446 protein-coding genes, 1 tRNA gene, 1 pseudogene, 3 riboswitches and 1 other annotated feature (2 of these 452 cut by a window edge) are annotated in these 461,373 nt (G+C 50.1%); of the genes and pseudogenes, 369 read left to right on the top strand and 79 right to left on the bottom strand.

What is annotated here, in order from left to right; all coding sequences use genetic code 11:
* From CBE73_RS05870 to metG, 8 genes are all read left to right on the top strand, one after another.
* Positions 1 to 784, top strand: partial view of a carbohydrate ABC transporter permease gene (locus CBE73_RS05870; RefSeq protein ID WP_094093428.1) — the 3' portion only. Its footprint begins 47 nt before the window's first position; the window shows 784 of its 831 coding nt (coding positions 48–831); its start codon lies off the left edge, out of view; the stop codon is at positions 782 to 784.
* 25 nt (positions 785 to 809) lie between these two features.
* A complete protein-coding gene (locus CBE73_RS05865; protein WP_094093427.1) occupies positions 810 to 2,642 on the top strand; it encodes a cache domain-containing sensor histidine kinase in 1,833 nt (610 codons plus the stop codon).
* Entirely contained in the window at positions 2,632 to 4,248 is a 1,617-nt protein-coding gene (locus tag CBE73_RS05860) for a response regulator (protein ID WP_094093426.1), read from the top strand. The genes CBE73_RS05865 and CBE73_RS05860 overlap by 11 nt, the downstream gene beginning before the upstream one ends.
* Before the next feature lie 8 nt (positions 4,249 to 4,256).
* Complete coding sequence (gene nagZ / locus CBE73_RS05855; RefSeq protein ID WP_094093425.1) at positions 4,257 to 5,975, top strand: beta-N-acetylhexosaminidase; 1,719 nt, start codon at positions 4,257 to 4,259, stop codon at positions 5,973 to 5,975.
* 165 nt (positions 5,976 to 6,140) lie between these two features.
* The gene (locus CBE73_RS05850) at positions 6,141 to 8,471 is read left to right on the top strand and encodes a stalk domain-containing protein (protein WP_094093424.1); all 2,331 of its coding nucleotides are present in this window, start codon (positions 6,141 to 6,143) and stop codon (positions 8,469 to 8,471) included.
* A gap of 202 nt (positions 8,472 to 8,673) precedes the next feature.
* Entirely contained in the window at positions 8,674 to 9,111 is a 438-nt protein-coding gene (locus CBE73_RS05845; RefSeq protein WP_094093423.1) for a Fur family transcriptional regulator, read from the top strand.
* Positions 9,111 to 9,383 carry a membrane protein insertion efficiency factor YidD gene (gene yidD, locus CBE73_RS05840; protein ID WP_217349735.1) on the top strand — a complete coding sequence of 91 codons (273 nt, stop codon included), beginning with the start codon at positions 9,111 to 9,113 and terminating at the stop codon, positions 9,381 to 9,383. Before CBE73_RS05845 ends, yidD begins: the two co-directional genes overlap by 1 nt.
* Before the next feature lie 382 nt (positions 9,384 to 9,765).
* Complete coding sequence (metG, locus tag CBE73_RS05835; RefSeq protein ID WP_094093421.1) at positions 9,766 to 11,790, top strand: methionine--tRNA ligase; 2,025 nt, start codon at positions 9,766 to 9,768, stop codon at positions 11,788 to 11,790.
* A gap of 123 nt (positions 11,791 to 11,913) precedes the next feature.
* Here the strand turns inward: metG and ypfJ are convergent, their stop codons facing one another.
* Positions 11,914 to 12,780: a KPN_02809 family neutral zinc metallopeptidase gene (gene ypfJ / locus CBE73_RS05830; RefSeq protein ID WP_094093420.1), complete on the bottom strand. Its 867-nt coding sequence runs from the start codon at positions 12,778 to 12,780 to the stop codon at positions 11,914 to 11,916.
* 259 nt (positions 12,781 to 13,039) lie between these two features.
* On the opposite strand from ypfJ, the gene CBE73_RS05825 reads away from it, so the two are divergent.
* The 4 genes from CBE73_RS05825 to CBE73_RS05810 all read left to right on the top strand — a co-directional run bounded on the left by CBE73_RS05825 (position 13,040) and on the right by CBE73_RS05810 (position 17,211).
* On the top strand, positions 13,040 to 13,762 hold the full coding sequence (locus tag CBE73_RS05825; protein WP_425320413.1) for a cytochrome c biogenesis CcdA family protein: 723 nt from the start codon (positions 13,040 to 13,042) through the stop codon (positions 13,760 to 13,762).
* A gap of 188 nt (positions 13,763 to 13,950) precedes the next feature.
* The gene (mntR, locus tag CBE73_RS05820; RefSeq protein ID WP_094093418.1) at positions 13,951 to 14,376 is read left to right on the top strand and encodes a transcriptional regulator MntR; all 426 of its coding nucleotides are present in this window, start codon (positions 13,951 to 13,953) and stop codon (positions 14,374 to 14,376) included.
* A 112-nt stretch (positions 14,377 to 14,488) separates the two neighbouring features.
* A complete protein-coding gene (locus tag CBE73_RS05815; RefSeq protein ID WP_094093417.1) occupies positions 14,489 to 16,153 on the top strand; it encodes a family 10 glycosylhydrolase in 1,665 nt (554 codons plus the stop codon).
* 89 nt (positions 16,154 to 16,242) lie between these two features.
* Positions 16,243 to 17,211, top strand: a complete 969-nt coding sequence (locus tag CBE73_RS05810) for a patatin-like phospholipase family protein (RefSeq protein WP_094093416.1) — start codon at positions 16,243 to 16,245, stop codon at positions 17,209 to 17,211.
* On the opposite strand, the gene CBE73_RS05805 is transcribed toward CBE73_RS05810, so the two are convergent.
* Both CBE73_RS05805 and CBE73_RS05800 read right to left on the bottom strand, forming a co-directional pair.
* Positions 17,208 to 17,537, bottom strand: coding sequence for a hypothetical protein (locus CBE73_RS05805; protein WP_094093415.1), 330 nt, complete (start codon positions 17,535 to 17,537; stop codon positions 17,208 to 17,210). The two genes, CBE73_RS05810 and CBE73_RS05805, sit on opposite strands and share 4 nt — an antisense overlap.
* Positions 17,538 to 17,542: 5 nt before the next feature.
* The gene (locus CBE73_RS05800) at positions 17,543 to 18,538 is read right to left on the bottom strand and encodes a DUF1385 domain-containing protein (protein ID WP_094093414.1); all 996 of its coding nucleotides are present in this window, start codon (positions 18,536 to 18,538) and stop codon (positions 17,543 to 17,545) included.
* Between the two features lie 195 nt (positions 18,539 to 18,733).
* On the opposite strand from CBE73_RS05800, the gene CBE73_RS05795 reads away from it, so the two are divergent.
* The 32 genes from CBE73_RS05795 to CBE73_RS05640 all read left to right on the top strand — a co-directional run bounded on the left by CBE73_RS05795 (position 18,734) and on the right by CBE73_RS05640 (position 46,213).
* On the top strand, positions 18,734 to 19,282 hold the full coding sequence (locus CBE73_RS05795; protein WP_094093413.1) for a YqhR family membrane protein: 549 nt from the start codon (positions 18,734 to 18,736) through the stop codon (positions 19,280 to 19,282).
* Between the two features lie 79 nt (positions 19,283 to 19,361).
* Positions 19,362 to 19,805, top strand: coding sequence for a type II 3-dehydroquinate dehydratase (aroQ, locus tag CBE73_RS05790; protein ID WP_094093412.1), 444 nt, complete (start codon positions 19,362 to 19,364; stop codon positions 19,803 to 19,805).
* Positions 19,806 to 19,817: 12 nt separating this feature from the next.
* Complete coding sequence (locus tag CBE73_RS05785; RefSeq protein WP_094093411.1) at positions 19,818 to 20,891, top strand: M24 family metallopeptidase; 1,074 nt, start codon at positions 19,818 to 19,820, stop codon at positions 20,889 to 20,891.
* 82 nt (positions 20,892 to 20,973) lie between these two features.
* The gene (efp, locus tag CBE73_RS05780) at positions 20,974 to 21,531 is read left to right on the top strand and encodes an elongation factor P (protein WP_094093410.1); all 558 of its coding nucleotides are present in this window, start codon (positions 20,974 to 20,976) and stop codon (positions 21,529 to 21,531) included.
* 263 nt (positions 21,532 to 21,794) lie between these two features.
* Positions 21,795 to 23,048 (top strand): aspartate kinase, encoded by a 1,254-nt coding sequence (locus CBE73_RS05775; protein ID WP_094093409.1) that lies wholly within the window; start codon positions 21,795 to 21,797, stop codon positions 23,046 to 23,048.
* 212 nt (positions 23,049 to 23,260) lie between these two features.
* Complete coding sequence (locus CBE73_RS05770; protein WP_094093408.1) at positions 23,261 to 23,527, top strand: YqhV family protein; 267 nt, start codon at positions 23,261 to 23,263, stop codon at positions 23,525 to 23,527.
* A gap of 92 nt (positions 23,528 to 23,619) precedes the next feature.
* Positions 23,620 to 24,579: a stage III sporulation protein AA gene (gene spoIIIAA / locus CBE73_RS05765; protein ID WP_094093407.1), complete on the top strand. Its 960-nt coding sequence runs from the start codon at positions 23,620 to 23,622 to the stop codon at positions 24,577 to 24,579.
* A gap of 42 nt (positions 24,580 to 24,621) precedes the next feature.
* Positions 24,622 to 25,140 (top strand): stage III sporulation protein SpoIIIAB, encoded by a 519-nt coding sequence (spoIIIAB, locus tag CBE73_RS05760; protein WP_094093406.1) that lies wholly within the window; start codon positions 24,622 to 24,624, stop codon positions 25,138 to 25,140.
* A gap of 53 nt (positions 25,141 to 25,193) precedes the next feature.
* Entirely contained in the window at positions 25,194 to 25,397 is a 204-nt protein-coding gene (gene spoIIIAC, locus CBE73_RS05755; protein ID WP_094093405.1) for a stage III sporulation protein AC, read from the top strand.
* Between the two features lie 10 nt (positions 25,398 to 25,407).
* On the top strand, positions 25,408 to 25,797 hold the full coding sequence (gene spoIIIAD / locus CBE73_RS05750) for a stage III sporulation protein AD (protein WP_094093404.1): 390 nt from the start codon (positions 25,408 to 25,410) through the stop codon (positions 25,795 to 25,797).
* Positions 25,798 to 25,806: 9 nt separating this feature from the next.
* Complete coding sequence (gene spoIIIAE / locus CBE73_RS05745; RefSeq protein WP_244905529.1) at positions 25,807 to 27,024, top strand: stage III sporulation protein AE; 1,218 nt, start codon at positions 25,807 to 25,809, stop codon at positions 27,022 to 27,024.
* Between the two features lie 23 nt (positions 27,025 to 27,047).
* Positions 27,048 to 27,902, top strand: a complete 855-nt coding sequence (spoIIIAF, locus tag CBE73_RS05740) for a stage III sporulation protein AF (RefSeq protein ID WP_094093403.1) — start codon at positions 27,048 to 27,050, stop codon at positions 27,900 to 27,902.
* Positions 27,903 to 27,919: 17 nt separating this feature from the next.
* Complete coding sequence (gene spoIIIAG / locus CBE73_RS05735; protein ID WP_094093402.1) at positions 27,920 to 28,561, top strand: stage III sporulation protein AG; 642 nt, start codon at positions 27,920 to 27,922, stop codon at positions 28,559 to 28,561.
* A gap of 63 nt (positions 28,562 to 28,624) precedes the next feature.
* Entirely contained in the window at positions 28,625 to 29,461 is an 837-nt protein-coding gene (locus CBE73_RS05730; protein ID WP_094093401.1) for a SpoIIIAH-like family protein, read from the top strand.
* 264 nt (positions 29,462 to 29,725) lie between these two features.
* The gene (accB, locus tag CBE73_RS05725) at positions 29,726 to 30,199 is read left to right on the top strand and encodes an acetyl-CoA carboxylase biotin carboxyl carrier protein (RefSeq protein ID WP_094093400.1); all 474 of its coding nucleotides are present in this window, start codon (positions 29,726 to 29,728) and stop codon (positions 30,197 to 30,199) included.
* Between the two features lie 36 nt (positions 30,200 to 30,235).
* Positions 30,236 to 31,579: an acetyl-CoA carboxylase biotin carboxylase subunit gene (accC, locus tag CBE73_RS05720; protein ID WP_094093399.1), complete on the top strand. Its 1,344-nt coding sequence runs from the start codon at positions 30,236 to 30,238 to the stop codon at positions 31,577 to 31,579.
* A 115-nt stretch (positions 31,580 to 31,694) separates the two neighbouring features.
* Positions 31,695 to 32,105 carry an Asp23/Gls24 family envelope stress response protein gene (locus tag CBE73_RS05715; RefSeq protein WP_094093398.1) on the top strand — a complete coding sequence of 137 codons (411 nt, stop codon included), beginning with the start codon at positions 31,695 to 31,697 and terminating at the stop codon, positions 32,103 to 32,105.
* Between the two features lie 65 nt (positions 32,106 to 32,170).
* Entirely contained in the window at positions 32,171 to 32,710 is a 540-nt protein-coding gene (amaP, locus tag CBE73_RS05710) for an alkaline shock response membrane anchor protein AmaP (RefSeq protein WP_094093397.1), read from the top strand.
* 15 nt (positions 32,711 to 32,725) lie between these two features.
* Positions 32,726 to 32,959, top strand: a complete 234-nt coding sequence (locus CBE73_RS05705) for a DUF2273 domain-containing protein (RefSeq protein ID WP_094093396.1) — start codon at positions 32,726 to 32,728, stop codon at positions 32,957 to 32,959.
* Between the two features lie 144 nt (positions 32,960 to 33,103).
* Positions 33,104 to 33,553, top strand: coding sequence for a transcription antitermination factor NusB (gene nusB, locus CBE73_RS05700; protein WP_094093395.1), 450 nt, complete (start codon positions 33,104 to 33,106; stop codon positions 33,551 to 33,553).
* Between the two features lie 29 nt (positions 33,554 to 33,582).
* Positions 33,583 to 34,440: a bifunctional methylenetetrahydrofolate dehydrogenase/methenyltetrahydrofolate cyclohydrolase FolD gene (gene folD, locus CBE73_RS05695; protein WP_094093394.1), complete on the top strand. Its 858-nt coding sequence runs from the start codon at positions 33,583 to 33,585 to the stop codon at positions 34,438 to 34,440.
* A gap of 90 nt (positions 34,441 to 34,530) precedes the next feature.
* Positions 34,531 to 35,865, top strand: a complete 1,335-nt coding sequence (xseA, locus tag CBE73_RS05690; protein ID WP_373286341.1) for an exodeoxyribonuclease VII large subunit — start codon at positions 34,531 to 34,533, stop codon at positions 35,863 to 35,865.
* Positions 35,834 to 36,091 (top strand): exodeoxyribonuclease VII small subunit, encoded by a 258-nt coding sequence (gene xseB / locus CBE73_RS05685; RefSeq protein ID WP_068696066.1) that lies wholly within the window; start codon positions 35,834 to 35,836, stop codon positions 36,089 to 36,091. The genes xseA and xseB overlap by 32 nt, the downstream gene beginning before the upstream one ends.
* Positions 36,092 to 36,114: 23 nt before the next feature.
* Positions 36,115 to 36,990: a polyprenyl synthetase family protein gene (locus CBE73_RS05680; protein WP_094096161.1), complete on the top strand. Its 876-nt coding sequence runs from the start codon at positions 36,115 to 36,117 to the stop codon at positions 36,988 to 36,990.
* A 208-nt stretch (positions 36,991 to 37,198) separates the two neighbouring features.
* Positions 37,199 to 39,106: a 1-deoxy-D-xylulose-5-phosphate synthase gene (gene dxs / locus CBE73_RS05675; protein WP_094093392.1), complete on the top strand. Its 1,908-nt coding sequence runs from the start codon at positions 37,199 to 37,201 to the stop codon at positions 39,104 to 39,106.
* Positions 39,107 to 39,161: 55 nt separating this feature from the next.
* Positions 39,162 to 40,022, top strand: coding sequence for a TlyA family RNA methyltransferase (locus CBE73_RS05670; RefSeq protein WP_094093391.1), 861 nt, complete (start codon positions 39,162 to 39,164; stop codon positions 40,020 to 40,022).
* Between the two features lie 112 nt (positions 40,023 to 40,134).
* Complete coding sequence (locus tag CBE73_RS05665) at positions 40,135 to 40,641, top strand: hypothetical protein (RefSeq protein WP_244905528.1); 507 nt, start codon at positions 40,135 to 40,137, stop codon at positions 40,639 to 40,641.
* A 25-nt stretch (positions 40,642 to 40,666) separates the two neighbouring features.
* Positions 40,667 to 41,116 (top strand): transcriptional regulator AhrC/ArgR, encoded by a 450-nt coding sequence (gene ahrC / locus CBE73_RS05660; RefSeq protein ID WP_094093389.1) that lies wholly within the window; start codon positions 40,667 to 40,669, stop codon positions 41,114 to 41,116.
* A gap of 24 nt (positions 41,117 to 41,140) precedes the next feature.
* Positions 41,141 to 42,865 (top strand): DNA repair protein RecN, encoded by a 1,725-nt coding sequence (gene recN / locus CBE73_RS05655; protein WP_094093388.1) that lies wholly within the window; start codon positions 41,141 to 41,143, stop codon positions 42,863 to 42,865.
* A 114-nt stretch (positions 42,866 to 42,979) separates the two neighbouring features.
* Entirely contained in the window at positions 42,980 to 44,311 is a 1,332-nt protein-coding gene (gene spoIVB / locus CBE73_RS05650) for a SpoIVB peptidase (protein WP_094093387.1), read from the top strand.
* Positions 44,312 to 44,516: 205 nt separating this feature from the next.
* Entirely contained in the window at positions 44,517 to 45,329 is an 813-nt protein-coding gene (gene spo0A / locus CBE73_RS05645; RefSeq protein ID WP_094093386.1) for a sporulation transcription factor Spo0A, read from the top strand.
* Between the two features lie 401 nt (positions 45,330 to 45,730).
* Positions 45,731 to 46,213 carry a hypothetical protein gene (locus tag CBE73_RS05640; RefSeq protein ID WP_094096160.1) on the top strand — a complete coding sequence of 161 codons (483 nt, stop codon included), beginning with the start codon at positions 45,731 to 45,733 and terminating at the stop codon, positions 46,211 to 46,213.
* A 62-nt stretch (positions 46,214 to 46,275) separates the two neighbouring features.
* On the opposite strand, the gene CBE73_RS05635 is transcribed toward CBE73_RS05640, so the two are convergent.
* On the bottom strand, positions 46,276 to 46,566 hold the full coding sequence (locus CBE73_RS05635) for a hypothetical protein (RefSeq protein ID WP_157739420.1): 291 nt from the start codon (positions 46,564 to 46,566) through the stop codon (positions 46,276 to 46,278).
* Between the two features lie 124 nt (positions 46,567 to 46,690).
* Here CBE73_RS05635 and CBE73_RS05630 point away from each other — a divergent pair, with 124 nt between their 5' ends.
* The 5 genes from CBE73_RS05630 to CBE73_RS05610 all read left to right on the top strand — a co-directional run bounded on the left by CBE73_RS05630 (position 46,691) and on the right by CBE73_RS05610 (position 52,215).
* Entirely contained in the window at positions 46,691 to 46,933 is a 243-nt protein-coding gene (locus tag CBE73_RS05630; protein ID WP_094093384.1) for a hypothetical protein, read from the top strand.
* A 47-nt stretch (positions 46,934 to 46,980) separates the two neighbouring features.
* Positions 46,981 to 48,405, top strand: a complete 1,425-nt coding sequence (gene lpdA / locus CBE73_RS05625; protein WP_094093383.1) for a dihydrolipoyl dehydrogenase — start codon at positions 46,981 to 46,983, stop codon at positions 48,403 to 48,405.
* 186 nt (positions 48,406 to 48,591) lie between these two features.
* Positions 48,592 to 49,614, top strand: coding sequence for a thiamine pyrophosphate-dependent dehydrogenase E1 component subunit alpha (locus CBE73_RS05620; protein ID WP_094093382.1), 1,023 nt, complete (start codon positions 48,592 to 48,594; stop codon positions 49,612 to 49,614).
* Between the two features lie 3 nt (positions 49,615 to 49,617).
* A complete protein-coding gene (locus CBE73_RS05615; RefSeq protein WP_094093381.1) occupies positions 49,618 to 50,604 on the top strand; it encodes an alpha-ketoacid dehydrogenase subunit beta in 987 nt (328 codons plus the stop codon).
* Between the two features lie 189 nt (positions 50,605 to 50,793).
* Complete coding sequence (locus tag CBE73_RS05610; RefSeq protein ID WP_094093380.1) at positions 50,794 to 52,215, top strand: dihydrolipoamide acetyltransferase family protein; 1,422 nt, start codon at positions 50,794 to 50,796, stop codon at positions 52,213 to 52,215.
* 180 nt (positions 52,216 to 52,395) lie between these two features.
* On the opposite strand, the gene prli42 is transcribed toward CBE73_RS05610, so the two are convergent.
* Positions 52,396 to 52,494, bottom strand: coding sequence for a stressosome-associated protein Prli42 (gene prli42 / locus CBE73_RS05605; RefSeq protein WP_094093379.1), 99 nt, complete (start codon positions 52,492 to 52,494; stop codon positions 52,396 to 52,398).
* Between the two features lie 96 nt (positions 52,495 to 52,590).
* On the opposite strand from prli42, the gene CBE73_RS05600 reads away from it, so the two are divergent.
* Complete coding sequence (locus tag CBE73_RS05600; RefSeq protein WP_094093378.1) at positions 52,591 to 53,721, top strand: M20/M25/M40 family metallo-hydrolase; 1,131 nt, start codon at positions 52,591 to 52,593, stop codon at positions 53,719 to 53,721.
* 154 nt (positions 53,722 to 53,875) lie between these two features.
* Here the strand turns inward: CBE73_RS05600 and mciZ are convergent, their stop codons facing one another.
* Positions 53,876 to 54,034, bottom strand: coding sequence for a Z-ring formation inhibitor MciZ (gene mciZ / locus CBE73_RS05595; protein ID WP_094093377.1), 159 nt, complete (start codon positions 54,032 to 54,034; stop codon positions 53,876 to 53,878).
* Positions 54,035 to 54,271: 237 nt separating this feature from the next.
* Here mciZ and CBE73_RS05590 point away from each other — a divergent pair, with 237 nt between their 5' ends.
* The 31 genes from CBE73_RS05590 to CBE73_RS05440 all read left to right on the top strand — a co-directional run bounded on the left by CBE73_RS05590 (position 54,272) and on the right by CBE73_RS05440 (position 81,710).
* A complete protein-coding gene (locus tag CBE73_RS05590) occupies positions 54,272 to 54,838 on the top strand; it encodes an NUDIX hydrolase (protein WP_094093376.1) in 567 nt (188 codons plus the stop codon).
* A gap of 8 nt (positions 54,839 to 54,846) precedes the next feature.
* A complete protein-coding gene (locus CBE73_RS05585; protein WP_094096159.1) occupies positions 54,847 to 56,031 on the top strand; it encodes an endonuclease Q family protein in 1,185 nt (394 codons plus the stop codon).
* A 163-nt stretch (positions 56,032 to 56,194) separates the two neighbouring features.
* Positions 56,195 to 56,824 carry a stage II sporulation protein M gene (spoIIM, locus tag CBE73_RS05580; RefSeq protein WP_229752483.1) on the top strand — a complete coding sequence of 210 codons (630 nt, stop codon included), beginning with the start codon at positions 56,195 to 56,197 and terminating at the stop codon, positions 56,822 to 56,824.
* 112 nt (positions 56,825 to 56,936) lie between these two features.
* A complete protein-coding gene (gene fur, locus CBE73_RS05575) occupies positions 56,937 to 57,422 on the top strand; it encodes a ferric iron uptake transcriptional regulator (protein WP_094093375.1) in 486 nt (161 codons plus the stop codon).
* Positions 57,423 to 57,692: 270 nt separating this feature from the next.
* Complete coding sequence (locus CBE73_RS05570) at positions 57,693 to 57,926, top strand: DUF4227 family protein (protein ID WP_094093374.1); 234 nt, start codon at positions 57,693 to 57,695, stop codon at positions 57,924 to 57,926.
* 28 nt (positions 57,927 to 57,954) lie between these two features.
* Positions 57,955 to 58,872: a tyrosine recombinase gene (locus tag CBE73_RS05565; RefSeq protein ID WP_094093373.1), complete on the top strand. Its 918-nt coding sequence runs from the start codon at positions 57,955 to 57,957 to the stop codon at positions 58,870 to 58,872.
* 69 nt (positions 58,873 to 58,941) lie between these two features.
* Entirely contained in the window at positions 58,942 to 60,138 is a 1,197-nt protein-coding gene (locus CBE73_RS05560; protein ID WP_094093372.1) for a phosphopentomutase, read from the top strand.
* A gap of 30 nt (positions 60,139 to 60,168) precedes the next feature.
* Positions 60,169 to 60,993, top strand: coding sequence for a purine-nucleoside phosphorylase (locus tag CBE73_RS05555; RefSeq protein ID WP_094093371.1), 825 nt, complete (start codon positions 60,169 to 60,171; stop codon positions 60,991 to 60,993).
* A gap of 166 nt (positions 60,994 to 61,159) precedes the next feature.
* Positions 61,160 to 62,347: a D-alanyl-D-alanine carboxypeptidase family protein gene (locus tag CBE73_RS05550; RefSeq protein ID WP_229752484.1), complete on the top strand. Its 1,188-nt coding sequence runs from the start codon at positions 61,160 to 61,162 to the stop codon at positions 62,345 to 62,347.
* A gap of 91 nt (positions 62,348 to 62,438) precedes the next feature.
* A complete protein-coding gene (gene spoIIAA / locus CBE73_RS05545) occupies positions 62,439 to 62,792 on the top strand; it encodes an anti-sigma F factor antagonist (protein ID WP_094093370.1) in 354 nt (117 codons plus the stop codon).
* The gene (gene spoIIAB / locus CBE73_RS05540) at positions 62,789 to 63,241 is read left to right on the top strand and encodes an anti-sigma F factor (protein WP_094093369.1); all 453 of its coding nucleotides are present in this window, start codon (positions 62,789 to 62,791) and stop codon (positions 63,239 to 63,241) included. The genes spoIIAA and spoIIAB overlap by 4 nt, the downstream gene beginning before the upstream one ends.
* 11 nt (positions 63,242 to 63,252) lie before the next feature.
* Positions 63,253 to 64,008 (top strand): RNA polymerase sporulation sigma factor SigF, encoded by a 756-nt coding sequence (gene sigF / locus CBE73_RS05535; protein ID WP_094093368.1) that lies wholly within the window; start codon positions 63,253 to 63,255, stop codon positions 64,006 to 64,008.
* A gap of 180 nt (positions 64,009 to 64,188) precedes the next feature.
* Positions 64,189 to 64,884 carry a stage V sporulation protein AA gene (locus tag CBE73_RS05530; RefSeq protein WP_094093367.1) on the top strand — a complete coding sequence of 232 codons (696 nt, stop codon included), beginning with the start codon at positions 64,189 to 64,191 and terminating at the stop codon, positions 64,882 to 64,884.
* Positions 64,884 to 65,315, top strand: a complete 432-nt coding sequence (locus tag CBE73_RS05525; protein ID WP_094096156.1) for a stage V sporulation protein AB — start codon at positions 64,884 to 64,886, stop codon at positions 65,313 to 65,315. Before CBE73_RS05530 ends, CBE73_RS05525 begins: the two co-directional genes overlap by 1 nt.
* 46 nt (positions 65,316 to 65,361) lie before the next feature.
* Positions 65,362 to 67,020 carry a spore germination protein gene (locus CBE73_RS05520; protein ID WP_094093366.1) on the top strand — a complete coding sequence of 553 codons (1,659 nt, stop codon included), beginning with the start codon at positions 65,362 to 65,364 and terminating at the stop codon, positions 67,018 to 67,020.
* 114 nt (positions 67,021 to 67,134) lie between these two features.
* Positions 67,135 to 68,466, top strand: a complete 1,332-nt coding sequence (gene lysA, locus CBE73_RS05515) for a diaminopimelate decarboxylase (RefSeq protein ID WP_094093365.1) — start codon at positions 67,135 to 67,137, stop codon at positions 68,464 to 68,466.
* Between the two features lie 133 nt (positions 68,467 to 68,599).
* A complete protein-coding gene (locus CBE73_RS05510) occupies positions 68,600 to 69,031 on the top strand; it encodes a peptidylprolyl isomerase (protein ID WP_094093364.1) in 432 nt (143 codons plus the stop codon).
* A gap of 195 nt (positions 69,032 to 69,226) precedes the next feature.
* Positions 69,227 to 69,405, top strand: a riboswitch (FMN riboswitch).
* Positions 69,406 to 69,699: 294 nt separating this feature from the next.
* A complete protein-coding gene (ribD, locus tag CBE73_RS05505; RefSeq protein ID WP_094093363.1) occupies positions 69,700 to 70,842 on the top strand; it encodes a bifunctional diaminohydroxyphosphoribosylaminopyrimidine deaminase/5-amino-6-(5-phosphoribosylamino)uracil reductase RibD in 1,143 nt (380 codons plus the stop codon).
* 3 nt (positions 70,843 to 70,845) lie between these two features.
* Positions 70,846 to 71,514: a riboflavin synthase gene (ribE, locus tag CBE73_RS05500; RefSeq protein ID WP_094093362.1), complete on the top strand. Its 669-nt coding sequence runs from the start codon at positions 70,846 to 70,848 to the stop codon at positions 71,512 to 71,514.
* A gap of 18 nt (positions 71,515 to 71,532) precedes the next feature.
* The gene (locus tag CBE73_RS05495) at positions 71,533 to 72,795 is read left to right on the top strand and encodes a bifunctional 3,4-dihydroxy-2-butanone-4-phosphate synthase/GTP cyclohydrolase II (protein WP_094093361.1); all 1,263 of its coding nucleotides are present in this window, start codon (positions 71,533 to 71,535) and stop codon (positions 72,793 to 72,795) included.
* A 63-nt stretch (positions 72,796 to 72,858) separates the two neighbouring features.
* Positions 72,859 to 73,326: a 6,7-dimethyl-8-ribityllumazine synthase gene (gene ribH / locus CBE73_RS05490; RefSeq protein WP_094093360.1), complete on the top strand. Its 468-nt coding sequence runs from the start codon at positions 72,859 to 72,861 to the stop codon at positions 73,324 to 73,326.
* A 71-nt stretch (positions 73,327 to 73,397) separates the two neighbouring features.
* Positions 73,398 to 74,192 (top strand): segregation and condensation protein A, encoded by a 795-nt coding sequence (locus CBE73_RS05485; protein ID WP_094093359.1) that lies wholly within the window; start codon positions 73,398 to 73,400, stop codon positions 74,190 to 74,192.
* Positions 74,161 to 74,760, top strand: coding sequence for an SMC-Scp complex subunit ScpB (gene scpB / locus CBE73_RS05480; RefSeq protein WP_094093358.1), 600 nt, complete (start codon positions 74,161 to 74,163; stop codon positions 74,758 to 74,760). The genes CBE73_RS05485 and scpB overlap by 32 nt, the downstream gene beginning before the upstream one ends.
* A gap of 150 nt (positions 74,761 to 74,910) precedes the next feature.
* Positions 74,911 to 75,603, top strand: coding sequence for a DUF2953 domain-containing protein (locus tag CBE73_RS05475; RefSeq protein WP_094093357.1), 693 nt, complete (start codon positions 74,911 to 74,913; stop codon positions 75,601 to 75,603).
* A complete protein-coding gene (gene ytfJ / locus CBE73_RS05470) occupies positions 75,576 to 76,025 on the top strand; it encodes a GerW family sporulation protein (protein WP_094093356.1) in 450 nt (149 codons plus the stop codon). The genes CBE73_RS05475 and ytfJ overlap by 28 nt, the downstream gene beginning before the upstream one ends.
* 161 nt (positions 76,026 to 76,186) lie before the next feature.
* Entirely contained in the window at positions 76,187 to 77,284 is a 1,098-nt protein-coding gene (locus tag CBE73_RS05465; RefSeq protein ID WP_094093355.1) for a D-alanyl-D-alanine carboxypeptidase family protein, read from the top strand.
* A 36-nt stretch (positions 77,285 to 77,320) separates the two neighbouring features.
* A complete protein-coding gene (locus tag CBE73_RS05460) occupies positions 77,321 to 77,986 on the top strand; it encodes a nucleoside recognition domain-containing protein (protein ID WP_094093354.1) in 666 nt (221 codons plus the stop codon).
* A 38-nt stretch (positions 77,987 to 78,024) separates the two neighbouring features.
* Positions 78,025 to 78,513, top strand: a complete 489-nt coding sequence (locus CBE73_RS05455; RefSeq protein WP_094096155.1) for a spore maturation protein — start codon at positions 78,025 to 78,027, stop codon at positions 78,511 to 78,513.
* 107 nt (positions 78,514 to 78,620) lie between these two features.
* Positions 78,621 to 79,367 carry a pseudouridine synthase gene (locus CBE73_RS05450; RefSeq protein ID WP_094093353.1) on the top strand — a complete coding sequence of 249 codons (747 nt, stop codon included), beginning with the start codon at positions 78,621 to 78,623 and terminating at the stop codon, positions 79,365 to 79,367.
* Between the two features lie 168 nt (positions 79,368 to 79,535).
* Positions 79,536 to 80,252, top strand: coding sequence for a response regulator transcription factor (locus CBE73_RS05445; protein WP_094093352.1), 717 nt, complete (start codon positions 79,536 to 79,538; stop codon positions 80,250 to 80,252).
* Positions 80,253 to 81,710 carry a HAMP domain-containing sensor histidine kinase gene (locus CBE73_RS05440; RefSeq protein WP_094093351.1) on the top strand — a complete coding sequence of 486 codons (1,458 nt, stop codon included), beginning with the start codon at positions 80,253 to 80,255 and terminating at the stop codon, positions 81,708 to 81,710.
* A gap of 151 nt (positions 81,711 to 81,861) precedes the next feature.
* On the opposite strand, the gene CBE73_RS05435 is transcribed toward CBE73_RS05440, so the two are convergent.
* From CBE73_RS05435 to serA, 3 genes are all read right to left on the bottom strand, one after another.
* Complete coding sequence (locus CBE73_RS05435) at positions 81,862 to 84,417, bottom strand: FAD-dependent oxidoreductase (RefSeq protein ID WP_094093350.1); 2,556 nt, start codon at positions 84,415 to 84,417, stop codon at positions 81,862 to 81,864.
* Complete coding sequence (locus tag CBE73_RS05430) at positions 84,414 to 84,704, bottom strand: ArsR/SmtB family transcription factor (RefSeq protein WP_094093349.1); 291 nt, start codon at positions 84,702 to 84,704, stop codon at positions 84,414 to 84,416. Before CBE73_RS05430 ends, CBE73_RS05435 begins: the two co-directional genes overlap by 4 nt.
* Positions 84,705 to 84,875: 171 nt before the next feature.
* A complete protein-coding gene (gene serA / locus CBE73_RS05425; RefSeq protein ID WP_094093348.1) occupies positions 84,876 to 86,462 on the bottom strand; it encodes a phosphoglycerate dehydrogenase in 1,587 nt (528 codons plus the stop codon).
* 273 nt (positions 86,463 to 86,735) lie between these two features.
* Positions 86,736 to 86,960, bottom strand: a binding site (T-box leader).
* 192 nt (positions 86,961 to 87,152) lie between these two features.
* Between serA and CBE73_RS05420 the strand changes: the two genes are divergently transcribed.
* From CBE73_RS05420 to CBE73_RS05280, 29 genes are all read left to right on the top strand, one after another.
* On the top strand, positions 87,153 to 87,743 hold the full coding sequence (locus CBE73_RS05420; protein WP_094096154.1) for a type II CAAX endopeptidase family protein: 591 nt from the start codon (positions 87,153 to 87,155) through the stop codon (positions 87,741 to 87,743).
* 119 nt (positions 87,744 to 87,862) lie between these two features.
* Complete coding sequence (locus tag CBE73_RS05415) at positions 87,863 to 88,351, top strand: hypothetical protein (RefSeq protein ID WP_094093347.1); 489 nt, start codon at positions 87,863 to 87,865, stop codon at positions 88,349 to 88,351.
* A gap of 123 nt (positions 88,352 to 88,474) precedes the next feature.
* Positions 88,475 to 88,822 (top strand): hypothetical protein, encoded by a 348-nt coding sequence (locus CBE73_RS05410; protein ID WP_094093346.1) that lies wholly within the window; start codon positions 88,475 to 88,477, stop codon positions 88,820 to 88,822.
* A gap of 185 nt (positions 88,823 to 89,007) precedes the next feature.
* A complete protein-coding gene (locus CBE73_RS05405) occupies positions 89,008 to 89,625 on the top strand; it encodes a genetic competence negative regulator (RefSeq protein ID WP_094093345.1) in 618 nt (205 codons plus the stop codon).
* A 143-nt stretch (positions 89,626 to 89,768) separates the two neighbouring features.
* Complete coding sequence (prsW, locus tag CBE73_RS05400) at positions 89,769 to 90,458, top strand: glutamic-type intramembrane protease PrsW (protein ID WP_094093344.1); 690 nt, start codon at positions 89,769 to 89,771, stop codon at positions 90,456 to 90,458.
* A gap of 306 nt (positions 90,459 to 90,764) precedes the next feature.
* Positions 90,765 to 92,129, top strand: a complete 1,365-nt coding sequence (gene ypeB, locus CBE73_RS05395; protein WP_094093343.1) for a germination protein YpeB — start codon at positions 90,765 to 90,767, stop codon at positions 92,127 to 92,129.
* A 139-nt stretch (positions 92,130 to 92,268) separates the two neighbouring features.
* The gene (locus CBE73_RS05390) at positions 92,269 to 92,922 is read left to right on the top strand and encodes a flagellar brake protein (protein ID WP_094093342.1); all 654 of its coding nucleotides are present in this window, start codon (positions 92,269 to 92,271) and stop codon (positions 92,920 to 92,922) included.
* 98 nt (positions 92,923 to 93,020) lie between these two features.
* Positions 93,021 to 93,251, top strand: coding sequence for a hypothetical protein (locus tag CBE73_RS05385; protein ID WP_094093341.1), 231 nt, complete (start codon positions 93,021 to 93,023; stop codon positions 93,249 to 93,251).
* A gap of 133 nt (positions 93,252 to 93,384) precedes the next feature.
* Positions 93,385 to 94,071, top strand: a complete 687-nt coding sequence (cmk, locus tag CBE73_RS05380; RefSeq protein WP_094096153.1) for a (d)CMP kinase — start codon at positions 93,385 to 93,387, stop codon at positions 94,069 to 94,071.
* A complete protein-coding gene (locus CBE73_RS05375) occupies positions 94,068 to 94,649 on the top strand; it encodes a lysophospholipid acyltransferase family protein (RefSeq protein WP_094093340.1) in 582 nt (193 codons plus the stop codon). Before cmk ends, CBE73_RS05375 begins: the two co-directional genes overlap by 4 nt.
* Before the next feature lie 134 nt (positions 94,650 to 94,783).
* Entirely contained in the window at positions 94,784 to 96,034 is a 1,251-nt protein-coding gene (rpsA, locus tag CBE73_RS05370) for a 30S ribosomal protein S1 (RefSeq protein ID WP_094093339.1), read from the top strand.
* Between the two features lie 236 nt (positions 96,035 to 96,270).
* Entirely contained in the window at positions 96,271 to 97,596 is a 1,326-nt protein-coding gene (gene der / locus CBE73_RS05365) for a ribosome biogenesis GTPase Der (RefSeq protein WP_094093338.1), read from the top strand.
* Positions 97,597 to 97,607: 11 nt separating this feature from the next.
* Complete coding sequence (plsY, locus tag CBE73_RS05360; protein WP_094093337.1) at positions 97,608 to 98,222, top strand: glycerol-3-phosphate 1-O-acyltransferase PlsY; 615 nt, start codon at positions 97,608 to 97,610, stop codon at positions 98,220 to 98,222.
* 1 nt (position 98,223) lies between these two features.
* Positions 98,224 to 99,261: an NAD(P)H-dependent glycerol-3-phosphate dehydrogenase gene (locus CBE73_RS05355; protein WP_094093336.1), complete on the top strand. Its 1,038-nt coding sequence runs from the start codon at positions 98,224 to 98,226 to the stop codon at positions 99,259 to 99,261.
* Between the two features lie 103 nt (positions 99,262 to 99,364).
* The gene (locus CBE73_RS05350; protein WP_094093335.1) at positions 99,365 to 99,640 is read left to right on the top strand and encodes a stage VI sporulation protein F; all 276 of its coding nucleotides are present in this window, start codon (positions 99,365 to 99,367) and stop codon (positions 99,638 to 99,640) included.
* A 194-nt stretch (positions 99,641 to 99,834) separates the two neighbouring features.
* Entirely contained in the window at positions 99,835 to 100,491 is a 657-nt protein-coding gene (locus CBE73_RS05345) for a nucleotidyltransferase family protein (protein ID WP_174704669.1), read from the top strand.
* A gap of 20 nt (positions 100,492 to 100,511) precedes the next feature.
* The gene (locus CBE73_RS05340) at positions 100,512 to 100,934 is read left to right on the top strand and encodes a 2Fe-2S iron-sulfur cluster-binding protein (protein ID WP_342351912.1); all 423 of its coding nucleotides are present in this window, start codon (positions 100,512 to 100,514) and stop codon (positions 100,932 to 100,934) included.
* A gap of 437 nt (positions 100,935 to 101,371) precedes the next feature.
* A complete protein-coding gene (gene spoIVA / locus CBE73_RS05335; protein WP_094096151.1) occupies positions 101,372 to 102,850 on the top strand; it encodes a stage IV sporulation protein A in 1,479 nt (492 codons plus the stop codon).
* Positions 102,851 to 103,128: 278 nt separating this feature from the next.
* A complete protein-coding gene (locus CBE73_RS05330; RefSeq protein WP_094093334.1) occupies positions 103,129 to 103,401 on the top strand; it encodes an HU family DNA-binding protein in 273 nt (90 codons plus the stop codon).
* A gap of 125 nt (positions 103,402 to 103,526) precedes the next feature.
* Positions 103,527 to 103,784 carry a trp RNA-binding attenuation protein MtrB gene (gene mtrB / locus CBE73_RS05325; RefSeq protein ID WP_094093333.1) on the top strand — a complete coding sequence of 86 codons (258 nt, stop codon included), beginning with the start codon at positions 103,527 to 103,529 and terminating at the stop codon, positions 103,782 to 103,784.
* 97 nt (positions 103,785 to 103,881) lie between these two features.
* Positions 103,882 to 104,439, top strand: coding sequence for a hypothetical protein (locus CBE73_RS05320; RefSeq protein ID WP_157739416.1), 558 nt, complete (start codon positions 103,882 to 103,884; stop codon positions 104,437 to 104,439).
* A 116-nt stretch (positions 104,440 to 104,555) separates the two neighbouring features.
* The gene (locus tag CBE73_RS05315; protein WP_094093331.1) at positions 104,556 to 105,425 is read left to right on the top strand and encodes a heptaprenyl diphosphate synthase component 1; all 870 of its coding nucleotides are present in this window, start codon (positions 104,556 to 104,558) and stop codon (positions 105,423 to 105,425) included.
* 12 nt (positions 105,426 to 105,437) lie between these two features.
* A complete protein-coding gene (locus CBE73_RS05310) occupies positions 105,438 to 106,160 on the top strand; it encodes a demethylmenaquinone methyltransferase (protein WP_094093330.1) in 723 nt (240 codons plus the stop codon).
* Positions 106,153 to 107,028, top strand: coding sequence for a UbiA-like polyprenyltransferase (locus CBE73_RS05305; RefSeq protein ID WP_094093329.1), 876 nt, complete (start codon positions 106,153 to 106,155; stop codon positions 107,026 to 107,028). The genes CBE73_RS05310 and CBE73_RS05305 overlap by 8 nt, the downstream gene beginning before the upstream one ends.
* Entirely contained in the window at positions 107,025 to 107,648 is a 624-nt protein-coding gene (locus tag CBE73_RS05300; protein ID WP_094093328.1) for a UbiX family flavin prenyltransferase, read from the top strand. Before CBE73_RS05305 ends, CBE73_RS05300 begins: the two co-directional genes overlap by 4 nt.
* Positions 107,629 to 108,492 carry a menaquinone biosynthetic enzyme MqnA/MqnD family protein gene (locus CBE73_RS05295; protein WP_094093327.1) on the top strand — a complete coding sequence of 288 codons (864 nt, stop codon included), beginning with the start codon at positions 107,629 to 107,631 and terminating at the stop codon, positions 108,490 to 108,492. Before CBE73_RS05300 ends, CBE73_RS05295 begins: the two co-directional genes overlap by 20 nt.
* Positions 108,492 to 109,466, top strand: coding sequence for a polyprenyl synthetase family protein (locus tag CBE73_RS05290; RefSeq protein ID WP_094093326.1), 975 nt, complete (start codon positions 108,492 to 108,494; stop codon positions 109,464 to 109,466). Before CBE73_RS05295 ends, CBE73_RS05290 begins: the two co-directional genes overlap by 1 nt.
* A gap of 95 nt (positions 109,467 to 109,561) precedes the next feature.
* Positions 109,562 to 110,005, top strand: a complete 444-nt coding sequence (ndk, locus tag CBE73_RS05285) for a nucleoside-diphosphate kinase (protein WP_094093325.1) — start codon at positions 109,562 to 109,564, stop codon at positions 110,003 to 110,005.
* A gap of 6 nt (positions 110,006 to 110,011) precedes the next feature.
* Positions 110,012 to 110,821, top strand: a complete 810-nt coding sequence (locus CBE73_RS05280) for a CheR family methyltransferase (protein ID WP_094093324.1) — start codon at positions 110,012 to 110,014, stop codon at positions 110,819 to 110,821.
* 283 nt (positions 110,822 to 111,104) lie between these two features.
* Here the strand turns inward: CBE73_RS05280 and CBE73_RS05275 are convergent, their stop codons facing one another.
* Together CBE73_RS05275 and CBE73_RS05270 are read right to left on the bottom strand one after the other, a co-directional pair.
* Entirely contained in the window at positions 111,105 to 111,935 is an 831-nt protein-coding gene (locus tag CBE73_RS05275) for an oxidoreductase (RefSeq protein WP_094093323.1), read from the bottom strand.
* A gap of 245 nt (positions 111,936 to 112,180) precedes the next feature.
* Positions 112,181 to 112,747: a TetR/AcrR family transcriptional regulator gene (locus CBE73_RS05270; protein ID WP_244905527.1), complete on the bottom strand. Its 567-nt coding sequence runs from the start codon at positions 112,745 to 112,747 to the stop codon at positions 112,181 to 112,183.
* 240 nt (positions 112,748 to 112,987) lie between these two features.
* Between CBE73_RS05270 and aroC the strand changes: the two genes are divergently transcribed.
* From aroC to CBE73_RS05200, 14 genes are all read left to right on the top strand, one after another.
* A complete protein-coding gene (aroC, locus tag CBE73_RS05265) occupies positions 112,988 to 114,157 on the top strand; it encodes a chorismate synthase (protein WP_094093321.1) in 1,170 nt (389 codons plus the stop codon).
* Positions 114,157 to 115,260 (top strand): 3-dehydroquinate synthase, encoded by a 1,104-nt coding sequence (aroB, locus tag CBE73_RS05260; RefSeq protein WP_094093320.1) that lies wholly within the window; start codon positions 114,157 to 114,159, stop codon positions 115,258 to 115,260. The genes aroC and aroB overlap by 1 nt, the downstream gene beginning before the upstream one ends.
* Entirely contained in the window at positions 115,253 to 115,618 is a 366-nt protein-coding gene (gene aroH, locus CBE73_RS05255; protein ID WP_094093319.1) for a chorismate mutase, read from the top strand. Before aroB ends, aroH begins: the two co-directional genes overlap by 8 nt.
* Before the next feature lie 417 nt (positions 115,619 to 116,035).
* Positions 116,036 to 117,631, top strand: a complete 1,596-nt coding sequence (gene trpE / locus CBE73_RS05250) for an anthranilate synthase component I (RefSeq protein WP_229752485.1) — start codon at positions 116,036 to 116,038, stop codon at positions 117,629 to 117,631.
* Positions 117,628 to 118,668 (top strand): anthranilate phosphoribosyltransferase, encoded by a 1,041-nt coding sequence (trpD, locus tag CBE73_RS05245; protein WP_094093318.1) that lies wholly within the window; start codon positions 117,628 to 117,630, stop codon positions 118,666 to 118,668. Before trpE ends, trpD begins: the two co-directional genes overlap by 4 nt.
* Complete coding sequence (gene trpC, locus CBE73_RS05240) at positions 118,658 to 119,470, top strand: indole-3-glycerol phosphate synthase TrpC (RefSeq protein WP_094093317.1); 813 nt, start codon at positions 118,658 to 118,660, stop codon at positions 119,468 to 119,470. Before trpD ends, trpC begins: the two co-directional genes overlap by 11 nt.
* Positions 119,470 to 120,195: a phosphoribosylanthranilate isomerase gene (locus tag CBE73_RS05235; RefSeq protein WP_094093316.1), complete on the top strand. Its 726-nt coding sequence runs from the start codon at positions 119,470 to 119,472 to the stop codon at positions 120,193 to 120,195. The genes trpC and CBE73_RS05235 overlap by 1 nt, the downstream gene beginning before the upstream one ends.
* Entirely contained in the window at positions 120,192 to 121,421 is a 1,230-nt protein-coding gene (gene trpB, locus CBE73_RS05230; RefSeq protein WP_229752486.1) for a tryptophan synthase subunit beta, read from the top strand. The genes CBE73_RS05235 and trpB overlap by 4 nt, the downstream gene beginning before the upstream one ends.
* 2 nt (positions 121,422 to 121,423) lie before the next feature.
* Positions 121,424 to 122,245, top strand: a complete 822-nt coding sequence (gene trpA, locus CBE73_RS05225) for a tryptophan synthase subunit alpha (RefSeq protein ID WP_094096148.1) — start codon at positions 121,424 to 121,426, stop codon at positions 122,243 to 122,245.
* 41 nt (positions 122,246 to 122,286) lie between these two features.
* On the top strand, positions 122,287 to 123,384 hold the full coding sequence (hisC, locus tag CBE73_RS05220) for a histidinol-phosphate transaminase (RefSeq protein WP_094093315.1): 1,098 nt from the start codon (positions 122,287 to 122,289) through the stop codon (positions 123,382 to 123,384).
* A gap of 115 nt (positions 123,385 to 123,499) precedes the next feature.
* Positions 123,500 to 124,594, top strand: coding sequence for a prephenate dehydrogenase (locus CBE73_RS05215; RefSeq protein ID WP_094096147.1), 1,095 nt, complete (start codon positions 123,500 to 123,502; stop codon positions 124,592 to 124,594).
* Between the two features lie 510 nt (positions 124,595 to 125,104).
* The gene (locus CBE73_RS05210; protein WP_094093314.1) at positions 125,105 to 125,698 is read left to right on the top strand and encodes an RNA polymerase sigma factor; all 594 of its coding nucleotides are present in this window, start codon (positions 125,105 to 125,107) and stop codon (positions 125,696 to 125,698) included.
* A gap of 20 nt (positions 125,699 to 125,718) precedes the next feature.
* Entirely contained in the window at positions 125,719 to 126,294 is a 576-nt protein-coding gene (locus CBE73_RS05205) for an anti-sigma factor family protein (protein ID WP_229752488.1), read from the top strand.
* Positions 126,295 to 126,357: 63 nt separating this feature from the next.
* The gene (locus CBE73_RS05200) at positions 126,358 to 126,957 is read left to right on the top strand and encodes a histidine phosphatase family protein (RefSeq protein WP_094093312.1); all 600 of its coding nucleotides are present in this window, start codon (positions 126,358 to 126,360) and stop codon (positions 126,955 to 126,957) included.
* A 58-nt stretch (positions 126,958 to 127,015) separates the two neighbouring features.
* Here the strand turns inward: CBE73_RS05200 and CBE73_RS22100 are convergent, their stop codons facing one another.
* On the bottom strand, positions 127,016 to 127,267 hold the full coding sequence (locus CBE73_RS22100; protein WP_174704668.1) for a hypothetical protein: 252 nt from the start codon (positions 127,265 to 127,267) through the stop codon (positions 127,016 to 127,018).
* A 36-nt stretch (positions 127,268 to 127,303) separates the two neighbouring features.
* Here CBE73_RS22100 and CBE73_RS05195 point away from each other — a divergent pair, with 36 nt between their 5' ends.
* The 4 genes from CBE73_RS05195 (at position 127,304) to CBE73_RS05180 (ending at position 130,310) form a co-directional block, all read left to right on the top strand.
* Positions 127,304 to 128,320 (top strand): hypothetical protein, encoded by a 1,017-nt coding sequence (locus tag CBE73_RS05195; protein WP_174704667.1) that lies wholly within the window; start codon positions 127,304 to 127,306, stop codon positions 128,318 to 128,320.
* A gap of 79 nt (positions 128,321 to 128,399) precedes the next feature.
* The gene (locus CBE73_RS05190) at positions 128,400 to 128,582 is read left to right on the top strand and encodes an IDEAL domain-containing protein (RefSeq protein ID WP_094093311.1); all 183 of its coding nucleotides are present in this window, start codon (positions 128,400 to 128,402) and stop codon (positions 128,580 to 128,582) included.
* 105 nt (positions 128,583 to 128,687) lie between these two features.
* Entirely contained in the window at positions 128,688 to 129,317 is a 630-nt protein-coding gene (locus tag CBE73_RS05185; protein ID WP_094093310.1) for a DUF1405 domain-containing protein, read from the top strand.
* Between the two features lie 78 nt (positions 129,318 to 129,395).
* The gene (locus CBE73_RS05180; protein ID WP_094093309.1) at positions 129,396 to 130,310 is read left to right on the top strand and encodes a sporulation protein YpjB; all 915 of its coding nucleotides are present in this window, start codon (positions 129,396 to 129,398) and stop codon (positions 130,308 to 130,310) included.
* Position 130,311: 1 nt separating this feature from the next.
* On the opposite strand, the gene CBE73_RS05175 is transcribed toward CBE73_RS05180, so the two are convergent.
* Complete coding sequence (locus tag CBE73_RS05175; protein ID WP_094096146.1) at positions 130,312 to 131,181, bottom strand: YitT family protein; 870 nt, start codon at positions 131,179 to 131,181, stop codon at positions 130,312 to 130,314.
* A gap of 148 nt (positions 131,182 to 131,329) precedes the next feature.
* On the opposite strand from CBE73_RS05175, the gene CBE73_RS05170 reads away from it, so the two are divergent.
* The 33 genes from CBE73_RS05170 to CBE73_RS05010 all read left to right on the top strand — a co-directional run bounded on the left by CBE73_RS05170 (position 131,330) and on the right by CBE73_RS05010 (position 165,694).
* Positions 131,330 to 131,662, top strand: a complete 333-nt coding sequence (locus CBE73_RS05170; RefSeq protein ID WP_094093308.1) for a nucleotide pyrophosphohydrolase — start codon at positions 131,330 to 131,332, stop codon at positions 131,660 to 131,662.
* 52 nt (positions 131,663 to 131,714) lie between these two features.
* Positions 131,715 to 132,248, top strand: coding sequence for a tetratricopeptide repeat protein (locus CBE73_RS05165; protein ID WP_094093307.1), 534 nt, complete (start codon positions 131,715 to 131,717; stop codon positions 132,246 to 132,248).
* Positions 132,249 to 132,266: 18 nt separating this feature from the next.
* A complete protein-coding gene (gene dapB, locus CBE73_RS05160) occupies positions 132,267 to 133,070 on the top strand; it encodes a 4-hydroxy-tetrahydrodipicolinate reductase (RefSeq protein WP_094093306.1) in 804 nt (267 codons plus the stop codon).
* A gap of 17 nt (positions 133,071 to 133,087) precedes the next feature.
* Positions 133,088 to 133,507: a methylglyoxal synthase gene (mgsA, locus tag CBE73_RS05155; RefSeq protein ID WP_094093305.1), complete on the top strand. Its 420-nt coding sequence runs from the start codon at positions 133,088 to 133,090 to the stop codon at positions 133,505 to 133,507.
* Positions 133,507 to 134,211 (top strand): bacillithiol biosynthesis deacetylase BshB1, encoded by a 705-nt coding sequence (bshB1, locus tag CBE73_RS05150; RefSeq protein WP_094093304.1) that lies wholly within the window; start codon positions 133,507 to 133,509, stop codon positions 134,209 to 134,211. The genes mgsA and bshB1 overlap by 1 nt, the downstream gene beginning before the upstream one ends.
* Positions 134,212 to 134,268: 57 nt before the next feature.
* Entirely contained in the window at positions 134,269 to 135,438 is a 1,170-nt protein-coding gene (gene bshA, locus CBE73_RS05145) for an N-acetyl-alpha-D-glucosaminyl L-malate synthase BshA (protein ID WP_094093303.1), read from the top strand.
* A gap of 55 nt (positions 135,439 to 135,493) precedes the next feature.
* Positions 135,494 to 136,927, top strand: a complete 1,434-nt coding sequence (locus tag CBE73_RS05140; protein WP_094093302.1) for a CCA tRNA nucleotidyltransferase — start codon at positions 135,494 to 135,496, stop codon at positions 136,925 to 136,927.
* The gene (locus tag CBE73_RS05135) at positions 136,917 to 137,924 is read left to right on the top strand and encodes a biotin--[acetyl-CoA-carboxylase] ligase (RefSeq protein WP_094093301.1); all 1,008 of its coding nucleotides are present in this window, start codon (positions 136,917 to 136,919) and stop codon (positions 137,922 to 137,924) included. The genes CBE73_RS05140 and CBE73_RS05135 overlap by 11 nt, the downstream gene beginning before the upstream one ends.
* Positions 137,925 to 138,250: 326 nt before the next feature.
* Entirely contained in the window at positions 138,251 to 139,180 is a 930-nt protein-coding gene (gene panB, locus CBE73_RS05130) for a 3-methyl-2-oxobutanoate hydroxymethyltransferase (protein ID WP_094093300.1), read from the top strand.
* Positions 139,177 to 140,079: a pantoate--beta-alanine ligase gene (panC, locus tag CBE73_RS05125; RefSeq protein ID WP_094093299.1), complete on the top strand. Its 903-nt coding sequence runs from the start codon at positions 139,177 to 139,179 to the stop codon at positions 140,077 to 140,079. The genes panB and panC overlap by 4 nt, the downstream gene beginning before the upstream one ends.
* A complete protein-coding gene (gene panD, locus CBE73_RS05120) occupies positions 140,072 to 140,455 on the top strand; it encodes an aspartate 1-decarboxylase (RefSeq protein WP_094093298.1) in 384 nt (127 codons plus the stop codon). Before panC ends, panD begins: the two co-directional genes overlap by 8 nt.
* A gap of 198 nt (positions 140,456 to 140,653) precedes the next feature.
* Entirely contained in the window at positions 140,654 to 141,283 is a 630-nt protein-coding gene (locus CBE73_RS05115) for a hypothetical protein (RefSeq protein WP_094093297.1), read from the top strand.
* Positions 141,284 to 141,427: 144 nt separating this feature from the next.
* Positions 141,428 to 144,316, top strand: coding sequence for an ATP-dependent DNA helicase DinG (gene dinG, locus CBE73_RS05110; RefSeq protein WP_094093296.1), 2,889 nt, complete (start codon positions 141,428 to 141,430; stop codon positions 144,314 to 144,316).
* A 1-nt stretch (position 144,317) separates the two neighbouring features.
* Positions 144,318 to 144,965: a redox-sensing transcriptional repressor Rex gene (locus tag CBE73_RS05105; RefSeq protein WP_094093295.1), complete on the top strand. Its 648-nt coding sequence runs from the start codon at positions 144,318 to 144,320 to the stop codon at positions 144,963 to 144,965.
* Positions 144,955 to 146,259, top strand: coding sequence for an amidohydrolase (locus tag CBE73_RS05100; protein ID WP_094093294.1), 1,305 nt, complete (start codon positions 144,955 to 144,957; stop codon positions 146,257 to 146,259). The genes CBE73_RS05105 and CBE73_RS05100 overlap by 11 nt, the downstream gene beginning before the upstream one ends.
* Positions 146,260 to 146,312: 53 nt before the next feature.
* Positions 146,313 to 146,798 carry a cell wall elongation regulator TseB-like domain-containing protein gene (locus CBE73_RS05095; protein ID WP_094093293.1) on the top strand — a complete coding sequence of 162 codons (486 nt, stop codon included), beginning with the start codon at positions 146,313 to 146,315 and terminating at the stop codon, positions 146,796 to 146,798.
* A 304-nt stretch (positions 146,799 to 147,102) separates the two neighbouring features.
* Positions 147,103 to 148,263, top strand: a complete 1,161-nt coding sequence (locus CBE73_RS05090) for an asparaginase (RefSeq protein ID WP_094093292.1) — start codon at positions 147,103 to 147,105, stop codon at positions 148,261 to 148,263.
* A gap of 327 nt (positions 148,264 to 148,590) precedes the next feature.
* The gene (locus tag CBE73_RS05085; protein WP_094093291.1) at positions 148,591 to 149,124 is read left to right on the top strand and encodes a hypothetical protein; all 534 of its coding nucleotides are present in this window, start codon (positions 148,591 to 148,593) and stop codon (positions 149,122 to 149,124) included.
* Entirely contained in the window at positions 149,117 to 150,619 is a 1,503-nt protein-coding gene (locus CBE73_RS05080) for an AAA family ATPase (RefSeq protein WP_094093290.1), read from the top strand. The genes CBE73_RS05085 and CBE73_RS05080 overlap by 8 nt, the downstream gene beginning before the upstream one ends.
* Before the next feature lie 138 nt (positions 150,620 to 150,757).
* Positions 150,758 to 151,630 carry a 3-hydroxyacyl-CoA dehydrogenase family protein gene (locus CBE73_RS05075; RefSeq protein ID WP_094093289.1) on the top strand — a complete coding sequence of 291 codons (873 nt, stop codon included), beginning with the start codon at positions 150,758 to 150,760 and terminating at the stop codon, positions 151,628 to 151,630.
* Complete coding sequence (locus tag CBE73_RS05070; protein ID WP_094093288.1) at positions 151,627 to 152,832, top strand: acetate/propionate family kinase; 1,206 nt, start codon at positions 151,627 to 151,629, stop codon at positions 152,830 to 152,832. The genes CBE73_RS05075 and CBE73_RS05070 overlap by 4 nt, the downstream gene beginning before the upstream one ends.
* Before the next feature lie 44 nt (positions 152,833 to 152,876).
* Complete coding sequence (gene asnS / locus CBE73_RS05065) at positions 152,877 to 154,172, top strand: asparagine--tRNA ligase (RefSeq protein ID WP_094093287.1); 1,296 nt, start codon at positions 152,877 to 152,879, stop codon at positions 154,170 to 154,172.
* A 21-nt stretch (positions 154,173 to 154,193) separates the two neighbouring features.
* Positions 154,194 to 154,910 carry a DnaD domain-containing protein gene (locus tag CBE73_RS05060; protein ID WP_094093286.1) on the top strand — a complete coding sequence of 239 codons (717 nt, stop codon included), beginning with the start codon at positions 154,194 to 154,196 and terminating at the stop codon, positions 154,908 to 154,910.
* A 236-nt stretch (positions 154,911 to 155,146) separates the two neighbouring features.
* On the top strand, positions 155,147 to 155,746 hold the full coding sequence (locus tag CBE73_RS05055; protein WP_094093285.1) for a nitroreductase family protein: 600 nt from the start codon (positions 155,147 to 155,149) through the stop codon (positions 155,744 to 155,746).
* 285 nt (positions 155,747 to 156,031) lie between these two features.
* Entirely contained in the window at positions 156,032 to 157,117 is a 1,086-nt protein-coding gene (locus tag CBE73_RS05050) for a LacI family DNA-binding transcriptional regulator (RefSeq protein ID WP_094093284.1), read from the top strand.
* Between the two features lie 17 nt (positions 157,118 to 157,134).
* Positions 157,135 to 158,676, top strand: coding sequence for an extracellular solute-binding protein (locus CBE73_RS05045; protein WP_229752489.1), 1,542 nt, complete (start codon positions 157,135 to 157,137; stop codon positions 158,674 to 158,676).
* 107 nt (positions 158,677 to 158,783) lie between these two features.
* Positions 158,784 to 159,662 (top strand): ABC transporter permease subunit, encoded by an 879-nt coding sequence (locus CBE73_RS05040; RefSeq protein WP_229752490.1) that lies wholly within the window; start codon positions 158,784 to 158,786, stop codon positions 159,660 to 159,662.
* Between the two features lie 6 nt (positions 159,663 to 159,668).
* Complete coding sequence (locus tag CBE73_RS05035) at positions 159,669 to 160,541, top strand: carbohydrate ABC transporter permease (protein WP_094093283.1); 873 nt, start codon at positions 159,669 to 159,671, stop codon at positions 160,539 to 160,541.
* Between the two features lie 62 nt (positions 160,542 to 160,603).
* Positions 160,604 to 161,911 carry a CehA/McbA family metallohydrolase gene (locus tag CBE73_RS05030; RefSeq protein ID WP_094093282.1) on the top strand — a complete coding sequence of 436 codons (1,308 nt, stop codon included), beginning with the start codon at positions 160,604 to 160,606 and terminating at the stop codon, positions 161,909 to 161,911.
* A 1-nt stretch (position 161,912) separates the two neighbouring features.
* On the top strand, positions 161,913 to 163,202 hold the full coding sequence (locus tag CBE73_RS05025) for an MFS transporter (RefSeq protein WP_157739414.1): 1,290 nt from the start codon (positions 161,913 to 161,915) through the stop codon (positions 163,200 to 163,202).
* 176 nt (positions 163,203 to 163,378) lie between these two features.
* On the top strand, positions 163,379 to 163,783 hold the full coding sequence (locus CBE73_RS05020) for an Rrf2 family transcriptional regulator (protein WP_068695836.1): 405 nt from the start codon (positions 163,379 to 163,381) through the stop codon (positions 163,781 to 163,783).
* A gap of 100 nt (positions 163,784 to 163,883) precedes the next feature.
* Positions 163,884 to 164,528, top strand: coding sequence for an MBL fold metallo-hydrolase (locus CBE73_RS05015; protein ID WP_094093280.1), 645 nt, complete (start codon positions 163,884 to 163,886; stop codon positions 164,526 to 164,528).
* A 44-nt stretch (positions 164,529 to 164,572) separates the two neighbouring features.
* Positions 164,573 to 165,694, top strand: a complete 1,122-nt coding sequence (locus tag CBE73_RS05010) for an AbrB family transcriptional regulator (RefSeq protein WP_094093279.1) — start codon at positions 164,573 to 164,575, stop codon at positions 165,692 to 165,694.
* A gap of 218 nt (positions 165,695 to 165,912) precedes the next feature.
* Here the strand turns inward: CBE73_RS05010 and gcvPB are convergent, their stop codons facing one another.
* From gcvPB to gcvT, 3 genes are read right to left on the bottom strand one after another with little or no spacing between them, the layout of a single operon-like run.
* The gene (gcvPB, locus tag CBE73_RS05005; protein WP_174704666.1) at positions 165,913 to 167,391 is read right to left on the bottom strand and encodes an aminomethyl-transferring glycine dehydrogenase subunit GcvPB; all 1,479 of its coding nucleotides are present in this window, start codon (positions 167,389 to 167,391) and stop codon (positions 165,913 to 165,915) included.
* Positions 167,388 to 168,740 carry an aminomethyl-transferring glycine dehydrogenase subunit GcvPA gene (gene gcvPA / locus CBE73_RS05000; RefSeq protein WP_094093278.1) on the bottom strand — a complete coding sequence of 451 codons (1,353 nt, stop codon included), beginning with the start codon at positions 168,738 to 168,740 and terminating at the stop codon, positions 167,388 to 167,390. Before gcvPA ends, gcvPB begins: the two co-directional genes overlap by 4 nt.
* 3 nt (positions 168,741 to 168,743) lie before the next feature.
* Positions 168,744 to 169,865, bottom strand: a complete 1,122-nt coding sequence (gene gcvT / locus CBE73_RS04995; RefSeq protein ID WP_094093277.1) for a glycine cleavage system aminomethyltransferase GcvT — start codon at positions 169,863 to 169,865, stop codon at positions 168,744 to 168,746.
* Positions 169,866 to 169,962: 97 nt separating this feature from the next.
* A riboswitch (glycine riboswitch) is annotated at positions 169,963 to 170,079 on the bottom strand.
* A 3-nt stretch (positions 170,080 to 170,082) separates the two neighbouring features.
* Positions 170,083 to 170,192: riboswitch (glycine riboswitch) on the bottom strand.
* Between the two features lie 276 nt (positions 170,193 to 170,468).
* Between gcvT and gcvH the strand changes: the two genes are divergently transcribed.
* Positions 170,469 to 170,861, top strand: a complete 393-nt coding sequence (gene gcvH / locus CBE73_RS04990; RefSeq protein ID WP_094093276.1) for a glycine cleavage system protein GcvH — start codon at positions 170,469 to 170,471, stop codon at positions 170,859 to 170,861.
* Between the two features lie 100 nt (positions 170,862 to 170,961).
* Here the strand turns inward: gcvH and proC are convergent, their stop codons facing one another.
* From proC to proB, 3 genes are all read right to left on the bottom strand, one after another.
* Positions 170,962 to 171,825: a pyrroline-5-carboxylate reductase gene (proC, locus tag CBE73_RS04985; RefSeq protein WP_094093275.1), complete on the bottom strand. Its 864-nt coding sequence runs from the start codon at positions 171,823 to 171,825 to the stop codon at positions 170,962 to 170,964.
* Between the two features lie 46 nt (positions 171,826 to 171,871).
* Complete coding sequence (locus CBE73_RS04980; RefSeq protein WP_094093274.1) at positions 171,872 to 173,119, bottom strand: glutamate-5-semialdehyde dehydrogenase; 1,248 nt, start codon at positions 173,117 to 173,119, stop codon at positions 171,872 to 171,874.
* Positions 173,120 to 173,181: 62 nt separating this feature from the next.
* On the bottom strand, positions 173,182 to 174,285 hold the full coding sequence (gene proB / locus CBE73_RS04975) for a glutamate 5-kinase (protein ID WP_094093273.1): 1,104 nt from the start codon (positions 174,283 to 174,285) through the stop codon (positions 173,182 to 173,184).
* A gap of 614 nt (positions 174,286 to 174,899) precedes the next feature.
* On the opposite strand from proB, the gene CBE73_RS04970 reads away from it, so the two are divergent.
* Positions 174,900 to 175,712: a carbon-nitrogen family hydrolase gene (locus tag CBE73_RS04970; protein WP_094093272.1), complete on the top strand. Its 813-nt coding sequence runs from the start codon at positions 174,900 to 174,902 to the stop codon at positions 175,710 to 175,712.
* A 33-nt stretch (positions 175,713 to 175,745) separates the two neighbouring features.
* On the opposite strand, the gene CBE73_RS04965 is transcribed toward CBE73_RS04970, so the two are convergent.
* Complete coding sequence (locus CBE73_RS04965; RefSeq protein WP_094093271.1) at positions 175,746 to 176,666, bottom strand: LysR family transcriptional regulator; 921 nt, start codon at positions 176,664 to 176,666, stop codon at positions 175,746 to 175,748.
* 147 nt (positions 176,667 to 176,813) lie between these two features.
* Here CBE73_RS04965 and lepB point away from each other — a divergent pair, with 147 nt between their 5' ends.
* From lepB to mglC, 21 genes are all read left to right on the top strand, one after another.
* The gene (gene lepB / locus CBE73_RS04960) at positions 176,814 to 177,368 is read left to right on the top strand and encodes a signal peptidase I (RefSeq protein ID WP_094093270.1); all 555 of its coding nucleotides are present in this window, start codon (positions 176,814 to 176,816) and stop codon (positions 177,366 to 177,368) included.
* 347 nt (positions 177,369 to 177,715) lie between these two features.
* Positions 177,716 to 179,140, top strand: a complete 1,425-nt coding sequence (leuC, locus tag CBE73_RS04955) for a 3-isopropylmalate dehydratase large subunit (RefSeq protein WP_094093269.1) — start codon at positions 177,716 to 177,718, stop codon at positions 179,138 to 179,140.
* A gap of 48 nt (positions 179,141 to 179,188) precedes the next feature.
* Entirely contained in the window at positions 179,189 to 179,791 is a 603-nt protein-coding gene (gene leuD, locus CBE73_RS04950; protein WP_094093268.1) for a 3-isopropylmalate dehydratase small subunit, read from the top strand.
* A gap of 167 nt (positions 179,792 to 179,958) precedes the next feature.
* Positions 179,959 to 180,636: a uracil-DNA glycosylase gene (gene ung, locus CBE73_RS04945; RefSeq protein WP_094093267.1), complete on the top strand. Its 678-nt coding sequence runs from the start codon at positions 179,959 to 179,961 to the stop codon at positions 180,634 to 180,636.
* 238 nt (positions 180,637 to 180,874) lie between these two features.
* Entirely contained in the window at positions 180,875 to 182,413 is a 1,539-nt protein-coding gene (locus CBE73_RS04940) for an N-acetylmuramoyl-L-alanine amidase family protein (RefSeq protein WP_174704665.1), read from the top strand.
* Between the two features lie 210 nt (positions 182,414 to 182,623).
* Entirely contained in the window at positions 182,624 to 184,060 is a 1,437-nt protein-coding gene (locus CBE73_RS04935) for an N-acetylmuramoyl-L-alanine amidase family protein (protein WP_094093265.1), read from the top strand.
* Between the two features lie 29 nt (positions 184,061 to 184,089).
* Positions 184,090 to 184,737: a GerMN domain-containing protein gene (locus tag CBE73_RS04930; RefSeq protein WP_094093264.1), complete on the top strand. Its 648-nt coding sequence runs from the start codon at positions 184,090 to 184,092 to the stop codon at positions 184,735 to 184,737.
* A 69-nt stretch (positions 184,738 to 184,806) separates the two neighbouring features.
* A complete protein-coding gene (locus CBE73_RS04925; protein ID WP_094093263.1) occupies positions 184,807 to 187,566 on the top strand; it encodes an S-layer homology domain-containing protein in 2,760 nt (919 codons plus the stop codon).
* Between the two features lie 78 nt (positions 187,567 to 187,644).
* Positions 187,645 to 188,322, top strand: a complete 678-nt coding sequence (nth, locus tag CBE73_RS04920) for an endonuclease III (protein ID WP_094093262.1) — start codon at positions 187,645 to 187,647, stop codon at positions 188,320 to 188,322.
* A 27-nt stretch (positions 188,323 to 188,349) separates the two neighbouring features.
* Positions 188,350 to 188,628 (top strand): NAD/NADP transhydrogenase alpha subunit, encoded by a 279-nt coding sequence (locus tag CBE73_RS04915; protein WP_094093261.1) that lies wholly within the window; start codon positions 188,350 to 188,352, stop codon positions 188,626 to 188,628.
* Between the two features lie 198 nt (positions 188,629 to 188,826).
* On the top strand, positions 188,827 to 192,807 hold the full coding sequence (locus CBE73_RS04910) for a dynamin family protein (protein WP_174704664.1): 3,981 nt from the start codon (positions 188,827 to 188,829) through the stop codon (positions 192,805 to 192,807).
* 467 nt (positions 192,808 to 193,274) lie between these two features.
* Positions 193,275 to 195,035: an ABC transporter ATP-binding protein gene (locus tag CBE73_RS04905; RefSeq protein ID WP_094093259.1), complete on the top strand. Its 1,761-nt coding sequence runs from the start codon at positions 193,275 to 193,277 to the stop codon at positions 195,033 to 195,035.
* Positions 195,036 to 195,039: 4 nt separating this feature from the next.
* Positions 195,040 to 196,911, top strand: a complete 1,872-nt coding sequence (locus CBE73_RS04900; protein WP_094093258.1) for an ABC transporter ATP-binding protein — start codon at positions 195,040 to 195,042, stop codon at positions 196,909 to 196,911.
* A gap of 155 nt (positions 196,912 to 197,066) precedes the next feature.
* Positions 197,067 to 198,245 carry a formate-dependent phosphoribosylglycinamide formyltransferase gene (gene purT / locus CBE73_RS04895; protein ID WP_094093257.1) on the top strand — a complete coding sequence of 393 codons (1,179 nt, stop codon included), beginning with the start codon at positions 197,067 to 197,069 and terminating at the stop codon, positions 198,243 to 198,245.
* A gap of 1 nt (position 198,246) precedes the next feature.
* The gene (locus CBE73_RS04890; RefSeq protein WP_094093256.1) at positions 198,247 to 198,702 is read left to right on the top strand and encodes a GNAT family N-acetyltransferase; all 456 of its coding nucleotides are present in this window, start codon (positions 198,247 to 198,249) and stop codon (positions 198,700 to 198,702) included.
* Positions 198,703 to 198,944: 242 nt separating this feature from the next.
* A complete protein-coding gene (locus CBE73_RS04885) occupies positions 198,945 to 200,618 on the top strand; it encodes a response regulator (protein WP_094093255.1) in 1,674 nt (557 codons plus the stop codon).
* 4 nt (positions 200,619 to 200,622) lie between these two features.
* Positions 200,623 to 202,404: a sensor histidine kinase gene (locus CBE73_RS04880; protein WP_174704663.1), complete on the top strand. Its 1,782-nt coding sequence runs from the start codon at positions 200,623 to 200,625 to the stop codon at positions 202,402 to 202,404.
* A gap of 3 nt (positions 202,405 to 202,407) precedes the next feature.
* A complete protein-coding gene (locus CBE73_RS04875; RefSeq protein WP_094093254.1) occupies positions 202,408 to 203,385 on the top strand; it encodes a substrate-binding domain-containing protein in 978 nt (325 codons plus the stop codon).
* Positions 203,386 to 203,607: 222 nt separating this feature from the next.
* Positions 203,608 to 204,630: a galactose ABC transporter substrate-binding protein gene (locus CBE73_RS04870; RefSeq protein ID WP_094093253.1), complete on the top strand. Its 1,023-nt coding sequence runs from the start codon at positions 203,608 to 203,610 to the stop codon at positions 204,628 to 204,630.
* An 18-nt stretch (positions 204,631 to 204,648) separates the two neighbouring features.
* Positions 204,649 to 206,151 carry a sugar ABC transporter ATP-binding protein gene (locus CBE73_RS04865; protein ID WP_094093252.1) on the top strand — a complete coding sequence of 501 codons (1,503 nt, stop codon included), beginning with the start codon at positions 204,649 to 204,651 and terminating at the stop codon, positions 206,149 to 206,151.
* A 25-nt stretch (positions 206,152 to 206,176) separates the two neighbouring features.
* Positions 206,177 to 207,184 carry a galactose/methyl galactoside ABC transporter permease MglC gene (gene mglC / locus CBE73_RS04860; protein WP_068695779.1) on the top strand — a complete coding sequence of 336 codons (1,008 nt, stop codon included), beginning with the start codon at positions 206,177 to 206,179 and terminating at the stop codon, positions 207,182 to 207,184.
* A gap of 107 nt (positions 207,185 to 207,291) precedes the next feature.
* On the opposite strand, the gene CBE73_RS04855 is transcribed toward mglC, so the two are convergent.
* From CBE73_RS04855 to CBE73_RS04830, 5 genes are all read right to left on the bottom strand, one after another.
* Complete coding sequence (locus tag CBE73_RS04855) at positions 207,292 to 208,269, bottom strand: NAD-dependent epimerase/dehydratase family protein (RefSeq protein ID WP_094093251.1); 978 nt, start codon at positions 208,267 to 208,269, stop codon at positions 207,292 to 207,294.
* 147 nt (positions 208,270 to 208,416) lie between these two features.
* The gene (locus CBE73_RS04850; RefSeq protein WP_094093250.1) at positions 208,417 to 208,944 is read right to left on the bottom strand and encodes a TetR/AcrR family transcriptional regulator; all 528 of its coding nucleotides are present in this window, start codon (positions 208,942 to 208,944) and stop codon (positions 208,417 to 208,419) included.
* Positions 208,945 to 209,135: 191 nt separating this feature from the next.
* Positions 209,136 to 209,792, bottom strand: coding sequence for an ATP-binding cassette domain-containing protein (locus tag CBE73_RS04845; protein ID WP_094093249.1), 657 nt, complete (start codon positions 209,790 to 209,792; stop codon positions 209,136 to 209,138).
* A gap of 31 nt (positions 209,793 to 209,823) precedes the next feature.
* On the bottom strand, positions 209,824 to 210,606 hold the full coding sequence (locus tag CBE73_RS04840) for a hypothetical protein (RefSeq protein ID WP_094093248.1): 783 nt from the start codon (positions 210,604 to 210,606) through the stop codon (positions 209,824 to 209,826).
* A gap of 797 nt (positions 210,607 to 211,403) precedes the next feature.
* Positions 211,404 to 212,222, bottom strand: a complete 819-nt coding sequence (locus CBE73_RS04830; protein ID WP_094093246.1) for a hypothetical protein — start codon at positions 212,220 to 212,222, stop codon at positions 211,404 to 211,406.
* Between the two features lie 285 nt (positions 212,223 to 212,507).
* On the opposite strand from CBE73_RS04830, the gene CBE73_RS04825 reads away from it, so the two are divergent.
* The 5 genes from CBE73_RS04825 to CBE73_RS04805 all read left to right on the top strand — a co-directional run bounded on the left by CBE73_RS04825 (position 212,508) and on the right by CBE73_RS04805 (position 216,331).
* Positions 212,508 to 213,179, top strand: coding sequence for a PspA/IM30 family protein (locus tag CBE73_RS04825; protein ID WP_094093245.1), 672 nt, complete (start codon positions 212,508 to 212,510; stop codon positions 213,177 to 213,179).
* 152 nt (positions 213,180 to 213,331) lie between these two features.
* Entirely contained in the window at positions 213,332 to 213,838 is a 507-nt protein-coding gene (locus CBE73_RS04820; protein ID WP_094093244.1) for a DUF4178 domain-containing protein, read from the top strand.
* A 10-nt stretch (positions 213,839 to 213,848) separates the two neighbouring features.
* Positions 213,849 to 214,613: a DUF4247 domain-containing protein gene (locus CBE73_RS04815; RefSeq protein WP_094093243.1), complete on the top strand. Its 765-nt coding sequence runs from the start codon at positions 213,849 to 213,851 to the stop codon at positions 214,611 to 214,613.
* A gap of 201 nt (positions 214,614 to 214,814) precedes the next feature.
* The gene (locus tag CBE73_RS04810; protein WP_094093242.1) at positions 214,815 to 215,708 is read left to right on the top strand and encodes a GNAT family N-acetyltransferase; all 894 of its coding nucleotides are present in this window, start codon (positions 214,815 to 214,817) and stop codon (positions 215,706 to 215,708) included.
* Between the two features lie 95 nt (positions 215,709 to 215,803).
* A complete protein-coding gene (locus CBE73_RS04805; protein ID WP_094093241.1) occupies positions 215,804 to 216,331 on the top strand; it encodes a CAP domain-containing protein in 528 nt (175 codons plus the stop codon).
* A gap of 131 nt (positions 216,332 to 216,462) precedes the next feature.
* Here the strand turns inward: CBE73_RS04805 and CBE73_RS04800 are convergent.
* Positions 216,463 to 216,535 (bottom strand) — tRNA-Lys (locus CBE73_RS04800).
* Positions 216,536 to 216,733: 198 nt separating this feature from the next.
* Between CBE73_RS04800 and CBE73_RS04795 the strand changes: the two genes are divergently transcribed.
* The 6 genes from CBE73_RS04795 (at position 216,734) to CBE73_RS04770 (ending at position 224,760) form a co-directional block, all read left to right on the top strand.
* Positions 216,734 to 217,549, top strand: a complete 816-nt coding sequence (locus CBE73_RS04795; RefSeq protein WP_094093240.1) for a GDSL-type esterase/lipase family protein — start codon at positions 216,734 to 216,736, stop codon at positions 217,547 to 217,549.
* Positions 217,550 to 217,624: 75 nt separating this feature from the next.
* Entirely contained in the window at positions 217,625 to 218,641 is a 1,017-nt protein-coding gene (locus CBE73_RS04790) for an ABC transporter ATP-binding protein (protein WP_094093239.1), read from the top strand.
* Complete coding sequence (locus CBE73_RS04785; RefSeq protein WP_094093238.1) at positions 218,634 to 219,623, top strand: ABC transporter permease; 990 nt, start codon at positions 218,634 to 218,636, stop codon at positions 219,621 to 219,623. Before CBE73_RS04790 ends, CBE73_RS04785 begins: the two co-directional genes overlap by 8 nt.
* An 85-nt stretch (positions 219,624 to 219,708) precedes the next feature.
* Positions 219,709 to 221,688: a DNA topoisomerase IV subunit B gene (parE, locus tag CBE73_RS04780; RefSeq protein WP_094093237.1), complete on the top strand. Its 1,980-nt coding sequence runs from the start codon at positions 219,709 to 219,711 to the stop codon at positions 221,686 to 221,688.
* Positions 221,689 to 221,702: 14 nt separating this feature from the next.
* On the top strand, positions 221,703 to 224,162 hold the full coding sequence (gyrA, locus tag CBE73_RS04775) for a DNA gyrase subunit A (RefSeq protein ID WP_094093236.1): 2,460 nt from the start codon (positions 221,703 to 221,705) through the stop codon (positions 224,160 to 224,162).
* A gap of 193 nt (positions 224,163 to 224,355) precedes the next feature.
* Positions 224,356 to 224,760: a MarR family transcriptional regulator gene (locus CBE73_RS04770; protein WP_094096141.1), complete on the top strand. Its 405-nt coding sequence runs from the start codon at positions 224,356 to 224,358 to the stop codon at positions 224,758 to 224,760.
* A 278-nt stretch (positions 224,761 to 225,038) separates the two neighbouring features.
* Here the strand turns inward: CBE73_RS04770 and CBE73_RS04765 are convergent, their stop codons facing one another.
* The 3 genes from CBE73_RS04765 to CBE73_RS04755 form a co-directional block, all read right to left on the bottom strand.
* Complete coding sequence (locus tag CBE73_RS04765) at positions 225,039 to 225,770, bottom strand: RluA family pseudouridine synthase (RefSeq protein ID WP_094093235.1); 732 nt, start codon at positions 225,768 to 225,770, stop codon at positions 225,039 to 225,041.
* A 2-nt stretch (positions 225,771 to 225,772) separates the two neighbouring features.
* On the bottom strand, positions 225,773 to 226,636 hold the full coding sequence (locus tag CBE73_RS04760; protein WP_094096140.1) for a class I SAM-dependent methyltransferase: 864 nt from the start codon (positions 226,634 to 226,636) through the stop codon (positions 225,773 to 225,775).
* 204 nt (positions 226,637 to 226,840) lie between these two features.
* Complete coding sequence (locus CBE73_RS04755; RefSeq protein ID WP_157739412.1) at positions 226,841 to 227,692, bottom strand: GNAT family N-acetyltransferase; 852 nt, start codon at positions 227,690 to 227,692, stop codon at positions 226,841 to 226,843.
* 284 nt (positions 227,693 to 227,976) lie between these two features.
* On the opposite strand from CBE73_RS04755, the gene CBE73_RS04750 reads away from it, so the two are divergent.
* The 10 genes from CBE73_RS04750 to CBE73_RS04705 all read left to right on the top strand — a co-directional run bounded on the left by CBE73_RS04750 (position 227,977) and on the right by CBE73_RS04705 (position 237,602).
* On the top strand, positions 227,977 to 228,756 hold the full coding sequence (locus CBE73_RS04750) for an ABC transporter ATP-binding protein (RefSeq protein ID WP_094093233.1): 780 nt from the start codon (positions 227,977 to 227,979) through the stop codon (positions 228,754 to 228,756).
* A 308-nt stretch (positions 228,757 to 229,064) separates the two neighbouring features.
* Complete coding sequence (locus CBE73_RS04745) at positions 229,065 to 229,352, top strand: PilZ domain-containing protein (RefSeq protein ID WP_094093232.1); 288 nt, start codon at positions 229,065 to 229,067, stop codon at positions 229,350 to 229,352.
* A gap of 11 nt (positions 229,353 to 229,363) precedes the next feature.
* Positions 229,364 to 231,034: a putative bifunctional diguanylate cyclase/phosphodiesterase gene (locus CBE73_RS04740; protein ID WP_094093231.1), complete on the top strand. Its 1,671-nt coding sequence runs from the start codon at positions 229,364 to 229,366 to the stop codon at positions 231,032 to 231,034.
* 277 nt (positions 231,035 to 231,311) lie between these two features.
* The gene (locus CBE73_RS04735) at positions 231,312 to 231,914 is read left to right on the top strand and encodes a hypothetical protein (protein ID WP_094093230.1); all 603 of its coding nucleotides are present in this window, start codon (positions 231,312 to 231,314) and stop codon (positions 231,912 to 231,914) included.
* Between the two features lie 109 nt (positions 231,915 to 232,023).
* Positions 232,024 to 232,230 (top strand): hypothetical protein, encoded by a 207-nt coding sequence (locus tag CBE73_RS04730; protein ID WP_094093229.1) that lies wholly within the window; start codon positions 232,024 to 232,026, stop codon positions 232,228 to 232,230.
* A gap of 191 nt (positions 232,231 to 232,421) precedes the next feature.
* Positions 232,422 to 233,114, top strand: a complete 693-nt coding sequence (locus CBE73_RS04725; protein WP_094093228.1) for a response regulator transcription factor — start codon at positions 232,422 to 232,424, stop codon at positions 233,112 to 233,114.
* Entirely contained in the window at positions 233,107 to 234,267 is a 1,161-nt protein-coding gene (locus tag CBE73_RS04720) for a sensor histidine kinase (RefSeq protein ID WP_229752491.1), read from the top strand. Before CBE73_RS04725 ends, CBE73_RS04720 begins: the two co-directional genes overlap by 8 nt.
* A 106-nt stretch (positions 234,268 to 234,373) precedes the next feature.
* Positions 234,374 to 235,315: an ABC transporter ATP-binding protein gene (locus tag CBE73_RS04715; RefSeq protein WP_094093227.1), complete on the top strand. Its 942-nt coding sequence runs from the start codon at positions 234,374 to 234,376 to the stop codon at positions 235,313 to 235,315.
* An 11-nt stretch (positions 235,316 to 235,326) separates the two neighbouring features.
* Entirely contained in the window at positions 235,327 to 236,448 is a 1,122-nt protein-coding gene (locus tag CBE73_RS04710; protein ID WP_094093226.1) for an ABC transporter permease, read from the top strand.
* A gap of 2 nt (positions 236,449 to 236,450) precedes the next feature.
* On the top strand, positions 236,451 to 237,602 hold the full coding sequence (locus CBE73_RS04705) for an ABC transporter permease (RefSeq protein WP_094093225.1): 1,152 nt from the start codon (positions 236,451 to 236,453) through the stop codon (positions 237,600 to 237,602).
* Between the two features lie 80 nt (positions 237,603 to 237,682).
* Here the strand turns inward: CBE73_RS04705 and CBE73_RS04700 are convergent, their stop codons facing one another.
* On the bottom strand, positions 237,683 to 238,165 hold the full coding sequence (locus CBE73_RS04700) for a DinB family protein (RefSeq protein ID WP_094093224.1): 483 nt from the start codon (positions 238,163 to 238,165) through the stop codon (positions 237,683 to 237,685).
* A gap of 121 nt (positions 238,166 to 238,286) precedes the next feature.
* On the opposite strand from CBE73_RS04700, the gene CBE73_RS04695 reads away from it, so the two are divergent.
* Complete coding sequence (locus CBE73_RS04695) at positions 238,287 to 239,273, top strand: helix-turn-helix transcriptional regulator (RefSeq protein ID WP_094093223.1); 987 nt, start codon at positions 238,287 to 238,289, stop codon at positions 239,271 to 239,273.
* Between the two features lie 113 nt (positions 239,274 to 239,386).
* Here the strand turns inward: CBE73_RS04695 and CBE73_RS04690 are convergent, their stop codons facing one another.
* The 8 genes from CBE73_RS04690 to CBE73_RS04655 all read right to left on the bottom strand — a co-directional run bounded on the left by CBE73_RS04690 (position 239,387) and on the right by CBE73_RS04655 (position 247,657).
* Positions 239,387 to 241,096: an adenine deaminase C-terminal domain-containing protein gene (locus CBE73_RS04690; protein WP_094093222.1), complete on the bottom strand. Its 1,710-nt coding sequence runs from the start codon at positions 241,094 to 241,096 to the stop codon at positions 239,387 to 239,389.
* Between the two features lie 19 nt (positions 241,097 to 241,115).
* Complete coding sequence (locus tag CBE73_RS04685) at positions 241,116 to 242,180, bottom strand: ABC transporter ATP-binding protein (protein WP_094093221.1); 1,065 nt, start codon at positions 242,178 to 242,180, stop codon at positions 241,116 to 241,118.
* A 15-nt stretch (positions 242,181 to 242,195) separates the two neighbouring features.
* Positions 242,196 to 242,984 carry an ABC transporter permease gene (locus CBE73_RS04680; protein ID WP_094093220.1) on the bottom strand — a complete coding sequence of 263 codons (789 nt, stop codon included), beginning with the start codon at positions 242,982 to 242,984 and terminating at the stop codon, positions 242,196 to 242,198.
* A gap of 6 nt (positions 242,985 to 242,990) precedes the next feature.
* Positions 242,991 to 243,812: an ABC transporter permease gene (locus tag CBE73_RS04675; protein ID WP_094093219.1), complete on the bottom strand. Its 822-nt coding sequence runs from the start codon at positions 243,810 to 243,812 to the stop codon at positions 242,991 to 242,993.
* Between the two features lie 18 nt (positions 243,813 to 243,830).
* Complete coding sequence (locus CBE73_RS04670; protein ID WP_094093218.1) at positions 243,831 to 244,772, bottom strand: nucleoside hydrolase; 942 nt, start codon at positions 244,770 to 244,772, stop codon at positions 243,831 to 243,833.
* 125 nt (positions 244,773 to 244,897) lie between these two features.
* A complete protein-coding gene (locus CBE73_RS04665; RefSeq protein WP_094093217.1) occupies positions 244,898 to 245,992 on the bottom strand; it encodes an ABC transporter substrate-binding protein in 1,095 nt (364 codons plus the stop codon).
* A gap of 275 nt (positions 245,993 to 246,267) precedes the next feature.
* Positions 246,268 to 246,615 (bottom strand): DUF2294 domain-containing protein, encoded by a 348-nt coding sequence (locus tag CBE73_RS04660; RefSeq protein WP_068695706.1) that lies wholly within the window; start codon positions 246,613 to 246,615, stop codon positions 246,268 to 246,270.
* Positions 246,616 to 246,808: 193 nt separating this feature from the next.
* Entirely contained in the window at positions 246,809 to 247,657 is an 849-nt protein-coding gene (locus CBE73_RS04655) for a TrmB family transcriptional regulator (RefSeq protein ID WP_094093216.1), read from the bottom strand.
* A 186-nt stretch (positions 247,658 to 247,843) separates the two neighbouring features.
* On the opposite strand from CBE73_RS04655, the gene CBE73_RS04650 reads away from it, so the two are divergent.
* The 5 genes from CBE73_RS04650 to CBE73_RS04630 all read left to right on the top strand — a co-directional run bounded on the left by CBE73_RS04650 (position 247,844) and on the right by CBE73_RS04630 (position 251,654).
* Positions 247,844 to 248,821, top strand: a complete 978-nt coding sequence (locus tag CBE73_RS04650; protein ID WP_094093215.1) for a DMT family transporter — start codon at positions 247,844 to 247,846, stop codon at positions 248,819 to 248,821.
* Positions 248,822 to 248,995: 174 nt separating this feature from the next.
* Entirely contained in the window at positions 248,996 to 249,607 is a 612-nt protein-coding gene (locus CBE73_RS04645; RefSeq protein ID WP_094093214.1) for a hypothetical protein, read from the top strand.
* Between the two features lie 58 nt (positions 249,608 to 249,665).
* Positions 249,666 to 250,310: a Type 1 glutamine amidotransferase-like domain-containing protein gene (locus tag CBE73_RS04640; protein ID WP_094093213.1), complete on the top strand. Its 645-nt coding sequence runs from the start codon at positions 249,666 to 249,668 to the stop codon at positions 250,308 to 250,310.
* A gap of 5 nt (positions 250,311 to 250,315) precedes the next feature.
* The gene (locus CBE73_RS04635; RefSeq protein ID WP_094093212.1) at positions 250,316 to 250,807 is read left to right on the top strand and encodes an NUDIX hydrolase; all 492 of its coding nucleotides are present in this window, start codon (positions 250,316 to 250,318) and stop codon (positions 250,805 to 250,807) included.
* Positions 250,808 to 250,835: 28 nt separating this feature from the next.
* Positions 250,836 to 251,654 (top strand): hypothetical protein, encoded by an 819-nt coding sequence (locus CBE73_RS04630; RefSeq protein WP_094093211.1) that lies wholly within the window; start codon positions 250,836 to 250,838, stop codon positions 251,652 to 251,654.
* A 525-nt stretch (positions 251,655 to 252,179) separates the two neighbouring features.
* On the opposite strand, the gene CBE73_RS04620 is transcribed toward CBE73_RS04630, so the two are convergent.
* Entirely contained in the window at positions 252,180 to 252,710 is a 531-nt protein-coding gene (locus CBE73_RS04620) for a GNAT family N-acetyltransferase (protein WP_094093210.1), read from the bottom strand.
* 151 nt (positions 252,711 to 252,861) lie between these two features.
* Between CBE73_RS04620 and CBE73_RS04615 the strand changes: the two genes are divergently transcribed.
* The 24 genes from CBE73_RS04615 to CBE73_RS04500 all read left to right on the top strand — a co-directional run bounded on the left by CBE73_RS04615 (position 252,862) and on the right by CBE73_RS04500 (position 276,970).
* A complete protein-coding gene (locus CBE73_RS04615; protein WP_094093209.1) occupies positions 252,862 to 253,461 on the top strand; it encodes a YdeI/OmpD-associated family protein in 600 nt (199 codons plus the stop codon).
* 118 nt (positions 253,462 to 253,579) lie between these two features.
* Complete coding sequence (locus tag CBE73_RS04610; RefSeq protein WP_094093208.1) at positions 253,580 to 254,575, top strand: SPL family radical SAM protein; 996 nt, start codon at positions 253,580 to 253,582, stop codon at positions 254,573 to 254,575.
* A gap of 161 nt (positions 254,576 to 254,736) precedes the next feature.
* Complete coding sequence (locus CBE73_RS04605) at positions 254,737 to 255,297, top strand: DEAD/DEAH box helicase family protein (protein ID WP_094093207.1); 561 nt, start codon at positions 254,737 to 254,739, stop codon at positions 255,295 to 255,297.
* 818 nt (positions 255,298 to 256,115) lie between these two features.
* The gene (locus CBE73_RS04600; protein ID WP_094093206.1) at positions 256,116 to 257,417 is read left to right on the top strand and encodes an AAA family ATPase; all 1,302 of its coding nucleotides are present in this window, start codon (positions 256,116 to 256,118) and stop codon (positions 257,415 to 257,417) included.
* 4 nt (positions 257,418 to 257,421) lie between these two features.
* Positions 257,422 to 258,288, top strand: coding sequence for a DUF4435 domain-containing protein (locus CBE73_RS04595; protein ID WP_094093205.1), 867 nt, complete (start codon positions 257,422 to 257,424; stop codon positions 258,286 to 258,288).
* 133 nt (positions 258,289 to 258,421) lie between these two features.
* Positions 258,422 to 259,012 (top strand): DJ-1/PfpI family protein, encoded by a 591-nt coding sequence (locus CBE73_RS04590; RefSeq protein ID WP_094093204.1) that lies wholly within the window; start codon positions 258,422 to 258,424, stop codon positions 259,010 to 259,012.
* Between the two features lie 4 nt (positions 259,013 to 259,016).
* Entirely contained in the window at positions 259,017 to 259,505 is a 489-nt protein-coding gene (locus CBE73_RS04585) for an NUDIX hydrolase (RefSeq protein WP_094093203.1), read from the top strand.
* A gap of 385 nt (positions 259,506 to 259,890) precedes the next feature.
* Entirely contained in the window at positions 259,891 to 260,904 is a 1,014-nt protein-coding gene (locus tag CBE73_RS04580) for a glycoside hydrolase family 130 protein (RefSeq protein WP_094093202.1), read from the top strand.
* Between the two features lie 445 nt (positions 260,905 to 261,349).
* Positions 261,350 to 262,669, top strand: a complete 1,320-nt coding sequence (locus tag CBE73_RS04575; protein ID WP_094093201.1) for an extracellular solute-binding protein — start codon at positions 261,350 to 261,352, stop codon at positions 262,667 to 262,669.
* Positions 262,670 to 262,770: 101 nt separating this feature from the next.
* Positions 262,771 to 263,643, top strand: coding sequence for a carbohydrate ABC transporter permease (locus CBE73_RS04570; RefSeq protein WP_094093200.1), 873 nt, complete (start codon positions 262,771 to 262,773; stop codon positions 263,641 to 263,643).
* Positions 263,644 to 263,665: 22 nt separating this feature from the next.
* Positions 263,666 to 264,496 (top strand): carbohydrate ABC transporter permease, encoded by an 831-nt coding sequence (locus CBE73_RS04565; protein WP_094093199.1) that lies wholly within the window; start codon positions 263,666 to 263,668, stop codon positions 264,494 to 264,496.
* 43 nt (positions 264,497 to 264,539) lie between these two features.
* Positions 264,540 to 266,327, top strand: a complete 1,788-nt coding sequence (locus tag CBE73_RS04560; protein WP_094093198.1) for a sensor histidine kinase — start codon at positions 264,540 to 264,542, stop codon at positions 266,325 to 266,327.
* A 12-nt stretch (positions 266,328 to 266,339) separates the two neighbouring features.
* Positions 266,340 to 267,926: a response regulator transcription factor gene (locus CBE73_RS04555; RefSeq protein WP_094093197.1), complete on the top strand. Its 1,587-nt coding sequence runs from the start codon at positions 266,340 to 266,342 to the stop codon at positions 267,924 to 267,926.
* An 8-nt stretch (positions 267,927 to 267,934) separates the two neighbouring features.
* Positions 267,935 to 270,247, top strand: a complete 2,313-nt coding sequence (locus tag CBE73_RS04550; RefSeq protein ID WP_094093196.1) for a glycoside hydrolase family 3 N-terminal domain-containing protein — start codon at positions 267,935 to 267,937, stop codon at positions 270,245 to 270,247.
* Between the two features lie 188 nt (positions 270,248 to 270,435).
* Positions 270,436 to 270,927 (top strand): tetratricopeptide repeat protein, encoded by a 492-nt coding sequence (locus CBE73_RS04545; RefSeq protein WP_094093195.1) that lies wholly within the window; start codon positions 270,436 to 270,438, stop codon positions 270,925 to 270,927.
* Between the two features lie 36 nt (positions 270,928 to 270,963).
* Complete coding sequence (locus tag CBE73_RS04540; protein WP_094093194.1) at positions 270,964 to 271,497, top strand: GNAT family N-acetyltransferase; 534 nt, start codon at positions 270,964 to 270,966, stop codon at positions 271,495 to 271,497.
* 48 nt (positions 271,498 to 271,545) lie between these two features.
* Positions 271,546 to 272,094, top strand: a complete 549-nt coding sequence (locus CBE73_RS04535; RefSeq protein WP_174704662.1) for a GNAT family N-acetyltransferase — start codon at positions 271,546 to 271,548, stop codon at positions 272,092 to 272,094.
* Between the two features lie 154 nt (positions 272,095 to 272,248).
* Positions 272,249 to 273,142 carry a helix-turn-helix transcriptional regulator gene (locus CBE73_RS04530; RefSeq protein WP_094093192.1) on the top strand — a complete coding sequence of 298 codons (894 nt, stop codon included), beginning with the start codon at positions 272,249 to 272,251 and terminating at the stop codon, positions 273,140 to 273,142.
* A 92-nt stretch (positions 273,143 to 273,234) separates the two neighbouring features.
* A complete protein-coding gene (locus CBE73_RS04525) occupies positions 273,235 to 274,035 on the top strand; it encodes an SDR family oxidoreductase (RefSeq protein ID WP_094093191.1) in 801 nt (266 codons plus the stop codon).
* A gap of 27 nt (positions 274,036 to 274,062) precedes the next feature.
* Positions 274,063 to 274,404: a nuclear transport factor 2 family protein gene (locus CBE73_RS04520; RefSeq protein ID WP_094093190.1), complete on the top strand. Its 342-nt coding sequence runs from the start codon at positions 274,063 to 274,065 to the stop codon at positions 274,402 to 274,404.
* Between the two features lie 27 nt (positions 274,405 to 274,431).
* Positions 274,432 to 274,719 carry a Dabb family protein gene (locus tag CBE73_RS04515; RefSeq protein WP_094093189.1) on the top strand — a complete coding sequence of 96 codons (288 nt, stop codon included), beginning with the start codon at positions 274,432 to 274,434 and terminating at the stop codon, positions 274,717 to 274,719.
* A 194-nt stretch (positions 274,720 to 274,913) separates the two neighbouring features.
* Complete coding sequence (locus tag CBE73_RS04510; RefSeq protein ID WP_174704661.1) at positions 274,914 to 275,852, top strand: ADP-ribosylglycohydrolase family protein; 939 nt, start codon at positions 274,914 to 274,916, stop codon at positions 275,850 to 275,852.
* A 21-nt stretch (positions 275,853 to 275,873) separates the two neighbouring features.
* Positions 275,874 to 276,617, top strand: coding sequence for a nucleotidyltransferase family protein (locus CBE73_RS04505; RefSeq protein WP_094093187.1), 744 nt, complete (start codon positions 275,874 to 275,876; stop codon positions 276,615 to 276,617).
* A gap of 8 nt (positions 276,618 to 276,625) precedes the next feature.
* Entirely contained in the window at positions 276,626 to 276,970 is a 345-nt protein-coding gene (locus CBE73_RS04500; protein ID WP_094093186.1) for a hypothetical protein, read from the top strand.
* Here CBE73_RS04500 and CBE73_RS21855 read toward each other — a convergent pair.
* Complete coding sequence (locus CBE73_RS21855) at positions 276,916 to 277,455, bottom strand: hypothetical protein (protein ID WP_157739410.1); 540 nt, start codon at positions 277,453 to 277,455, stop codon at positions 276,916 to 276,918. The two genes, CBE73_RS04500 and CBE73_RS21855, sit on opposite strands and share 55 nt — an antisense overlap.
* A gap of 94 nt (positions 277,456 to 277,549) precedes the next feature.
* Here CBE73_RS21855 and CBE73_RS04495 point away from each other — a divergent pair, with 94 nt between their 5' ends.
* Together CBE73_RS04495 and CBE73_RS04490 are read left to right on the top strand one after the other, a co-directional pair.
* Entirely contained in the window at positions 277,550 to 278,152 is a 603-nt protein-coding gene (locus CBE73_RS04495) for a GNAT family N-acetyltransferase (RefSeq protein ID WP_229752492.1), read from the top strand.
* Between the two features lie 17 nt (positions 278,153 to 278,169).
* The gene (locus tag CBE73_RS04490; protein WP_094093185.1) at positions 278,170 to 278,640 is read left to right on the top strand and encodes a GNAT family N-acetyltransferase; all 471 of its coding nucleotides are present in this window, start codon (positions 278,170 to 278,172) and stop codon (positions 278,638 to 278,640) included.
* A 39-nt stretch (positions 278,641 to 278,679) separates the two neighbouring features.
* Here the strand turns inward: CBE73_RS04490 and CBE73_RS04485 are convergent, their stop codons facing one another.
* The 3 genes from CBE73_RS04485 to CBE73_RS04475 are packed head-to-tail and all read right to left on the bottom strand — an operon-like array spanning position 278,680 to position 282,187.
* On the bottom strand, positions 278,680 to 279,759 hold the full coding sequence (locus CBE73_RS04485; RefSeq protein WP_094093184.1) for a Ger(x)C family spore germination protein: 1,080 nt from the start codon (positions 279,757 to 279,759) through the stop codon (positions 278,680 to 278,682).
* Positions 279,760 to 279,765: 6 nt separating this feature from the next.
* A complete protein-coding gene (locus CBE73_RS04480; RefSeq protein ID WP_157739408.1) occupies positions 279,766 to 280,851 on the bottom strand; it encodes a GerAB/ArcD/ProY family transporter in 1,086 nt (361 codons plus the stop codon).
* Entirely contained in the window at positions 280,844 to 282,187 is a 1,344-nt protein-coding gene (locus tag CBE73_RS04475) for a spore germination protein (RefSeq protein ID WP_157739406.1), read from the bottom strand. The genes CBE73_RS04480 and CBE73_RS04475 overlap by 8 nt, the downstream gene beginning before the upstream one ends.
* Positions 282,188 to 282,462: 275 nt before the next feature.
* Between CBE73_RS04475 and CBE73_RS04470 the strand changes: the two genes are divergently transcribed.
* Entirely contained in the window at positions 282,463 to 282,900 is a 438-nt protein-coding gene (locus tag CBE73_RS04470) for a MarR family winged helix-turn-helix transcriptional regulator (RefSeq protein ID WP_373286338.1), read from the top strand.
* Between the two features lie 236 nt (positions 282,901 to 283,136).
* Positions 283,137 to 283,448 carry a thioredoxin gene (gene trxA / locus CBE73_RS04465; RefSeq protein ID WP_094093181.1) on the top strand — a complete coding sequence of 104 codons (312 nt, stop codon included), beginning with the start codon at positions 283,137 to 283,139 and terminating at the stop codon, positions 283,446 to 283,448.
* A gap of 51 nt (positions 283,449 to 283,499) precedes the next feature.
* Here the strand turns inward: trxA and CBE73_RS04460 are convergent, their stop codons facing one another.
* From CBE73_RS04460 to CBE73_RS04450, 3 genes are read right to left on the bottom strand one after another with little or no spacing between them, the layout of a single operon-like run.
* Positions 283,500 to 284,009, bottom strand: coding sequence for a hypothetical protein (locus CBE73_RS04460; RefSeq protein WP_094093180.1), 510 nt, complete (start codon positions 284,007 to 284,009; stop codon positions 283,500 to 283,502).
* 6 nt (positions 284,010 to 284,015) lie between these two features.
* Positions 284,016 to 284,462, bottom strand: coding sequence for a hypothetical protein (locus CBE73_RS04455; protein WP_094093179.1), 447 nt, complete (start codon positions 284,460 to 284,462; stop codon positions 284,016 to 284,018).
* A 27-nt stretch (positions 284,463 to 284,489) separates the two neighbouring features.
* Positions 284,490 to 284,960, bottom strand: coding sequence for a hypothetical protein (locus tag CBE73_RS04450; RefSeq protein ID WP_094093178.1), 471 nt, complete (start codon positions 284,958 to 284,960; stop codon positions 284,490 to 284,492).
* Positions 284,961 to 285,125: 165 nt separating this feature from the next.
* On the opposite strand from CBE73_RS04450, the gene CBE73_RS04445 reads away from it, so the two are divergent.
* Positions 285,126 to 286,082 (top strand): metallophosphoesterase, encoded by a 957-nt coding sequence (locus CBE73_RS04445; protein ID WP_157739404.1) that lies wholly within the window; start codon positions 285,126 to 285,128, stop codon positions 286,080 to 286,082.
* A gap of 112 nt (positions 286,083 to 286,194) precedes the next feature.
* On the opposite strand, the gene CBE73_RS04440 is transcribed toward CBE73_RS04445, so the two are convergent.
* Positions 286,195 to 287,154: a serine hydrolase domain-containing protein gene (locus CBE73_RS04440; RefSeq protein ID WP_094093176.1), complete on the bottom strand. Its 960-nt coding sequence runs from the start codon at positions 287,152 to 287,154 to the stop codon at positions 286,195 to 286,197.
* A gap of 352 nt (positions 287,155 to 287,506) precedes the next feature.
* Here CBE73_RS04440 and CBE73_RS04435 point away from each other — a divergent pair, with 352 nt between their 5' ends.
* From CBE73_RS04435 to CBE73_RS04390, 10 genes are all read left to right on the top strand, one after another.
* Complete coding sequence (locus CBE73_RS04435) at positions 287,507 to 287,710, top strand: hypothetical protein (protein ID WP_373286342.1); 204 nt, start codon at positions 287,507 to 287,509, stop codon at positions 287,708 to 287,710.
* A gap of 26 nt (positions 287,711 to 287,736) precedes the next feature.
* Entirely contained in the window at positions 287,737 to 288,807 is a 1,071-nt protein-coding gene (locus tag CBE73_RS04430) for a hypothetical protein (protein ID WP_308420910.1), read from the top strand.
* On the top strand, positions 288,804 to 289,997 hold the full coding sequence (locus CBE73_RS04425) for a glutathionylspermidine synthase family protein (RefSeq protein ID WP_094093174.1): 1,194 nt from the start codon (positions 288,804 to 288,806) through the stop codon (positions 289,995 to 289,997). The genes CBE73_RS04430 and CBE73_RS04425 overlap by 4 nt, the downstream gene beginning before the upstream one ends.
* A complete protein-coding gene (locus CBE73_RS04420) occupies positions 289,998 to 290,705 on the top strand; it encodes a signal peptide protein (RefSeq protein WP_373286339.1) in 708 nt (235 codons plus the stop codon). It begins immediately after the preceding gene.
* On the top strand, positions 290,702 to 291,094 hold the full coding sequence (locus tag CBE73_RS04415; protein ID WP_094093173.1) for a DUF350 domain-containing protein: 393 nt from the start codon (positions 290,702 to 290,704) through the stop codon (positions 291,092 to 291,094). Before CBE73_RS04420 ends, CBE73_RS04415 begins: the two co-directional genes overlap by 4 nt.
* A 74-nt stretch (positions 291,095 to 291,168) precedes the next feature.
* Positions 291,169 to 292,164, top strand: coding sequence for a potassium channel family protein (locus CBE73_RS04410; RefSeq protein ID WP_342351911.1), 996 nt, complete (start codon positions 291,169 to 291,171; stop codon positions 292,162 to 292,164).
* A 122-nt stretch (positions 292,165 to 292,286) separates the two neighbouring features.
* Positions 292,287 to 293,126 (top strand): AraC family transcriptional regulator, encoded by an 840-nt coding sequence (locus CBE73_RS04405; RefSeq protein ID WP_094093171.1) that lies wholly within the window; start codon positions 292,287 to 292,289, stop codon positions 293,124 to 293,126.
* A 107-nt stretch (positions 293,127 to 293,233) separates the two neighbouring features.
* Positions 293,234 to 294,442 carry a multidrug efflux MFS transporter gene (locus CBE73_RS04400; RefSeq protein ID WP_094093170.1) on the top strand — a complete coding sequence of 403 codons (1,209 nt, stop codon included), beginning with the start codon at positions 293,234 to 293,236 and terminating at the stop codon, positions 294,440 to 294,442.
* Positions 294,443 to 294,465: 23 nt separating this feature from the next.
* Positions 294,466 to 295,062, top strand: coding sequence for an isochorismatase family protein (locus CBE73_RS04395; RefSeq protein WP_229752493.1), 597 nt, complete (start codon positions 294,466 to 294,468; stop codon positions 295,060 to 295,062).
* 173 nt (positions 295,063 to 295,235) lie between these two features.
* A complete protein-coding gene (locus CBE73_RS04390) occupies positions 295,236 to 295,784 on the top strand; it encodes a polymer-forming cytoskeletal protein (RefSeq protein ID WP_094093168.1) in 549 nt (182 codons plus the stop codon).
* Positions 295,785 to 296,034: 250 nt separating this feature from the next.
* On the opposite strand, the gene CBE73_RS22095 is transcribed toward CBE73_RS04390, so the two are convergent.
* The gene (locus tag CBE73_RS22095; RefSeq protein ID WP_174704660.1) at positions 296,035 to 296,220 is read right to left on the bottom strand and encodes a hypothetical protein; all 186 of its coding nucleotides are present in this window, start codon (positions 296,218 to 296,220) and stop codon (positions 296,035 to 296,037) included.
* 17 nt (positions 296,221 to 296,237) lie between these two features.
* On the opposite strand from CBE73_RS22095, the gene CBE73_RS04385 reads away from it, so the two are divergent.
* On the top strand, positions 296,238 to 297,125 hold the full coding sequence (locus CBE73_RS04385; RefSeq protein WP_094093167.1) for an AraC family transcriptional regulator: 888 nt from the start codon (positions 296,238 to 296,240) through the stop codon (positions 297,123 to 297,125).
* Between the two features lie 124 nt (positions 297,126 to 297,249).
* Here the strand turns inward: CBE73_RS04385 and CBE73_RS04380 are convergent, their stop codons facing one another.
* The gene (locus CBE73_RS04380) at positions 297,250 to 299,322 is read right to left on the bottom strand and encodes an alpha-amylase family protein (RefSeq protein WP_094093166.1); all 2,073 of its coding nucleotides are present in this window, start codon (positions 299,320 to 299,322) and stop codon (positions 297,250 to 297,252) included.
* A gap of 133 nt (positions 299,323 to 299,455) precedes the next feature.
* Between CBE73_RS04380 and CBE73_RS04375 the strand changes: the two genes are divergently transcribed.
* Positions 299,456 to 300,343 (top strand): AraC family transcriptional regulator, encoded by an 888-nt coding sequence (locus CBE73_RS04375; protein ID WP_094093165.1) that lies wholly within the window; start codon positions 299,456 to 299,458, stop codon positions 300,341 to 300,343.
* A 29-nt stretch (positions 300,344 to 300,372) separates the two neighbouring features.
* On the top strand, positions 300,373 to 301,497 hold the full coding sequence (locus tag CBE73_RS04370) for an NAD(P)/FAD-dependent oxidoreductase (protein ID WP_094093164.1): 1,125 nt from the start codon (positions 300,373 to 300,375) through the stop codon (positions 301,495 to 301,497).
* Positions 301,498 to 301,701: 204 nt separating this feature from the next.
* Here CBE73_RS04370 and CBE73_RS04365 read toward each other — a convergent pair whose 3' ends face one another.
* Entirely contained in the window at positions 301,702 to 302,487 is a 786-nt protein-coding gene (locus CBE73_RS04365; RefSeq protein ID WP_094093163.1) for a lipase family protein, read from the bottom strand.
* 250 nt (positions 302,488 to 302,737) lie between these two features.
* Between CBE73_RS04365 and CBE73_RS04360 the strand changes: the two genes are divergently transcribed.
* Positions 302,738 to 303,808, top strand: coding sequence for a branched-chain amino acid aminotransferase (locus tag CBE73_RS04360; RefSeq protein ID WP_094093162.1), 1,071 nt, complete (start codon positions 302,738 to 302,740; stop codon positions 303,806 to 303,808).
* Between the two features lie 21 nt (positions 303,809 to 303,829).
* The gene (locus CBE73_RS04355) at positions 303,830 to 304,558 is read left to right on the top strand and encodes an MOSC domain-containing protein (RefSeq protein ID WP_094093161.1); all 729 of its coding nucleotides are present in this window, start codon (positions 303,830 to 303,832) and stop codon (positions 304,556 to 304,558) included.
* 207 nt (positions 304,559 to 304,765) lie between these two features.
* On the opposite strand, the gene CBE73_RS04350 is transcribed toward CBE73_RS04355, so the two are convergent.
* Positions 304,766 to 305,416 carry a TetR/AcrR family transcriptional regulator gene (locus CBE73_RS04350; protein ID WP_094093160.1) on the bottom strand — a complete coding sequence of 217 codons (651 nt, stop codon included), beginning with the start codon at positions 305,414 to 305,416 and terminating at the stop codon, positions 304,766 to 304,768.
* A 200-nt stretch (positions 305,417 to 305,616) separates the two neighbouring features.
* On the opposite strand from CBE73_RS04350, the gene CBE73_RS04345 reads away from it, so the two are divergent.
* From CBE73_RS04345 to CBE73_RS04300, 10 genes are all read left to right on the top strand, one after another.
* Positions 305,617 to 306,357 (top strand): SDR family oxidoreductase, encoded by a 741-nt coding sequence (locus CBE73_RS04345; protein ID WP_094093159.1) that lies wholly within the window; start codon positions 305,617 to 305,619, stop codon positions 306,355 to 306,357.
* A 137-nt stretch (positions 306,358 to 306,494) separates the two neighbouring features.
* Complete coding sequence (locus tag CBE73_RS04340) at positions 306,495 to 308,549, top strand: elongation factor G (RefSeq protein ID WP_094093158.1); 2,055 nt, start codon at positions 306,495 to 306,497, stop codon at positions 308,547 to 308,549.
* A 168-nt stretch (positions 308,550 to 308,717) separates the two neighbouring features.
* Positions 308,718 to 309,752, top strand: coding sequence for an ATP-binding cassette domain-containing protein (locus CBE73_RS04335; protein WP_094093157.1), 1,035 nt, complete (start codon positions 308,718 to 308,720; stop codon positions 309,750 to 309,752).
* Positions 309,749 to 310,591: an ABC transporter permease gene (locus CBE73_RS04330; protein ID WP_373286340.1), complete on the top strand. Its 843-nt coding sequence runs from the start codon at positions 309,749 to 309,751 to the stop codon at positions 310,589 to 310,591. The genes CBE73_RS04335 and CBE73_RS04330 overlap by 4 nt, the downstream gene beginning before the upstream one ends.
* Positions 310,592 to 310,791: 200 nt before the next feature.
* Positions 310,792 to 311,613: an oxidoreductase gene (locus tag CBE73_RS04325; RefSeq protein WP_094093156.1), complete on the top strand. Its 822-nt coding sequence runs from the start codon at positions 310,792 to 310,794 to the stop codon at positions 311,611 to 311,613.
* A 162-nt stretch (positions 311,614 to 311,775) separates the two neighbouring features.
* On the top strand, positions 311,776 to 312,438 hold the full coding sequence (locus CBE73_RS04320; RefSeq protein WP_094093155.1) for a TetR/AcrR family transcriptional regulator: 663 nt from the start codon (positions 311,776 to 311,778) through the stop codon (positions 312,436 to 312,438).
* Positions 312,439 to 312,626: 188 nt separating this feature from the next.
* Positions 312,627 to 313,562, top strand: a complete 936-nt coding sequence (locus CBE73_RS04315; protein WP_094096133.1) for an aldo/keto reductase — start codon at positions 312,627 to 312,629, stop codon at positions 313,560 to 313,562.
* Positions 313,563 to 313,902: 340 nt separating this feature from the next.
* On the top strand, positions 313,903 to 316,320 hold the full coding sequence (gene nirB, locus CBE73_RS04310) for a nitrite reductase large subunit NirB (RefSeq protein WP_094093154.1): 2,418 nt from the start codon (positions 313,903 to 313,905) through the stop codon (positions 316,318 to 316,320).
* A gap of 5 nt (positions 316,321 to 316,325) precedes the next feature.
* Positions 316,326 to 316,637, top strand: a complete 312-nt coding sequence (nirD, locus tag CBE73_RS04305) for a nitrite reductase small subunit NirD (protein WP_094093153.1) — start codon at positions 316,326 to 316,328, stop codon at positions 316,635 to 316,637.
* 38 nt (positions 316,638 to 316,675) lie between these two features.
* Positions 316,676 to 316,999, top strand: coding sequence for an iron-sulfur cluster biosynthesis family protein (locus CBE73_RS04300; RefSeq protein WP_094096132.1), 324 nt, complete (start codon positions 316,676 to 316,678; stop codon positions 316,997 to 316,999).
* A gap of 80 nt (positions 317,000 to 317,079) precedes the next feature.
* Here CBE73_RS04300 and CBE73_RS04295 read toward each other — a convergent pair whose 3' ends face one another.
* Entirely contained in the window at positions 317,080 to 318,573 is a 1,494-nt protein-coding gene (locus tag CBE73_RS04295; RefSeq protein ID WP_229752494.1) for an MDR family MFS transporter, read from the bottom strand.
* 268 nt (positions 318,574 to 318,841) lie between these two features.
* Here CBE73_RS04295 and CBE73_RS04290 point away from each other — a divergent pair, with 268 nt between their 5' ends.
* The 3 genes from CBE73_RS04290 to CBE73_RS04280 all read left to right on the top strand — a co-directional run bounded on the left by CBE73_RS04290 (position 318,842) and on the right by CBE73_RS04280 (position 322,171).
* Positions 318,842 to 319,444 (top strand): TetR/AcrR family transcriptional regulator, encoded by a 603-nt coding sequence (locus CBE73_RS04290; protein ID WP_094093152.1) that lies wholly within the window; start codon positions 318,842 to 318,844, stop codon positions 319,442 to 319,444.
* Between the two features lie 170 nt (positions 319,445 to 319,614).
* Positions 319,615 to 321,171 carry an ABC-F family ATP-binding cassette domain-containing protein gene (locus CBE73_RS04285; RefSeq protein WP_094093151.1) on the top strand — a complete coding sequence of 519 codons (1,557 nt, stop codon included), beginning with the start codon at positions 319,615 to 319,617 and terminating at the stop codon, positions 321,169 to 321,171.
* A 178-nt stretch (positions 321,172 to 321,349) separates the two neighbouring features.
* On the top strand, positions 321,350 to 322,171 hold the full coding sequence (locus CBE73_RS04280) for a hypothetical protein (RefSeq protein ID WP_229752495.1): 822 nt from the start codon (positions 321,350 to 321,352) through the stop codon (positions 322,169 to 322,171).
* A gap of 132 nt (positions 322,172 to 322,303) precedes the next feature.
* On the opposite strand, the gene CBE73_RS04275 is transcribed toward CBE73_RS04280, so the two are convergent.
* Together CBE73_RS04275 and CBE73_RS04270 are read right to left on the bottom strand one after the other, a co-directional pair.
* Positions 322,304 to 324,193 (bottom strand): methyl-accepting chemotaxis protein, encoded by a 1,890-nt coding sequence (locus CBE73_RS04275; RefSeq protein ID WP_094093149.1) that lies wholly within the window; start codon positions 324,191 to 324,193, stop codon positions 322,304 to 322,306.
* A 315-nt stretch (positions 324,194 to 324,508) separates the two neighbouring features.
* A complete protein-coding gene (locus CBE73_RS04270; RefSeq protein WP_268237125.1) occupies positions 324,509 to 324,841 on the bottom strand; it encodes a DoxX family protein in 333 nt (110 codons plus the stop codon).
* A 146-nt stretch (positions 324,842 to 324,987) separates the two neighbouring features.
* Between CBE73_RS04270 and CBE73_RS04265 the strand changes: the two genes are divergently transcribed.
* From CBE73_RS04265 to CBE73_RS22350, 4 genes are all read left to right on the top strand, one after another.
* Entirely contained in the window at positions 324,988 to 325,356 is a 369-nt protein-coding gene (locus CBE73_RS04265; protein WP_229752496.1) for a winged helix-turn-helix transcriptional regulator, read from the top strand.
* 362 nt (positions 325,357 to 325,718) lie between these two features.
* Positions 325,719 to 326,456, top strand: a complete 738-nt coding sequence (locus CBE73_RS04260; protein WP_094096129.1) for a glycosyltransferase — start codon at positions 325,719 to 325,721, stop codon at positions 326,454 to 326,456.
* Positions 326,431 to 326,958 (top strand): hypothetical protein, encoded by a 528-nt coding sequence (locus tag CBE73_RS22355; RefSeq protein ID WP_229752497.1) that lies wholly within the window; start codon positions 326,431 to 326,433, stop codon positions 326,956 to 326,958. Before CBE73_RS04260 ends, CBE73_RS22355 begins: the two co-directional genes overlap by 26 nt.
* A 53-nt stretch (positions 326,959 to 327,011) precedes the next feature.
* On the top strand, positions 327,012 to 327,494 hold the full coding sequence (locus CBE73_RS22350) for a hypothetical protein (protein ID WP_244905526.1): 483 nt from the start codon (positions 327,012 to 327,014) through the stop codon (positions 327,492 to 327,494).
* Between the two features lie 185 nt (positions 327,495 to 327,679).
* On the opposite strand, the gene CBE73_RS22090 is transcribed toward CBE73_RS22350, so the two are convergent.
* A complete protein-coding gene (locus CBE73_RS22090; RefSeq protein WP_094093147.1) occupies positions 327,680 to 327,910 on the bottom strand; it encodes a hypothetical protein in 231 nt (76 codons plus the stop codon).
* Positions 327,911 to 328,235: 325 nt separating this feature from the next.
* Here CBE73_RS22090 and CBE73_RS04245 point away from each other — a divergent pair, with 325 nt between their 5' ends.
* The 3 genes from CBE73_RS04245 to CBE73_RS04235 all read left to right on the top strand — a co-directional run bounded on the left by CBE73_RS04245 (position 328,236) and on the right by CBE73_RS04235 (position 330,069).
* On the top strand, positions 328,236 to 328,805 hold the full coding sequence (locus CBE73_RS04245; protein ID WP_094093146.1) for a Uma2 family endonuclease: 570 nt from the start codon (positions 328,236 to 328,238) through the stop codon (positions 328,803 to 328,805).
* A 259-nt stretch (positions 328,806 to 329,064) separates the two neighbouring features.
* On the top strand, positions 329,065 to 329,475 hold the full coding sequence (locus tag CBE73_RS04240; RefSeq protein WP_094093145.1) for a RidA family protein: 411 nt from the start codon (positions 329,065 to 329,067) through the stop codon (positions 329,473 to 329,475).
* A 252-nt stretch (positions 329,476 to 329,727) separates the two neighbouring features.
* Complete coding sequence (locus CBE73_RS04235; protein WP_094093144.1) at positions 329,728 to 330,069, top strand: DUF255 domain-containing protein; 342 nt, start codon at positions 329,728 to 329,730, stop codon at positions 330,067 to 330,069.
* Between the two features lie 34 nt (positions 330,070 to 330,103).
* On the opposite strand, the gene CBE73_RS22085 is transcribed toward CBE73_RS04235, so the two are convergent.
* Together CBE73_RS22085 and CBE73_RS04230 are read right to left on the bottom strand one after the other, a co-directional pair.
* Positions 330,104 to 330,253: a hypothetical protein gene (locus CBE73_RS22085; RefSeq protein WP_174704659.1), complete on the bottom strand. Its 150-nt coding sequence runs from the start codon at positions 330,251 to 330,253 to the stop codon at positions 330,104 to 330,106.
* 12 nt (positions 330,254 to 330,265) lie between these two features.
* On the bottom strand, positions 330,266 to 330,844 hold the full coding sequence (locus CBE73_RS04230; protein WP_094093143.1) for a beta-class carbonic anhydrase: 579 nt from the start codon (positions 330,842 to 330,844) through the stop codon (positions 330,266 to 330,268).
* 226 nt (positions 330,845 to 331,070) lie between these two features.
* Between CBE73_RS04230 and CBE73_RS04225 the strand changes: the two genes are divergently transcribed.
* The 21 genes from CBE73_RS04225 (at position 331,071) to CBE73_RS04125 (ending at position 357,811) form a co-directional block, all read left to right on the top strand.
* Positions 331,071 to 332,588 (top strand): carboxypeptidase M32, encoded by a 1,518-nt coding sequence (locus CBE73_RS04225; RefSeq protein WP_094096128.1) that lies wholly within the window; start codon positions 331,071 to 331,073, stop codon positions 332,586 to 332,588.
* 284 nt (positions 332,589 to 332,872) lie between these two features.
* Positions 332,873 to 333,871 (top strand): ABC transporter substrate-binding protein, encoded by a 999-nt coding sequence (locus CBE73_RS04220; RefSeq protein WP_094093142.1) that lies wholly within the window; start codon positions 332,873 to 332,875, stop codon positions 333,869 to 333,871.
* Positions 333,872 to 333,896: 25 nt separating this feature from the next.
* Positions 333,897 to 334,682, top strand: coding sequence for an ABC transporter ATP-binding protein (locus CBE73_RS04215; RefSeq protein ID WP_094093141.1), 786 nt, complete (start codon positions 333,897 to 333,899; stop codon positions 334,680 to 334,682).
* Positions 334,679 to 335,506 (top strand): ABC transporter permease, encoded by an 828-nt coding sequence (locus CBE73_RS04210; protein ID WP_094093140.1) that lies wholly within the window; start codon positions 334,679 to 334,681, stop codon positions 335,504 to 335,506. The genes CBE73_RS04215 and CBE73_RS04210 overlap by 4 nt, the downstream gene beginning before the upstream one ends.
* A gap of 188 nt (positions 335,507 to 335,694) precedes the next feature.
* Entirely contained in the window at positions 335,695 to 336,675 is a 981-nt protein-coding gene (locus CBE73_RS04205; protein WP_094093139.1) for an aromatic acid exporter family protein, read from the top strand.
* Between the two features lie 82 nt (positions 336,676 to 336,757).
* Positions 336,758 to 337,306 (top strand): outer spore coat protein CotE, encoded by a 549-nt coding sequence (gene cotE / locus CBE73_RS04200; RefSeq protein ID WP_094093138.1) that lies wholly within the window; start codon positions 336,758 to 336,760, stop codon positions 337,304 to 337,306.
* A gap of 170 nt (positions 337,307 to 337,476) precedes the next feature.
* Entirely contained in the window at positions 337,477 to 339,459 is a 1,983-nt protein-coding gene (locus tag CBE73_RS04195) for a putative amidoligase domain-containing protein (RefSeq protein ID WP_157739400.1), read from the top strand.
* A 348-nt stretch (positions 339,460 to 339,807) separates the two neighbouring features.
* Positions 339,808 to 342,741, top strand: a complete 2,934-nt coding sequence (gene mutS / locus CBE73_RS04190) for a DNA mismatch repair protein MutS (protein ID WP_094093136.1) — start codon at positions 339,808 to 339,810, stop codon at positions 342,739 to 342,741.
* A 120-nt stretch (positions 342,742 to 342,861) separates the two neighbouring features.
* Entirely contained in the window at positions 342,862 to 345,042 is a 2,181-nt protein-coding gene (mutL, locus tag CBE73_RS04185; protein WP_094093135.1) for a DNA mismatch repair endonuclease MutL, read from the top strand.
* A 125-nt stretch (positions 345,043 to 345,167) separates the two neighbouring features.
* A complete protein-coding gene (locus CBE73_RS04180; protein ID WP_094093134.1) occupies positions 345,168 to 345,950 on the top strand; it encodes a class I SAM-dependent methyltransferase in 783 nt (260 codons plus the stop codon).
* Positions 345,940 to 346,923, top strand: coding sequence for a tRNA (adenosine(37)-N6)-dimethylallyltransferase MiaA (gene miaA / locus CBE73_RS04175; RefSeq protein WP_094093133.1), 984 nt, complete (start codon positions 345,940 to 345,942; stop codon positions 346,921 to 346,923). Before CBE73_RS04180 ends, miaA begins: the two co-directional genes overlap by 11 nt.
* A 23-nt stretch (positions 346,924 to 346,946) precedes the next feature.
* On the top strand, positions 346,947 to 347,180 hold the full coding sequence (hfq, locus tag CBE73_RS04170; RefSeq protein ID WP_068695538.1) for an RNA chaperone Hfq: 234 nt from the start codon (positions 346,947 to 346,949) through the stop codon (positions 347,178 to 347,180).
* Between the two features lie 127 nt (positions 347,181 to 347,307).
* Positions 347,308 to 349,935: a PBP1A family penicillin-binding protein gene (locus CBE73_RS04165; RefSeq protein WP_094093132.1), complete on the top strand. Its 2,628-nt coding sequence runs from the start codon at positions 347,308 to 347,310 to the stop codon at positions 349,933 to 349,935.
* Positions 349,936 to 350,162: 227 nt separating this feature from the next.
* Positions 350,163 to 350,735: a ribonuclease FAU-1 family protein gene (locus CBE73_RS04160; protein WP_094093131.1), complete on the top strand. Its 573-nt coding sequence runs from the start codon at positions 350,163 to 350,165 to the stop codon at positions 350,733 to 350,735.
* Positions 350,732 to 351,382: a YdcF family protein gene (locus CBE73_RS04155; RefSeq protein ID WP_229752499.1), complete on the top strand. Its 651-nt coding sequence runs from the start codon at positions 350,732 to 350,734 to the stop codon at positions 351,380 to 351,382. The genes CBE73_RS04160 and CBE73_RS04155 overlap by 4 nt, the downstream gene beginning before the upstream one ends.
* A gap of 139 nt (positions 351,383 to 351,521) precedes the next feature.
* A complete protein-coding gene (locus tag CBE73_RS04150) occupies positions 351,522 to 352,523 on the top strand; it encodes an AAA family ATPase (protein WP_094093129.1) in 1,002 nt (333 codons plus the stop codon).
* A gap of 43 nt (positions 352,524 to 352,566) precedes the next feature.
* Positions 352,567 to 353,853 carry a GTPase HflX gene (gene hflX / locus CBE73_RS04145; RefSeq protein WP_094093128.1) on the top strand — a complete coding sequence of 429 codons (1,287 nt, stop codon included), beginning with the start codon at positions 352,567 to 352,569 and terminating at the stop codon, positions 353,851 to 353,853.
* A gap of 104 nt (positions 353,854 to 353,957) precedes the next feature.
* The gene (locus CBE73_RS04140; RefSeq protein WP_094093127.1) at positions 353,958 to 355,211 is read left to right on the top strand and encodes a methionine gamma-lyase family protein; all 1,254 of its coding nucleotides are present in this window, start codon (positions 353,958 to 353,960) and stop codon (positions 355,209 to 355,211) included.
* 84 nt (positions 355,212 to 355,295) lie between these two features.
* Positions 355,296 to 355,706: a MerR family transcriptional regulator gene (locus CBE73_RS04135; protein WP_068695526.1), complete on the top strand. Its 411-nt coding sequence runs from the start codon at positions 355,296 to 355,298 to the stop codon at positions 355,704 to 355,706.
* A gap of 124 nt (positions 355,707 to 355,830) precedes the next feature.
* Positions 355,831 to 357,159 (top strand): type I glutamate--ammonia ligase, encoded by a 1,329-nt coding sequence (gene glnA, locus CBE73_RS04130; RefSeq protein ID WP_094093126.1) that lies wholly within the window; start codon positions 355,831 to 355,833, stop codon positions 357,157 to 357,159.
* Positions 357,160 to 357,313: 154 nt separating this feature from the next.
* The gene (locus CBE73_RS04125) at positions 357,314 to 357,811 is read left to right on the top strand and encodes a hypothetical protein (RefSeq protein ID WP_094093125.1); all 498 of its coding nucleotides are present in this window, start codon (positions 357,314 to 357,316) and stop codon (positions 357,809 to 357,811) included.
* A gap of 108 nt (positions 357,812 to 357,919) precedes the next feature.
* Here the strand turns inward: CBE73_RS04125 and CBE73_RS04120 are convergent, their stop codons facing one another.
* On the bottom strand, positions 357,920 to 358,396 hold the full coding sequence (locus CBE73_RS04120) for a hypothetical protein (protein ID WP_094093124.1): 477 nt from the start codon (positions 358,394 to 358,396) through the stop codon (positions 357,920 to 357,922).
* Positions 358,397 to 358,593: 197 nt separating this feature from the next.
* On the opposite strand from CBE73_RS04120, the gene CBE73_RS04115 reads away from it, so the two are divergent.
* Both CBE73_RS04115 and CBE73_RS04110 read left to right on the top strand, forming a co-directional pair.
* Entirely contained in the window at positions 358,594 to 358,782 is a 189-nt protein-coding gene (locus CBE73_RS04115; RefSeq protein ID WP_094093123.1) for a WYL domain-containing protein, read from the top strand.
* A gap of 144 nt (positions 358,783 to 358,926) precedes the next feature.
* Positions 358,927 to 359,973, top strand: coding sequence for an NAD(P)/FAD-dependent oxidoreductase (locus tag CBE73_RS04110; RefSeq protein ID WP_094093122.1), 1,047 nt, complete (start codon positions 358,927 to 358,929; stop codon positions 359,971 to 359,973).
* A gap of 183 nt (positions 359,974 to 360,156) precedes the next feature.
* Here CBE73_RS04110 and CBE73_RS04105 read toward each other — a convergent pair whose 3' ends face one another.
* Together CBE73_RS04105 and lexA are read right to left on the bottom strand one after the other, a co-directional pair.
* Complete coding sequence (locus tag CBE73_RS04105) at positions 360,157 to 361,023, bottom strand: YitT family protein (protein WP_229752521.1); 867 nt, start codon at positions 361,021 to 361,023, stop codon at positions 360,157 to 360,159.
* Between the two features lie 293 nt (positions 361,024 to 361,316).
* Positions 361,317 to 361,943, bottom strand: a complete 627-nt coding sequence (gene lexA, locus CBE73_RS04100) for a transcriptional repressor LexA (RefSeq protein ID WP_094093121.1) — start codon at positions 361,941 to 361,943, stop codon at positions 361,317 to 361,319.
* Positions 361,944 to 362,137: 194 nt separating this feature from the next.
* On the opposite strand from lexA, the gene CBE73_RS04095 reads away from it, so the two are divergent.
* The 22 genes from CBE73_RS04095 (at position 362,138) to CBE73_RS03990 (ending at position 384,763) form a co-directional block, all read left to right on the top strand.
* A complete protein-coding gene (locus CBE73_RS04095; protein ID WP_157739398.1) occupies positions 362,138 to 362,533 on the top strand; it encodes a LysM peptidoglycan-binding domain-containing protein in 396 nt (131 codons plus the stop codon).
* A gap of 120 nt (positions 362,534 to 362,653) precedes the next feature.
* Entirely contained in the window at positions 362,654 to 362,830 is a 177-nt protein-coding gene (locus tag CBE73_RS04090) for a DUF896 domain-containing protein (protein WP_094093119.1), read from the top strand.
* Between the two features lie 43 nt (positions 362,831 to 362,873).
* Positions 362,874 to 363,389: a hypothetical protein gene (locus CBE73_RS04085; protein ID WP_094093118.1), complete on the top strand. Its 516-nt coding sequence runs from the start codon at positions 362,874 to 362,876 to the stop codon at positions 363,387 to 363,389.
* 46 nt (positions 363,390 to 363,435) lie between these two features.
* Entirely contained in the window at positions 363,436 to 364,239 is an 804-nt protein-coding gene (locus CBE73_RS04080; RefSeq protein ID WP_094093117.1) for an HAD family hydrolase, read from the top strand.
* Positions 364,240 to 364,407: 168 nt separating this feature from the next.
* On the top strand, positions 364,408 to 367,845 hold the full coding sequence (gene metH, locus CBE73_RS04075) for a methionine synthase (protein WP_094093116.1): 3,438 nt from the start codon (positions 364,408 to 364,410) through the stop codon (positions 367,843 to 367,845).
* Positions 367,846 to 368,004: 159 nt separating this feature from the next.
* Positions 368,005 to 368,943 (top strand): ribonuclease Z, encoded by a 939-nt coding sequence (gene rnz / locus CBE73_RS04070; protein ID WP_094093115.1) that lies wholly within the window; start codon positions 368,005 to 368,007, stop codon positions 368,941 to 368,943.
* 229 nt (positions 368,944 to 369,172) lie between these two features.
* The gene (locus tag CBE73_RS04065) at positions 369,173 to 369,973 is read left to right on the top strand and encodes a TIGR01457 family HAD-type hydrolase (protein ID WP_094093114.1); all 801 of its coding nucleotides are present in this window, start codon (positions 369,173 to 369,175) and stop codon (positions 369,971 to 369,973) included.
* 3 nt (positions 369,974 to 369,976) lie between these two features.
* On the top strand, positions 369,977 to 370,792 hold the full coding sequence (locus CBE73_RS04060) for an Fpg/Nei family DNA glycosylase (protein WP_094093113.1): 816 nt from the start codon (positions 369,977 to 369,979) through the stop codon (positions 370,790 to 370,792).
* Entirely contained in the window at positions 370,782 to 371,642 is an 861-nt protein-coding gene (locus CBE73_RS04055) for a deoxyribonuclease IV (protein ID WP_094093112.1), read from the top strand. Before CBE73_RS04060 ends, CBE73_RS04055 begins: the two co-directional genes overlap by 11 nt.
* A gap of 20 nt (positions 371,643 to 371,662) precedes the next feature.
* A complete protein-coding gene (locus tag CBE73_RS04050; RefSeq protein ID WP_308420912.1) occupies positions 371,663 to 372,040 on the top strand; it encodes a cyclic-phosphate processing receiver domain-containing protein in 378 nt (125 codons plus the stop codon).
* An 80-nt stretch (positions 372,041 to 372,120) separates the two neighbouring features.
* The gene (locus CBE73_RS04045; RefSeq protein ID WP_094093110.1) at positions 372,121 to 373,260 is read left to right on the top strand and encodes an SAM-dependent methyltransferase; all 1,140 of its coding nucleotides are present in this window, start codon (positions 372,121 to 372,123) and stop codon (positions 373,258 to 373,260) included.
* Between the two features lie 181 nt (positions 373,261 to 373,441).
* Positions 373,442 to 375,043 (top strand): serine/threonine-protein kinase, encoded by a 1,602-nt coding sequence (locus tag CBE73_RS04040; RefSeq protein WP_094093109.1) that lies wholly within the window; start codon positions 373,442 to 373,444, stop codon positions 375,041 to 375,043.
* A gap of 7 nt (positions 375,044 to 375,050) precedes the next feature.
* Positions 375,051 to 375,986, top strand: coding sequence for an SAF domain-containing protein (locus CBE73_RS04035; RefSeq protein ID WP_094093108.1), 936 nt, complete (start codon positions 375,051 to 375,053; stop codon positions 375,984 to 375,986).
* A gap of 24 nt (positions 375,987 to 376,010) precedes the next feature.
* Entirely contained in the window at positions 376,011 to 376,736 is a 726-nt protein-coding gene (locus CBE73_RS04030; protein ID WP_094093107.1) for a hypothetical protein, read from the top strand.
* Positions 376,721 to 377,554, top strand: a complete 834-nt coding sequence (locus tag CBE73_RS04025; protein WP_094093106.1) for a hypothetical protein — start codon at positions 376,721 to 376,723, stop codon at positions 377,552 to 377,554. The genes CBE73_RS04030 and CBE73_RS04025 overlap by 16 nt, the downstream gene beginning before the upstream one ends.
* A complete protein-coding gene (locus CBE73_RS04020) occupies positions 377,551 to 379,377 on the top strand; it encodes an ATPase, T2SS/T4P/T4SS family (protein ID WP_229752500.1) in 1,827 nt (608 codons plus the stop codon). Before CBE73_RS04025 ends, CBE73_RS04020 begins: the two co-directional genes overlap by 4 nt.
* Positions 379,367 to 381,436: a hypothetical protein gene (locus CBE73_RS04015; RefSeq protein ID WP_094093105.1), complete on the top strand. Its 2,070-nt coding sequence runs from the start codon at positions 379,367 to 379,369 to the stop codon at positions 381,434 to 381,436. The genes CBE73_RS04020 and CBE73_RS04015 overlap by 11 nt, the downstream gene beginning before the upstream one ends.
* 20 nt (positions 381,437 to 381,456) lie before the next feature.
* Positions 381,457 to 381,942 (top strand): ABC transporter permease, encoded by a 486-nt coding sequence (locus CBE73_RS04010; protein ID WP_094093104.1) that lies wholly within the window; start codon positions 381,457 to 381,459, stop codon positions 381,940 to 381,942.
* 5 nt (positions 381,943 to 381,947) lie between these two features.
* Positions 381,948 to 382,361, top strand: coding sequence for a hypothetical protein (locus tag CBE73_RS04005; protein WP_094093103.1), 414 nt, complete (start codon positions 381,948 to 381,950; stop codon positions 382,359 to 382,361).
* Between the two features lie 28 nt (positions 382,362 to 382,389).
* Complete coding sequence (locus CBE73_RS04000; RefSeq protein ID WP_244905545.1) at positions 382,390 to 382,932, top strand: hypothetical protein; 543 nt, start codon at positions 382,390 to 382,392, stop codon at positions 382,930 to 382,932.
* Positions 382,919 to 383,908: a hypothetical protein gene (locus CBE73_RS03995; RefSeq protein ID WP_094093101.1), complete on the top strand. Its 990-nt coding sequence runs from the start codon at positions 382,919 to 382,921 to the stop codon at positions 383,906 to 383,908. The genes CBE73_RS04000 and CBE73_RS03995 overlap by 14 nt, the downstream gene beginning before the upstream one ends.
* A 111-nt stretch (positions 383,909 to 384,019) precedes the next feature.
* A complete protein-coding gene (locus CBE73_RS03990) occupies positions 384,020 to 384,763 on the top strand; it encodes a response regulator transcription factor (protein WP_157739396.1) in 744 nt (247 codons plus the stop codon).
* 103 nt (positions 384,764 to 384,866) lie between these two features.
* Here CBE73_RS03990 and CBE73_RS03985 read toward each other — a convergent pair whose 3' ends face one another.
* Together CBE73_RS03985 and CBE73_RS03980 are read right to left on the bottom strand one after the other, a co-directional pair.
* On the bottom strand, positions 384,867 to 385,430 hold the full coding sequence (locus CBE73_RS03985; protein WP_373286343.1) for a C40 family peptidase: 564 nt from the start codon (positions 385,428 to 385,430) through the stop codon (positions 384,867 to 384,869).
* A gap of 327 nt (positions 385,431 to 385,757) precedes the next feature.
* Entirely contained in the window at positions 385,758 to 386,402 is a 645-nt protein-coding gene (locus CBE73_RS03980; protein WP_094093099.1) for a thiamine diphosphokinase, read from the bottom strand.
* A gap of 141 nt (positions 386,403 to 386,543) precedes the next feature.
* Between CBE73_RS03980 and CBE73_RS03975 the strand changes: the two genes are divergently transcribed.
* The gene (locus CBE73_RS03975) at positions 386,544 to 387,164 is read left to right on the top strand and encodes a trimeric intracellular cation channel family protein (RefSeq protein WP_094093098.1); all 621 of its coding nucleotides are present in this window, start codon (positions 386,544 to 386,546) and stop codon (positions 387,162 to 387,164) included.
* Positions 387,165 to 387,262: 98 nt separating this feature from the next.
* Here CBE73_RS03975 and CBE73_RS03970 read toward each other — a convergent pair whose 3' ends face one another.
* Complete coding sequence (locus CBE73_RS03970; RefSeq protein WP_094093097.1) at positions 387,263 to 387,991, bottom strand: alpha/beta hydrolase; 729 nt, start codon at positions 387,989 to 387,991, stop codon at positions 387,263 to 387,265.
* Positions 387,992 to 388,239: 248 nt separating this feature from the next.
* On the opposite strand from CBE73_RS03970, the gene pdhA reads away from it, so the two are divergent.
* The 9 genes from pdhA to CBE73_RS03925 all read left to right on the top strand — a co-directional run bounded on the left by pdhA (position 388,240) and on the right by CBE73_RS03925 (position 400,055).
* Positions 388,240 to 389,307 carry a pyruvate dehydrogenase (acetyl-transferring) E1 component subunit alpha gene (gene pdhA, locus CBE73_RS03965; RefSeq protein WP_094093096.1) on the top strand — a complete coding sequence of 356 codons (1,068 nt, stop codon included), beginning with the start codon at positions 388,240 to 388,242 and terminating at the stop codon, positions 389,305 to 389,307.
* Positions 389,308 to 389,464: 157 nt separating this feature from the next.
* Positions 389,465 to 390,442 (top strand): alpha-ketoacid dehydrogenase subunit beta, encoded by a 978-nt coding sequence (locus CBE73_RS03960; RefSeq protein ID WP_094093095.1) that lies wholly within the window; start codon positions 389,465 to 389,467, stop codon positions 390,440 to 390,442.
* Positions 390,443 to 390,473: 31 nt separating this feature from the next.
* Positions 390,474 to 392,111: a 2-oxo acid dehydrogenase subunit E2 gene (locus CBE73_RS03955; protein ID WP_094093094.1), complete on the top strand. Its 1,638-nt coding sequence runs from the start codon at positions 390,474 to 390,476 to the stop codon at positions 392,109 to 392,111.
* A gap of 3 nt (positions 392,112 to 392,114) precedes the next feature.
* On the top strand, positions 392,115 to 393,542 hold the full coding sequence (gene lpdA / locus CBE73_RS03950; protein WP_094093093.1) for a dihydrolipoyl dehydrogenase: 1,428 nt from the start codon (positions 392,115 to 392,117) through the stop codon (positions 393,540 to 393,542).
* Positions 393,543 to 393,793: 251 nt separating this feature from the next.
* Positions 393,794 to 394,588 carry a thymidylate synthase gene (gene thyA / locus CBE73_RS03945; RefSeq protein WP_094093092.1) on the top strand — a complete coding sequence of 265 codons (795 nt, stop codon included), beginning with the start codon at positions 393,794 to 393,796 and terminating at the stop codon, positions 394,586 to 394,588.
* 71 nt (positions 394,589 to 394,659) lie between these two features.
* Positions 394,660 to 395,145, top strand: coding sequence for a dihydrofolate reductase (locus CBE73_RS03940; RefSeq protein WP_094093091.1), 486 nt, complete (start codon positions 394,660 to 394,662; stop codon positions 395,143 to 395,145).
* A gap of 121 nt (positions 395,146 to 395,266) precedes the next feature.
* A complete protein-coding gene (locus CBE73_RS03935) occupies positions 395,267 to 396,754 on the top strand; it encodes a glutamate synthase subunit beta (protein WP_094096124.1) in 1,488 nt (495 codons plus the stop codon).
* 235 nt (positions 396,755 to 396,989) lie between these two features.
* Positions 396,990 to 399,338 (top strand): type IA DNA topoisomerase, encoded by a 2,349-nt coding sequence (locus CBE73_RS03930; RefSeq protein ID WP_094096123.1) that lies wholly within the window; start codon positions 396,990 to 396,992, stop codon positions 399,336 to 399,338.
* Between the two features lie 147 nt (positions 399,339 to 399,485).
* A complete protein-coding gene (locus CBE73_RS03925) occupies positions 399,486 to 400,055 on the top strand; it encodes a hypothetical protein (protein ID WP_094093090.1) in 570 nt (189 codons plus the stop codon).
* A gap of 273 nt (positions 400,056 to 400,328) precedes the next feature.
* On the opposite strand, the gene CBE73_RS03915 is transcribed toward CBE73_RS03925, so the two are convergent.
* Together CBE73_RS03915 and CBE73_RS03910 are read right to left on the bottom strand one after the other, a co-directional pair.
* Entirely contained in the window at positions 400,329 to 401,090 is a 762-nt protein-coding gene (locus CBE73_RS03915; protein ID WP_244905525.1) for an HAD family hydrolase, read from the bottom strand.
* 63 nt (positions 401,091 to 401,153) lie between these two features.
* Positions 401,154 to 402,083 carry an ArsR/SmtB family transcription factor gene (locus CBE73_RS03910; RefSeq protein ID WP_094093087.1) on the bottom strand — a complete coding sequence of 310 codons (930 nt, stop codon included), beginning with the start codon at positions 402,081 to 402,083 and terminating at the stop codon, positions 401,154 to 401,156.
* Positions 402,084 to 402,264: 181 nt separating this feature from the next.
* On the opposite strand from CBE73_RS03910, the gene CBE73_RS03905 reads away from it, so the two are divergent.
* The 6 genes from CBE73_RS03905 to CBE73_RS03880 all read left to right on the top strand — a co-directional run bounded on the left by CBE73_RS03905 (position 402,265) and on the right by CBE73_RS03880 (position 408,495).
* The gene (locus CBE73_RS03905; protein ID WP_094093086.1) at positions 402,265 to 403,473 is read left to right on the top strand and encodes an MFS transporter; all 1,209 of its coding nucleotides are present in this window, start codon (positions 402,265 to 402,267) and stop codon (positions 403,471 to 403,473) included.
* 114 nt (positions 403,474 to 403,587) lie between these two features.
* Positions 403,588 to 404,313 (top strand): phosphonate ABC transporter ATP-binding protein, encoded by a 726-nt coding sequence (locus CBE73_RS03900; RefSeq protein ID WP_094093085.1) that lies wholly within the window; start codon positions 403,588 to 403,590, stop codon positions 404,311 to 404,313.
* A 1-nt stretch (position 404,314) separates the two neighbouring features.
* Positions 404,315 to 405,580, top strand: coding sequence for an FG-GAP repeat domain-containing protein (locus tag CBE73_RS03895; protein WP_094093084.1), 1,266 nt, complete (start codon positions 404,315 to 404,317; stop codon positions 405,578 to 405,580).
* A gap of 75 nt (positions 405,581 to 405,655) precedes the next feature.
* Positions 405,656 to 406,354: a response regulator transcription factor gene (locus tag CBE73_RS03890; RefSeq protein ID WP_068695441.1), complete on the top strand. Its 699-nt coding sequence runs from the start codon at positions 405,656 to 405,658 to the stop codon at positions 406,352 to 406,354.
* A complete protein-coding gene (locus CBE73_RS03885) occupies positions 406,351 to 407,850 on the top strand; it encodes a HAMP domain-containing sensor histidine kinase (protein WP_094093083.1) in 1,500 nt (499 codons plus the stop codon). Before CBE73_RS03890 ends, CBE73_RS03885 begins: the two co-directional genes overlap by 4 nt.
* A 51-nt stretch (positions 407,851 to 407,901) precedes the next feature.
* Complete coding sequence (locus CBE73_RS03880; protein ID WP_094093082.1) at positions 407,902 to 408,495, top strand: GNAT family N-acetyltransferase; 594 nt, start codon at positions 407,902 to 407,904, stop codon at positions 408,493 to 408,495.
* Between the two features lie 45 nt (positions 408,496 to 408,540).
* Here CBE73_RS03880 and CBE73_RS03875 read toward each other — a convergent pair whose 3' ends face one another.
* Positions 408,541 to 409,758 carry a glucose-1-phosphate adenylyltransferase gene (locus tag CBE73_RS03875; RefSeq protein WP_094093081.1) on the bottom strand — a complete coding sequence of 406 codons (1,218 nt, stop codon included), beginning with the start codon at positions 409,756 to 409,758 and terminating at the stop codon, positions 408,541 to 408,543.
* 180 nt (positions 409,759 to 409,938) lie between these two features.
* On the opposite strand from CBE73_RS03875, the gene glgB reads away from it, so the two are divergent.
* Positions 409,939 to 411,933 carry a 1,4-alpha-glucan branching protein GlgB gene (gene glgB / locus CBE73_RS03870; RefSeq protein ID WP_244905524.1) on the top strand — a complete coding sequence of 665 codons (1,995 nt, stop codon included), beginning with the start codon at positions 409,939 to 409,941 and terminating at the stop codon, positions 411,931 to 411,933.
* The gene (gene glgA, locus CBE73_RS03865; RefSeq protein WP_094093079.1) at positions 411,930 to 413,384 is read left to right on the top strand and encodes a glycogen synthase GlgA; all 1,455 of its coding nucleotides are present in this window, start codon (positions 411,930 to 411,932) and stop codon (positions 413,382 to 413,384) included. Before glgB ends, glgA begins: the two co-directional genes overlap by 4 nt.
* A 199-nt stretch (positions 413,385 to 413,583) precedes the next feature.
* On the opposite strand, the gene CBE73_RS03860 is transcribed toward glgA, so the two are convergent.
* On the bottom strand, positions 413,584 to 415,332 hold the full coding sequence (locus CBE73_RS03860; protein ID WP_094093078.1) for an alpha-glycosidase: 1,749 nt from the start codon (positions 415,330 to 415,332) through the stop codon (positions 413,584 to 413,586).
* A 246-nt stretch (positions 415,333 to 415,578) separates the two neighbouring features.
* Between CBE73_RS03860 and CBE73_RS03855 the strand changes: the two genes are divergently transcribed.
* From CBE73_RS03855 to CBE73_RS03840, 4 genes are all read left to right on the top strand, one after another.
* A complete protein-coding gene (locus CBE73_RS03855; RefSeq protein WP_094093077.1) occupies positions 415,579 to 416,454 on the top strand; it encodes a transporter substrate-binding domain-containing protein in 876 nt (291 codons plus the stop codon).
* Between the two features lie 136 nt (positions 416,455 to 416,590).
* The gene (locus CBE73_RS03850; RefSeq protein ID WP_094093076.1) at positions 416,591 to 417,253 is read left to right on the top strand and encodes an amino acid ABC transporter permease; all 663 of its coding nucleotides are present in this window, start codon (positions 416,591 to 416,593) and stop codon (positions 417,251 to 417,253) included.
* Positions 417,240 to 417,962 (top strand): amino acid ABC transporter ATP-binding protein, encoded by a 723-nt coding sequence (locus CBE73_RS03845; RefSeq protein WP_094093075.1) that lies wholly within the window; start codon positions 417,240 to 417,242, stop codon positions 417,960 to 417,962. Before CBE73_RS03850 ends, CBE73_RS03845 begins: the two co-directional genes overlap by 14 nt.
* Positions 417,963 to 418,315: 353 nt before the next feature.
* Entirely contained in the window at positions 418,316 to 419,020 is a 705-nt protein-coding gene (locus tag CBE73_RS03840; RefSeq protein ID WP_229752502.1) for a 3D domain-containing protein, read from the top strand.
* Positions 419,021 to 419,111: 91 nt separating this feature from the next.
* Here the strand turns inward: CBE73_RS03840 and CBE73_RS03835 are convergent, their stop codons facing one another.
* Entirely contained in the window at positions 419,112 to 419,954 is an 843-nt protein-coding gene (locus CBE73_RS03835; protein WP_094093074.1) for a polysaccharide deacetylase family protein, read from the bottom strand.
* Between the two features lie 222 nt (positions 419,955 to 420,176).
* Between CBE73_RS03835 and CBE73_RS03830 the strand changes: the two genes are divergently transcribed.
* From CBE73_RS03830 to mobB, 5 genes are all read left to right on the top strand, one after another.
* Positions 420,177 to 420,875, top strand: coding sequence for a dihydroorotate dehydrogenase electron transfer subunit (locus CBE73_RS03830; RefSeq protein WP_094093073.1), 699 nt, complete (start codon positions 420,177 to 420,179; stop codon positions 420,873 to 420,875).
* The gene (locus CBE73_RS03825) at positions 420,872 to 421,804 is read left to right on the top strand and encodes a dihydroorotate dehydrogenase (protein ID WP_094093072.1); all 933 of its coding nucleotides are present in this window, start codon (positions 420,872 to 420,874) and stop codon (positions 421,802 to 421,804) included. Before CBE73_RS03830 ends, CBE73_RS03825 begins: the two co-directional genes overlap by 4 nt.
* A 36-nt stretch (positions 421,805 to 421,840) precedes the next feature.
* Positions 421,841 to 422,185: a prenylated flavin chaperone LpdD gene (lpdD, locus tag CBE73_RS03820; protein ID WP_094093071.1), complete on the top strand. Its 345-nt coding sequence runs from the start codon at positions 421,841 to 421,843 to the stop codon at positions 422,183 to 422,185.
* 135 nt (positions 422,186 to 422,320) lie between these two features.
* On the top strand, positions 422,321 to 423,592 hold the full coding sequence (locus CBE73_RS03815; protein WP_094093070.1) for a molybdopterin molybdotransferase MoeA: 1,272 nt from the start codon (positions 422,321 to 422,323) through the stop codon (positions 423,590 to 423,592).
* Between the two features lie 25 nt (positions 423,593 to 423,617).
* Positions 423,618 to 424,250 (top strand): molybdopterin-guanine dinucleotide biosynthesis protein B, encoded by a 633-nt coding sequence (gene mobB, locus CBE73_RS03810; RefSeq protein ID WP_094093069.1) that lies wholly within the window; start codon positions 423,618 to 423,620, stop codon positions 424,248 to 424,250.
* Between the two features lie 98 nt (positions 424,251 to 424,348).
* Here mobB and xerS read toward each other — a convergent pair whose 3' ends face one another.
* Positions 424,349 to 425,431, bottom strand: a complete 1,083-nt coding sequence (gene xerS, locus CBE73_RS03805; RefSeq protein ID WP_094093068.1) for a tyrosine recombinase XerS — start codon at positions 425,429 to 425,431, stop codon at positions 424,349 to 424,351.
* An 85-nt stretch (positions 425,432 to 425,516) separates the two neighbouring features.
* Here xerS and CBE73_RS03800 point away from each other — a divergent pair, with 85 nt between their 5' ends.
* Together CBE73_RS03800 and CBE73_RS03795 are read left to right on the top strand one after the other, a co-directional pair.
* Positions 425,517 to 426,017 carry a GNAT family N-acetyltransferase gene (locus CBE73_RS03800; RefSeq protein ID WP_094093067.1) on the top strand — a complete coding sequence of 167 codons (501 nt, stop codon included), beginning with the start codon at positions 425,517 to 425,519 and terminating at the stop codon, positions 426,015 to 426,017.
* Between the two features lie 118 nt (positions 426,018 to 426,135).
* Positions 426,136 to 426,855 (top strand): YebC/PmpR family DNA-binding transcriptional regulator, encoded by a 720-nt coding sequence (locus CBE73_RS03795; protein ID WP_094093066.1) that lies wholly within the window; start codon positions 426,136 to 426,138, stop codon positions 426,853 to 426,855.
* A 186-nt stretch (positions 426,856 to 427,041) separates the two neighbouring features.
* Here CBE73_RS03795 and CBE73_RS03790 read toward each other — a convergent pair whose 3' ends face one another.
* Both CBE73_RS03790 and CBE73_RS03785 read right to left on the bottom strand, forming a co-directional pair.
* Complete coding sequence (locus CBE73_RS03790) at positions 427,042 to 427,437, bottom strand: VOC family protein (protein ID WP_094093065.1); 396 nt, start codon at positions 427,435 to 427,437, stop codon at positions 427,042 to 427,044.
* 24 nt (positions 427,438 to 427,461) lie between these two features.
* Positions 427,462 to 427,962: a DinB family protein gene (locus tag CBE73_RS03785; protein ID WP_094093064.1), complete on the bottom strand. Its 501-nt coding sequence runs from the start codon at positions 427,960 to 427,962 to the stop codon at positions 427,462 to 427,464.
* A 579-nt stretch (positions 427,963 to 428,541) separates the two neighbouring features.
* On the opposite strand from CBE73_RS03785, the gene CBE73_RS03780 reads away from it, so the two are divergent.
* The 4 genes from CBE73_RS03780 (at position 428,542) to CBE73_RS03765 (ending at position 433,832) form a co-directional block, all read left to right on the top strand.
* The gene (locus tag CBE73_RS03780; RefSeq protein ID WP_095210040.1) at positions 428,542 to 430,056 is read left to right on the top strand and encodes a methyl-accepting chemotaxis protein; all 1,515 of its coding nucleotides are present in this window, start codon (positions 428,542 to 428,544) and stop codon (positions 430,054 to 430,056) included.
* A gap of 271 nt (positions 430,057 to 430,327) precedes the next feature.
* Entirely contained in the window at positions 430,328 to 431,782 is a 1,455-nt protein-coding gene (locus CBE73_RS03775; protein WP_094093063.1) for an ABC transporter substrate-binding protein, read from the top strand.
* A 303-nt stretch (positions 431,783 to 432,085) separates the two neighbouring features.
* The gene (locus CBE73_RS03770; RefSeq protein ID WP_094093062.1) at positions 432,086 to 432,979 is read left to right on the top strand and encodes a carbohydrate ABC transporter permease; all 894 of its coding nucleotides are present in this window, start codon (positions 432,086 to 432,088) and stop codon (positions 432,977 to 432,979) included.
* Between the two features lie 19 nt (positions 432,980 to 432,998).
* Complete coding sequence (locus CBE73_RS03765) at positions 432,999 to 433,832, top strand: carbohydrate ABC transporter permease (RefSeq protein ID WP_094093061.1); 834 nt, start codon at positions 432,999 to 433,001, stop codon at positions 433,830 to 433,832.
* Positions 433,833 to 433,908: 76 nt separating this feature from the next.
* Here the strand turns inward: CBE73_RS03765 and CBE73_RS03760 are convergent, their stop codons facing one another.
* A complete protein-coding gene (locus CBE73_RS03760) occupies positions 433,909 to 435,138 on the bottom strand; it encodes an MDR family MFS transporter (protein ID WP_342351910.1) in 1,230 nt (409 codons plus the stop codon).
* Positions 435,139 to 435,273: 135 nt separating this feature from the next.
* Here CBE73_RS03760 and CBE73_RS03755 point away from each other — a divergent pair, with 135 nt between their 5' ends.
* The 7 genes from CBE73_RS03755 to CBE73_RS03725 all read left to right on the top strand — a co-directional run bounded on the left by CBE73_RS03755 (position 435,274) and on the right by CBE73_RS03725 (position 442,762).
* Positions 435,274 to 437,145 carry an ABC transporter substrate-binding protein gene (locus CBE73_RS03755; protein ID WP_174704657.1) on the top strand — a complete coding sequence of 624 codons (1,872 nt, stop codon included), beginning with the start codon at positions 435,274 to 435,276 and terminating at the stop codon, positions 437,143 to 437,145.
* A 65-nt stretch (positions 437,146 to 437,210) separates the two neighbouring features.
* Positions 437,211 to 438,377 (top strand): chromate transporter, encoded by a 1,167-nt coding sequence (locus CBE73_RS03750; RefSeq protein ID WP_094096119.1) that lies wholly within the window; start codon positions 437,211 to 437,213, stop codon positions 438,375 to 438,377.
* Between the two features lie 100 nt (positions 438,378 to 438,477).
* On the top strand, positions 438,478 to 438,756 hold the full coding sequence (locus tag CBE73_RS03745; RefSeq protein WP_094093059.1) for a hypothetical protein: 279 nt from the start codon (positions 438,478 to 438,480) through the stop codon (positions 438,754 to 438,756).
* 219 nt (positions 438,757 to 438,975) lie between these two features.
* Positions 438,976 to 439,743, top strand: coding sequence for a DUF3891 family protein (locus CBE73_RS03740; protein WP_094093058.1), 768 nt, complete (start codon positions 438,976 to 438,978; stop codon positions 439,741 to 439,743).
* 14 nt (positions 439,744 to 439,757) lie between these two features.
* Complete coding sequence (locus CBE73_RS03735) at positions 439,758 to 440,261, top strand: hypothetical protein (RefSeq protein WP_094093057.1); 504 nt, start codon at positions 439,758 to 439,760, stop codon at positions 440,259 to 440,261.
* A 165-nt stretch (positions 440,262 to 440,426) separates the two neighbouring features.
* Positions 440,427 to 441,338 carry a tyrosine-type recombinase/integrase gene (locus CBE73_RS03730; protein WP_094093056.1) on the top strand — a complete coding sequence of 304 codons (912 nt, stop codon included), beginning with the start codon at positions 440,427 to 440,429 and terminating at the stop codon, positions 441,336 to 441,338.
* A gap of 317 nt (positions 441,339 to 441,655) precedes the next feature.
* Positions 441,656 to 442,762, top strand: coding sequence for a DUF3900 domain-containing protein (locus tag CBE73_RS03725; protein WP_094093055.1), 1,107 nt, complete (start codon positions 441,656 to 441,658; stop codon positions 442,760 to 442,762).
* Positions 442,763 to 443,089: 327 nt separating this feature from the next.
* Here the strand turns inward: CBE73_RS03725 and CBE73_RS03720 are convergent, their stop codons facing one another.
* The gene (locus tag CBE73_RS03720; protein ID WP_094093054.1) at positions 443,090 to 444,019 is read right to left on the bottom strand and encodes an L-lactate dehydrogenase; all 930 of its coding nucleotides are present in this window, start codon (positions 444,017 to 444,019) and stop codon (positions 443,090 to 443,092) included.
* A gap of 338 nt (positions 444,020 to 444,357) precedes the next feature.
* Here CBE73_RS03720 and CBE73_RS03715 point away from each other — a divergent pair, with 338 nt between their 5' ends.
* From CBE73_RS03715 to CBE73_RS03700, 4 genes are all read left to right on the top strand, one after another.
* Complete coding sequence (locus CBE73_RS03715; protein ID WP_174704656.1) at positions 444,358 to 445,419, top strand: polysaccharide deacetylase family protein; 1,062 nt, start codon at positions 444,358 to 444,360, stop codon at positions 445,417 to 445,419.
* 85 nt (positions 445,420 to 445,504) lie between these two features.
* Positions 445,505 to 446,788, top strand: coding sequence for a WD40/YVTN/BNR-like repeat-containing protein (locus CBE73_RS03710; RefSeq protein WP_094093052.1), 1,284 nt, complete (start codon positions 445,505 to 445,507; stop codon positions 446,786 to 446,788).
* A 205-nt stretch (positions 446,789 to 446,993) separates the two neighbouring features.
* Positions 446,994 to 447,179 (top strand): hypothetical protein, encoded by a 186-nt coding sequence (locus CBE73_RS03705; RefSeq protein WP_094093051.1) that lies wholly within the window; start codon positions 446,994 to 446,996, stop codon positions 447,177 to 447,179.
* 207 nt (positions 447,180 to 447,386) lie between these two features.
* A complete protein-coding gene (locus tag CBE73_RS03700) occupies positions 447,387 to 447,797 on the top strand; it encodes a DUF2500 domain-containing protein (protein ID WP_094093050.1) in 411 nt (136 codons plus the stop codon).
* Between the two features lie 240 nt (positions 447,798 to 448,037).
* Here CBE73_RS03700 and CBE73_RS03695 read toward each other — a convergent pair whose 3' ends face one another.
* Entirely contained in the window at positions 448,038 to 449,363 is a 1,326-nt protein-coding gene (locus CBE73_RS03695; RefSeq protein ID WP_094093049.1) for an FAD-dependent oxidoreductase, read from the bottom strand.
* Positions 449,364 to 449,583: 220 nt separating this feature from the next.
* Between CBE73_RS03695 and CBE73_RS03690 the strand changes: the two genes are divergently transcribed.
* Positions 449,584 to 451,002 (top strand): sedoheptulokinase, encoded by a 1,419-nt coding sequence (locus tag CBE73_RS03690; RefSeq protein ID WP_094093048.1) that lies wholly within the window; start codon positions 449,584 to 449,586, stop codon positions 451,000 to 451,002.
* Between the two features lie 48 nt (positions 451,003 to 451,050).
* Here the strand turns inward: CBE73_RS03690 and CBE73_RS03685 are convergent, their stop codons facing one another.
* Genes CBE73_RS03685 through CBE73_RS03675 form a run of 3 tightly spaced genes read right to left on the bottom strand, consistent with a single transcriptional unit; the run spans position 451,051 to position 454,803 of the window.
* Positions 451,051 to 452,184: a GerAB/ArcD/ProY family transporter gene (locus CBE73_RS03685; RefSeq protein ID WP_094093047.1), complete on the bottom strand. Its 1,134-nt coding sequence runs from the start codon at positions 452,182 to 452,184 to the stop codon at positions 451,051 to 451,053.
* Between the two features lie 28 nt (positions 452,185 to 452,212).
* A complete protein-coding gene (locus CBE73_RS03680) occupies positions 452,213 to 453,319 on the bottom strand; it encodes a Ger(x)C family spore germination protein (protein ID WP_157739394.1) in 1,107 nt (368 codons plus the stop codon).
* Between the two features lie 5 nt (positions 453,320 to 453,324).
* Positions 453,325 to 454,803: a spore germination protein gene (locus CBE73_RS03675; protein ID WP_094093045.1), complete on the bottom strand. Its 1,479-nt coding sequence runs from the start codon at positions 454,801 to 454,803 to the stop codon at positions 453,325 to 453,327.
* Positions 454,804 to 455,001: 198 nt separating this feature from the next.
* Between CBE73_RS03675 and CBE73_RS03670 the strand changes: the two genes are divergently transcribed.
* A complete protein-coding gene (locus CBE73_RS03670) occupies positions 455,002 to 455,766 on the top strand; it encodes a class I SAM-dependent methyltransferase (protein ID WP_094093044.1) in 765 nt (254 codons plus the stop codon).
* Between the two features lie 173 nt (positions 455,767 to 455,939).
* On the opposite strand, the pseudogene CBE73_RS03665 reads toward CBE73_RS03670, so the two are convergent.
* Together CBE73_RS03665 and CBE73_RS03660 are read right to left on the bottom strand one after the other, a co-directional pair.
* Positions 455,940 to 457,301, bottom strand: a pseudogene (locus CBE73_RS03665) (IS1182 family transposase).
* A 121-nt stretch (positions 457,302 to 457,422) separates the two neighbouring features.
* Entirely contained in the window at positions 457,423 to 458,271 is an 849-nt protein-coding gene (locus CBE73_RS03660) for a helix-turn-helix transcriptional regulator (RefSeq protein ID WP_229752503.1), read from the bottom strand.
* A gap of 141 nt (positions 458,272 to 458,412) precedes the next feature.
* On the opposite strand from CBE73_RS03660, the gene CBE73_RS03655 reads away from it, so the two are divergent.
* The 3 genes from CBE73_RS03655 to CBE73_RS03645 form a co-directional block, all read left to right on the top strand.
* Positions 458,413 to 459,144: an SDR family oxidoreductase gene (locus CBE73_RS03655; RefSeq protein WP_094093042.1), complete on the top strand. Its 732-nt coding sequence runs from the start codon at positions 458,413 to 458,415 to the stop codon at positions 459,142 to 459,144.
* 298 nt (positions 459,145 to 459,442) lie between these two features.
* Positions 459,443 to 460,636 carry a GTP-binding protein gene (locus CBE73_RS03650; RefSeq protein WP_229752504.1) on the top strand — a complete coding sequence of 398 codons (1,194 nt, stop codon included), beginning with the start codon at positions 459,443 to 459,445 and terminating at the stop codon, positions 460,634 to 460,636.
* 157 nt (positions 460,637 to 460,793) lie between these two features.
* Positions 460,794 to 461,373 carry the 5' portion of a metal ABC transporter substrate-binding protein gene (locus CBE73_RS03645; RefSeq protein ID WP_094093041.1) on the top strand. Its footprint extends 437 nt past the window's final position, so 580 of the gene's 1,017 nt are visible here — the first part of the coding sequence; its start codon is at positions 460,794 to 460,796; the stop codon falls past the right edge of the window.

The raw sequence follows: 461,373 nt of genomic DNA, 5'->3' as shown, positions 1-461,373 counted from the left end.
GTATCTGGTCGTCATTTTGTTCCCGTTCCTGTTTGTCCTGTTTTCCTCGGTTAAACCGGATAACAATGCCATTGCTTTGAATCCGTTTGGCATTCCCCACAAGCTGGTCTTTCAAAATTACGTGGAGGCGTGGGTTAATGCTAAAATCAGCACCTATTTTTTTAACAGCTTATATATTTCCATTCTCTCTTCAGTCGTCAGCATTCTGCTAGGGGCGATGTTTGCCTTTGCGGTAACCCGCATGAGATATGGGCGTGTGGCTGCAGCACTGTTCGGGCTGGTGCTTGTTGGGATGCTCATTCCAAACAACGCGCTGATGCTGCCGATTTATACGCTGGTCAGAAAGCTGCATATCCTGGACACTCACTGGGCGTTAATTATTCCTTATGTGGCAAATGCCATTCCGTTTACGATCATTATTTTGGCAGCTTTTATGAGATCTCTGCCCAGCGAAATTGAAGAGGCTGCGGTTATGGATGGATTGAGGTCGGGTGGCATCTTTGCTAGAATGATAGTACCTTTAACAGTCCCGGCGATGGTTACGGTGTTTATCGTCAATTTTCTGGGGAATTGGAACGAGTTCCTGCTGGCCAACTACTTCCTTTCCAATGATGACCTGAGGACGCTTCCGGTAGGGATGGTGCAGTTCCGGGATCAATATCAGATGAATTACGCGCAGATGTCGGCCGGAATTGTATTTTCCGTAGTGCCGGTTATTGTGATCTATGCCATCCTGCAGGAGAAAATCATTGAAGGGGTAACCGCCGGCAGCGTTAAGGGATAACGGCCTTGACAAGGAGCAGTTATATATGAATCTGCGCATTAAGCTTTTTACGGCCTTTCTATCTCTTGTCATCATCCCTTTATTTATCGTAGGCATCATAACTTTCTTTGCTATCTTTCATTATATTGAAACCAAATACAGCGATCAGGCGGAATACGCGCTGAAGTCGATCAGCTACAGCATCACCGGCGTCTTTGAGGAAATGGACAAAGTGACGGATGACGGGATCGCGAAAGGCGTATTCCAGATGGCGCTGAATTCAGGTAACCCCGACAACCAGAATCTTACAGCCAAAGATCAGCTTAGCCTTAATGCGAACCAGCGCAATTTCAGGTCGCTGCTGTACAATCATCCTTCCATCGATTATGCCTTTCTCTACAATTTGAAAGAGGGAGCGCAGGATAAACCCATCTCTATCTTTAACAAAGAAGATTTCAAGATGCTTCCGTTTGAGAAGTTCAAGCAGGAGCCCTTGTATCAGGAAGTCTTAAATTTGAAAGGCCAATCCAAGTGGATCGCCCCGCACGAATATCCGGAATTGACCGGCTCGGAGCAGGTTTTTACACAGATCAGACTGATTAAGGAACTCAGCTATCTGCAGAATGTCGGTATTCTGATCGTACAGGTGAAGAACTGGGAGTTTGAAGATATTTTTAAAAATTTGCAGCAGCGCAATCATTTAAAAGATACACGATTTCTGCTTGTCAATGACGAAGGCATGATTCTCTATGACTACCAGAACAAACTGGATGGTCATCCGATGAGCGAGTACACCGGGAAAAGCATTGCCGCTGCCAAAGGTAGCTATAAAAGCTTTAAAGCCCGTTTTGACGGTAAAGAAAGCGTAGTGTCAGTTTATCATTTGCAGGATTATTCCTGGAGCCTCGTCTCCGTGACGTCCTGGGACTATCTGTCCAGAGAGGTCATGACCTTCGCGGCCTGGTTTATGGTCATTCTCGGCATTTGTGTATTAACCGCCATGCTGTTTAACGCCTTCTTCATGAACCGGATTACCGGTACAATCGGCATCATCGTGCGGTTTATGCGCAAGGTGGAAGATGGAGATCTGAACGCCAGAGTTGAAGAGAAAGGTAATGATGAGCTGCTGCTTCTCCTGCAGGGATTCAATAATTTAACGGAGAAGATCGGCGGTCTGCTGGAAGAAGTGAAAGCCGAGCAGCAGCAGAAGGCCAAAGCCGAGCTGCGTGTGCTGCAGGCCCAGATCAAACCGCATTTTCTGTTTAATACGCTGGAGCTGATTAATGGTCTGGCCGTGCAGAACGAGGGCCGGAAGGTGAGCGAGATGGTGCTCAGACTTGGCAATATTTTAAGGATCAGCATTCAGGATCGGGAGGAAATTCCGCTTTGGCTGGAATTGGAGCACCTGACCAGCTATTTGGAAATCCAGAAATACCGGTGGGACGATTTGTTTGATTACACGATCGACATTCCGGAGGAAATGCTTAATTATCAAGTGCTGAAGCTGATGCTCCAGCCTTTGGTCGAGAACAGCATCCAGCATGGCTTTGAAGGAATTCCTTATAAAGGCGAACTGCGTATTTCCGGCCGGGTGGAAGAAGACCGGATTCTGCTGAGAATCGAGGATAACGGTACAGGCATGACGGAAGCCGAGCTGCTGTCTAATTTGAATTTGGATGCGGAATCGAATGAGCAGCAAATGCAGACTTATTATCCGGGAGAAGAACGAAGAGGCATCGGGCTGCGTAATGTGGCCGACCGCATCCGGCTGCAGTACGGCAAGGATTACGGACTTTTTATATGTACAGCGCCCGGCATGGGCGTGGCGATTCAATGCATTTTACCAAAATACGAATTGGGTGATCCGCATGAAGCTTAAAGCGCTGCTCGTAGACGACGAATATCCGATTCTGAACAATTTGTCTAAAGTGCTGAAATGGGAAGAGCTCGGTGTGGAAATTGCCGGTATGGCCCGCAATGGAGATGAAGCTCTAAAGCTTGCAGAAGACCAGCAGATCGATATTATATTAAGCGATATTCGGATGCCGGTGATGGATGGATTATCGCTGGCCAAGGAAATCCGGGAACGCGGTATGAGTACGGAAATTCTGCTGCTGACCGGTTATCAGGAATTTGAATATGCGCGTACGGCTATACGCTACGGGGTTAGAGATTATATCAGCAAGCCGATTCATTACGAAATGCTGGAGCAGACGGTCGATAAAATCGCCAAGCAGATCCGGAAGGAGCGCGGAGCGAGCCGGCGTGACAACCAGCTGAATTCGGTGGTGAACTGGGCCAGCGAGCATTTTATTACTCAAATTTTGGCCGGGCATGGCCAGTTCCTTGCCGATGAGGAAGGAGAAGAGGAGCTTTTGTCGCATCAGCGGTACTCCGTTATGCTTGCTGATCTGGAAGGATATGCGAAATGCTCAACTCTCTGGACCCGGGAAGAGCGCAGACGTTTTAACTGCCGGATGAAGAAGCTGCTCAAAGAGCGGCTGCCGTTTGGGGGCGGGCAAACGGTACTGCAGCTTCGTGAAGGGGAATGGTTTGTCTTCTTCAACGCCGATTACCTGATGCAGGAATTCCGTGAACTGCTGCTCCCTGTCTATTCAGATCTTCAGCAGCTTGCCAGCCAGACTGGCGATATGGAGGTTCGGATTCTCGCTGAGAAAGGTCCGTTCTCGCTGAATGAGTTATCGGGTGTTTATCACCGAATTCAGCGGTCGATGCTCCTGACGCCATCTGAAGAATGGCTGTTGAATGGAGAAGAACTTAAATCCGGCCTTTATGAAGCTCCGGAGGAAACTCCGGAATCCCAGTGGCGCTGGCTTGAACGGATTAGCAGCGCGCTGCGCGGCGAAGACGAGCATGCTGTCCGCAAGGTTATTGACGAGCTGAAGACTTATTTGGCTATGCTCGATGAACATGCCGCACTGCGGGCGGAGAAAATGCTTCATTATATGCTGATCCATCTCCTGAGAGAGATGAGAGAGCTGCAGCTGCTGAAGGATCACGAAGAAGAAGCGGTCTGGGAGGAATTGCAGCAGCCGCTTGGTTTGAAAGACTTGATGAACCTGCTGAGCGAATTGGCCGTCCGGCCAAAAGGGCCTGCTTCATCAAGAAAGCCGGCGGAGCAGTTGATGGCATCAGCGGGCGATTATATTGCCAGACATTTAGGCGGTGACTTTGGCATTGAAGAGGTGGCCGACCATTTGGGAATCAGCTGCAGCTACTTTTGCCTGCTGTTCAAGAACCATTACGGTGAAACTTTTGTCGAGTACGTGACCCGGCAGCGGATGGAGGCGGCCAAGAAACAGCTGGCGTCCAGCGATGCGAGTATTACGCAAATCGGTCAGGGGCTTGGGTATCAGGAACGACGTTATTTTACGAAGGTGTTTCAGAAATACACCGGGGTTACCCCATCCGACTACCGGGCGTCGGTAAACGACGGGGCTCAAAGCAACGTTATTAAGGAGTGAGGGCGGGCATGTTTAACCAGGAAACGATGAGTTTAGAGCAGAAGGTTGGCCAGTTATTCATTTGCGGATTCCACAGCTATACGCCGGATGAGCAGATTACGACTTTAATCGGGAAGTATCAGGTTGGAGGCGTTATTTATTTTCGCAGGAATGTTCAGTCTGCCCCTCAGCTGGCTAAGCTCTCCGGTGGTTTGCAGACGCTTGCCATGGAAGCCTTGAGCGGTTTACCGCTTCTGATTGCAATAGATCAAGAGGGAGGGATGGTTTCACGCCTCGATCATGATGGCATCAGCCGGATTCCCGGCAATATGTCCTTAGGAGCGGCGGACGATCCTGCGCTGACCGAGGCGATTGCGGCCCTGTCCGCCAAAGAATTAAACCTCCTGGGCATCAACATGAATTTTGCTCCCTGCGTCGATGTGAATAATAACCCGCTGAATCCGGTGATCGGGGTCAGGTCATATTCGGAAGATCCGATGAAGGTAGCTGTCCACGGGGAGGCCGCCGTACGCGGGTTTCAGGGGAGCGGGATTATTGCGACGGCCAAACATTTTCCCGGACATGGAGATACGGAAGTGGATTCCCATATGGGACTGGCGGTAGTCGGACATGATAAGCAAAGGCTTTATGACGTGGAGTTGCTCCCGTTTAAACGGATGATCCAGGCGGGAGTGAAAGCGATTATGACCGCCCATGTCGTTTTCCCGGCTTTTGAACCTAAAGGCACACCGGCGACGCTTTCCCGGGCTGTTCTTACCGATCTGCTGCGGGAAGAGCTGGAGTTTGAAGGGGTCATTGTGACCGACTGTCTGGAAATGAAGGCGATATCGGACCGCTACGGCGTTGCGGAAGGAGCAGTTATGGCTTTGGAAGCCGGAGCAGATCTTGTGCTTGTCAGCCATACGCTGGAGGAACAGACAGCGGCGATTGAGGCAGCGGTGGCGGCGGTGAAGTCCGGCCGATTGTCCGAAACGGCCATTGACCGTTCCTTACAGCGTATTTTGGCTCTGAAAAGCGGTCTGGCGACCGTAAATACGGCGGTAACGGCAGTGCCGTTTGCAGCACCGCAACATATGAAGCAAAGCCTGAAACAAGGCATCGAGCAAGGCACCCAACTAAACACGGAGCACGGTGTTCCTTTGCTTCCGTCAGAGCAGACCGTTCCGCTGCTTGAACAAGCAGCCGGGAAGTCGATAACGCTCGTTAAGAATGAGGGCAATCCACCAAGGCTCCCTCTGGATACTGCCCTGTCCACGCTTGTTGTTTGGCCCGAGCTCAGACACCGAACTGAAGTGGATGAAGCGGCTGAATACCGTTATACACTAGCTGATGCCTTACAGCCTTATTTGCCGGAAATCAAGCTGGCAGCGATCGGAACACGGGCGACGGACGAAGAAGTGCAGACCGTCCTGCGTGAGGCTGAAGCCTACAGTCAGGTAGTAGTGGTAACCTATACTTCGGAAGGAACCCTCCCTGAAGGCCAGGTGCGGCTGGTAAAGGGGCTTATGACGCAAAAACAGGAAAAAATAACGGTCGTGTCGGCAAGGAATCCTTATGACATCCAGGCATTTCCGGAGGTTCAGGCCTATTTGTGCGCCTATGAGAACAGGCCGTTTGCCCTTGATGCGGTTGCGGCTGTACTCGTAGGCCGCAGGCAGCCGGGCGGGCGGCTGCCTGTTACGCTATCCAATCAATTTCCCGTTGGAACAGGACTCACTTATCTTTAAATTCATCCCGAAAACCGGTAAATCTGACTTTTCAGGGGTCAGATTTACCGGTTTTTACATTTTTTTTGGTGTTTTAGCAACTTTCAACGTTACGAAGCGTTTAATAGTATGTTACTTTTGAACGAGAGTTTACAAGATTTTAATACAGAGATAAAGGAGCACATAATGAAATTCCGAAGACTTTTACTTTCTACGATTTTAGCAGCAACACAAATTGCCATGATTCTTCCAAGCGCAGGAGCGGACGCGGCTTCCGGCCAGGCAGCCGGTCAAGCTTATCAGCAGGACGGTTCATCGGCAGCTACTTCTAATGATTCGGCAGCCCAGAATTCCACAGATCAGACTGGAACGGAAACGTCTGACCCGGCTGCAACGCCAGATCCAGGAATGATCCCTAATCCAAACGTATCTTTAGATCCGGGTACGCCTGATCCTTCGGATGCAACCGATCCTTCGGCTTCGACCGATCCTTCGGATGCAGCGGACCCTTCAGATAGCCCGGCAGCAGGATCCTCTTCGGCGGACCCGAGTTCATCTGATCCAGCTTCCGGTACAGTGTCTGCTTCTAGCACTGGAACAGCCGCTAATTCGGCACAAGCCATCTCCGCAGCTTCACCGGGCAAACTCATTTTGCTGCTGAACAGCAACATTATGTACCAGAACGGGATTCAATATAAGTCGACAGAACCAATGGCAGTGAAGAACGGTGTGTCTTACGTGGCCATTCGCTCGCTGGTGAACCGGGTAGGACTTGCTATCCGTTATGAGAGTGCAACGAAAGAAACCGTCATTACCCGCGGTTCCGATGAGATGCGCTTTAAGCTGAACAGCAACACTTATAAGGTGAACGGTGTTGTCACCACGATGAGAGGCAAATCCTATGCTACGAAGAACAGCAATTTTATGGTGCCTTTCACCGCAATTACGGCTGCACTGAAGCTGCCGTATGTGCTGGATAGCAAAACAAAACAAATCACGCTGGACGTCGCCTCCAAACCGACGGCCAAGTTCACGGTTCTGCCAAGCGAAATCATTGCAGGACAAACACAGGTTACTTATCAAACGATGTCTACAGCCCCTGCAGGGCAGTCCATTGTAAATGAGGAATGGACAGGCCGTCAGGAGATTTTCTCTACGCCAGGCTATTACGTTGTGAGCTACCGGGTGCAGGATTCGGCAGGCAACTGGAGTGACTGGTATTCGTTGACCATCAATGTTCAGAAGCCGCATACTCCGCCGGTTGCTGCTTTTACAACCGATAAAGATACTTACAAAATGGGTGAGAAGATCACTTACATCGACCAGAGCACTGACGAAGAGAATTCTATCACTTCAGTGATGTGGGAGAACAATAAGCTGGCGTTCTTTACACCAGGACCGCAAACCGTCCGGCTTAAAGTCACCAATAAATATGGATTGACTTCAACGGTTGAACATACAATCACCATTACGGGCGAAACGCTGTATAATGAGTCCGATTTTAACAAGCTGTTTGTGCCTGTAGGCGACAAATATCAATTTGAAGGCAGTCAGGTTCCAAGCTGGGACAAAGTAGATTATACGTTCACTACTGAGCCTGTTACCTTGATTCGCAGCAACAGTCCGGAGACTAACTACAGCGAAGGTGTCCTGTACCGCGAAACAACCGTGGGAAGAGCCCGTTTTATGATCCACCATGCCAATGCGGTAGGCAAGGACGTTAAAATGTACGTCGTAGCAACGAATCTGAATGATTCGACAGCCAACCTGTTCATTGATACGCTTGGATTTGCGGGACCTAATGAAAATGCGACCGCAACCGGAAAAATGTCCGTTAAACGTTATTTCTCTTCCATGCAAACCCGTTCTGCGGAGCAGGATTTGACGCTCGCTCCAAATGAGCAAAAGCTTATTTTCAGTGAACTGAGCGCTCAGAACATCAAACCGGGTCAAGTCATTTCGCTGCTGTCGGATATTTATACCGACTATCCGGTCCAATTTGACGTGATCATGATTGACGCATCCAAAGATCCGTTAAAGACGCTGCCGCAGCTCAGTGTGCTGGCTCGCGACGGAGTGCATAACCGCGGAACCTATCCGGAAGCTAACCGGACCATTCAATATGACGAAGTGCTTGGCGACAAGCCGAAACGTCTTCTGATCGGGGACAATGCGAGCGATCCGTTCCAGCCTGGGTTCGATACGCCGTTCTATACTCCATCTACCAATGCCGGTAATTTTGGTGTTCTCTACAAGATCAGAACGTCCAGAGTAGCTCCGCATACGCTGATTACGTTTAACCCACGCGGCGGCACATATGTAGGCAGCATAATGGTCAACGGCATGATGGTCGATCTTCCGACTAATGGCGTGTTGAACGCTCCTAACGATGCTGCTGTGCTGTATCGTACCGGAGATAAGGAAGAAACGATTGATTTCGTCTTTACCGCTGCGCCGGGAAGCAATCTGTCTGTGAATTTGCTCTTCCAACCGCTTCCTGAAGAGAAACCGGAATAATCAGCACTAATTATTCGTTCATTCAATACAACGGCGTCAGGGTCCTGGACCTGCGCCGTCTTTTTTTATTGCAGAGGGATGTTAGTTTGACGCTTTCGTCAATTTACGGCATTATTAAAGAAGGATCACCAGCATAGAAGGTTAGTAGACCGCATGTTGGGATATATGGAATGAGGAAATACCGGAAGGGGAAGTGGCCTCTATGCTTTCAGCAGATGAAATTATTCAGAAGATGTCAAGCCAGGGTCTGCGGATCACGGATCAGCGCCGGACGCTTGCCAAACTTTTTGTGGATACAGACGGGTATTTGACGCCTAAAGACGTTTATGATTTTATGTGCAAAAAATATACGGGTCTCAGCTTTGATACGGTATACCGAAATCTGAGAATTATGGAAGAAATGGGCGTGCTTGAACAAATCGTGTTTGAGGACGGACTTAAGTTCCGTGCAAGCTGCAGCGATGAACATCATCACCATCACATGATTTGTTTAGGGTGCGAGAAGACTTATCCAATCCATTTCTGTCCGATGCCGTTAGCGGATGCGCCTGATCATTTTCAGGTCGTGAAGCATAAATTCGAGGTCTTCGGATACTGTAAGGACTGCCAGGCCAATCCCAAGCGGCAGGAGCAAATATGATGAAAATAACCCGCAGAACCGTGCAGGTGCCGATTCATGTTTACCGCAAGTTCATTTCTCCGCTGAAACCGCCGACCTGCCGGTTCTACCCGACGTGTTCGGCTTATGCGCTTGAAGCGATTGAAGTGCACGGTGCGCTGAAAGGAAGCTGGCTGGCGGCCAAACGAATCGCGAAGTGTCATCCTTTTCACCCCGGCGGGATCGACCTGGTGCCGCCCAAGAACACCGGAAAAGGCCGTCAGCTCGGCGGAAAGCAGGGCGAACACGCTTGACAGGGGTGTTTACTTTGCATATATTAGGAAATAATAGTTCTAACATAGTTTGTCCTGTGAACGGATAAGTACAGTGGTGAAGCAGCAGCAGAGAGCCGGGGGAAGCTGAGAACCGGTCTGGGGAACCGCTGGAAGATGGTCCGGGAGGATCTTCCTTCGAGCCGCATGATGCGGTAAGGCTGAAGCGCGAATCCGGCGTTAAAGGAAAGGTTCAGACATGAACCTGTTAAGCCTGCTGTCTGCGAAGCGGCAGGGAAATTGGGTGGTAACGCGTGAGTATGCTCTCGTCCCGAACCGGGACGGGAGTTTTTTGCGTTTGTCGCCTTTTTTTCATTAGACCCGAACACCGGGCAAACGGATATTTCATGAAGGAGTGGTTAACTTGGCAACAGACAACAAAACCTTTTACATCACGACACCGATTTATTACCCGAGCGACAAACTGCATATCGGTCACGCTTATACAACTGTAGCCGGTGATGCTATGGCCCGTTACAAACGTCTGCGCGGTTATGATGTGCGTTATTTGACGGGAACCGACGAGCATGGCCAAAAGATCGAACGGAAGGCCCAGGAGAAGGGGCTGACCCCTCAGCAGTTTGTAGATAACATTGTTGTAGGCATTAAAGAGCTGTGGAAGAAGCTCGACATCTCGAATGACGATTTTATCCGGACAACGGATACGAAGCATAAGCAGGTTGTGCAGGATATTTTTGACCAGCTGCTTCAGAAGGGGGATATCTACAAAGGGGAATATGAAGGCTGGTACAGCATCCCTGATGAAACGTATTATACGGAAACGCAGCTGGTCGATCCGATCAAAAATGACAAGGGCGAAATCATCGGCGGCAAGTCGCCGGACAGCGGCCATCCCGTTGAGCTGGTCAAAGAAGAGTCCTATTTCTTCCGGATGAGCAAATATGCGGATCGTCTTTTAAAGTTTTACGAGGAGAATCCAGGTTTCATTCAGCCGGAGTCCCGCAAGAACGAAATGATCAACAACTTTATCAAACCGGGACTAGAGGATTTGGCGGTCTCCCGTACGACGTTTGAATGGGGCGTAAAGGTGAAAGGTGATCCGAAACACGTTGTTTACGTGTGGATTGATGCTTTGTCCAACTATATTACAGCTCTTGGCTATGGCACGGAGAATCCGGAGCTTTATAATCGTTACTGGCCTGCGGATGTTCAGTTGGTCGGTAAAGAAATTGTCCGCTTCCATACGATTTACTGGCCGATTATGCTGATGGCTTTGGGGCTGCCGCTTCCGAAAAAGGTATTTGCCCATGGCTGGCTGCTCATGAAAGGCGGCAAAATGTCCAAATCCAAAGGCAACGTTGTGGATCCTAATACGTTGATCGACCGTTACGGCCTGGATGCTACACGTTATTATCTGCTGCGCGAAGTGCCGTTTGGCGCGGATGGCAGCTTTACGCCGGAAAGCTTTGTAGAACGGGTCAATTCTGATCTGGCCAACGATCTTGGCAATCTGCTGAACCGGACGGTAGCGATGGTTGGCAAATATTTTGACGGCGTGGCGCCTGCTTATATTTCCAATGCCACGGAATTTGACGCTGCCCTTACGGTAGCTGCGCAGAAGACGGTGGAGAAGGTCGAGGAGGTCATGGAGAACATGGAGTTCTCGGTGGCGCTTGCTTCCATCAGCCAGTTTATCAGCCGCACGAACAAATATATCGACGAAACCCAGCCTTGGGTGATGGCTAAAGACGGAGACAAACAGGAGCAGCTTGGCTCCGTTATGGTTCATTTAATGGAGTCGCTGCGGATTGCTTCGATCCTGCTGCAGCCGTTCCTCACGCAGGCCCCGGCCAAAATCTGGAGCCAATTAGGCATTACGCCTGGCGAATTGACCTCATGGGAAAGCGCAAAAAGCTTTGGCTTAATTCCGGCCGGCACACGTTTGGGCCAAGGAGAGCCGATCTTCCCGCGGCTTGACGCCGAGCAGGAAGTGGCTTATATCGCCGAGTCGATGACCGGCGGCGTTCCTGCGGCTGAAGAGAAGGCTGCCGGGGCGGCTGCAGAAGGCGCTAAGGCCGAAGCAGAAGAAGCCGCACCATTAAAAGAAGAAATCGGCATTGAAGATTTCGCTAAAGTTGAGCTGCGGGTAGCGCAGGTCGTGGCCGCTGAGGCAGTGAAGAAAGCCGATAAGCTGCTGAAGCTTCAGCTTGATCTTGGTTTCGAGCAGCGCCAGGTCGTATCAGGCATTGCCAAGTTCTACAGCCCTGAGGAGCTGGTTGGACGCAAGGTGATTGTAGTGGTCAACCTGAAGCCGGTTAAGCTGCGCGGCGAATTGTCGCAGGGGATGATTCTGGCCGCCTCCCAAGGCGATAAGCTGACGCTGGCAACGGTGCCTGACGATATGCCTAACGGGGCAGTAGTGAAATAAGGAATGACACTGTAATGGCATAATCCGTGCCAGACAAGCGATAATGACAAGAGGCCTTCCACCATGAACCCAAGGTTCGCGGTGGAAGGCTTCTTTTTCTTAAACGAGGAGCCGTCTTGATCATTAAAGGTTATTTATAAAACTGCTGGCGCTAAAGGTATCTCCACCCTCGATCGTGCCGTTCTCATATCCTTTATAGAACCAGCGTTTCCGTTGTTCCGAGGTGCCGTGCGTGAAGCTTTCGGGCACCACATAACCCTGGGCCTGCTGCTGGATCGTATCATCGCCAACCGCGCTGGCCGCAGTCAGCGCCTCGTCCAAATCACCCGCCTCCAGCAGGTTCTTGCCTTGTACATAATGAGCCCAGACACCAGCCAAATAATCGGCCTGAAGCTCCAGACGGACCTGGTATTGATTATATTCCGTTTCGCTGAGCCGGTTTCGGAGCGAATCCATTTTATCCATTGTCCCCAGCAGGGTCTGAACATGGTGGCCTACCTCGTGGGCAACGACATAGGCCATGGCAAAATCCCCCGGGGCCTGGAACCTTTGCTTTAACTCCTCATAAAAACTTAAATCAATGTAAAGGTTATGATCGCCAGGGCAATAAAAAGGCCCGATTGCAGACTGCGCTGTTCCGCAAGCGGATTGAACAGAGTCTCTGTACAAAACCAGCGTCGGTTTCTCATAGATCATTCCCCTATGGCGGAATACCTCGGTCCAGATGTCTTCGGTATCGGCCAGCACAACGGAAACAAACTGGGCCGCTTCCTGTTCCTGCTGGGTCGGCTGGTAGCCGGTAGTGTCAATATCAGAGCCTGTAAGACCGCTTAATATCGAAGAAGGGTTGCCGCCAAGCAGCGTCATCAGCAGAATAATGACGATGCCGCCGATTCCTCCTCCGATCAGCTTTCCGCCTCCTCCGCCCAAACCGCCCATGCTCCTGCGGTCCTCTACGTTTGAACTTCCTCGTCTGCCCTGCCACCGCATAGCCACTCCTCCTGTCATCCATGTTCTCGTTCGCCTTAATGCTTTACGGTTACTCATGATTAACCGGGAACGAGAAGGTTAACACGCCTGCCTCTCCCTTCATGAGTTTCTTATAAGGCGGATGGCCCGGACATTTTTTATCTTGGAAATTTATATAGTAGAGGATAAGGCACGGGACAAAGTGCCAGGCTCATCCAGCTTACCGGTTGGGTCTGGGATGTATACTGCCCCGGACGGATCAAGCTCTTAAGGAGGAAAAATGATGACAGACCAACTTCACATGGGGGCAGCTTTTGCCGCGGGGGTGGCCTCCTTTGTTTCACCCTGCTGTCTGCCGCTGTATCCTTCGTTTATCTCCTATATAACGGGGTTATCTTTGAATACGCTGAAGAACGAGTTAAACGAGCAGGACAACCGGAAGAAGGTCATGATGCATACGGCCGTTTTTATTGCCGGGTTTTCAGTTGTTTTCTATTCACTGGGTTATGGGGCGGGAGCGGTTGGGGTTTTGTTTCAAGACAACAGGGTATGGCTGCGCCAGATTTCCGGTGTGTTAATGATCATCATGGGCTTGTTCCTGTCAGGTTTGATTCAGCCAACCCTGCTGCTTAAGGAGTGGAAGCCGGGATGGGGCAGGCGTTCCGCGGCCGGGTATTTGGGATCCTTTCTGCTGGGGATCGGCTTTGCGGCGGGATGGTCTCCCTGCGTAGGACCTATCTTGGCTGGAGTGATTGCGCTTGCTGCCAGCGAACCAGGCGCCTGGATGAAGCTTATAACGGCTTATACGGCAGGTTTTGCGGTTCCCTTTTTTGTTTTTGCCTTTTACGTGGGCTCCGTGAAGACATTAAACCGGTATTCAGGCTGGGTGATGAAGGTCGGCGGAGCCGTGATGGTAGTGATGGGTCTGCTGTTATTTACGGGGCGGCTGACAGGGATTACGATCTGGCTGCAGCGGATAACGCCGGATTTTCTGATTTTTTAAATGAAATTTTCGAATTCGGTCTGACGTTATGCCATGCCGGCTTCCGTTCACCACGAGTCGTGGAAATATGAGCAAACAGTGGCGGGCAGCTGCCGGGACTTGCCAAGAAGTTGCAGAAACATGTATCATTAACAAGAGTGAAAAGTGTCGGCCGCTGGCCGTTTAACTTAGGAAAAGAGGGAAGCAGGATGCCAACGCCCAGCATGGAAGATTACTTGGAGCGCATCTACAAGCTGATTGACGAGAAGGGATACGCCCGCGTTTCGGATATCGCGGAAGGGCTGGAGGTTCACCCTTCATCCGTAACGAAAATGATCCAGAAGCTGGACAAAGATGAGTATTTGATCTACGAGAAATACCGCGGCCTTGTGCTTACAAGCAAAGGCAAGAAGGTTGGCAAACGGCTTGTCGACCGTCATGCGCTGCTGGAAGAATTTCTGGAGATGATCGGTGTTCAGGAAGAGAACATTTATAAAGATGTGGAAGGCATAGAGCACCATTTAAGCTGGGACTCCATTACGTGCATAGAAACATTGGTGGAATTTTTCCGCCGTGATAACAATCGTCTCGAGGAACTTCAAAATATTCATAACGAAATGATCAGCGGTTCGTAATTAGGCATCTGTCCTGCGGCAGATGCTTTCGTATTTTTTTGACGATAAGCGCAAGAAGCGCTGGGGAGATGGAGAGAACGGGATAACTAAATGATCTTGGGGAGGATCCATAATGCGTTTGTGGAAGAAAGCGGTGACGGCCTTAACGGCGATGACCCTGCTGTGCTCAGTAACGGCTATAACTGGACAAGGCGCGGTCAAAGCGGCAGAAACGGCGATCACGATGAACCTGGATGGCGTAGATTTAACAAGTGATGTGGCGCCTTATATAAAGTCTAATAGAACTTTTGTGCCTTTAAGAGTCATTTCGGAAGGTATAGGAGCATTTGTAGATTGGCAGGCAGACACAAAGACGGTTACGATCAAACAGAACAGCACCACGATTGAGATGGTGATGGGCAGCCGGACGGCTTTGGTGGGGGGAATCGCTTCTACGCTGGATGTACCCTTACAGTCCGTATCCGGACGAACAATGGTCCCGATCCGTTTTGTCAGCGAGCAGCTGGGTCTGATTGTTGACTGGAACGCTGACGCCAATCGAATCACGCTAACGACTCCCGGATGGATGGGCGGCGGTTCGGGTTCGGGCAATGGAGGAGCAGGAACCGGCGGTACAAACGGCGGAGGCTCCTCGAATGGTTCTGCTGTAACTCTTACAGGAAGCAATACCCTGCGGGGAGCCTGGATCGCTTCTGTCACCAATTTAGACTGGCCGAGCAGCGCTTCCAGAGGAAATGCAGCCAAACAGAAGCAGGAATTCTCCGATATGCTGGACAAACTTAAAGCCGAGGGAATCAACGCCGTGTTTGTTCAGGTAAGACCTTCTGCGGATGCGCTTTATCCGTCCAAGCTTGTACCTTGGTCGCAAGTGCTGACAGGGACTCCCGGCAAAGATCCGGGGTATGATCCGCTTGCCTTTATGATTGAAGAAGCGCACAATCGCGGCATGCAGTTTCATGCCTGGTTTAATCCGTTCAGGGTGACGGCAAGCGGAAGCGATACCAGCAAGCTGACTGCAAACAATGTGGCGGTTCAGCATCCGTCCTGGATCGTGAAGGCCAGCAGCCGTTTGTATTTGAATCCCGGTATACCGGCAGCTAGGCAACATATTATTGACGCGATTATGGAAGTCGTGAACAAGTACCCTGTTGACGGCATCCATCTGGATGACTATTTCTATCCTTCGGACGAGACGGCAGCCAATCCCTTTGATGACAGCGCTACATTCAAGGCCTATAACAGTAATGGCTTCAAGTCCAAAGCGGACTGGCGCAGAAATAATATCAACACCTTTGTAAGGGACTTGAGTGCCAGCATCCACGCCTCCAAACCTCAGCTGGTCTTCGGGATCAGCCCTTCGGGGATTTGGCGTAATCAGGCGACAGATCCAACGGGTTCGGCAACGTCCGGCCGGTCGGCGTATGACAGCGAATATGCGGATGCCCGGGTCTGGATTCAAGGCAAATATGTAGACTATATTGCTCCTCAGGTATACTGGAGCTTTGCAACGACTGCGGCTCCTTATGACAAGGTGGTGGACTGGTGGGCCAATGAAGTGAACGGTACCGGCGTCAAGCTTTATATCGGAATGGCTCCTTACAAAATCGGTTCCCCTGAGAAAGGCTGGCAGACCTCGCAAGAGATGATCAACCAGTTGAAATATAACGAACAGTTCAGCCAGATTCAAGGCAGTATCTTCTACCGTTCCAGCAGCCTGCTTAGCAATCCGTTTGGCTTGACGCAATTATTAAAGAGCTACTATGGAATTTCATCTTAATCAATAAAGATCATAAGACAGCCTCTGTCCTTCATACATAAGCAATAGCCTACTAAAGGCCAGCTTATCAAGGATGGGGGCTGTTTGCTGTGCTCATTAACGGCGTTTTTCAAGGTGGAGGGGTGAAAGGGATTTCACTGGCGGGCGCAGTGAAGGCAGCCGAACAAAGCGGTGTTCATTTTCACAGGCTGGCGGGAACCTCTTCTGGTTCGATTGTCGCCTCTCTGCTGGCGGCAGGATATACCGCCGACGAACTCAAGGACATCATCATGGGAACCTCCTTTACCAGCTTTCTGAGGCGCGCGCCTTTATTTAATATCACTTTAATAGGACCGGCATTAAGGGTTATCCTCAAGAAAGGTTTGTACTCAGGGGAAGCGCTTGAACAGTGGGTGAGAAGCGCATTGCTGCTCAAAGGAATCAGGACCTTCAATGACCTGGAACGGGGGAAATTATCGATTGTCGCTTCTGACATTACCCGGGGCAAAATTCTGGTGCTGCCGGATGATCTGATTCAATTAGGGTTTGATCCGGGCCGGTTTGAAGTAGCCAAAGCTGTCAGAATGAGCTGCAGTATCCCTTATTTCTTTGACCCGGTTATGCTGCGGATGGGACCGGCGATCAAGCGGGGGAGAACTTTTGCCGAGCAGTTCGTTTACGTGGTGGATGGAGGTGTGCTCAGCAATTTGCCTTTATGGCTGTTTGATCAAAGATCGCTTCCGAAGGAAGGCACAAGGATTCCAACAGTCGGGTTTCAAATGGTAGGAGAGACAACGGGCAAGCCACATCAGATTAAGGGGCCGTTTACGATGCTGGAGGCGATTGTGGAAACGATGCTATCCGCTCATGATGAACGTTATATCGAACAGTCCAAACGCTACCGCACCATTAAGATCCCCACACTCGGCGTAAGCACCACGCAGTTTTCTCTTACAGAAGAAGAAAGCCTGCGGCTTTACGAATCAGGCGTAAGCGCAGGCCAGGAATTTTTTAGAAATTGGGATTCCAAACATTATGAGACACAATACCAAAAGTATTTGCCTGCCTTAAATCTTTAATGATATTTGGGCAAATCTTCGTCATTTTTTCCTTTGTTGCCGTCGATGACCTGGAAAGGATAATGTTTTCTTTTGCCGTCGGACGAAGACCGGGGTGCTGCAGCCGAACGGCGCTGCGAAGCCGCGATCTTGGCCGCTGTCCGGGCCGAAGGTTTAACCTTTGGCCCTCTGCGGAAACGTTTAGGCGGATATTTATAGAGCACATACACCAAAGCAATCAATACGAGCGGTATGATCAAGGAAAGCCAGTTGCTGAGCAGCCCTTGAACCACCCCGATTGCAACGAGGACCATAACGATCCAGAAAATTAGGTTTTGTCTTCTCATGTTTATCACCCTTTCACGGGATCCAATGGGGAACCGCCCGGCACATGGCTGTGCACGGTTTCGTTCTCAAGCTGGGCATCCAGCTCGCGCATGCGGTTAAACGAAGCAATAGAAACTTCAACCTGTTCGTCGGTCGGTTCTTTGGTCGTCAGCAATTGAAGCCAAAGTCCCGGATATCCAAGAAAGCGTAGCAGCGGAATATCGCGGACCGAGTTGGTGAACTTGAGCAATTCAAAAGATAAACCAATGACTACAGGAAGAAGCAGCACACGGATGTACATTCTCTCCCAAATATTATCCCAATGGAAAAAAGAATAGACGATAACGCCGACAATGACCGTCAGAATAATAAAGCTGCTGCCGCAGCGGTAATGCAGGCGGCTGTACTTCTGCACGTTTGCTGGTGTCAGCTCCTCGCCGTTCTCGTAGGCGGTAATGACCTTGTGCTCAGCGCCATGGTATTGAAACAATCGTTTCACGACGGGCGTCAAGGAGATAAACCAGAGATAGGCAAGCAGAAGGATGATTTTGATAATTCCTTCTATTAGTGTATCCAGAACCCGGTTTTGAACAATCCGCTCGAAGAGCAGATCTTCAAGGACGGCCGGAACGAGTGTGAATATCAGTTTGCCGAATATAAAGGAAAGAATCCCGGCAATCGTAACGCCGACGATCATGCTGAGCGACCAGGACGATTCTTCTTTCTCTTTCTGCTTGGCGCGTTCCTCCGGCTCCATGCTGTCATCCGCCATGGCTTCGGCAGAATAATTAAGATGTTTGGAGCCTTTAGCGCTGGAATCGATAATGCTGACGATGCCTCTGATCAGCGGAATTTTACGAAGCGACTTGACCCATGATTTGTCCTCTCTCGGAACTTCAAGAAAGGTAATTTCGCCGTTCTTCCGGCGGACGGCGGTTACGTTAACGTGTTTGCCGCCGAACATTACACCTTCCATAACGGCTTGGCCGCCATAGATGACCGGACTATCTGTTTTCGGCACAATTTCACCTTCCCTAAATGTAATGAATAAATACAGACTTAAGCGTTTTCGGAGCCTGATCTAGTACAAATGCCCCGGTCCCCTTATTGTAGCGAATTTCGGATGCAAATTCTAGTTTGTTTAGCCTTTTTCAAATTGGTCATAATAAGGTACGACCCAATTACGGAAGGAATAGGCACAGAAGGGAATGATCTTATGGCGCGGCATAGTCAAGCCAGTCAAGCCGGATCCGGCAGAGACCGATCCGATCGGAGCAATCAGGTAGTTCAGAAACAGCATGAAACTCACGTGCTGTGGTTCTCGCTGCAGCTTGGTTTTTTTGCAGGTTTTATCTGGGGAGCAATCCACGGTTTTTTTTATTTTATGCGTTTTACGACCGTTGTCCCGGGATTTCTGGCGGAACCGTTCTTTAAGAACAGCTTTTTGAGATCTCAGCCGGGATATTATATAGGCTGGCTGTTTTTCATCGTCTTCTCGATTATTGCGTCCGTGCTGTATACGCTGCTGCTCCGCAAATTCAGGGGGCCGTGGCCGGGCATACTTTACGGTATCGCATGGTGGGCTATTATTTTCGGAGTTCTTGCCCCTTTGTATGCCCTAGCACCTTCGCTGCAGCGTCTGGGCTGGACAAGCATCATCAGCGAATTCTGCCTTTTTCTGCTGTGGGGGCTGTTCATCGGCTACACGGCGGCAATCGAATATACAGAGGATCGGTTAAGAGAACCCAAGAGAGCTCCGGTTTAAGGGAAAATACTTCTCAACTCTATCTTTCCTATGGTAAAATGAATTCTGGTTGTTTTAGAAGAAGAGGGGAGCGAACACGGTGAGCCGCATTTTGGTGCTGAATGGTCCTAATTTAAACATGCTTGGTATTCGGGAGCCCGGAATTTACGGATCTTCCACCCTTGCAGATATTGAGTCTGGATTATCCAGGCTTGCAGCCGAGTGGGGCATTGAACTCTCGTTCTTCCAATCTAATCACGAAGGGGCCCTGATTGATCGCATTCATGCGGCTTTTGGGAACATTGACGGAATCCTGCTGAATCCGGGAGCGCTGACCCATTATAGCTATAGTTTGCGGGATGCTCTGCAGACGGTGAATATTCCGGTTGTAGAAGTACATATGTCCAACATCCATGCGCGCGAAGCTTTTCGTCATACATCGGTTATTGCGCCCGTGGCTGTCGGTCAAATCGCCGGATTTGGCGCCGCCAGCTACGAATGGGGACTTGCAGCGCTGCATCGGCATCTATCAGCAGGCCATTAAGGAGATATGAGGATGGATAATCAACGAGTAAGCAAGGTGCGTAAAGCACTTCTTGAACGTCAATTAGACGGACTGCTGGTTGCTAGTCCGATTAACCGCCAATATTTGACGGGGTTTACGGGTTCTGCCGGTTATGTACTGATTACTGCAGATAAAGCCTATCTGCTCACAGATTTCCGGTACATGACCCAGGCTCCTCAGCAGGCAGTCGACTTTGAAGTGATTGAAGAGCATCGTCAGGACACGCTGGACATTATTAAAGGGCTGCTTGAAGCAGGTAAAGTCAAACGACTGGGATTCGAGAATGAGCTGATGTCCTACTCCACCTATGTCAAATATTCGGAAGCTTTGAAACCGTTTGAGCTGGTTCCCGCCAGCGGACTGGTGGAAGAGATCCGTATGTTTAAGGACGAGGAAGAGCTTGCGGTTATGAAGGAAGCAGCCGATGTGGCTGACCGTGCTTTCCTCCATATGATTGACGTGATTAAACCCGGTATAACCGAGTTGGACGGAGCATTGGAATTGGAATTCTTCATGCGGAAGAACGGAGCATCTGCGACTTCTTTTGATACCATTTTTGCCTCCGGAGAACGTTCGGCCCTGCCGCACGGTGCAGCCAGCTCAAAGGTTGTAGGGACTGGGGAACTGTTAACGATGGATTTCGGCGCCCTGCTTAAAGGGTATTGTTCGGATATCACCAGAACGGTTATGGTAGGTAAACCGAGTGAGAAGCAGCAAGAAATCTATAATATCGTTCTTGAAGCACAGCTTCATACTTTAGAGCATCTTCGTCCGGGTATGACTGGACGTGAAGCGGATGCGCTTGCCCGCGATGTCATTACCCGTCACGGATATGGTGACCAGTTTGGTCACAGCACCGGCCACGGTCTTGGCATGGAGGTTCATGAGGCTCCTAACTTGTCCAAAGTGAGCGACACCGTTCTTAAACCGGGTATGGTGGTAACCGTTGAGCCGGGGATTTATATTCCGGGCTTCGGCGGGGTACGGATTGAAGACGATGTTGTCATTACGGAGACGGGCGTACGCCGCCTGACCGAGTCCACCAAAGAATTGATTATTTTGTAAGCCGGTTCCCATGAAGCGGTTTAGCCGATGCGCTTGATAGCGCCAAACAACATACGCTTGACTATTTTGAGGAGGTTATTTTGTGATTTCAGTAAACGATTTGAAAACAGGCCTTACAGTAGAAGTGGAAGGAGATATCTTCACGATCATCGATTTCCAACACGTTAAACCAGGTAAAGGTGCAGCATTTGTGCGTACCAAAATGAAAAACCTCCGCAATGGCAATACGGTTGAGCGCACTTTCCGTGCAGGTGAAAACATTGGCCGTGCACAAATCGAAAACCGCGACGTACAATATTTGTATGCCAGCGCCCAAGAGCATACTTTCATGGATAATGAAACCTATGATCAATTTACGCTGACTTCCGATCAGCTGGAATGGGAGCTGAACTTCCTGAAAGAAAACATGAACGTTAAAATCTCCAGCTACCAAGGCGAAATCCTGGGTATTAACCTGCCGATGAGCGTTGAGCTTAAAGTCGTTGAAACTGAGCCGGGCATCAAAGGAAACACGGCTACAGGCGCAACTAAAAATGCTAAGCTGGAAACTGGCCTGAACGTTCAGGTTCCGCTGTTCATCAATGAAGGCGATGTGCTTCTGATCGATACACGCGAAGGAAAATATGTTTCCCGCGCCTAAAAATGAATGCTTCTCCGCAGCCGCGTAAGCTGCTGCGGGTTTGCCGCCGTGCGCGGCGGAAGAATTCCTCCACCGCCAAGGTGGGGGATTTTTTTTGTTCAAACAGGAAAGATCTGGGACTGCAGAGCGTAACGGTTCAGGGTCTGTTACAAAAATGAGGAAAAAGATTGACTTCGGGCGTCGACTTTCCTATTATACTGAGTTAAAGTGATAAAATAACAGGGCAAGTCAGATTTTTAAAGAGCGAAATGGGAGTGAACGTTTTGGCATTATACGTCATGAAGTTTGGCGGCAGCTCCGTTGGCGATATTGAGCGGATGCAGCGAGTCGCAAGACGCGTTATGGAGAAACAGGAAGAGGGCCATCGCTGTGTAGTTGTCGTTTCTGCGATGGGGGATACAACAGACGATTTGATCGACCAGGCTAAAATGTTAAACCCGAATCCGCCTGCTCGTGAAATGGATATGCTGATGACAACGGGAGAGCAGATTTCGATTGCTTTGTTGTCGATTGCTATTCATCAGCTCGGAGGCAAAGCGGTTTCTTATACAGGCTGGCAGGCCGGCTTCCGCACGGAACCCGTGCATGGCAATGCCCGGATCAGCGATATCCAGCCCGAACGTGTGCTGAAGGCTTTGGAGGAAGGAAACATTGTTGTCGTTGCCGGGTTCCAGGGCATGTCAGAAGACCGGGAAATTACGACTTTCGGGCGCGGCGGCTCGGATACGACTGCCGTGGCGCTTGCGGCAGCCATCGAGGCTGATGTTTGTGAAATTTACACCGACGTAGACGGCATCTACTCCACCGATCCGCGGATCGTATCTTGCGCACGAAAGCTGAACGAGATTTCTTACGACGAGATGCTGGAGCTTGCCAATCTGGGGGCAGCGGTGCTGCATCCGAGAGCGGTTGAATACGCCAAGCATCATCAGGTGAAGCTGGTTGTCCGCTCAAGTTTCAATAAAAATGAAGGAACGGTTGTTAAGGAGGATGTCACGATGGAGCAAGGTGTTGTAGTCAGCGGGATTGCCTACGATAAAAATGTAGCCCGGATCACGATTATGGGAGTTTCCCACGTACCGGGAGTTCTGGCTAAAGTGTTTGGTGCGCTGGCAGAAGCGCAGATCAACGTCGATATTATTGTTCAAAACGGAGTGCAGGACGGGAAAGCTGACTTCTCCTTTACCGTATCGCTCGGCGAACGTCAGAAAGCACTGGATGTCATCGAAAGCATCCGGGGCGAGGTTCCTTACCGGGAAGCCACTTCTGAAGAAGATTTGGTCAAAGTTTCGATCGTGGGTGCCGGCATGGTCAGCCATCCGGGCGTAGCTGCGAAAATGTTCGACGTGATTTCCCAGCAGGGCGTAAATATCAAAATGGTAAGTACCTCTGAAATCAAAACATCCTGCGTCATTGACCGTGAGAAATTAAGCGATGTGGTTCGCGCCCTTCATACGGCTTATGGTCTGGATACAACTGAAAAAGCGTTTGTCGGCGGTCCTCAAGAACGCCGTTAAGATCATTTATCAGCTGATTTTAATAGGTTATAGGCAAACTCTTAGTTAAAAACTTTGCAAAACTAACAAGCTGCTCCTGTCTTCTTATTTAGAAGAACGGGGGCGGCTTGTTTTTTTATTTAGAACAATTGGCGAAACAGGCGATTACATGGACTAAAACCGGGACAGGCTGCATATCGATAAGTACATCCGGACAAAGTAGGAGGTTTATTATGCTGGATAAATTTGTATTAAGTATGGCTTCTCTTCGTATATTGTCAGGCTCCGCCGAGATTTTGGCAGCTATTCTGATGCTGAAGCTGGGCCGGGTGGACAAGGCTCTTGCCGTCAATTCAGCACTTGCTTTTGTGGGCCCGACGATTCTGATTCTTACGACTTCCATCGGTCTAGCAGGCATGGCAGACAAGCTTTCCTGGGGCAAAATGGCCTGGATTGCTTGCGGCGTATCTTTCCTCTTAATCGGGATCCTGAAGAAATAATAGATTCCGTCATAAAAGATAGGTACAAGCATAAAATAAAATAGACTTCAAAGTTCAAGTCTAGCGAAGACAGAAATGGTGGTGAAGCGAGAATGAATGAGTCGTGGCTGTCTATTTTTCCGGAACGAATCCGGTCTCTGCTGCTGAGACTCCCCGCAAGCCTGCTGGCCGAGCTTGAAGAGGTGCGGATCAGGGAAGAACGTCCGCTGGAGATCAATGCAGGAGGACGTTTCTATTTTCTGAAAGAAGATGGCACGCTTACCGATCAGGCAGCGGAGGCTGTTCGGACAGGCCGGGAGGAGAGTCACCGGCTGCTTGACCTCATCACCAATCATTCCGTTTATACGATGGAAGAAGAGCTGAGGAAAGGGTTTATTACTTTGCCTGGCGGACACCGGATGGGACTTTCCGGACGAACGGTGCTCAGCCGCGGCAAGGTGGAACACATCCGGGATATCAGCGGATTTAACCTGCGGATTGCCAGGGAAGTCAAAGGCGCAGCGTCGGGTGTCATGCCCCATCTTCTGGATTATCATCGAAAAAGCGTCCTGCATACGCTGATTGTCGCTCCCCCGCAGCAAGGGAAGACGACGATGCTGCGGGACATTGCCAGAGCGGTCAGCAGCGGGCAATTTGGACCCGGCAGAGAAAGATGGCCGGGACTCAAAGTCGCTATCATCGACGAACGTTCGGAGATCGCCGGATGCCGGCGGGGAGTTCCAAGCTTTGATATTGGCCCCCGGACGGACATCATGGATGCTTGTCCCAAAGCGGAAGGGATCATGATGATGATCCGGTCCATGTCGCCCGACGTGATCATCGTTGATGAGATTGGCCGTCCGGAGGATGCTGAGGCGCTGACCCAGGCGCTTCATGCGGGTGTGAAAGTGGTTGCAACGGCGCATGGCTCCGGCATTGGCAGTATGCCTTTAAGCCCGCTGCTAAACGGTGTATCAAGCGGCAAGCTGTTCCAGAGGTTTGTGACCCTGGGCCGTGGGGAACACGGATTCACCTTCAAAGTCTACGACGGAGAATATAAGCCGCTGCTTTAGCATTCAAGTCCTCCATAATCACAGAGGAAAGGCGGTGAAGCGATGTTCAAAATGGTGGGGGCCATCCTGATCATTGTGGCCGGCACGCTGGCAGGTTTTGTACAAGCACGAAGGTTTGCGGCCAGACCTAATGAAATCAGACGCCTTATTCTTTCGCTGCAAAGGCTTGAAACCGAGATTGGCTACGGCTTCACCCCTCTTCCGGAAGCATTTAGGCGGATCGGTGCCCAAAGCCGGGAGCCGCTGAACCGGCTTTATGCGGAAGCGGCAGCGGCCATGGAAGATCCCCGGAACTGGACGGCCCAGGACAGCCTGCACTACGCACTGAAAGAGAACTGGAAATATACATCCATGAAAGCGCCCGAGAGGGAAGTGCTGCATCAGCTTGGCTTTACCTTGGGCACCAGCGACAGAACCAACCAGAAAAGCCACATCCAGTCAGCGGTCAAGGCTTTGGAAGCAGAGGAAGCGCAAGCTCTGGAAGAGCAGGCCCGTTACGAAAAAATGTCCAGAAGCCTCGGACTGCTTGTCGGCGCATTGATTGTTATCCTGATCTATTAGAATGGTAACTCTCCCGGTAGGGATTGCGGAGAAAACAGCGAGGTGCCTTTTTCATGAACATAGAAGTGAACGCTATATTTCAAATTGCCGGAATTGGAATCATTGTCGCCATGATTCACACCGTGCTGAAGCAGATGGGGAAAGAAGATATGGCCCATTGGGTAACGCTGATCGGATTTGTAGTGGTGCTGTTTATGGTTGTCCGGATGCTGGACAGCCTGTTTCAGCAAATCAAAACGATCTTTCTGTTCCAGTAGGTGACCGGCAATGGACATGATCCAAATTGTCGGGCTGGGTCTGATCGCCGCCATTCTCTCCCTACTGATGCGGGAGCAAAAACCCATCTTTGCTTTTCTGATCACCGCTTTCGCCGGCATTACGATCTTTCTGTTTCTCATCGGCAAGATCGGCACAGTGCTGGATACGCTCGAGGAGCTGGCTGCGGCTTCGGGCGTTCAGAACGTCTATCTGAAGACAATCCTTAAAATTATTGGCATTGCTTACATCGCGGAGTTTGGAGCCCAAATTGTCCGGGATGCCGGACAGGAAGCCATTGCCTCCAAAATCGAGCTGGCGGGTAAAGTTCTGATCATTGTACTGGCGGTTCCGATTATCGGCATCATTATTGAAACCGTAGTAAAGCTGCTGCCTGCCTAGAAACGAGGAATGATGATGAAACACCGATTTCGGACGACCCTGGGGACCTTCATTGCAGCCATGTGGCTGATCCTGCTGCTCATGATGCCCCTGACGGCTTCCGCCTCAGGTGAAGACCAGACGGACCCGGGAGCAGGGGAACAGCAGGCTCCAACCGCCAGCCAGCAGGTGAAGACGGACGAAATTGAAGTGTATTGGCAGCAGCTTATGAAAGAGTACGGGGGATTCTTTCCGGAAGGGAGCCTGCCTGCCTTCAAGGATATGATACTTCCAGGCGGAGACGGCTTCAGTCTTTCGGCAGGCCTCTCGGGTTTACTCCGGTTCATGTGGCACGAAGTGCTGTACAACGCCAAGATTTTGGTGACCATCGTCGTGTTGACCGTATTCAGCATGCTGCTTGAAACGCTGCAGAGCGCCTTCGAGAAAGGGAATGTCGGCAAGGTCGCATTCTACATCTGTTACATGGTTCTGATCATTCTGGCAATCAACAGCTTTCGTGTGGCCATTTCTTATGCGGCAGGCGCGATTGAAGGCATGATCGATTTCATGATGGCGATGGTGCCGCTTCTGTTCACCCTGCTTGCTTCGATGGGCAATGTCGTTACCGTTTCGGTAACCCATCCGCTGGTTGTTTTTATGGTTCATACGGTGGGGACGCTAGTGCATGTTGTCGTATTTCCGCTTCTGTTCTTCTCGGCCATCCTTCATATCGTAAGTTCGATGCACGAGAGATATAAGCTGTCCAAGCTAGCCGATCTGCTCAGAACAGTGGCGATGGGACTCCTCGGGGTGCTGCTTACCGTCTTCCTGGGAGTCATTTCGGTCAAAGGTATTGCGGGTTCGGTCGCGGATGGGGTTACCCTTCGCACTGCGAAGTACTTGACCGGAAATTTTGTGCCTGTTGTTGGAAAGGTGTTCTCGGATGCCACGGATACAGTCATCTCGGCTTCCATTCTCGTGAAAAATGCGGTCGGCATTGTTGGTGTAGTTATCATCTTATTCCTGTGCGCTTTCCCGGCGATCAAGATCCTTACCCTCGCGCTGATCTACAATTTTACAGCAGCCGTCATGCAGCCGCTTGGCGATACGCCGATTGTGGCCTGTCTGGAGACTATCGGGAAAAGCATGCTGTATGTGTTTGCCGTATTGGCGGCGGTAGGACTGATGTTCTTCCTGGCCATCACGATTATGCTGACGGCGGGCAACATCACGGTAATGATGCGATGAAGCGGGAAAGGCGGGAATGACTCATGAACTGGCTAGGCGAGTGGCTGAGACAGATTATTTTTATCGTACTGCTGGCGGGCATCATCGAGATGCTGCTTCCCAGCCGTTCCATGGAGCGGTACGTGAAGCTGGTGCTCAGCTTGCTGGTCCTGATGACATTGCTTAATCCGGTGCTGAAGCTGCTGGACGGCAACCCGGCGGAGAAGCTACAGCGGGTCATCGAAGATCAATTGAACCCGAAAGCAGCCAGCCAGTCCAGTTTGGATCAAATTCTAAAGCAAGGCGAGCTGCTCAGGCAGTCGAGTCTGGAGGATTCCTTGAAATGGGCCGGCACGGAAACGGCGCAGCAGATGAAAACACAGATAGAAGCAAATACAGGGCTGGATGTGAATCGTGTATCCGTCACAATCAAGGTGGTGCCGGCTTCAGCAGCAGACACAGATGAGGGAGAGCAGGACAGCCAGTACGATAAGCCGGTAATCAGCCATATTGAGGTCTACCTGAACCCGGCAGCGGAGGATACCCCTGTTATGGCAAACCCGGATGAATCTAAGGTGAACTCGGGATTCTCGTCAGACAGCTCCTTGGGAACCATACAAGTCCCGCAGATCGATCCGGTGCAAATCCATATAGGGAGAATCGGTGTCGGAACCATGGATAACGGGGAGCAGGGGCCTGAGGTCACGGAGGAATCCTCGGAAGCCGGAGATGCCGGAGCCGGAAGGGACGATCAGGTTTCGGAGGACGGAGATCAACCTGTTTCGGTTGCACCAGACACGGCCGAAGGGAGCAAGATTACACAGATGCTTGGCAGCAGCTGGGGTGTTTCCAAAGATCTGATCGAGATCTACCAGCTGGGCAGTAGAGTAAAGCCGTAAAGGAGGTGAGGACGGAAATGAATTGGCTCAAAAAACTGGAGCAGTGGATTGGCGGGGGTGAAGGCGGCGGGAAGAAATTACATACCTTCAGGCTGCTCATCATTATCGGTCTCATCGGCATTGCGTTTATGCTGTTTAATTCCTTTGTCCATGTGAAGAAAATCGACACGGGCGGAGTGGGGCGGGAGCCGCCTTCCGATACGGTTAATACTTCTGCCGAGGTTTCGGCGGGCATCGATGGCAGCAGTCCTTTCGACAGCATCGAAGAAGAGATGGAGGATAAAACCAAAGATATTTTGGAGAAGATCGTGGGCGTAGGGGCAGTAGATGTCATGGTGACGGTAGATTCCACCGAGGAAACGGTCTTTCAGCGCAATGTCAAGGACAGCCAGCAGTCAACAGATGAAACGGATGGCAATGGCGGCAAACGGCACATCACGGAATATACAAGAGACGGTGAAATTGTAACGAGCGAAGTGTCCGGTGACCAGCAGCCGATTGTTACCAAGAAGGTAAAACCCCAGGTTCGGGGTGTGCTGGTGGTTGCCAAAGGGGCCGAGAACAAGGTCGTCAAGCAAATGATCATCGATGCTGTGGAAAAAGGCCTGAACGTGCCTGCCTATCGCATTTCTGTTGCTCCAAGAAAAACCTCTCAGTAAGTTCGTGTTTCATGAAACGAAGTGAAGTTTCCCTTATCCCATTTCTTATAGGAGGAATTTTCAATGAAAACAAAACGTCAAACAATTTGGCTTGTCTCCATGCTCAGCTTGATGGTGGTCTTATCCGCGTATTACCTGTTTACCGAGGATTCCGGTCCAGCCGCCAACCAATCGGCTGATGGACAGCAGGTTACCGTTTCGGATACGCAGGGTGCGCAGGGTACGGCTTCAGGCGATTCAGGCGGATCGATCGTGACCGAGGTGACAGATGGAACAGATGAGGGAGACGGACAAACGGCTGCTGCTGACGACAGCATTACCGGGGACGATCAAACAGACAGCCAGACAGACACCCAAACGGACAGCGGTACAGCGGCGGCGACAGAAGATCAAAACCAGCAGGATTCAGCGGCCACGGACACAGCTTCCAAAGATGATGGCAAATCGGCAGCAGCTTCCTCGGATGATCAAACAGCCACGGACTCGCAGACAGCCAAGACGGACGAAGAAGTGCTGGAAACAGCTCAAGCACAAGGTACGGTAGGCAGCGACCAGCTGGATCAATATCAATACGAAAGAACCGAAGCTAACTATAAAAAAGCCGATGAGCTGCTGCAAACGATGAACGACCTCAGTAAGACACCGGAAGAAAACGCGAAAGCGGCAAATGAATATAGTGCCCTGCAGGACAAAGAATCCAAAATCAACGACATCGAGGAGCAGGTCTCTCAACGTTATGGCAGAGCGATAGTCGCTGAAGAAAACGACAGCTTTAAGGTGGTGGTTCAGAACGATAAACTGCAGGCTAAAGACGCAGCGACCATCATTGATCTTGTCATCAGCGAGCTTGGCGTTTCCCAGGACAAAGTCAAAGTTCAGTATGTAAGCTCCGCCAAGTAATCGGTTTCAAAAACTTTTCTCCAAAGAGTCCAGGGTTATGCTTGGACTCTTTCTATTTCTTCACATTGTGATATAATACATAAAGTTATGTTATGACCAAGTACCAAAGCTTACGGTGTCAAAGGAAGTTGAATCGTTTCGGCTGTGCTAGAACTGGCGGACATTGCTTTCTTTACCAAAGGACATGCCCCGAGAGGGACCGCAGCCTTTCCTGCCGCGGGTAACCGGATGTTCTTCAAAAAAGCTGGAGGAGTGAATAGTAGAATGTTTAAATTAAATGAAATTAAAGAACTGATCAAATTGGTGGATGAAACCTCTGTGCATGAGCTGGAAATTGAGAATGAAGGAACCCGCCTTATGATTCGCAAACCGGGCAAAACGGAGGTTGTACAGGTTGCAGCAGCTCCGGTTGTTCAGGCACCTGCTCCTGCAGCAGCGGCAGCGGTTCAGCAGACGCAAGAGACCAAAGCTCCGGAACGGCAAGCAGCGGATTCCAACTTACATACAATCGTTTCCCCGATGGTAGGTTCTTTCTACCGCGCTTCCTCTCCTGACGCGAGTCCTTTCGTCAATAAGGGCGATCGTGTTTCGGACAAGACAGTGGTCTGCATCATTGAAGCGATGAAGCTGATGAATGAAATTGAAGCCGAAGTTAAAGGCGAAATCGTCGACATTTTGGTAGAAAACGGACAGCTTGTGGAATATGGACAGCCCCTCTTTTTGGTGAAGCCGGAATAAGATTAGCTTAAGAATTTGGTACCAGGAGGATAAACCATGAAATTTCACAAAATATTGATTGCTAACCGAGGCGAAATCGCGGTTCGGATTATCCGCGCCTGCCGGGAAATGAATATTTCTACGGTCGCCGTTTATTCCGAAGCAGATAAGGATTCTCTGCATGTACGCCTTGCAGATGAAGCTTATTGCATCGGCCCGACTTTGTCCAAGGACAGTTATTTGAATTTTACGAACATTATGAGCGTAGCTACGTTGACGGAATGTGATGCCATCCATCCGGGCTACGGATTTTTGTCTGAGAATGCCGACTTTGCGGAGATTTGCGATTCCTGCAATATTACATTCATCGGTCCTTCCGCTGACGCGATCAGCCGGATGGGTGACAAATCCGTCGCCAAACAGACGATGAAGGATGCCGGAGTGCCGGTTATCCCGGGCTCTGACGGCATTATAGAAGATTTGGACGAAGCGGTCATGATTGCCAGAGATATTGGTTATCCTGTCATTATCAAGGCAACTGCCGGCGGCGGAGGCAAAGGTATCCGCCTGGCGGAAGACGAATCTTCCTTGATCCAGCAGATTACAACGGCTCAGCAGGAAGCCCAGAAGGCATTCGGCAATGCCGGCGTTTACCTGGAGAAATATTTGACAGGCATGAAGCATGTGGAAATTCAAATCATGGCAGACCGCCATGGCAATGCCGTTTATTTGGGAGAGCGCGACTGCTCCGTGCAGCGCCGCCGCCAGAAGCTGGTGGAGGAATCTCCTTGTCCGATTCTGTCTCCTGAGAAAAGAGCCGAAATGGGCGAAGCAGCCGTTCGGGCTGCGCTTGCCGTGGACTATTGCGGCGCCGGCACGCTGGAATTTCTGCTCGGGCCTGATGGTCAATTCTACTTCATGGAAATGAATACGCGGATTCAGGTTGAGCATCCGGTAACTGAAATGGTCACTGGCGTGGATTTGATCAAAGAGATGATCTCCGTAGCCGAAGGAAACCGTCTGTCTTTCGTGCAAGAAGACATTGTGCTGAACGGCTGGTCGATTGAATGCCGGATTAATGCGGAGAATCCTGACCGGGGCTTCCTGCCTTCGCCGGGCAAAATCCAGTTTTATCTGGCGCCAGGCGGACCAGGCGTACGGGTCGACAGCGGAGCGTATCCGGGTTATACCATCTCTCCTCACTACGATTCTATGATTGCGAAGCTGATCGTCTGGGCGCCGACCCGCGAGGAAGCGATCGCCAAGATGAAACGCGCTTTGGCTGAATTTGCTGTGGAAGGTATTCATACCACCATTCCGTTCCACCAGAAATTGCTGGATCATCCGGTATTTATCCGTGGTGATTTCGATATTAAATTTCTGGAAGAACACGAGGTTTAAAACAATCGGGCCAAGTTTGTCATAATACAGGCAAAATGATATAGTATGTATAATAAGTGCGCTTGCCTCTATGACACTGGGTTTGTCGCAAACTTATTGAGAGGTGGAGAAGAAGATGAGTACTTTGCCGACTGAATTTGAACGTACCGATATTGGAGAGATTCAAATTGCGCCGGAAGTCATCGAAGTCATTGCCGGTTTGGCAACGGTTGAGGTGAAAGGTGTAGCGGGAATGAGCGGCGGGTTTGCCGGCGGCATTGCCGAATTGCTCGGACGCAAAAATTTATCCAAAGGCGTTAAGGTTGAGGTTGGCCAGCGGGAAGCGGCTGTTGACGTATCTGTAATTGTAGAATACGGCAACCGGATTCCGGAAGTGGCTAGCGAAGTTCAGCGTAACGTCAAACGTTCCATTGAACAGATGACAGGACTTTCCGTCGTGGAAGTGAACGTACATATTCATGACGTGATTTTCAAGACGACTGAGAAACTTGAAGAACCAACTGATGTAAACAACAGGGTTAAATAACGAGTGCATAAACCCCCGACAATTGAGTCAGGGGTTTACTATAATTTAGGGAGGCTGCAGATTTCGTGGCAAAGATTTTAGACAGGGTTTTGCTTTTTATATATAGCCTGAGCATCGGCATTATCAGTGTAATTGCAATCCTCCTTTTAACGAATGCCGTTCCGGTCTCTTTGAATTCGCAGGATCAAAATACGCTTTATCTGGTTGTCTTGATAGTGGCGGTTCTTCTATTCCTGTTCAGCCTCCGTTTCTTCTATATTTCAATCCGCAGGGATCGTTCCTCGCTGCCGTCGATCGATCAAAGAACCGAATTTGGCGATATTCAGATTTCGGTAGAGACGATTGAGAATCTTTCGTATAAAGCCGCTTCGCGGGTTCGTGGAGTCCGTGATGTGAAGACAAGAATCCGGGTTTCCGAATCCGGCCTTGAAATCAACGTTCGCGCGCTTGTGGACGGTGAAACAGCGATACCGCCCCTTACGGAAGAAGTGCAGAAGCAGGTTCATGATCAAGTGGAGGAAATTACCGGGATTCCGGTTTCTTATGTCTCCGTATATATTGCCAACTTGGTGCAATCTCCGGTGATAAAGAGCCGAGTGGAATAGGGGGAGTTCGTCCCAATGTTTTGGAAAGAATTGTGGACCAGCTATAAGGGACGTTTGCTGGGAGTCGCGGCCGCTGTATTTTTGATCATTATTTATTTAATATCCGGTTTTTGGAACATGATGTTTTGTGCTCTGATCCTGTTCATCGGCTACACGGCCGGGAAATACAAGGATCTAGATCAAGGCTCTTTGATACCATGGAAGGAAATAAGGGACTGGCTGTTTAGCAAGTGGCGTCCTTTCCGATAATTCCTGTGATATGCTTTTCTCCTGTAAAACAGATGAAGCTGAATAATGCCCCTCGGGGCGGTGGAGAATAGCATTTCGCAGGTTTTTTTATTACAACTAGGTTTTTCAGATCAGCTATGTATATGAGTCCAGGAGGAAATTTTAGTGAAAAAGCGTTTAACAAGGGAACTTGCGGTGCAGAGCCTGTACCAGATGGAAATGAATGAAGTGGGAGCCCAGGAGGCGGTTATGATGCTGCTGGTTGAAGCTTCGGAAGATAACGAAAGCGGCGTTGGAAGCGTTGGTAACCCGGATGAAGCAAGAGAGCAGATTATGGAGCTTGTTGCCGGTGTTATCGAACATAAAACTGCAATCGACGGGATGCTGGAGCAATATTTGAAGAACTGGCAGATCAGCCGATTGTCGCGGGTGGACCGCGAGGTGCTTCGCCTGGCCGCTTACGAAATGATCTTCCGTGACGATGTTCCAGCCAAGGTAGCCGTCAACGAAGCGATCGAGCTGTCCAAACATTTTGGCACTGAGGAGTCCGGCAAGTTTGTCAATGGCGTGCTCGGCAAGATGATCCAAGATTTAGACAAGCTTAAAAACTTATAAAATCAGGGGTTAAAGGAGACGGGGAAACGATGACAGCAACTATTATCAGCGGGAAACAGGTATCAGAAGAAATTCGCAGCCAGATTCGCATTGAAGTAGAAGAGCTTAAAGGTAAAGGGGTGCAGCCAGGTCTCGCCGTTGTGCTTGTAGGCGAAGATCCGGCTTCCCAGGTTTACGTCCGCAACAAAGAGAAGGCTTGCGTAGACCTTGGCTTTTATTCCGAGGTTCATCGTCTGCCAGCCTCTACAACCCAGGAAGAATTGCTTTCCCTTATTGAGAAATTGAATGGACAAGCCAGCATCCACGGCATTTTGGTCCAGCTGCCTCTTCCTTCCCATATTCACGAGAAATCCGTGATCGACGCCATTTCGGTCGAGAAGGATGTTGACGGCTTCCACCCGGTGAACGTGGGTAACCTTGTAATCGGGGATGACAGCCTGCTGCCATGTACGCCTGCAGGGGTCATTGAGCTGATCAAACGCACAGGCATCGAAATGAGCGGTAAACATGCTGTTGTCATCGGCCGCAGCAACATTGTCGGCAAACCGGTTTCCCTGCTGCTGCAGCGCGAGAATGCTACCGTCACGATGTGCCATTCCCGCACCGCTAACATGAAAGAGCTGACCAAACAGGCGGATATCGTCGTTGTGGCGATTGGACGAGCTAATTTTGTAGACGCTTCTTTCATCAAACCGGGCGCAGTTGTAATTGACGTCGGCATGAACCGTCTGGAGAACGGCAAGCTAGCCGGAGATGTGGATTTCGCAAGCGTACAGGAGGTTTCAGGTCCGATTACGCCGGTTCCCGGCGGGGTGGGTCCGATGACCATTACGATGCTGATGAAAAATACGCTGATCGCCGCCAAAAGGCTGAATGGTTTGAAATGATGCCAGCAGGCATCCTAGCGGCCTGATAAAGGAGGCTTTGCTGTGGAACAGCGCATTTATTCGATTAAGGAATTAAATAAATTTATCCGCATGAAAATGGAAAGCGATCCGCTGCTGTCCGAAGTCTGGATCCGCGGGGAAATTTCCAACTTTACGCATCATTCCAGCGGCCATATGTATTTTACGCTGAAGGATGCGGACAGCCGGATCAAAAGCATTATGTTTGCCTCGCATAACCAAAGGCTGCCTTTCATTCCGAAGGAAGGCTCGCGGGTGATTGCCAGAGGCAATGTTTCGGTGTTTGAACGGGACGGGCAATATCAGTTTTATGCCACCCATATGCAGCCGGACGGCATCGGCAGCTTGTACCTGGCGTATGAGCAGCTTAAGAAGAAACTGGAGCAGGAAGGCCTGTTCGAGGCTTCGACCAAGAAGGCGATTCCGAAATTCCCGCGCAGCATTGGTGTTGTTACCTCGCCAACCGGAGCGGCCGTCAGAGACATCATGATTACGCTGCAGAGAAGATATCCACAGGCGCATATTGTCCTTTATCCCGTGCTGGTGCAGGGAAAAGGCGCCGCGCCTTCGATCGTCAAGGCCATCCGCGAGCTGAACCGGCTGGGCGAGGCGGATGTGCTGATTGTGGGCCGCGGCGGCGGCTCGCTTGAAGAGCTGTGGGCCTTCAACGAAGAAATCGTAGCCAGAGCGATCTATGATTCGGCGATCCCGATTATTTCGGCTGTCGGGCACGAAACGGACTTTACGATCGCCGACTTTGTGGCCGATCTGCGGGCGGCCACGCCAACGGCTGCGGCCGAGCTTGCGGTGCCGCATATCGCGGATTTGAAGGAGCTGCTTCGCCAGCTCCAGCGCTCGCTGCGGCAGGGGCTGCAGCACAAGGCGTCCCGCGAGCGCGAACGCCTCGCGCGCCTGCAAAGGTCGCCGGCGCTGACGCAGCCGCGCCGCCAGGTGCTTCAGCATGTCCAGCGTCTGGACATGCTGAAGCATCGGCTGTCCCGCACGGTGGACAGCCGGGTGAAGCTGACAGCCGGCCGTTACGGGCGGCTGCATGAGACGCTGCTGCGCTTCCATCCGCAGGCGCAGCTGAACCAGGCTTCAGCCCGCGGGGACGAGCTTTCCCGCAGGCTGAAGCAAAGCATGGCGCTGTTCCTCAAGGAGCGCAGCGCCATGCTGGGCAGCGCGATCAGACAGCTGGATGCGCTGAGTCCGCTTAAGGTCATGAGCCGGGGCTATGGCCTTGTCTATGACGATCAAGAACAGAAGCTGATCAAATCGATCAACCAGGTGCAGCCGGGCGATCAGGTAAAGATCAAAATCACCGACGGTGAGCTTGACTGCCAGGTTTGGGGCATAAAGCCGGAAGGAGAAGAGCATGGAAGAACAGAAACAGGAACTGAGTTTTGAAGAGGCCATGAGCGAACTGGAGGCGATTGTCTCTCAGCTGGAGCATGGGGATGTGCCGCTTGAGAAAGCGATTGATCTGTTCCAGCAGGGGATGAAGCTGTCCCAGCTCTGCGGTCAGAAATTGGAGCAGGTGGAACGGAAGATCGAAATGATTGTTGAGGTTGACGGAGCCGCCGTGAAGAAACCCTACAGTGAAAACGGCGGAGGAAGCGGTGATTTTGCTTGAGCCGTCCGTCTTTTGAGCAATATATGGAGCAAGTTTGCGGTCAGGTGAATACCGCTCTTGAAAGCTTTTTGCCCGGTGATTGGCAGGTTCCCGGCACGCTTAAAGAGGCTATGCAATATTCGCTGACGGCCGGGGGAAAAAGATTGCGTCCGCTGCTGGTAATTGCCGCAGCCGAAAGCCTTGGCGGAAGCAGGGAGGCGGCCATGCCGGTCGCATGTGCGGTGGAGATGATTCATACCTACTCTCTCATTCATGATGATCTTCCGGCTATGGACAACGATGATTTCAGACGGGGTAAACCAACCAATCACAAGGTGTTTGGAGAAGCCTCGGCTATTCTGGCCGGGGATGGCCTGCTGACCCATGCTTTTTACAGTGTTGTCCAGGCTTCCCGCAGATATCATGTCCCGGCTGAACAAACCTTGGCCATTGTGGAGGAATTGTCCCGTTACGCCGGGCCTTGCGGTATGGTGGGCGGACAAGCTGCCGATATGCAGGCGGAGCAGGGAGTTACGGATCTGGGAGGTCTCCGTTACATACATGAGCATAAAACCGGGGACCTGATCGTGTTCGCCTTGAAGGCCGGCGGCCGAATTGCTTCAGCTTCCCTACGCCAACTTGAGGCGCTTGAACGGTTTGGCCGCAATATCGGTTTCGCCTTCCAGATTCAAGACGATATTCTGGATCTGATTGGTGACGAGGCCAAGCTCGGCAAGAGCACGCAAAGCGATCTCAAAATGGAAAAAGTCACTTATCCTTATTTCGCAGGTCTGGAAGCCTCCCGTGCAGAAGTGGCCCGGTTGACCCTTGAAGCCAAGGAAGCACTGGAAGACGGAGGTATTCCGGACCCTGCCCGTTTGCTTGAGATTTCAGATTTTCTGCTGAAACGCGATCATTAAGTCAATTCAATTCGAGTTAAGTGAACAGGACTTTAGACATATAACTCCGGCAGATTTATGACGGCAAAACGCGCCCGCTTATTCTTGTTGTTCTTTGTAGGACAAGTGGCGCAGATTTTGCCGTTATTTCTGTTGAAACGACTTTTATGTTATAATTGGGGGCACTACAATAGAATGCTATTTAAACAAAGGAAAGCGGGGAATACAAATGCTGCTTTCGCAAATCAACGGACCTGAGGATCTCAAACAGCTGTCCGTCGATGAGCTTGCACCGCTGGCGGCTCAGATTCGTCAGTTTCTGATTGAGAAGCTGTCCGTAACCGGCGGTCATCTGGCTTCCAATCTGGGCGTGGTGGAATTGACGCTGGCGCTTCATTACCGCTACAACAGCCCCAAAGATAAATTCATTTATGATGTCGGGCATCAGGCGTATGTACATAAGATGTTGACCGGCAGAATGGATCAATTTGACACACTGCGCAAATTAAACGGCTTATGCGGCTTCGTGAAACGGGACGAAAGCGAACACGATGTTTGGGAAGCCGGACACAGCAGCACTTCTTTGTCGGCGGCGATGGGCATGGCGCTGGCTCGTGATCTGAAAGGCGAGGACTTCAAGGTCATTCCTATTATAGGCGATGGAGCTCTAACGGGCGGCATGGCTTTTGAAGCGCTTAATCACATCGGCCACGAGAAGAAGAAGCTGATGGTTATTCTGAACGATAATGAAATGTCCATAGCGCCCAACGTAGGGGCGATGCATAATTATTTGTCGCGCATCCGTTCAGACCGGACTTATTTGCGTGCCAAAGATGAAATTGAAATACTGCTGCGAAAAATCCCGGCCATTGGCGGCAAACTTGCCAAGACAGCCGAGAAAGTCAAGGACAGCCTTAAATATATGATGGTTCCCGGCATTTTGTTCGAGGAGCTTGGATTCACCTATTTGGGACCTGTAGACGGTCATGATATGCCGAAGCTGCTTGAAACGTTTAAGCAGGCGGATAACGTGGAAGGGCCTGTCCTGGTTCATGTATTAACGACTAAAGGAAAAGGCTACAAACCTGCCGAAGCCGATTCCCACAAATGGCACGGCATTTCTCCGTACAAAATCGAGTCCGGACAGGTGCTGAAAGCTGTTGGGAATCCAATGTATACGGAGGTTTTCGGTCAAACCTTGATCGAACTGGCAGAGCAGGATGAACGGATTGTGGCGGTAACACCGGCCATGCCTGGCGGCTCCGGCCTTGTTCCTTTCTCCAAACGGTTCCCGGATCGGATGGTTGATGTGGGCATTGCCGAGCAGCATGCGGCTACGATGTGCGCTGCGTTGGCTATGGAAGGCATGAAGCCTGTATATGCGGTATACTCTACCTTTATGCAGCGTGCTTATGACCAGATCGTTCATGACATTTGCCGGCATAATGCGAATGTCATGTTCGCCATTGACCGGGCCGGCTTTGTCGGTGCGGACGGCGAAACACATCAGGGAGTTTACGACATTGCGTTCATGCGCCACATTCCGAATCTTGTGATGATGATGCCTAAGGATGAGAATGAACTTCGTCATATGATGAAGACGGCGCTTGATTACAATGACGGGCCGATTGCTTACCGCTATCCCCGCGTGAACGGAACAGGCGTCAAGCTTGACGAAGAGCTTGTGCCGATTCCAATTGGCAGCTGGCAGATGCTTCGTGAAGGCGAAGGCATCGCAATTGCGGCGATAGGCCCGATGGTTCAGGTGGCTGAAGAGGCCGCTGAGCAGCTGAAATCGGCGGGGATCAAAGTGACGGTTATTAATGCCCGCTTCCTCAAACCGCTGGATTCGGCGATGCTGATTGAAGTGGCGAAGTCTCATGCAGCGATGCTGGTTCTGGAAGAAGCAAGCCAGGCAGGCAGTCTGGGGAGTGCCATTCTGGAATTTTACGCTGAACAAGAGATTACCGACTGTGACATCAAACTGATGGGAATACCGGACCGCTTTATTGAGCATGCAAGCATCAAGGAGCAGCGCGAACAGGTTGGTTTGACGGTTGAAGCGGTTGTTCAGAAGGTCCAGAAGATTAAATCGGAACAATCCTTTGCATTCGGTAAAAAAACGCTGCCTTCCTGATTGTTGATTAGGAATAGAATAGTTATAGTGCTAAACATACAGACAGGAGAAATACATGTCAGGTTCAGGGACCAAAGAACGGGTAGATGTGCTGCTCGTGGAACAGGGCTTTTTTGAAAGCCGGGAAAAAGCAAAGACGGCTATTATGGCCGGACTTGTATATGATGAGCACGGCCGCGTAGAGAAGGCGGGGACCAAACTTCCGCGCACGGCTGCCCTTAAAGTTAAGGGCGCCGTGCATCCCTATGTAAGCCGGGGCGGTTTGAAGCTGGAGAAAGCGATCAAACAGTTCGAGATTCCGTTGACTAATCGGACCATGCTGGATATAGGCTCCTCGACCGGCGGTTTTACGGACTGCGCTTTGCAGCACGGGGCTTCTTATGTCTATGCTATTGATGTTGGCTACAACCAGCTGGACTGGAGCCTTCGCAACGATGAGCGGGTCAATGTTAAAGAGCGAACTAATTTTCGTTACATGACACCGGAAGACCTTGACGGGCCTGAGCCGGATTTTGCCAGCATAGATGTCTCGTTCATCTCGCTGCGGATTATTTTGCCGCCGCTTAAACAGCTGCTGAAACGTCCGGCGGATATTGTGGCTCTAATCAAACCGCAGTTTGAGGCAGGGCGGGAGAAGGTGGGCAAGTCCGGTGTAGTCCGTGACTCGAAAGTCCATGAGGAAGTGCTGCTGCAGGTTCTTTCTTTCGCTGAGGAGCTTGGATTCCTTATTAAAGGGCTTACCTTTTCACCTATTACGGGCGGAGAAGGGAATATTGAATTTCTGGCTCATCTCGGTCTTGAACCGGAAGGCGGAGGTTCGGAACAGAAACTCCGTTCCTGGGTAGAATTGGCTAAACAAACGGTTCAGCAGGCTTCGAGCACATTCCGATCTGCACCAGCTCAATTTAAACCCTAAGTAAGCTGAATACGATGGCTTGGAAAGCTTCCGAGAGTTTATAGCTCCGGGAGCTTTTTGCTCGAATTCATCTTTTTTTAGCAGGAAAGAGGCTTGATTTGCGAACGTTTGTTTGTTTATAATAAAGGCAACCAATTGGAAGCGGGGTGCGGAGATGGACGGAGGCTCGGATAAATGGCTGATGATCATTATGGTATTGGTTATTGTATTCCTGCTTTGGAGAGTCTTTTCTTCCTGGCTGTACCGCCCTGCCCCTTTTAAACCAGGACACGGATTTGAAGTGAATGATCAATTTGAACGTACGGCAGCCGTTGAATTGCTGGAACGCAGCGGTTATGAAGTGGTAAGCGGCAAGCTGAAGGTGCCTCTTACGTTTGAGTGTGATAATGAAAGGCTGTATAGCCGGCTGTATATAGATTATGTGGTAAGCAAGGATGGGGCATACTATGTCGTTAAGGAAGCTCGCGACAGACAGCCTGTGGAATGGACAGGCACTGGCGTGCGAAAGGCTTTGCTTCCATTTTTGCTGCTGTATCCCGATTGTGAAGGAATGTTATATATAAACGGCGAAATGAATGAAATTCGCAAGATCCGTCTGGCGAATGAAGAAGAGTATTAGCCAAATAGGCAGTTGGAGGAATTACATGAAAGGGCTTCGTCATATCAAAATACGTGAAATCATTACCCAGCAGGACATAGAAACCCAGGATGAATTGGTAGATTCGCTTAGAAATGCCGGTTTCCAGGTGACACAAGCAACCGTATCGAGGGATATTAAGGAGCTGCTGCTGATCAAAGTTCCGACGGACGACGGACGGTATAAATATTCAATGCCGACAGATCAACGCTATAACCCGGTGCAGAAATTGAAGCGGGCTTTAGTGGACAGTTTTGTTCATATCGACTACACGGGGAATCTGGTCGTTATGAAGTGTCTGCCGGGAACAGCCAACTCCGTATGTGTGCTGCTTGATAATATGGAATGGTCGGAAATTATGGGAACCATCTGCGGAGACGATACCATGCTGATTATTTGCCGCACGGAAGAGAACAGCAGCTGGGTAGTTAATCAAATTATGAGTTATATTTCCTAATTACAGGATTTGGGAGGGTTTGGTGTGCTATTTTCATTATCCATCCGTAATCTGGCCGTTGTTGAGGCCGTGGACATTACCTTTGACCGGGGATTTCTTGTCCTGACGGGAGAAACCGGTGCCGGTAAATCAATTATCATTGATGCTTTAGGTTTAATTGCCGGTGCCCGGGGTTCTGCGGATTTAATCCGTTACGGCTGCGAGAAAGCGGAGATGGAGGCCGCCTTTGACCTTTCTCAGGAACATCCGGTATGGGGAAAGCTGAAGGAATTTGGATTAAGCGGTGATGCAGGCGAACTACTGATCATTCGGCGGGATATCAGCCTTCAAGGGAAAAGCACGGCCCGGATTAACGGGCAGCTTGTCAATTTGACGATGCTGAGAGAAATCGGTGAACGATTAATTAATATTCATGGACAGCACGAACATCAAACCTTGCTCCGCCCCGAACGTCATCTGGAATTGCTTGACGCTTATGGCAGTTCATCGATCGGCCCTTTGAAGGCTGATTATCAGTCAACGTATGCTGAATTTGTCAAAACCAATCGTGAATATAATGAGCTTCAAAGCACCAGTCAGAAAATGCTGCAAATGCTGGATATGTATCGGTTTCAGCTGGAAGAAATCGCCGCTGCCAAGTTGACGGTCGGCGAAGATGAATTACTGGCAGAAGAAAAGCTTAAACTAGCTCATAGCGAGAAAATGATGGATGCAATTGCCGGAGCTTATGAACAGCTGTACGGCCAGCAAGGCCTCGATGTTATTGCCAATGCCATTTCCCGGCTGGAGGATATTGCTTCCTATGATAACAAAAGGGTCGGTCCAATAGTTGAACAGCTTCAAAATGCTTATTACCAGCTAGAAGATGCTGCGTTTGGGCTTAGGGATTACAGGGACACCCTGGAATCCAATCCGGAGCGGCTCAGAGAAGTTGAAGACCGTTTAGACGATATATCCTCTCTTCGCCGCAAATATGGCGATTCCATTGAGTCGATCTTGAGTTATTATGAGAAGATCCGCCGGGAGACGGATACTCTGGAGAATAAAGATGAGATTCTGGAGCAGCTTGAAGCGAAAAGAGCCGTGTTATTGAAGCAGCTTATGTCTAAAGCGGAAGCCTTAAGTGGAGCACGTAAGTCCTGCGCTGCCGATTTGGCGATGCAAATTGAAGGGGAACTCAAAGATCTGCAGATGCAGAGGACTTCCCTCAAGGTGGAGTTAGGCATTATGGAAGACCCGTCCGGCGTTGAATGGCAGGGCAAGCGGATCAGACTGAGCAAACAGGGCATGGATACCGCTGAATTTCTGATTTCCCCAAATCCAGGCGAGCCACTTCGTCCGCTTGGAAAGATTGCTTCCGGCGGCGAATTGTCCAGAATGATGCTGGCGCTGAAGAGCGTATTTGCTCGGCATGATCATGTTCCGGTTCTGATCTTTGACGAAGTGGATACCGGGGTCAGCGGCCGTGCGGCGCAATCCATAGCGGAGAAGCTGTACAAGCTTTCTTCAACATGCCAAGTTTTCTCCATTACCCATCTGCCCCAAGTAGCATGTATGGCGGATAACCAGTTCCTGATCGAAAAAACCGTAACTGATGGAAGAACGATGACTACGGTGGAAGCGTTAAGCCAGGAAGGGCGTGTTAAAGAGCTGGCGCGTATGCTCGGAGGGGTTGAAATTACGGAGAAAACCCTGCATCATGCCCAGGAGATGCTCAATTTGGCGGAGGCGCAAAAGGGTATTTTTTAATGTAAGGAACAATGATTAACAGTAATAAAAGATCAGGCCGGGGGTATCTTATAGTTACGCGATTGGCGACCACCTTTTCGTCAGGCGAAAGAAGCAGAGGGAGCGTGACAGCCATTGAACCGTAACCTAAAGCAAAGGATTCTCGGTCTTTTTGTTGCTTTCTTTTTATGTTTGATTGGTACCACCGCAGCCGCGAAGTACCCGCTCTTAACCAGTGAGCTGCGCATGTTTGAAGGGCAGGCAGCACAGGTTTCAATGGATCTGCCGGTACAAACCTTGGCATCCGTGAATCGACCGGGTGTCGTAGCGATGGACGGCACACCTTCTCTTCAGGCGAATGTTGAACCTGGACATTCCTTGCGCCTTACTTCGTTAACTACCGGAGTTACGGACTTGAAGCTGAAGTTATTTGGCAAACTGCCGTACAAAACGGTCAAAGTTAAAGTAGTTCCTGACTTGAAAGTCATTCCTGGTGGACAAACCATCGGGGTGAAGGTGAAGTCAGACGGCATTTTAGTTGTGGGTCATCATCAGATAACCGAAAGCAGAAGCAAGGTTTCGCCTGGAGAAGTAGCTGGATTAAAGCTTGGTGATTTGATAACGCATCTTAACGGCATTAAGCTGACAGATGCTAAAGAAGTATCGCCTATTGTTGAGAAGGCGGGGAAAAGCAAAAAACCTCTTGAGGTGACTTTTAAGAGGGGCAACGAAGTGAAGACGACCCGGTTAACTCCTGGTTATGATACCAAAGATAAGGTGTGGCGGCTGGGACTTTATATTCGAGATTCTGCGGCCGGCGTAGGTACTTTGACCTTTTATGCACCTAAACAAGGTGTTTATGGGGCGCTGGGGCATGTGATTACCGACATGAATACCCAAACACCCATTGTGGTCGGAAGCGGCCAAGTGATTCAATCCAGTGTAACTTCAATCTCCAAAAGTGAAAACGGAGAACCAGGCGAGAAAAGGGCCATTTTTGTAAAAGAAGGGAAACTGCTGGGAACCATTGAACGCAACACCAATTTCGGAATCTTCGGGAAAATGGACAAAAACCCGGATCACAGCCTGTATGGCGAACCAGTTCCCGTCGCTTTTGCCGAAGAAGTCAAGGAAGGTCCTGCCGAAATATTGACTGTTGTAAATGGACAGCAGGTTGAACGTTTCAAGGTAGAGGTTGTGCATGTTGCGAAGCAGCATACGCCTGAAACCAAAGGTATGGTTATCCGGATCACCGATCCGAAGCTGATCAACAAAACAGGCGGTATTGTTCAAGGCATGAGCGGAAGTCCTATTATGCAGAACGGTAAACTAATTGGAGCTGTAACACATGTCTTTGTGAATGATCCTAAATCCGGTTATGGATGTTTCATTGAGTGGATGCTCAAAGATGCTGGAATCTCCATCTCCCCTAACACGAACACTGACAACAATCTTAAGGCGGGGTAACCCCTTAAGATTGTTTTTAATTATGTCGAATCGAAACGAAAAAACAATGATTATGTAAATAAATTATTAATTATAGCCTACCCTAGAAAAAAAATAAAGAAAAATAATTTTCGACAGAAGGGATTCCGGAGCCTGTGTCGAAATTGTTAATCCTGAGGGAAATAACTACCAGAAATATTCACACATACTAAGGAGGAATACGGTCTTGCAGAAGATAGAGGTATTGTTGGCGGATGATAATCGGGAGTTCACGAATTTATTGGCGGAATACATTTCCGAACAGGAAGATATGGTTGTCTCCGGAATTGCTTACAATGGTGAAGAAGTTCTTCAAGCTATCGAACAAGGCGGAAAGCTGCCTGATGTGTTGATTTTGGACATCATCATGCCTCATCTCGATGGGCTTGGCGTACTCGAACGTTTGCGTGAAATGAATCTGAATCCACAGCCGAAGATTATTATGTTGACCGCCTTCGGTCAAGAAAATATTACTCAGCGTGCGGTTCAGCTTGGCGCATCTTATTACATCCTCAAACCGTTTGACATGGACGTACTTGCCAGCCGGATTCGGCAGCTCGTGAATGTTCAATCTTTGTCCTCTGGTAGTGTGCCTGCTTCTTCGTTATTTGTAAAATCCAATAACGTAGTCCCTATCGCCAAAGGCAAAAATCTGGATGCGAACATTACGTCGATCATCCATGAAATCGGCGTACCTGCTCATATTAAAGGTTACCAATATCTTCGTGAAGCCATCACGATGGTTTACAACAACATTGAAATTCTTGGTGCTATTACTAAGACGTTATATCCAGCTATCGCTGAGAAATTCAAGACAACTCCTTCCCGGGTTGAACGTGCGATCCGTCATGCCATCGAGGTGGCCTGGACGCGCGGTAACATCGATTCGATCAGCCATCTGTTTGGCTATACGATCAACATCAGCAAATCCAAACCAACCAACAGCGAATTCATCGCGATGGTGGCTGACAAGCTGAGAATCGAACATAAGGTGTCGTGAAAGGGTAAGGAGGATTAAGCACTGACCGTAAAGGAATTTGGAGGTCAAACGAAGAAGCTGCAGGTAAGTTTCCCAATCCAATTCCGAATGTTAATGCCAACAAACTTTTAAATAGTACAGCAAGTACCACGGCCATTGGACGGAGTGTGCCATTCAATGGATCGTGGTATTTTTTGTGCTAAAGTTTGCAAATAGATTTCATAGGGAGGCTGAAGGAGGTTTGTATATTTGCCCAAAATAATTCATAATAATGTTAATAAGCCTACCTTATATAGGGCGACTTTGTCGCTATCGGCAATCAGGAAGGGGATTTTTGATTTCTTTCTGAAAGTATAGTACAGTATCTGATGATTAAAGGAGGCTAGCAGCAATTGAACAAACAAAATGATACGCTTTACATCATGACGTACACCTTGAACAGCGGTATCAAAGGAACCGTTCCTTTGTCGCCTGATCAAATTAAGATTTGGATGGAATGTTACAAGAATGACGTTAAATTTGTAACCGAAATCGGACAGGAGTTTTTTGGCTTGAATCCGGAGCTGGTTGCCGATTTCAAGGTACATAATAAGTATTCCAGCTATCAGGAAACGATTTTGCCCATTTCACAAGCCCAGCACTCCAACCTGAACCAGCAGCAGCTTTCCAGTGCGTACAAGAAGAGTGAACTTTTAATAAAGGTAGAGTGCAAATGCGGAGCCTCTTATGTAACCCACTCGCCACTGAAGAGAACGAAATGGTTTTGTAACGAATGTAATGAAATTGTCTTTTTGGATATGAAAAAAGGGTTGGTCGATACGCCCAAAGGTCCGGCTCATTATATGACCAACAAATATTTCGTCGAACGCGATTCGGTAACTCCTGCGAAGGAACACGGCAACTGATGAAGCGGCCTCCATAAGAAAACGCCTTGTCCCATTGAAGTGGAGCAAGGCGTTTTTTGCGGTTATTCTCTGCCGCCGGGTTTAATAATTTTCGAGAACCCTGTGACTGCGCAATAAATGCCTGCAGCGGCAAATACAGCAGTTGCCCAAGGATAAGCTTGAACAAATGGCACAAACGTAAAAAAAGCAATGGCGGCGATAAAACGCAAAATCATATCATATTTCATATCTGAACTTCTCCCAGCATAAAACCCCTGACACAGTGCAGCACTTGGCTGAGGGGAACCATTTTTGTTAATCTCATAACGGATTATATAATTTACAGCTACCTCTGGCAAATTGATCTCGATCATGACCGAATTCATTCGCTTCCTAAGAAGACAAGCTTGTCCAGCGCGGTTATGGTAAAATAACGAGGTCGATACCTCAGGAACAGCCTGGTGTATATGCTAAAAGAAATCAGAGAAGGTGCAAGAGATGACGGGTTTGACAGGATCGAATACCCAATCAAATAAGAATGAAGAGACTGGCTCTTCTGTGGAAAAGCTGCTGGCCGACCACCCCGAATGGGATGAAGCTGCCAGACAGTTGATTGTAAAGCTGCACTCCGATGTACAAGCTCTTACGGCCGAAAATAAGAGACTCCGGAAAGCGGTGCTGGCCGAGCGGGCTAAAGGCCCCAAGATGTCCACCAAACTTCGGGATGCGCTTTATGAATAGAAGTCTGGTCCAAAAAGACAACTTAATGAATGATGGAGGAGACCAACATGTCAATTACTTGTGATGTAGCCGTTCTGGGAGGCGGGACGGGAGGATACATAGCGGCAATTCGAGCCGCACAATTAGGGAAAGAAGTTATTATCGTTGAACAGGACAAGCTTGGAGGAACATGTCTGCATAAAGGCTGTATTCCAAGCAAAAGCTTGCTGCGGAGCGCGGAGCTGTTCGCTCAGATGAAGGACAGTGAAAGCTACGGCATTGAAACACAGGGGGTAGTATTGGCGTTCCCGAAAGTGCAGGCGCGCAAATCGGCTATCGTAGAGCAACTTCACAAAGGCGTGCAGTACCTGATGAAGAAACATAAAATCAAGGTTATTCAAGGCCGCGGCCGGATTATCGGCCCGTCGATCTTTTCTCCCAAGAGCGGAGCGTTAGCCGTTGAGCTGGCGGATGGAGAGATGGAGACCATCGTGCCAACCAACCTGATTATCGCTACAGGTTCGCGGCCGCGGTTCCTTCCGGGCATGGAGCCGGATGGACAATACGTGCTGAGTAGTGACGAAGCGCTGGAGATGTCGGCTCTGCCGGCTTCCATGCTGATTGTCGGCGGAGGTGTAATAGGCGTAGAGTGGGCGTCGATGCTGCATGATTTTGGTGTCAGTGTCACTGTGGTAGAGGCAGCGCCGCAGCTATTGCCGAATGAAGATCAAGACGTCGCTAAAGAGCTGAAACGTCTGCTCGAACGCCGGGGCATCAAAGTGCTGACTGGAGCGAAGATCAAATCAGAGACGCTGCGTAAAGAAAATGGAGCCGTGACGATACAGGCGGATTTGGCTGGTAAAGAAACGGAGCTTTCCGCGGAGAAGCTGCTGCTGTCCATTGGCCGTCAGGCGAACGTAGAGGGAATTGGTCTGGAAAATACCGATATAGCCGTTAAAGACGGCTTTATTCGGGTTAATGAGCAGATGCAGACTACAGAACCGCATATTTACGCGATCGGAGACTGCATCGGTGGACTGCAGCTGGCCCATGCGGCCAGCCATGAAGGGATTACCGCCGCGGAGCATTTGGCAGGCGAACCTTCCCGTGTGAAAGCAAATGTTCTGCATACGCCTCGCTGCGTGTATACCCGGCCTGAGGTGGCTTCTGTGGGTATGACAGAGCAGGGCGCCAAGGATAAAGGGTTTAAGGTGAAGGTCGGAAAGTTCCCGTTCTCCGCCATCGGCAAAGCTTTGGTATACGGGGAGAAGGACGGTTTTGTCAAAATGATTGCCGACGCCGAAACCGGCGATATTCTTGGTGTTCATATGATTGGACCGCATGTAACGGATCTGATCAGCGAAGCGGCATTGGCACAGGTGCTGGACGCAACGCCTTGGGAGATCGGGCATACGGTTCATGCTCATCCGACCTTGGCGGAAATTATGGGCGAAGCGGCCTTGGCTGTAGACGGACTATCCCTAGGGATGTAAAGGAATTGAAGTAATATTTTCTTTTTGCGGAAAAAGCGATTATAATAGAGTTACCCCAAGTCTTAGTACCAGGTTTTAAAACTTGGCACTATTCAAGGATGGGAAATCGTTGGCTGGTCTGTAGCTCTCTTTCTGAAGGAAAATCGGCAGGTCGCAAAGCCAAAAAGAAATGGAGGCAACTCCCTAATGAATGCTAAAACAGCTTTGGATCAAAAACTTAAACATGAGCAGCTTGGGCTTTCGGATGAGAAAGCCGTGGAAATGTACAAATATATGCTGCTCGCACGCAAATACGATGAACGGCTTTTGCTGCTGCAGCGGGCGGGGAAAATTAATTTTCACGTCTCCGGCATCGGGCAGGAAGTAGCGCAGGTCGCTTCCGCGTTTGCCCTGGACCGGGACCGGGATTATTTTCTCCCCTACTACCGAGATTACGGTTTTGTATTGTCGGTGGGCATGACGTTAAAAGAACTGATGCTTTGCGCTTTCGCCAAAGCCGAGGACCCGAACAGCGGCGGCCGGCAGATGCCGGGCCACTTCGGCTCCAAGAAACTTCGCATCGTTACGGGCTCAAGCCCTGTAACCACGCAGGTGCCGCACGCCGTTGGCGTAGCGCTCGCCGCCAAAATGCAGAAGAAAGACATCGTATCATTCGTCACGTTCGGCGAAGGCTCGAGCAACCAGGGTGACTTCCATGAAGGCAGCAACTTTGCCGGCGTTCATAAACTGCCCGTCATCATTATGTGCGAGAACAATCAATACGCAATCTCCGTACCGATTCACAAGCAGCTTGCAGGCAAAGTCAGCGACCGCGCCTTGGGATACGGCTTCCCGGGTCTCCGTGTGGACGGCAATGACGCGCTTGAGGTTTACCGCGTAGTTAAAGAAGCGAGAGAACGTGCGGTTCGCGGCGAAGGGCCAACGCTGATTGAAGCGATGATGTACCGCCTGTCCCCTCACTCCACTTCAGATAATGATCTGGCTTACCGGACCAAAGAAGAGGTTGAGGAGAACCGCCAGAAAGACGGCATTCCAAGATTCAAGCAGTATCTCATCGAATGCGGCTTGTGGTCGGAAGAGCAGGAAGAAGCTTATACGAAAGAGCTTTCCGAACAGCTGAAGGAAGCGATCGACTACGCGGACCGTGCTCCTTTCCCGAAACCGGAAGACACGCTGCTTCATGTGTATGCCGATGAAAGGGAGGAATAAGAGATGCCGGTAATGGAATATATCGACGCCATTCGATTGGCGATGAAAGAAGAAATGGAACGCGACGAGCGGGTGTTTGTGCTTGGGGAAGACGTTGGCGTTAAAGGCGGCGTGTTCACCACTACCAAAGGGCTGCAGGAGCATTTTGGCGAAGATCGGGTCATGGATACGCCTTTGTCGGAGTCGGCAATTGCCGGTGTTGCCATTGGCGCGGCTATGTACGGCATGAAACCGATCGCTGAAATGCAGTATTCGGATTTTATGCTGCCTGCGACAAACCAGATTATTAGCGAAGCGGCCAAAATCCGCTACCGCTCCAACAACGACTGGAGCTGCCCGGTCGTCGTGCGCGCGCCAATCGGCGGCGGCATCTTCGGCGGTTTGTATCATTCCCAATGTCCGGAGTCCATTTTCTTCGGAACCCCGGGATTAAAGATCGTAGCGCCTTATTCGGCTTATGATGCCAAAGGCCTGCTGAAGGCCGCGATCCGTGACGCGGATCCGGTGCTCTTTTTCGAGAACAAGAAGTGCTACAAGCTTATCAAGGAAGATGTGCCTGAAGACGACTACATCGTGGAAATCGGCAAAGCCAACGTGCTGCGTGAAGGCGACGATATTACGGTGATTGGCTACAGCCTGCCGCTTCATTTTGCGATGCAGGCTGCAGAGGAGCTTGAAGCTGAGCAGGGCATTACCGCTCATATTCTCGATCTGCGGACGATCCAGCCGCTTGACCGTGAAGCGATTATTACGGCTGCGCGCCGTACGGGCAAGGTGCTGATCGTGCATGAGGACAACAAAACAGGCGGCGTTGGCGGCGAAGTCGCTGCCATTATTGCCGAAGAGTGTCTGTTCGAGCTCGATGCGCCAATTAAACGGCTGTGCGGCCCGGATGTTCCGGCGATGCCGATCAGCCCTCCGATGGAGAAGTTCTTTATGCTCAGCAAAGATAAAGTGAAAGAGGCCATGCTCGAGCTTGCCTTGTATTAATCTCAACAGCCGCCTTCTGGCGGCTGTGATTTCTTGCACCCGTTTGTGAATTGCGTATATCCGTATGCGAAATAGACCAATAAACGATAGTCGATAGATCTTGATATGTATCATCTAAACTAGACCCAGTGCAGCCTGCCGGAGGATCGAAATGCCGGAGATCCGCAGCTGCAGACAGGAGTGTTATTTATGCCATCAACCAAACAATTTATCGAAGTGGTTATGCCCCAGCTTGCCGAATCCCTCGTTTCAGCTACAATCGGCAAATGGCTGAAAAAACCGGGTGATCCTGTTGAAGCCTATGAACCGATTTGCGAAGTGATTACAGATAAGGTAAACGCCGAAATCCCTTCTACGATTGACGGGGTTATGGGAGAAGTTCGCGCTTCCGAAGGAGAGGTCATCGCCGTTGGTGAAGTGATCTGCGTAATTGAAATCGCCGGGGAAGCGGAAGGAGCTGGAACGGCTGCCGGAAATAGTGCAGGTGCAACTGCAATTTCTGATGCGGTTCAGGCTGATTCTTCAGCCCAGACCGGACTTCCGGCCGCAGCCGGAGACCAAAGCCAGCGGGCCCGTTATTCGCCTGCAGTTCAAACGTTAGCTGCGGAGCATAACATCGATTTGCGCCAGGTTGCCGGCAGCGGTATGGGCGGGCGGATTACCCGTAAGGATGTGCTTGCCTATATTGAGCATGGCGGGGCAAACGGGACATCCCTGCCTAAGCAGGAACCGATGGCCCATGTCAGCCAGGCTGCAGCTCCTGCAGCTGCGACACAAGCGCAAGTTCCGCAAACTCCAGCCGCTATTCAGCCTGGAATCCCGGTTCAGGCAGCTTCCGAACCGGTCCGTCATTCCGGACTCCATTTGACGGAGACGCCGAGAATTCCGAAAATTGAGGTCGAAGGCCCTCAATCCGAATATTTTATCGACGTAACGCCTATTCGCAACACGATTGCTACCAAAATGCGTCAAAGCGTTTCGGAAATCCCGCACGGCTGGATGATGATCGAAGTGGACGTAACCAATCTGGTGCATCTGCGTAATAAGCTGAAGGAAGAATTTTACCGCAAGGAGGGCATTAATCTGACGTATCTGGCATTCCTGCTTAAAGCGGTCGTCAATGCCATTAAAGATTACCCGATTATGAACTCCGTCTGGGCGGTGGATAAAATCATCGTGAAAAGGGATATTAATATCTCGCTGGCTGTCGGTACGGAAGATTCCGTGATGACGCCGGTTATTAAGAAAGCCGACCAGAAGAACATCGCCGGCCTCGCCCGTGAGGTGGAAGAATTGGCTCGCAAAACCCGCGAAGGCAAGCTGAAGCTGGACGACATGCAGGGGGGTACTTTTACGGTTAACAACACCGGTTCTTTTGGTTCCATCCTGTCACAGCCGATTATCAACTATCCGCAGGCGGCCATTTTGACCTTTGAATCGATTGTCAAGAAGCCAGTCGTCATTAACGACATGATTGCGGTTCGTTCCGTGGCGAATTTGTGTTTGTCGCTGGATCACCGTATTCTGGACGGCGTTATCTGCGGACGGTTTATGCAGCGGGTGAAAGACAATTTGGAGAGCATGACGCTGGAGAATACAAAGCTGTACTAAACAAACTTAAATCTGAGATCCGAGGAATTTAATTCTGAGATAAGAGAAATTTTATTCTGAGAATCGAGGAATGAAGAAGGGGAATGAGCGGAGCTGCTGTCGTCGGTTGGGATGACGGGCTCCGCTTGTGATCTTTTTTAGTCAGTCGTGAAAATGGGTGGGCTTGGTTCCGCTGGCTTCCTACTCAAAAATAAATGGTTCAATCAGCGCCATCAACGCTGAACCCACCATGGCGATCAGCATTACATATACAACAATTTTCATTGTTTTTTTGGGCATGCGGCGGTACTCCTTATGTTTTATAATGAAAGACAATTCAGGCTAAAGCCTGGTTTGTCCTTCTTTTATCGTAAATAAGAAAGCGGGGAAAGTAAAGTGATTAACCAAGAGCGACTTATTGAGCAATTCCTTGAACTGGTGCGGGTGGACAGCGAGACGGGACAGGAGCGTGAAGTTGCCGAGCTGCTTAAGAGCAAATTTGAACGGTTTGGACTTCAAGTTGTGGAAGACGATACACAGGCAGCTACCGGACATGGAGCGGGCAATCTGATTGCGACCCTTCCCGGGAACGGCGCGGCAGGCGTTGATCCGATCTTCTTCACCTGCCATATGGACACGGTGATGCCGGGCAAAGGCATTAAACCGGTGATCACCGAAGATGGCTGGATTCGCAGTGACGGCACCACAATTCTTGGTTCAGACGACAAGGCTGGGCTGGCTGCCCTCCTTGAAGTGATTCAGGTGCTGAAGGAAAATAATGTGCCTCACGGGCAAATCCAGTTCGTGATTACGGTCGGCGAAGAGTCCGGCCTGGTTGGCTCCAGAGCGATGGATCCCAAGCTGCTGGATGCCAAATACGGCTATGCTTTGGATTCCAATGGCGAAGTGGGTTCGATCTGTATTGCGGCTCCTACACAGGCCAAGCTGGAGATTGAAATCTATGGCCGTTCCGCACATGCAGGCGTAAATCCGGAAGACGGCATAAGCGCTATTCAAGTGGCCGGCAAAGCGATTTCCCGCATGAACTTGGGACGGATTGACAGTGAAACGACAGCCAATATCGGAAAATTCGAAGGCGGCGGCGCCACCAACATCGTGCCGGATTATGTGAAGCTGTATGCCGAAGCACGCAGCGTGGTTCAGGACAAGGTAGAGAAGCAGATCGCGGACATGAAGGAAGCCGTAGCATCGGCTTGCCGGGATTACGGAGCCCGCGGCGAGGTGCACAGCCGGATCGTTTACCCGGCTTACCATTATACTGACAGCGATGCCGTTGTTCAGCTGGCTAAAAAGGCTGCAGGCGCGCTGGGTTTCTCCGGCCGCACTTTTGCGTCCGGCGGCGGCAGCGATGCCAATGTTTTTAACGGACATGGTATCCCAACAGTCAATCTGGCCGTCGGTTATGAACATATCCATACGACTTCGGAGCAGATCAAAGCCGAGGATATCGGCAAAGCAGCCCGGTTCGTTCTGGAGATTATCAAACAAGCGTCGAACCCGTCTTAATTGTTAGTGTCTATAATTCATCAGCCGATTTTTGAGCTCTAAAAACGGCGTCAGCCCGCGCCGGATCCGGTGCGGGCTTTTTCGGGCCTGTTATAGTCAAGTAACGGAGGGCGGGAGGTTTATTCCTCATTCCGGGTAATGGTTCAACATGCGGTTATTTAGAAGCGGACTTCGGAAACGCAGTCTGCTGCATAATCCAATCCTTAAGTAAAATACCGGATTCCGCCCCGCGTTCCCATTGTTTGAGGAAATGGTGGATTTGCCAGGCTTTGCCTGATAATCGGACTTGTTCCTGGGACCAGTAGCTTTTCATAGGTTAGACTCCTTTTGTTCGAGTTATAGTAAGACCATATGAGACTGCAGGACAAGTTATGCTATTCTGTCTGAGCAATCTTTCTGAGACAATCCGGCTGGAATTGCTGTTCTTGAGTATTCATGAAGGTTCGCACGAAAGGTCCCTTATTTTTCTGTATGCACAAGAAATCGTGGAATTATAAGGGCTGGAGAGCCCGATTAGAAAATAAATGCCCAAAAGCAAAGGAGAACGAATATGAATCCCACTTCATCCGAACATTTGAAAGAAAAATGGATATCGACTGAACCCATCTTCCAGGGGAAGGTGATTAACGTTCAGATTGATACGGTCGAGCTGCCCGACGGGTCACAGGGCAAACGTGAAATCGTCAAACATCCGGGTGCCGTGGCTGTCTTGGCGGCACATGAAGGCAAGCTGCTGCTGGTGGATCAATATCGGCAGGCTATGGGCCGCTGTGAATTGGAAATTCCGGCCGGCAAGCTTGAGAAAGGCGAAGATCCGATGGAGGCTGCCAAACGGGAGCTGGAGGAAGAAACCGGGTATCGTTGCGGCACAATCCGCCTGCTTCATTCGTTCTACACCTCACCGGGATTTGCCGATGAAATCATTCATTTATATGTGGCCGAGAATTTGACGGAAGGCGAAGTTTCTCCGGATGAAGATGAATTTCTGGAAATTTACCGGGTGACGCTGGAAGAAGCACGCCAGTTTATTGCGGAAGGACGAATTGCCGACGCCAAAACGCTGCTGGCTGTTTATATGTGGCAGTTTGGCATGGCGGGCGAGTCCGCGGAAAGCTGATGGAATCCATGTTAAATCCTTATTATGCGGATCTGCACATTCACATTGGCCGGACGAACAGCGGCAAACCGGTCAAAATCTCCGGAAGCCGGGATTTGACCTTTGCCGGTATTGCGAAGGAAGCCGCCGAACGAAAAGGGATACAGCTCGTCGGCATTATCGATTGTCATGTGCCCGGGGTTCAGGAGGATATACAAGCTTGTTTGGCGAGCGGGGAAATGGAGGAACTGGAAGGCGGCGGTATCCGCTACAGGGATACGACAATTCTGCTGGGCAGCGAAATTGAAATCCGTGAGCCCGGACAGGGGGCCGCGCATGTCTTGGTTTATCTGCCGGATTTGTCGGTTATGGCTTCCTTGACGGACTGGTTATCCAAACGCATGAAGAACATCACCTTAAGCACGCAGCGTCTTCACGCGCCGGCCCGGAGTCTGCAGGAAGAAGTGCTGCGTCTTGGAGGAGTTCTGATTCCCGCCCATATCTTTACGCCTCATAAAAGCATCTACGGCAGCGCTGCGGACCATATGTCGGAGGTGCTTGACTTGTCCCTGATCGATGCAGTCGAGTTGGGTCTTAGCGCAGATTCGGAAATGGCCGGATGGATCAGCGAATTGGACAAGTTTACGTTCCTTACGAATTCGGATGCCCATTCGCTTGGCAAAATTGGCCGGGAATACAATCAGTTGCTGATGCAAAAACCGACCTTCGATGAATTCAAGAAAGTGATCCGCAGGGAGGATGGACGGCAGGTTCTGATCAACTACGGGTTTAATCCCCGTTTGGGCAAATATCACCGCACCTTTTGCGGGAATTGCGGAGAAGTGCTGGATGAAGCGGAGAACGCGGTCGACCGCTGCCTCTATTGCGGCAGCCCGAAAATTGTCCGCGGTGTGCTGGACCGGATCCGTTCGATTGCCGACCGTGAGCAGCCTTATCTGCCGCCTTACAGGGCTCCTTATCAATATCAAATACCGCTTGAATTCATCCCGGGTCTTGGCCCGCGCAAGCTTGAGGCGTTGATTGCAGACTTCGGCAATGAGATGAACATTCTGCACCAGGCGCCGGAGGAGGAGCTTGCGGCTATAGCGGGGGCCGGTCCTGCAGCTGTAATTGTACAGGCGCGCGCCGGGAATGTCCGGCTTCAGGCAGGCGGAGGCGGGACCTACGGGAAGGTTTTGGGGAAGGAAAGCTGAAGCCCTGAAATCTTGAATTTCTGAGTCAAATCCTAAATTCTGAATCCTGAATCCCGTTTGGGGTTGAAATTAAAGGTTCGCCTCTCCTAAAAAAGGTCTAGCTTGTCTGCCTCCCTCATATTCTGTTTACTAACAGAGTGTTGGGTAGAGGAGGAGAAGGCAGATGTTTCAAATGATCCACCGCACGTTAAAGGACCAGACGCCGCTGTACGCCTTCGTTGCAGTGCTGCTGCTGATGGGCGTGGTGTTCGGCGCTCTGATGGTCAACGCGTTAACGCTGGACCAGCAGCAGGATATTTCCCGTTATCTGGGCAATTTTTTTCTTAATCTTGATCCGTCCTCAGTGGACGATAAAGCCTCCTTTTGGTCCATCGCAGTCCTTCAGCTGAAATGGGTCGGTTTGATCTGGCTGTTCGGCTTATCGGTGATCGGGCTTCCTGGAATTCTGATTCTGGACTTTCTGAAAGGGGTGCTGATCGGGTTCACGGTTGGCTGCATGGTCGGCCAATTCAGCTGGAAAGGCCTGCTGCTGGCTCTTGTATCCGTAGCGCCTCATAATCTTATTGTGATTCCCGTTCTGCTCGTAAGCAGTGTTGCCGCCGTCAAATTCTCGTTGGGGATCATCCGCAGCCGCGTGTTCTTGAGCAGACCGGGCGGCATTACCGAACCGTTCCTGTCCTATACGGGGATGATCGTCTCCATGTCGTTGATTCTGCTTGGCGTTGCCTGCTTTGAAACCTGGGTTTCTCCGGTCCTAATGGGGTGGGTATCCCCGATGATCGGACCGCTTTAATCCCTTTGTACGGCCCTCGCAAAATGTTTGACTTATCGAGCATCATCCCCCTATAATGAAAAGAGCGATCATTAAAAACATAGGTTCGGCTTTTCCGAGGGGGAGGGGTAGTATGGAAGCACGGATCGACAAAATTAAACAGCAGCTGCAATCCCACGGATACAAGCTGACGCCCCAGAGGGAAGCCACGGTAAGGGTTTTACTGGAGAACGAAGACGATCATCTGAGCGCCGAAGATGTCTTTATGCTCGTCAAGGACAAGGCTCCGGAAATCGGCTTGGCTACCGTGTACCGTACCCTTGAACTGCTTAGCGAACTTCATGTTGTGGAGAAGATCAACTTTGGAGACGGGGTAGCCCGATACGATCTGCGTACGGATACTTCGAAACATCATCATCATCATCTGATATGTGTTCAATGCGGAGCCATGGATGAAATCCGCGAAGACTGGCTGGGACCTTTAGAGGAACGGCTGGAACGTGAATTTAACTTCACAGTGCTGGATCACCGTCTTGATTTTCATGGCATTTGCCACCGCTGCAAGAAGAAAGAACAAGACAAGAAGAACGAAGACGACACATCATCCCAATCTTCATAATGGATAGCCGCAGCTCAAGCTCTCACGGTTAAGGCCGAGAGAGCTTTTTTGAGTCAGAAGTCTTTTTGAGCCAGAAGCCATTGATATAGAAACTTTTGAATCAAAAGCTTTTTCGACTCAGCGGAATTTTTTTTAACTCAGTAAACTTTGTTCCAATACTGATTCGCTCGCCAGCCTCCCTTTATACATAAACTTTCCAGACAGCTTGTATACTCTAATACAGCCTTTCTATGCAATGAACGGCAAAATGGGGTAAGAAAGAGGGAGAGCATGGTTATATCCATTCGGAAGTGGTTTAAGGCACTGCGGTTCGCCATTTTATTCTGTATGCTTGTTTATGTGTTCAGCAAGCTGTTCGGCATTTTCGAGCATTGGCTGAGTCCGGGGGACCCCTACCGTTATCCCGAAGGGTCCGCGGTGAAAGCCGGCAGCATGCAGATTCAGCAGGAAGAGCAGGAAGATATGCTGGAACGACTAAAACTATTTTATAGGCTTGGAGAGTAGAAGCCTGGAAGAGAGGAGTCGACACCGCATGGAGGAACGGATCAACGCTTTTATTCTCGATCTCGAGGAACGCAAAGGATTGACGGAAGCGACGTTGTCTTCTTACCGGCGGGATTTGGAGCAGTTCGCCGAATATCTCGCTGAGCGGGAGATTGAAACGCCTGATCTGGTGACGAGAGGCGTTATGGCGCAATATTTTGTCATGCTGAAGGACCAGGGCAAAGCCTCCTCTACCGTAACGAGGGCATCGGTCTCGCTGCGGGCTTTTTTCAAGCATCTGCTGCGCGAATCGCAGATTCGCCAGGATCCATTCCTTCATCTGGAGTCGCCGAAAGCGGCGCGCAAGACGCCTGCTCCTTTATCGCTGCAGGAGACGATGGCGCTGCTGGACATGCCAGATACGTCTACGCTGCTCGGGCTGCGGGATAAAGCAATGCTAGAGCTCCTCTATGCCACTGGCATCCGCGTCTCTGAACTGATTTGTCTGAACCGGCAGGATGTCGATGTGCGGCTTCGATTTGTCCGCTGCGGCGAGGGGACGAGCCATGAACGGATTGTGCCGTTTGCGGCCAGCACGGGAGAGTGGCTGGAACGTTATTTAGCGGAAGCGAGACAAACCCTGCTGCATGGTCAGGAGGACGAACAAGCGTTGTTTCCGAACCGGTTAGGCGGCAGGATTACCCGCCAGGGCTTCTGGAAGACGATCAAGAAATACGGACAAGCCGCGGGTATCCAGGCTGAAATCACACCGCATACGCTGAGGTCGTCATTCGCTTCGCATTTGCTGAGCGGAGGCGCCGATCTGCGGACGGTACAGGAGTTGATGGGGCACGCTGATATTTCGTCCACCCAGGCTTACCTGAACCGTTCAGGAACCAATATCAAAGCCGTCTACGACAAATTCCATCCACGGGCGGCAGGGGCAAACATACAACCCGAAGGCTGAATGGTTTGCCATTTCATAGGGATAACTATAATCATCGCATTTTGTACCTACCAGAAGGAGTGACACGAGATGAGTCAACAACATCAACCCCGCTTCAGAAAAATATCCGTTATCGTCATGGACAGCGTCGGCATCGGCGAGCTGCCTGATGCGCCGAAATTCGGCGATGCCGGCTCCCATACGCTGGGCCATATTTTAAGCACCCATCCGGAAACGCAGCTGCCTAACCTGGCCAAGCTTGGCCTAGGCAACATTGCGCCGATTCCTCCGGTAGAGCCTGCAGCTGAGCCGCTGGGCTACTACGGCAAGATGGCGGAGGTATCCGCGGGCAAAGACACCATGACCGGACATTGGGAGCTGATGGGCCTTAAGATTGAGACCCCTTTTCAGACCTATCCCAACGGTTTCCCGCGTGATCTGATGGCCCGCTTCGAGCAGGAGACCGGCCGCAAGACGATTGGTAACAAACCCGCTTCAGGAACCGAAATTTTGGACGAGCTGGGCGAAGAACATATGCGGACAGGCGCATTTATCGTCTACACTTCCGCCGACAGCGTGTTCCAGATCGCAGCCCATGAAGAGGTTATTCCGCTGGACGAGCTGTACCGGGCCTGTGAAATTGCCCGCCGTCTCACCCTCGAGCCAGAGCATTCCGTAGGCCGCGTAATTGCCCGGCCGTTCGTCGGAACGCCAGGCAATTGGAAGCGTACGCCGAACCGCCATGACTACGCGGTGAATCCGCCGGAACCCACCGTGCTGAACGGTTTGAAGAACGCCGGGTATGAGGTAGTATCCGTCGGCAAAATCAATGATATTTTCTCTGGCGAAGGCATCAATCGTTCCTATCCGACCAAAAGCAACGAGCATGGCATTGAGGAAACGCTCAAGCTGCTGCCGGAATCTTTTTCGGGTATGATTTTTACCAATCTGGTGGACTTTGATTCCTTGTACGGTCACCGCCGCGATCCGAAGGGATATGCGGGGGCTCTGGAAGTGTTTGACCGCGCGCTGCCCGACCTGATGGACGCCACCGGAGAACAGGATCTGCTGATCATTACAGCCGACCACGGGAATGACCCGGTTCATGCCGGCACGGACCACACCCGGGAATATGTACCGGTGCTGATCTATGGCCCGTCGCTGAAGCAGCCGGGAAGCAGCATTGGCGTTCGTGCTACCTACGCCGATCTGGCGGCCACGATTGCCGACAACTTCGGCATTCAAGGTACGGGACTTGGCCAAAGCTTTTTGAAAGAATTGCAATAATCGCAGCGAGACAGGAGAGGTATTGTATATATGTTCACATTAAATCAAGGCATGGTGCAGGAAGCTTGTGCCTATATCCGTCAGCAAACAAACCGCGTTCCGCAGGTTGGACTCATTTTGGGTTCCGGCCTGGGCGTCCTCGCGGATTACATTGAAGAAGCAGTAACGATTCAATATGAGAACATTCCGCATTTTCCGCGTTCCACGGTGGAAGGACATGCCGGAGAGCTGATGATCGGAACGGTTGGCGGCGTTGACGTTGTCCTGATGAAAGGCCGTTTCCACATGTACGAAGGTTATGGCCCGGAAATGACAGCCTTCCCGGTTCGCGTGATGAAAGAGCTTGGCGTTACAAAACTGCTCGTGACTAACGCGGCGGGAGGCGTGAACACGTCCTACCAGCCTGGCGATCTGATGCTGATCTCCGACCACTTGAATCTGACCGGCCGCAATCCGCTGATCGGTGCCAATGATGCGGCGTTTGGACCACGTTTCCCGGACATGTCCGAAGCGTACAGCCGCCGTCTGCGCGATCTGGCCAAAAGCGTGGCTGCCGGGAAAGGATTCCCGCTTCAGGAAGGCGTCTACGCCGGCCTGCTTGGCCCGAACTACGAGACGCCGGCCGAGATCCGGATGCTCCGTACGCTTGGCGCGGATGCCGTTGGCATGTCTACCGTCTCCGAAGTCATTGTAGCCCGTCATACGGGGATAGAAGTGCTCGGAATCTCTTGCATCAGCAACATGGCGGCAGGTATTCTGGATCAGCCGCTGTCTCATGATGAAGTCATGGAGACGACAGAAATGGTCAAAGAGAAATTCCTTGGACTCGTTCTGGCCGTTATCCCCCAAATGTAATCAAAAACAGCACGCACCAGCCGTGCCGGTTCACGTCTTGATCAAAGGCGGAGCCGGCGCGGCTTTTTTTGCATAAACGCATGCGGAGACAAGGAATATTTTCCAGACTTTCGGCGAATACTAGGTTAGAAGAATGAGAGTTGCCACTATTAAAGGAGGAGTACCCTTGAAGAAAAGGTTGTTAATTTGTACGCTCGCGTTCTGCTTATTCGCCGGAATGGCTACGCCTGGCAATGCGGCTCCGGCCGGTTCGCCTACTCAGGATCCTGCCACGGCAGGCCTTGGCGCCAATGCCGCTTCGGCTGTTCTGATGGATGCCGATACGGGCACGGTTATTTTTGAGAAGGACAGCCATAAGAAGCTTCCTCCTGCCAGCATTACCAAAGTCATGACGATGCTGCTTACGGCTGAAGCACTGGACAAAGGCACTTTAAAGCTGACTGATAAAGTCAAAACAAGTGAAAACGCCGCTTCCATGGGCGGTTCGCAGATCTTTCTTGAGCCTGGAGAGGAAATGACGGTCGAAGATATGCTGAAAGGCATCGCCATGGCCTCGGGGAATGACGCTTCTGTAGCGATTGCGGAGCACATTGGCGGCACCGAAGCCGGTTTTGTGAAAATGATGAACGACAAAGCCAAGGAGCTGGGACTGAAGGATACTCATTTTTCTAATCCAAACGGTCTTCCGACAGCCGATCATTACTCCTCCGCTTATGACATTGCCATCATGAGCCGGGAACTGCTCAAGCATGAATACATGACCAAATATACCGGCGCTTATCAGGATTATTTGCGCAAAGACAGCGAAAAACCGTTCTGGCTCGTCAACACAAACAAGCTGGTTCGTTTCTACAGCGGAGCCGACGGTCTGAAGACCGGTTATACCTCTGAAGCCAAATTCTGTTTGACGGCTACTGCAAAGCGGGACGGGCTGCGTTTGATTGCGGTTGTACTCGGTGAGCCGAATACGAAGACGCGGAATGCGGAAGTTTCCGCTATGTTCGACTATGCCTTTTCGCAATTTGCGATGCAGCCTCTCTTCAAGAGCGGGGAAGTTATCGGACGGGTGAAGGTAGCTAAAGGCCAGCAGGCGGTTCTGGAAATCCCGGCGGACAAATCCTATAACATCCTTGTGAGAAAAGGGGCCTCCCCGGAAGGCATTACACACAAAGTGGTTGTTCCGGATTCAATTAAAGCACCGATCAAGGCCGGTCAGCCGGTCGGCAAGCTGGTAGTGTACCAGGGAGACAAGGTGCTCAAGGAATTTGAGTTGACCGCACCTGCTGATATTCAAAAGGCCGGCTGGTGGAAGCTGTTTAAACGGACCACGTCACGCCTGTTTTTTGTAGATTGATCGGAGTTTTCTTCTAGTTTTGTCGGCGGGCAGGAATGACCTTTTGCCTTGTAGAAATGAGTGTTCATGACAGGGAGGAGAGTGAACAGACATGAAGGTGAATGTGGAATTGGAAACACGCAGGGATACACTGATCGTCCGGCTCAGCGGTGAACTTGATCACCATGCGGCCGACGGAGTTCGCCTGCAGTTGGATGAGGAAATCGCACGCGGGCGCTGCCGGCACCTGGTGCTCAGCCTGGAGTCCCTTCAATTCATGGACAGTTCTGGTCTTGGCGTTATTCTGGGCCGATATAAGCTGATTAAGCAAAAGGGTGGTCAAATGGCCGTATGCCATGTGAATACGCCTGTGTACCGGTTGTTTGAAATGTCCGGTTTGTTTAAGATCATGCCGATTTATGCCACGGAAGAAGAAGCACTTACGGAATTGGAGGTAGCGTTATGAGCGAAAGCAGCCGTAATTTTATGACGTTGCAGTTTGCCGCCAAGTCCGAGAACGAATCTTTTGCCCGCGTCACTGTAGCTGCATTTGTTTCTCAGCTTGATCCGACGATGGACGAAATTACCGACCTCAAGACGGTCGTATCCGAAGCCGTAACGAACTGCATTATTCACGGCTACGACAGTGATCCAAACGGGATCATTACGATCACGGCCGAAATTGAAGAAGATACGATTATGCTGACAATCGAAGATAAAGGACGCGGTATCGAGGATCTGGAACTGGCCCAGCAGCCTCTTTACACGTCGAAGCCGGAGCTGGAGCGTTCTGGGATGGGATTTACCATCATGGAGAACTTTATGGACGAGTTTGGCGTCACCAGCGAAATGGGGCAGGGTACCAAGATCCGGATGAAGAAGAGGATCGAATCCAAGAAAGCTTTGTATAACTAAGGTGATGCCCTATGGACGCTGATCTGAAACAAACTCCGAGGGAATATTTGGATGACTCGGAAGTGAAGAGGCTGATCGCCCTCAGCCAGTCGGGCGACACGCTGGCACGGGATACGCTGGTGAACTGCAACATACGTCTTGTTTGGTCCGTAGTGCAGCGGTTTATGAACCGCGGCTACGAACCGGAAGACTTGTTCCAGATCGGATGCATCGGGCTGCTGAAATCCGTGGACAAATTTGACCTCAGTTATGATGTGAAGTTCTCCACCTATGCCGTACCGATGATTATCGGAGAAATCCAGCGCTTTCTCAGGGACGACGGAACGCTGAAGGTGAGCCGCTCGCTGAAGGAAATGGCCAACAAAGTCCGGAAGAAGAAAGACGAGCTGTCCAAAACGCTTGGCCGTCTGCCAACCATTAAGGAAGTAGCGCAGGAGCTTGGAGTATCACCGGAGGACGTCGTATTTGCCCAGGAGGCCAACAAACCTCCAACCTCCATACATGAGACTGTATTTGAGAACGAAGGGGACCCGATCACGCTGATCGATCAGATTGCCGACGAGTCCCAGGAGCGCTGGTTTGACAAGCTGGCGCTTCATGAAGCGCTGGACGGGCTGACGGAAAGGGAAAGGCTGATTGTCTACCTGAGGTATTACCGGGATCAGACGCAGTCCGAGGTGGCCAGCAGGTTGGGTATCTCCCAGGTGCAGGTTTCCAGGCTGGAGAAGAAGATTCTTCAGAATATCCGGGATCAGATCGCCCAATAAAACGCTTGTCGCCAATAAGCGCTGTTGCCTAAGAATTCCGCATCATTTACGAACTGCAGCGCCGCTCAAGACCGGTTCAACCGGCTTTGAGCGGCGCTGTTTTATTTTTCCCGGACAAGAGTAAAGTCAGCAAAGGGTTGGCATACTAGGGACAATTAGGCAGGCAAGAGGTGATCAAGAATGGGTCAAGGGAAGGAAACCGAATTGGTCTATATCCGGCTGAGAAAACATGTAAAGCTGATGAACGGGACACGGATTCTCCTTGGAGACATTGCCCAGATTCTGGCTCCCGCTTCCTGTGAGGAGAAATTAAAGCAGCTAGTCGTCAAACAGCCTGTCAAACAGGATGGCAACCGGATTGTCATCGATATGATGAGGGTGATTCAGGTGATCCGCGAAGCGTTTCCGGAGCTCCTGATTGAATACATCGGGGAACCCCATACCCTTGTGGAGATCAGCGGACGGGAGAACAATCCTTCGATCCTGCTCTTTATTGCAGTCTGGCTGCTGCTGTTCTTCGGCTCCATGCTAACCATCATGAATTTCCATGCCGATGTAAGCATGCCAGAGGTCATCGTCCATATCGTTGAGATGATTACGGGAAGGCACGATGACCATCCCTATCTGTTTCAAACTACTTATTCGCTCGGCATAGGACTGGGCATGATCCTCTTCTTTAATCATCTGTTTCGAAAAAAATGGAACGAGGAGCCTACCCCGCTTGAGGTTGAAATGTTTCTGTATCAGGAGAATATGGACCATTATGTAATTACCGAAGAGTACAAAAAGATTCACCGTAAGGAAAGCAAGCTGACAACGAGGGAAGAGGCGGGGATTGGGAAGGAAAAAGAGACCAGGGGAGGGGATGGCCTATGATGGTACCGCAAATCGTCCAGACGGTCTGTCTGGCCTTCCTGGGGCTGGCTGGAGGAACGGCAGTCGGGGCCGGCGTGGTCGCCTTGTTTGTCGTTCTTGACATCGTTCCAAGGCTGGCTCAGCTCACCCGGACTTATCCCAGGGTCCATTGGTATGAGGGAGCCATGATCGCGGGTTCCCTGTTCGGCACTTTTGCCGACTTTTGGAACTGGAAGTTCTATATCGCTTGGAAGCCGGTGCCCGCCTTGGTGGGATTGTTTAATGGTATTTTTGTAGGCATGCTGGCAGCCGCTTTGACGGAAGTGCTTAATGTGCTGCCGATTTTAGCCAAGAGGGTGCGGCTTCAGCGGTATCTGTTTCTGCTGCTGCTTGCCATGGTATTTGGTAAAGTCGCCGGTTCCTTCTACGATTGGTTTATCTATCATCCCTAACCCGCGACAAGTTTCTGAACAGATTTAGGCAGGAGGTAATTGAGCAATGACTGATCGTTATTCGGACATGGAATCATCCAAGCATTCAGAACAAGGGACCATTGAGTTTATCCCTGATTTTGATCCGGGACACGGCTCCGAGGAATCCGGCAGTGGAAGAACACCTGGAAGCGGAGAGGTTGACTCCCGTAAAAAAGAAAACGAAGCCTCGGATTCCATCCAGGAATCGGTATTGTATTGGCAACACAGCGATAATATCAGCCGTAAACTGCTCACAACCAAGAAAACGCTGGAACAGGTCGTTGGTCTTGGAGAAAGCTTTGACGTTGATTTTCGGGAGATGACCTTTGCCGGCCGAAGAGCGGCTTTCTTCCTCATTACCACGTTTGTGAAAGACAATATCCTTGTTGAGATTATGAAAAGGCTGACCTATTTGACGCCTGATTCGGTATCCGGGAGTGCGGTCAAAGCTTTTTTTGAAGAATATATTCCTCATATGCAGGTTACAACGACCGACAAATTAAGCGAATGTATTACACAGGCTTTATCCGGCATGAGCGTGTTGTTCCTGGAAGGCGAGGATACGGCGATTCTAATGGATACGCGTTCTTATCCGGTGAGGAATCCCGAGGAACCTTCCCTGGAAAGAGTGGTCCGTGGAGCGAGGGACGGCTTTACCGAAACGCTGCTGACGAATGTCAGTCTGGTCAGGCGCCGGCTCAGGGATCCTGGTTTAACCTTTGAAATTATGAAGGTCGGCCGGCGTACAGAGATGGATGTTTCAATCGCCTATATTGATGATATCGTCGATAAAGTGCAGGTGGAGGAGCTCAAGAAGAAGATCAGCAGCGTTGATATCGAAGGCATTCCTCTCGCAGATAAACAGCTGGAGGAAGCTATTATCCATAAAGGCTGGAATCCTTATCCGCTGGTTAGATATTCAGAACGACCGGATACCGTTGCCTCTCATCTGCTGGAAGGCAGGGTCGTCGTATTTGTAGATACTTCGCCGAGCGTAATGATTTTGCCTACGACCTTTTTTGATTTGTGCCAGCATGCAGAGGAGAACCGGCAGACAGCGTTTATGGGCACTTATTTACGCTGGATCCGTTTCTTCGGGATCATCGCTTCATTATTTTTACTGCCGCTTTGGCTGCTGGTCGTCGTGCATCCGGAGATCAAGCCACCGGCCTTATCGTTTATAGGCCCGCAAGCTCAGGCCAAAATCCCGCTTATTGCTCAGTTTCTTCTGGTTGAATTCGGGGTTGACCTGATGCGCATGGCTGCTGTTCATACGCCGACGCCGCTGGCCTCTGCCATGGGCTTGATTGCGGCTATCCTGGTCGGTGATATTGCGGTCAAGACCGGTTTGTTCGTGAACGAAGTGGTGCTGTATATGGCGGTTGCCGCTATCGGGATGTTTGCTACCCCAAGTTATGAGCTGGGGCTGGCCAATCGTCTGGTGCGCCTGTTTCTGCTCGTGACGGTTGCTATATTTGGAATTCCGGGTTTTGTTGCAGGGGTGACCCTCTTCATCATCCTGCTAACGCTGCACCGTTCGCTTAACTCTTCCTACCTCTGGCCGTTTATACCATTTAATGCAAAGGCAATGGCCGCCGTTGTGCTCCGTATGCCGGTGATGTATGCCAAATCACGCCCGTCCTTCAACAAACCGCGTGACCGCAGCCGGATCAGCAAGGATTAAACAGACGGTGGACGCCTGTCCATAAAGTATAAATGAAATGTGCAAAAATCCATTTTTCCAAATTGCAATTAACTGATATACTGATTGCAAATCGGAAAATCGGAGGCTGCCTGAATGTATTTACATGGTACCAGCACAATCAATGCCAAAGGTCATTTGGAGATCGGCGGCTGTGATACTGTAGAACTAAAGGAACAATACGGAACACCGCTGTATATAATGGACGAAACGCTGATCCGCGCGCGCGCGCGGGAGTTTACGGAAGCTTTCCGGCAATCGGGTTTGGCTTTCCAGGTCGCCTTTGCAAGCAAGGCCTTCTGCACGATGGCTATGTGCCGGTTGGTGGAAGAAGAGGGGATGAGCCTCGACGTCGTCTCGGAGGGGGAATTGTATACGGCTTTGAAGGCTGGTTTTCCGGCGCAGCGTATTCATTTCCACGGCAATAACAAAACGCCTGATGAAATTCAGATGGCGATCGACGCAAGGATCGGCTGCTTTGTGGCTGACAATTTCGACGAGCTGCATCTGCTGAACGCCCTTGCAGCTGATAAAGGAGTAAAAGTTAACGTGCTGCTGCGTATCACTCCTGGAGTAGAAGCACATACGCATGAATATATTTCGACGGGCCAAACCGATTCCAAATTTGGTTTTGATCTAGCGAACGGAGCGGCTTATGAAGCGGTGAAGACGGCCATCGGACTTCCTCAGCTGAACCTGCTAGGTCTTCATTCGCATATCGGTTCGCAGATCTTTGAAGTGGAAGGCTTCAAGGTCGCCGCCGAACGTGTATCCGAATTTGCAGTAAAGGTGAAGCGCGAGCTCGATTTTATTTTTAAGGTAATCAATCTTGGCGGCGGTTTTGGCATCCGTTATACCGAAGAAGATACACCGCTGCATGCTTCCGTTTATGTGAAGGCAATTACGGATGCAGTGAAACACCACTTCTCCGGCGTTTACGACCAGCTGCCTGAAGTGTGGATTGAACCGGGCCGCAGCATTGTCGGTGATGCGGGGACTACGCTTTACACAATTGGTTCCAGTAAAGATATCCCAGGCGTCCGCAAATACGTGTCGGTTGACGGCGGAATGACCGATAATCCCCGTCCGGCTTTGTATGATTCCAAATATGAAGCCATGCTTGCGAATCGTGCCAGTGAAGCGGCATCTGAAACGGTTTCTATTGCCGGGAAATGCTGCGAAAGCGGGGATATGCTCATTTGGGATCTGAAGCTGCCGGAATCCAAATCCGGCGATTTGCTGGCTGTAGCTTCAACTGGGGCTTATAACTACTCCATGGCCAGTAATTATAACCGGATTCCGCGTCCGGCTGTTGTATTCGTCAAGGATGGAGAGAGTCATCTGGTCGTAAAACGGGAATCGTTAAACGATATTATCGCTAACGATTTGATTCCGGAACGGATCTTCAAACAGCATTCACTGAAATAAGGCGGACAATGAGACGGGGCGACCCGTCTTTTTGATTTGCTTTTTTGCAAGGCTCCTTTGCACTCCTATTCTTTTCATAGTAAACTGGACATGTTGTACATTGAAACATAATTTGGAAGGAGCTTAAACTCTCATGGCTAAACAAGCAAGAATCAAACTGGCGAACGGTGGAGAAGTTATTCTTGACCTGTTCGATAAAGACGCACCGAATACGGTAGCAAACTTTGAAAAATTGGCAAACTCCGGCTTCTACAACGGCCTTGTCTTTCACCGCGTTATCCCAGGTTTTGTAGCTCAAGGCGGTTGCCCGAACGGAACAGGCACCGGCGGACCCGGTTATACCATCAACTGCGAAATCAATCCAAACAAACACGAACGTGGTTCCCTGGCTATGGCTCATGCCGGACGCAACACAGGCGGAAGCCAGTTCTATATTTGCTACGAAGCGCAGCCGCATCTTGACGGCCAGCATACCGTATTCGGTAAAGTTGTCAGCGGCATGGAGCAAGTAGATGCTTTCCAAGGACGCGACCGCATGGAGTCCGTAGAAGTTTACGAAGTGTAAAGAATAGAATGAGCAAAATTTAGTCTGGCATAGATGAGCCCAGGCTTTTTTTGCGTTATGCCAAAGCTTGGAGCAGCCAGCTATTACTGCGGCTTGTGAATTTGCGTATTGCATTGCCTGCCAATAAGTGCTACCATTGCAAGCAAGTTAGGCGCTGCTCTGCAGTGTCAGAACTTGAACTGACAATTTAATAAACGTATCCTTCGGGGCAGGGTGAAAATCCCGACCGACGGTGATGGCCAGCCTGACGATCAGTCAGCGCAGCGCCTTAGTCCGTGACCCGCGTGCCATCCGTTTTGTTCGTAAAACGGGGCTGCGGCTGAGCCGGTGAAATTCCGGGACCGACAGTATAGTCTGGATGGGAGAAGGAGATACGGAAGCTTGCTGCTAATAATTAGCATGGTGCAGGTTTCTTTGATGATCGATGATGAGCTTTGAACGGCAAATTCACTCGTTCTGTTTCGTGATGCTGGTGACAGGATAATTCTTGATTACCAGCAGAATCAGCAGTTCGTTTGAGGGGGGGCCAACCCTTATTTGTCTGTCCGGCAGCTTGACGTTGGTTTATTTGGTATCGAATATTCTCCTATTGCCCCGGCCTTTGGCCGGGTTTTTTGCGTTTTTAGGGCTGAAGGATGAAGAAAACGGGAAAGGAGGAAATTAAGGACATGCAGTGGACAGCTTCCGGAGATGTAAATTTACAGCCCATGAGCGATGAGTTCTATATGGCGCTTGCGCTTGATATGGCCAGGCATACACAGGGACAGACAGGCGTTAATCCGGTTGTCGGCTCCGTGGTCGTCCGGGAGGGCGCGGTAGTCGGCATGGGCGCACATTTGAAGCGGGGCGAAGGGCATGCGGAAGTTCACGCGCTGCATATGGCGGGAGAACGGGCAGCTGGAAGCACCGTTTATGTGACGCTTGAGCCGTGCAGCCATTATGGGGCGACCCCGCCCTGCAGCAAGAGGCTGATCGAAGCTGGGGTATCCCGCGTTGTAGTGGCCTTCGAGGACCCGAATCCCCAAGTTTCAGGCAGGGGAATCGCCATGTTAAGGGAAGCCGGCATCACGGTGGAGACCGGCGTTATGGAAGCAGAAGCCAGGCAGTTAAACAGGAAATTCATCAAGTTTATTACTACGGGACTTCCCTTTATCACCCTCAAAGCAGCCAGCACGCTGGATGGCAAAATTGCGACGCGTACAGGCGACAGTAAATGGGTTACAGGGGATGCCGCACGTCAAATTGTTCATACGATGCGTCATCAGCATGCGGCTATTCTGGTCGGAGTGAACACGGTTATCGCTGATAATCCCTCTTTAACCACCCGGCTGCCTGTACCGGGGCTTTCTCCGATCCGGATTATCGTTGATTCCAAACTTCGGATCCCCGAGGAAGCGAAAGTGCTTCAGGCAGGAGAAGAAGGAGATCAGGACACGATTATTTTAACGACCGTGGATCACGGGAATCCGGCAAAGCAGCAGCTCCTTGAAGCCAAAGGAATCCGGATCATTCCCTGCGGAGAAGGGGAGCGGGTGGATCTGCAAGCCGGTCTAAAACAGCTAGCGGTGTCTGGAATCCCGTCCATACTGGTGGAGGGCGGGGGGGCGATAAGCGGATCGTTCCTTGCGGAGAAAATGATAGACGAAGTTCAGCTGTTCCTCGCTCCTAAGCTGATCGGCAGCGGAGGCAAGGACAGTTTCGGCTTTATCGGTCCGGACATGATGAATGATGCAATCACATTATCGAATTTGCAAGTCACACCGGCCGGGAATGATCTTTTGATTACAGGAACACCAAGCTGGGAGGGATAAACCTTGTTTACTGGATTGGTAGAGGAAGTGGGGCGTCTGAAATCCGTAAGCCGCAGCGGCGAAGCGATGGTGCTGGGCATTGAAGCTCATACGATCATGGAGGACATGGGGCTCGGAGACAGCATCGCGGTTAACGGCGTTTGTCTGACAGTGACCAGCATGACGGCCTCCTCCTTTAACGTTGATGTTATGCCCCAAACGTACAAACATACTAACCTTTCCAAGCTGACTGCCGGGCAGAAGCTGAATCTGGAAAGAGCGATGTCCGCAGGAGGCCGCTTTGGCGGGCATATCGTGCAGGGTCATGTGGATGGAACAGGGATTATTGTGGATGTCCAGCGTGACTATAATGCAGTTGTTTATACGATCAGACCGGTCCACAGTGATTTGTTAAGGTATATGGTAGCCCAAGGTTCGATTACGGTGGATGGCACAAGCTTGACCATAGCTGCATTGAACGAGGATCGTTTCAGCGTTTCGATCATCCCTCATACGCTGGCACAGACGGCGCTCGGCACCAGGAAACCGGGGGACAGCGTTAATCTGGAATGTGATATTTTGGGCAAATATGTGGAACGTTTGCTGTTTTATAAAAGCCCGGCCGATCAGTCGGCTGTGGCAGGATCGAAAGGGCTGGATTTAAATTTTCTTGCCGATAACGGATTTGTTTAAGAAGGGGAGTTGGTAAAATTGGAACCCATTGAGCTCGATTCCATAGAAGAAGCGCTTGAAGAGTTAAAGAAAGGCAAACCAATTATCGTGGTAGACGATGAAGACCGCGAAAATGAAGGCGATCTGGTTGCGCTTGCCGAGATGGCCACGCCTGATGTCATCAATTTCATGATTACCCAGGCAAGAGGACTGGTTTGTGTGCCTATTACGCAGGAAAGAGCGGAAGAGCTGGAACTCACGCCTATGGTTGCACATAACACTGATTACCACGGTACCAACTTCACAGTCTCGGTCGATTACAAGGATACAACAACGGGTATTTCCGCTTTCGAGCGTTCCCAGACCGTTAAAGGCTTGATGAACCCGGAAGCCAAAGCGGAGGATTTTCGCAAACCCGGACATATGTTTCCGCTGATTGCCAAAAAAGGCGGCGTATTGCGGCGAGCCGGCCATACAGAAGCTGCGGTTGATCTGGCGATACTTTGCGGCTCTTATCCGGCTGGCGTCATATGCGAAGTGATCAAGGAAAATGGAGAAATGGCCCGGCTTCCCGAACTTAAACAATTTGCCGGCCAGCATCAATTGAAATTGATCAGCGTGCGGGATCTTATCCGTTATCGAAATGAGCGAGAGAAGCTGGTCAACCGGGAAGTCGAGGTCCGGATGCCGACAGATTTCGGCGAGTTCCGGGCCGTGGCTTATACAAACTCCGTGGACAACAAGGAGCATTTGGCATTAGTTAAAGGGGAAATTAACCCGGACGAACCTGTACTTGTACGTGTTCATTCCGAATGCTTGACCGGGGATGTGTTCCACTCTCACCGCTGTGACTGCGGTCCTCAATTCGCAGCTGCCCTCCAGCAAATCGAAGCAGAAGGCAGAGGAATACTGCTCTACATGCGTCAGGAAGGGCGGGGCATCGGTTTGATTAACAAGCTGAAAGCCTACAAGCTACAGGAACAAGGTCTCGATACGGTAGAAGCCAACCTCAAGCTTGGTTTTCAGGCCGATTTGCGAGAGTATGGTATCGGGGCGCAGATCCTTAAAGATCTCGGAGTCAGACAAATCCGGCTAATGACGAACAATCCCCGCAAGATTAAAGGACTTGAAGGATACGGTTTGCAGGTAGTGGAACGTGTTCCTATCCAAATTAAGGAGAATGAGGACAACACCGCTTATCTGCACACGAAGCAGGCCAAGCTTGGCCATATGCTGGTGTTCGATGAGGGGAAGGAATTGGATGACATCGAGCAGAATGAGGATCATTCGCAGACTACCTGATTAAAGCTAGTACAACAAAGCTGTAAAAAAATATATAAATAACAATATATGGAGGTTTATTTAATGGGACAAATTTTTGAAGGAAATCTGGTTTCATCCGGTCTGAAATACGGAATCGTGGTCGGGCGTTTCAACGAGTTTATTACAAGCAAGCTGCTGGGAGGCGCGCTGGATGCCTTGAAGCGGCATGGGGTAACCGACGAAGAGGTTGATGTAGCTTGGGTACCGGGGGCGTTTGAAATTCCGTTAGCAGCTCAGAAGCTTGCGGAAAGCGGCAAATACGATGCGGTTATCACGCTGGGCACGGTGATCAGAGGTTCTACGAGTCATTACGACTACGTCTGCAATGAGGTGGCTAAAGGCGTAGCGGCGATCAGCCTTAAAACAGGGCTTCCGGTGATTTTCGGCGTGCTTACGACAGAGAACATCGAACAGGCCGTTGAACGGGCGGGAACTAAAGCCGGCAACAAGGGATGGGATGCTGCAATTGCGGCAATTGAAATGGCAAACTTGACGAATCAGCTAAAATAGTGCTTATTTAATGTAGTGCTTTTCTTCGGAAGGGCGCTACATTTTCTTTTGTACGGGTGGTGGATCATAGAGTGACGGTACTTTACAAGCTGGAGACCTTTGAGGGTCCCCTGGATCTGCTGCTTCACTTGATTGACAAAGCGGAGATTGCTATTGAAGAGATCTCCATTAGCGAAATTACGGACCAATATATGGATTACTTGCATTCCATGCAGGAGCTGGAGCTGGAAATTACAAGCGAATTTCTGGTAATGGCGGCTACCCTGCTGTCGATAAAAAGCAAGAAGCTTCTCCCCAAACCTCCTGTGATCGAATGGGAGGACGAATATGATTTGTATGATCAAGAGGATGAGAATCCGGAAGAAGAGCTGATCCGCAAGTTGATCGAGTACCGCAAATTTAAGGGCATCGCGGAGCTTCTGCACGACAAGGAGTGGGAGCGCAGTCTTATCTTCTCCAAAGAGCCTGAGGATTTGACGCCTTTTATGCCTGAAACGGCCGAAAATCCGGTAGAAGGGCTGCATGTATCCGACCTGATCAGCGTGTTTCATAAAGCGCTCCGCAAGGCGGTCAAACGGAATACGGTGGCCCGGATCCAGCGGGACGAAATTTCCGTGAAGGACCGGATCAAGGAAGTAGTGAGTGTGCTCGAGCTGGCAGGGCGCGGTGGACGGGTGTTATTTTCCAAGCTGCTGGATGAAGATTTGTCCCGCCACGAGGTGGTTGTTACATTTCTGGCGATCCTGGAATTAATGAAGATGAAGCTTATTTTGTGCTACCAAAATCATTTGTTTGATGACATTGTGATGGAGTGGAAAGGGGAACAAGCCGGTAATGGATTTTCTGAAGTTGAAATCGATTATTGAAGGGATGCTCTTCCTGGCCGGTGAGGAAGGGCTGACCGTGAAACAACTATGCGAGGTGCTGGATCAGCGCCCCGAAATGATTAAAGAAGTGCTGGACGAATTGAAGAAAGATATGTCCAACGAAGGGCGGGGACTGCAGCTGTTGGAGATTGCCGGACATTTTCAGATGGCTACGCTCAAGGAGCACGCTCCTTATTTCGAGAAATTAGCGTATTCGCCTTCAAGGTCTTCCTTATCTCAAGCGGCACTGGAGACGTTGTCGATCATTGCTTACCGCCAGCCGATTACCCGGATTGAAATTGAAGATATCCGCGGCGTTAAAGCGGAAAGAGCAATTCACACGCTGGTCAACAAAGATCTGATTCAGGAGGTTGGCAGAGCGGAGGCGATCGGGCGCCCGATTTTGTACGGGACAACCAAAGCGTTCCTTGACTATTTTGGGCTGGCGAGCCTGAAGGATCTGCCGGATCCCGAACAGTTTGCAGAGGCTGATCCGCTGGAGGACGAAACTCATGATTTATTTGACCGTATCCGCAGCGAGCAGCTGACTATTGACGATGTGGATTAACCAGTAAACGGGTGCCCGGGAATGATATTCCCGGTTCACCCGTTTTTTTTGTTGCATGGAATATGGAGCTGGAGAGAAGAAAGGAATGATATGTAAGCCGGTCAGGCATACTAGAAAATGGATTTTTCACTTGGGACGGAGGGTTGAAGGATGTGGATATGGATTTGGACGGGGCTGCTGGTGCTGGCAGTGGTCCTGCTGCTTCTGTTTGTTTTGTTGTCCAGAATCACCATTACAATTCATGCCAGAAAGCAGAATAAAGACGAGCGGATAACCGCGGAAATGAAGGCCCTGTTTGGTTTGGTGAACCTTCATTATGAGGTGCCCCGCATTATTTTTGACAACTTCAAGCAAGGGTTTAAGGTGGATACGGCTACGGACAGCAAGTTACCCATAAGGTCGGATCATAAGGAAACTGCCCAGCATATCGGTAAGGAGGTGCTTCAGCATTGGGACGAAATTTATATTCAGATTCTGCATGCCACCGATGGCTTAAAGCAGTGGACGAATGCCATGCTCAAACATCTGGAGGTCGACCGGCTGGAATGGACTACGGATTTTGCCCTGAAGGAAGCGGATCATACGGCGGTAGTGAGCGGTTTGCTCTGGAGTCTGAAGAACTGCATCGTTGGCGGACTGTCCTTCCGCGTGAACATGAAGAAGCCGCCCGAACTCGAGGTGTCGCCGGGGTTTGGCACGACTCCTCACTTTACAACACAAATGGATTGCATAGCGAAAATAGGTCTAGGATATGCTATGTATGCTGGACTGACTCTTATAACTCGCGTGCTCAAAGTGAAAGGAGGAACTAAACAATGGCTGAACATCCTATTCAAGGCTTGATGAGAACCGCTATGGAGAACATCAAGGCTATGGTCGATGTGAACACAATCGTTGGAGCTCCGGTGGAAACCAAGGACGGCAGCGTAATTTTGCCGATCAGCCGCGTCGGGTTCGGGTTTGCTGCAGGTGGGAGTGATTTCCGGATTTCCGGTGAGCATCACGAACATCATAGCGAGAACAACGAAGTTAGTCGTCCATTTGGCGGCGGCAGCGGCGGGGGCGTTTCGATTAACCCGATTGCCTTTCTCGTTGTAGGGCCTCAAGGCGTAAATGTGGTGCCGCTCGATAATCAAACCCACGTGATGGAGAAAATTATCGATACCGTCCCAAACGTCATTTCTCAGCTGCAGAATATGTTCAATCAAAGCGGCAATTCGACGATGGTTGTCTCCGAAACACCAACGTTTCAGTCGCGCGTATAAATGAACTATCCGACAGCCATGAATTTCCCTTCCGAATCGTGGAAGGGTTTTTTTATCTTCGGACTGGGCAAAGATGGACAAACGGGGTCTATCCAGGCCCTTTATGCATATATTAACTATCAGAATCTTCATCACCAGACCAATCAGCTAAGGAGTAGGTTATGAAACGATTGAAGCGAAAGATTTCCTGGTTAGGTTTAATGCTATTGACCTGTCTGCTGCTACAGCCAGTAGGAGTCAGAGCGCAAGAAGAGACGAAAGGACCTCCGGAGGTGGGCACGCACGCCCAGGCAGCCGCACTGATTGATGTGGAATCCGGCAGGCTGCTGTACAGCAAACAAGGGGACGAGATTTTGCCGATTGCGAGCTTGACCAAAATTATGACCGCGATAGTGGCTATTGAAAACGGAGGACTGGACAAGAAGGTCAAGGTGAGTGCCAAAGCCTTCGGCAAAGAAGGCTCCTCCATTTATTTGAAGCTGGGCGAAGAGATGACTTTGGAAAATATGCTTTACGGCCTGATGCTTCGTTCTGGTAATGATGCAGCCACAGCCATTGCCGAGCATGTCGGCGGGTCTGAGGAAGGTTTCGTGCATTTGATGAACCAGAAGGCGGAAATGATCGGCTTGAAGCATACGCATTTCATGAATCCGCACGGGCTTGATCACAAACAGCATTATTCAACAGCCAATGATTTGGCCAAGCTTACGGCTTACGCCCTGCATAATCCGGTGTTTAAACAAATAGTGTCCACCAAGCAGAAAAAGGCGCCAAACCCAAACGAATCCTGGGGTTATGACTGGCTCAACAAAAATAAAATGCTGAGAATGTATGAAGGCGCGGATGGCGTCAAGACCGGATTTACAAAGATTGCCCGACGCTGTCTGGTCAGCTCGGCGACCCGGAACGGCCAGCAGCTCGCTGCGGTTACACTCAATGACGGAGATGACTGGAATGACCATGCCAACATGCTGGATTTCGGTTTTGCCAATTTCCCGCTTCAAACCTTGGTGAACAAGCAGCAGCCTATCAAACATGAGGGAATGGATCTTACCGCCGGGATTGACTTCCAGTATCCGCTTCACGCTTCCGAGAAACAGCAGGTTCAGCAGGAGATTAAGGTTATGGAATCTCGAGATCCATTTGGATTTCGGGGGAAACTCGTATTGAAGCTTAATGGTGAAATCATCGGCTCCGTGCCGCTATATGAGAACAAGCAAATTGAACAGCAAAAGGGGAAGGGGCATTCAAGCAATTAAGAATAGATTGTCAGCTGTAAAGGGGAGAGGGGAAACATGGTTAATAAAATATGGCTGGGCATGCTGCTTATCGGCTTTGGGTTTGCCGCATACAAGGGCGACATCAATCTGGTTACCAAAGCTGCATTTGAAGGAGCGGAGACAGGGGTTACCGTCTGTTTCGGTCTGATCAGCGTGCTGGTGTTCTGGATGGGCATCATGCGTTTGGCCGAAGATGCCGGGCTTGTCGCCAAGATTTCTAAGCTGATGGGACCGGTGGTCCGCTTTCTATTCCCGGACGTGCCGAAAAACGATCCCGCCATGGGGTACATACTATCCAACATGAGTGCCAATCTGCTGGGTCTCGGCAATGCCGCCACACCTATGGGCATTCGTGCCATGCAGGAGCTTCAGCGGCTGAATCCGGACAAAACTTCGGCTTCGCCGGCCATGTGTACGCTGCTGGCCCTAAATACGGCAAGCATCACGCTTATACCGACCACGCTGATCGCGATCCGGAATACCTATCATTCGGCTAATCCGGCCGAAATCGTTGGCAGCACGTTGCTTGCGACGGCAATCGCTACCTTGGCTGCCGTTTTTGCAGACCGCTGGTACCGCCGCAGGACACCTTACCCTCCTGTACCGCCTGCCGGTGCCGCTAACAGCGCTCCTCCTCCTGCGACTCGTTCAGCTTCCGCCGGATGGGGTGAGGGTACTTGAACTGGATACATCAAATCTCGGCTTGGGCGGTTCCGGTCATGATTGCTTTTATTCCGCTCTACGCCTTTTTCCGGAAGATACCGGTATACGAGTCCTTTGTGGATGGAGCCAAGGATGGTTTCTCAACGGCGATCGGGATTATCCCCCATCTGGTGGGGATGATGGTGGCGATCAGTGTGTTCCGGGCTTCGGGTGCGATGGACTTTCTAATAGGCCTGGCCGCGCCGCTCGTCCAATGGCTGCATATTCCCCCTGAGGTGCTTCCGCTTGGCATATTGCGGCCCTTAACCGGGACAGGCTCCTTAGCCTTCACAACCGATCTCATCAAAACTTATGGTCCGGATTCCATGATCGGCCGGATTGCTTCAACCATACAGGGCAGTACGGATACAACTCTTTATGTGCTTACGGTTTATTTCGGAGCGGTAGGCATCCGCAACGGCCGATATGCGCTGAAGGTCGGCTTATTTTCAGACCTGGTTGGTTTTGCGGCTGCCATTTTTATTTGTTTGCTTCTGTTTGGCTAAATCTGGCTGAAACCAGGATAACGCTCTCCTTGCGGGAGCGTTTTTAGCTTTGTCTATTGTGATTTTATACGCAAGTGGGTATCATGAATGAGAGGTGACTTGAGAATATGGAAGAAAGATTGCAGAAAATACTGGCTCAAGCGGGAGTGGCCTCGCGCCGCAAATGTGAAGAGCTCATTTTGGCCGGCAAGGTCCAGGTCAACGGTGAAACGGTTACCGTGCTTGGGACTAAAGCCGACCCTGCTACGGACACGATCACGGTAGCTGGGAAGAATATCGGAGCGGAGCAGAAGCTGTACCTTTTGTTCAATAAACCCAAAGGGGTTATTACCAGCGCCAGCGACCCGCACGGACGGAAGATTGTCACCGATTACTTAAAAGGAATCAAGGAAAGAGTATACCCGGTCGGACGACTGGATTACGATACGGAAGGGCTGCTTTTGTTAACGAATGACGGCGAATTCGCCCATCTGCTGACCCATCCTAAACACCATGTGCCCAAAACGTATCTCGCAACCGTAAAGGGAGTTCCGCACGGTACGGAACTGGACAAGCTTAAGAAAGGCATTATGCTGGAGGACGGGATGACGGCTCCGGCCGAGGTGGAATATCATGATGTTGATCCGGACAATAAACAGGCCACGATCTCCATCACGATCCACGAAGGTAGAAATCGTCAGGTTCGCCGGATGTTTGAAGCCATTGGTCATCCGGTTACCCGTCTGAAACGTATTTCGTTCGGGAATTTGTTTCTGGGAACTTTGAAACGCGGGGTTTACCGTCATCTGACCAAAAATGAAGTGGATAACCTGCGTCAAAGCGCTGTTGTAGCAGGTGGGAAAAAGCAGCATTAATCAAAAACTCAAGCCTGAGCGTCGCTTGCTGTCACCTTGTTCGGGACCAAGCGGCGTTTCTGCTGGAGTGGATTTGAAGAACATAAATGACGGAAGTACAATATTTTCATTATAGATTTGCCGCCGCCTGAACATGGATCAGGCAATCAGATGGAGGGGTTGTTTAGGATGTCAGAACAGGTCAACCGCATTTTAGTTGTAGATGACGAAGAACGGATTCGGCGTCTGCTCAAGATGTATCTGGAGAAAGAGGGCTATGAGATCGACGAAGCAGAGGATGGGGAAAGCGCTCTCAAGAAAGCGATGGAGTATGATTATGATCTCGTCCTGCTCGACGTTATGCTTCCCGGCATGGACGGGATCGAGGTCTGCAACCGTTTAAGACAGGCCAAGGCTACACCGGTGCTGATGCTGACGGCCAAAGGCGAAGAAGTGAACCGGGTACAAGGCTTTGAGGTTGGTGCGGATGATTATGTCGTAAAACCGTTCAGCCCCCGCGAGGTCATTTACCGCGTTAAGGCTATTTTGCGCCGTTCCTCGGCGACTGCTTTCTTGTCCCAGGAGACCGGAAGCAGCAGCACTATTGTCTTCCCGAGTCTGACGATCGAGCATGATGCCCATCGGGTAACTGCCGGCGGGGAGGAGATCAGCCTGACGCCTAAGGAATACGAGCTGCTGCATTACTTGGCTGTTTCACCGGACAAGGTATTTTCCCGCGAAGAGCTGCTGAAGGATGTGTGGAACTACGAATTTTTCGGCGATTTACGTACGGTGGATACCCACGTCAAACGTCTGCGCGAGAAGCTCAACAAAGTGTCTCCCGAAGCGGCTTTGATGATCACCACGGTATGGGGCGTCGGTTATAAGCTGGAGGTCGGCAAATAAGTGGCGGGCTTCTGGAGGTCACTTGTCGGCAAGCTTTGGCTGACGATCAGCGCCTTGGTTGCCTGTGTATTGCTGACGCTGGGTCTGTTCCTGCTTCCTTACATTGATACAAATTTCACCAATTCCGGCGCGATCAAATCGCTGTTTGTATGGGTCTCCATTGCCGGCTTTGCGTTAACTACTTTCTTTGCCCTATTTCTATTCACAAAAATCACCCAGCCGATGCGGCGGCTCATCCAGGCTGCTGATGAAATCAGGACCGGGCATTATGATACCCGGGTAACCATGCGGACAAGCGATGAAATCGGCGATTTGGCAAGCACGTTTAACCATATGGCCGAAGAGCTGGATAATACGATCCGCAGCCTGAACCTCGAGAAAGAGCATTTAGCCAGCGTCCTGCGCAGCATGAATGATGCTGTCCTTACCATCGATCAGAACGGTGCGGTGATTTTGACCAATCCGCCGGCGGAAGAACTTCTGCATCAGTGGGAGAATATCGATCGGGATAAAGAAAAAGAAATGGAAACAGCGCAGGGGCTTATTCCTTCGTCGCTGCGTCCGGTGCCCGAGCCGCTTGTGCCGATGTTCAGGCGGGTATTCGGCGAGAAGGAAGATCAGCGGGAAGATGTTCATGTCAAACAAACCGTATGGTCGGTTCACATGACGCCTCTGACTTCAGAAGGGGATATTCAAGGAGCGGTGGCCGTTCTCCGTGACGTAACGGAACAAGCTCAGCTTGAGAAGATGCGCAAGGATTTTGTGGCGAATGTCTCGCACGAGATTCGCACCCCGCTGTCCATGATGCAGGGCTACAGCGAAGCCCTGCTGGACGGGATGGCTTCGACGCCGGAAGAGGAACGCGAGCTGATTCAGGTGATCTACGATGAATCCCTTCGCATGGGAAGGCTGGTTCACGATCTGCTGGATTTGGCCCGTATGGAAGCCGGTCATACGGAAATGGTTATGCATGAGACCGACCTGAGCGAGCTGCTGAACAGAGTGTACCGGAAGTTCATTGTCCGGGCGAAGGAACGTTCCATCCAGTTGGACATTTCGCTTCCTTCGGAGACGCTTATTCTGGAAGAAGCAAGTGAAGACCGATTGGAGCAGGTGATGACCAACTTGCTGGATAACGCCTTCAGACATACGCCGGAGAATCGCCGGATCGCTCTTTCGGCTCAAACTATACCCGAAGGACCCCGTCAGGAGCGATGGGTGGAGATCACCGTTTCCGACGAAGGGCACGGTATTGCCGAGGAAGACTTGCCTTATATCTTTGAACGCTTCTACAAAGCGGATAAAGCGCGTGTCCGGGGTGAATCGGCCGGGACGGGGCTGGGATTATCCATCGTCAAAAATATCGTTGTCGCCCACAACGGGACGATTACCGCTGAAAGCAAAGTTGGGCAGGGGACGGTATTTCGGATGAAGCTGCCTGTCGAAAAACAGAAGTAGCTGCAGTCATTCTGCTGCTCAGGATGTTTTTTTTGTTGAAACGGGAAGATAAATCTTGTTCTACGTGGAACAGCGGAGACCAGCAGAAGGGCTCCAAATCAAAAAAAGTGCCAGCCGCGGCGTTTAAGCCTAGCGGCAGCACTTTTTTTCGTTAAATAAAGAGATTGATACCTGACTGATCGGCTTTCCCGAGATAATATCCTACCCCGCCGATTTTGACTCCCGGAATCAGTTCCTCTTGACGGATTCCCATTACATCCATAGACATTTGGCAGGCGACCAGTTCAACACCCTGTTCTTTGGCTGTTTCCATCAACTGCTCCAGAGAAGCGATGCCGCTCCGGTGCATGACCCCTCGAATCATTTTGGAGCCCATGCCCATCATATTCATGCGGGACAAGCCAAGCTTGCGGCTGCCGCGGGGCATCATCATGCCGAACATTTTACCCATAAAGCTTTTGTTGATATCGGCCTTCTCGTTCCGGCGCAGCACATTTAATCCCCAGAAGGTGAAAAATAAAGTGACCTTCTTGCCGCTGGCGGCAGCGCCATTGGCGATAATAAACGAAGCAATCGCTTTATCCAAATCCCCGCTGAAAACGACCATAGTGGTTCCATCGGCGGCTTTATTTACGCTTGCACCTGATCCGCCTGCGGGAGCTTTAGCTGAATCAGAAGAAGGTTCGGACTCTTTCTGGATATAAGCTTCAATAATACCGGAATTGCTCTTGCTGATCTTCAATAGCTTGTTGCCCGACATGCCGGCCCAAGCCTGAACATCTTCATAGAAGCCGGGATCGGAGGCACTGATCCGGGCAATTTGCCGGTCTTGAAGCTGATCCATCGTTTGTTTGACTTTAATCAGCGGTCCGGGACAAGATAGTCCGCAGGCATCCACTTCTATGTCCGCATCTACCTCCGCTGCTGTTGCGGTTAAGGGCATGGAGGCAGGAGCAGTAACCGGAACCAGGGCCGGAGCCGGCGGCTGAACCGGAGTTTCTAAAGCAGCAGCGGTTTGCTGCATTCCTGGGCCTGCCGCTGGCTCATTATCGGATGAAACGGGCTGATAGTTAGCCATTAAATACGTTTTATAACCCCCTGTCAGGTTACGGACACGGAATCCTTTTTGCGCCAAAATTCTTGAAGCCGTATAACCGCGAAGGCCAACCTGGCAGTATACCCAGATTTCTTTGGCCGGATCCAATTCGTTTAGGCGTCTGCGCAGTTCATCGACAGGAATGTTGATGGAGCCTGAAATATGCCCGTTCTGGTGTTCCATTTCTGATCTGACATCGACGAGTACAATCTCCTCGTTGGAAAGCTGTTCAAGCTGAGACGGAACAAACACTTGGGTTCTGCCGGCTAATATATTTTCAGCTGCATATCCCGCCATATTAACCGGGTCTTTGGCAGACGAATACGGCGGCGCATAAGCCAATTCAAGTTCGGTCAGATCAGTTACTGTTCCCTTGAAATGGATTAGCGTAGCGATGTCGTCGATCCGTTTGTCAACGCCGTCATAACCTACAGCCTGAGCGCCCAGCACAATTCCCTGTTCATCAAACAGCAGTTTGATTGTAAGCGGGCTTGCACCTGGATAATAGGAGGCATGAGAGCTCGGGTGCACATAGGAGACATGATAGGACATGTTAAGACGCTGAAGCGTTCTTTCGCTGCTTCCGGTAACCGCACCGGTCAAGCCGAATACTTTAATAATTGATGTGCCTTGGGTTCCTTTAAAAGTTGTCTGGAGACCACAGACATTGTCGGCTGCAATACGGCCTTGTTTATTGGCAGGTCCGGCCAGCGGAACAGCCGCCTTCATTCCAGTAACGAAGTCTGTAACTTCTACAGCGTCTCCAACTGCAAATACTTGCTCCGCAGAGGTTTCCATCTTCTCATTGACGAGAATATGTCCCCGTTCACCTAGTGCAACGCCGCTGTTGGCAAGAAAAGAGGTATCAGGAGTTACGCCGATTGCCAGCATGACCAAATCAGAGGTAACAGTGCGCCCACTTTCTAATAGGGTTTCGATTTGATCTCCGGTTTCTCTGAACGATGCTACCGATTCGGAGAACAATAACTTAATGCCTTGCTGTTCAAGCTCTTTGGCTAAGACGGCTGCCATCTCCAAATCAAATGCCTTGAGAATTTGAGCGTTTCGTTCAATCAAAGTGACTTCAAGACCCAACTCCCGCAGATTCTCTGCCATTTCTATGCCTATAAATCCTCCGCCGATGATAACGGCAGATTGTGTTCCTTCTTTCTGCACCTTAGCTTTGATCTTATCTGTATCCGGAATATTGCGAAGAGAGAAGATCAGCGGGCTTTCAATGCCCGGGAGATTAGGACGTACCGGTTTGGCTCCGGGGGATAAGATCAACGCATCATAACTTTCCTCGTAAACGCCGCGATCTTGGCTGGCGACTTGTACGGTTTTGTTCTCGGTATTTACGGAGATAACTTCGCTTTTCGTACGGATATCAAGATTAAAGCGCTGCTTCATGGCTTCTGGAGTTTGAACCAACAATTTGGAGCGGTCCTTTATCGACTCTCCAATATAATAGGGAAGACCGCAATTAGCGATTGAGATGTGCTGTTCCCTTTCGAACATAATAATTTGTGCTTCTTCGTCCAATCTTCGAAGTCTGGCGGCAGCGGAGGCACCGCCGGCTACACCGCCTACAATTAAGACTTTCTTGCTCATGATTGATCCTCTCCTAACAATACTTGTATTAGCTGAATCATGGTTTGATCTTTAATTGAATAATTGATTTCGAGACCGCTGCGTTCGGCTTCGATGATACCGAGTGTGCGAAGCTTCTGCAAATGCTGGGATACTGTGGACTGAGGAAGCCCCAGACAGTCCTGCATATAAGAAACATTACATTGTTTTTTAGTAATCAGTCCCTTTACGATGCAGAGTCTGACCGGATGGGCGAGCGCTTTAAGTTTCTCGGCAGCTTCCTCATATTGTTTAAAATTGTTGTCCAAATCGACCACCTCACAAAAACGTTATATCGTAATATTATAATATAGTGATGTTAATGGCAAGAATAAAAAACGTCCTTCCTGAAAGAGGAAGAACGTTTTCGGCATAGAGTATAAACTTGACTTGAGTCGAATAGGGCGGAACTGGCGGGACTGATGAATAAATCCTGTTGGTTAGGCGAGCACGATTTCCTTGGCGGTCTTCAGCTCCGGCAATTTGGTCAGCTCATCCAGCACATATTCAGGTACCGCTTTGTCAACCGTCAGCACCATGATAGCTTCCCCGCCGACAACTTGACGGCCAACCTGCATGGATGCGATGTTCACATCATTGCGGCCAAGCAGCGTTCCGACATTACCGATAATGCCAGGTTTGTCATTATGGGAGATCACGATCAGATGTCCTTCCGGAGCGATATCAACCGGGAATTTATTGATTTGTACAATACGTTCTCCGTATCCATTCAATAAAGTTCCGGCGATTTGGGTATCGCCGCTGGAGGTTTGCAGCGTAATCGTAATCAGATTCATGAAACCTTTCCGTGCCGGAGCAGAGGAGACGGCCACATGAACATCACGGGTTTTTGCCAAATGCATCGAGTTGACGATGTTAACATCGCTGCCGAAGTGGCGCGCTAGTACGCCCTTTAGAATATAACGGGTCAGCGGCTGCGTATCGACCTCGGACAAATCGCCAGCGTAGTCAATTTGAATGCCTTTAATGGCAGCTTGATTGATTTGTGCAGCGATCGAGCCGATTTTCTCTCCAAGACCGAAGTAGGGCTGGAGTTTGTTCATGACGCTTGCGGCCACAGGCGGCATGTTCACCGCATTTTTGAAAGGTTCGTCACGAAGGATGTGCAGCACCTGTTCCGATACGTCGATTGCAACATTTTCTTGTGCTTCCACGGTCGAGGCCCCAAGGTGAGGCGTTACGATAACGTTCGGGTGGTTCAGGAAAGGATGATCCGACTGAGGCGGCTCCTGCTCGAATACGTCGAAGGCAGCACCGGCGACAATACCTTGATCGATAGCTTCGATCAGCGCTTTCTCATCGATAATCCCGCCGCGGGCACAGTTGATGATCCGCATTCCTTTTTTCATCACTTCAAACTGCGGAGAAGCAATCATGTGTTTGGTTTCCGGAGTGAGCGGCGTATGAACCGTAATAAAATCGGCATGACGTACGATGTAGTCCACGGTAGCAAGCTGGACGCCCATTTTCTCGGCGCGGTCTTCCGTCAGGAAGGGGTCATACCCCAAAATGTCCATGCCGAAAGCTTTGGCCCGTTTGGCGACTTCACTGCCGATGCGGCCCATACCCAGGACGCCCAGCTTCTTGTTGCGGAGCTCAACGCCTAGGAATTTGCGGTCCCATTGTCCGCTGATCGTTTTAGCATATGCCTGCGGGATATGGCGGGCTAACGCCATCATCATGGCAAAAGCATGCTCACATGTTGTAATCGTGTTGCCGTCCGGCGCATTAATAACGATAATGCCGGACTGAGTGGCGGCTTCCAGGTCAATGTTGTCAACGCCAACACCGGCTCTGCCGATCACTTTGAGGCGTTCACCGGCTTTCATAATAGCTGGGGTCACCTTGGTCTGACTGCGGACAAGCAGGGCATCGTACTGCGGAATAATGGCAATAAGTTCGGCTTCATTCAGACCGGTTACCCGATCTACAGTAACATCCTCGGCATCCACAAGCTGCTGAATTCCCAAATCGCTGATCGGATCCGACACTAACACTTTAAACATGTTTTGACCTCCTAAAAGTTTTGTATAGCATAAGCCTCCTGATAAGCAACGACAAAACTTACTTCGGAAGCATGAGCTTAAAGTTTTGTATAGCATAAGCTCCTTGGTAAGCATCGACAAAACTTACTTCGGAAGCACGCTTTAGAGAAGTGCTGAATTGCCGCGACAAAGGATGCGTGCGAATAGGGACTTCAACAGGCTCTTTAGGCCTGCTGTCCTACGGTAAATAACAACAACAATAAAAAAAGCCCCAATCCGCATACTACCACCGTAGTAAGGGACGAGACTGTTCGTGGTGCCACCCTTATTCGCCGTATCTTTGCAGATCCGGCCTCCATGTCTTGCGACAGAAATGATAACGGATTTCAACCGGCCGGCCTACTGAAGCTTCAGCACAGCACTCTGGAGGGCTAGGTTTGGATTCCCAAGCTGCCGGTTCGCAGCGACCACCGGCTCTCTGAAAGCTCAAAATCGACCTTTCTCCATCAACGTGTTATCGATTGATTTTTCATAATGTAACATGGCAAGTAAAGACTGTCAATACCGCAATTTGGGGATATTCGGGTCTTTTCATCCGGTCAAGACAGATGAATTTTACTTCTTGTGGCGCCTTGAACATGGCTGTCCCAATCGGTTATGATTTTATGAAGGACACCATAAAGACAATCTCTGAAGAAAAGCGGTATGTGGATGAGAAAAAAATTAGAAAAAATCAAATTAAGACGGGTAAAGCCTGAAGAATTAAACGATCGGCTCTTATTGATCAATTTATATTTCACCCAGGGACTTACATTAGTTCTAAGTCTGATTATTATGCTGTTTCAATGGCGTAATCCGCTGAAGCTTTTAAGGATCCCGTCTGACCTTGATTTTGTCTGGTGGGGGCTGGGATTAGCCGGAGTTGCTTTTGTCGTCGATTTGGTTTTATCTAGGGTCATTTCGGAAAGCACCATGGATGACGGCGGCATAAATGAAATGCTGTTTCGAAAACGGCCGGTCTGGCACATTATTATCATTGCTGTGATCGTAGCCATTTGTGAGGAAATGCTGTTCCGCGGAGCGATTCAGCATTCTATAGGCCCTTACTGGACCAGCATTTTGTTTGCGGTCATTCATGTTCGTTATTTGCGGCACTGGATCCCTACGGCGTGGGTATTTGCGAGCAGTTATGGCCTTGGATACATTTATTTGGCTTCAGGGACCCTTTGGGCGCCGATTTTGTGTCATTTTCTGATCGACCTGATTTCCGGACTTGTGATCCGGTTTCGGAGGGAACCATGAATCAAAGATTAAGCAGAGTGGAAAGGTTAGGCAAAAGACACGCCGGTAAGACTGAACAAAAACGGACGAGATCCTCATCACATCGATCAACCCCGCTCGAAGGGGTTGAAGAAGAGGTTATGCTGAATACAGCTGTTTACAATGCTGCAGCGGCGAGGGAGATTATTGGAGCAAAAACGGTTAACAGTGAGAGAAAAGGCGTAAAAGCTTCGGCTCACAGCTTCGCCGAACCGTCCAGATCGGCCAAGCAGCCAATTCAGTCAACACCCCCCAAACTGTCCAAATCGTCAACAGCGTCCGGATCGTCCAAATCGTCCAGAACGCTGCACACTCCGCAGACGGCCATAAACCGCTCAGTTGAGAGAGGGGCCGAGCCGGATTCAATCCCCGCAGGACGTAAAGGCAGGGCGGAGAAAATCATCAAAGACAACATAGATCTGCCGGAACAAGAGCTTACACCTTCGCGCACAGAAACTTATCCCTCGAATCGAGTGAAGTGGACGAGGTGGTTTTTTAATGTGCTTCTGGTGATTTTTATCGGATTAACGATCTGGCTGCTGTGGTGGGGGTTCCATGCTTCCCCATGGGCCGTCAAACAAGGCAAATAAGCCTATCTGGCTGGTTGTGGACAAGCTTTCCTGACGAAGGGGATTTCCTGTATTTATGCCGCATGAGACGGCTGCGCGGCGGCAACAATACTTGTGATCTTAATCTAAAGGAGGCATCCGCAAGTGAAAACTTCTTCATTTCTAATGGGCGTAGCTTTAGGGGCGGCCGGCGTTGTTTGGGCTTCCAGAAAAAGAAAAGGTTTGATGTCCGCCGCATCCGGCGCTGGTTCGATGATCAGCTTTGCCAATCTGGCCAAAAACAAAAGCAACGGCACCTTTAACGGCATGGATTCCGGGAGCCTTGCCAACAGTATCAAAACGGATAAACAAAGCGTAAATCCGGTTCATAAGGCGGAGCAGAAGGAATCGAATCTCAAAACGATTAAGGACTTTATTAAAGGCAACCCTGACGTACGCCGCGAAGTCGAACTCATCATGAAAGAGACAAATACGATTATTCCTGGTTTGTAATAAAAAGCGGTATATAGAATCATTTCTTCTGGTCTATACCAGGGAAATGATTCTTTTTTTTAACTATTTTATTGCGTGCAATTGAGTGAAATAAATGATAACATAATTACATAGAACCATTTCCAGCACACATTGCTGAGTGCTTCATAATCTGTTGTAACACGGATTGGAGAGGAGGATCCTGTATGAAAATAGAACGTTTGGGCCAGGATAAGATACGGATTTTCCTCACTTTTGATGACCTTAGCGAACGCGGAATACAGAAAGAGGATATGTGGCAGGAAATTCCCAAAGTCCAGGATCTATTTACGGAAATGATGGATCAAGCTTATAATGAATTGGGCTTTGATGCTACAGGACCGCTAGCTGTTGAAGTTTTCGCACTCCCTGCGCAAGGGATGGTCGTCATCGTGACGCGAGGCAAATATGATCGCAGTCATCCGTTCAGTTCTATGAGCGAGGACGAGATGGCGGACGACGTATACGAGATGGAAGTTACGCTTGAACTTAGCGATTCCATTGTGTATGCCTTTAGCGACTTTGAAGTGCTTATCGAAGCTGCTCATGTACTAAACCATTCACTTACCGGAGCCGGAAGGCTGTATAACTATAAAGGGAAATGGGTTCTGTACCTGGAACCTGAAGACGTCGAAGAAGCCAAACAGCAGCTGCTCATTGCAGTTTTGGCTGAGTATGGAGAAGCAACCTCTGTGACTCCGGCAGTTCTTGATGAATACGGCAAGGTCGTTATGGAAGAGAATGCTATTCAAACAATCGTATCTCATTTCAAACGCCAGTCCTGACAATCGGGCAGGTTCAGGGGTCCGCGTCTTCCTACAAGGCGATGCGGACCTTTCTTATTGTAATCATAATTATTTTAGTTTTAATAATTTTAATCGTAATTATTTTTAACGCCGCGGCGTAAACCGGAAGGAGGAGATGACGTTTGCTGTGGTTTTCAATTGGTACGGCTGCGCTCGCTCCTGGTCTTGCGCTGCTGACCTATTTTTACTTGAAGGATAAATATGATACAGAACCGCTGCATATGGTGATTAAGATATTTCTGGTCGGATTTCTGATTGTTTTCCCGATCATGATTCTGCAGCGGGGTCTTATTATATGGCTTGGAAATAATTCGTTTGTTTATTCTTTTCTGATCTCGGCGGGCATTGAAGAACTCGTCAAATGGTTTGTGCTTTATCATATGATCTACAACCATACGGAATTCGACGAGCCTTATGACGGAATTGTTTATGCAACCGCCGTTTCCCTCGGTTTTGCTACGATTGAGAACGTGCTCTTTGGTTTAACTCATGAGGCGGCCATTGGTTCGCTGCTGATCCGCGCGCTGCTTCCGGTTTCCGGACATGCGATGTTTGGGGTCATTATGGGTTACTATCTGGGCCGCGCCAAGTTCTCAAATGGGAACAAAACGGGACGTTATTTATTGTTTTCACTGCTTCTCCCCGTGTTTTGGCATGGCATATATGATTGGGTTCTTGGCAACATTTCGGAGTACTGGCTTTGGTACATCGTCCCTTTGATGGCTTTCCTATGGTATGGGGGGCTTGGCAAGATAACAAGGGCCAACAGCCGCTCGCCGTTCCGGCCGATGGAGGCCAGTTCAAGAGACTAAATATCCATAAAATGGGCATCCTATACCTGATAGCACCGTCAAACGGAAATCTCAGGGAAAGGATGTTTTTTATGCGGGTAAAAGTCACAATCACGTGCAAAAGCTGTGGAGAACGGTTCATTTTAAGAGCCCGGAAAGAACGGGGCAAACTGGAGACCGGGTTTAAGCAGTGTATTTGCGATAATACGGAAGCATTTGAAATCGAAGAAATTCCAATCTAGGAACGGATCAAAAAAGCATGCATAAAGTCCCTTTCTTCTTGTCAAACTAATGGCAGTTAATTGAAGAAAGGAGAGCGAATAGTTGATGTACAGACGGTTAAGCGGTGTATTATTTCCCGTCATGACTATATTGCTGATCGGGGCTCTGGTGTGGGGATATCAAGAGAACCGGGACAAAAACTCGGTACTGCTCAAAGCGGAAAACCAATATCAGCGAGCATTTCATGACTTGTCTTACCACGTGGACCGGATCCATGGGGAACTTGGCAATACGTTGGCGGTGAATTCGGATTCTACCCAGATGCACCGCAAGGGGTTAATGAATGTATGGAGGATTACAAGTGAGGCACAGGGGGAGATCAATCAGCTGCCTTTAACACTACTTCCTTTTAACCAGACGGAAGAACTGCTGTCTCATGTCAGCCAGTTTTCTTATCAGACAGCCGCTCGCGATTTGACCAAAAGTCCGCTGAGCACGTCAGAGTTAAGCAATTTGAAAGAGCTTTACAAGCGTACGGGAGAAATCTCGAAAAATTTGCAGCAGGTTCAAAATAAGGTTATCTCGAACCGTCTTCGCTGGATGGACGTCGAATCTGCACTGGCAACGGAAAAAGCGGCTGCTGATAATACCATTATCGACGGCTTCAAAACGGTGGATAAGAAAGTCAGCGAATATCCGGAGCTTGATCTTGGGCCTTCAGTGGCGAGCGTTTATAAGAAACGCAGCGTGAAGAAGCTGGATGCCAAGCCGGTTTCACAGAATGAAATCCGTGATAAGGCAGCCAAATTCCTGGGTACCCAAGCAGGTAACATCAAGGTTACCGAAAACGGTGCCGGCACTGAATGGTCTTCTTATACGGCCACAGCAACGGGAGCCGGTAAAAATGCGAGTGCGGTTGCTTCCCTGGATTTCACCCAACAGGGCGGGGATATGATTGCCTACAGCCTTTCCAGAGAGGTAGGCCCGCGTTCGGTTTCAGCGGATGTGGCCCGGCAGAAAGCCGGCGAGTTCCTCAAAAGCAAAGGTTTCGAGGATATGACACCGGTCACTTATGATGAATATGACAACATGGGCAGCATGACCTTTGTTCACTCCCAGGATGGAGTTTTGATTTATCCGGAGAAAGCAACGGTCCGCGTCGCACTGGATAATGGCGAGGTTACAGGCCTGCAGTGCAGCGATTATGTGTACGAAAGAAACAAGGATCAGAAAGAACAGCTTCCAAAAGCCAAACTGACCCTTGCCGAGGTCAAAAAACATTTAAACCCTGAGTTCAAGGAAAATTACCACCGGATGGCGGTTATCGACAATGACGCCGGCCAGCGGGTAGCTACCTACGAGTTCAGCGGCCGGATTAACGGCTCCAACTACAGAATCTATCTGAACGGCGACACCGGAGAAGAGGAGAAAGTCGAGGAGTTCCTTCAGGCGGGAACCAGCCGCTCCTGAGACGGAAACATTAAAACCTGTAAGCAGCTTTCATCTAAAAGGATGAGGCTGCTTTTTTGTTTAAATTGAATCATTTTTTAAAGCAGGGACGTGCTATAATTCATATAGAAAAATTTTGTGCTACTGGCGGTGATCAAAAGTGTATCCAAAAGTTAACGAGTTCGTTTATCTTCAAGTGGTCTCCGGGGATGAAAAGGAAGCCAAAACCGAATACAAATCGCGTATATCGGATATCGAGGAGGATGCCCTGCTGATTGAAGTCCCGATGGAGGTCGGTCACAATCGCTTGAAAAGATTGTTTATAGGCGAAGAGTTGTCCGTTTATTTCATGACCGAGTCCGGCACCAAAAATTACTTTAGTACATACGTGTTAGGTTTTACGAATGATGTAGTCCGTCAGGTCCGCATACGCAAGCCAGAACCCTCTTCCATCACTCAGGTTCAGCGGCGCAACTACCTTCGTGTCCCGGCGGAGCTTGAGCTTGCGGTGGGAATGAAGAACGGTCAGCGGTTTTTAGTGGTAACGGATGATGTAGGCGGCGGCGGTGTTTCTTATTTTGCAGAAAGTTCTAATCAGGTCGTGGAAGGGGATTTACTGGACTGCTGGCTGCTCGTTCCTTACCGGAATGGTTCCATCGAGCATGTTCATTTTGAAGCGGAGGTCGTTCGCAAGAAGAAGCTGGAGTCCGGCAAGCAGCAGGTTATGCTTAAATTTACCGGCATTACGGATTATGAGCGGCAGAAAATTATTCGCTACTGCTTCGAACGCCAGTTTGACTTCAGAAACCGGTAAAAAAGTTTGCCGGCATTCATTTAGTAAATAGCGTGATACATAAACTTTCAACCTCTGGGTAATTATAACAATTACTTTGATTTAGAGGGTGAATAGTTATGAATAGTAACAGGGACGAAGAGGAATATACGGCTCTATTCATTCAGTTCAGCAGCGGGGTGGAGCGTTGGTTGAGAAAAGGGTTGATCCTGCTAATCATCTGTCTTTTTATGAGTCAGCTTTTGCTGCAAATCCCTTCCGTGCGGAGCGTGATTTCGTCAGCCGAAAGATGGGAAGGCAAGATTCCGAAGCCTATAACGGTTCCTGTAAAAATACCGGAGGGAAACTGACTTTTTTGCATCCTCCTTTTTTATGTGGTATAATTTTCACGTCGCAGGCAATGCCTGCTTTTTTCTTGAGTTTAACAGATAAGCTTTGCAGTTTGAGGAGGAATACCCCTTGTCAGGTCAATCGAAGGGTTACATGAACAGCAAAATCAACATCGCGATCGATGGACCGGCGGGGGCAGGCAAAAGCACAGTCGCACGTATGGTTGCCGGCAAGCTTGGTTATGTCTATGTGGATACCGGAGCCATGTACCGCGCGGTTACGTTGCGAATGCTTGAATTAGGAATTCCACCGGAAAATGAAGACAAAGTGCTTCAAGTAGCCCGGGACATGGTTATTGAATTAAAACCCGGAGAAGAAGGTCAGAAGGTGCTTCTGGACGGGATTGATGTCACGGAACAGATTCGTTCTTATGATATCAATGCAAATGTGTCGCGATATGCGCAAATCGAGGGGCTGCGGTCTTTGATGGTTTCCCTTCAGCGGCAAATGGCTTTGCGCAAAGGCGTCGTAATGGATGGACGCGATATCGGGACTACCGTTCTGCCTGCTGCCGAAGTGAAGGTCTTTATGACAGCGGCGGTTGAAGAACGGGCTCGGCGCCGGTTTCAGGAAATGAAGAATCCGGAAAGCACATCGCTGGAGCAGCTCACCCGCGATATTGCTGAGCGGGACCGGCTGGATGCCGAGCGGGAAGTATCTCCGCTGCGTCAAGCCAGTGATGCTGTGCTGCTCGACACGACCCGTATGACAATCTCAGAAGTATCGGAAGCCATCGTATCTTTATGTGAGGCTTATGGGATGGAGAGTAGTGTAGAATGATCTACAGCTTTTGCCGAGTAATTGTAAGAGCCATTTATAAACTGCTGTTTCGGTTTGAAGCTGCTGGTCTGGAACATGTTCCGCAAGAAGGCGGAGTGCTCTTATGTTCCAACCATATTAGCAATTTCGATCCGCCGGCAGTAGCGCTTCTGTTAAAGCGCAAGGTTCATTTTATGGCGAAAGCCGAACTGTTTGAAGTTCCGGTTTTCGGAAAGCTCATTACGGAGCTGGGAGCCTTCCCGGTGAAGAGGGGCGGAGTCAGCAAGGAATCCATTAAAACTTCGCTCAAGTTATTGAGAGAAGGCTATGTCATGGGGATTTTTCCCGAAGGCACCCGGAAAGCCGCGGCGGATGCCGCAGTGAAAAAAGGGGCTGCGAACTTTGCACTTCGCAGCGGGGCAGCAGTGGTTCCTGTGGCTATTATCGGCACTTATAAACTTTTTAGGAAAGTGAAAGTCGTGTACGGACCGCCGGTAGATTTGGACGAGTTCCGGAGCGATCCTTCTGGGGAAGCGGTAGAAGCGGCGACGGAGCGCATTATGACGTCTATCCGCGAGCTTAAGCAGAAGAGCGCCTGATCCGCTGATCCTTCAATGAGAGCATGCATGAAGAATCCGGGGAATTGGCAAGCTATTACAGATACATCTTGTTTTGAACTACGCCAAGAGCGAGTTTAAATAAATGGGCTTATTGAACTGAGGAGGTTATTGAAATGTCGGAAGAATTCAAAGATCAACAAGAAGTTGTGGAAGCGACAAATCAAGACGAACTGGAGCAGATCGTATCCTTGAAAAAAGGGGACACCGTCAAAGGAACGATTGTCAAGGTTGAAGACAATCAGGCTTACGTAAGTCTTGGATATAAATATGACGGTATCATTCCTATTCGTGAATTGTCTTCGGTACACCTTGATTCCGCTAACGATGTGGTTCAAGTGGGACAAGAAGTTGAGGCGAAAGTGGTCAGCATTAACGACGAGAAAGAAAGCCTTGTTCTTTCCAAACGTGCGATCGACAGCGAGAACGCTTGGGATGATCTGCAAGCGAAATTTGACAACAACGAAACGTTTGAAGTTGTCGTTGCTGACGTAGTTAAAGGCGGCATCGTGGCAAACGTTGGCGTTCGCGGCTTTATCCCTGCCTCCATGGTAGAGCGTCATTTCGTTGAAGATTTCAGCGATTACAAAGGCCGTACTCTCCGCGTTAAAGTGAAAGAACTTGACCGTGAGAACAATAAAGTGATCTTGTCTCAGAAAGATGTTCTGGACGAAGAGTTTGAAGCCAACAAACTGAAAGTTATGGCTGGCCTGCAAGAAGGTTCCGTAATCGAAGGTACAGTACAACGCTTGACTCAATTTGGTGCATTTGTTGATGTTGGCGGCGTTGACGGCTTGGTTCACGTGTCTGAAATCGCTTGGAACCACGTTGATAAACCAGCTGACGTACTTTCCGAAGGCGACCAGGTCAAAGTGAAAGTGCTTAAAGTGGATCCTGAAAAAGGCAAAATCAGCCTGAGCATCAAAGCTGCTACTCCAGGTCCTTGGGAAACAGCTGCTGATCAGTTCAAATCCGGAGACATCGTATCCGGTGAAGTGAAACGCCTTGTTCCTTTCGGTGCTTTTGTTGAGATTGCTCCAGGCGTTGAGGGTCTGGTTCATATTTCCCAAATTTCTCATAAACATATCGGCACTCCGCAAGAAGTGCTGAAAGAAGGACAAAACGTTCAGGTGAAAATTCTTGAAGTGAATCCTTCCGAGAAACGTGTGAGCCTCAGCATTAAAGAAACGGAAGAAGCTCCTGCTGAATCCGCTAAGCCGGAAAGATCTTCTTCGCCGAGCCGCGAAAGAAGAGACAGCGTGAAGGCTGAAGATTTGGGCAATAACCCTAATGTGTCCTTGAACAATCAAGGTCTGAGCATTACGCTTGGCGAACGTTTCGGCGACAAACTGAGCAAATTGAAATAAGCAGTAACCATTGGATAGTTGGCGTTGAACGGCGAACTCGGCAGAGGGTTCGCCGTTTTTTTAGTCAAAAAAGCACAAACCGGGTGTAGACAAGAGTGGAATTTGATTTCAAGAGTTCGCCAATCGCCCTAATTTTTGCTATGATGTTGTACGGATAGTTAGCGCGTGAAAGTACGAATGATAACTTTACGAATGATAACCTCTGAAGAAGAGGGCAGGTTTTAGGAGGAATGTGAATGGCAAGACCAGTAGTGGCTATTGTGGGCAGGCCGAATGTGGGGAAATCGACGATTTTTAACCGCATCATCGGTGATCGCCTAGCCATCGTAGAAGATAAACCGGGCATTACGAGGGATCGGATCTATGGAACCTCGGAGTGGAACGGCAAGCAATTCAGCATTATTGATACAGGTGGTATTGAAATTGACGGCGACGATACGATCATGAAGTCGATCCGCGCTCAGGCCGAGCTGGCCATTGAGGAAGCGGATGTTATCGTCTTTATGTGTGACGCCAAAGCCGGTATTACTCAATCCGATGAAGAAGTCGGCAACATGCTTTACCGTTCGGGTAAGCCGGTATTGCTGGCTATCAATAAAGTGGACAACTTGGCCCGTATGGACCATATTTATGAATTTTATAATCTGGGATTCGGTGATCCGATTGGCGTTTCGGGCAGTCATGGCACGGGTGTCGGTGATTTGCTCGATGCGATTACCGAACATTTGCCGGAGATTCCAGATGAAGAATATGATGAAGACGTGATCCGGGTAGCCTTGATTGGACGTCCGAATGTGGGCAAATCCTCTCTCGTAAATGCGATTCTGGGCGAAGAACGTGTTATCGTCAGTGATGTCGCGGGAACAACAAGAGATGCGATTGATACACCTTTTGAGAAAGACGGCCAGCGTTATGTGCTCATCGACACTGCGGGAATGCGCAAACGCGGAAAGGTTTATGAATCGACCGAGAAATATAGCGTAATGCGGGCTATGAAAGCCATCGAGCGTGCGGATGTCGTGCTCGTCGTGATCAACGGCGAAGAGGGCATTATTGAGCAGGACAAGCATGTAGCCGGTTATGCATACGAAGCCGGTAAAGCGTCGGTGTTCGTCGTGAACAAATGGGATGTTGTGGAGAAGAATGACAAAACGATGCATGAGTTTGAGAAAAAGATCCGCGATCATTTTCTGTTCATGACTTATGCGCCAGTTGTATTTCTGTCCGCGTTGACCAAACAGCGGCTTCATAAGCTGCTGCCGGTAGTCCAGCATGCAGCTGAACAGCACGCCAGACGGATAGCAACTCATCTGCTGAACGATGTTGTTTCTGACGCGATTGCTATTAATCCTCCTCCTACCGATAAAGGGCGCCGGATGCGGATTAACTATGTGACACAGGTTGCGGTTAAGCCGCCGACCATTGTGGTGTTTGTCAACGATCCGGAGCTGATGCATTTCTCCTACGAACGGTATTTGGAGAATAAAATCAGGGCGGCATTTGATTTCGAAGGTACACCTATTCGGATCTTTACGCGTCGTAAATCAGATAAAGAAGATTAGGGGAGAGTTACGTGATTCTTTCTGTTGTGGTAGTGATTATTTCCTATCTGCTTGGCTCCATCAGCTTCAGTGTCCTGATGGCCAAGGGAATCAAAGGTATTGATATCCGGCATCACGGAAGCGGGAATGCCGGAGCCACCAACACCTTACGGGTATTAGGCAAGGGTCCGGGGATCCTTGTCCTGATTCTCGATATTTTGAAAGGTGTCATTGCCGTTTTGCTTGGCTACTGGCTGGGGGGCGACAATGAATGGATTCCTGCGCTTTGCGGATTGGCTTCGATTGTCGGGCACAACTGGCCGGTTTATTTCCGGTTCCGCGGCGGTAAAGGAATTGCCACTACGGTAGGCGTTATGGCCTGCCTGGCTATTATTCCCGTATTATGTGCGGGAGTGGTTCTTATCATCGTTGTAGCTATTACCCGTTATGTCTCTTTAGGCTCTTTATTGCTTGTTCTTCTTACACCTGTGTTTATGCTGATCTTTGGACCAAACGGGGCTGATTTCTGGCCGAATTTCTGGGCGAGTGTCCTGATTTGCATCTTTGCCTTCTGGAGACATCGGTCCAATATTGTTAAAATTGTTCAAGGAAGAGAGAACAAACTGGGTTCCAAAGGAGGAATTTGATTTGTTTCAGAAAGCGGCGGTTCTAGTTGCGGGAAGCTGGGGGACAGCATTGGCCACCGTGCTTGCCGACAAAGGGATTCAGGTGTCGCTTTGGACAAGAAATGCAGGGCAGGCTGATGAAATCAATCGGGATCATCAGAACCGGTACCTGCCTGGCGTCACCCTGTCATCCCGCATTAAAGCCACAACCGACATGGAAGAAGCGGTGAAAGACGCAGAAGCCGTCGTAATCGTGTCTCCTTCTTCGGCTACCCGTCAAGTCTCAAGGGAGCTAAGCAAGTATTGGAAGCCGGAGCAGCTGGTTATCCATGCGGTGAAAGGCTTTGAGACGGAAACGTTAAAAAGAATGTCTACGGTTATCTCCGAGGAGCTTGGCTGTGAAGAAGGCCATGTCGTCGTCTTGTCAGGACCAAGCCATGCCGAGGAGGTTGTCAAGCAGTGTCCGACAACTGTGGTTGTGGCTTCATTGGAAGAACAGGAGGCCCAGCGCGCACAGGACCTATTTATGAACGCCTATTTCCGCGTGTATACGAATCGGGATCTGGTAGGCGTTGAGCTTGCGGGTGCTTTAAAAAATATCATCGCCTTGGGCGCCGGTATGTCCGATGGTTTAGGCTATGGCGATAATGCCAAAGCTGCGCTGCTTACGCGTGGATTGGCCGAAATCACCCGGGTTGGCGCGCAAATGGGCGCGAATCCGCTTACTTTTGCCGGGCTGGCAGGGATCGGCGACTTGGTCGTTACCGCAACCAGCCAACACAGCCGCAACTGGCGGGCGGGTTCGATGCTCGGACAGGGCATGACTCTGGATGAAGTGCTCAAGAAGATGGATATGGTTGTAGAAGGCGTTCGGACGACACAGGCGGCTCATGAAATCGCTGAAAAATATCAAGTCCAGATGCCGATTGCAAGCCAGCTGTACAATGTTCTGTTCAAAGGACTCGATGCCAAAACGGCAGTAGAAGCCCTGATGGGGCGGGACAAAAAGACAGAAATGGAAGTTATGTCTCTCGAAACCTGGGAGCAGTGGCATACCTGACATAACCCTTCTGCAGATTGCCCGAAAAGCGGCGGATGGCTGCTCACACATTATCGCCCTCCTTCATATAGTGTCAAAGAGCACTGCCGGAGGAGGGATGAGCATGAGCAAAAACATTTCCAAAGATGCCTTAAACTTGATTAACAAGAAGGCGGGAAAAAATATTTCAGAAGGTGCCGTCAAGAAATTGGCCAGCACGGTCAAGCCTTCGACACTGCAAAATGAAGCGCAGCTCCGCCAATTGATTAAATCCGTATCTGCCATGGCCAAAGTGCCGGTATCGGAATCAACGGTTTCGGAAATTGTGGCTGCCGTCAAGAAAAGCGGCATGAATCCGCAGAATATGGAATCTTTGATGAAACTGATGATGAAAAAATAAAGTTTGCCTGCCAGGAAATATCCTGGCATCCGTTAAGAACCTCGGCTGTTGCCGCAGGTTCTTTTTTGGCTCCGGACTATCAGAGATGTCTATTTGAAGGTTCCAAGGGCGCCTTAGAATGATATAATATGGGGCAGTATAGGATACGAAGAATAGAAAGGACCATAGAAATTGGGTACGGATTTTCAATTTTTATGCGGATTGGTGTATATATGGGCAATTTGGGCAGCCTGGAGAAGCTGGGTTATTACATACAGGAAAGAGAGCTAACCTCGAATCCCGGATTGGAGCGCGCGTTAGCCGCGCTAATCGATCAGTTAGAGCCGGCTGGTGTAACCTGGCTTGCGGGCGGGAGCGTTGGATTATGGCTTCAGGGCGTCTCTCTGAGCGCCCAGCCAAGAGATATTGACATCTACGCCGAGAAGGCTGCTGCATCCCTGATCCACGAGCGTTTGAAGCCTTTGGCGACGGATGAACCCCGCTGGGACGAAAGCGGCATTTATGCCTCGTTGCTCAGCCACTATTCGATGGACGGTTATACGCTTGAACTCGTGGGCGGTTTTGAAGTGCATACGTCTTTGGCGGATTATAAGGTAGAGGTAGAGCCGCTGCTGGAAGATGCCGCATTGACAGTAGTGCCAGGACTGAAGGTGATGCCGCTGGCGCATGAATTTATATTTAACCTGCTCAGGGGCAGACCGGATCGGTACAGGCCGATTGCTGATCGGATGAACACCGATCCAGGCAGATTTATGCCGCTCTTAAAGCAGATCATCACCCGAAACGGCTGGACACTGCAGCAGCAGGCCGCTATGAGCCAATTGGCCCGGCTGGAGGGCTGGTTTGATTAATGAATTAATGGATTAAAAGAATGAAAAGGATCAAAGAATTAGAAGGGATTCCGGTTGCAGAGCAGCCGGTTTATAGGAAGGGGAACAGCGTGGAAACATCGATTACATTTGAACCCGCAGGGAAAACGGTGAAAGTACGGCCAGGCACCACCGTGCTGCTTGCCGCTCAGCAGAATCGCGTGCACATTCCTACACGCTGCAGCGGTCTGGCAAGCTGCCTGATGTGCAAAATTCAGGTTGAGGCAGAACATGAGGCTGCTTTGTCTCCGGCCACGCAAGCGGAAAGACGAAAGCTGGGGCCGCTATTACAGCAAGGAACCAGGCTGGCCTGTCAGGCCAAAATTAGCGGGCAGGCGGTTGTAAGGCTTTCGGAAGACCCTTTAAAGGCAGCGGTCAGGAAGCTGCTTGAGGCTCAGGAGCGGGAGGATGATTCATTATGGTAGAAGGTAAAGAGCTGCCGCCGTTGAGGCAGCAAAATGAAAGAGTGACAGGCAGACCGAGACCGGGACAACTCCGGTCTTTTTTCTTGTCATAATGGATGCTAGATTGGCATAAACATTCAATACAGTGCGGGAATGCCCGTTCCTTTGCGCGCAGGAAGCACCCGGCCGTCCTCTTGAATTATGCTTGAGAAACTTCAAACGAATCAAGACATAATTTGGGATCCGGTACATAAGATGATACTAGTCCAAATGCATGTACGAGTTCACGCCGCTCACCTGAAAAGGCTGCATCTGTCTGCACGGCGGTGGACGAGGGAATAGGGAGGCTGCTCTGCCGCTTGCAACAGCTTTAAAGGAAAAATAGTTCCTACAGCAAAGGCGGATGCTCGCAGGGCATTTATCCTTCGGCGAAATTTGAGGAGGGGATATCATTGGTATTGGAGAAAGTGGACATTTTTAAGGACATTGCCGAACGTACCGGAGGAGATATTTATTTGGGGGTTGTCGGGGCTGTCCGTACAGGCAAATCAACTTTTATCAAACGTTTTATGGAAACCGTAGTACTTCCTAATATCTCCAGTGAAGCAGATCGGGTCCGGGCGGTCGACGAACTTCCGCAAAGTGCAGCAGGCAAAACGATCATGACCACCGAGCCTAAATTTGTGCCCAATAACGCGGTACAGATCAAAGTCGACGAAGGTCTTGAGGTGAATGTGCGCCTGGTGGACTGTGTTGGTTACGCGGTTGACGGGGCTAAAGGTTATGAGGATGAGAATGGTCCTAGAATGATCTCTACACCGTGGTTTGAAGAACCAATTCCGTTCCAGGAAGCGGCGGAGATCGGCACTCGCAAGGTAATCCAGGAGCATTCCACTTTAGGCGTTGTAATTACGACTGATGGAACTGTAGCCGATATTCCGCGTTCTTCCTATGTAGAATCCGAAGAGCGTGTGGTAGAGGAATTGAAAGAAGTCGGAAAGCCATTTGTGCTGGTTATCAACTCCACTAAACCGCGCAGTGAGGAAGCACTTCAGCTGCGCAGCGAGCTTCAGGCTAAATATGACATTCCGGTTATTACGCTGAGCGCGGCTACAATGACGGAAGAAGACGTAACCGGCGTGCTTCGGGAAGTGCTGTATGAGTTCCCGGTACATGAAGTTAACGTCAATCTGCCTAGCTGGGTAATGGTCCTCAATGAAAACCACTGGCTGCGCAGCAATTATGAATCCTCCGTTCGTGAAAGCGTAAAGGATATCCGCAGACTGCGGGATGTTGACCGTGTGGTGAACAGCTTCCTTGAATATGATTTTATTGACCGTGCAGGGCTAAGCGGACTGAATATGGGTCAGGGCGTAGCGGAAATCGATCTGTATGCGCCGGACGATCTGTATGACCGCATCTTGACGGAAGTAGTCGGGGTTGAAATCCGCGGCAAAGATCATCTGCTTCAGCTGATGCAGGAGTTTACGCATGCCAAGCGGGAATATGACCGTTTTGCAGAGGCGCTTGAAATGGTCAAAACGACCGGCTACGGTATTGCTGCACCATCGCTTGCCGAAATGGCGCTTGATGAGCCTGAGCTGATCCGTCAGGGCTCCAAATTTGGTGTAAGACTGAAAGCGACCGCGCCGTCCATTCATATGATCCGCGTTGATGTAGAGTCCGAGTTTGCACCGATTATCGGTACGGAGAAGCAAAGTGAGGAATTGGTCCGCTATCTGATGCAGGATTTCGAAAACGACCCTATCAAGATTTGGGAATCCGATATTTTCGGCCGCTCGCTGCACTCTATTGTGCGTGAAGGCATCCAGGGCAAAATTGCGCTTATGCCTGACAATGCCCGCTACAAACTGCAGGAAACGCTTGGCCGGATTATTAACGAAGGCTCCGGCGGCCTGATCGCAATCATTTTGTAAAAGCGTATCAAAAAAACGGCACAAACAACCAACCGGCCAGAAGAGCTATTCACTCTTCCGGCCGGTTTTTGTTTGCGTAATCTAGTATTTTTAACTTGAAATTAGAGAATGACTGTATTACTATAAGTTTGTTCTCGGCTTCAAAAAGAGTGCAAAGTCCGCGATTTCCATGGTTTTTTTGAAGCTTAATTTGCTTAATTCGGGAAATTCGCGTATAATTTCGAGCAAAACGGAAACAAATTATACCAGAATAAGATCTTTGTTGGGGAGGTGAAATAATGAATAAGTCTGAACTGATTACTCAGGTTTCTGAAAGCACTGAGCTTTCCAAGAAAGACGTAACGAAAGCAGTTGACGCTGTATTCGAAGCGATTTCCGAAGCTCTGCAAAACGGAGACAAAGTACAATTGGTAGGATTCGGAAACTTTGAAGTTCGCGAACGTTCCGCCCGTAAAGGCCGCAACCCGCAAACTGGCGAAGAAATCGAAATTCCAGCCAGCAAGATCCCTGCTTTCAAACCAGGCAAAGCGCTTAAAGACGGAATTAAATAAAGCTTTCTACATATTTTTCCGTAAGAAGGGACGTGGGCTAATGTTCACGGCCCTTTCTTTTTCCGCTTGTAAGTTATAGAATATAAGCAATTTAAACCACGAATCCGAGGGGGAGGACTCTCGTTATGGAAGAGAATGGCCAGACAGGTAAAGCCGGCGAGCCAAGCAGTACAACCGGTGATTACTTCGTGATCAAGGCAAAAGAGCAAGGGGTCCAGGTGATCGGGCTTACCCGGGGCAAGGATACCCGCTTTCATCATACGGAGAAACTCGATAAAGGTGAGGTGCTGATCGCCCAGTTTACGGATCATACTTCGGCAGTTAAAGTACGGGGCAAAGCGGTCATCATGACCAAGTTAGGTGTAATTGAAACGGAAGAATAATCAAGCTGCAGGCATAGCCTGCTTTTTTTCGTTGTAAAATGAGGTATAACCCTGCTATAACATACCCAATTCAGGGTAAGAAAGAAGGGAATGCCCGTTGATGAAATGGAAAATGGCCATATTACTCGCCTTATCGGCTTTAATTGTGGTGGTTCTGTCTGCGAAGCTGCTTCAGCAAACGGAAAATACGCAGCTGCGTATGGCTGCCGGGCAGCATATTACCGCAGAGTCCTCCTTGCAGATAACGGATGCTAACCTGGTGGATCTGCTGCTGGCAGTGCCGCTGCATTCCAAAATCGCACGCGCTGAGTTGAGGGGAACAACTCTGGCGATAGATTTAAAGGTTCGAAACAGCGCCTCGGGAACAGCTCCGATTTATCAGGATATGGCTGAACTGGCCAGCCTGGCTCTGATTAGGAGCGATAATATTACGCAGTTCCGGCTTAGACTGGTCGCCGAGGATGCCTGGACGAGCAGAGAACATCTGCTCCTCGCCTCAGAGATGGATCGGGCCGATCTGGCCGGGGATGCGGGACAACTGCTGGAGACACTCGAAACAGCTGGAGACGCTCCGCTTGGCGAGAACGTGAAAGCAAGGCTGCGCATTGTGGAAACAGCTTTGTGGAAGAAAGCTTATCCTCAGTCTGACATTTAGTCCAGATGACCCAAAAACGCAAGCCGCAAGTCGTGCGCAGGGTATTAAATTGTGATATAATATACAACATTGTGGCAAACCGTTAATGTCATACTAGTTCGGCTCGGAGGCAAAACATGAAATTGTATCGTGTACCTGACTTGGCAAAAAAATATGTCGATTACGACATGATCTCCACCTATACGGAGCTTGCGGATTTTCCGGATTCCCGTGTTCGTTTGTTATACACTTTTCTTAAACATGAGCAGCCGGGCAATGAAAGTGATCTGGAAGTATGCGCGCTTGCCGTATATCTACTTCAACTCGGTCTGGATACGCACGATCTGATCGATCCGGAGCCGGTTCGCAAAGAAGAGCGGCTGATGCGTTCCCGCCAGCTGAAGGTGCTGGCCGGCGATTATTTCAGCAGTCTGTTCTATCAGCTGCTGGCCAAAACTAACCAGATCCAGCATATTTCCCTGTTGTCCTCAGCGGTTTGCGAGGTGAACCGTTTGAAGGCACTTTTTTACACAAAAATGAAGGAGCTGCTGCTCAGCACAGAGGATTATGTGAAAGAATCCGCTTTGCTGAAAATGCAGCTGTTCACTTTCTTTACGCCTTTGCTGGACAAGACGGTTCAGCATTACTGGCAGCCGCTGCTGGAGGAAGTCAGCAGATGCGAAGCTTTAGCGGCGGAAATGTCTCTGACAGCCCGCGAATCCTCGGGTCATCTGGGATTTGCTTATTTGCGGATTATGGAATCCGGAAGCGCGGAAGATAAGGCCATGCTGTGCAGAAGCAAATTGAATACCAGGGATTGGTCTTCGCTGCTACTGAAGTATAAAGTGATGGAGCAGCTGGCAGACAAGCTGCATCAATCGGTAGAACAGATTCAACAGCTGCTGAAGGAAATGTCAGACGAGCGGTTCTGCAAGGAATTAGCCGGCATAGCCGAACCTTTCAAAGCGCTGCTTGGCAAGCCGAATACAGCTTGGAATGAAGGGTAAGGTGCAGGATTGATGGCTGAGAAAGCACAAGACAAAGAACAGTTTGTACATGCTGTATTTGAGAGCATTGCTCCAAAGTATGATTTGATGAACGATATTTTAAGCTTCCGCAGGCATAAAGCGTGGCGGAAATTTACCATGGCCAAAATGGACATGCAGCCGGGCAGCACGGCCGTTGACCTGTGCTGCGGCACCTGCGACTGGACGATCAGCATGGCTGAGCAGAGCGGGGGGCCTATCACGGGGCTTGATTTCAGCCCGAATATGCTGGCTGTGGGGCAGGCGAAAGTGAAGGAGAAAGGGCTGGGAAACCGGGTTTCTCTGTTCCAGGGGAATGCAATGGAGCTGCCCTTTGAAGACAACTCCTTCGATTATGCGACGATCGGATTTGGGCTTCGCAACGTCCCTGACTTGCGCCGTGTCCTTAGTGAAATGCAGCGGGTGGTGAAACCTGGCGGCATGGTGGTCTGCCTGGAACTGTCGAAGCCAACCTGGCAACCGTTCAAGGGCATCTATTATTTGTATTTCAAACGCATTCTTCCGTTTCTGGGGAAGCTGGTGGCTAAACGTTATGAACAATACAAGTGGCTGCCGGATTCTTTAGTTCAGTTTCCGGGCCGGCACGAGCTTGCTGATATATTCCGGGAAACGGGCCTGAAGGATGTACAAGCATATCCTTTGACAGGCGGAATAGCCGCTTTACATATTGGAGTGAAGGAGAAACACCATGTTTAGAAAGTTAGGTATTTTTCTGCAGATGATTAAATTCGAGCATACTCTATTTGCTCTTCCTTTTGCTTTTATGGGGTCTTTGCTAGGCGCCGTAGCGATGAAGGATTCTTTCCCAACCTGGGCGCAGATCGGCTGGGTGCTGATGGCTATGTTCGGGGCGCGAAGCGCGGCTATGGGCCTTAACCGTTTGATTGACCGCGTGAGCGACGGCAAGAACCCGCGGACGGCAGGACGGGCCATTCCGGCAGGACTGCTGCGTATTTCGGAAGTGCTGATTTTTATTATTGTATCGCTTGTGCTCTTGTTCTGGGCGGCTTCCGAATTGAACCCCCTCGCGTTAAGACTGCTGCCGATTGCGGTAGTGATGCTGGTCATTTATTCGTATACTAAACGTTTCACCTGGTTATGTCATGTTGTGTTGGGCTTTACAATCGCGCTTGCGCCGCTCGGCGGCTGGGTTGCAGTAACCGGCAAGGTCGATCTGACCGCTATAGTCCTGTTTGTTACAATCGCATTTTGGGTGGCCGGATTTGATGTCATTTATGCCTGCCAGGACGTTGAATTTGATGTCAAAGAAGGTCTTTATTCCATTCCTTCCCGTTTCGGGGTAAGTCGTTCCCTGCTGATTGCGAAGTCTTTTCATATCATCACTGCTATCGGCTTTGTTTCTCTTCTTCTGCTAGCCCATCTCGGCTGGTGGTATATCGGCGGGATTGTCATCGCACTGATCATTTTATTCTACGAGCACACTATCGTTACGCCGAAGGACTTGAGCCGTCTGCAAACGGCCTTCTTTACCATGAACGGAGCGCTCAGCATCGTGGTGTTCTGTTTTACATTTATTGATTTGGCGGTGAATATCTACCGATGAGCGAAACGAAGAAACGTCCGCTTGTAGTTGGAATTACGGGAGCCAGCGGTTCCATTTACGGCATCCGGCTGGTTTCCGTGCTGCTTGAGATGGATTATGACGTCCACCTGGTCGTTACGCAGGCCGGCTGGCGGGTAATCAAGGAAGAGCTCGGCTGGGATGTTACGGACCGTGAACAAGCCCTTCAAAAGGCTTTCGGCCATTTCCCCGGCAAGCTCGTTTACCATGTCATTGGCGACATCGGGGCTTCTATTGCCAGCGGCTCCTTCCGGGTGGAAGGCATGATCATCATGCCCTGCTCCATGGGGTCGCTTTCCGCTGTGGCTCACGGCACCTCGGACAATTTGCTGGCCCGGGCCGCAGACGTTATGCTTAAAGAAGGGCGGGAACTTGTCCTCGTTCCGAGAGAAACTCCGCTGCATGCGATTCATTTGGAGAACATGCTGAAACTGGCAAGGCTTGGGGTCAAAATTATCCCCGCTATGCCTGCTTTTTATTTCGGGCCGGCAACGATGGAAGATCTCGTTGATTTTATGGTAGGAAAAGTGCTGGACAGCCTGCGTATAGATCATGAGCTGTTCAAGAGATGGGGGGAGCAACATGAGTCTATCAGCGAATAAACCGACCCGTATGGGCATCATCGATTATACGAATGTTTGGCCAATCACTTATTATTTCAACGAAAAAGAGCTCAGCCGGCCGATTGAAATCATCACAAAAGTTCCGGCGGTTTTAAACCGGGCAATGATCGCAGGTGAACTCGATCTTTCCCCGGTTTCTTCTTTTGCTTACGGCTTAGGCAGCCGCAAGCTTACACTTATGCCGGGTTTATCCGTCAGCTCGGAAGGCCCGGTTAATTCCATTTTGGTATTCTCGAAACAACCTTTGGAGTCGGTCAAAAATGGCAGAATCGCGTTGACTAACACCTCCGCTACTTCCGTGAACCTGCTGAAGATCATCATGGACAAGCATTATGGCGGAGAACCGGATTACTGGGTCAGCGAGCCTGATCTGGACGCAATGATGGAAACAAGCGACGCTGCCTTGTTAATCGGCGACAATGCAATCAAAGCCTCCTGGCACGACAGGGGTTATCATGTGACAGATTTGGGAAAAGTGTGGAAAGAGTGGACCGGGTACGGCATGACCTTTGCGGTGTGGGCGGTGCAGCAAACGTTTGCTGTAAGTCAGGCAGGCTGGCTCCAAGAGATTCAGGAAGCTTTCCATGAAAGCCGCAAGCAGAGTGAGCAGAGTCTTGAACCTCTTGTATCCAAAGCTTGTGAGCAGCTCGGCGGAACGGAAGCTTACTGGAATCATTACTTCCAAAATTTGTGTTATGATTTTACGGAGGAGAGACAGCGGGGACTTCAGCTGTATTTCGATTATTGTCATGAGCTCGGACTGCTGGAGCATCCTGTACAGCTTTCCTTCTGGAACGAGACTACACGGATTCAGGTGAAATGATGAAAATGTTGGATTTGTTTGGCCCCATGAAGAAAGACATGGATTTCATAGAGAAGCAGCTGTACAGAAGCGTTGAAGGGGAAGAGGGGCTGCTCAGCAGCACCTCCAGCCATTTGCTAAAGGCCGGCGGCAAGCGGCTGCGCCCAGTTTTTGTCCTGCTTGGCGGCAAGTTTGGCAACTATGATCTGGAGAAGCTGCAATATGTAGCGGTAACGCTCGAGCTGATTCATTCCGCTTCCTTAGTCCATGATGATGTGATTGACGATGCCGAAACACGGCGTGGAAAACCAACGGTCAAATCTCAATGGGATAACCGGATCGCCATGTATACGGGGGATTATATTTTCGGTAAAGCTTTGACTCTGGCCACCCGGTTGGAAGATCCGAAGATTCATCAGATTTTGGCCAAAGCTATGGTACAAATGTCCATAGGCGAAATGGAGCAGATCCGCGATTTCTTTAATACGGAGCAGTCCGTTCGCAATTATCTGCTGCGCATTAGAAGGAAGACCGCTTTGCTGATCGCCATCAGCTGCCAGCTTGGAGCTATTGCTGCAGGCGCCAGCGACGAGTTGGGCCGTCTCCTGTATCGGTACGGTTATAACGTAGGGATGGCGTTCCAAATCCGGGATGATCTGCTTGATCTGTTCGGGACCGAGAAACAAATCGGCAAACCGCCGGGCAGCGATATGCGGCAAGGAAACATTACGCTCCCGGTGCTGTACGCCCTTCAAGAGAACGAACTGCGTGAGCCCCTGCTTCAGGAGATCCGGGAGATACATAAAATGGACGGCCGCAAGGATGCTTCGGACGCCATTCAAATGATCCGCCAAAGCTCTGGAGTAACCACAGCAGAAGGGCTGGCCGATCGTTTTATTGATAAAGCGCTGGACGCACTTTCCCGGCTTCCCGAGATCAAAGCGAAAAAAAATTTACAAGATATTGCGCATTTTGTGAATAGAAGAACATATTAACCTTTCATTCGTTCCTCCTTTTCTGCTAAAATACGATTGAAAACGTATTTATTTGCGCTTTGCACAGCAGGGCGGTACACACGGGAGGTAATCTTATGGAACGGACGTTTATGATGGTCAAACCAGATGGAGTGCAGCGTGGTCTTATCGGCCGGATTGTCAGCCGTTTGGAAGACAAGGGGTTCAAATTGATTGCCGGAAAGTTTATGCAAATTTCCGAAGCGCAAGCGAAACGCCATTATGCCGAACATGAAGGGAAAGCCTTTTTTGATGATCTCGTTGGATTTATTACATCCGGACCCGTGTTCGCTATGGTTTGGGAAGGCGACGATATCGTGACCCTTTCCCGAATGCTGATGGGCAAAACTCAAGTAACGGAAGCACTTCCGGGGACGATCCGCGGAGATTTTGCGGCCCATACGCCATTTAATCTGATTCACGGCTCGGACAGCCCGGAAAGCGCTGCGCGTGAAATCGCAAATTTCTTTGATGAGAAGGAACTGCTTACTTATAATAAATCTATTCTTGACTGGATTTGATGGAACATGCTGGAGAACGACAATGTAACAACAGCGCAGCAACAAGATCCTGATTATTCGGGATTTATTCAGAGCGTAAAGCAGAGCACGGGGATAGATCTGGCTCTGTACAAAGAAGCGCAGATGAAGCGGCGGTTAACGACGCTGCGGAATAAAAATGGTTACTCCACGTTTGATGCCTTTTTTAAAGCCATGTCCGTGGAGAAGAAGCTGTTTTACGAGTTTCTGGACCGAATGACGATCAACGTGTCCGAATTCTGGCGCAATCCCAACCGTTGGGAAGTGCTGCGCGACCTGGTGCTTCCGGAGCTGCTAAAGAAGAACAATCGGCTGAAGATTTGGAGCGCAGCGTGCTCAACCGGGGAAGAGCCTTATACGATTGCGATGATTCTCTCCGATCTGGGGCTGCTTGGAACGTCAAGCCTGACGGCTACGGATATTGATGAAGGTGCTCTGCAAAAGGCTGCGGAAGGCCTTTATGTGGATCGTTCGATCAAAGACGTGCCTCCTGACGTGGCTGCGCGTTATTTTACCCAAGAGGGCCTTATGCTCAGGGTAAGCGACCAGCTTAAACGAGCTGTAACGTTCAAGAAGCAGAATCTGCTGCTTGATTCGTTTGAAACCAATCATGATTTGATCGTTTGCCGCAATGTCATGATCTATTTTACAGAAGAAGCGAAACATGATCTTTATCATAAATTTTCGGCGGCGCTGCGGCCCGGGGGAATGCTGTTCGTCGGAAGCACGGAGCAGATTTTCTCTCCTGGAAGGTATGGCTTAGAGGCGGCCGAAACCTTCTTCTACCGCAAGTTGTAAGGCTTCCGTCAGGGAAGGTACATAAGGATGTTTGTTGATTAACCGGTTGCTGTCTTTGCATAGGATAAGGTTATTTACAGCCTGAATTTACTTAAAAATGTTAAAAGCGTCTTGTTCCTTCAGGAATAAGACGCTTTTTTGTTAACTTATTTTGTTAACTTATTTTGTTATCTTCTAAGTTAACTTATTAGTTATCTCTTTGGTTCTCTCTTTGGTTAACATTTATGTTAGGACTGCGTATCTATTCTATGATTGAATCCTGAATTGTACGGAGTCTCCGGGGTTACTCAGGAAAGTCAGCGGAAATACTCAGCGCTTCCCATTTTTCGGTTTCAGCGAGCTTGGCTTGATCCACCTGTTTGGCCATTTGTACGGCCCCTTTCCCTAAAAGGAGCCGCAGCGGCGGGTTGTCTTCGCCTACGATTGTGATCATAGCCTTTGCGGCACGAACCGGATCGCCGTCTTGTTTGCCGGAGCCTTGACGAACCAACTCGTGCATTTTTCCTACCGTTTCCTTGTAGTCGTCCATAGGCTCCTGATAACTCATCGAAGACCCGGCCCAGTCTGTCCGGAACCCGCTTGGTTCGATGATGGTCACTTTAATGCCCAAGTGTTTGATTTCCCCGGCCAGCACTTCCGAGAAACCTTCGACAGCCCACTTGGCCGTCTGGTAAGCTCCAAGACCCGGTGAACCGATCCGGCCCCCAATCGAAGAAAGCTGAAGGATATGACCTTCCCGCTGTTTGCGCAGAACAGGCAGGGCGGTCTGGGTAACGTTAATAACGCCAAACAGATTGGTTTCGATTTGGGCCCTCAAGTCCTCATCGGTGATTTCCTCAATAGATGCGATGTTGCCATACCCCGCATTGTTGACCAGGACATCGATTCGTCCAAAAACGTCTACAGCCTTCTGCACGGCAGATTTAACTTGTTCTTTGTTGGTTACATCAAGAGCGAACGTTTCCACCTGCCCCGGATATCGCTGCACCAATTCATTAAGCTGCTCGGGTCTGCGTGCGGTTGCAAACAGCTTATGTCCTTGTTTAAGGACTTCTTCTGCCAAGGCACGGCCGAGTCCGCGCGAACTTCCTGTAACGAACCAAACTTTACTCATATCCATTCATCCTCATTTCATTCAAAATGTTGGAATATTTATTCCAAAGTCATTGTAGACTAGGGATGTAGAGGGCGTCAAGACATTTTTGGAATGTTTATTGTGATTGTTAGAAATTAGGTTTATGTGAAAGCCGATATTAACAGATATTATAAAGATACATTCAATAAAAAACCTTTAATTTCGGAATATATATTCCATTGTGATAAACAAAAAACCCAATCCATTAAAGATCGGGGCTTTAACTATAGTGAGATTGCTTTCCAGGAAGCTTCAAGAGTCTGCTGAATCTGCTGTTCATCAAGCGGATATTTCTCTACAAAATAACCTTTCAGGATGGAGGAGATAACGCCGTTGATGATTTGGTGGCAAAGACGAAGGTCGATCGGTCTGATCAGCCCCTGTTTCTGGCCCTCAGCGATAAGCGAAGAGAATACCTCCAGCGAATAATCCTCCATATGGCGCAGCTCGGGAGAAATATAAGGGGAATAAGAGTAGCTGTCGATAAACAGATATTCCTTGGGAGACTGCATGCCGAATTCCAGCCGGTTCAGCTGAAGGCGTTTGAATCTTTCGTACAAACCGAGGCTGCCGTCATAACCTTTAAGTAGAGCTTCTCCCATATGGATCCTGGCTTCCCGGTATACTTCGTTCACAAGCTCTTCCTTGCTGGAAAAATAATTAAAAACCGTGCCGGAGCCGACATTGGCTTTTTTGAAAATTTTCGAAAATGTGACGGACTGGAGTCCTTCCTCATGAATCAAATCTAAGGTTGCTTTCAAAATATCCGTACGCTTGCTCAATGTATACACCTCTCTAATCTTTAGAGTATTATTGCCGCCCACCGGTGTCAAGCAAAGCGGGACAATAGTTATCACATTATTTACAACTATAATTCGGCCCAGAATGAACTCAGAAATATAGGTTTATCTAACCGATTTAGCAGTAATTTTGAATCCCTGCGTGACAGAACCTATACTCAAATATTATAATGGGGCAAGAATGTTCAATTTAGCTCTTTACAGTTTAACAGTTTAAAGGGGGAACGCATCATGAGTTTGCGTTATTTGACAGCAGGGGAGACACACGGTCCTCAGCTTACAGCTATCATAGAAGGATTGCCCAGCAATTTGAAGCTGGATTTTGAAGCTTTGAACTTTCAGCTGCTCAGACGGCAGAAAGGTTATGGCCGCGGACGGCGTATGCAGATCGAGAAGGATACAGCCGTCATTGCGGGTGGTGTTCGCCATGGATATACAACCGGGGCACCGGTTGCTTTAATTGTGCAGAACAATGACTGGAAGCACTGGCAGAACATTATGAACATTGAACCGATTGAAGGCACGGACGAAGAGAAACGCCGCGTGCATCGTCCCCGTCCGGGACATGCCGATTTGAACGGCGGTTTGAAATACGATCTGAAGGATCTGCGGAATGTGCTGGAGCGCTCCAGCGCCAGGGAAACGGCGGTCCGCGTAGCCTGCGGCGCCGTTGCCCGGCAGCTGCTGGAGCATTTCGGCATCAAGGTGGCCGGACAAGTCATCCGCATCGGCGAAATCGAAGCTCCGCCGAACAATCTGCCGCTGGATGAGCTGGTTCGTTTGACTGAGGAATCTTCCGTCCGCGTAGTCGACAAGGAAACCGAAGCCAAAATGGAAGCTTACATCGACCAGATCAAGCAGGAAGGCGATTCCATCGGGGGAGTCGTGGAATGCATCATTGAAGGCGCTCCGATCGGGCTCGGCAGCCATGTCCAGTACGACCGCAAGCTTGACGGACGGATTGCCCAGGCGGTTATGTCTATCAATGCCTTCAAAGGTGTTGAAATCGGAATCGGCTTTGAAGCGGGTGAACTTCGCGGCTCACAGGTTCATGATGAGATTCTGTACAGCGAGGAGAAAGGCTACCATCGGGCCAGCAACCGTCTTGGCGGATTCGAGGGCGGCATGACCAACGGTATGCCGATCGTAGTTCGCGGCGTCATGAAACCGATCCCTACTCTCTACAAGCCGCTGCAAAGCGTTGACATCGATACGAAAGAGCCGTTTACGGCACAAGTCGAACGTTCCGATGCCTGTGCGGTACCGGCAGCCAGCGTGGTGCTCGAGAGCGTAGTAGCTTGGGAAGTGGCTAAAGCGTTCCTGGAGAAATTCGGCGGGGATTCCTTGGGAGAGATTGAGCGGAATTACGAAGCCTACAAGCAGCAGCTGGAGCGTTACTAATGAGAACGGTTCAGGTTGAATTAGGGGACCGCTCCTACCCGATTTACATCGGGGAAGGCCTGCTGGAACGAGCCGGGGAATTGCTCACTTTGCATCAGATTTCCCGCAAGAGCAAGCTGCTTATCGTAACCGATGATCATATTGCTCCAGACTATTTGGCTCTGCTGGAGGATCGTCTCCATGCGGAAGGCTACCAGACAGCGTCCCATATCGTTCAGAGCGGGGAGGCTTCCAAATCGCTTCGGATTTATGAAGAGGTGATGACAACCGCTATCCAGGCCGGACTTGACCGCAGCTCGGCTGTGATTGCGCTGGGCGGGGGCGTTGTAGGCGATCTGGCCGGGTTCGTGGCCGCTTCATATATGAGAGGCGTGGATTTCGTGCAGATTCCGACGACGATTTTGGCCCACGACAGCAGTGTCGGCGGCAAGGTAGCGGTAAATCATCCGCTGGCCAAAAACATGATCGGCGCTTTTCATCAGCCAAAGCTGGTTCTGTATGATCTGAATACGCTCCTGACACTTCCGCCGCGTGAAGTAAGATCCGGCTTGGCCGAAGTGGTCAAACACGGGCTGATCTGGGATGAGGCTTTCGCGGACTGGTGCGGGGAACATGCTTCGGAGCTGCTGGGCTTAAACCTGCCGGCGCTGGGTTATGCGCTGGAGAAAGGCTGCTCGATCAAAGCACAGGTCGTCTCAGGCGATGAACGGGAGAATGGCCAGCGGGCCATTCTGAATCTGGGTCATACAATCGGCCATGCGCTGGAAGCTGTAGGCGGATATGGGACCCTGCTGCATGGCGAAGCCATCTCGATCGGCATGGTTGGATCAGCGATGCTGGCGGCTAGCCGCGGCAAATCTGCGGATATTTTACCAAGAACGAAGTCGCTGCTGGAGAAGTTCGAGCTGCCTACTGCAATTCCGGCAGATTGGGAAGAAGAAGCTATTCTTAGTGCAATGATGCATGATAAGAAATTCAGGGAAGACCAGATGGTGTTCATCCTGCCGGAAAGGATAGGCCAAGTGAGCATTGTCAAAGATATGACGGTCGCCGAGGTGAAGGATGTGCTTAGGCGGCTCAGGGAGGAGAAGCAGCATGTTTAATCGCGGAATCCGCGGAGCAACGACCGTACAGCGTAACGATGAACAGGAAATTTTGCAGGCAACGGAGGAACTGTTGAAAGAAATCATCGAACGAAATGAATTATATCCCGAAACGGTAGGGAGCGTTTGGATTACGATGACAACAGATCTGGATGCCGCCTTTCCGGCAAGAGCGGTCAGAGCGATCGAGGGATGGGATTTTGTTCCGCTGATGTGTGCGACGGAAATTCCGGTCAAAGGCAGCCTGCCTTTGTGCATCCGGGTAATGATCCAGGCGAACACGGAGAAGAGCCAGCGCGAAATGCGCCACGTTTATCTGCGGGATGCCCAGGTACTGCGGCCGGATCTGGCCAAGTAGGACGTTCTTTTTCCAGAAAGATGTTGCCAAACGGGTTGGTATTGGTTATATTGTCATTAGGTTTAAAGAACGTATACTTCATGATGTTGTAAATAGAATGCCTTAGTGGAAGCGGAGAGCCGGTTCCGAGGCATAAGCTGATAGTTGATATGAATTTAGAAGAGTAGAGCTGAGATGAGCAGAGCTGAGAATAGTGGATAAGTGGTTCAATAAAGGTAAAAGTGTGCCGGTAGAGGGAACTGTCTCTCTTGTACGCCTGTGTACTTATATGCTTAGAACGCTTGTCTTTATCTGCGATCAAAGGATAAGCCTCTACTTCGGTAGAGGCTTTTTTTGTTGCTGGAACTGCTGGGATCAGAGCCGAAGTTCTGCAGCCATTAGCTCATCGTCCGCCAAACCCACAAGGAGTGAATAATTGTGACGACAACCCCAAATGTAGAACAAGTGCTTGCACTGGCAAACGAATTTAACCTGATTCCCGTAATGCGGCCGCTTCTCGCCGATTTGGAGACGCCGATCCGTCTGTTTCAAAGATTTGCCGCAAAGGATCGCGCTTTTCTGCTGGAGAGCGTGGAGGGCGGTTTGAAATGGGCGCGTTATTCGTTTATTGGCACAGATCCATTTGTGATGATTTATGGCAAACATGGACAAATGATTATCGAGCAAGAAGGCAGGAAAACGGCTCTTTCCGGCAAACCGGTGGAAGAACTGAAAGCTCTGCTGCGGAAATACCGCAGTCCGCGTCTGGAGCAGATGCCTCCTTTTACAGGCGGGGCGATTGGTTTCTTTGGATATGATCTGCTGCAGTATTACGAGAAGCTTCCCGCTCATGCGGTTGACGACATGGGCATGCAGGATATTCAGTTTATGTTCTGTGACCAGGTCATTGTGTTCGACCATGTCAAACAGCAGATTATGCTGGTGGCCAATGTTCATGTTGAGCCTGGTGCGGGGGACGGGGCTATCCGTCTGGCCTACGAAGAAGCATGCCGGAAGCTGGATCAAACTGCGGAGCTGCTGGAGAAGCCGGACGGCAGTGAAGGCTTTAACCGCAGACCGGTACCGGAGCATATCGAGCTTGGGGAGATTAAGTCCAATTTAAGCAAAGCGGAGTATATCGCGAATGTTGAACGGGCGAAGGAGTATATCCGTGCGGGCGATATTTTTCAAGTGGTGTTATCGCAAAGATTTGAAATGGAAACTCTTGTATCTCCAATGCAGGTTTACCGGGTGCTGCGGACGATGAATCCTTCCCCTTATATGTACTACCTGAAGCTGGACGATGAAATTATCGTGGGGACTTCACCGGAGGCGCTGGTCAAAGTGGATCAAGGCAGGGTGGAGACAAGGCCGATTGCAGGTACCCGTCCAAGGGGGAAGACACCTGAAGAGGATGATCTGCTGGAGGCGGAGCTGCTGGCGGATGAGAAGGAACGCGCCGAACATTTGATGCTGGTTGATTTGGGCCGCAACGACCTGGGGCGGGTTTCTGAATTCGGTTCGGTAAAATGCGACACGCTGATGAGTATTGAGAAATACTCACACGTCATGCATATCGTCTCCGGCGTCTCCGGCCGCATGCGCAAGGACAAGGATTTCTTTGATGCCTTTCTGTCTTGTTTGCCGGCAGGTACGGTATCCGGAGCGCCGAAGCTGAGAGCAATGGAAATTATCGCTGAACTGGAACGTGAAGCCCGCGGAACCTATGCAGGAGCTATCGGCTATCTTGGCTTCTCCGGGAACATGGATTCATGTATCACCATCCGGACGATCGTGTTCAAGAACGGCAAGGCTTACGTGCAGGCCGGGGCGGGAATTGTTTGGGATTCAGTGCCGGAGAAGGAATATGAGGAGACTGTTAATAAAGCGACTGCTTTGCTGAAGGCCATCCGGATGGCGGAACTGATGTTTCCTTCGGAAGAGCCCAAGGCTGATGAGCATGAAATCAATCAGGATTATTTGTATCCATACCACAATAAGGTTCAAGTACAGGTAGGAGGGGAAAGCAGATGAGTGAATTCGGGAAAATGCAGGCGGGATTGGCCAAGGTTGTTGGAGGCAGTGATTTAAGCCGTGACGAAGCACGTGAACTGATGAATTTGATCATGGAAGGCGAAGCGACACCAGCCCAGATAGGCGGCCTGTTAGCAGCCCTGAGGTTTAAAGGAGAGACCGTTCAGGAAATTACGGGTTTTGCCGAGGCTATGCGCAGCAAAGCAGCCGGGGTGGGGGCTCATACGGCGCAGCTCCTTGATACATGCGGGACCGGCGGATCAGGGATTCAGAAGTTCAATATATCTACGGCAGCCGCGGTTATTGCTTCTTCAGCTTCCGTGCGGATTGCCAAACACGGCAACCGCTCGGCTTCGAGCAAAGCTGGCAGCGCAGATGTGCTTGAAGCGCTTGGTGTCAATATTCATTTAAACGGCGAACAGGCCAAACGGTGCCTGGATGAAATCGGGCTGTGCTTCCTGTTCGCGCAGGTTTATCACCCTTCCATGAAACATGCAGCGGGACCGCGCAAAGAGCTGGGGATGAGAACGGTGTTTAATCTGCTTGGACCGTTGACTAACCCGGCCGGAGCAGACCGTCAGCTTCTCGGCATCTATGATCCGCGCATGACAGAAACGATCGCCAAGGTGCTGCGGGAGTTAGGTTCGGTTCGAGCGCTAGTCGTAAGCAGCGGTGAAGGTCTGGATGAGATCAGCTTGTCCTCTCCAACCCGGGTATCGGAGTTAAAGGACGGAGAAGTCAGAACGTTTGAAATCACGGCTGCAGATCTGGGATTAACCGGCTGTTCGCTTGAGGAGGTTTACGGCGGGGATGCAGTGAGAAATGCCCAGCTGATCCGGGAAATTCTGAATGGCCGGAAAGGGCCGGCACGCGACATTGTGCTCGCCAATGCAGGAGCCTGCATTTATCTCGCCGGACACGCGGACGGCATGGCAGAAGGTGTCGCCATCGCGGCAGAAGCGATTGACAGCGGCAAGGCTGCGGGTAAACTGCAGCAGCTAATCGAAACAACGGGGGCGTTAAGTTATGTATCTTGATCGTATAGTCGTTACTAAACAGGAAGAAGTTAAAGCGCTGAGGAACCAACTGAGTTTAGAGGAGGCGCAGCAGGCAGCCGCAGGGCTTCCGCAGACGCGGGGCTTCGCCGAAGCGCTGCTGTCCGGCCGTAACCGTGGCATGGGACTGATTGCTGAGGTGAAGAAAGCATCCCCCTCCAAAGGACTGATCCGTCCGGACTTTGACCCGGTTGCGATTGCCTGCTCGTACGAAGAGGCTGGCGCTGACTGTATATCCGTACTGACGGATGTTTCGTATTTTCAGGGACGCCCGGAGTATTTGGAAGCCATCCGCAAGGAGGTCGGCCTGCCGCTGCTGCGGAAAGATTTTATTATCGATGAGCTGCAGGTCTATGAAGCCCGCTTTCTGGGCGCGGATGCGATCCTGCTGATCGCGGCCATCTTGGATGACCGCCAGCTCCACGATTATTTCCATCTGGCAGCTTCCCTGGGCATGGACGCTTTGGTTGAAGTTCATGATCTGCAGGAATTGGAGCGGGCCAATAAGCTTGAGGGGGTTAAGCTGATTGGCGTTAATAACCGCGATCTGACCACCTTCGAAACCAGACTGGACACCACCGAACGGTTAGCTCCCTACGTTAAGCCGGGAGCTGCGCTGATCAGTGAGAGCGGAATTACCGGAGCCTCGGACATCACTTATTTAGAGGGCTGCGGAGCCAAAGGTGTATTAATCGGGGAGACGTTCATGCGCAGAGAGTCCGTAGATCAGGCCGTGATAGACGTGATGGGACCAAGGATTTCCAAAGCGGATGGTGTGCGCTGATGGCGGACACGGCTATAAAAATTTGTGGACTGCAAAGCGTTGAAGTGATAAAATCATTGGTATCCTTACAGGTAGATTGGATCGGATTCGTCTTTGCCAAAAGCCGCAGACAAGTTTCGGCGGATCAAGCCAAACTTATGATAGATACGGTCAAAGAGCAAGGCATTCAAACGAGCGGCACCAATGCCAGGGTTCCCAAATGCGTGGGTGTATTTGTCAATCCGGCGATGGAAGAACTTCAGCAGGTGCTGGAGCGGGCCAAACTCGATGTGGTGCAGCTGCACGGACAGGAATCGCCCGAATTCTGCCGTCAGGTCAAGGAACGTTTCGGTGTGCAGGTGTTTAAAGTGCTGGCGATAAGCAGCGGGAAAGAGGCCGGACACGGGACGGCCGCTCTTGAAGAAGTGAAGCCGGCTGATCCGGACGTTCTGCTTGAGCCTTATCGGACTTCGGTCAATGCCATTCTTCTGGACACATACGATCCTGTATACGGCGGAGGATCAGGAATTGCTTTTGACTGGAACTTGATTAAACCTTATCAGGCATGGGCCCAAAACGCCCGGCTTCCGCTGCTTATAGCGGGAGGACTTCATGAACATAATGTCGGACGACTCGTGCAGGAGTATCATCCGGACGGGGTGGACGTTTCAAGCGGTGTAGAGCGCGATGGCGTTAAAGATATCGGATTAATTACAGCATTTGTAGAAAGGGTGCGCGGACAATGACAGAACAGCAGCAGATGGGCGGACAGGCAACCATGCCGGATGAGAAGGGGCGTTTCGGCAGTTTCGGAGGACGTTATGTTCCTGAAACGCTGATGAATGCACTTCTGGAACTGGAGGAAGCATACAAGCGGCATGCTGAAGATCCTTCCTTTCAGGAAGAGATCGATTATTTGCTTACTCAATATTCAGGCCGCAAGACGCCTTTGTATTATGCGGAAAGGCTGACAAAGGAACTGGGCGGGGCCAAGGTTTATCTGAAGCGCGAGGATTTGAATCATACCGGCGCCCATAAAATCAACAACGCCATTGGCCAGGGAGTGCTGGCCAAGCGGATGGGCAAAACCAAAATCATTGCCGAGACCGGTGCCGGCCAGCATGGCGTTGCCAGTGCGACAGTCGCCGCATTGCTTGGCCTGGAATGCAAGGTGTTTATGGGCGAAGAGGACATGAAACGCCAGCAGTTGAATGTCTTCCGGATGAAGCTTCTTGGTGCGGAGGTAGTTCCGGTGTTGTCTGGAACACGGACGTTAAAGGATGCCTGTAACGAAACGCTGCGATACTGGGTGAGCCATGTGGAAGATACCTTCTACATTTTGGGTTCTGCTACCGGTCCTCATCCTTACCCGATGATGGTGCGGAATTTTCAGCGAGTGATTGGTGACGAGACCAAGGAGCAGATTCTTGAAATTGAAGGACGCCTGCCTGACCAAATTATCGCCGCTGTGGGCGGAGGCAGCAACTCGATCGGCATGTTTTATCCGTTTATCAAGGATACGGAAGTAGGATTGATTGGTGTTGAAGCGGCCGGCAAAGGTATTGATACGCCTTATCATGCCGCTACCATGACACTTGGCAGCAAAGGCGTGTTCCAAGGCTCGCTGAGCTATTTGCTGCAGGACGAACACGGCCAGGTTCAGCCAGCCCATTCGATTTCAGCGGGACTGGATTATCCGGGCATCGGGCCCGAACATGCTTATTTGAAAGATCTCGAAAGAGCCAAATATGTGCCCATTACGGATCAGGAGGCCATTGACGCGCTTCAGCTTCTGAGCCGGACGGAGGGCATTATTCCTGCGCTGGAATCCGCTCATGCCGTGGCGCATGCCGTTAAACTGGCTCCGCAGCTGCCGCAGGATCAAATCGTGGTCATCTGTTTGTCCGGACGCGGGGATAAGGATGTAGAGTCTATTATGGCTTATCTGGAGCAAGGAGGAGAAGAGCAATGAGCATGACGGGTACAACGAGCAACCTGATTGATACGACCTTCCAAAAGCTGAAAGAGGAGGGTCGCACTGCTTTTATCCCATTTCTGACGGTTGGTGATCCGGATCCGGAAACGACGGTGGACTTGATCGCGGGAATCGAGCGGGCCGGCGCGGACATTCTGGAGCTTGGCGTTCCCTATTCCGATCCTTTGGCCGATGGTCCGGTCATTCAGCGGGCTTCGGAACGGGCGCTGCAGCATGGAATCACAATCAACAGCTGTTTGGAAGCCGCAAGAAAAGCGCGTGAACGCGGCGTTCAAATGCCGTTTGTTCTGTTCACTTATTATAATCCGGTCCTGCAAATGGGCCTTGAATCCTTCATGTCAGCCGCCTCGGAGAGCGGCATAAGCGGTCTGATTATTCCGGATCTGCCTTTTGAAGAGAGCGGCGAGGTGCTGGAGCTGGCGGACCGGGCGGGCCTCCATCTGATCCCGCTGGTTGCTCCGACCTCCGAAGGCCGGATTCAGGCCATCCTCGGGAAGGCACGCGGATTTGTTTACTGCGTTTCTTCCTTGGGCGTAACCGGTGTTCGTGCGTCCTTCCATGAAGGGATAGAGGATTTTATCGGATCGGTTAAGCAGGCTACAGATCTGCCGGTAGCTTTGGGCTTCGGCATATCGAGCCATGAGCAGGTTGTACGTTTCTCAGCTTTATGCGACGGCATTGTCATCGGCAGCGCCATTGTCCGCGAGATCGAATCCAAGGCTGAGCTTCTGGGCAGGGAAGAGACAAAAGAGGACGCTCTATTGCAAATTTGCAGTTTTGTGTCACAATTAAAAGGATAGCAACTCACTTATTTGGATATGAAAGGCAGGGAACGTTTACTATGCAACCCAAACCGCAGATCGTGAACCTACCGGTTTACCAGCCCGGCAAACCTATTGAAGAAGTGAAAAAGGAATTAGGCCTTGAAGAGGTTATCAAGCTGGCCTCCAACGAGAACCCTTATGGCAGTTCGCCAAAAGCGCTCGAAGCCATTCAAGCGGAGTTTGCCAATATCAGCGTTTATCCGGATGGAAGCGCAGCCGAGCTGACTCAGGCCTTGGCAGCCCATTTAGGCGTGAACAAGGAACAGATCATTTTCGGATGCGGTTCCGATGAGATAATCTGCCTGATCGCACGGGCTTTCTTCCTGCCGGGCGACGAGAATATTATGGCGGACCAAACGTTCTCCGTCTATAAAAGCAACGCGGACATCGAAGGAGCTGTAAGTATCGAGGTTCCCCTCGTCAATGGGGTTCACGATCTTGAAGCTATGCTGGCGGCCGTAACCGATCGCACGAAAGTGATTTGGGTCTGCAATCCCAACAACCCGACCGGGACGATCATTCCTTCGGACGAGTTGAATGCTTTTCTGGCTCGCGTTCCCGAGCATGTACTTGTTGTACTGGATGAAGCTTATTGCGAATACGTCACTGATGAAACCTACCCGGACGGCATTCCGCTGATCAGCCAATATAAAAATGTAGTCGTGCTTCGCACGTTCTCCAAAATCTATGGTTTAGCTTCCCTGCGGATCGGATACGGCGTCGGAGATGCTTCCGTAATTAAACTGATCAACCAGGTTCGGGAGCCGTTTAACACCTCCCGTTTTGCTCAAGCAGCGGCCTTGGCGGCGCTTAATGATCAGCAGTACATTGCGGACTGCCGCAAGAAGAACAGAGAAGGCATCGAGTACCTGAACCGCGAATTTGACCGCTTAGGTCTGGAGTATTTCCCTGCACACGGGAACTTTATCATGGTTGATGTCCGCACTTCTGCGGTGGAAATGTTCCAATCGCTGCTTAAGCTCGGCGTCATTATCCGCAGCGGTTTCGGCAAGTATCCGAACTATATCCGTGTATCTGTCGGAACCGAGGAAGAGAACCGGAAGTTTATCGCTGCGCTGGAGCAGGTGCTTAAAGTACAGCAAACGACGGTTTAATCCGAATTTATAACATATGAACTATGGCGAAGACGGAGCCCGCTTCATGGGGTTCCGCTTCCGTTTATGCAAGCCTTTTTAGCAATAGATCTTCTAGGAATCGAGTGGTTTGAATATGCAAACTAAAGTCGCAATCATCGGCGTTGGCTTGATTGGCGGTTCTTTGGCGCTTTGTTTTAAGGGAAAGCCGGGGCTGACGGTCGTAGGCTACAGCCACAGCCGGGACGTCATGGAGCGTATAGAGGCGCGGGGTGTCGTGGATCAGGTTACGATGTCGCTGGAGGAAGCGGCGCTTGACGCTGATTTTATCTTTTTATGTGTGCCTGTGGGCATCCTGGGTCATTATCTGCAAAAATTAAGCAGGCTGCCGCTCAAGCCGGGATGTATTCTTACAGACGTCGGCAGCACCAAAGCTTCCATTGCATCGGCAGCAGATGCTTTATCGCTGAATAATGTTCACTTTATTGGGGGCCATCCGATGGCTGGTTCCGAGCGTTCCGGTGTAGAAGCGGCTTCTACCCTGCTGTTTGAAAATGCCTATTATGTGCTCACGCCTTCGCAGCACGCAACAGAAGAGGCTTATCAATCGCTGGAGAAGCTGTTAGCTTATACGAAATCTCATGTAATCCGCGTAGAACCTATGCTGCATGACGACATTGTCGGGGCCATCAGTCATCTGCCGCATATTATAGCTGTTGCGCTCGTTAACCAGGTTAGAACCTATAACGAGTCCAATGAATTGTACCGGCAGCTTGCCGCCGGTGGCTTTCGCGATATTACGAGGATTGCTTCCAGCGCTCCTGATGTATGGCGGGATATTTTGCTCAGCAATAAAGAGGTGCTGTTACGATTGCTGGAGGATTGGCGCTGCAATGTAAATCAGTTTGCCGAAATGCTGGCGCAGGAGAATGGCGAAGCGATCGAGCAGGCGTTTCGTGAGGCGGGAGAATTCAGAAATGAATTGCCTGAACGCCGTAAAGGGGCTATTCAGCCGCTGTATGACATTTATATCGATGTTCCGGACGTGCCGGGCGTCATTGGACAAGTGGCGACGGTGCTGGGGGTTCGTCAGATCAACCTGAGCAATATGCAGATCATCGAAAGCCGTGAAGATGTGCCGGGCACCCTTCGTTTATCTTTCCGGGATGAAGAAGAGATGGAGAAGGCCAGAAATCTGCTAATGAAGCTGGAATATTCGGTCTATGTCTAAAACGATTCCTCTGGAATTTTTTCCAGAGGAATGAAATGTAAGCGTATTTAAATTTAGTGTTGACAAAATGAAAACGTATACATATAATAAAAGTACAGTATGGTTTCTCTCCACTCCTATCCAATAACTGGACGTTCTGAAAATGAACGTCGGCCGCCAATATGGCGGTCTTTTTTTTTGCCCTCCAAACCTTTCTGAAAGAATTTAGTCCCAAAAGCTTCTGAAACCACGAACCAAAGCCATACATATTTAGTATGCGTATGCCGATAAGGATAAAAGAAGTTTATAACATCAGAAAATTAGGTATAAAGAAGCAATAATCAGGGAATAATAATCGTTTTTATTTTTCGGGGATTTATTATGGTATAATACTGGAGTCTTTGGAAAATTGAAGACTTGATCAAAAGTTAAATTTTTTGGCGAAATGCCGCAACTTTTTTCTCCCGAATCGGTATAAACAGGCATAAGCTTCGGGATGAAGACAGGATGGGCGAGGAGGATCGCATGTCAATGACGGATTCCCAGTTGATTAAAGAAATTAAAGACGGCAATACTGAACTATATTCGCAATTAATGCGCCGATATCAGCGGAAAATCCTAACATTCGTTTACCATATGCTCAAAAGCGCCAATCTTGAATTACTTGCTGAAGATATTTGTTCCGAGACGTTTTATAAGGCTTATCGCAGCCTCCATTCTTTTCGGGAGGTGGATGCTTCATTTTCGACCTGGTTATACACGATAGCGAGGAATACGGTCTTAAGCGAGCTGCGAAAGCAGAGGAGCAGCCAGGTTCCGCTTGAAGAAAGCGGATATGTCCCGGTAGCCCCTCAGGAAATTATTCCGGAGCACGCCGTTTTGCGCAGTGAGAAGGTAAGCAAGGTCCGGGATGCGATCAATAATTTGCCGGAGAAACAAAGGTCCGCGTTGATTCTGCGTGAATATGACCAGCTCGATTATCATGAAATATCCGTGATATTGGGGCAAAGCATTAGCGCTGTGAAATCCTTGCTGTTTCGGGCCAGGAGCAGCGTAAAGAATCAGCTCGAGCCTTATCTCTATGAACCGTTGTTCGAGCCATTCGAAGGGATGAAGAGCAGATGAACTGTAGAGAGGCCCAAGAAATGTTCGGTTGGACTGCGGATTTGCCAAAATCCCATCCTGACCGCAGACGTTTAGAAAGCCATCTGCTGGAGTGCATGGAGTGCTCGGCAGATTTTGAAATATGGCAGGAAAGCTTGGGATTAGTACATAGTTTGCCTATTGAAATCAGCGAAGAACGTGCAGAAGAGGTTAACCGGAGGGTCATGGAACGCATTTATGCGGAATCCCCATGGCTGGCCGAAGGCAAACGGACAGCTTCCGAGCGCATATTTCGAAGCAGGCTGAAGATTTGGGCCGCCAGTTTCATGTTTATTTTTCTAGTCAGCATTACCGTGTTTGCTTTCTCCAATTCGCATACCGGCAGTAAAACGCAGACGGTGAATTCCGGTTTGATTCCGACGGCTGTTGCCGGAGCGGAAAGTGTATCCGGCTCAAACGTCAGCTACAATTTGACTCATGTGTCGAGCGGAATCATAGATCCTTTTACGGCAGGCATCGGACCAAACTATCCGCAGTATTGGGTTGTTTTGTCCATGGTGGCCATGGGACTGGCCTTATTGGCCTGGAGAGGTTTTCGCAGGGTACGCACCCATTAGGACAAATGCCGGAAGGGCATTTGTTTTTTTATAGCTGTTGATTTATGAATAAGGAGGATTTCCATGATTGTCGGCTTGATTCGTCACGGACTTACAGACTGGAACGCACTTGGCAAAATTCAGGGCAGAAGCGATATTCCGCTTAATGAGGAAGGAAGACAGCAGGCCCAATTGTTGGCTGAGCGGTTTGCGGCAGAACCTCGGAAATGGGATTTTGTGATTACGAGCGGTTTATCCAGAGCTCAGGAGACGGGGGAAATTATCGCGAAACGGTTATCTATTCCGGTTTATGATCCGGATTCCCGGCTGCTTGAACGTTCTTTCGGCAAAGCTGAAGGGCTTACGGCTGAGGAACGGGAAACCCTTTGGGGAGCAGATTGGGATATTCAGCCGCTTGGCCAGGAAAGCATTGAAGAAGTACAGCAGCGTGCCCTTGCTTTCATAGAGGATCTGGCTGAACGTTTCCCTGAAAATAATGTGCTCGTTGTTTCTCATGGAGGACTGCTTGCCCAGCTCTACCGCGCTTTATATGAGAATCAATACCGGGAGCGAATCGGCAACCTTTCTCTGACCGTTTTGGAGAAGAAAGACGACAACTGGGATCTTGTTTTGTACAACTGCACAAGACATCTGGCATCTCCGGCGGCCAAAACCCGGGAATAATAAGATAACCCGTTCGTTTGCCAGCGGTTAGCGTTACTCCTACATCAATTAAATAATCTTACCGTAAAGCCGTTTGCATACCAGTCTGGATCAGGTTGGAGGCGGCTTTTTTGGCTTTCATTCTGAAGGGGCTGATAGGGAGAGCGCCTATTTTTTTTATCCTGCTCGGAATAAAAGGCGCAGGATTTCCCATAATGGTATTAAAACGGTGAGGCGATGTTCCATGAACCTGGCAGAAATGCTGACTTATGCCGATATCGAAATGCTCTCGAAAATTGCTGCCCATTATGAATGCAATTGTAATGCTCATTCAAAGAAAGAGCTTATCCAGAGCATTCTCAATAAAATGGGCAACCGTTCTTTTATTCAAGAGCATGTTGATCAAATGGGCATTGAAGATTTGCGATTTCTCAACACCTTGTTATTCGACAAAAGAAGCCGTTTAAGTCTCGAAGAACTGCTGGCGAGCGCCGGGCAGGCCAAATTTGCCGAAGGCCAGAAACAGGAAGGTTCAGTACGTGACATGATCGCCCGGTTCAGGCAAAGGGGCTGGCTGTTCAACGGCTCCACTCCCGATACGCGTTATTTGTTTGGCGTTCCCGACGACTTGAAATCAAGGTTCAGAAGTGCCATTGAACAGCAGCTGCAGGAGCAGATCGAAACGGTGCAGGAGCCGGAAGTCTACCGGGAAGAACAGGAGCAGGCGCAGGAGGATCTCTATCTGCTGCTGCATTATGTGCAGAGGCACGAAGTGCCTTTAAATGCGGAGGGCGTCATGCACAAGCGCAGCCAATCGCAGCTGATGGAGAAGTTTCATGTCTCGGAACCGCTGGTCAGCCGTGCAGGCTGGCGATTTGGTTACGGTAGAAGGTTCAAGGATTATCCGGACCGGCTGGCACTGCTTTACGATTATGCCTGTCATCGCGGTTATCTTCGGGAGAAATCCCATGAGCTGGTTCTGACGGATTTAGGCAACCGCATAGTAGAGGAAGAGGCCAAGGAGCCCTTGCTTGATTTGATCCGGTTTTGGTTAAGACTTTATAAAAGCCCTATACCAAATCTACTTTCCCTGATTTACTGGATCAGTCACGGGAGCGAGAACTGGTGCAGCGCAGCCTCGGTGTTCAGCCCGGTTCAAAGATTTATCAAGCCGTATTATTACGACACGGCGGAGTCGATTTTTCAAGAAAGAATCGTTAAAATGATGCTCCATCTCGGCATGATGAAGGTTGGAGAGGATCCCCGTCAAGGACCGGTCATCCGCATGACTCGCGCCGGGCGAACCATCGTCAACAATCTTGTGGCCGGCACGGCCGGTCTCCACGAACTTAAAGCCGCGGACATCCGGAACCTTCGGGTTTGACCGATGACCGGGATAATCGGCTTATGGAAGGTCACCTAATTATAATCTAAATACTTATATCTGTTGGAGGTGCATCCTAATGGATAAAATGAAGGCTACTTACGAAGTAATGCTGGCTTTGGCTGCAGAAATGGCTCTGGATGAAGTCTTGCGGAAAAGTCGGGAGGAAGAGCTGTACGGCGCGATTGACAGCGCTCTGGCAGAAGGCGATGAAGCGGCCTTCCGGCTTCTGACGGATGAACTGAAAACCTTGCAAAGATGAAGGAATGCTTCGGCATTTCTTCTTTTTTGTAATGAAGGCTCTGGATGGGATATGATAGAAAATAGATCATTAGACCTGAGAATGGGAGAGAGGGATAAGAGATTTATGTACATAAGCAGGTTCTGGAGCAGGGGGTTTTTGACTCACCCGGCCATTTTGTGGCTTTTGCTGGTATGCAATTTGCTAGGAACAATTTACGGATACATATGGTATGGAGCACAGCTTGAATACACCGCGCAAAATAACCCGTCATGGCTTTTGATCTTTGTGCCGGACAGTCCGACCGCCAGTCTCTTCTTCACTTTGGCGTTGGTCTTTCTCTTGTTTGAACACCGCTTCGGCGCCAAATGGCTGGGGATCAGGATGCTGATTGAAGCGCTGGCTGTCGTTACCAGCGTGAAATACGGCATTTGGGCCGTTACGATGATTGTGGCGGGGGCTTATCAAGGAGACGCTCTAGTCTGGCAGGATTACATGCTGATGACCTCCCATCTGGCTATGGCCGCGGAGGTACTGCTGTTTCTCCGGTTCTTCCGCTTCGGCACGATGATGGCAGCGATTGCCGGCGTTTGGACCCTGCTTAATGATACGATCGATTATACTTATGGGGTTTTCCCGTGGCTGCCGCGTCCGCTGCAGGATGATCTGGTTACCGTCCAAAATTTCACCTTCCTGCTTACGCTGTTCTGCATAGCTGTCACCTGGGTTGGTGTTAGACGTTCCGGAAGATTATAAATCAGCGGGCGGTAGAGAGCTTCCTGGCGTTCTAAGCAGAGACAACCTGCCATAGATTGTGGTAGGAGGGGATGTCCGGTGAAAGCGAGATTTAGAACGGTTATATGGACAGTTGCACTTTTGGCGGTGCTTGCCGCCGGGTTTACGACTTTTTCGGAAAAAGGGCTGGCAGCCCCGCAGAACGGATCAGCCGTCTCGGAAGCCTCCCAAACCGCGCCTGCGACCCAAGCCCAAAAGCTGGCCGTGCTTGAACAAGCTTCGGAAGCTTTATACCAGGCCATGCAAAGCGGGAAGGCTGAAGAGGCTCAAGTGGAAATGGAGCGTATTACGTCATTGATAGGAATGATTTCGTATCAGGGCTTAACCGGTGTTGACGGCATTCATGAGCTGACCGCCTGCGTGATGGACGCCCGTACGGCCCTGCTTAAGGCAGATCCTTCACCAGAGGCGTGGAGAACGACGTCCGCCCGGCTGCGGCTTGCTGTGGACAGCCTGCTGCATGCTAAAGGCGCGATGTGGCTCCAGTATTATAAAGTGCTTGCGGAAGACTCGGAGAAGCTGAACAAAGCGGCTGTGGAGCAAAACGGACAGGCGGTCCAGCGTTCTTTTGCAGATTTGAAAGATCATTATGAATTGATACGTCCGGCTGCGATGATTCGCAAAGAACCTTCCGATATTGTCGCCATGGACTCCTGGCTGTCTTATGTAGGCAATATGAGCGCTGGCGAGAAGCAGGATCTGCAGGCACTGCAAACAGCCCTCGCCGGAGGGCAGGGGCTGCTTCAGAATTTGTTCGGCAAGCAGAAAGACGAGCCGGTGCTGCTGCCGATTGCTGGCTACAGCAACCCTTGGCACTGGAGTTTCCTGATCGGCTTGTGGATCCTGCTTGCCCTTGGTTATACGGCTTACCGGAAGTATACCGCAGAACAAGAGGAAGTACGGCCGGCTGGTGCCTATGGCCAGAAATCCGGGGACGGCAAACGGACCTGGTGAATTATTCTTCGCGGAACCCTTCGCCCTGCACGTCATGCACATCATTGATAACCATAAAGGCGCGGGGATCTACCGATTTGACGAGCAGGCTTAAACGGCGGATCTCCTGCCTGGACACCACGCAGTACACAACGTTTTTGCCCTGTTTGGAGTACGCGCCTATAGCCGGTATAAGCGTAACGCCCCGGTCCATATCTTTGGTGATCAACTCGGCGATCGCTTCGGCATGATCGGAAATGATCATAAAAGCCCTTGCCGCATAAGCGCCTTCCTGAATAAAGTCGATGACCTTGGAAGCGATAAACACGGCAACCAGTGTATATAAGATTTTTTCGATCGGAATAAAGAACAAAGACAAGCCGATAATCAGCACGTCTGTAATCAAAATGACCTGTCCCATGCTCCAGCCGAATTTACGGTTCAGAATTCGGGCGATAATGTCCGAGCCGCCGGTTGTTCCCCCGTACCGGAAGACAATGCCGAGTCCGGCGCCGAGCGTAACGCCTGCATATAAGGAAGCGAGTATGTAGTCCTGCTGTGTCCGGAAGGGAACGAGCCAGCCTTGGTCAATGAGCAGCTCAAACAGCCACAGGAAAAAGGTTAACGAGCCGATACCGACGCCGGTATAGACGATTTGTTTGCCTCCAAGCATTTTCCAGCCGATCAGAAACAGCGGGATATTAAGCACAAGGGTAGTCAGGGAAGGCGAAATGCCGAATCCGTACTTCAGCAGGACCGTGATGCCTGTCACGCCGCCTTCTGTTAATTTGTTTGGAATAATAAAATACAGGAGTCCGAACGCATAGATAGCGGTGCCGAGCAAAATGGGCATCGTTATTTTCATGAAAGCGGACAATTTGGTGGTGTTCATCGAATCCCTCTCTTTAATGAAGATAGTGAACATGGATAACATTCCTAGTATACCTTTTTTAAGTCCGGATTAAAAAAGCATTTGTTTTCAAATCCCCTTTAAGATAACATAAGGGGGAAAAAGCCGTGCAGAAAAGAGGGGATGACAGATGGCTGACAGGCCGCTTTCGGAGCTGCAGCGGGAAGTGGATCAATACATATCTCAATTTAAGGAAGGGTATTTCAGCCCGCTTGCCATGCTGGCCCGAATGAGCGAAGAAGTCGGAGAACTGGCCCGCGAAGTGAATCACCAGTTCGGAGAGAAACCTAAAAAAGCAACGGAAGAAGAAAATTCGATTGAGCTGGAGCTTGGCGATATTTTGTTCATTACGATTTGTTTCGCCAACTCGCTTGGAATAGATCTTACCGAAGCCCATAATAAAGTGATGAACAAATTTAATACCCGGGACGCAAACCGCTGGACCCGAAAGGACACCGAATAGGCCGATGCATCATATGCTGTACCATAGCCCGATTCATAGGGGGGGACAGCATATGAAAGCGGATGATCTGTTGAGGAAGGCTTACAAATGCATTCTCGATAATGATTTTGAAGGGGCAATCGGCTGGTTTGAGCAGGCTATGATCATTGAGCCGGACAGAGCCGATATTCGTTATCGTTGCTCGATTACTTATGCCCGCAGCGATAAGCTGGACCAGGCGATCCGGAACGTCAAGGAAGCGATCCGTCTGGACCCGGAGGAGCCGTCCTATAATCTTCACTATCAGCGTCTGCAGGCAAAGGAGTTAACGAGATTGGCCGTTAGAAAGCTCCAGTTCAGGCAGGATGATGACTTCGGAGAGGCGGCAGAAGCAGCTAAATTGCTTGAGAAAGCGGCCAAACTGGATCCCTTGTCTGCGGAAGCCCAGGTATGGCTGGCTTTGTCATATGGAGAAACAAAAGATTATCACAAGGCGCTCAAAGCGATTTGGGAAGCCTCGGCTTTAATGCAGGATGATGCCGTATCCGAACATTTAAAAAAGTTGGAGCAGCGTTTCAAAACTTATATCGATCACTCATCAAACTAGCTAAATAGGAGGACAATTATGGCTGATCAAATAAGAGTAGCGGTTGCAGGGGCAGCCGGCAGAATGGGCCGTGAAGTCGTAAAGATGGTTTTGCAGGATGAAGAGCTGCTGCTGGTCAGTGCAGTGAATAGATCCCAGACCGGAGTGGATGCGGGAACGCTGGCAGGTTTGCCGGCTTCCGGCATCCTGGTGGAAAATGATCTGGAGCGGGCACTGAAATCTTCCGGCGCTGATGTGCTGGTTGATTTCACAACACCGCAGACGGTGTATGCCAACACGGCGCTGGCGATTTCTCTCGGCGTCCGTCCGGTGGTCGGAGCGACTGGCTTTACACCGGAGCAGATTGAGGAGCTGGACAAGCAGTGTCAGCTGCAGGGAATTGGCGGTCTGATCGCGCCGAACTTCTCGATTGGAGCCATTCTGATGATGCAGTTTGCCGCCCAGGCGGCCAAATATTTCCCGCATCTGGAAATTATCGAATACCACGGGGATCAGAAGCTTGACGCTCCGTCCGGCACAGCCGTGAAAACAGCCGAATGGATCGCGGGCAACCGCGAGGAAATCCGGCAGGGGAATCCGCGTGAAGAAGAAACGATCGAAGGAGCGAGAGGCGGTTATTACAACGGCTTCCGCATCCACAGCGTTCGTCTGCCGGGTGTGTTTGCCCAGCAGGAGGTCATCTTCGGTGCGCACGGGGAAAGTCTGAAGATCCGCCATGACTCTTACGAACGTTCAGCTTATATGCCGGGCGTTAGCCATGCGGTCAAACGGGTTATGAACTACAAAGGTATGCTTTACGGCTTTGAGCATTTAATGGAGTAGAGGGAGGAATTTCGGATATGCTAAATATTGCGTTTATTGCCCATGATCGTAAAAAAGAGGACATTGTCAACCTTGTGGTTGCCTATGAACACGTCTTTAAGGATAAGAAGCTTTATTCTACAGGAACTACGGGTCAACGGATTATGGAAGCGACCGAGCTCAAAATTCACCGTTTTCTGTCCGGACCGCTCGGCGGCGACCAGCAGATCGGCGCTTTGATTGCCCAGAATGAAATGGATCTTGTTATTTTCATGCGTGATCCTCTGATGGCGCAGCCTCATGAACCAGATATTACCGCATTGCTCCGTCTTTGCGATGTACACGGCATTCCGGTTGCTACGAACATGGCTACGGCTGAAATTTTGATTAAAGCGCTAGATCGCGGGGATTTTGGCTGGCGCGAGCTTGTCGAGCTTCACAAGCCGAAGGCGGAATAATGGATAAGCTGGATATACTGATCTTCGGAGCTCATGCGGATGATGCCGAAATCGGCATGGCCGGCACGATTGCCAAACATACGGCAGCAGGTCTTAAGGTAGGCATTTGTGACTTGACCTTTGCCGAATTGTCTTCGAATGGCAATGTGGACCGCCGCCGCCGGGAGGCTGAGGAAGCAGCGGAGGTGCTGGGCCTTGCCGTGCGCAGCAATCTGGGTCTGCCGGACAGGGGACTTTTTCTTACGCCGGAGCATATAGCCGCTGTTACCGAAGAGATTCGCAAATATTCACCCCGCATCGTGTTCGCCCCCTATTGGGAAGACCGGCATCCGGACCATGTTGCCTGCAGCAGGCTGGTTGAGGAAGCGGTGTTTAACGCCAAACTGCGCAAATACATGCCGGACAAGCAGGACAAGCCTCCGGTTACGGTTGAGGACCTTTTCTTCTATTTTATTAACGATTGGCGCAATCCGGATCTTGTTGTGGAGGTTACGGAACAATATGAAACCAAACTTGCTGCGCTGCGCTGCTATCGCTCTCAGTTCGAGCAGGAACAGGGTGAGGATACGGTCGCTACTCCGCTGAATCAAGGTTATGTCGAACGCGTCCAATCGAGGGACGCTTTGCTCGGACAGAAGAAGCTGATTCCTTTTGCCGAAGGATTTGCGGTGAAAGCTCCTTACCGGATCAACCGGTTTATCTAAGGATGAATAGCCACCATTTTAAATAACGCATTTTAACGTAAGGAAGGGGGTTCCGTCGTGAGCCAACCACTGAAAATCGGCATCACTTGTTATCCATCGCTTGGAGGATCGGGTGTTGTCGCTACTGAACTCGGCAAGCTGTTAGCCGAAAAGGGCCATGAAGTCCATTTTATTTCGCACAGTGTCCCGTTTAGATTAGGGGCTTTTCATAAAAATATTTATTACCACGAAGTTGAAGTTAACGACTATTATGTGTTCCGCTACCCTCCCTATGATTTGTCGCTGGCCACCAAAATGGCTCAAGTGGTCAAACAGGAGAAGCTGGACGTGCTTCACGTCCATTATGCGGTTCCCCATGCCGTTTGTGCCTTCCTGGCTAAACAGATGGTGGGTGACAATCTGAAGGTGGTCACAACGCTGCATGGTACGGACATTACGGTTCTGGCACAGGACGAGTCCTTGAAGGACCTGATCCGTCTGGCAATCAATGAAAGCGACGCCGTTACTTCGGTATCCCAGGACTTGACCCGGGAAACGCAGGAGCTGCTTGATATTACCCGCGGGATAGATTTGACTTACAACTTTGTGGATGAACGGTTCTATTATCCGCGTGATGTCTCCGAGCTGCGCAAGGAGTTTGCTTCTCCGGATGAGAAGATCATGATGCATGTCTCCAACTTCCGTCCGGTTAAACGGGTGAAGGATGTAGTGGACGTGTTTGCGCGCGTCAGCAAAGAGATTCCCGCAAGACTGCTGTTCGTTGGGGAAGGACCGGATTTGCCGAAGATTCAATGTCAGATTCGAGAAATGGGTCTTGAGGAGAAAGTCCGGTTCCTCGGCAAGCAGGATGAAATTGCCCAGATCATTTCGATGGCGGATGTACTTATGCTCCCTTCGGAAAAAGAGAGCTTCGGGCTTGTCGCCCTCGAAGCGATGGCCTGCGGCATTCCAACCATCGGCTCTATGGCCGGCGGTATTCCCGAGCTGGTCAAGCATGGCGAGACCGGTTATCTGGCTCCAATCGGAGATACGGCTGCCATGGCAGACTTTGCGCTTCAATTGCTGCATGATGATGCTTTGGCCGCCAAGATGAGGGAGGCCTGCATCAGCCGGGCGAAGACACAGTTTAACAGCGATAAAATCACTAAACAATATGAGCAAATATATTATCGTGTGCTGCAGGCGGAACAGCCCAAGCTGACGGCCTGCGGTCTTCCTAAGGCTTAAGGCGGCATTGGCGGCACACGGAAGGTTTTGCCGAAATGAGGGATGAAGCTTGGGGATGTTGTGGTTACAAGCTGAGCCCGGCATGGCGGCCGCCGGGGATGAGGTTCTGGTCCGCCTTGAAGCGGCTGGTCATCAGGCCTTTTATGTCGGGGGCTGCGTCCGTGATGAATTGATGGGGCGACCCGTACATGATATGGATATAGCTACTTCCGCACAGCCCGAGCAGGTCATGGAGCTGTTCGAAAGAACGGTACCGACCGGTCTGGCTCACGGAACGGTGACGGTGCTGCTGGGGGAGTGGTCTTTTGAAGTCACGACTTTTCGGAGAGAGACGGGGTATACGGATCACCGCAGACCAGAGGAAGTCGAGTTTGTAGATGCGGTTGATGAGGATCTGAAGAGACGCGACTTCACGATGAATGCGATTGCCCGGAGTCTGGACGGGCAGCTGTTTGACCCGTATGGAGGGCGCGGAGACATCGGGCGCGGCTGGATTCGCTGCGTCGGGAAGCCGGAAGAGCGGTTTGAAGAGGACGCGCTGCGCATGCTGCGCGCGGTCCGCTTCGCTTCGGTCTTCGGCTTCAAGCCGCTCCCAAGCCTCTGGCGCGGGCTTTTGCAGTGCCGTGATGGCATGGCTTACATCGCGGTGGAACGGATCCGCTCGGAGCTTGAGCGGATCGTACTCGGGCCGCGGCCGATGCGCGGTCTGGAGCTGCTGCGGCGCAGCGGGCTGCTGCTTCCATCCAAGGCGCCGCTGCCGGCTGCGGCCAAGCTCAGCCAGCCTGAGCCGGACGTGCTCGCGGTGCTGGCCATGCTGAGCGCATTGCCCGCAGACGAGCCGTCGCAGCGCTGGTCCTTGCTGCTGCAGGCTTTGCGGGTTTCGGCGGAAGAAGCCGAACCGCTGCTGCGGGGCTGGACCTTCCCGGGGGTGTTAACCCGGCAGATTTCGGCGCTGCTGCATATTGAAGAAGCCGTGGCCGAGCTGCTGGCAGCCGGAGCGAATGCAGGTGAAATCAGCTTCGCAGCTGATGTGGAGCTGGAGAGCGCGAATAGAGCAGTAGGGACAGAGAAGTTGTCTGGCAGCCAAGAGAAAGACGGCTGTCAGGTGCCGAATGACAGACTGCTTGAACATTGGCGCCGGTATTGGGTTTATTTGCAGCTTACCTTCGGCAAGGAGGCTGCTGCTTTATGGCTGCAGCGGGAAGCGGGCCTGCAATCGGCAAATCCTTCCCGAGAAGATGCGAAGGGAACGGACCGAAATGTTTTTCTGGCTCATGCCTTGAAGTGGCATTCCTCTATACCCGTACATAAAGTTGCCGATCTGGCTCTGACGGCCGGTGATGTGATGAGCAGCAGCGGCCGGCGGGGCGGGCCGTGGCTTGGCGAATTGATGAAAGACCTGCTGGAACGGGTGGCTGCCGGAGATCTCAATAATGACAAGGCAGTTTTGCTTGATGCAGTGAAGGAGCGTTTGAACGATGGGACATAATCCAACAGAATCGGAGCAGCCTGAACAGCTGCTTCTGCGTATGTTCAGAGAACGGGCGGGGGAATATATATCCGGCGAGGAAATCAGCCGCCAGCTCGGTATCAGCAGGACAGCTGTCTGGAAGCAGATCAATAAACTCCGTGAGACGGGGTATGAATTTGAAGCCGTCTCCCGCAAGGGATACCGCTTGACCGGCGAACCTTCCCGGCTGACAGCCGCTGACCTCATGCTGGCTGCCCGAACTTCCGTTATGGGGCGGAACCTGAAGCTGCTGGCCGTGACCGGATCAACCCAGGATGAAGCCAGAGCGCTTGCGGAACAGGGCGCACCCGAAGGGACGCTCGTTATTGCCGAGGAACAAACCAAAGGGAAAGGACGGATGGGGCGCAGCTGGTATTCCCCGCCAGGGAACGGACTTTGGATGAGCTTGCTGCTGAGGCCCGATCTGCCGCTTGGATCAGCGCCGCAGCTCACCCTTCTTACGGCAGTCGCCGTATGCCGTGCTATCCGCAGCGTTGCTGCGGTAGATGCAGGAATCAAATGGCCGAATGATATTCTGATAGGCGGACGGAAGACCTGCGGCATTCTGCTCGAATCCACGGGTGAAGACGAACGAATCCGCTACTGCATAGCCGGAATAGGGATCGACGTGAATATGGCGGCGGAAGAGCTTCCGGAGAACCTTCGTTCCATTATGACGTCACTCCGCATTGAATCGGGACAAGAGGTGGACCGTTCGAAACTTGCCGGGGCGATCATGAATGAAATGGAACAGCTGTACGGAATATATATGGCCGAAGGATTCGGGCCTGTCGCAGCTTTATGGGAAGCTTTGTCCGTCAGCTTAAATAAAGCGGTAACGGCACATACGCCTGGTGGTGTGTTGAAAGGCACGGCTGTTTCATTGGATTCTTCCGGAGCGCTGATCGTCAGACTCTCGGATGGACAAATGACAAAAATTATTTCCGGAGATGTAACCGTAGATCCAAGAAATTGATGGATGAAAAAGTTGACGTCATTTGTTATACTGTCCCTAAGAGGCGGTATCGGCTTGGCCGAACAGCACTCTTGGGGCAGTATTTTTATTTCCGCTGACTTGCAGTGGAATGCATGAATGAATAATAACCGTCATATTTGGTATTGCCGGTTACGCCTGGATTCTGCTCTGAGCCGAAAGGACCGAGACAGAAGGGACGATCGCCAAGTGACTCTTCTTTGGACTTTCGGGCCTTTTTAGTGAAAACTAAAGGCTTTTTTTTCGTGTTTGAAAACAACAAGACGGTTACTCGGCGGGTACGTCAACTAGGAGAGGGGATAGAAAGTATGGCAGCCAAACAGGCACTGAATATTTTAAAATTAAAAAAGATGAAGCAAGGCGGCGAGCCGATCGCCATGGTTACGGCTTATGATTATCCTTCGGCCAGACTGGCTGAAGAAGCCGGTGTAGATATGCTGCTGGTAGGTGATTCCCTCGGCAATGTGGTGCTTGGTTATGATTCCACCATTCCGGTTACGCTGGATGATATGGTGTATCACTCACGCACGGTGGCTAGAGGCGCAGAGCGGACGTTTATCGTTGCGGATATGCCTTTTATGACTTACCACGGCAGTCTGGATGAAACCCTGCGCGGGGTCAGAAGACTGATGCAGGAAGGCCATGTTCATGCTGTGAAAATGGAAGGCGGCGCAGAAATCGCGGATACGGTTGCCGCTGTAGTCCGGGCAGGCGTACCTGTGCTTGGACATATCGGGCTGACGCCACAGTCGGTGAATCAGCTTGGCGGTTACCGGATTCAAGGGAAAGACGCCAAGGATGCCCGGCGTTTGCTAGAAGATGCTAAAGCGCTGCAGGAAGCGGGAGCTTTCGGCATCGTGCTGGAGCTGGTAACCGAAGAGGTGGCAGCCGAAATTACGAAATTGCTTGATATTCCAACGATTGGAATCGGGGCCGGCCGGGGCTGCAGCGGTCAGGTGCTTGTATTCCACGACTTGGTTAAATATACGGATAACTACCGCGAGAAGCGGTTTGTCAAAACCTTTGCCGATGTCGGTACACAGATTAAAGACGGCATCACCGGTTACGTGAAAGAAGTGAAGGGCGGGTTGTTCCCGGCTGAGCAGCACGTATTTGGAGCGGAAGAAGGAGCTGTAGACGGCTTGTACGGAAGCAGGGATAAGAGCGAGAAAGCTGACCCTGCCGGCGAGCCTCAGACAGCGGATAAAACGGGCAGAAAGGCTGGCGTAACCAAATGATCATTATTAAAGAACCTAAAGAACTTCAACAGGAGATTAAAAGCCGGCGCTTTGAAGCCGCCAAGCAGGGGCAGCAGCTGACAGTCGGACTTGTGCCGACTATGGGGTATTTGCATGAAGGCCATGCCAGTCTGATCCGAAAAGCCCGTGTTAATGACGTGGTTGTGCTCAGCATTTTTGTCAATCCCATCCAGTTTGGGCCCAATGAAGATCTGGATCGTTATCCGCGTGATGCGGCCCGGGATTTGGCGCTTGCCGAGAAGGAACAGGTGGACATTGTGTTTATGCCGGAAGTGCAGCATATGTATCCGAAGCCAACCAAAACCAAAATTCAGGTTGAAGGGCTGACCTCCAGCCTGTGCGGCGCTTCCCGTCCGGGACATTTCGACGGTGTCACTACTGTCGTGGCTAAGCTTTTTCATATGACGAGTCCGGATTTCGCTTACTTTGGCATGAAGGATGCCCAGCAGGTTGCCGTGCTCAGCCAGATGGTTACCGATCTGAATATGGACGTGCAGCTTGTGCCTTGTCCGATAGTGCGGGAGAGCGACGGGCTGGCTTTAAGCTCCCGCAACGTTTATTTGAGCGAAGAGCAGCGCAGCCAGGCGCTTGTACTTTCGGCTTCCCTTAAGGAAGCTTACGGGCTTGTGCAGGAGAAGAAATTGACCATCGCCGGGGAACTGAAGAAGCTGCTCGTCGAGAGAATCGAAACCAAGCCGCTTGCTGAAATCGATTATGTGGAGGTTCTAACTTTTCCAGAGCTGGAACCTTTGGATGAACAAACCCGTTTGGATGAATACCCGGGGGACATCATCGCTGCGCTCGCTGTTAAATTCGGCAGCACTCGCTTGATTGACAATATGTTATTACAGAAAAAGGACGTGGCTCTTCATGTATAGAACGATGATGAAATCCAAAATTCACCGCGCAACCGTTACGGAAGCCAATTTGAATTATGTGGGCAGCATTACTATTGACGAAGATCTGATGGAAGCGGCAGATCTGCTCGAGAATGAGAAGGTTCAGATCGTCAACAACAACAACGGGGCTCGCCTTGAGACTTACGTTATTACAGGTCCGCGCGGCAGCGGGGTTATTTGCCTGAATGGTGCGGCGGCCCGTCTGGTTCAGCCTGGCGACAATGTCATTATTATTTCTTATGCCCAGTTGTCCTCGGAAGAACTCAAGAATCACAAGCCGACGGTAGTCTTTGTAGACGAAAATAACCGTCCGGCAGAATCCGCTGACCACGAGCTTCATGCAACGATCCGATAACACGTAAAGCCTGGCACGACCGAAGAAGGTACGGCGTAAAGAGAAACCTGGTCTGGTTATGTAATAACTGGGCCAGGGAATGAAAAACCCGTCTTGAACAAAAAATGAAGATAAGCCTGAATCAATGGGTCAAACGCTTAAGCTTAACATTGATTCGGTTTCGCACTGATTTCATTTTGTTCAGGATGAGGTGAGATAATGTTTGAACATATCTTTGCGGAAATGAACAGCGCGCTGGATGATATCGCCCGGCGCTATCCTGAAGCGGAAGGCGAACAGAAAGAATCGCTCGGCATGAAGTGGAAGCTTTTGAAGCAAATGAGTGACGGCATTATCGAGGAATGGATGTCTTTTGAGGAGAAGATGGGGGAGATCCGCCGCAAATGCGGAGACTTTGAAGCCGAAGATCAACTGAAGATCATCGAACTGGGCGGAGGGCCTTTTATTAAAGGCCAAGGTTATTTTACCTTGAAGATGTACGAACAGGCTTCCGAGCATTTTGAGAAGGCGTCCTGCCTTTATCCGGATAACCCCCTGCCCTTGTTGTTTCTGGCCGTGTGCCGCGTGCATCTGAATGACAGGGAAAATGCGGCTGGGTATTTAAATTATATTTTTACACATGGTAAGGACAAGAAATTAAAAGCGATCTGCTGCAATGCCTTGGGTTGTTTGGCCGCTATGGACAATCGGGTGGAGAAGGCACGGGGCTTTTTCCTAACCGCCTACAAGCTGGATCCGACATTGCCTGAACCGATGGCCAACCTGGAGGCATGTATGGAGAACCGGGGAACATACCAATTCGAAAGCCAGCTTCATGCTTATATGTAAAGCAAGGTGAACGATGCGTTGCAGACGCATCGTTTTTTTGATTCTTATTGACCGCGCTGCCTTCGCAGTCCCGTATTAATTTTCAAACGTGTTTTTTTTTGATATGCTAGGTGATAGACCCGAAAGAAAGGGATTTTGCAACCAATGAAGTATGCTGTACTCGATTTTGAAACAACGGGTAATCAGTCCACCGATGAAATTATACAGGTCGGGCTTGCCATCATAGATCATGATTCCACCATCTCGCAGGTCTATTCTTCTTATGTCAAACCGGGAGTGCCTATCCCTCCATTTATAACCGGCTTAACAGGTATCACGGAAGAGGATGTAGCGGACGCTCCTTCACTTGACGATGTCATAATGGAAATGGTTCCGCTGCTTGATGACGTCGTTTTGGTGGGGCATAACGTAGCATTTGACTTTAATTTTTTGCAGCAGGCTTTGGACACCTGCGGTTATCTTCCCTTCACGGGAAGAATTTTGGATACGATGGATTTCCTGAAAATTTGTTTCCCTTCCTTAAATTCTTATCAGCTTGGTCTGGTCAGTGCGGAATTTGGACTCAGCCATGACCGGCCGCATCAAGCGGACAGCGATGCTGTGGCCACGGCTCTGATTTTTCTGAAGTGTCTGGATGAGCTTGCGGAGCTGCCGCTGATTACGATTCAGCGTCTGGCTGATTTGTTTGCTGCTGAAGACAGCGATTTAGGCTGGTTCTTTGATGCTTTGCTAACGGAAAGGGAAAGCCAGGCCGAACAGACGGATGACGCCGGTTTTGTGTATTACCGCCAGTTCGCCATGCGCAATGAAGACTGGATGGATATTTTACCTGCAAGACATGACGCCGATGAGAATCCGCTTGCCAAGGTCAGCTTTGACCAATTTCTGGACCAGGTTCAGGGGAATTTGAAAGAGAAGCTGCCGTTCTATGAAGAACGGGAAGCGCAGAAGATCATGCTCAGCCAGGTCGAGCAGGCTTTTGACGAAGACAAACATCTTCTGGTGGAAGCCGGCACAGGTACCGGCAAATCTTTGGGTTATTTGCTCCCGGCCATTTATTCCTCGGTTAAAACGGGGGAGAAGGTCATGGTGAGCACGCATACCATCAACCTGCAGGAGCAGCTAAGGGAACGGGACATTCCTCTGCTGACCGAAGCTGTTCCTTTTCCGTTTCGTGCGGCGGTATTTAAGGGAAGACAACATTATTTGTGTCTGCGCAAATTTGAGCACAAGCTCAGCCGGCGCGATTTTGTAAGTCCGAAAGAAGACAGCATTACGGCGGCACAGATGATAATCTGGCTCAGCCAGACTGAAACCGGTGACGATGAGGAGCTGAATCTGGGCCGCGGGGGCGATTTCTGGGAAACTGTTGCCAGTGAATCAGACTCCTGTTTGGGCCGCTCGTGCCCATGGTTCCGTAAATGCTTCTATCACCGGGCCAAGCATGAAGCGAGTGTAGCAGACGTTGTGATCACCAATCACTCCAAGCTGTTCACCGACATTCAGGCGGGTCATCAGCTGCTGCCTTCTTATGAACGGCTGGTGATCGACGAGGCTCATCATTTGGAGGACGTTGCCGGCAAACATCTGGGCCTGCACATGAAATATTTCTCCATCATTCATACCTTAACCCGGCTGTTTAAAGACAGCCGTACCGGACAGCTGGCGAATCTTCGGCTGCAGCTCGGTGCTTCCGGTGCCGAGAAAGCCTCCGGCTGGATGGAAACGATCGATTCGATTTATCCGGCTTTGCTCGAAATCAAGGAGAGCTGGGATAAGCTGAGTGAGCTGCTGTTCGGCTTGATGACCGAACGCAGCGATGCAGCGCCTGGAGAACCGGGACAATTCGTCAAACGGCTCCTTCCGGCCAAACGGCCGGAACAGTGGGAGACCTTTGGCCTGCTGGAGAACCAGATTCACGTGACTATCAGTGAAGTGCTGAGAAAGGGAGACCGGCTGGTTGCCGAAATCAAGGAAGAGCAGGATGACTACGGCGTTGACGGGTTGTTGACCGATATCAGCGGCTTGTTCAAGGATCTTGGCAGCGAACGTGACTCGCTGCGCTTCTTCATGAAGCTGGACAACGAGGAAACGGTGTACTGGCTTGAAGGAAACGGTCATTACCGCAGCAAATCCTTGCAGCTTTATGCCGTTCCGATTGATGTAAGCGAACAGCTGAAGAATTACTTCTTTGACAAGAAAAAAAGCGTAGTCATGACCTCGGCCACCTTGACGGTCGACAAGAGCTTCCAATATATGATCGATCAGCTCGGCCTCCAGGCAGCAAGTGAAGAGGAGCGTCTGTTGACGGCTATTCTTCCGTCACCGTTCAATTACAGAGAGCAGGCGCTGCTGGTAATTCCGAGGGATTTCCCAAGTGTGAAGGGCAGCGTCGGAGATGCGCATTTCGTCAATACGCTCGTGGATTCCTTAGCAGAATCAGCTGTGGCAACGAACGGAAGGATGCTGGTGCTGTTCACCTCGTACCGGATGCTGAAGCAGGTATACGAGCCGCTTAAAGAGCAATTATCGGCTCATAATATAACGGTCATCGGGCAGGGCATGGACAGCGGCAGCCGGACTAAGCTAACCCGGCGTTTCCAAAGCAAAGACGCTTCAGTCCTGCTGGGTACAAGCAGCTTCTGGGAAGGCGTGGACATTCCGGGAGATGCGCTGACAAGCCTGGCGATTGTCCGGCTTCCGTTTCAGCCGCCTAACCATCCGCTGGTGGAGGCCAAAAGCGAACGGCTGCAGCAGCAGAAGAAAAATCCGTTCACCAAGCTTTCCGTCCCGCAGGCGGTTATCCGTTTCAAGCAGGGCTTTGGCCGGCTGGTGCGTTCTTCTAGAGATAAAGGCATTGTCATCGTATACGATACTCGTATTCTGGATTCTTATTACGGCAAATATTTCTTGTATTCTCTACCTGGACCCAAAATGGAGCATATGCCACTAAGCCAGATGGTTCCGCGGATTACGGAGTGGCTGGAACCTATGGAAAACGACGCCGAAACAGGCGCAGCAAAGGGTGAATAAGATGAAATCGGAAAAAATTTCGGATGCCGTCGTTCGGCGCATGCCGGTTTATCTGCGGTATCTAAACGAACTGCAGAACCGGGATGTCATGACGGTATCCTCTCAGGAACTTGGACAAAATCTCGATTTAAACCCCGCTCAAATCCGCAAGGATCTGGCTTACTTCGGCGATTTTGGCCGTAAAGGCATCGGCTATGATGTGGCTTATTTAATCGAGAAGATCCGCCAGATTCTCAATCTGGATCAGGAAATCAGCGTAGCGCTGGTGGGTGCCGGTAATCTTGGCCAGGCACTCTCCAATTACAACATGTATTTGAAAGACAACATGAAGATTGTCGCTGTATTTGACATCGCTGAAGCCAAAATCGGAAGCCAGATCAATTATCTGACCGTCCAGCCGATCACAGAGCTGCCTGAAACCGTCAGAAATTTAGGCATACGCATCGGGATTATTACGGTTCCTCATTGGGAGGCCCAGCGGGTGGCGGATCAGCTGGTGGAGGCAGGTATTCAGGCCATCCTCAACTTTGCTCCGGTGATTTTGAAGGTTCCGGCGGAAGTACGGGTACATGCTGCAGACTTTACAACTGATTTGTTAAGTTTGGCTTATTATTTGGATCAAGGAAAGGAAAGTTCAAATGAGTCGTAAATGGTTGATTAAAAACGGGACTTTCGCGGTCATGAACCCCGAGAAACCGGTTATTAACGGATATATGCTGGTTGAGAATGACCGAATCTTGTATATAGGCGAAACCCTGCCAGAGGGAGCAGAGGGCGAAGGCGTAGAAAGCTTTGACGGCTCCGGTTTGTTGTTCCTTCCGGGTCTAGTCAATACGCATGGACATGCAGCTATGTCGCTGCTCCGGGGTTATGGCGATGATCTGGCGCTTCAGGTCTGGCTGCAGGAGAAGATGTGGCCAATGGAAGCCAAGTTTACCAGCGAAGATGTATACCATGGAACGGCGCTTTCCGTGCTGGAAATGCTGAAGGGCGGAACCACAACCTTCCTCGATATGTACGACCATATGGATCAGGTCGGTAAAGTCGCTCAAGAGAGCGGTATCCGGGCTGTGCTGACCCGCGGGGTTATCGGTCTTTGTCCGCCGGAAGTACAGACAGCCAAGCTTCAGGATGCGGTCAGCTTCGCCAAACAATGGCATGGAGCAGCAGACGGAAGAATCACAGCGATGATGTCTCCTCACGCTCCTTACACCTGTCCGCCGGATTATATTGAGAAGATCGTTCAGGCTGCACATGATCTGGATCTCCCGCTGCATACCCATATGTCCGAGACGCGGGCCGAGGTGGAGCAAAATGTCCGGGATTACGGCGTTCGTCCGGTAGAGCATTTGCTTAAAGTGGGCTTGTTCTCCCGTCCGTCGCTGGTAGCTCATGCGGTTCATTTGACCGATGAAGAGATTGCCATCCTTGCCGAGCATCATGTGGGTGTTTCTCATAACCCGGGAAGCAACCTGAAGCTCGCCAGCGGCGTTGCACGGGTAGTAGATTTGCTGAAGGCCGGGGTTACGGTTTCACTTGGTACGGACGGCCCGGCAAGTAACAACAATCTGGATATGCTGGAAGAAATTCGTCTGGCCGCTTTGATTCATAAAGGGGTTTCGGGGGATCCAACAGCAGTTCCTGCTTTAGAAGCTTTGAAAATGGGTACAGAATACGGTGCAAAATCCCTGTTCCTTCCGGAGGTAGGACGGCTGGAAGCCGGCATGAAAGCCGACTTCATTGCTTTGAATGTAGAGCAGGCTCATTTCCTTCCGAAAACGGATTATATTTCGCATACCGTATACTCTGCAGGGGCTAAAGATGTGGAGCATGTATGGGTTGACGGGCGGCAAGTGGTGAAACACGGTGAATGCCTCACTTTGGATGAAGAGCGTATTCGCTTTGAAGCACAGAAGGCATTTGAAGGTCTCCTTGCCCGCTAAAGAATCGGCTTGCTTGAGGGGAAGCGGAGCAGGGAGAGGAGTGTAGAAGGGGTTTGAGAACAAAAACAAAATGGATTCTGATTTCAATTCTGGTGGCTGCGGCGGTTCTCTTTGGTCTATACCGATATTATGTGTATGTCATGCAGGATACATGGACACAAGAAGATGCGGCTATCCTGCGGGCCAAGCAGGAGGCAGGTCTCGTCAAAACGATTGGCGTCACCAAGTCGGTATGGGACGATGTATGCTGGGTAGTCGAAGGTAATGATGCCTCCGGAGAACATATTATGGTCTGGCTGCAGGATGGCCAGCCGCCACATACGGAGCAGGTAACCAGCGCCTCCACCAAAAAAGCGATCAAGTCCAAAATCAAAGCGCTGATGCCCGATGCGGAGATCAAACGGCTTGTCCCGGGTATATATAACGGTCAATACGTTTGGCAGCTTTACTATAAAGAACAAGATCATTATTACTACCGGTTCTTTAGTTTTACAAACGGTGAAGCTTTGACTGAAGAATTTACACTGCCGAACCGCTAATCAACGTTATTCTGACAATTTGGAGAATTCAACAGGTCGTATTGATTTGATTTCCGGCAAACTCCTTTCAAGTGCCCATCGGGCGGAGGGAGTTTGCCGGTTTTTTTATGACGAGTGAAAATCAAGATATTTTCTTGTGTTACCGCAATAAAGCGAAAAAAGGAAAGAATTAAGCGCTTTCCTGCTGGTTTATCGCAATTGTCATATTATGTAACGCTGGAATATAATCCTCACAAGTTAACGGGCTATATGTTATATAACATAACATATAGTTAACAAAATTTATTGGGTGGAGGATGATTTGATGAAGAGGGGAAAGGTAAAAGCTCTAAAGGTACTGCTCGCGACGGGTTTAGCTGTGTCATTTTTTCTGCCCCACTTGTATTTATCACCTGTTTCTGCGGCCGCTGACTCGACTGCCACTACTTCTGCAATTGGTGTAGTTAAGAAACTGCCCAAAGTAGAAGTTATCGCGACAGGAGGAACGATGGCCGGTAAATCGACGGATGAAACAAGCTTCGATACATACAGAGCAGGTTCGCTGCCTATTGAAGACTTGGTGAAGTCCCTGCCGAACAAAGACCAGATTGCCGAGGTCAGTACCTATCAATTCGGTAACTCCGGTTCCAGTGCTTATTCCATGGAACAGCTGTATGATTTGTCCCTGAAAGTCGATGAGGCGCTTAAAACTCAAGATGGCGTTGTGGTGACCAGTGGAACGGATACGATGGAAGAAATTGCTTATTTCCTGGATCTGACCGTCCAAAGTCCCAAACCGGTAGTTGTCACTGGTTCCATGAGACCTTGGACAGTTATAGGCACTGATGCTCCGGCTAATCTTTATAACGCAATCAAGCTGGCTGCCAGCGGCAAAACAAAGTATTTTGGGACAGTTGTAATGCTGAATGACGAATTCCATGCCGCCCGTGAAGTAACCAAAACAAATTCCTACCGGACTGATACTTTCGTAACTCCGGAAATCGGAGCGCTTGGTTATATAGATGAGAAGAATATTCGGGTGTACCGAGCTCCCTTCCGGGCGCTTAAACCGGCCAGCGATTGGGCGACTCCGTTTAATTTAAACAAAATTTCAAAAAAGGATATCGCTAAAGTGGAAATTGCTTATTCGTATCAGGATGCGGGCCCAGGGGCCATCAGCGGGTTTGTGGCTGCCGGCGCCAAAGGCATTGTAACTGCAGGCACTGGAGCTGGCGGCATTTCCAAAGCCATGAGTGAAGAACGTGCCGAGGCAATCAAAAAGGGCGTTATCTTCGTTATGACAACTCGCACCGGATCGGGCAGCAATTATTCAAACGGGGACGGCGTTATCGCCGGGGATAATTTAAACGCGGCTCATGCAAGGATTCTGCTGCTGCTCTGCCTGTCTTACTCCAAGGACTTTGATACGGTAAAAAATTGGTTCACGACTATCGGATATGGTCAGATTGAGTTGCCGTCTAAATAAGGAGTAGAACCTAAAACATGAAACGGCCTTGGTCCTCCATTCATGGAGACCAAGGCCGTTTCTTTTCGATTGTAGCCGCTGCCCACGCGTAAAAAGAAAGGAGCAGCCGAATAAATAGCTTTCGATGATAATAATGGCAGCTCTATCTTTTTATACATGAATATCCTTGAAAATTTAGTGAAATTCAAAATTTAATCATAAAATGATATAGATTATGTGATATACTAGAGTCTGTATTTGAGGTATGCGAATTAATACGCGTCAAATGATTGCGTATTTGATAGGTTATATGTATAAAATTTTAGAATGAGCAGAGGAGGATTTTATTTGAAACTACGTGTTTTCCCGATTGTTGCTACTGTAGCTGTTTCGGCCCTCCTGTTGTTTGGCGGATGGTATGGCTACCGTCAGATAGCCCTTCAGACTCCGCTTCAGAAAATGGTAACCCAATATAATGGCGTTAACAGCGCCCAATTGGATATTAACCATAATACGGTCACTTTGAAACTTGACCTTAAGCCTCAAACGGATTTAAGAGATTTGGTTCAGCATATCAAGGATAAGGGCGGTTCCCTTATTAACGGCAAAGAACTTAAATTGGAAGTCGAGGATCATTCGAGCGCTGCCTTGAACAAATGGTGGTCGGAAGCCTTGTTCCCGATTGCGGAAGCTATGGAGAACAAGAAATATACTGAAATTACGAGTGCTCTGGACAAGCTTAAAGCCAAGCAGCCTGGACTGAAGGCAACTGCTGAAATGGACGATACAAATGTTTATATATCGCTGACTGATGGACAAGCCAGCAAGTTTATTATATTGCCGCGCAAATCCGAAGAGATAGGAGTGTGGAACAATGCCTAGATGGAGCAAAGAGATTTTGATCGGGTTTGTTCCGGTGCTGCTTATTTTTCTCGGTTATATCGGAGTTAATATTGTGCCCATTATCGTAGCCGTTGTTATGCTCGGGGCATTTTATGCAATGACGGTGATGCGGGGAGGACTGGCCGTTGGTGCTTCTCAGGAACGGAAAAGAAAGAAGGCCGGTCCGGCCAAGCTGACCTTTGAAGAAATCGGCGGGCAGGACAGCGCGAAGCAGGAGCTGCGCGAGGCGCTTGATTTTATGGTTCGTTATGATGAAATTCAAAAGTTCGGCATCCGTCCGATCAAAGGGATTCTGCTGACGGGCCCCCCGGGAACCGGTAAGACGCTTATGGCTAAAGCTGCCGCCCATTATACCAATTCCGTATTTGTTGCTGCCTCAGGTAGTGAATTTGTGGAGATGTATGTCGGGGTAGGCGCAAGCCGGATTCGGGATTTGTTTAAAGAGGCCCGCAACCGGGCGGCTAAAGAGAATAAACAAAACGCGATTATTTTTATCGATGAAATCGATGTAATCGGCGGCAAACGCGAAGGCGGGCAGCAGCGGGAATATGATCAGACGCTCAACCAGCTGCTTACGGAAATGGATGGGATTTACACGTCCGAGTCGCCGCGTATTCTGATTATTGCTGCTACAAACCGTAAGGAAATGCTTGACAGCGCACTGCTGCGTCCCGGACGTTTCGACCGGCATATTCAAGTGGATCTGCCCGATAAGAAAGGCCGGATGATGATTCTGGACATCCACGCCAAGAATAAACCGCTTCATGAATCGGTAAGCCTGGAAGGGGTTGCCGAGGAATCTTATGGGTTCTCGGGCGCCCAATTGGAAAGCGTCATGAATGAAGCTGCGATTTATGCGATGCGCGCGAGTGAACCGCAAATCAAACAACAGCATTTGTCTATGGCTGTAGATAAAGTCATGCTGGGCGAGAAGACAGATAGAGAGTCCACGCAGGAAGAGAAACGCCGGGTAGCGATTCACGAGCTTGGTCATGCTATCCTTGCAGAAGTCGTATCGCCGGGCAGCGTTAACCAGGTCGTGTTAAGTCCACGCGGACAGGCACTCGGTTATGTGCGCCACAATCCGCAGGAAGAGAAGTATCTGTACACCAAAAGTTATCTGGAAGGGCAGATCATGGTGGCTCTTGCCGGAGCAGCAGCCGAGGAAATCTATTACGGAGGCCGCAGTACGGGCTCTAGAAACGATTTTGAGCAGGCGCTGAATCTCGTTCAAACTATGATGACCTCCGGATTGACGTCTATCGGTATTGTGAATATGGATATGGTCACTAAAGAAGTGTTAATGAAAGAAAACCAAACGATTCTGGATGCCCTGGCAGCCCATACTAAACAGCTGCTTGAAGAACATTCGGCTATTTTCGACAGATCGCTGGACATTCTATTTAAGGAAGAACGGATGTCCGGAGACGAATTCAGATGTCTATTTCGTGACAATGCACTCCAACCGGCATGATTTTACATGCCGGTTATTTTTTTTTACTTTTTGCTCGTGCTAAGATATTATTAGATGTTGGGTGTAGAAAGATGTATTCTTCGACATCAGGGGTATAATATGTAGAAGGATAAGACGAAAGGATGGAGTAAGAGAATCATGAATTTTAAGAAAATAGGAGTCATCGGCGGCGGCACGATGGGCCAAGGCATAAGTGAAATGCTTGCCGGCAAAGGGCTGGATGTCCTTCTTGTCGAGGAGAATGAAGCAAAGCTGAATTATGCGTACGATATGATTGAAACCAGCCTGGATAAACAACTCGAGAAGTGGGCGATTACCAAAGCTGAAAAAAAGCTCATTTTGTCGAAAATTCATAAAGTGACTCACCTGGCCGATCTCGGACAAGCAGACATGGTGATTGAAACGATCTCCGAGGATCTGGAAGCCAAGAAGAAGGTTTTTCAGAAGCTTGACCAGGTTTGTCCAAGCAACATTATACTTGCGAGCAACACTTCAACCCTGAGCTTGACTGAGATTGCGGGTTCCACCAAGTATCCGGAACGTGTTATCGGTTTGCACTTTATTTATCCTGTATCCAAAATCGATCTGGTGGAAATTATCCGTGGTCTTAAAACGTCTGATCAAACCTTTGAGGAAACCAAAGCATTTGTTGAAGAGGTTGTAGATAAGCGCGGCATTATGGTAAATGAATCCCCTGGTTTCGTTACCTCCCGCATTGTCTGCCTCATGATTAACGAAGCTTTGCATGTGCTTGGGGAAGGCGTTGCCTCTGCTGAGGATATCGACGATGCGATGCGTGTAGGTTATCAGTTCCAATACGGACCGCTTGAAATGGCAGACCGTTTCGGACTAGACTCGGTGCTTGCCGCGCTTGAGCGGATGTTCCGCGATTTCGGCGAATTGAAATACCGTCCTTCCTTTGTATTGAAGAAAATGGTTCGCGCAGGCAATCTGGGCGTTAAGACCGGCGAAGGATTTTTCAAATACGACAAGGATGGTGACCGGCTGTGAAGGTACTCGTAATTAATGCGGGAAGCTCTTCCCTGAAATATCAGCTTTATGACATGAACGACGAATCGGTATTGGCCAAAGGGCTTGTGGAGAGAATCGGCATGGACTCCTCCATCCTGACTCATAAACCTACCGGTAAAGAGGAAGTAACGGAAGTCAGCGAAATTCTGGAGCATACTACGGCGATCCGTAAAGTTCTTGACAAGCTGGTAGACAAAGAGCATGGCGTCCTTAACTCTGTTGATGAGATCCAGGCTGTCGGCCATCGCGTCGTACATGGCGGTGAGGCATTTAAAAGCTCCGCTCTGGTTACCCCTGAAGCTAAAGCGGAAATCCGCCGTTTGTTCGACCTTGCTCCGCTCCATAATCCGCCGGCAATCTCCGGGATTACGGCTGCAGAGAAGAATATGCCAAACGTCCCTCAGGTAGTTGTGTTTGACACGGCTTTCCACCAGACGATGGATGAAAAAGTATTCTTGTACCCGATTCCAAAAGTGCTCTACAAGAAACATCATGTCCGTCGCTACGGCATGCACGGCACCTCCCACTATTATGTAAGCAGAGTGGCTGCTGAATATTTGAATCGACCGCTGGAAGATTTGAAGATGATTACGTGCCACATCGGCAACGGCGGCAGCTTGACGGCGATCAAAGACGGCAAATCCTTCGATACTTCCATGGGACTTACCCCGCTTGAAGGTCTCATGATGGGTACCCGCAGCGGCGATTTGGACCCGGCTGTCGTCACTTTTGTCATGAACAAAGAAGAGCTGACAATCAGCGAAGTGAATTCCATGCTGAACAAACACAGCGGATTGCTCGCTATTTCCGGCAGCAGCAGCGACATGCGCGATATTACGGACGGCCTGGAAGCTGGCGAACCGAACGCAACGCTTGCCTTTGAAATGTACGAATATCGTCTTCGTAAATATATCGGCTCCTATGCGGCTGCCTTGAACGGCGTAGACGTTATCGTCTTTACCGCAGGCGTGGGCGAGAATTCGGCAGTTGTACGTGAGAAGGTTTGTGAGAATCTGACTTACCTGGGCGTTGAAATTGATCCGGAATTGAACAAAATCCGTTCTGGCGAACCGCGCCGTATTTCTTCCCCGAATTCCAAGGTAGAAGTGCTGGTAATCCCAACGAATGAAGAACTGGTTATTGCACGGGATACACTGCGTATCGTTGAAGAATCGAAATAAGTTCACATCACACCAATTATGGCTACGTAAGAGGAGAGAGTAGAATGGCGATCAAAACCGTAATCCGACAGGTGAAAGACCACGTCGGGGAGACCGTCGTTATCGGCAGCTGGATTAATAACAAACGTTCCAGCGGTAAAATTCAATTTTTGCAGCTTCGTGACGGCACAGGATATATCCAAGGCGTTGTCGTGAAGAATGAAGTATCAGAAGAAGTTTGGGATCTTGCGAAAAGCTTGACCCAGGAAAGCTCTGTATATGTAACAGGCGTTATCCGTGAGGAGCCAAGAAGCAAATCCGGTTATGAAATGACAGTTACGGGTCTTGAACTGATCCAGCTGACTGAAAACTATCCGATTACTCCGAAAGAGCACGGGGTTGATTTCCTGATGGACCACCGCCATTTGTGGCTGCGTTCCACCAAGCAGCGTGCTGTTTTGGTCATTCGCGCCGAAATCATCCGCGCCGTACAGGAGTTCTTCGATACCAACAATTTCACCTTGGTGGATCCTCCAATCTTGACGCCGACTTCGGCTGAAGGAACAACCAACCTGTTCCACACCAAATATTTTGAAGAAGACGCCTACCTGACTCAAAGCGGACAGCTGTATATGGAAGCCGCTGCGATGGCTCTGGGCAAGGTTTATTCCTTTGGTCCAACCTTCCGTGCCGAGAAGTCCAAAACGCGCCGCCACTTGATCGAGTTCTGGATGATCGAGCCGGAAATGGCGTTCACGGATCATGAAGAGAGCCTGCGCGTACAGGAGAACTTCATTTCTCATGTAGTGCAATCTGTGCTGAAGAACTGCCGTCCTGAGCTGGAAACGCTCGAACGTGACATTTCCAAGCTGGAGAACATTCAGGCACCATTCCCGCGGATTACTTATGATGCAGCTATCGAGTTCCTGAATAAAGAAGGATTTGATATTCCTTGGGGCGAAGATTTTGGTGCACCGCATGAAACGGCGATCGCTGAGGCTTATGACAAACCGGTGTTCATTACCCATTACCCGGCAAGCATTAAAGCTTTCTACATGAAACCGGATCCTAATCGTCCGGAAGTTGTAATGTGTGCAGACATGATCGCGCCAGAGGGATACGGCGAAATTATCGGCGGTTCCCAGCGGATTGACGATCCTGAGCTGATGGAAGAACGTTTCAAAGAACATGAGCTTTCTCCGGAAGCTTATCAATGGTACCTGGATCTGCGGAAATACGGTACGGTTCCTCACTCCGGTTTTGGATTGGGTCTGGAAAGAACTGTAGCCTGGATTTGCGGTTTGGACCATGTCAGAGAAACGATTCCGTTCCCTCGCACATTGTATCGTCTATATCCATAAATCAGGCTAGAGGTGAGCTAGATGGCCATGAATGAAGGCTGGAAGGTGTGGGCAAACGGCATCGCTTACGGGATGGAAAATGGAACCGTAAACGTGCCCGCCGCATTGCTTGCCTATTATCGCCGTTTAAAGCTCAGCGATATGGAGGCTATGCTGCTGATCCACCTGCTTCATTTCCGGCAAAGCCGCGGAAGCGAATTTCCGCCGCTTACTGAAGTTGAGCAGGTGATGAGCACTTCACCTGGAGCGGTCGCTTCCGCTATCCGTAAACTGATCAAGGACGGCTGGTTGGCGGTTGACCAGGTGACGGATGAGCAGACCGGCGTACAGTCCGAACATTATCATCTGAACGGCATGTACAAGAAATTAAGTTTATGTCTGGCGGAGCATTTCGCTGCAGAACGGCAAGAGCTTCGGCTTAATCGGGAGCAGCTGGATGAGCAGCCGGCCGAAACGGATTCTGCCGAGCGGAATTTGTTCATCACTTTTGAACAGGAATTTGCCCGTCCTCTGTCTCCGATGGAATGCGAAACCATTTCAGGCTGGATTGATCAGGACGGTTATCCGGAAGAGCTGATCCGCTTGGCTTTAAAGGAAGCCGTGTTCGCCGGAAAAATCCATTTCCGCTACATCGACCGGATTTTGCTGGAATGGAGCAGAAACCGGGTGCGAAACGCCGAAGATGCAAGAGCTTATACGCAGCGTTTTAGAGGTGCGGGAAACGCAAATAAAGGATAATCGATAATAAGAGGTTGTTTTGAAAGGTCATTTAGGTGATCTTTTGAGACAACCTCTTTTCTAGCCTGATTAATTATTATTGCGGCAGGGTTGAAAAAGAGGGTAATAAAGGATGACTCGAAAAAATTAGAGTTGACTTGGAGGTCTTAACTATAATATATTTAATTACGAAAAGTAATTAACGGTTATTTTGCTATTCCTGTTCAAGAAACCAACCAAGGAGGAAATTAAAGAAGATGAGCAAAATTTTAGAAGCTTTGAAAACAAGACGTTCCTATTACGGTATCAGCAATGAATCTACGATCAGCGATGATCAAATTGTAGACATTGTTCAAGAGGCTGTTAAACATACGCCTACTTCTTTTAATTCCCAAACTTCTCGCGCAGTAGTATTGCTCGGCGAGCATCATCATAAGCTGTGGGATATTACCAAAGAAGAGCTGCGGAAGATTACGAAAAGCGAAGAGGCCTTTGCGGCAACCTCCGAAAAGATGGCTTCGTTCTACAACGGTTATGGTACCGTTTTGTTCTTTGAAGATGAGCAGGTGATCAAAGGACTGCAGGAGCAGTTTGCAGCTTATGCTGACAACTTCCCTATTTGGGCTAACCAATCCAATGGTATGCTTCAGCTGGTAGTTTGGTCGGCTCTGGAAGAAGCCGGTCTGGGCGCATCGCTGCAGCACTATAACCCGCTGATCGACCAAGAAATTCAATCCGCATGGAACATTCCGTCCCATTGGAAGCTGGTGGCTCAAATGCCTTTCGGCAAACCTACCATGCAGCCAAGCGAGAAGCAATTCCAGCCGGTTGAAGACCGCGTGAAAGTGTTTAAATAATCAAGACAGCTTAACATTGAGAGTTCGTAGGAGACCCAAATTTGTTTGGGTCTTCTTTTTTTTTTTTTGCGTAGAACTAGATAGCTTTCTTCCAAACTTTAGTAAACCGGTTTAATGAATAAATGCGCTTGTTTTTGCTTTTTTTAGCAAAATTATACGTATTTTTAACACTGAATTAATTATAAATATGGATTTTTACATAAAAAGACGGCACCGGAAAAACGAGTCTTACAAAACCGGTTTAATATTGAATTCGTACTAGTACAACTGAAAGGAAGAAAAGCAGTGGCAACGATAGAGGATGTGGCCAAAGCGGCCGGAGTTTCGAAAGGGACGGTTTCGAATGTATTCAGCAAGAAACGTCCGATCAGCAAGGAAGTAACAGAGCATGTGATGCAGGTGGCGAAAGAGCTGAATTACAGGCCGAATTATTGGGCCCGGAGCCTGGTCAACAAGAAGACCCGGATTATCGGTCTGAATATGCGCGGAGAAAAGCTCAAGATGAGCCACTTTCAATATTCGCTGCTCAATGGGGTCCTGCCCGTCTGTTACGAACGCGGGTACCGGCTGCTGCTTAACACGCTGTCTCCTAATTATTTGAATCAAGTCGAGCATTTGGCATCCGATCCGGTAGACGGAGAAATTATTTTGGACGCTGTCATCGGAGACAGCCGGGTTGAAGACTGCTTGCAGCGCAATGTCCCGATCGTAGTGATTGGTCGGCCCTCGGGCGAAGATGAGACCCGGGTGTCATACGTGAACAACGATAACATTGGAACTGCGGCTAAAGTCACTCAATATTTGATTTCGCTTGGGCACGAACAGATTCTGTTCATCAATGGGCCTGAGAATCGTACGGTGACCGCGGACAGAACGGCTGGTTATATGCAGGCCTTCTCCCAACAGGGCAAAAAGCCTGCTGAAGGAATGATTGTCCACCAGAACAACTTGCAAGCCATGACCTCCTTAACCTACAGCTATGAAACAGCGTTGTCACGTCTTAAGGAGAATCCGGAAATAACGGCGGTATTAACGGATACCGAATCGATGGCCCTTGGCGTTTACAAAGCGGCTGCTGAACTGAACTTGCGTATTCCCGATCAACTGTCGGTGCTTTGCTTTGGTTACGGCGGAACGCTGGCCCAGGAATTTAATCCCCCTTTAACAGGGGTCGATCTACATGCGGACAAGCTCGGTACTGAAGCGATCCAGCTTCTTCTGGAGCAGTTGGAGCAGTCAGATGCTGAGGACAAGCTTGCTAAACGGACCATTATTCCTTCGGATCTTGTGGTCCGCGGTTCCTGCGACCGCCGGGAATCCAAGCCTGACTCAGTGGACCAGACACAACCCCCCAAAAAAATAAAGGCTTAAATGAGGAGGATCTACACGTGAACTTTAACAGTCCTATTAAAACTTCATCCCGATTATCCCATCTTGCAGAAAGCCCGGCACCTGCTTGGAAGAAACAGAAAACACGGTCCAGAATCACTTTGCTTGTCTCACTGCTTACTTTGGGTTCCATGCTGCTGTCTGCTTGCGGCACTTCATCTTCCAACGCTTCCAATGGTTCCGGCGCCAATGCTTCAAGTGCTGATGGCTCAGCTTCAGCCGGGGAAACCTCTTCCGCCCCAGCTGCAGACATGAAGCTGCGTATTCTGTCCAGCAACGTTGGCGGGAAGACGCCTGAGGAAATGAAGAAATTTGAAGAGGAAATCACACGGCTGACCGGCATTGAAGTCACGATTGAGAAACCAGCAAGCGATTATGACCAGAAGGTGCTGACCGCGCTTGGTTCGGGTGAGAAATATGACCTGATCGAAGGCAGTGACCTTGGTAAGCTGAATACGTTTATCGACCAAGGCGTTACTATGGACTTGACGGATTTTGTTCAAGGTTCAAAGGAACTTTCCGATCCTACTGTCGTACCGACCGAGGAATGGGATCAGTTGAAGGGCAAAGACGGCCATATTTATGCCGTATTCAGCAAATTCCAGGGCGGCACGATGCCGATTGTGCGCAAGGACTGGTTGGACAAGCTGCACCTGCAGGAGCCTAAAACGCTGGATGACTATTATAACGTGCTAAAAGCTTTCACGGAACAAGATCCGGACGGCAACGGCAAAAAAGACACCTACGGTCTGTCCACTTCAGGACTCTATGATATTCAAGGTTTTATGTCTGCTGCGGGCTTGAAATACCGCTATGTTATGAAAGACGGCAAACGGACCATCCCTTACGCTTCGGATGCGGCGATCCCGATGTATGAATGGTTCGCCAAACTTACGAAGGAAGGCATTCTGGACCCTAACTTCGTCACCAATGATACCGCAAAAATGCGCAACCTGTTCCTGACCGACCGTGTCGGCATGATCACTTATTGGGACGCCTGGGTTGGCATGCTGAACAATACGCGCCAAGAAGAAGATCCGAATACGTCCTTTCAGGCTGAAGCCGTTGCCGGAGCGGAAGGACCGGACGGCAAAATCATACTGAGACGCGGAGATCCGGACTACTGGATGGTTCCGGCTAATGCGGAACATGTGGAAGCCGCCGAGAAATTCCTGGAATTCTGGCATTCGGAGCCGGGCATCATCCTGGGCAGCCTGGGCATCGAAGGTGAAGACTACACGAAAGACAATGGAACTTATACGCTGACTGAAACGGGAAAAGAACATGGTATGGATCATGGAGTTCCGTTCTGGTACAACGAAAACGTCAAAGCCCCGTTCGACAAACTGCCGGGTGTCCAAGCAGCGCAGGATCTGGTCAAACAGTATGCGACCCTCGAATTGTCTCTTCCGGAATGGAGCGATGCTGAGAAGATCGTGACCAATTATGCTCTGAAGGCGATGTCCGGAAGCATGCCGGCTGCTGATGCTGTGAAACAGATGCAGAAAGAGCTTAAAGCAGCTAATCTGATCGACGAGTAGGGCAGATCGCAGAAGGGGGGCGGGCTGTGAGGGCTCAAACAGCTTCACGGCCAAAGCCCGTTTTCTGCATATCTATCAAACCTGCCGAACAAAGGATGTGAGAGTTCATGCTGAAAACTTGGTGTAAATACGGAGCGCTTTATTTGATGATGGTCCCTGTCATTTGCTACTTTCTGGTCTACGGCTATTATCCGCTGGCCAGGGGGCTGCAAATTAGCTTTCAGGACTATCGTCTGATCGGAAATCGGCCGTACATTGGTTTCGATAATTACGGGACGGTATGGCATGATCCAAACTTTTGGAAATCGTTGACTAATACTCTTGTCATAGGCGGAGGATCGCTCGTTTGCGGCTTTCTGGCTCCGCTGATCATTGCCTTATCCTTAAATGAAGTGCTTAAGTCGTGGTTTAAGAAAACGGCGCAAATGATCTTATACGTCCCCCATTTATTATCCTGGGTAGTCGTCGGCGGCATGTGGATCTATCTGCTTTCACCGGACACTGGCTTGGTCAACCTTCTGCTGCAGCGGACCCTGGACATCCCGCCCGTGCATTATCTGGCCGAATCCGGCTGGGCAAGAGTGGTGATGATTCTGGTAGCGACCTGGAAGGACATGGGGTATAACTGTATTTTATTTCTGGCTGGAATTGTGGCCATCAATCCCTCTTTATATGAAGCGGCCAGACTGGACGGTGCCACCAGATGGCAGCAGGTCCGTTATGTCACTTTACCTCAGATTCAAAGCACGATGAAAGTAGTTCTGCTGCTCAATACGCTTGGCGTGCTCCGCATTTTCGATCAGGTGTTTGTCCTGCGGAACAATTCGACGGCTCCGGATGTCGACGTGCTCATGTATTACACATACCAGAAGGGCATTCTTGACTTTCATGTCGGAGTGGCTGCGGCAGCCAGTATGCTGGTTTTGATCTTTACGTTGCTTCTGACTCTGATCGTAAGAAAACTAACCAGATTTGACGAGGTGTAGAAATTGATGGGCATAGAACGATTTGAACGGGCAGGCTGGGGAAGCCGGGTATTTGATGCGATTAATCTGCTTTTTCTGCTGCTGTTGATGTTAACCATGATCATCCCTTTCCTGAACGTAATTTCCTTATCTTTGTCGTCAGGGGTGGCCTCCATGCAGCCCGACATTATTTTGCTGCCCAAGGACTTCAGCTTTGAGGGGTATAAAATCATCTGGACAAGTCTGGACATCTGGCGGCCGTTTGTGAACAGCGTAACCGTAACGGTAACGGGGACGCTGCTGCATGTACTGTTGTCCTCGCTGGCTGGATATGTATTGGTGCACCCTTATGTCCCGGGGAAAAAGCTGATGATCACCTTTATCCTGATTACGATGATGATCCCGCAGGAAGCGGTGCTTATTCCTTTATATGTCGTCAATAAGGACCTGCATTTGATCAACACGCTCAGCGTGCTGGTTTTGTCGGGCCTGGTGTCCGGCTTCTCCATCCTTCTGATGCGGAATTTCTTTCTCAGCATTCCGTATGAAATCGCCGAGTCGGCGAAGATTGATGGTGCCGGGGAATTTTGGGTATTTGGCGCCATCTATATGAGGCTGGCCACGGCTGGCTTGGCTACGGTTACACTGTTTGAGTTTGTAAGACGCTGGAACATGTTTACGGAACCGCTGGTTTTTATTAATGACAGCATGAAATATACACTGCAGCTCGCGCTGAAGTCGATGATCGTGGATACAAGCGCAACATCAAGCACTTATATGGTGACGACCAATGTGAAGATGGCCGGCATCATCATCGCTATTTTGCCTCTGATTGCCATCTATCCTTTTGTGCAAAGGTTTTTCATGAAAGGAATTTTGCTTGGGGCAAGTAAGGAATAGGCGTATCAAGGCTTAATCAGTCATTTACAGGTCAACAGATAAACGGAGAGGAAGGCATAAAGATGACCGTTCTGGAAAACAACCGAACCGCTCCTTTCACGTTAAGGATTGAACAGGAGCTTTTGATCCAACATGAGCAGGAAAAAAGTTACCCCGAGATCACCTTTCAGGTTCCGGATCAGGTGGAAAAAATAGAAGTCTGCTATCGTTATCCCAAAAACGAGCAGACCGTAGTGGATATCGGCCTGCGTTCGCCTGAACGCCTGATCGGCTGGAGCGGCGGGGCCAGGGAGCGTTTCTTCGTCGGTTTGGAGAAAGCCACTCCCGGGTATCTGGCAGGTCCCTTGAAACCGGGACAGTGGGCCGTTATGCTTGGCGCTTACCGGATTCCGGAAGAGGGCTGCCGGGTAAGCGTAGAAATCCTTTTAACGCTCAAACACGAACGCTGGTTGAAAGGCGATCTTCATGCGCATACGCGCCACAGCGACGGCAGTTATACACCTGAGCAGGCCATGGAGCTCAGTCTCAGGAAAGGGCTGGACTATTTAGCTTTAACGGATCATAACACAGCTTCGCAAAATCGTTTTGCCCATGCCGGGCATGAGGAGCTGCTGCTGATTCCGGGTGTGGAGCTGACTAGCTATAAAGGGCATGCTAATTTGTTTGGTCATCCAGACAGCCTGGAAGACTTCCGGGTGCTTACCCGAGAGCAGGCGGCTGCCGAGCTGGAGAAAGCGCGGGACAAAGGCGCACTGATTTCGCTGAACCATCCGTTTGACGACAGCTGCCCTTGGGAATTCGGGTTTGATGTTCCTTATGACGCAGTCGAAGTGTGGAACGGACCTTGGCGGGAATTGAACGAAACGGCGATCAGATGGTGGCAGGAGCAGCTGGCACAGGGACAAAGAATCGTGGCGATCGGCGGCAGCGACGTGCATCGCACGGAGGCTTATATCACCCACGGGACACCAACCGCTTATGTCCTGGCAGGATCGGAAACGGCAGGAGCTATTATAGAAGGGATTCGAAGAGGCACGGTAGTAATATCTATGGACGCCAACGAAACGTTTATGGATTTTAAAGCGGGACAAACCCGGATCGGGGGAACGGTTTCCGCTGCTGAAGGCGAAGAGGTAACCTTTGAAATTCAAATACGCGGAGCTGTGCAGGATCGTATTGGGTTGTGGTCGGACCGGGGGCTGGAGCAGGAATGGAACGTGGAGCACAAACAGGACATCGTGTTGAATTTACCCGGTGACCGTTTGTTTTACCGATTGGAAGCCCGCCGATTCCTGCCGGAGCACAATATCGAGGTTATGAGCTGCCTCACTAACCCGATCTATCTTGAACGACAAGGGGCATCTTCCTGACGTGAATGTTAGAGGAGCCGAATCCGGGCATCAGCATCACCGCCGCACTCTTCCCCGTTCAGCCAGGCTCCTGCTGGCGGTGAATGCCTGCAATGCACTCGGTACCAGCTTATCCAGTATATTTATTAATGTATATTGGTATAAATTAACACAGGATATGTCTCAAACGCTGCTCTTTAATCTGATTACTTATTTGGCCTGGTTACCGGCGTTTGCAGCGGCAGGATGGCTCAGCAAAAAAGCCAGCCGCACCAAAGCATTATGGATCGGAAGCGCGGTACAGGTCCTATTTTACATCAGTGTATTGGGCTTAGGTACCGAGTCGTCCAAATGGCTGACAGCTTTAGGGATTCTGAATGGAATTGGGCAGGGTTTCTACTGGATGTCGGTGAATGTGCTCAGCGTGGATGTGACCAGCCCTGAGAACCGCGACTGGTTCAACGGAATCAACGGAATTGCGGGGGCGGTTTCCGGCATGATAGGTCCGCTTGTGGCGGGAATCGTAGTTGGAGCCATGCCGCAGATGGCCGGTTATACCACCGTATTTATGCTTAGCTTTGTATGTTTCCTGGTTTCACTGCTGACCGCGCTGCTTCTGCCGAAAGACCGGCCTGAGGGGGGCTTTGACTGGCGCAGTTTGCTGCAAACCTTACAGCATAAGGAGTGGCGCTCGCTTACCTTTGCTTTTGTTGGCATTGCCTTTCGCGATGGGGTGCTTTCCGTTGCGGTCTGGCTGTGGCTTTATATAGCAACAGGCAGTGAAAGCTCGACCGGGCAATATGCGTTCCTGACGACGCTGCTGTCGGTTGGCGGTTTTTACGTGGTCGGGCGTTTCGCTAAAGAGCATTTGCGCTGGAGGTTTATGGTATTTGGCGCTGTGCTGATCAGCTTGTCCATGACAGGTATCACACTGCTGACGACCTGGAGCCTTGTCTTCTACGCAGTTGTCAGCGCAGCCTGCCGGCCTTTTTTTGACGCTCCTTTTAATACTACAGCCTTTAATGCAATCGGCCGATTTGACCGAAACGGAACAATCCGAATCGAGCTGGTTGTATGGAGGGAGGCAGCGCTCAGTGTTGGACGAATCTCCAGTGTAGCGCTGCTTTATGCGATTTACCGTTCTGATACTCCTCATATAGAACTACAATTAAATCTGTTTCTGGGGGCCATGGTTGTTATGGGCCTAATGCCTCTCTATTTCATTCGTAAGGCTGCTGCAGCTTCACAACGGTCGAAACGGTTGCCCAAACGACATTACTCTATCGGACCTAGTGAAGAAGAGTCTGCTTGATGTAACCCGGGCCACTCTTGTTATGAAACAATTATTCTAACAATCCTTTCTAACTTTGCTAAGATCCTTCGGAATGCAGCTTGTTCCGGGGGGTTGTTCTTTTTAAGGGCATTGATTGCTCTTTTTAATTGTGCTATAATCTGCACATATTAATTTAGTTAAAAGGAGTTAAAGGCATGGCGCAGGTAAAACGGCTTGGCTTTGGCCTGCAGGCGCTCAGATTGCTTGCGAAAGAGAACCGCTTTATGACCAGCTCGGAAATCGCCGAGGTGCTTGGTTGTGAACCGACAGCGCTGCGGAAAGTGATGGCCCAGCTGGCTGAAAGCAAGCTGCTGGAGGTCAGGCAGGGAAGGATGGGAGGCTACAAGCTGTTTCGCAGTCCGGAACAAATTCCGCTTTCCGAGGTCTTTGAAGCTGTCCGGGATGATGAAGCCGAATGGCAGGGGATGCTCGACACCCTGCAGGATGCAGCGGAAGGCAGCAAGATTCAGAACGTCTTTGGCCGAATCCTGAATGATATTAACACAGTAGTAGAGAAGACGCTCGGAACCTACACGGTGGCGGATTTGCTTGAAGAGTAAAGCGGCGGGCCGGATAGGGATTTAAATGTGCAATTTCACGCACAATTTATGCAGGACGCTTTTTAAAGAGAATCATTTGAACGAGGAGGAGAAGAAAAGAATGAAGATAAGGTGGTATGGGCAGTCGAGTTTCTTGATAACAAGCGAGGCAGGGACGAAGGTACTCATTGATCCGTTAGGCAAAATGCTGGGCTACAAAATGCCGCGTCTGACGGCGGATATAGTGGCGGTTACACATAACCACCGGGATCATAATCAGGTTCAAATTGTAGATGGTGAATACAGCCTGGTTAACGAAGCCAAGTCTTATGAGATCAATGGAATCCGAATCAAAGGAATCAAAACTTTTCACGATAACGTGGGCGGGGCGAAACGGGGCGACAACATCGTGTTTGTGTTAGAGATCGATGGCATCCGGGTTGCACATTGCGGCGATCTGGGGCATCAGCTGAGCGATGAGCAGGCGCAGGCGATTGGGCGGGTTGATGTGCTGATGGTGCCGGTTGGAGGCAAAATGACGCTGGACGGTCAAGGCGCTTATAAAGTCGCTCAGCAGCTCAAGCCCTCTATCGCCATTCCGATGCATTACCGGACGAAGGCGCTTGGACTGGCCGGTATGCTCTTTTTTGAAAAAGCGGATGCTTTTCTGAAATTAATCGGTTCTTCCCGTCATGAGCAGGTTCTGGTGGTGGAACTCCAACATCTGAAGGGACAAACGGAGGCAGTAACGCTGGATTATAAATAAGCCGAGTTGAGTAGTTCTGCTGCTTGTCGAAAAGGAGTTTAAACATGAATACAACCCGATTCCAATCCTGGAGGCTGCCGGGCCAGCTGCTGACCCTGGTTACGGCGCTTCTGGGAGGATTTCTGTTTCAATGGGCCGGTCTGCCGATTCCCTGGCTGCTGGGGCCGATGATTTTTGTACTGATTGGATCTTTGATTTTCAAAAAAAAATATGCCTGGTCCAATAAAACCCGGAATGGCGGCATGATTCTTGTAGGCTATACCATCGGTGTGTCTCTGACGGGTACGGCTCTGAAGTCCATGTCTCATCAGCTTCCGTCGATGGCCGCGATGACCATTCTTTTGCTGCTGATGTGTATGGGGTTTGCCTTTATCATCTCCAAGCTGTCGGGCATCGATTTTATTACCCTGCTTATGGGAAGCATTCCCGGCGGTTTAACTCAGGTCATTATGCTGGCCGAAGAAACCAAGGGAGCCGACATCACGATCGTCACTTTTTATCAGGTGGTCCGGCTGATGATGATCATTATTTTGGTGCCGCTGCTGATTTTCAGTCCGCTGTTCGGGTATCAGCACTCGGCCAGCGGGCAGGCGGAAGCCGCACAAGCTGCCTCGGCAGCGGTACAGCATGGACAGGGCATCACCTGGCAGCTGCTTGTTTTCCTGGCAGTGGCAACCGTGTTTGCGCTGCTTGCCAACCGCATTAAATTTCCGACGGCCTTCCTGCTGGGACCGGCGATTGCAACCGCGGTTTTCCAAGGGTTTTGGCAATCCGGACCTACACTGCCTACCGAACTCGTTAATGCGGCTCAGCTCGTAATCGGCGCTAACGTCGGCCTGATGCTGAAACCGGGCGCGCTGCAGAACAAAATCAAAGTCTTTGGCTGCGCGCTGCTGAGCGGCGTTCTGCTGATTGCCGGAGCTTTTGTATTTGCTCTGATCCTGAAATGGACGGAGTCGCTTTCAATGGCCACGTCGCTGCTCAGCATGGCGCCTGGCGGTATGGATCAAATGAGTATCATGGCGCATGAAATTAATGCGGAACTGTCGGTGGTGGCCGGGTACCAGCTGTTCCGGACCTTCTTTATCTTCCTGGCCGTACCGCCGCTGTTCCGGCTGTTTTACAAGTATTACAGCGGGCGCAAAGCGGCTTCAGAGCAGGCATAGCGGTTTCACGGTTTAACATTTTAACGGTTTAACTTAACCGGCTAACCCTCCGAACCCGGAATCGGGCAGTACCGGCCGTTGCTTTTAATGATTTCATTAAGTTCGATGATTTCATGAAGAGAAAGCCATTAATGGAAGCTTTTAAATAAATACGAACAGCCCTTGCTGGCCAGATGATGGATCTGGCTGCACGGGGCTGTTTATTTTCTTACAAACTCTTAACTGCAGGCGCAGTTCAGAACCGGCTTGCGGGCTGCGCCGGTTTCATCCAGCCGGGTTACCGGCGTAGTGTAAGGCGCGTTCAGCAGCAGCTCCGGATTTTCTTTCGCCTCCTGGGCGATTTGGATCATCGTATTGATGAAATCGTCCAGCGTTTCTTTGCTTTCGGTTTCGGTAGGCTCGATCATGATGCATTCTTCCACGTTCAGCGGGAAGTAGATGGTAGGCGGATGGTAGCCGAAATCGAGCAGCCGTTTGGCCACATCGAGCGTATGGATGCCGTATGGCTTAAGACCGCTGCCGGACATGACGAACTCGTGTTTGCAGATCCGGTCATACGGCATTTCAAAATAAGGCGCCAATCTGGCCCGCATGTAGTTGGCGTTCAGCACGGCATGTTCGGATACGGTGCGCAGGCCTTCCGGGCCGTAAGTACGGATATAGGCGTAAGCGCGGACGAGAATGCCGAAGTTGCCGTAATAGGCTTTTACGCGGCCAATCGAGCGGTCCTGCTTTTCGCTGAAAGAGAAGGAGCCGTCTTCGCTTTTCACAACAATAGGTCCCGGCAGGTAAGGGAGCAGGATGTTTTTTACGCCAACAGGACCCGCGCCGGGGCCTCCGCCGCCGTGAGGGGTGCTCATCGTTTTGTGCAGGTTCAAGTGCACAACGTCAAAGCCCATGTCGCCAGGGCGGGTGATGCCCATAATGGCATTGGAGTTGGCGCCGTCATAATAGACCAGGCCGCCCGCTTCATGCACGATTTCGGCGATTTCCACGATTTGTTCCTCGAACAATCCAAGGGTGTTTGGATTCGTCAGCATCAAAGCGGCCGTATCTTCGCCAACCGCCCCCCGCAGGGCATCCAGATCCACGAGTCCGTTTGCTTTGGAAGGAATCGTGACGGTCTGGAAGCCGGCGACGGAAGCGCTGGCCGGGTTGGTGCCGTGTGAGGAGTCCGGCACGATCACCTTCACGCGGTTGTGCTCGCCGCGTTCCTCATGGTAGGCGCGGATCATCATCAGTCCCGTCCATTCGCCATGGGCGCCGGCCGCAGGCTGCAGGGTAACAGCGTCCATGCCGGTTAGTCCGGCCAGGTCGTTTTGCAGCGTGTGCATCAGCTCAAGCGCGCCCTGTACGCTTTCTTCCGGCTGGTAGGGATGGATTTTGGCAAAGCCGGCGTAACGGGCCACGTCTTCGTTGATTTTCGGATTGTATTTCATCGTGCAGGAGCCCAGCGGATAGAAACCGTTATCCACGCCGAAGTTGCGGCGGGACAATTCCGTATAGTGGCGAATCACGTCCACTTCGTAAACCTCAGGCAAAGCGGCTTCTTCCTTGCGCAGGAACTGCGCCGGAATCAGCTCTTCCACAGGCTGGACCGGTACGTCGATTTCCGGCAGGGAATAAGCGACACGGCCCGGGGTGCTCAGTTCAAAGATCAGCGCTTTATCTTTCAAGTCTTTGGTGCTTACGCTCATAGGGATCCCTCCAGAATAACCGAAAACCGGTCGATTTCTTCTTTGCTGCGGCGTTCCGTAACGGCAATCAGCATATGGCCTGCGAGTTCCGGATACGTTTTGCCGAGATCATAACCGCCAATATAGCCTTCCGCCAGCAGTTTGCTTTGCAGGGCAGCCATGTCCGTGCCTTCCGGCAGCTTGATCACAAATTCATTAAAGGTAGGCGAAGAGAAGGCGACTGTCACACCTTTTACGGCAGCCAGTTTTTGTTTGGCATAATGGCTTTTTTGCAGGTTGAGGTGGGAAACCTCCTTAAGCCCCTGTCTGCCCATTAGCGACAGATAAACGGAAGCGCACAGCGCCAGCAGCGCCTGGTTAGAGCAGATGTTGGACGTTGCTTTCTCGCGGCGGATATGCTGCTCGCGGGCCTGCAGCGTCAGCACGAAACCACGTTTGCCGTTCCGGTCGGTCGTCTGGCCGACGATCCGGCCCGGCATGCGGCGCATATGCGCTTCGGATACGGCAAAAAATCCGCACGTAGGGCCGCCGTAGGAACCGGAGATACCGAGCGGCTGGGCGTCGCCGATCACGATGTCGGCGCCTTGTCTGCCCGGCGCTTCGATCAGTCCGAGCGCCAGCGGGTTGGTGCTGACGATCAGCAGCGCTTTGCTTGCATGGGCCAGCTCGCCAAATGCCTGTACGTCTTCAACAGCTCCGAAGAAATTCGGGTTCTGCACAATCACGGCGGCCGTATCCGGCGTTACCGCCTGAGCTAGCGCATTGGCATCGGTCACGCCGCCCAGGGTGCCGACTTCGACGATTTCCAGATTGAGGCCATGGGCGTAGGTGTCAAGGACGCCGCGCGCTTCCGGATGAACGGCCCGGGATACAACGATCCGTTTACGGCGTGTCGCGCCCGCTGCCAGGTTCGCGGCTTCCGCGAGTGCGGTCGCTCCGTCGTACATACTCGCATTGGCAACCGCCATGCCGGTCAATTCGCAAATGTAAGACTGAAATTCAAAAATCGCCTGCAGCTCGCCTTGGCTGATCTCCGGCTGGTAAGGCGTATAAGCCGTATAAAATTCCGAACGGGAGACGACGTGATTGATGACGGAAGGTACGTGATGATCGTAAATGCCTGCGCCAAGGAAACTGACGTAACGGTCGCTGTCGGCGTTTTTGCCGGCCAGCGCGCCCATATGGCGGGTCAGGGCGTATTCATCCAGACGGGAGGATACCGGCAGCTCGCCATTGAAGCGAATGCTGGCAGGAATGTCGGCGAACAGATCTTCCACGGATTCTACGCCGATCGTGGCCAGCATTTCCTTTTTGTTGTCTTCGGTAATCGGCAGATAACGGTGTTTCATGGATTATTCAGCTCCTTTGGCGGGCTTTGCGGTTTTTTTGTAAAATGGAGCCTTCACGACTTCGGCTTTCAGCTTTTTGCCGCGAATCTCGACTTCGATGACGGTGCCGATGGCGGCGTATTTGCTGTCCACCAGCGCGAGCCCCAAATTGCGTTTCAAAGAAGGCGATTGGGTGCCTGTGGTGACTTCCCCGATCTTCACGCCGTCTCCGTAAACGGGGTAGTGCGAACGGGGAATCCCGCGGTCGATCATCTCGATGCCGACCAGCTTGCGCGGCAGGCCGGCCGCTTTTTGCGCTTCCAAAGCGCTGCGCCCGATAAAATCGCCTTTATCCCATTTCACGAAAAAGCCTACGCCGGCTTCCAGCGGCGAAATCGTCGCGGACAGCTCCTGTCCGTACAGAGGCAGCTTGGCTTCGAAACGCAGCGTGTCGCGTGCGCCGAGTCCGGCAGGTATTAGACCGTGCGGCGCACCCGCAGCCAGCAGCCCTTTCCAGATGGCCGGCGCCTGTTCGGCCGGCGCATAAACTTCAAATCCGTCTTCTCCGGTATAACCGGTGCGGGAAAGAATCGCTTTGGCGCCAAACAGCTCAACATCGGCGGCAAACGTAAAGGAGGAGAGTCCGGCAGCCGCCGTAATGCCGGCATCGGTCAGAATTTGTTCGGCTAAAGGTCCCTGCAGGGCGATCAGCGCAGTTTCAGAGGAAATGTCGGTCATTTGCACCTGCTCGGGCTGGTGATCGCGCAGCCAGTTCCAATCCTTTTGGATATTGGAGGCATTGACGACCAGCATGTAACGATTTTCCGAAAGGCAATACACAAGCAGGTCATCCACCACGCCGCCGTCCGGGTAACACATCAGCGTATATTGAGCGGTGCCGGGTTTCAATACGGAGACGTCGTTGGTCAGCGTGCTTTGCAGAAAAACAAGTGCGCCTTCGCCTTCCACCAGAAACTCGCCCATGTGGGAAACGTCAAACAGGCCGGCTTGATGGCGAACGGCATCATGTTCTTTCTGGATGCTTTCGAATTGAACCGGCAGCTCCCAGCCGCCGAAATCGATACATCTTGCGCCAGGAGAATCGGCATAGCAAGGAAATAGCGGCGTTCTCAACAATTCTGACATTTTTTCACCTCGTAAGTGTTTGATCAAAGCACAAAAAAAGGACAGGGCCAAGAACCCGCAGACCCGCGGAAATTCCGCAGTTACGGTTTCTTGAAGCCTCTGTCCTTGGTACCTGAGAGTGTCCCTTGCGCCGCGAACGTCCTGATGACCTCCGCGCTGTTCAGGTTTCCCCTTGGGTGACCCGGCGGCTTACGCTGCCGAATGCTCTCCAGAGATGCGTCCGGTAAAAGTCCTTTTGCCTGAGAGATTCACTCCAGCGAATAGCAAGAGTTTGCTCCTTCGGCGTCACCGCATCATGGATGCGGCAATCTCTCCCTTTACGTTCACCCGCTCTTCATATTCCCATTAAAACGGGTAAACCCGAAGGATGTCAACAGATTTATCTTTCAATTTTCGGATTATGAGGGACAAAGCCGCCGAGATAGCGCTATCATAGAGGGACAACCCGCTAAAACGTGACAAGTCCCGTTATATTGACTTTTACTAGCGAAATGAATAACCTAGATTTGTAAATCCTCGTCCTGGATCAAGAGGAAGGAAGCGGGATTGGATAAGCCAGAATGCTAAAAAATAAGTTCACGAGATTGGAGCGGAAGAAAAGCGATGAGCGAAATTAAACAAGGACTTTGGTACAGCGAAGAACATGAATGGGTACAAGACATGGGAGACGGCACTGTGCGGGTTGGCATCACGGATTTTGCGCAGGACCGCCTGGGCGACATCGTGTTTGTTGAACTGCCGGAGAATGGCACCGAGGTTGGAGCGGAAGACGGCATCGGGACGATTGAATCCGTAAAGACGGTATCCGACTTGTTCTCCCCGATTAGCGGCACAATTGTTGAAGTGAACGAAGAGCTGACAAACGCTCCTGAACGCGTGAACGAAGAGCCTTACGGCAGCGGCTGGATGGTCAAGATCAAATTGTCTGCTTCTCCGGATGAAGCTTTTGCCAAACTGATGAACGCTGAAGCCTACGGCAAACATATCGACGAATAAGTCTTTAACTAACTTTTGGCTGATAAAAAAATGTCAAAGAGCCCTTCTAATGCACATTACGCACCGGAAGGGCTCTTTGTGTCCGTGTGACCTAAAGCTGTTAAGCCAATTCCTCTTCAATGGCAGCGCCCATTTCCAGGGATCTTGCAGCAGACCGGTGAACGGCTGATTTTACGGCTTCGGTGAACTGATATTGGGCCAACACTTCTAGGGCGGCCTGGGTGGAGCCGTTCGGAGAGGTGATAGCTTTTCTTAAGTCCGCCGGTTTCTCCCCGGTCTCTTTCATCATGGAAGCTGCGCCAAGTACGGTTTGCACCGTAAGCTCCCGGGCTTGCTCCGGCGATAATCCGCCTTCAATGCCCGCTGCGATCATGGCCTCCATCATGTAATAGACATAAGCCGGGCCGCTTCCGGAGACGCCTGTCAAAATTTCCATTTGCGCTTCCGGAATGACGCTCACCATGCCTACCGCTTCAAAGATAGACAGCGTACGCGAGCGCAGCTCCTCCGTCACTTCTTCCGAGAAGGAAATGCCCGTTGCGCCCAGTCCGATTGTACTGGATGTGTTTGGCATTGTGCGGGCTACCGGCAGCTTATGCCCAAGCAGGCTTTGAATGGTCGGGATCGACAGGCCGGCAATAATGGACACGATCAATTGCTGTTCCTGTACAAGCGGGGTCAAGCGCCGAATGGCCGCTCCAGCATCTTTGGGTTTCATGGCAAGAACGATAATTTCAGCTTTCGTCAGCAGCTCGTTCTGCGCTTCCTCCGTTGAAGCCGTGATGACCCCATAGCGGGACTCCAGGTGGTTCAGACGTTCAATATTGCTCCGGTTAAACATAGCGATTTGCTCCGGCCGGGCTGCCGAGGTGGCGATTAACCCGCGCACAATGGCTTCGGCCATAGAGCCGGCTCCGTAGAAGACGATAGCCGGTGAATTTGAGGACTCTGGTGAATGGGACATCTAAATAACCTCCTGTTCATGCGTTTAATGGTTTGGATAAAAAAGATTAGCCGCGGATTTGGCCTGATCCCTTAACCATATATTTGGTTGAGGTGAGGGCAGGCAGGCCCATCGGGCCTCTGGCATGAAGCTTTTGCGTGCTGATTCCGATTTCCGCTCCGAAGCCGAATTCAAATCCGTCAGTAAAACGAGTAGAGGCGTTATGGTAAACGGTGGCCGCGTCCACTTCGTTTAAGAAACGGGCGGAATGCTCCTCATTTTCAGTAACAATGCATTCGGAATGTTTGGTGCTGAATTTGGCGATATGATCCATGGCCTGCTGGAGGTCATCCACGATTTTTACGTTTAAGATATAGTCGTTATATTCAGTCGCAAAATCCTGCTCGGTTACGGCCTTGGCTTCCGGCAGAAGCTGCCGGGTCCGCTCGCAGCCTCTAAGCTCCACACCTGCCGTTTTAAAGGCTTCGCCGACCTGGTCCATATATTTCCCGGCAAAATGCTGATGAATCAGCAGCGTCTCCATGGAATTGCAGACGGAAGGGCGCTGGGCTTTAGCGTTCACGGCTATGCTCAGCGCCATCTCCAGGTCGGCGGAAGCATCGAGATAAGTGTGGCAGATGCCGGCACCGGTCTCGATCACCGGCACACTTGCGTTCTGCACGACATGCTGAATCAATGAGCTTCCGCCCCTTGGAATAATAACATCGAGCAGGCCGTTCAGTTTAAGCATCTCGTCTACGGACGAACGGTCGGAATCGTGAACAAGCTGCAGAACGTCTTTAGGCAGTCCGGCAGATTCCAATGCGGCATGGAACAGCTCTGCAATCTGGATATTGGAGGAAAGGGCAGCCGAGCCTCCGCGCAGCAGGACGGCATTTCCTGTCTTCAGACAGAGGCCGGCAGCGTCGACGGTGACATTTGGCCGTGCTTCGTAAATGATGCCAATTACGCCGATCGGCACTCGCTTCTTGATGATATGAAGACCGTTTGGCCGATCCAGCGTCTCCAGCACTTCTCCGACCGGATCCTGCAGACCGGCAATTTGGCGCAGGCCTTCGGCCATGCCTTTAATTCGCTCGGAAGTTAAGGCAAGCCGGTCCAGCATGGAGGCCGAGGTACCGTTTTGCCTGCCGCGTTCCAGATCTTCCTGGTTGGCTTTCAATATTTCCTCTGTTCCGGTTATTAAAGCATCAGCAGCGGCAAGCAGGGCATGATTCTTCTGCTCGCTGGTCAACCAGGCCAGTTGAGGCGCGTTTGCTGCTGCCAAGGCCGCTTTCTCTTTCACTTCGCTCATTGCTAGTAACCTCCAATCTGCGTTGGGCCGCCGCCATATATGAGGACTTAGCTCCGTTTCATTTACTTCAAAGAAATCCATTCATCCCGGTGGATAACCTCAAGCCGGTGTACGACATCAATCTGTTTCACAACATCGGAGCTGCTCAGCCCTTTAATCGTATTGAGCTCCTCCGCATCATAGTTCACGATACCACGGCCAAGCGTCGACTCGCCCGGGCCGTATACCTCGACAACATCTCCGGCGTGAAAAGCCCCCTCGACCTGCTTAACGCCTACCGGCAGCAGGCTTCTACCTCCGTGAACAAGAGCTTCAGCCGCACCTTCATCCACATACAGCCGGCCTAGAGGCGTCGAGAGGAAGCCGAGCCATTGCTTTTTCCGGGGGAGATTGGATGAGGAGGTGCTGAAATAGGTTCCATGCCCATCACCCCGAACCGCTGTCAGCAGCTCGCCCGGATGGAGAATGCGGCCGACAAAGACGGGAATCCCGCCGCGGGTCGCGATGCGCGCTGCCTCAAGCTTGGAGCGCATGCCGCCGGTGCCGACACTGCTGCCTGCACCTCCGGCCGCCTGCAGCATTTCCTCTGTAATTTCTTCGACACGGCTGATGCGGACCGCCGCTGGATCAATCCGCGGATCTTGGGTATAAAGGCCGTCCATATCCGTCAGGATGAGCAGATGATCTGCTTTAAGCAGATTGGCTACAAGCGCCGAAAGCGTGTCGTTGTCGCCAAATTTAAGCTCATCAACAGAAACGGTGTCATTTTCGTTAATCACGGGGATGACCTTTTGCTTTAGCAGTTCCTCCAGTGCCATGCTGGCATTGCCCATTCGTTTGCGGCTGTTGAAATCCGCCCGCGTGAGCAGAACCTGGGCTGAACGTACAGCATGCTCCGCGAACGCTTCGCGGTAAGCCTGCATAAGCAGCGCCTGGCCAACTGCGGCAGCGGCCTGCTTCTCATGCAGCAGCTTGGGGCGCTGCTCGTAGCCGATTTCACGGAATCCGGCAGCGACAGCACCTGATGTGACCAGCACGGGCTGATAACCGGCCTGGACCAGTGAAGCCAGCTCAGCGGCGAGGAAGCGGGTGGCTTCTTCGTTGAGCCCGCCCTCCGGCGAAGTGAGGGAGCTGCTGCCAATTTTGACAACAATCCGATGCAGCATTGATATGACCTCCTAAGTAAACTTGGTTCCAACAAATCAATGATCGTGTCCTCTAATTTAAGTAACCTCTCCGATGAACAAGGCCTTAGATGACTTAGATAAATAAAAAAAAGCCTCCGTCCCCAGCACAAACGTGCAAAGGACGAAAGCTTGGCTTCCGCGGTACCACCTTTATTGATAAACCGGTTGGTTCATCCGACTCAGGGCCTGTTAACAGATGGCAGCTGTCCGGCAAAAGCCGGCCGTTCGGGGGTAGGTTTCCGCAGAAGTTCCGGTAAATTCTCGCAGCCTAAGGAATTTACTCTCTGAGAACGGAGCTTGCGCCCGCGTACTGGTCCCGTCATTACGTTTCGTATTTTATTGCTAGAATACCATGAGCGATCTAACATTGCAAAGACGAAAATCACTAAAACAAGCGAAGTTTGCCGCTGTACCTTATCGCTCCACCAGAGGTACTTCATTAGACGAACTTCATCAGACGTCCTTCAATCCGCCAGGCGAAGAGAGGCCCTTTCGGTTTGACGGCCCGTAGAGCCGCCACTATGATGAATACAAGATAGAACGATCCTCTTAGGATCGTCTGAAAGATGATCGTTTAAGAAAGGAAGAGGCTGATGGGAGCTTACCCGGAATTTTGGAACCTGGCCTTAATTCAGGCTGATTTGGCGCTTGGTGAACCTGTTCTGAACCGTGTCAGGCTGGAAGCTTTAATGGAGAAAGCAGTGGCTGCGGCCGTCAAACCGGATCTGATCATGCTGCCCGAAATGTGGAACACCGCTTACGCGCTGGAACGGATACAGGAGCTTGCCGACCCGGAAGCCCAAATTTCCAGGGGATGGCTCAGCGCATTTGCAACCAAACACGGAGTCCATGTCGTAGGAGGTTCGGTTGCTGAACGGGGCAAAGACGGACTGATCCGGAATACGCTGCTGATCTATGACCGTCAAGGCCGCGAAGCAGGCCGGTATTCGAAAATCCACTTGTTCCGGCTGATGCAGGAAGAGAAGCATTTAACGGAAGGTGTGGAGACGGTCACCTTTGATTTGGAGGGCCTGCTGTGCGGTGCTTCTATTTGTTATGATATTCGTTTCCCGGAGCTCAGCCGCACCTTGGCTTTGGCCGGAGCAAAGCTGTTGTTTGTACCGGCTGAATGGCCGCATCCGCGCCTGCACCACTGGCGGACCCTGCTGCAGGCCAGAGCGATCGAGAACCAAATGTACGTGGTAGCCTGTAACCGGGTAGGTGCGGACAACGACAACTGCTTTTTCGGACATTCCCTCATCGTCGATCCTTGGGGAGAAGTGGTTTCCGAGGGCGGGAAGGAGGAAGAGATTGTAACCGGCCGCATCCGGCTCCCGCTTGTGGATGAGGTCCGCAAACGTATTCCTGTATTTGAGGACAGACGGCCGGACTTATACCGAATTTAAACTTATTTAAAGTTTATAGATTAAAGATTCAGCTCAGCCTTGTTCCTCTTCCTTCCACCGCTTGTTGAAGGTTTGCTTAAAGGTTTGGATAAAAGCCTCCGCGGCTTTGGACAGATACCGTCCTTTCCGGTAAGCGATGACCAGCGTCCGGCTGGGAGTCGGTTCCGCCAGCGGCACATAAACCGGGATCAGCTCGCTCCGTTTAGCCCGGGCAATAAAACGGGGAACCAGAGTGATCCCCATCCCGGCCGCAACCAGAGATTGGACGGTTTCTATGTTGTTGCTCTCAAATACAACATTAGGCTCAAAGCCTGCCTGTTGACACAGACCTACGGTCAGCTTGCGGAAGCCCTGACCTTTCTTCAGAACGACAAACGGCTCATCACGCAGCTCATCAATCCGCACGCCGTCGGCCTCGGTTCTTTCTGCCAGCCGGTGGCCGGGCGGGACGGCAAGCAGAATACGTTCCTCTCCGATAACCTCATAGGCCAGCGACGTCTCCTGAAGCGGCAGCGAAAGCAGGCTCAGATCCGTACCGCCGCCGCCGGTCAGTTTCTCCAAATTGAGCGACGTATCCTCCAGCAGGGAAATCTGGATACCAGGGAACGCCTCTTTAAATTCAGGCAGAACATAAGGAAGCAGATGGGAGCCGGTAATCGGCATGCTTCCTACAACAACCCGTCCGCTCCGCAGCTGGGAAATATCGTCCATTTCCTGCCTTAGCTCCTCAACGGCATCCATAATACGCCGCGCATGAGCGACAAAACTTTCTCCGGCATGCGTTAATTCTACTGAACTGGTATTACGCTGAAACAGCAGCACCCCCAGCTCCTTCTCCAGCTTGGACAGCTGCTGGCTGAGCGAGGGCTGAGCAATATGGAGCTTGTCCGCGGCTCTTGAGAAATTTTTTTCTTCTGCAATTTTTAAAGTGTATTGAAGCTGTCTAAATTCCATGTTTCCTCTTTGGGACGTAATTGATAAGTTATTTATAATTATAACCTATTAATAGAAAGGGATAAATAGGAAGAGGACGCGCGGCATTTCCCATCTCTTGTAAGAGTATGCTATAATGGCCCCATGATTAATGTGGAGGTTGTATGAATGAAGGTGTGGAAGGAAATCCGCGGATGGCTTTTTTCCATCGGGATCGCATTTGTACTTAGCTTGATTATCGGCATCTTTGTCATTCAGCCTTATAAGGTAGACGGACATTCTATGGATCCTACTTTGCATGACAAAGAAAGAATTTATGCCGAAAAATGGTCGCATGCTCTAGGCAGCGTGCCTGATTACGGGGACATTGTCATTATTGACAGCCGTGTAGACCGTGCCCGCTCTTTCTGGGATGACCTGAAGGAGCATCCTTTGATCGCGCTTCTGACAGGCGAGAACAAACAGGAGATCTTCTATGTGAAACGTTTGATCGGCAAACCGGGCGACAAGATTGAGATCAAGCAGGGCCAGGTTTACCGCAACGGCGAACTGCTTAACGAACCTTATATTAAGGAGCCTATGCGGATCGAGCCCGATCAGGAATATGATGTTCCTGAAGGAGACGTATTTGTCATGGGAGATAACCGAAATAACAGCAAGGACAGCCGGATGATCGGCTTTATTCCTATTGACCACATCATGGGGGTCAAAGGCCTGAAATAGAAAGTGAAATAGCAAAGCTGATTTAAAGAGTGTAGGGTCTTAGATCAAACGCCTAAATCGGACAAAGAGAAGAGCTTCTGCTGCGGATTTTATTTGCAGCGGGGCTCTTTTTTTGATTATTTCCGGCTGAGATGAGTAGGACTGGAACCCTATGAGACCTTTATTATCTCTTATAGTCAACAACTATAACTGTAATTGTATTTATGTATTTCTCAAATAACACCCCGGCTTGTTATAGTAAATGCAATCAGTCAGGCAAAAATAATTTATCGGCACCGTCAGATGCTCTCTGGAGATGCCATACCGCCTGAATCATGGACGCATTTTTAAAATCGGGAGTGATACTAATGAGTCAGAAGAAAACGATGTATGAGAAAATTTGGGATAACCACGTGATTCATCAGGAAGAAGGCAAACCTAGCATTTTGTATATTGATCTTCATTTGGTTCATGAGGTTACCTCTCCTCAGGCTTTTGAAGGCTTGCGGATGACCGGCCGGAAGGTTCGCAGACCGGAATTAACCTTTGCGACAATGGATCATAACGTCCCTACCAAAGACAGATTTAATATTACGGACCCTATTTCCAAGCAGCAGATCGATACTTTGACCCAAAACTGCCGCGATTTCGGAGTTACTTTGTATGACCTGGATACGGTGGATCAAGGGGTTGTTCACGTTATGGGTCCTGAGCTTGGATTGACAGCACCGGGCAAAACGATCGTCTGCGGAGACAGCCATACTTCAACGCACGGAGCTTTCGGAGCTTTGGCTTTCGGTATTGGTACCAGCGAAGTGGAGCATGTGCTGGCTACTCAATGTTTGCAGCAGGCTAAATCCAAAACGATGGAAGTCCGCTTTATCGGCAAACGTAATCCCGGCGTGACGGCTAAAGACCTTATTTTGGGTGTGATTGCCCAGTACGGCACCGATTTCGCAACCGGCTATGTAATCGAATATACGGGTGAAGCGATCAGCAGCCTGACTATGGAAGAGCGGATGACGGTCTGCAACATGTCCATTGAGGCTGGAGCGCGTGCCGGTTTGATCGCTCCTGACGAAACGACCTTCAACTATTTGCGCGGACGTCAATATGCGCCGCAGGGCAGCGCTTATGATGAAGCGGTTGAGGCGTGGAAGCAGCTGGCAACGGATGAAGGCGCCGAGTATGACATTGTAGTTGAATTTGATGTGGATTCGCTGATTCCGCAGGTTACCTGGGGCACCAGTCCGGGCATGGGCACCGACATTACGTCGTCTGTACCTGATCCGGCTGCCTTTGCAAGCGAAAATGAAAGAAAAGCGGCCAAACAGGCACTTGAATATATGGGCTTGACACCAGGAACGCCTATGTCTGACATTCCGGTAGATTACGTGTTTATCGGTTCCTGCACCAACGGCCGGATCGAGGATTTACGTGCAGCGGCTTCAATCGCCAAAGGCCACAAGGTTTCCGACAAGGTTACTGCGATCGTCGTTCCGGGATCCGGACGTGTTAAGATCCAGGCTGAAGAGGAAGGACTCGATAAGATTTTTACAGAAGCGGGCTTTGAATGGCGTGATGCCGGCTGCAGTATGTGTCTGGCGATGAATCCGGACGTGCTCAAGCCGGGTCAGCGCTGTGCATCGACTTCGAACCGTAACTTTGAGGGACGTCAGGGACGCGGCGGACGTACTCATCTCGTTTCTCCGGCTATGGCTGCTGCTGCGGCGATCCGTGGCCACTTTGTGGATGTCCGCGACTGGACTTTCAAATCGGAAGTTGTGAGCTAATAGCTGCAGAACCAGAACCTAACAGAATAACAAGGGAGAGATTGAGAGATGGAAGCTTTTAAAACCTTAAACGGCATTGTTGGTCCTGTTGACCGTGTGAATGTAGATACAGATGCAATTATTCCGAAGCAATTTCTGAAAAGAATTGAACGGAGCGGTTTCGGCCAGTTCCTGTTCTTCGAATGGCGTTTTGATGAAGAAGGCAATGTGAATCCGGACTTCGAACTGAATAAACCCCGTTATCAAGGGGCGTCAGTATTGATTTCCCGCGTTAACTTCGGCTGCGGCTCTTCCAGAGAGCATGCGCCATGGGCGATCCAGGATTACGGCTTCCGGTGCATCATTGCCCCGTCGTATGCGGATATTTTCTACAATAACTGTTTCAAAAACGGCATTCTGCCGATCAAGCTCTCCGAAGAGCAGGTTGAAGAGCTGTTCCAAAGAACGGCACAACATGAGGGCTACAAGCTGAATGTCGATCTGGAGAATAAAAAAATCACCGATGAATTCGGTCTGGAATATTCGTTTGACCTTGATGAGCATCGCCGTCAATTTTTGCTGCAGGGCCTGGATGACATCGGCCTCACACTGCAGCATGAGGATTTGATTACGGCTTATGAAGCCAAACACAAAGAGCGTCTGTTTGCCTAAACGTGCGATCTGAGCTTAGAGCCAGCTAGAGCCTAAAACGGGCGGTCAGCGCGGCCCTCATTGACAAAGCCTTCATTGACAATGAGGGATGGCGTTCCTCATAATCGACAGTGACTGTTTAACGATACGTCAGGCAATTGCAGCCATGAAGATTAGGAGGAACGACCATGTTTGACAATGATTGGGACGAAGTGCTGGCGGAAGAGATTAAGAAACCTTACTTTCAAGATCTCCGCTATGCCCTTGCCAAAGAGTACAAGCTGCATACGGTATACCCGCCTAAGGAACTGCTGTTCTCGGCGCTGAAATTAACGCCTTATCAGGACACGCGCGTGGTTATTCTGGGGCAGGATCCTTACCATGGACCGGGGCAGGCGCATGGACTCAGTTTTTCTGTCCAGCCGGGTGTCCGCATTCCGCCGTCTTTACAGAACATCTATAAAGAACTGGCAGCAGATGTGGGAGCGCCGATCCCGAACCATGGTTCCCTGCTGCATTGGGCCGATCAGGGGGTGCTGCTGCTGAATGCCGTTCTCACTGTTCGCCAGGGTCAGCCTAATTCGCATAAAGGACTTGGATGGGAAGCTTTCACAGACGCGGTTGTGGCCAAGCTGAACGAACGGGATACGCCGATGGTGTTTATTTTATGGGGAAGTCACGCTCAGCAGAAGGGCGCCTTTCTGGATGAGACTCGGCATAAAGTAATCCGTTCACCGCATCCAAGCCCGTTTTCGGCGCATAGAGGGTTTCTGGGAAGCCGGCCTTTTTCAGCGGCAAATCGCTTCTTGACGGAACGGGGATTAAAGCCGATCGACTGGGCCATTCCGTCCCTGCCTTTAAGTTAAAGCGAACCCGAATAGCTGATTGCTATTCGACAATAACAAAGAAAAGGTAAGCTCTTTCATAGTTTGTTCCTTTATCCGCCAATCGGCGGATTTTTTTTGTCGCAAATATTGGAAATTGTCTATCACGGGCAAATTTTTCCTGTTAGAATGTTAGATAGGTGCAACTTTTCATAGAATATGTCGTCCTGAACAAAGATTTGGTGCAAATTCATAGAAACGGTAGAGGATGGGTAATCGGATGAAAAAATACGGCTTTTTTGCTTTTTTACTACTATTGTTGTTGATTCTCCCCGGAATTGGTCATGCGGCTGCCAATACTGCGAACATCAACCTGGACGGCAAGGATTTGAATCTCGGAGATAATGGCGGTGTAGAAACTATTAATGGCAGCGTAATGGTTCCTCTCCGCCTTGTAACGGAGAACATGGGCTACAAAGTTGAGTATGATAATAAGTCGCAGGCCGTAACCATTCAAAAGGCCAAAACCGTGCTCAAACTGGTTGTCGGTGAACAGTCGGCTCTGGTTAACGGCAAAGAGATCAATATGCCTGGGCCCGCTGTCTTTGCTGGATCCGGCAAAACGCAAACAACGCTTGTTCCCCTGCGGTTCGTGGGCGAGCAGACAGGAGCGGAAGTCAGTTGGGATAACAAGACCAAAACGGTATACATAACTTCTGCCGTATCCGGCAGTCAGGAGACCGTTCTTCCCGGAACAGGCAGCGCCGGGGAAACCGGAGGCACCCCGGTTGACGTGCCGGCGCCGGATCAAACTGCTGGTGGTTCCGAAGGGGCAGGAGCACCAAGCGGCTCTGCAAGCACGGCCGAATTTACAGGCCTGAGCTTCGGCGAAGGCAAGCTGCTGCTTGCCGTAAACGGAAAAGTTACGCCTTCCGTATTTACGATCAGCGCCCCGGATCGGATTGTTGTGGATCTGCCGGGCGCGACCTTTTCCCAAACGTTCGGCAGCCAGCTGCCTTTAAATGAGGCATTTAGCGGACAAATTGACGTTCAGGAGACCTCAAAGGTCAAGGATGTTCGTTATGCCCTGTTCAGCAGCAGTCCGGCGTCAGTCCGTGTAGTGCTTGATTTGACCAGTCCGGCGGCCTATAAGGTGATCGACAACCAAGACGGTCTAATTACGATCGACTTGAATGAAGATGCTATGGGTCAGTCAGGAAGCGGGCAAACAACGGATCCTTCACAGCCTGCGACGACGCCTCCGGCGGGTACCACCGGCAAGAAGGTGATTGTGATCGACGCAGGCCACGGAGGCAGTGATCCGGGAGCCATAAGCTTAAACAACCGCAATGAGAAGGATTTCACCCTTGCAACCGTGCTCAAGCTGCAGCAGGTCTTGGCTGCAGACAGCCGCATTGAGGTGGTGCTGACCAGAAGCGGAGATACTTATCCTACGTTGCAGGACCGGGTAGCGCTGGCCAACAGCCTTAAGGCCGATGTGTTCGTCTCCATCCATGGCAATAAGAGCCCAGACGGCGGTCCGGGACCCAAAGGAATAGAGACGCATTATACCAACAAAAACAGCGAATCTTTAGCGAAAATCATGCAGAAACATCTGGTTCAAGCCAGCGGGATGTCCGACAGAGGGCTTAAAACTGGAAATCTGTATGTGACCAAAAATACCAAAATGCCGGCTGTGCTGCTGGAATGCGGTTTTCTGAGCAATCCGAAGGACGAGGCTGCTATGTTCTCGGATGAGTTCCAGCAGCAGCTCGCCGAAGGAATTGCAGCGGGGCTGAAGGAGTTTTTAGGACTATAATTTGAAATAATTTGAAATTTCATTTAAAAGAGAGAGAATCGAAGCATTTGTGAAGTTTTAACCTTCCATTCTATTTTACTCCAATTAAATTGCCATAATTTACGCAACTTTTGATAGATTATGGCGTCTAATGAGTGAGTCTGTTGATGTTCCAGAGCCTAACGGCAGCATTCATCAGGAACCACAAAAATATGAATGGAAGGGTGAAGAATGAAGAAATTTGGCTTTTTAATCATTTTGTTTTTAAGCGTGTTGGCTTTTCCATTAACAGGACATGCTGCTTCCAAGGCAACACACATTCTCCTGGACGGGAATGAGATTGACTTGAGTGCGGACAGGCAGGTCCAGGTGGTCAACAACAGCGTAATGATCCCGATTCGTGTCGTCGTAGAGGAACTTGGGTTTAATGTGGATTGGAACAGCAAGACAGGCACGGTAACCATACAGCAGTCTGGCAATGTCATCACATTGTTAACGAACGGCAATACAGCTACCGTTAATGGACAATCTTTCAAGTTAACCGCTCCAGCTTTCGCCAAGAACGGAACTACCTTTGTTCCGGTTCGCTTCGTCAGTGAACAGATGGGATTAACTGTAGATTGGAACAATTTGACCAAAACCGTAAGTCTGACCACAACGAATTCGGGCAGCGGCAGCGGTTCTTTACCAGGTGGAAATTCCGGAGGCAGCGGATCGGTAGTTGTACCTGACCCGAGCTCCAATCTGGTGTCTTTAACCGGACTCAGCTACAGCGATAACCGGCTTATCCTGGCTGTAGATGGACAAGTCAGCCCGAAAACATCGACGCTGACCAATCCGGATCGGATTGTCATTGATCTGCCGAACGTTAAATTCGCATCGGATTTCGCTTCTCGCTTTCCTTTGGACAGCCATCAAACAGGGACGGTTCCTGTAACTAGCTATCCGGACGTTTCGCAAATCCGCTATTCCTTGTTTAACAGCCAGCCTTCCACGATTCGGATTGTACTCGACCTGAATTATGCCAAAGGGTTTGAAATGACCAATGCCAATGATGGTCTGGTGATTATCGATCTGAATAAGGGGACTGCTCCTGGGGCATCCACCCCGGCTACTCCCGGCAGCAACGGGAAGAAACTGGTTGTTATTGATGCAGGACACGGCGGTTCTGATCCAGGTGCAATCAGTGTGAACGGAAGAAAAGAAAAAGATTTCAATTTGGCCGTTGTGCTTAAAGTCGAGAAGTTGCTAAAAAATGAGCCGAACATCGACTATGTGTTGACCCGCAGCGGCGACACTTACCCGACATTGTCTGACCGTACTAATTTGGCCAACAAATTGAAGGCGGACGCCTTTGTATCGGTTCACGGCAATAGTGGGCCTTCCTCCGCCTCCGGGGTTGAAACGTATTATACACGCAGCGGTTCCAGCCAAACCTTTGCCAACATCATGCACAAATATCTGGTAAAGGCAACGGGACTTCCAGACCGCAAGGTCCGCCAGGAAAGCCTTCATGTGACAAGGGAAACAACCATGCCGGCAGTATTGCTGGAATGCGGTTTCCTCAGCAATAAAGGCGACGAGGCCAAAATGTACAGCGCGGCTTTCCAGCAGAAGGTCGCGGAAGGTATTGTAGCCGGCATCAAAGAGTTTCTTGGTGTTAAGTAAGCAATCTATCAGTGAAGGCAGGTGTACACGTGAATAAGAAACGTTTGACGATTATTTGTAGTGTTCTATTATTGGCTGTACTTGCAGGCTGCGGGCAAAAACCCGCGGCCTCTCCTGCTGAGAGCGGCAATGCAAATGCTGCCGCAAACAATTCTGTGCCTGTAGAGAGTACAGATGCTCAGCAAGGAGCTGGAAATACTCCGGCCGAGAGTTCGACTGTCCCGGCGTCTGATCAGCCTTCTACATCCGAAGAGCCGACTATATCGGCAGATGCCAAACAGACTGAAACGATGAAGCTCTACTATGCAGACAAGGATTTCATGGAGCTGCAAGAGGCGACTCGTGACATCAGTTATGAAGCTTCCGAGGATAACGCGGGCAAATATAAAGCCGCTTTCGAAGGACTTCAGCAGAGCGGAACCAGCGATCTTATTTCATTATGGGAGAAAGTGCAGCTGCTCAGCGTGGCCTTTGCTGATGGCGAAGTAACGCTGGACATTCATTTGCCGGACGAAGCGCGTTTGGGCGCGGACGGTGAATTAATGGCGCTCGACTCCTTGCAGAAAACGATGTTTCAATTTGATGAAGTTAAAAGTATCGAACTGCTAGTAGACGGTAAGAAGCTTGAAACTTTGATGGGACACGCCGACCTGCTTCACCCGATGACCCGCGAATAAAAGGCAGGAATGAAAGCCCGTTTCGTCGAATCACGTTAATGGGATCAATAGCCAAAAGGGGAGACTAGGATGACGGAAGAGAAGAAAACAAGCCGAAGTTTGAAACGTACCGCAGCGACATTGCTGCTGACTTTAACCTTTATGACAAGTGGGGTGGCTGCTTTCGCAGCTGACCCGGCGACTCCAACGACTGGTACTGATGCTGCTGCTGCAGCATCAGCTGCCAATGTAAACAGCGCTGTGCCAACACTGCTTTTCAGTGATGTGGCAAGCGGTTTCTGGGCTGAGAAACATATTTATAAACTGGCTTCGGAGGGCATTATTCTGGGCGACAACGGGAAATTTCGCCCCGGTGATTCCGTAACTCAGCAGGAAGCCATTACTTTGGCGCTTCGTTTCATGAATGTGACGGATCAATTAACCGAAGACGCCGCGGCGCCTGACAAGCTTGAGGTCTCTGCTTATTTCAAACCTTACATAGCACTGGCCGTCAAAGAAAAGCTGATCAACCCGGAAGAGGAAGCGGCGGCTACAGCGGAAGGCGAAGTCTGGGGCACCAAGCCAGCTTCCCGCGAATGGATAGCCAAAATTCTTGTGCGTGCCCTGGGACGTGAAGACGAAGCTGCTTCGGCAGCCGGTAAAGGCACCACCTTTGCCGATAATGCCACCATTTCTGCTGACGCCCGCGGATATGTCAATGTGGCAGTGAGCTTGGAGCTTACGAATGGCGTGGACGGAAATCGTTTTGATCCGCTCGGTACGGTCACACGCGCGCAAATCGCTACCTTCTTTAGCCGGGGTCAGGCTTATGTCGATCAAAGTTATGCCAATGTTTACGAAGGTGTGGTTACTTCCATCGGCAACGGAAAGATGACGCTGTATACGAACGGGACAAGCCGCGGCTTTACGCTGGACAGCCGTACAGCTTATTTCACAAGTGCTTCTGAAACGAAAGCTGCCCAAAGCGACATCGCTTTGTATTCCAAAGCGATGGTTATCGACAAAGTCGGCACTGCGGCTTATGTAGAGATTACCGATCCTACCCCTCAGCTGGAGACGGTCGAAGGAACGCTGCTTAGTTCCCTAAGCGGCAATCGCTTGCTTCTGCTCGTGAACGGTGAACCGGAAACCTTAACTTATGATGATGGGACTGTGTTCTATGATCAGAACGGACAGGCGATTAAACCGGACAGCTTGGCGAATGACAGCACGATTGAGCTGAAACGCGAAACCTTTACAGATGAAAGAAAGCCGGTCATCGTACAGGTGAAATCTGGCATCGTGAATAAGTCCTCGAAAGGAACGGTAGAGTCGGTAGATACGGCGACCAAGACGATTACAGTCAAAGAGGAGTCCGGCAACGAGGATAAGCTTGTGTTGGACGGGACTGTAAAGATTCTTTATCAAGGTCAAGTGATGGAGCTTGCCGATTTGAAACCTGGATCTGTAGTGAGCTATACGATCAAGGACAACTCCCTGATCAGCCTTGAAGTGACTCAATCCGTAGAACGTACAATTAGCGGCACGCTGATCAGTCTCGGCAACGGTAAGCTGCTCACTTACAAGAAATCGGACGGTTCTTACGGGACTCCGCTTCCAATCTCGAAGGATGTTCAAGTGGTGGTCGATGGCATTGCAGCGCCAGCTCTTTCCGATCTAATTGCCGACGATAACGGCGGAGATCAGGTTCAGCTTACGCTGAATGCGGACGGAGATGTCACTAAAATTGAAGTACTTGGACGTCAAGCTGAGAAGCTGTCTGAGGTTAGCGTCGTTTCTTACGACAAAACCCGCAAGCTGCTTACGGTCGTAGATACCGATAATAATCCGTATGTGCTTGAACTGGACGATAAAACGGCAGTCGAATATAATAGTACAGCACCTACGTTGTCCGGACTGGAAGCCCTGCTGAATGCGGATCGTAAAATTACCTTGACGCATATCGGAAAACGTGTCCTTTCGGTTAGTGTTATTTACCAGTATGAAGGAAGCTTCGTAGGTTTCGATTCGGCTAGCAAGAAATTGAAGCTTACCGATTCGGCGGGCAAAACGCGTGAGCTGTCTTTCAGCAATGCTTCACTGCCTGTCTATATTTACGGCCAGGCGTCAGCTACCTTATCCAGCCTGAAAGCCGGCGACCCGATTACCGCTGTACTGAGCAGCAATCAGGATGCCGTACAGTCGATCAACGTGAAGACGAGCAAGCAGTTTGAAGTTAAGGCTGTGGATACGACTAATAGCCGGGTTACGGCCGTTTCGGACAACCTGACTCAAACCTTTTATGTGAATCAGGCGACGCTGCTTAACGACAATGGGGCTGCGATCAAAGTAACCGATCTGAAAGCGGGCGATTTTATCAATGTCCTCTTTAACGGTACAACAGCGGCAACCGTTCAGCAGGTGAAGCTGACTTATGGCACGGTTACAAATGCAGACGCTAATTCAGTAACCCTCAAAACCTATGACGGTTCGCTGACAACGGTTCCTGCTGCGGGCGCAGTTAAAGTCGTGCGTGATTCGGGAACCAGCACTTCGCTGGCAACCTTGACGACTTCGGATCATGTGGTAGTCAAAAAAGCGGCAGACGGTTCTACTTTAGTGAACGTTTTGTCGCCGTTATCCCGTACTTATTGGCGTTATGATTCCGTGGCGAAAGAAGTTTATGTTAAGAGAAGTACGCTTTCTGACACAAATATTCGCTTCACTTTAGGAGCAAATGCATATATTCACCAAGGAGACACGACTTTAACCGTGCAAAGCCTTCAAGAAAATGATAATATTGTATTGTATTTCGACGGGGACAAGCTGGTCGAGATCGTAAAACAATAACATTTTCTAAGATTCACCGTCTTGATACGGGATTCTGCCCCGTATCAAGATTTTTTTTGTGCCGGGAGGATAGAACTTATGAATGCAGCAGGTGTCAGACATATATTGGATACGATCGAAGGCATGTTTCCGGATGCGGACTGTGAATTGGTCCATGCCAATGCGTTTGAATTGACGATAGCTGTCCTGCTCTCAGCCCAGTGTACGGATGCAACGGTGAACAAAGTAACCGCCGATTTGTTTCAGAAATACAAAACGCCGGCGGATTACGTGGCGGTGCCGCTTGAGGAATTGGAGCAGGACATCCGTAGAATCGGGTTATATCGGAACAAAGCCAAACATATTCAAAATTTGTGCCGGATTTTGATGGAACAATATGGCGGCGAGGTACCGAGCGAACACGATGAGCTTGTCAAATTGCCGGGGGTAGGCCGCAAGACGGCAAACGTTGTTGTCTCCAATGCTTTCGGGGTGCCGGCGATCGCTGTAGACACCCATGTAGAACGCGTCAGCAAACGGCTGGGATTGGCCGGCTGGAAAGACTCTGTACTTGAAGTAGAGAAGAAGCTGATGAAACAGGTGCCGAGGGAGGAATGGACACTTACACACCACCGGTTGATCTTTTTTGGCCGGTATCACTGCAAAGCGCAAAATCCGAAGTGTCAGGTCTGCCCTCTCCTGGATGTGTGCAGGGAAGGCAAAAAGCGTATGAAAACAGCAAAAGTCAGAAATGATAAAGAAAACAATTCCAAATGATATTTGATTAGTAGAGGATGAGACCCCATGAGATGTATTTCTGTTTACACGGATAATTTTGAGCAGTTCTCCGATTTGTTTGAAGAGGTTCTGGCGCTGCAGCTTGGCGAGAACGACGAGCGTGAAGTGGAAGGCGTTGTTGTCAGCGATTCCGGCCAGGTACCCGAGCATTATATCGAGCGTATGTCCGCCAAACCAGAGGTTGTGGTGATGAAGGACAAAACAAGAGGTATTACCATTTTCCAGCATGGAAAAGTATTTGAAATTTTGCTTCCTACAGAAGAAGCGGCAGAAATCGTAGGTTAAGCCTGTTTTACGGGCTTAACTTCAACACAAGCTTTCAACCGGGCAGGTCAGGGAATTAGTTCCCTGGCCTGCTTTTCGTTTTGAGCTAATGGCTTCTTATTTAAATTGCAGGGTTCCCCGGAGGGAGATCCGGATGTTAAAATGAGGATGTTTCAAAGTAGACAGATTATGGCCAACGGAAGGCGGGAGAAGCTTTTTATGAAACCGATTACAGAACATGTGAATGCGGAATGGTTGCAGAGGCTTGAACCGCTGGCGAAGCAGCTTCATGAGGAACAAGACTTTCAGGCAGAGCAGATCATTCGGGAGCTCATACATAAAAGGATGAAGCAGGAGCTTGTCGTGGCGTTCTGCGGGCATTTTTCAGCGGGTAAATCGAGTTTGATCAATAAGCTGTGCGGCAAGCAGGTGCTGCCATCGAGTCCGCTGCCGACAAGCGCTAACATCGTCATGATCCGTAACGGAGTCGAACGCGCTGTTCTGACCTCATCCGACGGGAGTCGGAACATTGAGGTTCCGCTGCAGGAGGCAGCCGATTACTGCCGCAATGGCGAAGATTATACGCGGGTTGAGCTGTGGGCGGATTTGCCGTTCCTCGGCAGCCGGGGGGTTCTGCTGGATACGCCGGGTGTTGACTCCAACGATGCTGGACATGCCATGGCTACGCATTCGGCGCTGCATTTGGCGGATGTGGTTTTTTACGTGATGGATTACAATCATGTCGGTTCGGAGAGTAATCTGACCTTTGCCAAAACGTTGACCGATTACGGAAAACCTTTATATATGGTTGTTAACCAGATTGATAAGCACAGAGAAGAGGAGCTGCCGTTTGACGCTTATAAACGGACGGTTGAGCAGGCGTTTGAAGTGTGGAATGTGAAGACGGCTGGTATTTTCTATACTTCGCTTAAGGTAGAGCGTTTTCCGCATAATCAGCTGTCAGCTTTGAAAGGAAGTATGGAAGTTATACTGGCAGATCAAGGTGAACTGCTCGCTTACAGCACCTATACGTCAGCCGCTCAGGCCGTAAAGGACCATTTGCGCCGGCTGAGCGATGAGGAGAACGAACAGCGTGAGAAGCTGCTGGAGCAGGCAGGCGGTGAGACAGATGTAATAGCCATGGAAGCTGAGCTTGAGCGGTTACAAAATGGAAATGGGGAAGACGAAGAGAGCTACAGGATCGAGCAGCTGAAGCTAATCGGGCGCATGCTGGATAATGCCCAGCTCATGACGCCGACGCTGCGGGATCTGGCAGGCTTGTATTTGGAAAGCCGTTCTCCGGGCTTTAAGGCCAAGGGTTGGTTCGCCGGGGGCAAAACAGCGGCAGAGAAAGAGAAACGGAGCAGTGACTTTCTCCGGGCGTTGTCCGAGCAGACAGCAGCACAGGTCGATTGGCATGTCCGTACCGAGCTGAGAAAGATCGGACAGGAATTGGAGCTATGGGATGACGAGTGGGAAGCCAAGCTCGATCAGTGGATGCCGAAGGCGGAGGAGAGCTGGATCACGGATGCGCTGCCGAGCGGCGCGGTCGTGTCCGGGGAATCGACGCTTCGGTATGCGGGGGCGGTCGCCGCAGGCGTTACCGCCAGATTCCGCCGCGCAGCCGCCGAGGTGATCGAGGCGCTGCTCGCGGTACCATCGCCGCTGCGGCAACGGCGGCAGGCGGCGGCAGCCGGGCGGCGCGCCGAGCTGGAGGCGCGCCTGCCCGCCGCGCGGCGTCTCGCAGAGCTTGACGCCGCAGCGGTTGCGCGCGAAGCGCGCTTCGGCGCGCTGCTGGGCGCGTCGGTGACGCTCACCTCCGGGCTGCTGCCGGGGGTGAAGGACGCTGCGCCGCCTGCGGCCGGCGCAGCAAAACCCGGCGTGCCCGCAGACGGCACGCCGCTGGCAGCGCCAGCCGGGCACGCGGAAGCGGTGCCCGGGGCAGGCGCTGCCCCGCAGCACCCGGGCCTGGTGGCCGCCCGGGTGCTGCCGCCGGATGCCGGCGATGCGGAGCCTTCCGCATCGGAGGGCATCCGGCCCGCCGGCCGCGCGGAAGGGACCGCGCCGGCCGGCGGCAGTGTCGTCCACCTTCCCGCTGCCGCGGAAGGTGGCGTTTCCGCGCCGCGCAAGCTGCGGCGGCGCGCGCTGGAGTCGGCCGCGCGGCTGGAAGCCGCGGCCGGGCTGCTGGCTCCTCACCCCGCCTTCGGGACGGGGGTGGAGGAGCTGCGCAAGCGGGCCGCAGAGCTGCGCCGCGGCCGGTTCACGGTTGCGCTGTTCGGCGCGTTCAGCGCAGGCAAATCCTCGTTCGCCAACGCTTTGCTCGGCGCTCCGGTGCTGCCGGTATCGCCGCATCCGACTACGGCGGCGATCGGGCGGATTCTGGCGCCGGAAGACGGATATGCCCATGAAACGGCTCATATCCAATTTAAGTCGGCTCAGGCGATGGAGGAGGATCTCGCTTTTTCGTTCTCCGCTTTACAGTTGGGCGAATGGGAGCCTTCGGGCTGGCTATCCGTCGTTAAGAAGCTGCAAGCCGATCAAATTCCGGCGGCCGGCCGGGCTCATTTCAGCTTCCTCAAAGCCGCGGCGGCAGGCTGGGAGGACATGTCTCCGAAGCTGGGGCAATCTCTTGTGTCTGATCTTGAGGAGTTCAGGCATTATGCGGCTGAAGAAACGAAAGCCTGCTTTGTGGCTTCCATTGATTTATATTACAGCTGCCCGTTAACCGATCAGGGTGTGGTGCTGGTGGATACGCCGGGGGCGGATTCCATCCACGCCAGACATACGGGCGTCACCTTTCAATATATGAAAAATTCGGACGCTATTTTGTTTGTTACCTACTATAATCATGCTTTCTCCAGAGCGGATAAACAGTTCCTGGCTCAATTAGGCCGGATTAAAGGGAGTTTTGCACTCGATAAAATGTTCTTTATCGTGAACGCTGCGGATTTGGCCGCCTCGGAGGAAGAGCTGGGGCAGGTGGTAGAACATGTACGGGACGGCCTGAAGGGTGCCGGAATCTCTAATCCTCAGGTTTATGCTTTATCCAGTCACCAGGCGCTGAAAGAGAACAGCGGAGGTTCACTCCTGTTTGCGGCCCTGAACAAACAGGATGAGGAACCAGCCGTTATAGATAGCGCTCCTGCTACAGGTGTTTTGGAAGCTTCCGAAGACAGCAGAGACGTCAAGCAGATTCATCCTTCCCGAAATCAGGCCTTGGAAATGAGTTCCAGCCTTACGGAAGATGCGGAAGGATTGAATTCACGAAACGGCTTTGCCCGTTTCAGTGAACAATTTTCCACTTTCCTGGAGGAGGATCTCAGCCGTCTGGCCGCGGCTGCTGCGGCAGCCGAATTGGGGCAGCTGAACGAACGGCTGAACCGGTGGATCAGCACGGCTGAGCAGCTGCTTCGGAACAAGGAACAGCAGGTGGATCGGATCGAACAGGAGCGAAAGGCTTTCGAAGCTGCAGTTGCCGTACTGAAAAATGCGGACATCCGCCGTGAATGGATTCAGGAATGCGAAGAGCTTCTGTTCCATGTCGTTCAAAGATTACGGCTGCAGGCTCTGGACCTCTTCGCCGAGTTCTTCCATCCGTCTCTGCTGCAGGAAGGGCAAGGTCAGATGAAACGCAATTTCGCTATCGCCCTCAAGGGCTGGCTGGACCAAACCTCAGCCGAGCTTGAGCGGGAGCTGCTTGCGACTTCCCTCCGCCTCGAGCGCAAAGGAGAGCAGCTGCTGCTCCGCGAAGCGGAAGGCTGGTGCCGTGTGAACAGTCCGGCCTTTGATATGCCGCTGACAGCTCCGGCAAAGCTTGCGGTTTGGCAAACGGTGAATATTCCTGAAGGGCTGCTTGGCTCCGAGGACATGTCCCCGTCCGCTTATTGGTCTTATTTCAAGAATCCTAAGTCTTTCTTTGAAGGGGACGGCCGGTCTTCGCTTCGCGAGGCGCTGGAGAAACCGCTTGTCCTCAGCTTGAAGAAAGCGGTAAGCGAAGGCGAGGAGATTTTTAAGCGTCATTACTTGAGTGTTATTGCGGAGAAACAAGAAGAACTGGCCCAATATTTCCTGCAATTATGGAAGGAATGGGAGGACAGTATCCGAAATTCCGGGGCTTCAGAAGAAGACTTGAAGCAATGGGAAATTGCAGCGCTTCAATTAAGCCGCTATTGCGAGGAAATGGAAGCATTTTATAAGTGATAACACGTTTTATATCCGGTTGTTGGCGCATTATTCCGGAATAAAGGGGAATACGCGTATTTCTCCCCTTTGCCGCATTAAAATGAGAGTGATAAACTGCTAAAAGCTAAGTAAAGCGAAGCAAACATCAAAAGGAGGAACCCGTTAATCTGTTTCATCCAAAACAGGTCATAATGAGGAAAATGAAACCGAAACAAAGAGGGAGTTAATGAGGCCGTTGCTGCTGGATCAGATTTGTGCAAATGGCAAGAAAGCTGGCTAACAAACCAAGGCACGGGCTTCCGAAGTAAGTTTTGCTTGCTTCGGCAAAAGGTACGCGCTTAACAAAACTAAGCGTATTCTTTCGAAGTAGTTTTGTCCGCTTCGGCAAAAAGCCTCGCTTAACAAAACTAAGCTGATGCTTTCGAAGTAAGTTTTGCTTGCTTCGGCCAAAAGCCTCGCTTAACAAAACTTTTAGGAGGAGAGACATGGAAGTTCTCAGGCAACTGCGGCGATATTATCAGGAGAGGATGAGTTACCTCGTTCTTTCAATTCTATGTTTGGCCGCCGCTACTGCAGTGGGGTTGATTACCCCCAACCTGTTACGCATTTTGATTGACGACGCGATTGTGCCGGGGGATTTCGAGAGAGTACCCATGCTCGCCATCACTGTACTTATTGTTGTGATATTCAAAGGGTTACTTCAATTCGCTCATGGCTTCTTCGGCGGACGTCTGGGCAACTTTTTGGCTTACAAGCTGCGTAATGCCTGTTATGAGAAGCTGCAATTTCTATCTTTCCGTTATTACGACAAAGCCAAAACTGGCGATTTGATGTCCCGCCTCACCGGGGATCTGGAAGCGATCCGCAACTTTATCGGTTTTGGATTCGCGCAGCTGCTGAACGTGTTTTTTATGGTCTTGTTCGGCTGCATCGCGATGTTCTCGATCAACTGGCAATTGACGCTGGTTACGCTGATTTCGATGCCGTTTCTGGCAGCGGTTGCTTTGCGGTTCGAGTCGAAGGTCCATCCGGCGTTTCAGGAGATGCGGCTTGCGTTAAGCTCTTTGACCACCGCTGTTCAGGAGAACATCACGGGGGTTAGAACGGTTAAATCCTTTGCGCGTGAAGATTTTGAAGTCGATAAATTTTCCGACCGTAATGAACGCTACAAAGTGAATCAGATTTTTGCATCGTCACTCTGGAGCAAATTCTTCCCGGTCATGGAGCTGCTGGCTTCGGTCAGTGTGGCTATTCTGCTCGGTGTGGGCGGATCTTTGGTTATTCACGGTAAAATGAGCATCGGCGAACTGGTAGCCTTCTTCAGCTTGATCTGGTACATCATTGGACCGATGTGGGGACTTGGTTTCCATATCAACAACTATACCCAGTCCAAAGCGTCCGGTGAGCGGGTGCTGGAAGTGCTTAATCAGCCGATCGATGTTGTGGATAAGGAAGACGCGCTTGAGCTTGACAGCTATAAAGTTAAAGGCCATGTGACTTTTGAGCATGTCACCTTTGCTTATGGCAACAAAATGCCGGCTGTCGTCGATATCAATTTTGACGCGAAACCGGGATCGGTAATCGGCTTCCTGGGCGGAACAGGCTCAGGTAAATCGACGATTATCCAGCTGATGATGCGTGCATATGACGTGAACAGCGGCACGATCAAGCTGGATGGCATCGACATCCGTGATTACGCGGTACAAAGCCTGCGCTCGCAAATTGCTACCGTGTTCCAGGAAACCTTCCTGTTCTCCTCCTCCATCCGTAACAATATCGCATACGGGATTAACAACGTGACTATGGAAGAGGTTATCCGAGTGGCGAAGCTGGCCAAAGCTCATGATTTTATTATGGAAATGCCGGACGGATACGACACGGTAGTCGGAGAACGCGGCATGGGATTGTCGGGCGGTCAGAAGCAGAGAATTGCAATTGCAAGAGCCCTGCTGAAGAATCCGCGCATTCTGGTGCTTGATGATGCGACCAGTGCGGTAGACATGGAAACCGAACATGAAATTCAGGCGGGCTTCCAAGAGGTCATGAAGGGCCGTACGACCTTTATCATTGCGCACCGGATCTCTTCGCTCCGCCATGCGGACGAAATTATGGTACTCGATCAGGGGCGTGTCGTTCAGCGCGGCAAACATAGCGAGCTGATTCAGGTTCCAGGCGCTTATCAGGATGTTTACCGGATACAATATGCGGATTATTTGGCGAAAGTGAACGCCGGGGAGAGGGAGTGAGCAGATGAGTAACGATCCAAAACAGCAGACGAACGGCTCACCCGCCCCGGAAGGCGGTAAGGCTGCCGCAGCCGGGGCTGTCACCCAGGACCGGTTCGTTTATAAGGACGATGACGCGATTGACAAAGCGTTCGACTGGAAGCAGTTCGCCAGATTGTTCGGCTATATGAAGCCTTATGCCAGACAGATGCTGCCATTAGTGCTTGTCATGATGGTGCTCGGAACCGTCACCAAACTGGCTGTACCTTTTCTGACAAGTATGGCTATCGATAAAGCGATCGCGCCTGAAGACGGCAACACAAGCTTGACCTTGTTATATTCGATCACGGCAACTGTCATTGTTTTATACTTGATTCAATGGATTTCCGGCGTGTACCGGATTAAATACACCAATATTATTGGTCAAAGGGTCATTTACGACCTTCGCGCGGATTTGTTTAAGCATATCCAGAAGCTGTCGTTTAACTTTTTTGACAAACGGCCGGCGGGATCGGTTTTGGTGCGGGTTACCAACGATATCAACTCACTGCAGGACCTGTTCACAAACGGGGTCGTCAATCTGATGATCGACTGTGTACAGCTGCTCGGCATTGTAATTATTCTGCTGCTGATCAACTGGAAGCTTGGGCTCGCGGTGATGGTTACCGTTCCGATCATGTTCTTCGTTTCGACCAAGCTGCGTCAGAAGATCCGAATTGCCTGGCAGGATGTGCGGATGAAGAATTCCCGCATCAACTCGCACTTGAATGAATCCATTCAAGGGATCCGGGTTACACAGGCTTATACGCAGGAACAGGAGAACATGAAGTTCTTCGACCGGATGAACTTTGACAGCCGCAAATCCTGGGATAAAGCCTCGGCGATGAACCAGGCGTTTGGTCCGATTATCGAGATTACAGGCGGGCTTGGAACCTTGATTCTGTTCTGGCTTGGTGCTTACCTGATTTCAGAAGGCCAACTCACCGTAGGTTTGCTGGTAGCGTTCAGCAGCTATGTGAGCAACTTCTGGGACCCGATCAACCGTTTGGGCCAAATGTACAACCAGCTGCTGGTGGCGATGGCTTCCTCGGAACGTATCTTTGAATATCTGGATGAAGAGCCGATGATCAAAGACAAACCGGGGGCGGTTCCTCTGCCGCAGATTTCCGGGGACATCAAGTTCGAGAAAGTGGTCTTCGAATATGAGAAAGGCCGCGCAGCACTTAAAGGCATTGACATTGACGTAGAAGCCGGACAGTCGATCGCACTTGTAGGCCACACCGGTTCGGGCAAAAGTACAATCATCAACCTCATCGGCAGGTTCTATGATATTACAAGCGGCAAAATCACGATTGACGGGTACGACATCCGTGATGTAACCGTACAAAGCCTGCGGAAGCAGATCGGCATCGTGCTGCAGGATACATTTATTTTCTCCGGTACGATCCGGGATAATATCCGGTTTGGCCGGCTTGACGCTACCGACGAGGAAGTCGAACGGGCGGCTCGGGCGGTTAACGCCCATGAATTTATCGAGAAGCTGCCGGGCGGATACGAAACCGAAGTAGAAGAACGGGGCAGTGCCTTGTCGATGGGACAGCGTCAGCTGCTTTCCTTTGCCCGTGCTTTGCTGGCTGATCCGCGAATCTTGATCCTGGATGAAGCTACAGCCAGCATCGATACGGAGACGGAGCTTAAAATCCAGGAGGCGCTGAAGGTGCTTCTTCAGGGCCGGACCTCTTTCATCGTAGCGCACAGGCTGTCCACGATTCGCCATGCCGACAAAATCATCGTATTGGATCATGGCGAAATTAAAGAGCAGGGCACGCACAAGGAACTCGTTGACAAAAATGGGATATATAACGGGCTTATCGAAGCTCAGTTCCGTTTCTTGTAAAGGAATTTCTGGGAAAGGGTAAAATTTTAGCCATTTATTTGTAAAATGGTGTCGGAAAGTTTGTAAATTTCTTAAAGAGCACTCTTGCATTCTGGACAAGAAACCCCGAAAATAGATGATAGACGACAGATTATCATTAGGGGGTTTTACGGCCGATGTGGGGTGCTCCTTTTCATGCACGTTCCAAGACTATGATGCTGCTGGGCAGCGGAGAGCTTGGCAAGGAAGTGATCATCGAGGCACAGCGCCTTGGCGTTAAAACCATAGCCGTGGACAGATATGCCCATGCACCGGCTATGCAAGTAGCACATGAGAGTTTTGTAATTGATATGTTAAATGGAGAAACCCTTAAAGCCTTGATTCGCGACAAACGTCCAGATGTGATCGTTCCGGAAATCGAGGCGATTGCGACTGAAGCACTGCTGGAGCTTGAAGAAGAAGGTTATCATGTAGTACCTACAGCAAGAGCGGCGCGTTTGACGATGGACCGTGAGGGCATTCGCCGTTTGGCAGCTGAAAAGCTGGGACTTCCAACGGCTGCTTACCGTTTTGCTGACAGCTTTGAAGAGCTGCAGGCTGCGGTGAACGAGCTTGGCGCTCCTTGCGTGGTCAAGCCGCTTATGAGCTCCTCGGGTAAAGGCCAGTCGGTTTGCAGAACTGCCGATGAAGCCTCGGCAAGCTGGGAAGCTGCCGTTCAGGGAGCAAGAGCCAAAACCACGCGGGTGATTGTGGAGTCCTTTGTAAATTTCGACAGCGAAATTACGCTGCTGACCGTTCGTTCGGTCTCCGGCACCATCTTCTGCCCGCCTATCGGGCATATTCAGAAGGACGGAGATTACGTGGAGTCCTGGCAGCCGCACCGCATGACAGAGGCACAGCTGAAGGAAGCTCAAGACATTGCCCGGAAGGTGACGGACGAGCTTGGCGGATATGGACTGTTTGGCGTTGAATTGTTTGTGACACCGGGCGGAATCGTATTCAGCGAGGTATCTCCGAGACCCCACGACACCGGTATGGTGACGATGGCGACTCAGGATTTATCCGAGTTTGCCCTTCATGTCAGAGCCATTCTGGGACTGCCGGTTGAGGAAGTGCATTTGCTGACGGCTGGCGCTTCGGCTACCTTGAAGGCAGACCGTGAAGGCACTGATTTTCTCATCTCTGGTATAGATGAAGCTTTGAAGCAGCCCCGCACGCAGGTCCGGGTATTCGGCAAGCCGGATACAAAACCTGGGCGGAGAATGGCTGTAGCTCTCAGCGCTGCGGAAGATGTGGAAACCGCACGAGGCCGCGCGAAAGCGGCAGCAAATCTATTAAAGGTGGAGTGGTCTTGAAATGAGTAGTGAGATATGTGCGCCAACGCTGGTCATTCGGAAATGCTGTTCCAATGATGCGATTGCTCTAACGTCTCTGATGCGCCAGTTGAGTTATCCGACAACATTGAACGTGATGAAAGAACGCCTCACTATGATGGATAACCAATCTTCGCAGTATTCGTTTGTTGCTGAATTGAATGGAGAGGTAGTAGGAACAGTCGGATTGGAAGTGGTCCGCAAGCAGGATATGAAGCAGCCGGTTTTGGTCATTACTTCTCTGGTTGTAGATAAGAAATTCCGGAAAATGGGTCTCGGTAAACGACTGATCAACCAAGTAGAATTGATCGCTAATGAACTTTCCTGCAGCCATCTTCATGTAGGATACAAAGCGGAAAGAGGTCCGGGTTCAGCCAAATCTTTTTATCTCAAACAAGGTTTTGAATGCAACGGATACCGTCTGAGCAAAGCGTTGTAATAGAAATAGACACTTCTCTTTAATAGACAGGTTTCATTTATATAGATGAAGACATGCAGGCTCGTGCTGCGTGTCTTTTTTTTGGCTGAAAAATGGATAGAAACGTTATAAATAGCATGTTTTTGACAGGTTTACATTTCTTCGAACATAAGCTATCATCGGGAATGGTATAATGGTAAGCGTTTGCATTTTAATAAGCTGTCCCATCAACGGCATTTTACAAGAAAGGCGGATAGCCAAGTATGTACAAATTGATTCTTGCGGACGATGAAACGGATGTGCGAGAGGGACTTCTGGATCAGATCGATTGGGCTGCCCTGGGGTTTGATTCTGTGGAAATAGCTGAGAACGGCAAGGAAGCCGCTGAATTGATCGAGAAATCCAGGCCGGATGTCGTAGTTACAGATATTCAGATGCCGTTCATGAACGGCTTGCAGCTGGCGGAGTGGATCAGGGATTTCTCCCCTTCGACTCGGATTATTATTTTGACCGGCTTTGAGGAGTTTGAATATGCGCAGAAAGCGATCAAACTTCAAATCGATGAATATGTGTTAAAGCCTTTCTCATCGAAGGATCTGGAGCAGGTCATTATGAAGGTTAAGCAGAGTATAGACCTTGAACTGGAGCAGCGTGAGAACGTGCAGGCGCTCAGAGAGCATTACCGGCAGAATCTGCCGATGCTGCAGAATCTATTTATGGCCGGCCTTGTAACTCGAAGAATCAGTCAGCACGAGCTGGAACAGAAATGCCGCAGCTATCAGCTGGAACTGCAGGGCAATCAATTTGCGGTGGCCGTGATCAGCCTTGACCGCATGCTGACCAGGCTTCAGGGAACCTATCAGCCGGTTCAAACGGATCAAACCGATTCGGCCCCAGAGGCTGGTTCGCTGCGCGATACGCCAAACGTTGAGCTGAAGCAGTTTGCCGTGCTGAATATAGCCCAGGAGACGATGGACAAACACAAGCGGGGATACGCCTTTATTCATGCCGGCGAAGTCGTGCTGCTCATGCAGGGACAGGAGAACCCTTCGGCCGGGTTTATGCACCAGAATTTGAGGCTGTTTGAAGAGATCAGGCATAATGTCGAACGATATTTGAAGCTGACGGTAACCATAGGCGCCGGTTTACCCAGCGGCCAGCTGACCGACATGCCGCAGAGCTATGGAGAAGCCCGGCAGGCTCTGGATTACCGGATGATTCTGGGGACCAATAAAGTCATCTGGATTGGCGATGTGGAGCGGCGCTCACCCCGTCCCTTAGTGTTTGATGAAAGCCTGGAGCAGCAGCTAGTACGCAAAATCAAGCTGGGAAACGACGGTGAACTGCTCGAAATGATGGATGAGTTGTTCTCTGAACTGATCGGGTCCGGACAATCGTATGGAGACTTCCAGCTGTTCCTGCTGGAGCTGCTGACCGCGCTGGTGAAAACGGCAAAAGAACATAACGCTGACCTGGAGGCGGTATTTGGAGACAGCGGCACAGGGCTTGCGGCCATTGCCAGCTTCACGCTTGCCGAGGATGCGAAGGAATGGTTCACCGGCATCTGCCTCAGGCTGAGAAGCTTTATTGCCGCAGACCGGCAGTCCGGTTATCAGCGTCTGGTGGAAGAAGCCAAAGGTTATGTGAAAGCCCATTATTCGGAGGAAGATATGTCCATTGGCCGGCTGTGCCAGCATCTGCATATCAGCACCGGTTATTTCAGCAATATTTTCAAGAAGGAAACGAAAATGACGTTTGTCAGCTATTTGATGAGCATTCGGATGGAGGCGGCGCAGGAGCTGCTGCTGATGACCGATCTGAAGGCATTTGAAATTGCTGAAAAGGTTGGCTTCAGCGATCCGAACTACTTCAGTTTCTGCTTCAAGAAACGGTTCGGCGTATCGCCCAAAGAATATCGGAACGGTGTGAGGGCGTGAGAGCATGAGAAACGGACTGAAGCGGCTTCTGGCGCTTCCCCGGAGGCTGCACATCAAACAGATTCAGGTCATCGTAACCTTAACCATTATGTTCGTAACCGTCTTTTCGGTATTGATTGCAAGCCTCATGTTATACAACAAATTCTCGTCATCGGCTGAGGAGAACACCTATCTGAACATCGGGCAAATCATTGAGCAGGTCAGCTCGAATTTGGAGCTTTACGTCGGGGGAACCCAGGATATTTTTGAAATATTAGAGAAAAAGATTGACGAATCGGCTTCACTGGACGATTCGCTGACGCGAAACCAGCTGGCCACGATTCTGGAGACGAGGGCTGATCTGGTATCCGCCGCTTTGTTTAAACCGGATGGCTCTCTGGTGCTGAATGTGCCGGCGGTTGGCCTCCGTCCGAATACCGAACTTCAGGAACAAAGCTGGTTTGTGACGGCTCAGAAGAATCCCGGTACCCTGCAGTTCTCACCGCCTCATATTCAAAACCTGTTCAAATGGCAGTACCGCTGGGTCGTCTCGTTGAGCAAACAAATTGTTTATAACGATCATGGCCAAATGAAGCCGGGTGTACTGGTGCTCGATGTGAACTTCCGGACGATCGACGAGCTCAGTCACCGGATCAGCCTGGGCAAGAAAGGTTATATCTACATCATCGACCCGCAGGGGAACATCGTCTATCATCCGCAGCAGCAGCTCATTTACGCCGGGCTGAAGTATGAGAATCTGGAGCCTGTGCTTAATTATGCTTACGGTTCCTATGAGGATGAATCGACGGGCGAGAAGCGGATCATTACGATCAAGACCGTAAACCCGACCGGCTGGCGGGTGGTCGGCGTCTCTTATGCCGATGAAATTATGACTACGAAAAAAGATCTGAGTACGTTTATTTTCCGGTTTCTGATCATCGCCATCGCCCTGGTGCTGCTGATTTCGGTCGTGGTGTCATATAAAATCGCCCAGCCGATCCGCAAGCTGGAACGATCCGTGAAGCGGATTGAAAGCGGCGATTTCCGCACGCTGGTGCCGGTAAGCGGCCCTTATGAGGTTGAGCAGCTGTTCAAGCGGTTTAATTTGATGCTTCGGCGGATCCGCGAACTGATGGATCAGATCATCCATGAGCAGGAGGCGAAACGCAAGAGCGAGCTGGACGCGCTGCAGGCGCAGATCAATCCGCATTTTCTGTACAATACGCTGAATGCCATGACCCGTCTGGCTGAAATGGGCCGGAGCGATGAGGTGGTGACAACCATTACGTCGCTGTCGAAATTTTTCCGCATCAGCTTGAGCCAGGGCAACAACATCATCCCGCTGCGCGATGAACTGGAGCATGTCAGACATTATCTGGTCATCCAGAAGATTCGTTTCAAGAATAAATTTGAGTTTGAGATTGAAGCCAGCGAGGAGGCTTTGGCCTGCTCATGTCTGAAGCTGATCTTACAGCCGCTTGCCGAAAATGCCGTCTACCATGGCATCGAGGTGCTTGCCGAAACCGGCCATATCCATATTCGCGCCGAGGTTGTGGACGATCGGCTGGTGATTACTTTGCAGGATAACGGAATCGGAATGACGGAAGAGGTGCTGAAGGGCATTTTGAACGGGGAGAAAAGGGTGAAAGGAAGCGGTTCGGGAGTCGGTGTGCACAACGTGCACGAAAGAATCCGGCTGTATTACGGGCCCGACTATGGTCTTTCCTACGAAAGCGAGCTGGAGGAAGGGACTACAGTCACCATAACGCTGCCGGCCGTTAAGCTTGAAGGCCAATCGGAGGGATAAGCGGTGAGTTTACACAAAAATATTTTACTGACGGCTGCAGCCTGCCTGCTGCTCGTTACAGCCGGTTGTTCCTCTGCAAACCGCGAGTTGGGGGAAGAAGGCAGGAAACCGGTCATTGATTTGATCGTCAAAATGGATCACGGGGACTATTGGAATACAGTTCGGATGGGAGCTGAAGTGGCGGCCAAGGAATATAATGTGAATTTCAAGTTCAGTGCGCCCGAGAACGAAAACGATATTGCAGGTCAAATCCGCCTGATGGAACAATCGATCAAAGAGAAACCGGACGCGATTATTTTGTCGGCTACCGATTATATGGCCCTTGCTCAGGTGACGGACCGGGCGTCTTACGCGGGAATTCCCGTCATCGCCATGGACTCCGAGGTCGCTTCGACCAAGGTGAAATCCTATATCGGCGCTAATAATTATGAGGCGGGGCAAAAGGCGGCGGAGCGGCTTATTCAGCTGACCGGTACGTCGGCTGAAATCGGCATCGTCAATTTTGTCCAAGGGGCAAGAAATGCTGATCAACGCGAAGAAGGGTTTACGGATTATGCCGCCCGGTTTTCCGGCGTTCATATCGTAGATACCGTCTACTGCGGCTCTGACGAAGCGCTGGCTTATCAATTAACGAAGGAGATGCTGAAGAAATTTCCGGATTTGGATGGAATCGTGGCCATGAATGCGGAGGCTTCTATCGGTGTAGGCAAAGCGTTAGCCGAATCGGGTTTGGACCGCAGCCTTAAGCTGATCACGTTTGATAATCCGCCAGAGATGCTGGAGCTGCTTCAAGAGAAGAAGGTTCAGGCTATGGTGGTACAGAATCCGTTCAGCAACGGATATTTGGCAGTCGTTTCTGCTTTGAAGGCTGCGCGTGGGGAAAACGTGGACGAAAGATACGATACTGGGACTAAGGTCATAGACCTGGAGAATATGCTTTGGCCGGAGAATCAGAAGCTCTTGTTCCCATTTGTAAAATAGACATAGGCTTGTTTGATCTGCATCCTCTTTGTTGCGGCGGGCCGTAAAAGGTTCGCCGTTTTTTTTCTGCCTCAAAACGTCCTTTTGTCATACTTCATTAGAATTTTAATAAAACATCTCAGAATTTTTAATTCGCAAAATAAGTCTTAAACCGCATAATGAAAGCGTATCCAATAGACGGATGCGGGGGTAAACATTCGTTATTTATCAGGAGGTCAATTTATGAAAAAGATGGTTAGCGTATTGGCGGCAGCAACCTTGCTCGGCGGAGCGCTTGCAGGCTGCGGTAATTCAAGCAGCAGCGGCTCCAGCTCCGAACCGAAAGTCGGCGTTGCAATTTACAAGTTTGACGATACCTTCATGACAGGTGTCCGCAACGCAATTGAAGATTCCGCCAAAGGCATTGCCAAAGTGGACATCGTAGACAGCCAAAACTCGCAGGCCACGCAGAACGACAAGGTCGATCAATTCCTCACCAAAAAAGATAAGGCGCTGGTCGTCAACCCGGTAGACCGTACGGCAGCCGGTGTCATTATCGACAAAGCGAAAGCGAAAGACGTGCCGGTCGTGTTCCTCAACCGCGAGCCGATGCCGGAAGATATGAAGAAATGGGATAAAGTCTATTATGTAGGCGCTAAAGCGGAAGAATCCGGCACGTTGTCCGGGCAAATCGTAGCCGATTACTGGAAAGCTCATCCGGAAGCCGATAAGAACGGCGACGGCGTTTTGCAGTACGTCATGCTGAAAGGCGAACCGGGACACCAGGATGCCGAGCTGCGCACGAAATATTCCATTCAAGCCTTGGAAGACGCCGGTATTAAGGTAGAAAAGCTTGCCGAAGATACGGCAATGTGGGACCGCGTTAAAGGCCAAGATAAAATGGCCGCGTTCCTGGGCTCCAACGGTGATAAAATCGAAGCAGTTTTTGCTAATAATGATGACATGGCCCTCGGCGCCATCGAAGCTTTGAAAGCGGCAGGTTATTTCAAAGGGGACAAATACATGCCGGTAGTAGGCGTTGACGCAACAGCTCCGGCGGTGCAGGCACTGCAGGAAGGCACGCTGCTCGGCACCGTGCTGAATGATGCCAAGAACCAAGGTAAAGCGGCAATCACTTTGGCTTCCCTGTTAGCCCAAGGCAAAGAAATCACTAAAGACAGTGTTGGCTTTGACATTACCGACAACCAATATATCTGGATCCCTTACAAAAAAATCACGAAAGACAATATAGACGACGCGAAATAAGTGGGGAGTGGAGCAGCCATGTCTGACCAATTTTTGCTCGAAATGAACAGCATCACCAAGGAATTTCCCGGCGTCAAAGCGCTGGATGGCGTTACCCTGCAAGTGAAAGCCGGAACCGTTCACGCCCTTATGGGCGAGAACGGCGCCGGTAAATCTACCTTAATGAAATGCCTGTTCGGAATCTATCATCCGGACAATGGCGAAATTCTGCTGAACGGCCAGAAGACGGTCATCAACAATTCCAGCGAAGCGCTGCAGCATGGCATTTCCATGATTCATCAGGAGCTTCACCCGATCCCTCACCGCAGCGTGATGGAGAACATTTGGCTGGGCCGTTTTCCAACCAAAGGCCCGCTTAAATTTATCGATCACAAGAAAATGCGCGAGGATACGATTCAACTGTTCAAACAGCTGGACATCGATATTGATCCTGACGTCCTTGTCGGCAAGCTGTCCGTCTCCAAAGTCCAATCGATCGAAATCGCCAAAGCCGTTTCGTTCAACTCGAAGATTATCGTGATGGATGAACCGACTTCCTCGCTGACCAGCGTAGAGGTGGAGCATCTGTTCCGGATCATCAACGAGCTGCGGAGCAATGGTGTGGCGATCATATATATTTCGCACAAAATGGAAGAAATTTTGCGGATTTCCGATGACGTAACGATCATGCGGGACGGCAAAAAAATCGGCACCTGGCCAGCCAAAGAAATGACCACGGATCTAATCATTTCCCGCATGGTAGGCCGCGATCTGGAGCAGCGTTTTCCGGAACGCCATAACCATCCCGGCGAAGTGATCCTGAAAGCTGCTAACCTGACCTCGGCGGATCCGAAATCTTTTAAAGACGTATCCTTTGAGCTGCGTAAAGGTGAGATTCTCGGCATAGGTGGTCTTGTAGGCGCGCAACGGACAGAGCTCGTAGAAGCCTTATTCGGGCTGCGGGAGATTTCCTCGGGGAGCATTTCGATTCACGGCAAAGAGGTGAAGATCAAATCCCCCGGCGATGCCAAAAAATACGGTATGGCCCTGTTGACCGAAGAACGCCGCGCAACCGGCATTTTGCCGGTGTTATCCGTGCACGAGAACGGCGCCGTAGCCAATCTTGATGCTTACGTGACACCGTATATGCTGCTTGATGAACGCAGAAAGAAGGCCGAAGTCAACGAGAGGATTGAGAAGCTGCGGACCAAGACGCCGAATATGAAGACTTTGATTATGAATCTGTCCGGCGGCAACCAGCAAAAGGTGCTGCTCGCCCGCTGGCTGCTGACGAATCCGGAAATCCTGCTGCTTGACGAACCGACCCGGGGCATTGACGTCGGCGCCAAATTCGAAATTTATTCGATTATTGCGGATCTGGCCGAGCAAGGGAAAAGCATTATCGTCATTTCCTCTGAAATGCCTGAGCTGCTGGGAATGTCAGACCGCATCATGGTCATGTCCGAAGGCCGGCTAACCGGCATTCTAGATAGAGAACAGGCAACAGAACAAGAAATTATGCGTTTGGCGGCCCAGCACTAGGGCAGGAGAAGGAGGAAACAGAAAGATGAATACACAGAAATTAAGAGGCTCAATCTCACAAAATGCGATTTACATCGTGCTTGTTGTTTTGCTGATCGCGATCACGGCTTATGACCCATCATTTTTTGCGGTCAGCACCCTGCGTGATATTCTGATTCAATCGGCAACCCGCGTGATCATCGCGCTGGGCGTTGCGTTTATCCTGATTACAGGCGGAACGGACTTGTCTGCAGGCCGTATGGTTGGTTTGACAGCTGTTATCTCGGCTTCCATGCTGCAGGTCAGCGACTATGGCCGCCGCTTCTTCCCGGATCTGCCGCAGCTGTGGGTCGGTATTCCGATCCTGATCGCTTTGGTTGTCGGTTTGCTCTTTGGTTTGCTGAACGGATTTATCGTATCCAAATTCAAAGTGCCTCCATTTATCGCGACGCTCGGTACCATGGTAGCGATCTATGGCGTTAACTCGCTTTATTTCGATACGAAGCCGAACCAATCCCAGCCGATCGGCGGTCTGCGCAAAGACTTTACGGACATTGGCTCGGGCAGCATCGGAAGCGGCGAATATTCCCTTCCTTATATCGTGTTAATTGCGATTTTTGTCGCTTTTATTGTGTGGGTAGTCTTCAACAAAACCAAACTCGGTAAAAACATGTACGCCATCGGCGGCAATGAACAGGCAGCGCGGGTATCCGGCATTAACGTCGCCAAGAACCTGCTGTGGATTTATGGGATCGCAGGCGCTTTGTACGGCCTCGCAGGCGTGCTGGAAGCCGCCAGAACCGGCGGCGCCACCAACAACTACGGGAACATGTACGAGCTTGACGCCATCGCGGCTTGCGTGGTCGGCGGCGTTTCCACTACGGGCGGAATTGGTACTGTCCCTGGCGTAGTCACGGGCGTGCTCATCTTTACCGTCATCAACTACGGTTTGACCTTTATCGGCGTCAGCCCTTACTGGCAGCTGATTATCAAAGGTTTGATCATCGTGGCTGCGGTTGCGTTTGATATGCGTAAATACGCGGCGAAGAAATAAAGATTCAGAGTCTACCGGAATTTGGGATTTTAGAAGCGATGTGCACCGGCTCCTCTGCCGAATAGCGGAGGGCCGGTGTTTTATTGCGTGCTTAATTTGTTACTTGCTTAATTTGTTTGTCTGGCCAATGGGTTTGCGGCTTGAATGGCCTTAATCGTCTCCGGAATCCCCACCCGATATGGAGTCGCTTTAAGCAGGCCGATCCGGGATGTATATTTGCTGCCGTCCAGGATTACGGGCGTCTTCGTTAAATAATACATCTCTACGATTTCCCGCACGACAGGATCAAACCAGCCGCTCATCCGGAGCAGCAGCTTATTCAGCGGCAGAACAGGTTTGGACATCCCGGCAGCCTGACGGGCAAGCCGAACAAGCTCGTATCCGGCTATAACGCCAGATCCAGGCAGGTTCCATTCCTCATTGTAAGCCTCCTCACAGGCAGCCAGCTCGGCAATCATATAAGCGGCGTCAGGCAGATAAATATATTCCCGAGGTACCTTCAGACGGCCGACAAACATGGCGGGACGGCCCGCAGCAATAGCTTCCATCGTCATGCCGAGGTAAGAGGATTTATTGGCCGTCGGGCCGTAATAATCCGGCAGCCTGACGATCATCCGGGGAAGATTCTGCCAGCGAGGGCTGAAGATCAGCTGCTCAAAGGCCAGCTTGGTTTGGCCTTTTCGGGTATGAGGCTGTTTGGGATGTGTTTCGCTTACGCGGGACGTAACGGCTTTGCCGTAAGGGTAAATGCCGTCGATGATCACCAGCTTCTTGCCTAAAGATGACGCTGCCGTAAGCACCGCTTCACCCAGAGGGAGCTGGCTTTGTACCATTTCGTTATAGGGAACGGCGACGCAATGGATGATCACGTCTGCGGATCGGGCCGCCTGGATGATGGATTCTGCGTCAAAAGCATCTCCAATAGCCAGGGAGAGGAGGGGAGAGGCGTTCAAAGTCCGATGAAGCTGCTTTAATTTTCGTTCGGAGCGGCCAAAAGCGATAGTTTCGATATTTCGGCGGATGAGTTCTGCTGTTATGGCGCTTCCGGTCCCGCCTGTGGCGCCTAATACAATTGCTTTTTTCATATGAAAACACTCCTTTGGTTAGATGGTGAGATGAAGCTAGTGATTAATCAATTACAAAAAAAGAACCTTCGCTACCAGTAAATGAACTGTTACTTGTGCTTATTCATTTAGTGATTAATCAATCACTAAATTGCGAAATAAACGAAATCATTCGTTTATTTTCATGAGCAAAGGCAGCTGGATGGCCATAGCCGTGTTGCACAACATTCCTCTGGCCAGGAACAGCATGGTTTTTTCCATCGGCGCTTCAAGCCCGGCCGCCTTAAAAGCGCGGTAGACATTGTCGTGGATTTGGGCATAGGATTCGCGCATAAGCTCGGCAACTGAATGTTCCATTATGGTCTGGGCCTGCATTTGCAGCAGAATTTCGCTGCGGTGCTCATCCATGATGCTCTGATAGGCATCGATCAGTTCCCGTTCCAGCGAAGGTTTCGGCGCAGAATGTATTACCCGGGTGAAGGCCTCGTTAATCCGTTCAAAGGATACTTTGAGTGCTTCGATCAGCAGGTCTTCTTTGGTGGAGAAAAAGCGGAAAACGTAAGGCTGGGAAATGTTGGCGCGTTCAGCCACTTTAGCGGTAGTAGCGCGGTAATAGCCCATTTCGGCAAAGACTTCGATTGCGGCTGAGACGATGTCCTTCTGACGGTTGACAGACGTTGAATTGCTTTTGGCCATGGGGACTCCTTTCAGGATGAAGACCTCCGGACGGAGATTCAATTAGTAATTGATCGATCACTAATTGTATTTTAACGAAAACGGGGTTAAAAAGCAATAACAAACTAAATAAACTGTAAGAATGAAGAACGGTTCCGCCGCTTCTTAAGCGTGAAACCGTCTTATACTAAGCTGAAACTTTGCTTGAGACCCTAGATCATAGCATTAAAATTGACGGGAATAGGTTGTTTGTTTTCAAACTCGTAAACCTTATCGCACAATACTCTAATATCTTCGGTGATATGGCTGGATAATAAAATGGTTACCCCTTCACTTTTTAACTTAAGGAGCAAGTCACGTATGAGAGAAACTCCGTCTTTATCTAAGCCATTCATAGGTTCATCTAGGATTAGAAGCTTAGGTTTTTCCATGATAGCTTGAGCAATGGCAAGCCGTTGCTTCATGCCTAGTGAATATCCTTTGACTTTCTTAGGATTCTCGGGATCAAGACCTACGTCAATCATTGATTTTTTAATTTGCTCATCGGTGATTGTGCGCCGAATTGAAGCTAAATACTTGAGATTTTGAAATCCGGATTTATCCGGCAGAAAACCCGGATGTTCGATGACTGCTCCTGAATCTTCAGGGAAATCCATTTCCTTCCCCAGTTTTTTTTCAAATATTTCAATGGATCCGGTATCTGGCAGCAACAGCCCGCAAATCAATTTAAAGAAAACCGATTTCCCGCTTCCATTGTGGCCAATGAAACCCGTTATTTTTCCTTGTTCAATTTCCAACGATACATTTTGTAAGATAACTTCATGTTTAAAACTTTTATTTAAATTAGAGATCTTTATAGCTGTTGTCATTACTAAGATTCTCCCTTCAAAAATTGAATAATTAATAAAGCCTGCGTATTTTCCAATAAATAACGAACGAACATAGGGTTGAAACAGCCAACTGAACCAGGAAAAATAAATAAAATGTCGATTCACTAAAAGGACCTGTTAAGAGTGGATATTTTCCTAGAGTAAAGAAGCTGCCTAACCAAATATTTACATGTCCTACTGAAACATTAATCAGAAAAAGGATACAAATGGTTATATAGGCGATATTCGGAGCTTTAATCAAAAAATGAATAACGGTTTGCAACAATGAGAGAGCGACCGCTCCAAAAATCTGCAGCATTAGTACTGAAAAAAACAAAGGAATAAGATTTATAGGTTTGCCTTGTCCCAATTCTTCGTTTAAAAAAGATAACGTCAATTTGTTCGTATGAAAAAAACAACGGATAATAAGCCAAGAGGTTACGTTGTATAAACTGTAATACAAGATTGTTACTGTTAGCAGAACAGTTATGTGAGACAAGACCCACATTTTTAAGTTTCTGATGCGCAACAATAAATAGGCAGAATTCCCTATAACATTGCCAGTGACATACTTTTCAACGAAATACATAAAGATCAGATGTGGCATCAGTAATTTGATGATTAATAAGTAACCATAATGAGTGGCTGAAAAAATACCGAAGTGATAAACTACCGCATCTGTCAGAGAGGAATGGCTAGCCATTGTTTTAATCGTTAAAGCGGTTAACATAACAAAAAGGAACAACGCTGCTAGAATGTGCCGGACTTTAAAATGGCGAATATTAAAAATAAAAAGAGTTTTAAAAGGGTTCATATTTCCTCCGTAAACTCAATTTTTCTCAATCTGGAAGTAAGAAGCGTTAATAACATAGTAAAAACAATTACCGCCCAATGGTAATGCCACCAATACAAAATAAGTTTATCGTTTTTAGTGAAATAATTGATGAATTGCGGATCGATGTATATGTAAGGGAAGTAACTCATGAAAGAGCCCATTTGAAAAATATAATTTAAAATAATGACGGCAAAACATCCTAGAAGGGCCTTCAGATTACGATTGGAATGGCTTAGACAAAAGATAAACAAATAAATGGCTCCCACAACCCAGCATCCCGAAATGTACCTTATAACTTCCAGCCAGAAAGCAGTAGAAGGAGAGAGATAATTCGTAAATTCATAATAAGCATTTGTTGGTTTACTCCAACTGTTATCAAACCCTAGCAGCAGCAGTGAAAAAAGCCCAATGATACCCACATAAATAAGGCTGTAAATAAAGCCCGTCACAAAAATTAAAGACAGTTTGGAATAAATCCATATAGATCTATGTTTTAATCGGATGACACTTAAATAAGTGATAAATTTATCATTACATATATCATAAAGCAGAAATATAAAGCAGGGTAAGAAAAAAAACAGATGGAAATTCCGTTGGTCCAACGTTCGGATCATCAAGAGATCCCAAAAATTTGAGTTTAGTTTTGAACTGAATGCATTTAAAAGAATAAGAAGGGAATAAATGAGTACCCATAGTAAACTTTTTTTGCTGATGAAGGTGTTCTTTAATTTTAATGATAGGTAATTTGTATAAATCGTCAAAGGTATTCGACCTCGCTATCCAAGTTTCTGTGCTTTTTTGATTTGAAATGCAAATGTTATATAACAAACAATGGTTAGGAGTAAAACTGGAATTACCAGGGATGATAAGGTGACTTCATCGTTAAAAATAAATTGAAACCACTGTAAGGGTGAATACCTACGTTGGTGTAAAAATGCTTCAAATAGAATTGAACTAACAATGAATATTAGAAACGGTGCGATGTATACTACAATTTTCTTCTTTATGTAGCTGCTTAAGCTTAAGGCAATTGAAGTGAAACATGCACCCAATATAAAATGGATGATAAACGTAATAAAAATATAGGTGTCGGGGTGTGTTAGAAATAGTTTTGAAAACATGCCGGTTGGTTGATACATAAAGGGATGAAGAATATCGCTTCTAAAAAAAATACTTAAAACTATATAATAGATAAGTTCAGGCAGAAAAAGGACAAGTCCTCCGACTAAGAAATTCACATAGAATTTCACATCAATATAACGTTGAACGCTCATACGGGTTAATAAAAAATAATAGTATTTGGATTCTTTTTCTTCAAAATAGGAAGAAGAATAAGGGATGACAATAAGCAAAGGGAATATTATTGCTAAATAGTTAAAACTTTTTAACCAGATATGATATTTGTTTTGACCATTTATAATTAAATCATTTATGACAGCCTGATTCCCTTTAATATCTGGAGCATTCAAATTAGCAAATGTCATTAATGTAAAGATTTCAGCGTAGTCAGATATAAAAAATAAAATTAATCCAATAATAACGGCGAGTAACATTTTTTTATTACATATTCCTCTTTTTAATTCTGAAAAAAACATAAAGTTCTTCCTTTCTTAGTAGTAAAGGCAGCTGCCCGTTCCGTTAACTTAAGACCAAAGCTAACTTCACGCTACCAAGAAATAGGAGATAGTTCAATAGTTTACCTAAAATTTTACATAAGCATAAAATATCTATGTTTAGTTACCGCCAAGCGTGATAATAACCCAACTTATGGAAAACGCCTTTTGATTTTTAAATGATTTTGTGGAAAAATGAAACTGAACTTGAGATCACACGTAAATATGATCATAAAAACCATTTGATACTCGGGAGGAATTTAAACCATGTCCATTTTCAAAAGACTTCGTGATTTAACCATGTCTAATATCAATTCGATGATCGACAAAGCGGAAGATCCGATTAAAATGACCGACCAGTATATCCGCGACATGCAAGAGGATCTTGAAGATGCGGAGAAAGCCGTAGCGGCCCAAATCGCGATCGAGAAAAGATTCAAATCGCTTTATGAAGAGCAGGAAGAGCTGGTGAACCGCCGCAACGAGCAGGCGCATACGGCAGCTAAAGCCGGCAATGTGGACCTGGCCCGCCGTGCGCTGGAAGAGAAGAAAACCGCTGAAGAGAAAGCGGCTGAATATAAAGCGAATTATGATCAGAACAAACTTGCTGCCGACAACCTCCGCGACAAGCTGGACGAAATGCGCAAACAGCTGGGCGAGCTGAAAAATAAACGCGAAACGCTGGTAGCCCGCTACAATGCGGCCAAAGCTCAGCACCAGATCAACAAATCGATCTCCGGCTTTGATTCCGACAGCGCAGCATCCGGTATGAAGCGTATGGAAGAGAAAATGCTGCAAATGGAAGCTCAAGCTGAAGCATCCGGCGAAATCCACGCCAAAGGTAAATCGCTCGACGATGAAATTGATGCTCTTGGCAAAGACAAAGAGGTCGAAGACGAACTCGCCGCTTTGTTGAAACAATACGATAAACAATCCTGATTCATCGTTTCGTTCGGCCTTAACGGGCAGGCAAACAATACCGTTCTAAATAAGATGCGTTCTGCGCAACCTGAAGGAGAAACGATTTTGGTTTCTCCTTCTGTTATGACATCCCCTGCACTGCAGGGTTAAGCACGAGAGGGGAAGCGACAATGAACCTGGTAAAAAGAATTGGACGTTTATTCGCCAAAGAAGAACCGCCGCTGCCGGAGAAGAGCATGCTGGATCTCGGGCCCGGCGATATTTGCGAGGTGGAGCTGGTCACTTATCAGGTGACGGGCAGCGTCCGTAATCCAAGCCGTAATGCGGTGGTTTTGACCCTGCAGGATGGTGGTCACATCAAATATCTTCATATTGAGGAACGCGAGAAACTCGAATACGTGCTGTATCAGGAAGTCGACGGACGGCTTGACAATCCGGCAGAGGTTCCGACCGAGCTGGAACTGGATGGCAAAATTCATTATTTGGAAGAAGAATATGAGGGGCGGGTTATGGTGCAAGGCAGAGCCCCTTTCCGGCAAGGCGGAGAACAGCATGTATGGCAGTTCCAGGCCGATGATTTCTCCCTGCTGCGCATAGAATGGCAGGACGGAAGATTTATGCTGTATGAAGGAACCAAAGTCATCCCGGGAGATGTTCAAGTCATCCGCTCGAAATAGGAGTGGTCCCATGAAGAATGGTCATAGTTTATACATTAAAATCGTCGTCATACTCAGCCTTGTTGCCGGTCTTCTCAGCGGCTGCGGAAGCCCTTCTGTCATTAAAGAAAATTATCCGCTGGAGTCCGTCAACAAAAGCGGAGATTCTACCTCTTATGTTTACAGGGCTGCTGGAGAAACCGTACCGGAAGTAGCGGCAGATCTGGCCAATCAGCGTACACCGGATCAAATGTCCGCCGCAGATCCTGACCATATGTTTCTCGTCTATCGGGACGAATATTACCATCTTCAGAAAGATCCGAGCAAACCCGAAGACACGCTGATTGAAGTCGATTCGGAAAGTTATGTAAGGCAAAACTATGATTCCAGCTTCCTTCAGGGGTATTTAACCGCTCAGCTTATCGGAAGCCTGTTTAGCGGCGGACTTGGCGGCTATGGCGGAGGATACCGGGGATATACAAGCCGGGACATTTATGAACCGAATCAAAGCTATCATACGCCTTCAACTTCTGAGAAGAAAGCAGCTCCGCCGCTTACCGTCGAGAAAAGAGGGTCGGTAAACCGGCGCGGTTCTACGACCGGAGGCAGTACGGGGGGCTTCTTCGGAGGCGGAGGAGCAGGAAGCGGTTCGGATACCGGCACGGGCAGCCGTGGCAGTATTCAGCGTAATCCCGGCGGCGGTATAGACTATGGCTCAGGCAGTTATACGAAGCCGAGGCCGTCCATCAAGAAGCCCTCGACCCGTGCAGGGCGGGGAGGCATTAGGCGAAGATAGACTGCAGCCGGATTCCGCAGAAGAGGAGTCCGGTTCTTTTTTATGTCAAAGAAGCCAGGCATTAGCGTGTCTTTCCTACTTTCCTCCCGGTTAAACCGTTCCAGCCAGCATGGAAGGAGAATGGCCCGGGTTTGACGAACAAGGGAAGGGATGCGGATCATTAACATCATTTTCACCATTTTGTGTTAAGGGGGAGCTGCTTTGCTGGAACTCAGAAAATTAAAATCCTGTACCCTGGAAGAGGCCGTTCAAGCCTGGAACGAAGGATTCGAAGGATATGCTTTTGATGCTACCACAACACCGGATGCCTTTCTGAAACGGATGGCAGCGGAAGAGCTGTCGAGCGAACTGTCATTTGTCGCCTTTCAAGACGGGAAACCGGCTGGCATCATACTAAATGGAATAAGGGAAACCAAAGAACAGAAGATCGGCTGGAATGGAGGCACGGGCGTTGCTGCTTTATACAGGGGAAGCGGGGTCGGCCGCAGCTTGATCGAAGCTTCTTTGACGTTTTTTCGGGAGCAGGGTGTTCAGTTGGCTACCTTGGAGGCCCTCAGCGCGAATGAGAAGGCCATACACCTATATCTTAAGGCCGGATACGTCCAGACGGATGAACTGGAGCATTTAAGCCTCAAGGGACCGGCAGAACCAGCCGTCATGCCTTCTAAACAAGCCACTGACACGGCTTTGAAACCATTTGAGCTAGTCGCTGTCCCTCCGGTTCAAATGGCTCATATCCCGTTCTACAAAGCGTTAAATCCTTGGCAAACCCAGTGGCAGAGCGCCCGGGACGCGGCTGTAGTGAAGGATGGGACGGGGGACACTATAGGGTACGCCTATTGGAAAAAGATTTATCAGCCTGGGGGCGAACACGCTGCCACGATTCTTTATCAATGCGAGGCACTACCCGGCCATCCGGAGTCGGTGGCGATTTTGAAGCAGCTTATTTGGCATGCGTTTGACGGTTTCCGAGATGCCATCAACCGGAGTGTTCCGAACCTTCCCAAGAGTGCCAGCGCCCTTACCGGGCTGGTCTTAAAAAGTATGGGATTCTCTCCTGTCGTTCAGCAGGTTTATATGACAAAAAGCTTATAAATTTCTGCGTCCAAGGGATGACCTTGCAGACAAAACATGTTAAAATGTGACAAGAACGCCTTTCTACTGGTAAAAAAGTGCATAGGAGAGTCAAAATGCAGAAGAACAGAATGAAGAGAAAATGGAAGCAAATCACAGTATGGACAGCCGTTTCTTTAGCCCTCTCTACTATGTTGTCTGTAGGGCCTGGCCAGGCCGGAGCAGTTCCGGTTAAGACCCTATCGACGGTACAGCTTAATTACGCTAAGATTCAGGCTGATAAGGCGGCCCAGGTGGTCAAGCTGGTTAATCAAGAGCGCCAGAAAGCCGGATTGAAACCTCTGGTTATTCATACCAATCTGACGAAGCTGGCCAAAGACAAAGTTGTGGATATGTACAATCACAAGTATTTCAGTCACACCTCTCCTAAATTCGGTTCTCCATTCGACATGATGGACAGCTACAAAATTTCGTATAATTATGCAGGTGAGAATTTAGCGCGAGGACAGCAGACACCGGCGCAAGTGGTCAAGGACTGGATGAACAGTCCGGGGCACCGGCAAAATATGCTAAATCCTCATTACACGTTAATCGGCGTCGGCTATTATAACGGTTATTGGTCTCAGGAATTTATAGGGAAGTAATGAAATCGGCTTGTGAGGCACCTTTCGTGGAGAATTCCGCGGAAGGTGTTTTCAATTTGGGCCGGCTCATATTTTTAGGAAAATAAACAAAAACTGCTTCTCGAGTGAGAAGCAGCTCTGAATGGATCAAATGGGTTATGCAGGGGTCGAACCTGCGACCTGCCGATTAAGAGTCGGCTGCTCTACCAGCTAAGCTAATAACCCGTAAGTTACTTACATTTTTTATTATACGCCTGTCTTCTCCAAAGAACAAGAGATTATATTTGAACAATTTGCAAATGAAGTAGAGAAGAATTATGTTAAGTAAAGGTTAAAGGAAAACGGTGCCATCAGACCGAAATTTACAAATGAGTCGTTCAGGTTTACAAAGGGGCATCCATGTTTGCGGACAGGAGGGCATTTATGCGTTCGTCATCTAAACTTTGGTTGATTGTCAGTCTCGTTTCGGGAATAGCGACCCTGCTGCTGTTAGGCGGTTTTGTATATGCGGTCCATGATATTGTGAACCCTGCTTCAGCCCCTGGTTTCTCGTCGGATATAGGTAAAGGGACGCAGGAACCGGCTGAATTGCCTCCAACTGGTCAAATCGGGATGGTCGTCATCGGCGATTCCCTCGCTAAAGGTACGGGGGACGATGAAGGCAAGGGATTCGGAGAAAGAGCAGTCGAATTGCTGCAGAGCAAAGCGGCTGATCGCGACGTTAAGCTGCTCGGGAATCTGGGGATTAACGGCCTGCTTACAAGCGGGCTGACAGATGAACTACAGGAGGACGGCGTTCAGCACGTGCTGAAGGAAGCCAGCGTCATTCTGCTGTCTATCGGCGGCAATGACTTGTTTCAAGGAGCTGAAGCGCTTGAAAGTGGCGGCGACCTGCCGACGGCTGCCGAGCTGAACACTTCCATCGATCAGGCCTCCGAAAGGCTGAAGACAATCGTGGCGCAGCTGAAGCAAATCAATCCGGCTGCAACGCTTGTGTATATAGGTCTATATAACCCATTCTCGGATATTGAGGAAATGAGAACAGTAGGCAACAACGGCGTTGTACGCTGGAACACGGCTGCCCAGCAAACTTTAAATCAATATAACGGAACGCTTATGATTCCGACTTATGACCTGTTTGCGGGGAATCTGTCTGCGTATTTGTCCGGAGATCATTTTCACCCGAACAGCGATGGTTATGAGCAGATTGCGCAGCGTATCGTTCAAAGTCTGAAATAAACGGGTCAGGTCAGGGCTTAATGGACGTCCCTTTCTATAAGCTTTCCAACAGACGGCAAGGGAGTGTGAACAAACATGAACGAACCACAACCTATTATTCCGATCGATGAAGCGAGCGGGAATGGGAAGGAGAACCCCACCGGGCAATCCGTGCTGGAGGTCCGCCATTTGCGGAAGAAAATCGGCAAAAGATGGATCATCGAGGATGTTACGTTTGAGGTGCTGGAGGGGGAAATTTTCGGTTTCCTCGGGCCAAATGGTGCTGGCAAAACAACGACGATCCGGATGCTGGTTGATTTGATCAAGCCTACCGAAGGAACGATTGAAATCTGCGGGTATGATATCCGCCGTCAGCCCGAACAGGCGCTTGCCAGGGTCGGCGCGATTGTAGAAAATCCGGAGGTTTATCCGTATTTAACGGGTTGGGAGAATCTTGAGCAGTTTGCGCGGATGCTTCCCGGCGTCGATGACGCCCGGATTCAAGAAGTGGTGGAGATGGTCCGGCTGGATCAACGGATTCATGATAAGGTGCGGACCTATTCGCTGGGGATGCGCCAGCGCCTCGGCATTGCACAGGCACTACTTGGAAGGCCGAGACTGCTGATTCTCGACGAGCCCACCAATGGGCTGGACCCGAAGGGAATCAAGGAAATGAGGGATTTTATCCGCAGGCTGGCCGATCAGGGAATGGCTGTATTTGTATCCAGTCATCTGCTTAGCGAAATTCAGCTGCTATGTGACCGTGTAGCGATTATCAGCTCAGGGCGGGTGCTGGCCGTTGGCCGCGTAAATGAGCTTATTGCGGGCAGATCCAATTACGTTGTTTGGGAAGCTGAGCCGGGAAACCGCATCCAGGAACTGCTTCAGCGGTCTGATATTCCGATCGTGGAGCATCCGGAGACGGTATTGGATGACTCGGTCATGGCGGGGATTGCGGAGGATGCGGTCATCTGCCAAATGGACGGAGACAGAATCGCGGATTATGTGGAGCTGTTTACCCAAGAAGGACTGCGGGTTCGTTCGGTTTATAAACTTAATCCTACACTGGAACAGCTGTTCCTCGAATTGACGGAAGGTGAATCCATTGACTAATATGATGCCCCTCATTCGAAACGAAACCATCAAAATGATGCGCAAGAAACGTTTTTACGTCATTTTACTGGTGCTGGTGGTTCTTGTTCCCATGTTTACTTACGCACAAATGAAAGTGGCCGAGCGGAACAAGGAGAAATTCGGCGACGACTGGCGCAGATCCGTTCAGCAGGCCATAACGGATAATCAAAATTCGCTCGGAAGTTCAAGAATTCCGGATGAATGGAAGAAATACCGTCAAATCTATATCCAGCAGATGAAATATTATTTAGACCATGATGTGAATCCGCAGCAGCCGGGCGGCGTGACTTTTACACGGGAATTTATGGATAATGCCTCATCTTTGTTTATTCCGCTGCTGATCATGGGCATTGCTTCGGATATAGTGTCTTCGGAACGAACGTCGGGAACGATCAAAATGCTGCTGACCAAACCCGTGCGGAGGTGGAAGGTGCTGCTCAGCAAGTTGGTCACCTTGTTTATGTTCGTATCCCTGACAGTCGTGGCTTCTTTTGTGATCTGTTACGCGATTTCCGGTCTGGTATTCGGATATGAAGGATTTAATATGCCTGTCTTTACCGGATTTCAGCTGCAAGGAAGCGATGTGGATCTTTCGGCGGTGCATGCGGTTCCCCAATGGCTGTATCTGTTTATGCAACTAGGGCTGATCTGGTTCGTCAGCCTGGTGGTATCCATGCTGGCCTTTATGATCTCCGTTCTGGTGCGGAGTACGGCGGCAAGTATCGTGATTATGATGGCGGCCTTGATTGCCGGCAACATCCTGACTAATATGGCTTCCGCTTGGCAAAGCGCCAAATATTTGTTTATGGTTAATCTGGAATTGACCGATTATTTGTCGGGAACGCCTGCTCCAATTGAAGGCATGACACTCGTCTTTTCGTTGGTCGTTCTGGCGATTTGGGGCGCCGCTTCACTGGTTGTTTCCTTCATTGTCTTTACGAAACAGGATATATTGAATTAAAATGTACAAGGATTAAGAAAACATTTGTTTGCATTCGGGGCCATCTCAGCCCTACATCGAGCAAAAGATCAAAGGGGGAGCATGAATGGCCGAGCAAATCGATTTGTTCGCGGCAAACTCCGGGAACGGGGCAGAACAAGCGGGATATGACGCGGACGATATTCAAGTGCTCGAAGGACTTGTCGCGGTCAGAAAACGGCCAGGGATGTACATCGGGAGCACAAGCTCGTCGGGTTTGCATCATCTGGTTTGGGAGATCGTCGACAACGCCGTAGACGAACATCTTGCCAAATACTGCTCCAGAATCGATATTACCCTTCATAAAGATGGTTCGGTAACGGTTTTGGACAATGGACGCGGTATTCCTACGGGAAAACATAAAACGGGGATTCCGACGCCGCAGGTTGTTTTTACGATTCTGCACGCAGGCGGCAAATTTGGCGGAGGCGGATACAAAAAGTCCGGGGGACTCCACGGGGTAGGCGCATCCGTGACGAATGCATTGTCGGAGTGGCTTGAAGTCGAAATTTACCGCGAAGGTAAAATTCACCGCATGCGGTTTGAATATTGGGCTGATAAGGACGGCAAAGAACATGTCGGCGAGCCGGTGACAGGACTTGAGGTGCTGGGTAATACGAACAAAACGGGCACCAAGGTTACCTTTAAACCGGATATTCGTATTTTTCAAAACGGCATTGCACTGAATTATGATACGCTTGCTGAACGGTTGCAGGAGATCGCCTTCCTCAATTCGGGCTTAAGAGTAGTTCTGAAGGATGAACGCTCAGGCCGGGCGGATGAATTTTATTATGAAGGTGGAGCCAGCCAGTTCGTCGAATATTTGAACGAAGGCAAAGACGTGCTTCATGATGTCATTCACTTCTACGCGGAACGCGATGAAATCGAAGTGGAAGTCGCCATGCAGTACAATGCCGGTTACACGGAAACGATCGCTTCGTTCGTCAATTCCATTCCTACCCGAGGCGGGGGAACGCATGAAACAGGTTTTAAAACCGCCTATACCCGGGTCATGAACGAATACGCGCGTAAAGCGGGGCTGCTGAAAGAGAAGGATAAAAACCTGGAAGGCTCCGATTTACGCGAAGGTATGATGACCGTGATCAGCGTCAAGATGTCCGAGGTCGAATTCGTGGGGCAGACAAAGGATCAACTGGGAAGCGCATCGGCGCGAAGTGCGGTTGACGCAACGGTGTCTGAAAAGATGCAGCTGTTCCTCGAGGAAAATCCGGGCGTAGCCCAAACGCTGATCAAGAAAGCTGTTCAGGCTTCCAAAGCGCGCGAAGCGGCGCGCAAAGCCCGCGACGAAATGCGGACCGGCAAGAAACGCAGCGAAAGCTCGAATCTGGGCGGCAAGCTGACGCCGGCGCAGTCCAAGGATTTTACGCGGACAGAATTATTTATCGTCGAAGGAGACTCTGCCGGAGGTTCGGCTAAACAGGGACGTGACTCCAAGATTCAAGCGATTCTTCCGCTGAAGGGCAAACCGATGAATCCGGAGAAAGCCAAGCTGGCCGATATTCTGAAGAACGAAGAGTATCGTGCCATTATTACGGCAATTGGCGCCGGAATCGGAACGGAGTTTGAGCTTGAGGACAGTAATTTTGCGAAAATTATTATTATGACAGACGCCGATACAGACGGAGCACATATTCAGGTGCTGCTGCTCACGTTCTTCTACCGTTATATGAAAGAGCTGATCGATGCGGGCCGTATTTACATCGCCCAGCCGCCGCTTTACAAGATTACCCGCAAATCCGGCAAGCTGGAGACCGTCCGTTATGCCTGGACCGATGAACAGCTGCAAAATTATTTAAAGGAATTCGGCAAAAACTTTGAACTGCAGCGTTACAAAGGACTCGGAGAGATGAATCCGGATCAGCTCTGGGAGACCACGATGGATCCGGAAACCCGGACGCTGCTGCAGGTTCAGATCGAAGATGCCGCAAAAGCGGAGCGCCGCGTATCCACACTGATGGGCGACAAGGTAGAACCGCGTAAACGCTGGATTGTTGAGAATGTAGATTTCACAGAGTTTGAGGAATGAGAAGGTGATGGGGCATGGGAACGCTTGAGAATTTTCTGCCGGCCTTTCTGGAAGAGGTTGTTGGCGACCGGTTTGGCAGATATTCCAAATATATCATTCAGGATCGGGCCATTCCGGACGTAAGGGACGGACTGAAGCCGGTTCAGCGCCGGATTCTGTACGCCATGTACGATTCGGGCAATACACCGGACAAGCCGTACCGCAAATCGGCGAAAACGGTCGGGGATGTGATGGGTAACTACCATCCCCACGGGGACTCGTCCATCTATGACGGGATGGTCCGGATGGCACAGCCATGGAAAATGGCGCATGTGCTGGTGGACGGCCACGGCAACTGGGGCTCCCAGGACGATGATCCGCCTGCAGCTATGCGTTACACGGAAGCGAGGCTTTCGCCGATTGCGCTTGAACTGCTTCGTGACATCGAGAAACGGACGGTGCTGTTCAAGGACAATTTCGATAACACGGCGAAAGAGCCGGTTGTGCTTCCAGCCCGTTTTCCCAACCTGCTGGTGAACGGCGTAAGCGGGATTTCATCCGGCTTCGCTACAGAAATTCCGACACATAATCTCCGCGAAACGATTGATGCGTGTATTGAGCTGATGGAGAAGCCGGATACTACGCTGGAGCAACTGATGCAGATTATTAAAGGTCCCGATTTCCCGACCGGGGGCATCATTATGGGCGAAGATGGAATCCGCGAAGCCTATGAAACAGGCAAAGGCCGGATCCATATTCGTTCCAAGACGGAGATTGAGACCGTCCGAGGCGGCAAACAGCAGATCGTCATCACCGAAATCCCTTACCAGGTGGTGAAATCCCGTCTGGTAACGGCCATGGAGAATATCCGGCTGGAGAAGAAGGTGGAAGGGATCGCTGAGGTCCGCGACGAAAGCGGCCGCGCAGGTCTCCGTATCGTTGTGGAATTGAAGAAAGACGCAGATGCCAACGGTATTTTGGCTTATCTGCTTAAGAAGACGGATCTTCAGGTGACATATAACTTCAACATGGTGGCTATCGTCAACAAAGCGCCGCGCCAGCTGGGGGTTCTGGAGATTTTGCAGTCGTATATCGCCCACCAGCGTGAAGTAGTAACGCACCGGACCCAATTCGAGCTGGAGAAAGCACAGGACCGGGCCCATGTGCTCGAAGGCCTCGTCAAAGCGCTAAACATTCTGGATGAAGTGATTGAGGCTATCAAAGCTTCGAAGAACCGCCAGGATGCGCAGAACAATCTGCAGTGGATGTTCGGGTTCTCCGAACGGCAGGCGGATTCGATCCTGACGCTCCAACTGTACCGGTTGACCAATCTGGAGATCACCCAGCTCCAGAAGGAGCTGGATGAAACGCAGAAGAAGATTGCTTCGCTCGAAGCGATTCTGAACAGCGATAAGAAGCTCGTTTCAGTAATCAAAAAAGAACTGGTCGAAATCCGCGATAAATACGGCATCGACCGGCGTTCCGTCATTCAGGGCGAGGTTGAAGAGCTCAAGGTCAACCTGGAGGTCATGGTGACGCAGGAGGATGTGCTTGTCACGTTGTCCGGAGAAGGCTACATTAAGCGGACCAGCATGTTGTCTTATACCCGTTCCGGTGGTGAGATTGGAAGCGCAGGCGTCAAGGAAGGCGATTACATCAAGTTCATTCATAGCGTAAACACGCTGGAGAACCTGCTGATCTTTACGCAGCGCGGCCAATATTTCCTGTTGCCAGTGCATCAGGTTCCGGAGTTCAAATGGAAGGATAACGGCACGGCGATCGTGAATGTTATTCCACTGACCAAGGAAGACCGGATTATCAGCGTGATCCCTGTACGTCATTTTGACCAGCCGGATATGAGCCTTGTTTTTGTTACCAAACGGGGACAAGTGAAACGGACAATGCTCAGTGAATATGAGACGAAACGTTCTTCGGCTGTTGCTGCCTGCAAGGTAGGCGCAGACGATGAAATTGTTGCGGTGAACCCAAGCCGGAGCGACAAGGATTTGATGCTGGTTACCAAGCTGGGCATGGCCATCCGCTTCAATGAGCAGGAAGTAGGGGCGATGGGCCGCGTGGCAGCCGGCGTCCGCGGCATTCAGCTGCGCGATGAAGACGAAGTTACAGCTGCTCTCTGGCTGGACGGCGATGAAGGCGAAGTACTTGTGATCAGTGATTTGGGCTACGGCAAACGATCCCTGCTGCTGGATTATCCAACCCAAAGCCGCGGCGGAAAAGGGATTCAAACGTTTGAATTTAAGGAAGGCAAACGGGTCAAACCAAATGGTAATGCTGTTATTGGAGCATATTGGACTAAAGAGTCATTCTTGATTACAGCGGTTACCCGGGAAGGCCGCAGCTTGTCCTTCTCTTCCGAGCAGGCTCCGCTTGCCGATCGCAAATCGATCGGGAAGACGCTGGTCAGCCTGGAGAAAGACGATTTGATTATCGATTTGCTGCAGCTGCCCCATTATGGTGCTTCTTCTGAAGCCTGATGTGATGGCTGACAGCTCAAAGCTGAAAGATCAAAGAGGATAGATTTGACGAAAGAGAACCTTTCCTGACGTTTCGACTGAAGGAGAGGTTCTTCTTTTGTCGTTTACTGCGATGGAGAAGGAATCGCGAAGGGAACTGGCGAAGGTTAAGGCAGTGAAAGAAATGGATACGCTGAATTTGGAGGGATCAATTGTGTACACAGAAGAATTTGCCAAACTTTGGTCGAAGCTGTCCAAAGACTATCAGTCGCATATGGAGAATGAGCTATCGCCATCCCTGACGGAATCGCAGTTAACCGTTCTGGAACTGCTGGGAAACCAGCCGAAAATGAAACCATCGGATATGATTCCTTTTCTGGCTACAACACCAGCTGCGGTAACGATGCTTCTGGACCGGATGGAGAAGGGAGGCCTCATCTCCCGCGAACGCGATGAGAACGACCGGAGAATTGTTTGGGTGTCCATTACCGAGAAGGGGAAGGAGCAGGCCGAGCACGGACGGGAGGTCCGGACGGAATTTCTGAGCCAGATGCTGGACCGAATCTCTACGCATAATCAGCAGCTGCTGCTGTTTCTGTTAGGAAAAATAACCGCATAACAGCAGTTTAATAGATGTGAACCTAGTAAACCTAGCGAACCTAGCAAACCTAGCAAACTTAGCTGACCTAGCTGACCTAGCTGAACTAGCTGAACTAGCAAACTTTAGTAATCCTAGCGTTCACGAAATTATGAATATAACAAGGATCCGGCAACCGAACGGATCGGTCAAAAAAAGAAAGGGCTGGTCGCCGGGACATATGATGTCCTTAGGCGAATCAGCCCTTTTCCTGTTAACTTGAATGGCTAATCATGGTGTTCTAACTGCCCAAACGGCTTTCAGAAGCGAAGCTGTCCGATCTCACGGGTCCAATGGGACCAGGGCTGCTGCTCCGGCGGTGCGGACACCAGCTTGACCAGCTCTTTGGTCACCGGATGCGGGAAGCCGGCAAAAGCCGACCACAAAGCGATCTGCTGCCCTGCTTTATTGACGCTCGCCCCGTATTTCTGGTCCCCGTACAGCGGAGTGCCCGTATGGCTGAACTGCACGCGGATCTGATGCGGCCGGCCGGTGTGCAGCTCCACCCTCACCAGGGATAAGCCGTCTACCGTGCTGCCGATCATGCTGTATTCCAGAATCGCCTCCTTGGCGCCGTTTGTGCCTTTGGGAACGACGGAGACGGTGTTGGTCCGCTCATCCTTCAGTAAATAATGCGTCAACCGTCCCGCCCGGACGGAAGGCACGCCGTGCACGACCGCCAGGTAAGTCTTCTCAAACTGCCGGCTGCGGACGGCCTCTGACAAACGCGAAGCCGCTTTGGACGTTTTGGCGAAGATCATTGCCCCCCCGACCGGGCGGTCCAGCCGGTGAACAAGCCCCAAAAACACATTGCCGGGTTTGTTGTAGCGCTCCTTCAAATCTTCCTTCAGCAAAGTCAGCATATCCGGATCGCCGCTGGCATCCTCCTGCACCGGCACGTTCACCGGTTTCTCAACACCGAGCAGGTGATTATCCTCATACAGAATCGTCATGGAAGGCGTGCTCCATGTGCGGGCTAGCGGTTCGGACATGTTTATTCCTCCCAGCGTCCCAATATGCCGCAAGGCAGGGTGAGGCCGGAACGGGTAATCGGCAGGCCAAGCTCACCGGCCGAGATACGTCCGCCATAACGGCGCTGCACAGTCATCGACAGCATATTGTTAAGTACCGTGGGGGAAATGCCGGTCGTATACGAGTTGATCAGGAAGAAGAGCGGCTTGTCCGACAAAATGTCGAGGCAGGACTCCAGGAACGGATACAAGCTTTGCTCCAGCTTCCACATCTCACCGCCCGGCCCTCTGCCGTAAGAAGGCGGGTCCATGATGATCGCGTCGTATTTGTTGCCTCTGCGCTGCTCGCGCTGCACGAATTTGAACACATCGTCCGTAATGAACCGGACAGGACGGTCGCCGAGACCGGACAGCTGGAGGTTCTCTTTCGCCCACTGCACCATGCCTTTCGCCGCATCGACGTGTACAACTGAAGCGCCGGCGGATGCCGCGGCAACGGATGCGCCGCCGGTGTAAGCAAACAGGTTAAGCACGGAGATCGGCCGGCCTGCGCCTTTGATTTTATCCATCATCCAGGACCAGTTGGCGGCCTGTTCAGGGAACAGCCCTGTATGTTTAAAGCTGGTCGGCTTAATATAAAACTTGAGATGATTATAGGAAATCGTCCATTTGTCCGGGAGCGGTTTCTTCATATCCCAGTTTCCGCCGCCGGAGGAGCTCCGGTGGTAATGGCCGTGCAGGCTCTTCCATTCGCCGGTTTCGTTCTCAATCGGCCATATGATTTGCGGATCGGGTCTGCGGAGAATGACGTCCCCCCAGCGTTCGAGCTTGTCCCCGGCTCCCGTATCAATCAGTTCGTAATCTTTCCAGTCTGTTGCCATGTACATGTTCTTCATTCCATCCTTCCAGCTACAAACCATCGGCTCCGCCTGCATAGTGCAGCGGAGCCGACGGTTTGATCAATTACCTTATATTGTACCTCATTTACGGGGCTTGATGCCAGAAGATACCGTTCAAATTTTCAAACGTCTTCTCTTTGGAAAGCTAGAAGGAACCATGTGAGGGAGTGTAGCTCGTATTAAGAGGTTAAATCATAGCCGCCAGCTGTAATAGACCTGAATCTGGATTTGTTCAAAGCCGCAGGACTGATAGAGCTGCAGGGCCCGTTCATTTTCCAGCGCCACCTCCAGGAATAAATCGCTGCCTTTGGCCTGCGCTTCATGCACCATCTTCATCAGCACGGAGCGCCCAATCCCTTGCCCGCGATAGGTGGGGTCTATGACAAAACCGTATATCCAGTTTTCCATCGGATCATCATGGACGCGGATTTTGCCCACATCTTGCCCGTCATGCTCAATGACATACATAACGGCGTCCGCGCCATCTGTTTCATTTTGCTTTAAGGCTTCATCGTTCAACTGGCCGGCTTCCTCCTCCGTCAGGCCAAATCCCTCCATGTCAAGCCGGTTCAGCAAGCAGCTGTCAGGCAACTTCGCTTTCCGGAACGAAACCGCAACAGGGGCCGGCGCCAAACGGCCGATCACTTCCGGATTAAACTTCATTTGATATTCGGTCAAAGCAACCTCAAGGCCAAGCCGCTCCGCAAAGCCTTTTCCGGAGGCAGAAGCGGCTGGAATATTAAGCAGAATTTCCTTGTACGCTGCCGCGCGTTCCGGCGGGAGCGCCTCTGCAAGCAGCGAGCGGAAGATGCCTTTTCTCCGGCTGTCGGGGGCGACCAGGCCGCATAACTCCAGTTTGGAGGCAAAATCGTATAAGCCAAGGAAAGCGGTTATTTTTTCATTCTCGCGGTAGACAAAATCATAATGATCCCCAGGCTTGCGTTCTCGCAGCATATCCCAGTTCAGCTTGAGTGAAATCCCGTCGGCCTGCTCCACCTCCAGCTGCAGGGCTTTGATTTGTTCCCAATCCTGCTTGCTCAGCATATTTATATCCTCCATTTTATACAGATAGAAATATTGTAACGGGGAATTGCAGAGACCGGGTAGGGGAAGGTTGGTTTCATCCGTTTTTTATTTGGCCGGAGTTCGATAAATAAATGCTCCCAAAGCTGGCGGAATGATGGATATCGAACCTTGACAAGCCTGCCTGAGCGGGCGTAAGTTTGTAACTATTAGTGTTGATGTGCCTGGCGGCTTGCTGGTTTGCTAGCGTGCAGGTAAGCGGCAGCACTGAACAAGATCAAAGGATCACATGGAGGAGGAGAAGCATGGGGAATATCATTGAACTCAAACACGTATCCTGGCGCCGGGACGGCAAAACCGTCCTGAACGATATCAATTGGACTGTTAAGGAAGGCGAAAACTGGGCGGTATTCGGCCTGAACGGTTCCGGCAAAACGACTATCCTGAATATGCTCAGCGGCTACCTCTGGCCTTCGGAAGGTGAAGTGCATGTTCTAGGTCACAAGCTGGGGGAAATCGATGTCCGGGAGCTTCGGCGCTCGATCGGCTGGGTAAGCTCATCGCTTGAGGAGAAGGTTTACGGCACGGAGAAAGCCCAGGATCTGGTGGTCAGCGGCAAATATGCATCGTTTGGACTTTATGAGAAAACGTCGGAAGAAGATTATGAACGAGCTTCAAAGCTGATGGAGCAGCTGCGCTGCGGCCATTTGCTGGACCGGACTTACCAGACCTGTTCCCAAGGGGAGAAACAGAAGCTGTTAATTGCCAGGGCGCTTATGGCTTCGCCTAAACTGCTCATTCTGGACGAAGCCTGCAACGGGCTGGACTTTATCTCCAAAGAAGGGCTGCTGGAAAGCATCGAGCAGCTGGCTCAGGGGCCGGATGCACCTCATCTGATGTTCGTCACGCATCATACGGAAGAGATCCTGCCGGCCTTCAGTCACACCCTTCTCCTGAGAAGAGGGCAGATCTACGGGCAGGGGCTCACCCGGGACATGATGAGCAGCGAGATTTTATCCGAATTCTTTGAGCTGCCTGTCGGGGTTTCCTGGAGTCATGAGCGGGCTTGGCTGTCCAAGCGCTAGCCGCAGTTTTGCGTTGTGTTTGTACGGGTTACGTGCCGGAATTTCCTCCAGTCCTTAACCGGGCTGGTTTTTTTCTGGTTAATTCGAGGATATGAAAGATGAGGATTGGAAAGATGGGTAATATTGTGTTTTTCCGTGAAAAATTAGAAGCTGGTGTTACAAATAGCTCCCGAAATGCCGATCTTTTAATATAGAGGGAACTATATAAAGGAGATTATAAATAGGGTAGAGCAGGCGTATGCCTGTGTTACATATAAAAATTAGCGAAGTTATACTACGGTGAAGCAGGAAGAGGAAAGAGGCACAGCATGATGGACCGAAGAAAGTTTGAACGCTCCAAAATCCCGCCGCTTGAGATTGAGGTCAGCCAGGTTACGGGGGATAAAGGAGTTTATGAACATGTCAAAATGATCATTGAAGAAGTTAGTGAAGAAGGAATGCGATTTTGGGCGTCTGTACCTTTTGAATTGGGAGAGATGATCCGGTTTGAATGGCCGACCCTGCAAACAGATTCCTTGGTTCAAGGCCGTATATCCTGGGTTCAAGGATCTAATGAGACCGGTTACCGGTGCGGGCTTCATATGATCAACGAATAGGAGGAATATCCATGACGCCATGCAGTGCGAATCATTCTGCAGAAGCGGAGATTTTAAACATACTTTCGAAAAATACTTCAGATGCCGTAATTTGGATGAACCAAGACGGAGTGATTTTGCATGTGAACGAGACTTTGCTGACACTCTCCGGCCATCCCGGTGAGTATTTTATCGGTCGGCCGTTCGGCCGTTTCTTCGGTGTTCAAATGCTCCATGAGTTGAATCGATCCAAAGTGTATGTCCGGGACGTTAATGAACGGGAGCTGGAACTCGAGATGACGATTGCTCCGGTGGAGCATGAGGGAGAACGGATCGGCATCCTTGCGATCGCGCGTTTATCCAAACCAGAACGGCTTCAGGAGCAAGTATTGATGCGCCAGATTCGGCAGCTTACCTATTATGACAGCCTAACGGGTTTGCCAAACCTGAATAAATTTAAAGAGGTGTGGCGCCATCTTCAAAACAATGCCTCTGCTGAGTCTACCAGCGCTATCGTACTGCTTGATCTGGACCGCTTTGGCATAGTCAACCATTATGCAGGCTACGACCGGGGAGACGACTTTCTGATCGCCGTATCCCAGAGGCTGACTTCAATCATCCGCCAGGAGGACCCGGTCTTCCGCTGGAGCAGCGACCGCTTTCTGATTCTGCTTCAGGATGTGAACAAACAGCAGGTTCGGCAGATTGCCGAACGAATTCTGGAGCAATTCCAGCTGCCGTTTGTCGTGAAGCAGATGGAGATTTCCATCACGCCTAGCTTGGGGATCACGATGAGTCCCGAAGACGGCGAGGACGTAGACATGCTGCTTAACAATGCTTCAACAGCCACGTATTATGCCAAGGAGACGGGGAAGAACAGCTATCGCTTCTACAGCCGCAACATGGACAGCGGCGCTTCGCTTGCGCTGGAACAGCAGCTGCGCAAGGCGCTGGAGCGAAAAGAATTTGTACTCCATTACCAGCCTAAAGTGGATATTGCCCACGGCGAGGTAGTAGGTGTCGAAGCCCTGCTGCGCTGGAACCATCCTGAATTCGGGCTGGTTCCGCCTAATCAGTTTATCCCCTTGGCTGAAGAAAGCGGGTTGATTGTTCCGATCGGTGAATGGGTGCTTGAGACCGCCTGTCTGCAGAACAAAGCCTGGCAGATGGCCGGCATCCCGCCGGTGGTTATGTCGGTCAATTTATCGCCCCGCCAGTTCAAGGACGGGAATATCGTACAGAAGGTGAAGCAGTCGCTTGACAAGTCGGGATTGTCTGCTGAATTTCTGGAGCTCGAATTAACGGAGAGCATGATGCTGGATATGAATTATGCGGCCGAAACCCTTGCGCAGCTCAAGATGCTCGGCGTCCGAACCTCACTTGACGATTTCGGCAAAGGGTACAGCTCTCTTACTTACCTGAAATCTTTACCGCTGGACATTCTGAAGGTGGACAGCTCTTTTGTCCGCCATTGTACGGACAACGAGCAGGACGCGGTGCTGCTGAAGACGATTATTAACATGGGACAGAACCTGGAGATGACCGTTGTCGCAGAGGGAGTCGAGGAGGAAGGACAGCTTGAAGTGCTCAAAACGTTCGGGTGCCATCAAGCACAAGGTTTCCTGCTGAGCAAGCCGGTTCCCGGTGAAGCCATTCCTTCGGTGATTTCGGGCATTCGCACACGGTTCCAGGCTGAAACCTGATAAAGCAGAGCAAAGAAAGAAGAGCAGAGGAAGCAGAGCAGCGAAGATTATTTACATAGAACCTCATAGAAATGATAGCAGTAACACGGAGTTACCAGCATGAATGTAGGTTAATATCAGCTAGATTTATCAGCCCCAAAGGGCCCAAGGCTCGGACGATAACGTCCGGGCCTTTTTTTCGATCAGGAGGAGAACTGATTCTTTTCAGCTAATTTTCGAATATGCTGGTTAAGAAAGGTTGATTATATGCCAGTCTAGCGACAAGGAGTCGAGCCTTATGCATGCAGCCGTCAGCTGGTCGGAATTCTGGAGCACCTTTAGGTTATCGATATTAATCAGTTTGCTTGGTGCGCTTATCGGGCACTATTCCAAAAACGGGGTCATCCAGTTCCCCTTGTTTGTCATTCCCTATGAACGAAGCAGCTGGTTCTCGCAATGTCTCGATTATCCGCTGAAATGGGGCAATTTGCTGAGAAAGATTGTTGTTTATTTGATCTTTGGACCGATTGATCTGCTGTTGTTCGTGATAGGGTTCCGAGGGGACCAGTACGGCAGCAAACGCGTTTATCTGGAGCTGGGGTGGATGGGGGATATTCTGATTGGGATCGGTACGGGCGTCCTGGCCAAAACAGCAGTCGAAATGGCGGGAACCCACAATTTGTACGCTGAGGTAAGCGCGGCATTTATTGCCGGTTTTGCAGGATTATCTTACATACGGGATCGACAACGCAAAGACCTGGGGATGGATCAGAAGCTGGACCCCAGCTCCGTCGTGGAGCCGGTTCAAAGTCTAAGCTCGTCAAACGTTCCGGGCCAGTCTGCTTCAGACCGGGTGGATTTGGAATCGGCGGAAAAGGAACAGAAACCGCCGGGCATCTGAGCGGCGGAGCGGGACTATGACGCGGATGTACTTGGGCCATTTACAGCTTTATCGGGATGCACCATCCTGCTGTGCTTTCAGTATGATATAACCAAAGGAGGGGTTCTTATTGGCTAAGAAAATCAGCGTAACAGCCCACGAATATCAGGAATTGGAGAAGCTGGCGGACATCGTCAATAATTTGAATGTGCCCTCAGGCAAACGTAAAATCGCCAAAGCTCAATACGAAGCCATATTGCGGCTGGCCAAAAACAGACCCAATGAACCTAGACTCAATGAACCTAGACTGAGTGACAGCCGCAGCCGTATCGTTTGACCCGGGGGGTCTGGTACACTCTGAGAACAGGCGTTGCCGTGACTTGAGTCTGACCGTGGGATACGGCCAGGCTTTTTTGATGTTTAGCATGGAAAGCGTAGCCAGCCCAACGCTGCAAAGCTTATAATAGAGTTCAACAAAAGAACGTTTAGGAGTTATTTTTACATAAGGAGCTTAAAGGAGTTTATTGGATGAAAATAAAAGTTATGATTGCCGACGACAATTCTTTTATTCGAGAAGGCATGAAAATTATTCTGTCCAGCTTCGACGAATTCGAGGTGATCGGGACGGTGCAGGACGGGGCGGAAGCCGTGTCTTTCTGCCGGGATCATGAGGTGGATGTCGCTATGCTGGATATCCGGATGCCGAATATGAACGGTGTGGAGGCGACGCGGCTGATTGCAGCCGAAGGTACGGCTAAGCCGTTGATTTTGACTACTTTCGATGACGATGAGTTTATCATTGAGGCCATTCACGCGGGCGCCCGCGGTTATCTGCTTAAGAATAATGATCCGGAGCAGATTCGGGACGCCATCAAAAGCGTCTATAATAACCACCATGTGCTGCAGGGAGTTGTTGTCGACCGGCTTAAAAGCGGGCTTACTGAATCTGCAAGCCAGAGGGATTCAAATGCAGACCGTTCCTGCGCGGAGCCGGCCCCGCACGCCAAACTTGATTTAAGCTTGTTCACGGACCGGGAGCTCGAAGTGATGACCCAGATCGCGAAGGGATTATCCAATAAAGGCATCGCCAAAAAGCTGTTTCTGTCCGAAGGAACGGTCGCCAATCATATTACGTCGATCTTGAACAAAACCGGCCTTGCGCACCGGACGCAAATCGCCATCTATTTTCTGACCGGGGAAGTTATGACCCAAGATGAATAGCCATAAAATGATGCTGGAAGGCTGGGTTATCGGCAGCAAGCTTGTACTGCTCGGTTACGTCATTTGGGAGTCGTATTTCCGACAGAACCAGACCGGAGGCTGGGCTGTATTTGCCTATTTGGTTTATATTTGCCTGGTTTTCGCTGAACGCGTGCTTAAAGATAGAGGGGCAAGGCTTGTTACCGCTTTATTTACGGCAGCCTTTCTGACGTTGAGCTCTTGGCTGCTGGAGATCCCGCTCTTGCTTCTGCTGCCGCTCAGCCTGATTGAACTGGGAGAAACCTTCAAACCCCGCGGCCTTTCCCTGCTGCTTCTGATCGCCGGAGCTTGGCTTGTGCCAAATCGGGAGCTGCCGCTGTATGCGGCTGCGGCTGCAATATCCTGGCTTGGTTATTTGATAATCAGGGAGGGCGGAGAGAAGCTTGTCCGGCAGAACAGCCGGAATGAAGAGCTGGGTGCTGATCTCCAGCGGCTGACACGGGCGTTAAGCGAGAACAGGGAATATGCGAGGCAGTCTGAGTATACGATCAAGCTGGAAGAGCGAAACCGGTTATCCCAGCGGATTCACGACGAGATCGGGCACTCGATGGCCGGAGCGCTGATCCAGATGGAGGCGTCCAAAAGGCTGCTCACGGTAAATCCGGAGAAAGCGGCCGAGCTGCTCGGAAATGCCATCCACATCTCCAAGGAAGGCCTGGAACAAATTAGACTGACGCTGAAAGATACCAAGCCGAGATCCGAGGAGCTGGGCATTAACCGTCTTCGTTTGTTTGTGGACGAGCTTGCGGCCAAACATTCGTTATCCGCCTCCCTCACCTACGAAGGGGATCTGGATGTGATTACACCGCTCCAATGGAAGGTGATCCAGGATAATGCGAAGGAAGCTGTCACGAACACGATTAAATATGCCGAGGCTGACAAGGTTCAGCTGCATATCCAGGTGTTGAACCGTCTGGTGAAGTCCCAAATTTCCGACAACGGGATTGGTGCCGGCCAGATTGTCAAAGGTTTGGGGATTACGGGAATGGAAGAGAGGACCGCGTCCCTGGGAGGGACGTTGATCGTGGACGGATCAGACGGATTCCGGGTGATTACGCTCCTGCCTCTTGAAGGCAAAGACAGCCGGGAGTTTACTCATGACGGCAGGTCATGAACAATCTCATTGATAAAGGATGAACTTATGCACTTCATAAGGGCGTCCTTTTTTCTTATGATGGAGGCATATCAAGTAACAAGTACAGGTACAGGAGTGATTCGGAGTGAATGTGCTGGAAATTAAGGACCTAACCCGTAAATTCGGGGATTTCGTCGCTGTAGATCATATGAACTTAAAGGTGCGTGAGGGTGAAATATTCGGTTTTCTTGGAGCCAATGGCGCCGGAAAAAGCACGACCATCAACATGATTTCCTCTCTGCTTCGCATAACAAAGGGAGAAATTTTGCTGCTCGGCAAGAATATCAGCAAACACGGGAAATTTGCCAAAATGAACATTGGCATCGTTCCGCAGGATCTGGCGATCTATGAGGAAATGACAGCCTATGAGAATATTCACTTTTTTGCGGGCTTGTATGGACTGCGGGGCCAGGAACTGAAAGAACGCACGATGGAGGCGCTTGAATTTGTCGGGTTGTCTGATAGAGCCAAGGAGCTGCCCAAAAACTTCTCGGGCGGCATGAAACGCCGCCTGAACATTGCCTGCGCGATTGCGCATAAGCCGAAGCTGATTATCATGGATGAACCGACCGTCGGCATTGATCCGCAGTCCCGGAATTATATCCTTAATTCGGTTCGCAAGCTGAACGAGATGGGCAGTACAATCATTTACACGAGCCACTATATGGAAGAAGTAGAGGAGCTCTGCACGCGCATTGCCATCGTGGATCACGGCAAAGTTATTGCCGAAGGAACCAAGGAGCAGCTCGAATCCAGCATTACCGATACCAAGGACCTCTGGATCAGCTATAAATCGGAGCTTCCTCCGGATGTGGAGCGTATCCGGCAAATTCCAGGGGTCACTCAGGTGCTGGATGATCCGCAGGAGCAAATGCTGAGAGTGCATTCCAAGACGGAAGTCAACAATTTGAATACGATTCTGCAGCAGCTGATTCAAAATGACGTTGAAATCCGCTCGGTCGATGAGAAAGCACCGAATCTGGAAACCGTATTTCTGACCCTGACCGGCAGAAATCTTCGCGATTAGGAGGGGAGTCTGTGAACATATTACGTATTGCCCGCAAGGAGCTGCTGATTCAGCTCCGAAACAAGCAGACATTTCTATTCATGATCGCCTTCCCGATCGTACTGATCCTGATTCTTGGTTCGGCGCTGTCTAATGCTTTCTCAGCCGAAACCACTGTCGATTCTATGAAGCTGCTGTACCGGGACAACGCCCAGAACACACAGCTCAAAGAATCCTGGAAGGCTTTCTCGGATGTCCTCAAGCAGGAGGGTGTCGAGCTGACAGCCTGGAGCAGTGGTACGGACGGCAAACAGGAGGTTCAGGATGACCGCTATACCGGTTATGCCGAGCTGGATGATAACGGAATTCACTATTATGGAAGCTCGCAGCATCAGATTGAAAATAACATCGTTCAGGGCATGTTGTCGGTCTATGCCGATCGTTATAATCTCGCCGCCGCAGCCATCAAGATTGATCCGGCTTCGGTGCAGCCTATTGTAACCGGCGTGGATTCATTTGGCGATTTCATTCCGGAGACTTCACTCAACAAAGAAAAGCAGCCAGGCTCTATTGATTATTATGCGATTGCCATGTCTACCATGATTGCGCTTTATGCCAGCATGTCATCAACGAGTCTGATCCAGGGGGAGCGTTCCCGGAAAACGTCGATCCGGCTGAGCGCATCTCCGGTAAGCAAGGGTGAAATCTTCGCCGGTAAAGTGATCGGCGCCACCCTGATTAATTTTGTATGCGTGATGGTTGTTGTCCTCTTCAGCGGACTGGTCTTCCAAGCGGATTGGGGATCCCATTACGGCGCAGTGGCTCTGGTTCTACTGACGCTGGTGGCTTTTGCAGTGAGCCTCGGGTTGTTTTGCGGCTATTTATTCAAAGAGGCTTCCGGCGGCCGTACCTTTATCGTGATCCTCATTCAAGTATTTTCTTTTATAGGCGGTGCCTATTTCCCTGTGGGAGATGATTTTTCAGGCCATTTGGCTTTGATCTCGCCGCTCCGCTGGGCCAACCAGGCCTTAACCCAAATCATTTATGCCGATCAGGTATCTGCCTTGCTGCCGGCTGCGGCGCTTAATATGGCGCTGGTCGCGGTATTGTTAATTCTTTCAGGCATCTATATGAGAAGACAGGAGGCGCTCTAAATATGAAGGAATTATGGTGGCTTTCACGCCGAACGTTGTCGGCTGCCCTCCGCAAGAAATCCGGCTGGATCATGCTGTTTATTCTGCCGGTAGCAGGTGTGCTGGTCAGCTTGCTGATCTACGGAGGCGGCAGCAGCAGTATACTCAGGGTTGGAATTGTCAATCAAGACGGAGACAGTCCCATTACGCAGAATACGATGAATTTTATATTGAACATGAACAATGCGGAGGTAACCGTCGCCAATACGGAGGAAACGCTGAAGGATCAAATCGCTTCCGGATCTTTGGATACCGGTATTGTGCTGGAGAGCGGCTTCGCCGAGCATGTGCAGAGCGGGCATCCCGAGGGACTGACTGTACTTTCGGTTAAAGGGGCCCAGGTGACGGCTTACCTGAAATCCCTGCTTCAGAATTACATCGTCAATGTAGCTTCGATTGGTGCGGCGACCCAGCAGAATCCGGCTTTATTTGATCAAATTTATAAAGAATATAACGAGAATCATTTTAAGCTTGATGCTGCAGTCGTGCAGGATACTTCAAAGGCCAAAAATATGACTTACCAGTCCATGGGTTTTCTGATCGCCTTTATGATGTTCTCAGCCTGCAATCTGACTCATCTTATTCTGAAGGAAAAGGAAAACCGGACCTATCTGCGGCTGTTGACCTCTCCCGTCTCAGCAAAAATGTATGTGCTTTCGAACGTGTTAGTCAATATTGTTCTCCTTATGACACAGATTGCGCTGACACTGGTTGTACTGAAAGTCGTGCTGGGCATTGATTCAGGCATCCCGACAGCTGAACTTGTTGCTACGCTGTTCCTGTATGGCCTGACCGCAATTGGATTATCGTTAGTCATTGTGGCATTCGCCAAAAATTCCAGCATGTCCGGAGCCTTGCAGAATCTGATTATCACGCCCACCTGTCTCCTGGCAGGCTGCTATTTCCCGGTAGACATCATGCCGGACAGCGTGCGAAAAATCGCCACGTTTCTTCCGCAGCATTGGCTGCTCGAAACCGTTAATGACCTGCAGACGGGTACGCCTTTTGGTCATCTTTATCTGAACTTGCTGATCATGGCGGCTTTTGCTGCCGCTTTTAGCCTCATTGCCGTCTACAGGTTCAGCCGGAATAATGATACCCGGACCTTCGTATAGAAGGCGCTTCTGCAAACAAAGCCAATCCGGCTGGCCGGATTGGCTTTTGTTCATGGCAGGGGGCGATTCGGTTGTCAGCTCTAATATAAATCAAACATGTTGACTTCATAGCTCTGCATTTTCAGATAAGTAAACAGCTGGCCGCGATGGTGATGGGTATGGGTTACAATTTCAACCAGCCATTTGGCCTGGGTAGAACCGTGGTCCATATAGAAAGGTCTGGTTTCTTTATGCCAAAAATCCTCTTCGTCTAAAGCCTCCATGTAGCCTTTAAGCTTCTCTAATCCTTGCTTCATTAATGAACCTAACGAAGACGGGGCGGCCTCGGCAAACCGGGCTTCCATCTGCCGGATGTCGGACTCCGAATACTCCTGCAGGATGAGCAGATCCACAGAAGGGATGGCTGTCAGGTGTTCGGCCAGTTCTTTTAAGGTTCTCATGTTCTCATGAGGACGGTAGGACCAGTCCTCCGGTTTGATTTTGGCAATCAGGCCGTCAGTGGTTCTAACAATTAATTGTAATTCATCAAACAGCAATTGTTTCATTTCCTGAGCAGCAGTCATTCCACACACTCCATTCGGTTGGTATGCCAGACATCCGGAGATGCTGGGCTTGTATCCAAGTATAAGTTACAATAGTGACAAGTATTGTCATGATCGCAGAAAAAAATAAGGGAGCAGGAATATGTCCAAATCAAAGCGGCTGATGGAGCTGATGCTTGCAGTGCACCGCAAGCGCCATTTTACCGTTAAGGAGCTGGCGAATGAATTCGGCGTTTCATCCCGGACCATTCTGAGGGATTTGCAGGAGCTGGGAGAGCTTGGTGTCCCGCTTTATTCCGAAGTGGGGCCGCATGGGGGCTACCGGCTGCTGAATGAGCGGATGCTGCCGCCAATCGCGTTCAGCGAGGAGGAGGCCGTGGCGGTCTTTTTCGCAAGCCATGCGCTCAGGCATTATCGGGATATTCCGTTTCAGACGGAAATTTCTTCGGCTTTAAGCAAGTTCTATCTGCATATGCCGCAGGATGTCCGGGACAAAATTGATGTGATGCGGGATCGGGTCGATTTTCAGGTGCCGCAGCGGCCGCAGAAATCGCCTCATCTGAATTTGCTGCTTCAGGCAGCGATCGGGCAGCAGGTGGTGCGTGCTGAATATGACGGGCGGAAAGGCTCCGAGATCCGGGAGATTTTGCCGGTCGGTATTTATGCCAGCGGCGGGTTGTGGTATTGTCCGGCGTATTGTTTCAGCAGAAAAGATTACCGCCTGTTTCGCTGTGATCGGATCACCGCCGCCGAGATCCTCGATGGGCCTGAATTCGAATTTCTCAAGGCAGGGCATGAAATTCCCAAGACAGGGCAGGTTGACCTGAAGAACTGGGGCAGCGTGCATCACGCGAATTCCGAATTTGTTGATATTTATGTAGAGCTGAGCCGGGAAGGCTGCCGCAGATGTGAATCCGAGCTTTGGCCGCTGCTGAAGATTTATACCAGAGCAGACGGGAGCGGCTGGATCGACGGCCGGATTCTGAAGACGGACATTCGGTTTTTTACGAATTATTTCCTGGGATTGGGATTGGATGCGAAAGTGACCCAGCCTGAAGAGCTGGTGACAGCCATACGGCGGCAGCTTACTGCTGTGCAGGAGGTATACCGCCAGGAGGATAAAGGATAAATAAAAAACCGTGCTCAAGCTGAAAAGCTAAGCACGGTTTTTTGGTGCGAGAGGTCTTTATTTAGGTGGGCGGAAAAGGTTGAATCTGTTGGAATTTAAGGCTCCGCGAAATTTCAGTCCACCAACAATGAAACCACTTGGCCTTTATTGACGTCGATCAGACCCCAGTCGGTGATTTTGAGCGCTGGGCTGACAGCCAGCGAATGTGTGCTGATTGACATGATCGGATTGTAGTGCTTATAACCAAGCGATTTCATTGCGGCACGCAGCTTCTGAACCTTGCGGCCGGCAGTCTCCAGTGGTTCCTCGGTCAGAATCCCGCCGACCGGAAGCTCCATCATGGCCAGAATTTGTCCATTCTCCGCGGCGCAGAAGCCGCCCTGGCTTTGAATGACCGCATTGGCAGCCACCATCATATCGTAAGGATTGCGGCCGACGACCAGCAGATTATGGTTATCATGCGAATAAGTCGTGGCGATGGCGCCGCGCTGGATCGTATCGCCGTCAATGAGGCCGTAGGCGCGGTTGCCGTTCTTCCCGTAACGTTCAAAGGTTGCGATCAGTCCGTGACCGCTGCTTTGCCAATCCAGCAAACCTTCCGTTACCGTAACGGGCACGTGGCGTTCCTCGGTGAAAGTAGAGCCGTCCTTCACCAGCATCATCCGGGCCGTGTGGGTTCCGTCCGCCGTGTCCAGCTTCACCTGGAAGTCGGCTTCGGACAACGGGCTGAGCCGGACACTAGTGTAGAAATGCGGCGGGAATTGGCCGGAGCGGGCAGTTTGTCCGTAGTCGCTTTGATGATCGAACACTTTGGCCCCATTTTTATAAACCTCATCAATGACCAGACGCTCCAGATCCGATACGAGCAGGAAATCGGCAACCTTGTTTGGCGCAATGCTGCCGCGGTCGTGCATCTTCATCCGCCGGGTTGGCGTAAAGGTAGCGGCATAAATGGCGTCCTCCGGCTTCATGCCCAAGGCAACGGCTTTGCGGACGATATGGTTCAAATGGCCGTCTTCGATGAAAGCATCGGTCATGACGTCGTCGGTCACAAAGCAGAAATGCTCGGCTACATCATGCTGAAGCAGGTAATCCATCACTTCGCGTGTCATTGATTTCTCCTGGATTTCGATAAACATGCCCGCTGCAATGCGGGCTTCCATGCCTTCAATGCTCTGATGGGTATGGTCGGAATCAATGCCGGCGGCGATCAGCTGGTGCAGATCAAGATCAAGCAGCTTCGGCGTATGGCCTTCGATAATCAAATCCGGATAATGGCTGCGGATGTGGCGCAAAATCTGATTCGTTTTGCATTCCGGGTCCCGGATGACATCGACGTAATTCATGATTTCCCCTAGGCAGGCGATCGTCTCCGTTCTCAGAAGCTCGTCCATGTCTTCAATTTCGATTGAACCGCCTGTGGTCTCCATCGGGGTTGCCGGAACTGAGCTCGGTATGGCGTAAAACATATCAGCCGTGCAGTCTTTGCTGGCCGCCAACATCTGTTTGACGCCTTCCAGACCAAACACGTTGGCCATTTCATGAGGTTCGGGCACGATAGTTGTTACCCCGTTCTTAATGAGTCCGTAGGAAAAAGAAGCGGGCGTCACCATCGAGCTCTCGATGTGCAAATGAATGTCGACAAGGCCCGGAATCATCCAGCGCCCTTTGGCGTCAATGACTTCCTCAGCCTCAAACGTCTCGATTCCCCGGCTCCCGATATACAGGAATTTGCCGTCCTGAACAGCAACATTGGCTGCATCAAATCTCTTGTAGTAACTGTTGTAAACCTTCGCGTTCACAATTAATTGCTGTACGTTCATGATTTAGCTCCTGCCTACCTTAATCCACCAATACCATTCTGTCTTGAGGGAATGCAAGGTTTATTCTTTGTCCGCTGAGATAAGGGGTGTCCATTTCCTGGTTGACTGTAAACTCGCCAAATTCGGTATCCACGACGTATTGATAACTGCGCCCGAGATATGTGCTGACTTTGATAATGCCCGGCATCACATTGTCCAGCTCGTCTGAAGCGCTGTTCTGCGGCAGCAGCAGCAAATCGTCCGGCCGGAACGCGCCTTTGAGTCCGCTGGGCTTGGCTGTGCCCGGGTTTCTGGAGGCCTTGAATTCGCGTCCGCCCAGGTTCAGCACGAATTCACCATTCTCCTCGCGGCGGCTTGCGAACTCGAGGAAGTTCTGAAAGCCGATAAAGCGGGCCACATATTCGCTGGCCGGGTAGCGGAAGATTTTGGCCGGGGCATCAAGCTGCTCGATATTGCCTTTGTTCATAATGGCCACCCGGTCGGAGATGGAGAAGCATTCCTCCTGATCATGGGACACGTAAACGGTGGTAATGCCAAGCTCCTGCTGGATGCGGCGGATTTCCACCCTCATATTAACCCGCAGATTCGCGTCGAGGTTGCTGAGCGGTTCGTCGAACAGCAGCAGCTCCGGTTCGATGACAAGCGCGCGGGCGATGGCTACCCGCTGGCGCTGGCCGCCGGACAGCTCACGCGGATAGCGGTCTTCAAAGCCGATAAGGCTGACTACCTCGAGAATTCGCATGACCCGCTGCTTCACTTCTGCGTCTTTTACTTTACGCATGCGCAGGCCGAAGGCGACATTTTCATAGACACTCAGATGGGGGAACAGGGCGTAGCTTTGAAACACAAAGCCGAAATTGCGTTTGTTGACCGGCATCCGGGTATAATCCTTGCCGCCGAACATGAACTTGCCGTCCTTGGAATCCAGAAATCCCGCGATCAGGCGCAGGGTGGTCGTCTTGCCGCAGCCGCTTGGGCCAAGCAGGGAAACGAGCTGTCCTTGTTCGATGTTCAGGTTAAAATCTTCTAATACTAGCTGGTTGTTGTAGGCAACCGATATATGCTCCAAGCTTAAGAGCGACATTGAGTCTCGCCTCCATTAGCGTTTTGTAAAATAAGACAATCCCATCAGTCTTTCAATCCCGAACATCAGAATGCCGGTCAGGACCATCAGCAGGACGGAAATAGCCGCGATGGTCGGGTCGAAATAATTCTCTACATAAGTCAACATTTGAATCGGCAGGGTGCTTACGCCCGGACCGGTCATAAACAAGGAGATGTCCACATTGTTGAACGACTCCAGGAATGCGATCAGCACGGCGGCGATAATCCCGGAACGAATGTTGGGCAGAACCACCTTGAAGAACGTCTTGAGCGGTCCCGCGCCGAGACTGAGCGCTGCTTCTTCTATCGCGAAGTCAAAGCTGGACAAGCTGGAGCCTACGACCCGGATGATGAACGGCAGCATGATGACGGTATGTCCAACAAGCAAACCCGCATAAAGAGGCAGGTGATACGTAACGAGCAGATATTTGAGCATGGTGAAGCCCAGCACGATGCCCGGAATCAGCACGGGTGACAGAAAAGCAGCGTTAAGCGCGTCCTTGCCCTTAAAGCTGAACCGGTTCAGCGCATAAGCGGCCGGGATGCCGAGCAGCAGTGACAGTAAATTGCCAATCAGTGAGATGATGATGGAGGTTGTAAAGGTCTTCGGAAACATCTGAACTTCGAAAATATGCCGGTACCAGTGCAGGGAAAAACCGTCAGGCGGAAATTTGAGCACGGTTCCGGGTTCAAAGGAGGTGATTGAGATAATCAGAAGCGGGCCCAGCAGAAATAGATAGACCAGCAGACTGAATAGACCAAGTCCCCACTGTTTATTCCGCATCGTTGTCTACCCCTTCGGATTTAATTTGTTTGCCCATTTATTCATGAGCCCCACTACAACAAACGTAATGACGATCATGATCGTGGCGATGATGGAAGCCGAATACCAGTCGTTCAGCGTCATAGCGTTCTGGTACAGGAACGTAGAGATCACTCGCTGTTTGCCGCCGAGCAGGGCGGGGGTCGTATAAGCCGTCAGACTGCCGACGAAGACGAGAATACCGCCGATAATCAGGCCAGGCATGGCGAGCGGGAACACGACCTTGAAAAAGGCTTTGGCCCGCGATGCGCCAAGGCTTTGCGCAGCCGTCATCAAATCGCCGTCAATGTTCTCCAGTACACCGACGAGTGAAATGATCATCATCGGCAGGAACAGGTGTAGCATGCCGATCATCATGGCGACAGGCGTATATAGAATCGTCAAAGGTTTGTCAATCAGCCCGATGTCCACGAGCAAATTGTTGATCAGACCTTTGCGGCCCAAAATAATCATCCAGCTGAAAGAACGGACGACCGGACTGGTCAGCAGCGGGAAGATAGCCAGCGCAAGCAGGATACCTTTGCGGCGGGGCGCTTTCTGCGAGATGTAATAAGCGACGGGCAGGCCGAGCAGAATGCTCAGCAGTGTCGCGGCAACGCTGACTTCAAGCGTGGTCAGCAGGATTTTCAGGAAATAAGGGTCCTTGAAATAATCGACATAACCGGATATGGTGAAGCGTTCGGCCTGGAAAAAAGTCGAGCCGATCGTCAGCACAATCGGAATGATCATAAATACGGATAAAAACAATAAACCTGGCAGCAGCAGCCAGTAAAGGTACGTTTTCTTCATATCCAACTCCTGTTCCCGTCAGCCTGCTTCAGGACGGTTTAAGGTATCGACAAACAGCTGAATGAAAGCCTGCTCGTTAAGGTCCATACATACTTCCACATTAGCGGGCCGTCCGAGGCGGTTCTGGAAATCGCAGACGGTTTGGCCGTCGCACAGCTCGCTGCGGGTTTCCACATCTACGTAATAAGATTTAGCGGTGACCAGTTCGGGATGAATGGCCGCGGCTACAGCCAGCGGATCATGCATAGCACAGGCACGTACTCCGTTGCGTTCTTCATAACGGTCGAAATAAGCCGAGGTGCTGTCCGTAACGTATTCCCGAATATGAGGATTGGTCAGCTTGGCGATGTCTTCGGCGCGGAGCAGCGCTCTGCGGGTGACATCAAGGCCTACCATCGTCAGCTTCGGGAAACCGGCGTGCAGGACCGCACGGGCGGCCTCCGGATCCACATACGCGTTGTATTCCGCCGTCGGTGTGATATTGCCGAGTCCGCCGGCTACGCCGCCCATAAAGATGACTTCGGCCATGTGGTGGATCAAATCCGGGCATTTGTGAAGCGCCAGCGCCAGATTGGTCAGCGGCCCGGTCATGACAAGCGTTACTTCGCCGGGATGGCGGAGGACAGTCTCTACGATAAAGTCGGGCCCAAAGCCGGCTTCGGGCCGCTTGGACGGCTGCATATTGAGCAGGGCGCCGCCCAGTCCGTCATTGCCATGGACCCGGTGTTCAAATACGGGCCTCCGTATAAGCGGTTTATCGGCTCCGGGGATGACCGGAATAGATGAGGCTCCAAGGAACTCTGTAATTTTGCAGGTGTTCAGGGTTGCCTGCTGAAGGGAAACGTTGCCGTTTACGGTTGTAAGGCCTTCGATTTGAAAAACGCCGCTTTTGACGGCAAGCATGATGCCCAGGGCATCGTCGATACCTGTATCCACATCCAAAATCAATCGTCTGGTCATAACATGGTCTCCTGTGTTTGGATAATAGAACCTGCATCCGCGGTCGGCGGATGCAGGCGGGGGTGAGGCTGTATTTCAGCTATTCCAATTATTGTGGTTATTCAAGCTGTCAATGAGGTTCAAGCTTATTGAGCCAGTTCACGGTTCCAGCGGTCTGTCCATTCTTTGATGTTGTCATTAACGAACTTCATGTCCAGTTTGACCAGACCGTTGATTACATCCGCTCCGTAAGTGATGCCTTCGGTTTCGGAGTCACTCAGCTGAACCTGCGAATTCACCGGGGAATCAACTTTGGCTTTGGCCGAAGCTTCCTGAACCTCTTTGCTCAGATGCCAGTTAATGAACTCCTCGGCCAGCTCTTTGTTTTTGCTGCCTTTTACCACGTTGACCGTATTCATGATGGCATAAGCGCCTTCTTTAGGGGATACGAATTTAGCATCAGGAATCGCGGCTTTCAAATCTTTGAAATAGGACTCCATGATCGGCCCGCCTGCAATTTCCTCCTGGGAGAACATGTTCACGAAATCGGAGGTTTGCGTGTAGTATTTCACAACGCTTGGATTCAGTTCTTTCAGCTTGTCAAACGCAGCATCTTCGTTAAAAGTGGTTTGCATGGCCACGTTGGAAGCCGCATCCAAAATCATAGGACCAGCCGTTGCCGTGATGTTCGGCAGGGCCAGGTTATTTTTGAAGTCAGGACCCCACAGGTCACTCCAGGACGTAACCTCTTTTTTGACCATCGACGGGTTATAAACGATGCCCAAGCGGCCAACGGTGTAAGCCGGACCGTAGTCTTGGCCGAGCGGCGCCTGCGCGATGCCGAAGATATTTTCAAGGTTAGGGATTTTGCTGCGGTCGATCTTCTCGAACAAACCTTCATTAATCGCCTGCTGCGCATAGTAGTCGGACAGGTACATAACGTCCACATCAGAGCTGCCTTGGCGGATCTTGTTCAGGCGTTCGGCGTTGTTGCCGGTTTCGACGACGATTTTTACATTGTGTTCTTTCTCAAATGGTGCATAAACCTCTTTATCGAAGAAATCCTCGGAGAATCCCCAGGTAGAAATGACCAGCTTCGTTGGTTCGCCGCTTGCGCTGGCGTTAGCCGAGCCTTCTGCGGCAGTGCTGCTGCCCGTGTTAGCGGCGTTGTTTGAGCCGCATCCGGCAAGAAGTAGAGCTGCAAGTGTTGCGGAAGCAAGTCCGCCCATCCATTTTTTCATTGTTCATAACCCTCCATGATATATAGTTCTATTCTTCTGAAACAAAGATTGAGTTCCGGACGCACCAGTAGATCTCCAGTATGGCTCCGGCTGTTCGCTCCTGGACCGTAAGTTTGGCCATGCACCCCCTTGAAAAAGTCAAGAAATAAAAAAAGAAAAGCATTCTTGTAGAGACAAGAACACTTTTCCTTTGTAAACAAAGTCAAGCGGAACCCGCTAATAGAAGGGAGGTCTTTCCTTAAGATAGATCAAAAAGAAAAATCCGTCCTATAAAGTTATGATGGTTCCCGCACAATGACATTCGTAACCGCCCATTGGGTTGCAGCATCGTAATCGCGAAGGAGTGTCTCAATTTCCAGTCCGAGCTGCTCTTCCAACTTCTCACGGAATTTCCGTTTGTACAGCTGCGACATATGGAAGTCCACTTCCAGCTTCAAGCCGGGCGCTTCATCTTCCAGAGCTGCAGAACGGGGAGAACGGCGGTGCTTGGCGTAGAAGCTGACGATGTTGCCTTCTACGTTAGCTCTTAGCAGGGTCGTTCCAAAGCCAAACAATTCTTTCGAAATCTCATTGTAAATCTGGCACATTTTCTTCTTGCTTTCATTGCTGTCCAGCAGCGTCATAATCCACCTGCCTGATTAGTTCGCCTTCTTGTAACGTAAGTTATTATACAAGCATTTTGTCGAACTAGCAAGAAAATTAAGCGATTTTACTTGAAAAAATCAACCTGAAAACGAACATAGTTACAAACCACGGGTCAAAACGTACGGTTTTGCTGCTGTGGTTTATGGTTGGCTGGACTTGTGAAAGCAGCAGTCAGGTCTCAGGTCCCAGGCCGAGCTTGACGGCCATCCTGAAGCCGGACGGACCATAGTTGTATTTCTTGCGCAGGTTGATCAAATCGGGACCAAACGTCTGCTCCAGGGTCGGACGATGAGCCCGCAGCAGCTCGAAGATATACAAGTCATGGATAATAACCTCCGTGATCGGCATCACCAAAGCGGGGTGCACCGTCCAGGCAGCCCGGCTGTCGGTGCCAAGGGAGACGATGCCCGCGATCACTTCACGGTCGTCCATACTGGCCACGATCCAGCGTCCCCCGTATTCCCAAGTGACCTCTTCACTTGAATCATGAGGGAATACCTGGGCAAAGTCGAAATCAAGCTCCCCGTAAACCACGATCAGAATTTCTACTCCCCGTGCAGCCGCTTGCCTTAACTCTGGTTCCAGCATTTTGGCCTCTTCAGTCCAAATCTCGAGCAGCACCCTTTCGCCGGCACGTCCAATCGCTTCCGCTGTTCGGCTGAGAATGGCTTCGGAACCGGTGATATTCCAAATTTGTTCACGGTTTGCAGCCGCCTGAGTGTAGCGGGAAAGAGCTTCCGCCGCCGCGTCTAGTGAAGACTTCATCTTGTTCTTCTTAAGGCGAATCAGCTCCTGAGGGGGGAGCGGGGTGTATAAGGCCGGTTCTTCATGGCTGACAATGATCTCGCCCCGCTCTACAAGCCCGCTTAACACCTCGTAAATCTTCGAGCGGGGAACACCCGAGTTCAAAGAAATCGCGTATCCCGACAACGGCGATTTATCGAGCAGTGCCAAATAGGCTTTAGCTTCATATTCCGTGAAGTTCAAGTCCTGGAGCATACGGATCATTTCTGATGTCATAGGTTGTACTCAATGCCTCCCGGTACGCCAACGTCTTGCGACATATGACGGTTCAATTTTATTTCCTTCCATTATTACATTTCTTGTGCTTGACAGTCCACATAACGAATGTTATACCTGAAATATAAGTGGCTACAAAAGTAGCTACTATATTCACGGGTGATCAGTTCGACGGGAGGAGCATTCATGAACAGGTTAACGGAAGGTGCAAAAATACGAGCAGTTAAAGTGCGGAAAACCGCCTTTAACTTTCATCTGGCAGCGGCTGTAATCGCCGTTTTATTATGGAGCACTTCATTTGTTGGCACCAAGCTGGCTTATCAGTCTTTTCCTCCGCTAACCGTTGGAGCCGCTCGTTTTGCCGTGGCTTCCGTTATATTGGGGGTGCTGCTTGTCCTTCGAAAAGAATTTTATTGGCCTCCGCTCAAAGATCTGGGCTGGATGGCGCTGAGCGGACTACTGGGAATTACCCTTTATTTTTCGCTTGAAAATATCGGGCTGGGCTGGACCTCGGCTTCCAGCGCCGCTTTGATCGTGGCTTCTTACCCGGCTATTACGCTGCTGTTGGAATTTATCTTTTTCCGGATCAGAACCTCCTGGATCAAGGGCCTAGGCATCATAACGGCGATTGCTGGTGTGTATGTCGTAACAGGAGGAAGTGTGGACGGGGGCATTCAATCCGTCAAAGGCAATTTAATTCTGGTGGCAGCGGGAGTCGTATTTGCCGCTTATAATTTCTCCACCCGCAAAGTTGTCGGGAAATATTCGATGGTTACCGTCTCGTTCTATCAAAATGTATCGGGAACTCTTTCGTTTATCCCGCTTGCCTGGTTTGAACACAAGCAGTGGGTCAGGCCGAATGCGCAAGCTGTATGGATGATCGTTTATCTGGGTTTGTTCTGCTCCGTGGCGGCTTTTATGCTTTATAATTACGGGCTGCGCAGACTTCATTCCGGAACGGCGGTAGCGCTGCTTAATCTGGTTCCGGTGTTCGGCGTATTGTTCTCGTCGATGTTCCTGCACGAAGCACTTCATGCAACGGATTGGATCGGAGGATTTATTATCCTCGCCGGGGTTATTTTAAGCGTAACGGAGAAGAGAAAGAAACCTGGGAGCCGCAGGGATCAAGGCGAAATTCCTGACAGCCGGAGGGTTACTTTATAGGATTAGGCGAGAGCGCGTTTGTCGTTCTTGCCTTTTGTTTGTTTGAGGGAAAGAGCGAATGCCAGGGAGTGGAATTTAGATAGGTCTTATTTCCAGTTATTAGGTATAATGGAGTGAGGGTGACTGTTTACGCTTACGAGTCGCAGTGAATTTGTTCTTTGAGGGGGAGGGAGCATGGCGGCTTCCGGAGATTTCTTGAAAAAACTTAAGCTGATCTTGCTTCTCCTGCTGATTACCGCTTTGGTTGCAGGAGCCGTCTATATCATCATGGGTAGGATAGGCCGTCCAATCGATGTAGCCGTTCGCGGGGTCAACTATCAGCTTGGTCCTGAAAACAGCAAGGTTCTAGAGCCTGAGACGCTTCATCTAAAAGGAACTTTGTATAGAAGCTGGAAAGGCTCAAGAACTTTCAAAGGTTCTGTTACATTTGATCATCAGACGATTGAGGTACCGAAAGGGAGTGAAGAGGCTACCATTTCCTTTGATAAAAAGGGATATGGCCCTCTCTGGTATTGGTATTCTGAGAATAACGAAACTGCAGTTCCGCAGGTTTACAGCAACGGGGCTTTGTTTGCCAGTGCAGACTTCAGCGCGGTTACGTTTCTGAGGTACAGGGACTACACGGCCAAAAACGGTACGATCCAAAAGGAATGGAGCGGAGAAGACGGCCTCATGTTTGCGGGACCAGCTGCAAACAGGGAAGAGGCGCTTGAGGTGTCGAACCGGTTAATGAAGGAGTACTTAACGGATAACGGTTATGCAGGCGGCCGGTTTGTCTTGAAATAGAAGATTTTTGCTGTCAGGAGTGTTTCATAAGTTGATCACCTGAAGGAGTTGGTTTCGGATGAGCAAATTGGTGATGTTTAGCGATCTGATTGAAGATCGGAATGTGGAACTACATCGTCGATTGTTGGAGCTGTTGGGAAATAAAAATCCTTCCATCGGTTACATTCCGTCAAGTTCGGATTTGGAAAGGCGATTTTTTAGCCATACAGCTGAGTATTACAGAGGTATTGGCATACATAAATTAGATTATATTGATCTTGATCTGGAATTTCATGAAGAGACATTCTCAGACCTATTTGCCTATGACGCTATTCATTTATCCGGCGGGAATACCTTCTATTTTCTGGAGCTGCTCAAGAGAAGGGGAATCCTTAATGCCCTGCGCAAATATGCAGCCAACGGAGGCATATTGATCGGTGTAAGTGCAGGCAGTATCTTAATGACTCCAACGATTGGACTTGCCGGATTTGGAGAGGAAGCAGATCTAAGCCGGAATAGAACGGAAGATTTGCAGGCTTTGGGACTAGTTTCGTTTGAATTCCTGCCCCATTGGGATGGCACAGAGGAAGCCGTTGATGCGGCAAATAAGTATGCCAGAGAACGGAAAGTTCCTGTTTATATGGTCCAAGACGGCGGCGGAGTAGTGGTCGATCAGCAGAGGATCGAGCAGTTTGGAGAGGTGAGAATAGTAACAGGGGGTTAAGGACTATGTTCTATGTCAATTCGAGGGCCATTATTGAACGTTTTAGCGGGGACGAAACCGAGATCATCCTACAAAGAAGGACAAAGCCGGATTCTCTGTTTAAGCTTGAGCTTCCAGGAGGAAGGATTGACCCCTTCGAGTCCTTAATAGAAGCTTTAATCAGAGAAGTTAAAGAAGAAACCGGGTTGGATATTTCAAAAATTGAGGATGTGGAAACAAGAGTAGATACGGCCGGGATGAACCCGGCATTTGAGGTTGAATGCCTGAAACCTTTTGCGGCTTATCAGACTATCAAAGGGCCGGTTGATTCGGTAGGTCTTTATTTCAGATGCCAGGCTACGGGGAATTTACTTGAGATAGGCGATGACACCTCGGAGATCAAATGGATGAACGTGAAAGAGGTCAGAGATTTGTTCCGGCAGGATCCGTTAGGTTTCTCGGATGTAGACAGAGCTGGAATTAAATATTATTTGAAGTTTAAGGGCTTGCTAACATGAGAAAAAAGTAAAAGAACGGAGGGGTTTGGTGAAGCTCTTCAAATTTATTGTGCTTTCACTGGTGGTCGTTTCAGTGTTGTCTGCTTGTTCGCCAAAAGAGGCGAATGCGGCAACCCATGGCAAGGTTGATGAAAATGCGTCGATCAGCCCTTCTGCCAGCATGGCTTCTTCTCTCTATTATAACAACAAGAGCCAGGGGACAGTTCATCGTAGCAGTCAGCAGTTTGTATGGGAGTCAGGCAGCGTCAGTCTGATCGCTGCAAAATTGAAAAGTAAAGAACCGGGTCCCGATTCCAATTATTTAGGGGGAATTACGGTTAAGAACGGAGATCAGAAATTCCAACTTACGCTTAAAATCAAGGTGCACCAGATTAATTCTGTTTCCTTATCAGGCGACCAGCAATTTATGGCTGTTAGTTTGTTTACTGGAGCTGGTTCACAGATCATGGTTGTTAACCTTGCTAATGGAGAAGCCGTGGATCTAAATGCTGAGCTGGAAGCCAAAACCAATAGGTATGTAGAAACGATATCCGCTTACAACTGGTCTCCGTCAAACCACCAGCTTGCGGTAGCTTACGGTGACACAAGTTTAAGCAATATTGCGATTTACGATGTAGACCAGAAATCACTTTCTCTTGTTTCTTCTCCTACACTCTTAATTTCGACGGCCCATGTCTTGTGGCAAATCAGCGGTGAGGTTTTGGATTATGTCAGTGAAAGTCCCTCTGATCATTATAAGTTGTACCGATATGATCTTAAAGCGAGCAAAGCAGAAGAAGTCGTGGATTTTTCACGGGATGAGGTTAACGAGTTAAATAGATTAAGTCCTGAGTATATTCAAGATTGAAGGGAGGGGAAATATGGATACTACTTGGAAAATATCCGCCTATGACCCTATATGGAGAGAAAGATTCATTGAAGTCGGGCGTCAGTTTCGTGAAACGCCAGGGAACCGTAGAACCCATGTCCACGTAAGGGAAACGGGAAGTTTTTCCGAGCAGATGTCCTTGTTATTTCGAGATTAATGAACTTATATCAACTTGATCGGATTAAATACGTGGAAGGCAAAGGACCGATTGTATGGGATATTTTAAGCCAAGCACATCTTTGGTCTCAGGAAACGGGCTGGAAAGCAGGGGAGGCGGATCTTTAGATGCGTAATAAAAAATATTGGATACTTCTTCCGCCTTTCTTGATAACGGGAATCCTGTTAGCGATCTATTTACCTCACAGGCCCTATGCCTTACTTACCGTAGTTGTGTTCTGGGTAGTGTATTATTGCTGGGTATATTTCGATAAAAACAAAACGAGCTGACTTCTTCTAGGCTTCTAAGGAAATAGCTGTTATCAAAAAGAAGGGCGACACACCCCTTCACCGCGTGCCGTTGTCGATCCAGAACCGAAGGACAACATTGCCGTCTTCTTCAACAAACTTCGTGTCCGGTCTTCCGCCGTTCTTTAGAATCGTTCTTGCGGAGGCGATATTCCACTCATCACAAACAACCAGAACTTTATCTATTCCCAATGCACGGGTTTTCTCCAAAGATAAGGCCAATAGCTTGGCTGCGTACCCTTTTCTTCTTTCAGAAGGTCGGATGCCGTACCCAATATGACCGCCGCAATTCAAAAGCCGTTCATTGAGTCTATGCCGGATGTTAACTGCTCCAACGACTTTGCGATCCTCGGTGATCAGCCAAAACGTGGAATCCGGAACCCTTTGGTCCGGCTGTTCGTCCTTCTCATTGTTGGTTAAAAAATGCAGCATGCCCTGGAAATCCGACGGGTCTTGACTGATCACCCAAGGAACCATGTTTTCTCCACTATCGATCCATTCCTGATAGAACTTTAAATATTCATCTCTTAATTCCATCGATGGCTGCACTAAACGGACATTTTCTGTCATGTTGGCTCTCCTTAAGGGGATTTTCTTTTACTGTATTATACTCAATATCCTTTTGGTAGCAAGCTGATCCCGTGATAGAATGACAGTGGTGCTTAGGCCTAAATTTTGCTGGCCGAACCCCATAAAAATTAACCCTCTGAGGTGTTTCTGAATGACAAATAACAGAACCAGTCCTAAAGTTGAAGAATTTCTGAGCAAAGCGACCAAATGGAAAGAGGAATATGTAAAACTGAGAGCCATTGTTCTTGATAGTCACAGCGAGCTGATCGAGGATTTTAAATGGATGCACCCTTGCTATACCTTTAATGGCAAGAACATCGTCATCATCCACGGATTTAAAGAGTATTGCGCGCTTTTGTTCCACAAAGGGGCTTTGATGAAGGATCCCGCAGGGATTTTAATTCAGCAAACGGACAAGGTCCAGGCGGCGCGCCAAATTCGGTTCACAAACATTGAAGACATAACAGCACTTGAAGCTACTTTAAAGGCGTATATTCAGGCAGCTATTGAAATTGAACAAGCCGGACTGAAAATCGATTTCAAACAGACTGCTGAATACAACGTTCCTGAGGAACTGGAGCAGAAGTTCGCTGAACTGCCTGCCCTCAAGACGGCTTTTGAAGCGTTGACACCCGGGCGTCAGAGAGCTTACCTCTTTTATTTCTCGGAAGCCAAGCAATCCAAGACCCGAGTGTCCAGAATTGAAAAATATGTTCAGTCTATTCTTGACGGAAAAGGTTTAAACGATTAAAACCTCATCATTCCATCGCTTTCAAGCGGCTGCCATAAATTTTCATATACATAAATAGGGATAAGTGCTTCGGTTTGTGTTATGATAAGAACAAATGTTCTTATTAGGAGGCTGATTTATGGCCAAAACGTATGAGCAGATTCATGCTAAGCAGACACTTACCAAAGTGAAAGAAGAACGTATGCCCTTTGAATGGTCCATCAATCCATACAGAGGCTGCGCGCATGGCTGCAGCTTTTGTTATGCCCGGGGGTTTCAGGGATTTATTGATAAGCAGGCCAATGATGAGTTCCAGAACCATATCCTGTTGAAAATGAATGCAGCCGAAGCGCTGGAAGCGCAGCTGTCCAAACTGGCTGTCCGGTATGCCCACGATTTGGAGGCGGTCCGCCGCCATATCGGACGTGTGGCTATCGGAACGGTTACCGATCCTTATCAGCCGGTAGAGAGCAAAACCCGCATTACGCGGGAATGCCTGAAGGTAATGGCTAAATACCGGATTCGCACGTCGATCACGACACGTTCCCCGCTTGTTCTGCGGGATCTTGATCTGCTGCAGGCGATGGACGATATTTTGGTCAATATCAGCATCGGTTCGCTTGACGCGAAGCTGATCCGTCTGCTGGAGCCTGGTGCTCCATTGCCATTTAAACGGCTTGAGGCGCTGGAAGCATTAAGCGGAAGCGGCATTCGGACGGGCGTGTTTGTTGCGCCGATCCTGCCTTTGCTGACCGATGACAAGGAGGGGCTGGAGTCCCTATTTGCAGCTGCCCGAAAGGGCGGAGCCGACTTTGTCATGACTTCGCTACTGCGGTTATCTCCGGATGTGAAAGGCTGGTATTACAAGACGTTGCGCGAACATTTTCCGGAGAAGCTGCAGGCTTACAGGGATTTATACCAAGGAGGGGCTTACACGGACGAAAGTTACCGCGAACGCATCCGCCGGATTACCGATGAGCTGCAGCGGAAGTACGCTTTAACGGGAGAAGAAACCTCTATGCCTAAGAGCAAGAGGTCGACTGCCGACGATAGCGGAGCATTATTGTCCAAAGCTGCTGCCCTGGAGGAGATAACCGGGGAGCTGCCCGTAGAGCAGCTGTCGTTTGGGTTCTAGCAGAGCATTCAACAACCCTCAAAATTTAAAGCAAACAAGATCCGGATGACAGAATTGAATCTGCACGGATCTTTTTTTGTTAAGACAAGTGGAAAGTTGTGATGGTATAATCAGGAAAATTATCCTTGGCTTAAAAATACAGATTAGGGAGGATGATCCTTATGCACTTCGTAATTCTTTTTGGCCCGCAAGCGGTGGGAAAAATGACGGTGGGCCAAAGTCTGGCTGCCAAAACCAATTTCAAGTTGTTTCACAATCATATGTCGATTGAATTTGTGGCGCCATTTTTTGAATATGGAACTCCTTCCGGTAATCGGCTGGTGAGCCTGATCAGGCAGGAGATTTTTGAGGAAGTTTCACAAAGCAGCATGGACGGCTTTATCTTCACGTACGTTTGGGGATTTGATCTGCAGCAGGATTGGGAGTATGTCGAAGGAATCACGAATTTATTTGAGTCCAGAGGATGGACGGTTTATTGGGTGGAACTTGAAGCGGAACTCGAAGAACGGTTATACCGAAACAAAACTCCAAACCGGCTTGAGCATAAGCCGACCAAACGTCATTTAGAGAAATCCGAAGCCAATTTGATCAGAACTCATGAGAAATACCGACTGAACTCTTTGCCGGGAGAAATATCGAGGGACCATTATCTGAGAATCAATAATTCGAAGCTTGGCCCGGACGAAGCAGCGGAAATGATTAGGGAACGATTTCAATTTTAATTTTGCAGTACATTTAATTTAGCCTGGGAATGGAGAAGTAGCAAATGACTGACTCTACAACAAGATATAAAAGTAGCCCTATATATAGTCTGCCTAGCTCTAGCCCGAGATTCTCGCTGTGTTTAAAAAAAGAAATGCTTGAAGTACGTGAAGTTTATGATCCGTGGAAAATGGGAAACGTCAAGAAAATTCAATAAAGAAAGAAATGAGGTTACGGATACAAATTCACATGAATCCAAATAACTGAACCTCAAGCTCATAACAATGGACATTGTTGATTAGGTTTTAACTTGGAGCAGAGATGATCAGTTTTGTCGAACGCCAGGAGCTGAACAGAACTTCGGATGAAATAAAGCAACGATGGGGGCGCGACGTAAGTTAGTTAGAAAGGATGTTTTTACGGATAGGATAAAAATGAAGACAAGCTCGTGCTCCTCTTCACCCAATACAAGTTTTTTATGCTTCCAAATAGGAACTTAAACCAGTGATTTTCGCAAGACTTTTGCAGCCCCCAACTTAGATGAATGTCCAGAAATGAAAGACAGGTTCACATATCCAAAGTGTAATGTAGAGGTTCCAAATCAACGGACACAGAATAGATGACTAAATTGGAGAATAGATAATCTATTATTCCACGTGTTTTCTGATAAATTAGAAATATGAGGAGGGTTTCGATCTATATTTCTCATTCAAAAAATAGAAAGCAACAAAAAAACTTAGACGTCCCTAACCTTATGGGTATGCTTGGTTTTATGCAAATGTTTAATTTGCCTCAAAAGTCTTGTTAATCTGTTATTATACACATTAGGAGGGATAATATGACAATCAATTATATTTCAATTAAAAAGCTTCACGGATTTAAAGATGTCTTTGTTGACTTTAATAGTGACTTAACCCTGCTTGTCGGAAAAAATGGATCAGGAAAGACGACAGTTTTAAATATTCTATCATCAATTCTTACTGGTCAGTTGGCTCCGCTGTTAAAATATGAATTCGAAATTGTTTATATTGAGTATTATGAAGGTGAGCTTTACAGGACAATAAGCTTGGAAAATTTTAATGGAAGTTATATCATTAGTGGCGAAACGGGTACACACGAGGTAGAAAAGTTAGATTTAAGAAATCAACATTTACATTCTAAGACTTCGTCTGCCTTCCTTCTGGGAAGAAAAAATGAGAGCAGTGACCTAACGAATTTCGAGCCTATAAAAAGTTTAAAGAAAGCTTGTCCAACCTATTTTCTTTCTTTAACCAGAGATATTCATAAAAATCAGACCGAGTACTCTACAAGTTCAAGGCCTGTTAGTAACTTAGATGAGTCGATTAAACATGTAAATGAGCTAGCGACTATAAAATATCACGAAATTATTAGTAAGTCTGAAAGATACAATAGAGAAATGCGAAATGAAATATTTCAAGCAATGTTCTCATATGACACACAGAATTATATTTCTCCTAAGAAGGTTCGGGGATTTCCTAAGGATGATGAAATTAAGAAATTAAGTAACGCTTTAAGAGAAATAGGACTCGATAGTGAGGCATTTGAAAGATTCGTTAATCTAATGAATAAGGATATGAAGAGTGTTTTAGATAATCCTGATGACCAATTTAATGAGAAAGAACGCAAAATACAAGCACGTTTGGTTGCTAATATGTCTCAATATTTTAAGATCAAAAGTCTATCAGAGATTGCTGAAAAGAAAAATCAAAAAAAAATTGATGCTAACAAACCAATAACTACTTTCCTTGAAACTGTAAATAGCTTCCTTGTTGATAGCGGAAAGAGTATCTTTCTAAGGACTGAAGATAAATTAGGCCTATTTTTTAAGTTGTTAGATCCTCAATCTAAAGATAAATATTTTGAATTAAGTAAATTGTCTTCGGGTGAGAAACAACTTGTAATATTTTTCGCTTATTTAATATTTCAAAAAGACAATAACGATGGTTCAACCTTTATTATTGATGAGCCTGAGCTGTCCCTTCACTTACATTGGCAACAACGTTTTTGTAAAGCAGCGTTAAGTATAGCACCAAACAATCAATTTATTTTTGCTACTCATTCACCAGAAATAATAGGGCCCTTTAGAGAAAAATGTAAGCCTTTAGGAAAGGAAATTTAAACTGATGGATGATTTAATTCCAAAGTATTCAGATGAAGCACAATTAAATCTTGCAATTTTTTATGGAAGTTACGATGAAATGATGGTGTATATAGAGGATGTAAATGGGGTCAATATTTATGAAGCTATTTTTGAAAAATTAGAAGTACAGAAGGTAAAGGTTCACCCTACCGAAGGAAAACCAAATCTTATTAATCTATATGGTAAATATAAAATGAATCCTTCTAGTTTTCCAAATCCCTGTTTATTTATTGCCGATAAAGACTTTGATGATATATTAGGTAAAAAACTAATAGTTGATCAAAATTTCTTATATCTCGAAAGATATTCAATTGAGAACTATCTTATTTGTGAAAAAGCTGGTTCTTTTTATTTAAACGGACGGTTGCAAGTGGGAAGAACTGAATGTGTAAATAAACTTTCTTTCTCTAGTTGGAAAAGGGAAATCGAAGATAATTTAAAAAAAATTTTGTATTTATTTCTTGCTATTCAGAAACTTCAAATTCCAGTTGTAAACACCAAGTTGAAGGTGAAAAGATTTTTAGATGAAAAGACTCATCAACTGGATAGACGGAAAATATCCTCATATGTTAACGAAGTATATAAATTCTACAAACAAAGTGGTTTAACAATTGGTCTTAAAAAAACTTTTAAGGAAATGAAAATTTGTGTAGAGCAGGGAGAATTTGATTTTATATTTATATATCCTGGTAAGCAAATTTTAGAGGCATTCCAAATGCATTTAATTAAACTTACAGGTGGTCCATTGCCAAATAATATGGATTTCATTAATTTCCTTGCAACCAATATTAATGTCAATGAACTTAATTTTATAAAGGAAAGAGTTACACAGTTAAGAAGTGTTTCTTAGCTTTGATTAATATTTGAACGCACTGTCTGAGTGGGTATTTTTCTCGATTCTCCATGATGGAAGGAATATATGGAGTTTCTACCTGATTTATCTTCAATTATCATCCTTTAAAACAATGGAAAGGACGGATCAGATGAAGATTGCTTTCGTTTTATTTAATGGCGTTACTTTTCTTGATTTTGTCGGGTTCTACGATGTTGTCAACCGGCTCCGCCAATTTGAACGGACTAAGGGGACTACGTGGGAACTCTGCGCCATGTCGGAGGAAGTCAGGGATGAACTTGGAATGCGGGTGAAGGTGGACGCCGTAAAACCGGATTTATCGGGTTACGATCTTGTTTTTATTCCGGGAGGAATGGGGACCAGAAAGCTAAAGGATGACCTTGATTTCATCAATTGGATTCGGACGGCTGAGCCTGCCGAGTATAAGGTTTCCGTGTGTACGGGATCGTTAATATGGGGAGCGGCGGGTTTTCTAGAAGAAAAGCAGGCGACCACCCATCCCAATGTGTATGAGCTCTTGGAACCTTACTGTAGAGAAGTGATCAAAGCACGAATCGTCAGAGACGGGAAAATGATCACGGCAGGCGGTGTGGCCACCTCTATCGACCTCGGATTGTACGTCGTTGGGCTGCTTGCCGGGCCGGAAGCGGCGGCTGTAGTGAAGAAACAGATCGATTACCCTTATTCGGTCGTCGGAATCGTGGTGAGGGAAGGAGGTTAGTGAAATGGCATTTCCGACACATATCGTATCGGCAGGCGGAATTGTAGAAGATGGGAACGGAAATATCTTGTTAGTCAAAGCTCATGACGATGGCTGGGTTTATCCGGGCGGGATCACGGAAGTGGGGGAGAACCTGATTGATGGCGTGATCCGTGAAATCAAAGAGGAAAGTGGAATAGATGCCACAGTCAGCCATTTAATTAGTGTAATTTCGAATACAGCGGTACATAAATGGTATGACGGAGTAACTGACGTTCCTACTAAGGTTATGTTTGATTTCGTGTGCCGAGCTGTAGGCGGAGAGCTAGCTACTTCAGATGAAACAAGCGAAAGCAAATGGGTTCCCAAGGAACAGGTGCTGGACTGGATTACTTTACCGGCCATTCGCATGCGTTATGAATCTTATTTGAACTATAACGGCTCTGTAAATTATATCGAATACGTCACAGCGACCACTTCAGAATGTAGGGTCAAGCTTGAAAGACGTGTATAAAGGTATTGGATATCGTTTAATGGGAGGCCCTTATTTTTAATAAAATTCCTATGATCCGATAGCAGAACAGCCAAACGAACCGCCTTCATGGCGGTTTTATTATGGCTAACTATCCACCAAAGAAGTTGAATCAGTCATTAAAAATAAAATTAACGGATAGAATCGCAATTTTACGGGATATTTTCAAAGTGCGGACCGGTTTATTATAGAATTAATCCGAACATGGATCAGAAAAAGAATGCCATTAAACATTATAACGTTATGTTTTATGCTCAAACCCATCGCTAGATTTCGGATGATTTCGAAACTTTCTGGGATAGGAGTGGCCGGAAGGCGGGGCTATAATGGCTTTAATTCTATGTACTGGAACAAGGAGGCGGAATTCATGAAAATCACTAGACATCCTGAAAACCCGATCGTCGTCCCCGGCGAATATGAATGGCGGCTTGCGACTGTATTTAACCCGGCCGTTGTGAAGGATAACGGCAAATATTACATGATCGAACGGACTGCGGGTTCGCTGACACCGTGCAAGAACTTCCTCGGTTTGCTGGAGAGCGAAGACGGCGTGCATTTCAAGCATGTTACCGATCAGCCGGTTGTAACTCCGGATATGCTCGGTTTTCCGTACGGAAGCGTACAGGATCCCCGGATGGTCAAAATCGAAGACACATTCTACATGACCATTGCGGTCCGTCCTTGCGCCATGAACTATTACCCTACGGGTACTGGTATTCCGGAACGTTCGATTCCTACTTATCCGGATGGCTGGGGCGAAGAGGAAGGGCACTGGCTGACCCGCTCCGTGCTGATGTCCTCCCGCAATCTGATCGATTGGGAATATGTCACGACTACTACTCCGCTTGAGATCAACGACCGAAACAACGTATTGTTCCCGGAGAAGATCAACGGCAAATACGTCCTGCTCCGCAGACCGGAAGAATATATCGGCGAAGCGTTCGGCACTGACCAGGCCGCAATCTGGATTACTTATTCCGATGATCTGATCAACTGGGAAGCACCTGTTCTGCTGGCTAAGGCGGAGAATGAATGGGAAGGCAAAAAAATCGGCAGCTCCACGCCGCCAATCCGCACCGAACACGGCTGGCTTCTGTTGTACCACGGGGTGGATCAGAATACCGTTTACCGCGTAGGGGCCATGCTGCTGGATCTGGAGAATCCGAATAAAGTGCTGGCCAGAACTTCCAACTTCATTATGGAGCCAGAAACCTATTACGAGAAATTCGGCTACCAGATTCCAAATGTCATTTTCCCGACCGGCTGTGTATTGGACGAAGGCATTCTGCACATTTATTACGGGGTTACCGATACGGCGATCGCCTTGGCGACCGTTCCGCTCGAAGATATGCTTAACCATCTGCTGGAGCAGAAGGCATAGAGAAGAAAGTATAAAGACAGTCCGGATATTGAAAACCTATATTATGGAGCATCTGAAAAAGAGAGGAAAGGCTTGGCTTAGCTAAGCATAGCCAAGTCAAGTCCGGCCTCCTTCCCTAAGCGTCGGTGTTACATTTAATAACCGCTTGCAACAAGCGGTTATTAAATAACAAACAATGCAACCGCTTACTATATTTTTAATACTAAATTTATTACATTGTATGTTATGATTAATTACTTAAAAATTTGTTTTCCTTTGAAAAAAGAGCGATTTTGGCAAATCAGCTGAAGAATTACGGATATAATCTAACATTTGTGGGATATAGCCTAACGGGGATACCTTCTATAATTGAACCAACAGATCGAAAGCTTGTAACGAAACAGCAAAGAGATCTGGAGCAGGAAAGGAAAGGCAACGATAAAACTTTAGGAAAGAGGGTTGCAAGATGAAAAACAGAAAGATAAGCAAAAAAGTAGCTCTTTTAAGTCTGGTTGGCCTGCTTGCCTTATTCACCGCCGCATGCGGCAACAACAGTTCGGGAAGCGGGAACGGCGCTTCTGGATCAGGTGACGGCGATAAAGTCACGCTGACAATGATGCATCCGTGGACGACGCCGAACATCGACAATGATGTATACAAAGCGCGGATTGCTGACTTTGAGAAGGATCATCCGAACATTACGATCAAAACGGATGAAGTTCCTTCCGCTCAATACAAAACGAAGCTTCGCACCTTGGCTGCAGCCAACAACCTGGCTGACATTAGCGTTGTTTGGCCGGGAGCGGAAATGGATCCGCTCATCGACGGGAATTTGCTTGAGCCGATCGACGATCTGATGGACAACTGGAATTCGATTCTGCCGGAAGCAGCGCTGGAAGGCTTTAACGTGAATGGCAAGCAATATGCCGTTCCGACCAAACAAACTTTTGTAGACATTGTTTATTACAACAAGGAGCTTCTCGCCCAAGTCGGCTATAACGAGTTTCCTAAAACCTACGATGAATTCATTGACCTGATCAAAAAGCTGAAGGCGGCTAACATTACGCCGATTGCCCTCGGCAACAAAGAGCAGTGGCCGCTGCAGTCCTCCTACCTGTCGATTATCGGCGACCGCTTTACAGGCAGTGATTTCCTGCAAAAAGTCTTGAACAAGGAAGCGAAATTCACCGATCCGGAATTCGTGAAAGCGATTGGCGTCATCGACGAACTGTCGAAGCTGGGCGCGTTTAACGTGGATGCCAACAATATGGATTCCGTACAAGGACAGGATTATATGATTCAAGGCAAAGCTGCCATGCACATTTCCTCTTCGACGGTTGATGCCCGGATTCGGATCAACAACGAAAACGGTGACAAGTTCGGTATTGCTCTGTTCCCGAGCGTGAACGGCGGCAAAGGAGATCCGAAGAAAAGCGCCGGCGTCGTGCAATACGGCATCGCGATCAAGAGTGGTCTCGATGAGAAGAAGAAAGCGGCAGCCGAAGAATTCCTTAAATATTTCGTAAGCGAAGATCTGTATAAAGCTTTGATCAGCAACGGTGTAGTGGTTCCGGCCAAAGTGGACATTCCGGAGGACGCAAGCCCTTACCTGAAAGAGATGCTTGAGCTGACCGGCAACGGAACGGCTCCCGTCTTCGACAGCCTTATTCCAACCCAGGTGGTGGACGTCATCCAAAACGGCCTTCAGGCCTTGACCGTAGGACACGGTACACCGGAAGAAGTCGCTGCGGATGCGCAGAAAGCAATGGACAATATCACTAATTAAGTTAAGGCTCAGTTGAACAGGCTTGAACCGATACAAAGAAAACCCGGCTGCCGGGTTTTCTTTGTATCAAAGCCAAGGGCTGACCGAAAGGAGAACGGCTCATGCAAACCTTGAAACGAAGCAGATTCGCCATCTTTATCGGCTTGTTCCCCGCACTGGTGATCTATCTAGGCATCGCGATCGTGCCGATCGGCATCTCGCTTTATTATTCGCTCATGAACTGGAACGGTATTGGTTCCATGAAATTTATCGGACTGGACAATTACGTCCAGATGCTGCAGGACGACACATTTTGGCTTTCGGTTAAGAACAACGTCATCATTATGGTCACCGGCCTGATCGGACAAATTCCCATTGGACTGCTGATGGCGCTGCTGCTGAACCGCGGAATGAAAGGCTCCGGTTTCTTCCGGACCGTAGGATTTATGCCGGTCGTCATTTCATCGGTTATGGTATCGCTGATTTTTGGTATGGTCTACAACACCGAATACGGCCTGCTCAACAACTTGTTAGGCTTTTTCGGGCTTGAAAGCTGGCAGCAGAACTGGCTGAGCGATTCCAAATGGTCGATGTTGTCCATCAGCGTCGCTTATATCTGGCAAAACTGCGGTTTATACATGGTCATGTTCCTGGCCGCTTTGCAGAACATTCCGGATGAGGTGAACGAAGCCGCCGAACTGGACGGGGCGACCGGATTTAAAAAGACGCGGTTTATCACGATTCCCATGCTCCGCAGCACATTGATGGTCACTATCGTCTACAGCATAAGCAACTCGTTCCGGGTATTTGACCTCATTCAGGTGCTGACGGGCGGCGGACCGGCTCACCAGACGGAAGTCATGACGATTTATATGTACAACAGCGCCTTCATGAACCTGCGCTATGGTTACGGCAGTGCAGCTTCGATCCTGATTCTGCTGTTCAGCCTGATCGTCATCTCCATCGTGAACCGGGTTACCCGGGAGAAAGATTAAGAAGGGAAGGAGGAATACGCAAATGAAGAAAAAGTCTCCGGTATTCCAGATATTCGCATACACTTTTTTAAGCCTGTTCGCTATCATGAATATAATCCCTATTTTTTGGATGGTTATCAATTCGTTTAAATCGGAGCAAGAGTATTCGGCCGATCCGTTTTCGATGCCGACTGGACTGCATTTCTCGAATTACGCGGAAGCGTGGAGAATTGCCAATATGAACGTTTATTTCTTGAACAGCCTTTTGATCACTTTTGTCTCGCTGATCGTGACCGTGCTGCTTGGATCGCTGGCCGCCTATTTCCTTGCCCGCTTCTCGTTTAAGCTGCGCGGATTGACTTACAGCTTGTTTCTGCTTGGTATGCTGGTTCCCATTCATGCCACGCTGATTCCGATCTTTCTGATTATGCAAAAGCTGAGCCTGATCGATACGTATCTGTCGCTCATTTTACCTTATACGGCATTCCACCTGTCTTTGACGGTGTTTATTCTGGAAGGTTTCATGCGGGGTTTCCCGAAAGACCTGGAGGAATCGGGCATCATGGACGGAGCCGGCATTTTCCGGATCTTCTGGTCCATCATTCTGCCGATCACCCGTCCGGCGATGGCAACTGTGGTTATATTGAACTTTATCTATAACTGGAACGAATATTTATTCGCGCTCGTCTTGATTACATCCAATGCGCTGAAGACGCTGCCGCTTGGCCTGGCCAACTTCGTCGGCATTGAAACGGCCAGCTATACGCTGCAGATGTCCGCGCTGACCATCGCGCTGATTCCTATTATTGTTTTCTATCTGCTGCTGCAGAAGCAGCTGGTTACCGGCATGACGGCAGGTGCGGTGAAAGGCTGATCCGGCTCCGGCAAACCTACCCCGACAGCAAAGGAGAGATGGCATGAAGACTAGCTATATCAGGCGCCTCGGCAGTTTAAGTTTAAAGCGCAAAGCGCTGGTCATCTTCCTGCTGTTCGTCATTTTGCCGACGATCGGGGTAGGCGTTGTTGTGCAGTACAAATACAATAAGGTGCTGCGTGAGCAGTTTATCAATTCCACGCGCCGTAATCTGGACAATGTAACCAGCCAGCTGTCGGAGCAAACGAAGATGGTCGAGGACATCGCCGACTATCTCATTTTAAGTCCGGATATGCGAAGTTACTTAAGGAGCAGTCCTCCTCTTGATAATGACCTCAAAAGCGATCTCAAAAATAATATCGAAAATTTTCTTACCTTCCAGCTGATGTCCAAAAGTTATATTCGATCTATCGAAATTACGGGATACAACGGGAACGAGATTCGGATGGGCGAGCCGTTTACCGGCGATGAAAGCCGATGGGAGGCAGAAGCCAGGCAGCGGAGGGGAGGCATCTTCTGGAGCGAAGGCCATACCCTGGCAAGCTCCTGGAACGGTCAGGTGCGGGTGCTTTCGATGATCCGCATCTTAAATTCTTTTATCAAGATTACGGAGCCGCTGGGGATGCTGACCATCCGCCTTGACGAAGCCAGCATTGTGTCCCAGCTGGAGAAAGGCGTTCTGGAAGCCGAGGCGGGGGGCGTGTTTATCGTCGGACCGGAAGGCAACCTGATTTTATCGTCCAAGGTCCAAATGCCGGGCGGATATGTCCCGGACGAAATGCTGCTGAAGAAGCTTGCGGCGAGCAAAGACGCTTTTCTCAGCTACAAGGTGCAGGGCAAACGTTATCTGACCTTGTATAACCAAATGGAGAATACAGATTGGAAAATCATCACGATGATTTCCGAGACGAACATTTCCGAGCAGCTGCGCGGGGTTCAGGTCATTATGCTGTTTATTCTGACGGCAATCCTGCTGCTCGCTTTAGTTGCTTTATTCGGATTTAATCTGACGATTATCCGGCCAATTCTGCGGCTGAAGAAACAAACGGGCCGGGTAGCCGGCGGTGATTTCAGCGCCAGGGTTCCTGTGGATTCAAAGGATGAAATTGCCGAGCTCAACCGAAAATTCAACGAAATGGTCATGACCATTGAAGAGCTGATCGAGCATAAATACAAGCTGGAGCTGAGGGAGCGGGAAACCGAACTCAAGCTGATGCAGAACCAGATGGACCCGCATTTTCTCTATAATACGCTGGATATGATCCGCTGGACGGCCAGGCTGGAGAATGCGGATAAATCGAGCCGTCTGATCGAGATGCTGTCGAAGTTTTTCCGTTCCAGCGCCGGCAACAAAAACTATCAGACTACGCTCGCCAAAGAAATAGAGTTCGCCCAAGCTTATTTGTATCTTCAGCAGTATCGTTTGGGCGATAAGCTGACGTATAAGCTGTATTTGGAGCCGGGCATTGAAGACACGCCTGCTTTAAAAGCTTCAATTCAGCCGCTGGTGGAGAATTTCATCAAACACGGTATGGACAAGAAGAAACCTGTCAGCCTGATTGAAGTGATCGGTTACAGATCGGGTGGCGAAATCTGGATCGATGTGACGGACAATGGGAAAGGCATGCCCCCGGAACGGGAACGTGAAATCAGCGAGGCACTATCCAGCAGGCGTCTGAACCGTTCCATAGGCCGGATCGGAGCGCTGCTGAATATCCATGAGCGGGTGACGATCTTTTTCGGGCAGCAATACGGTTTGGAGATCATTCATAATTCGGCTGAAGGCACCGGAATCCGTTTAAGACTTCCCGGGCCGGAGCTGGTAGGTTAGGGGGAGCATCTCATGGGCAGAGAGGAAGCAGCAGGGCAGCGGCGGATCAAAATGCTGATCGTGGACGACGAGCCGATCATTTGCAAAGGGCTGCGCTGCACGATCGATTGGGAGGAACTGGGCGTCGAAGTTATCGGTGAAGCCTATGACGGAGAAGAGGCGCTTCATAAAATGGCCGAGCAGCCGGCCGATTTTCTGCTGTCGGACATCCGGATGGACGGCATGGACGGTTTGGAACTGGCCGAGCAGCTTAAGCAGCGTTATCCAGCGACGAAAATGGTCATCATTAGCGGATATGAGGATTTTGGTTACGCCCGCCAAGCGATGCGCATCGGTGTGCACGATTATTTGCTGAAACCCGTGGAAGTGGAGGAATTGACCAAAGTTGTGCAGAAGGTAGTAGAAGACATCCGGCGCAGTGAAAAAGAAGATGGAACTCGGGAGGTCAAGCTTTGGCTGGCCAATATGGCCCGCAGCGGCATCGCATACGGGAAAATGTCACCCCCGCCGCTGCATGGCGCCGAGTTCCGGATTCTGGCCAGCCAGCTGGCCTGCTTCCACGAACTTTATGAAGAACTTGAGCTGGATCAGTTCGAACAAATCCAGGAGCAGTGGATGCAGATGCTGCACCGGCGGTTGAGTTCTTCTGAGATCCGTCCTTTCTCGATCTTTGACCATGAAAATATGCTGATCACCCTGGCCGTATCGGACCGGCTGCTGGAAGAGGAAGAGTGGGAGCGCCTGCTGCGGCATGGCGCTTTGCTGCCATCCGGGCAGCCGCAGTTCTACTGCGGGCTCTCCAAGCCTTACAAGAATCTGGGAGAAACGGCTGAACACTGTACGGAAGCGGCATCGAGACTCAAATATTACGTCCTGGAGCAGGAACCGGTGCTAAATGCAGCGTACGAAACCAAATGGCAGAATCTTCGTCGGCCGGAAGCCCTGGATGTATCGGCAAGCGTGCAAAACCTGGTCGCCGCTTTGTTCAAGCAGGACGAGCAGGAATTAAGGGCACAGGTTGCGCAGCTGTTTCGCTTCTTTAAGCAGGAAGCTTACCTGCTTCAGGAAGTCCTCACCTCCTGCGAGGAGCTGTTCGCGCTGCTTCGACAGCGGCTCAGAAAAAGCAGCATGACCGGGCTTGAAAGCAGCCGGCCTCTGCCAGACCTGAACCTCTATAATTCCTACCTTGCGCTGGAGGAAGCGGTGAACCGGGATATGGCGGAGCTGCTTGCGCTGATTGACCGGAGCGGTATAGACCGTTCTTATTGGATCATCGAGAAAGCGAAACGATATATCGAGGAGCAGTACCGGAGCGATCTCAAGGCTTCGGAGGTGGCGGCCTGGCTGAAAATTACGCCGAGTTATTTCAGTTATATTTTTAAGCAGAGCACGGGCAAAGGGTTTACGGAATACATGAATGAGCTGCGTATTGAGCAGGCGAAAACGCTGCTGGCAACCACCCATGATAAAGTGTTCGAGATTGCCGATCAGGTCGGCTACAAGGAATACAAATATTTTGTTTCGGTCTTCAAGTCGTTTACGGGCATGACGCCGAAGGAATACAGGGGACTTCGGGCAAGTACAACCGATAAGGAGTGAAGCGGAAGGTGGAGAAATACAAACAGGCCGGACTTCCGGCAGAGGAGCGGGTACAGGACCTGCTGCCCCGGATGACGTTAAAGGAAAAGGTCGGACAGCTGAACCAGCGGATGTATGGCTGGGATGCTTACAAGATGGAGGATGGGAAAATCCGGATCACGGAGGCTTTTGAACAAGAAGTGGCCGCTTATGGCGGCATGGGCGCTTTATATGGCCTGTTCCGCAGTGACCCTTGGTCCGGGGTAGATTATTCGAACGGCATTACCGCTGAGAAAAGCGCGGCAGCGGCCAATCAAATCCAGCGTTACGTAATCGAGCATTCGCGCCTGGGCATTCCGGTGCTGCTGGCCGAGGAATCCCCGCACGGCCATCAGGCGCTGGACGGGACGATGCTGCCGGTGAATTTGGGCGCGGGCTCGACCTGGAACCCGGAGCTGCTCGAGCGGGCATACGAAGGGGTAGCGGCCGAGATCCGCAGCCGCGGCGCGCATATCGGACTTGTGTCCGCGCTGGATATTCTCCACGACCCGCGCTGGGGGCGTTCCGAGGAATGCTACAGCGAGGACCCTTATTTGGCAGCCGCCTTTGCGGCGGCGGCCGTGCGCGGCATGCAGGGTGGACCCGCAGAGGAACTGGCAGGACAGGACCGGATTGCGGTCGTGCTGAAGCATCTGTGCGCGCAGGGAGCGGGTCAGGGCGGCCGAAACGCCGGACCGGCGGAAATCGGCGAACGCGAGCTGCGCGAAATCCATTTGCCGGCAGCCAAAGCGGGCGCCGCAGCCGGAGCGGCCGGCTTTATGGCCGCTTATAACGAAATCGACGGCGTGCCTTGCCATGCGAACGACAAGCTGCTGACCGGCATTTTGCGGGAAGAATGGGGATTTGACGGCATTGTCATGGCGGACGGCCAGGCGGTTGACCGCCTGCTGGCCTTAACCGGCAGCCACGAAGGGGCTGGAGCGCTGGCTTTGTCGGCGGGCGTGGATTTGAGCCTTTGGGACAAGTCTTTTACGACGCTGGAGGAAGCGGTCGATCAGGGGCTGGTCTCCGAGGCGTACATAGACCGGGCGGTCGCCCGCGTGCTGACGCTCAAGTTCCGGCTGGGCCTGTTCGACAGCCCTTATGCCGACGAGCAGCGTCCGGCTTCCGTGGTCGGTAGCGACGATATGCGCGAGCTCAACCTGCAGGTGGCCCGGGAATCGGTCGTCCTGCTGAAGAACGAGGAAGCCATCCTGCCTTTGAAGGCAGATAAGCAGCGGCGCATCGCCGTTATCGGTCCCAACGCGGACCGGCTGTATAATCAGCTTGGCGATTATACGAGCGTGCAGCGCAAGGGACGGGGCTACACCGTGCTCGAGGGCATCCGCCAGGCGGCACCCGCCGGCGTGGTGGTCGAGCACGCGATGGGCTGCGGCATCCGCGATACGTCGGATGCCGGCCTGGCCGCGGCGGTGGAGCTCGCCGCGGGAGCGGATGTCGCCGTGCTGGTGCTGGGCGGCAGCAGCGCCCGCCAGTTCGGCGGCGACTTTGACGGCAACGGGGAAGCCGTCATTTCCGAAGGCAGTCCATCCGAAATGGACTGCGGCGAAGGCGTTGATCTGGCCGACCTGCGTCCGGGCGGCCTTCAGCAGCAGCTCGCGGAAGCGGTGGCCGCGACCGGAACGCCGGTCGTCGCGGTCCTGATCCAAGGCCGCCCGCTGGAGCTGACCGACCTGGAGCCGCTTGCGGACGCCCTGCTTTGTGCCTGGTATCCCGGCATGGAAGGCGGGCTCGCTATCGGGGAAATCCTGTTCGGCCAGGTGAACCCGAGCGGCAAACTGCCGGCTTCGCTGCCGCGCTCCGCCGCGCAGCTGCCGGTTTACTACAACCAGAAAGCGACCCACCGGCTTCGCAACTATGTGGACCAGCCCTCGGCACCGCTGTATCCGTTCGGATACGGACTCAGCTATACAAGTTTTGCCTACAGCAACCTGTCCCTTTCACAAACGGCCATGACTTCGGCTGAGCTGGCGGAGGGCGGGACAGTCAAGATCAGCGTCAAAATGAAAAACACCGGCTCTGTCAGCGGCGCGGAAACCGTTCAGCTGTACATTCAGGCGAGCGAATCGGGCATCACCCGCCGGTATGCGGAGCTGAAGGGATTCCGCAAGATCAGCCTGCTTCCCGGCGAAGAGCAGCTTGTCCAGCTGGCGCTTGGGTTCGAAGAGCTGGCCGTATGGAACCGGCAAATGAAATTTATGGCTGAACCGTGCCGGGTCGAAGTCAGGGTAGGAGGCAGTCAAACCGATACGCTTTCCGCCGAATTCAATGTAGTGCGATAATTCCAATATGGTGTACGAGTGTACGATCACGGTCTGCGTTCCTTAAAGGGCGCAGGCCGTTTTTCTTTTGCGCTGTCATTTGTCCTGAAGCAGCCAAAGAATAAAGGATTTTAACATTTTTAGCGAGAAAGTATAAAGATGAAGTTAAATATATAAGGAAGAAACTTTCCTAGAGGGTGAATGCAGCTATGAATATCAATGAGAATCTGGAGAAGGCGATCGGGCTCCGGCAGTCTGGCAACCCAGCGGAGGCCAAAACGCTGCTGGAGCAGCTGCTGCGGCAGGAGCCTGTAAATGCCTCGGTGTGGTATCAATGCGCCTGGACCCATGATGTGATGGGGCTGGAGAAAGAGGCGGTGCCATTTTACGAGAAAGCTTTAGAGCTGGGCTTAGGCGGGGAAGAAAGGGAAGGGGCGCTGCTCGGACTCGGCAGCACTTACCGGACGTTGGGTTTATATAATGAGGCCGAGCGGCTTTTTGCACAAGCGAACCTGGAATACCCGGAGAACAAAGAATTTCAAGTCTTCCGGGCGATGGTGAAATACAATCTCAAAGCCTATAGCGAGGGAATGGAGCTGCTGCTGAAGCTGCTCGCCGAAACCAGCGCCGATCCGGGCATTCAGGCTTACAAGAGAGCCATTCTTTTTTATGCGGACAAACTGGACGAGCGCTGGGATTAACCTTTTTGGGTACAGTTCAGGCAGGAGGTTAGATATATGCTTATAAGAATTTTGCAACAAGAAGATGCTGCCGCTTACCGGAAGCTGCGCCTGGAGGGGCTGCTGAACAGCCCGGATGCGTTTGGTTCAACCTATGAACGCGAGGCGGCGTTCTCCTTGGATCAGTTCATTGAACGGGTTACGCCAACCCCGGACAAATTTGTGCTGGGCGCTTTTCTGGAGAAGGAAACGACGCCGGGCACGGAGGGAGAGCTGGCCGGAATCGTCACCTTTATAAGGGAAACGGGCTTTAAGACCGCTCATAAAGGACATATTGTCGGGATGTGCGTAGCTGCTGAAGCCAGGGGACAAGGAATTGGCAACAAACTGCTGCTGGCGCTCATTGACCAAACCTCCCGGCTTCCCGGGCTAGAGCAGCTGCAGCTAACCGTTGTGGCAGGCAATGATGCCGCCAAACGGATGTATTTATCCGCCGGCTTTCAGGTGTTCGGCGTGGAGCGGCGGGCTTTAAAGGCCGGGGATCGGCACATGGATGAGGAATGGATGGTTTTGCATTTGATTTCTGATTAGTCAGCCGCATAAGAATATCTTAAACGATATAAGGAGATGAGGACTGTGATGATCACCCGTTCAAAAAATCTCGTAATCAGAAGCCTGGAGGAACAAGACGATCTTCTTCTCAGCAGGTGGCTCAGTGATCCGGCGGTACTGGAATATTATGAAGGCCGGGACCGGCCGCATGATGTGGCTTTGGTGAGGGAGCATTTCTATCAAGACAGGGAGGAAATCACGGGTTGCATCATCCGGCATTACGGGCGGGACATCGGCTATATGCAGGTCTATGAAATCGAGGAAGCGGAGCGCAAGCTCTATGGGTACGCGGATCTTCAGGAAGTCATCTATGGCATGGATCAGTTTATCGGGGAACCGGATTGCTGGAACCGGGGACTGGGCACGGAGTTGGTCGATGCGATGGTTGCCTATCTGGCGGAAGAGCGTAAAGCCTCCAGGATCGTGATGGATCCGCAGGCCTGGAATGCAAGGGCGATAAGGGTTTACGAGAAATGCGGATTTGTGAAAAAGCGGCTTCTGCCGCAGCATGAATGGCACGAAGGGGAATTCAGGGACTGCTGGCTGATGGAATATGAAGCGAACAAGGCGGTTTAGGCGCCGTGCTGGCGCCCCTTTTTTGCTTAGGAGAACGGATTGAATGCATGAAGCCGTTTGCTCCTTCCGGATTGCGGGAGGGGCTTTTTTGATGTTAACCTGACATCTTATTGTCAAGTTTAAAGGGGTATACTGAACCGTAGAGGTGAGAAAGATGCAGATTAGCCGGTTGTTCCAGGTCATCTATATTCTGCTTGAAAAAGGAACCGTAACCGCCAATGAACTTGCTGAACGGTTCGAGGTTTCGGTCCGGACCATTTACCGGGATGTGGAGGCGTTAAGCCAGGCGGGAATCCCGATCTATACGAGTCAAGGCAAGGGCGGAGGGATCTCCCTCTCCGACCGGTTTATTCTGAACAAATCCCTGCTTTCGGACACGGAACAGGATGAAATTCTGTTTGCCCTGCAAAGCTTGTCGGCCGCGCAGCATCCCGGCTATGACGATGTGTTGGCCAAGCTGAGCAGCCTGTTTATGAAAAATAACGCCAGCTGGATTGAAGTAGACTTCTCTTCCTGGGGGAACGAGCGGAAGCAGACAGAAATTTTCGGCCTGCTGAAGAACGCCATTTTGGGAAGGAAGGTTATTTCTTTTACTTACTATAGCGCCTCCGGGGAAAAAAGAGACCGAAGCGCAGCGCCGGTGAAGCTGCTTTTTAAGAACAGGGCATGGTATTTCCAGGGATATTGTCTGGAGCATATGGCCATGAGAACCTTCAAAATTACCCGGATGTCGGACGTCCGGCTTGCTGGTGAACAGGACGGAGAAAGGCCGCCAATGCCTGACAAGATGGAGACGGTGGAACACAAGGTTACTCTGCGTTTAAATTTTGATGCCGCAGCGGCTTATCGGGTGTTGGATGATTTTCCGGAAGAAGAGGTTTCCAGACTCGAAAACGGTTCCTTTCTGGTCACAACCAACATGCCTGCAGGCGAATGGCTTTATGATTATCTGCTTTCATTCGGGCCGCTGGTGCAGGTAGCCGAGCCGGAATGTATCCGGTCAGAGCTGATTGTCCGCATCAAGAAGATGGCTGAAAAATATTTTTAGGACTGTTTTAAGAGAACTGGACATCCTGTTGTCAGGTTTTGTTCGCTAAACTGGCCATGTAACCCAACTTAAAGGAGGCGTTCAGTAAACCTATGGATAACAGTTACTTTTTAACGGATATGAGCCAAGAATTTGCAGGCCAACGTGCGCTTGTCACCGGCGGGACCAAGGGCATCGGCAAAGCGATCGTCCAAAGGCTGCATGCGGCAGGGGCGGAGGTTATAGCTACCGCGCGTTCGCATCCGGATGATCTGCCGGAAGGCGTTCATTTCATTCAGGCGGATGTCAGCAGTCCGGCCGGAACGGACAAGCTTATTCGGGAGACGCTGGAGAGAGCCGGCGGCCTCGATATTTTGATCAACAATGTCGGCGGATCTTCTACAAGCACCGCCGGTGCTCTGGCTTTGACGGACGAGGATTGGCTGACCACGTTTAACGCCAATTTATTTTCTTCGGTTCGGCTGGACCGCGGATTTCTGCCCCACATGGTTAAACAGCAAAGCGGGGTAATCGTCCATATCTCGTCGATTCAGCGCAGGCTGCCTGGTAACATGACTATGCCGTATTCGGCGGCCAAGGCGGCGCTGGTGAACTACAGCAAAAATCTCGCAACCCAATTTGGCCCTGACGGGATCCGAATCAATGCGCTGGCTCCCGGATTTACGGAAACGGAAGCGGCAGAACGTTTAATCGAACGAATGGCCGAAAATGCCGGAACCGACTACCTTACCGCCCGCCAGCAATTGATGGATGCGCTCGGGGGCATTCCTTTGGGACGTCCGGCCAGACCGGAAGAGGTCTCGGAATTGGCGGCGTTCCTGGCTTCCGGCAGGTCTTCTTACATTACGGGCTGCGAATACGTAATCGACGGCGGAACGATCCGGACCGTCTAATCAACCGAAATAAAGGAGCAGATGAACATGGAGATTGAGCAACTGCCGCAAATCATCAAAGATTTTATGTCTGCGGCCAATAAACCCGATCCGGAGGCTTATGTCGCTTGTTTTTCAGAGGAGGCGCTGGTCGTGGACGAAGGCCAAGATTGGCTGGGTAAAGCAGCTATTAAACAGTGGAGCGACAAACACCATTTTGAACCTAATGTGACGCTGGAACCGCGCAGTTTCACACAACACGGCGAGAACATAGCCGTCCTCTGCAAGATCGACGGCGATTATGACAAAACCGGACTTCCCGATCCTCTGCTGCTGACCTTCCATTTTAAGACACAAGGCGGGAAGATCGCAAAATTAACGATTAAATAGGAAAAAGAAAGCGAGGCTAACGAGGAAATGATCATCAACCATTTGCTGCTTAAACTTAAGGACCGCTCCCCGGAGCAAATTGAACATACCCGGTCGGTTCTGCTGGGCATGAAAGGGAAGATCGACGTCCTGATCGACATCCAGGCAGAAGCCAATGTACGCCCGGGTCCGTCTGCCCATGATTTGATTCTGATTACGAAGTTCGAATCCATGGCTGATATGGAAAAATACCTGGCCCACCCCGTGCACCTGGACGTGGCCAGGTTCATCGGCAGCGTGCTGGATACGCAGGCGTCCGTTTGCTGCGAGGTTTGAGGATGTGATCTAGGAAAGAACAGGAGTCCTGAAAGGTTTTTCTTTCGGGACTCCTGTTTTAATTTTTGGTAGGGAATCTCTATTAAATGACTTAAGACAGGAATTGCCGGATCTCTTGGTTTTGGAATGAAGCAGGCATTGCTTTTTTTATGTCGAAGAGGGTTATAGAAGAATTAAAGAAAAGGGGCGGAAGCATGAGAAGCAAACTTGAATCGGCTGTTCTCGGTTTCTGTGCAGGCGACGCCTTAGGCGTTCCGGCCGAATTTAAGCCGCGGGAAACGTTGGATCTTGATCCGGTTACGGAAATGGCCGGTTACGGTACCCATCACCAGCCGCCCGGTACTTGGTCGGATGACAGCTCGCTGATGTTTTGTCTGATGGAGAGCCTGATTATACAGGAGAAAATAGATTTGTATGATTTGGCTGACAGGTTCGGAAATTGGCTTGAGCACGGGGACTGGACGCCTCACGGAGTCGTTTTTGATGTTGGCATCGCTACACGAAAAGCGATCCAGAATTATCGCGAAGAGGCGGTTCCACCTGAATTGGCGGGCGGGGCCGGGGAATTCAGCAATGGCAATGGTTCCTTGATGCGAATTTTGCCATTGGCTTTTTTCCTTCGGAATAAGGAGCTTGAATCTCGCATTGAGGGGGTTGCACAAGTCTCATCGGTGACGCATAGACATCCGGTTTCGATCATCGCCTGCTTGCTGTATACCGAAATAGCCATTCGTTTGCTTGACGGTGATCCTTTGCCGGATAGTATATCCAAAGCCGTAGAGACCATCGGCGGGATGAATCTGCATAACGAAGATTTACAGCCTTTTTCCCGGATTTTAAACGGCGAGATCTCCAAGCTAAAACGTGAAGAAATTCAATCTTCCGGTTATGTCGTACATACGCTGGAAGCCAGTTTATGGTGTTTGCTTACTTCCGGCAGTTTTGATGAAGCGGTATTAAAAGCAGTCAATCTGGGGGAGGACACGGATACTACCGGCGCAGTTACCGGCGGGTTGGCCGGTCTGATCTACGGCTTGGACAGGGTCCCTGAGGATTGGGTGACGGCTTTGGCCCGGCTGGACGATATTAAAGCGTTATGCACCCGGTTTAATCGGCTGATCTCAACATCTTAGTACTCACGAAGGAGGAATCCGATGAAAGCCTTGATCTTAGCCGCTGGTTATGCGACCCGCTTATATCCTTTGACACTTAACAGACCTAAAGGCCTGCTGCCGATTACGGATACATCCTGCGTAATAGATTTTATACTAGACAAGCTGGAGATGCTGGAGCAGTTAAGTCAGATTCTGATCGTGACCAACCATAAATATGCAGGAGCGTTCGAATCCTGGCTCGAAGGACGGCGTTCTGCCAAGGAGATCCGCATCCTTGATGACGGAACTTCGTCGCTGGAAGACAAACTTGGGGCGATCGGTGACATGCAGTATGTGATCGAACGCGAGAACCTGCAGGATGACCTGCTCGTGCTGGCTGGTGATAATATTTTCACCTTTGATCTGCAGGATTACGTGGATTATTTCCACTCGGTGGACAAAGATTGCATTCTGGTGAGGCAGACGGATGATCTGGAGGAGCTGCGCAGAATTGGTGTAGCCGAGCTTGACACAGAGGGAAGAGTGACCGGGCTGGTGGAGAAACCGGCCGATCCCCGCTCAAATATTGGCGTCTTCGCTTTGTACATGTACAAGAAAGAAACCTTGAAGCAGGTCAAACGTTATCTGGAAGAAGGAAACAGTCCGGATTCACCTACCCAATTCCCGGAATGGCTGGTCCATCGGCAGGAGGTCCGGGCTTTCTTCGCAGACGGGGAGATTTATGATATTGGCACGCATGAGGCTTATAAGGAAGTTCAAGAACGATTTGCGAAAGGGGAATAAGTTCGGATATGGAGAAACGGCTGGAATCACAACAGACGGAGACGGTGTTATATCAAGGACAGGCCGACTATTGGAAAAGCAGTAAAGAAACCTATACCGGGCAGCTGACCATTACCGGTGAAGCCGTAACGTTTAGAATCTTTAAAGGAGCACTGATGAAGGAAGAACTGGACCTTCGGGTCAGCGAGCTGCAGGGCGTTAAGAAACGGAATTCCTTTTTCCTTATCCCCAACAAAGTGAGTTTGACTTCGGGAAGTCAAACCTATTTGTTCCGGACAATGGAGCAGGAGAAGATTTATCAGGTGCTGCTATCCTTGATCTCAACGCCAAAGCTGAAATCGGCGTTCCCTTGATCCGCCAGCCATTCACAGTGAATGAGATAATAATAAGTTCCGGCTTGGGCTGGAGTGGTGTAGCTGCTGTCTTCAGCTAACTGTCCGCTACGAGGATCTAACCGCTGTATGGACAGGTTATTGATTTGCTTCGGAGCTTGTATTTGAATCGGTGAATTAGGCTGCGCGACAGCTGTCTTTAGTCCACTAGGTCCGGCAGTTTCAAATAAAGCTGCACTGTCTGCGGAAACGCAGGATCGGTCTGACAAGCTGGAGATTGACTGGCACCAACTGTATGATTCTCTACGTATCTGTAACTTTTGGCCATTGATCAGAACCTCGGGAAGAGGCGGCTTATCCGCCGACAGCCAGGTGAAAGCTGCGGTATCTCCTGTATGTTCTCCGCTGCTTGAATGGGACACCCAGGTGTGATTCCAGTACCCGCCAGCCCACGCGGCAATGACCAAAGCGAGCAGGAGAGCTGCGATATAGGTTTTGCGTTTCAAAAGTTTCACTCCCTTCTTAATATCTACAGACGGGCCAAAATTCAAAAAAGTTATGTTCACACTCTAAATTAAGGGGAGAGAAAGGGGGCTTTTGATGACAACAAATTTTCAGTTTCGGCCTATGGATGAACCTTGCGCGCGCCAAATTTCTACTTGGACTTACGAGCCTCCCTATGCCTTGTACAGCTGGGACGGCAGCGAAGAGAATATTGCCGAGCTGATGAGCGGGGCTTTCTGGACCGCTACGGCCAGAGAGGGTGCCGAAATCAAGGCTCAAAGCCAAATTCAAAGCAAAATTGAAAAGAAGCAGCCCGATGAAGCGGGAGATGAAGCTGAAGATGAAGAACTTTCCGGTTTCATGTGTACCGGAGAGACGGCGAGAGTACCTGGCGGGTACCCGCTGGGCATTTACGACGAGCCGGGCTTCCTGGACTTGGGTCTGAGCTTGAAGCCAGAGCTGACAGGCAAAGGAATCGGCGTTCCTTTTGTCCAGGCCTGTATTCAATTCGCGCGTACCCAGATGGGCGCCACAGGCATTCAGCTGGTTGTCGCAGCTTTTAATGAACGGGCCATCACCGTATATGAACGTGCCGGATTCGTTAGAGGTGTGCGGTTCAAGAGCAGAATAGAATCCGAGGAGCTGGATTTCTATGTGATGCGGTTAACTCAGACAACAGCGGTCCACGTAAATTCTTAAGATCAGCAGGTGGGAGAATGATTGAATTACAACTGTACCGGCACGGCTTTTTCGAAGACCTGATGAAATTTGAGCTTCCTCAGGAGCAACAGGCCTTTACGGCCATGCCGCTGGAAGTGCTGGAATTAGCGCTTCAAGACGAGAACCGTTATCCGGTAGTCATTGTGATTGAAGCCGAAGCCGTAGGTTTCTTTGTCCTGCATCTTCATTCGGAGCTGGCGGAACAGTTAGGCAGACCCAAAGCTGTGCTGCTGCGGGCTTTGAGCATGAATCATAAACACCAGGGACAAGGATATGCCAAGCAGGCTATGCTCAAACTACCGGAGCTGGTTAAGCAGCTATTTCCGGATCAGGAGGAAATTGTGCTGGCGGTTAATGAGAAGAATGAAGCCGGAAGGCAGCTCTACAGCCGATGCGGCTTTGAAGACCTGGGCCATCGGAACACCGGCCGTTCGGGGCTGCAGCTTGTTTTGCATTATAGGCTGTAGGCTTTGAGTGTCATTTCCGTATCCGGCGCAGCTTTTGTCTTATTCGGTAGTACGCAAATTGCCCAGATTCTGAATATCCGTGTGAACGGAAAGGTTAAGCTCCATACGCGGATAATATTCTTCCCTCCAATGGGCCAGTTCAGGTCTCGATAACTTGGTGCGAAACAACTGGCCTATTCCCAATACATCGGCTTGGTCCTGTTGGACTTGTGCAAAGAACTTCTTGACCCGTTTACAAAGGAGAGTCTGGACCTCATTTTTAATTTCTTCAACGGAAGGGTCTCCTTTCGTGTCCAGAAGCGTTACTTTCAGTTTTAATTTAGAGTTGAGATAAGGAACTCCGTTTCGCACAGAGGTCTTATGGGAGAGCGAGCTGCTAATGATTTGAACGGTCGCCTTGTTCATTACCTCAATTTTTCCTTGGGCGCTTATTCCGTTAAAAGCATTGATCAGCAAGGTTTCTTCCGTATTGATTTCGTCAACCATTTTCCCGTTTTTGAACACCGCAGAACCTAAAATATCAACAGGGGTTGTGCCTCCGGTTCTCACCAAAGGAGCAACGACGTCATGGGTGTAGGAGTTGATACTTCTGAAGACCTGCCATATACGTGTATCCGTGATCTGCGGATTCCAGCCGGCATTTTTTTGAAAATAGTTGTACAGGGTGATCTCCTCATCTTGAGAAAAATCGTTCAAATCCTTGAAGAAGGTGTCCAAATCTTCATTGGAAACGATCAAGATCGTTTTGGCGGAGATGTCTCTGGAACGCATAAAGGTATAGATGCTGTCTTTAAGCCCTTTTTGGGCGTATTTCTTGTCGACGACAATGATTTTTAAATGAAGCAGGTCCACCTGGCTTTCGATATCGGCGCTAAGATCGTCGATGATTTCACTGATGGTATTCCCGGTGCCTTTCACCACTTTCATTCCCCCGCCTTCTGCCGATATAGTAGGAATATCTAGATAAACATTAAACTGGTTGTTTTCCATGGAAACGCCCATCACGATGGGCAAGGAACGGTGATTGATATCTTTATTGTCCCAACAGCCCGCGAGCAGGAGCAGACTAGCCAGCATCACCGCGGTTCGCCAAAGGACTATAGGTTGAAGTTGAGGCATGGAGCTTCATCCTTTCTGCTGGGCATACTTTCTCTTCCGGTATATTCCAAGCAATAGGAGCGTAGCCGGAAGGACGATGATGATATAGCTTCGTAAGAGTGTGTTCCAATAAAAGATTTTCTCTACATCGGCCCAATCCGTAATTTGCAGACAGACCGCGAATACGAAGAGAACCAGAGCGATCAAGATATACCCGTGCTTCACTTTAATAACTGTTCGTTTAAGGATTGTTACCGCTTCCCACATCACAAGTCCGATATACAGCATGACGAATGCGATCAAGCTCTGCAGGAAAAAGACCGTGATCCTGTCAAATATCATCCAATTGCTTTCTACCGTATCCAGACTCGTTATAAAGGGGTATTGAAACTGGGCAGCTGTGGCCTCCCCGAAGGTTAGAACCGGTACGTAAACGGCTGCCAGAAAGATAGGAAACAGAAATAGACTTGATAATAAAATATGCTTGCGTTTCAATGAAAATTGTTTGGGGATGAATCCGAAGAATACAAAGGCCCCGGTGAAGGCGAAGCCGCTTTTATGGAATGATTCGCTACTGAGAAAAGAAAAGGACCACATCTCTTTACTGACTAAAGGAAAGATATACCGCCAGTCTATGTTTTGAAATGAACCGATCAATACCATCAATATAATGGGTATAAAAATGAGGCCCAGCAATATCCCGATTCGAAGCAAAGCTTTTAGACCCGAATTAGCCATATATCCCGCTATAACTAAAAATAAACACATGATCACCCATGTCGGAGTTTTGGACAAATAAACAATCGTAATAATTTCCGAGATGGCCCGTGTGGTGACGATGGCCAGAAGGATCAGATATATGATTACGGGAAGCAGGAGCAGAATAGCTGCAATTTTATTGGACGTAAGGATTTCAACAATATCTTGGTTATTGAAATAACCGAGTCCTGTCAGATAGGCTACAAGCACAATGAGATGGATGAGATAGCCGAAGAGGACAGGCAGCCAGTGACCAGAAGAGGTGGCACTGACAATATAGGTGGGATACATGAAAAAGATCAACGCCAAATGGGTCAAAATGTACATCACAACTACAGGAAAGCTTTTATCCACTGTTCTCATCCTTTGGAGTTTTTAATTGAAAATAAGGAATTCCAAATGTTTCGTTTTGGGCTATATAGGTGCAGATGATCACCAGCCCGGCTACAAGCCCCATGACACCGAAAAAGGAACACAGGAACAAAACCGCATATTTCATAAGCCGTAAAGTGAGGGAATTCTGATACCCGACAACCGTAGAGCAGGCAATGGTTGTAGCGGCCAGAATAATAATCAGCAAGTTACTCACGAGTTTGGCCGAGACGATGGCCTCTCCCAAAATAATCCCTCCGACCATCGTAAGAGTAGGTCCAATGCTTTTGGGGAGCCGTACGCTTGCTTCCAGGATAAGCTCCAGAATAATGAGCAGCAGCAGCGTTTCGATAAGGGCAGGGTAGGGGACATCCACCCGGCTTTTGGCTATGGATAAAGCCAGCTCGATCCGGAGGACCTCCGGGTTAACCGAAACAAGTGCTACATAAAGACCAGGAATCAAGAGTGTAATTATAATGCCGGCAATACGAATCATCCGCAGGAACAATGTAAACGGATACGGAAAATTATTATCGTCCTCCATCACATACATGTCAGCTAGGAGGCTGGGAAGAATGAGTGCGAATGGAAAACGATCCAGCAAGAGGACCACTTTTCCATTCTTAAGAGCAGCGGCTGTACTTTGCGGAAGCTCTGTTGAATGGAATTTTGTTGTAAACTCCCATTTACGAAAGCCCAGCATAATCCCTAACTGCCTGATGTTAGTTGTGTCAGTATCCTGTTTTGCTTCAATTTGCTTTAACAAACGATTCAAAAACTCAACTTGAACGGCATTGCCGAGATATACAACTTCAAGCCTTGTCGACTTTTGTTTGCCGCACAGGTAAGATTTGATCTGCAAATCTTCATCCATCAGCTGCTTGCGGATGAGTCCGATATTGTTATCCAGATCTTCATTAAAAGAGCTGATCGTGCCCCGGAGCACATTTTCTGTGGAAGGGGATTCAATCGGACGGCTGAGCATTTGCGGAACCACAGCTTGAATGTTGATGCATATCCCTGAGGGTTCATGAAAGAGGATCATCGAGCCCCGGATTATCGCTTTAGCGGCTTCCTGCTCGGCATTCTGCCCCTGTATGGAAGTTCCGAGACTAGAGAGGAACCGAAGCGCTTCCTCGCCCGGTTCAGTCAAATGCTGAGTCTGCAAAGTCAACAGCTTCAGGGTATCGGGGAAGTGGATTAGAGAAGAATATCCGGCCAGGGTTACAGGCAGCGGGCCAAGATAGACAGTGGTTAAACACATAAAGTCATGGTCATTTTTAAAACGGGCTTCCAACCTTTCTCTAAAATCCGTCATAAAAACCTCCTGCAAGCTGTTTAACCCCATTATCTTCCTAAAGGGCAAATAGTATGCATGAATGTAAGCGAATCATAAATGGATTTAAGAAGAAGGAATGGGCATGAGCATAAGCTGCCTGGGCACCGCGCATAATAAAATAGAGAATCCGTCAATTAACGATTTGCCAAATAAGTTGTTGACAATATAATCACAATACGCTATATTTACATTGTGCACGATGTAATCAAGTGAAAAACTTGACTGAAGAAGATACATGCAAGGAGGGGATAAGGTTGGAGGAAGTTAAACTTAAGGATCATTTGTGCTTCTCATTATATTCGTGCTCCCGTGCCATTTCGCGGATGTATCGGCCCCTGATGGAGAAGCTCGGAATTACGTATCCTCAGTATTTGGTGTTGATGGTATTGTGGGAGCAAGGTGAATCCTCGGTGAAAGAACTTGGCGAATCGCTGGATCTCGATACCGGAACATTAACACCATTGCTTAAACGGATGGAAGCTAACGAACTGATCAAACGGGAACGCTTGAAACAGGACGAACGTGTCGTCATGATTAAGCTGACGGATAAAGGCGAGGCTTTAAAGCAGGATGCGATGTGTATTCCGGAATCTTTCTTGTCAGCCAGTTCCATGGATATGAATCAGCTCCAGGAATTGAATGAAACGATCAAGAAATTGTCAGTACAGGTGAACCATTATAGCAGTCATTAAGAAAATGTAATGGTTAATCGGCAGGAGACGGATGACAACGTGACAACGTATTGACAGGCGGTTTTTCTTACCCAGCAACCAAAGTGGGAATTCATACGTTGTCCACATCGTGTCTCTGACTTTAGAACCATTAAATTTTTTTAAATATAAATATTTTACAAAATATGATTTTCGGCAATTTATAAGGACGCCTAATAGGGCTCCAACCAACCAATAACCTTTAGGAGGAATTTAAAATGATCCAACATGTAACAGATGAAACCTTTGAAGCGGAAGTAAACGGGCACTCTGGCACCGTTCTTGTAGATTTCTGGGCTCCATGGTGCGGGCCATGCAAAGCGATGTCTCCGATTCTGGATGAATTTGATACCGAGATGGGGGATGCAGTGAAGGTAGTCAAAGTCAATGTGGATGAAAATCCTGCTTCTGCAGCAAAATTCGGTATCATGAGCATCCCAACAATTGTCCGCATTAAAGACGGGGTTCCCGTTCATCAGGTGACAGGACTCCAATCCAAAGAACAGCTCAAAAAATGGATTAACAGCTAATATAGCAACAGGATAAAATAAAGCGACAGGATAAAAAAGCTTCCCCTGAACTCAGGAGAAGCTTTTTTGTGGTTCTTGCCGAAGCAGCCACTGGACGAATTTGGCTTCCAGCAGGAAATAAATGAGGTAGAAGAAAGCAGAATGGTTGATGTCCCAATCTTGCTTATACTGGTAAACGTGAAATTGTACAGCAATCCACTCCAGAAAGGTTGTAATCAAAGCCCAAATGACCACGTACAGCAGGCTCATTCCCGTATTTTCCTTCCAGAAGCTTAAGAACCAGGCGAAGAAATACCCGTATATCGGATATTGAATCACATAAATAAAGAAATCAAACAAATCATATTGCTTCGTGTCCATCGTATCGTAAAGATCCCAGGGAAAGCAAGAACCTGCCAAGCAGTCGGTACACAGACTGAAAGCAATATTATATAACATGATGGCTATGGCGGTACTGGAAGAGAATCTTTTTGGAGTCACATACATAAGCAGAGGCAGCAAAATCATGGTGACCAGTACGAGCCATTCATTTTCATCGAATTGAACAGGGGGATTTAGCATCAGAAATCACCTCTTGGAGGAATGACTTAAATAGCGAACAAGCCCCAACATGCTGGTTAGCCCAAACAGCCAGAGAACCACCGCTACCAGCGGCTGAACACTCTGGGGATGCAGCATCCGGTTCGAATAAAACAGATAAATGCCGGCTGTCAGAACAAGACTTGAAAGCAAAGCTACGCCAGCTTTCCGATACCATCCAGTTTGAATATGTATGAGATGGACAGCAACAAGCATAAGCAACGGATTCATCAGATTAAAATAAACTAAATAGGGCCAAAGAGTGGTCCAGTTGTATGGTCTTTTGATCACAGCGTGATTGGACACAACCATAAACAGTTCATTGACCACAACGCCAAACATCCAGGCAATAAGGGTGTTTTTTCGCTCTAGAGTATGGATCTTGAATAACCCAATGAGGGACAGAAAGACGACAATCAATTCCACATATAACATGATCAGAATCCTCTTTCTCTTGTGGAGTCAGGTGGAGTCAGGCAAACGTTTGAGCCATAAATGGAGCCGGATTTGCAGAATCAGCAGGTAATAAATAAACGGATAAAGACAGAAGGAACAAAATAAATCCCAGTGCATGTGCCAGATAATGCCTGACTTAATAGCAAGCCCTTCATAGAGAGTGGAGAAAATAGACCAGCCCAGCAGGTAAAAAATTTGTATGATCACTCCACCTTTGAAGGGGAACAAATTAACAATGAGAATGGCAAAAGCGGGGTAAATGCCCAAAATGACGAAAAGGGAGCTGTATTCAACTTGGTTAATGTCAAAGAATCCCCACGCTAAATAACGAAAGCTGGCAAAGCTGTCGGAGAGGTTTTGAGCAAACAAACCAAACAGCACATTCGTATACAGCACATCCCAAGGCAGGTTTTTCTTCATCAAGAAAACGACCGGCCAGATGATTACAAAAGTGATCCCCATAAGTGCCCATGCCATACTCTTCCCTCTTTCATCCTTCGAAATTCCTTCTTACAGGGTTCCATTAGTATGGGCGAGCCATTGCTGTTTTATAACGGAAAAAGAAGATGGTTATTTTCTGCCGGATTTGGAAAAGTAAACAGAGGAAATAAGTTGTTGAATTCATGGAAGGGGACTTCTCAGATGAAAGGGAAACGCATCTACAAGCTTCTTAGAATCGCTGCTGCTTGCTTCATTCTGGCTGTCGGTCTCCATATTCCAGGACATGAGGCCGGGGCACAAGCAGAGGATCCGTTTGATTTCTCGATGGTCTGGATGTCGGATACGCAGTATTATTCGGAAAGTTATCCTGAAATTTATAACGCGATGGTCAATTGGACAGTCCTGCATCAGGAGGAGCAGAAGATCAAATACGTCGTCCATACGGGGGATATTGTGAACCATTGGGCAGAAGGCACGCAGTGGGAGAAGGCCGATTTGGCGATGCAGGTGCTGGAGCAGGGCAAAATTCCATACGGGGTTCTGGCGGGCAATCATGATGTGAGCGATTCCGGGAAAAATGATGTCAATTACCGCAAATGGTTTGGTGCGAGCCGCTTCAAGAAAAGCCCCGTTTATGGCCGTTCTTATGAGAACAACCACGGACATTATGATCTGATTACGGAAGGGAACATGAAATTTGTAGTCGTTTATATGGGCTGGGGAATAGGGCAGCGGGAGCTGGCATGGATGAACAAAGTGTTGTCTAAATATTCGGACCATAAAGCCATTCTGGCATTTCATGAGTACCTGCTGGCAGATGGTCAGCGTTCTCAAGTGGCGGAGCAAGTTTACAACAAAGTGGTAATTCCAAACCGCAACGTCTTTGCTGTGCTTTGCGGTCATTACCACAGCTCCCAGCTGAAAGTAGATGAACTGGATGATAATCAGGACGGCCACAAGGACCGGAAGGTATATCAGATTCTGGCGGATTACCAGGAGGCCAGCAAAGGTGGAGAGGGTTTTATGAGACTGCTTCAGTTTGATCTTAAACACCAGAAGATGCATGTTCGGACCTATTCCCCTTATCTGGATCGGTACAATTACTATTCTCCTGAGAAATATCCTCAGAAAGACGAGTTTGTCGTTGATCTTACCTAGGAGCGTGTGTCAATCTGTGCCTAAGGAGAACAGCACACCGGCTGGGCCGGTGTGCTGTTCTTTTTGATGGCTTGTTGGATTGAAGCGGAAGCGGCCGTTTCCCGTTATCGTGTTATCGTATGTCGGAAACCGGTTCTCCAATGAGCAGCGGTGCGATAAATGCCCGGAATACATCCGGGTATTTGCTGTTCTTCCGATTGTCGTGGGTGAGCACGACAACCATATCCAGCTTAGGAATGACATGTACAAACTGACCGCCAAATCCACGCGCATAGAAATACTCGAAGGAAGCGGCCGGGTCAGACAGGTCGTCACCGGGGTAAGTATCCGCCCACCAGTGCCAGCAGTAATACCCCCGCCAGGGATCGTTGACAGCGATAGCCGGCTGGACGGACCGCTCCAGAAGCGGGCTTGAGATCAAAGGTTCGCCCTGCCACCGTCCCTTGTCCAGGTATAGCTGGCCGAATTTCATTAAATCTGCCGGACGAAGCTTTAAGCCGAATCCGCCGGTGTGGACGCCCTGAGGATCGGTTTCCCATTCGTAATGATTGATGCCCAGCGGACCAAACAAATATTTTTCCGCAAAATCTGCCGTGGACATTCCTGAAACCTGCACCAGTATATGCGACAGCATTTGGGAGACACCCGAATTATATTCCATTCTTGTACCGGGCTCATCTGCCAAGGGCTGGTCCAGCACATAGGCAATCCAGTCAGGAGTGCGGGTCATGTGAGGAAAGGAATTTTTGCCGCCGAATTCTGTCCAGCTGAAGCCGGCTGTCATCGTCAGCAGATGCTCCAGCGTGATCTTCTGCTTGCGGGAGTCTTCTGCTGAGGCCAGCTGCGGGAAGAAAGCGGAGGCCGGCGTGGACAGCGCAGGCAGCAGCCCCTGATCCATGGCGATGCAGAGCAGGGAGGAGAGAATGCTTTTGGTGCAGGAATTAATTTTGGCCGTTTCCCGAAAGGTTTGAGGTCTTCTATAATGCTCGAAGATCAGCTTACCTTGTTGTTGAATCAGACAGCTTCTTAAATTCACGGGGGCGATCGCCGAAGATAGCTGAGTAAGGTCCATCTATATCCATCCTTTATTTTTATGTATAGGGAAGTGGTTGTATTGTCCTTGTCTATAAAAGTTCTAGGTACCTGAAAAATTACCCTGCCAGCAGCAAATGTAACCTGTCCATTATATTGCCTTTCATTCGGGTTCGGCTATTCGCTGGGCATGAACGAGGATTGCTGGAGTAGGATGAGTAAAAATTTCCAATTGCCAAGCTGTTCCGGAGTCTCTATGCTAGAATGGGAGGTATTCCCAATATTAATAGGACTTTTTCCACCTGAAAAGCTTGGCGGATGAAACGAAGAAGGCTCCAGGACGTATAAGGTAGGTAATGATTTATATAGGGGGAAGTCATGTGGAACAGCAAATGAGCGTAGTTTTATTTGAGAAGCTGCCGGACGGTGAGGTCCGGGAAATGGAAGAGCGTTTATGGTCTACTAACATGATTGCGGCGCTGGAGCATGTCAATTATTTGATCGTAGGCGGTAGCGAGTATGAAACGGTGGAAGGCAGATTAAACGTGGATGAGGGCAAACTGGAGCTTCTGCTCGTGCCAGTGCGGCACGGGTAAGGAAGCTCGGCAGGGAGGAATCCGAGTTGATAGAGAAGAACGCACAGAACAAATTACGGGCTGAAGAAAAGCTCGACGGACAGATCAAAGAAGAACAGTACTACGGACAGATCAAAGAACAACAAACTAACGAGCAGATGATTGAACAGCTCAAGCGGCATATGGCTGGACCGCTGCGGGGAGCTGAAGGGAATCAAACTGAAGTTGATCAAACCGCAGGGAATCAAATTCAAACAGGTAGAACGATGGAACAACGCCAAGAATCAGGCGCTGAACTAGAGGACGCCATCACAGGCTCAGAACCGCATCAGCCGGACATAAGCTCAGCTGTGAACGCCTCATCCTCTACACATGCGTCTCCGGTTTCTCCGGCTTCCAGGCTGTTTACCCCTGAAGGCAAACCGGTGCGCGTCTTATCGACCTCGCTTGGGATCGCCCTTCTGGCCAATGCGATCTTTATGCCGGGCGCGGCCTATTCGGCAGACAGCACGAATTCTTCGGCAGATGCGCCGAAGCTGGTATCCTGGTCGACAGAAGAAGTCAAAGCGTATTTCGATCAAAATGTTGACTGGAACATTCCGCTTCCTGCTTCCATCGAAGGCGGGGATGCCGCACAGCCGTCAGGCTCGGCTGAGCCGTCGGAATCCCCGGAGCCAGGTGCTGCCGGCTCCGGAGGAACAACCATCGTCAACAACTACGGAAGTGCAGGTTCCGGCTTCGGCTGGGACGACCTGCTGCTGTACCACCTGCTCTTTAACAGCGGGGGCGGTTATTCCTCAAGCGGCTGGTACAACGACCACCGCGGTTACTACACAGGCACAAGCACACCGTATAAACCGCGCAGCTATTCCAGCGGCTCGTTCCAGAACAAATCAACCGTAGGTTCGGTTGTGAAACCCAAAACGTCGACGACGACAAGCGGCTCCATTACTAGACGTTCCACGTCCGCGTCGCCGGGAGGCATCGGCGGGAAGTCGAGCGGACTTAGTTCCGGCAGCTCGAGCAGCTCCAGCAAAAGCTCCTCGACGGGATCCATTACGAGATCCGGCAGCTCAAGTTCCGGCACTAAATCGAGCGGAGGATTTTTCGGCGGATGAGCGGCGTCTTTGAAGTGATCGGAACGCCGCACCCCGACCGGGAGAGCCGGGTCAAGGAGCTGGCTGAGCTGGGGTTTGCCTGGGCCGACCTGGAGGACGAAGCTTATTGGATCGACCAGATGGTGCTGATGCCTGAAGCACTGTATGAAGAGCTGGTCGAAGCCTCGGAGAAGCTGTGGGCGATTCTCGATAAAGCCGCCCGGTATGTCTACCGCCGCCGTGATTTGTATGAGCTGATCGGCATTCCGCCTATTTTATGGGAGATGCTCGATCTGGCCCCGCTTGCTGAACCGGGACTCATCAGCCGGTATGCGCGTTTTGACTTTGCGATCGCAAATGACGGAACGATCAAGCTGCTGGAGCTGAATGCGGATACGCCGACGGGTTACGTGGAGGCGTCGATCGCTACGCCGTGGATGGCCGCGCAGGCCGGCTTGGCTTCGCCGAACAGCCGGATGAAAGAGCTTGTGGCGGAAGCATGGGCGGTTGAACGCCCGGATACTGCGGCTTGTGTAGCCTATGGCTGGCACACGGAGGACTCGGGAACGATCGAGGCTCTTGTCCGACACAGCGGGCTGGACGTAACCTGCGAAGACTGTCTTGAGCTCTGGATCGATAATGGGATCGTTAAGACTAAAGACGGCCGAGCTATTGAACGGATGTTTGCCTTATACCCAAAGGAATGGATGATGGTGGATGACGCCGGTGAGGCGCTGTCATACGCGATTGAAACGGAACGTCTGCACATTTTTAATCCGCCTCACAGCATTCTGCTTCAGTCCAAGGGCCTGCTTGCTGCGGTTTGGGGGCTTTATGAGCTGGGCCTGCTGTTTGATGAGGAGGAAAGGGAGGCGATCTCCCGTTATGTTCTGCCTACATACAACAAACCGGTATTTTCAGGCAGCTTTGTGTCCAAGTCGATGTTTGGGCGCGAGGGAGGTTCCGTACGCCTGTTTGACTCGGCCGGCAAGCTGGAGCTGGAGGACCAGGAGGGATTTGACGGCAGTGTGCTGTTCCCTACGGTCTATCAGAAAAGGGCGGAGCTGGCGAAGATCGATACGGCTGAAGGAGAGTTTCACCTGCTGACCGGCATGTTCGTCATCAACGGAAAGCCCTGCGGCATGTTGGGAAGAGCGGGCGGACAGATTACGGGGAATGCCAGTCATTTTATCGCGTTGGGAGTGAAATGAATGTTGCTTAGTGAAGGAAATACGACGAAAATGGACCGGGGAACATCCAAAGCGGCTAAACGTCCAAAGCAGAAGCGAATCGGCCTGATCTTTGCCGTCCTCCTGATGGCTGGAGCCTTAAGCGCCTGCTCTTCGGATACGGAAAGCGTGTTTTCAACCTCGCAGAACGGAACCGAAGCCGCTGCAGGAGAAACAACTTCGGCAACGTCGCGTGTGCCATGGGATTACCGGGTACAGGAGACAACGGTCGGAGATCTGGTGGGTAGCGACATGACGATATTACCGGATAACGAGCTGCTTCCGAATGATGAGAATTATGCGACCGGAGACAAGGTTTGGGTGCTGCAGTTTATGGACGCCGAGCTGACGACTGATGAGAACAACAAAAACGATATTCGGCTGTCCTCCTGGAGCTCGCTCAAAACCTATAAAGACGAAGCTTCCGCGAACAAGGATCTGGAGCAGCTGAAGGTGTCTGTCACAACGGACGTCAAGCTGGTCGGGGTATACAAAACGTCTTATCAGGGCAAGACGCGGAATTTTGCCGTCATCGAGCTGCCTTCGGGCAACCGGGTGAAGCAGCCGATTGACGATGCGAGATATACTAAGATGGAGAAGGAGAAGAATGTCTCCGTCAATCTGGAGGAAGTACATGATTTTGCCGATTATGATCTGGCATATGCGAAATTTCGGGGGTGGGCTAATTGACGATTGTCGTTAATATTGTGGTAAGTGTTATAGTCATGATTATTCTGCAGCTGCTGGGTATGTTTATTTTCAGCCTGATCACGCCATTTAAAGACATGGATGAGCTTAGAAAAGGCAACACAGCGGTTGCGCTGGCCTTTGGCGGCAAATTTCTGGGCACGGCCATTATCCTCGGTATTTCCGCTTATACGAATACCTCTATTTGGCACATGATGTTATGGTTTGCCGTCGGATATGTCTGCCTGGTGGCTTCTTATTGGATCTTTGAACTGGTTACGCCTGGCCTTAAAATTTCCGATCATCTAAAGCAGGGGAACATTGCGGTAGGAGCACTGCTGTGCATGGTCTTCATCGGTACGGCTTTTGCGGTAAGCAGCCTGATTATTTAAATCACCCGGAAGCTCTGCGCTAGGGATGATATAGTGAGGGAAGGTGTAGTTGGTTGCTTTTCTTGCTTAAGGTTATGACAAAAATGGGCCAGCTCCGCAAAACCTCCATCGTACTGGTGGTACTCGGTTTTGTGGTGCTGAGCGCCACCATTGCGTTTGTGCTGGAGCCTGATACTTTCACGAACTGGTTTAACGCGCTTTATTGGGTGCTGACTACGATGGCCACGGTCGGATATGGCGATTATTTCGCCAAGACGCCTGCGGGGAAGGTGTTTACCATCTTCCTCTACGTGTTCGGGATCGGACTGCTCAGCTTGGTGATCGGCAAGGTCATCGATTCGATTGCAAGCCTTCAGCGGCAGAGAGGGGCGGGGACATTGACCTTCCGCGGAGACAATCATATTATCATCATTAATTGGAGCAAAAAGGCGCGGGCGGCAGTGGAAGAAATTCTCGCCTACTCTCCCGATGCCCATATCGTCATCATTGACGAATCCAGCCGCCACCCGCTGGAGTATCTTCATCAGGTGCATTTTGTGAGCGGCGATCCGGCTTCGGATGAGGTGCTGGAGAAAGCGAATATCAGGGCGTGCCGGGCGGCCATTATTTTCGCCGATTCCAGGATTGAAGAGACGTCGCTGATTGACGGGAAATCGCTTCTGATCGTCTCCAGTATTGAACGATTGGCCAGTCATGTACATACAACGGTGGAGATTACCCAGGAGAAGAACATCCAGAACTTCAAGCATGCCCAGGTGAACGAATTTGTGCTGTCCCACGATGCGATCTCCAGGCTGGCGGTCCGCTCGGCCCTGCAGGAGAGCAATCCGGACATTATCCAGCAGCTGCTGAGCCGCAGCTATGGCAGCGATATTTACGAGGTTCCGGTCCAGTCCGGCTGGAGAACCTACGGTGACGCATTTACGGCGCTGCTGCAGCAGGGGGCGACGCTGCTGGCTGACCGGAGCGATCTGGGCATCAACCGCAAGTTAGATGAACCGATTCCGGCGGAAGCCAAGCTGTATATGGTGTCGGACGGGGAAACGTATCGCAGGATTACGGGAAAATAAGGTAGCCGATCGGCGGCAGGCCGGCAGGCAGCAACAAGCTAAAGACGTTAGGCAGCTTTAATCAGCTGGCTGACGTCTTTTATTTACGGGCAAAGCAAAATGGCCGCGAGAGGATAGAATCGATGAATATCAATAACCTGTATTTTCATATTCATTATTGCAATTTCCGGCAGTCGGAGAAAGATCAGCTGAAATCGGTGAAGATCAGCCGGACCTTGGCGCATCACGAGCTGGTGTTGATCAGCGAAGCTAAAGGTTTTTTTATCGTGGATAAGAAGGAATACGAACTCAAGGACGGGATGCTGCTGTATATCGCCCCTAATGTGGCCCATACGCTTGAAACCGGCCCTGACAGCCCTGTACGGTTAATGACCGTTCATTTCAGTTTTACAAGGGTGAACTTCAGCGAAGAAGGCTGGGAGCTTCAGGAGGAGAGCCGGGTTTTACCGTTTCAGCCGGTGCAGCAGATTAAGGACTTTTATCAGATCGAGGATGCGTTCAAGAAGCTTTGCGAAAGCTGGTACGGCAAACTGCCCGGTTACGAGTTCACGTCACGGACGCTGCTTCAGCAGCTGTTCATCACCCTTTATCAGGGGATCAAAAAAGATCAGCTGAACCAGCAAAATTATTCGGCTTCATTAAAGGTGGAGAAAATCATCGCCTACATGCATGAGCATTTAACCGGCAAAATAACGCTCGCCGAGCTGTCTGAACTGGTTCAGCTGTCGCCAGCTTATTTGTCCAGAACGTTTAAGGAAATGACCGGTTATTCGCTGATCGAGTTCTTTAACAAGCTGAAGATGGACAAAGCCAAGGAGATGCTAATCGAGGGCAGTCCCAAGATCAAAGAGGTGGCGGGAGCACTGGGTTATAGCGACGAATTCTATTTCAGCAGGCTGTTCAAGAAAAGCGAGGGGCTCAGTCCTTCGGAATTTTACAGCAAAAATGTCCATGGAGTTTAAAATTTTGCATGGTTTAAGGCCTTTCTTATTGCTAGAATGAGGACGTGATTGTACAGTGCGATCAAGCGGCCGCTAACATCGTAACTAGCAGAAGGAAGGCCTTAGGTATGCCTGTTTGGAAAAGAAATTTGTTTATATGCTGGTTCGGCATGTTCGTCACCGGAATAGGGATGAGCCAGATTGCACCGATTCTGCCGCTCTATATTAAACAGCTGGGCGTGCAGGATTCGAGCGCCATTACCCAATTTACGGGTTTGGCTTTCGGAATTACTTTTATTGTTTCGGCGATTTTTTCCCCGATTTGGGGCATTGCCGCTGATAAATTCGGACGCAAACCGATGCTGCTCCGTGCGAGCCTGGGGATGGCCATCGTCGTTGGCTGCATGGGATTTGCACATAACGTATACGAATTGATTGGACTTCGTTTGCTGCAGGGCATCATTACGGGATACAGCACGGCGTGTACTACGCTGATTGCAACTCAAACGGATAAAGAACACTCCGGCTGGGCGCTCGGCACGCTCTCTACTGCCAATATTTCCGGTTCTTTATTGGGACCGACCATAGGCGGGTTTATTGCGGAGCATTTTGGTCTGCAAAATTCATTCTTCGTTACGGGCGGATTAATGCTGGTCGCCTTTGTTACCACCTTGTTATTTGTACAGGAATCTTTTACAAGACAGCATAAACATGCTCCGCGGATGAAAGAGGTCTGGGGCAGCGTACCTCAAAAAGAATTGACGATAACGCTGTTCATCACCGGTTTCGTATTAACGATTGCGATGTATTCGATCGAACCGATCCTAACCGTATACGTCACCCAGCTGTCCGGAAATGCGACACATGCGGCTTTAATTGCTGGTATTACGTTCTCGGCGTCTGGACTTGCGAATATTATAGCGGCGCCCCGGCTTGGGAAGCTGTCTGACCGGACAGGAGCCCATAAAATCATCCTGGTATCACTGATCGTATCGGGAATTATCTTCATCCCCCAAGCCTTTGTCAGCAATCCGTGGGAACTGGCGGGTCTGCGGTTCATGCTTGGGCTTGCCGCAGCTGGTCTGAGCCCTTCTGTAAATACGCTGCTTAAAAAAATCACGCCGGACACCCTGACCGGCCGGGTCTTCGGCTTCAACCAGGCGGCAACGTATTTAGGCGCCTTTGCCGGTTCGGTATTCGGCGGCCAGGTAGCCGGCTGGTTCGGCTTCCGGTCGGTCTTTTTCATCACCAGTGCGCTATTATTATTAAATGCCTTATGGGTTTATCTGAAAGTATTTCAAAAGCTGAATAAGAACCGCCAGGCCAATCATGGCTAATCATGCTAGAGGGAGAGAATAACTTGACTCAATCCAATATTAATTCTAATCAACAGCTGGACCCGCAAACAACGGCGCTGGTCGTGATCGATCTGCAGAAAGGTGTAGCCATCCCGGGCCGTCAGACAGCGCCTTATCCGGTGGATCAATTAGTCGAACAGACAACGAAGATGGCGGAGGCTTTTTCCGAGAAAGGCGCTTTTGTCGTGCTCGTAAGAGTCACCAGCCTGGACGGCAAAGACATGCTTCATCCGGCAACTGATCATGAGCCGCATTCCATGCAGCTGCCTGAAGGCTGGGATGAAATTGTGCCTGAACTGGCTGACATTCCAAATGCCCATGTTGTGTCCAAACGGCAGTGGGGCGCTTTCTATGGCACTGATCTGGATCTTCAGCTGCGCCGCCGCGGTATTAGGACGATTGTGCTGTGCGGACTTTCCACTTCCATCGGCGTAGACACGACCGCGAGAGAGGCGTTCCAGCATGGGTATGATCAGATTTTTGTCGAGGATGCCATGACGGCCACAGCTCAAGAGGAGCATGATTACGTGGTCAAAACGGTTTTCCCGAGATTAGGCAAAATCCGGACGGCAGAACAAGTAATAGCCGCGCTTGGCTAATCGGATAGCCAATCATTTCGTTCCAAGACAATCGTAGTATCGCAAAAAGAAAGTGTTCACGGGCAGCAAGCCTGTGAGCATTTTTTTATATTGGTTGTGAAATTAATCACTTACTTGTTATGCCCGTTCTATTTATAATTCTCTCAGATACAACATTAAGGGGGAATTGAACAATGAAAGTAATTAAAGGTTTGGTAGTTATGGGAATTGCGGCCGCAGTGCTGGCGGGATGCGGTTCAAACAACAACAATGCGGCAAACACTCCGGCAAGCACGGCAGCAGAGCAAACGGACGCTGTCACCACCGCTTCCATCGTCAATCAGGCCGATCCGTTTATTTCCGCAGTGAGTGATAAAGGTAACTGGATTGTAGCGATTCTGAATGACCTTACCGTAGATAAGGAAGTGACGGTATCCGGCGAATTCCATGATAAAGGCGCTGCTGAGAATGCCATTTACCGCAAATTGGCGCTTTATTCCCAGGATGAGAATCATAACATTACGGCTTCTTATACGCTGACTGTACCAAAAATGACTGTGCAAAGCGAAAACTTCAAAATTCAGGGCGGTACGTTGAAAGGTGATGTCTATGTAGAAGCTAACGGTTTCTCACTGGACAAAACGGCAACCATTGACGGAAACCTCTACTTCAAGAGCGCAGATCTGCAAAGCACAGCCGTGATTGACGGTAAAGTGACCGGTGCAACTGAAGTGAAAGAATAAAGACGCAAGAATACAAGGGAGAGAATAGGAAGCTCAAACTGGAAAGCTTCACTACCAGTCGTAAACCGGCAGACTAGCCTGTGGACCAACCGCTTTAAACAGCGGTTTTGGTTTACGGGCTATTTTTGTTCTAGCCGATGTTTATCGGATTTTTATAGGAGATTAGCAGGTCAGCGGGTTAGCAGGTCAGCAGGTCAGCCGTTTTCATCACTGTTAGTCCGGCTGCTTTTTATGTTATATTCCAGTTAACTTAATCTGCTGCATAATCGGTTTCTTCACTGGTTTCTTCGCTGCATTCTCCACTGGTTTCGCCGTGGTTGCTTCGCGTATCCTCGCGGCTTCTCATCGGTTCCTCGATGTTTCCCTCGAAGGTCCTCCGCGATTTTGGTGCACCAACTGTCGGATGCGCGTTCACCTTGTTTGTTAAGCTGTTCATGAGGAAAGGAGGGCGAAATGAATACTTTGGAGCCTATGAATCAGGCCATGGTTTATATCGAAGAGAATCTGGCCGGGGAGATCGATTATAAGGAAATAGCGAGGCTGGCCTTATGTTCGGAGTATCACTTTAAACGTATGTTTTCCTTCCTGTCCGGGATTCCCTTGTCGGAATATATCCGGCGCAGAAGATTAACCCTGGCGGCTGTTGATTTGCAGCACACTGCAAACAAAATCATTGATATTGCTCTGACTTATGGTTATAACTCCCCGGATGCCTTCACGAAAGCCTTTCAGAATTTCCATGGGGTAACGCCTTCGGATGCCAGGGCCAAAGGTAAAGATCAGCCGCTGAAATCCTTTCCCCGAATGACGTTTCAATTAACGATTAAGGGAGGAAAAGAAATGAACTACCGTATCGTAGAACAAGAGGCTTTCCGAATCGCCGGTCTGAAGAAAAGGGTACGGATCCAATTCGAGGGCGTCAATCCGGAGATAGCTTCCATGTGGGAGAGTCTGGATGAAGCTAAAATCAAACGTCTCAAAGAGCTGTCGGGCAGAGAACCGTATGGGCTGATCAGCGCTTCTACGAATTTTTCAGAGGGCCGGATGGAGGAGCAGGGCGAATTGGACCATTTCATTGGGGCAGCCACAACGAAAGCTTGTCCGGAGGATATGGACTGCCTTGAAGTTAACGCCGGAACATGGGCCGTCTTTACGGCGGTGGGTCCATTCCCTCAAGCGCTGCAGGAGGTATGGGGCCAAATTTATGCCGAGTGGTTTCCGTCCTCGGGCTACGAAGCAGCGGAAGGGCCGGAAATACTGTGGAACGAAAGCAGCGATGTTTCGTCGCCGCATTTTAAGAGTGAGATTTGGATGCCTGTCAGACGTACGGTCAGAGATTAGCTGAAACGAAAGTCTTGCAAGCCTAGACACTTAGTTGATTAAAAGAGCCATCCGCCGAAGCGGATGGTTTTTAAATTTCCGGCTGACCGATATCGACCGTTATGACGGACAAGCCGGACTCCCTTTAAAACTGAAGCACGACCATTTGATGGCAGGACCAGGCCGGAATCGAACAGGTAACAATGCCTCTATTCTGCCGGAAAGGAAGAGAAGTACCTTGTGGGGCCAAATAAACTTGTTTTACTTCCTCAGTTACAGCAGCGGACAATCTGGTATCGGCCAGAACAGGCAGATCTTCGATCACCTCTACGTTTTGTCCCCTTCTTACAGGTGGACCGTATAACAAGTGAGCGACCCAGCGGTTGTCGGCGTTCTGCTGCTGCAGGGTAACGATGCCTTGGGCGGGGAGGTTGACCTCTATCGTTTTACCACCTGAACCGCCTGAATCATCTGAATCACCTGAACCTTCTAGTTTATCTGATCTATCTGAACCATCCGGACCATCTGATCCAGCGGGTGCGGCAGTTGCAGATGCCAGCAGGCGGTCCAGCGCGTACTTCACCATTTCCTTAACCGGAAGGCTTCCTTTCAGGGCATAATCCTCGAAGAGGTTCCAGGTGATATAAATACCGTTCGGTCCTTCGGTCATGCCGGGACCAGCTTCCTTCAGATTAGAGGGAGTATGCTGATGAGAAGAGAACGTGAACAGGTCCCGATTGAAATAAGGATTTTCCCTTTGAGCCAGTTGGACTCCGTTAGGAGCAAGAGTCACGTCCTGGCCTTCCGTGTACACGACGAACGACGAACCGCGCAGGGAAGGAAGTTCAAACTCAGGGCGCATATAGCTGGGTTTGAAGCTGGAGTTATCCTGCCATACGGCGCCAAGCTCGAGCTCAAACCGGCTTCCATCCGGCGCCAGCCCCGACCGTCCGGTGGCCAGCACCTTGCCGCCGCTTTCCAGAAACACGTTTAGTTTGGCTTTAAGCGGCTCCGTTACCGCGATGGAGTCCGGCAGAATCATCACTTTATAAGAACTCCAATCGCTTTCTGTATCCACGACGTCAAACAAATAGTGTCCCTCAAGTAAAATCCGTACGGCTCCCGTGTCCCCGGCCCCAAGGTCGGCTTCCGGCCGTCCGAAGCTATGGCCGGCCGCTTCAGCGGACAGAAGGGCTACGTCCGCTATGGAGACGGCGTCCCGGCACCATTGTTCCTTTGCTTCAACTTCGCGGTAGGCTTCTCCGATCAGCGAATAGGTGGCGGGGTCCATCATCCCGGCCGGATGCAGCTGATCGCCGATCGAGCAGCGGGCGCCATTGGCCAGACTCAGCGCCGTTTCATAGCGGAGCGCGTTCGGATGCTTGAACCCGCCGAATTCTCCCCAGGACAGATGGAATTTGCCTGTCATGCCCTGAAAGTCCACACCTAATCCTTGGGCGTACCTGGCCGATAAAGGGAAATGATCATATCCCCAGCCGCCGGTCGGCAAAGATTCAAGCTCCAGGTGCGTATTCAGATGAACCAGATCTCGTCTTCCCCTGGATACATGGCTGCTGTTATGAAACACGGGCAGCCCGGGCTTCAGCGCATGGACCGTTTCATTCATACGGTTGGCATAATTCGCATACGTTTCCTCCCACATCACCTTCATGTCCTCTTCGCAGCGCGGGTCAGACCCGCGTCTGCGAATTTCAGCCACACAAAATTGGCAGTAACATTCCCTTACCCCCACAATGTCCAGGAAGATCCCGTCGGCGTCATAATGGGCGACAACTTCGTGTACCTGTGCCGCCAGAAGGTCCAGATAGAGGGTATTCATGCAAAATTGGTGGTACCCTGGCGTCATAAAATCCGATACCCAGCTGATTCGCTCCTGCTGATCCCGAATCAGCCATTCCGGATGCCTGCGGGCGAGCTTCTCGTCCAACCCGGCCGACAGATAAACCGGCGTTTTGACGCCGATTTCATGGGCCGCTTCAATCTGCGCACCCAGCAGGTCAAAAGATAAATGCGGGTGTGTCTCATTAGCTGAAGACGGGTGATAAGCCCAGCCATGATGGCATTTGGCGAACACCGTAATCGAATCGACGTGTCCCAGCTTCAGCATGTCCTGAAACTGCTGTTTGGAGAAGCTTTGACCAATCCCTTCGATAGCTTCGGAGGTATGAAAATCCAAATGAACTTGACGAAATCTCATTATCGCTTATCCCCTTATCGTCATAAATTAACAGATGATATCTACCACTTTACCTGAACCACGCACCTGATAAAGCTGACAATCTCTACTTCATATAGTACAATTTCTACATCTTTGGATAGAGGGTGATGGGATGCAGATGCTGCAGCTGGACGTACCTCCTTTTCCCCTTCTGGCAGCGGTGGGGCAAACGGTCTGGCCGCCGGGAATTACACACGCCGAGCGGTGCTTTGAAGCGTACGATTTGATCTTGTGCTCCAAGGGTATGCTGTACATGGAAGAAAATGGCGTGAGATATGAGGTGGGCGAGGGTCAAATGTTGATCCTTGAACCGGGAAAACACCATCGCGGGTACCGGCCAACTGAATCGGAGACCGAGGTCTATTGGATTCACTTCCGGTATCCGCAGGGAGAAGGGGCTCGGGTATTAGATCCTGACAGCCAGTGGCAGACCCGGCTTCAGCGAACGGATCAGGACATCGAACCGCCCACCGGCGCGGTGAATATCCCGAAGTATGCGGACGTAGATATGGGAACTGTCCTGCCGCTGATTAATGAGCTGCTTGATCTGCACAACACGTTAACTTATTCCCGGACCTATGAACTGCAAATCGGCTTTGGAAAGCTGCTAATTGCACTTCAAAATGGATTAAGGGAAGGCGGCCCGCTTCCCCTTTCTTACCGGCTGAGCGAGAAGGTGGCGGCTTATCTGGCTGAAGGGCTGGAGAAGCCGTTTAATTCTGCAGAGATGGAACGAGATCTGCATTACCACTTCGATTATTTGGCCCGCTGTTTGAAGAAACATACGGGAATGAGCCCGATCGCCTTCAGGCATCATCTGCAAATCGAACGTGCGAAACGCCTGCTTGCTTATACGGATCATTCGCTTGTACGGGTAGGAGAGATGTGCGGATTTCGAGATCCTAATTATTTTACCAGGCTGTTCAAAAGGGCAGCGGCGATGACTCCCGGAGCGTATAGAAATCGGTATCAGATATTTCGCAGTAATAGCAATACTTAGCAGTAATTAATTGGAGAAGGAAGCTGAATATGCAAAAAATTATCGTGATCGGCGCCGGAATTCTAGGCGCATCAACGGCTTACCAGCTGGCCCGAAGCGGCGCGGATGTGACCATCATTGACCGGGATGAACCCGGGCAGGCGACGGATGCTGCAGCAGGCATTATTTGTCCATGGATTTCAAAGAGGCGCAATCAGGCCTGGTATAAGCTGGCCATAGAAGGGGCGCGGTTCTACCCGGCCTTGATCGCTGAACTTGAGCAGGAGGGGGAGAAACATACCGGTTACGCCCGTGTCGGCGCCCTGCGTTTGGATCCGGATATGGACAAGCTGGCCGGACTGGAGCAAATCGCCTTGCGCAGACAAGAGGAAGCTCCGGAAATGGGTGAGCTGTCACTGCTTGAGCCGGAAGAGGTGCAGCGGTGCTTCCCTCCCCTTGGCGATGCGTTCGCGGCCCTCTATGTCGAGGGCGCAGCCCGTGTGGATGGAAGGGCGCTGCGGGATGCGCTGCTTCGCTCGTCTGTCCGGCACGGAGCCAAGCAGATCAAAGGGGAGGCTGTTCTCAGCTGCGATGGAAACCGGGTAACCGGGGTGCTTGTCCAGAATCAGAAGCTCGAGGCTGACGCCGTATTGGTTTGTGCCGGGGCATGGGCCGGCAAGCTTCTTGAGCCTTTAGAGGTGGATTTTAAAGTCACTTATCAGAAAGCGCAAATTATACACCTGGGACTGGAAGAGGGAGATACTAGCCGCTGGCCTGTGGTGATGCCGCCTGGTGATCAGTACATTCTGGCTTTTCCCGACCAGCGGATCGTGATTGGAGCTACCCATGAAAATCATCCAAACGGCTTTGATACCCGGATCACAGCGGGAGGATTACAGGAAGTGCTAAACAAAGCGCTTGAGCATGCTCCAGGACTGTCAGATGGCGAGTTTCTGGAAGCGAGGGCAGGCTTTCGCCCGTTTACACCGGGATTTCTGCCCGTGATCGGTCCGCTGCCTGATTGGAAGGGGCTGTTCGTTGCCAATGGTTTAGGGGCTTCCGGACTGACCATGGGTCCATACATAGGATTGCAGTTAGCCAAGCTGGCGCTTGGCCAAAGTCCGGATCTGGATTTGGAGCCTTACAAGCTGGAGGGTGCGCTGGAAAGATTGTAACTGGAAAGCGAAAAACAGAAAAGCAGGAAAGCGGAATGCTGGAAAGCGGAATGTAGAAAAGCAGAAAAGGCTAAAGCACCGGAAGAAAGAGGATCACCTGGCAGGCAGGCGGGCGGGGGGATAAGGCTAAGATCAAGCTCACAGGAGTACATCCCAGGCGCACATCGCGAAAGCACAGCATCCCCGGTGAGACTAGCCGTCGAATTACAAAGGTACAGGGCAGAATCCGGGACAGCTGTCGTTTAATTGCCGGGCAAACTCGGGATCGAGTTTGGACAACTCGCCAAAATAACTGCCGATCACATGGTTGGGCCCAAAGGCTCCGTTAACGAAGGTTAATGGGGAGGGGGTCCGGACATGGCTGTAATAATACCTTTTCTCCCGTTTAGGCAGCTTGTATACGGCTGGCGGCGCCATCGTGACGATGTCGAACAGATTGGCGAACCGCCAGCTGTTTGGTACATATTTAGAGAACGTTTTGGCAAAAGCAGGGTCGCCTACACGCGGAGAACCAAACGTGTACAGGTAGGGCGACTTGAAAGCGGTATTCGCTGCTAGATCAAGGGCGCACAACGTAGCCAGAGCAGCTCCCAGGCTGTGGCCTGTAATAAACAAAGGTTTGTTTGCCGGGAGTTTCGCTGCGGCGTTCAGGAGTGCTTTGCGCGCTGAGGCATAAATGGAGGTAAAACCGCGATGGGTCTGGCAATCTTCCTGAATATATTTGAATTTCGTTTGCGAGGCCAGCATATCGGCGATCCAATTGGTTGTGGAGCTGGTACCGCGGAAAGCGATAATCAGCTCTTCGGGAGCTTCCAGGATGAATCCGAAGGGCTCCCATTGATGGGTGAGCGACTTGGCTTTGATGATGTGGCAGATTCGGTAAGGGGAAGGAAGGACAATCAAACCGTCTGGATTGGCAAATTGGGCGTAGGTCTGCGAACAGACGGCTGCCAAAAATATGGCCCGTTGATGATGAATGCTGCTGTTCATATGCCTCCCCCCTTCTACTCCTTTATGTATGATGGGGGAGAGGAATAGGTGACTGTCCCGTAACAATAACGATAAAAAATGTCCTATCCATTAAAAATGCCCATTTTAAGCCTGTAAAAGGCGTGAGAACGCCATTAATGCGGCTTATCTTGAAATCTTACAAAGTTCGGGGCCAGAATAGATATTTCCAATCTAGCGTCAGATAGGTTACGATATAATGAACAATCTTATCGATAAAGGGTGACACGACATGACACAGACAATCCACATTGAACGCACTACAACTCCCAAACCGAAACCCGCTGCAAGCGAATTAGGATTCGGGAAATATTTTACCGATCACATGTTTATTCTCGATTACGAGGAAGGCAAAGGCTGGCATAATGCAAGAATCGTGCCTTACCAGCCGATTTCACTGGATCCGGCAGCCAAGGTGTTCCATTACGGCCAAACGATCTTTGAAGGATTAAAGGCTTACAGAACCGACTCGGGTCAAATTTTCCTGTTCCGTCCTGATATGAACATGAAACGGTTGAACCGCTCGAACGATCGTATGAGTATTCCGGCGGTTGATGAAGAGATGGGACTTGAAGCCCTCCGCCAGCTGGTTATGGTCGATCAGGATTGGATTCCAGACGCGCCGGAGACCTCTCTTTATGTTAGACCGTTCGTGATTGCTACGGAGCCTGCTTTAGGCGTTTCACCTTCGCAGCAGTACAAATTCATTATCATTTTGTCTCCGGTGGGATCCTACTACGCAGAAGGGATCAAGCCTGTGTCCATTTACGTAGAATCCGAATATGCACGTTCCGTTGTGGGCGGCGTAGGCCATGTCAAAACCGCCGGCAACTATGCGGCAGGGCTAAAAGCGCAGGAAGGCGCTTCCGCTCTTGGTTATTCGCAGGTTCTTTGGCTTGATGGCGTGCACCGTAAATACGTCGAAGAAGTCGGCAGTATGAACGTCTTCTTCCGGATCGGCGATAAGGTCGTTACACCTGCATTGACAGGCGGACTGCTGCCCGGGATTACGCGGGATTCGGTCCTTCATCTGCTGAAGCACTGGGGCGTAGAGGTAGAGGAACGCCTGATCTCGATTGACGAGCTGGTTCAAGCTCAGAAGGATGGCAGCCTGAAGGAAATGTTCGGCACCGGCACAGCGGCCGTTATTTCTCCGGTTGGCTCGCTGCATTGGAACGGCGAGAAGCTCATGATCGGTGATGGAACAACCGGCGAATTGTCTGCACGCGTCTATGACACGATTACCGGCATTCAAAAAGGAAAAATCGAAGATCCGTTCGGCTGGCGCGTTGTTGTAGAATAAGAGTTAATAGGGGCGTTGTTTGTGAATAAAACAGTAGGTGCGATCCGGGAAATCAACCGTTATCCGGTGAAGTCTATGAGCGGGGAGACGTTGGAGTCCTGTACCATTGAGACCTACGGGATGCGCGGGGATCGGGTTTGTTCCTTCCGCGACGAATCCAAGAAGGACTGGTGGAAATATGTGACCGCTCGGAATACGCCAGCCATGCTTACTTATCAGGCTCGTTATAACGATGACGAAGAGCGTGTTCAAGTCACCACGTCTGACGGCCGGGTTTTGGGCTGGGATGACGACCTGCTTCAGGAAATCCAGGGACTGGTCAACAAGCCGATCTCCATGTCCCGTTTCATGGAACCTCATCCGGAGGCTCAACACTCCAATTTATTGTCGGTAGACGGAGCCAGTCTGCTGCTGGTTACGGATGCCAGTCTGCGTACGCTGGAGTCTCTATGGGGCAAGCCGCTGGACCATCGCCGTTTCCGCGGCAATTTCATGATCGCTTTGGACGATGCTTCGGAGTTTGAAGGGGATTGGATCGGACGTGAGCTCGAGATCGGAGAAGTCCGCCTTCGCGTGGACAGCTTCTGCCAGCGCTGCGTATTCATAACGATCGATCCCGACAGCCGGGAGAAAGACCCGTCTTTGCTCAGAAGGGTTAACGAAGATTTTGGACTGAATTTTGGCGTCTATGCTTCCGTTATCCAAACGGGGGAGATCCGCCGGGGAGATGCTGTAGTTTTAGCGGATTAACCTAACTGAGGTTGTTGGTGAACAAGAGACTTTGATCTGCCGCAAAAATAGAACAACGAAAGCCGGTCCGTTTTCAAGCGGACCGGCTTTTTTGTTGGGTAGCCCACTTGGGATTGGGTGCCCTGCTTTCATTGGATAGCTGCCGTGCATTCGAAGTCAACCTCCCTCGGGCTTTGGCGATAATCCTTGTGAAACCGGATTAGATACTCAAATTACTTCATTTTTCTTCAGCAGCTTCCAAAGCTGTTCAGCCATAAAGCCGGGAGGATGGGGCATTTTTTCTTTGATCCACCATTCTACAATGCCAACAAAAGACGCAGCCATAAACTGGGCGTTTAATTCCGGGTCGATCCCGGAGGGGGCTTTGTGGTTATCCAGCTTCGTTTTGATATTGGACGAAATAAAATGCAGCAAACGTTCCCGGAACAAAGAACTTCGCTCGTTGGCCAGCATAGCGGAGAAAAACAGGTAATTTTGCTGCAAATAAATAAATACAGGTTCAAGTTCGCTGATCAGCGAGATTTGGCCGCCCGGTTCCTGATCGTGATTGCAGAAGGTGATCAGCTGTTCCAGGTGGTCTTCGATACTTTTGTCCAACAGATCAAACTTGTCGCTGTAGTGTAAATAAACAGTTCCCCGGTTCACATTGGCTTTTGCGGCAATTTCATTAATCGTAATTTGTTCCAGTTCTTTCTCTGCAAACAGTTCTAAGAAAGCCCGGTTAATGGCCGTTTTTGTTTTGATGATTCGGAGGTCGGTTTTTACACCAGCACCTGTTGGGCGGTTCCCAGTCCCAGTCCCAGTCTCAGTCCCTGTTCCGATGGATGTGTTTACGCCTTTGCCCGGACGTTTATCCATGTGATCCCTCCATTTTTTGTCCTAAAGTCGTTTTATTTTTAGGGTTATTCAACATGTTTTCTGTTTCTGTCTTTTATGGGACAAAAACGCAAAGATTAGCGATTGAAAGCTGCCGCCGGTTCTCTATAATACTAATCAACGGACGTTAATTAATCAACACGTGTTGATAATAAATATGAAATAAAGGAAGGACAAATAAGATGGATCAGATTAAAGATAAAGTCATTCTCATTACAGGGGCTTCCAGCGGGATCGGGGAAGCAACGGCTAAATTGTTGGCGCAGTATGGGGGCAAAGTGGTTTTGGCGGCGAGACGTGAAGAACGTTTGCAGGCACTAACGGCCGAAATCAATCAGCTCGGAGGCGAGGCTGTTTTTCATAAGGCAGACGTAACCTCATCCGCGGATATGGAGAAGCTGGCGCAATTTGCCCTGCAGCAGTACGGCCGGATTGATGTACTGGTCAACAATGCGGGAATTATGCCGGTTTCGAGACTCAGCGAGCTTCGGGTAGCAGACTGGGAACGGATGATCGATGTGAATATCAAAGGAGTATTGTACGGGATTGCGGCTGTTCTGCCAATGATGAAGCAGCAGCAGGCAGGCCACATTATCAACGTGGCTTCGGTAGCCGGGCATGAGATCAGCCCGACCTCATCGGTTTACAGTGCCAGCAAATTTGCGGTAAGAGCGATTACGGAAGGACTTCGGCAGGAAGAGTCGCCTTCTTCCCGAATCCGGTCCACCATTATTTCACCGGGAATGACGGAATCGGAGCTGCTGAACACCGTAACCAGTCCGGAGGTACAGGCGATGGCGGGTCCTATCAAACAATTGGCTATGTCCCCGAATGCGATCGCAAGAGCGATTGCTTACGCCATCAATGAACCGGAAGAGATAGGGGTGAACGAAATCATTTTGAGACCTACAGCGCAGCCTTGACAGAGTCGATGATAGAAATTTAAAAGCGAGGGCGTGTCGAAAAGGAGATTCCTCTCAGCCCTTATCCCCTTATCCGATGGGTCCAAAATCTGCTATGATGAGAGAATCGGCAAGATTGACCAAAGGAGCGGGACAACATGTACAAAACAATTGGGCTGTTTGCCCATGTCGATGCGGGCAAGACGACATTGGCTGAGCAGCTTCTTTTTCATACAGGCGCCATCAAGCAGCGCGGCCGGGTGGATCACCGGGATGCCTACCTGGATAACCATGAGATCGAGAAGGCACGCGGTATCACCGTTTTTGCTGATCAGGCGATCCTGCCATACAAAACATCCGTGCTGCAGGTGATCGATACGCCGGGACACGTCGATTTCTCCCCAGAGATGGAGCGGGCCATTCAGGTGCTGGATGGCGCCGTGGTGATCCTGAGTGCGGTCGAAGGCGTTCAGGGCCATACGGAAACCGTGTGGCAGCTGCTCCGCAAACATCAAGTACCTACCTTTCTGTTCATCAATAAATTGGATCGCACAGGCGCGGACAAAGCCCTCGTGCTGGAAGAAATCCGCCAGCAGCTTACCGGCGACGCTTATGACTGTACGGCTTCTCCGCTTCTATCCGGAGGATCGGATCAGCGGCTTGAGGAGTTTGCGGCCGAACGGGACGAGCGGTACCTGGACGCCTATTTGAGCGGCTCTTATTCTTCAGAGGATTGGCTGAATGCGGTAGGGGGATTGCTGGGCAGCTGCCGGCTGTTTCCGGTGTTCAGCGGGAGCGCCCTTCAAGACGAGGGTATCGAAGAGCTTCTTGAATGGGTGGATCAGCTGCTGAAACCGGATTATGAAGCGAAAGAAGCGGAGACGTTCGCCGGACGGGTTTATAAAATCCGCCACGATGATAACGGTGTGAGAACCACTTACCTTAAAGTGTTGAGCGGCCGTCTGCGGGTGCGCGACGAGGTCGCTTATGACATGGATATCGGCGGGATTCCTGCAGAGGAAGAACGGTCGGAGAACGATCCAAGATCCGAAGACAAAAGAACGAAAGACGAAGCAACGAAAGAGCAGGCAAGGTCTGAAAAAATCACGCAAATCCGCCTCGTGTCCGGCCATAAATTTAAGATGGTTGATGAGGCGGCCGCGGGTCAGCTGATCGCTGTCACCGGACTTTCAGAAGCAGCGGCCGGCCAGGGGGTCGGGGCCCTCCGGGACCGGAAAAACTACGATATGGTGCCTGCCTTGACGGCCAAGGTCTTCCATAACGAAACCCTTTCTGCCAAAGAGGTTTTACGGGCTTTTCGCTTATTGGAAGCGGAAGACCCGACCCTTAAAGTGCTTTGGGAAGAGCAGCTTCAGGAGATCCATATCCATGTGATGGGCGTGATCCAGCTGGAGGTGCTCGAGCAGCTGGTCAAGGAGCGTTTTGGTCTGGCTGTCTCTTACGGGCAGCCTGAGATTTTATATAAAGAGACGATCGCGAATTCGGTGCGGGGATACGGCCACTTCGAGCCGCTTCGCCACTATGCGGAGGTGCATCTGAAGCTGGAGCCGGGGGAGCGGGGCAGCGGCATCACCTTCGTTAATGCCTGCCACGTTGAAGACCTGACGATCGGCAACCAGAATTTGATCCGCCATCATCTGCTTGAACGCGAGCATCATGGGCTGTTGACGGGATCGCCGTTAACGGATGTGCGAATCACGCTTTTAACCGGACGGGCGCATAACAAACATACGCATGGCGGCGACTTTCGGGAAGCGTCGTTCCGGGCGCTGCGGCAAGGGCTGGAGAAAGCGGACAATGTGCTGCTGGAGCCCTATTATGACTTCAGGCTGCGCGTCAGCCTCGAGGAAATGGGCCGGGTGCTGTCCGATATTCAGCTGGCCCATGGCACTTTTGAGCCGCCGCTGACCACGGAAAGGGATGTCCTGCTGCAGGGGCGTGTGCCGGTAGCGACCTTCCTCAATTATCCCACCGAATTTGCAGCTATTACGCATGGAAAAGGTTCGCTCCGGTTAACCTTCGGCGGTTATGGCCTCTGCCATAATGCAGAAGAAGTAATCGCCCGTCTGAACTATGATAAAAATGCAGATCCGATGTATACGTCTTCTTCGATTTTTTGCGCCAAAGGAGCCGGATTTTCCGTGCCTTGGGAAGAGGCGGAGCGGATGATGCATATCGAGAAGGTTTTATAAGGATTGGAGAAACCGCGAATCCCTCGCCGTCAGGGAGACGCGGTTTTTTATTATTTTTGTATTAATAGACCCGTTCAGCTCCCGTTCATATTCAGTTCATAAACATTCGTTAGTCTCCTTCTATAAACCTTAATCAGACAGTAACTGGGAATCAGGAGGAGTAGAACCATGAATCCAAATTACCACCAACAAGGCCGGCTGTCCGCCTCGGGCGATCTGGCCATCGAGGCTGTCGGTCTGGTCAAAACGTACGGCAGCAACCGGGCCGTAGACGGCGTTGACCTTCAGGTCCGTCCCGGCTGTATCTATGGCGTGCTTGGGCCAAACGGAGCAGGAAAAACGACCACCATCCGCATGCTGTCCACCCTGCTTCGGCCGGATGCGGGATCGGCGAGGATCTTTGGCCATGATGTGGCGAAGGAACCGCAAATCGTTCGTCAACTGATTGGCGTAACAGGGCAATATACATCGGTAGACGAATCGCTCAGCGCCACTGAAAATCTCGTGATTTTCTCGCGGCTGCTTGGGCTGGGCCGTGCTGAAGCGCGGCGCAAAGCGGCGGACCTGCTCGAGGAATTCGGGCTGACCGAAGCGGCTAAACGTCCGCTCAAAAACTTCTCGGGAGGGATGCGCCGTCGTCTGGATCTGGCCGCGAGCCTGATCGCGCAGCCTCCGCTGATTTTTCTGGATGAACCGACGACTGGGCTTGACCCGCGCACCCGTACGCAGATGTGGGAGACGATTCGCCGTTTGGTCAATACGGGTTCAACCGTTTTGCTGACGACGCAGTATCTGGAAGAAGCCGACCAGTTGGCCGACCGGATCGCGGTGATTGACCGGGGACATGTCGTAGCCGAGGGTACAGTGGATGAGCTTAAAGCTTCCATCGGCACGTCCTCCCTGCATTTGCGTGTGCTTAATCCGGAAGAGGTAGATGCCGCGCGTCTGACCGTGGAAAGGGTGCTGAGCGCGCAGACCGGCGTGTCTGCGGAAGCCGCTACAATCACGGCGCCGATGGCCGAAGCCGACCTGGTGACCGACCTATTAGTTGAGCTGAGGGAAGCCGGTATCCGTCTGGCTGAAATGAGCGTGCAGAAACCAACGCTGGACGAAGTGTTTCTGACGATTACTGGCAGCGGGGCGAAAGATAAGCAAGCGAATCCGGCGGATCAATCGAAGGCAATGGAGGGGGCAAAAGGATGAGCCAGACCAACGGGATGGATGCTGTGAAAAAGGGATCTCACGCGCCGGGAACGGCCCGGCAGCTGCGTAAGCACATCAGTTTCGGCCAGTCGCTGCGCCACTCGCTGACGATGGCCTACCGAGGGCTGCTGAAGATCCGCCGGACGCCCGAGCAGCTGTTTGACGTGACGCTTCAGCCGATTATTTTCACCTTGATGTTTACTTATATCTTTGGCGGAGCTATCTCCGGAGATATTCAAAGTTACCTGCCGGTCATAATTCCGGGAATCCTGGTGCAGACCGTGATTACGACCTCAATTGTGACTGGAGTCCAACTGCGGGAGGATATGGAAAAAGGCGTCTTTGACCGCTTCAAATCGCTTCCGATCGCACGGATTGCTCCGCTCGCAGGGGCTTTATTGGCGGATACGATCCGTTACACCATTGCTACCGTATTGACCTTTGCGATGGGCTACATCATGGGACTGCGGCCTGAAGGCGGTTTTGGCAGCGTAGTTGTTGCAGGCATTTTGGTCATCGTTTGTTCCTGGGCGATCAGCTGGATTTTTGCTTTCTTTGGCGTGATTGCCCGGACGGCGTCGAGCGTGCAGGGGATTTCCATGATCGTCTTGTTCCCGCTGACGTTTCTATCTAATGCTTTTGTTCCTGTGGATACAATGCCAAACTGGCTGCAGTGGTTCGCCAAAGTGAATCCGATCTCTCATTTGATTACGGCTGTCCGGGATTTGGTCAATTCGGGGACTTACGGCAGTGATATGTTATTCTCAATGATTGGCGCCGCGGCCGTTGTGGTGATCTTCGCTCCGATTACAGTGAGAGCGTATATGCGGAGAACGTAGAACTAACCCAAACCCAAAACAAAACCCAAAGCCTATAAGCGCCCATGCTTATAGGCTTTTTCTTATTGATCGTTCAATCTCCTCTTTACAATTGATTCAAAGTCAATTATAATCGACTTTAAGTCAATTAATAATGACTGAGAGTCAATTGGTTTAATTGGAGTCAAAAACCGATCTAATAGGGAGTGGAGGAATTTTTTATGGGGAAGAAGATCGTTTTAATCACTGGAGCATCATCCGGTATCGGTAAGGAAAGTGCCCGGAAGCTGTTGGCTGAGGGACATGTCGTTTATACGGCGGCCAGACGGGTGGAGCAAATGCAGGATCTGAAGCAGGCTGGAGCTATTCCGCTGCGGCTGGATATTTCCAATGAGGATGAAATTAAAGCTGTGGTCGATCGGATGATTAAGGAGCAGGGAAGAATTGATGTTTTGTTTAACAATGCCGGGTTCGGCCTCTATGGAAGTGTGGAGGAAGTGAGCATCGAGGACGCACGGTACCAGTTTGAGGTCAACCTCTTTGGTCTCGCGCGTTTGACACAGCTTGTCGTTCCCCATATGCGTGCCAAACAAAGCGGTACGATCATCAATACTTCCTCGGTCGGCGGAAAAATTTACACGCCGCTTGGCGCCTGGTACCATGCTACAAAACATGCGCTGGAAGGCTGGTCCGATTGCCTGCGCATTGAACTGAAGCCATTCGAAATTCACGTAGTGGTGATTGAACCCGGCATCATCACGACTTCTTTTGGGGATGCTATGGGAGGTTCTCTGCTGAAAAACTCGGGGAACGGACCTTATAAGAAAATGGCTAAAGGGGTAGAGAAAATCTCCAATGATTCCTACCAAGCGGGCGGCGGTTCTTCGCCGATTGTAGTAGCCAATGCTGTATCCAGAGCCATTGCTGCCGATCGTCCCAAACCGAGATATGCAGTCGGGAAGATGGCCAAACCTTTGATCCTGATGAGAAAATGGCTGAGCGACCACAGCTTCGACAGGCTGATCTTAAGTCAGGTGAAATAAACGAAATCCTATTTTTTTATTATCCGAATACCTTGATTCCGGTTTTGCGCCAAACGCGAGACAGGGGTCGGGGTATTTGCTTATGGCTTGACAATTTGACAAGTATTCCTTACGATTGGCAGCAAACAAGTGGACAGGTAAAGATTGAGGGTGCATGTTGATATGAAGAGAGCCATGACAGAAAGCGCCAAAGCAGAGAAAGCCAAACTGATTTTGGACACGGCTTATAAAATGTTTCAAACCGGTACGTTTGAAGAGATTAAGATGAACGATGTGGCCAAAGCGGCGAATATCTCAAACGGCACGTTGTTTTATTATTACGGTACGAAAGAAATTTTGTTTATGGAGATGTTGTTCAGGGAATATGAAGAGCGTTTCCGGCGTTTTACGGAGCTGCTGCTTGCTTATGAGAAAATGAATCGCGAGGATTTTAAAGCTTTTTTCCTGGGCGAGATGGATATGCTGCTGGATCCGAACTCCGTGCTGGTCCGTTTGAGTGCGATCAAGAACACGGTTCTGGAGAAAAATATCGATGAGCAGACGGCGCAAAAAGACAGCGTCATGCTGTATACCTCTTTAACCCGGATCGTCAGCCAGATCTCGGAACGGACCGAATTTCTGTCGGAAACCGACTGCTTTGATTTGCTGCTCGCGCAAAATGCAATCCTTGTCGGATTCGCGAATATGGCCGATTTGCCTGACGTGATGCTGAAAGCGATTGAAGAGCATAACCTTCAGGCGTTCCAGATTGATTTCAAAGCCCGCTCGCTGGCTGCTATGGAGTTGTATATTACCGGCTTGTATGAAAGGTTGAAGAAGAGCTGACCAGCAAGAGGCCGGATTCTGCTTCCGCCCAGTTCCTCTACGACCAAAAGAGATTAAGCCTGCCCGCCTTTATTGACGGCTCATCCGCCATAGTGCTAAAGTTTGGGGGATGGGTCTTTTTGGCTTTTCAACAAATTTTATTAGGAGCCGGCAGTGCTAGGGCTGCGGTCAAACGGGAGGTTATCCTTTTGAAAAATAGAACATTCGGCAGTACAGGCAAACAGGTTTCTGAAATCGGTTTCGGGGCCTGGCAGCTGGGCAACCGCCAAGATTGGGAAGCGATGGACGATGCGGATGCGATCGCGCTGGTTCATGAGGCTTTGGACAAGGGCGTTAACTTCTTTGATACGGCGCCTAATTACGGTGGCGGACGCAGCGAACAACTGCTGGGCGAAGCGCTGCTGGGCAGACGCGGACAAGCCGTCATCAATACCAAATTCGGGCATGGCCCCGAAGGAATCACCGATTACTCGGCAGATAAAATCAGGGAATCGGTGGAGCAAAGCTTAAAGCGGCTGCAAACCGACTACCTCGACTCTATCCTGCTCCACAACCCGCCGTTTGATTATTTGGACGGCAAATACGGCCACTTCGATATTTTGGAGGAGCTGAAGCAGGAAGGGAAGATTTTGACCTACGGAGCTTCCGTGGATTCCAGCAGAGAAATGCTTGAGCTGATCAATAACACGAAGATTGGCGCCATGGAGGTCATGTTTAACATTCTTTATCAGGAGACCGCCGAGGCGTTTAAGCTGGCTCAAGACCGCAATATTGCACTTATTATTAAAATACCGCTGGATTCCGGCTGGCTTTCCGGCAAATACAACGCGGGCAGCACCTTCACCGGCGTCAGAAGCCGCTGGTCTCCGGAAATCATCCGCAAACGGGCAGAGCTGGTTGAGCAGGTCAAGGAAATTACAGGCTCGGCGGAAAACCTTTCCGCTGCTGCCTTGCGATTTATTTTGGCTTATCCGGAAGTCACTACGGTAATTCCCGGCGTGCGCAACAGCGCTCAGCTCATGGAAAACGTGTCTGCCAGCGATAAAGCCATGCCGGCTGAGCAGGTCAAACAGCTCCAGGCATTGTGGGAACAGAAGATTAAGCAGGCGGATTTGGGCTGGTAACGGAACGTTTGAAGAAACCCATCCTTAGCTCACCATAAGCCCACCCAAACGAAATGTTTGGGTGGTATCCCCTTACAGTAGAGAGTGGAAAAAGTCTCCTGCTCTGATGGAGATTACAAATCCTGTTGAACGGGAGGGGATTTTTCTATATATCACAAGAAGTGGCGTTCACTTCTAGTTTTCTTCAATTAGGGAAACCCCTTTTTATCCTGCGAGAATAAGAGATATCCCTATAGATACTCCCCTCAAAATCAGGCATTTCCCTAATAGGTTCGCCTACAAGGGCGTGATACATTTAAATTAAACAAGTGAATGAAATCACAAACTTGGAGGGAGTCTCATGACGAGGGAAAAGCTGCTGCTGATAGGGAACGGGATGGCGGGCGTAAGAACGATTGAGGAAATCCTGGATCGGGACGCCGAACGTTATGACATTACCATTATCGGGGAAGAAAACTATACTAATTATAATAGAATCATGCTTTCCAATGTGCTGCAGAACAAAAATACAATAGAAGAGATTATCACCAACCCGGCAAGCTGGTATGCCGAACAGAAGATCGAGCTGGTTCACCACGATCCGGCAGTAAGCCTGAACACAGGGGCCAGGAAGGTGCGCACCCAAAGCGGCAAAGAAATCGGCTTCGACAAATGTATTTTGGCGACGGGTTCGCGATCGTTTATTTTGCCGGTGGAAGGTTCAAGCCTGGAAGGCGTTTTGGGCTTCAGAACCATTGACGATACGCTGAGCATGCTCGAAACGGCCAAAAGCTACCGGAAAGCGGCGGTCATTGGCGGAGGGCTCTTGGGGCTGGAGGCAGCCAAGGGGCTTGTTGATCAGGGCATGGACGTTACGGTTGTTCATCTGGAGAAGTGGCTGATGGAAACCCAATTGAACGAAATGGCCGGCAAGCTGCTGAAGGCTGATTTGGAGCAGCAGGGCCTGAAGTTCCTTATGGAGAAAAAAACGAGCCGAATCCTTGGCGACACCCGCGTCACGGGACTTGAATTCAGCGACGGCTCCATATTGGAAGCCGATATGGTTATCATGACCGTCGGTATACGCCCGGAAACGGCTCTGGCCCGTCAGGCAGGTTTAGCCGTAAACCGCGGGATTGTTGTTAACGATTGGATGGAGACATCCGCTCAGGGCATTTATGCGGTTGGCGAATGCGCCGAACACCAGGGTAAGGTATATGGACTGGTGGCTCCGCTGTTTGAGCAGGGCAAAGTGCTGGCCGACGTTCTAACCGGGCGTGAAACCGCCCCTTATGGCGGAAGCACAACCTATACGTCGCTTAAAGTTTCGGGCTGCGATCTTTTTTCGGCAGGAGAGATCAAGGAAGTGGGCGGTGTAAAAAGCATAGAAGCTTATGACGGTCTAACTAACAGCTACAAAAAGCTGTTCATTAAAGACAATCAGGTGGTCGGCATCGTCCTTTACGGAGATACCTCTGAAGAGAATCGTTATTTCAAGCTGCTGAAGCAGAAACAGGATATCTCGGCATTGACCTCGGTTTCCCTGCTGCCTGCGGGTGGCGGATGCTGCGGGGGAAGCGCTGCGGACGATGTGACCCAGTGGGCCGATGATGAAACAATATGCGGCTGTAACGGGGTAACGAAAGGAACGATTCTGCAGGCGATCCGAGGCAAGGACCTCAAGTCGGTAGCCGAAGTCACCAAAGCGACCAAAGCGGGCGGTTCGTGTGGAAAATGCAAGGGCATGATCGGAGACCTGCTGACCTACGTTTTGGGCGATAGAGTGGCTACAGCGCCAACGGGCATTTGCGGCTGCACGGACCTGTCGAGGGATGAAATCGTGCTTCAGATTCATGAGAAAGGACTGACCACCACGGACGAGGTCTACGAGCAGCTCGGATTCCGGAACCGGGAAGGCTGTCCGAAATGTCGGCCTGCCATCAATTTTTACCTGAATGTCGCCTTTCCGAAAGAACATGGAGATGAACCGGCTTCCCGTTTCGTCAACGAACGTCTGCACGCCAACATCCAGAACAACGGCACGTTTTCCGTCATTCCGAGAATGCGGGGCGGACAAACTACACCTCAGCAGCTGATGCAGATTGCCCGTGTGGCTGAAAAATACGAGGTGCCTCTGGTCAAAGTTACCGGCAGCCAGCGGATTGGACTCTACGGCGTTAAGAAAGAAGACCTGCCGAACATGTGGGAAGAGCTGGACATGACTTCGGCTTCCGCTTACGCCAAAGCGGTGCGTTCCGTGAAGACCTGCGTCGGCGCCGCTTTCTGCCGGTTTGGCACGCAGGATTCAATGGGTCTCGGCATCAAGCTGGAGGAGCGTTACGAATTTATCGATACGCCGCACAAATTTAAAATGGGCGTGTCGGCTTGTCCGCGGAGCTGTGCGGAAACCGGAGTGAAAGACTTTGGCGTCATCGGCGTCGAAAACGGCTTCCAGATCTACATCGGCGGCAACGGCGGGACCGAGGTGCAGGAAGGCCAGCTGCTGACAACGGTCGAAACGGAGCAGGAGGTCATCGATATTTGCGGCGCTTTCCTTCAATACTACCGTGAAACCGGTATTTACGCCGAACGGACGGCGCCTTGGCTGAAACGGATGGGTTTTGACCATGTGAAAAAGATTTTGTTAAGCGCGGAGCAGCGCGCCGAACTGCTGAAACGCTTGGATGAAGCGGTGGAAGGCAAACGCCGGAATCCTTGGCAGCAAGTCGTCGAAGATCCAAAACTTCAAAAAGACCTGTATGCGGTCGTTAGGGGGTAATCCGGATGCCAAAAACAAAAGTTTATGTAGCCAGACAGGAGGAGCTTCTTCCGCGAATCGGATACAGCGTGGTTTGCGGGGAGCGGAAGATAGCCGTATTCCGTCTGAGCGACGGCCGCATCAAAGCTTTGGAGAACATCAGTCCTTACCGCCAAGGCCCGCTTGCGGAAGGAACGGTTTCGGGGGAATACGTATACTGCCCGCTCTATGACTGGAAAATTTCCCTGCTGGACGGCCAGGTGCAGGAACCGGATCACGGAACGGTCGCGACCTTCGAAACGCTGCTGGAAGACGGCAAGGTATATGTTTGGATATAATGGCTTTAAGAGGCAAATTGAAGGGGGAAATCGGCGTTATGAGAATCGAAATGAACGCGTGGACGAAGCGAAAACTGAATGGATATTTAAACGGAGCGCCGGGCTGCTTTAAGCTTTATTATGATACGCAGGACTGCGGCTGCAACGGCGTACTGACCCTTCAGCTTTTGGATCAGCCTCTTGAAACCGATGTGAAGGCTGAGGCCGATCCATTTACCTTTGTTGTTGACCGCCAGCAGCTCCAGCAGTTTGATGAAGTGATGCGGATCGAAGCAGACGCCAGTTATCCTTCCTTTAAGGTAAGCAGCGATGCTTCCCTTTATAGTTCGAATGTAAGAATTCAAGACCTGCGGGGCCGCTAAGCTTTCTTTGATCCCCAAGCAGAATGGGCGATCACTTTCCGGTTCTCCACCGGAGAGTGATCGCCCATCTTTTTAAAACTTTAGAAGTCTACGTGCACAGCTGCGACAGGTTCTTGTTTTCCTGTATCAGGCTGTTTTTTTGGTTTGCGCAAAATAAAGGTCATGACCCAGCCGACAACAGCCAGGCAGGCTGCCAAAAAGTAAGTTTCATTAAATCCGCCTGCAGCTGCATCCAATGCCTGCAAAGGCGTATAATCTTTGCCGAGCTCAGCCATACGGGCATTAATATGCGAAGTCAGGTAGCCTGTCAAACCGGCAATCGCAAAGGAAACGACAACCTGCTGCGCGGCTGTGGTCAAAGGCGTAACGCGGCTGACCAATTTGGCCGGAGCAGAGTTCAGAACATGCGTGTTGAGCGGCATCATCGTCATGCCCATGCCGCTGCCCATCAAGGCCAGGGATAAAAGGATGACGATCAGATGGGTATCGGCCGAGATATGCGCGAACAGGAACAAGGCGGTTGAGATGATGGCCAAACCGACAAATGCCAGCGGCCGAGCGCCCAAGCGGTCAAACAGCCGTCCGCCAATCGGCATAAAGCAGGCGGAAGCCAAAGCCTGCGGCAGCAGGATGAGACCTGTTTGCAGTGGCGTGTACCCTTTAATCTGCTGCAAATACAAAGGCATCAGAATCATTGAACCAAACAGCGCAACCTGGGCGATCCAGAGCAGCAGGATGCCCCGCGTAAAATCGGAGGATCGGAATACGCGCAGTTCCAGCAGCGGCTGCTTATGCCGGAGTTCAGCAATAATGAAGAGCACAAGCGCGACGCCGCCTACAATAAGGCCGGTAAGCGTGGTGCTTGAAGTCCAGCTTGTTCCTCCTTCACTGACCCCGTAGGTCAGCATCGCGAAGGCGATCGGAGCCAGGATCATGCCGAGGACATCCAAGTGCGGAGCCTGATGGCGTTCAAATTGAGGCAGGAAGCGGATTCCTATGAACATGGCCACGATGCCGATTGGCAGGTTGATCAGGAAAATCCAGTGCCAGCTGACGTATTCCACCAGCCAGCCCGATAATACCGGACCCAGAGCCGGGGCCATCAGCATCGGAACGCCAAGCACGCCCATGATGGAGCCTCTTTTCTCAGGTGGGGCCAGTCTGAAGACCATAGCCATCCCGATTGGAGAAACCATGCCGCCGCCAATGCCCTGGAGGATGCGGAAAATGATCAACTGCGTCGGCGTTTGAGCCAGCGCGCAAAGGGCGGAGCCGATCGTAAACAAAGCGATGGTAATCAGAAAGATCCGTTTGGATCCAAATTTGTCGGTCATCCATCCCGCCAGCGGAATGACCGCCGACAAAGCCAGCGTATAACCGGTAACTGTCCATTGGATCGTTTTTAAGTCGGTATCGAAATAATCAACCAGTTTCGGAATCGCTACATTCACGACCGTCGTATCCAAAATAACCATAATCATGCCGACAATAACGGCAAGCAGGGGCCCAATGATGGCTCTGATCGAGAATTCATTGGAATTGACAGCCTTTTTCTCTTTAGCTGGGTTAGACAAGGTTTCTCACTCCGTTTTCTCTTTAAGTATTTATTTAATGATCCACAGTGGTTATGTCAGCGTTATAGTCAGCGAAAGGAACTCACCTCCTGCCAGAATCTAAAGATAGGAAAAATGGATTAATCGTCGTTTTAAACATTGTTTAATACGTTGTTTAATACAATAGTCGGCAAGGGGGTATTTGTCAATATAGAATAAGACCTTCAACTTGACACGGAACTGGCGGGAGTATTAAGGTGGATGAAGAATGGCGATAGGGGAGTAACTCATGTTCAATGAAACCGGGAAAGATGTGACAACTAAAGATCATATTTTGAACACCGCACTGGAATTGATCAAGGCGGAAGGGTTTGAAAATGTAACTCTGCGAAAAATCGCTTCCTGCGCGGACGTCAACCTGGCGCTCATCAATTATTATTTTGGTTCCAAGGATAAATTGATCAATGAAGTCTTGAAGTTTATGCTTGCGGAGTTTCATGATCACTTTCTAATTCTGGACGATTTGTCCATCCCTCCCAAACAACGGCTCAAGTTGTTTATGAAGCGGTATGCCGCTTCTTTGGCGGAATTTCCCGAGCTTATGAAAGAAATTCTGGGCAAAGGGAATCTGTCCTTTCAATCCCATTATGAATACCTCGCTTACATGAAAAAGCTTGGCATGAACAAAGTTTCCGTTCTTCTGTCCGAAATTACGGGTGAAACCGATCCGGAAATTTTAAGAACCATGACCATGCACATTCATTCCGCCTCATATTTTCCAATTTTAATGGACCAGCGCATCAAAAATTTACCGTCTGCTCCGGGTTCAATTTCCGTTGAGAAGCAGATTGATATTTTGTTTGATCATTATTTTGCTAAATATTCGGATTAATCCTCCGTATGCTTGGCTGGTGGATCGGGCAGCGGCTGCAGCATTCAGTCTCGGCGCGGCTTCATGCCGCTAGGAGAGCCTCTTTTTTTAAAACCCATGTGGAGTTATGACGCTTTAACCTTTATAATATGACGAGAGTATACAGTTTAAAGGAAAAGGTGTCTAAATTCATGAGCATATTAAACGTAGAACGTCTGAGTCACGGTTTCGGAGACCGCGGGATCTTTAGTGACGTATCTTTCCGCCTGCTGAAGGGCGAACACATCGGTCTGATCGGAGCCAACGGCGAAGGCAAGTCCACTTTTATGAACATTATTACCGGCAAACTGCAGCCTGACGAAGGCAAGGTAGAGTGGGCCAAACGCACGCGGGTCGGGTATCTGGATCAGCATGCGGTATTGACGAAGGGACAGTCGATCCGCGACGTATTGCGCGGAGCGTTTCAATATCTGTTCGATATGGAACAAGAGATGAACGACATGTACGGCAGAATGGGCGAGGTATCCGCTGAGGAGCTGGAGCAGCTGCTTGAGGATGTCGGCACCATACAGGACACGTTAACCAATCAGGATTTCTATATGATCGATGCCAAAGTCGATGAAACCGCGCGTGGTCTCGGTCTTACCGATATCGGTCTGGATAAGGACGTTCACGACCTGAGCGGCGGTCAGCGGACCAAAGTGCTGCTGGCCAAGCTGCTGCTGGAGAAACCGGACATCCTGCTGCTGGACGAGCCTACGAACTATCTCGATGAGCAGCATATCGAATGGCTGAAGCGTTATTTGCAGGAATACGAGAATGCCTTTATTTTGATTTCACACGATATTCCGTTCCTGAACAGCGTCATCAACCTGATCTATCATATGGAAAATCAGGCGCTGACACGTTATGTGGGCGACTACGATTATTTCCAGCAGGTGTACGAGGCGAAGAAACAGCAGCTGGAATCCGCCTACAAGCGCCAGCAGCAGGAAATCGCCGACCTGAAGGACTTCGTGGCGCGTAACAAAGCCAGTGTGGCTACGCGGAATATGGCGATGTCCCGCCAGAAGAAGCTGGACAAGATGGAGGTCATCGAGCTTGCCAAAGAGAAGCCGAAACCGCAGTTCAACTTCAAGGAAGGACGTACGTCCGGCAAGGTGATTTTTGAAACGCAGGATCTGGTGATCGGCTACGATTCCCCGCTGTCCAGACCGCTGAACCTGCGCATGGAACGCGGGCAGAAGATCGCACTCGTCGGCGCAAACGGGATCGGTAAAACGACGCTGCTCCGCAGCATTCTCGGTCAAATTCCGGCTATTTCGGGCTCTGCCCAGCTCGGCGACTTGCTGGAAATCGGTTATTTCGAGCAGGAAATGAAAGAAGCCAATTACAACACTTGTATTGAGGAAATTTGGAACGAGTTTCCGTCCTTTACTCAATTTGAAGTACGGGCGGCGCTTGCCAGATGCGGCCTGACTACCAAACATATCGAAAGCAAGATAGCTGTGCTGAGCGGCGGCGAGAAGGCCAAAGTCCGGCTCTGCAAGCTGATCAACCGCGAAAGCAACCTGCTTGTACTGGACGAGCCAACCAACCATCTTGACGTGGATGCGAAGGACGAGCTGAAGCGGGCGCTTAAAGCTTACAAGGGCAGCATTCTGCTGATTTCCCATGAACCTGAATTTTACCGCGATGTAGTGACGGAAACGTGGAACTGCGAATCGTGGACAACGAAAGTGCTGTAATAAAATGTTTTAGTTAAGAAGGTATTTAAAAGTTCACGACGGGGCTGCCCTTTGGGGCAGCTTTTTTCGTATCATTTTTTAGTAATAAGCACAAAAAAAATTAAAATATCCGGTGATGTACACCTGTTGAACACATCTTCCTTCTATACTCGGAGTATAAAAACAACTGGAGGGAAACATGATGACAAACAACAGCAAAAGAAAAGCCGCCATTATTTTAAGTTTCGCAGTTGCTTTAGCTGCCTTTTCAGGCCAAGCCTGGGCCGATCAGAATACAAAAACTTCCACACCCGCTTCCATAACGAAATCGGTTAGCAACAATCCGTATGAGGTTGCCGGTATTAACGATCCGGAGGCATTCAAGGCTTATTTTGCCAAATTGCAGAAAGCCGTTAAGGATAACAAACCGGAAGAAGTTGCGAATCTGATCTCCTATCCAATGAATCTAAATAAAGATCATAAAACCTTTGTTATTTATAACAAAAATGACTTTGTTAAGAAATACGATCGTATCTTTACTTCTCATGTACGCGAAAATCTGCTGGCTCAACAAGTCGATAAGTTGTTTGTGAACTATAAAGGAATTAGGGTTGGAGATGGGGATCTATGGATGGGTCAACAAAATAATAAACTTGGAGTTATTGCGGTTAATATCATTAACAATCCATATGAAGCCGCAGGTATTGATAATCCATTCGTATTTGAGCATAACTTCAGTTTGTTTCAGAAATATGTTAAGGAAGGCAATAAAACCGAAGCAGCCAATTTGATGGTGTATCCATTAAAGGTGAACAATAAGGGGAAGACCATGGAAATCAAAACCAAGAAAGACTTTATTGCCAAATACGACAAAATCATGACGGCCAAAGTAAAGAAGGCGCTGCAGGCCCAAAAAGCCGATCAGGTAGTTGTCAATTGGAAAGGGGTTAGTATTGGCAGCGGTTCGCTTTGGATGGGACAGTTTGGAGAGCAGGTTGGTGTATTTGCAATAAACCAGTAAGCAGATGCTAAATATCATTAAAACCCCCGCCAAAGCTAAGGGAAACGGCTTTGGCGGGGGTTATTTTGCACCTTCCTCAAGGCGGAAACGATTAATTTCATTCGCACGGCAAGTGATCGTTCGGTCCTGGTTCTACTCTTTGAACTCCTCCAGCAGATCATGCAGCTCAGCGCTCGTATCGGCCAAATATTTGGCAGCGGCGAGCACTTTCTCCGAGGAGCTGGCCTGCTCTTTGGCCGTTGCTGCTATTTGCGTAACTCCTGCGACCGTTTCGTTGGTGTTGTCTGAAATAAAGCGAACGGACTGAACAACCGAATCGTTGGACGCTGCAATTTGTTTGGCCGCATCGGTCATTTCCAGCACTTTCTCATTTACCTGACCAACCAGGCTGAACAACTGCTGGAACGATCCGTCGGCGAAGGAGACAGCTTCAATGCCTTCGCTAACCCCGATGCGCGTTTCTTTCATTACTGCTGAAGCATGCGACGTTTCCGTTTGTACACTTGCGATCAACTGCGTAATCTGCTCGGCGGCTTCAAAAGAATCGCTCGCCAGCTTACGGACTTCCGAGGCTACAACGCCAAACCCTTTGCCGGCCTCGCCCGCTCTGGCCGACTCGATTGAGGCATTCAGCGCCAGGATTTTGGTTTGCGAGGAGATAGCCGTCATATAATCAACAATCTGCCCGATCTCACCTGAGCGCTGCTCCAGCCGCTCAATAACGGCGGACAAATCCCCGATTTGCCCATGAATGGTATTCATCCGTTCCACAAGCCGCTGCATGGCTTCGAAGCCGATATTTGCGGCGTCGCTCGCTTGTTCGGAGGCCTCGCCTGAATAGCTGACCGTTGAAGAAATCTGAACGATAGCTGCGCCAACCTCTTCAATCGCGTTCATGCTGTTCTCGACCATCTGCCGCTGCTGCTCGGCATTTGCTGCAATGCGCTCAATGATGGTGACGGCCTCTCCGGACGAAACGCTTGTCAGTTCGGCAATGCCAAACAGCTGCTGGGAATAAGCGGTCAGCTCACCCGAATTGGAGCGCAGCTTCAGAATGATATTCCTTAAATTGTCCGTCATATGGTTAAAAGAAGTGGCCAGCGCGCCGATTTCGTCGCGTGTGTTCACGATAATCGGTTCTTCGCTAAGATCCTTCAGGGCGATCTTTTCCGCCCGCTTCTTCAGCAGCGGCAGGGATTTGAACAGTCTTCCGTACAGATAGACGGCAATTGCTCCGCCGACAACAAGGGAAACGATCAAGGCGATGATCCCGAAGAGAAGGCTGTCATAAAAGACGGTTTCCAGTTCCTTAACCGGGGCAGCGGTTTGCGCGAACCAGCCGGTAGAGCCGATTGGACTGACCGCTCCGAAGCTTTCCGCACCAGCGATGCTGGTAAAGGTGATTACGTTATTCGAGTTGGTTTGAATGAGCTGGATCAAAGCGTCCGGAACCGACTTGCCCTCCCTGACAAAGCTGATGTCCTGATGGGCGATCAGCTTCCCGCTTGGAGCAACGATAGCCGCGAGCCCGGTTTCACCGATTCGGGTCTGGGCCACCTGGGTTTGCATATAGGACAAGTCGACCTCCTCACGGACGGATCCTATGATTTTTCCGTTCCTGTCATGAATAGGGAAAGTGAGGGGCACCGCCGGGTATTGGGTTGTTTCGTTTACAAAGATGCTGCCAAATGCCGGTTTGTCCGGAATACCGGAGCTTCCTTCTTTAATTTCAATTTTCTTTATATCTGAATTTTCTTTTATGTAGGTTTGCTGTAAAAAATCTTTATCCTCATCAGTCTGAGCTCCGCCAAGCTGATCGGCAAACAGCTGTCCCGAATTGAGCACACCGTTCATCCAGTTGTCAGCTCCTTGAGCCAGCTGGTCCGTTTGCTCCCGCAAATTGAGCACCGTGTTATCGTAAACCTCCTGATGCATTTTATAGACCAGAACACCAAAGCTGCAAACGCTGGTGAGCACGAGCAGTGCTAATAAGATGCTGAGCGATTTTATTTTTAAACTCAATGGAATCCCTTCTTTGTCTAAGTTTTTGATGAATCTTCTAGTAGAAGTAAAAAGACACCAGATTATCCGGGCCAGCCCGAAACCTTGTATTTCCCTCCAATCCCCCGGTAATGCGTGCAACTTGTCCTAATGATATAAACGACAGCTTTTTTAATCCGGTTTGATCGAACAGCGAAAATGTGTCGAAGTCACAATTCTGACACAATGGAGAGGGTTATTGTTTTTATTGCGGAGATGCCAGGTGGGAAGGAAAGCGCGGTGTAACGAAAGAGGGGACACCTGGCTTAACCAGATGTCCCCTCTTACTTTTGCCATTTAGAAAGGATGCGGTATGGAGCTTGCGTTTAACCAGATCAAGACCAAGGCGAGAAGGGCAAGAACCAAAGCCGGTACGGCTTTGCTGAAGGGTTCTTTAACCTTGATGTGGAAGAATACTGCGGCGAGCATCGTGATGCCGAGCCAAACACCGCTCCAGCCCGCGATACACGGCAGCCAGAAGCCGACGATCAGTCCGGCGACGCCAATGTATTGCACGATGGCTGTAACGATTCGGAACCACTGCGGCAGCCCCAGCTGTTTAAAAGCCTCTATTTGAGTTTTTACACCTGCGAACATGCTGCCCCCGGTCAGAAGAAACAATAAGGCCAGTAAAGCTTGTAAATGATAGAAAGTGTAGACATCTTATCCCCCTCATAGTAATTTGTAAGTGATAACCTCGAAAGGTTGATGGACCATTTGAATAAAACCGCATGCCTGATCAACATCAGGGCATAAAGACAGGAGGTGCAGAACAGATGGATCATGACATGCATGATATGGATTCCTGCCGGATTGAACAGGCTCTCGAAGTAGTCGTCGGCCGTTGGAAGGTTTCTATTTTGTTCTTGCTGTTTCTTGGCACCAAACGATTCAGCGAGCTGCAGAAGGCCATTCCCCAAATTACGAAGAAGGTGCTCACCACACAACTAAGGGAATTGGAGGAACACGACATCATCCAGCGCGTGGTCTATCCGGAGGTTCCTCCCAAAGTGGAGTACTCGATTACCGAATACGGCAAATCATTGGCCCCCGTATTAGAAGTGATTAACGAATGGGGCAATAAACACGTTGAATATATGAAATCCAGAGAGCCAAGAGAAGAGAAAGCTATCCAAGGGTCGTAGACGGCTTTTGAATGAACCGTGAACCCTTTCCGGACAGCGATCACAGCAAAATCCCTCGCTTAGACTTAGATCTTCAGGCTCAGACACCTTGTACTTCGGTGACTGCATACGTAATTATGGAGTCGAACCGTGTTTTTGGGAAGTAGTTACCTTTTTCTTTCCTGGTTACTTAGGAGTAACCCGGAAGAAAAAGCGTCAGCTTTTCTCCTTTAAGGCATAAGTGTAAACAAAAGAAATACATAGATAAAATAAGATTTAATGAGGAAATTCAAACCTATTTCTTATTATCGGCGGCCTAAACACATGAGCCGTACGCTTCCATTCAGCGGGAAATCGCCGAGCGGAGCGCCCAAATTGTGGTGATGAACCACAAGGCTATCGGTTATTTGCACCAGGCCTTTGGTATTCCTGAAGATAAAATCGTCTTCTTCCCGCACGGTACGCCGGAGCAGGGGCTCGAAAGCAGACAGTCCTTCCGGAGAAAGTTAGGCTGGGCAGACCGCAAAGTGCTGATGACGTTTGGTCTGCTGGGCCGGGGTAAAGGGATTGAGCTGATTTTGAAGGCTCTGCCGGAAATCGCCAAACAGGTGCCTAACGTGCTTTATGCGATCGTCGGACAGACTCACCCTGAGGCCAAGAAACGGGAGGGCGAGCAGTACCGCGAAGAGCTGAAAGCAATGATCAAGCAGAGCGGCATCGAGCAGAACGTGGTCATGATTGACCAGTACATGGAGGAGCAGGACCTGGTGCGCCATATTACGGCTTGTGACTTATACGTAACGCCGTATCCGGGTCTTGAACAGATCACAAGCGGAACGCTGGCTTATGCCGTCGGTCTTGGACGGCCGGTGCTGTCGACGCCTTATTGCTATGCCCAGGATCTGCTGGCGGATGAACCGGAACTGCTGATTCCGGCGGATGACGAGAAGCAGTGGGAAGAGCGGATTGTGCAGCTGATGACCAACGAGGTACTCTTGCAGGAGGTCGTCCGGAAAATGAAGCGGATCGGCCAGGAAATGCATTGGCCAAACGTCGGCCAGCAATATCTTCGTTTATTCACCGAGGTGGGCAAACATGCAGCAGCCGAACATTCGGTTTGATCATTTGATCAAAATGACGGACGATACCGGCATCCTGGAGCATGGCCTCGGCTCCTTGCCCCGCAGAAAGGAAGGCTACAGCACCGACGATCAGGCCAGGGCCCTCTGGGTCTGTTTGGAGTGGCTCGGCCGCTGCGGGGAACAGACCGATAAGCAGCTTTTATCGCTGGCTGAGAAATACCTGGCCTTTCTGCTTTGGGCCCAGGAGGAGGATGGACGGTTCTATAACAATTTTGCTTATGACCGCAGCCGGGAACCCGAGCAGCCTTCGGACGACTGCCTCGGCCGCTGTCTGTGGGCCTGCGCGCTGGCCATGACCCGGCGTCCTTCTGTCTCGATCAGCCTTGCTGCTGAGAATATTTTCTTTAAGGCGCTTGGGCAGGTCTGGAACCAACGTTATCCGCGCGGTTGGGCTTATTCGCTTGCCGCTATTGGCCTGCTTAAACGTGCTGGCTTGGCAGATGAGAAGATGATTGGACTGGCTGGTACTCCGGCCGTTTGACCGCTCTGTACCGTAAACATTCGGCTCCAGACTGGTCATGGTTCGAGCCTGAGTTGACTTACAGCAACGGTGTGCTACCTTGGGGTCTGCTCTGGGCTTATGAAATGCTGGAGCAGCCTGAGCTGCTAGGCATTGCCAGACAGAGCCTTGATTTCCTGATTGGCATTTCCCGGAATAATGCCGGGCAAATCAGCGTGGTCGGCAGCAACGGCTGGTGCCGGCCCGGCTTCCGGGCTGTATGGGATCAGCAGCCGATCGACGTCATGAAGCTGGCGCTTGCAGCGGCTAAAGCGTACGAGCTGACCGGAGAGCCGGCCTATGAAGAGACGGCCCGCAAGTGCCGGGCCTGGTTCTACGGCCATAACGACCTGGGCGCAGCCATGGTCAACGGACAGGACGGCAGCTGCTACGACGGCCTTCAGGAGCACGGCCCGAACGTGAACTGTGGGGCGGAAGCAGTCATTTCTTATTTGTTAACGGAAGCGATCTGTGGGAAGCAGGCGGAGCCAGTGCAGGAGCCGCTGCAAATGGAATGAATAATAGATAGAGGTATATCTGCTTGGGGAGAAAACGGTCAGAATCCATTTAGTGGACTTCAGAAAAAATACCTAGGCAGCAAGCAGAACTGCACTCCGATTGTTGAAGATCATCTAACAATTGGGTGCAGTTTTGTTGTCCAAATCTAATTAATAATTGATAACGCCTTCCTAGATAAATGTAATTAAGCTAAGTTTTTGAACACAACATGAAGTTTGGTAAAACTACGGGTTTTAAACCAGTAGAGAAGCTTCAAATTCTGTAATGGAATAGATAAACATAAAGTTGGGAGGGAAGTTAATTGCAACAAACCTTTTCCTGTATAAAGGGAGTAGAAATCAAGTCCAAGCCCCGTTGTAATCTCCGTAATTTCATCGATAGCATATCCCAATTGTTTAATATCCGTAGATGGCATATTGTACTCCTCCGATCGTTAGTTAAGGGTAACAACTCAACGCTAAGAAATCGTAGCGATATGTGTTATAATTTAGGGACACGCAACCAGATTTTCACAAGTATATCGAAGGAGTTTGCGACATTGGGTGATAATCCGAGCGCGTTTAAGAAGGGGCGTTCATAGACTTGATTCTGATCCAGACCTATATCCTATGATCGAACAATCCGAAGAGAATTCCAAGCAAGGCAAGTTCTATACGACAGGTGAATCATCGAATAGATTAAACAAGGTAAGTTATAGATAAGCAGTAACAGGGTGATAAATCCAAAGGAGGTAGATCCAAATGTCGAATCCGGATGAGAAGAAGCATCACACGTATCAAGATTGGTTGACATGGGATGGAACATGGGAATTAATTAATGGCAAGGCATATAACATGTCCCCGGCTCCAACAGCCCTTCACCAGTTTGTTGTAGGTGAACTGCTTTTCGCGCTTCGAACGTTCTTGCAGAACCGGAACTGCTATGTGTTTGTTGCTCCATTCGACGTGTTCTTCAGCGAGAGTGATCAATACGATACGCCTGATCATGTGACACAGCCGGATTTGTCGGTGGTGTGCTCCAAGAGTCAAATCTCCAAAAACGGCTGTCATGGCGCGCCGACAATGATTATCGAGGTGTTGTCGCCATCAACGGCACTGAAAGACTTTAATGAGAAGTTCAATCTGTATCAGAAAAATGGTGTCCAAGAATATTGGATCGTCGACCCCGGCAATCGCACGGTTCATGTGTATGCTCTGGAGGATGGCGTATATCAGGTGCGCGACTTATACACGGAGCAGGATAACGTGCGGTCGAATGTGTTCAAAGATTTTCAGATATCGCTGGGCAAGCTGTTTAACTTGGAAGCCTAATAAGCTAAAGCCGATTCCCACGGAATCGGTTTTTTTTCTGTTCCCAATATTAAGCACCTTTGCGAAACGAAGCCCGGCCTTCGTTTATAATTACGGCCTCCGTCTGCGTCTAGAAATGCATTTCGACCCGCAGCATTGTTATGCTGTCCCGCTGCTAATCCTCTAGAGAATTGGAAAATTCCTGGAAAGATTAGCCGTTCCATTTTATAGTAGAATTAGATAAGTTTAATTAAACGATTCGTACATAAGGAGATTACTAATGGAAACCAACAAATCGATCCGTTTCGCAAGACCCGAAACCATGCCGCCGACTTTTGGCTACTCTCATATTGTAGAAGTCAAAAATGCGAGAATGTTATATATCTCCGGCCAAATTGCGCTGGACCCTAATGGACAGCTTGTCGGAGAAGGTGATCTTGCCGCCCAGACGCGGCAGGTGTTTGAGAACATACGGCTCGCTTTGGAAGCGGAAGGGGCATCTTTTGCGGATGTCATTAAGCTGACCTTTTTTATGGTCGATATTTCTCGGATGGCAAGTGTACGGGAGATCAGGGATCAATACATCAACCTTAGCAATCCCCCGGCCAGCTCGGCCGTTGAGGTCAGAAGGCTCATTCGCGATGACCTGCTGATCGAGGTAGAAGCGATTGCTGCGGCGGCGATGTCATAGGAAAGCTACTGGAATCGAAGTGGACGACAAGATGCTTATTTTTAGATTTAAAAATAATCCATACACAATCACAGAACGGAGAGGTCCTTTTCAGAGGCTCTCCGTTTTTCTATTCTATTTGTTCTTTGGCAGATATGGATAACTGGCTCCGTTTCTTAACAGCTCGGCGGGCTACACGCTTAGTGTCGCACAGCTTACCTCTCTGGAAGACTTAAAGTTTTAATTAGGGCTGCCTTACTTAACAAGCATTACATGGCGATCAAAGTGGACCGCGAAGAGCGGCCGGATATCGACAATTTGTATATGGCGGTGTGCCAGACGATGACCGGGCAAGGGGGACGGCCGCTGACGGTGCTCCTGACGCCGGCCGTCCTGAACGCTTTCGCAGGCGGAATGGAAATCGTGCTCAGCAGGGCGGCGGACGATCCGCTGCTGCATGAAATGATCGCGGAGGTCCGCAACCTTTATTTGCCGGGAACGGCCGTGCTGGTGAACTACGCGGGAGCAGAAGGAGAGCAGCTGCGCAGCCTGCTGCCTCATTTGGCCGGCATGCAGCCGGTGAACGGCCAGGCGGCGGCTACCGGCAAAAGGTAAACAGCAACCAATGACCAACAGCAATCTGCTAAAGTCAACCAACAAACAGAAGCCAACAATTAACAACACCCAACAACCAACAGAAGGCAAACCTGCTGCCGATAACAGCTGCCTGCACCCACTCAGGAGATAAAAAAGCCTGCACCGCAAATGACTCAGCGGTGCAGGCTTTACTTTTGTTCAATAGTCTGCCCTATTAAAGCGCAGCTTTTTCCTCCAGCGATCCGTCTACGACAAGATCCAGCTCGCCGGTTTTGGAGTCGATGACCATGCCGTGAACCGGTACGGTGGCCGGAAGCAGCGGGTGGTTTTTAATGATGCCGACCGTTTCGATGACGCCTTCGCGTTCGGAATCAAAGCCGCGCAGCCAGTTCTCCAGCTTGATGCCGGAATGCTCCAGCGTATTCAGCACATCGTCGGAAATTCCGCGTTCCTTCATGGAGTTAATCATGCGGTCCGCATTCAGGGATGCCATGCCGCAGCCGAGGTGGCCGACTACGATCACTTCTTCAGCTCCAAGCTCGTAAATCGCAACCAGGATGCTGCGCATCACCGATCCGAAAGGGTGGGAGACAATGGCGCCGGCATTTTTAATGATTTTGGCATCGCCGTTGCGCAGATTCATTGCTCTTGGCAGCAATTCAATTAGACGCGTATCCATGCAGGTCACGATAGCCAGTTTCTTTTGCGGGAACTTATCGGTGACATAAGCTTCGTATTCTTTGTTAGCCACAAATTCTTTGTTGAAGTCTAAAATGGATTGGATTTTACTCAAGATTAATTCCTCCGTTCTATTCTGCGATTGATGTGTAACAGGGTCTGCCGAACGACGACTATGCCATAAAAGTTAAAGCTCGGAACAAATCGGGTACTAAAGGAAGAGTGCCTGATAAAAAATCATTATAAATGTGACATAGGTCACGTTCATTAGTTGATTATAGTGTTTTTAAAAAGTATCATCAATAGAGTAAGTTAATTTACCAGTGGAGGTACGCATGATTATGGAACAGGAATGGAAGCAGAAGCTTGAGCAATTCCGTGAACTGAACAAGAAAATCAAAAGCTATAACGAAGCTGTTGCGCTTATGGCCTGGGATTTGCGGACCGGAGCTCCGCGTAAAGGGGCGGCAGCCCGTGCCGAAGCACTGGGCATGTTGTCTACGGAAGCGTTTAAATTGGGTACCTCCAAGGAAATGGGAGAGCTGCTGTCCTCGCTTAACCGTCCGGAAGTGCTGGAGCAGCTGAGCGATATCGACCGCAGAACTGTACTCGACGTACAGGAAGATTATGACCGCAGCATTAAAATCCCGGCGGACAAATTTCAAAGCTATATGGTGCTTACCGCCCATTCGGAAACGTTGTGGGAAGATGCGAAAGAGAATTCCGACTTCGAGGGTTTTGAGCCGAACTTGACGCAAATCGTGGCCAAAACACAGGAATTCATTGATTACTGGGGTCCCCGCGCTACCCGTTATGATACCCTATTACATATGTACGAACCGGATCTGACCTCCGAGAAGCTGGATGAAGTGTTCGGTCGTTTGAAAGCCCGTCTTGTACCTTTGGTGGAAGCGATCCAGGCTTCGCCGAACAAACCGGATACCGAGTTCCTGAATCAATTATTTGATAAAGGCCAGCAGGAGAAATTCGGCCTGTTCCTTCTCAAGGAAATGGGCTATGACTTTGACGCCGGACGCCTCGATGAAAGCGTGCATCCGTTTATGATCGGCCTCAACACCGGTGATATCCGGGTTACAACCAACTTCATTCAGGACGATGTAACCAGCTCGATCTTCAGCTGTCTGCATGAAGGCGGTCACGCCCTTTACGAGCAAAACTTGAATCCGGAGCTTGAAGGCACGCCGCTGGCAACCGGTACCTCCATGGGCATTCATGAGTCGCAGTCCCGTTTCTGGGAGAACATGGTCGGCCGCAGCCGCGGCTTCTGGGAGCATTATTTCAAGGATCTGCAGCAGCATTTCCCGCAGCAGTTCGATAACGTAACGCCGGAACAGTTCTACCGCGCCATTAATAAAGTCGAGAACTCGCTGATCCGGATCGAAGCGGATGAACTGACCTACAATCTGCATATCATCATCCGTTATGAAATCGAGAAAATGCTCTTTAACGACAATCTGTCCGTCAAAGAGCTGCCTCGGATCTGGAACGAGAAATATGAGCAGTATCTTGGCATCGTTCCGCCGAACGACGGCGTGGGCGTGCTGCAGGACGTTCACTGGTCCGGCGGAAGCTTCGGTTACTTCCCGTCTTATTCGCTCGGCAATATGTATGCGGCGCAGTTCGCGAATACGATCCGCAAGGAAATTCCGAACTTCGACGAGCTGATTGCCAAAGGGGAATTTACGCCAATCCGCGAATGGCTGATCGAAAAAATCTACCGCTACGGCAAAAGCCGCAAGCCGGCCGAGCTGATCAAGGACATCACGGGCGAAGATTTGAACCCGGATTACCTGGCGGACTATCTGGAGAATAAATACAAAGCCATTTACGGCTTGTAAGTTTAGTTTAGAAATGCTTCATTAAACGATTTAAATAGTTTAACAATTCAAATAGGGATTCGATCCGGCAAGGAGCGAATCCAAGGGAAGACTGGAACCCGGCGTTTGCCGGGGGTTCCGGTCTTTTTTTGTGGAGATTTAGGAGACGATGCCCTCTTCAAACCGATGATTGTACAGATCGGCATGAGTCCTCTTCGGCTGCCAGGCTTTTAACCTTTTGGGCAGCCCTCGCATACAGTGAGATAAACCCAATAGAAAGCTGCACAGTGAAAGGATGGATAAGTATGAAGAAACCGCGTATCTCCGCTGCCGTCATGGCGGTGCTGGCCGCAATTCTTCTGCTGAGCGGCTGCGGCGCAAAGGACGGGAACATCAAGATCGGGGAAGTGACCCGTTCGGTCTTTTACGCCCCGCAGTATGTCGCTTTGGAGAACGGCTTTTTTAAGGATGAGGGGTTGAATGTAGAACTCCAGACAACGGCTGGAGGAGACAAGACGATGACGGCTCTGCTGGCAGGACAGATCAATGTAGCGCTGGTTGGTGCGGAAACGTCGATTTATGTGTATCAGCAGGGGGCCGAGGATCCGGTCATCAATTTTGCGGGCCTTACGGAGACGGACGGTACATTCCTGGTGGCGCGCGAGGATAAAGGAGCCTTTGACTGGGATCAGCTTAAGGGCAGTGTCTTCCTAGGGCAGCGCAAAGGCGGCATGCCGCAGATGGCCGGTGAATTTACCCTCAAAAAACACGGCATCGATCCCCACGGCGATCTGGAGCTGATCCAGAACATCGATTTTGCCAATATTACAGCGGCTTTCGCTTCCGGCACAGGCCAATATGTTCAGCTGTTTGAGCCTCAGGCTTCGATTTTTGAGAAAGAGGGCAGGGGCCACGTGGTTGCTTCCTTCGGTACGGAAAGCGGTAAACTCCCTTATACCGTGTTTATGGCCAAACAAAGCTATATTAAAGACAACCAGGAGAAGATTCAGAAATTTACAAACGCCCTGCAGAAAGCTCAAGCTTGGGTGCAGGAGCATTCACCGGAAGAAATCGCACAGGCCATTGCTCCTTACTTTAAGGATACGGACATGGACATCTTGACCAGCTCGGTAAAGCGGTATAAAGAACAAGGCACCTATGCCCAAACCCCGGCCATTACTGAAGAGCAGTGGAACAACCTGCAGGCGGTGATGGAATCGGCTGGCGAGCTGAAGGAAAAAGTCGATATAAACAATCTGGTAGATCCGTCTTTCGCCGAGAAAGCGGCGGAAGACGTCAAGTAACAGCATCCGGAAAGGAGCGTGCGGGATGACCAAACCTGTCATTGAACTGCGGGCCATCAGCCACGTTTATGTCACCGATCGGGAGGCAACATTAGCCCTGCAGGACATCAACCTGAAAGTGGAGCCCGGAGAATTTGTGAGCCTTGTAGGACCAAGCGGATGCGGCAAAACCACGCTTCTCTCTGTGATGGCTGGACTGCTGAAGCCGTCGACTGGGGAAGTGCTGCAGGACGGAAAGCCGCTCAAGGCGGGCAGCAACAAAGCCGGCTATATGCTTCAGCATGACTATTTGTTTCCTTGGCGGACGATTCTGGATAATGCTTTGATCGGCCTGGAGCTGACCAAGCAGCTGACCAAGGAGCGGATTCAGAAGGTTAAAGATTTGCTGGACGGCATGGGGCTTGGAGGGACCTGGGACTTATATCCGAGCCAACTGTCCGGCGGCATGCGTCAGCGGGTAGCGCTCGTCCGGACCTTGGCGACCGACCCGGAAGTTCTGCTGCTGGATGAGCCTTTCTCCGCACTGGATTACCAGACCAAACTTCAGCTGGAAGATTTGATCGTGGATACACTTCGTGAACGGAAGAAGACGGCGGTGCTTGTCACCCACGATTTGAGCGAAGCCATAGCCGTCAGCGATCGTGTCATCGTGCTTGCTGCCCATCCTGGCCGGATCCGCACTACCTTTGAAATTCCAAAGGAGATCCGGGAAACGGCTCCTTTCTACGCGCGGGATCAGGAAGGCTTTGCCGAGCTGTTCCATCAGGTCTGGAAGGAGCTTGAGGCCGAGAAGGAGGAGGTGCAGCCGTGAACGGAACAGAGAAAACACAAGTCTCGGGGAATTGGGTCCGTGAGGAATTTGCCCGCTACCGGAGACAAGGCAAACGGACGACAAGATGGGTTCGGACGGTTCAGCTGCTCATTCTGCTGGCGCTGATCGGTTTCTGGGAATTGGCGGGCCGGATGCGCTGGATCGACGTGCTGATCTTCAGTTATCCGTCTAAAGTATTTCATCAGATTGGCAAGGACGCCTGGAGCGGCGAGCTTTGGCCGCATATCGGTATGACGGTGTCGGAGACCGTCATCGGCTTTCTGCTGGGTACGCTGGTCGGGACGCTGCTGGCTGTCCTGATCTGGTGGTCGCCGTTCCTGTCCAGGGTGCTTGATCCTTACATGGTCGTCTTCAACAGCATGCCGAAGGTGGCGCTCGGGCCGATCTTTATCGTCATGTTCGGCGGCGGATTTACCGCTATCGTGATGACGACGCTCTCCATAACCGTCATTACGACGACCTTGGTCGTCTATACGAGCTTTAAGGAGACGGATGCGAATTATATCAAGGTTGTCCGCACCTTTGGTGGATCCAAACGGGACGTGTTCGTTAAAGTGATGCTGCCCGCTTCTTTCCCGGCAATTGTCTCCACCCTGAAGGTCAACGTGGGATTATCCTGGGTCGGCGTTATCGTCGGCGAATTCCTGGTAGCCAAGATTGGCCTCGGCTATTTGATCATCTATGGCTTCCAGGTGTTCAATTTTACGCTTGTATTTGCGAGTCTGGTCATTATTGCGGTTGTCGCTACGCTGATGTACCAGCTGGTGGTTTATCTCGAATCGATTCTGGTGAAGAGGCGTTAAGCCTCTTTGCCTTTTTTTATTTTATATAGAGCCTTAGGTTTATCTGGGCATAGTACGGCTTCCCGTAATAGAAAAAATGCATTCCATCCTATGTAACGTGGACAAGCAGCGGGGGCGGTGGAATAATGGATAATGGATAAAGGAAGAAAACGGCACAAGTATAAGGAATGGAGAGTAGGAAGGGATTTATGGGATTTCGGGTTATTAAGACAGCTATTGCGACGTTGATTGCTATTCTGGTGGCGGAAACGGCCGGCATACCGGGTGCGATGTCGGCGGGACTTCTCGCCATTTTGGGGGTGGACGTCACCAGGAAGAGAAGCCTGAGATCGGTTTCGGCGCGTTTTTTTGCATCGGTTGTAGGTCTGGTTTTATGTTTTATTTTATTCCGTTTCATCGGTTTTCAGATTTGGGTGCTTATCGTTTATATTCTGGTCGGATTCCCGCTGATCGCCAGACTTAACTTCAAGGAAGGCATTGTAACCAGCTCGGTCTGTGTCTTCCGGGTGTTTAACGGGGGCGATGTCAGCTTCCACATGTTTATCGAACAAATTTTATTGCTGGTTGTCGGTCTGGGATCGGCTATGCTTGTCAATCTGGTTTATATGCCGAAAGATGAAGATAAGCTGGCGTCGATCCGCCGGGAGGTGAATCAGCTGTTTGCCACAATTTTTAAACATATTGCCGAAACGCTGCGCAATCCCGAGGATGAATGGAACGGGAAAGAATTAATTCTGGCGGAGAACAAGATCGAAAGCGGCATTTCTCTTGCTAAACGTGGTCTGGAGAACCAGGTCATTCATACGGATGAATCCTGGGCCGTATATTTCTATATGCGCAGAGAGCATCTGGACCGGGTGGAGAGCATGATGGAGCTGATCTCTCAGGTTTATCGGAAAATGCCGCAGGCGGAGCTTGCCGCGCGTGTCTTTGACCAGCTTAGCGCCGACGTTCTTGAACCTCATTACACGGGCAAAACGGAGCAGCAGCTGCGCCAGCTCGAGAGTGACTTCAAAGGCATGGAGCTTCCAGGCACCAGGGAGGAATTTGAGATGCGGGCGGCCATTTTGCAGCTGTGCCGCGAGCTTAACGAATATTTGAATATTTCCAAACGGGATAAGAAACCGATGAGGGCCGGGGGAGAAAAGGCCTTGTCAGAAGGAAAATAACCGTGGATTAAAAATAATTGTCACCCTGGGCGACTGTCCTGCATACACATGAATTGAATGATTGTATGGAGGAGGTTCGAAAATGCCATCAAAATATCAAAGTAGAGAGATTATCACGAAGGCGATCTGCGGCAAAGGTCGTAAGTTCTCTACCGTAACACATACCGTGACTCCGCCTCACAATCCGTCAAGTATTCTGGGGGCCTGGATTATCAACCACCAATACGAAGCGGTAGCTGCGGGAGACGGAATTGAAGTTATTGGTACTTACGATGTCAACATTTGGTATTCCTATGACAAAAACTCGCAGACAGCCGTAGCAAAAGAGAAAGTATCCTATGTGGAAAATGTTCCGCTGACCTACCTGGACGGCAGACACCGTTCTTCCACTGTGGAAGTAACGGCAGAAGCCACCCAGGAGCCGAGCACCGTTGAAGCAACGGTATCCGGCGGCGGCAGCGTTCTGATCCGTGTGGAACGTGAGTTCGCAGTGGAGCTCGTCGCTGAAACGAAACTCAATGTACTCGTATTGCCTGGCGGGGATGATTACGAGGACAAAGACTTTGACTTCGGCGGAGATGACGGGGATTACGACGATTTGGACCCTGATCTTCTGGACGAAGATCTGTAAGCTAAAACTCGCCCCACTAGCACCAACAATTGATGTATGTTATGCAGCTGTGACGGCAGCGGAGAGGGCGTATGCCCTCTTTTTTTTGGTTTCTTTAGTGGATTTCAATTTTCTTAGGAGAATTTCAATTCAGAAGATAAGAGCCAGACATAGCGAAGGAGATGCCGCCGATGGGACAGCAGTCAAACCAGCCGCTTCACCTGCCAATTCAATTATATGTTGGAGAAGAACCGGAATCGGACCGATTTGCGCGCCGGCTGACAACGGAGCTGCGCCGCCTTCAAGCGGAGGCAAGGCAGGAAGGGCGGCGGTTACGGCAGGCGCACAAGCCTCAAGAATGGTCAGAAGAGCCGTTGGAGCCGGAGGCGGAGCGGCAAGGGCTGCGGCCGGAGAAAGAGCGGCTAAGTTGGGAAGAGCAGCCAGATCGGACCGAGCAGCCCAATCGGAAAGAGCAGTTAAATGGCCGTGAGCAGCAGACACGGCGGGGAGAGGCTCACGGGCAGAGGCCTGCGGTTCGCCAGGGATGGCTGGCAGCGGGGCTGAAGCCGCTGCCAGAGGGCGTAGCGCCGCTGTGGATGAACCGCGGCGCTGCAGCCTTTGCCGCGCGCTCTGCTTCTGCGGCGGCGTGGCGCCTGTCCATGGCCGGATTGGTGCCGGCCATGGAGTCCAAGCGGCGTGCGGGGTACCGCCGCCGCTTTGAAGTGACCGTCTTCGGCCTCCGTGCTGTGCATGTGGCCGAAGTGAGCGGCGTTGGCGCCGGGTGGCTCGGCGCCAACGCCCGGACGGCTGCCGGGCGTATTGCCGACGGCAGCGCCCACATAGCTGCCGGGGATACCGACGGCAGCAGCGGCACACGGACGGCTGCAGAGCATACCGCCGGCAGCCGTGCCCATATGACTGCTGGATATATCGACAGCAGCAGCTTTCACATGGCTGCAGGACACACCGCCGGCAGCAGCGGGTCCGGCTCCGGCGGCGGACGGAGAGCCGGCGTTAGTGAAGCGGAATCGCCGCTCATGGAGCCGGATTCCCCCTTGTTCCGCAGGCTGGAGAAGATGGCCATCAAGGCCTTGTATGCGCAGGGTCTGGATTTTGCGCAGGTTACGCTTGAAGCGGGGGATTCCGGCTGGGAAATCGCTGGGATCACGACATTTCCGGATTTAAGGGCTTATGAAGCCGCACGTGCTTTTGCCGAAGCGGTGCTTCAGATGGCTGAAGAATGGCGTTTGGCTGCAGAGACCGCAAATAGCTTGGAGGCTTTGCCTTCTTTGCCCTCTAACGACAATCCTTTTTCCTCCCGCGAAGCCGTATCCGGCCGGGCGGGAGAGGATCGCGCGATATCCAGCGGCCTGCTGCTCGGCATGGACCCCGAGTTTCTGCTGTTTGATCCTGCCGCCCGAAAAATCATACCGGCCTCCAGATTCCTCAGCCGGGAAGGAGTCGCCGGCTGCGACTCCGTCTGGATCAGGGGCCGCCGCCGCTTTCCGCTGGCGGAGCTGCGCCCCGATCCGGCTGGCGAGCCTGAGGCCGCCATACGCCAGCTCATGGGCGCCATGCGTGAGGCCGCCCGGCAGATCGGCGATGCGCCGCTCGCCTGGCTGGCTGGCGGCCTGCCGCAGCCGGGGCTGCCGCTCGGCGGCCACCTGCACTTCAGCGGCGTACTATTGACGCCGCAGCTGCTGCGCGCCCTGGATCACTTCCTGGCGATCCCGGCCGCGGTGCTCGAGGACAGTCGCAGCGCGTCCAGACGTCCGCGCTACGGCTGCCTCGGTGATTTCCGCCGCCAGAGCCACGGCGGCTTCGAATACCGGACGCTGCCCAGCTTCCTTGTGTCCCCGGTGGTGGCCAAAGGGACGGTCGCTTTGGCGCTGCTGGTGGCGTCCGCCTACAAGAGCGGCACGCTGCCTGAGGTCCCTCCGGAGCACGCGGCAGCGCTTAAAGCCTTTTATACGGGCGATCGTACAGCCCTCCGCCCGTTTGCCTTGCAGGCCTTGGAGCAGGCGGAGGCGCTGCCCTCTTTTTCACGCTATAAGCCCTATATAGACCCGATGTTTAAAGCGATTCGTGCAGGGCGGACTTGGGACGAAAGCGTGGACATCCGTAAAGTCTGGAAGCTTGAAGGGCATTCACCGATCATTCGGGACTTGAGTTAAGGTACAAGGCACGAAGGCACAAAGATGAAGATGCAAAGGTACAGAGGTAACAGTGGTAACAGGTGTAACAAATAGTAACAGAGGCCACAGTGTCTGCCAGAGGTACGACACAGGTATGTTGACAGTATTTTGCAATCAGAAAATATTCCACTCTAAAAGCTTTGCCCAAGCCATGTGGCCGATTCCGGCGTATTTTTGCCTTCTCCGGCATTTAGACTGCCGAGGGGTTTCGACATTTGCACGCTGAAACCTTGTCTTTCCATGTCTTTTCTCGCTGCTTAAGCGGAGCATAGGAACTGCTTTTCTGATATAATAGAGTTCTATGAATGGGCATGGAGGTAACGTCGAATGGCAAAATATACGCCGATGATTGAACAGTATTTGAGCGTGAAGGAAGAAGCGAAGGATGCTTTTCTGTTTTTCCGCTTGGGCGATTTTTATGAGATGTTTTTTGATGATGCGATTCTCGCCGCCAAAGAACTGGAGATTACGTTAACCGGCCGTGCGGGCGGTGCCGATGAGAAAATTCCAATGTGCGGCGTTCCGTACCATTCGGCCGAGAACTATATACAAAGATTGATTGAGAAAGGCTACAAGGTTGCAATCTGCGAGCAGGTTGAAGATCCTGCGGCGGCCAAAGGGGTCGTACGGAGGGAGATTGTACGGGTGGTAACACCCGGAACGGTGATGGAAGGCAAGGCGGTTTCGGAGAAAAGCAACAACTATATGGTTGCCGTAACCGAAATTGACCGGGTAATGGCGATTGCTGCCTGCGACCTTTCCACGGGCGAACTACACGTTACTTCCGCGCCAAGCAGCCAAGAATGGCTCCGCGATGAGATCGGCATTTATTCGCCGTCTGAAATTATCGGTGATGAGCGGCTTCTGACCTGGATCAAGGATCAGTCCGGCCCGCTGGGCAAACCGGTAGTTTATTCACCTCGCTCCAAGGCGCAGGATGAAGTTGGACGCAAGCAGTTTGGTGAAGCGGCCTGGATCCGGCTGGAGCCTGAACGCCGGGCTTGCGTAGCGATGCTCGTGGCTTACCTGGGAGAAACCCAGAAACGTTCGCTGGGCCAGCTCAGCAGAATATCTGCTTATGAGCCGGAGCAGTACATGATTCTCGATCCGTTTACCCGGCGGAATCTGGAGCTGGTGGAGACGGTCCGCGACCGTTCCAAGAAAGGATCGCTGCTGTATTTGCTCGACCGGACAGAGACCTCAATGGGCGCGCGTCTCCTGAGACGCTGGGTGGACAAGCCTTTGCTCTCCCGCAGCCAGGTGGAAGTGCGGCTGGAGGCCGTTGAGGAGCTGCATGGAGCTTTCATGCTGCGTGAGGATCTGAAGGAGAAGCTGAAGGGCATTTACGATTTGGAGCGGCTGGTAGGCCGTATTGCGTTCGGAACGGCCAATGGCCGGGACTTGAACGCGCTCAAAATGTCTTTGCTGCAAATTCCAGAGCTCAAGGAGCTCTGCTCGGGTTCGGCTTCGGCGACATTGGGCCGCATTGCTTCCGGCATGGACGATTGCGGGGATCTGGCTTCGCTGATTGAAGAAGCGATTGCCGACGAACCGCCCGTTTCCGTCCGTGACGGGGGATTGATCCGCCCCGGGTTCAATGAGAAGCTGGACGAGCTCCGGGAAGCATCTAAGAACGGCAAGCGCTGGATCGCCGATCTGGAAGCGGCGGAACGCCAGGCAACGGGCATTAAATCTTTAAAGGTCGGCTATAACAAAGTGTTTGGTTATTATATAGAAATTACGAAATCAAATCTGACCTCGCTACCTGAGGGGCGTTACGAACGCAAGCAGACGCTGGCGAACGCGGAAAGGTTTGTAACACCAGAGCTTAAGGAGCGGGAGTCGCTTATCCTGGAGGCCGAAGACCGGATGCTGGATCTGGAATACGGCCTGTTCTCGGACGTGCGCGATCAGCTTAGCGCCAACATTCCCCGTCTGCAGCGTTTGGCTGAAGCCGTCGCGGAAATCGACGTGCTTAGGTCCTTGGCTGCAGTGAGCGCGGAATCCGGCTTCGTGAAGCCTGTGCTGACGGACGGTTATGATTTTATCGTCGAGAATGGCAGACATCCGGTTGTGGAGACCGTGATGGAAGGCAGCTCCTTCATCGCGAACGGAACCAATCTGAAGCGGGATGCCAGCATTCTGCTGATTACAGGTCCGAATATGGCCGGAAAAAGCACCTATATGCGTCAGGTGGCGCTGATTTCGATCATGGCGCAGATTGGCTGCTTTGTTCCGGCGGCACGGGCGGAGATCCCGATGGTGGACCGGATCTTCACACGAATCGGAGCTGCCGATGATCTGATTGGCGGGCAAAGTACTTTTATGGTCGAAATGGCCGATATCCAGGTTATGACGGAAAAGGCTACCCCGCGCAGCTTGATCATTATCGACGAGCTTGGACGCGGCACTTCTACAACTGAAGGCATTGCCATAGCTCAGGCCGTGATCGAATACGTACATGATGTCATCGGCTGTAAGGCGCTCGTATCGACCCATTTCCACGAGCTTGCTCATCTGGAATCCGGCTTATCCGGGCTCCGCAACTATTCGATGGCGGTTCAGGAGAGCGGAGATAAAGTCCATTTCCTGCGCAAACTCGTTCCCGGGGCGGCTAGCACAAGTTATGGTATATACTGCGCCAAGCTGGCCGGGCTCCCTGCGGCGATCACGGACCGGGCTTCAAGCCTGCTGGATGACTTGGAAAAAGCTTCGGTTTTGGAGGCCGGCTTCACGGCCGGTGAAGGCTCTTACAGCGAGAGAGGACAAGCAGGAGAACGGGCAGGCCGTCATGTCGTTCATGATGATGTTCATGACGTCCGTGAACGTCAACCTGAGCTTGCAGGCGGCTGGGAGGAATCCGGCGGCGGAGGGCTAACCCTTTCCGGGATCAGACTGCCGGGCTCCGGCGGGTTAGAGCCGCAGCATGAAGGAGCTGAGTCCGGAGCATCTGCTTTAGCTGAAGCCTCTGCTTCAGCAGAGACTGCGGTTCAAGCTGCTCCTGAATCTGCTTCTCAAGCTGCCGTGGGTTCAGCAACCGCCGAATCGGCCCCGGCTGCCGGACAGGATGTCGTGCAGCTCTCCATCTTTGGAGATGAGCAGGCGGAATCGCCGGTTTCAAGCTCACCTGCTTCGGTCAAAGAAGAAGCGAAGCTCCGCGGGCTGGTGAAGCAGCTCAAGCAGGCCGACATCATGAACATGACGCCGCTGCAGGCGATGGGGCTGCTGAATGAACTTAAAATGAAAGCTAAAGACTTGTAAGTCTGGCGGGTATATTTTTGGCAAGTAACTTATTGCAGTTAAGTTATTGCAGTCAACTTATTACTGGCAAATTATGAATACGTTGTAAACCGGATTTGACTTGCGGAGGTGAAGATTGTAATGGGGAAAATACAAGTACTGGACGAGCATATTGCCAACCAGATCGCCGCTGGCGAAGTGGTCGAGCGTCCTGCGTCCGTTATCAAAGAGTTGATTGAGAACTCCATAGATGCTGGGGCGACAAAGATTGAGGTCAGCGTCGAGGAAGGCGGGCTGGACAGCATCCGGATTACCGATAATGGTTCGGGGATCGATCCGGAGGATTGCGAGACGGCCTTTTACCGCCATGCTACCAGCAAGCTGAGCAGCAGCCGTGATCTGTACCAGATCCGGACGTTAGGTTTCCGGGGGGAGGCGCTGCCGAGTATTGCGGCGGTAGCCAAGGTTAAATTGCTTACCGCCAACAGTGACAGCGGGCTTGGCCGGCAGGTGGTGATTGAAGGCGGCAGCCTGAAATCTGCTGAAGACGCCCCGGCACCGCAGGGAACGGATATAACGGTGAAGGAATTATTTTACAACACTCCGGCAAGGCTGAAATATATGAAGACGATTCAAACCGAGCTGGGGCATATTTCGGACGTTGTTTACCGGCAGGCGCTGGCTCACCCGGAGATCGGCTTTGTGCTGCGGCATAACGCAAACCTGCTGCTTCAGACGCAGGGAAATGGAGATTTGCTGCAGGTTATTGCCTCTATTTACGGGAATAATGCGGCCAAAAGCATGCTAAGCATCTCCGCCGAAGATCCCGACTACAAAATTACCGGATATATCGGGCGTCCCGAGCTGACCAGATCCAACCGGGCGGGCATGTCGACCATTGTAAATGGCCGGTTTATTCGCAATCCGGCTTTGCAGCAGGCGATCATGCGGGCTTACCATACCCTTTTGCCTATTGGACGGTATCCGCTCCTGGTGCTGGAGCTTCAAATGCATCCTTCACTGGTAGACGTCAATGTGCATCCGGCCAAGCTGGAAGTAAGGTTCAGCAAAGAGGCTGAGCTGACCGCTTTTGTCGAAGCAGCCATTAAAGAGACGTTGTCTCAAGAGGTGCTGATTCCACAGGTCGTCAAACAGAAGATCAGCAGAGGCAGCAGCAGCTCCATCATTCAGGAGCAGTTCCATTTCTCGGCCCCTCCTGCACAGCCTTTGGATGTAACAGCGGGGGCTGGAACCGGGATTCTGAATGGAACTGGACAGGCTGACAACAACGCTGTGAAGCGGGCTGGTTTCGATCCTCAAGGAGATCCGAAGGAAGCCAAGCCTTCCGAACAGCAAATTGGATCTGCAGAATCGGTGACACAGGCATCCGGTTTATCCGGAGAAGCGGCTCAAGCCGGTGCGCCGCAAGCGGAAACTGGTTTGTATGCGGAGAGCGATCCGCCGGTCCGCACCGGCGAGCTTGTACGTGAGCAAGCAGCGGCAGCACGGCCTTATGCCGATTATTCAGGCACAGGGGCCGGTTCAAGCCAACTGGACGCCTCAGGCCGTATAGGGCGGCCGGATTCGGGGGCCGCTGCGCGGCCTGCGGCTGGAGCGGCCCAGAACCGGGGAACAGGCGGAGGGGGAGCAGGCTTTGCCAGTTCCATGAATCGAAATGCCGCTGTTCCGGCTTCAGCCGGTCGGCTGTATGAATCCCCTGCAGAATCGGCGGGGCTGCCGGCCTTCCCGGAGCTGACCTATATCGGACAGCATCATGGCACCTACTTGATAGCCAACAACGATACGGGGCTATATTTGATTGACCAGCATGCGGCTCACGAACGGGTCAATTATGAATATTTCTATGAGAAGTTTGGAGCGCCTGCTGATGCTTCGCAGGAGCTGCTTCTGCCGATTACGGTTGAGTTTACGCCGTCTGAAAGCGCCAAGCTGAAAGAAAGACTGCATTGGTTTGAGCAGGTCGGCGTTGTGCTGGAGCATTTTGGCGGCCAGACCTTCCGTGTCGTTTCTCTGCCGTATTGGTTTCCGCAGGGCGAAGAAGCTGCTCTTGTGGAAGAAATGGCCGAATGGGTGCTGAACGAACGTACGATTGATTTGGCTAAGCTGAGAGAGAAATCTTCGATCCTCGTCTCCTGCAAAGCTTCGATCAAAGCCAACCAGAAGCTCACAGAGGATGAAGCGAACACGCTGCTCAAGCGGCTTGCTGCTTGCCGTCAGCCTTATACGTGCCCGCACGGCCGGCCGATTGTAGTCTCCTTCACCAGCTATGATCTGGAGAAGCTGTTCAAGCGAGTTATGTGATTAGCTAAGCGAGCTAAATAATTTTTCAAGTTAGTATGTAAATGACCAAGCGAGTAATGTAAATTGAGCAATTTGAATGTTTTTAATTATGGATTGACTGAGTGTTGCAACTGGAGGGTATCATTTTGATAATTACAACCGGAGAGCATGAATCTCCGAAGACGGTAATGCGAGCCAAGGAGCTGGCAGAAGCTGAACAAGGGGCTTTATATGTCCGCAGATCAGGCCGTTCGCTGGACGAGCTAAGAGCCCGCTGCGGAGATAAGGACATCCTGGTTATACTGGAGAACGGGGTCAGGCTGGCCGGAGAAGCGGAGCGGCCGATGGACTTTCACCCCAGCATGTCCTACGTCCGCGCCAAGCGGGTGCTCAAAGGCGAGAAGGATTTGATGCTTGAGGCCGCCTGTGTTGCGCTGGGCGATGTCATCGTCGATTGTACGGCGGGTCTTGGAGCCGATGCGATGATGTTCGCGGTGGGTACAGGCGATCAGGGACGTGTAATCGCACTGGAAAGCTCTTTTCCCCTGTATATGCTGCTCAAAGAAGGGCTGCGGACCTACCGGGCCAAGGTCGAAGCGTTTAACGAAGCGCTGAAGCGGATCGAGGTCCGCCATACAGATCATCTGGCAGGTCTCAAGGCGCTACCGGACAAGAGTGCGGACATCGTCTATTTTGATCCGATGTTCCGGGATCCGACGCTGGAGTCGTCCTCAATCTCCCCGCTCAGAGCGTATGCCAATGGCGAACCGTTGTCGCACGCTGCGATAGAGGAAGCAAGACGGGTGGCCCGCAAGACGGTTGTGCTGAAGGAGAAAAGGGACAGCGGCGAATTTGAACGTCTCGGATTTGCCATCCCGGAGCGAAACCGCACCAAAATTACGTACGGAGTGATGCATCTTGACCGCTGAATCAGGCTTACATAAACCTAATCTGCTTGTGCTGGTCGGCCCTACGGCGGTCGGGAAAACAAATCTAAGCATTGAGCTTGCCAAATCTTTTTCGTGTGAGATTATTTCCGGCGATTCAATGCAGGTTTACCGTGGTATGGATATTGGGACAGCTAAAATTAGCGAGCAAGAAATGGAGGGGGTTCCCCATCATCTGATCGACGTGCTGGAGCCGGATGATGCCTTCTCTGTAGCCCGCTTTCAAAGCGCCTGTGCGGAGTTGATTCCGGCGATTACATCCCGGGGCAATCTGCCGTTTATCGTTGGCGGGACCGGCTTGTACGTGGAATCCGTATGCTACGAATATCAGTTCTCGGAAGCCGAAGCGGATGAAGCTTTCAGGCAGGAGCAGCAGCGGTTTGCCGATGAGCATGGAACGGAAGCGCTGCATGTGAAATTAGCCGCCGTGGACCCGGCATCAGCTGCCAAGCTGCACCCGAATGATGTAAGACGGGTGATCCGGGCTTTGGAAATCTATCATCTGACCGGGCAGACGTTGTCCAGCCAGCTGGCCGGCCAGCAGAAAATTTCCCCTTATCATTTATGCATCATCGGTTTGACAATGGACCGTCAATTGCTATATAAACGAATTGAGGAACGGATCGACCTGATGCTTGAACAAGGTTTGGTGGAAGAGGTACAGTCGCTGCTTGACAAAGGCTATTCACGGGACTTAGTGTCCCTGCAAGGGCTCGGTTATAAGGAGATTGCCGAGCATCTTCTGGATGGATTGCCTCTGGAAGAAGCCGTTATCAAATTGAAGCGGGATACCCGTCATTTTGCCAAACGCCAGTTGTCCTGGTTTCGCCACATGAAGGACATTCACTGGATCGATGTGACGCAGGGTGAAAACTTTCCGGACCATTTGGCCGAGATCCGTGCTATAATAGCAGGAAAGTTCGGGATTCCTCTTGAATATATCAACAAACACTAATTGATCCTATTGGGGGTACGGTAATGAACAAGTCCATAAACATCCAAGATACGTTCTTGAACCAATTGCGCAAAGAGAGCATCCCGGTTACTGTCTTTTTGACTAACGGTTTCCAAATCAGAGGAACAGTTAAAGCGTTTGACAGCTTTACGATTGTCATCGACAGCGATGGCCGTCAGCAAATGGTGTACAAGCATGCCATTTCTACATTCCAGCCGCAGCGCAACGTTTCGTTGATGCAGGAGCAGGAAGGCTAAACCGCGTTTGAAACTTTTTCATTTCCATAACGTTAATATTATAGCGCCTCGGAATAGAGCAACCTGCCAGGGTTGTTCTTTTCTTTGGGCAGGAAATAAGTTTTGCACGGAAGGGAGTCATTAAGTTATGCCGACAGACAGACCGTCGAGAATGGAACGGAACCATAAGAAGCCGGACAAAATGTCGGATCAGCCGAAGGGCAAGAAGAAAAAGAAACGCCTGAACGGCAGAATGATTTTTTGGACGGCGTTTTTCACTATAGCAGTAGCCGTGATATGCGGAATTATTGGTTATCTGTTCATTACGGTTAACGGCGAGAAGCTTTTGGATGCGAATAGAGATAAGCTTGTGGTCAACGGACCGACCCAGGTATTTGACCGCAGCGGGAAATTAATGGGCGAATTGTCCGTTGAGACCAGCGATCCGGTCGAAAGCCAGGATATTCCGAAGCTGCTTAAGATGGCCTTTGTGGCTACAGAGGATAAACGGTTTTATGAACACAGCGGCGTAGACTTCTGGTCGATCGGCCGCGCGGCCGTTAAAGACGTTGTGGCACGCAGCATGGTGGAAGGCGGAAGTACGATTACCCAGCAGCTGGCCAAAAATATTTTTCTGACCCGGGACAAAACGTTCTTCCGGAAAGCGACTGAAATGTCGATTGCGATGGCGCTTGAGCGGCAGCTTTCCAAGGATGAAATCCTGACAATGTATTTGAACCGGATCAATTTCGGGGGGACAACGTACGGCATTAAAGCCGCGTCCGAGAAATATTTCGGAATTTCCGATCTGAACAAACTTGAAATTTGGCAGATGGCCACCCTGGCTGCGATGCCGAAGGGACCGTCGGCTTATAATCCGCTCCGTCATCCGGAAGCATCGACGGCCCGCCGGGCGGTTGTGCTGGATTTGATGTATGAGCAGGGGCTGATTACCGCCGAACAGCGGGATCAGGCCAAAACCGTGGTTTATGATTATCAGCCGCCAGCCCAGCAGCAGAAATATCCGGCATTTATTGACTATGTGATGGATGAAGCCGAAGACGTGATGCCGGATCTTACCGAAGATGATCTGGTGCGCGGCGGGTATAAAATTTATACCACAATGGATGCCCAAGCCCAGAAGGCAGTAGAGAAGGCTTTTGCCGATGACGATCTGTTTGAGAAAAGTGTTGATGATCAGCCGGTTCAAGCGGCTATGATGATCATGAACCATGAGAATGGCAGCATTTTGGCCTTGCTCGGCGGACGTGACTACGAACGCAAAGGCTTCAGCCGTATTAACAGCCGCAGACAGCCGGGTTCGGCGTTTAAACCTATTGTTGCTTATGCTCCTGCTTTGGAGAGCGGCAAGTTTACGATGGATTCCGAGCTCAGCAATGAGAAGCAGTGTTTCAGCGATTATTGTCCAACCAATCTGCACGGATATTCCAAGACCATCGGGATGACCGAAGCGATTACGAAATCGGAAAATATCCCTGCCGTATGGTTGCTGAACCAGATCGGTGTCAAGACGGGAATTTCTTATGCGGAGAAGATGGGAATCAAGCTAGATAAAAATGATAACAACCTGGCCATTGCTCTTGGCGGTTTGACTCAAGGAACCACAGTCAAAGAGATGGCTGCCGCCTACAGTGTATTTGGCAATGAAGGTCGTTACAACGACCCTTATTCCATTAAACAGGTGGTTAATCAGGAAGGAACGGTTGTGTACCAGCATGGCAATCCGGAGCAGAAGAAAGTGCTTAGCTCCGATACGGCTTATTACATGACCAAAATGATGCAGGACGTTATTTCGGATGGTACGGGTAAAAACGCCAAACTCGGCGACCGGCCGCTCGCCGGTAAAACCGGTACAACGCAAAGCGGCATCTCCGGCAGCAGCCGAAACCGGGACGCCTGGTTCGTCGGCTATACGCCGGAATGGACGGCGGCCGTCTGGATGGGCTATGACAAGCCGGATAAGAATCACCTGCTGAAAGGCAGCAGCGGCGAGGCTGCCAAGCTGTTCAGCACGGTTATGAAAGAAGCGCTTGAAGGCGTGCCGATTAAGGATTTCGAGGCGCCGGATAATTTAACGCAGTCTACTCCGGAACCATCAGAAAGCGCTCCGCAGGGCATTACTGATCTGAGCGGGTCTTACGACAATTCCACGGGAACTGTCAAACTCAGCTGGAGCCCAGCTGCAGAGCAGGCAGACGGAGGAGAGTACCGTATTTACCGTAAGGCCTCGGAGGAGCAGGATTTCTCTCTGCTGATGAGCGTGCTTACGACGGATGCCGAAGATTTGAGCGTAGTGCCTGGAACGACTTATCAATATTATGTAACTTATTATGATAAGAACAGTGATCAGGAAAGCGAAGCTTCCAATAAAGTAGAAGTTGATGTGCCGAAGGAAGAGCTGCCAGCTTCTGAGGAACCAAGTCCTGATGAAAGTGCTCCGGATGAGAGCGGCTGGCCGGGACAGCCGTCAGACGGCGAATTTACGCCTCCGCCAGTGCAGTCTGGAGAACCTGGTCAAACGGATAATGGCGGAAACGAGGAGCAGGGCGAAGATCAAGGTCAGGCTGAGCCTCCTGCTACGAACACGCCTGGACGCGGCGGCGGAAGAGGGAATCCTTCTTTCGAACCGGGGCAAGGCAGTGGCCAGGATAATGGACTGAGCGGACAGGGAACCGGGATGCCGGTTAACCCGGACCAAGGCACAGCTACAGGAACAGCCACAGGCTCGGTTTCGGATCCACCTGGGAATCCATAAACCTGCAAAGCTGCAGCTTGTTGATTGGCCGTTCGTGAGGCGCCTTTTTGAATGCGGGCGCGCAGTCTATAGTAACAAGCAGGGGCTTCGTGTCCCTGCTTGTTTTTTATAAATGAATTAAGATACATATTTCAGGGATTATTTTTAGCTGATCGTGATATCCCTTTTTGAGACTGGCTGTTAAATGTGATAAGCTGATCTTAATACGCTTTGAAAGGGTCTTGACCATGAAACGAAAATTCGGAGACCGCGCGAACTGGAGGCGCGTCACACAGCGCAAGTTTGCTTCACGGTATGTAGAGAATCCCTATTTCTCCGGATACATTACGTTATACGGTATTGAGGCGCTGAGAGAACCTCTTTGGAAGACCTATGGAAGGCATACCTTCCGTATTGCCGACAAAGGTTATTCCTGGCTGCAGTATTACCCCAAAGACGCGCATTATATTATAACGGCGATGTTTGATGACCGGGATGAAATAGTGGAATGGTATATTGATATATGTAAGAATCAAGGCGTTACGGATCAGGGAGTGCCATGGTTTGACGATCTGTATCTGGATATTGTCGTGCTCCGGAACGGGGAAGTGTTCCTGCTGGATCAGGATGAGCTGGATGATGCTCTGGGACGGAAAGTGATTACGCAGCGTGATTATGAGCTGGCCACACAAACCGCCAGAGAGGTGCTTCAAATGATTGACGCCCATGCGTTTCCTTATTTTCTGATGTCGCTGAATCATTGCAGACAAGGCTTTGAGCTGGATGTTCTGCAGTTTGGCGAAAGTGGAGGCGTCCAATGAGCAGGCGAAGCAGTTCGCTAAACCCTTTAGGGGCAGATAGTAAAAAAATGTTATACCGCTCGCTGGCCAAAGGCGGAGGACTCCTCCTGCTGCTGCTAGCTGTATGGCTGGCTTATGCGGCTTTGCAGGTGGAAAGCGAACGCAGCAAGGAACCGGTGGAACGTGCCGATGTTGGGATTGTGCTTGGAGCCTCCTTATGGGACGATTATCCGAGCCCCGGCCTGGCAGAACGGCTGGACCGGGCGGTTCAGGATTACCGGGATGGTAAATTTCCGATGTTCATCGTTACCGGCGGTTTGGACAGCTCCAAGGCGAACCGGACGGAAGCTGAGGGAATGGCGCTGTATTTGGAAAGGCATGGCGTTCCGGACGACCATATTTTACTGGAGAACAAGGCCACAAGCACTTATGAGAATCTGCTGTACAGTCAGCGCATAATGAAGGAACGGGATATGAAGACCGCCATTATTATTACTCATGACTTTCACGGGCGCCGTTCTTTAGAAATTGCCAGATCGCTGAATTACAAATGGCCGCAGCTCTCGCTGGTGCATTCCAAGGTATTGAACGAAGGGTATAACAAAACCAGGGAAGTACTTGCCTACACCAAATGGAAGCTGCAGCAGATTGCGATGGTACTTACTTGATCGAACTCACATGATCGAACTCACATGATCGAACTCACCTGAGCAGCCGAAGACAAAACTTCTAATAAGGTAAGGGTCGCTAGAATATAGTGTAAAAGTAGCTATCAAACTCCTTACTCTTAAACGAGGTGATGCCTTCATGCAAGGGCGTGCCATGGCCGGCAGCGGACGCTCTGACGAAAGACCGTCCAGACAAATCAATGTAATTCTGCGTAACTCCGAACCACCTGTCATTTCCCAAGCCGTTCCGGATGCGGAACCCGCTCCTGTATCAGCTGAGAAACAGCAGCAGGGCGCCTTTGCGGAGATCCGTAAAGAGCTGGAACAGCTTGTCGGCCTAGACAACATCAAGACGCTGGTCTATGAAATTTTCGCTCTGCTGCAGGTTGCCCGGCTCCGTACAGATGTAGGTCTGCTGTCGGAAGCCCAGGTGTTCCACATGGTGTTCCGCGGCAATCCGGGAACGGGCAAGACTACCGTCGCCCGTATTATAGCGAAGCTTTTTCAGAAAATGGGTGTGCTCTCCAAGGGGCATCTCATAGAAGCGGAACGAGCCGATCTGGTCGGCGAATATATCGGGCATACGGCGCAGAAAACCCGTGACCTGGTGAAGAAAGCAATGGGCGGCATTTTGTTTATTGATGAAGCGTACAGCCTGGCCCGGGGCGGGGAAAAGGACTTTGGCAAGGAAGCGATAGATACGCTGGTGAAGGCGATGGAGGATCATAAAAATCAGTTCGTTCTGATTCTGGCCGGGTATTCGGACGAAATGGAATTTTTCCTCGATACGAATCCGGGGCTTCCGTCGCGTTTTCCGATCCAGATTGATTTTCCGGATTATTCGATCGACCAGCTGATCCAGATTTCCGAAATGATGGCGAAGGAACGCGATTATATTTTGATGCCTCAGGCGATACTCAAACTGAAGCAGCATTTGCTGGCGGAGAAGATGGAAAGCCCGCATGCGTTCAGCAATGCAAGGTATGTTCGCAATGTGATAGAACGTTCCATCCGGCAGCAGGCTGTACGGCTGCTTAATCAATATGGAGGATCTTCACCGGGCAAGCTGGAGCTGATGACCATCCGAACGGAGGATTTGAAGGTTGAAGTGAAAGCGGAGAAGAAGCCGGGCATGCCCTGATTCTGTCTGACCCGCGGCGAGATCCAAAGGAGTTATATGAATCATGAAACAGACGACCTACGATACGAACCAACTGATTCGGGATAAAGCCATCCTTGTTAGTCTAATTACGGATGAAGTGAAGAGAAGCGGCCTGAACTCCGATTATTCGCTAGAGGAGCTGAAGAACCTGGCCGAAACGGCCGGCGTTGAAGTGATGGGCCAATTGGTTCAGAATAAAGAGACGCCGGATTCCCGCTTTTTCCTCGGCAAAGGCAAGGTCGAGGAGCTTGCAGAGCTGATTCGTGAGCATGATGCCAATACGGCTATCTTCGATCAGGAGCTTTCCGGTGCCCAGGTGCGCAATCTGGAAGAGAAACTGGACGTCAAAATGATTGACCGGACCCAGCTGATTCTCGATATCTTTGCCCAGCGGGCCAAAACCCGTGAAGGGATTATCCAGGTTGAGCTGGCGCAGCTGTCCTATCTTCTGCCCCGTTTATCCGGGCACGGGAAGAATCTTTCCCGGCTTGGCGGCGGGATCGGGACAAGAGGTCCGGGTGAAAGCAAACTCGAAACGGACCGCCGGCATATTCGCGGACGGATCAGCGATCTGAAGCATCAGCTCGAAGAGGTGACCCGTCATCGCAAGCTGCACCGGATGCGGCGCAAGGAAACGGGCATCGTACAAGTGGCGCTGGTCGGTTATACGAATGCGGGCAAGTCGACATTGCTCAAGCAGCTGACAGCGGCAGACGTTTACGTAGAGAACCAGCTGTTCGCCACGCTTGATCCGACTACCCGGAATTTGGTGCTGCCAAGCGGGACAGAAATTGTTTTGACGGACACGGTCGGCTTTATTCAGAATCTGCCGCATGATCTGGTTGCCTCGTTCCGAGCTACTCTGGAAGAAGCAAACGAAGCGGATCTGATCCTGCACGTGGTGGATGCCTCGGCGGAGAACCGGGAAGAACAGATGCGTGTGGTCGGAGATATTTTGAATGAATTGGGAGCCGGGGACAAACCGCAAATTATTCTTTATAACAAAAAAGATCTGTGCAGACCCGAGCAGCTGGAAATGCTGCCAGTGACCGGATCTTCGCTTAAGATCAGCGCTTATGATGAAGAGGATTTGAAGAAAGTAGTGGCTGCGATTCAGGAGCATTTAACCGGCGAAACTTTAACGTTTAAACTGCCTGCCGGCCAAGGAGAGCTTGGGGCCTTGATTCATAGAGTCGGCAAAGTCGAAACGCAGGAAACGGACGAGGATTATGTGATCTACCGCGTGCTGCTTAATCAAGGGGACTACCAGAAACAGAAACATAAGCTTGAACCTTTCAGAGTAAAATGATAAGTTAAGTTACGTATACATGACATTCAAGTGACATTAGCGGTCCATCATCGCCAAGTATATGGCGGAATGGGCCGTTATTTAAGAGGAGAGAAGAAAGCAGCATGGCCGTTTTTTCAGAAGAAACCCTAAACAAGTTAAAGGAAGCTGAGATGTTAGCTGCCCCCGCTATGGCGGAAATCGACCGGATTGTCGACCGTAACCAGTGGAAAGTGATTGAAGCGTTTCAGAAACACAAGGTAAGCGATTATCATTTCTCAAATTCAACCGGATATGCTTATAACGACAGGGGACGCGAAGTGCTGGATCTGGTGTACGCCGAGGTGTTCGGCGCCGAATCTGCATTGGTACGGCCCCATTTTGCGTCAGGCACACATACGATTTCGACCGCTTTGTTCGGTGTATTACGCCCGGGGGACGAGCTTTTCTACATTACAGGCAGACCTTACGACACACTGCACAAAGTGATCGGCAAAGCCGGTGATGGAACCGGTTCGCTCGCTGATTTCGGGATCGGGTATAAGGAAGCGGCGCTGAAAGAGGATGGCAAGGTCGACTGGGATGCGGTGACCTCAGGGATTACCGAAAGCACCAAAGTCATCGGCATTCAGCGTTCCAGAGGGTACGACTGGAGAAGTTCATTTACCGTACAAGAAATCGGAGACATGGTAGCCCGGCTGCGCTCCATCAAACAAGATCTGATCGTGTTTGTGGACAACTGTTACGGCGAGTTTACCGAAGAGATCGAACCTACCCAAGTCGGCGTGGATCTGATGGCCGGCTCGCTGATTAAAAATCCGGGCGGAGGTTTGGCCGAAACAGGAGGATATATTTGCGGGAAAAGCGAATATGTAGAACTGGCGGCCTATCGTTTAACTGCTCCAGGCATCGGCGGAGAGGTTGGAGCGATGCTGGGTACGACCCGCGGAATCTATCAAGGTTTGTTTATGGCGCCTACGATTGTGGGCCAAGCTGTTAAAGGAAGTATTCTGGCAGCGGCTGTTTATGAGCAGGCCGGGTTCGTCACCAAACCTCGCTGGAATGAGCCGCGTACGGATCTGATCCAGGCGATTTCGTTTGCTTCCGCAGAGCAGCTGATTTCCTTCGTTCAGGGGGTTCAGCAGGCATCGGCCGTAGACGGCCACGTTGTTCCGGAGCCTTGGGATATGCCGGGTTATGAGAACCCGGTGATCATGGCTGCAGGTACATTTATTCAAGGGGGAAGCCTTGAACTGAGCGCCGATGCGCCGATTCGTGAGCCCTATATTGCCTATATGCAGGGAGGATTAACCTACTCCCATGTCAAATATGCTATATTGTCCTCGCTTGAAAAGATGAAGAACACCAATCTCCTCTAATGTTCACCTGATTCTCGCTTGACATGTTAGACAACGTAACATAAAATGAAATCAGAAAAAACATTATTGGAAGGTTGAGGAGCGATGGGTGACGAAATACGGAGAAACATGGCCTTATTCCCAATCGGTATTGTAATGAAACTTACTGACTTGTCGGCTCGCCAAATTCGATATTATGAACAGCATCAATTGATCGTACCTGCCCGGACCTCCGGGAATCAGCGGTTATTTTCATTTAATGATGTTGAACGTTTGCTCGAAATCAAAGCGCTGATCGATAAGGGCGTTAATATCGCAGGTATTAAACAGGTTATGAATCCTGTTGCTAAAGAATCGCAGGATGCAACCGTGCTTACCGATGATACCGAAGAGAAACGTAAAGAATTAACGGATTCGCAATTATACAGAATGTTGAAGCAGCAGTTGGTAACCGGGAGAAGACCTGGTCAGGTTTCTCTGATCCAAGGGGAATTATCCCGTTTCTTTAAGTCATAACCGGGTTCCTGCTCCCGCTTATGACGACCCGGGGGCAGCCTGATGTCATTTTATGTGCTACGGATTATTCGTACATACATCGTGGTTGCCGCCAATCACTATAGCCAGAAAGGGAGAGGGTTTTGTGAGTTACAGTAAAGAGGATATTTTGCGCATTGCCAAAGAAGAGAATGTTCGCTTCATTCGTCTCCAATTTACCGACCTGCTCGGTACGATCAAGAACGTGGAGATTCCCGTAAGCCAGCTCGAGAAAGCTCTGGACAATAAAATGATGTTTGATGGTTCCTCGATCGAGGGATACGTCCGCATTGAAGAATCGGATATGTATCTCTATCCGGATCTGAACACCTGGGTGATTTTCCCTTGGGTGACTACAGACCGTGTAGCCCGTCTGATTTGTGACGTGTACATGCCTGACGGTACGCCGTTTGCCGGAGACCCGCGCGGTATTCTGAAACGTGCCCTGAAGGAAGCGGAAGAAATGGGCTACACTTCTATGAATGTAGGTCCTGAACCGGAGTTTTTCCTGTTCAAAACGGATGAGAAAGGCAATCCTACCCTTGAACTGAACGACCAGGGCGGTTACTTTGATTTGGCTCCTACGGATCTTGGCGAGAACTGCCGAAGGGAAATCGTTATTTGCCTGGAAGAAATGGGTTTTGAAATCGAAGCTTCCCACCATGAAGTAGCGCCTGGCCAGCATGAGATCGACTTTAAATATGCCAACGCTATTCATGCGGCAGACCAAATTCAAACCTTTAAATTGGTTGTGAAGACGATTGCCCGCCAGCACGGCCTGCATGCAACGTTTATGCCAAAACCATTGTTTGGTGTAAATGGTTCCGGTATGCACTGTCACCAGTCCTTGTTCCGCGGCGATGTAAATGCCTTCTACAACGAAAACGACGAGCTGGGCTTGAGTGAAGAAGCACGTTATTATATGGCTGGTATTCTGAAGCATGCCCGTGCGTTTGCAGCTATTACGAATCCTACTGTTAACTCTTATAAACGTTTGGTACCTGGCTATGAAGCGCCTTGTTATGTAGCTTGGTCCGCCAGCAACCGCAGTCCGATGATCCGTATTCCGGCATCCCGCGGTTTGAGTACTCGCATCGAGGTCCGCAACCCGGATCCGGCTGCGAACCCTTATCTGGCGCTTGCTGCTATGCTGAAAGCCGGTCTTGACGGCATCAAAAACGAACTTCCGCTCCCGGCTCCAATCGACCGCAACATCTATGTGATGTCGGAAGAAGAACGTTTGGAAGAGGGCATTCCAAGCCTGCCTTCCGACCTGAAAGAAGCGCTTAGCGAACTCATTCGCAGCGAAGTGATCGTAAGCGCGCTTGGCGAGCATGCGGTGACCCATTTTTACGAGTTGAAAGAAATCGAATGGGATATGTTCCGCACGCAAGTTCACAACTGGGAACGCGATCAATATCTGACTTTGTATTAATTGGACAAACCCTCGTAGATAGTTATTTTACGGAAGAAGTGACCCTCGCTGGTGCCAACCAAATGAGTGGGTCACTTCTTTTTTGTTTGATACAAGCAGGTACATACTGTAAAGTATTCAAATGTAAAGAAAGGTCGTATTAGGAGGAACAGGTTTGAAGAATAAAAGTTTTTTAACGATTTTATCAGTTGTCGCAGTAACAATGATTATCCTGCTTGCTGTATCTACACAAAAAGAGAACGTTACAAGCTCGGCTTCCATAGATAACATATCCCAAAACGACAATCTGCAGGATAAAAATATACAGGATAACGTTAGCTCTTCAAGGATAGGGAATAAATGGTCGGGTCATTTATCGGGATCTAAACAAACTTCCTCATCATTTGATGTATCGAAGGGATATGGGCATGTTCAGCTTCGATTTCAAAATCAGGGAACCAGCGAAGCAGTCATTTCTGTGGCTCATGAGGGTTCTGGCAAAAAATATTTTACGAAGACTGTAGCTGTAGGTGAGTCTCTTATATGGACAAGTGCTTTAGACTACCCACAAGGGATGAGATCAGGATATTACATTCTAAGTTTTCGATCTTCCTCTTCTTTTGTAGATGTTGATTATTCAGGAATGGCTTCTGACTTACCGCAGAACAAATAATTTGACCTGAATCTCTAAATAAAAATGAAAATGAACCGCACCTAAATAAATTAAACGGTATTCCGTTCAATTATTGGGGAGCGGTTTTTTTATTAGAAGAGGGAGAAGTTAACCCACATTTCTCCTTCTCAACTGAAGCCACCCGCTCCAAACCAAAGCTAGACTGATGTACGGGATGGTAAGAAGTAGTGGCTGCAGGAGATTGCCTGGGGCTAAACGGGTAGTATGGGAAAGGATCAGACTTGTGGTTATAACCGCAAAATAAAAAGGGAGATTGGCAAGACTGAACAGCCATAATCCGGCGGCTTTATTTTGGCGGTAACGAATCAGAAGGATCAACAAGGCGGTTAATAAGGCAACTAGGAATAGTTTCTCCAGGTTGGTGGACAGCTTTCCATAATGTTTTATGATGTTCAAATCAGCCGGGGCAAGCGAGGATTTCTGCAGCCAATACGTAGACATTTCCATACGATGATGATCTGTCCATACATATCGGCCGTAGGTGATAAGCATAACAAGCGTGTAGATGACAGAGAAAATGGAGTAGAAGATTTTATCTTGTTTCATGGCAATAAATAATTTCAAAGTTCTAACCTCCTCGCCTTTCTGTAACCTTCATATCTTCCATTATATTTCATCCATCTGAATCCTGAGAAGAAAATAACGTAATTGTTAAACAACCAACAAGAGCGGACGGGATATAACATTATTTTACATTGAATACCGAACAAATATTCGCGTATAATACAAACAAACGTTCGATTTATATGGAGGGTTTTAAGATGCCGGAGAAATATAAAGGAACCATCGTGCAAATCATTTATATGGATCGGAAAGGGCAAATAACGAAACGCAGCATCGAGGTGTGCGGGATTAAGCAGGGGCTGGTTACAGCCAAATGCTTGAAGACCGGGCAGATCCGTTCTTTTAAAGTGGAGAATATCCTGGCGGTACAGCCAAAATCGGCTTAAGTAGAGACTCCATTATTTCGGTCTTATTTTTTATTAGCTGTAATTCTATTTTAAAATAAATATGATAATGATAATTATTATCACTTGATGTATAATAGCTTTAGCGTGTTACACGGAATCGAACAGTGGAAAGGGATATACATAATGAAGGAATCTTCTCTTGAATTATACGATGTAACGATTATCGGCGGTGGCCCTGCTGGAATGTACGCAGCGTTTTACAGCGGCATGCGGGATATGAAGACCAAATTAATTGAAGCCAACGACCGGCTGGGCGGCAGGCTGCTCATCTACCCGGAGAAAATGATTTGGGATGTTGGCGGCGTTGGGCCGATTCTTTGCGAGGATTTGACGGCTCAACTGGTCAAACAGGCTGGTACGTTTGAACCTACGTTTGTTTTTAATGAACAGGTTGAGGATTTTAAACGTCTTGAAGATGGGACTATCCTTCTTACTACAGCATCGGGGCAGCAGCATTGGACCAAGACGGTCATCATGGCGATTGGCTACGGTATCCGCAAGCTTGCCAAGCTGGAAATCGAAGGAGCAGACCGATACGAGGTAAGTAATCTGTTCTACACCGTACAAGAGCTTGAAGGATTTCGCGATAAACGTGTTCTAATCTCGGGAGGAGGGGACTCTGCAGTGGACTGGGCGAATGAACTGACCCCGCTGGCCAAAAGCGTGACGGTCGTTCACCGCCGGGAAGAATTCGGTGGACATGAACGTAATGTCCTGAAGATGAAGCAGTCTTCCGCAGTGATCAAAACGCCTTACGTAGTCGATAAACTTCACAGTGACAGCGGAGAAGCTATCGAGCAGGTTACAATCACTCATGTGGAAACCGGGGAGACGGAACAAATCGAAGTGGATGCAGTCATAGTCAGCCACGGCATGCGTACGGATTTTGGACCGGTGAGGGATTGGGGATTAAATCTCGGCCAATGGTGGATTGACGTGAACACGAAGCTGGAGACCAATATTCCGGGAGTTTTTGCGGCGGGAGACTTCGTTAATTACGACAGTAAGGTACGTTTGATTGCAGGTACTTTCACGGACGCAGTATTGGCTGTAAACAGTGCCAAGCTGTATATCGATCCGAGCGCTGAGCGCGTTGCTTATGTGTCCTCGCATAACAGCCGTTTTAAAGAAAAGAATCGCGCCTTGGGTGTATCCGTAGAAGAAGAGTAAACAGGCAGGGCAGTATCAGGTACTGAAACAGCTAAAGTAAAAGCTAACACAAACACAAACACAAACACAAACACAAATATCAACTTATAAGTTATTCAAAATAAAATCACCCCGGAGAACGGACATCGTTCATTGGGGTGATTTTTTTTATGAGAAGGCCTTAATGGCTTGGAGTGCCCGTTCTTATTTCGAATGGCCCCTGGCAAATCGGCCGACAATTTCGGTGGATTGGACCACGTTCATGAAAGCATGAGGATCGGTTGTGATAACGGCTTTCCTTACGGCGGCAAGCTCATAGCGGGTAGTTACGGTCATTAACGTAGAGTTGCCGACTTGGCTGTAACCGCCTTGCGAATCCATGCAGGTGATCCCGTGGTGAAGTTTGCGTAATTCGGCTAGCATTCGGTCTTTTTCCTTCGTGATGATAAAGCAGGTGACTTTGATATGCCCTACGTGAATCACATCCACCACTTTACCTTTTACGAAGGTCGAAAGCAGGGAGTAGAGGGCGAGATCCCAGGTTTTGTAAAAGCCTAAAACGATAAATACAAGGCCGTTCAGTACAAACAAAATGTTGCCGATCGGCAGGTCATATTTTCTGGTGATAATTGAACCGACAATATCAAAACCGCCGGTGGACCCTCCAACCCTCAATGAGAACCCAATGCCAATCGCTGAGATAATCCCGCCCGCGACGGCTCCAAGCGTAGGATCATGGGTGACGCTGACAATAGGAATAATGGCCATAAACCAGGTCGTAGCGACAACAGAAATACAACTTAACACAATGTAGCGGCGTCCAACCGCTTTCCAGCCCCAAAGAATCAAAGGCACGTTTAACACAAAATAAACAATAGAGATGTTCCAGCCCGTTAAATAGCCGATGATCGAAGCGACACCAGAAATACCCCCTGACAGTAACTGATGGGGGATTAGGAAGAGGTTTAGGCCGGCAGCTACAAGAAGGGCGGAAAACAAAATGACGGCCACTTCTTGAACGGGTCTCAATGTTGCTGACTTTTTCTTCAAGTATTCGGACGGCAACTGCAAATTCAATGGTTTCAATCCTTTATTTATTTTTTTGATAGATTGAATGATAAAAATAAGTTATCAAATCAATTATCTTTTTTATCAATATAGCATAGATTATAAAAATTCACTATCCATTATACCCTTGTTGGTCTTTTGTTAATATCGAGAATCATGCCGGATTGGATTGGCATCACAAAAAAGGCAGCTCCTGTTCCGAAGTGGAATGGAGCTGCCTTTTTCAGCAGGTTAAGCAATATGCTTGTATAGATAAACATAATGGATTTCTATAGATGTAAAAAGGCAGGTTCTTCTCAGTGCAGATCTCTAAACAGGCCGATAACTTTGCCTAAAATCGTAACATGCTTCAACCGCAGTGGTTCAAATGCTGGATTCTCAGGCTGCAGACGGATATGGTCTCTTTCTTTATAAAAAGTTTTGACCGTTGCTTCGTCTTCTTCGGTCATGGCGACCACGATATCGCCGTTTTCAGCGGTTTGCTGCTGACGGACAATGACATAGTCTCCGTTATGGATGCCGGCTTCGATCATACTCTCCCCGATAACGGCCAGCATGAAAACCTCTTTATCGCCGACGTAATGGTTGGGCAGCGGGAAGTAGTCTTCGATATTCTCCGTAGCCGTGATCGGAACACCGGCCGTAACTTTACCGACAACCGGAATTCTTGAAACCGTATGAGCAAACATATTGGAATCTTCAGACTCTTCTTGTCCCAACAGTTCAATAGCGCGCGGCTTAGTCGGGTCCCTGCGAATCAAACCCTTCTTCTCCAACCGGTCAAGATGACCGTGTACCGTTGAACTTGAAGCCAGACCGACGGCTTCGCCGATTTCCCGAACAGAAGGAGGATAACCTTTCATTCGAACTTCGCTTCTTATAAATTCCAAAATCGCCTGCTGGCGGCTGGAAACCTTCGACATTTGTTATCAACCCCATCTTAGTAACGTTTGGAAAAATTATAACATAGAACCTCCGTTCGCACAAACAGGAGTTCTAACTATTTTCAAAAAACAGGGGAACAATTGTTCTAAAAAACTATTGATCGAAACAAGTGTTCGTGTTATATTGTTCTCAGATCAAAAAACAGAACAAACGTTTGGGAGTGATTTCTTTGTTGAAACATAGTACATATAAAAGCATTTATCCGGCTGCGTCTTCTGTTCTTTCCGGCTCTCGGGCAGGTTTATCACATACAGCTCCTACAGCCCGAAAGGTCCGCAAGCCCATTGCCCGCAAATCACTGATTCGTTCACTTATAGTAGTAGCTGTTCTAATTCTATCCCTTACCGGCTTTATCAGCGCCTTTGCTGCTTCGGTTTCTCCAGGGGATGAGCCCGTATACGATACTGTCATCGTTATGCCCGGTGATACTTTGTGGAATATTGCACTGGCGAACAAGCCATCCGGTATGGACACCCGGAAATATGTTCATATGTTAACCTCGTTAAATCATCTGCACGACAGCAGCATTCAAGCTGGAGATATTCTAAATCTGCCGATTACGGATTAAAGACTTTTTACGGTCATTAAAGAGCTATAGATTCAGAGCTTGTAAGGGGGGAGACCGCCTTGACAAGCTCTTTTTGACGTGTCAAAGTAAATAGTAATGCCTTTAATGAAGGAGGACCTTATGGACATCGATAGTTTAGTACAGCGCATCAACGAATTAGCCCGCAAGCATAAAGCGGAGGGTTTAACGGAAGCAGAGACGCTCGAACGCGCTGAGCTGCGTGAAATATATCTTGGCAACATCCGCAGAAACTTCCGGCAACAGCTCGAATCCATTGAGATTGTTGACGAGAAATAGCCGGCTTGTAACCGGCAACCATGTTTAGGGAGGAAGCAAGTGAATGTCAAGATCGTTTGAACGAAAAGTGGAGAAAAACCGGCAGAAGTATAATCTCAACCAGCAGAAAAAGGGAGTTAAGCCTGGCAATATGTTAGGCAGCAAAGGAGAAGGCATTATTTTCAGAGGCCGGAACATTCTTCTGCCCCTCCTTTTTATTGTTCTGGGAGCCATGTATGCCGCAATGGGCTTTGTCGGTGGAACTGAAAACATCAACACGCTTTACATCGTTACCGTTGGTTTGTATTTCCTGCTTGGGATTGTGATCTTCTTAAGAAGACCTTATTTAAGAATTTACAAGAACAAGCTGTTTACATCCAAATTTAACAGAGACCGCAGTCTTGAGGCCGGTTCGATTGCCAAGATCAAATGGAGCGGCAAGACGATCACGATTGTGACGAAAACTAAAGAACCCAACTGGACGTTTTCCGGCAGCAGAAACTTTTATGATATGGATCAGCTGGGCGCTGCTTTGCAGGAATTCGCATCTGCACATGGAGTAGAGCTAGAAAGAAAATAAAAAGAAAATAAATGGATGATTCGTCAAGAAACAGGGGGAACGGGCAATGGCTGTAGTTAAAGCGGTTTGTTTTGACTTGGATGATACATTGTTATGGGACGAGCGCAGTGTGATGGAGACCTTTCAGGCAGTTTGCCGGAAAGCTGAAGAAGCAACCGGCGTAAAGGCCGAACAACTGGAGGAAGCGGTTCGCAGAGAAGCCAGAAAGCTTTACGAATCCTATGAGACCTTTGCTTTCACCAAGCTGATCGGAATTAACCCGTTTGAAGGGCTGTGGGCCAAGTTCGACGGCGGTGACCAGCCGGAGTTCCGCAAGCTGCAGCAGCTGGTGCCGGCTTACCGGAGAGATTCCTGGTACAATGCGCTGCTTTCCTGCGGCGTGGATGATGCGAAGCTGGCTGAAGAACTGGGTGAGCTGTTCGCATCTGAACGCCGGGTTAGACCTTATACTTACGAAGAAACGTTTAACGTATTAAATGAACTTAAAGGAAAAGTAAAACTCTTGCTGCTGACCAACGGCTGTCCTTCCCTGCAGCAGGAGAAGCTTGACGGAGTGCCTGAACTGGTTCCTTATTTTGATGAGGTGATTATTTCCGGCAGCTTCGGCCGGGGTAAACCTGACGTATCCATCTTTAAGCATGCATTGGAGCTGCTCGGGACAACCCCGCAGGAGACCGTTATGGTAGGTGACAAGCTCACGACCGACATCAAAGGAGCCCTTTCGGCAGGGATTACGTCCATCTGGATCAATAGAGACGGCAAGACCAGAAACGATGAGATTATCCCGGAGTACGAAATCCGTCATCTTTCAGAACTGTTTGAGATTATACAGATTCCTTCCACGTTCTAAAAATGAGAACACCACCTCTGGTCCAGCCGACCTCAGGTGGTGTTTTTTCTATTCACCAAATCATTTACGGGATTAAGGAAGCAGCTTTAGCTTCTATATCTTTATTCTTCCCTAAGTTAAGGGCTTCTGCTAAACTAAAAGGTAATGTCTGAAGGGAGGTTATTGGGATTGAATAAACCTAGTCTTGAAGCACGAATGAAAGACAAAATATTGATTCTCGATGGAGCCATGGGGACCATGATTCAGCAGGAGAATCTGTCTCCGCAGGATTTTGGGGGCGAGAATTTAGACGGCTGTAACGAAATGCTGGTCTTGACAAGACCTGACGTCATCACGCGAATTCATGAACAATACCTCGAAGCGGGAGCGGATCTCATAGAGACCAATACGTTCGGCGCGACCTCCGTGGTTTTGGCCGAATATGATATACCGGAGAAGGCACGGGAAATCAATTTGGCAGCGGCTAAATTGGCCGTTGAAGCGGTGCGGAAATACAGCACGGAGGAGCAGCCCCGGTATGTGGCTGGCGCGCTGGGCCCTACCACCAAGACGCTTTCTGTCACCGGCGGCGTGACCTTTAGCCAGCTTGTCGAAAGCTATGAGGAGCAGGCTGTAGCTTTGATTGAAGCCGGCGTGGATGCTTTGCTGCTGGAAACTTCCCAGGATACCTTGAACGTGAAAGCCGGCAGCATCGGCATCAGACAAGCTTTTTCCAAGACAGGGACGAAGCTGCCTATTATGATTTCGGGTACGATTGAACCGATGGGGACAACGCTTGCAGGTCAGAATATCGAATCCTTTTACGTCTCGCTGGAGCACTTGCAGCCGGTTTCGGTAGGGCTCAACTGTGCTACAGGCCCTGAGTTTATGAGAGATCACATTCGCACATTGTCCGATATGTCCAAAACGGCGGTCAGCTGTTATCCGAATGCCGGTCTGCCGGATGAGAACGGTCATTATCATGAATCTCCAAGCTCATTAGCCAGAAAAATCGGCGCTTTCGCCGAGCAGGGCTGGCTCAACATTGCGGGCGGCTGCTGCGGCACCACGCCGGAACATATCAAGGCGCTGGCGGAAGAGCTTGCCGCGTACAGCCCGCGTCCGGTTGCAGGCGAACATCCGCCGGCAGTCTCCGGAATTGAACCCGTCTATATTGAAGCTGATAATCGTCCCTATATGGTTGGCGAGAGAACAAATGTTCTGGGTTCCCGTAAGTTTAAACGGCTGATTGTGGAAGGCAAATATGAAGAAGCCTCTGAAATTGCCCGGGCACAGGTCAAGAACGGCGCCCAGGTAATTGATGTCTGCGTACAGGATCCGGATCGCGATGAAACGGTGGATATGCGCGAATTTCTGGAGCTGGTGGTCAAGAAGGTTAAGGTTCCTTTGATGATCGATACCACAGACGCGGAAGTGATTGATCTGGCACTGCAATACTGCCAAGGTAAATCGATTATTAACTCCATTAACCTTGAGGACGGCGAAGAGAAGTTTGAACGGGTAACCCCGCTTATCCATAAGTATGGAGCGGCAGTAGTTGTAGGTACAATTGATGAACGCGGACAAGCCATCACCCGGGAAGACAAGCTGGAGGTAGCCAAACGTTCGCATGATCTGCTGGTTAACAAGTATGGGTTGAAGGCCGAGGATCTTATTTTTGACCCGCTTGTATTTCCGGTAGGAACGGGCGACGAGCAGTATATCGGCTCAGCTAAAGAAACCGTAGAGGGCATTCGCCTGATCAAGCAGGTGCTGCCTGAATGCCATACAATTCTGGGCATCAGCAACGTTTCATTTGGTCTGCCTGAGGCAGGCCGCGAGGTGCTGAATTCTGTTTTTTTATATGAATGTACCAAAGCCGGGCTGGACTATGCCATCGTCAATACGGAGAAAGTGGAGCGTTATGCTTCGATTCCGGAGGAAGAGCGCAGATTGGCCGAAGAGCTGATTTATAATACCAATGATGAAACGCTTGCTGCGTTTGTCGCCGCTTTCCGCAACAAGAAGGTGGAGAAGAAAGAAAAGGTTATGAACCTCTCGCTCGAAGAGCGGCTCGCCTCTTATATTGTTGAGGGCACTAAGGAAGGTCTGATCCCCGATCTGGATGAAGCGCTGGGCCGTTACACGGCTTTGGAGATCATTAACGGTCCTCTGATGAAAGGCATGGAAGAGGTAGGCCGTCTGTTCAACAATAACGAGCTGATTGTGGCAGAGGTGCTGCAAAGTGCGGAAGTGATGAAAGCATCGGTGGCTCATCTGGAGAACTTCATGGAGAAGAACGAAACCTCGGTGAAAGGTAAAATTTTGTTAGCTACCGTTAAAGGGGACGTTCATGACATCGGCAAGAACCTGGTGGAAATCATCTTGGCCAACAACGGTTACCAAATCGTAAATTTGGGTATAAAAGTACCACCGGAAGGCATTATTGAAGCTTACCGCAAAGAAAAAGTCGACGTGATCGGCTTGTCCGGCCTGCTCGTCAAATCGGCGCAGCAAATGGTCACTACGGCACAGGATTTGCGTAATGCCGGCATCGATGTGCCGATTATGGTAGGCGGCGCGGCTTTGACCCGCAAATTCACCAAAAACCGGATTCGTCCTGAATACGACGGTATGGTGGTGTACGCCAAGGATGCGATGGACGGGCTTGATCTGGCCAATAAATTAATGAATCCGGAAGCTCGCGAGAAGCTGCGGCTGGAGATGGAAGCCGAGCAGGAGAGCGATAACGCCAAACCGGAAACGCCTGCTTTGCCTGAATTGACCCGGGCCGTACGTTCTCATATTTCGGTGGATGCGCCTGTTTACATTCCGCCGGATCTGGAGCAGCATGTGCTCAAGAACTACCCGCTCGGTCATATCATCCCTTATGTGAACATGCAGATGCTGCTTGGACATCATTTGGGATTAAAGGGCAATGTCGAGCAGTTGATTGCGTCCGGTGATCCGAAGGCGACTCAGCTTAAGGAAACGGTTGACCAGGTACTGTATGAAGCTGTAACCGACGGGATTATTCAGGCCCACGCGATGTACCGGTTCTTCCCGGCTCAGTCGCGCGGCAATGATATTCTGATTTATGATCCCAAGGATATGTCGAAAGTGCTGAAAACCTTCTCCTTCCCCCGTCAGCGCGTTGCTCCTTATTTATGCCTCGCTGACTATTTGAAGCCAGTGGAAAGCGGTACGATGGATTATGTCGGTTTTCTGGTAGTTACGGCTGGCAAAGGCATCCGCGAGAAATCGGAGGAATGGAAGCAGCAGGGCGAATATCTGCGCTTTCACGTGCTCCAGTCGACGGCCCTTGAGGTGGCCGAAGGCATGGCGGAGCGTCTGCATCACATGATGCGGGACACCTGGGGCTTCCCGGATCCGCAGGATATGACGATGAAGCAGCGTCACGGGGCCCGTTACCAGGGGATTCGTGTATCATTTGGCTACCCGGCCTGCCCAGATCTGGAGATGCAGCAGCCGCTGTTCGAATTGATGAATCCCGGGGAAATTGGCGTTGAGCTGACCGAAGGGTTTATGATGGAACCAGAGGCTTCGGTTTCGGCCATGGTATTCAGCCATCCTGAAGCGCAATATTTTAATGTGGAAAAAGCTTAATCTGGCCCTTTAGCAAATCCCCCGGAGAAAGCGGGGGATTTTTGCTGATTCAGGCACAGTCTTAATTGCCTGCTCAGAAGCTTTGCCCGAGCTTCCTGGCTCAGTGCAGGGCCTTATCCAAGGGCGAGGCTAATTCGGAATAGAGAGGAGCGGCTGATCATGGAGCTGTATTTTATGGGAACCAATGCGGGAGTTCCTTCCCTGCAAAGAAACGTGACTTCGCTGGCGCTCCGGATGCTGGATGAAAGACGGTCGTTTTGGCTGTTTGACTGCGGGGAAGGGACGCAGCATCAGGTGCTTCGTTCTCCGCTGCGGCTTAGCAAGCTGGAGAAGGTATTTATTACCCATCTGCACGGCGACCATTTATTTGGACTTCCCGGTTTGCTGTCCAGCCGGGCCAATCAGGGAGGCGATACGCCTCTGACCGTTTACGGTCCAAAAGGACTCAAATCCTTTATTGATTTGACGCTGGGGATCAGCGAATCGCGCATTAACTACGAGCTGATCGTGCAGGAGCATGAAGGCGGGCTGTTGTTTGAGGATGATACGTTCCGGGTGGAATCGGCTCTGCTGGAGCACCGGATTGACAGCTACGGCTACCGGATCGTTGAGAAAGACCGGCCAGGGAAGCTGGATTTTGAAATTTTGAAGAAGCACGGCATTCAGCCGGGGCCGTTATACGGGCGACTCAAACGCGGGGAAAATATCGTCACGGAGCAAGGGACGGTTGTACGTTCCTCCGAAGTGCTTGGCAAGCCAAAGAAAGGGCGGATTGTCACGATTTTGGGAGACACTCGGCCCTGCCAGGCAGCTATCGATCTAGCCCGGAATGCGGATATGCTTGTCCATGAAGCGACTTTTCTGCATGAATTGAAGAAAACGGCTTACGAGTATCATCACAGCACTGCCGTCCAAGCGGCCGACGATGCTAAAGCGGCCGGTGCGCATGAAATGTTCATGACGCATTTTAGCTCCAGATACAAGGATGAGGAGCAGTTGGCCCCGCTGTTGGAAGAAGCGAAAGCGATCTTCCCGAATGCCAAGCTGGCGGTAGAGCATGTGCTCTACCCGATCACCAAATATCCGGATAAAGGCTGAGCGGCGGGCAATAGCCGGATTATTTTCCGGGAAAGCGCAGGAAGTGACAGCCTTTAGCAAAGTTTTGCTTCGCCTTTTTGCTATACGGCATCAGCATTCGCTGGAGTTCGACCCTGTTTCGATAACATTTGCCATTCCCCTCATTTTATGACTACAATAAAACGAATGCGGCTAAGGAATTAGCGCATTCCCATACATATTTTTATTCGGTTATAAGGAAGTGACAACGATGGCGTTTAGATGGAAAGGATTCCTGATAGATCTGGACGGCACGATGTATCATGGCTCGCAGATGGTCCCCGGGGCCGATCAATGGATAGCTGAGCTGAATAAGCGCCAAATTCCTTTTTTATTTGTGACTAACAACTCTTCGCGGACACCGGCGGATGTAGCGGCCAGTCTGCGTCAAATGGGCATCCAGGCTGACGCCGGGCAGGTCTGCACCTCCGCAGTAGGCGCGGCGCTTTATTTGGCCGACCGCGAACCGGGAGCAAGAGTAGCGGTTGTCGGAGAGGCTGGTTTGATCTCTGCCCTGGAAGAAGCGGGCCTGGTAATTACGGAAGAACGGCCGGATTACGTTGTGCAAGGCATTGACCGTAGCTTCAACTATGAAACCCTCCGCAAGGCGGTGGAATGGATTCGCGGCGGTGCTGCTTATATATTAACCAACCCGGATCTGCTGCTGCCGGGGCAGGGGGGGCTTGCCCCTGGAGCGGGTACGCTTTCAGCGGCCATTCAAGCTGCGACAGGCGTCAAACCCGTGACGATCGGCAAACCGGAGTCGATACTGATGCTTCAGGCGATTGAACGGCTTGGGCTAACGGCAGCTGAGACCGCCGTGATCGGCGATAACATGCTGACGGATATTTCCGCCGGCAGCCGGTCCGGATGCGGAACCATTTTAACGTTAACAGGGGTAACGACAAAGGACAATCTGGAGCATTACAAGGAATTGACCGGTATTACACCTGATCAAATTTTCGATAATTTGTATGATCTCATTACTGCGTTAGACGGAAAGGAAAGATGACACATGCCGGAATGGCCGGAAATGGAAAATTACCGCAGTCTGCTGTCCGGACTGCTGCTGGATAAAGAAATTAGCGGTGTTACGCTGAACCGCGAGAAGTCGGTTAACCTGGAACCGGAAATGTTCAAGCAGGAGCTGATTGGCCGAAAAGTGATTTTTGTGGAGCGCAGGGCGAAATATCTGATCTTCCATTTGGATAACGGCCGCAGATTGCTGCTTCACCTCATGCTGGGCGGCATGCTCTATTTCGGCAGTGAAGAGGACAAACCGAAACGCAATACGCAAATCGAGATTCAATTTGGCGATCAGACGTTATATTTCATTGGATTAAGATTAGGATATTTGCATTTATTGACCGCCAAGCAGACGGAAGAAGAGCTGTCCGATTTGGGGCCTGAGCTTCTGGACAGACGGATGAATGAACAGCGTTTTATCCAGCTGCTGTCCGGCCGCAAGGGGATGCTCAAGACCACTCTGGTGAATCAGCATGTAATGGCAGGTATCGGCAACTGTTATGCGGATGAGATTGCCTTTGCAGCCGAGCTGCGGCCTGACGTCAAGATGCAGGATTTGGATGAGCAGGATTTGGCCAAGCTGTATCAGGCGGTCAAGGTGGTTCTGACGGATGCGGCTGAACATGGAGGATACATGGAGATGCCTTTAACCGCCGAGGACAAGCTGACGGGTGGTTTTAACGATTTGTGCAAAGTGTACGACCGGGAAGGGGAAACCTGCGTACGCTGCGGTCATCCGATCGTCAAAACGGAGCTTGCCTCGCGTAAGGTGTTTTACTGCGCAAATTGCCAGCATGGCAAATAAACCCCTGATTCGGGCAGGGGCGCATTACAGCATCCGCAGCGGTTATGCAGGAGCTGCTAAGACAGCGTTCGCACAGGGCGCGCGGGCTTTTCAATATTTTCCGAAGAATCCCCGCAGCCTTGGTGTCAAAGCCTGGAATGCCAAAGACGCCGAGCTTTGCAGAACGTTCTGTGAGCAGCATGGTTTGCTGTCTGTAGCCCATACGCCTTATCCAAGCAATCTGGCTGTCGGCCGGGAGGAGGAGCCGGATCTGTTTGATACAACTGTAAGTTCTCTGCGCAACGATTTGGAAATCGCGGAGGCTTGCGGTTCTCAGGGAATTGTTGTCCATTTTGGCATATATAAGAAAAGAAACCCCTTACAAGGTTACAAAAATGTTATACAATGTATAAATAGTATCCTTTCCGGCTGGCAGGGAGAAGCCAAACTCCTGATCGAAAACCAAGCCGGCAACCATGGAGATATGGGCATGACTCTCGAAGAGCTGCTGCAGGTCAGGAAGCTTTGCGAGCAGCCTGAACGCGTCGGTTTCTGCCTGGATACCTGCCATGCTTTTGCTGCCGGGATATGGGGCGGGTCAGGTGAACAGTCACTTATAACCAAAGGGCAGGAGCTAAGGTTCTGGGAACTGGTCGATTGTGTGCATCTGAACGACTCCGTCTACCCGGCAGGCAGCCGCAGGGATCGTCATGCCCGGGTTGGGCGCGGTTTTATTGGGGCCGGATCTTTAGAAGAGCTGATCAAGATCAGAGAGCTAGAGGGGAAGCCGCTCATCATGGAAACTGAACCTGGAGCGGACCTGACCTACCGGGAGGATATAGGCCTTGTCAACGGTTGGGCAGCCATCTGACCGCAGGGCGGCAATAACTTGTGAAAGGAAGAACGGATTTGATTCATTTATATATGGATGATTTGCGCCGTTGTCCAACTGGTTTTGTGCTCGCACGTACGGGGCAGGAATGTCTGCAGATCCTTCGGGAGATGGAAGTCGATATTTTATCGCTGGATTATGATATGGGCCCTGAAGAGATGACCGGAGCTGAAGTGGTTGCGGCCATGGTGAACGAGGGGCTTTATGCCAACGAAATCTTTTTACACACTTCCAGTCTTTACGGGCGAAACAGCATGTATGAAATGCTTTACACGAACAAACCGGAGCATGTCATTCTGCACGGCTGTCCGGTGCCGTTTGAAAGACTGGATGAAATTGCCCTTCACCATGGCAAAGAACAGCAGAACAAAGAATAGTGCAGTCAACAGAGCAATGGATAGTGCAATGAACAGAACATGAACAGCAGTAAAGGTTCATCAGGAGGAAACGATTTTATATGAACGAGCAATGGGAAGACCGGCCAAAGGAAGAACCGCATACAGAGATGGAGGAGCAGTCGTCACGGTGGATATGTACAGCCAATCACGGCTTCTCTCCTTACGCTCAGGAAGAACTCCGCAGAACGTTTGGCACCTTGAAAAGCCAGGTTCTTGAATCGGGGGAAGTGATGCTGGTTACTTTGCCGGCTTCCGCAGATCAGGTTTTGCTTAAACTGCAAACAGCGCCTTTGATGTTTCTAAGACATCTGTTCCCGGTGCAGGCCGAAATACGTTTGGAGCCGGGCGATACACCAGAAGGAATGGCGCAGAAAGTGGCGCAGTTTGCGAATAACGGGTTCAGCGAACCTCACCAAAGAATACAATCATCGTTGCCTGGAAAAGAAACGGAAGCGGTGGCTGTTGCCGTTGCCGTCCAGGTCCGAAAGAGCGGCAAAAGCTTCTGGGAAGGCAGCGCGCTTGAGTTGAAGGATCAAATTGAAGCACGCTGGAATCCGGAGCCGGAGCAGATCCGGCTGGTCGTACGTGATGCCGATCTTGTGTTATCTATTTATGCGGCTGAGGAGGCCGTTTATGCCGGTGTTTCGACGCCTTCTGCCAATCTGTCGGATTGGAACGGCGGTGCCGTTCGCTTTCAGCGCGAGGAAGGGCAGATTTCCAGAGCCAAATTCAAGCTGCTGGAGGCTGAGCGGACGTTCGGAATCGCATTCAGTGAATTCAGCCGTGCACTGGATATCGGTGCTGCCCCAGGCGGATGGACTTCCTTTCTGCTGGAAAGAGGCTTGTCCGTTACGGCGGTAGATCCGGCGGATATGAACCCGGAATTGCTCAAGAATCCGAATTTGACGTATATCAAGAAAAATGCCGACAGTGTAGCGTTTGAACAGAATCAATTTGACCTGCTTGTATGCGATATGAGCTGGAGCCCTAAGCTGACGGCAAGACTGGTCATCGATTTGCTGTACAGCCTGGTGCCGGGCGGTACGGCTGTTGTTACGATCAAGCTGCTTAGCAAGAAACCTCTCGCTTTGATCAAAGAAATTCAGGAAATGTATACGGATGCCCGCATGCAGATCATTCAAGCGAAACAGCTGTTTCATAACCGGGACGAAATCACATTATATATGATTAAATATTAATGGCATTAACGAATCGAACAGTTCTTTTCTTAAAAAAGGGGTTTACAGAACGGCTGACTGCGTTTTATAATAATCCCAAAATTATACAACCGTTAAGGGAAAGCATCCCAAACACCGAATACCGGGAGGTATTCAGGTTTGGGGGCTTTCCTTTTTTGTTGTCTGAAAGGATGGATGTTTTATGGCTCCGATACCGGAGCTGCTGGAGAACGGCACGCTGCTTGCCAACCGCTACCGGATTGTCCGGCATACAGGAAGCGGGGGAGCCAGCCATGTCTATGTAGCAAGCGATTTGAAGCTTCCGGGAAAGCTTTGGGCGGTTAAGCAGACCTTGGCAGACCCGGCGGGAACCGGACGGATGGAAGAGGAAACAGGGATGCTGATTGCTTTGAATCATCCAAGGCTCCCGCGGATCGTGGATTTTTTTCAGACGGATGAAGGGAACGAAGAAGATAGGGAAATAGAAGAGAGGGGGAAGGGGCTGGAAGTAAGGACAGCAGGCAGGGCTGCAGAAAGGAGCAGCGGGAACCGGAGCGGCTATATGTACTTGGTAATGGATTATATCGTCGGCACAACCCTGGAAGAACATATCCGAAAGGGTAACCCCGTCAGGGAAGAGGAGCTGCTTCACATCGCCGATCAAATCTGCGACGGTCTGCACTATTTGCATACGCGGGAACCACCCATCATTTACAGAGATTTGAAGCCGTCAAATTTGATGGTCGAGCACGGACGGGAGATCCGGTTTATTGATTTTGGCACGGCCCGAGCCTATAACCCCCAGCTTAACGAAGATACGATACAGCTTGGCACGGTCGGGTTTGCCGCGCCGGAGCAATACTTGGGCAAGCAAAGCGACGCCCGTACGGATTTATATGCCTTAGGCGCAATCCTGCTGTATATGGCTTCACAGGGCAGATATACGCAGTGGCCCAAAGATATCAAAACCTTTGATTGGAAGGGGCTGTCGCCAGGTCTGGCTCAGCTGATTCGCAAGCTGCTCAGCTATGAACCTGCGGAAAGGATTCAAACGGCATTGGAGGCGAAGCAGGAGCTGCGAAAGCTGCAGCCTTCTTATATAAGCGGTCGGGCAGGAGGGGAACCAGGGGACAGACCAGTCCTGGTTGCAATTACAGGTGCGTCCACGGGTCTAGGAACGACTCATTTGGCGTTTGCGCTAGCCAATTCCTTATCCCGGTTTTATACCAGAGTCAGCTATGTGGAATGGAATGAACGTTCTTCGGCTGTTGCCGGTTTACAATCTTATTGGTCTGATTCCGGCTTTACCGGAAGGCATTTGGAGCATGGGCGTGTAGCCTATTACAAGAAACCCTCCAGAACAGAGTGGCTGCGCCTGCTTGGGTCCGGTCAGGGATTAATCCTCATGGATATGGGCACCCAGATGACCAAGGACAGCCTGGAAGAGTTTGCACGGGCGGATCTGCAGATTGTCGTCATCCCGGCCGGGAGTTGGAGAAGGAGCGAAATCAGCAGCTGTAACCAAAGATTATCAGCATTTACAGGCCGAAAACGGGTTTATGTATCGCCATTAGCGGATGCTCACGTAACTCACCGGCTTGCCAAAATGTTGAAGGATTCAAAGGTTTATTCGTTTCCGATGGAGCCGGATCCGTTTCATCTCGGTGAACATACGGTTCAAGCGGCAGAACGGATTTGTGAAACACTGCTTCCGAAGCGAAGTCGTACATCCCAATGGAAGACGGGAAAATGGAGGCCGGGGAAATGGAAGGCCAGATGGTTAAATCTCAACACCAGGGAGTGAGAGTCAATTGATCAGGATCAGAACTAAAACCCGTCACGTCATATACGGGGCTGCTGCGGGAGTTTGTGTTTCCGCGTTACTTCTGAGCGGGCTGTTCGTTCAATCGGAAATGCGCCAAGCGAAGGAAAAAAGCAGGCTGCAGCAGCAATACAGCGCTGAAGTCGAGCGTCTTAAACAGGAAGCGAATGCCGTGCTAATGAAGGGGTGGGTACCCAGTCGGGCAATCGCCGCAGGTCAGAAGATTCAGCAGGATGATTTGGTGCCCGTAGAACTTCCTAAAACTTCTGTACCTGCCAATTTCATAGCTTCCAGCGAGAATATTGCAGGTCGCACAGCGAAGGTAGAGCTTGATGCCAATACCTTGATAACCGAATCACTACTGTTCCAGGAAGAGGCAACTCCGGGTGATTTAAGAAACCGGGAAATGAGTTTTGTCCAGCTGCCGATTTCCCTTAACAAAGGAGATATGGTAGACATCCGGATCCAGTTCCCAACGGGGGAGGACTATATTTTATTATCCAAAAAGATGGTTTATGAACTTAAGAAACCTACCTTAACGGTTACTCTGGATGAACACGAAATTTTGATGCTGTCGAGCGCCATTGTAGACGCCTACCTGCACAAAGCCTCTATCTACGCGCTCACTTATGTTGAACCGGGGCTTCAGGAGAAGGCGATCCCGACTTACCCGGCTAATCAGCAGGTAATGAAGCTGCTGGACAGGGATCCGAACATTGCGGTCAAAGCGGAAACTTATCTCAAATCGCAGGCTTCAAGAGACTTACTTGAGAAAAGCTTGAATACCGTGTCCGAGCAAAACGCCCTAAACTTCGCAGGCAGTCAAGCCGAAACAGCAGCAACTGCAGCGGCTTCCCTGCAGCAAGAGGATCAAGAGGCGGAGCCGCCATGGGATGCGCCTCAAACAGAGCTGGCAGGTAATTAATTCTAACAAGAAAGGAAATAACGTATGAAAAGCTGGATTTATGCCGGGGTAAGTGATAAACACGATCTGCTGCTGTATATATGCAGACTTCTTGCTTCCGCGGGTGCTAAAGTGCTGCTGGTAGATGGAACGGAACGGCAGATTTACCGCTATTCGATCGGCCAAGCCGATCAATCATTACCGATCACCGAATACTGCGGCTTTGATGTGGCATGTGGTTTCTTTTCCGCAGAATCTCTAAAAGTTTATTTAAAGGACCAAGGCTGCACAATCGAGGATTATGATTTTGTAGTTTATGATTTGGAAAAATTAACGTTTTGCGATGAGGCCGACTGGAGAACAAGCGCCGGTATCGTTTGGGTGACAGCCTTTGAACGGTTTGCTGTTGAGCGCAGTGTAGAGTGGTTCAAGCTTCTATTCTCGAAATATCCCGCTTTGCAGGACATTTCCGCCGGGATCGTCTTTATTCGTTACGTCGAAAGCTTGATTGAGGAATCTTACATAAGAGAAATGATTCGGCAGCTGCCGGTCAAATGGGACGAGCAGGGGGTCAAAGTCCATTGGGATGAACGGGATTACGGGATTCAGCTGGAGAATGAACACAACCGGGCTCTTCATATTAAACCTCTGTCGCGTAGTTATAAGAAAGCTATCACAGCTCTGACCGACCGGATGGCGGGCAGCGGAATAGTCAAGACACGAAGCTTGTTCAGAAGCAGCGCAAGGAGGCAGGTATGGGCAAATTCCTAATCTATGACGGAGAAAATTCGTTCGGAGCGCCTGAAATCGCCGCTGCAGCTGCCATGGAATCCGGACTAAACCGTTTTGGCGCAAGTCTACTTGTCCACCTGGGTTCCAAAGGAGAAGGTGCCGAGCAGGGATTCCTGTCACCCGGCAAATCAGATATGCACCGGGAACAAATCGTTGCTGAAGAGGGAATGGACGCCTTATTTCGTTTGGCGGAAAGCGGCCGACTAAGCGGCGACAACGTTTCGGATTATACTTTGCCTCTTCTGAAGGGACAGCTGGATCTTGCCTCCGGGCATGGGTTTCCGGCAAGGCAAGGTTTGGCCGCAAAGGAACTGATATACCGCCGAATTTGGCAGAAGGCTGCGGGGAAATACAGCCGTATCTTTATCCAAGGGTCTGAATGGATGCTCCATCAAAGCGGCATTGAGCCAGAGGATAGACAGATCGTGGTGCTCCGTCAGAACAGAGGGGTCCTGCAGCGTTATTATCACCGCGTTCTTTCAAACCAGCCAGGGGATAGAAGGCATCTTATTGTGCTTTATCCTTACGATGAAAGTTCGGTTCTAAGTGTCAAAAATGTCAAACGATTATTTGGAGGTGCGATGCCTATTATTGGCGTTCCCCATTGTACGGATTATGTGAATGCCTGGAATAACGGGGAGGCCCTTGCTTTCATGCTCAGAAATCAGCGTTCGTTAAGGAAATCTCAGACTAATTTCTCTTTCATGACGGCTGTTCGCAACCTGACTGCCCGGTTGGATGAAATGCGGATGGAGGGCGGGCTTTCGAAAGTGGAAATGGAGGAGGTGATGCCATGATTGATGTGGGTTGGATGATCTTTGCCATTGTGCTTTTAAGCTCAGTAAGCATCTGGTTCGTCCGGAGAGGAACTGAGCAACAGGCCTTTCAAGATGAGGAGTACGCGGCCAGATCCAAGGAAACGGATGAAATCCTAAAGGCCTTGAATTTCGTCAAAGAGTCACTGCATGATCTAAGCCGCAACCATCTCGATGATTATGGATTAAGCGAAGAGGAATACAAACGAAAACGGAATCAGCGGGCTGAACTGAGACAAGCGCTTAAGGGCTGTATATCCGGTGATCTGCGGGACAAGTTATTTGTCAAGAACTACATAACCCATGTTCTGGAATCCGGCTATCCTCTATCTTCCGGGATGATCAATCGTATGATCCCCTTTGATGAACGCGAGAAGCTGAGTGTGCAGGACAGATTTGAAATCTTGTTATATCTGTATAAGCAGCGGCATGGGAACAAGGCACTGTCCGTCATGATCGAGGAATACCAGCTGGATTCACCCAAATTGGACGAGGCCTCCGAGGGGGACCTCAGATATGAGATTGATGAAGAGGAGATTAACCATATCTTCTTCATGGAATACAGAGAGCTTGATGAGAAAGAGAAGCTGGATCTGATTGTTCAGCGGATCTACCAGATGTATAAAGGATTTTCAGTCGTGGATGAGATCAGAGATCAGTGGATCGATGGTGTCAGCGGTGGCGTGAGCGGTTCGGATTATACCGGCAGCGACGCTGCGGTGCAGCAGGTTCTCGAACATGGCCCGGAAGAAGGCCACGGGCTGGAAGACAGCAAAGAACGGAATTTTGACAGCGTATGGATTTTCTATAAAGGCAAATCGATCCGATTGTCCTTCCTGTCCTTTGGCTCTGAGGGAGAGTTAAAGCGGGTGTGCCAAAACATTTATAAATATAATCTGCCCGGCCAGTTGTCCGAAGCTTCAGCTTATAAAGTGAATGAAATGAAGGACGGCTCCAGAGTTGTGGTGGTTCGGCCGCCGTTTGCCGAAAGTTGGGCTTTCTTCGTCCGTAAATTTGATATCGGAAGTGCTTCGCTGGAGCAGCTGATTAAGGGCGAAGGGGCGGAGACGGTAATTTCCCTGCTGCAATTTCTAATGAAAGGCGGCCGGATCACTGCGGTGACAGGTTCTCAAGGGGCGGGGAAAACGACGCTTCTGATGGCCATGATCAAATATATTTATGGTTCCTATACGCTGCGTATTCAGGAGATGTCTTTCGAACTTCATCTTCGCAGATTGTATCCGAAACGGAATATTCTGACCTTCCGGGAAACGGATCATATATCCGGCCAACAGGGGCTGGATCTTCAGAAGAAGACCGACGGTGCCGTCAATATCCTTGGAGAAGTGGCGACGGATGAAGTGGCCGCATGGATGATCCAAATGTCGCAGGTGGCCAGTTTGTTCACCGTATTTACCCATCATGCCAAAACGTTTGCGGATCTGATTCATTCGCTCCGCAACTCCTTGCTTAAAGCCGGCTTGTTTCGAGATGAGCTCACGGCGGAGAAGCAGGTAGTCCGGGCCATTCACTTTGACGTTCATTTGCGCCATAACATGGATGGAACCAGATACATAGAACGAATTACGGAATGTGTGCCGGTTTCTGTTCAATCGGATCGATGGGGGCAGTCGGCTCAATATGAAGCGAGAGATATTGTGGTCTACACTGACGGTAAATATAAAGTGCAGGATGCGATTTCGGCGTTGACCTGGCAGGAAATGAAGAAGGAGATGGTTCCGGTAGACGCGATTCGTTTTGACCGTTTCCTGGCCGATCACTGGGGGGAGCAGCTTGGAGCTTAAAACACTGCTTTACTGGGTGTCTGGCCTGAGTATGGCTGGATTTGCCGCGGTCATTATCACCGTTAACATCCTTGGCCAGCTTATGCGGAAGAACAACGATATTCCGCTCCGCGCAACACCCGCTGGCAAAGGGAAGTTTCGCTGGAAAACAGCCCTGTATTTGCTGCTGCAGCGTTCCTATCTGCTGTTTCTGAAAATTCCGCTGCTTCGCCAATATACGCTGAAGGTTAGAAGCCGGCTGAGTATAGGCCTGCAGCAGGACGAATATCGGATCAGGCTGCGGACAACCGCGATGGTATACGGGCTGCTTGGACTAATTAGCAGCGGAATCATCATTTTATTTCTGATGAATCCGGATCCCGTTTATCTCATGACTTTGCTGATTACAGCGGCGGTTATGAACGGCCTGCTGCTGGAGGCTTATGCCAACAAACTTCAGCGCCGGCTGCTTGGGCAGACTGATGCTTTGTTTACGGCCGTCCGTCATGCTTATCACCGCTCCGGTATGGTGGATGAAGCGATCCGGGAGGCATCTGAGGAGGCCGGCAGGGAGATTTCTGCCCACGGCTACCGTATCTATGAGGCTTTAAACGCCCATGAACCAGAGCGCAGTCTGGAGGTTTATTATGAAATGAATCCCGGAAGGTTTCTAAAAACATTTGCCGGAGTTTCCTATTTGGTCATGGAATATGGCGACAAGGTCAGCCGCGGCGGGTCGCTATTTCTAAATGCTTTATCTGAACTCGCCAAAGAAATTCATCTGGATCTGCTTCGTCTGACAAAACTCGATTATCTATTAAAGGGATTGCACGTCATTGCGATTGCGCCGCTCTTTTTCACCAAGCCGATTGAGCGGTGGGCAAGGGGCAATTTTCCGCTGATGGACGATTTTTATGCCGGCAAATACGGCATGCTTACAAAAATGGTAATCTATCTGGTTATTTTTATTTGTTACATGCTGCTGCAAAAATTAAAAAGTGAAGAAGAGTACAGTCCTTTGAAGTTTGCTTCCAGCTGGGAGAAACGGCTTTATGAGCGGAGAGTCATCCGAAAGCTGATTCGGCCCTTCCTGCCCCATCCTAAATCTCAAAGTTATGTCCGGAATGCAGAACTGCTTAGAGATACCTTCAGCAAAATGAGGGTGGAATGGTTTTATGTCCGCCGGTTGGTTTATTTTGCAGGAGCTTTTGTAGTGGTGTTCTCTTTGATTCTGGTGCTGCATGCCAACGTTAGAACGCATATCTTGAACGGGGCCCATTCCACTCAGCTGCTGTTTGGAGCGCCGGATCAACAGGAGAGGGCCAGACTGTCAGCCGAGGCAGCCACTGATAAAGAAATTATGAAGGAATTGGGAATGATCAAACATCCGGGGTATGAAAAGATTGCTGGAAGCATTTCCAAGCATACGGAAGTACCTCTAACCAAAGATCAGCTGAATGATTCCGTGAACCGTATTGCCGGCAAGCTGGGTCAGTGGAAGTCGGAGGTTTTAAGGGGATGGGAGGTTCTTGCGGCGCTTGGAGCGGCCGTTTGCGCTTATTATGGGCCGTATTGGCTGCTCCAGTTCCAGCGGAGAATCCGCAGGATGGAAATGAAGCATGAAATTTATCAATTTTATACGCTCATTTTCATTTTACGAGAGATGAACCGGATTTCCGTTGAAGAGATTATGGAATGGCTGAATTCTTTTGCTGTTATTTTCAAAACTCCGATCGAAAAATGTCTGCTTCATTATGAACACGGGCCGGAGGAAGCTATTGAAGCAATGAAGCAGGATGTGTCGATGCCTGAATTCCAGAGACTTGCGGACAAGCTGGTACTGGCCGTAAGCAAGATTCCAGTCAACCGGGCGTTTGATGACGTTGATGGTGAAATGGGGTATTTCTTCGAGCAGCGAAAGCTGGATTATGAGAAGACGCTGGAGATGAAAGCGAATCTCGGAAAAACGATCGGATTTACGCCTATGTACGCTCTTGTATTTATGTATTTGGTTATTCCTTTGATCTGGATGAGCTTTAGCCAAATGACCGTTTATTATGAACAAATTCAAAAATTATAAGAAAAGGCAGGTAAAAAAACATGAATAATGCATCTTCAGCACTTAAGGTGGCTGCTGGGATTTTCCTAACCATCGCGTTAATTACGATCGTTGTTATTTTGTTTATCTCCGCCCAGGAGGCAACAAAAACCGCTCAAAATAATTTCTCGGATATCCAAACGGAGCTTGCTCAGGCCTCATTTACCGTTTATGACGAAACGACGATCAGCGGTTCACAGGTTACCAATGCACTTCGGAAATACAAAGGCAAGGTGCAATTCGGGATTGAGGTGAAAACCGGTAAAAATATGGCCGGTCAATGGTACGGCTCCGTACTTGACGTTTCGAATATTTCTAACGCCAGCTATGGATCTGTATCGTCCGAAAGCAATGCGAATATCGGCAACACTTGGAACGAAGCCAGCAGCGAATACGTGAATCCGAGCGGCAAATTTAAGGCAGAAGTAGTCAAGGACAGCTCGAATGTGGTTCGCGGACTTATTTTCACCCAAACATCGGTCCGGTAAACGGCATGCTGTTCAGCTCTGTCAAACATCTGCTTTGGACAGCGATTAGCCTAAGCCTGTTTATAGCAGCCTGTACGGCCATGCTGCGGGGAGTGGAAATATCCGACAATGCGGTTAAGGCGTCCAGTACCGTTAATTATAATCAGGCTTTAAACATTTATGTTCATTCGGAAGAAGACCGTGATGAGGTTTCCCTTTTTGCATATACCGGCGCTCAGGTCCTCTATATGTGGAGAAACAGTTTAGGCGAGGACGTGAGGATTACAGTGAACGGAATGACTTTTCCTAAGCCTCAGCCGTATTCCGATCCGGAATGGACGGCGCCGGCAAATGGTATTCGTCTGGAGCAATTATATACGGCGGCTTTCGAATACAACGATCTAAATCAAGTGAAAGAGATCAGTTTTACAGCACAATGAGCGGGAGGGAATGAATGGATTGTCTAATGTGTTATCCAAAATAACAGCCGCCTTGCTGGCTGTCCTGCTGCTTTACGGCTTCCCTATGCTGCAGAATACGAAGCGGCAGGAGGATCTTTCCCAATTGAACGCCTACCGGATCGTTGCGCAATTTGTTGATGCGGTACGAACTAAAGGCTACATTACTCCCTCAATGTATAACGAGTTTACTGGAGAGCTGGGGACAATGATGGAAGGGTTTGAGCTGGAGATGGAGCACCGCCACAAGAAATATCAGCCTGAGTATGAAGATGCTGCCGATGCTGCGACTTTCCTTGGAAAATTCAGCGTACATGAAGAAGCTCATTTCGGGGATGAAATTATGGAGCAGCTGTTCCCGATTGAACCGGCAAACTCTAAGTTGGAGTCCAGAGTCTATTACCTGAGCGCAGGAGATTATTTTGACGTCCGGCTCCAAGATCAGAGCAAGCGGGCTTCCAGCATTCTGAATCGGTTTCTTTACGGGGAGGACTTTGCTTCTTCGGCAGCACCGCTGGAATATGGGGGAATGGTGCTTAATGAAGATTACTGAATGGGCGATTGTGTTTGTCCTGCTGGCAAGTCCTTTATTGTGGATCTCTTCAGTTCATACTGATCAACTTAGAGAGGTATTCCTGCTGGAACAACGATATAACTCGGTTTTAAGAACAGCGGTTCAGGATGGGGCAAGTCGGCTCGATATAAACGAGCAGCCGTCCTACGAAGCGGGGTATGCCTCAGATAAATATTTCCGGGTAGATAAACAGGCTGGTCTGGATGCGCTGCTGAAGACATTGTTTCTGAATTTTAATCTTGCGGACGACCCTCTTGGTCAGCAGGCGTTTATGCTTTATATTCCGGCGGTTGTAGTCTTGGAATATGACGGATACTCAATCTACGGAGTACAAGAAAGAAAGGAGCCGGATGGTACTGCGCTGAACAGCGCCGGCTGGTTCCCGAAAAAACCTTATGCCTACACGGACGCGGCCGGAAACGCTCTGTCCTTCACATTGGACAGCCGGCTTACGCTTCTGGATCAAAGCCAAGGTGTATTTCTTCAAGGCTCGCCGGAAGAGTTGGCCTTGATGACGGATGATCCGCTGCTAAAGAATCTGCAGCTGCTGGATGCAGCCCGCAGGACAACAATTGTATCTTCCGTTGAAAGGGATCTTGAAAGGATCTTGGCCGATCATAACCGGTTGGCAGAGCGGGCAGGAGTGAATTATACCTTCACCCTGCCCCGGATACCCGATGAGACTTGGAACAATACCATTGACGATGCCGGGATGCTGGTTTTTCTGCAGGGGATTCCGCTGGGGGATCAGTTTTATAACAACTTTGCATTTGGAGGAGGGAGGTTGTTGAAGAAGGAACCGGTTATCGGCGGAATTGATGAACGGACGGGCGTTAAATATTATTATCGGCGCAACCAGTGCGGGGGAGTATATCGAACGGAAGAAGTGTTTGCCAGTGAACGGGACGCCGCGGCAAGCGGTTATTTTGAAGCCAGGTGCACGATAGGGAAGTAAGCGGTATTGCCCGGGTATGAGATAACGTTTTGCTTCGCAAACTATGGGTATTAGCAGATGAACCGGATGACTTTTCTGAGTGCGGGGTGAAAGACGGTGGAGGAGAAGTGTTTGGGTTTTATTGAAGGCGAAGACGTCCGATTTGCGAAGCAAATAACAAGCCGGCTTAGAGAAGCCGGCTTTGTGGTGAAACGGTATATAACAAAGGGGACGAGTTCAAGGGAAGACAGTAACGGTGTCAATATAAACGATCTGATCACCATCATTGATCCCGGCGGTGAGACTGAAGACCTCGAAGACCTACTGCCGGATCTCCTGCTCATCGATGTGGATTGCAGGGATCTAAACTCCATCCAATCATTAATTGGCCTGGAACGGGAGAACAGCTTGCTGCCTTATCCAGTCGTTGCCCTGGCCGGTTCCCCAACCACAGAAGGTTTACTGGAGGCTTTTGCCGCCGGAGCCAACGATTATGTATACAAACTAGCGCCCCTGGAAGAAATCATCGCGAGAATTCATAATCTGACGGGATTATTTCAACGCATTGATCCCCATGAACATCAATATATAGAACACGAGGATCTGCGTATTGAAATTAAGCAGCATAAAGTGTTTAGGGGAGGGGAAGAGATTCCCCTGACGCCTAAAGAATTTGACCTGCTGCTGTTTATGGCGCGCCGAAAAAAGAAGGTCTGCAGCCGTGAATTGCTACTGCATGAAGTTTGGGGATATGATTTCACTGGTAAAACAAACGTCGTGGACGTTTATATCAAACATATCCGAAGTAAAATTGATAAAGGACGCAAACCTAAATTATTGCATACTGTCCGCGGTACAGGTTATATGCTGCAGTAGCAGCTAATGAAACCTGCATGTCGGGAACAAAGTTAACCGACTAAGCCCAAAGTCGATCTGGCTCGAGCGCTGGGCCTGAGCTAAGTTTGTAGTTTCAATAAAACTACAGTACGCGACGTGCTTTCAAGTAAGTTTTCTTCCAGTTTCCGGAGTTCAGATTCGAAATCGTAACACCTGGTTTACCGTAAGTGTGCAGAATTTTGCCATTGCCTGCATAAATAGCGACGTGAGTAACGTTCTTTCCGTTAGCGCGGCTGCCGCTGGAGAAGAAGACCAGATCGCCGACTCTCAGGTTGGCTTTGGAAACGGCTACGCCTTTTTTGGCTTGTGCTGCAGAAGTCCGCGGCAAAGTTACGCCATAATGTTTAAATACGTATTTGGTAAAAGAAGAGCAGTCAAAGTTTTTGGTTGTTGATGTAGAAGCACCAAATTTATAAGGTGTTCCCATGAACTTTTTACCGTAAGCGATGATCTTTGAACCTTTGGATGTAGCTGTACTTGTCGCATCCAAAACATTTAATGAAACTGCAGAGCTAGCATTTGACGTATTGGCTGTATTGTTAGCTGCAGAAGCCTGGGTTTGTCCAGAAAGCATCATGCCTGTGAAACCAACGGAAGCGCAAATACCTACCGTCAGAACTTTCTTGTAGAGTCCTTGAATTTTGATCATTTGTTTGTTCCTCCTGATGTTGTATTCTCGGGCTTGTTCAAAGTATAACAGGTTTGATACTTCCTAATATTATCCAAAGATAGGAGGAAACTAGATATAACAGGCGGTTGACCCTCATTATTAAAAAACGATTAAAATTTACAAAATATTAAGATTTAAAGGGGGATCAAAGGGCAAAGAAAAGGCTCAAACCCAGTTCGGACAACGGGTTGGAGCCTGTTTGATTTATATTCTTTTTTCGCAATAACAGGTTACATAAATGTAATCTATTTAATCTCTCTAAAACGTCTGATCTTTATTTTGTATACAACTTTGGCTTTGAATTTAGTCCTTACTTTGAATGATTAGAAGCAGGCCGCTTTCAATTTGAATGGTTCCTTCTTCTTTCTCAAGTTTGTTGCTGATGCCTAAAGACTGCCCCATTCTCAGCGAGGCATTTTCCAGTTTGTACAGGAACCCTTCGAGAGTTATTCCTGTTACTTCGGGTGTCAAAGGCAGAAGCGAAACATAAGTAAATTGACGCCGCTGCACAAGAGCCGAGGAACCGGTCAAGGTAATAAAGTTGTTCTTGTCCCAGATTGAACTTGAAATTTGGTGCTGCAGAGCCCGCAGCATCATTTGGATGTTGGCCATGGAATGATCCAGCCGGCTGCCCAGAACGCCAAACATAACGATTTGCTCCGGTTGTCTGTTCAACGCAATGTCAAAAGCCAGCTCGGCATCGGTCAGATCTTTGTCTAACGGATCCACAACAACAACCTCGCGGCATACGTTCTGAAGCTCTTCCAGCTGCTGAGGTGTAATAGAATCAAAATCGCCAATAGCTGTATCCGGGATAATCCCGTGTTCGATCAGAAAATAGGCGCCGTAATCGGCTCCAATGAGATAATCGCCTTCCTGAATATGCTGTTTGAAATCCGGGATAATATCGCCGCCAGCGAATATAAGAACCCGATTGGTAGATGTCATTTGAAATCTCTCCTTGCTGCATTTTGGGGAGCTATGTAATGACTATAGTATAAAACAGAATTTTTTGTTGTACAATTTGGAAGGAAAAGCTACAATGTTTACGTCATATGTGAGAATACGGAGAGGGAAGAAGCAGGGGAAATGGAGCTATTTGATCTGTTCAGCATTATTGGCACCGTGGCGTTTGCTGTTTCGGGCGCTCTTGTTGCCATGGAAGAAGAGTATGATGTACTCGGAGTTGTTGTTTTAGGTTTGGCAACCGCCTTTGGCGGAGGGATTATTAGAAACATTCTGATCGGGGTTCCTGTAACAACGATTTGGACGCAAGGGCCGTTAATGCTGATCGCCTGCATATCGATTGCCGCAGCTTTTCTAGTTCCGGTATCCTGGATTAGCCATTGGAAGAAAGGCGAGGCCTGGTTTGATGCGATCGGTCTTGGTGCTTTTGCCATACAGGGCGCCTTGTATGCTGTAAAGATGGATCATCCGGCCAGTGCTGTTGCGGTAGCTGCCCTGCTGACGGGAGTAGGCGGAGGAATTATCCGCGACCTGCTGGCTGGCCGCAAACCTTTGGTTCTGCGGGATGAGATTTATGCGGTCTGGGCATTGATCGCCGGATTGGCGGTAGCCTTCGGCTGGTCGCAGACAACAACGGAGATGATTGTCCTGTTTATCCTCGTTGTCGTGTCACGCATGCTTTCGGTTCATTATCGTTGGAGACTGCCTAGAAGATCGCTGAAAAACAAACCTTTTGCCGGGTAACCCGGATAAAGACTGTGTATGGATGAAACACAAAAGGCCGCGTCGGAAGACGGGCCTTTTTGTGTGCTCTTTTATAGGAAAGCAAAATGAAACAATGGTTAAAGTAGGAAATAACGGAGGGCATCCGGCAGCTCTTTCTGCCAGAAACCCCAAATGTGGGAGCCGTCCTTCTCGAAATAAACCACTTTGGCGCCGCGTTTCTCCAGCAGTTCTTTTGTTCTGCGGTTCAGGTCAACAAAGTCGTAGATTCCGGTATCTGTCTGGTAATCCCGCTCCTGAAGTCCAACTACCATATACAAGCTAAGGAAGGAAAGGTCGCTCTCCGATGCGATGATTTCCTGGCTTGGGATGTAAAAGGCGCCAGACAGGGTAATGATTTTGGAGAACATATCCTTACGTTTCAGGGCGATATGAAGCGATACGGATCCACCCAGGGAATCCCCGGCAAGGATGCGGTCCTCGGCTGTGCGGCGGACAGGATAATTCTGTTCTACGTAGGGAATAATTTCTTCAGTAAAACAAGCGACATAAGCTTCATGACGGTTTCCAAAAGGAGCATATTCCTGCGTTCTGACCTTCACGTTCACTTCGACTCCTACAATAATAAAAGGTTCGATGTCCTCGTCCAGGATCAGCTGGTTGGCGAAGGTGGCAATCCGTCCAAAGTTGAAAAATTCTTCACCGTCCTGGCAGTACACGACCGGGTAGCTCAGCAGCTCATTGTAGCCGGGCGGGAGATAAATGCGCAGCTTGCGCGTTTCGTTTAAAAATTGGCTCTGGATTTCATGCTTCACGACAGTCCGTTTCAAATAGCGGTCATCTGTCATAGCTGTCACTCTCCTTTTTTTTGCATTTGGAGGCTTGATCAGGTAAGATAAACCATGGTGGTGAACGCGCTTTCTTACTGTGATATTCCTCACTGCTGTTACACAAATTTAATTACGCTGTTATACATACAAGACTTGGTTTCTAATACATTTTTCCTTATATCCTTTGACGAAAGGGATATAACAGATGTATAATAATTCTATAACAGCGGAACATGATATTCAAATTTTTTGTCGAGGTGAAAAACATGAGCAAGGTTCCTTATGAAGTATATACGGAAGAAGTAGAAGCTTTGTCCGTACTCTCTCCGGACGGCGAAATTATTAATCCTGATAAAGTACCCGACCTGACAGACGATCAACTGAAAGAAGTTATGTACCGTATGGTATTTACCCGTACTTGGGACGAACGAGCGATCAATCTGGGACGTCAAGGCCGCCTTGGTTTCTATGCGCCGGTTTCCGGCCAAGAAGCAACCATGGTGGGCAGTGAGTTTGCGCTCCAGAAAGAAGACTTTGTATGTCCTGGTTACCGTGATATGCCGCAGATCGTATGGCACGGTCTTCCGCTTTACCAAGCATTCCTGTACTCCCGCGGCCATCAACATGGCGGGCAAATTCCTGAAGGTGTAAACGTGCTTATGCCGCAAATCATCATCGGTGCGCAGATCCTTCACGCGATGGGAATTGCAATGGGCTACAAATTGAAGAAACAGAAACAAGTCGTAATCACCTACACAGGTGACGGCGGTTCTTCTGAAGGCGACTTCTACGAAGGCCTGAACTATGCTGGAGCATTCAAGCTGCCGGTTATTTTCTTTGTGCAAAACAATGGTTACGCGATTACTACTCCATTTGCCAAGCAAACAGGCGCATTGTCCATCGCTCATAAAGCGGTTGCTGCCGGTATCACTGGCGTGAAGATCGACGGTATGGACGTATTTGCCGTAATCAAAGCGGTTCAAGAAGCTGCTGAACGTGCTCGCAACGGCGAAGGCGCTACATTGATTGAAGCCGTGACTTACCGTTACCGTCCGCATTCCCTTTCTGACGATACTTCCAAGTACCGTACGAAAGAAGAAGAAGGACAATGGGGCGAGAAAGACCCAATCAACCGTCTTGCTAAATACCTGGAGAAAAAAGGTTTGTGGACGGAAGAAGACACAGCTCGCGTGAAAGAAGAAGCGAAAGCGAAAGTCAACGAGCAAATCAAAAAGGCTGAGCAAACCGAGAAAATGACGATTCCTGGTCTGATTGACAGCATGTTTGAAGCTACACCTAAACATCTGGAAGAGCAAAAAGCGGATTTTAAATAAGATCGGACTTCTGCTTATGCTGAGCCCTGTCGCCGGCCGCGTCTTCTTACATATATAGAAGGTCTGCCGGTGAAGGCCTAATGGATTAATCCCATATATACATGTTGTATATGTGTTTTGAACGTGATGAGGAAATTGTTAAGGAGGAGTAATAGCAATGGCACAAATGAACATGAAAGAAGCGATCCGCGACGCAATGCGCGTTGAGCTGGAACGCGACCCGAACGTTGTAATCTTCGGGGAAGACGTAGGCCATGTCGGCGGCGTATTCCGTGTAACTGAAGGTTTGCAGAAGCAATTTGGTGAAGAGCGTGTATTCGATACTCCGCTGGCTGAGTCAGCAATCGGCGGTTTGGCAGTAGGTTTGGGTATTCAAGGATTCCGCCCGATTGCCGAAATCCAATTCGTTGGTTTTATCTTTGAAGCTTTGGATCAAATCGTGGTTCAGGCAGCTCGTATGCGTTACCGTTCCGGCGGCCGCTACAATGCGCCAATCGTATTCCGTACACCATTCGGCGGCGGCGTTAAAGCAGCCGAGCTTCATACGGACGCCTTGGAAGGTTTGATCGCTCAAACTCCAGGTATTAAACTGGTTGTTCCTTCTAATCCTTACGACGCTAAAGGTCTGATGATCTCCGCGATCCGCGACAATGACCCTGTATTTTTCATGGAGCATTTGAACCTGTATCATGCTTTCCGTGATGAGGTGCCTGAAGGCGACTATACGGTAGAGCTTGGCAAGGCGAAAGTAGTTCGCGAAGGTTCCGATGTGACCATTATCGCTTACGGTATGATGGTGCATACAGCCATTAAAGCCGCTGACGAGCTGGAAAAAACCGGCGTGAAAGCTGAAGTCATCGACCTGCGCACACTTGTGCCGCTCGATATCGATACCATCATTGCTTCCGTTAAGAAAACCAACCGCGCGATCGTGGTTCAGGAAGCTCAGAAATCCGCAGGTATCGCTGCGGAAGTCATTGCACAAATCAACGAAAAAGCGATTCTTCACCTGGAAGCTCCAGTGCTTCGCGTGGCTGCTCCGGATACCGTTTATCCGTTCGCCCAAATTGAAGATACTTGGCTCCCGACTCCTGCCCGCATCATCGCTGCGGTTCAGCAAGTTCGCGAATTTTAATTTGTAAATCAATACAGAGGAGGTCTTCCTGGTGGCAAAATTTGAATACCGCTTCCCTGAATTGGGCGAAGGTCTGCATGAAGGTGAAATCATCAAAATGCATATCAAGCCGGGGGATAAAGTAACCGACGAAGATATTATTATGGAAGTGCAAAACGACAAGGCTGTAGTTGAAGTGCCTTGCCCGGTGAACGGTGTAGTACAAGAAGTGTTCGGCGCTGACGGCGCGGTTTTCCGCGTAGGTCAAGTAGTAGCCGTTATTGAAGCAGAAGGCGAATTGCCTGAACAAGCTGGCGGAGAAGCGCACAGCGAGCCGGCTCCAGCCGCTCCGGCTGCAGCAGCCTCAGCTCCTGTTGCTTCCGCTGGTTCTTCGAAATTCCAATACCTGTTCCCTGAACTTGGTGAAGGATTGCACGAAGGCGAAATCATCAAAATGCACATTAAACCAGGCGACAAAGTAACCGACGAAGACATCATTATGGAAGTTCAAAACGACAAAGCTGTTGTTGAAGTTCCTTGTCCGGTAAACGGTACTGTGCTTGAAGTGTTCGGCACTGACGGCGCAGTATTCCGCGTAGGCCAAGTGGTTGCGGTGATTGACGCTGAAGGCGAAGTTCCTGAGCAAGCTGGTCAGGAATCCGCTCCGGCTCAAGCGGCAGCTCAAGAAGCTGACGCAGCAAAAGGCGGCGCTAACACAGGCGCTTCTTCTGCTCCTGCAGCTCCTAACGCTGAAGTATTGGCTACACCAAGCGTGCGTAAATTTGCCCGTGAACAGGGTGTTGACCTGACTTTAGTTAAAGGTACAGGCAAAGCCGGCCGCATCACTCGTGAAGATGTTGAAGGCTTCAAGAAAGGCGGCTCCGCGGCACCTGCATCGGTAGCTTCCGCAGCTCCAGCAGCAGCATCTGCTCCAGCGGCAGCGCCTAAAGCCGCTCCTGCAGCATCCACACCAGTGGCAGCAGCAAACGGCGAAGAAGAACGTGTTCCGTTCAAAGGTATCCGTAAAGCCATCTCCAATGCGATGGTTAAATCGGCTTACACAGCTCCGCACGTTACGATCATGGACGAAGTGGACGTAACCGAGCTTGTAGCCTTCCGTACACGCATGAAACCGATCGCTGAGAAGAAAGGTACAAAAGTTACTTATCTTCCGTTCATCGTTAAAGCTTTGGTTGCGGCTTCCCGCAAATTCCCGGCTCTTAACGCTTCCATCGACGAAGAGAACAACGAGATCGTTTATAAGAAATACTACAACATCGGTATCGCTACCGATACAGATAACGGCTTGATCGTACCGGTTATCAAAGATGCTGACCGTAAGAGCATCTGGATGATCGCTGACACGATCCGTGACCTGGCTGCCCGCGGCCGCGACGGCAAACTGACGCCGGCTGAAATGAGAGGCAGCAGCATCTCGATTTCGAACATTGGTTCCGCAGGCGGTATGTTCTTTACTCCGATCATCAACTACCCTGAAGTTGCGATCCTGGGTACTGGCCGTATCTCCGAGAAACCGGTTGTGAAGAACGGCGAAGTCGTCGTTGCTCCGGTTATGGCCTTGTCCTTGAGCTTCGACCACCGTCTGATCGACGGCGCAACGGCTCAAAACTTCATGAACTACATTAAAGAGCTGCTCGCGAACCCTGAGCTGCTTGTTATGGAGGTGTAAAGAATGGTAGTAGGAGACGCTTCTCTTGATATCGATACACTAGTCATCGGTGCCGGTCCCGGCGGTTATGTAGCAGCTATTCGCGCTGCTCAGCTGGGCCAAAAGGTAGTAATCGTAGAAAAAGGCGAGCTTGGCGGTGTGTGCTTGAACGTGGGATGTATTCCTTCCAAAGCCTTGATCTCCGCAGCTCATCAGTTTGAAAATGCGCAGCACGGCGGCGTTTTCGGCGTAACCGCCGAAAATGTTAAAGTGGATTTCAGCAAAACTCAAGAATTCAAAAACAGTGTTGTTAAAAAGCTGACCAGCGGCGTAGGTGGTCTGCTTAAAGGCAACAAGGTTGAAATTTTCCGCGGCGAATGCATGTTCATCAACGAAACAGAAGCTCGTTTGTTCAACGACAATGAAGCTCCTCGTTACCGGTTCAAACATTGCATCATCGCTACCGGTTCCCGTCCGATTGAATTGAAACCATTCCCGTTCGGCGGCCGCATCCTGTCTTCGACAGAAGCTCTGAGCCTGCCTGAGGTTCCTAAGAGCCTCGTGCTGATCGGCGGTGGATACATCGGCGCTGAATTGGGTCAAATGTATTCCAAGTTCGGAACGAAAGTAACGATCATCGAAGGTATGGACAGCATCCTGCCTGGCTTCGATAAAGACATGACTCGCCTTGTTGCGAAGAACATGGCTAAAACAAACATCGAAATCATCACCAACGCGAAAGCGGAAAGTGCTGAACAAAACGATAAAGAAGTTACGGTTAAATATTCCGTTAACGGTGAAGCTAAAGAAATTACAGCTGACTACCTGCTCGTTACGGTTGGCCGTCGTCCAAACACGGATGGCGACTTCGGCCTTGAGCTGGCCGGCGTTGAAGTAACTGACCGCGGATTGATCAAAGTCGATCACCAAGGCCGTACTTCCAACCCTAAAATTTTCGCGATCGGTGACGTTGTTCCAGGTCCTGCTTTGGCCCACAAAGCTTCTTACGAAGGTAAAGTGGCTGCAGAAGCGATCTCCGGACTTCCCTCCGTTGTGGACTACAAAGCGATTCCTGCCGTGTGCTTCACGGATCCAGAATGCGCAAGCGTAGGTTACACGGAATCCGAAGCGAAAGAGAAAGGCTACAAAGTTAAAGTCGGTAAATTCCCGTACGCGGGCAACGGCCGTGCTTTGTCCCTGAACCAATCCGAAGGTTTCGTGAAGATGATAGCCAAAGAAGAAAACGACGTAGTTATCGGTGCGCAAATTGTAGGTGTTGAAGCCTCCAACCTGATCGCCGAGCTGGGTCTGGCTATTGAAATGGGAGCAACTCTTGAAGACATCTCCCTGACCATTCACGCTCACCCTACACTTGGTGAAATTGTAATGGAAACAGCCGAGCTTGTTGAAGGACACCCTATTCACGTAGTGGCTCCTAAGAAACAAGTTTGAATCTTGTTAGCAAGGAGCGAGAACGTTCACGTTCTCGCTCCTTTTTTAGCGTTCAAGCCTTTTTAATGAAATGATGCGAACGATTTGAGCGATAGAACGAAGAAAGCGAATTGAACGAATTGTATAGAGTCGTTTTTTACCCTGATAAAGGATTTGAATCTCCCAAACCTAACGCGGGATGATATAATGGACGTTAAATAACCGCAGACGTTACGGTTTGAGGCTAAAGATAAACGAGGTGCAAGACTTTAATGAAAGCATATTTGGATTTACTGCAAGATATTCTCGATCATGGTGTGGAAAAAGGGGACCGGACAGGTACAGGCACTTTGTCCGTATTTGGCCGCCAGCTTCGCTTTGATCTATCGGAAGGGTTTCCGCTGGTAACAACAAAACGAGTACATCTGAAATCCGTTGTTCATGAACTTCTCTGGTTCCTTAAGGGAGATACCAACATATCCTATCTGCAAGAGAATGGTGTTACCATTTGGGATGAATGGGCAGATGAGAACGGTGAACTGGGACCCGTATACGGTTCTCAGTGGCGGTCCTGGGAAGCGCCGGATGGCCGGAAGATTGACCAGATCGCCGCTTTGGTAGACGGCATCAAGAACAACCCGAATTCCCGCCGTCACCTGGTCAGCGCCTGGAATGTAGCTGAGATCGATAATATGAAGCTTCCGCCTTGTCATTTTGTGTTTCAATTCTATGTGGCGGACGGTAAATTGTCCTGCATGCTGACGATGCGTTCCGTAGATACCTTCCTTGGACTGCCGTTTAACATTGCAAGTTATGCGCTTTTGACCCATATGATTGCCCAGCAGTGCGACCTGGAAGCCGGGGAGTTCATCTGGTCAGGAGGAGACGTGCATATCTATTCCAACCATCTGGAGCAGGTTAAGACCCAACTGGCCAGAGAACCTTATCCGCTGCCGCAGCTTGTTATTAAACGCAAGCCGGATTCCATTTTTGATTACAAATTTGAGGATTTCGAGTTTGTGAACTATCAGCATCATCCGGGAATTAAAGCGCCGGTAGCGATTTAACAGATTCTCTTCCTTGAAGAGGTTTGTTGAAGATTAAGCTCAAGCAAATGATTAGGAGGATCTGATACCGAATGAGCATTACGTTGATCTGGGCCATGGCGGAAGGCGGTGTGATCGGACGCGACAATGCGCTGCCTTGGCGTCTGCCGGCCGATATGGCTTTCTTTAAAGCCCAAACGACAGGCAAAACGGTTCTGATGGGCCGCAAAACCTGGGAATCGATGAACGGCAGACCGCTGCCGAATCGTGTAAATGTGGTACTTACCCGCGATAAAGCGTTCAAAGCGGAAGGCGCTGAAGTGATTCACTCTTTTGGTGAAGCGGTCCATTTAGCGGATAAAGGCGAACTGATGGTGATCGGCGGTGCCGAGCTGTTCAGGTATTTCCTGCCCATTGCCGATAAACTGCTGGTTACGGAGATCGAGGAGAGCATTGAAGGAGACGTGGTGATGCCTGAGATTGACTGGAGTCTTTTTCAGTTGACCGAGGAACGCCAGGGGTTAACCGACGAAAAAAATCCGTACAAATACAAATTCCTCACCTACGAACGTTCGTAGAGAAGTGTAAAAAAGTGCAAACATTTCGCTCATAAGTCCATTAAAATGCTGACATATGCGGTGATAAACTAGTTGAAACATGAACAAGAGTAAGGATAACGAAGAGACTGGGGGAATGGTTATGTCTACACCTACGGGTTTTATGGAATTTAAACGCCAGCTTCCGGGCGATCGTAGTCCTGCGGAGCGGATCAAGGATTGGGAAGAGTTCCACAAACATATGTCCGAAGAAGAACTTCGTACTCAGGGTGCCCGCTGCATGGACTGCGGAACGCCTTACTGCCATACAGGAATTGACATGACTGGCGGAACATCGGGTTGCCCGGTACACAATCTGATTCCGGAATGGAACAATCTCATTTACCGTGGACTTTGGAGAGAAGCGCTGGACCGTCTTCACAAAACCAACAATTTCCCCGAGTTTACGGGCCGCATTTGTCCGGCGCCTTGCGAGGGGTCTTGTACGGTAGGCTTGATTGGACAGCCTGTTACGATTAAGACCATTGAAGAGGCTATTATCGAAAAAGGTTTTGAGGAAGGTTGGGTCGTACCTGAACCTCCTGAGAAACGGACCGGACGGCGCGTAGCGGTCGTTGGCTCAGGACCTGCCGGCCTTGCGGCCGCTGCCCAGCTTAATAAAGCGGGTCACCTGGTAACGGTGTACGAACGTGCGGACCGTGTCGGAGGACTCCTTACTTACGGTATTCCAAACATGAAGCTCGATAAAAGTGTTGTGGAACGCCGCGTGAAGCTGCTGGAAGCCGAAGGCATTACGTTTATCACGAATACGGAGATCGGCAAAGACATCCCGGCTCAGCAGCTGGTTGATGATTACGATGCAGTTGTACTTTGCGGCGGCGCTACCAAACCTCGCGAGTTCAATATTGAAGGCAGCGATCTCAAAGGCGTAGAATACGCCATGCCATTCCTGAACGGCACGATTAAGAGCTACCTGGACAGCAATCTCGAAGACGGTCAATATTTATCCGCTGAAGGCAAAGATGTTATCGTCATTGGCGGCGGCGACACCGGTTCTGACTGCGTGGCTACAGCTTTGCGTCACGGCTGCAGCAGCGTAACCCAATTTGGTACCCATGCGAAAGCGCCTTTGGAGCGCGACCCGATTCAGAACCCTTGGCCGCAGTTCCCGAACGTTTACACTTTGGATTATGCGCACCAGGAAGCAAAAGCGGTATTCGGCAACGATCCGCGCGAGTTCTCGATTATGACCACCAAATTTGTGGGTGACGAGAACGGCAACCTGAAAGAGCTGCATACAATCCAAATCGAACGTATTGTGGACGAAACAGGCCGCAAAATCTATCAACCAATTCCGGGTACAGAACGCGTATTCCCGGCTCAGCTTGCTTTGATCGCGATCGGTTTTGATGGACCCGAACAAACACTGGTTCAGCAGCTCGGTTTGGAAACGGATCGCAGAACGAATGTAAAAGCCAAATACGGCAAGTTCGTAACCAACAATGAGAAGGTCTTTGCTGCCGGCGATATGCGCCGCGGTCAAAGTCTCGTGGTTTGGGCGATTAACGAAGGCCGCGAGGCTGCCCGTGAAGTCGACAAGTTCCTGATGGGCGCTACGGTACTGGCGTAAAACTCCTTGATCCTTGGTAGGAGTTATATAAGCTTCATTTTATTACTCGGTGAACCCGTATTCTGCGTGAGGCAGGATACGGGTTTTTTCTCGGTTATTATCCTGGGGCTCAAGCTGTTTTGGGCAGTTATTCCCTAAATATGTTATAATGAAAGACATGGTAGAGAAGGACTTTCGCCGAATGCTGAAATGGCAGGCGGAAGTCCTTTCTTTCGCGAGAGAAAGGGGAATGGGTTTGAAGACGCTCGTAATTGCAGAGAAACCGGACATGGGACGGACTATTGGCCGGGTGATTGAACCTAGGGCCAAGAATAACCGAGTCTATCTGGAGGGCGACAATTATATCATTACATGGGCGATCGGCCACCTGCTGGGGCTGGCTGAACCGGATGCGTATGATGAGAAATACAAGAGATGGAATTTCAATGATCTGCCGATCCTTCCGGAGCAGTTCAGGATTGTGCCGAACCCGAAGACGAAGGATCAGCTGAAGACGATCGCGGAGCTGGCGAAACGCTGCGACAAGATCGTTAATGCCTGTGACGCCGGGCGGGAGGGGCAGTATATTTTTGCGTTGATTCAGCAGCAGCTTAAATTACGGCAGCCGGTGCGACGGCTGTGGATTTCCGATTTGACCTCCGAGAGCATTGCCCAAGGCTTCAGCAGTCTGAGGGACGGGCATGAGTTCGATAACCTGACGATGGCAGCGCGGGCAAGGAGCGAAGCGGACTGGCTGGTGGGCATGAATGCCTCCAGAGCTTTTACAACCAAACATAAGGAGCTGCTGTCCGTAGGACGGGTGCAGACGCCGGTGCTTGCTCTGATCTATGACCGTCAGATCGAGATTGAGAAGTTTGATTCGCAGACTTTTTTCGAAATTAAAGCGGTATTTCAGCAGGGGGAACGTTCTTATACGGGTACTTGGCAGGGAGAGAGATTAACGGATGCCGAGAAAGCGGCGGCGATTGCCGAGAAGGTGCGCAAGCAGCAGGGGCGGATCACGCAATATGACGTGAAGGACACCAAGGAATATCCTTACAGACTGTACGATTTGACGCTGCTTCAGCGGGAAGCCAATGCGAAATACGGCTTCTCGGCAAAGAAGACGCTGGACATTGCGCAGGCGCTGTATGAGCGTCACAAGGTAATCACGTACCCGCGTACGAACTCCAACTATGTGACGGAACAAAACATCGACGGCATGCAGAAGACGCTGCAGATGCTGAAATCGTCGCCATATAAGGAATTGGCCGATGGCGCGGAGCCAGGACGGGTCCATAAAAACAACAAGGCGGTCTGCAACCCGCAGCGCGTTGAGGATCACCATGCGATTTTGCCGACGCTGAAACGTCCGTCTTCCCTCAGCAAAGAGGAGCAGCAGATTTACGATCTGGTGATCCGGCGTTTTCTGGCGCATTTCTATCCGCCTGCGGAATACAAGCAGCATACGGTGTTGACAGTCGTCCAGGACGAAACCTTCAAAACCAATGTAAAAGAGCTGCTGTCTCTGGGCTGGAAGATTTGCCAGGCAGATGACGGGAGTGCTTCAGGCTCTGGTTCAGGCTCGCGGAGCCGCAAGAAAAAAGACGACGAAGACGAGCAGGAGGAAGAGCTGGTAAGCGAACCTTTTTCCGTTGATCCGGATCAAGTTGTACTCTGCAAAAAAGCCGACGCCAAAGAAAAGGCGACCAAACCGCCCAAAGCCTACACGGAAGGCACACTGCTGAAGGCGATGGAGAGCGCGGGCAAACAGCTGGAGAACGATGAGCTGCGCGAAGCGATGAAGGATGCTGGACTTGGCACACCGGCCACCCGTGCTGCTACGATTGAACGGCTGAAGAAGGTCGGATACATCGTGATGCAGGGGAAAAAAATCACGGTCACGCAAAAAGGCCGCACCGCCATCGAGCTGATCCGCCATGCAGGTGTCGAGCTGCTTACCTCGCCGGAAATGACGGGCCAATGGGAGCGCCGTCTTTACCAGATCTCACGGGGAGAAGCGGAAGCTGAAAAATTTATGGAGAACGTCAAACGGTTTACCGTTTCCATCGTGGACAAAGTCCGGGTGCAGCAGAAGGCGGATGCTTCTTTATTTGAAGGCCAGCAGAAACAGGCCAAAAAAGTCCGCAGTCCGCGCGGCGCTTCTGCGTCTTCCGCCGGGGAGAAGACGCAGAGCTTCCGGGGAGGCATAACGGCAACGGCCGTGCGGCGGACTGGAACTGCTGCGCCAGCTACTGCCGATACAGCTACCGTAGCTGCTGCTGCTTCTAATACAGGCAAAGTTCAAGCTGCCAACACACCTGCAGCAAGAGAAGTGTTTGGCGGGTGTCCCCGTCAAGGCTGCGGCGGACAGCTGATCGAGGGCCGCAAGGGATACGGCTGTACGCATTTTAAGCAGGGCTGCGGGTTTGTCATTTGGAAGGAATTTAACGGGAAAAATATTTCCAAAGCCATGTTAAGCGCCTTGATTCAGAAAGGCCGTACCCAGCTGCTGTCGTTTAAACCGGAGGCAGGCGCGGAATTTAAGGCACGGATTGTACTGGCGGACGCTTCAACCGGGCAGCTGAGGTTGGAACGGGAATAAGATCGGGCAGAATTCTCCCGGTATAATTATCGGAGTGAAATTCTTGTGTTATAGCAGACCTTCCTAACGGATGTAACGACCCGGTAAAAGGGTAAGCTATATATTAGCTATATATTATATGAAAGACAACCGCAGCAAGGAGGACCTATGAAAAGGGAAACGGCTCAAGTGCCTTTTGGATATGAACCGCCGGTACGAACGGTTAAAGGCGTGCTGGTATTTTACGACAGCTTTGAATCAGAACGGGAAGAGGATCTGGAGGAGGAACTGGCAGCAGCCCTGGTTACGGCCCGGCAGCGGAACTTCACCAAGCTGGTGCTGTACCCGCTGCATGAAGAAACGTTACGGCGGATGACGAAAATCCCTGTCCTTCCTTATCATAAGCGGGAGAAGTCGCTGATTGCCTGGAAGCAGGAGTCCGGCAGTTCACTGGTCACACTGGAAAGCTGGGAGGGACGGCGTAAGAAATATACGCCTTTTGAAGCGGCCGTGCGCCATCTTGAGGAGATCTACGGCGGGCCTCTCTTTCTGTATGTAACACCGGAAATGGCTAACCGATTGGCCGGTTACGATGCTTTTAAAGAAGTGATCAAGAGAATCAGGTTGATTCTCTCCACTGCCCCCGGAGAAGCTCTGCACCCGAATCTGGAAAAGTTCCGCAGCCGCTGGGACGTGGCGGGGGAAGCGAGCGCGGATCAAGCGAACAGAGATAAATAACTGGTAACTGATAAATGATACATGATACATGGGCGCTGTTGTCACGGATCATGGATCAAGCAACATACGAAGCGCACAATGCAAACCAAGCGCGAGAAGCGCATGAGGCAAACGATGCCCACAAAGCCACAAAGCTACAAAACACACAAGCTGTCCATCCCGAATGGGGCAGGCAGCTTGTGTGTTTCTCTCAGCTGATTATTAAATTAGCATCCGCCAGAACTCTATTCGGTAATGAAGAATTCCTAACGCAGACATAACGGAAACGGACCCTTAAAGGGTCCGTTTATGTTTGATGGCGATATTCTCGGCAATGACTTCCGGCACTTGCTCCAAGGAAGTAATGGTGTACATGGTTGTGTCTTTGGCCGGTTTTAATTCGATAATGTTATACACCCATTCGTCCGGCTGTTTTAAATAAATGCAGTTGATGCCTGCTTTGATGGCCGGTTCGATATCGGTACGGAGACTGTTGCCGATCATCCAGGTCCGGCTGCGGTCAAACGAGTGGGTGGACAGTATTTCCTCCAGTGCCTCTACATTTTTATGCTGCCGGATATAGATCCGGTCTTCGAAATAAACATCAAGTTTCATCTGGTCGATCTTGCGCTGCTGGATCGCAGTTTCGCCGCCTGTATAGAGGTACAAGTCGTGCCCCTGGGCTTTAAGCACATCCAACGTTTCGATCATGCCGGGATAAGGTTCAACAAGCTGCTCGTACACGCTTGAGCCAAGTTTGGTAATTCGCGCTTCTTCAATCTGACTGACCCGGTGGCCGAGCAGTGTTGCGAAATACCGGTACGTTTCAACCATGGATTCCGGAAAATGATGGCTGGCAAAGCCTACCTGTTGGACGCCGGCTACGTCGATCTCGACTTGTTTGGCCCGAATCTCTTCCGCAGTCAGCTGATCTTTGCCGAGCAGGGTGCGAAGCAGGCGGGTGAACTCATCCAGAACGGCTTCAAAATATTTGTTGCAATAAATCAGTGTGTCATCTAAATCAAATATAATGTGCTGATGTAAACGCGGGTTCATTGTCATAGTGATATTGCTCCTTTACTGCCTCAGTTGCTCCTAAGTTGTCTGATCATTTGTTTATTATACCTGAATATAAGATTCAAGAAAAATCTGGAGATCCGCTATTCCGTCTTCACGCAGGCTGTAAGTTTCGTGCTGATTCTCCTGCTGGTTGACTTCCAGATGGATGTGCAGCAAACCGGCGACCCGGAGCCGCATCAGGTGATGAGTCAGCTGATCGGACAGCTCGGGCAAACGTTCTTTCATTTCTGAAAGCGAAAGCGGACCACATTCGGAAATGAACCGGAGCAGGTTCAGCCGCTTTGGATCGGCGAGCGCCCGGGTAAGACGAAGCAGAATGTTCGGAGGCTGTCCTTCTTTTTCCGGAAAATCTACCGGGTACTGCAGCATCAACAATCGGTCAAAGAAACAATATGTATTTAAAGGTCTAAGATGAAGCGTTGGCAGCAGAACAACCTCTTCGATAGGAAGGTGTTCGCCAACCAGAATACCACTGGTGGAAATCTCGATTAAATCAACGGGCTCCATTTTGCTTTCCAGGGTCTTCTTCTCAAGAGCGTCTTCCCGCAAATAGTGTTCGTGCTCTTGTTCTATATGTTTAAAATATCGTTCATACCAAATGCGCAGAAGCGGGATATACCGGGTTCGGACAAACTCGATGGTGTCAGGTTTCAGATTGGGCATCAGCTTCAAAACCTGACCGTGAACGTCCTCGGCGTCCCCATGCTCCAGATAATCCAGAAAATCAGGGATTCGCATCTTCGGCTTCCTCTGAACGGCCCAGCCCAGCAGAAGGTCCACATTCCCAAAGGGCCAGCCCGAGACTTCATCAAGCAGCTCAGCTTCCTGACGGGTCAGTTTGGCTCTTGATTCCGCCACCCACTCATGTCCCAGGTCCAGATTGTTGATCCAGCGGGAGCTGCTGTAAATGATAAAGCTGTTCAGGAATTCGTAGATCGAAGATACGTCCACCCTTACTTTGTAGGACATAATCTATGTACCTCCCAGGATGAATGGATTCGATTGGTGATTTATTTCCATTATGGCTTGTTCATTTCAAGCTTGTCCACTATAATGTTTAAGTTTGATGGATTTTTGCCTTACGGTCGGCTAACAGCTGGTTAAAGGCCGCTTTGGCGTGGCTGTGTTTAGAAAAAATGGAGGTTAAGCAATGTCATCAAGGTTTTCAGCCATCAGGTCCCGTTTTGGTCAAGGGGGAGAGTCTTACGGACCAATTGCGATTCTGATTTCAGTCGTAGTCGTAGCAGGATTAAGTCAAGGCTTGCTGCTTCCGGTTTTATCTATCTTTATGGAACAGAGAGGGATTCCCTCCTCAGTTAACGGCTTTCATGCCGCGGCTTTATATATAGGATCGTTTGCTATGTCGGTCATGGCAGAGCGTTTATTAAAGGCTTCCGGATTTAAAAAGCTCCTGATAGGCGGTTTGATCGCCGTCACCGCTGCGCTTCCTTTATTCCCGCTGACCTCAAACCTGTCGCTTTGGTTTGTGCTCCGCTTAATCGTCGGGATGGGGGACAGCGCCATCAATTTTGCGGCCCAGCTGTGGCTGCTGCTGGTGACGCCGCCGAACCAGCGTGGAAGGATCATCTCGCTTTACGGCATGTTCTACGGACTGGGCTTCAGCTTTGGTCCGCTTGGCATCAAGCTGCTGCATTTTGGCCATATGGCTCCGTTTATCGTTTTGTCCGGCCTGTTCCTTGCTTTGGTGCTGGTTATTATATACAGACTCAAGGATACTCATCCTCTCCGCCAGGAGGCCCATGAGGAGAAGGGAGGCAGAAGATACGCCACGGTATATGCGATGGCCTGGTTTGCGCTGATTCCTGCCTTGCTGTACGGCTATATGGAAGCGGGCATGAGCGGCACTTTCCCGATATATGGCCTGCGGATCGGCCTCGATTCGGGAGAGATTTCGACGCTGCTGCCCTTCTTCGGGATCGGCGGCCTGATTCTTCAGCTGCCGCTTGGGCTGCTCAGTGACCGGATCGGACGGAAAAAGGTGCTGATGGCCGCCGGGCTCCTCGGCGGTCTGCTGTTCTTTGCCGTTCCGCTTAGCGGGGCCTCCTTCTGGCCGCTGCTTATTATTTTTATGCTGGCCGGAGGGCTGGTCAGTTCGTTCTTCTCTTTGGGGCTGGCTTTTGCAGCGGACATTCTGCCCCGTGCCTCGCTGCCGGCTGCCAACGTGGTCGCTTCGTTCCATTTTAACGCAGGAAGTATGGTTGGCCCTAACATCAGCGGCGCGCTGATGGAAACAGGGCTTACGAGCGCGCTGTTCCTGCTGCTGGGCTCGGGATATATTTTGTTTGCCTTATCCGGGTTCCTGTTCAAAAGCAGCTCGTCTAAAAGTAATACGAGATAAAAGTAACAAAGCTGAAACTCCCTGAAACGCTTTCAAGCTGGATTTTATGTTCCGTTTCCCCTACACTAAAGGTTAGGGAGTACCGGTTGTCAAAAGTCAAAAGGAGATTAGTCGATGTATAAAGTTACAGGGTTGACCAAACATATGTCTTCAGAAGGAAAAACCATTCTCGATCATATTTCCATGGAATTCGGGGAAGGGGAAATGATCGGTATCGTCGGGCCGAGCGGCAGCGGTAAAAGTACTTTGCTGCGCTGTCTGGCTCTGCGCACCCGCTGGAATGAAGGCACTTATACCTCCCAGGGGGAGAGCTTGATTTCCGAAAGCGGCCGCGCTTCTATGAAAAATAAATCCCAGTTCGCTTATCTCGAACAGAATCCCCAGCTGAATCCGAACAAAACGGCTCACAAGAATGTGCTGATTGGCCAGGCCGGCCAGACGCCATGGTGGCGCCGCTTGACCGGTGCTGTCCGTTCCGACGATTATATGGGAGCGATGGACGAGCTGGAGCGGTTTGGTCTGCTGGATAAAGCAAAGGTTCCGGCAGGCAAGCTGAGCGGTGGAGAGAAGCAGCGTATCGCGATCTGCATGGCGCTTGTCCACGGCGCATCTGTCATTACGGCCGATGAACCGGTGGTTGGACTTGATCCTCATTCTGCCGATCGTGTGCTTCAAACGCTGAAATCGATTTGCCAGGAGCAGGGGAAAACGGTAATAGCGGCGCTGCCGATTGAATTGGCTGAACGATGGTGTACCCGAATCTGGGGTGTCGCCGAAGGCAAGCTGGTGCTTGATGTGGCAGGCAGAAGATTAACAAGCAGCGAGAAGAAGCTGATTTAGCATGGAAAGAGTGATGCGGTTGAAAGGCAGAAACAGACTGGGCCTCTTGCTCGTATGTCTTCTAATGTTTGTCCTGAGCGGCTGTAATCTTGATTTTGATCCCAAAGCCTCCATGAAGGCTCCGCAGCTCACTTCCGACAATGAGTCGCTAAAGAGCGTGGTCAACCAATATCTGGCTCAGCTGCCCAGCGGCGGAACTTTGATACGTCCAAACGACGATGGCACGACCAGTTTAATCCGGGTTGTGGATTTGAACAACGATGGACATAATGAAGCGCTTATTTTCTATGAAACACCGGACGATCCCGTGCCGATTCACGGCGTTGTATTCGTCAACAATAACGGGACCTGGTCCCCTAAGGCAAAGATCGACGGAGAAGGGCAGGTTCTTGAATCGTTAAGGCTGGCCGATTTGACTAACGATGGAAAGATCGATATTATTGCCGGCTATTCAAGCGGTGAGCAGCAGGTACAGAAGGGGCTGTCTGTCTATTCTTTCACTGACGGCAAACTGGAGAAAATTCTGGTAGAGCTTCCTTACACGTATTATGTGGTTAACGATTTGAATGCGGACGGCAAAACGGACCTGTCCATCGTATATTTCAAGAAAAACGAGTTCTCTAACGTAACAACCTATCAATATGACGGGAAGTCCTTCGAGCAGCTCGATCAGCTGGATCTCGATTCCAACATTAACGGCTACTACAATATGGTGACTGGTAAAATAGCATCCGGCGGTGAACAGGGAATCATGCTTGATGTTTCATTAAACGCCGCAGGAAATTCATCTTATACCTTAGTAATCACCATGAAGAGCGGCAAGCTGCTTCAAGTGCTTGGCCAGGATCAAACCTACAAGGATGACCGTATTCCGAGTGGTGATGTGAATGGAGACGGTATTCTGGAATACGGGCTGCTTCAGAAGCCTGCAGGCTGGGACGGCTTCTCTCTGGAAGATATCCCTTGGTTGTATAATTATTATCAGGTGGATTCTGAAGGAAAGCCGGTATGGGAAGAATTCCTGGGTCTGCCGATTCCGACGGATCTGATTGGCAAGGTAACGATCGATACAAAGTCGATCAAGAATCAATACATTAAGTTTGTAAGAACGGACAACGGGCACACGGTGCTTGAAGTCAAATATTTCACCTTATCCCAATGGGATCGGAACAAAGCAGACTGGAAGCTGCTTGAACGCACCACCGACCGGGTGATCGGATACAGGGGGCTCAACACAAATGCCAAGACCGGCTGGGTTGAACAATAGACCGCTTAGAGATAATACGAACGGGACAATCGGCTAAGGACAATAGAATAGACTGGAGAGGAAGGGTTAACGGCTGTGAGTAAAGTATTGATATTGGAAGATGAAGAATCGATCCGCAGTTTTATCGTCATCAATCTGAAACGCAACGGATTTGATGTCCTGGAGGCGGCGGATGGCTATGAGGCGTTAAGCAAGCTGACTACGGTTCCGGACATTGACATCGCCTTGCTCGATGTCATGGTTCCGGGCATTGACGGGTTTGAAGTGTGCCGGAGAGTCCGGGAGACGAACGAACGGATCGGCATTATTTTTCTGACGGCCAAAGTGCAGGAGCAGGACAAGGTGTATGCCTTGTCTGTAGGCGCGGATGACCATGTCAGCAAGCCGTTCAGTCCAACCGAGCTGATTGCGAGAATTCATTCGCTGCTGCGGCGGGTGAACGTTTACCGGGAAAGCAGCGCCAAAGTATCGTTCACGTCGGGACCTTTTTCACTGGATCTGATCTCCAAGCAGTTTAAGAAAAACGGGCAGCTGCTGGAGCTGACGCCGACTGAATTTTCGCTTATTCAATATTTCCTCGAGCAGGAGAATACGCCGCTTAGCCGCGATGTGCTGCTCGATCATGTTTGGGGCAAGGATTATATGGGCGATCCAAAGATTGTGGACGTCAATATCCGCCGGCTCCGGCAGAAAATCGAAAGCAATCCATCCGAGCCTGAATACCTGCAGACGGTATGGGGTCACGGCTACAAATGGAAAGGCGATAGTAAATGATCAAAAAAGGCATCGGCCGCCAGATCGTTATGCATTATTTCATCGTGGTGTTTGTGACACTGCTGCTTGTTGAAGTGATCTTTATGTTTGCGATCCGGTCTTATTATTACAACAGCATAAGCACTCATTTAGAGAATTACGCGGCCTGGGCTTCGGATTATTTCCAGAAATATGTCAAGCAGAATGAAGAAGACGAGCTGAGTTATTTGCCGGACATGATCCAGACCTTTAAGCTGGTGAATACCGAGGTTGAGATCGTGAACGGAGACGGTGTGGTGCTGACGAACAGCACCGATTTCCAGGTCGACAGGCCGGTACAGACCAGCGATGTGGTGCAGGCAAGGGCCGGGAACATCAGCAAATGGATCGGCAGGCAGCCGGGAACCGGAGAACTGGTTATGGCAGTCTCCAGCCCGCTGAAGGTCAACGGTACGAATAAATTTATCATCCGCTATGTGACCTCGCTGGAGCTGGTGAATGAGAAGCTGATGAATATTACGCTGCTGTCGATCGTCGTTGGGGTGATCGTTCTGGCGGTCGTGCTTCTGTTCAGCATGGGACTCGCCAATTCCATTGTGAAGCCGATCAATAATATCCAGGCCGTTTCTTCCCAAATGGCTAAGGGGAATTTTGACGTCAGGGTTAAGGGCGACTATGCTTACGAGCTTGGTGAGCTGGCCGCCACCCTAAACTTTATGGCCCAGGAGATTGTGCGGAGCAATCAGATCAAAGACGATTTCATTTCTTCGATTTCTCATGAGCTGCGGACGCCGCTGACCGGCATTAAAGGCTGGAGCGAGACGTTGACCATGGGCGGCTTCGATAAGGAAGAAACTGAGATCGGAATGAAGATCATTTCCAAAGAAACGGATCGTCTGATTGGTCTGGTGGAGGAAATGCTCGACTTCAGCAAGCTGCAGCAGAATGAGATGAAGCTGGTCATCGGAAGTGTTAACATCACCGAGCTGCTGCAGGAGATTATGCTGAATGTCTGGGCTAAAGCCGAGCAGAAGCAAATTCATCTGAAGCTGGAAGGGGAAACCGAGCAGCCTGTGATGGTGTCCGGGGATGCCAACCGGCTGAAGCAGGTTTTCCTGAATATCGTGGATAACGCGATCAAATTCTCGCATGAGAATTCGATCATTTACCTGTTGGTGTCCAAAGCAGAAGAGACGGCGGCCATCAGCGTGAAGGATACCGGGATCGGGATCAGTGAAGAGAATCTGCGCCGCGTCAAGGATCGTTTCTTCCAGGTGAATCATCAAGGCGGCGGAACCGGGCTTGGCCTGGCCATTACCCAGCAGCTCGTCGAGCTCCATAAAGGGACCATTAACATGGAAAGCGAGCTGGGCACAGGGACAACGGTTCAAGTGACGCTGCCGCTTATGAAGGCAGACTCGGAGCATCCTGATGGATCCGGTGATTCGGCTGGTTCTGCTGATGCTGATAATATCGTCAGTGCTGAGGAATCGGCGCGGGCAGCCAAAGACATCTAAATTCATCTAAATACATCTAAATACAATGCCGGAAACGGAGGGAGACGGGGGATGTCTTCTAAACAGAAGTTTGATTTGATTACGGCCTCCGCCAGATTTTTCACCTTGGTCCAGGCATCTTCCGACAGCGTGGACAACGTCCGCAAGCTGCTGATTGAAGCAGCCGAGTGGATGCAGGAGAAGGGGATTAACCAATGGAGACCCGAGCAGTTTACGGAAGACGAGGTTCGGTCATATTTCAGCAGACGAATTGTGTATATCGCATTCGACGGGGAGAAACCGGCAGGAATGTTTACCCTGCAGTCCTCGGACCCTGGTTATTGGAAGTCCATGGATGATCCGAATTATTATTATTTACACCGTTTGACGGTCAGCGTGCCTTACCGGCATTGTGGTCTGGGGCAGTCCTTCCTGGACTGGACAATGGACAAAACGGTCAAAGACGGCAAGAAGGGTTTGAGACTCGACTGCAGAAGGAACAATGAGGTGCTGAACCTGTATTATCAGAATCAAGGCTTTGCGTATATGGGGATTTCTGAACAACAAGATCATTTTGCCAATCTGTATGAACGACCAGTACCAGTAACAACCGAACAAGATACTCGCAGAGATGCTTGTACGACAAAAAAAGCCGGCTCTTTATAGCCCGGCTTTTTTTGTGCTAATATATAGGTGTTTCCATATAGGAAATTAAGAGGACATTCCTCCAGCGCGCAGCGCCGTATTGTCATAAACTTCTTTGAGCAATCTCGAAGACTGGGAACGGACGGCTGGTTTGGCCAGCACCGTTTCACCCGGACCGATCACAACGACTTGATCCGGAGTGCCTTTGATAATGGCTCCATCTTTGATCATGGCGCCTTCACCAATAATGGCACATTCCACAAGCACGTTTCGTCCGATTTGTACGTTCGGCATGACTACGCTGTCTTTCACTTTCGTAAATCTGCCGATCGCGGTGCCGCCGAAGACAACGGATCTTTCTGCATAACCTTCCAGCGCGCAGTTGTCGTGAATCATCGAGCTTTTCGCAGGAATACCGCTGTGCTTGGATGTTTTCAAATCGGATGCCGACTCATTCGTATACATCGGCCATGCCTCTTTGTGAAGCTTCCAATCGCTTTCTTCGCAAAGCAGATCCATATGGGCTTCCCATAAGCTGCCGACCGTACCTACGTCTCTCCAATATCCTTTAAATGGATAAGCCTGCAGGGTTGCTTCACCTGCCAGCATTTTAGGAATTACGTCTTTACCAAAGTCATGACTCGACTTATCGTCTGAGGCGTCTTCGATCAAATGCTGTTTCAGATAACTCCACTTGAACAAATAAATGCCCATGGAAGCCAGATTGCTTTGCGGTTTCTCGGGTTTCTCTGCAAACTCCGTTATTCTATATTGATCGTCCGTCACCATAACGCCGAAACGGTGTGCTTCCTCCCAAGGAACAGGCATCACGGAAATGGTGGCAGGAGCTCCTGATTTCAAATGGGCTTCAAGCATTTGACGGTAGTCCATATGATAAATATGGTCGCCGGACAGAACCAGCACGTTTTCCGGATTTTGACGGTCGATGTATTCCATATTTTTATAAATGGCATCAGCTGTTCCTAAATATTCATCCGAACCGGTTTGATAAGAAGGGAGTAAAGCGATACCTCCATTTTCCTTGGTTCCAAGGCCCCAGGCAGTTCCGTCTCCGATGTGATTGTGCAGCGAATCAGCTTCATATTGGGTTAATACGCCGATTGTATCAATGCCGGAATTGACGCAGTTGCTGAGAGGAAAATCGATAATTCGATAACGGCTGCCGAACGGCACCGCCGGTTTTGCTTGACTTGAGGTGAGCGGAGACAGTCTGCGGCCCTCTCCTCCCGCAAGTAGCATGGCAATGCATTGTTTATTACTCATGTCGTTTCCCTCCCGAATTTGTTTAGGTCAGTGTAGTACATAAATAAACGAGATATACTGATGTTGAAACCATTTTACTTTGGAATGATTTGAAAAATTACAAAAACAATGACAATTTGTTCCTTTTCCTTTTCAATATTTATGAATAAGGGTAATAAAGAACATATATCATCTTTAAATATGGAGATTGGATGTGATGAGGTGTCGGACATGGCCGCAGATAACCACGCAGTAGCGATTTCACCACAAGATATTTATTTGTTCCGCGAAGGAACTTTATATCGCAGCTATCGTTCGCTCGGAGCTCATCTGACCGTTGAAAATGGACTCAGCGGGGTTCGTTTCACCGTTTGGGCACCGCATGCACGCCATGTTGGAATTGCTTCAGATTGGAACGGTTGGAGGGGAGAGAACGACTCTTTATATAAGATACCCGAATCGGGTTTTTGGAGTCGTTTTTTCCCAGGAATCGTCCAAGGAACATTTTACAAGTATGAAATTACAGGTCCGGATGGAAGGGTCTTTCTTAAAGCAGATCCCTATGCCTTCCACGCTGAAGTAAGGCCGAATACGGCATCTGTGGTGGCATCCATAGACGGTTACCGATGGGGAGACGGCGCCTGGAGGCGCAAAAACCGCATTCCCTACAGGAAGCCGCTGAATATTTATGAAATGCATTTCGGAACCTGGCGCCAGAAAGCAGACGGTGAATTTTATACGTACCGGGAAATGGCTGATTTATTGATTCCTTACGTCAAGGAAATGGGATACACCCACATTGAAATTATGCCGCTGACCGAACATCCTTATGACTTGTCCTGGGGCTACCAGGCAACTGGATATTTTGCGCCGACCAGCCGGTATGGCAAACCCGAGGATTTGATGTATTTCGTGGATCAGTGCCACCAGAACGATATCGGAGTGTTGCTGGACTGGGTGCCTGGACATTTTGCAAGAGACGATCATGGTTTGAGACTGTTTGATGGAACCCCGCTGTTTGAGTACAGTGATCCGCTGAAGGCGGACAAACCCGGCTGGGGAACGCTAAGCTTTGATTTCAGCAAGCCGGAAGTCCGTTCTTTTCTGATATCAAGTGCGCTTTATTGGATGGATATGTACCATTTTGACGGTCTTAGAGTGGATGCGGTAACCAGCATGCTGAGATTGGATTTTGAAAAAAGCGAAGGTCAATACCGGCTGAACGAATTCGGCGGCACCGACAACCTGGAGGCGATCCAGTTTCTGAAGGAACTGAATCAGGCTGTAGCCCGGCATTATCCGCATGCTTTAATGATGGCGGAAGAATCCAGCGCCTGGCCGATGGTGACCCGGAGCGTTGAAGAAGGCGGACTCGGTTTTAATTACAAATGGAACATGGGCTGGATGAACGATACGCTGGGTTATGTGGAGACCCCTTTCTGGGATCGGCCTTCCAAACATAATCTGCTGACCTTTCCAATCGTTTATGCTTATTCCGAGAACTATACGCTTCCGCTTTCGCATGACGAGGTTGTCCACGGTAAGAAGTCGCTGCTGGATAAAATGCCGGGGTCTTATGAAGAGAAATTTGCAGGGCTTCGTGTGCTTCTTGCTTACCAGCTGACTTCTCCGGGCAAGAAACTGCTGTTTATGGGCGGAGAGTTTGGTCAGTTTATTGAATGGAAAGACCAGGACCAGCTGGACTGGTTCCTGCTGGATTACGATTCCCACCGGCTGATGCTGGAGTATACGAAAGCTTTGAATCATTTTTATATGCGGGAAAATGCGCTTTGGGAGCACGACCATGGCATGGACGGCTATCAATGGCTGACACCGCACGATGCCGGGCAGAGTGTCATTGCTTTTATGCGAAAAGGGAAAAAAAGCGGAGACACGCTGCTCGTCGTTATCAATTTCCAGCCGGTGTACCGCGAGCGATACCGGATCGGTGTACCTAAAGCCGGTGTTTATAAGGAGATTTTCAGCAGCGAAGATACCCACTTCGGAGGCGGCGGAACGCCCAACGGCAGCCCGCTAACGGCTGAAAAGATCGAGTGGCATGATCAGATCCATAGCATCGAGCTGAAGCTGCCGCCGTTAAGCGTGACGATTTGGAAAAGAACAGCCTCCGCTGCGGTCGGCAAACCTAAACTTAAAAGCAAATCAGCCCATTCAAAGGAGAGAGCGGTCAAATGAAGATATGTTTTGCAGCAGCAGAAGGAACCCCTTTTGTCAAAACGGGCGGACTTGCCGACGTAATCGGTGCATTGCCCAAAGCTTTATTAAAGGAAGGACATGATGTCCGTCTGATCATGCCTAAACACAAAATGATACCGGACAGCTTTAAGCAGGACATGGTCCATGTAGGAACAACAAGTGTTTATGTAGGCTGGCGGGAGAAATATTGCGGTGTAGAGATGCTGACCTACGAAGGGATCAAGGTTTATTTCATCGATAACGAAGACTATTTCGCGAGGGAAGGGATTTACGGGTACGGTGATGACGGAGAGCGTTTTGCCTACTTCAGCAGAGCTGTGCTGGATATTCTTCCGGTCATTGATTTCCAGCCTGATGTGATTCATGTGCACGATTGGCATACAGGACCTGTTCCGCTGCTGCTTCGCCATCATTATGGACTTAATCCTTTCTATGCAGACATCAAGACGGTATTTACCGTACATAATTTGCTTTATCAAGGGATATTTCCTTATGAAGTATTGGGGGATCTGCTGGGGCTGCCGAACAGCTATTTTACGCCGGAGGGAGTGGAATATTACGGCAACGTGAATTACATGAAAGCCGGACTGGTGTTTGCGGATCATGTTACTACGGTTAGTCCGACCTATGCGCAGGAAATCCAGACATCCTTCTACGGGTACGGACTTGACGGACTGCTGCGCTCCATCAGCGGGCGGTTATCCGGCATCGTCAACGGTATTGATACCAAGCTGTATAATCCTGCTACGGATAAAGCTTTGCCGGTTACCTATCGCAGCAATCTGACCAAGAAACGTGAAAACAAGGCTAAGCTGCAGGAAGAACTGGGTCTTCCAGTTGCTCCGGATATACCGCTGCTCAGCATGGTGACACGTTTGGTTGAGCCCAAAGGACTGGATTTGGTTCTTCGTATTCTGGATGAGCTGCTTTATTTTGATGACGTCCAGATCGTGGTCCTCGGCACAGGGGATCCTGCATATGAACAGTGGTTCCGTGAAGCGGCCTATCGTCAGCCTCAAAAGTTGTCCGCCCAAATCCGGTTTGACGACAGTCTGTCGCGTCGGATCTATGCGGGGTCTGACATGTTCCTGATGCCATCCAAATTCGAACCGTGTGGGATCAGTCAACTGCTGGCACTCCGTTACGGCAGCATTCCTATTGTCCGTGAAACAGGAGGGCTTAACGATACCGTCAAGGCCTATAATGAGTTCGAGGGTGAAGGAAACGGGTTTACGTTCACCCATTACAATGCCCATGATTTGCTTTATACGATCCGCCGGGCGATTCAATTTTACCATCAGCCTGAGCATTGGAAGAAAATCGTCAAAAACGCCTTCTCCGGCGATTACAGCTGGAGTGTATCGGCAGGCGAATATGCGGAGATTTATCGGCAGATTAGCGGGTTTGAAGCAGCAGCGGGCGAAGAGTGAAGAGCAAGAACGAGAACAAACCAGTTAACTTTTAATAAATTAGTTAAAATACAAGCCCGATCAGCCGAACCGCTGATCGGGCTTTGCTTTTTATTCAGATGCAAGCCAAACAGCACCAAACGGCTTGCGCTGTAAAATTCATGCTGCCGTTTGATGATGCTGCTTAATTCAAAACATTTAATTCCATAAGTCTGTCTGCTCAAGGCTTGATCTTGCGGTACAAAATACGATACCCAAACGGATCAAGCCCAACATTCATCATCCCGTTACTGGGTTTCACGGTTTCGCCGGTTAAGGCATCCCGCCAATCACTAGTCTCCATAGGGTGGCTGAGCACCTGGTATTCAGGAGTGTTGTTCATCCAAATCGTAAAATGGGTGTGATGATCCGCCCGCTCGTAGATGATGCACGGATTGTCAGGCTCGGCCTGCAGGAAGCGGAAGCGGCCTTTGCGCAGGGCGTCATATTTTTTGCGAAGATCAATCATCAGCTTGTAGAAGTCGAAAAGTTCCCGGTCCTGCTGGCTCGTGTCCCACTGCATCGGTTTGCGGCAATCGGGATCGCCTTCGCCGGACAGCCCGATTTCATCGCCATAGAAGATGCACGGTGTGCCGATATACGTGAACAAGAAGACAACGGACAGCTTTAGCTTTCTTTTGTCCAATCCAAGCCGGGTCAACAGCCGGGGAGTATCGTGACTGCAAAGCATATTAAAGATGACTTCGTTCGTCTGCTGGGGATAACGCATCAACAGGGAACCCATGGAGTTGGCAAAGCTGTACCCGTCCATCCCCCCGTTAAAGAACTCAAGCACTTTATCCGAGAAAGGATAGTTCATTACCGAGTCAAACTGGTCACCTTGAAGCCAAGTCAAGGAGTCGCTCCACACTTCGCCGACGATATAGGCCTCCGGATTGGCGCTCTTGACGACCTTACGGAAATCCCGCCAGAAATGGTGGTCAATTTCATCGGCTACATCCAGCCTCCAGCCGTCCAGCTCGACTTCGCGAATCCAATAATCGGCGACGCCCAGCAGGTACTTTTTAACTTCGGGGTTGGAGGTGTTAAATTTGGGCATATTAGCATAAAAACCAAACGTTTCATAGGTGGGGATGCCATCCCGAATTTCAAGCGGAAATTCACGGACGTGAAACCAGTCCCGGTAAGGGGATTGATCCCCTTTGGCCAGTACGTCCTGGAAAGGCGGGAACTGCTCGCTGCAGTGGTTGAACACCGCATCCAGCATGACCCGGATTCCGCGCTCATGACAGGCCTTGACGACATCCTTCAGCAGCTGGTTATCGCCGAAGTGGGGGTCAACCTGCTTGTAATCGACGATATCGTATTTGTGGTAAGAAGGGGAGGTAAACAGAGGAGTAAAATACACCGCATTAATACCCAATTCGGTTAAATAGTCCAGCTGATCAAGAACCCCCTGCAAATCTCCTCCATAAAAGTTATCGATCTGCGGCTGATCACCCCAATCAGCGGTCTGCTCCGGGTCATTGGAAGGATCGCCGTTCGCGAAGCGCTCGGGCATAATTTGATAGAACACAGCTTTCTTAGCCCATTCCGGGACTTTTAAGACGTCGATTTCATGCAGGTAAGCAATTTCATAATTGCCTCCGGGCGGATAAGGGGGGCAGCCATGCAAACCTTTATCATTGGCAAAGACGGTTTCATCCCCCGACACCAGTTTAAATAAATAAGATAAACGCTTGAATTTGGGGTGCACTTCGATCTCCCAATAGTCGAACAGATCGTCATGGGCCGCTTTCTCCATGGCCAATTCTTCAAAGGTGCCGTCCCAATTGTATTTGTCTCCTGTCCAAACCAGTACCTGATCTACATCGTCCCGTTTGGTCTGCACACGCAAATGGATCGTTTCGGGATCATATGCATAGGCCCATTTATCCCTTGAAACATGATAAAAAGCTTCCAGCTGCATCTGATCACCTCCAGTAAGAGTAGCCAATTATTAACCAAGGAGCAGGTTGTTTGAAACAAATTTGCAGCTTATATATGCTGAATTTGAACACCTTATTTCCATAGAATGTAACTTGACATGAAAATGTGAAACTAATTTGCATAAAATCCTTTGCATAACTATGCAACTTGTCCTATAATTAGTCCTGCTGTACAAAACACTTAAGGTTTTTGTAACACTAAATTATTCATTAGGAGAGAGACTAACATGAAGAAAAAATGGGGATTCCTCACCATCTGTCTGCTGCTGACTACCATGATGCTTGCAGCATGCGGACAAAATAATAACAACTCGGGCGCAGGCGCCAGCACAAATACAGGAAGCGGAAATGCCAGCACGGCTCCAGCCGATAACGCCGGAAATACGGCAGGCAGCGGCACTGGCGGAAAGCTGATTCTTGGCACAAGCGCCGACTATCCACCGTTTGAATTTCACATTAAAGGTTCGGACGGGAACGACCAGATCGTAGGTATTGATATCAATATCGCAAGCGAAATTGCCAAGGATATGAATGCTGAGCTTGAAATTAAAGACATGCAATTCTCCTCACTCCTGAATGAGCTGAGCAGCGGACGTGTAGATCTTGTTATTTCCGGTCTTAGTCCTAAACCAGAACGTGCCGAGCAGGTAGACTTGTCTAATATTTATTATCAGGCCGAGCAGTCGATCGTAGTTCCTGAAGGCGACAAAGACAAATATGCCACAATGGAATCGCTGGAAGGCAAATCAATTGGTGTGCAAACCGGCTCGATCCAGGAAGACATTGCGAAAGGGATCAAAGGCGCAAAGCTGACTTCCCTGGCCAAAATCTCCGACATTATTATGCAGCTGAAATCCGGACGTGTGGATGCGGCCGTTATTGAAACTCCGGTAGCTGAGTCTTATCTGAAAAAGGTTGAAGGACTGGCGATTACCGCTGCTAAACCGACAGCAGAAGAGGACGGCTATGTCATTGGCGTGAAGAAAGGCAACACGGACTTGATGAACAAAGTAAATGCCACGCTGGATCGTCTGAAGCAAGAAGGAAAGATCGATCAGTTCGTCACTGACGCCAATGAGCTTGCGGATCAGCAAACCAACTAATCGCTAATAAGTTGATGGATCAAAAACTGCAGAAAATAGCGTGATCACGCTATTTTCTGTTTTTTTGCGAGAAGCGCAAGCGCAAGTGCAAGTCACCTCAGGGGATTGGTTTGAAACAAAGAAAGGAAGGGAACGAATGAAAATATTTGAAATCTTTTGGGAATATCGCGATTACTTCCTGAAGGGATTGGAATTTACGCTCCTTTTGGCCGCCATTTCGGTGGTTGGCGGTTTTATCGTGGGTATTCTCATTTCGTTGCTCAGGATGTCACGCTGGTCGATCCTGCGTTTTATCGGGACGGCTTGGGTAGAAATCCTTCGGGGCACGCCGATGATCGTGCAGCTCTTTATCGTCCACTACGGATTGGCAACCACTTTTAATATCAAATTTACCGCTTTTGAATCGGGCTCTATTACACTCATTCTGAACAGCTCTGCTTATTTGGCGGAAATTTTCCGTGCGGGTATTCAGGGGGTGGACAAGGGGCAGACGGAAGCAGCCCGTTCTTTGGGCATGACCGGCGGCATGACGATGCGATACATTGTTTTGCCTCAGGCTCTAAAGAGTGTTCTACCGGCTATCGGCAACGAATTCGTGACGATTATTAAAGAATCCTCCATCGTATATGTTATTGGCATGGCTGAAATGATGTATCAAACCAACATGATTATTTCGATGACTTATGATGCCATGACGCCTTACTTGGTAGTAGCTATCATGTATTTCATCTTGACGTTTACGTTGTCCAAGATCCTTAATATGTTCGAAAGGAAGCTGAGTAACCGTGATAAACGTTAACCAATTAACTAAAAACTTCGGCCAGCTTCAAATTCTGAAAGGCATTGACCTCGAAATCGGCAAAGGGGAAGTGGTTGTGCTGATTGGCCCAAGCGGATCGGGCAAAAGTACCTTCCTGCGCTGCTTGAACCTGCTCGAGGTGCCGACGTCCGGCGAGATCCGGTTTGAAGGGCAGCTGATTACCGACAAGAATTATGACATCAACAAAGCCCGTGAGAAGATGGGCATGGTGTTCCAGCATTTCAATTTGTTCCCGCACAAGTCCGTGATGGAGAATATCCTGCTGGCTCCAGTCAAAGTGAAGAAGAAAAACAAAGCTGAAGCAGAACAACATGCCATGGAGCTGCTCAAAACGGTCGGGCTTGAAGCTAAAAAGGATGCTTATCCTTCCCAATTGTCAGGCGGACAGAAACAGCGAATCGCGATCGCCCGTGCACTGGCGATGGAGCCGCATGTGATGCTGTTTGACGAACCAACCTCGGCGCTGGATCCGGAAATGGTCGGCGAAGTGCTCGATGTCATGAAGAGCCTGGCCGAAAAAGGCATGACCATGGTTATCGTCACCCATGAGATGGGCTTTGCGCGTGAAGTCGGGGACCGCATTTTGTTTATGGACGGCGGCGTTATTTTGGAGCAGGGATCTCCGGAAGAACTGTTCGGAAGTCCTAAACAAGAACGGACCCGCGATTTCCTCGGTAAAGTGTTGTAATAGGCTCGCAGCCGGCTGGCTGGTTAAAAAGTTGTTACAAAGTTAGCTTAGATATAATGCGGAATGTATGTAGTGTGTATATATGTGTATGAATAAATCGTGAGGGGTCCTGAAAAGGGCCTCTTTTTTATATTTTTAAATTTAAATAGATATTTTAAGCTGGATTAGATAGAGTTTTAAACGAAAAATAGTTTACATAATTTTATTTATTGTTACCCTTATAGAGTGAGTGTATCAAAATGGTAACAATTGCTTGCTCGCTGGTTACAAAATTGTGATATATTACTCTATGTCTTACTGACGAAGCCAGAGCAGGCCGGTATAGGCCACTGACTAAGGAGGAAATACATACTATGACTATTAAATCTATGTTAAAGAGTAAACGGAAATCCTTGATTGGGAAAACAACGGCGCTGGTGATCGGCCTCTCCCTTTCGCTGCAGCTAGTGCCTGCTGCTTTTGCAGCGAATTATACGGCCAAAGAAGGCGATACTTTCTATCTCTTGTCCAAACGTTATGGCACAACGGTAACGGCTTTGATGAACGCGAATCCTACTGTTAAAGCTACTAATATCTATGAAGGCTTGAAACTGACAATTCCGGGCCAGGAAAAAGCCGCCTCAACGCCGAAGGCTTCTGCTGCAACTCCCGCCAAGGTCATTAGTGCCGACGCAAACGCACTGAAGGTAATGTCGAGCAGCAAGGTGGTCCAAGCTTGGGGGAAAACTTTCAACTATTCGAAGACTCTTAACGTGAAAGCTACTGCCTATTCTTCCGCAGCGGATGAGAATGGAAAATGGGGTGCGGTAGATTATTTCGGTAATCCGCTTGAATTAGGCACGATTGCTGTAGATCCAAACGTAATCCCTATGGGCACCAAGGTGCTGGTTACCGGTCATAGTTTTGCCGGCTTTCTGCCGAAGTACGCTTTTGTAGCCACTGCTACGGACCAGGGCGGCGCGATTAAAGGCAACCGGATCGACATTTTTGTACCAGGTTCGAAGAAAGATGTCAGCCAGTTCGGTATCCAGGATATCAAGCTGTTTGTCCTGAAATAAACAACTACCTCTGATCTGAAGATATGATAAACAAGGTCAAATCGGCACTCTGCCGGTTTGGCCTTGTTTTTTGCTGCTGTCAGCTCGCAGATCAGAGCCGGAAAGGATAGGGAAGAACCTCTTGAGAGGCTCTGTATTCCGGTGTATGAAGCAGTTCGGGAACGGTCACAAACTGGTAGCCGCGGGCCTTCAGCTCGTCGATGATGACCGGCAGAGCTTCTATGGTTCCGCTTAAATCGGAGCCGACGCCCCCTCCGGCATGTTGAAGTACAATCGAGCCGGGACCGGCATGATCCAGCACATTGCGTATGACTTTTTCTTTGCGGATTCCTTTCCAGTCTTCCGAATCAACATTCCAATTAACGATTTTGTAACCGCCTCGCCGCGCCCATCTAACCTGCTCTTCGTTGATTTCACCGTAGGGCGGGCGGATAAGCAGCGGCTTTTGTCCGTTGATCTTCTCCAGCACCTGTTCAGTACGCTCGATCTCAAGTTTGAATTCTTTCATGCTCAAGTCTTTAAGTACGGGATGGCTGTACGAATGGTTGCCGATCGCATGGCCTTGCTTCTGGATCATCCGGACCAGGGCTGGATGTTTCTTGGCCCGGCTGCCAACCACAAAGAAAGTGGCTTTGACCTTTTTTTCTTTGAGGACATTTAATATTTGCGGGGTAAATCTCGGATCAGGCACATCGTCAAACGTCAAAGCGATTTGTTTGGCCGAGCGTGAGCCTTTGAATTTGAAGGTGTCTGCATATTTGCGTCTTAACTCGGCGAGGGAAAGGGTATGTACTTCATTTTGATGAAAAGAAGGAGTATCCTGCTTTTTACCTGATTCCCGGGAATCCTGGGAAGGCTCTTGCCCCGAGACAGGGACGGCGATAACGGTCAATAACACAAGGAGCATGATGGCGGCAAGACGGGAGTGGTACATGGCCTATTCCTCCTAAATTTCAGGTTATTGTTGGTATGCCCTGTTCTTCAATAATTATCCGGTCATTGTTCCTATCATTGGATTGGTCATGGATTAGACCATGATTGGATCAAGGGTTTGGTGATCGTTCGAAGCGGTGGACTCCGTTGTGACGTATTTCACAGAATAACCCGTCCAAAACAGGCATCGTTAAAACAATAGCAGAACCAAAAGGGGGAACTTATGGCTACAGCGTTGATTCTGGACAATATTCAGGTAAGCCCGGGGATCTTTCTCATGACTGTGCAATCCGGTATGGGCGGCAGACCGGGACAATTTTATATGCTTAGAAGCTGGCGTAATTCGCCTTTGTTATCCCGGCCGATCAGCATTTATGACGTGGAGGATGAGCGGGTTCAATTCTTGTACCAGGTGGCGGGAGAAGGAACAAGGATATGGTCCAGGCTAAGGGCAGGCGACGAAATCGGGGTGGAGGGACCGTACGGCAACGGATTCCCGGAGCCTTCTGGACGACTTGCCTTTGTTGGCGGAGGAATCGGCCTGGCGCCGTTTAATTATGCACTAAAACATTGGCCGGGAGCTGATGTGTACTTGGGTTTCAGCCATGAGGCTTACCTTGTCAGGGAATTTGAGCGGTTAAGCCCAAAGGTAATTATAGATATAGGCGGATATATTACAGACCGGATCGATTTGGCCGAATATGATCAGGTTTGGGTCTGCGGCCCGGAGCCCATGATGCTGGCGATGCAGCGTTTGAATGCCTCGGCAGGAACTAGAGGGAAGGTTTATGTGTCCCTGGAGAACCGGATGGCCTGCGGCATTGGCGCTTGTCTGGTTTGCAGTATCCGAACGAGCGAAGGACGGAAGAAAGCCTGTTCGGATGGTCCTGTTTTTCCAGTTGAGGAGGTGGTGTTTGAATGATCGATACAGCCTGCAGAATCGCTGATGTGGTGTTCAAGAATCCGATTGTGATGGCGTCCGGGACGTTTGGTTTTGGCCGGGAATATGCCCGTTACTATGATCTGAGCAAGCTGGGTGGTTTGTCCGGTAAAGGACTGACCCTGCATCCAAAGGAAGGGAACAGTGGTCTTCGGGTGTGGGAGACCTCCTCCGGTCTGCTGAATAGCGTTGGTTTGGAGAATCCGGGGATTGAACGTTTCTTGGCCGAGGAGGCGCCATTTTGGGAACCGCTGAATACGGTGAGAATCGTCAATTTAGGCGGTCATTCATATGCGGAATATGAGGAGGGAGCAGCCCTGCTCGAAGCTTATTCGTTAAGAAGCCGTGTGAGGGGACAAGCGGCTTATGACTTGATAGAGCTGAACATCTCCTGTCCGAACGTCAAAGAAGGAGGTATGGCCTACGGCATTCATACGGAGACGGCCCGCGAGGTGGTCAAGCTTGTCCGCCGGGCGACCACACTGCCGCTGGTGGTCAAGCTTTCGCCGAACGCTCACGATCTGGTTGGCATGGCCGCCATGTGCGAGGAAGAAGGAGCTGACGGGCTGTCATTGGTGAATACGTTCTCCGCGATGAAAATTGATATTCGAAAACGCAGAAGCGTCTTTCAAAACAAATACGCCGGTTTATCAGGGCCCGCCATTAAACCGATCGCGCTGCGCATGGTCCATGAGGTGTGTCAGGCGATTTCGATTCCGGTGATGGGAATGGGAGGCATCAGCTCGGCCGAGGATGTTATTGAATTCATTATGGCCGGCGCAGAGACGGTGCAGATCGGCACGCATAATTTTGTTCATCTGCGGGCGGGAGAAGAGCTGGCAGCCGGTCTGGAGGCGTTTATGCGTCTGGAAGGTATCCGCTCCTTGGCTGAAATACGCGGAATTGTTTAACGTCAGGTTAGCGTTGTTGAAAGAAGGAGGAGCAGGATGGGGCGTTTTGATGATTTGGGGCTGAAGGCAGTTCAGTTGGGTAAAGATCACCTCCTGGTGATTACCGGGGGAACCGCGCATATTGGCGCAGCTTCCATGGCCTATACGGAAGCAGATGAAAGAATAGTAACGGCACAGACAGCAGCTGTTCCAGGCCATAAGGAGCACAGGCTGACGGATCTTCTGGTCCGTAAAATCAGCCGGGAGCTGGGAATCACGGCCCTGCTCGTGATGGGGATTCACTATGACGGGCTTGATCCGGAGGAAATTCGTGAAATCAGTATCCAAACGGAGCGGATGATAGATGAATATATAGCCGGAGTAAAAGGAGTAAACCCGTAATCTGTACGGTTTTTTTTGCGCTTCAGGTGCTTTTTATTTGCATTAGCGGGTTATTCCCAATACGATAAGGTTAGAGCTTTCTTCCGAATACCGGAAGACTAGGAGCAAAAGCGTGACAGAGAAAGGATTTTCCCCATGAATAAGGATTTCATGCAGCATGCTAAATTCAAACGAAACATCGTGCAGCCGGATCAGGCTCAGCAGCTGATCATGCCCTATGTTAAGCTTCTCGAAACGGAGCACGTCGCTTTAACGGAGGCCCGTGGACGGTTTCTGGCCGAGCCGGTGCTTGCGCCTCATCCGTATCCCCATTTCCGACGTTCGGGCATGGACGGTTATGCACTGCGCAGCGAAGATACGAAAGGGGCTGCTACGGACAAGCCGGTTACCCTTGAGGTGATCGACGAGATTCCGGCGGGATCGCTGCCCGGCGTTCCGCTCCGGCCAGGTACGGCTGCCCGTATTATGACCGGCGCGAAGGTGCCTGACGAAGCGGATGCAGTCGTCATGTTAGAAATGACGGAGAAGCTGGAGCAGGAAGGACAAACCCTCTTCACCTTAAAGAGGGAAATAGAGGCTGGCACGAATCTTACACCAATAGGGCGCGAACTGCAGGCACAAGATCTGCTGCTTGAAGCAGGCCGGATGATTTCGGCTGGAGAAACCTCGGTTCTGGCCACCTTTGGTTATCACCAGGTCCTCGTTCGGCGCCGGCCCCGCGTGGCAATCTGTTCCACCGGCTCGGAGCTGCTGCGGGTGGAAGAACCTCTGCAGGATGGACGGATTAGAAACAGCAATACCTATACGCTGGCCTGCCAGGTTCAGGACGCCGGAGGAGAACCGTATATTCTGGATTCTATTGCGGACGATCTTGAGCTCGCTAAGCAGCGGGTCATGAAGGCGCTTGAAGAATACGACATCGTCATTACAAGCGGGGGCGTATCCGTAGGGGATTATGATATTATGGCTGATCTGGTGCAGGAGGGCAGCGTGACTATGCTGTTCAACAAGGTTGCCATGCGGCCGGGCAGTGTGACAACAGCGGCGGTCTACGGGGACAAGCTGTTATTTGCCTTATCGGGTAATCCCGGCGCCTGCTTTGTTGGATTTGAGCTGTTTGCACGTCCGGCCATCCGCGGGATGCTGGGAGCCTCTGATCCTTATCTGCCTCGATTAGAGGCGGTGCTTGGCGAGGACTACACCAAGATCAATAATTTTACCCGGTTTGTACGCGGGAGCCTGGAGTATAAAGAAGGCAGGGTTTATGTGCATCCGGCCAAGCTGGATGAATCGGGTGTCATGATCACGATCAAGGACAGCGATGTTCTGATTGTGGTCCCGCCAACGTCAACCGGCTTCACAGCCGGCCAGCAGGTAACGGCTATCCTTCTGCCTAAAGGGATTTGAATTTTGCATAAAGGAGCCGCCTATCATGCCTGATGTCATACAAATTGTGGGTTATAAGAACAGCGGCAAAACAACGCTGGCTGCCTATTTGGTCCGTTACTTTTCCGGACAAGGCAAGAAGGTAGGAGTGATCAAACACGACGGGCATGAGTTCGAAATCGATCACCCCGGTACCGACTCCTGGCGAATGACGCAAGCCGGAGCAGCAGCCGTAGCGATTACTTCGGCCGGCAAAACGGCGATCGTGGAGGAACAGGGCCGCTCCTTGGAAGAGCTGCTTGTCCGGTTTGAAGCCGCCGATTTGATTATCGTAGAAGGGTTCAAGCGAGAAGCGTACCCCAAAATCGTCATGCTGCGAAGTCCAGAGGATCTGCCGCTTATTCAGGCATCCAGCCGGATTGCCGCGGTCGTTTGCTGGGAAGAGCTTTTGGCTGCTGTGGCAGCAGGTGAAGCCGGTGAAGCTGTAGAAACAGGAGCAATAGGGAATATAGGAGAATCAGGCAAAACGATCGAAGGCGGAAACGGCCGCAGGATAGTTCAGGCGAATGCCCTTCACCGGAGATTGTCTTTGCCGTCCTCCGTACCGTGCTTTATGCTCGGTGAATCAGACCGCTTGGCGCAGTGGCTGGCGGAGCAAGCAGGGAACAGCGGGCATTAAAACGGCCCCACTTCCGTGGGGCCGTGCAGTTCCGTTCGCGTCAACTTGCGTATTTTTTAAGAATGAGTTCAGTTGGGTTTAATAGATTCGGAGCTGGATTAAGAGTCAACCCGGCGTTCAATGGCTTCGGACATCGTTTTATCGGTCAGATGGGCGTAGATTTCAGTCGTTTCCGTCGAGGCGTGCCCGAGCTGCTCTTTCGTTTTGTAAATATCGTTCTGAAGGTAATAATCGGTGGCAAAGGAATGCCGCAGCTTATGAACGGTCAGATAAGGTTTGCCGAAGCGTTTGGCGTATTTAATAATCATGGCCTGGATCGCCCGTTTGGTCATGCGTTTGCCTTCCGTGGCTCCATTGGGCAGGGCGATGAATAACGCTTTCTCACGCTTTGGCGTCCGGTAACGGGGCGTCCGGAGGTTCATGTATTCCATTAGATCGTCGCGGGCTTGTTCCCGGAAGTAGACGGGCGTCTTGAAGGTTTCTTCATTGTTGCCTTTCCGGTACACATATAGCATTTTATTGGCCAAATCGAGATCATCCACATTCAGATTGACTACCTCGGATACTCGCAGACCGGAGTTCAGAATCAGGCTCGCAATGCAGGCATCACGTTCCCGATTCATTTCAAAGGCGTACAGCGCTTGTTTGTTGTTCTCAATGTCCTGGCGATAATGTTCATGGATATAGGCCACAAATTCGTTCAGCTCGTGGTCCTCAAGGATTTTGCCTTTGAGCTTGGCGGCAGTGTCCTTGGGTTTATGAATGCGCTTCACCTCAACCTTGGCCATAATATTGCGTTTCAATAAAGGATAGAAGTTCTCGTCTTCCGCAATCTGGCTGAGATAATGAAACAGCGAGCGCAGCGAGGATAACTTCCGCGATACGGTAACCCGGCTGTTGGTGCCTTGCGTGCGCGTGCCCAGATGAAGGCGGTAGCTGACAATGCTCTCCATGTGAAGCACTTCAAGCTCCTGCAGCGTCACGTCTTTGTTGCTTTCAGCCTGGCTAAGTCCCTCGGCTCTCAGCCATCCGAAGAATTGTTCATAGTCCCGGATATATTCCAGCAGGGTGGACGGGGACAAATCCGGAAGCTTGTAATCGATAAACTGCTGGACGAACCAGGGCATATGGATCACTTTTTCATCCAGCTTGCCGCGGTCGATTCCTTTTTGAATGTTCATGATATCAGATCACCTTTTCTCATTTGAAGCTGTATTCTTTATTTTACCACAATCATCAACCTACATTAAGGAAAGGCGGGAGAGTATGGAAATCGTTCTGGAGCCTGTAACGGCCGGCCAATCCGGAGTTTTGCAGAATCTTATGCAGTTTTATTTTTATGATTTTACAGCCTATCTGGATATTCAGGTGGAAGAGAGCGGCAAATTCCAGCCTTATCCCGGTTTGGAGAAGTATTATAACGGGGCTGACGGCCAATACGAGGCATTTCTGTTCCGTTATGGCGAGCATCTGACCGGGTTTGCTTTAGTGGATCATCCGTTGAGTCATCCTGACGGCGAGCATTATATGGCCGAGTTTTTTGTCTTAAAAAGATTCCGCCGCCAAGGCATCGGCCGCAGCGCCGCCTGGGCGCTCTTTGACCGCTACCCGGGCCGCTGGTTCATTTCCCAGCTCCAGGCGAACACCAGGGCCCAGTCGTTCTGGCGTTCAACGGTATCCGCCTATACGTCCGGCCAATACCGCGAGAAGGTTAAGCTAGGCAGCGGCAATACGGTGCAGTTCTTTGAGGCGGACGGCAGCCGGTAGTTATTACTTGGTGCCGAAGCACTTGTTCAAAGGCTAACAAAAAGGATATAATGTACAAGGTATATTTGTACTTAAAAGCAAGATTATATCATTTCAAGACGAGAAAGTGGGATTGGTAATGGGTCGTAAGTGGAATAATATTAAAGAGAAGAAAGCTTCTAAAGACGCAAATACAAGCCGGGTTTATGCCAAATTCGGCGTTGAAATTTACGTAGCCGCCAAGAAAGGCGAGCCGGACCCGGAATCCAACCGTGCCCTGAAGGTCGTATTGGAGCGTGCCAAAACCTATAACGTGCCTAAAGCGATCATTGACCGTGCGCTGGATAAAGCCAAAGGCAGTGGAGACGAAACTTATGTAGAGCTGCGTTATGAAGGATTTGGGCCAAACGGATCAATGATTATCGTCGATGCTCTGACTAATAACGTAAACCGCACCGCACCTGAAGTCCGTTCCGCTTTTAACAAAAACGGCGGAAATATGGGGGTCAGTGGGTCGGTGTCCTACATGTTTGATCCGACGGCAGTTATCGGCCTTGAAGGCAAAACCGCTGACGAAGTGATGGAGCTCTTGATTGAAGGCGATGTAGATGTGCGCGATGTGCTGGAAGAAGATGAAGCCGTTATCGTTTATGCCGAGCCGGATCAATTCCATGCTGTCCAGGAAGCTCTTAAGAACGCCGGTGTCAGCGAGTTTACAGTAGCCGAGCTGTCCATGATTCCGCAAACCTATGTAACTTTGGATGCAGATGCTCAAGTACAGTTCGAGAAGCTGATTGATGCGCTTGAGGATCTGGAAGACGTGCAGCAGGTTTACCATAACGTTGATTTTGGCGATTAAGGAATGTTCTAAACGGACAAGATTGGCTGCCAAGGCCGGTCTTGTCCGTTTTTTAATTAGATCAATCTGAATAGGAGTAGGGAGAGGTTTAGCTTTCGACCTTATAATAAGTTTACATAATATATGTTATTTAACCTTACTCTTTTGACCAAATTTATTGGAATAGTACCCTTGTGGAATAAAGTTCTAATTCAGCTGCTGCGCCATCTCCCAAATATGTCCACTTGGATCGGCAAAGCTTGCGGTGCGTATTCCCCAAGGCCGGTTCATCGGACCGTTAAGAAGAGCGACACCACGTTCTTTCAATTGTTCGCAGATTGCATCCACATGATCTATTTGGATAGTGAACTGGAACCGCGACCCGGCTTCTCTACTTGCAACCGTTTCGGGAGCTATCAGTTCCTCTGCGGCTGGAGTAGTGAGCAGATTAATGCTCATGTTCGCGAAGTCTAATACAGCTGAATTGTCGTCTTCATAAACGGGGGAAAGGCCAAAGACCTCTTGATAAAACCTCTTCGAGGCAGGGAGATCCTCAACGAACAAAGTAATGACATTTACGCTCAGTGACCCTAAAATTTCCATTCCTACACCTCTCTTTTATTTTATTTAAGTAAACAGTCCGCCTAAACGATCATCGGTAGGAGGCGGGCAGCCCAATTGTTTTGCCATCATTAAGATTTGACCTTTGTGATGAAATTCGTGGGTTTCAACATGAGTTAACAGCAGCAGAGGAGTAGGTGTTTTCGGGTAACCCTGCCATTCCGCCTCTTGCTCGATGGGTTCAGACCAGCGATCGCAATAGACATGCAGGAAACGCTGCACGATTTCATCTACTTCCGTAAATTTGCCGCGGACAACCTTCACATCTGCATGTTCAATTTCTTGTAGAAAAGTGTCCTTGTGTTCGCTTAACTTCTTTAAGGCGAAGGATTCCAGCCAAAATCTATAACAATCGGCAACATGAATATGCGTTCGAATAATTGTTCCGTGTCCAAAATTAGGAACCGTTTGATGTAATATTTGGGGCGGAATCTCTTCCAGAAACGCAAACAGGTTTTGTCTAGCGGAGCTGATCCAATTGTATTGCTGCAGCAAGATTTCTAACATTCGTTCACCCCTTAGTCTTTTAACATTGTATTCGTTCCATTCCCTTCCAGTATATCCTGGCAAAATATCAATTTCTATAGTTCTTATCAGTTCTTTATTATTAGAACCGTTCGAGTATCGAGCATACCAACAACAGAACAAAGCTCGTTTTATACCTGAAAAAGCGGAGAATGGTCGGTTCTTTAGCGACCTTTTTCGGCTTTTTTTAAGCAGTCCACTAGCGGCGGACAATACGATCCGATGAGTTGTCAATCAACGACAAAAGACCTTTAGATTTTCAGCTATTATAAAATTACAACATATGAAAAATTCATAATAATAAAGAAAAACGAACTTAGATCATGACTGCAAACCTGCACCTCCACACGTTTAACACGGAAAAAGGAAACAAAGTTACCTATAATATAATTATGTAAACTTAATAAAACAAAAAACTTTAATGCTTTATTGCGAAAAATAGAAGGAAACTATTTCCTATCGGTCATCCAACTGCTATACTGTGAGGAAATATAACATGTAAGCAAAAAGAACTATGGAATAGGGCTATCCGCATATTAAACAGAGAGTGGGGGATTCATCGTGAAGTTTCGCCGCAGCTTGATCTGGTTTGCCGTTATTTTAGCCGTATTATTTGTTTATTGTCTGTTTATTGACATGTATTGGGTTCACAAGACCATACTCGGCGCTGCTTTACTGCTGCTAGGCTTGGGAGTGCTGAACAGCCACCGGGGGCTGAAGGCCTTAAAGAACGACCTGATGCATTCACGGGATGAGATCAAGCAATTGGGGAACGAAATTTATGTCACCGCAGACCGGCTTCACGGGGCCCTGGAGGAAATCAGCAGGCACACTGACGGTCTCCAGCAGACGGCCGATTATTCTCATGCTTATGAGATGGAATTGAGGCAGAGAAGCTATGAGGCCAAAGCGAATATGGAGGAATCTTTTTATAAAATGAAGGAAGCTGCAGCGGCCACCGAACATATTTCTGCGCTCACGGACCGGCTTGGCGGAAATATGAAGGATACCAGCCACGGGGTCAGTGAAATGCTGGAGTCGATACATAATACCCGCTCCGTGATGGATCAACTGGAGCAGCAGGGCAGCCAAATGCGGGAGAAATTCGGACAGCTGACCGATCAGATCTCCAAGGTAGAGCATATTAATACTTTGATCAACGGCATTGTCGAAGAAACCTCGCTGCTTGCCTTAAATGCTTCCATTGAGGCGGCACGGGCCGGAGAAGAAGGGAGAGGTTTTGCAGTTGTAGCGGGCCGTATCCGCAAGCTTGCCGACCAAAGTAAGGATTCGGTGGACAAGTCTACTTCTCTCCTTAGAGAGATTACGACCCGCGTGAAAGAAGTGGCCGACTCTGTTAAAAAAGAACAATTCGCCGTCAAACTCGGCGTTAAGGATGTAGAGGCCATTCACACCCGGCTTGAAACGGTGGCGCAGCGGGTGAAAGAGGTAGAGGGCGCTGTTGCAGAGACCTTGAGCGCGGCGGATAGTCAAAACCGGCTGATCGAGCAAACCTCTGGGAAATTGAACGGGGCTGTTCAGATCGTTAATGAAACGATCAGCAATGTGGACCTGACGCTTGAGCAGGTGACCAAGCAGCGGGGACAGATTAATCAATTGAACGATGTCAGCGCAAATCTCCTGAAAGAATCGGAAGCGCTGCATCAATCCGTCCTGGAAATCGCCGGAGCAACAGAAGCCGAAGAAACGGTGTATGCTGGCAAACTGCAGGAAATGCAGGCTCTGCTTGAGACTATTGCTGCAAAAGAGTCATTATGGGTGCTGGATCCCGAACACCATAAAGCTGTATTGATGCCTTATCTATCCCGGACGGAAGATATCCAGGCGATCTGGTCCAATCATACAGACGGGACGTTTATTTTCTCGGAGCCCGCAGCTGGTTTGCTGAATGCCAAACGCCGGGACTGGTGGATAGGCGCGGTGGAGCAGGGAGCTTACGTCTCCAAGCCTTACGTTTCGGCTATAACCAAACGGTCCTGTATTACACTTTCTAAAGCGATCCTGAATGGGGAGGGCACAGTTATTGGCGTGATCGGCCTGGATCTGGCTGTATAGCTTGGCCGGGAGCATTTTTATTCCGATTCTTGTTTGATTCTCTTTGGCGTAAAATTAAATCTTTCCCCTTGATGGTGATGCTGTCTTTAAGCCGCCGCTTCCTCTGAAGCGGCGGCTTTCTTCATAAATAACCGTAACAAACCGTACAGATTCGCATCCTGCGTTCAGGAAAAGTTCGAATATTCCAAGCATAAACCCAATAGGATGTAGTACCACAAACAAGAATGCGCTTTCACAAAACGGCGGATTCAATCAAAGGGGAGGCAGACCAATGTCAGCCAGAAGAAGAAAATTAGGTTTTCTGACGGTCAGTATGTTAAGTATGGCCTTAATATTCAGCGGCTGTTCAAGCGGCAGTAACGGGAATGAGGCCAATGCGGGGCAGTCGGCCAATTCGGGGGGAGGCAGCAGCGCCAGCACCAACAGCGGAGGCGGGAACAGCAGTGGGGACAGTACGGCTAAAACCGTGCTTACCTTGACCTACCGGGATGACGGTATCGGCGAGAATGGAGCTATGTATAAATGGATTCAGGAAGTGGCTGCTGCATATCCGAACAAAAATGTCGAAGTGAAACCTACTCCGATCCAAGCCTCGGAAGGCGATTATTTTGCCAAAATTGCTTTGGCGCTGAAATCCAAGGATACCGCACCGGATATCGTTACAGAGGATACATTTATTCTCAACTCCGATGCCAGCGCCGGTTTCCTTGAGCCGATTGACGATCAGGTGAATGCCTGGGAGGACTGGAACAACGGATCGTTTATCGAAGCGATGAAGAAAGGGGTCACCGCAAGCGACGGCAAGGTGTACGGCGTTCCTTACAACACGGACTCCCGCGGGCTGTGGTACAACAAAGAGCTGTTCAAGAAGGTTGGATTGCCTGAGGATTGGCAGCCTAAGACCTGGGATGATGTGCTGGATGCAGCGCGTACGCTGAAAGAGAAAGCCGGCAGTGACGTAGTGCCTTTCTGGATGAATATGGGCAAAGCAACGGGCGAAGCGACCTCAATGCAGACCTATGAAATGCTGCTCTACGGAACTGGAGAACGTCTCATTGATGACGCGACCGGCAAATGGACGGTGAAAAGCCAGGGCATTATGGACTCCCTGAATTTCATTCAGACGATTAACAAGGAAAAGCTGGGTCCTCCGCTGTCCAAAGTGCTGAACGGGCAGGCCGGCAATACGGCAACCCGTGAGTATATGCCGAAAGGCAAACTCGGTATCCTGCTGGACGGTTCCTGGATCACAGGCAACTATATCGAAGGCGGGGCTGCACCTTGGCCGGAATATAAAGACGTGCTTGGAATTGCGCCAATGCCAACCAGCAAAGGTCAGGATCCAGGAAGCATCACGCTGGCCGGCGGATGGGCGCTGTCTCTGCCGAAGAACGGCCAGCATAAAGAAGAAGCCTGGGATTTCATCAAGTTTGCGTTAAACAAGGAGAACTCCAAGAAGCTGGTGATCGGGCTTGGTAATATTACGGTTCGGGCCGATGTGGCCAAAGATCCGGAATACACCTCGATGCCGTTTAACGAAATTACTACGGAATACCTGAATAATGCGGAATTTAGACCGGCTAATGATAAATATCCGGAGGTTTCCACTCAAATTCAGACGATGGTCGAGTCGGTGGCTACCGGCACTGCGCCTGATGTGGCGATGAACAAATACGCTCAGGATGTAACGCGCATCGTTGGAGCCGACAATGTGCAGGAGAAATAATAAATCATTCTATCAAGTAAACCTTTCAGTTTCCTGCTCAAACTGAGGTAATGGCTTGCAGCTTCACTGCACATTACTTTGCTGTACTTGATTTAATTTAATTTGCTGCTTTACTTTGCTGCCCGGGGCTGACCGGAACTTGGAGGTTCAGTCCCTGCAGGCAGCAACTTCAGACAGGAGTCAGAGGCAGGGAAGCACGGAAGTGATGGCCTGGCAGCTTGCGAAGGGTAACCTTGTTCTTTTTACAGTTCCGGATGCCTGAAGATAAACGCTTCTCCGCCGTAGAAAAGGAGGCAAACTACCATGAGCAGCACAGCAGCTTTACCCCTGGCACATAAGAAGAAAAGGTCTTATGCCTGGATTTATTTCCTGCTGCCGTCCATAGCGGTGATGCTGGTCTTTTTTATTTATCCGATCCTCTTAACATTCTATTATTCATTTACCAATTTAGCACTGACCGGCGAAGCCGCGAAGGAGCTTAAATTCATTGGGTTCGATAACTATGTGCGGATGTTCCAGGATCCGTCCGTGCGGGTCAGCATTTGGAACACGCTGATATTCCTGATCGGATCGGCTGTAATCGGGCAGCAGGTGCTGGGTTTCTTCATAGCTTTGCTGATGAAGCACAAAAACAGGCTGTTCCGCCGGGTGATCGGTACGATTGTGCTCGCCGGCTGGGTCACGCCTGAGATTGTCTGCGCGTTATGCTTGTACAGCTTTTTCGGGGATGAAGGGACCTTGAATGCGATCCTTGGATTTGTGGGGATTCATGATGTAGCCTGGCTCTACACGGTTCCGATGCTGACGGTCATTCTGGCCAATATTTGGCACGGAACGGCCTTCTCCATGCTGGTCTTTCAGGCTGCGCTGGACGACGTACCTAATGAAATTGAAGAAGCGGCGGTCGTAGACGGAGCCTCCAAGCTGCAAATTCTGCTTCGTATCACGATCCCGTACATCAAGCAAACAATAACAACCAACATGATGCTGGTTACCCTTCAGACGCTGGGTGTGTTCGGGCTGATTTACGCCATGACCGGCGGGGGACCTGGAACGGCTACGACTACGCTGCCAATCTTTATGTACAACCAGGCGTTCGTCAACTACCAACTGGGTTATGGAACGGCTATTTCGCTGCTTCTGCTGGTGCTCGGCATCGTACTCAGCTTATTCTATATCCGCTCCATGAAAGAATAACCGGGAAAGGAGAACGCCTATGAACGGACAACAACGCAAGTGGATTTACCGGATTCTGCCTTATGCCATTCTGGCCATTATCGGTCTTTGTTTCCTGCTGCCGCTGTTATGGGTACTGGTGGCTTCTGTCGACCCGAATGCGCTGCAGTCGCTTAAAATGCCGGCCAGTTTCACCGGGGCCAACTATTCAGAAGTCATGACAAGCCAAGAAAACCAACGCGCTTTCGGAATTGGTTTGCTGATGTCGCTGGGCCAAGCTCTGATTGTAGTGATTTTGTCGCTGCTGGCGGCTTACCCGCTGTCAAGATACCAATTGAAGTATAAAAAACCCTTTATGCTCACCATTCTGTTCATGACTTCGCTGCCGATTACGGCCGTGATGGTCCCGGTCTATCAGCTGTTTCTGGGGCTGAAGCTGTACAATAACGTGTTTGGTGTTGTTTTGTTTTTCGTAGCGTCTTCGATGCCTTACGGCATCTGGATGATCAAGAACTTTATGGATTCCGTGCCTAACGATCTTGAAGAAGCAGCCTGGGTAGACGGGGCTTCGGTGTTTACGGGCATCCGCAAGGTCGTGGCACCGCTCATGGTGCCTGGCATTTGCACGGTTGCGATCTTTACTTTCTCGGGCAGCTGGGGCAACTTCTTTGTCCCTTACATTTTGCTGAACTCCCCGGAGAAATTCCCCGCCTCGCTGAAGCTGTACCAGTTTTTCGGACAATACGGAATGGTCAATTACGGCCAGCTGGCAGCATTCTCCGTGCTGTATGCGCTGCCTTCAGTGGTGCTCTATATTTTGTCCCAGCAGTTCATGTCCAAGGGATTCGGGTTGCAGGGGGGAACGAAGGGGTAAGAAGCGGTATAGATCAGATCTGTTAACAGGAAAACTGGTAAGATAGAATATCAGTTAAAAAGAAACAAACACCTGCTCAGGCGGCAGGTGTTTGTTCGTGTTGTTCGCGCCGCGTAAGCCGGCGGTGTGCTGTCAGCAGCAGCGGAAAACCAAAGACGGTTGTCACCGCCAGCGGTGCAAAGATCAGCAGGCCGTGGCTCGGTCCGGCACCATCCAGCAGCAGCCCGCCGAGGATCGGCGCCAGCACGCTGCCAATGTTGTTGAAGCCGATTGTCCCGAAATAGGTGCCGCGCCATTCCGGCTTCGCGATCCGGTCGATCAGTACGTCCATCATCGTAAACATAAGTACTTCTCCGATGGTAAAGACGACCACGCCCGCCAGCAGCATAGGCATATGGCCGGCCACGCCGAAGATCAGCATACTGCCCGCTACGCAAAGGTTGCCGGCGATCAGCGGAACCACCGGCGGGAATTTGCTGGCTGTCTTCACAAGCGGATATTGAAGGACAAGCACTGTAACCGCGTTTAGCGTCAGCATATAGGAGAACAGCCGGCTGCCATTCTCGAACAAGGGGCTCATCGCCACGTATTGGGCCAGCGTTGAGCTGAAATGCCCGTACCCAAGCACGCAGAAGATGGTGCCGAGCAGAATTGGCAGGAACACTTTGTCCTGACTTGTTGTTCTTAAGGCCTCCAGCATATGAGGCGATCCGTTACGTTCCGGGGCCGAACCATGGACCGGATGAATCCGGAACTGGATCACGATGACCAGACCGTAAAGGATATAAACCAATCCGGCGATAACAAACGGAAAGGTTGAGCGTGATGAGCCCAGCGCAAGACCGATCAGCGGACCAAATACAACGCCGAGGTTCACGGCGAAATACCGCATATTGAACACGAGGAGCTTGCGTTCCTTCGGGGTTACATCCGACAGCAAGGCTCTTGAAGCTGGCTCAAACACCGATCTGCACAGTCCGTTCAGCGTATTGACCACAAAGAAAACCCAGATTTCCCGGGCGGCTGCAAAACCGAAAAAGACGCAGGCCCAGCCGAACACGGAGATCAGCATCACTTTCTTTCGCCCGATTCGGTCAGAGATATATCCGCCATAGAAGCTAACCAGAACGCCGGCGAGCGAACTGACTGCGACCGTCAGGCCGGTTTCCGTCGAAGACGCGCCGAGCACCTGGGTTAAATAAATGGATAAAAACGGGATGCTCATAGACGTCACCAACCGGCCGAACATGGTGCCGATCACGATTGTCCAGGCTAAAGGGTGAATGTACCGAAGTGTATGTATCATGAAGGCTTCTCCTTCTCTTCTATTTCCTTTATAATTGTATCGCATAAAAGGGGAAGTAAAAGTGCAAAGAGGAGATATCATTTTTCACCTTTTGAATGGGTAAGTCCGACATATAGGAAGAGGAGGGGCGGACAAATGGAGCCCTATGAAGAACATTTTATAAAGATAGCCAGCTATTTGGGAAATGAGCCGACAATCTTCCCCGTAACTGGAGCCAAACCCACTTCTGCATATGAGTTAGAGCCTGGTTCCGAATCCATATCCGGTTCCTATCCGGTTTCCGTTACCATAGAACAGCTGGCGGGTGTATGGAATTGCACCTCCCGGAACGTCAAAATTATCCTCCGGCGTTTGGAGGAGCTTGGCTATATCCGGTGGGAAGCAGGACGGGGAAGAGGGCATAAATCGAAACTTCAATTCATCCGCAGCAGCCATGATGTGCTTGCCGGTGCGTTCAGGAGAGAGTTGACCAAAGGCCATATCAAAGAAGCGATTGACCTGCTGGGCAGACCGGAAATCTGCGAGAGACAGAAAGAGCAGCTGTGGGCGGCGCTGTATGCGGAAATGGGCATCAGCAGCCAGAGAACCGCGGCCGGCGGAACGGATGCCATGCAGATGATCCGCTACCGGGCGCCCGGCAGCCTGGATCCTGCGTTTGTATTCACAGCATTTGAAGCCTACATATTGGGACAAGTCTGCAGCACGCTTGTTCGTTATGAAGTGAGCGGGTCACAAGGATCGGCCTTTGAACCCGGACTGTCTCACTTATGGGAAGCCAATCCGGATTTTACCCGGTGGACATTTTATTTGAGAAAAGGGGTAAAGTTCCATAACGGCAAGGTGCTGACCGCCAGGGATGTCAAATTCACTGTGGAGAGACTTGAAACGATCGGCAGCCCCGGCTTATGGGCTTTTAAGGAGCTGGAGCGGATCGAAATTCACGGGGATCACGCTCTGAGTTTTGTATTTCGCCGTCCTAACCGGTTTATGCTGCATCTGGCCGGCAGTTTTCCAATGAGCATAGTACCCGAAGGTTCGGAGCCTGAAGAACGTCTGATCGGAACGGGTCCGTTCCGGATCGGCAGCCTGACACCGGACAGCTTGCAGCTGCATGCTTTTGACGATTATTATGGTTACCGTCCGCTGCTGGATGAAGTGACCATCTGGTTTTTTCCGGACATGGCCTCCAGTGAACGTCATTATCAGGTAAGCTCTGCGGATAACCCCGAAGAGCTCCTTTCCCGGCCTCTGCCAACGGGAATATGTCCGGAATATCGGGCGGCAGGCTGCAAATATCTACTGTTTAATTTTAACAAAGAGGGGCCGCAGCATCTGGCTGCTTTTCGTCAGGTTTTACGCTGTGTTTACAATCCTGAAGTATTATTGGAGGAGCTGGGAGGGAGCAGGCTTTCTCCTGCGGCAAGTTTCCTGCCCTGGAAGAGCAAACACGAGCAGTTCAGCCGTGACTCCTTGGATGAAGCCCGAGAGCTGCTTAAGGCGAGTGGCTATGAAGGTCAAGAGATTCGTTTGGCTTTCAAAAACATGAAAGAGGAAGAAGAGGAAGCTGCATGGATCCGCCGCCGCTGCGATAGTCTAGGCATTCCGATTTCCTTCGTGCCGTACAAGGATATGGACTTCGCTTCACTGCTGAATAAAGCCGAACTGATTTTGGCGGAAGAGTCGATCGAAGAGGATTGGGAGTGGGGCATGATCAACTTTTTCCTAAGCGGCCACAATTCCATTTCTCTCTTCATGACGGCTGAGCAAATTGCGACCATTGAAGGCATTCTATCAGGATATATGGAGCATGCGGAAGGTGAACGCCACCTCTTGCTGGACCGGGTGGAACAGCTGTTCAGAGATCGGGACTGGCTGCTCTACGGCTGTCATATGAACAAGAAAGCTTTCTACGATCAAGGGCTGCAGGGGTTGCAGACAACAAGCTTCGGATTTCTGGATTTCTCGAAATTATGGATTAAATCTCCGGGAGGCATGAGCGAACCGTGAAAGACAAGCAGGGATTGGTGCAAGAACAGGATCAAGAAACGGCTGGTGACAGGCCAAGCAGCAAGCTGTCCGCATTAGGCGAAGTGTGGAAGGTGTCTTTTAAGCTCGGACTGACCTCTTTTGGCGGTCCGATAGCCCATTTAGGGTATTTCCACAATGAATATGTCAGGCGTAGAAAATGGCTCGATGAACGAAGTTATGCCGATCTGATCGCCTTATGCCAGCTGCTTCCGGGTCCGGCGAGCAGCCAGGCCGGCATTGGAATCGGCATCATCCGCTCCGGACTGCTGGGGGGACTGGTGGCCTGGCTGGGATTTACGCTGCCCTCGGTGATCGCGCTTGTGCTTTTTGCTTATTTGTTTAAAGGTTTCGATCTGGGAACTGCGGGCTGGATCCACGGCTTAAAAATCGTAGCTGTCGTCATAGTCCTCCAAGCCGTACTGGGCATGGGCCAGAAGCTGGCCAATAACCGCAGCAAAGCGACCCTTGCAGTGCTCGCGCTTGGCGTGACTTTAATTTGGCAAACGGCCTTCAGCCAGGTTCTGCTGATTGTGGCCTCCGCATTTATCGGTGTCCTGTTGTTCCGGAAGGAGACGGCGGGAGACCCCTCAGAGCTCCCTGTGCCCGTCAGCCGCAGAACCGCTGTGATTTGTCTAGTTCTATTCCTTGTGCTGCTGGTCGCTCTTCCGCTGCTGAGGGAACAGTCGGCCAATATTTGGCTGGCTATGTTCGACAGCTTCTACCGGTCGGGCTCGTTAGTGTTCGGAGGCGGACATGTTGTGCTGCCGCTGCTCGAAAGGGAGGTCGTCCCAAGCGGCTGGCTCAGCCAAAACGAGTTCCTGGCCGGATATGGAGCCGCGCAGGCGGTTCCCGGCCCCTTGTTTACTTTTGCCGCTTATTTGGGTGCCTTGATCCATGGAACTGCCGGGGCTGCTTGGGCGATACTCGCCATCTTTCTGCCTGCTTTCCTGCTGGTGGTCGGTGTGCTGCCTTTTTGGAGCGTGCTGCGCCGCAATCGGAGAGTGCAGGGCGCTTTAATCGGCGTAAACGCTGCCGTTGTCGGCATTTTGCTGGCCGCTTTATATCATCCGGTGTTTACGACAGCAATTATTGTTCCTTATGATCTGGTGCTGGCCGCCGCTTTATTTCTGATGTTGACGTTCTGGAAGCTGCCTCCCTGGGTGATTGTTCTGGCAGGAGCAGCCGGGGGAGAACTGCTGGCATGGAGTTAAACGGAGCTGGGTTGTGTCTGCTGCTGGTATGAATAAGAAATGCCTTTCTCATGCAACCTAATGACAGACAATAGTTCCAATTGAAAGGAGCGTTTACTCATTGACGAAAGATTATGATTCCAGTTTGCACGAAAATAATTCGATTGCCCGGGCCCAAATTGCCGTGAACAAATTGCATAACGCGGTTTCGCAGGCGTTGAGCCATCCTACCGAGCAGATGCTGGAGCAGGCAGAGAATCGCCTGGCCCATACGGAAGAAGCTGTAATGGAAGCTGCCGAAAGTGCCGAAGGCGGACAAGGCGTCGATTTGGTCAACGAAGCTTTGGATGAAGAGAAAATACGCCTGAGAGGGGCCGAAGATGTAGTTTACGGCGATTAGCCTGCCGGTCCAAACCAAGGAGTGTCCGTATGCGGACCTCCTTTTTCTTATGCCAAAAAAACTGCGTATAACATAAATTATACGCAATTTCGATTCTGAGCCATTTAAAAATCGGAATCCGGGTCAATATGTGTTAAAATAAACGGTGAATACAGCTGAAGATAGCCTATTCCTGGAAATTTTACATATCTTCTATTTTATACAAAGGAGCAGCCGTTTATGATCGTTCGTGAACATGATATGGGTTTGGTGATGATCGAACAGCACGAACACGGAAGGTTAGCCGGAGAGTTTGCCAAACAGCTGAGGTCGGATGTGTTACACCCCGATGACCCTTATGCTGACGATCTGATTACGGCCGTTTACGAGCATGACCGCGGCTGGATCGCTTTGGACAAGAAACCGCTTTGGAATGATGCGATGGGCAGACCTTACACGTTTGATGATTATCCGCTTGAACCCAAGCTTGAGGCTTACAAGCAAGGTTTGGATGAGGTTGAGGAAATGAGTCCTTATGCGGGATTGATCTGCAGTCTGCATTTTTTATCTTTTACACAGCAGGCGCATGAGAAGCTGTGGCAGCAATTTGTGAGCTGGGAAGAGAAAAGACAGGAGCGGCTTAGGCGCAAGCTGGCGATTGAGAAGAATGACCCCGCCGTATTAAGGCATTTCCGCTTGCTTCAGCTGTGCGATGACCTTTCCTTATATGTAAGTATGAATGAGCCTGGAACTGACAAAGAGGCGGAGCATCCCTGGTTTCGGGACGGGTTCGCTCATACGGAGTTTCTAAATCCGAAGGCGGCAAAGCCGCTGACGGCTTATTGGACGGAGAAAGAGCGGGTTGAGGTGAAGCCGAGTCCTTTTTCCGAATCGTTTGAAGTGACGATCACCTACCGAAAGCTGGCCAAAGAACGAATCCGGCAGATGGGCGGAGAGATGGCTTATAGAGCTTCCACGCCGCGTACGGCCAGCTTATGGATTAAATAGAGGAGGCAGCGATTATGGGGTGGCTGAAGAAAGCAGGAGTAACCGCAGGCGAAATCACGGGACTGATGCTCGGCGGCAGCATAAGAGTGGTTGGGGAGCTTACCGGAGCCAAGCTCGTTAAGGAAATTGGAGACGGAGTTGAGGCAGCCACGGCCAAGACAGGTCTTGTTCTGGGGCACGCAGCAAGCGGTGTCTGGGATGTGGGAACCGGCTTGATAAGCCGAAACGAAGAAAAGCTGGAGACCGGTGTCCAAGATATGGGAGCCGCAGTGGGAACTACGCTTCGCGGCGTGACCGACGGGATCGGTTATATTTATACGAGCGGCAAAGATGTCGTACAGGGCATTAAGGATCAGGATTCGGATCTGCTCAAACAAGGCGCCAAAAATTTGACCAAAGCAGCTGCAATCGGAGCCCTTGCCATAGGGGTGCTGGATTTGGTTGGCGGCGCTGATGGAGGAATGGTGACTGCGGACGCTGCTGATGCCGTGGATTCCGCCGATGTGATGGATAAATAAATACCATTTATGAGCAATAAAGCGCGAAATGAGCGAAACATGAGCGAAGCTGCCGGCTGGAAGGCCGGTTTTGCTTTGCTTGGGGGCCGGGTTGGTCTGGCCTGTTGAGCCGTTGGCGTTTAAATGGGATAAGCGATTTGTTCCTGAAAGGAGGAGCTGCTTCTTATGAAAGAACTACCGGAACTCTATGAGGAAGCATTGGAAGCTTTCGTGATTTGGATGAAAGATGCCGGATATACGAAATACACCCAGAGATCTTATTTAAGCGATGTTTATGAGTTTTTGGACAGCCTGGACGGCAAGCCGCTTGAGCGGGTAAAAAGGCTGCATATGGTCAGTTATCTGACGACCGTCCGGGAAAAAGGCGTCTCAGACGCGACACGGAACCGCAAGCATGCATCGGTTCATTGTTTCTTCAAGGCGCTGAACGAGCTGGAAGTGCTTGAAGGCAATCCGGCAGCCGGGATCAAGAAATCCAAAACCGAAAAGAACCGGCTGCCTGTCTTTTTGGACGAGCATGGGTTGGAGCGGTTCATCCAGCATATTGGCGGAAAATATAAAACGCGGAATATCGCGATTTTTCTGCTGATGGGGTACATGGGACTGCGGGTTGGAGAGGTCAATGCCTTGAATCTGTCGGATTATAATCCGGAAGCGAGGACGTTAAGCGTCCTGGGCAAAGGGCGGAAATGGAGAGTCATCCCGATTCCGGAAGCGGTTCTGCCTTTCCTGGAGGCGGCTCTGGAGAGCCGGTTAAATCCTTGGAGAAGCAAAGAAGAAGCGATGTTTATTTCGCAAAAAGGGAAAAGATTGTCCATCCGCTGCATCCAGCAGATCGCGGCCGATACGTTCGAACGCTTCCAAACCGGCGTGCCGGAAGCCCGTAAAATAGCTTATTCCAGCCATAAGCTACGGCACTCTTTTGCCACGATGCTGCTGCGGCGCGGCGCGGATCTCCGGACAGTTCAGGAGCTGTTGGGACACTCCTCAATCCAGACCACAACGGTATATACTCATATTACCAGCCGTGAGAAAGAAGAAGCGATGGCCAAACTTGAGCTGCGGATTCCGATATGAGTTTGTTTTAAGTTTACATCATTTGAATTATGTAAACTTATTTGGGAAAGAGAAGAACAGAAGTGGAATTCGGAAAGATCTGAAACGAAGACCTAAAACGAGGATCAAAATTCAAAAAGAGAAGATCTAAACGAGATTAATTGTGGATTATCAAAGGTTATTGAAGATCTTTAAAGATCTTTGAGGATCTTTGAAGATCGTTAAAAATTGTCGTGGATTAAAATGGTAATAAAGTTATTTTATATTTATTAATAGTATTAATTATTTATCCTATTAAATATAAATAGCACACCAGATTAGAAGAGGAGTCTACCTGCATGAAGTTTATGGTTCAAATGCTGTCATTTTTTGTGATTCAAGCGGAAGGTCAAGAGAGCAGCAGTACAAATAACACGAACTTATCGTATAAACATTTTCAGACGCTGGACGGAGAAGAGTACATCGACAGCGAAATTCAGCGCTTTCTGAGCGGGGAATTTAACCGGATCGCCAAACGAAAGGTGGAGAAAAATCCATCCGCCGAGCACGCGCCGACCAAAATCGGCCGTTTTATTGTGGAGCCGGAATATGGTCTCGACAGCAACCCCAATTTTAATATGTTTGCGCGTATGCGTGCGGCATCGGACAAACAGGAATTTCAAGATGCCTGCGATGATGTCGTGCGGGCTTACTTGGACACCAGCGCCGTCCGGGGCGGCGCTCTGATAGCTGTGCAGGCCACTCTCGAGAATTATTCGGAGGACCCGTTTATTTTTCTGCTGAAATGCGACTTTGAACAAAAGATCGCGCGCATTTCGGATGAGCGCAGTCTGGTCAACCAGGTCGAAATGGCGATCAGCGCCCGCAGTATGAAATCGATCATGTACCCTTATATGCTGGAGGAAGGCATGGTTGACGACTGGGAGCTGAAGATACATCAAACCTCACATGCCCGGTATTTTGAAGACTTCCTGAAGTTTGTCACTTATGAGCAGTCGATTCCGGAAATGGTGAACGATCATGTGATGGGTTATGTCCAGCAGTTTGTCGAAACCAAGTGGCCGGACGAAACCCATGAGGAACGCCAGCAGGTAGAACGTGAAATCGAACTGTGGGCGGCGAGCGAGAAGAGGGACATTCAGGAGAAGTGGGAACCAGCCGAGGTGGTTGAAGCTGCGGAACGGATCATACAGATCAAACCGGAGATCGAGCTGAAATTCCGGATCGGAGACACGGTTGTTAAAGGCAAGCTGGCTGACTTTGGCGATACCATTCACTTCTCCAAGCTAAACGGCCGTTATGCTGTTATTCTGGAAGGCGATTCGTTTGTATTTGATAAAGGATTTTCACCGGTAGAGTTGCTCCAGCCGGAAACGTTCCAGGAAGTAGCCGAGCGTTTGATCAACAAGAAAACAGAGAAACCGGACGACGGAATGCCTTATTAAACGTAACAAACCTGAATATAACAAACCCTTATTAAACGGAACAAATCCTTATTAAAGTGAACTTATTCTTAATTATTTACGTAAATAAAATTATGTTAACTATTATATCGAGTATTTTAATGACATGAAGTATAGAGTAGTTAACATAGAATAGTTAATTTAGTTAATGTGGTTAACCACCTCGATTAAGCTTATCCACTTAATACTTCCCAGATACTTCCGCTGCAAAAAAGCAAAAGTCCACTGCCTTCTACAGGGCGGCGGACTTTTGCTTTTTTGCTGTATTCACAACTTACAATTTAGAGCTCACAGCTTACTACTTGCAGCTTAAAGCTCCAGGCTGGCGATCTGTTCTTTCAATTTATGAGCAGAAGCCTGGAAACGTTCAAGCTCTTCTTCGTTCAATTCAATGTCGAGCACTTCGCGAACGCCGGAGCGGTCTACGATACAAGGGACACCTAAGTAGACATCGGAAACTCCATTGTAGTCCTTAAGCAGGGTTGAGACGTTCAAGACGGATCCTTCATCTTGCAGAATGGATACAATGATCCGGTCTAAAGCCAAAGCTATGGCGTAGGAAGTAGAGCCTTTAGCGTTGATGATTTCGTACGCGGCGTTTTTGGTCCGGTTAAAAATATCCTCCTTGTCCTCCTCGCTGATTTCAAGGTCGATCCCGGCCACATTAGCCAGGCTCCAAAGCGGAAGCTCGGAGTCGCCGTGTTCACCAACGATGTGGGCATGGATGCTGCGCGGATTGATTTTCTTGTTCTGGCCGATCAAATAACGGAAACGGGCGCTGTCCAGCAGTGTACCGGAGCCGATGACACGGTTGGCAGGGAATCCGCTTTTCTTGAGCGACACATAGGATAAAATATCGACAGGATTTGTCGCTACCAGAATAATGCCGTGATCGTTGTATTTCACAATATTGCTGATGATGTCATCGAAGATCGCCGCATTTCTTTTAAGCAAATCAATCCGTGTTTCACCCGGACGCTGGTTAGAGCCTGCGGCAATGACGATAATATCGGCGTCTTTACAGTCGCTGTAATCGCCAGCCCACAGCTTGACCCCGCCCGCAAACGGAAGTCCGTGATTCATGTCCAGGGCTTCCCCTAAAGCTTTTTCATGATTCGCATCAATCAGTACAAGTTCTGAGACCCTTTCCCGCAGAAACAGCGTATATGCCGTGGTAGCCCCAACCGCACCTGTTCCGATAACGACAACTCGTGTGGGGTGCTGAGTTGTATTGGTCATCGTTCATTCCTCCTTTGATTTCATTTCAAGAGAGCTGTTCTCCTTATTTTACCCAAATATGCCGAAATTCTGTCTCCCAGGCAATATGCCTTATGTACTGTCGCATTAGCACTCCTTTCCCGTTTCTTATATTGTATCTTAAATGATTAAATTCCAATATCCTCCTTGCTGAGGATTTAATTATGATGAGTTTGTAACCGCGGGTTAACCATTCTGTAAGCTCAACTCTATCTATTTATATTATCCTATTATTAGTAGATAGAGTTGATTGCAGAGAGGCTAGGGTGTGGATGGAGAAGCAAAGCAAACCGGGGAAGAACAGAAACAGAAAGATCACCTTGCGAAAAGTAAATACCTTATTGGCCGCTGCGGTTGTCGTTTTGGCATCTATATCCATATATACGGCAAGTACAAATTCCACTGCTAAGGGGAATAAGACGGTAAATGCAACTACTTTGGGAGCTAATCCCACTGAGCCGTCCTCGGCCAAACCCGTTCATGAGAGCGGCAGCGCAGAACCGGAAGGGCAAAATCCTTCCAAGGCACCAGCCAGCGACAAGCCAGGGAATGGATCGAATATGAAGGATGCGGATGGGAAAGAGGCCAATCAGGCGACGGACGCAAGCTCAGGTGCAGATAAACCCGTTGCGACTCCAGTCCCAACGCTGCAACCGGACCCAACGACTCAACCTGGCTCAATGCCTAAAGCGGATAAGGAACCGCTGATTTCCGCCAGCCCTCCGGATAGGAAACCTGGCAAACAGCCTTTGCTTCCCGCGTCGATCAAGACCAAGACGGTCTATTTGACTTTCGATGATGGACCAGGCCGTTATACGGATCAGATCGCAGCCATCTTGGCGAAAAATAACATTCACGCTACCTTTTTTGCCATCGGTGAGAATTTGAAGCATTATCCTAAGCAGGTGAACCACCTGCTGGATGCAGGTCATTATGTCGGACTTCACAGTATGTCCCATGATTACAACAAGCTGTATAAGAGCGGCAGCTCCGCTAATTTCATCGAAGAATTCCAGCAGGAACAAGCCTTGTTCAAGAAAATAACCGGTCAGGACGTGGATCTGATCCGTGCTCCTTACGGAAGCGCGCCGCAAATCAATAAGAAATTCCGCGATGACATCGTAGATGCCGGCTTCAAGATGTGGGACTGGACTGTGGATTCCGAGGACTGGAGCTATAAGAACCATCCCGAGAAGGTGATCGGCCAGGTTAAAAGGCAGGTTCGCGGCAATTTAAATGTGATTTTAATGCATGAAACGAAGCAGACGGTTCAGGCCCTGCCTCAAATCATCGCTTACCTGAAAAATAAAGGCTACGCCTTTGCAGTTTATAAACCAGAGGAGCATCTGGTCGTCAATTTCGCCCATGATGACCGGTTATAATTGGGATGTTTGCGCTTACATGGACTTCACCCGAACTTTTTCTTATAATAATAGATGATAATCTTAGAAAAGGAGGCAGAACAGATTGAGTAAATGGCGGCACAAGATAATTGTTCTGGTTGCAGCCTGTATGCTGTTGTCTGCCTGTACAGCCAGAGAAAGCACATCGGTTTCTGCACCTTTGCAGGAAGAAGACAATCAGGAGAACGGCCAGGTACTCACTGTCGTGAATCCCGAAACGGCCAAATCGGAGGATACTGCGGTTGAATCCAGCAAGAAGAAATACCAGATTCAAACTCGTCTCACCGACTTTCATCTATTGACGGAGACGACCGGCATCGCCTGGGGGATTACCCGGGGGGAGCTGCGGCTTTATACGACTAATGACCAAGGCAGGACCTGGACCAATATTTCGCCGGCTGCAACCGTGCAGTTCCCGGGATTAGTCCGTTATGGTGAAGAGATGTTTTTCCTGGATCAAGGACACGGCTGGATTATGCGCAAGGCTCAAGGCTCAACGGAGGGAATCCTGCTCCACACGGAGGACGGAGGCCTCAATTGGAAAATTTCATCGCTTCCGGCTAACGCTAGCCCAAGCAGTGTTTATTTTACAACCGCCGAACGAGGTTGGCTGATTTCCGTGAGTCCCACTTCGCCGGGCAACCAGAAGAAGTCCGTCTATAATACATATGACGGGGGCAGTACCTGGGTCGCTTCCAAAGATGAAGTGGTCAGCTCGGGACAGACAGGTTCTTTGATCAACCTGCCGCAGTACGGTTATTTCGCGGATATGGATTTTACGACGGAGCAGCAGGGTTTTGCACTGATTCAGGAAATCAAGAAACCCGATCTCTACACCACGAAGGATGGCGGCCAGCACTGGATGCAGAGTAACACCTTCTTCCGCAAACAGGATCTTGGAGAGTGTGACAGCTATACGGCCGAGCAGATCCAATTCTTTAATGAAAGCGGTCAAACCGGGCTCATTCCGATTCGCTGCACCAAAGGAGACACTTCTAAATACAGCGGATACTTTACGTCAGACGGGGCGGCTACGTTCCAGTTTATCGATTTCCCGCTGCCTTGGCAGTCGGGTGTTAATGCGGGACTCGCTCCGTATTTTGTTAACGAAATGGAAGGCTGGAGCTTGCAGGGTTATCTTCTGTACCACACGATCGATCAAGGCAAAACCTGGAGAGCGCTCCCGGAAAACCGCAAGCTTGCCACTACGCTGGACGATTATCCCGAAGTCGTCAAACTTCAATTTGTTTCGCCGAATTACGGCTGGATGCTTGTACAGAACAGCGAAGAGAGAACCTCAAGATTGCTGTCCACCCACGATGGTGGACTTAGCTGGCAGATGCTTTAATGCATGTTGCCGGCTATTTTTATGGATATATAGATGTGGGAAATATGAGGTTGGAAATAAGTTGATGGATACAGGATTATGGGTCCTGATTCTTTATTGGATATTGTGAAAATAATCACATAATTTCCGATAGCCCCGTGATATATTTAACTTGTAAAGAGGAACCCCAACAACCTACAAACCTAAACCCAGGGAGTGAACGATCATGAAAACTCAATTGTTCGATTGTACAACAACCAGAAACCTGCTTCAATTCTGCTATACTTGCACGGACGCTCATGAATGCACGACTGAAGAGATTTGCAAAGAATGCTGGGCGGCCCAGAACCTGCTTGAAGAAGCCGATGAAGCCGGTGAAACACGCGAGCTGCTCATGGAATATTATGCTTGATCTGCAAGCCGGCAGCGGCTTTACAGCTTTCCGATAACCTTCTCCTGCGATTAGACGGGGGAAGGTTATTTTTGTAGGAAAAGGACGAGCTGCCGCATTTCTTGTACAACGGGTTGATCAAGTTTCTGTTTGGCCCGCATATATTTTAGAACAAGCGGGGAAAGCAGGTTAAATTCGCCGTTTCCGAAGCCAAGGAGGGGAGTGGGCATGCTAACCGGATTGGAAATGTTCGACGTGACGGGTTCGGTCATTCCCGTATTTTTTATTGTCATTGTAGGCATTTTGGCGATTTCGGCAGGCAGCGGGATTTTCCGGTGGGTCCGGAACAACCGGCAGCCGGTATTGTCGGTGCAAACTACGGTCACGAGCAAAAGGACCGAGGTAAGCTACCGGCACAGCAGCGACTTGGATACCCACCGATCGGTTACCCGGTATTACATCACTTTTGAAGTAGAAAGCGGGGACCGGCTTGAATTCGAAGTCCAGGGCGAAGAATATGGTCAAACCGCGGAGGGTGATCTGGGCAATCTCACCTTTCAAGGAACCCGTTATCTCGGTTTTCGGCGTCACGTTCACGGATATGCCCGGCAGTTTCCGGATATCCACCGAAGTCATTAAGTCAGCACTACCCGGCCGCCGGAATTACGGCCATTTGTAAGGGAAAGAAAGCGAGGATGCCGCTTGCGTCAGGTCAGGGAAATCAATTTGAGAATCGGTTCCGGAAAATAAACAGCCCCGAAGGATGCCATTAGGGTCCTAGCGGGGCTGTTGTATTTTTGTAAGGAAATGTCTTATCTCTCACGGCTTGGATTCAGCGATACATGTTTCAATGAAGACGTATGCTGTCCGAGTCCGAAGTTAAGAAGACAGAGCTTCCGGTTTGTTCAAACCGGCCAGCAGCGATTGGGCAACATTCCGGGCGCTGGAGAAGGCTCTTTCGGCCAGCTCGCCTTTGCCTACGCAGCCGTCGCCGCAGAAATAGAAAGGAACACCGGCCAGCGTGTTAGGCAGCAGCTGGTTGGAAGCAATGTTCTTGACGCTGGATACCATCGCTTTCTTGGAGACGCGTTTAACCTCCAGAGAATCCCGCCAGCCCGGATAGAACTGATCAAACAGCTCTTCCATTTTGCTGGTTTTGTTATCCATATAAGCTTTCCGTTCCTCATCGGAATCAAAATGGTCGTTCAGGTAAGCAATGCCCTGAAGCAGCTGGCCGTTCTCCGGCACGACGGTGTGATCTGTGGCAGAAACGTCGCTGATAAACATTTTGTTATCCATATCGCTGATATAATGGAATGGACGGGCAACCACTTTGGAGAAACCAACATCATAGACCAGGACTTCGGTTGAAGTGCTGTCCGCATAAGGCTCAAAGGAGGTTTCCCAAGGCGTTTCCTCCATGATTTTGCAGACTTGCTGTACCGGAATGGCGAAGATAACCGCGTCGAATTCGAGATTCTCACGGGTTTTCGTATTCAGAATAAGGGAGCTGCCTTCCTTGCGGAACGATTCTACCGGCTCCTTGACCGAAATGCTCCAACGGCCGCTGTTCTCAATCTTTTGCTGCAGCTGATCGGTAATGACCGCCCAGCTTCCGAGAATGTAGTTGACTGGCTTGGAAGAGAGGAACAGGTTATGATAGTATTCGGCTATCACTGTGCCCGGCACCTTGCGGGCTTCCTCCGGCGTAATAAAAAAGTTCGAGCAGACGAGATGTTCCCAAAGCTCTTTGACGTCGCCGGCCGCATGGGAATGATCCAGATATTCGCCCAGCGTCGGATAATTCTTCAATTGATGAATGTTGGCAATGATGGCTGCGACTTCCCCGACAAAGCGGACTTTCTCCATCGTCGACAACACGTTCGTCTTCATAATGTTCATGAAATCGAGAGGAGCAAGGGTCAATTGGTTGTGTTTGGCGTAAACGACTCGGCGTTTATCCACCTGTTTGCTTTCAAATTGCAGGCCAAGTTCCTGCTTCATTTGGGAGATGGTGTTGCGATCGATTCCGTACACGGCATGAGCGCCGTAATTCAGGGTGAATCCGGATTTCTGATACGTAAAAGCGCGTCCGCCAAGCTGCGGGCTGCGTTCAAACACAACGCCTTCCACGTCGGGGTGTTCCGACAAGTAGGCTGCGGCGGTCAAGCCGGCGAGTCCTCCGCCGATCACTGCTATTCTCATGAATCGTACCTCCTCAGGGTTTGTGGAGCAAAGCTGCATATGCGTTCGTCAGGCTTCATGTTCGCGATTCAATTCATTACTAGTATATGTTATTCATGAAAGCGCGTCCATAGAAACAGACACCTTTTGTTCAAAAATGCAATCGCATTCATTTCCTTTTGTCCTTGCGCGACAAGATTCGTTGCAGAATTCAGTTATAGATGAAAATGGAGGGTAAAACATGAGTCCAGCTTATATTGGAATAGACATAGGGACCACAACCATTACCGGTTTGATTTATGACCTGAACAGACGGGAGGTGGTTCACCGGATTACGGCCAATCAGGATTCGGCCGCGCTGCACGGCCAAGAGAATTGGGAGCGGCTGCAGGACGCGAATGCCATTTATGGACAAACCGAGCGTATTCTTGAGGAACTGCTTCAATTGAACCCTGGAGTAGAAGGAATCGGCTTGACAGGGCAGATGCACGGCATCGTATACGTAAATGAACTTGGAGAAGCTGTCAGTCCGCTGTATACCTGGCAGGATGGGCGGGGAGCCCAAACCGTTCCGGGGGAATCCCGGACTTACGCCGAGCGGATCAGTGAGTTGACCGGATACCGGGTGGCTCCGGGTTACGGACTTGCCACGCATGACTATAACGCGGATCATGGACTTCTTCCGGCAGGAGCCGCGGCCCTATGTTCGATCGCTGACTTTGTGGCGGCGAAGCTGGCCGGCAGGCGATTGCCTGTTATGGATGCGACTCAGGCCGCAGCCATTGGCGGATACAGCGCCGAGCTTGGAGATTGCCGGGCGGAGACAGGAGAAGATTTTGACCGGGAGGCGCTCCGGATGGCTGGATTGGATACGGCTATGCTTCCGAGTGTAGTTCCATCAGGTACGAAGCTGGGGCATACCCGCCAAGGGATCCCGGTATACGCTTCCCTGGGCGACAATCAGGCCAGCTTCCTCGGCAGTGTTCCGGATCCAGAGGATACGCTGCTGCTGAACATAGGAACCGGAAGCCAGTTGTCCGCTTATGTACCGCAATTGACGCAGGCGCCGGAGGGAATGGAGGCGCGCCCTTATCCGGGCGGCGGCGTGCTGATGGTCGGTGCCGCACTCAGCGGGGGCAAGGCTTATGCCCTGCTGGAGATGTTTTTCCAGGAAGTCATAGAAGCTTATACCGGTAAACCGCTGGAGGCCAATGAGGTGTATGCCTGGATGGAACGGCTCATGAGGCAGGCGCCGGAGCAGGAGCAGGGGTTGTCGGTTCGCCCCTGGTTTCTGGGCACACGCTCCGATCCCAATGTCCGCGGGAGCATCGAGAACATTTCGCTGGATAACTTTAAGCCGGCCAGCCTGGCCCATGCTTTACTGAAGGGGATGGTGGAAGAACTGCATGCTTTTGCGCTGAAGCTTCTGGCGGCTAAGCCGGCGAACTATCGCAGACTGGTCGGATCCGGCAATGCGCTCCGCTCGAATCCTGTTTTGTGCGCCAAGGCCGAGGAGGTATTCGGCATGCCGATGCAGCTCAGCGCTTCTCCGGAGGAAGCGGCCGTTGGAGCGGCTTTGTGCGCGGCGGTTGGCGGCGGGCGTATTGAAAGCTTTCAGAGGGCCGGGCGTTTTGTGGCAGCATTAAAGGCAGCGGACTAGTTGCTTAAAAGGGTACTGATAGAGTGCTTGGCGGACGCTGGAGTCCATTCAGGTGGAAGGATCGTCGGCCGTGGATTTCTTGTTTCCGGGTTTCCAGATCCTTAACGCCTGTGAAAGAATAAACAGCAATGGAATAAACAAAAACACGAGATATTCGCCTATATGATTATATAGAACGGACATCAATTTCAGCTGATTCGGTTTGGTCACAAGGAACATTAACGCTATAAAAATCCCCATGATCCATCCGAGACCCACACGTGGTTTGATGTTCATATCCTTTTTGAGGAGTTGACAGGAGGCCCATATCGCCAGACCGATGTTCGCCAGCAATTTGACCAGCCAAAGGGTCAACACCATGTATTCCGTCCGCTGCATCAACGGCAGCTCTATCATTGAAATAATACTGAGGGTGGGCCATAAAAGCTCCTCCATCTGATTGGGAGTGAAGTAAGTGAGGCTGATAAACAGGACCAGCAGGTAGACAAACCCGGAGTGTGCTACCGCCCAATAGGCCCACTTGCGGGATTTTTCCCTGGATTGGATATAAGGATAGAACACCAGCAGCATTTCACAGCCCAGAAATTGTTGCGACATCGTCCTCGACGCTTGTATCAATTCACTTGTCTGGTGAACGTAGACGGGAAGCAAATTCCGGCCGTGCAAATAAGGAAAGACCATAACCACTTGGGAGACGACAAAGATCAGCATAAAGACAGCTCCCCAAAAACAAATGGCTGCTACGGTCTGGAAACCTCCCGTTACCATATAGTAGGCCAGGGCTAAAATTAACAGGCTGATCGGCCATAAATTCATAAGGGGAAAAATCCACACCTGGATCACCTCCAGGTAAAATCGGAACGCGTAAAAGGCTCCCATGACGAAATACAGGGCAAAGACGATATTCAGCGTCATACCTAGAAACTTTCCGAAATAACGACGGTTAATAGCCGCAAGATGTTCTTCGCCAGGACGCTGTACCTCCAAAATCCGGAACATCATCCAGATCAGGACGAATACGACAAGGAGGGACAGCAAGGTGGCCATCCAGGCATCGGACCCGGCAATAGATACGATGTCGTGCTGGAAGCTCATCATCCCGATCCCGACAAGGCTTACATAGATCAAGAAAAACATATGAATAGGCGAAACAGTAAACTTATCGCTAACAGGACGATTCATAAAAGGCGATCTTCCTCTCTTCAGCGGTTTAATCCTGCCTTCCGCATTGAATGATCTTCAAGTGTACGGTCACTTTGGGGGTAAGAGACGGATATGCGGCATAGAACTCTTTCGGATTCCACTTTCGGTCTACGCTTCGAAAATAATCGCCGATTCCGGCCGGATCGATATGCTTCGAGCAGCAATAACGGATAAATCGGTCTATGCGGTCTGCGACATACTGCTCCATCTCGCGCTCAAGCTTCTCGATCTCCCCTTTGTTTACCAGCTTAAGATCGCCGGGAATGTTCTTCACGATGACTTGTCCTTTGACGTTGACCTTTAAGCCCAAGGGTTTGTTTACAGATGAAGCCTTAAAAGCAGTTTTTGAGGAGGCAAACCGGATCAGGGCCACCTTGTCGACCCGCACACTTGAATGGGGCATAGGGATGACGAAAGAGCCGTTTTTGGCGTCTTCGATCAGTATTTTCAGCCATAACGCCTGATCGGTTCCCACCTTGCTGATCCATCTTTCTCCATCAAACAGAGCCAGGCCGTCGACCCGGAGCCGCTGCTCCGCATCCAGCTTGAAAGAGGGGAGGAAGAGATCACGGCCTTCGTCATAATAATTGTAAAGGGTCGTATGAAGATTCTGGACCGGGAGATTGGCATATCGGCTGTTCTGTTCGATCATTCGCATCAGGTAAAGCGGCTCCTGCGTGGTTTCGCAGGCTTTTAACAATTCCACGGCGGTGGAATCGGATACGGCCAGCTTCAACCGGCTGGATATTTTAACGTCTCTTGCCAGGATATTCAGTACGGGCCCAATTCCTCTTTTGGCATAGTTTTGGCCGAAGACCATCATGCGCATTTGCCCGTATTGAATGGGATCATTGGATTCCCCGTTGAGTACCGGAATCATATCGAAGCTGTTGCTTGATCCATCCTCCATTAACTGGACGGTGGTTTTCTCTTTCTCCTTGTAATCTCCGACCAGGGCACTCACATGAATCTCCTGCCCCTTCAAATCATAACCTGCTGCCTGAATCAGTTTGATCCGGTTAATTACGGTTGGCGTACCGCAGGAGCAGAGCGAAACCAGCAGCAGGATCAGGGCAGCGAGTCCTCCCCGCCGAAGGCCAGATTCTCCAAGCAAGTTATTCACTCCTCATCGAAATCGGTTGTTGGCTTCCGTTTGCGGACTTTATAACGCTGGCTGGATACCGGCTTCACATAACTTGGCCGCTTATTAATGTAGGCGTAAGAGGACCGGATGAAGCTGTCCCTCAAATCTTTGACCCGAAGCGGGAAGAGAGGAACCGTATACGGGTAACCCAGAGAACGAAGCCTGGACAGGTGAATCAGCAGGAAAATCAGGCAGATGACAATGCCAAGACTCCCCCACAATGAGGCCAGGATAATGATAGGAAATCTCAAAAAGCGGATGGCATTGGACATTTTGTAGATAGGCGTCACAAATGAAGTCAGCGCTGACAGGGACACGATGATAATTAAAATATTGCTGGTAAAGGCGGCCTCTACGGCAGCTTGACCCAGAACAACCCCGCCGACAATGCCAAGCGTCTGGCCGATCCGGCTAGGGAGCCGGGCTCCCGCCTCACGCAGAAATTCAACAGTGGCCTCCAGGAAGAGGACTTCGATCACGGGCGGAAAAGGTACGCTTTGCCTCGAATGAATAATCCGGTTTAACAGTTCCTTTGGAATGACCTCATAATGATAGGTCGTGAAAGCCACATAGAGCGCCGTGGCAAACAGCGAGAATATCACGCCGAATATACGGATCACCCGGAAAAAAGAACCGAGCAGCCAAGGCATATAATAATCCTCGGGAGAAATGAAGAAATCAAACAACGACGAAGGACCCGTGATGAAATAAGGCGAACCTTCACTGATCACGGCCACCTGTCCTTGAGATAGGGCATATACAACCCGGTCTCTTCTTTCCGTTGTCGTAAACAGCGGGAACGGCGTAAAGGAATTATCCGAGATGAGCTGGTCCAGCTGGGAGGTGTCAAACACGATGTCAAAATCAATGGCCGACAGCCGTTTCGTCATTTTTGCCACATTCTCTGGATTGGCTATACCCTCCATATACATCATCACTATCCTGGATTTCGATACGCTGCCGATGGTGAGCTCTTTCACGATCAGATCAGGCGTGCACAGCTGGGCACGGACCAGGTGGAGATTGGTCTCCAAATCCTCTACGAACCCCACCTTGGGACCGATTACGCTGAATTCGATATCCGTTTCGTTATTGGTGCGCATGCCTTTTTTGCCGGGGATCGGGACAAGGGCAAAGCGGGGCTCCGCCTCCTGGCGGATAAGCAAATAACCTTTCAGCAGCGCCTCTTGAACCCGGGCACTATCCTTTGTCATTTCAATCTCGTCGCTGGACAGGATATTCACCAAGTCCTCCAGCTTTTCAATGGCTTGATCCCGAGCGGCTTCCTGCAACCCCTGCAAAAGTTGGGTCAGCTTATCCCCGTCGATCAGCGTTTTGTAATACAGAAAGGTAAAACCGGAAGGAAGAAACGTTAACGGGACGGTTAAGAAATCGCTGGAACGGCTGCAGTTTTGCAGAAATTGATCAAGATCCAGGGGCTTGGGAGTGGTCATGATCGATTCATCCATTTCTTGGTTTTGTATTTTACTTAAGTTGGATCAAAGGGTTGAATATTATGCGCTTCCAATGAGAAAAGGATCCGGGGAAGGCCAACTGGAAATAAAAGCTGAAAGGATATGGCCAGATGTTCCGATAAATGGTATCCTGGATTTCGTTTTAGGATGATTATGAGTAGGGGAGGCTGTACTAATATGAATGAACAAAGTGCCAAAAATAAAATGGCCTGGGAACATCGGGCCTATGAATTTTGGAACAGGCGCGATGGTTCACCTGAGGATAAGGCCAAACAAATATTAGAGAGTCCCATGGCCAAGCTAAAAAAACACAAAACTTATTTTGAAGATATTGCAGGCAAAAAGATCGCTAATCTTTGTGGTTCAAATGGAAGAAAAGCCGTTCCATTAGCCGTGTTAGGCGCAGAGGTAACCGTATTCGATATCTCAGAGGAAAATAAAAGGTACGCCCTGGAATTGGCGTGTGCCGCCCATGTCTCTATAAATTATGTTGTAACGGATATATATGATATAGACCTGGAGAAGTACGCGGGGGATTTTGACATGCTTTACCTGGAAGGCGGAATATTGCATTATTTCCATGATATTTATAGATTCATGTCTATTCTTTTTTTATTGCTGAAAGATAATGGGGTGTTGGTGCTCAGTGATTTTCATCCCCTGAGAAGATGTCTCGTTACGGGTCCTGACGCTAAAATCCAGTATCAAATTCAGCAAGGCTGCTTTGACCCTGAATTACATAGTGGGGATGTAGCCTATAAACACTATTTCAATGAACAGGAACAACAAGACTTTCCTGACGTTTCGATTAGATCTTATACTTTAAGCGAAATTATCAATTCCGTAATTGACGCCGGTTTCAAGTTAATGAAATTTGATGAGCATCGCGGCTGGAACAACGAAAACATCCCATGGGAATTTACGATTGCAGCCGGCAAATAGAAAGGGAGTCAGGTTCCTGCCAGATTCGCCAGATTTAATGATAACGAGGCAAAAAAGGTGAGAAGAAGACGCTCCTCAGGAGCGTCTCAGAGTGTCGAGAAACCCACGTCTTTGAGACGTTGGGTTTCTCTTTTTTTCATTCGTAGTTGCATGAAAACCCAAAAAAGAGGGGGTTACCCCCTCTTTTCCAGGCGATCCAGGTGGATCGCTATCTTCTTCATGTTCTGCACGGCGGCCGTCATCAACGCCTGTTCTGTGACGTTTGAGAGTCCGCGCAAACGGCAATAGCGAAACCCATGGAGCTCTTTAGCATCCGCGAAGCTTCGCTCAATCGTTTCTTTTCGTTTTCGGTATAGCTGCTTGCCATCTCGGCTTAGCCGGTTGTTTCGGACTTCATCTTTGCAGTCTTCCCAGACATACCGAGTCAGTACCTTCCGGTGGTTCCTGGAATGATTGCATCCGGCAAGCATCGGACAAGTCCTGCAATGCGCCGGATCTGACGCATACTGCCGGTAACCCTTCCGGTCGGTTGTTCGGTAGGTCAGTTGGTGTTTTTCTGGGCAGTTGTAGGAATCACTTTCAGCTTCGTAGGTAAACTTCCACTTGGCAAACAAACCCTGCTTTGGGTGAAATCTTCGGTGAGCAATAACGGCGAAAATCTTTCGCTTCTGTAAACCTCGGCAAATCGGCGTTGTTAAATAACCCGAATCCAGGGCTACAGCTTCAACCTTAAATCCAAAGCGTTCTCTTTGACGGTCTAATCGAGACAAATACGGAACCGAATCATGGACATTTCCCGGCGTGACATGGACATCGGTAATGAGATTGTATTTCAGATCCACCGTCCGGTGATCGAGATAAAAGAACCCTTCCGGCTTGCCGTCACGAATCATATAGCCGCTATCCGGGTCGGTGGTGCTCACTTTTATTTCTTTGGTTTCATTTACTTCCTCTCGTGCTTTTAGAGCTTTTTTCCGTGCGCTTTGCGGTCCTCCGCCACAGCCTCATTGAGTTCGTCTATGTAGTCTTTCGTGTTTTGCAGGACTTCCTGCTTGGTATAGTGGTGCTTGTTGGCATTGGCTTTTACGTGAGTCGAATCCGTAATGAGCACACGTCCGCCCACCATTTTGTGCGAAATGGCTTGAAGGACGATCTCGTCAAAAATCTCCTGAAAAATGCCGGTATCCTTAAACCGAGTCCGCCGATTCCAGCTAATGGTGGAGTGATCTGGGACTTTGTCGGTTAGACCCAGACCTAAAAACCAGCGGTAAGCGATATTGGTTTGAATCTCGTGCTCCAACTGGCGTTCCGAGCGAATGCCGTTAAAAATAACCGAGAAAAATCATCTTAAATAGAACAACCGGATCGATGGCCGGCCGCCCATTATCTGCGGAATACAGAGGACGAACCTTGTCCTCAATAAAGGAGAAGTTGATATATTTATCCACTTTCCGAAGCAAATGATCCTGCGGAACCAACTCCTCGATCGATACGAATTCATAGCTTTGTTGTTTTTCCCGGTTAGATCTCAGCATTCCAAAACACCTTCCGTTCATGAGTAGTTATCTATATTATACAACATTAACGCGGTGTCGTCTTAAAATAAATACACATAAAGAAGGCTGTCGAGACTTTCTCGACAGCCTGAGACGCTCCTCAGGAGCGTCTTTCCTTCAGAAATTGTTTGATTTTCTCTTCCGTCGTTCCATCCTCCAGCGGAATGTGAATGGAGACTTGCAGATCCGGAGCATCGGATGGCTGGAATGTGACGTAATCAAAAGCCAGCTCGCCAAGCAGCGGGTGATGCATGATTTTATGAGCATAGGAATATTCCAATACATCATGAAGTTCCCAATAACGTCTGAATTCTTCGCTTGCCTCGGACAAAGCCGCCACCTGCTCGCGCCACCACGGATCATCCACATGGCGGGCATATTCGGTCCGGAATTGGGCTACCGTACGCCGCGCATGATCCTCCCATTGCTCCTGCTTCATCTGCCGGAAATCCTGAGAAATAAAAGTCGACCATAACAGATTCCGTTCTCTTTCTGAGAATTGATCTAATCCTTCATACAAAATATACATAGCAGCATTCCAGGCTACGATGTTCATTCTGGCGTCCATCACGCAGGCGGGGCTGGTTTCGAGCCCATCCAGAAAGCGCTGCAGCACGGGGCTGACTTTGCTTTGCGGGATTTGCTTCACCGGCGGCGGCTGACGATGTGCGAGCAGAAACATATGTTTTCGTTCTTTATCATCCAATTGGAGAGCAATGGCCAAGCTTTCCAGCACCTCTGTAGACACATGGATCGGCCGTCCCTGCTCCAGAAAGGTGTACCATTCCAGACTGACGCCGGCTAGACTGGCGACTTCTCCGCGTCTAAGGCCCGGTGTACGTCTGCGTCCGCCTTCCGGAAGCCCGGCTTGCCCAGGTGTAATTCGTTCCCGCCGGCTGCGGAGGAAATGGGCCAGCTCCCAATTTCGGTTGCTCTCTTTATTTTCCAAGTTATAAGTCCTCCTGCCTGTCGCTAAAGGGGGGAGTGGCAATACCAGTATAACCATCCACCTTCTTGGCCTGTTCAATCCTATATAAACTAGTTTATGGGAAGACCCCGACGAAATCAATTTATCCAAAGGAGCATGAACATGAAATTAGATGCGAACACGATTCTTATTACAGGGGGCGCGACCGGTATTGGACTGGCGATGGCCGAAAGATTTATAGAAGCAGGCAGCAGCGTCATCATTTGCGGCAGAAGAGCGGACAGACTGGAAGAAGCGAAAGCCCAAAATCCGCAGCTTCATACTTATCAGTTTGACGTTTCGGAAGAAGAAGGACGCATAAAGCTCTTCGAACAAGTGACCAAGGATCATCCGAACGTCAATGTTCTGATTAATAACGCCGGTGTGATGCGCTATCTGGACCTTCCGGTGAACGAGCCTTGGAAAGATACGGCCGCTGAGATTGCAACCAATGTGGAAGCGCCGATTCATTTGTCGATGCTGTTTGCTGAATATTTTAAAGGTAAGGACAATGCGGCGATCATGAACATTACTTCAGGCCTGTCCCATGTACCGCTGGCCGTAACGCCTATCTATTCGGCGACTAAAGCCGCCATCTACTCCTTCACGCTGAGCCTCCGCAAGCAATTGGAGAAACATGGCGTACAGGTGATCGAAATCTGTCCTCCACTCACGAATACGGATCTTGGCGTACCAGGATCCAACACAGCTGGGGTTGCGGTAGATGAGTTTATAGACGCTCTTTTCAAAGGGTTTGCTGAAGGCAAACAGCAGGTGACCTATGGCTGGTCTCAGTTGACTACGGAGGCTACACCTGCAGAACGCGAGCAAATTTTCAATCAATTGAACGGCTAATCTAATGGCTTTTCACTCATAAAAAGATGTAATGCCCGGGTCCATGCGTTTGAACGCATCCCGGGCATTTTTTTGTATATAGGGACATAAACAGCCCTGTTACGAATACAGCAGGGATCGACCTGCTTATTCTCCCTTGTCCATCTGGATCTGGGCACATCTTCCTCCGGCAGGCAGTTAGCATGTAAATGGTTATTTTCTGTTAATCGATTGACTCAGAGGGCTAAGCCCAGTACAATTCATTTTAATAGTAATTATTACGATTAATATCGCGAATCAGAACAGGAGGACGAATAGGATGACGAAGCAAATGGAGATAAAAATTCCAGTTACCGTATTAAGTGGTTATTTAGGAGCAGGCAAAACGACCATACTGAATCATGTACTGAACAACCGTGAGGGCTGGAAGGTCGCCGTCATTGTGAATGACATGAGTGAGATCAACATTGATGCCGATTTGGTCCGCGAAGGCGGCGGGGTATCGCGTATTGACGAAAAGCTGGTGGAAATGTCCAACGGCTGCATCTGCTGCACCCTGCGGGAGGATCTGCTGAAAGAGGTAGAGCGTCTCGCTCTTGAGGGAAAATACGATTACATCCTGATCGAATCAACCGGGATCGGCGAACCAGTGCCGGTTGCCCAGACCTTCAGTTATGTGGATGAGGAGAACGACATTGATCTCACCGGCTTAACTCGCCTCGATACGATGGTGACGGTCGTCAACGCGCCGGAATTTCTCAAGGACTATCACTCTCGGGAAACCCTTCAGGACCGGGGGCAGGAAGCCGGGGAAGAGGATGACCGCCGAATTGTAAATCTGCTGATTGAACAAGTAGAGTTCTGTGACGTGCTGGTGATCAATAAATGCGATCTGCTAGAGGAGGCGGAACTAGAGCATCTGGAGCAGGTGCTGCGCGGCATTCAGCCGGGGGCGAAGATCGTAAGGACGGTTCATGGACAAATCCATCCCAAGGAGATCATGGATACCGGTTTGTTTGATTTTGAGAAAGCCAGTCAGTCCGCAGGCTGGATCAAAGAGCTGATGAAGGAAGAGCATACGTCGGAAACCGAAGAGTACGGCATTCATTCCTTTGTCTACAAACGGAAAATTCCGTTTCATCCGGAGCGTTTCATGAAATGGGTGTCCCGATGGCCGCAGGAGGTCGTGCGCTGCAAAGGATTGCTTTGGCTGGCGACCCGCAACCGGACGGCGGTTTCCTTCAGCCAGGCGGGCAGCTCCAAACAGCTGTCAAGCGCAGGGTTGTGGATGTCCGCGCTTACCCAGGAGGAGAAGGAGCTCTATGGGATCATGGAAGAGGATCGTTCTCCGGATTGGGATGCGCAATATGGGGACCGCGTCACCAAGCTGGTCTTTATCGGTGTGGATATGAACCGGGAGGAGATCATTCACGGTCTTGATCAAACGCTGTTAACGCCGGAAGAAATGACAGGAGACTGGACCCGGCTGGCCGATCCGCTGCCGAAATTTTGAACGATTTCTTTCAAAAAAATTTCCAAACTCTTTGAAATTCAATTAATAGGGTTTACAAATCGTAACTATTACGATATTATGTGAAAGGATTAATCGTAATGTTTACGTTTATATAGAGCTACATAAAAAGTATTTATAAAAAAGGGGTAATCGATTTATGAAATCACCGAAACACGTGCTTGCTGCTTTATCTTTGTCTGTGGTGCTGCTGGCAGCAGGCTGCAGCTCTAATAACAATAACCAGTCTGCTAATAATGGGGGCACGCCTTCTGCATCCGGTCAGCCGGAAACGTCGACTTCCGCTTCAACCGAAAAGCTTCAAATCAAGACAAGCTTCTATCCGATGTATGAATTTACCCGTCATGTGGCCGGCGATCTGGCCGATGTGGAGAGCCTGATTCCGCCGGATGTCGAACCTCATGATTGGGAGCCGACAGCCAAAGACCTGGCGGAAATTACAGATGCTGATGTTCTGATCTATAACGGTGCCGGATTGGAAGGCTGGGTGGATCAGGTGACCTCCAGTGCTACAGGCGGCAATTTGACAACGATTGAAGCGAGCAAAGGTCTAGACATTATGGACGGCTTTGTGGAAGAAGAGGAAGAAGAGGGACATGATGAAGGGCAGGAAGAAGAGCATGACCACGGCGGACTGGATCCGCACGTCTGGCTGTCTCCGGCACTCGCCATTAAGGAAGTAGGGAATATCGAGCAGGGACTGGCTCAGGTTGATCCGA

It is taken from the genome of Paenibacillus physcomitrellae (genome assembly GCF_002240225.1).
In the GTDB taxonomy this organism is placed as follows: domain Bacteria; phylum Bacillota; class Bacilli; order Paenibacillales; family Paenibacillaceae; genus Fontibacillus; species Fontibacillus physcomitrellae.
The sequence above is the reverse complement of the archived record's forward strand: the minus strand, read 5'-3'. Positions and strand labels throughout refer to the sequence as shown.

Coding starts and splice junctions, on each gene's coding strand:
- CBE73_RS05865 (WP_094093427.1), top strand. CDS start 810: ATGAATCTGCGCATTAAGCTTTTTACGGCCTTTCTATCTCTTGTCATC.
- CBE73_RS05860 (WP_094093426.1), top strand. CDS start 2,632: ATGAAGCTTAAAGCGCTGCTCGTAGACGACGAATATCCGATTCTGAAC.
- nagZ (WP_094093425.1), top strand. CDS start 4,257: ATGTTTAACCAGGAAACGATGAGTTTAGAGCAGAAGGTTGGCCAGTTA.
- CBE73_RS05850 (WP_094093424.1), top strand. CDS start 6,141: ATGAAATTCCGAAGACTTTTACTTTCTACGATTTTAGCAGCAACACAA.
- CBE73_RS05845 (WP_094093423.1), top strand. CDS start 8,674: ATGCTTTCAGCAGATGAAATTATTCAGAAGATGTCAAGCCAGGGTCTG.
- yidD (WP_217349735.1), top strand. CDS start 9,111: ATGAAAATAACCCGCAGAACCGTGCAGGTGCCGATTCATGTTTACCGC.
- ypfJ (WP_094093420.1), bottom strand. CDS start 12,780: ATGCGGTGGCAGGGCAGACGAGGAAGTTCAAACGTAGAGGACCGCAGG.
- CBE73_RS05825 (WP_425320413.1), top strand. CDS start 13,040: ATGATGACAGACCAACTTCACATGGGGGCAGCTTTTGCCGCGGGGGTG.
- mntR (WP_094093418.1), top strand. CDS start 13,951: ATGCCAACGCCCAGCATGGAAGATTACTTGGAGCGCATCTACAAGCTG.
- CBE73_RS05815 (WP_094093417.1), top strand. CDS start 14,489: ATGCGTTTGTGGAAGAAAGCGGTGACGGCCTTAACGGCGATGACCCTG.
- CBE73_RS05805 (WP_094093415.1), bottom strand. CDS start 17,537: ATGAGAAGACAAAACCTAATTTTCTGGATCGTTATGGTCCTCGTTGCA.
- CBE73_RS05795 (WP_094093413.1), top strand. CDS start 18,734: ATGGCGCGGCATAGTCAAGCCAGTCAAGCCGGATCCGGCAGAGACCGA.
- CBE73_RS05785 (WP_094093411.1), top strand. CDS start 19,818: ATGGATAATCAACGAGTAAGCAAGGTGCGTAAAGCACTTCTTGAACGT.
- CBE73_RS05770 (WP_094093408.1), top strand. CDS start 23,261: ATGCTGGATAAATTTGTATTAAGTATGGCTTCTCTTCGTATATTGTCA.
- spoIIIAA (WP_094093407.1), top strand. CDS start 23,620: ATGAATGAGTCGTGGCTGTCTATTTTTCCGGAACGAATCCGGTCTCTG.
- spoIIIAB (WP_094093406.1), top strand. CDS start 24,622: ATGTTCAAAATGGTGGGGGCCATCCTGATCATTGTGGCCGGCACGCTG.
- spoIIIAC (WP_094093405.1), top strand. CDS start 25,194: ATGAACATAGAAGTGAACGCTATATTTCAAATTGCCGGAATTGGAATC.
- spoIIIAD (WP_094093404.1), top strand. CDS start 25,408: ATGGACATGATCCAAATTGTCGGGCTGGGTCTGATCGCCGCCATTCTC.
- spoIIIAE (WP_244905529.1), top strand. CDS start 25,807: ATGATGATGAAACACCGATTTCGGACGACCCTGGGGACCTTCATTGCA.
- spoIIIAF (WP_094093403.1), top strand. CDS start 27,048: ATGAACTGGCTAGGCGAGTGGCTGAGACAGATTATTTTTATCGTACTG.
- spoIIIAG (WP_094093402.1), top strand. CDS start 27,920: ATGAATTGGCTCAAAAAACTGGAGCAGTGGATTGGCGGGGGTGAAGGC.
- CBE73_RS05730 (WP_094093401.1), top strand. CDS start 28,625: ATGAAAACAAAACGTCAAACAATTTGGCTTGTCTCCATGCTCAGCTTG.
- accB (WP_094093400.1), top strand. CDS start 29,726: ATGTTTAAATTAAATGAAATTAAAGAACTGATCAAATTGGTGGATGAA.
- accC (WP_094093399.1), top strand. CDS start 30,236: ATGAAATTTCACAAAATATTGATTGCTAACCGAGGCGAAATCGCGGTT.
- CBE73_RS05715 (WP_094093398.1), top strand. CDS start 31,695: ATGAGTACTTTGCCGACTGAATTTGAACGTACCGATATTGGAGAGATT.
- CBE73_RS05705 (WP_094093396.1), top strand. CDS start 32,726: ATGTTTTGGAAAGAATTGTGGACCAGCTATAAGGGACGTTTGCTGGGA.
- folD (WP_094093394.1), top strand. CDS start 33,583: ATGACAGCAACTATTATCAGCGGGAAACAGGTATCAGAAGAAATTCGC.
- xseA (WP_373286341.1), top strand. CDS start 34,531: ATGAAAATGGAAAGCGATCCGCTGCTGTCCGAAGTCTGGATCCGCGGG.
- xseB (WP_068696066.1), top strand. CDS start 35,834: ATGGAAGAACAGAAACAGGAACTGAGTTTTGAAGAGGCCATGAGCGAA.
- CBE73_RS05680 (WP_094096161.1), top strand. CDS start 36,115: ATGGAGCAAGTTTGCGGTCAGGTGAATACCGCTCTTGAAAGCTTTTTG.
- dxs (WP_094093392.1), top strand. CDS start 37,199: ATGCTGCTTTCGCAAATCAACGGACCTGAGGATCTCAAACAGCTGTCC.
- CBE73_RS05670 (WP_094093391.1), top strand. CDS start 39,162: ATGTCAGGTTCAGGGACCAAAGAACGGGTAGATGTGCTGCTCGTGGAA.
- ahrC (WP_094093389.1), top strand. CDS start 40,667: ATGAAAGGGCTTCGTCATATCAAAATACGTGAAATCATTACCCAGCAG.
- CBE73_RS05640 (WP_094096160.1), top strand. CDS start 45,731: ATGACGTACACCTTGAACAGCGGTATCAAAGGAACCGTTCCTTTGTCG.
- CBE73_RS05635 (WP_157739420.1), bottom strand. CDS start 46,566: ATGATCGAGATCAATTTGCCAGAGGTAGCTGTAAATTATATAATCCGT.
- CBE73_RS05630 (WP_094093384.1), top strand. CDS start 46,691: ATGACGGGTTTGACAGGATCGAATACCCAATCAAATAAGAATGAAGAG.
- lpdA (WP_094093383.1), top strand. CDS start 46,981: ATGTCAATTACTTGTGATGTAGCCGTTCTGGGAGGCGGGACGGGAGGA.
- CBE73_RS05620 (WP_094093382.1), top strand. CDS start 48,592: ATGAATGCTAAAACAGCTTTGGATCAAAAACTTAAACATGAGCAGCTT.
- CBE73_RS05615 (WP_094093381.1), top strand. CDS start 49,618: ATGCCGGTAATGGAATATATCGACGCCATTCGATTGGCGATGAAAGAA.
- CBE73_RS05610 (WP_094093380.1), top strand. CDS start 50,794: ATGCCATCAACCAAACAATTTATCGAAGTGGTTATGCCCCAGCTTGCC.
- prli42 (WP_094093379.1), bottom strand. CDS start 52,494: ATGCCCAAAAAAACAATGAAAATTGTTGTATATGTAATGCTGATCGCC.
- mciZ (WP_094093377.1), bottom strand. CDS start 54,034: ATGAAAAGCTACTGGTCCCAGGAACAAGTCCGATTATCAGGCAAAGCC.
- CBE73_RS05590 (WP_094093376.1), top strand. CDS start 54,272: ATGAATCCCACTTCATCCGAACATTTGAAAGAAAAATGGATATCGACT.
- CBE73_RS05585 (WP_094096159.1), top strand. CDS start 54,847: ATGTTAAATCCTTATTATGCGGATCTGCACATTCACATTGGCCGGACG.
- spoIIM (WP_229752483.1), top strand. CDS start 56,195: ATGTTTCAAATGATCCACCGCACGTTAAAGGACCAGACGCCGCTGTAC.
- fur (WP_094093375.1), top strand. CDS start 56,937: ATGGAAGCACGGATCGACAAAATTAAACAGCAGCTGCAATCCCACGGA.
- CBE73_RS05570 (WP_094093374.1), top strand. CDS start 57,693: ATGGTTATATCCATTCGGAAGTGGTTTAAGGCACTGCGGTTCGCCATT.
- CBE73_RS05565 (WP_094093373.1), top strand. CDS start 57,955: ATGGAGGAACGGATCAACGCTTTTATTCTCGATCTCGAGGAACGCAAA.
- CBE73_RS05560 (WP_094093372.1), top strand. CDS start 58,942: ATGAGTCAACAACATCAACCCCGCTTCAGAAAAATATCCGTTATCGTC.
- CBE73_RS05555 (WP_094093371.1), top strand. CDS start 60,169: ATGTTCACATTAAATCAAGGCATGGTGCAGGAAGCTTGTGCCTATATC.
- spoIIAA (WP_094093370.1), top strand. CDS start 62,439: ATGAAGGTGAATGTGGAATTGGAAACACGCAGGGATACACTGATCGTC.
- spoIIAB (WP_094093369.1), top strand. CDS start 62,789: ATGAGCGAAAGCAGCCGTAATTTTATGACGTTGCAGTTTGCCGCCAAG.
- sigF (WP_094093368.1), top strand. CDS start 63,253: ATGGACGCTGATCTGAAACAAACTCCGAGGGAATATTTGGATGACTCG.
- CBE73_RS05530 (WP_094093367.1), top strand. CDS start 64,189: ATGGGTCAAGGGAAGGAAACCGAATTGGTCTATATCCGGCTGAGAAAA.
- CBE73_RS05525 (WP_094096156.1), top strand. CDS start 64,884: ATGGTACCGCAAATCGTCCAGACGGTCTGTCTGGCCTTCCTGGGGCTG.
- CBE73_RS05520 (WP_094093366.1), top strand. CDS start 65,362: ATGACTGATCGTTATTCGGACATGGAATCATCCAAGCATTCAGAACAA.
- lysA (WP_094093365.1), top strand. CDS start 67,135: ATGTATTTACATGGTACCAGCACAATCAATGCCAAAGGTCATTTGGAG.
- CBE73_RS05510 (WP_094093364.1), top strand. CDS start 68,600: ATGGCTAAACAAGCAAGAATCAAACTGGCGAACGGTGGAGAAGTTATT.
- ribD (WP_094093363.1), top strand. CDS start 69,700: ATGCAGTGGACAGCTTCCGGAGATGTAAATTTACAGCCCATGAGCGAT.
- ribH (WP_094093360.1), top strand. CDS start 72,859: ATGGGACAAATTTTTGAAGGAAATCTGGTTTCATCCGGTCTGAAATAC.
- scpB (WP_094093358.1), top strand. CDS start 74,161: ATGGATTTTCTGAAGTTGAAATCGATTATTGAAGGGATGCTCTTCCTG.
- CBE73_RS05475 (WP_094093357.1), top strand. CDS start 74,911: ATGTGGATATGGATTTGGACGGGGCTGCTGGTGCTGGCAGTGGTCCTG.
- ytfJ (WP_094093356.1), top strand. CDS start 75,576: ATGGCTGAACATCCTATTCAAGGCTTGATGAGAACCGCTATGGAGAAC.
- CBE73_RS05465 (WP_094093355.1), top strand. CDS start 76,187: ATGAAACGATTGAAGCGAAAGATTTCCTGGTTAGGTTTAATGCTATTG.
- CBE73_RS05460 (WP_094093354.1), top strand. CDS start 77,321: ATGGTTAATAAAATATGGCTGGGCATGCTGCTTATCGGCTTTGGGTTT.
- CBE73_RS05455 (WP_094096155.1), top strand. CDS start 78,025: ATGATTGCTTTTATTCCGCTCTACGCCTTTTTCCGGAAGATACCGGTA.
- CBE73_RS05450 (WP_094093353.1), top strand. CDS start 78,621: ATGGAAGAAAGATTGCAGAAAATACTGGCTCAAGCGGGAGTGGCCTCG.
- CBE73_RS05445 (WP_094093352.1), top strand. CDS start 79,536: ATGTCAGAACAGGTCAACCGCATTTTAGTTGTAGATGACGAAGAACGG.
- CBE73_RS05435 (WP_094093350.1), bottom strand. CDS start 84,417: ATGAGCAAGAAAGTCTTAATTGTAGGCGGTGTAGCCGGCGGTGCCTCC.
- serA (WP_094093348.1), bottom strand. CDS start 86,462: ATGTTTAAAGTGTTAGTGTCGGATCCGATCAGCGATTTGGGAATTCAG.
- CBE73_RS05420 (WP_094096154.1), top strand. CDS start 87,153: ATGAGAAAAAAATTAGAAAAAATCAAATTAAGACGGGTAAAGCCTGAA.
- CBE73_RS05415 (WP_094093347.1), top strand. CDS start 87,863: ATGCTGAATACAGCTGTTTACAATGCTGCAGCGGCGAGGGAGATTATT.
- CBE73_RS05405 (WP_094093345.1), top strand. CDS start 89,008: ATGAAAATAGAACGTTTGGGCCAGGATAAGATACGGATTTTCCTCACT.
- ypeB (WP_094093343.1), top strand. CDS start 90,765: ATGTACAGACGGTTAAGCGGTGTATTATTTCCCGTCATGACTATATTG.
- CBE73_RS05385 (WP_094093341.1), top strand. CDS start 93,021: ATGAATAGTAACAGGGACGAAGAGGAATATACGGCTCTATTCATTCAG.
- cmk (WP_094096153.1), top strand. CDS start 93,385: ATGAACAGCAAAATCAACATCGCGATCGATGGACCGGCGGGGGCAGGC.
- CBE73_RS05375 (WP_094093340.1), top strand. CDS start 94,068: ATGATCTACAGCTTTTGCCGAGTAATTGTAAGAGCCATTTATAAACTG.
- rpsA (WP_094093339.1), top strand. CDS start 94,784: ATGTCGGAAGAATTCAAAGATCAACAAGAAGTTGTGGAAGCGACAAAT.
- der (WP_094093338.1), top strand. CDS start 96,271: ATGGCAAGACCAGTAGTGGCTATTGTGGGCAGGCCGAATGTGGGGAAA.
- CBE73_RS05350 (WP_094093335.1), top strand. CDS start 99,365: ATGAGCAAAAACATTTCCAAAGATGCCTTAAACTTGATTAACAAGAAG.
- CBE73_RS05345 (WP_174704669.1), top strand. CDS start 99,835: ATGCGGATTGGTGTATATATGGGCAATTTGGGCAGCCTGGAGAAGCTG.
- CBE73_RS05340 (WP_342351912.1), top strand. CDS start 100,512: ATGAAAAGGATCAAAGAATTAGAAGGGATTCCGGTTGCAGAGCAGCCG.
- CBE73_RS05330 (WP_094093334.1), top strand. CDS start 103,129: ATGAATAAGTCTGAACTGATTACTCAGGTTTCTGAAAGCACTGAGCTT.
- mtrB (WP_094093333.1), top strand. CDS start 103,527: ATGGAAGAGAATGGCCAGACAGGTAAAGCCGGCGAGCCAAGCAGTACA.
- CBE73_RS05315 (WP_094093331.1), top strand. CDS start 104,556: ATGAAATTGTATCGTGTACCTGACTTGGCAAAAAAATATGTCGATTAC.
- CBE73_RS05310 (WP_094093330.1), top strand. CDS start 105,438: ATGGCTGAGAAAGCACAAGACAAAGAACAGTTTGTACATGCTGTATTT.
- CBE73_RS05305 (WP_094093329.1), top strand. CDS start 106,153: ATGTTTAGAAAGTTAGGTATTTTTCTGCAGATGATTAAATTCGAGCAT.
- CBE73_RS05300 (WP_094093328.1), top strand. CDS start 107,025: ATGAGCGAAACGAAGAAACGTCCGCTTGTAGTTGGAATTACGGGAGCC.
- CBE73_RS05295 (WP_094093327.1), top strand. CDS start 107,629: ATGAGTCTATCAGCGAATAAACCGACCCGTATGGGCATCATCGATTAT.
- CBE73_RS05290 (WP_094093326.1), top strand. CDS start 108,492: ATGAAAATGTTGGATTTGTTTGGCCCCATGAAGAAAGACATGGATTTC.
- ndk (WP_094093325.1), top strand. CDS start 109,562: ATGGAACGGACGTTTATGATGGTCAAACCAGATGGAGTGCAGCGTGGT.
- CBE73_RS05280 (WP_094093324.1), top strand. CDS start 110,012: ATGCTGGAGAACGACAATGTAACAACAGCGCAGCAACAAGATCCTGAT.
- CBE73_RS05275 (WP_094093323.1), bottom strand. CDS start 111,935: ATGAGTAAAGTTTGGTTCGTTACAGGAAGTTCGCGCGGACTCGGCCGT.
- aroC (WP_094093321.1), top strand. CDS start 112,988: ATGAGTTTGCGTTATTTGACAGCAGGGGAGACACACGGTCCTCAGCTT.
- aroB (WP_094093320.1), top strand. CDS start 114,157: ATGAGAACGGTTCAGGTTGAATTAGGGGACCGCTCCTACCCGATTTAC.
- aroH (WP_094093319.1), top strand. CDS start 115,253: ATGTTTAATCGCGGAATCCGCGGAGCAACGACCGTACAGCGTAACGAT.
- trpD (WP_094093318.1), top strand. CDS start 117,628: ATGAGTGAATTCGGGAAAATGCAGGCGGGATTGGCCAAGGTTGTTGGA.
- trpC (WP_094093317.1), top strand. CDS start 118,658: ATGTATCTTGATCGTATAGTCGTTACTAAACAGGAAGAAGTTAAAGCG.
- CBE73_RS05235 (WP_094093316.1), top strand. CDS start 119,470: ATGGCGGACACGGCTATAAAAATTTGTGGACTGCAAAGCGTTGAAGTG.
- trpB (WP_229752486.1), top strand. CDS start 120,192: ATGACAGAACAGCAGCAGATGGGCGGACAGGCAACCATGCCGGATGAG.
- trpA (WP_094096148.1), top strand. CDS start 121,424: ATGACGGGTACAACGAGCAACCTGATTGATACGACCTTCCAAAAGCTG.
- hisC (WP_094093315.1), top strand. CDS start 122,287: ATGCAACCCAAACCGCAGATCGTGAACCTACCGGTTTACCAGCCCGGC.
- CBE73_RS05215 (WP_094096147.1), top strand. CDS start 123,500: ATGCAAACTAAAGTCGCAATCATCGGCGTTGGCTTGATTGGCGGTTCT.
- CBE73_RS05210 (WP_094093314.1), top strand. CDS start 125,105: ATGACGGATTCCCAGTTGATTAAAGAAATTAAAGACGGCAATACTGAA.
- CBE73_RS05205 (WP_229752488.1), top strand. CDS start 125,719: ATGTTCGGTTGGACTGCGGATTTGCCAAAATCCCATCCTGACCGCAGA.
- CBE73_RS05200 (WP_094093312.1), top strand. CDS start 126,358: ATGATTGTCGGCTTGATTCGTCACGGACTTACAGACTGGAACGCACTT.
- CBE73_RS22100 (WP_174704668.1), bottom strand. CDS start 127,267: ATGAGCATTACAATTGCATTCATAATGGGCAGCAATTTTCGAGAGCAT.
- CBE73_RS05195 (WP_174704667.1), top strand. CDS start 127,304: ATGGGCAACCGTTCTTTTATTCAAGAGCATGTTGATCAAATGGGCATT.
- CBE73_RS05190 (WP_094093311.1), top strand. CDS start 128,400: ATGGATAAAATGAAGGCTACTTACGAAGTAATGCTGGCTTTGGCTGCA.
- CBE73_RS05185 (WP_094093310.1), top strand. CDS start 128,688: ATGTACATAAGCAGGTTCTGGAGCAGGGGGTTTTTGACTCACCCGGCC.
- CBE73_RS05175 (WP_094096146.1), bottom strand. CDS start 131,181: ATGAACACCACCAAATTGTCCGCTTTCATGAAAATAACGATGCCCATT.
- CBE73_RS05170 (WP_094093308.1), top strand. CDS start 131,330: ATGGCTGACAGGCCGCTTTCGGAGCTGCAGCGGGAAGTGGATCAATAC.
- CBE73_RS05165 (WP_094093307.1), top strand. CDS start 131,715: ATGAAAGCGGATGATCTGTTGAGGAAGGCTTACAAATGCATTCTCGAT.
- dapB (WP_094093306.1), top strand. CDS start 132,267: ATGGCTGATCAAATAAGAGTAGCGGTTGCAGGGGCAGCCGGCAGAATG.
- mgsA (WP_094093305.1), top strand. CDS start 133,088: ATGCTAAATATTGCGTTTATTGCCCATGATCGTAAAAAAGAGGACATT.
- bshB1 (WP_094093304.1), top strand. CDS start 133,507: ATGGATAAGCTGGATATACTGATCTTCGGAGCTCATGCGGATGATGCC.
- CBE73_RS05140 (WP_094093302.1), top strand. CDS start 135,494: ATGTTGTGGTTACAAGCTGAGCCCGGCATGGCGGCCGCCGGGGATGAG.
- CBE73_RS05135 (WP_094093301.1), top strand. CDS start 136,917: ATGGGACATAATCCAACAGAATCGGAGCAGCCTGAACAGCTGCTTCTG.
- panB (WP_094093300.1), top strand. CDS start 138,251: ATGGCAGCCAAACAGGCACTGAATATTTTAAAATTAAAAAAGATGAAG.
- panC (WP_094093299.1), top strand. CDS start 139,177: ATGATCATTATTAAAGAACCTAAAGAACTTCAACAGGAGATTAAAAGC.
- panD (WP_094093298.1), top strand. CDS start 140,072: ATGTATAGAACGATGATGAAATCCAAAATTCACCGCGCAACCGTTACG.
- CBE73_RS05115 (WP_094093297.1), top strand. CDS start 140,654: ATGTTTGAACATATCTTTGCGGAAATGAACAGCGCGCTGGATGATATC.
- dinG (WP_094093296.1), top strand. CDS start 141,428: ATGAAGTATGCTGTACTCGATTTTGAAACAACGGGTAATCAGTCCACC.
- CBE73_RS05105 (WP_094093295.1), top strand. CDS start 144,318: ATGAAATCGGAAAAAATTTCGGATGCCGTCGTTCGGCGCATGCCGGTT.
- CBE73_RS05100 (WP_094093294.1), top strand. CDS start 144,955: ATGAGTCGTAAATGGTTGATTAAAAACGGGACTTTCGCGGTCATGAAC.
- CBE73_RS05090 (WP_094093292.1), top strand. CDS start 147,103: ATGAAGAGGGGAAAGGTAAAAGCTCTAAAGGTACTGCTCGCGACGGGT.
- CBE73_RS05080 (WP_094093290.1), top strand. CDS start 149,117: ATGCCTAGATGGAGCAAAGAGATTTTGATCGGGTTTGTTCCGGTGCTG.
- CBE73_RS05075 (WP_094093289.1), top strand. CDS start 150,758: ATGAATTTTAAGAAAATAGGAGTCATCGGCGGCGGCACGATGGGCCAA.
- asnS (WP_094093287.1), top strand. CDS start 152,877: ATGGCGATCAAAACCGTAATCCGACAGGTGAAAGACCACGTCGGGGAG.
- CBE73_RS05060 (WP_094093286.1), top strand. CDS start 154,194: ATGGCCATGAATGAAGGCTGGAAGGTGTGGGCAAACGGCATCGCTTAC.
- CBE73_RS05055 (WP_094093285.1), top strand. CDS start 155,147: ATGAGCAAAATTTTAGAAGCTTTGAAAACAAGACGTTCCTATTACGGT.
- CBE73_RS05040 (WP_229752490.1), top strand. CDS start 158,784: ATGCTGAAAACTTGGTGTAAATACGGAGCGCTTTATTTGATGATGGTC.
- CBE73_RS05035 (WP_094093283.1), top strand. CDS start 159,669: ATGGGCATAGAACGATTTGAACGGGCAGGCTGGGGAAGCCGGGTATTT.
- CBE73_RS05030 (WP_094093282.1), top strand. CDS start 160,604: ATGACCGTTCTGGAAAACAACCGAACCGCTCCTTTCACGTTAAGGATT.
- CBE73_RS05020 (WP_068695836.1), top strand. CDS start 163,379: ATGGCGCAGGTAAAACGGCTTGGCTTTGGCCTGCAGGCGCTCAGATTG.
- CBE73_RS05015 (WP_094093280.1), top strand. CDS start 163,884: ATGAAGATAAGGTGGTATGGGCAGTCGAGTTTCTTGATAACAAGCGAG.
- CBE73_RS05010 (WP_094093279.1), top strand. CDS start 164,573: ATGAATACAACCCGATTCCAATCCTGGAGGCTGCCGGGCCAGCTGCTG.
- gcvPB (WP_174704666.1), bottom strand. CDS start 167,391: ATGAGCGTAAGCACCAAAGACTTGAAAGATAAAGCGCTGATCTTTGAA.
- gcvPA (WP_094093278.1), bottom strand. CDS start 168,740: ATGAAACACCGTTATCTGCCGATTACCGAAGACAACAAAAAGGAAATG.
- gcvT (WP_094093277.1), bottom strand. CDS start 169,865: ATGTCAGAATTGTTGAGAACGCCGCTATTTCCTTGCTATGCCGATTCT.
- gcvH (WP_094093276.1), top strand. CDS start 170,469: ATGAGCGAAATTAAACAAGGACTTTGGTACAGCGAAGAACATGAATGG.
- proC (WP_094093275.1), bottom strand. CDS start 171,825: ATGTCCCATTCACCAGAGTCCTCAAATTCACCGGCTATCGTCTTCTAC.
- CBE73_RS04980 (WP_094093274.1), bottom strand. CDS start 173,119: ATGAGCGAAGTGAAAGAGAAAGCGGCCTTGGCAGCAGCAAACGCGCCT.
- proB (WP_094093273.1), bottom strand. CDS start 174,285: ATGCTGCATCGGATTGTTGTCAAAATTGGCAGCAGCTCCCTCACTTCG.
- CBE73_RS04970 (WP_094093272.1), top strand. CDS start 174,900: ATGGGAGCTTACCCGGAATTTTGGAACCTGGCCTTAATTCAGGCTGAT.
- CBE73_RS04965 (WP_094093271.1), bottom strand. CDS start 176,666: ATGGAATTTAGACAGCTTCAATACACTTTAAAAATTGCAGAAGAAAAA.
- lepB (WP_094093270.1), top strand. CDS start 176,814: ATGAAGGTGTGGAAGGAAATCCGCGGATGGCTTTTTTCCATCGGGATC.
- leuC (WP_094093269.1), top strand. CDS start 177,716: ATGAGTCAGAAGAAAACGATGTATGAGAAAATTTGGGATAACCACGTG.
- leuD (WP_094093268.1), top strand. CDS start 179,189: ATGGAAGCTTTTAAAACCTTAAACGGCATTGTTGGTCCTGTTGACCGT.
- ung (WP_094093267.1), top strand. CDS start 179,959: ATGTTTGACAATGATTGGGACGAAGTGCTGGCGGAAGAGATTAAGAAA.
- CBE73_RS04940 (WP_174704665.1), top strand. CDS start 180,875: ATGAAAAAATACGGCTTTTTTGCTTTTTTACTACTATTGTTGTTGATT.
- CBE73_RS04935 (WP_094093265.1), top strand. CDS start 182,624: ATGAAGAAATTTGGCTTTTTAATCATTTTGTTTTTAAGCGTGTTGGCT.
- CBE73_RS04925 (WP_094093263.1), top strand. CDS start 184,807: ATGACGGAAGAGAAGAAAACAAGCCGAAGTTTGAAACGTACCGCAGCG.
- nth (WP_094093262.1), top strand. CDS start 187,645: ATGAATGCAGCAGGTGTCAGACATATATTGGATACGATCGAAGGCATG.
- CBE73_RS04915 (WP_094093261.1), top strand. CDS start 188,350: ATGAGATGTATTTCTGTTTACACGGATAATTTTGAGCAGTTCTCCGAT.
- CBE73_RS04910 (WP_174704664.1), top strand. CDS start 188,827: ATGAAACCGATTACAGAACATGTGAATGCGGAATGGTTGCAGAGGCTT.
- CBE73_RS04905 (WP_094093259.1), top strand. CDS start 193,275: ATGGAAGTTCTCAGGCAACTGCGGCGATATTATCAGGAGAGGATGAGT.
- CBE73_RS04900 (WP_094093258.1), top strand. CDS start 195,040: ATGAGTAACGATCCAAAACAGCAGACGAACGGCTCACCCGCCCCGGAA.
- purT (WP_094093257.1), top strand. CDS start 197,067: ATGTGGGGTGCTCCTTTTCATGCACGTTCCAAGACTATGATGCTGCTG.
- CBE73_RS04890 (WP_094093256.1), top strand. CDS start 198,247: ATGAGTAGTGAGATATGTGCGCCAACGCTGGTCATTCGGAAATGCTGT.
- CBE73_RS04885 (WP_094093255.1), top strand. CDS start 198,945: ATGTACAAATTGATTCTTGCGGACGATGAAACGGATGTGCGAGAGGGA.
- CBE73_RS04880 (WP_174704663.1), top strand. CDS start 200,623: ATGAGAAACGGACTGAAGCGGCTTCTGGCGCTTCCCCGGAGGCTGCAC.
- CBE73_RS04870 (WP_094093253.1), top strand. CDS start 203,608: ATGAAAAAGATGGTTAGCGTATTGGCGGCAGCAACCTTGCTCGGCGGA.
- CBE73_RS04865 (WP_094093252.1), top strand. CDS start 204,649: ATGTCTGACCAATTTTTGCTCGAAATGAACAGCATCACCAAGGAATTT.
- mglC (WP_068695779.1), top strand. CDS start 206,177: ATGAATACACAGAAATTAAGAGGCTCAATCTCACAAAATGCGATTTAC.
- CBE73_RS04855 (WP_094093251.1), bottom strand. CDS start 208,269: ATGAAAAAAGCAATTGTATTAGGCGCCACAGGCGGGACCGGAAGCGCC.
- CBE73_RS04850 (WP_094093250.1), bottom strand. CDS start 208,944: ATGGCCAAAAGCAATTCAACGTCTGTCAACCGTCAGAAGGACATCGTC.
- CBE73_RS04845 (WP_094093249.1), bottom strand. CDS start 209,792: ATGACAACAGCTATAAAGATCTCTAATTTAAATAAAAGTTTTAAACAT.
- CBE73_RS04840 (WP_094093248.1), bottom strand. CDS start 210,606: ATGAACCCTTTTAAAACTCTTTTTATTTTTAATATTCGCCATTTTAAA.
- CBE73_RS04830 (WP_094093246.1), bottom strand. CDS start 212,222: ATGTTTTTTTCAGAATTAAAAAGAGGAATATGTAATAAAAAAATGTTA.
- CBE73_RS04825 (WP_094093245.1), top strand. CDS start 212,508: ATGTCCATTTTCAAAAGACTTCGTGATTTAACCATGTCTAATATCAAT.
- CBE73_RS04820 (WP_094093244.1), top strand. CDS start 213,332: ATGAACCTGGTAAAAAGAATTGGACGTTTATTCGCCAAAGAAGAACCG.
- CBE73_RS04815 (WP_094093243.1), top strand. CDS start 213,849: ATGAAGAATGGTCATAGTTTATACATTAAAATCGTCGTCATACTCAGC.
- CBE73_RS04805 (WP_094093241.1), top strand. CDS start 215,804: ATGCAGAAGAACAGAATGAAGAGAAAATGGAAGCAAATCACAGTATGG.
- CBE73_RS04795 (WP_094093240.1), top strand. CDS start 216,734: ATGCGTTCGTCATCTAAACTTTGGTTGATTGTCAGTCTCGTTTCGGGA.
- CBE73_RS04790 (WP_094093239.1), top strand. CDS start 217,625: ATGAACGAACCACAACCTATTATTCCGATCGATGAAGCGAGCGGGAAT.
- parE (WP_094093237.1), top strand. CDS start 219,709: ATGGCCGAGCAAATCGATTTGTTCGCGGCAAACTCCGGGAACGGGGCA.
- gyrA (WP_094093236.1), top strand. CDS start 221,703: ATGGGAACGCTTGAGAATTTTCTGCCGGCCTTTCTGGAAGAGGTTGTT.
- CBE73_RS04765 (WP_094093235.1), bottom strand. CDS start 225,770: ATGTCCGAACCGCTAGCCCGCACATGGAGCACGCCTTCCATGACGATT.
- CBE73_RS04760 (WP_094096140.1), bottom strand. CDS start 226,636: ATGTACATGGCAACAGACTGGAAAGATTACGAACTGATTGATACGGGA.
- CBE73_RS04755 (WP_157739412.1), bottom strand. CDS start 227,692: ATGCTGAGCAAGCAGGATTGGGAACAAATCAAAGCCCTGCAGCTGGAG.
- CBE73_RS04750 (WP_094093233.1), top strand. CDS start 227,977: ATGGGGAATATCATTGAACTCAAACACGTATCCTGGCGCCGGGACGGC.
- CBE73_RS04745 (WP_094093232.1), top strand. CDS start 229,065: ATGATGGACCGAAGAAAGTTTGAACGCTCCAAAATCCCGCCGCTTGAG.
- CBE73_RS04740 (WP_094093231.1), top strand. CDS start 229,364: ATGACGCCATGCAGTGCGAATCATTCTGCAGAAGCGGAGATTTTAAAC.
- CBE73_RS04735 (WP_094093230.1), top strand. CDS start 231,312: ATGCATGCAGCCGTCAGCTGGTCGGAATTCTGGAGCACCTTTAGGTTA.
- CBE73_RS04725 (WP_094093228.1), top strand. CDS start 232,422: ATGAAAATAAAAGTTATGATTGCCGACGACAATTCTTTTATTCGAGAA.
- CBE73_RS04720 (WP_229752491.1), top strand. CDS start 233,107: ATGAATAGCCATAAAATGATGCTGGAAGGCTGGGTTATCGGCAGCAAG.
- CBE73_RS04705 (WP_094093225.1), top strand. CDS start 236,451: ATGAAGGAATTATGGTGGCTTTCACGCCGAACGTTGTCGGCTGCCCTC.
- CBE73_RS04700 (WP_094093224.1), bottom strand. CDS start 238,165: ATGACTGCTGCTCAGGAAATGAAACAATTGCTGTTTGATGAATTACAA.
- CBE73_RS04695 (WP_094093223.1), top strand. CDS start 238,287: ATGTCCAAATCAAAGCGGCTGATGGAGCTGATGCTTGCAGTGCACCGC.
- CBE73_RS04690 (WP_094093222.1), bottom strand. CDS start 241,096: ATGAACGTACAGCAATTAATTGTGAACGCGAAGGTTTACAACAGTTAC.
- CBE73_RS04685 (WP_094093221.1), bottom strand. CDS start 242,180: ATGTCGCTCTTAAGCTTGGAGCATATATCGGTTGCCTACAACAACCAG.
- CBE73_RS04680 (WP_094093220.1), bottom strand. CDS start 242,984: ATGCGGAATAAACAGTGGGGACTTGGTCTATTCAGTCTGCTGGTCTAT.
- CBE73_RS04675 (WP_094093219.1), bottom strand. CDS start 243,812: ATGAAGAAAACGTACCTTTACTGGCTGCTGCTGCCAGGTTTATTGTTT.
- CBE73_RS04670 (WP_094093218.1), bottom strand. CDS start 244,772: ATGACCAGACGATTGATTTTGGATGTGGATACAGGTATCGACGATGCC.
- CBE73_RS04665 (WP_094093217.1), bottom strand. CDS start 245,992: ATGAAAAAATGGATGGGCGGACTTGCTTCCGCAACACTTGCAGCTCTA.
- CBE73_RS04660 (WP_068695706.1), bottom strand. CDS start 246,615: ATGACGCTGCTGGACAGCAATGAAAGCAAGAAGAAAATGTGCCAGATT.
- CBE73_RS04655 (WP_094093216.1), bottom strand. CDS start 247,657: ATGACATCAGAAATGATCCGTATGCTCCAGGACTTGAACTTCACGGAA.
- CBE73_RS04650 (WP_094093215.1), top strand. CDS start 247,844: ATGAACAGGTTAACGGAAGGTGCAAAAATACGAGCAGTTAAAGTGCGG.
- CBE73_RS04645 (WP_094093214.1), top strand. CDS start 248,996: ATGGCGGCTTCCGGAGATTTCTTGAAAAAACTTAAGCTGATCTTGCTT.
- CBE73_RS04640 (WP_094093213.1), top strand. CDS start 249,666: ATGAGCAAATTGGTGATGTTTAGCGATCTGATTGAAGATCGGAATGTG.
- CBE73_RS04635 (WP_094093212.1), top strand. CDS start 250,316: ATGTTCTATGTCAATTCGAGGGCCATTATTGAACGTTTTAGCGGGGAC.
- CBE73_RS04620 (WP_094093210.1), bottom strand. CDS start 252,710: ATGACAGAAAATGTCCGTTTAGTGCAGCCATCGATGGAATTAAGAGAT.
- CBE73_RS04615 (WP_094093209.1), top strand. CDS start 252,862: ATGACAAATAACAGAACCAGTCCTAAAGTTGAAGAATTTCTGAGCAAA.
- CBE73_RS04610 (WP_094093208.1), top strand. CDS start 253,580: ATGGCCAAAACGTATGAGCAGATTCATGCTAAGCAGACACTTACCAAA.
- CBE73_RS04605 (WP_094093207.1), top strand. CDS start 254,737: ATGCACTTCGTAATTCTTTTTGGCCCGCAAGCGGTGGGAAAAATGACG.
- CBE73_RS04600 (WP_094093206.1), top strand. CDS start 256,116: ATGACAATCAATTATATTTCAATTAAAAAGCTTCACGGATTTAAAGAT.
- CBE73_RS04595 (WP_094093205.1), top strand. CDS start 257,422: ATGGATGATTTAATTCCAAAGTATTCAGATGAAGCACAATTAAATCTT.
- CBE73_RS04590 (WP_094093204.1), top strand. CDS start 258,422: ATGAAGATTGCTTTCGTTTTATTTAATGGCGTTACTTTTCTTGATTTT.
- CBE73_RS04585 (WP_094093203.1), top strand. CDS start 259,017: ATGGCATTTCCGACACATATCGTATCGGCAGGCGGAATTGTAGAAGAT.
- CBE73_RS04580 (WP_094093202.1), top strand. CDS start 259,891: ATGAAAATCACTAGACATCCTGAAAACCCGATCGTCGTCCCCGGCGAA.
- CBE73_RS04575 (WP_094093201.1), top strand. CDS start 261,350: ATGAAAAACAGAAAGATAAGCAAAAAAGTAGCTCTTTTAAGTCTGGTT.
- CBE73_RS04570 (WP_094093200.1), top strand. CDS start 262,771: ATGCAAACCTTGAAACGAAGCAGATTCGCCATCTTTATCGGCTTGTTC.
- CBE73_RS04565 (WP_094093199.1), top strand. CDS start 263,666: ATGAAGAAAAAGTCTCCGGTATTCCAGATATTCGCATACACTTTTTTA.
- CBE73_RS04560 (WP_094093198.1), top strand. CDS start 264,540: ATGAAGACTAGCTATATCAGGCGCCTCGGCAGTTTAAGTTTAAAGCGC.
- CBE73_RS04555 (WP_094093197.1), top strand. CDS start 266,340: ATGGGCAGAGAGGAAGCAGCAGGGCAGCGGCGGATCAAAATGCTGATC.
- CBE73_RS04545 (WP_094093195.1), top strand. CDS start 270,436: ATGAATATCAATGAGAATCTGGAGAAGGCGATCGGGCTCCGGCAGTCT.
- CBE73_RS04540 (WP_094093194.1), top strand. CDS start 270,964: ATGCTTATAAGAATTTTGCAACAAGAAGATGCTGCCGCTTACCGGAAG.
- CBE73_RS04535 (WP_174704662.1), top strand. CDS start 271,546: ATGATCACCCGTTCAAAAAATCTCGTAATCAGAAGCCTGGAGGAACAA.
- CBE73_RS04530 (WP_094093192.1), top strand. CDS start 272,249: ATGCAGATTAGCCGGTTGTTCCAGGTCATCTATATTCTGCTTGAAAAA.
- CBE73_RS04525 (WP_094093191.1), top strand. CDS start 273,235: ATGGATAACAGTTACTTTTTAACGGATATGAGCCAAGAATTTGCAGGC.
- CBE73_RS04520 (WP_094093190.1), top strand. CDS start 274,063: ATGGAGATTGAGCAACTGCCGCAAATCATCAAAGATTTTATGTCTGCG.
- CBE73_RS04515 (WP_094093189.1), top strand. CDS start 274,432: ATGATCATCAACCATTTGCTGCTTAAACTTAAGGACCGCTCCCCGGAG.
- CBE73_RS04510 (WP_174704661.1), top strand. CDS start 274,914: ATGAGAAGCAAACTTGAATCGGCTGTTCTCGGTTTCTGTGCAGGCGAC.
- CBE73_RS04505 (WP_094093187.1), top strand. CDS start 275,874: ATGAAAGCCTTGATCTTAGCCGCTGGTTATGCGACCCGCTTATATCCT.
- CBE73_RS04500 (WP_094093186.1), top strand. CDS start 276,626: ATGGAGAAACGGCTGGAATCACAACAGACGGAGACGGTGTTATATCAA.
- CBE73_RS04495 (WP_229752492.1), top strand. CDS start 277,550: ATGACAACAAATTTTCAGTTTCGGCCTATGGATGAACCTTGCGCGCGC.
- CBE73_RS04490 (WP_094093185.1), top strand. CDS start 278,170: ATGATTGAATTACAACTGTACCGGCACGGCTTTTTCGAAGACCTGATG.
- CBE73_RS04485 (WP_094093184.1), bottom strand. CDS start 279,759: ATGCCTCAACTTCAACCTATAGTCCTTTGGCGAACCGCGGTGATGCTG.
- CBE73_RS04475 (WP_157739406.1), bottom strand. CDS start 282,187: ATGACGGATTTTAGAGAAAGGTTGGAAGCCCGTTTTAAAAATGACCAT.
- trxA (WP_094093181.1), top strand. CDS start 283,137: ATGATCCAACATGTAACAGATGAAACCTTTGAAGCGGAAGTAAACGGG.
- CBE73_RS04460 (WP_094093180.1), bottom strand. CDS start 284,009: ATGCTAAATCCCCCTGTTCAATTCGATGAAAATGAATGGCTCGTACTG.
- CBE73_RS04455 (WP_094093179.1), bottom strand. CDS start 284,462: ATGTTATATGTGGAATTGATTGTCGTCTTTCTGTCCCTCATTGGGTTA.
- CBE73_RS04450 (WP_094093178.1), bottom strand. CDS start 284,960: ATGGCATGGGCACTTATGGGGATCACTTTTGTAATCATCTGGCCGGTC.
- CBE73_RS04445 (WP_157739404.1), top strand. CDS start 285,126: ATGAAAGGGAAACGCATCTACAAGCTTCTTAGAATCGCTGCTGCTTGC.
- CBE73_RS04440 (WP_094093176.1), bottom strand. CDS start 287,154: ATGGACCTTACTCAGCTATCTTCGGCGATCGCCCCCGTGAATTTAAGA.
- CBE73_RS04435 (WP_373286342.1), top strand. CDS start 287,507: ATGAGCGTAGTTTTATTTGAGAAGCTGCCGGACGGTGAGGTCCGGGAA.
- CBE73_RS04425 (WP_094093174.1), top strand. CDS start 288,804: ATGAGCGGCGTCTTTGAAGTGATCGGAACGCCGCACCCCGACCGGGAG.
- CBE73_RS04420 (WP_373286339.1), top strand. CDS start 289,998: ATGTTGCTTAGTGAAGGAAATACGACGAAAATGGACCGGGGAACATCC.
- CBE73_RS04410 (WP_342351911.1), top strand. CDS start 291,169: ATGACAAAAATGGGCCAGCTCCGCAAAACCTCCATCGTACTGGTGGTA.
- CBE73_RS04405 (WP_094093171.1), top strand. CDS start 292,287: ATGAATATCAATAACCTGTATTTTCATATTCATTATTGCAATTTCCGG.
- CBE73_RS04400 (WP_094093170.1), top strand. CDS start 293,234: ATGCCTGTTTGGAAAAGAAATTTGTTTATATGCTGGTTCGGCATGTTC.
- CBE73_RS04390 (WP_094093168.1), top strand. CDS start 295,236: ATGAAAGTAATTAAAGGTTTGGTAGTTATGGGAATTGCGGCCGCAGTG.
- CBE73_RS22095 (WP_174704660.1), bottom strand. CDS start 296,220: ATGAACAGCTTAACAAACAAGGTGAACGCGCATCCGACAGTTGGTGCA.
- CBE73_RS04385 (WP_094093167.1), top strand. CDS start 296,238: ATGAATACTTTGGAGCCTATGAATCAGGCCATGGTTTATATCGAAGAG.
- CBE73_RS04380 (WP_094093166.1), bottom strand. CDS start 299,322: ATGAGATTTCGTCAAGTTCATTTGGATTTTCATACCTCCGAAGCTATC.
- CBE73_RS04375 (WP_094093165.1), top strand. CDS start 299,456: ATGCAGATGCTGCAGCTGGACGTACCTCCTTTTCCCCTTCTGGCAGCG.
- CBE73_RS04370 (WP_094093164.1), top strand. CDS start 300,373: ATGCAAAAAATTATCGTGATCGGCGCCGGAATTCTAGGCGCATCAACG.
- CBE73_RS04365 (WP_094093163.1), bottom strand. CDS start 302,487: ATGAACAGCAGCATTCATCATCAACGGGCCATATTTTTGGCAGCCGTC.
- CBE73_RS04360 (WP_094093162.1), top strand. CDS start 302,738: ATGACACAGACAATCCACATTGAACGCACTACAACTCCCAAACCGAAA.
- CBE73_RS04350 (WP_094093160.1), bottom strand. CDS start 305,416: ATGGATAAACGTCCGGGCAAAGGCGTAAACACATCCATCGGAACAGGG.
- CBE73_RS04345 (WP_094093159.1), top strand. CDS start 305,617: ATGGATCAGATTAAAGATAAAGTCATTCTCATTACAGGGGCTTCCAGC.
- CBE73_RS04340 (WP_094093158.1), top strand. CDS start 306,495: ATGTACAAAACAATTGGGCTGTTTGCCCATGTCGATGCGGGCAAGACG.
- CBE73_RS04335 (WP_094093157.1), top strand. CDS start 308,718: ATGAATCCAAATTACCACCAACAAGGCCGGCTGTCCGCCTCGGGCGAT.
- CBE73_RS04330 (WP_373286340.1), top strand. CDS start 309,749: ATGAGCCAGACCAACGGGATGGATGCTGTGAAAAAGGGATCTCACGCG.
- CBE73_RS04325 (WP_094093156.1), top strand. CDS start 310,792: ATGGGGAAGAAGATCGTTTTAATCACTGGAGCATCATCCGGTATCGGT.
- CBE73_RS04320 (WP_094093155.1), top strand. CDS start 311,776: ATGAAGAGAGCCATGACAGAAAGCGCCAAAGCAGAGAAAGCCAAACTG.
- nirB (WP_094093154.1), top strand. CDS start 313,903: ATGACGAGGGAAAAGCTGCTGCTGATAGGGAACGGGATGGCGGGCGTA.
- nirD (WP_094093153.1), top strand. CDS start 316,326: ATGCCAAAAACAAAAGTTTATGTAGCCAGACAGGAGGAGCTTCTTCCG.
- CBE73_RS04300 (WP_094096132.1), top strand. CDS start 316,676: ATGAGAATCGAAATGAACGCGTGGACGAAGCGAAAACTGAATGGATAT.
- CBE73_RS04290 (WP_094093152.1), top strand. CDS start 318,842: ATGTTCAATGAAACCGGGAAAGATGTGACAACTAAAGATCATATTTTG.
- CBE73_RS04285 (WP_094093151.1), top strand. CDS start 319,615: ATGAGCATATTAAACGTAGAACGTCTGAGTCACGGTTTCGGAGACCGC.
- CBE73_RS04280 (WP_229752495.1), top strand. CDS start 321,350: ATGATGACAAACAACAGCAAAAGAAAAGCCGCCATTATTTTAAGTTTC.
- CBE73_RS04265 (WP_229752496.1), top strand. CDS start 324,988: ATGGATCATGACATGCATGATATGGATTCCTGCCGGATTGAACAGGCT.
- CBE73_RS04260 (WP_094096129.1), top strand. CDS start 325,719: ATGAACCACAAGGCTATCGGTTATTTGCACCAGGCCTTTGGTATTCCT.
- CBE73_RS22355 (WP_229752497.1), top strand. CDS start 326,431: ATGCAGCAGCCGAACATTCGGTTTGATCATTTGATCAAAATGACGGAC.
- CBE73_RS22090 (WP_094093147.1), bottom strand. CDS start 327,910: ATGCCATCTACGGATATTAAACAATTGGGATATGCTATCGATGAAATT.
- CBE73_RS04245 (WP_094093146.1), top strand. CDS start 328,236: ATGTCGAATCCGGATGAGAAGAAGCATCACACGTATCAAGATTGGTTG.
- CBE73_RS04240 (WP_094093145.1), top strand. CDS start 329,065: ATGGAAACCAACAAATCGATCCGTTTCGCAAGACCCGAAACCATGCCG.
- CBE73_RS04235 (WP_094093144.1), top strand. CDS start 329,728: ATGGCGATCAAAGTGGACCGCGAAGAGCGGCCGGATATCGACAATTTG.
- CBE73_RS04225 (WP_094096128.1), top strand. CDS start 331,071: ATGGAACAGGAATGGAAGCAGAAGCTTGAGCAATTCCGTGAACTGAAC.
- CBE73_RS04220 (WP_094093142.1), top strand. CDS start 332,873: ATGAAGAAACCGCGTATCTCCGCTGCCGTCATGGCGGTGCTGGCCGCA.
- CBE73_RS04215 (WP_094093141.1), top strand. CDS start 333,897: ATGACCAAACCTGTCATTGAACTGCGGGCCATCAGCCACGTTTATGTC.
- CBE73_RS04205 (WP_094093139.1), top strand. CDS start 335,695: ATGGGATTTCGGGTTATTAAGACAGCTATTGCGACGTTGATTGCTATT.
- cotE (WP_094093138.1), top strand. CDS start 336,758: ATGCCATCAAAATATCAAAGTAGAGAGATTATCACGAAGGCGATCTGC.
- CBE73_RS04195 (WP_157739400.1), top strand. CDS start 337,477: ATGGGACAGCAGTCAAACCAGCCGCTTCACCTGCCAATTCAATTATAT.
- mutS (WP_094093136.1), top strand. CDS start 339,808: ATGGCAAAATATACGCCGATGATTGAACAGTATTTGAGCGTGAAGGAA.
- mutL (WP_094093135.1), top strand. CDS start 342,862: ATGGGGAAAATACAAGTACTGGACGAGCATATTGCCAACCAGATCGCC.
- hfq (WP_068695538.1), top strand. CDS start 346,947: ATGAACAAGTCCATAAACATCCAAGATACGTTCTTGAACCAATTGCGC.
- CBE73_RS04165 (WP_094093132.1), top strand. CDS start 347,308: ATGCCGACAGACAGACCGTCGAGAATGGAACGGAACCATAAGAAGCCG.
- CBE73_RS04160 (WP_094093131.1), top strand. CDS start 350,163: ATGAAACGAAAATTCGGAGACCGCGCGAACTGGAGGCGCGTCACACAG.
- CBE73_RS04155 (WP_229752499.1), top strand. CDS start 350,732: ATGAGCAGGCGAAGCAGTTCGCTAAACCCTTTAGGGGCAGATAGTAAA.
- CBE73_RS04150 (WP_094093129.1), top strand. CDS start 351,522: ATGCAAGGGCGTGCCATGGCCGGCAGCGGACGCTCTGACGAAAGACCG.
- hflX (WP_094093128.1), top strand. CDS start 352,567: ATGAAACAGACGACCTACGATACGAACCAACTGATTCGGGATAAAGCC.
- CBE73_RS04140 (WP_094093127.1), top strand. CDS start 353,958: ATGGCCGTTTTTTCAGAAGAAACCCTAAACAAGTTAAAGGAAGCTGAG.
- CBE73_RS04135 (WP_068695526.1), top strand. CDS start 355,296: ATGGGTGACGAAATACGGAGAAACATGGCCTTATTCCCAATCGGTATT.
- CBE73_RS04115 (WP_094093123.1), top strand. CDS start 358,594: ATGCCGGAGAAATATAAAGGAACCATCGTGCAAATCATTTATATGGAT.
- CBE73_RS04110 (WP_094093122.1), top strand. CDS start 358,927: ATGAAGGAATCTTCTCTTGAATTATACGATGTAACGATTATCGGCGGT.
- lexA (WP_094093121.1), bottom strand. CDS start 361,943: ATGTCGAAGGTTTCCAGCCGCCAGCAGGCGATTTTGGAATTTATAAGA.
- CBE73_RS04090 (WP_094093119.1), top strand. CDS start 362,654: ATGGACATCGATAGTTTAGTACAGCGCATCAACGAATTAGCCCGCAAG.
- CBE73_RS04085 (WP_094093118.1), top strand. CDS start 362,874: ATGTCAAGATCGTTTGAACGAAAAGTGGAGAAAAACCGGCAGAAGTAT.
- CBE73_RS04080 (WP_094093117.1), top strand. CDS start 363,436: ATGGCTGTAGTTAAAGCGGTTTGTTTTGACTTGGATGATACATTGTTA.
- rnz (WP_094093115.1), top strand. CDS start 368,005: ATGGAGCTGTATTTTATGGGAACCAATGCGGGAGTTCCTTCCCTGCAA.
- CBE73_RS04065 (WP_094093114.1), top strand. CDS start 369,173: ATGGCGTTTAGATGGAAAGGATTCCTGATAGATCTGGACGGCACGATG.
- CBE73_RS04060 (WP_094093113.1), top strand. CDS start 369,977: ATGCCGGAATGGCCGGAAATGGAAAATTACCGCAGTCTGCTGTCCGGA.
- CBE73_RS04055 (WP_094093112.1), top strand. CDS start 370,782: ATGGCAAATAAACCCCTGATTCGGGCAGGGGCGCATTACAGCATCCGC.
- CBE73_RS04045 (WP_094093110.1), top strand. CDS start 372,121: ATGAACGAGCAATGGGAAGACCGGCCAAAGGAAGAACCGCATACAGAG.
- CBE73_RS04040 (WP_094093109.1), top strand. CDS start 373,442: ATGGCTCCGATACCGGAGCTGCTGGAGAACGGCACGCTGCTTGCCAAC.
- CBE73_RS04030 (WP_094093107.1), top strand. CDS start 376,011: ATGAAAAGCTGGATTTATGCCGGGGTAAGTGATAAACACGATCTGCTG.
- CBE73_RS04025 (WP_094093106.1), top strand. CDS start 376,721: ATGGGCAAATTCCTAATCTATGACGGAGAAAATTCGTTCGGAGCGCCT.
- CBE73_RS04020 (WP_229752500.1), top strand. CDS start 377,551: ATGATTGATGTGGGTTGGATGATCTTTGCCATTGTGCTTTTAAGCTCA.
- CBE73_RS04010 (WP_094093104.1), top strand. CDS start 381,457: ATGAATAATGCATCTTCAGCACTTAAGGTGGCTGCTGGGATTTTCCTA.
- CBE73_RS04005 (WP_094093103.1), top strand. CDS start 381,948: ATGCTGTTCAGCTCTGTCAAACATCTGCTTTGGACAGCGATTAGCCTA.
- CBE73_RS03995 (WP_094093101.1), top strand. CDS start 382,919: ATGAAGATTACTGAATGGGCGATTGTGTTTGTCCTGCTGGCAAGTCCT.
- CBE73_RS03980 (WP_094093099.1), bottom strand. CDS start 386,402: ATGACATCTACCAATCGGGTTCTTATATTCGCTGGCGGCGATATTATC.
- CBE73_RS03975 (WP_094093098.1), top strand. CDS start 386,544: ATGGAGCTATTTGATCTGTTCAGCATTATTGGCACCGTGGCGTTTGCT.
- CBE73_RS03970 (WP_094093097.1), bottom strand. CDS start 387,991: ATGACAGATGACCGCTATTTGAAACGGACTGTCGTGAAGCATGAAATC.
- pdhA (WP_094093096.1), top strand. CDS start 388,240: ATGAGCAAGGTTCCTTATGAAGTATATACGGAAGAAGTAGAAGCTTTG.
- CBE73_RS03960 (WP_094093095.1), top strand. CDS start 389,465: ATGGCACAAATGAACATGAAAGAAGCGATCCGCGACGCAATGCGCGTT.
- lpdA (WP_094093093.1), top strand. CDS start 392,115: ATGGTAGTAGGAGACGCTTCTCTTGATATCGATACACTAGTCATCGGT.
- thyA (WP_094093092.1), top strand. CDS start 393,794: ATGAAAGCATATTTGGATTTACTGCAAGATATTCTCGATCATGGTGTG.
- CBE73_RS03940 (WP_094093091.1), top strand. CDS start 394,660: ATGAGCATTACGTTGATCTGGGCCATGGCGGAAGGCGGTGTGATCGGA.
- CBE73_RS03935 (WP_094096124.1), top strand. CDS start 395,267: ATGTCTACACCTACGGGTTTTATGGAATTTAAACGCCAGCTTCCGGGC.
- CBE73_RS03925 (WP_094093090.1), top strand. CDS start 399,486: ATGAAAAGGGAAACGGCTCAAGTGCCTTTTGGATATGAACCGCCGGTA.
- CBE73_RS03915 (WP_244905525.1), bottom strand. CDS start 401,090: ATGAACCCGCGTTTACATCAGCACATTATATTTGATTTAGATGACACA.
- CBE73_RS03910 (WP_094093087.1), bottom strand. CDS start 402,083: ATGTCCTACAAAGTAAGGGTGGACGTATCTTCGATCTACGAATTCCTG.
- CBE73_RS03905 (WP_094093086.1), top strand. CDS start 402,265: ATGTCATCAAGGTTTTCAGCCATCAGGTCCCGTTTTGGTCAAGGGGGA.
- CBE73_RS03900 (WP_094093085.1), top strand. CDS start 403,588: ATGTATAAAGTTACAGGGTTGACCAAACATATGTCTTCAGAAGGAAAA.
- CBE73_RS03895 (WP_094093084.1), top strand. CDS start 404,315: ATGGAAAGAGTGATGCGGTTGAAAGGCAGAAACAGACTGGGCCTCTTG.
- CBE73_RS03885 (WP_094093083.1), top strand. CDS start 406,351: ATGATCAAAAAAGGCATCGGCCGCCAGATCGTTATGCATTATTTCATC.
- CBE73_RS03880 (WP_094093082.1), top strand. CDS start 407,902: ATGTCTTCTAAACAGAAGTTTGATTTGATTACGGCCTCCGCCAGATTT.
- CBE73_RS03875 (WP_094093081.1), bottom strand. CDS start 409,758: ATGAGTAATAAACAATGCATTGCCATGCTACTTGCGGGAGGAGAGGGC.
- glgB (WP_244905524.1), top strand. CDS start 409,939: ATGGAGATTGGATGTGATGAGGTGTCGGACATGGCCGCAGATAACCAC.
- glgA (WP_094093079.1), top strand. CDS start 411,930: ATGAAGATATGTTTTGCAGCAGCAGAAGGAACCCCTTTTGTCAAAACG.
- CBE73_RS03860 (WP_094093078.1), bottom strand. CDS start 415,332: ATGCAGCTGGAAGCTTTTTATCATGTTTCAAGGGATAAATGGGCCTAT.
- CBE73_RS03855 (WP_094093077.1), top strand. CDS start 415,579: ATGAAGAAAAAATGGGGATTCCTCACCATCTGTCTGCTGCTGACTACC.
- CBE73_RS03850 (WP_094093076.1), top strand. CDS start 416,591: ATGAAAATATTTGAAATCTTTTGGGAATATCGCGATTACTTCCTGAAG.
- CBE73_RS03840 (WP_229752502.1), top strand. CDS start 418,316: ATGACTATTAAATCTATGTTAAAGAGTAAACGGAAATCCTTGATTGGG.
- CBE73_RS03835 (WP_094093074.1), bottom strand. CDS start 419,954: ATGTACCACTCCCGTCTTGCCGCCATCATGCTCCTTGTGTTATTGACC.
- CBE73_RS03830 (WP_094093073.1), top strand. CDS start 420,177: ATGGCTACAGCGTTGATTCTGGACAATATTCAGGTAAGCCCGGGGATC.
- CBE73_RS03825 (WP_094093072.1), top strand. CDS start 420,872: ATGATCGATACAGCCTGCAGAATCGCTGATGTGGTGTTCAAGAATCCG.
- lpdD (WP_094093071.1), top strand. CDS start 421,841: ATGGGGCGTTTTGATGATTTGGGGCTGAAGGCAGTTCAGTTGGGTAAA.
- CBE73_RS03815 (WP_094093070.1), top strand. CDS start 422,321: ATGAATAAGGATTTCATGCAGCATGCTAAATTCAAACGAAACATCGTG.
- mobB (WP_094093069.1), top strand. CDS start 423,618: ATGCCTGATGTCATACAAATTGTGGGTTATAAGAACAGCGGCAAAACA.
- xerS (WP_094093068.1), bottom strand. CDS start 425,431: ATGAACATTCAAAAAGGAATCGACCGCGGCAAGCTGGATGAAAAAGTG.
- CBE73_RS03800 (WP_094093067.1), top strand. CDS start 425,517: ATGGAAATCGTTCTGGAGCCTGTAACGGCCGGCCAATCCGGAGTTTTG.
- CBE73_RS03795 (WP_094093066.1), top strand. CDS start 426,136: ATGGGTCGTAAGTGGAATAATATTAAAGAGAAGAAAGCTTCTAAAGAC.
- CBE73_RS03790 (WP_094093065.1), bottom strand. CDS start 427,437: ATGGAAATTTTAGGGTCACTGAGCGTAAATGTCATTACTTTGTTCGTT.
- CBE73_RS03785 (WP_094093064.1), bottom strand. CDS start 427,962: ATGTTAGAAATCTTGCTGCAGCAATACAATTGGATCAGCTCCGCTAGA.
- CBE73_RS03775 (WP_094093063.1), top strand. CDS start 430,328: ATGTCAGCCAGAAGAAGAAAATTAGGTTTTCTGACGGTCAGTATGTTA.
- CBE73_RS03770 (WP_094093062.1), top strand. CDS start 432,086: ATGAGCAGCACAGCAGCTTTACCCCTGGCACATAAGAAGAAAAGGTCT.
- CBE73_RS03765 (WP_094093061.1), top strand. CDS start 432,999: ATGAACGGACAACAACGCAAGTGGATTTACCGGATTCTGCCTTATGCC.
- CBE73_RS03760 (WP_342351910.1), bottom strand. CDS start 435,138: ATGATACATACACTTCGGTACATTCACCCTTTAGCCTGGACAATCGTG.
- CBE73_RS03755 (WP_174704657.1), top strand. CDS start 435,274: ATGGAGCCCTATGAAGAACATTTTATAAAGATAGCCAGCTATTTGGGA.
- CBE73_RS03740 (WP_094093058.1), top strand. CDS start 438,976: ATGATCGTTCGTGAACATGATATGGGTTTGGTGATGATCGAACAGCAC.
- CBE73_RS03735 (WP_094093057.1), top strand. CDS start 439,758: ATGGGGTGGCTGAAGAAAGCAGGAGTAACCGCAGGCGAAATCACGGGA.
- CBE73_RS03730 (WP_094093056.1), top strand. CDS start 440,427: ATGAAAGAACTACCGGAACTCTATGAGGAAGCATTGGAAGCTTTCGTG.
- CBE73_RS03725 (WP_094093055.1), top strand. CDS start 441,656: ATGAAGTTTATGGTTCAAATGCTGTCATTTTTTGTGATTCAAGCGGAA.
- CBE73_RS03720 (WP_094093054.1), bottom strand. CDS start 444,019: ATGACCAATACAACTCAGCACCCCACACGAGTTGTCGTTATCGGAACA.
- CBE73_RS03705 (WP_094093051.1), top strand. CDS start 446,994: ATGAAAACTCAATTGTTCGATTGTACAACAACCAGAAACCTGCTTCAA.
- CBE73_RS03700 (WP_094093050.1), top strand. CDS start 447,387: ATGCTAACCGGATTGGAAATGTTCGACGTGACGGGTTCGGTCATTCCC.
- CBE73_RS03695 (WP_094093049.1), bottom strand. CDS start 449,363: ATGAGAATAGCAGTGATCGGCGGAGGACTCGCCGGCTTGACCGCCGCA.
- CBE73_RS03690 (WP_094093048.1), top strand. CDS start 449,584: ATGAGTCCAGCTTATATTGGAATAGACATAGGGACCACAACCATTACC.
- CBE73_RS03685 (WP_094093047.1), bottom strand. CDS start 452,184: ATGAATCGTCCTGTTAGCGATAAGTTTACTGTTTCGCCTATTCATATG.
- CBE73_RS03675 (WP_094093045.1), bottom strand. CDS start 454,803: ATGACCACTCCCAAGCCCCTGGATCTTGATCAATTTCTGCAAAACTGC.
- CBE73_RS03670 (WP_094093044.1), top strand. CDS start 455,002: ATGAATGAACAAAGTGCCAAAAATAAAATGGCCTGGGAACATCGGGCC.
- CBE73_RS03655 (WP_094093042.1), top strand. CDS start 458,413: ATGAAATTAGATGCGAACACGATTCTTATTACAGGGGGCGCGACCGGT.
- CBE73_RS03650 (WP_229752504.1), top strand. CDS start 459,443: ATGACGAAGCAAATGGAGATAAAAATTCCAGTTACCGTATTAAGTGGT.